The sequence below is a fragment of the Acidovorax sp. Leaf191 genome (genome assembly GCF_001424425.1).
Lineage (GTDB): Bacteria > Pseudomonadota > Gammaproteobacteria > Burkholderiales > Burkholderiaceae_C > Acidovorax.
This window is the reverse complement of record NZ_LMPT01000012.1, coordinates 285,805-703,569: the sequence shown is the minus strand read 5'-3', so window position 1 is coordinate 703,569 and position 417,765 is coordinate 285,805. Positions and strand designations below refer to the sequence as shown.

Sequence of the window (417,765 nt, the reverse complement as noted above, 5' to 3'; positions counted from 1 at the left end):
GGCCGCCCGAACAAATACCCCTGGAACCCCTCGCACCCGTGCAGCCGCAGGAAGCCCAGCTGCCCCGTCGTCTCCACCCCCTCGGCCACCACCTCCAGGTCCAGGCTCTTGGCCAGCGCCAGAATGGTCCGCACGATCGCCGCGTCGTTCGGGTCCGACAGCACGTCCCGCACGAAGCTCTGGTCGATCTTCACCTGGTCCAGCGGCAGCCGCTTGAGGTAGGACAGGGATGAATAGCCSGTKCCGAAGTCATCCAGCGCRAAYCCCACGCCTTCGCTCTTGAGCTGCACCATGCGCGCGATCGTGTCYTCGATGTCCCCCAGCAGCAGGCTTTCGGTGAGCTCGAGCTTGAGCCTTCGGGGGTCCGCCCCGTGCTCTCTCAGGGTCTGCAGCACTTCGGCCACGAAGCCGGGCTGGCGGAACTGGCGGGCGCTCACGTTCACCGAGATCGACAGGTGCGCCGTCTCKMSGTGCTGGCCCCAGCGCTGCAGYTGCGCGCAGGCRGTCTGCAGCACGTACTGGCCCAGCGGCAGGATGAGYCCGGTCTGCTCGGCCAGCGGGATGAAGTCGCCCGGGCTGATCATGCCGCGCTGGGGGTGGCGCCAGCGCACCAGCGCTTCGGCCCCCATCAGGGTCGCCTGGTGGTCGACCACGGGCTGGTAGTGCACCAGCARYTCGCCCCGCGCCAGSCCCTGGCGCAGGTCGGCTTCCAGRTTGGAGCGGGCGTTGACCGCCGCCTGCATGTCGGGGTCGAAGAAGCGCTGCGTGTTGCGCCCKGCGGCCTTGGCCTGGTACATGGCCAGGTCGGCGCGCTTCAAGAGTTCGTCCACCGACAGGCGTTCGTCGCCAAAGAGGGTGATGCCGATGCTGGGGGTGCTGTAGTGCTGGGCGCCGTCGAGTTCGAAGGGCTGGTTCAGGTGGGCCAGCAGTTTCTCGGCCACGGTCTCGGCCTGGGTGGCGGCTTCGGCCAGGTCCGGGGCCAGGGCTTCGAGCATGACGACGAATTCGTCGCCGCCAAAGCGGGCCACGGTGTCGGCCTCGCGCACGCTGCCCACCAGGCGGGCGGCCACCTGGGACAAGAGCTGGTCGCCCATGTCGTGGCCCAGGGTGTCGTTGAGGTCCTTGAAGTTGTCGAGGTCGATGAACAAGAGGGCGCCCAGGTTCCTGGTGCGCTGGCAGGCNCTGGTCGCCCATGTCGTGGCCCAGGGTGTCGTTGAGGTCCTTGAAGTTGTCGAGGTCGATGAACAAGAGGGCGCCCAGGTTCCTGGTGCGCTGGCAGGCRGCGATGGAGCGCTGCAGGCGGTCCAGCAGCAGGCGGCGGTTGGGCAGGCCRGTGAGCGCGTCGTAGAACGCCAGGCGCTCGATCTCCTGCTCTGCGCGCTTGCGGTCGGTGATGTCGCGGCACACGCCCAGCACGCCGGTCACGCGGCCGTGCAGGTCGCGGATGGGGGTCTTGATAGTCTCGAACTGGCCCTGGTAGCCGTCTTCGGCAAAGGTGAGCGTCTCTTCGTACACCAGCGGCTGCCAGGCCTGCATGGCGCGCAGGTCGTACTTGCGAAACCGCTCGGCCACCGAGGCCGGCACCAGGTCGAAATCGTTGCGCCCCACCACCTGACTCTCGGGCAGGCCGGCAAACCGCTCGAACACCGGATTGACCGACAGGTACACGCCTTGCGCATCCTTGAGGAACACCATGTCCGGCATGGCGTTGACCACGCGCGCCAGGTGCGCCTTCTGCAGGGCCAGTTCGGTCTCGATGCGCTTGAGCTCGGTCAGGTCGTAGGCGAACACCACCACGGCCGACACGCCCTGGTCGGTGACCGCCTCGGGCGCGATGGTGGTGTGGCGGTACTGCGGCCCGTCGGGGGCGTCGACGCGGTTCTCGAACACCGCCGTCTCGCCGGTGAAGGCCTTGTCGAAGTGCGGCTGCATGCGTGCCATCAGCTCGGGGGGCAGCACGTCCTTGAGCAGTTGCCCCTGCAACTGGGCAGGCTGCGTGCGCAGCCAGCGCGCCTGCTGCTCGTTCACGTACAGCACGCGCAGGTCCTTGTCCAGGCGCGCCACGCCGCCCGGCACCTGGCGCAGCATGTTGGCCATCAAGGCCTCGTGCGCATGCGCCGCCTCTTCGGCCAGGTGGTGGGCCGTGATGTCGGTCTGCACGCCGTCCCACATCACGCGGCCATCTTCGAGCTGGCGGGGCGATGCGCTCAGGTGCATCCAGCGCAGCTGGCCGTCGGCGCGGCGGATGCGGAACACCACATCGAGCGTGGACATGGTGAGGAAGGACGCACGCTCCATCTGCCGCAGGCGCTGGAGGTCTTCGGGGAGTATCTGGCGGTACACCCGCAGCGGGTCGCGCAGCGCGTCCTGAGCGCTCACGCCGTGCAGGCGTTCCAGCGCCTCGCCCACATGGGCAAAGTGCGTGCGGCCGTCGAGCTCGCGCACCACCTGGTAGAGCACGCTGTGCGGCAGGTTGCGCCCCAGCAGGGACAGGCGGCCCTCGCTCTCGCGCAGGCGGCGCTCGGCCTCCTGCACGCGGGCGAACGGCAGGCGGATGCCGGCATTGAAGACGGCCTGGTACAGCAGCGCATAGGCCACCACGCGCAGGCCGTGCGCCAGCGGCCCGCCCACGGGCGAGTGGCCGCCCAGCGTGGCCACCGTGACTTCGCCGCACAGGAATGCCAGAGCAGCCCAGGCCAGCACGCGCTCGCGCCGCTGCGCCCCGCGGTAGAACCACAGGGCCGCGACCGCCAGCGCGATGATCAGCACACAGGCCAGGTAGCGGCGCAGGCCGCCCCCCGCAGACGACGCGAACCAGGCGGGCAGCGGCCCCAGCGACGAGACCACCAGCAGCAGCGCCACGGCACCTGCGCCAGCCAGCCACGCCCGGGCCGGGCCCGGAGCAGCCACCTGCAGCCCCATGAGCAGCAAGGTGACGGTTTCGGCCAGCCGCGCCCAGCTGCTGAGCCACAGCGAGATGTCGGAGGTGGCCGAGGGCATGTGCACCGGCGTCGAATGCGCGAGCACCCCGTGCAGGAAGTTGCAGGCCGCCGCCACGCCAAACCCTGCGGCCAGCACGTTGGCGCGGCCCTGCTCGGGCGCGTCCAGCGTGTGCAGCGACACGGTGACCACCAGCAGGCCGAGCAGCACCGCCATCAGCTCCAGAAAAGGCTCGAGCCCATGCTGCGCGCCAGCCCCCTCGCCCAGCACCTGCGCCAGGGGCACGACGGTCACCGCCAGCACGGCCACGACAAGCACCACCGTGGCGGCGGGCGCGTCGGTCATCTGCGGCAGGCGCGTCCTTGAGGGGCGGGTGAGGGGTGGTGGAGCCATGGGAGGGCGAGAGACAGGCGTATTTCTACAGAGTTCTACATCGCGTCACAAGTGTATCCATGAGTAAACCCGCCCGCAGGCCGCCGGGCCGGCTTTACCTGCCGCCCCCCTCCCCTCCTCGGCACCCCGGCGCGCCGCCGTGGCGTGGCCGTGGCCGTGGTGAAGGCTGTTTCGGCGCTGTGCAGGCCGAACCTGAGGGGCTGCGGGCCGCGGGGCCGGATGTGGTGCATCCATGCGGCCCGTGTCTTCACCCGGCGCGGCAGGCCGGCCCGGGGACCGGGCCCAGGGCCGTTGTGGCGCCCCGGCAGCGCCGCCCGCTGCCCGCCCAGCCCTCAGCCCTGCAGCAGTTGGCGCAGCACGAACGGCAGGATGCCGCCCGCCTGGTAGTAGTCCACCTCGATGGGGGTGTCGATGCGCAGCGTGACGGTGACCTCCTGGCGCGAGCCGTCGGCGCGGCGGATCACCAGTTGCGCGTCGCTTTGCGGGGTGAGCGCGGGGTCGGGCACCACGTCGATTTCTTCATTGCCCTTGAGGCCCAGCGTCTCCCACGACTCGCCCGCCTTGAACTGCAGGGGCAGCACGCCCATGCCCACCAGGTTGGAGCGGTGGATGCGCTCGAAGCTGCGCGCCACCACGGCCTTGATGCCCAGCAGCTGCGTGCCCTTGGCCGCCCAGTCGCGGCTCGAACCCGTGCCGTATTCCTCGCCCGCGAAGATCACCGTGGGCGTCTTCTGCGCGATGTACTGCATGGCAGCGTCGAAGATGAACATCTTCTCGCCCTGCAGCGCGCCTTCGTTCTGGAACACCGTCACGCCACCCTCTTCGCGCGAGCCATCGGCGGTGGGCGGGATCATGAGGTTCTTGATGCGCACGTTGGCAAAGGTGCCGCGCATCATCACGTCGTGGTTGCCGCGGCGGGCGCCGTAGCTGTTGAAGTCGGCCTTGTGCACGCCGTTGAGCTGCAGCCACTGGCCGGCGGGCGACGTGGCCTTGATGGAGCCCGCAGGCGAGATGTGGTCGGTGGTGATGGAGTCGCCGAACAGCGCCATGATGCGCGCGCCGTGGACCGCGGAGGCCGCGGCCTCGCCCTGCTCCAGCGTGAACTGGGCGAAGAACGGCGGCTCTGCGATGTAGGTGCTGGCAGGCCAGGTGTAGGTGTTGCCCGAGACGCCCAGAATTTTTTCCCACAGCTTACCGGGCTCGGTGCTCACCTTGGCGTAGTTCTCGCGGAAGGCCTTGCCGTTCATCGCGAACTTCATCAGCTGGTGGATCTCGTCGCTGGTGGGCCAGATGTCGCCCAGGTACACGTCGCGCCCGCCCTTGCCTTTGCCCACGGGCTCGGTCATCAGGTCCTTGAGCACTGTGCCGGCGATCGCGTAGGCCACCACCAGCGGCGGGCTGGCCAGGAAGTTGGCCTTGAGGTTGGGGTGGATGCGCGCCTCGAAGTTGCGGTTGCCCGACAGCACGGCCGCGCACACCAGGTCGTTGCTGGTGATCACGTCGTTGAGCTCGGCCGTGAGGTCGCCCGCGTTGCCGATGCAGGTGGTGCAGCCATAGCCCGCGAGCGCAAAGCCCAGCTTTTCGAGGTACGGCAGCAGGCCCGTCTCGGTGAGGTATTCGGTGACGATGCGCGAGCCGGGTGCGAGCGAGGTCTTGATGTGCGGCAAAACCCGGAGCCCCGCCTCCACCGCTTTCTTGGCCAGCAGGCCCGCGGCCAGCAGCACGCTCGGGTTGCTGGTGTTCGTGCAGCTGGTGATGGCGGCAATGAGCACGTCGCCATTGCCGATGCTCACGTCACCGGGCTGGCTGGCCTGCTGCGCCGGCACGTCGGCGCGCGCGGCGGCCAGCGTGGGCTTGTTGTGCTCCATCTCGACCAGGAAGCGCGGCCCGCCCGAGGGCGCGGGCTTTTCAGCCGGCGTGACGGGGTCGGCCGGCGCGTCGGCCGGGCGCACATGGTGGCGGGTGTGCAGCAGCTCGGCCGGGCGATTGAAGCCGTTGCTGGCGATGGGCTGGCTGAACAGGTCGGCGAACTGGCTGGCGACCTTGCCCAGCTCGATGCGGTCCTGCGGGCGCTTGGGGCCGGCCAGGCTGGGGGTGACGTCGCCCAGGTTCAGACGCACCACTTGCGAGTAGTCGATCTCGCCGGCCAGCGGCACGCCGAACAAGCCCTGCGCGCGGAAGTACGCCTCGAAGGCCTCGATCTCCGCCTTGGTGCGGCCCGTGCCCTGGAAGTAGTCGATGGTCTTCTCGTCGACCGGAAAGAACCCCATGGTGGCGCCGTACTCGGGCGCCATGTTGCCGATGGTGGCGCGGTCGGGCAGCGACAGCGTGCGCGTGCCTTCGCCGAAGAATTCGACGAACTTGCCCACCACCTTGTGCTGGCGCAGGATCTCGGTCACGGTGAGCACCAGGTCGGTGGCGGTCACGCCCTCGCGCAGCTGGCCCGTGAGCTCGAAGCCCACCACATCGGGCGTGAGGAAGTACACCGGCTGGCCCAGCATGGCGGCCTCGGCCTCGATGCCGCCCACGCCCCAGCCCACCACGCCGATGCCGTTGATCATGGTGGTGTGGCTGTCGGTACCCACCAGGGTGTCGGGGTAGTAGACGGGGCGCGTGGCGTCCTTGGTCTTGTGCACGCCGCGGGCCAGGTATTCCAGGTTCACCTGGTGCACGATGCCGAAGCCCGGGGGCACCACGCCGAAGGTGCTGAAGGCCTGCATGCCCCACTTCATGAACTCGTAGCGCTCGCGGTTGCGTTGGAATTCGAGCTTCATGTTCAGGTCGAGCGAATTCTTCTTGCCGTAGTAGTCGACCATGATGGAGTGGTCGACCACCAGGTCCACCGGCACCAGCGGCTCGATCTTCTTGGGGTTCTTGCCCAGCCGGCCGGCCACGCTGCGCATGGCGGCCAGGTCGGCCAGCAGCGGCACGCCGGTGAAGTCCTGCAGCACCACGCGCGAGACGACGAAGGGGATCTCGTCCTTGCGCTCGGCGTTGGGCGCCCAGTGCGCCAGCTGCTGCACGTGCTCGGGCGTCACCTTGCGGCCATCGCAATTGCGCAGCACCGATTCGAGCACGATGCGGATGGACACCGGCAGGCGGCTGACCTCGGGGAACTGGCGGGCCAGCGCGGGCAGGGAGTAGAAGTACCCCTCCTTGCCGGACGCTGTCTTGAAGCTCTTGAGCGTGCTGGCAAACGCGTGGCGCGGCGAAGCGCCGGTGGCTGGGCGGGAAGACGGGGTGGCTGGCGGCTTGGGCGATGAGGCCATGGCGAACTCCTGTGTGACGCAACAGGCCTATTCTGTCAGCCTCACGTGACGGCGCAATCGTGGGGGTATGCACAGGTGCCGCACGGCGCTGCGTGCGCCCGGCCCTTGCATGGACCCCGGCCTCAGCGCCGCAACTTCAAATAAAAATAGCCGCTACCGCTTGATGGACAAGCGCCAGCAGCTATTTATTTGATAGCAATTGGCTGCGCAGCACTAAGCGGCTGCCCACCCCTGCAGTCGGCGCACGCCGAACCACTGCAGCTCTGCCAGCAGCGCGACGGACACCACATGCACCACCAGGTACGCCTGGCCGAGCAGCGTGGGCGTGAGCGGCGAGCCCAGCAGCAGCGCCAGGCTGGCCAGCGCCCACGCGAAGTTGCCGACGATCAGCACCCACAGCCAGCCCCGGGGCATGGGCTCGGACCGCGCAATCGCCACGGCCAGCGCCGCGTAGCCCAGCAGCAGCACGCCGGTGGCCTGCAGCAGCCCCGCCGGCAGGCCGAGCCATTCGGCCAGCGGCGCAGTCAGCAGCAGGTGCAGGGCACCGAGCAGGACACCCGTGGAGGCATCGAACCAGACCACGGCACGCAGGAATCGGGGGGAAGACATCAGACTGAACATGGAAGGCTCCTTGGTGAAGTGAAGTGAAAGCAGCGAAGACAGGCCTGCATCGTTGCCGCCACGGCGCGCCGAGTCGATGACCTGACAGGTAATGGCCCGTGCGCGCTTTGACCCTAGGATGTGGCCCATGACCTCCTCTGCATCCTCCGCATCCACTCCGTCGCACCGGCCACCGCGCCCCACCCTGCCGCACCGCGCGGCACCGGCCGGGCCCGCGTCGTTCGGCGACCACCTGCGCACCTGGCGCCAGCAGCGGCACCTGAGCCAGCTGGAGCTGGCGGACGAGGCGGACATCTCCACGCGCCATGTGAGCTTCATGGAAACCGGCCGCACCAACCCCAGCCGCGACATGGTGCTGCGCCTGTGCGAACGCCTGGCCGTGCCCCTGCGCGAGCGCAACGCCCTGCTGGTGGCGGCCGGCTATGCGCCGATGTACCGCGAGCGCGCGCTGGACGACCCGGCGCTGGCCGCCGCGCGGCAGGCGGTGGAGCTGGTGCTCAAGGGCCACGAGCCCTGCCCTGCCATCGCCCTGGACCGCTGCTGGAACGTGGTGGCCACCAACCGCGCGGCCCAGGCCCTGCTGGCGGACCACGTCGCGCCCGAGCTGCTCGCACCCCCCGTCAACGTGTTCCGCCTGAGCCTGCACCCCGAGGGGCTGGCGCCGCGCATCGCCAACCTGGCGCAGTGGCGCGCGCACCTGTTCGAGCGGCTGCGCCAGCAGATCCAGGCCACGGCCGACCCGGCGCTGATCGCATTGCAGGCCGAACTGCTGGAATATCCCGAGCCCGCAGGCGCCCAATCCACCGTGCTGCCCGGTGAATTGCTGGGCGTGGTAATGCCTTTCTGCTTTGAAAGTCGCCACGGCATGCTCTCGCTGATCAGCACCACCACGATATTCGGCACCCCGGTGGACGTGACGCTGCAGGAGCTGGCAGTGGAGTCATTCTTTCCAGCCGACGATTTCACGGCACAGGTGCTGCGCGATGTGGCGGCGCAGAACGGCTGAATGGATAAATGGCGACGCGCCCTGCCTGACCGCGCGTGCCAAAGTGCAGCCGGACGATAAGGGGCTGGAGCGTCAATATCGGTGGATGTACTACGACTTCTCGCCGCCCTCGCGCCGCGGCACGCCATCGCCGCCAACCGCACAAAACACCGATGGCGGCTTCAATGCACGCAGAGAAAACCATCCCTTCGCAGGGGCATGCACCAGTTAGGGGATTAAGCGGGGCATAAAAAAGCCCACCGAAGGGTGGGCTTTTCAAGTATCCGGCAGGTGCCGGACAAGGAATTAAATGGCGAACTTTTCGCGGCTTTCGTTTTGGATCCAACGGGGTGCCTTGCCGCGGCCCGTCCAGGTTTCGCCGGTGGCGGGGTTGCGGTACTTGGGCGCGACCTTGGTGCCAGCGGTGGAGCTGCGGGTGCCCTTGCCTGCCGATTTGCCAGCGGGAAACACGTCCTGCGCGGTCAAACCATATTCAGCCACCAGCGACCGAACCTGCGCCACAGCGCTGGACAATTCGCTGCGTCGCGCTTCGTTGATTTGCTGCTCGAGGGCTTCACGCTGTTTCAACAGGTCTTTGTAGCTGGTGGTCATGATGTCTGGATCTTGGTGTAAGGGTGAATGACAGGCGCGATTATAGGAATATTTTCTGCTGTGTGGTTCACGGCCCTCAAAAATACCTCTGAACAGCCCAAGGATTAAAAGCGCCCCATTTGTAGGAACCGTCCCACCTCCTTCGCTGCAACCCACGCCCTGCGCCTTGCTGCCGGGCAGATTGCGCAAATGGCGGACGGCTTTGAATATCGAGCCGCACCAGCCAACCCGAGCATCGGCCTGCGCGCCACGCTGTTTTTAATGCAGGCCGGATGGATGCGTATAAATGCCGAATATCCAGCCGACAGGCTCCCGCATCGCCACCGGCACAGGCGTTGCGGCCCCGCATCGCAATGCGCCCCGCAGTTCTCCCCCTGCAGGCGCTCGCCGGTCGAAAACCTCGCAGGCGCAATGCGCAGAGAATCCCCTGTTCCCATCACACGACATTCACCATGGCTCTTTACTGCATCGGCGATATCCAGGGCTGCGACAGCGCGCTGGGGCGCCTGCTCGGCGAGATCGGTTTTTCTCCCAGCCGCGACACCGTCTACCTGCTGGGCGACCTGGTCAACCGCGGGCCCGATTCGGCGGCCGTGCTGCGCCGCTGCATGGCGCACGACGGCGCGCTGCGCAGCCTGCTGGGCAACCACGACCTGCACCTGCTGGCCGCCGCCCACGGGGCCCGCAAGCCGTCGCGCCGCGACACCTTGGCCTGCGTGCTGCAGGCACCCGACCGCGAAGCCCTGCTGCAGTGGGTGCGCAGCCAGCCCCTGGCCCGCACGCACACGCACGGCGGCGAGACGCTGCTGATGGTGCATGCCGGCGTGCTGCCCGCCTGGTCTGCGCAGGACGCATTGGCCCATGCCGACGAGGTGGCGGCCGTGCTGCGCGGGCCTGACCTGCCGGATTTTCTGCAGGCTATGTATGGCAATACGCCAGACCGGTGGAACGACGCGCTGACCGGCAACGACCGCCTGCGCGCCATCGTGAACGCGCTCACACGGCTGCGCTTTTGCTCGGCAGACGGGGTGATGGACTTCGACAGCACCGAGAGCGCCAGCGACGCGCCCGCAGGCCTGATGCCCTGGTTCGAGGTGCCCGGGCGCCGCGCTGCAGGCACGCTCACGGCATTCGGCCACTGGTCCACGCTGGGCTGGCTCAACCGCAGCGACCTGCTCGGCCTGGACACGGGCTGCGTATGGGGCGGCTGCCTGAGTGCGGTGCGCTTTGGCGACACGCTGGCCGACCGCGAACTGCTGCAGGTGCACTGCGAGCAGGCCCAGGCGCCCGGCGCCTGAACCTCCGGGGCTGCGCTGCGGGAGCACAGGGCCCAACGGCACAAGAGCGCAAAGGAAGGGCACAAGGTGGGGTGCCCAAAAAGCGGCGCTACAAAAAATATAGCTGCCAGCGCTTTTGTATCAAGCGGTGGCAGCTATTTTGTTCAGCAACCCGGTGCATCACCAGGCGCAGCGACCGGGTGATGACTTACTGCGTCGATGTTTCCGGCTGGACGGCCTTGAACAGCGCCGCCACCTTGCGCTTGGGCTTGATGTTGGCCGACACGCTGCTGCGCGGTGCGGACTTGGCGGCTTCCCAGGCGGGGGCGGCATCGGCTGCCGCGTTGGCTTCGTAGGGCTTTTCGAAGAACGGGTCGCGCGACGCGACCGCGGGGCGAAAGCCCCGGTGCTGCTCGCGCGGCTCGCGGCCTTCGCGGCCACCGCGGTGGTCGCGCTCGCGTTCGCGTTCGCGCTCGCGGCGCGGGGCGGCCGAGATGGCGTCGCGGCCGTCGCCCGTTTCGCCGGCTTCGCGCCAGGCGCGGCGGCCGTCATTGATGCGGCCACGGGGCTGGTCTTCGTCGTACTCCACCGCCTCGAGGTCGATCTTCTTCTTGATGAGCTTCTCGATATCGGACACCAGGCGCGTGTCGCTGCCGGACACCAGCGTCACCGCCAGGCCCGAGGCGCCTGCACGGCCGGTGCGGCCGATGCGGTGCACGTAGTCTTCGGCGTTGAACGGCACGTCGAAGTTGAACACCGCCGGCACGTCCTTGATGTCCAGGCCGCGCGCGGCCACGTCGGTACACACCAGCAGGTCGACTTCACCCTTCTTGAAGGCCTCCAGCGCCTTCAGGCGCTCGTCCTGGCTCTTGTCGCCGTGCAGGGCGGCGGTCTTGAGGCCTTCGCGCTCCAGGCTGCGGGCCAGGCGTGCGCAGCCCAGCTTGCTGTTCACGAAGATGAAGGCCTGCTTGATGCCCCGGGTCTTCAAGACCTGGTGGATCGCGCGGCGCTTGTCGTCGTCGTTGGCGCTGTAGAAGCGCTGCTCCACCGTGGACGCCGTCTCGTTGGGGCGGGCCACTTCGATGGTGATGGGGTTTTGCAGGTAGCTGCCCGCCAGGCGCTTGATCTCGGGCGAGAACGTGGCGGAAAACAGCAGCGTGGTGCGCTGTTTGGGCAGGTACGACAGGATGCGCTGCAGGTCGGGCAGAAAGCCGATGTCCAGCATGCGGTCCGCCTCGTCGAGCACCACGTACTCGACCTGGTTGAGCACCGCGTTCTTGGCCTCGATGTGGTCGAGCAGGCGGCCTGGCGTGGCCACCAGCACCTCGACGCCTTTTTTCAGCTCGAGGGTCTGCGGCTTCATGTCCATGCCGCCGAACACCACGGTGCTGCGCAGCTTGGTGTGCTTGGCGTACAGCGCGATCTGCTGGGCCACCTGGTCGGCCAGCTCGCGCGTGGGCAGCAGCACCAGGGCGCGCACGGGGTGGCGTGCAGGCGACGTGGAGCTGTTCTCGTGCTTGAGCAGGCGCTGCAGCAGGGGCAGCGAGAAGGCGGCGGTCTTGCCGGTGCCGGTCTGGGCGGCGCCCATCACGTCCTGCCCCGTGAGCACGACCGGAATGGCCTGCTCCTGGATGGGCGTCATGGATTCGTAGCCCATTTCGGCCACGGCACGCGCCAGCGGCTCGGCCAGCGAAAGATTGGAAAAGGAACTTGTCATTAAGAGCGTGTTGGGTGTCGACGCTGAATATGTCTGAGCAATGTGACACCCCCAGGTTCGGGGCGGGCCGCAAGGCGCAAACCGTAGCGGTGACCATCGCCACCGCAAGGATTGCAACGCCACAGTGGGGGGGCCCAACGGGCCCTGTGCCGTGTGGGCCAAGGCCTGGTGTGGCGTTGCGCTAGAACCTGCTCACGATCTCCCGCGGTCGGGGATCGCGCGAGGTCATGAGCAGGCTCGCAGCCCTCTATTGTCGCACCGGTGGCCCAAAAAGCCATTTTTCAGGCGGGAATGGGTTGCGCCGTGGCCCGGCGCTGCCTCGCCCACACCGTCGATTGCTACTTTTTTGATAGCTACTGGCGCTTTATGGTCAAGCGACAGGGGCACTTTTCATAGACCGTCATTCCAGCACGGCGCGCAGTTGGCGGGTGGTCGCGGCCAGCCGCCGGGCCCCAATCATCGCGAGGTTATTCATCACCGTAAGCGCCGCTTCGGGGTGCTGGCGGGCCCAGGCGTCGAACTGGTCGCGCGACAGCCGCACCAGTTGCGCGGGCCGCCGCTCGGCCCCGGCACTCGCCGTGCGCGCGGCGCCGTTCAGGAAAGCCATGTCGCCGAACGCCATGCCCGGCCCGACGGTGGCGAGTCTGAGGCCCGTCTCGGGCGGCCATTGGGTGGCCAGCGTGATGTGGCCGGACTGCACCACCAGCAGGTCGCGATCATGGTCGCCCGCGTCGAAGACCACGCTGCGGGCGGGCACGGCCACCGGCACCAGCAGGGCCAGCAGGGCGGCGCCGGCCTCGGGGCCCACGCCCTCGCCGATCTCGCCCAGCAGGTCGCGCTCGGGGTGGGCGGGGCGCTGGTCGAGGGGCCGCTGCAGCAGGATGCCGGCCTCGGCCCATTCCAGCGCCCGGTCCAGGTCGGCGAAGCTGCGCACCTGCTCGCCCGCATGCTCGCGCGCCAGCGGGTCGAGCCCCGCCACGGCACCGGCCACGCCCTGCTGCGCGAGGTCGCGCACCAGCGCGCGCAGTTGGGCCAGCGCCGTGCTGTCCCACGCAGGCACGCGTGCTGCATCAAGGATCACCCAGCGGTGGCGCGGCTGCAGCAGCATGCGCACCTGCTCGGCCAGGTGGGCGGCCACGCCGAACGACATCACGCCCTGCAGCTCGAACACCGCCACCTGGTTCATGCGCGGCACGAGCCAGCTGTCCGATCCCGCGCGCCGCAGCCGGCGCGAGCGCAGCTCGCCATCCAGCCGCACATGCCGCAGCACCTTGGCGGCCGAGTCGTGCAGCAGCACGAAGGTGGCCACCACCAGGCCGGCCACCAGCGCGCCCACGCCGCCCATCACCGCGAACACCAGCGCCACCAGCCAGCTCTGCGCCCAGGTCACGCGCGAGCGCCGGGCATAGCGCAGCGACCACATCAGCGCAGGCACCTGCAGCAGCCCCGCCAGCACCAGGCCGCCCGCCAGGCCCGCCATGGGCACCCAGTGCAGCCACCAGGCCCCGGTGGCGGCCACGCCCAGCATGATGGCCGCATGCCAGCGCGGCCCGCTCGCCAGCCCCGGTGCGCCGCCCGAGCCCCCGGCCTGCGCCAGCAGGATGCGCGAGCGCGATGCGCTGGTGGACGCCGGGATCATCCCCGCCAGGCCGCACAGCGCGCCCAGCAGGCTCTCGCGCCGCAGAGCCTGGTTGGCGTTGCCGCGCAGGCCGTGGTCGAGCTCCAGCTCCTGGTTGAAGACCATGATCTCCAGGCTGTTGACCAGGGCCATGAGCAGCGCCAGCACCACCAGGGCCGAGCCGTGCTGCTGCGCGAGCGCGACCCACGGGATGCCCGTCCAGTCGGGCCACAGCGGCCCGGCAAACGCGCTGGCCTGCACCGCGGGCGCGAACACATCGCCCAGCCCCGCGCCCCACACGCCCGCCAGCGCCACCGCCAGTGCCACCAGCACCACCGCCGTCAAAAGCCCCGGCGCGCGCGGCCAGCGCCAGCGCAGCGCCCAGGCCAGTGCCACCACGGTCAGGGCCGCGAGCGCATGCCAGAGCGTGCGCGCACTCCACAGCGCATCGGCGGCCCCGGCGCCAAAGCCGTTGCGCACCTGGCCCACCACCATCGACAAGCCCACCCCCGCCGCAAAACCATGCGTGACCGAGATCGGCAAAAACCGCGCGACGGATGCCAGCCGCAGCACCCCCAGCAGCCACTGAAAGACAAACGCCAGCGCCACCGTGGCGCCGCTCACCGCCAGCACCTGGCGCGCGCTCAGGCCCAGCTCCGGCGCCGCGCCATGGGCGGTGGCGAGCACCGCCGCAAACAGCAGGGCCACCACCGTGGTGGGCGCATAGACCACGCCCGGGCGCGGCACCACCAGCGTGAGCAGCAGGCCGGGCAATGCCGCCGACCACAGCGCCAGCGCGGCCAGCGAATGGTCCCCCGCCAGCGGGGCGAAGGCCAGCAGCCCCAGGCCGACGGCATGCGGCACGGTGACGGCGGCGGCAGACCACGCCGCCGCCGCGCCCGATGCCTGGGGCGCAGCCGCCTCGGGCTCCAGCGTATTCCAGCCGGTGGGCGATGGGGGCTGAAGCGGCGCAGGCCGTGACTGCTGGGCGGATGGCATGAACGAGGGGCTCGTGCAGGTGCGGGTGCGGGTGCAGGTGCTGGTGCTGGTGCGGCCACTGCGCTATGACAGGCGATGACGGGCGGGTGGCCTGGTGGGTGGCTGGGTGGCTGGGTGGCTGGGTGGGTGGGTGGAGGGCTGCAGCCGCGGTGCGTCAGCAACGACCGCGGCAGGCCGTCCTTAGAGGCTGCGGGACGTGAAGGTGTCGCACGCCTTCACGCTGCCGTTCTGCAGGCCGTTGTTGAACCAGCGCTGGCGCTGGGCACTGGTGCCGTGGGTGAAGCTCTCGGGCACCACGGCGCCGCCGCTGGCGCGCTGCAGCGCGTCGTCGCCGATCTTGGCGGCAGCGTTCATCGCCTCTTCCACATCGCCCTGCTCCAGGATCTGCCGGGCGTTCTGCGCATGGTGGGCCCACACACCGGCAAAGCAGTCGGCCTGCAGCTCCAGGCGCACCGACAGCTGGTTGTACTCGGCCTTGCTCACGCGGCCGCGCATCTGGTCCACCTTGCCGCTGATGCCCAGCTGGTTCTGCACGTGGTGGCCCACCTCGTGGGCGATCACATAGGCCTGGGCGAAGTCGCCCGGCGCACCCAGCCGGTTCTTCAGGGTTTCATAAAAGCCCAGGTCGATGTAGACCTTCTGGTCGGCCGGGCAGTAGAACGGCCCCATCGCCGCCTGGCCCGTGCCGCAGGCCGTGGGCGTGGCGCCCCGGAACAGCACGAGGCGCGGGTTCTGGTACTGGCCGCCGCCCTGGCGGAACACGGCCTGCCACACGTCTTCGGTGTCGGCCAGCACCGTGGACACGAAGCGCGCCATGGTGTCGTCCGCAGGCGGGCGGTGCGCCGGGCCCTGTGGTTGCTGCTGCTGCACCTGCGCCGGAGAGCCACCGCTCAGCAGCCCCAGGATCGTCAGCGGGTTGATGCCCAGCACCCAGCCGCCCACCAGGGCGATCACGATGGTGCCGATGCCGATGCTGCGCCCGCCAAAGATGGGCGAGCCGCCCCCACCGCCACCGCCCTCGTCCCGGCGGTCTTCCACATTGTCGGATTCGCGATTGCCTTCCCACTTCATGCCAGTCTCCAACGCCCTCCTCCCTGGAAGGCATGGGCGCCATGTTACGCGCCAACCAGGGCGGCGCCGGGCGGATTACGATGGCCCACCTCGCCATTGACACCCGCCGCGCCGGCGCCACCCCATGCACCACCACGCCTCCCACTACGCGCCGCCCGGCGAACGGGTGATCCTGCTCACCGGGTTCGACCCCTTCGGCGGCGACGCGCTGAACCCGAGCTGGCTCATCGCCCAGGCGCTCCACGGCCAGCGCATCGGCGGCCACCGGGTGGAGTCGGCCCAGTTGCCCACGGTGTTCGGCCGGTCGCTGCACCACTTGGAAGCGCTGATCGAGGCACACCAGCCGGCGATGGTCGTGTGCCTGGGCCAGGCCGGCGGGCGCGCCGCGCTCTCCCTGGAGCGCGTGGGCATCAATGTCGACGACGCGCGCATCCCCGACAACGCCGGCGCCCAGCCCGTGGACACGCCGGTCGTGCCGGGCGGGCCGGCCGCGTACTTTGCCAGCCTGCCGGTCAAGGCCATGCTGCGCGCCGTGCAGCGCGCGGGCGTGCCCTGCGAGGTATCGCAGACCGCCAGCACCTTCGTCTGCAACCACGTGCTGTACGGGCTGCTGCACCGGCTGGCCACGCGCCCGGCGGGCGCCCAGGGCGTGCGCGGGGGCTTCGTGCACGTGCCCTGGCTGCCCGGGCAGGGTGCGCCCCACCTGCCGCTGCGCGACATGGTGCGGGGCCTGCATGCGGCCCTGTGGGCGGCGGTGCTGGCGCGCGAGGACATCGCGCTCGGGGCCGGCGCCACGCACTGAGCATCCACCCTGCCAATGTCCCTGGACCCGGGCTTGCCCGGCTCCCCGGCGCCGCGGCGGCTGTGTACATTTCCACCATGTCTTCTTCGCACCGCCTGGAGCCTTCCCCCACGCTCGACGCCGCAGCCACTGCGGCGCTGCTGCCATGGGCTGCGCTGGCCGACGAGATCGCCGCCGTGCTGCGGGATGTGTCGGTGGTGGTGCCTGCCCGCAGCGTGCTGCCCTTGCCCTTGGGCGGCACCCTGTTCGTCATGCCCGCCACCGACAGCCGGGTGGCCATGACCAAGCTCATCACCCTGACGCCCGCCAACACCGGCACGCCCCGCCCCACCATCCAGGGCGACGTGGTGGTGTTCGACGTGGCCACGGGCGAGCGGCGCCTGGTGCTCGACGGCCCCACCATCACGGCGCGCCGCACGGCTGCGGCGTCGCTGCTGGCCGCGCGGCACCTGGCGCAGGAGCCGCAGGGTCCGCTGCTGATCGTGGGCGCCGGCGTGCAGGGCCTGGCGCACCTGGAGGCCTTTGTGCAGGGCCTGGGCGTACAGGATGTGCGCGTGGCCTCGCGCAGCGCCGCCAGTGCCGAAGCCCTGGCCCGGCACGCCCGCGCGCTGGGCGCCAAGGCCCGCGTGGTGACCGATGCCGACGCCGAAGTGCGGCACTGCCCGCTGATCGTCACCTGCACCCCCGCGCACCGCGTCGTGCTTTGCACGCCGCCCCTGGCCGATGCCTTCGTGGCGGCCGTGGGCGCCTACACACCCACCATGGCCGAACTCTCCCCCACCCTGTGCCTGCACATCGCGCAGCAGGGCCACATCGTGGTCGACACCCCCGACGCGCGCCACGAGGCCGGCGACCTGCTGCAGGCCGGCCTGGACGTGGGCGCCATGCCCACGCTGCGCGAGGTGCTGCAGGGCCCGCGCATCCAGCGCACCGGGCCGGTGCTCTTCAAGAGCTGCGGCTGGGCGGGGTGGGACCTGGCCGCGGCCCGGCTGGCGGTGCGGGCGCACGGCCGTGCCGGCGCCGCAGCCCCGGCCCCCGGCCTGCCGCTCGGGGTCATCCCATGAAAACGCGGCGCTTTTCCGACCTCAGCCTGCGCTCGCAGATCGCGCTGGTGTTCGGCACCATCGTCGTCGCCCTGGCAGCCTTGCTGTCGCTGGGGTTTGGCGAGCTGATCAAGGTGCGCAACGAACGCGACGCCAGCGCCGCCTTGCTGATGGTGGCCGAGAACGCGGGCAAGCTGCTGGCCAACGGCCTGCTGGAGCGCAGCCGCGAAGCCGAGGTGCTGGCCGCGGCCGAGGTCGTCTGGGTCAAGGGGCTGGACTCCCCCGAAGCCCACCACATGCTGGCGCGCAGCCAGGCCGCCCAGCCCAACAGCGTGTGGATCGGCGTGGCCGACGCCCAGGGCGTGGTGCGCAACGCCACAGGCGGGCTGCTGCTTCAGCAGAGCGTGCTGGAGCGCCCGTGGTTCCAGGCCGGGCTCGACAAGCTCTACGTGGGCGACGTGCACCCGGCCAAGCTGCTCGAAAAGCTGCTGCCGCCCCAAGCGTCGGGCGACCCGTACCGGTTCGTGGACTTCGCGGCGCCCATCCGCATCGGCCCCACCACCGTGGGCGTGCTGGGCATCCACGGCAGCTGGGAGTGGACCGGCGAGGTCATCGAAAGCCTCACCCCGCCGCCCACGGAGGATTCCGCCCTGGAACTCTTCGTCTTCGACCGTGCAGGGCAGCTCATCTACGCCCCCGATGGCCAGACCCAGGCCCTGCAGGCGGCCGGCCAGCAGTTGCCCAAGCCCCCGCCCACGGCCCGGGGAGGGGCGGGTGACGGCACGCAGCCCGCCGTGGTGCGCTGGCTGGACGGGCGCGAGTACCTGACCGCCATCGCCCCGATGAAGCCCCGCAACGCGGCCAGCGACCTGGGCTGGCGCGTCGTGGCCCGCGAGCCGGTCGAGCTGGCCTTTGCCGAGGCAGGCCGTACCGTGCGCCTGGCGCTGGTCATCGGCCTGACTGCCGCCATGGTGGCGTCGGTGCTGGCCTGGCTGGCGGCGCGCCGGCTGAGCGACGACCTCTATGCACTGGCCGATGCCGCCACGGCCGTGGAGGCCGAAACCCCCGGCACGCGCATCCCCCAGACGCGCAGTAGCCGCGAGGTGCGCAAGCTCTCGGGCGCGCTGCGCCGCATGACGCACCACTTGCTGACCGCCCGCGAGGCGATGGAAGAAAAGGTGCGCCTGCGCACCCTGGAGCTCGAAGCCGCCAACCGGGCGCTGGACCTGCAGGCGCGCACCGACGCCCTCACCGGCCTGCTCAACCGCCGCGGCTTTGAAACCCAGATGGCCTTTGCCCTGGCACTGGCCCGGCGCAGCGGACGCCCGCTGAGCATCATCACTGTGGACGTGGACCACTTCAAGCGCGTGAACGACACCTACGGGCACGAGGCGGGGGACGAAGTGCTGCGCCGGCTGGCGCGCACGCTGGAGGTCCGGCTACGCACATCGGACGTGGTGGCGCGGCTGGGGGGCGAAGAGTTCGTCGCCCTGTTGCCCGACACCGATCTGGCGGGCGCACGCGCCATTGCCGAGGCACTGGTGACCGCCATGGACGAGCAGACCGACCCGGTGGTCGGCCACATCACCGTGAGTGCAGGGGTGGCCACCATGCGCGGCCTCTACGACGAAGGCTCGGACATGCTGCGGCGCAGCGATGCCGCGCTGTACGAGGCCAAGAACCAGGGACGCAACCGAGTGAGCGTGGAAACATGAGTCCTACCCGGTGCGGAGGTAGGTCAACGGCGGCGGGCCTGCGAGGCCCGCACCAGCCCGCATCGAAGCGCGAGCGTGGGCTGCTGGCGGACCCAACCAGATCCGCCGTGCAAGACCCTTACACCAGCAGCAAGTGGCCACGCCCCTGTTCGTCCAGCTCGGCCGCCACGCGGCAGCCTTCGGGCGTGGCGGCATCGAAGTACACCTGCAGGCGAGCGGCCAGTGCGCACAGGCTCTCGTCGCGCGAGTCGTAGGCGGCATTCAGGCGGCCTTGGGCATAGGGCCGGTGGCCGAGCATCATGTCGGTGTTCACGCAGTGGCCTGCGGCGGCCATCTTCAGGACGAAGAGGTTGAGAAGATCGCAGGGCCAGTACGTGCCGTGGTGCGGCATGCCGATGAACGCAGCCGCACGGCGGGGGGAGGCAAAGGATTCGTCCGGGGTGAGGGAAAAGTCAGCGCCCCGGTTTTGCGCGGGTGCCGAAGGTGCAGCAAAGGTCAGCATGGGGAACTCCTTTTTGTCTCACCACCAGACCATCTGGAGGCTTGACACCATGCTAAGAACCTTACGTGCGCTTGCACTTCAGCCGATCGACCATGCCCGTGTAGGACACCGGCTGTGCGCGCCGCCCGCCAGCGCCCGGGATCAGGCCTTGGGCAGGGTCACGCCGACCTGGCCCTGGTACTTGCCACCGCGGTCGCGGTAGCTCACCTCGCACACATCGTCCTTGTCGCTCTCGAAGAACAGCACCTGCGCGCAGCCTTCGCCGGCGTAGATGCGGGCCGGCAGCGGCGTGGTGTTGGAGAACTCCAGCGTCACGTAGCCTTCCCACTCGGGCTCGAAGGGGGTCACGTTCACGATGATGCCGCAGCGCGCGTAGGTGCTCTTGCCCAGGCAGATGGTCAGCACGTTGCGCGGGATGCGGAAGTACTCCACGGTGCGCGCCAGCGCGAAGCTGTTGGGCGGAATGATGCAGCTGTCGCCGTGAAAGTCGACAAAGCTCTTCTCGTCGAAATTCTTCGGGTCCACCACGGTGCTGTGGATGTTGGTGAAGACCTTGAATTCAGGCGCGCAGCGGATGTCGTAGCCGTAGCTGCTGGTGCCGTAGCTGATGATCTTGCGGCCTTCGGCCTCGCGCACCTGGCCGGGCTCGAAGGGCTCGATCATCCCGTGCTCGGCAGCCATGCGGCGGATCCATTTGTCGCTCTTGATGCTCATCGGTCAATTCCCTGCGCAGTGGCCCGGGCTGTCGACAAAAACGACGACAAACGGCCGGGCGCTATGAAATATGTAGCTGGTAGCGCTTGCTTATCAAGCGCGAGAGGCATATTTTGCTTGAGAAATCACGGTTTGCTCCACCAGCCGGTCGTCGCCCAGCACGATCAGCGCAAACAATAGCTCATCGAGGTTGCGCGCCTGCGCTGTCTTGCGCTCCAGCAAAGGCGTGGCGCGGGGGTTGAGCACCACGAAGTCTGCCTCGCAGCCGGGCTGCAGGTTGCCCACCACGCCCGCCAGGCCCAGCGCCTGGGCCGCGCCCGCCGTGTGCTGCCACCACAGCTGCCGGGGCGACAAACTCAGGCCCTGCTTGCTCTGCCCTTCCCGGCCCACGTAGTACGCCGCCAGCATGGTGTGGAACGGGCTGAAGCTGGTGCCCCCGCCCACGTCGCTGGCCAGGCCGTAGCCAAAGCCCACGCGGTCCGCGCCCGCGTAGTCGAAAAAGCCGCTGCCCAGGAACAGGTTGCTCGTGGGGCTGACGGCCGCCACGGTGCCGGTGTCACGCATCAATGCGCGGTCGTCGTCGTCGAAGTGGATGCAGTGGGCGTACACCGCACGCTCGCGCATCAGGCCGAAGTCGTCGTACACCGCCAGGTAGCTGCGCGACGCCGGGAACAGCTCGCGTGCCCACCGGATCTCGTCCAGGTTCTCGGCCACGTGCGACTGGATCCACACGTCGGGATAGCGCGCGGCCAGCTCGCCCGCGCCGCGCAACTGCTCGGGCGTGCTGGTGGGCGCAAAGCGCGGGGTGATGGCATAGCCCAGGCGGTCCACGCCGTGCCAGCGCTGGATCAAGGCTTCGGTGTCGAGCAGGCTCTGCTCTGTGTCGTCGCGCACGCCATCGGGCGAATGGCGGTCTTGCAGCACCTTGCCGGTGATCAGGCGCAGTTGGCGGCGCTGCGCCTCGGTGAACAGCGCGTCCACGCTGGCCGGGTGCGAGGTGGCGAATGTCAGCGCCGTGGTCACTCCGTTGCGCAGCAGCTCGTCCACGAAGAAGCCCGCCACCTGGGCGCCGTAGGCCGGGTCGACAAAACGCGACTCGTGCGGAAAGGTGTAGTTCTCCAGCCAGGGCAGCAGGCCGTCCGCGGGCGAGCCGATCACATCGGTCTGCGGGAAATGGATGTGCATGTCCACAAAGCCCGGCGCCAGGATGCGGCCCGGAAGGTGCGTGACGGGATGGTCAGCGTACTGATGGGCCAGCGCCTGCCAGGCACCCGCCGCCACCACGCGCTGGCGGCCCTGTTCATCCGGGCCGACAGCCAGCAGGCCGTCTTCGTCATACAGGGCCGATCCATCATCGGCAAAGCGCAAAAGGGCAGAGCGGTATACATGCATGGGCGCTAGCTTAGCGGCGGCTGTGGTCCGGGACATACGCCGCCTGCAATAAACGCTATGGCCCGAGCGCCGCGGCTGGCGTTGCACCCCGTCAGCGGGTGATGCGGCCCTGCACGCCTTCCACCAGCCAGTTCATCTGCAGGATCTGCGCGTCCGTCAGCGCCTGGCCTGCGGGGATCACCTCGTGGCCTTCGTTGTCGCGCACCGGGGCCTTGGCACCCGCGCGGAACGGCTGCAGCTGCCCCGCGCCGACAGCCTTCTGCGCGGCCAGCACCTCCTGCTGCACGGCGGGCGGCACCTTGGGGCCGAAGTCGCCCACGCGGATCAGGCCCTCGCGCACGCCCCCCCAGAGGTTGCCGCTCTTCCAGGTGCCGTTTTGCACCGCGCGCACGCGGTCGGTGTAGTAGCGGCCCCATTGGTGGGTGACGGCGATGATCTGCGCGTCCGGCCCGGCCTTGCGCATGTCGGAGTGGTAGGCCACGGCCATCTTGCCTCGCTCCTGCGCCGCGGCCATCACGGCGGTGGAGCCGGTGTGAAAGGCCATCACGTCCACGTCCTGGTTGAAGAGCACCATGGCCGCATCGCGCTCCTTGGGCGGGTCGAACCACACGTTGATCCACACCACCTTCACGGTGGCCTGGGGGTTGACCGAGCGCATGCCCAGCGTGAACGCGTTGATGCCCTGCAGCACCTCGGGGATGGGAAAGCCCGCCACGTAGCCCGCCACGCCGGTCTTGCTCATGCGGCCCGCCGCAATGCCTGCCAGGTAGCGACCCTCGTAGTAACGCGCGTTGGCCGCGGCCACGTTGGGCGCGGTCTTGTAGCCGGTGATGGACTCGAACTTCACGTTCGGATAGTCCTGCGCCACCTTGAGCGTGGGCTCCATGTAGCCGAAGCTGGGCGTGAAGATGATCTGGTGCCCCGTGGCCGCCAGGTCGCGAATCACGCGCTCCGCGTCGGCCCCCTCGGCCACGTTTTCCACGAAGGTGGTCTGCACCTGCGCGCCCAGCGCCGCCTCGACGGCCTTGCGGCCTTCGTCGTGCTGGCGCGTCCAGCCGGCTTCGGTGATGGGGGAGACATAGACGAAGCCCGCCTTGACGGGCTGCGCCGGCGCGGGGGCAGGTGGTTTGGCACCTGCCGGGGTTTGGGAGACAGCGGGAAAGGTGATGAAAACGGCGCCCGCCAGCGCACTCACACAAGCCGCACGCAGTGCGGTGGCGAGGTTTTTGTACATGGTGTTCCTCTACATGGCCCAGGTTGAAAAGCGGAGCCACCGCAGGGCGGCGGTGGTCCACGGAAAAAGTCAGTTAGATCGTCATTCAGTGGTGAGGCTGGAAGCCCGGCAGGGCACAACGTCCGGCGTATCTATCGCTTTCGTCCTGCACTCAGCCCAGGCGCGGCACCCGCAGGCGGGCATGCTCGGGCACGGTACCGCCCAGGCGGAAGGCGCCCACCACTTCGGACAGGCGCGCGGCCTGGTCCTTCAGGCTCTCGGCGGCTGCGGTGGATTCCTCCACCAGCGCGGCATTTTGCTGGGTCATCTGGTCGAGCTGGCTCACCGCCACGTTCACCTGGCCGATGCCCAGGCTCTGCTCCGACGCCGCGGCGCTGATCTCGCCAATGATGTCGGTCACGCGGCGCACGGACGTCACGATCTCGGTCATGGTGGTGCCGGCGTTCTGCACCAGGGCAGAGCCCGACTCGACCTTCTCCACCGACACGCCGATCAGGGCCTTGATCTCCTTGGCGGCTTCCGCGCTGCGCTGGGCCAGGCCCCGCACCTCGGTGGCCACCACGGCAAAACCACGGCCCTGCTCGCCCGCGCGGGCGGCCTCCACGGCGGCATTGAGCGCGAGGATGTTGGTCTGGAAGGCGATGCCGTCGATGGTGCCGATGATGTCGGCGATCTTCTTGCTGCTGGCGTTGATCTCGTCCATGGTGCTCACCACCTGCGAGACGACCGCGCCACCGCGCTCGGCCACGGCCGCGGCCGAGGCGGCCAGCTGGTTGGCCTGCACGGCCGAATCCGCGCTCTGGCGCACGGTGCTGGTCAGCTCTTCCATGGAGCTGGCGGTTTCCTGCAGGCTGCTGGCGGTCTGCTCGGTGCGGGCACTCAGGTCCTGGTTGCCGATGGCGATCTGCGTGCTGGCGGTGGAGATGCTGTCCACCACGCCGCGCACCTGCTGCAGCGAGCCCTGCAGCGCACTGCGCATCAGGTCCAACGCGCGCAGCAGGCGGCCGGTTTCGTCGTTGGCGTAGCTGGCCTCGGGCTGGCCGGTCAGGTCCATGTCGGCGATGGCTTCGGCGATGGCCTCGGCATGGCGCAGCGGGCGCGTGATGCTGGTGGCCAGCAGCCAGGCCAGCAAGGCACCCAGCAGCAGCGAGACGCCGGTGCATACCTGCAGCAGCAAGGTGGTCTGGGCACGCAGGGTTTCGCTGCGCTTGCCGGCTTCGTCCAGCTGCGCGCGCTGCGCGTCCACCATCTGCTGCACGCCTGCGAGATAACTGCGCGAGGTGGGCTCAAAGCGCTCGTTGAACACCTTGTTGGCGCTCTCGGCGTCGCCCGCCTGCTTGAACTTGCTCACCTCTTCCCGCGCGGCGAGGTAGTCCTTGCGCAGCTGGCCGACCTGGTCGAAGAGCTTCTTTTCTTCGGGCGTGTCCATCTTGGATTCGATGAACTTTTGCAGCTCGTTGGTGTTGCGGATCGACTCGGCCGTGGCCGGCGCGAAGTACGGGATCAGGCTCGCATCGCTGCTCTTGGCGATGGCTGCGGCGCGCTGCACGCCGGAGGTGGTGTGGCGCAACCAGTCGGCACCCGCACGCTCGGTCTTGATGTTGTCGGACACCATGGTGTCGATCTCCTGGCCCAGCTGGCCGAGCTTGACCACCGCCACCACGCTGCTGGCAAAGAACAGGGCCAGGATCAGGCCCAGCACCAAAGTGAGGCGCTTGCCGATGGAAATTTGACTGAGAAACATGGGGGAAAGCTCCGTGGTGGCGCGGGCGCGCGCCTCGCCAGCCCATGGTCCATGGGCTGAGGGTCTGAATCGCGGGAAGTCGAAAGAAAAGGGGGCTGCGGCCGACGGCACACCCCGGATGCGGGCCTCAGCCCGCTCGTACAAAAACTCACAATTCTAGGGTTTACCCGAAAAATTAGCTAGTCCTGCACCAAATGGGGGATCAAACGAAGGCCTGTTGCTCGGTCAGTCCCTGCCACTTCGCGCCCGTTGTACGGCTGCCTGACGAGGTCGCTCCGCTGCAGTGCACGCCCAACTCCCCGGTGCCAGCGGCCACCCCTTCCTTCAGCGCAGCCAGAGAGTGGCCCGATCTCAGTAGTCGTGTTCCACGCAGCGCTCGAAGGCCTCCTTGAGCTTGTGTTCCCACACCCGCTTGTCGGCATTGCCTGCAAAGCTGGCTTCGAAGCTGTTGAACGCCAGCTGGTAGGCGTGCCTGGCGGTGAGGTGCGTGGCGGCGAACACCTGGGTGAAGTTGTCGTTGATGTAGCCGCCAAAATACGCCGGGTCGTCCGAGTTGACGGTGGCCGCCAGCCCTGCGTCGAGCAGCCTGCCCAGGTTGTGGTCCGCCAGGTCGGGGAACACGCGCAGCTTCTGGTTGGACAGCGGGCACACCGTGAGCGCAATGCGCTCCTGCGCCAGGCGCTGCATCAGCGCGGCGTCGTGCACCGCTTGCACCCCGTGGTCGATGCGCTCCACCTTGAGCACGTCGAGCGCGCTCCAGATGTACGCCGGTGGCCCCTCTTCCCCCGCATGCGCGACCAGGCGCAGGCCCAGTTCGCGGCAGCGTGCGAACACGCGCGCGAACTTCTCCGGCGGGTGGCCCACTTCGCTCGAATCCAGGCCCACGCCCACGATCTTGTCCAGGAAGGGCTGGGCCTGCTCCAGGGTCTCGAACGCGGACTCTTCGCTCAGGTGGCGCAAAAAGCACAGGATCAGCGTGGCGCTGATGCCCAGCTCGGTGCGTGCGTCCTGGCAGGCGCGGTGCAGGCCGTTGATCACGGTCTCCATCGCCACGCCGCGGGCCGTGTGAGTTTGGGGGTCGAAGAAGATCTCGGCGTGCAGCACGTTGTCGTGCGCGGCGCGGACCAGGTAGGCGCGCGCCATGTCGTAAAAATCCTGCTCGTGCAGCAGCACGCTGGCACCGGCGTAGTAGATGTCGAGAAAGCTCTGCAGGTTGGTGAAGGCATACGCGCTGCGCAGTGCTTCCACGCTGGCGTAGGGCAAGGCCACCGCATTGCGCTGCGCCAGCGCGAAGATGAGCTCGGGCTCGAGCGAGCCTTCGATGTGGATGTGCAGTTCTGCCTTGGGCATGGCGCGCAGCAGCGCAGGAAGGCGCTCGGCGGAGATGGGCGGGACTTTGAACATGGCGGCCTGGCCTCTCATTTTTCTGTGGGGATGGGCGACATCATGCACCGGCATGGCACCAACGAGAAGGGCCGCACAAAGCGGCCCTGGGACATTGTCGCGATCCACCTTGCAGGCACCGCACGGCGCCCGCCAAGGTGTTCACAAAGGCGTCTTACTACTTCTTGTCGCCGCCGGGGATCTTGCCCTCCACGCCCTTGACATAGAAGTTCACGCCGCCGAGGAATTTGTCGTCGGCCACGGCGTCCTTTTCCAGCACGGCCTTGCCGTCCTGGCCGACGATGGGGCCCTTCCAGATCACGAAGCTGCCGTCGGCCAGGCCCTTCTTCACTTCTTCGACCTTGGCCTTGGTCTCGGCGGGCACGTCTTCAGCGATGGAGACGATGTCGATTGCGCCTTCCTTCACGCCCCACCAGCTCTGGCCGGTGGCCCACTTGCCGTCCAGGGCGTCCTTGGTGGCCTTGATGTAGTACGGGCCCCAGTTGATCACGGCCGATGCCAGGTGGGCCTTGGGGCCGTAGGCGGTCATGTCCGAATCCCAGCCGAAGGCGCGCTTGCCCTTTTCCTGCGCCGTCTTGAGCACTGCGGGCGAGTCGGTGTTCTGGAACAGCACGTCGGCGCCGCCGTTGATCAGCGACGTGGCGGCTTCGGTTTCCTTCGGTGGGCTGAACCATTCGTTCACCCAGACCACCTTGGTCTTGATCTTGGGATTGACCGACTGCGCACCCAGCGTGAAGCTGTTGATGTTGCGGATCACTTCAGGGATCGGCACCGAGCCCACCACGCCCAGCGTGTTGGTCTTGGTCATGGCACCGGCGATCACGCCGGCCATGTAGGCACCTTCGTAGGTGCGGCTGTCGTAGGTGCGCACGTTCTCGGCGGTCTTGTAGCCGGTGGCGTGTTCGAACTTCACGTCCTTGAAGTCCGGGGCGATCTTCTGGATGGACTCCATGTAGCCGAAGGTCGTGCCGAAGATCAGCTTGTTGCCTTGGCCGGCCAGGTCGCGCAGCACGCGCTCGGCGTCGGCGGACTCGGGCACGCTTTCGACGAAGCTCGTCACGACCTTGTCGCCGAATTCCTTCTCGATGGCCTTGCGGCCGTTGTCGTGGGCGAACGACCAGCCGCCGTCACCGACAGGGCCGACGTACGCGAACGCGATCTTCAGAGGCTCGGCCTTGGGCGCAGGGGCCTCTGCCGCAGGAGCCGGTGCGGGCGCGGGGGCCGGTGCCGGTTCTTCCTTCTTGCCACAGCCCACGAGCGCGGCGGCGGCCACGGCGGAGAGCGCTGCCACCTTGAGCAGGGAGCGTTTCTGCAGATCAGTCATGTCGGTTCCTTATGGATAGATGAAGATGAAGAAGAGAAGGGAAGAAGAGAGTTTTACAAGGCAGACGCACGAAAACGTTGATTATGGTCCGATCTACCGGGCAGTAACCAAAGGTTTTTCACCTCCCGCGGTCCCGATGCAAGACACGGGCCATGGAGCCACCCGCAGGCCCCGCGCCGGGGCGGGGCCGCGGACGTGGGTCAGGAGCCCGGGTAGAACGGCTTGCCCAGCGATGCCGGCATGTTGATGCGGATCCACGTCGGGTTGCGCGATATCAGCGCCAGCACCACGATGGTCGCCACGTACGGCAGCATCGACAGCAACTGGCTGGCCACCTGCACGCCCGTGGCCTGCAGGTGGAACTGCAGCATCGTCACGCCGCCGAACAGGTAGGCCCCGAGCAGCACCCGCGCAGGCCGCCAGGTGGCAAAGGTGGTCAGCGCCAGCGCGATCCAGCCGCGGCCAGCCACCATGCCTTCGACCCACAGCGGCGTGTAGACGGTGGAGATGTAGGCGCCCGACAGCCCGCACAGCGCGCCCCCGGCCACCACCGCGGCCAGTCGGATGCGGCGCACCGGGTAGCCCAGCGCATGGGCGGACTCGGGCGACTCGCCCACCGAGCGCAGCACCAGGCCCGCGCGCGAGCGGTACAAAAACCAGATGAGCGCCGCCACCAGCACCATGGTCAGGTACACCAGCGGGTGCTGCTGGAACAGCGCGGGCCCGAGCAGCGGCACGTCGGACAGCACCGGGATGGCGTACTTTGGCAGCTCGGGCAGCTTGGCCTGCACGAAGCTGATGCCCGCAAAGGCCGAGAACCCCACCCCGAACAGCGACAGCGCGAGCCCGGTGGCGTACTGGTTGGTGTTGAGCCAGATCACCAGCACACCGAAGATGGCCGCCAGCAGCGCCCCGGCGGCCATGCCCGCGGCAAAGCCCAGCCAGGTGTTGCCCGTGTGCACCACGGTGGCAAACCCGGCGATGGCGGCGCAGAGCATCATGCCCTCGGCCCCCAGGTTGACGATGCCGGCTTTTTCGTTGATGAGCAGGCCCAGGGCCGCGATGGCCAGGACAGTGCCGGCGCTCAAGGTGGCGCCGATGAGGAGTGCGTAGGATTCCATCAGGCCACCACTTTCTTGGCGCCTACCCAGCGAACGCGGTAGGCAATGAGCGTGTCGCAGGCCAGCAGCGTGAACAGCAGCAGCCCCTGGAACACGCCGGTGAGCGACTTGGGCAGCCCCAGGCGCGACTGCGCCAGCTCGCCGCCGATGTAGAACATGCTCATCAGGATGGCCGACAGGATCATGCCCACCGGGTGCAGCCGCCCCACGAAGGCCACGATGATGGCCGCAAAGCCGTAGCCCGCCGGCACGTACGGCGTGAGCTGGCCGATGGGGCCGGCCACCTCCAGCGCGCCCGCCAGGCCCGCTGCGCCGCCCGAAATGAGCAGCGCCGTCCAGAGCGCCCGGCGCGACGAGAAGCCCGCGTACCGCGCCGCCGCTGGCGCCAGCCCGCCCACCTGCTGGGCAAAGCCCGCGCGCGTGCGGAACAAAAACACCCACAGCGCGGCCGCCCCGGCCAGCGCCAGCAGCAGCCCGATGGACATGCGCGAGCCCTGCATCAGCCGCGGGATCTGCGTGACCTTCTCGAACGTCTTGGTCTGCGGGAAGTTGTAGCCCATGGGGTCCTTCCACGGACCGTAGACCAGGTAGCCCAGCACCAGCGTGGCCACGTACACCAGCATCAGGCTGACGAGGATTTCGTTGGCGTTGAACTTGTCGCGCAGCAGGGCCGTGAGCCCCGCCCACGCCATGCCGCCCAGCACGCCCGCCACCAGGATGGCGGGCACGATCCACGGCCCGGTGGTCTTGTCGGCCAGCAGCGCCACGCCGCCGGCCACCACGGCACCGATGACGAACTGGCCCTCGGCACCGATGTTCCACACGTTGGAGCGAAAGCACACCGCCAGACCGAGCGCGATGAGCAACAGCGGCGTGGCCTTGACCATGAGTTCGCCGATGGCGTATTGCGTCTTGATGGGCTCCCAGAAGAACACCTGCAACCCGCGCACCGGGTCCTTGCCCAGCGCGGCGAACAGCGCGATGCCGATCAGCACCGTGAAGGCCAGCGCCAGCAGCGGCGAGCCGTAGGTCCAGAGTTTGGACGCCTGGGGGCGCGGTTCGAGCTTAAGCATGCTGCACCTCCCCCACCTTGGCGCTGTGGGCGCTGTGAACGTTCTGGGCCAGATGGGCCTGCACGTCGGCATGCCACAGACCGCTCATCCATTCGCCGATCTGCTCCACCGTGGCATCGGCGCGCGGTACCGAGGGCGACAGGTGCCCCTTGGCCACCACATGCAGCCGGTCGCAGATTTCGAACAGTTCATCGAGCTCTTCGCTCACCACCAGCACCGCGCAGCCCGCATCGCGCAGCGCCAGGATGGAGCCGCGGATCTGCGCCGCCGCGCCCACGTCCACGCCCCAGGTGGGCTGCGAGACGATGAGCAGCTTCGGGTTGGCGTCGATCTCACGCCCCACGATGAACTTTTGCAGATTGCCGCCCGACAGCGATTTGGCCGCCGCGTGCGGGCCGCCCGCCTTCACGTTGAAGCGCTCGATCAGCGCCTTGGCATGCGCCTCCAGCGCACCCACCTTGATCCAGCCGCTGCCCGCCACCGAGTTGGTGCGCGTGAGCAGCAGGTTGTGCGCCAGGCCCATGGTGGGCACGGCGCCCCGGCCCAGGCGCTCCTCGGGCACGAAGTGCAGGCCCAGCGCACGGCGCTGCCCGGGGCGCATGCGGCCCGCGTTTTGCCCGGCCACCTGGATGCTGGCGGGCTCCGCCCGCGTGTCCTCGCCCGACAATGCGTACAGCAGCTCCTTCTGGCCGTTGCCGGACACCCCGGCAATGCCCACCACCTCGCCCGCCTTCACCTCGAACTGCAGGTCGACCAGGTCCACGCCGAACTGGTCCGCGCGCGGCAGCGACAGGCCCTGCACACGCAGCACCGTGGCGCCGGTCTGCACCGCGCGGTGCTCCAGCGCCGGCGGCTCGGCGCCGATCATCAGGCGCGAGAGCGACGCGTTCGATTCCTCGGCCGGGTTGCACACGCCCGTGACCTTGCCGCCGCGCAGCACGGTGCAGGCGGTGCACAGCGCGCGGATCTCGTGCAGCTTGTGGCTGATGTACAGGATGCTGCAGCCCTCGCTGGCCAGCTGGCGCAGCACCACGAAGAGCTTTTCGACCGCCTGGGGCGTGAGCACCGAGGTGGGCTCGTCCAGGATCAGCACCTTGGGGTTGGTGAGCAGCGCACGGATGATCTCCACCCGCTGCATCTCGCCCACGCTCAGGGTGTGCACCGGGCGCAGGGGGTCGATGTCCAGGCCGTACTCGGCCGCCTTGGCAGTGATGCGCTGCGTGACCTCGGGCAGCGACAGGCTTTTGTCCAGGCCCAGCCAGACGTTCTCGGCCACCGTGAGCGTGTCGAACAAACTGAAGTGCTGGAACACCATGGCGATGCCCAGGGCCCGCGCCTCCTGCGGGTTGCGCACCTGCACGGCCTGGCCGTTGAAGTGCACGCTGCCCTCGTCGGGCTTGACCGAGCCGTAGATGATCTTCATCAGCGTGGACTTGCCCGCGCCGTTCTCGCCCAGCACGGCGTGGATCTCGCCGGGCAGCACCGTCAGCGACACGCCGCTGTTGGCCACCACGGCCGGGTAGCGCTTGGTGATGCCCGCGAGCTGCAGCCGGGGCGGCGGTGCGCCCGGACCACCCGGGGCGCTGGAGGTAGGAGGTGAACTCATGCGGGGATTGTCTCTCAGTTTTATGACTTGTTTTTGGAATGAAAATACCGCCTTGCGCTTGCTCCGTATGCGCGAGCAGCTATTCTTTTCGTAGCGACGCAGCCACGGTCTTCACGCAGTCGCGCAGCCAGATGGCCGCTGCCGAATGGTGGGTGCGGGCATGCCACAGCTGGTAGTACATCAGGCGCGGGAAAGGCACGGGGCTGGGCAGTATGGCCAGCGGCAGCTGGTCAACGTAGCGTTCGCAGTACTGGCGACCGGTGGTCAGCACCAGCAGGCTCGACGCCACGATGGGCGGTATGGCGCTGAAGTGCGCGCAGCGTGCGGTGATATTGCGGGCCATGCCCAGGCTGTCCAGGTGCGCGTCGATCACGCCGCGCGCGCCCGGGTGGGTGGGGGTGGGCGCGATGTGCTCGGCGGCCAGCCAGCTCTCGGCGTCCCAGCCCCGGCGCACGGCCGGGTGCTCGCGGCTGACCAGGCACACCACCTCGTCGCCGAACAGGCGGCCCATGTGCAGGTCGTCGGGCGGCTGCGGCCAGTTGCCGATGACCACGTCGACCTCGCCCTGCGCCAGGTGCGCGTGGTAGTGGGCATCGGCCGACAGCGGCAGGATCTCGATGGGGCACAGCGGTGCCTCGACCTTCAGGCGGGCGACCAGCTGGGGCAGGAAGAGCGGGTCCAGGTAGTCGCTGGCCGCCACGCGGAAGGTACGGGTGGACGTGCGCGGATCGAACCCCCGCGCATCGGAGAACAAGGCCTCGGCCGATCGCAGGATGGCGCCCGCGGGCTCCACCATGCGCAGCGCGGCGTCGGTGGGCATCATGTTGGCACCCGAGCGCACCAGCAGCGGGTCGCCCGCCAGGTCCCGCAGGCGCTTGAGCGCGGCAGACACGGCCGGCTGGTGCATGCCCAGCCGGACGGCGGCCCTCGATACGCTGCGTTCTGTGAGCACGGTGTGCAAGACCCTTATGAGATGGAGGTCTATCTTGTCGAAAAGGGCGTGGTCTCTCATACGGGGGCCTGCATTCCTGTCATACGGCATCGTGTATGCCGTGCGGCGCGGGGCTGCGCAACGCACCGCAAGGGGTCGAGGAGGCTGCGCGGCAGAAGGAGCATCGGCTGCAACGCTCGACAAACCGGTCTCGCCAAGCACTACTTCCTGCGCCCAGGGGCCCGCCCTGGGCTTGTCAGTAGCACTTAGCGATCCTCGGTTTTCGAACTTTTCGCTTCGATGCCTTATGCCGCGCAGCCTCCTGGCCATCTTCACATAGAAGTCCGCGCCGGTTCCAGCGCGCAGGGCAAAAGTCCTGCGACCTGGCCAAGGGCACCGTGCGGTTACCTGCCTCGACGTGGCGCAGTGGCAGCGCGGCAGGCCCCAAGTACATTTGGCGATCCAGGTGCCGCCAGATTCCACCACGGGCTTGGCACCTCGACGTCATATTCCTCACCCTGCATGAACCCCACCCCGCAGATCCAAGGCTGGTGCCCCGGCGCCTGGCAGCCCATGGCCTCGGGCGACGGGCTGGTGGTGCGCGTGCGCCCGCCGCTGGGCCGGCTGACCCTGCACCAGGCGCTGCGGCTGTCGCGCCTGGCGCAGGTGCACGGTGCGGGCACGCTGGAGCTGTCGAGCCGCGCCAACGTGCAGCTGCGCGGCGTGCCGCCCGAGCGCCATGCCGCGTTGCTGCGATCCCTGGCGGCCTGCGGGCTGCTGGATGCGGATGCGCGCAGCGAGCGCCTGCGCAATGTGGTGGTCGACCCGCTGCACCGGCCCGGCGACGGCGTGCAGGCGCTGGCCCTGGCGCTGCACCAGGCGCTGGCCCGGTCGCCGGAGCTGGACGCCCTGCCCGCCAAGTTCGGCTGGTCCATCGACGGCGGATATTCGACTTGGCTGCATGGCGTATCAGCAGACATCCGCCTGCTGCGCGCCCCTGGCCTGGGCACCACCGCATGGCGCGTGCAGCCCGATGGACTGCGCTGGGCGCTGGCGGCAAACAACCAGCAAGACGCTGTGGCTGCGGGCCTGGCACTGGCACGCTGGTTTGCACAACGCTGCCTGCGCCAGAAAGCCGTGGGGCAACGGGCCGGACGCATGGCCGCCTGCGCAAAAGAACTGGAAAGCGCACTTCACCACCCCGCTGACGAAAATTCCACGGCCACGGCCACGGCCACGGCCACGTCCACGTCCACGTCCATGGCATGGCTGGCGGACCTGCCTGCGGGCGTGGCATGGGTGCCCGCTGACGGGGTGGTCACTGCACAGGCGCCAGAGCACATCCGCGGGGACGACGCCCTGCCCGGCTGGGTGCCCGGCGTCGGCACGCTGGTGGCGGCACCGCTGGGCCGCGTGCCTGCCCAGGCGTGGGCCGACATGGTTGGCGCAGCGCGCCGCAGCGGCGTCACGGGTTTGCGCATCACGCCGTGGCGCATGGTGTTGCTGGAAAGCGGCTCGGGCATCGCTGGCAGCGTCAGGCAGGGATGCGAAGCCGCTGCAGGCCTCGCATCCAGCCCGCACTGGATCACACACCCCGACGACCCGCGCCTGCGCGTGTCCGCATGCACCGGCGCCCCGGGCTGCCCGCAGGCCCACGCGCCCACCCAGGCCCTGGCGCTGGCCTGCGCGCCCCATGTGCCGCCGGGCGCGCACCTGCATGTGTCGGGCTGCGCCAAAGGCTGCGCCCGCCAGGCGCCGGCCACGGTCGCTCTGCGGGCGGAAGCGACCGAACGCGGACCGATTTGGGCGGTGATTCGCCAAGGGACTGCCAGCCAGGTCACCGATGAGCGCATGAAGGAGGCCATCCTGCAAGACAATCCCGGGTTGTTGTTTGCAAAGAATTCATGCTCCACCGCTACGAAACCCAGGGCGCCGAGATCTACCGGCAGTCCTTTGCCACCATCCGGCGCGAAGCCGAGCTGAGCCGCTTCACCCCCGTCGAAGAGCGCGTCGTGGTGCGCATGATCCACGCCGCGGGCATGGTCGAGCTGGCCCCGCTCGTGATGTTCTCCCCCGGCATGGCCGAGGCCGCGCGCCAGGCGCTGCAGGACGGCGCCCCCGTGCTGTGCGATGTGCGCATGGTGAGCGAGGGCATCACCCGCACCCGCCTGCCCGCCACCAACCCCATCATCTGCACGCTGCAGGACGAGCGGATACCCGCTCTCGCCCAGCAACTGGGCACCACGCGCAGCGCCGCGGCGGTGGAGCTGTGGCGCCCGCAGCTGCAGGGCGCCGTGGTCGCCATCGGCAACGCACCCACAGCCCTGTTCCACCTGCTCAACATGCTGCAGGAGCCCGGCTGCCCGCGGCCCGCGGCCATCATCGGCTGCCCGGTGGGCTTCATTGGCGCGGCCGAGTCCAAGGACGCCCTGATGCACGACCTGCCCGTGCCCGCGATGATCGTGCGCGGCCGCCTGGGCGGCTCTGCGATGACGGTGGCCGCCATCAACGCACTGGCCAGCGATGTCGAGTAGCGCCATGGCATCCGCGCAGGCCCGGCCCGGCATCGTCTGCGTGGGCCTGGGCCCCGGCGACCCCGACCTGATGAGCGTGAAGGCCGACCGCCTGGTGCGGGGCGCGCTCCACGTGGCCTTCTTCCGCAAGAAGGGCCGCCCCGGCAAGGCGCGCCAGCTGGTGCAGGGCCTGCTCGCACCCGGCGTGACGGAATACCCCATGGAGTACCCCGTGACCACCGAACTGCCGGTGGACAGCGCGGACTACGTAGCCCAGCTCTCGGCCTTCTACGACGACTGGTGCACGCGCCTGACCCTGCTGGCGCAGACGCAGCAGGTGGTGGTGCTGTGCGAAGGCGACCCGTTTCTGTACGGCTCGTTCATGCACCTGTACACCCGCCTGCGCGATCGCACCGGCACCGCGCCCGACGTGGTGCCCGGCATCCCCGGCATGGTGGGCTGCTGGCACGCCACCGGCGAGCCCATCACCTGGGGCGACGACGTGCTGAGCGTGATGACCGGCACCCTGCCCGAGGACGAACTGGTGCGCCGCATGCAGACCGCCGACGCGCTGGTGGTGATGAAGGTGGGGCGCAACCTGCCCCGCATCCGCCGCGCGCTGGTGCGCACCGGGCGGCTCGATACCGCGTGGCTGGTGCAAAACGGCACCACGGCCACGCAGCAGGTCGCCCGCCTGGCCGATGTGGCGGACGACGCCTGCCCGTACTTCGCCATCGTGCTGGTGCACGGCCAGGGGCGGCGGCCGGAGGCGGCATGGTGAACGGCTCTGCCAACCCCGCCGCAGGCCGCCTGACCATCGCAGGCCTGGGCCCCGGCGCCCTGGCGCAGATCACTCCCGAAGTGGCCGCGGCCCTGCAGCACGCCACCGATGTGGTCGGCTACTTGCCGTACGTCGCGCGGGCGCAGGCCCTGTGGCAGCAAGCCGCCGCACCGCATCCTGTGGCCTGGCACGCGTCCGACAACCGGGTGGAGCTGGACCGCGCGCAGCAGGCGCTGGCCCTGGCCGCACAGGGCCGGCAGGTCGTGGTGGTGTCGTCGGGCGACCCGGGCGTGTTTGCCATGGCGTCCGCGGTGTTCGAGGCCATGGAGCACGCGGCGCCCGCCACATCGGCAGCCTGGCAGGCCCTGGACGTGCAGGTGCTGCCCGGCATCACCGCCATGCTGGCGGCAGCGGCGCGCGCCGGGGCCCCGCTGGGCCACGACTTTTGCTGCATCAACCTGTCGGACAACCTCAAGCCCTGGCCGGTGATCTCCCAGCGCGTGCGGCTGGCGGCCGAGGCCGACTTCGCGATGGCCTTCTACAACCCCCGCTCGCGCAGCCGGCCCGAGGGCTTCGTGCGGCTGCTGGAATTGCTGCGCGCCCACTGCGAGCCCGGGCGCCTGCTGGTGTTTGCGCGGGCCGTGTCCACCCCCGACGAGCAGCTCACCGTCTGCACCCTGGCCGAGGCAGCGCCCGAGATGGCCGACATGCGCACCGTGGTGCTGGTGGGCAACAGCACCACGCGGCGCGTGGGCCGGTTCACCTACACGCCGCGCTTTTATGGCGTGCCAGCCGATGCGTCTTCACCGGGCAACGCGCCATGACGCACCCAGTGCATCACCGCGCCCACGTCTTCGGTGCGCGCACGCTGCGGCAGGGCTGGCCGCTGCACCATCACCACCGGCAGGCCCAGCGCGCGCGCCGCGTCGAGCTTGCCGCGCGTGGCCTCGCCGCCCGCGTTCTTGGCCACCAGCCACTGCACGCGGTGCGCCTGCAGCAGGGCCAGGTCTTGGTCTGCGCTGAAGGGGCCACGCCCGATCACCAGGTCCACCGCGGCATCGGGCCAGGGCAGGCTGCCGGGCGCGGGGGCATCCACCAGCCGCAGCAGGTAGCGGTGCTGCCCCAGGCCTGCAAAGGCATGCAACTGCTTGCGCCCCACGGCCAGGAACACCCGCGCCGGTGTCTCTGGCAAAGCCAAGGCAGCGGTCGCCATGTCGGGCACGTCGATCCACCGGTCGCCCGGCCCGGGTTGCCACGGGGCACGCTCCAGCGCCAGCAGCGGCACACCGGCCATGGCACAGGCCTCGCAAACATGGCGGCTCATCTGCGCGGCAAAGGGGTGCGTGGCATCCACGACGTGCGTGATGCCATGGTCCACGAGGTACTGCACAAGCCCCGGCACCCCGCCAAAGCCGCCGACGCGCACAGGCAAGGGCTGCGCCAGCGGGGCCTGCGTGACGCCCGCATACGAAAAAACGGCCGGCACGCCCGCCTGGTGAAGGGCCTGGGCCAACTGGCTGGCGCCGGTGGTACCGCCCAGCAGGAGAACATGCGTCATGACTGATCCGTGGTTGACATTGGTCGGCCTGAATGAAGATGGGCTGGAAGGACTGGCCCCCGCCGCCCGCCGCGCACTCGATGACGCCCAGGTGGTGTTCGGCGGCCCGCGCCACTTGGCGCTGGCCGAGGTGGGAGACCGCGGCCGGCCCTGGCCCGTGCCCTTCGACGTTGCCCCCGTGCTGGCCCTGCGCGGGCAGCGCGTGGTGGTGCTGGCATCGGGCGACCCGTTCTGGTTCGGCGCGGGCGGCAGCCTGGCGGCGCACCTGGCGCCCCACGAGTGGCGCTGCCACGCGCAACCCTCGACATTCTCGCTGGTCGCGGCGCGCCTGGGCTGGCGGCTTGAGGCAGTCGATTGCCTGGGCCTGCACGCCAGCCCGCTGCAGCAACTGCTGCCCCGCCTGGCACCAGGGCGCCAGTTCATCGTGCTGCTGCGCGATGGCGCGGCCGCGGCGCAGCTGGCGCAGTGGCTGGTGCACGAAGGCTGGGGCGACAGCAGCCTGTGGGTGATGGAGGCCGTGGGCGGCCCGCGCGAGCGCTGCCGCAGGCTGGCGGCGCACGAGGCGATCACCGCGCTGCCGGCAGACCCCGCACTGGCCCCCGTGGCCGTGGCCCTGCAGGCCCAGGGCGGCGTGGGCATGCCCCAGGTACCGGGCCGTGCCGACGATTTTTATGCGCACGACGGGCAGATCACCAAGGCCCCGGCCCGCGCACTCACGCTGGCCGCCCTGGCCCCACGCCGCGGCGAGCGGCTGTGGGACATCGGCAGCGGCTCCGGCTCCATCGCGGTGGAGTGGTGCCTGGCCGGGGGCACGGCGCACTGCGTGGAGCAGCATGCGGCCCGCGCAGACAACATCCGCCGCAACGCCGAGCACGTGGGCCTGCAGGCCGCGCTGCAGGTGGTGCACGGCACAGCGCCCGCAGCCTTGCACGGGTTGCAACCGCCCGAGGCGGTGTTTGTCGGTGGCGGTTTCGACGCCGCGCTGTTCACCGAACTGCAGGCGTTGATGCCCGCCGGTTGCCGCCTGGTGGTCAACGCCGTCACACTGGAGACGCAGGCACTGCTGGTCCAGCTGCATGGCGCGCACGGCGGGCAATTGCTGCGGCTGGAGCTGTCCAGCGCCCAGCCGCTCGGGCGCATGCACAGCTGGCAGGCGGCCCGCCCGCTGGTGCAGTGGAGCTGGCAGCGATGAAGGGTGATGCCCGCCTGATGCCCCCTGACTCCGCCGCGGGCCAGGGCCACGTCTGCAGGGTGGTGGGCGTGGGCCTGCGCGCCCATGCACAGCCCGCCGCGCTGCACGCGCTGTGGGCCCAGGCCCAGGCCTTGCTGCGGGGCGATGTAGTGTGGGCTGCGGACGACCTGCGCCCTTGCGCCGTGGCCGTGCTCGACACCAAGGCGGAGCATCCCGCGCTCGCAGCCTGGCTGTCGGGCATCGCCGGCAGCGCACCGCCCGTACCGGTACGGGCAATCCCCGCCGCAGACCTGGCCGGCCAACCGGTGGCCACCCAATCGCCGCGCCTGCAGGCGCGCTACGGCACCGGCAGCGTAGCCGAAGCCGCGGCCCTGTCGGCCGCCGGACCGGGCGCCGCCTTGGCCGTGCCGCGCCTCGTGGCCGCCGATGGCAGCGCCACACTGGCCGTGGCCGTGGCAATCCGGCGCACTGGCGACCCGGCCTGTGGCATCGCAGCGGTCGCCCTGCCGCATGCCAAGGGCCCATCTCAAGAACGACAAGGAGCATCGGCATGACCGTGCATTTCATCGGCGCCGGCCCTGGCGCCGCCGACCTGATCACCGTGCGTGGCCGCGACCTGATGGCCGCGTGCCCGGTCTGCCTGTACGCCGGCTCGCTGATCCCGCGCGACCTGCTGGCGCACTGCCCGCCGGGTGCCCGCATCGTCAACACGGCGGCCATGAGCCTGGACGACATCGTGGCCGAGATCGAGGCCGCCCATGCGCAGGGCCAGGACGTGGCGCGCCTGCATTCGGGCGACCTGTCGGTGTGGTCCGCCATGGGCGAGCAACTGCGCCGGCTGCGCGTGCTGGGCATTCCGTACACCGTGACGCCCGGCGTCCCCTCATTCGCTGCCGCTGCGGCCACGCTGGGCGCGGAGCTCACGCTGCCCGGGCTGTGCCAGTCGGTGGTGCTCACGCGCACGTCGGGCCGCGCCACGTCCATGCCCGAGGCCGAGAACCTGGCGGCGTTTGCCGCCACCGGCGCGGTGCTGGCGATCCACCTGTCGATCCACGTGGCCGACAAGGTGCAGGCCGAGCTGCTGCCGCACTACGGCGCCGACTGCCCCGCCGCCATCGTGTGGCGCGCCAGCTGGCCCGACGAGACCGTGGTGCGCACCACCGTGGGCGCGCTGGCGCAGGCCGTGGCCACCAGCATGGAGCGCACCGCCCTGATCCTGGTGGGCCGCAGCCTGCAGGCCGAGGACTTTGCCGAAAGCCGCCTCTACGCCGCCGACTACGACCGCCGCTACCGTCCCCTGGGCACCGCGCCGCGCTTTCCGGCCACCGATGTGAACGGCGGCACGGCGCTGGACACCGCCCGCGACGAGCCGCTGGACGCGCCCTCCGCATGAGCGACGAACAGGCCCTTCCCCCCATCGCGCTGACCCTCATCGGCATCGGCACCGGCAACCCCGACCACCTCACGCGCCAGGCCATCGCGGCGATGAACGCGGCCGACCTGATCCTGCTGCCGCACAAGGGCGAGGACAAGGCCGAGCTGGCGGCCCTGCGGCAGTCGCTGTGCGGTGCGGTGCTGACGGGCCCTGCGGTGCCGTGCATCGCCGGCTTCGACATGCCGGTGCGCCGCAGCCAGGGCGACGACTACCTGGCCCAGGTGGACGAATGGCATGCCGCCATCACGCAGCAGTGGCAGGCGGCCATCGCCGATGCATTGGCGCAGACCCGCCTGCCTGTGCCCGCCGATGGCGCTGCGCTGCGCGTGGCGCTGCTGGTGTGGGGCGACCCGTCGCTGTACGACAGCACGCTGCGCATCGCGGCCCGCCTGCAGCCTGCGCCGGCACAGGTGCAGGTGGTGGCGGGCATCACCTCGGTGCAGGCGCTGGCGGCGGCGCACGCCATCGCACTCAACGACATCGGCCAGCCCTTCGTGGTGACCACCGGCCGCCAGCTGCGCGACCACGGGTGGCCCGCCGGGGTGGACACGGCCGTGGTCATGCTCGACGGGCAGTGCAGCTTCACCACCCTGCCGCCTCAGGACTTGCACATCTGGTGGGGCGCCTACCTGGGCATGCCGCAGCAACTGCTGGACGGCGGCCCGCTGGCCGAGGCCGGCCCGCGCATCGAAACGGCCCGTGCCCAGGCCCGCGCGCGCCATGGCTGGATCATGGACATCTACCTGCTGCGCCGGCAGAGTGCCGCCGGGGCCGAAAGGGCGGTTCCCGAGGCCGTCTGAAAAGACCGCTCCTATTCGATTCGACATCCATCAACTTCAACCGTTCACACTGAGCTTGTCGAAGCGCCGCGCAGGGCTTCGACAAGCCTGCCCTGAGCCTGTCGAAGGGCTCAAGCGGAACGGTTTGGTTCAATTTCAAAGATGCCGACGCCATAAAAACCCATAGCGCGCCGGGCATCCTCGTTATACGCTCGCGCTTATGTGGGCGCTGCGCGGTGCGCATACGCTCTGGAACTATCCCTCTGACGATTACCTGCCCGGACCCCGGGCCGCCCCACGCATGACGACGCCCCACCGCCCCCTTCGCTTCATCCGCCGCGGCCAGCCCGTGGTGCTGAACCACATACCGCCCGACCGCACCTTGCTGGAGGTGCTGCGCGAAGACCTGGGCTGCACGGGCACCAAGGAAGGCTGCGGCGAGGGCGACTGCGGCGCCTGCACGGTGGTACTGGGTGAGCCGCGCGACGGCCAGGTGCACTACAGCGCGGTGAACAGCTGCATCCGCCTGGCGCATTCGGTGGACGGCATGGCGCTGTGGACAGTGGAAGACCTGGCGGAAGACCCGCTGATTCAGCCGGCGGATGAACCGGCACCCCGCGTCACATCGACAACCAGCCTGCATCCCGCGCAAGAGGCCATGGTGCAGTGCCATGGTTCTCAGTGCGGCTTCTGCACCCCCGGCTTTGTGATGAGCCTCTTCGGCATGTACCAGCGGCACGTGGTGCCCATCCAGGCGGCAGGCTGCGCCACCCACCAGCCGATTACCCGCGAGATGGCGCAGGAAGACCTCTCGGGCAACCTGTGCCGCTGCACCGGCTACCGCCCCATCCTCGATGCGGCGCAGCAGATGGCGACCCTGCCCGCCGTCGCAGTCAACGAACCGCTATTGCTACAAAAATTGCAGCAAATGAATGAATCAGGGCCAGCGGTAGCGCCTGATTCTTCTTACATCGCCCCCACGACACTGCCTGAACTGCTGGCAGCCCGCGCAGCCCACCCCGGCGCGCAGGTGGTGGCCGGCTGCACCGATGTCGGCTTGTGGGTGACCAAGCAGCACAAGCAGTACGAACGCATCCTCGATGTGACCCGCGCGGCCGAGCTGCGCCAGGTGCAACGCGATGCGCACCACATCGCCATCGGCGCCGCCGTATCGCTGACCGAGGCGTTCGCGGTGCTCAAGGCCCAGTGGCCCCAGTTGCACAGCTTTGCCACGCGTTTTGCGGGCCTGCCGGTGCGCAACTCGGGCACGCTCGGTGGCAATGTGGCCAACGGCTCGCCGATTGGCGACTCCATGCCGCTGCTGATCGCGCTGCGCGCCCAGGTGGTACTGGCCAGCAGTGCGCGCGGCGAGCGCACGCTGCCGCTGGAAGACCTGTACACCGGCTACCGCCAGAACGTGATGGCGGCCGATGAGCTGCTGGTGCGCATCGTCGTGCCGCGCCCCGGCGTGACCGAGGCGCTGCGCGCGTACAAAATTTCCAAACGGTTCGACGACGATATCTCGGCCGTTTGCCTGGTCATCAACCTCGACATCGACGCCGGCACGGTGCGCCATGCCAGCATCGGCGCCGGCGGCGTGGCCGCAACGCCCGCACGTGCCCGCCAGACCGAAGCCGCCCTCACCGGCCAGCCCTGGAATGCCGACACCGTGCACAACGCGGTGCAGGCGCTGCAGGCAGAGTTCAACCCCATCTCCGACATGCGCGCGAGCGGCGCCTACCGCCGCACCGTGCTCGCCAGCCTGCTGCAGCGCTTTTGGCTGGAGAGCCAAGGCGAAGACGCGGTGAGCGTGGAGAACTTCCGCCTGGAGGCCACCGTATGAACCAGCGCGACAACGGCCCCGCCAGCCTGCCCGTGAGCCGCGACGCCGGCGACGACCCCATGGTGGCAGCGGCCGACGCCCACGCCGCCGACCCGCAGCCCCGGACGGCTGCCGGCGCACCCTCCGCCCCGGTCCCCGCCCCCAGCCTGCGCGCCATGGGCCAGTCCCACATCCACGAAAGCGCGCGCGCCCAGGTGGCCGGGGCCGCCCACTACATCGACGACCTGCCCGAGGTGAAGGGCACGCTGTACGCCGCGCCCATACTCTCCACCGTGGCCCACGGCACGCTGAACGGCGTGGATGCCGCCGCCGCCCTCGCCCTGCCCGGCGTGCGCGGCGTGGTGCTGTCGGCCGACGTACCGGGCGACAAGCTGCTCGCAGCCTTCGCGCACGACGAGCCCGTGTTTGCCATCGACACCGTGCAGCACATCGGCCAGGTCATCGGCCTCGTCGTGGCAGATTCGGTGATGCAGGCGCGCCGCGCGGTGCGGGCCGTGAAGCTCGACATCACACCCCTGCCCGCCGTGCTCACCGTGCAGGACGCGCTGGCGGCCCAAAGCTATGTGCTGCCACCGGTGTTCGTGCGCCGGGGCGACGCGGCCGCAGGCCTGGCCTCGTCCGAACACCGCCTGAGCGGCCAGTTCGAAGTCGGCGGGCAAGAGCACTTCTACCTCGAAGGCCAGATCGCCTACGCCCTGCCGCTGGAGCAAAAGCAGTGGTGGATCTACTCCAGCACCCAGCACCCCGGCGAGGTGCAGCACTGGGTGGCACACGCGCTGGGCATCGACAACCACGCGGTCAAGGTCGAATGCCGCCGCATGGGTGGCGGCTTCGGCGGCAAAGAGACGCAGGCCGGCCACCTGGCCGTGTGGGCGGCCGTGGCCGCGAACAAATTCGGCCGCCCCATCAAGCTGCGCCTGGACCGCGACGAAGATTTCATGGTCACCGGCAAGCGCCACCCGTTCGCGTACGACTACGACGTGGGCTTTGACGCCACCGGCCGCATCACGGGCCTGAAGCTGCAGATGGCGGCCAACTGCGGCTTTTCCGCCGACCTGTCGGGCCCCGTGGCCGACCGCGCCGTGTTCCACAGCGACAACGCGTACTACCTGAGCGATGTGGAGATCGCCTCGTACCGCTGCAAGACGAACACCCAAAGCCACACGGCGTTTCGCGGCTTCGGCGGCCCGCAGGGCGTGATCGTGATCGAGGCCATCCTGGGCGACATCGCGCGGGCGCTGGGCCGGGATGCGCAGGACGTGCGCATGGTCAACCTGTACGGCAAGGACGCATCCGAAGGCCGCAACGTCACCCACTACCAGATGACGGTGGAGGACAACATCCTGCACGCGCTCTTGCCCCAGCTCGAGCGCGACGCCGACTACCGCCAGCGCCAGGCGTCGATCGCGGCGTGGAACGCCACCAGCCCTGTGCTCAAGCGCGGCCTCGCGATCACGCCGGTCAAGTTCGGCATCAGCTTCACCGCCACGCTGTTCAACCAGGCCGGCGCGCTGGTGCATGTGTACACCGACGGCAGCGTGCAGGTGAACCACGGCGGCACCGAGATGGGCCAGGGCCTGCACACCAAGGTTGCGCAGATCGTGGCCGACGAGCTGGGCGTGCCGCTGGCCCGCGTGCTGGTCACGGCCAGCGACACCAGCAAGGTGCCCAACGCCAGCGCCACTGCCGCCAGCAGCGGCACCGACCTGAACGGCCGCGCAGCCCAGTTCGCAGCACGCAACGTGCGCGACAACCTCGCAGCCTTCGTGTCGGGGCTGGACACCTGCGGCGCGGGTGCGATCCGCTTCGAAGGCGGGCAGGTGATCTCGCCGAAAAATGTGCGCCAGTTCGACGACGTGGTCAAAGAAGCGTACGCCAACCGCATCCAGCTGTGGAGCGACGGCTTCTACCGCACGCCCAAGATCCACTACGACAAGGCCACGCTCACAGGCCGGCCGTTCTACTACTTCAGCTACGGCGCCGCGTGCTCCGAGGTCGTCATCGACACCCTCACCGGCGAGAGCCGCGTGACGCGCGTGGACATCCTGCACGACGTGGGCCACAGCATCAACCCGGCCATCGACATCGGCCAGATCGAAGGCGGCTTCGTGCAGGGCATGGGCTGGCTCACCACCGAGCAGCTGGTGTGGAACGACAAGGGGTACCTGGCCACACACGCCCCCAGCACGTACAAGATCCCGGCGACGGGCGACATCCCCGCGCACTTCCGCGTGACCCTGTGGCCCGAGGCCAACCGCGAAGACAACGTAGGCGGCAGCAAGGCCGTGGGCGAGCCGCCGTTCATGCTGGCGATCAGCGTGTACGAAGCCCTGCGCAACGCGGTGGCTGCGGGGCGTGAAGGCGGCCCTGGCCGCCCGGTGGTTCTGACCGCACCTGCGACCGCTGAGAATGTGCTGAAGGCTCTGGGTCGGCTGGTGGATTGAAGCTCCGGGCGGTGTGCTGCAGGTTCAGTACAGGAAACCTGCCGGTACCGCCCCCGCTGCGCAGGTGGTCAGGAGCCCGATGCAGCGTCCAGCTTGTCTTGCGTTCTGCTATCAAAGTCGCTGGCGTCGTGCCGCTCGCGCAACTGGCTGGCCGGCTCGCCCGACACACGGTTCACCTTGCGCCCCCGCTCCACCGCCGGGCGCCGGGCCACCTGCTCGGCCCAGCGCAGCACGTGCGTGTATTCGTGCACCTGCAGGAACTCGCCCGCGCTGTAGGCCTGCCCCTTGACCATCAGGCCGTACCACGGCCAGATGGCGATGTCCGCGAGCGTGTACTCGTTGCCCGCGACGTACTCCTGCCCGGCCAGGCGCTGGTTCAGCACATCGAGCTGGCGCTTGGTCTCCATCGCATAGCGGTCAATCGCGTATTCGATTTTGACGGGGGCGTAGGCATAGAAATGCCCGAATCCGCCGCCGACGAACGGCGCACTGCCCATCTGCCAGAACAGCCACGACAGGCACTCCGCACGCGCCGCGCCGTCCTTGGGCAGGAAGGCGCTACCGAACTTCTCGGCCAGGTACATCAGGATGGCACCAGACTCGAACACCCGCACCGGGTTGGCGGCGTCCGTGCGGTCCAGCAGCGCGGGTATCTTGGAGTTGGGGTTCACCGCGACGAAGCCGCTGCCGAACTGCTCGCCCTCGTTGATGCGGATCAGCCAGGCGTCGTACTCCGCACCGCTGTGACCCAGCGCGAGAAGCTCTTCCAGCAGGATGGTCACCTTGACCCCATTGGGCGTACCCAGCGAGTACAGCTGCAGCGGATGCCGGCCTAAGGGCAGTTCCTTGTCATGGGTGGCGCCCGCAATGGGGCGGTTGATGCTGGCGAACTGGCCGCCGTTTTCCTTGTGCCATTGCCAGATGGCGGGTGGTGTGTAGGGGGTGGTGTCGGGCATGCGGTGCTCCAAGCAGAAGAGTGATTGCTAGCGGCATCGCCAGCCACTGCAGACCGAGTTTAGCGATGCCGTTTATTCGCCGCTGAGCACGGGCCAATGGCCTGTGGAGTGGGTAACTTTTGAGGACCGCAATGGCAGAGCTTCGGCACTGCACATCAGTGCTGACACGCAGGTACCTGACGCAACATGGTTGCGAATGGTCAACCAGCGGTACGGTCCAATGTCAGCGAATGGTCACGCTCCGGGGTTGTCTGGCTCCGAATCCGGTGCGTTTTGGGGCAACACCTTGGCCAGGTGCAGCAGGACATACACCACCACTGCGGGCACAACAATTGTCGAAAGCAGGCGAAGCAGCGGGCCATAGTTTGACTGCGACAGGTGCAGATAGACAGCGGGCGCCAATGATCCGGTGAGTACAAGCCAAAGTAGCCAGAAAGCGGCCCTCCAGCGTTCCTGCGCCCTCGCAGGAACGCTGAACCTTGCCCACGCCCAACCGGCCAGCGCGGCAAGAGCAGAAATGAGAACCGCTGCTGCCAGAACCATATGCCATGTCGCGACAAAGTATGGTCGACTGGGCACGGTCAGAGACAGCAAGAAGTGCACAACAAAGGCACCTATCAGAACCAGCGCTTGAGAGCGCGACAAGAACGGTCTGCGGGCGAAGTTAGGCATCCGTGCTCACCTCACCCGTGCCAGCCAAATCGTGCCGAAGCACTGGCAAGTGCATCTGCCTGCGAGTTCATATTTATCCCCCAGAGCAAGCCAACCATCAACAGCCAATTCCCGAAGAGGCCGCGAGCTTTGGCTGCGGCAAATTGCATGCTTCACATGTGCAAACGCAGGGCGACGGCCTGCAGCCTGCAAGCATAACCCCCTTGGGTCTGATAGACATCGCCCCGTAAACTTTGCTGTCCCCAGCCTCAATGCGCCTTGTCCCAGTTCGGCCCCACACCCACTTCGGCCAACAACGGCACCTTGAGATCCGCCACTTCCGCCATCAACCGCGGAATGTGCGTGCGAACCCACTCCACGTCCCCTTCTGGCAGTTCGAACACCAGTTCGTCGTGCACCTGCATGATCATCTTGATGCCCGGCTTGTTCGCATCCAGCTCCTGCTGCACCGCCACCATCGCCTTCTTGATCAAATCCGCCGCCGTGCCCTGCATCGGCGCGTTGATGGCCGCCCGCTCCGCGCCGCTGCGGCGCGGGCCGTTCGGGGAGTTGATCTCGGGCAGGTACAGGCGGCGGCCGAACACGGTTTCCACATAGCCGCGCGCCTTGGCGGACGCCTTGGTTTCGTCCATGTACTGCTTCACGCCAGGGTAGCGCTGAAAGTACCGGTCGATGTAGGCGGCTGCGGCCTTTGTCTCTATGCCCAGGTTCTTGGCCAGGCCGAAGCTGCTCATGCCGTAGATGAGACCGAAGTTGATGACCTTGGCGTAGCGGCGCTGTTCGCTGCTCACCTGGTCGACCTCGACGCCGAACACTTCGGCGGCGGTGGCGCGGTGGACGTCCAGGCCGTTACGAAACGCGTGCAGCAGCGATTCGTCGCCGCTGATGTGGGCCATGATGCGCAGCTCGATCTGGCTGTAGTCGGCGCTCGCGATCACGCTGCCCGGCGGCGCCACGAAGGCCTCGCGCACACGGCGGCCTTCCACGGTGCGGATGGGGATGTTCTGCAGGTTGGGGTCGTTGCTGGACAGGCGGCCCGTGATGGCCACGGCCTGGGCGTAGTGGGTGTGCACGCGGCCAGTGCGCGGGCTGGCCAGCTGGGCCAGCTTGTCGGTGTAGGTGCCCTTGAGCTTGGACAGGCTGCGGTGCTCCAGCAGCTTGGCGGGCAGGGGGTAGTCCTCGGCCAGCTTTTCCAGCACTTCTTCGTCGGTGCTGCGCGCGCCGGTGGCGGTCTTCTTGACCACGGGCATGCCCAGCTTGTCGAAGAAGATTTCTCCGAGCTGCTTGGGTGACCCCAGGTTGAAGGGCTGGCCCGCGATCTCGTAGGCGTCCTGCTCCAGTTTGAGGATGCGCTGGCCCAGTTCGTGGCTCTGGTTGGCCAGCGTGGCCGCGTCGATCAACACGCCGTTGCGCTCGATGCGGAACAGGGTTTCGCTGCTGGCCATCTCCAGCTCGTAGATGCCGCGCAGTGGGCCTTCGGCTTCGAGCATGGGCCAGAGCACGCGGTGCACGTCCAGCGTCTGGTCGGAGTCTTCGCACGAGTAGGCCGCTGCCTTGTCTACCGCCACCTGGGCGAACGGGATCTGGTGGGCGCCCTTGCCGCACAGGTCTTCATAACTGATGCCGCTGCGGCCGGTGTGGCGCTCGGCCAGGCTGGCCAGGCCGTGGGGCTTGTGCACTTCGAGCACGTAGCTTTGCAGCATGGTGTCGTGCGCATAGCCCTGCACCTCAATGCCGTGGTTGGCGAACACATGGCGGTCGTATTTGATGTGCTGGCCCAGCTTGGGGCGGCTGGCGTCTTCGAGCCAGGGCTTGAGCTTGGCCAGCACGTCGTCGAACGGCAACTGCTCGGGCGCATCAGGCCCGGCGTGGCGCAGCGGAATGTAGGCTGCGGCACCGGGCTCCACGCTGAAGCTGATGCCGACGATCTCGGCGCGCAGTTCGTCGAGCGACGTGGTTTCGGTGTCGATGGCGGCCAGTTCAGCCGCCTGCAGCTTGGCAAGCCAGCGGTCGAAGTCGGCCCAGGTGAGGATGGTCTCGTACGACACCTCGCGGCCCTGCGCGGCCTCGGCCACGAAGGTCGCCTCGGGGGATGCGAAGAGGTCGCCGCTGGCGCCCGGCAGTGCGACCTTGGACTTGGAATTGGCCTTGGCGTCGGCAGGCGCGTTGGATTCCAGCGCGCGGGCCAGGCCCTTGAAGCCATACTTTTGATAGAAGTCGCGCAGCGGGGCGGCGTCTTCCTGGCGCATGGCGATCGCATCCATGGCCGGCAGGCCGTCGACATGCCCGGCCAGGTCGCAGTCGGTCTTGATGGTGACGAGCTGCCGCCCGGTGGGCAGCCACTGCAGCGCGCCGCGCAGGTTCTCGCCCGCCACGCCCTTGATCTCGCCGGCACGCGCGATGAGGGCATCGAGCGAGCCATATTCGGCGAGCCATTTGGCAGCCGTCTTGGGGCCGACCTTGGGCACGCCGGGCACGTTGTCCACGGTGTCGCCCACCAGGGTCTGGTAGTCCACCATCAGTGATGGCGGCACGCCGAACTCGGCCGTCACGCCCGCCACGTCGCGCTTCTTGCCGTTCATGGTGTCGATGATGGTGATGTGCTCGTTCACCAGTTGCGACAGGTCCTTGTCGCCGCTGGAGACGATCACCTCCACGCCCTGCGCCGCCGCCACCGCAGCCAGCGTGCCGATCACGTCGTCGGCCTCCACGCCGGGGACGCAGACCACGGGCCAGCCCAACAGGCGCACGACCTCGTGGATGGGCTCGATCTGCGCGCGCAGGTCGTCGGGCATGGGGGAGCGCTGCGCCTTGTACTCGGGATACAGGTCGTCGCGGAAGGTGGGGCCGCTCGCATCGAAAACGCAGGCGGCATAGCCGGACGGGAATTCGCGCCGCAGCACCTGCAGCATGTTGATCATGCCGCGGATGGCACCGGTGGCGGGGCTTTCCGGGTCGCCCGGCACCGCGCGCAGGTCGGGCATGGCATGGAAGGCGCGGTACAGGTAGCTGGAGCCGTCCACCAGCACCAGGGTCTTTTTGTCGCCAGAGGGCTGCGCGGCGGAAGGCGTCGCCCCTTCGGCGGCGGGGCTGGGGGATGCAGAGGATTCTTCGGTCATGGGCGGATTGTGCACGCGCAGCCCGGCCACGGCCGGCGCTCTACAATCCCGCCCATGCGCGCTGTACACCTCCTTTTGCTGCTGGCCATGGCCTCCAGCCCCGTCCTGGCCCAAACCAATAGTCAAACTGCCCCTCAGGGCGCGGTAGACAAGCGCGAGGCGCTATCAGAACCAGAGCAAATGGGCGGGCGTGGCAATCAACGCACCGAGCGCATCCAGATCGAGGACGCCGGCAGCCGGGTCGACGAGCTGCGCGTGGGCGGCCAGACGCAGACGATTTCTGTGCAGCCCAAGGCTGGCAACCTGCCCAGCTACGAAGTGCAGTCGCCCGACGGAGCCCGCAGCCGCGCTGGCAGCAACAGCGGCGCCGAGACGACCACCGGCCCGCGCGTGTGGAACGTGCTGAAGTTCTAAGCCGCGCCGGCTGCACCGCAGCGCCCCGGGGCCCCCGCACGCCCCGCCCTTTTTCCTTGTCAGTCCTCCACCCTTACGCACCCCTGAGCGATGGCCGTTTTTACCGAAGTCTCCAACACCGAGGCGCAAGACCTGCTGCGCCGTTTGCAACTGGGTGAGCTGGTGGAGCTGCGCGGCATCGAGGGCGGCATCGAGAACACCAATTATTTTCTGACCAGCGACCAGGGCCAGTTCGTGTTGACGCTGTTCGAGCGCCTCACGGCCGAGCAGCTGCCCTTTTACCTGCACCTGATGAAGCACCTGGCGCACGGTGGGGTGCCGGTGCCCGACCCGCGGGCCGACAAGGATGGCGACATCCTGCTGTCGGTGTGCGGCAAGCCGGCCGCGGTGGTCAACAAACTGCGCGGCAAGAGCCAGCTGGCGCCACAGGGCGTGCACTGCGCGGCCGTGGGCACGATGCTCGCGCGCATGCACCTGGCCGGGCGCGATTTCGAACGGCACCAGCCCAACCTGCGCGGCCTGCCCTGGTGGAACGAGACCGTGCCCGTGGTGCTGCCGCACATCGGCGAATCGCAAGCAGCCTTGTTGCGCTCCGAACTGGCCTACCAGAACCACGTGGCTGCGGGCTCTGCCTACGCGGCGCTGCCCAGCGGCCCCGTGCATGCCGACCTGTTCCGCGACAACGTGATGTTCGAGGGCGAAGAGCTCACGGGCTTCTTCGACTTCTACTTTGCGGGCGTGGACACCTGGCTGTTCGACCTGGCCGTGTGCCTGAACGACTGGTGCATCGACCTGCCGACCGGCCGGCACGATGCCGAACGCGCCGCCCGCATGCTGGACGCCTACCAGGCCGTGCGCCCGTTGACCGCCGCAGAGCGCGAGCTGCTGCCCGCGATGGCGCGCGCAGGGGCCCTCAGGTTCTGGATCTCGCGGCTGTGGGACTTCCATCTGCCGCGCGAGGCCGCCATGCTCACGCCGCACGACCCTACGCACTTCGAGCGCGTGCTGCAGGACAGGATTGCACGCCCGCTTCATCTGTAGCCCCATTGTCTGTGCCCCACTGCCCTTCACACCAAGCCGAGTCGCCGCTGCGCAGGGCCTGATGCGCGGCCACGCCACCGCGGCACCCCCCGCATTGGCAGCCCACTGGCCACACACCGGCTAGCCGTCCCCACACCCACAGATCCACCTCGCAGCCCGTACCCTGGACACCCTTCATGGCGCCCGGATTGGGGCACTGGGGTAAATTCAGCCCTGTTCTTCTACCATCACCGCTTTGCCGCGGGCCCCGGCCAGGGCGGTGGGGGATGGCACACGCGGGCGCAGGTCCTCTTTTCTTCCCGATTGCATTCATGAAACTCCACATCGTTCCCGCCCGCACCGGCATGACCTGGGTCAAGCTGGGCGTCCGCGCGTTCTGGCGGCAGCCCATGGCGCTGGCGGCGCTGTTCTTCATGACCATGGCGGCCATGTCGCTGGCCACGTTGATCCCGCTGGTAGGGCCGGCCATCGCGCTGGCACTGCTGCCATCGGCCACGCTGGCGATGATGGTGGCGGCGGCCGAGGCCACTCAGGGGCGGTTTCCCACGCCCGCCGTGCTGCTGGTGGCGTTTCGCACCGGGCAGCAGCGGCTGCGCGACATGCTGGTCCTGGGCGCGCTGTACGCCGTGGGGTTCCTCGCGGTGATGGGGCTGTCGGCCCTGATCGACGGCGGGCAGTTTGCCAAGGTGTACCTGGGCGGCGCGCCCCTGACCAAGGAGATGGCAGAAGACGCGGCCTTCCAGAGCGCCATGTGGACGGCCATGCTGCTGTACCTGCCGCTGTCGCTGCTGTTCTGGCATGCGCCCGGGCTGGTGCACTGGCATGGCGTGCCGCCGGTCAAGGCGCTGTTCTTCAGCATCGTGGCCTGCCTGCGCAACTTCGGCGCCTTCATGGTCTACGGGCTGGGCTGGCTGGGCGTTTTCCTGCTGGGCGGCGTGGTCGTGACGCTGGCGGCAGCGCTCCTGGCGGCGATGGGCTTGAGCGGCGCGGCCTCCGGTGGTGTGATGGTGGGTGCCGCGATGATGCTGGCCGCCATGTTCTTCACCTCGATCGTGTTCACCTTCCGCGATTGTTTCGAGCCGCCCCACCACCCGTCTGACGAGGCCACCCATGACACCCCAACGCCCCCGCCCTCCGACCCAGCTGCTGGGCCGCACTGAAGACGAGCTGGTCTGGCACCGGCGCCGCAGCCTGCTGCAGGCGGCCGCGCTCTGGGTGGCCGGTGGCGGCTGGACGGCCGCCCAGGCCCAGTCGCGCAGCAACATCGTGGAGCTGCGCGGCGACGTGCGGCGCAACGGCGAGGCGCTGACCCCGCAGCACACCATCACCGCGGGAGACCGCATCGAGACCGGCCCGGGCGCCACGGTGGTGTTTGCCGTGGGCGACGGCGCCTTCCTGGTGCGCCAGAACTCCCACGTGGCGCTGGAGGGCGACACGCCCACCGCCGTCAAGGTGCTGCGCCTCGTCAGCGGTGCCGTGGCCAGCGTTTGGGGCAAGGGCGCCGACCGCAAGGTCATCCTGCCCACGGCCACCGCGGGCATCCGCGGCACGGGGGTGTATGCCGAGGTCTTTGCGGACCAGGGCAACCGGGGATATTTCTGTAATTGCTACGGCATCGTGGACCTGGCCACCGGCGGCGAGAGCGTGGTGAGCGAGGCGTCCTACCACCAGTCGTTCTGGGTCGAGAACGCGCCGCGCAATGGCCGCCTGCTCACGCCCGCGGGCGCCATCAACCACACGGACGAGGAGATGGAGTTCCTGGCCAGCCTGATCCAGCAGCGCACCGCGTGGCAGATTGCGGGTCGCAAGGGTACCAAGGACGGCACCGGGCAGATGGGCTACCCCGCAGCGCCTGGCGGGAGCAACGCATCACCTGCACCGGCGGGGTCCACGCCAGCGTCCTCACCGGCGTCAGCGCCTCCATCGACACCAGCACCCGCGCCAACGTACCGCGCCCGCCCCCCGTCTCCCTACGGCTCCGACTACTGAGACAGCGGCGGCCGGGGCCGTCACTGCCCATCAGGGACATCAGGGACAACAGTGGCATTGGTGGCCATGAGTGAGCATTGCTATCCGCCACTGCGCCTTGCTGCAAATCACTGCAAGTCACCGCCAATCAAAGCCCTTCAGCGGTGCCAGAACGCAAAAAGGCCGACCCCATGGGGCCGGCCTGAAAGCTCGATGCGAACGCGCGAGAGGTCAGCCCTCCCGCACTCCGATCTCAGGTACCGATGTTGCCGCCGTCGTTCTTCGTGATCACGATGGTGGCCGAACGGGGACGCTTGCCTGCGCCGTAGCCGGCGTTGGCAGGCCACTGGCTCTGGAACTTGGCGGGGTCGGCCAGGTTGGCCATGCCGGTGGATTCGCCCGGGTGCTGGATGTTCACGAAGATCGTCTTGCCGTCCGGCGTTTCGGTCAGGCCGGTGATCTCGCAGCCCTTGGGGCCCACCAGGAAGCGCTTGAGCGTATCGGCCGTGGCCGCCTTGCCCACGGGCGTGACGACGTCGAACTTGCTGCCGTCGGTCTTGGTGTACGTCAGCGTCTTCTTGCTGCCATCGCCCACCTGGCCGGGTACGGCCGCCATCATCATGCAGTTGCTGACGTCGGTGTAGGCACCGTCATCAGTCTGGATCCAGCAGATGCCCGTGGCCTTGCTGAAAGCCAGGCCATCGGGGCTGGAGAAGTCCTGCTCGTCCGTCAGGGCCGAGATGTTGATCAGCGTCTTGTCGGCACTGGCTTCGGCGCCGAACAGGTACACGTCCCAGGTGAAGGCCAGGACGGATGTGCCTTCCTTCAGGCGCACCATGTGGCCGTTGGGGTTGCCCTCCTGCTTGGTGGTGCCCTTCATGTCGGTGTAGGCACGGGGGTTGGCCGCATCAGGCAGGTACTGGCCGCTGCCAGGGTTGGCGCTGCGGGCGCTGTTGTTGGTCAGCGTGAAGTACACCTCGCCATTGGCGGGGTTCACGGCGTTCCACTCGGGGCGGTCCATCTTGGTGGCACCCACGGCGTCGGCGGCCAGGCGGGTGTTGATGACGATGTCGGCCGCGTCGGCGAACTTGTACGTGGCGTAGCCGCTGATGGCGGTGTTGGTGAGCGACAGCTCCACCCAGCTGCCGGTGCCGTCGGCGTTGAACTTGGCTGCGTACAGCTTGCCGCTGTCCAGGTACTTGTCGCCAATGGCCAGGCGGTCGTTGGCGTTGGCATCGGCCGCGTTCCACGTAGCGGTGGATACGAACTTGTAGATGTACTCGCCGCGCGAGTCGTCGCCCATGTAGATGGACAGCGGCTGGCCGGCCACCACCTTGCCGAACGCTGCGCTCTCGTGCGCGAAGCGGCCCAGACCCGTGCGCTTCTTGGCCATGCGGGTCTTGTCGTAGGCGTCGATCTCGACGATGTAGCCCATGCCGTTCATCTCGTTGCGGTAGTCGTCCGTGCCGTCCACCGACGTGCCGGTCTTGCTGTTGTTCCAGCGCTGGTACTTGTCGTCGGCGCCGCCGCTTTCCCAGCCGTGGCGCGATGCTGCGCCCTGGGTGCGGCCATAGCGCTTGAGGGACGTCACGCTCTTGTCGTTGCCGCGTGCGGCGTCGTCCGCGGCGCCGCGCGTGAAGTAGCCAAACCAGTTTTCTTCACCGGTCAGGAAGGTACCCCAGGGCGTCCTGCCCGTGCCGCAGTTGTTCAGCGTACCGCGGGTGGTGGTGCCGGTGGGCGAGAACTTGGTGAACAGTTGCGCGCTGCCGCGGGCCGGGCCCGAAATCTCGATGGGGCTGAGCGAGGTGAGGCGGAAGTTCAGCGCAGAGTTCTGCGCGTAGGCCCACTTGCCACCGGACTTTGCCACTTCGATCACGGCGATGCCGTGGATGGCCGTTTCCTTGTCGATTTCCGCTGCGGGACGGGGCAAGGTGGTGGTGCCGCCGTTGGCATGCAGGAAGTACGAGGACAGCTTCTCGTCGGTCGTGGCTTCGTGGTTGATGGCCAGCAGGCCGCGTTCGGTGGCGTTGTCGCTGCGCTTGCCGTCAGCGCCCAGGCCGAACCATTCCATGCCGTCATGGTGGTCGCCAGCGCGCTTGTCGAAATCACCGTCGGTGCCGTCGTTCTTGTACGCAGCCACGCCTGCAGCGATGGGGTCGCCCAGTGCGAAGATCACGCTGGCGGTGTAGCCCGCAGGCACCGCTACCACGTCTGCCAGGCTCTTGGGCACCGCACCAAAGCCCAGCAGCTTGGAGCCAGTGGGTGGCGGTGTCACCGCTGGGTCGTCGCTGCCGCCGCAGGCGCTCACGCCAAAGCCAGCCAGCATGGCCGTGCCCACCGACCCCACGCTGCCACGCAGCAGGCCACGGCGCGACAGCCGTGCACCCAGCACCGACTCGAACGTAGGGTTGGCGGAGGTGTTGGCGTTCTCGTTGTTGAAGTCAATGGCCTGCTCGGGCGCATCCACACGGTGGGTCATGGTTCTTCCTCGGGGGTTATTGGTTACAAAGCCTGTGGAGCGTAGAAACTGCAGGTGACATCGCCGTGAAGTTTTTGCGTCGGTTTCGTGACAGCCGATCCCGGCCGCGCGCAAGGGGATTGGGTCGAATACGAATCACTACCATTTGTATAATTTCGGCTCCCACCGCCCACCCAGCCACTACCGCGCCCAGCACCGACCGGTGCGCGGGCTCACCCAGCCAAGTGCGGCCTCTCCGTTCCCGCCATTTCCTCGCGGTGCCACGCCCGGCCACAGGCCGCCCGTGCGGCAGCCTGCGCGATTCCTTGGAGACCCTGCATGACGTTCCCCTCCCTGAAGACTTCCCTGCTGGTGGCCGCACTGTCCGCCTGTGCATACAGCACTGGCGTCGGCGCGCAAACCGTTGCCCCTGCAGCAGCACCCTCGCAGGCCCAGGCACAGCAGGCCGTGACGAACCAGGCCGTGGCCGCGCACTACGCACAGCTGGTGCACGCCAACTACGCAGACACGCTCGCCAGCGCCCAGGCGCTGCGCGAAGCCGTGGCGGCCTTCACGGCCAAGCCTTCGGCCGACACGCTGGCCGACGCCCGCAAGAAGTGGCTGGCCGCGCGCGAGTTCTACGGCCAGACCGAGGCCTTCCGCTTCTACGGCGGCCCCATCGACAACGACAACGGGCCCGAGGGCCGCATCAACGCCTGGCCCATGGACGAATCGTTCGTCGACAGCGTGCAGGGCAAGCCCAACGCGGGCCTGGTGAACAACCGCAAGTTCGTGATCAGCAAGAAGAACCTGTCTGCGCAGAACGAGCGCGGCGGCGAAGAGAACATCGCCACCGGCTGGCACGCCATCGAGTTCTTCCTGTGGGGCCAGGACCTGTCCGAGACCGGCCCGGGCGATCGCAACTTCGAGGACTTCGTGGACGGCAAGGCCCCGAACGCCGACCGCCGCCGCCAGTACCTGACCGTGGTGACCGACCTGCTCATCGACGACCTCACCTCGCTGGTGAAGGCCTGGGCACCGGACGCCAAGAACAACTACCGCACCCGCTTCGTCAAGGGCGGCCAGGAGTCCGTTCGCAAGATGCTCGTGGGCCTGGGCTCGCTCTCGCGCGGCGAGCTGGCTGGCGAACGCCTGGAAGTGGCCCTGAACAGCCAGGACCAGGAAGACGAGCACTCGTGCTTTTCGGACAACACCCACCGCGACGCGGTGACCAACGCCAAGGGCATCCAGAACGTGTGGCTGGGCGAGTACCAGCGTGCCGACGGCAACGTGGTCAAGGGCGCATCGCTGCGCGACCTGGTGGCTGCCAAGGACGCGGCGCTGGCCGACAGGACCACCAAGCAGATCGCGGCCTCGGTGGCTGCTGCCGAAGGCATCCAGGCACCGTTCGACCGCGAGATCATCGGCGGCAAGGACGCGCCGGGCCGCCAGCGCATCCAGAAGACCATCGACAGCCTGACCCAGCAAAGCAAAGACCTGGTGGCCGCAGCCAATGCCATCGGCATCACCAAACTGACCCTGGTCCAGCCTTGAACATGAAGCCTGCGCAAGCCATTGCCCGCTGGCGCACCGTGCGCCTGGCAGCAGCCAGCATCGGCATCGTCGCGATCGCCGGCTTCGGCGGCCTGGGCCTGCAGTCGTTGACGGCAGCGCCCCAGCCCGACCCGCTGGGCGAAAAAACCGGCGGCGAGACCACGGTGTTCGCCACCGGGCGCAATGCCTTCTCGTTCCCGGCCGCCAACCTGACCGACGAGGAGCGCACGCGCTTCGTCATCGGCAACTCGTTCTTCCGGCGCAACTGGGTGGAGGCGCCCGCCTCCACCAAAGCCCGCGACGGCCTCGGCCCGCACTTCATCGCGCGCTCGTGCGGCGGCTGCCACGTACAGGACGGCCGGGGCGAGCCGCCAGCGATCTTCAACCGCCTGGGCGAAACGAAGGACCCCACGGTGGCGCTGCTGATACGCCTGTCCATCCCCGGCACCGACGTGCACGGCGGGCCGGTGCACGACCCGGTGTACGGCGACCAGTTCAACAACGCGGCCATCCAGGGCGTCAAGCCCGAAGGCCGCGTGACCCTGCGCTACGACACCATCAAAGGCAAGTTTGCCGACGGCACGCCCTACACGCTGCAAAAGCCTGTCTACGGTTTTGCCGACCTGGGCTACGGCCCCCTGCACAAGGACGTGATGACCAGCCCGCGCATCGCGCCGCAGATCATCGGCGTGGGCCTGCTCGAAGCCATTGCCGAGGCCGACATCCTGGCCAACGCGGCAGACCAGGCCGCCGCCCCGGGCCCCATCAAGGGCGTGCCCAACAAGGTGTGGGACGGCCCTGCCGGCCGCATGATGACGGGGCGCTTCGGCTGGAAGGCCAACGTGGCCACCATTGCGCACCAGACGGGCGGCGCCTTCCTGGGCGACATGGGCATCACCTCGCGCCACTTCGCGCAAGAGGCCTGCACGCCCGCGCAGAAGGACTGCCTGGCCGCCCCCAGCGGCAAGAGCGGTGGCGAGCAAGGCCAGCCCGGCGTCGAGATCGACGACAAGACCCTCGCCGACGTGATCTTCTACCAAGCCACGCTGGCCCCGCCCGCGCGCCGCAACATCAACGATGCACAGGTGCTGCGCGGCCAGGCATTGTTCAGCCAGGCCCAGTGCGCTACCTGCCACCGCCCGAGCTACGTCACCAAAGAGGGGCCGTTTCCGCAGCTGACGAGCAAGGCGCTGAGCGGACAACGCATTTTTCCGTACACAGACCTGCTGCTGCACGACATGGGCGAGCGCCTGGCCGACGGCCGGCCCGACTTCGGTGCCAACGGCCGGCAGTGGAAGACGCCTGCGCTGTGGGGCACGGGCCTGATCAAGGACGTGAACGGCCACACCCGCCTGCTGCACGACGGTCGCGCGCGCGGCGTGCTCGAAGCCGTGCTGTGGCATGGCGGCGAGGCCGAAGAGGCCAAGGACCAGGTGCTGAAGATGAAGAAGGCCGACCGGGATGCGCTCGTGAAATTCGTGGAGTCACTATGAGAATTTACCCCCACGCTCCCCACTCCGTGTGGTCGCTGCCCCCCGAGGAGGCCGCGTTTTCATCTTGGGGCGGCCCGGCGATGAAAACATCCCTCCTTGCAGCCGCCCTGCTGCTGGCCACCCTGCCCCCTCTCACAGCGCAGGCACAGTCTGCGGCGCCCACTGGACCCGCCATCCCAGCCTGGCAGCGCAACGCCGTGCCGTTCTACGACACGGTGCATGCGCTGCAAGGCATCTACGGCCACTGGGCCCTGCCACGCGCACAGGACTTTGACCGCGATGCCCGCGCCCTCGTGCCCGCCGTGGCGGCCCTGTGCCAGGCCTCGGCGGCCGATGGCAAGGTGGCGCTCCAGTCCGCACGCACTGCCTGGCAGGCCACGGCCCGCGCGTGGGAGCAGCTCGCCGCCGTGTCCGTCGGCCCGGTCATCGCACGCCGCAGCCAACGCGCTATCGACTTCACGCCCACGCGCCCTGCATTGATCGAAAAAGCTGTCGCCACCCAGCCCCAGGGCGCCAAGGCCTTCGAGCGCATCGGCACGCCTGCCAAGGGCCTGCCCGCGCTGGAATGGCTGCTGTGGACGCGCCCGGCCCAGCCCGGCAGCCCTGCCTGCAGCTACGCGCACGAAGTGGCGCAGGATGTGGCGCGGGAATCCGCCGCCCTGGCCAAGGCCTACGCCGACGCGGCGACCACCGACTGGGGCGCCGAGGACGAGCAGGAGGCGTCCACTGCGGCCATCAGCGAATTCGTGAACCAGTGGGTGGGCGGCATCGAGCGCCTGCGCTGGGCACAGATGGACAAGCCCCTGCGCGCAGCCCAGGGAACGCGCACGCCGGACTACCCCCGCACCGCCAGCGGCACCACGCTGGCGGCCTGGGCGGCCACCTGGGGCGGCCTGCGCAGCGTGACCACCCTGCCCGCCAGCGCCGAGATACCGGCGGCTGGCGAGGCCCTGGTGCCTCTGGAGATGTACCTGCGCGGCAAGGGCATGAACCCGCTGGCCGACAAGCTGCGCCAAGCCACCGACAAGGTCGACGCGTCGATGGCCCAGGTGCAGAAGTCGGGCCTGCAGAACAAGGCGGCCATCCAGCAGACGGCCAAGGACCTGACGGCGCTGAAGTTTCTGGCCGAATCCGAAGTGGCGCCCGCGCTGCAGGTGAGCATCGGGTTTTCGGATGCGGACGGTGACTAGCAAACACAACCCCTGCACGCAGCCAGCGCACCCCTTGCTCGGGCAGAACCGGCGGCAGGTGCTGGCCATGCTCGCTGGCCTCAGCGCGTGGACGGTGCTGCCGCGCAGTGCATGGGCCAGCACCGGCGCAGGCGGCCCTGCAGGCATCTCGCTCGCGGCTGCCTGGGAGCGCGAGGGAAGCTTCTACATAGGCTCGCTGTCAGCGCACGAAGGCGCGGGCCAGGCCCTGCAGGTGCGCGCTGCGATGGAGGTGCCGACCCGCGCCCATGGCCTGTGCGTGCTGCCCGGCGGCGCGGTGCTGGCCGTGTCCCGCCGACCGGGCGACTGGATGGTGCACTGGCAGCCAGGCCGGGGCGACCGCCCACCCCTGTGGCTGTGGCAGGACGGAGAGCGCTCCTTCAATGGCCATGCACTGTGCAGCCCGGACGGCCAACGCGTCTACACCACCGAAACCGATACGGAAACCGGCCAGAGCTTGATCGGCGTGCGGCATGCCGCCACGCTGCAAAAAATCGCCGAGTGGCCCACCCACGGCATCGACGCCCACGAACTGATCTGGGACACCGGCAGTCGTGGCGCGCCCACGTTGATCGTTGCCAACGGCGGCGTGCCCACATCGCCTGAAACGGGCCGGGTCAAGCGCGATCTGGACACCATGGATTCGTCTCTGGTACGGCTCGACGGCCGCCGGGGCGACCTGCTGGGTCAATGGCGGCTGGAGGACAAACGCCTGAGCCTGCGCCACCTGGCGTGGAGCCCCGATGGCAAGACATTGGGGATTGCCCTGCAGGCCGAGCATGGCGACAGCGCCGCCAAGGCGGCGGCGCCCATCCTGGCGCGGTTCGATGGACAGCAACTGACGCCGCATGCGGCGCCGCGGTCGCTGTCTGGCTACGGTGGCAGCATTGCCGCAACCCGCGCTGGCTGGGCGGTGAGCTGCCCCCGGGTCGACGGCGTGGCGCACTTCACGGCCGACGGCACCTGGCGCGGACTGATTCCGCTCGAAGAAGTGTGCGCGCTGGCCGCCGATGCGCAAGACCAGCTTTGGGCGGCAGGGCTCACGCGCACGCTGCAGGACGCGCAGGGGGACCGCCCTGTCGCGCATCCGCATGCCCCCGCCCTGGCCGGTGCGCGCATGGACAACCACTGGGTGCGTCTCTGACGACGCGGTTGCGAACCGGCGGCTGCTACGGCCTCTGCTTCAGGCGGAATCACCGCGCCGCGCTGCACCGCGCCCAGCAGTACTCAATTCATCCGCTCACTGGCGGCCGCCCCGAAACAGAAAGTACCCCATCACGCAGGCCCCCACCACGGCCAGCATGCGGGCGATCCACGGAGCGACCAGCCAGGCGCCCACCACGCCGGTCACACGGCCCCACACCTGGGGCGACTGCAGGGCGCTGAGTGGCTTCTGCCCGCCCGGGCTCAACCCGCCATGGGCCGAAGCGATGGGGTAGCCGCACCCCGGACAGGCCACGGCCAGCGAGGACACCTGTCGGTTGCAGTCGGGGCATGTGATCAACGCCATAAGCTCTCCTTCATGAGGGGACGCCACCCGCCGGTGGCTCGATCAATATCTGCACACGCCGGTTGCGCTGGCGGCCCGCGGGGTCGTCCTGGCCGTCCGGCGTGGTGTTGGCAGCCACAGGTTCGCGCTTGCCGCGCCCCTGCGCTGCGGCACTGCGGCCCGTGCGCTCTTGCAGCGCTTGCGCCACCGCCTGGGAGCGGCGCTGCGACAGCGTGTCGTTGTAGCCATCGGAGCCTTTGCTGTCGGTGTGGCCCACGACGCGCAACGGCGCGCGCGGATAGCTCTGGATCAGCTCTGCCGCCTTCTGCAGCGTGGGCAATGCATCGGGCCGCAGGTCGGCCTTGTCGAAGTCGAACAGCACGTCGGCAGGCAGGTCGATGGAGATTGCCTGCTGCGCAGTAGGCCGCGCATGGAGCTCTGCGATCAAGCTGCGGGTGATAGCCCGCCGCTGCGGCGGCACCTCGGCCTGCCGCAGCAGCAGGGCCGTCTGCGGCTGTGCTGCGGTCCCTAGCGAGATGGCGGGCGCTGCGCCCTGCAGCGAGGTCTGCCGCGATGATGCGCCGAGCGCTCCCTGCGCATTCACCGGACTGAGTCGTGTGGCGGGCGCTGAGGCAGCCGGCCGCAATTGCGTGGGCACGTCTTTCAGCGACCGGCCGCTGCGCACATCAGCGCTTGGCACCTGCTGTGCCCAGCCCGCCGACGCGGTCATCAGCAGCGTCGCAGCGACTCCAGTGGCCCTCGCTGCCACCACCGCCAGCACCCGTCCTTTCGGGACTGGACTGAATGGACCACACCCCACGCAGTCAGCCCTTGGCGGCGGGCAGTGGCACGTCGATGGCCAGGCCAGGTGCCACGATGTTGTCGCCCTGGTTGCCATCGTTGAACACCAGCTTGAGTTGCCGCGCACTGGGGGCCACACTGCCCATGAAGACGAGCTGCCCCTCCAGCGTTTGCCCCTCGCGGATGGTGATGTCCCGGTTGCCTTCGGGGCGCTGGATGTGCAGCTTGGCGCCGCTTTCGTCCTGCAGGTAGGTGTCGGCCAGCGCCAGCATCGTCGAGTTGGTGATGCGGTTGGCGAACGAGATGCTCACGTCCAGCACGGTGGCATCGCCACCCACTTCGGCACCTTTGATGCGCACAGTCAGCCCTGCAGGTGCGACCCCCTGTACGGCCAGCGGCAACTTGACGGGTGCGGCCTGCACAGCAGCGGTAGACGGGTGTGCCGGCGAAGCCGGCGCTGCAGCAGCCGCCACAGGATAGGCCGGTGCGGCAGGCACTGCGGGCATAGCAGGGGAGGCCGGCGATGGCGCCGCTGCCGCCCCGGTCGGCGGTGATGCCACGGGCTCGTTGACGCGATCACCGCAGGCGACCAGCCAGCTGGCGAGCAGCACTGCGGCGGCAGTCCGGCTCACAGGCTTGCTCCGAGTCTCGCGTGCGTCTCGCGACGGGATTGATGCCATGGTTTCCTCCCAGAATGGATCGCAGTGCACGCCCGGGAACAGGGGGTGGGCGCCATGCGTTGAACAATTCTTGGAGACCCTGGCCGCGCAGGGGTAAGGAGTTGTAGGCAACCTTGCCGCGCTGCACTAGACCGTTCAACGCGCCACGAGGCTGCGCACGGAGGCCAAGGGCCATAGTGCCGGGCAATCCGTCGTTCCTCCGAGTTATGAAAACTCAATGAACACCGTCACAGCGCGTTACAGCATTGCGAAGCACGAAACACTCCCACAGCCATGAAGCTCACACTTGCATCGTGGCAGCACGCTTGCGATGAAGGCCCGATGGCGCGGGCCCGCCGCCACCCGGAGACGTTGCTGTAGCAGGTTCAATCGCGACCGCGGCCAGCAGCGCGAACCGTCAATGCGCGCAACGCGGCAAGCACCTTGGCCGCGGCCTGTTCTGCAGTGTGGGCAGCCGTGTCGATCACCATTCGAGAGGCATCTGCACTGCTCTTCATCCCCTCCACGCGGTTGTGCCCGCCTTCCGGCCACGGCGCGTAGTCATGCTGGAGCACGGCCTCCCATCGGGGCGGCACGAGCCCCGGCACATCGGTGGGCCGTGTGTCCACCCGCTGCCGATGCGCGTGGATGTCGGAGCAGATGATCTCCACATCCAAGCACGGCGCCTGCGCATCCCGCGCCACGGCGTGCCACGCATGGCGCGTTACCGCCAAGGGGTTCACGCAGTCCACCAGCACCGGCAGGCCCTGCGCCAGCTGAGTGCGCGCCAGGGCATAGGCCACCACGTAGCCGGCAGGCCCCACATCGCCCTGCAGAGCCATGGAATCCCGCAATGCCTGTTCGATGGTGTCGATGCGAAGGTAGACCGCGCGCCACTGCGCCAGCAGCGCGCGCGCCACCGTGCTCTTGCCCACGCCTGGCAGTCCACCCAGCACCACAAGGGCGAGGCCACCGGCAGGAGAAAGAATGGGCGCAACGCTCACGACATGCCTTTCAGCGGTGGTGGGTTACGGCGCTCACCGGAGTGACAAGCAGGGCTGACGGACGGCATGCCAGGCCTGCCGCACTGCCCCTGAAAAAGCCATACCACGCCACATATGCCGTACAGCCGAGGCAGACAACTTCCAGGGCCTGCAGCACTCGGCCTGATCGGTAAGCGCCACGACAGCATGCTGCTCATCGGCATGGCGGGCTGTCTTCAGTCCACCACCGTGAGCTTGGCCACCGACAGCGCCAGCCACTTGGTGCCATGCCGCGGAAAGTTGACCTGCGCGCGCGCGTCGTCGCCCGTGCCTTCGATCGCCAGCACCTTGCCTTCGCCGAACTTGGTGTGGAACACCGCGATGCCCGCGCGCAGGCCGTGCGACGGCGCCGCCTTCTGCACCGGCACCGGAGGGCTGGCGAAAGTCTCGGACTTGAAGCCAAAAGGACCTCTACCGCTGGATCCATACGCGCTACCAGCTCCTGAATTAGGAGCATACGTACCAAAGCCCTGTTGCTTGGGCGTGATCCACTTGAGCGCGGCCTCGGGCAGTTCTTCGAAGAACCGGCTCTTGATGTTGTAGCGCGTCTGGCCGTGCAGCATGCGGGTCTGCGAATGGCTCAGGTACAGGCGCTTGCGTGCGCGGGTGATGGCCACGTACATCAGGCGGCGTTCTTCTTCCAGGCCGTCGCGTTCGTTGGCGGAGTTCTCGTGCGGGAACAGGCCCTCTTCCATGCCGCCGATGAACACGCCATCGAACTCCAGGCCCTTGCTGGCGTGCACCGTCATCAACTGCACGGCGTCCTGCCCGGCCTGGGCCTGGTTGTCGCCGGCTTCCAGGGCCGCGTGCGTGAGGAAGGCGGCCAGTGGCGAGAGCGTCTCGCCCGTGTCGATGTCCACGATGCCGGGCACGGCCTGGGGCAGCGGCTCGTCGAGCACGGGGGCATTCGGATCCAGGCCCTGGCTCACGGCACTTTGCGAGAGCGGGGTGCCATGCTCGTCCAGCGGCAGGGCCACGGCGTCGCGGCCAAAGCCTTCCTGCGTGACGAAGCTCTCGGCCGCGTTCACCAGTTCTTCCAGGTTTTCGATGCGGTCGGCGCCCTCTTTCTCGGTGCGGTAGTGCTCCAGCAGGCCGGATGATTCGAGCATCTGCTCGATGATGCCGCGCAGGTTCAGGCCCTGGGTCTGCTCGCGCAGCACGTCCACCATGGCGACGAAGGCCCCCAGGTTGGCGCCCGCCTTGCCGGGCACGGCGCTCACGGCGTCGTGCAGCGAGCAGCCGGCGGTCTTGGCGGCATCCTGCAGCACCTCGATGCTGCGCGCACCGATGCCGCGCGGCGGAAAGTTGACCACGCGCAGGAAGCTGGTGTCATCGTGCTGGTTCTCCAGCAGGCGCAGGTAGGCCAGCGCGTGCTTGATTTCGGCGCGCTCGAAGAAGCGCAGGCCGCCGTACACGCGGTAGGGCACGCTGGCGTTGAACAGCGCCGATTCGATCACCCGGCTTTGGGCATTGCTGCGGTAGAGCACGGCAATCTCCTTGCGCTCGAAGCCATCGCTGCGCACGAGCTGCCGGATCTCGTCGACCATCCACTGCGCCTCCGCCAGGTCGGTGCTGGCCTCGTACACCCGCACCGGCTCGCCAGGGCCCTGCGTGGTGCGCAGGTTCTTGCCCAGGCGCTTGCTGTTGTGGCTGATGAGCGTGTTGGCCGAGTCGAGGATGTTGCTGTAGCTGCGGTAGTTCTGCTCGAGCTTGATCTGCCGCTGCACGTCGAACTCGCGCACGAAGTCGGCCATGTTGCCCACGCGTGCACCGCGGAAGGCATAGATGCTCTGGTCATCGTCGCCCACCGCGATCACGCTGCCGCGCGCCTCGAAGCGCCCGCTGATCTCATTGCCGGCCAGTTGCTTGAGCCAGGCGTACTGCAGCTTGTTGGTGTCCTGGAACTCGTCCACCAGGATGTGCGCGAAGCGGCGCTGGTAGTGCTCGCGGATGGGTTCGTTGTCGCGCAGCAGCTCGTAGCTGCGCAGCATCAGCTCGCCGAAGTCGACCACGCCTTCGCGCTGGCATTGCTCTTCGTACAGCTGGTAGACCTCGACCTTCTTGCGGCTGTCGCTGTCGTGCGTGGGCACGTCGCCGGGGCGCATGCCCTCTTCCTTGCAGCTGGCGATGAAGTAGGACAGCTGCTTGGGCGGAAACCGCTCTTCATCGACGTTGTACTGCTTGCACAGGCGCTTGATGGCGGAGAGCTGGTCCTGCGTATCGAGGATCTGGAACGACTGCGGCAGCCCCGCGGCCTTGTGGTGCGCGCGCAGCAGGCGGTTGCACAGGCCGTGGAAGGTGCCGATCCACATGCCGCGCACGTTCACCGGCAGCATCGCGGACAGGCGGGCCACCATCTCCTTGGCGGCCTTGTTGGTGAAGGTCACGGCCAGAATGCCGCCGGGCGTGGCGTAGCCGTTTTGCAGCAGCCAGGCGATGCGGGTGGTGAGCACGCGCGTCTTGCCGGACCCCGCGCCCGCCAGGATCAGCGCGTGGCCTGCCGGCAGCGTGACGGCGGCCAGTTGCTCATCGTTGAGGTTTTGCAGCAGGGGCGACGTGGGCTGCTGCGCAGCGGACGCAGAAAGGGGCTCGAAGCCAGCTAGCGAATCTTGTGGGGACATCCAGGCATTGTAGGAAAGCCTTCGTCCTATGATGCAGTGACATGCATCCATGGGAGGAACCTGCTGTGAAGGACAACATTCGCCGGCACGTGCTGGCTTGCGCAACAACACTGTCGGTCGTGTTGGCGGGCTGCGGCGGCGGCAACGGAGATACGGCGCAGGAAGGCCCCGGCGCAGGTGATGTGCCGCCGCTTGTGCCCATGCCTGCAATGACGTACTCCCAGGATGCAGCCGTGTGTGCCTGGATGGCTGCGCATGTCCAGCCCTTTGCATGGCCGGTCCAGGCGGTCGGCCCGCGCACGTGGGCACCTGCTACGGTGCAAACGGTGGACACCCCGATGCGCAACGCGCAAGGTCTGGCCCAGTACCGGGTGACCAGCAACCTGTTGGTGCTGCAGAGCCACTACGCACCTCAAATCCAGGCCAAGGGCCTTGCCCAGTCCAGCAGCCAGCTGTGGGCCCAGGAGGCTGCCTGCAAGCACGCCATCAGCGTGGAATCTCAGACCCTCACGAACCTGAGCTACGAATTCACAGCCTATATGCCTGACAGCACCGCTGCACGGATTGCACAAGAGGACTACACCGCAGGCATCCGGCAGGTGCGCAAACCCGATCCATGCCGCCCTGAGGTTGTGTTTCCGGGTACGCCGCTCCCCCCTGAATGCCGGACCGGTACCTGACATGCGGTTTGCCATAGCTGCTGCCACACTCATCAGCGCCTGCCTGCCGCTGCTTGCTTCTGCGCAGGCCACCTGCTCCAGCGACGGCCAACCCCGGCCCGTCGCGGTGTTCGAGCGCTTCATCAGCGCCGACTGCGAGGCCTGCTGGGGCGAATCGAACACGCCTGCGCCGTCGGCGCGGTCCCCTGCCCTGGTGCTCGACTGGATCGTGCCGACCGCCGCAGGCGACGACGCCCCGCTGTCGGCCGCCGCCACCAACGATGCGCTGGCACGTCTGCAGGCGCTGGGGCGCAGCGCGCCGGCGCGATCGGATGTGCACATCGCCGCGACCGAAGCCCCTGCGCCTGGCCGGCTGCGCGTGGCGCATGGCCTGCCCTTCAACGATTACCTGGGCGCGGCGATTTCGCTGAGCCCGGCCCGCGGCGGCTCGCAGCGCGTTGCAACCCCTGGCCCCTGGACTTTCCACCTGCTGCTGGTGGAGTCGATCCCTGCAGGCGCCGAAGGCACCGCGGTAGCAAGGAATGTGGTGCGAAACATGCTGCAGGGCAGCTGGGACGAGCGCAACCAGCTATCAAAAAAAGAGCAATACGGATGGAAGGAGATTCGTCCCATGCGCATCCCTGAGGGCGCCAAGCCCGAGCGCCTGCGCATGGTGGGCTGGCTGCAGGATGCGCAGGGGCGCATGGTGGCCGCTGCGCAGTCCGCCTGCCGCTGAACGGGCACGAAGGCTGAAAGACGCGCCGCCCTGGCGCGGAAGGCCCGAAGGCCATACCGGTCATACCCCCATCGTTATAACGTGCACTGAACAGGCGGGTAGAATCAATCACCGGGCCCAAGTTTCTTGACGCCCGGTTTTTTGTGCCCGCGCACTGCGGGGTTCGGAGCGGCCACCACGGCCCCGCCCACAGACCAAGCCGGGGCCAGGCCAAGCGCCCACCGCAGCAGAAATCGTTTTGCTGCGTCCTTTGATGGAGCTTGGAATCTCATGGAAATCTTCGACTACGACAACGTTCTGCTGCTGCCCCGCAAGTGCCTCGTGGAAAGCCGCTCGGAGTGCAACGCCAGCGTGGAGCTGGGCGGGCGCTCTTTCCGGCTGCCGGTGGTGCCGTCCAACATGAAGACGGTGGTGGACGAAAAGATCTGCACCTGGATGGCGAAAAACGGCTACTTCTACGTGATGCACCGGTTCGACCTGGACAACGTCCAGTTCGTGAAGGACATGCATGCGCAGGGCTGCTACGCCTCCATCTCGCTGGGCGTGAAGCAGCCCGACTACGACACCGTGGACCAACTGGTGGCGCTGGGCCTCACTCCCGAGTACATCACCATCGACATCGCGCACGGCCACGCCGACAGCGTGAAGAACATGATCGGCTACCTCAAGCAGCACCTGCCTGGCGCCTTCGTGATTGCCGGCAACGTGGCCACGCCCGAGGCCGTGATCGACCTGGAAAACTGGGGCGCCGACGCGACCAAGGTGGGCGTGGGCCCGGGCAAGGTGTGCATCACCAAGCTTAAGACCGGCTTTGGTACGGGCGGCTGGCAGCTGTCGGCCTTGAAGTGGTGCGCGCGCGTGGCCACCAAGCCCATCATTGCCGACGGCGGCATCCGCAGCCACGGCGACATCGCCAAGAGCATCCGTTTTGGCGCCAGCATGGTGATGATCGGCTCGCTGTTCGCCGGCCACGAAGAGTCGCCCGGCCAGACCGTCGAGGTCGATGGCGCGCTGTTCAAGGAGTACTACGGCTCGGCCAGCGACTTCAACAAGGGCGAGTACAAGCACGTCGAAGGCAAGCGCATCCTGGAGCCCGTGAAGGGCCAGCTGGCCGACACGCTCATCGAGATGGAGCAGGACGTGCAAAGCTCCATCAGCTATGCCGGTGGCAAGAAGCTGATGGACATCCGCAAGGTCAACTACGTGATCCTGGGCGGCGACAACGCGGGCGAGCACCTGCTGATGTAGCCGGCCCGCCGGCCCTACCTCCGCAACAGGATCTGCGCCATGTGGTGCAGATCCTTGCCGGGTTGGGCCAGCGTGTCGAGGATGCTGAAGTGGTGCAGCCCCGGTAATATCTGGCAGCGGGGCACCGAATGCTCACCCCAGGACTGCAGCACCAGGCCGTTCTGGCGGCGAAACTCTTCGCTCTCGTCCCCGCCGGCCACACAGTACAGAATGCCGTGCTCCGGAGCGAGCAGGCGCGAGGGGCTGTCCTGCAGCACCTGCTGATCGGTCAGGTGCAAGGCATCCTGCAGGAATGGCGCGTGCTTGAGCGGCTCCAGGTCATGCACGCCCGAGATCGACAGCGCACTGCGCACCAGCCCATCGGGCAGGCCGTTGCCGATCAGCGACCACACGCTGGTCAACATCATGGCAGCCAGGTGCCCACCCGCCGAGTGCCCGGCCACCGTGATGCGCCGCGGGTCGCCCCCATGGCCCGTGATGCTGCGCGCCACCCACGCCACCGCCTTTTCCATCTGCCGCACGATGTGCGGGATGGTCACCGGCGCCTCGGGCGTGCCGGGGCACAGCGCGTAGTTGACCACCACCACGCAAAAACCCGCCTGCGTGAATGGCGGCGCGATGAAGGAATGGTCGGACTTGTCGAGCGCGCGCCAGTACCCGCCATGGATGAACACCAGCACCGGCACACCCCCCGGCGCGGTGCGCGCCGCGGGGAAGATGTCCAGCGTCTCACGCACGCCGGTGCCATAGGCCACATCCAGCACACAGGGCTGGCTGGCACGCACGTCGGCGGACGTCTTCGCCCAGCGCTGCAGGTAGTCCATGTGGTCGGGCACCAGGGCGCGGTTGTTGTACATGCGCTCCAGCCAGGCGGGGTCGTTCAGGGGCAGGCTCATGGATGTGTCTCCTTTTTTGTGCTGCGGAATCATCTGGGCAATCGGGCCAAGCTGCAAGCTCCGTGACAGGCACGCGCAGCAAAAGGGACCATGATGTCCAGAGAGACAACATCAGAGGATGATCAGAGGATGGAGAGCGCCATGACCACCACCCCGCCACTTCCGCAGCTTCCACGACTTCGCATCGCCGTCCTCGGCATTGGCATGATGGGCCGCCCCATGGCGCGCCGCCTGCGCGAAGCGGGCCACCAGGTCCACGCCTGGAACCGCACCCGCGCCAAGGCCGAGCCCCTGGCCGCGTTCGGCATCACCGTGCATGACACCCCTGCCAGCGCCGTCCAGCATGCCGACATCGTGGTCAGCCTGCTGGAAAATGGCCCCGTGGTCGGGCAGGTGCTTTTCGACACCGGCGCTGCCAGCGCCATGCGCAAAGGCGCGCTCTTCATCGACATGGCGTCCATCCAGCCCCGCGAAGCCCGCGACCACGCCGCCCGCCTGGGCGAGATGGGCCTCACGCACCTGGACGCCCCCGTCTCCGGCGGCACCGTGGGTGCCGAGAACGGCACCCTGGCCATCCTGGTCGGCGGGCGGCCCGAAGACTTCGCCCGCGGCCAACCCGTGTTCGAGGCCCTTGGCCGTGCCACCCACGTCGGCCCACACGGTGCGGGCCAATTGACCAAGCTGGCCAACCAGATGATCGTGGGCATCACCATCGGCGCCGTGGCCGAAGCGCTGCTGTTCGCCGCCAAGGGCGGCGCCGACATGGCCAAGGTGCGCGAAGCCATCAGCGGCGGCTTTGCCGACAGCCGCATCCTGCAGCTGCACGGCCAGCGCATGGTCGAGCGCGATTTCGCCCCCCGCGGCCGCATGGCGGTGCAGCTCAAGGACATGCGCAACGCCCTGGCCACTGCCGGCGAGATCGGGTTCGACGCGCCCATCACCGCCCTCTTCGAAAACCTGTACGCCGAAGGCGTGGAGCACGGCCTGGGCGAACTGGACCACAGCGGCCTGTTCATCGAGCTGGCCAGCCGCAACGCGCAGCAATAATTTTTGGCACCACTTGCAAAGTGCTGAAAAACTAGTGCATAATTCGAGGCTCTGCAGCATTGCAGACAGATTTACGAAAAGTTTGGGTTCTTAGCTCAGTTGGTAGAGCAGCGGACTCTTAATCCGTAGGTCGAGTGTTCGAGTCACTCAGGACCCACCAAACTTAGCCCGCATGGGCAGAGAAGCCGCAGCTATCAAACCGATAGCAGCGGCTTTTTTCTTTGGCGCGTATATGAGACTGTCTCATATCCAGTAGTGCTGGTGAGCCGAAGATGAGTCAAACAGTCACGGGCAGTCGAAGGTGGCGTGCCGTGCTCGCAAAGCCTGCGCCCCATGCGTTTAATCGCCTCGATGCGCAAAACCACGTGACGGCCATGGCGCTGCTTCGCCCAGAGGCCAACGGCCTCTGCCGTCCGCCAGCTCACTCTTGCGCGTACGATGGCCCAAGAGCTACAACGGCCTTCTGGATCGCAGCTCTCACAGCAGGCCTGTCAATAAGCTCTCCGCAGTGCATGACTGGCAACGCTTTGGACCTCATCGGATTCGACTCGTCACGCACCATCGGGATCTTGTCTGCGGCACTCTCACGCTTCACTTGCTCTGAAATCTCCGCAAGGGCATCAAGATTGCCTTTCATACGCTGAACGATGACAGACGCCCAGGCATCGCCCTGATCCTTGACATACCCGTTCGTTTGCTGAGCCAGGCAGCTTGCTATGGCATAGCTTTCAATGTCCCGCTGAACAGCCGGCCGCGGCGCTCCCGCATCTCCACTTGGAGCACATCCGGCGAGAACTGATACCGACAAGACGAAAATTAAACGCACCAAGTGATCTCTCAAAATTTACCCCTGAATTTTTGAATGTGAGTTCAAAGGATCAACATCAGTTCGAAAAAATTATGATGCTCAGGTTATCGTGATCAAGCCCATTTGAAGTTCAATGCATCCCTTCGCTTCAGCCCAGTTGACGCTAAAAGCAATTATCTTGAATGGCGTGAGAAGGCCGGTCGCTGCAGCCAACCTGCCGCCATTTCGATCGCTTCAAGAGCAAGCCACCAAACACTAGCGCCCGGTGTTCGCTGCCAAGCCGGAGCGTACAAAGCACCACTAGGGCGAGTGTGAAAGTGCGCCTCCTTACCCGTGCTCTCGCATAGACCGCTCCTCATCGAGAAGTGGTACTGCGTCACAACATCAAAATCCGGCACGCCCCATCATGTTGCCCACCGTACCGCAGTAGCAGAGCTCATGGGTACGGTTATATGGCATAGCAAAATGGCGCGATAGGCCGGCGCATGTTCGTAAAAAAGTCAGCGATGAGGTGGCTTTCGGGATCTACCATTGCCTACGCCGTATTGTAAGTTTCGATTCAACGATCACTTGGACGACTGGACCTGACCAGACAAGGTATCCAAGCGTTTGCAACACAAATTGAAATACTCCCTTGCCTTGGCAACTGCCTTTGATTTATCGGACTCACTCAGCGTTTCTGGCAGTTGTACGTCTGGGATATCCATGTCAAATGAAGATGCGTCAGGACGTTGAAACATCACCATTTTCCATGCTGCCGCTGTGATTGGATCATTCAACCCGTAGCGATCTGTACTGGTCACTATATATGCCTGGCTAATGGCCAATCGGTTTCCAGTCATTGCCAATTCAATCATTTGTCCTGCCGCAGCCTTCACTTCGGCCGGGGTAGGACGCTTTTCAATTGCGCCAGTCGACGATTCTGAGGTTTTCAAATCTGCCAAAAGAACCTTGGACCCTAGATAGGTGCGAGCTCCGGGATCACCTGCCTCAGCGGCCTCATTCATCAATACTTCAATTTTCTCATACTCATCTTTCTTTACGTCTTTGCAACGAATTCTTTGTACTTCACGCATAAAGATGAATGACTCAACGCTCGGGTTGTTCGGCATTTGAGCCGTAAGTTCTGCAATTGGATTTTGCAAAGCCTCAACAGAATTAATATAATCCTGACATAAAATTAGAAAATTTGCCCGATCAAATGAAGGATGCCCGTTCTTAGGCAGGGGTATTTTTGCAAATTCAGCAGGATTCATTTTCGAATATGCACCACTCGGCATAGCCGCATAACTCCACGCGGCATTGTTGACTTCTCGCTCAACGGAAGGCGCACGCGCCATGACTCCGGCCCGACTTTCACCAGAATTTTCGTGAAATTCAGGATCTTCTCTGGCGAGTATTAATAGAGTACTGATTAAAGCCGCACCAAAAAGAAAGACGGCAATCGCTTTACGGTATTTTGGAGTCATGACGCGCATTGCTGTTGCTATTTAGGTTTTAATGAGCCGGCCAATTTGCTGTATGAGAAAGTAATTGGTATCACCAAAGTACAATGCATCTTTTGCAGCTTCGGAAATTTTGGTTGCACTTTTCGCCATTTCAATTGATAGGTGCATGCATCGTGCCGCGATGAGACCAATTCCACCAGAACCGCCCTCATCGCAGTAAAGGGCATGATATTCTCTTTTGGCCTTATCCAACTCTGATTGATGAAAAGCTATATTGCGGAACGTCACTCTCGCCGACTCAGTCGATGCAGTAATCCTCGACGCAGCAGTTTTTAGATCATCTAAATCAGTGGCATTCATCGAATAATTTATATAGTTCTGAGCCTTACGAATTTCTAAATCCATACGCCCAAAGATACTGGGAGCAACCCAATTGCAAGCTGAGGCAACAGAAGTAACCCCAGCCGCCTTAATTATTGCTTTAATATGAGATGAGGCCGAAGGATCACTAGCTGGCTTCCAGTTGGCCAAAACTGCGGCAGTACCTGACCCGCAAAGGGTGGTAAAGGCTGCAGTAGTCACATCACCTTCACTGGCGCCAGTCAGTGCAAGCGCCACGGTATTTATTGCACCGACAGACCCCCAGCCCGCAAAAGAACGCCAGTCGAACAATTCGGTAAAGGCTCTTGGAAAAGTCCAGAAACCACTGATAGAATAATGCGGATCTGGAGTGACGGCGATACTAGATGTAGGCAGAACCACTAGAGTTGCAATGGCACTCATTGAAAGCCCCGCTGCAATTTTCTTCATTGTCATCTTGATAGGCATTTCGATCCTTTCGGTTGGCTATCACGGCTGGATTGATGCGCTGACGAGCTAGCCGCACACTCGCAGTCAAAAATATTCTATGGAAATTTTTGCACCATGAAATTGCGCAATAGACCACCAATTAAGCCGAAGACACCAAAAATTTTGCAGCATTTGCAACACACACCAAGTTGAATGATTTTCTTTGCAACAATTTGAATTACTTTGAAATCCATCCTACTGCATGGCCTTGCCTCGCGAAGGGAGTTAGTCAGACTTGCGCCGGCCATTGGGACGCTGCGCATTTTTAATATGCACACATATTGAACTACTCCGAATGTACTAGACACAAATCCAACAGATAAGGGTAAGCACTTATAGACATTAAATTTGCGCAGGACGAAATGATAAAGTCTTGTTGTGCACCGACGAAGCGAAGACAAAATTCTTAGGCAAAGCCAAGGCGTAATTTATTGGCGGCTTCCCATGACGATTACGGACCGCAGGAATCCTCTGCACGCATCGAGCTGCCAAGTGTGCGCTGCGGATCGGGATGGAGTGCAAGGCGCAAAACGCAGCCATAGCCGTAGCTATTGCGAGTATTGGCAACGCCACAGGCCGCCCAAGACCGCAGATGCACACGGCGCGATGATTCGTGCAGAGGATCCTAGCGCAGCGAATCGCCACCTAAGCCTTGCCATTAATGCACCATTGAGAATCGAAACGCCAATGGGGAAAAATATCTTTCAAAGAGATCTCAGGCGCCTTGAAAATAAATGGTTTTATCAACAAACTGCCATATGCCGGGCAAAGTGGCCCCATAAATAATTATTAACTCAAGTACAAAAAACTTTATTTTTCTTGCAACCGAGATATTTGATACAAAAAGTCAATATATCCAGCCGTAACGCCATCCAGCGACCGCCTTCACGCTTCTCCACGCAGAAGTCGACTGTCATACTCACTCAGCACTCAAGCAGCAATCGCTGTGTATGAACGGCAAGAAGGTTGCGGTCAATCACGTCCCAACTCGTCAACACATTCACTTGTCGTTTGCGGTCTATCATTTTTAGTGGACTACCATTGCTTGCTGTCTACAGTCTCCGCACGCGCGAGGCAAAGCATTGCCCGCCTGAGTAGCGAATGTCATGCGGTCCCTGCCGGGCCCTCGATGCACAAGGCAGCACTTGCACAGCCCCGCCCTACTTTTTGTACACACCATCCAGGAGATCCCGCCATGCCATCACCGCTGCACCGACGCAAAGCCTTGCTCATCGGAGCCAGTGCGTTGACGCCGGCGCTTTGGTCCGCTGCACGCGCGCAGCCCGCCGCCAGCGCAGCGCCGGTACCGTCGTTGCCCAAAGGCGGGCACTGGCCGGAATGGGACGTCTTCAAGGCGCAGTTCGTGAGCGGCGAAGGGCGTGTGATCTCCGACGACGGGGAAGGCGGGCGGACGTATTCGGAGGGGCAGTCCTATGGGCTGTTCTTCGCGCTGGTGGCCAACGACCGCAAGGGCTTCGACACGCTGCTGCGGTGGACCGAGAACAACCTGTGCGGCGGTGACCTGGGCGCGCGGCTGCCTGCCTGGCTTTGGGGCAAGCGCCCGGACGCGAGTTGGGGCGTGATCGACAGCAACGCAGCGTCGGACGCCGACATCTGGATCGCTTACGTGCTGGGTGAGGCCGCGCGGCTGTGGAAAGAACCCCGCTACCACGCGCTCGGCGCGCGCCTGGCGCAGCGCATCCTGGCCGAGGAGACGGCCGACATTCCGCAGTTGGGCCTGAGCCTCCTGCCCGGCCCGCGCGGCTTCGTCGAGGGCGAGGGCCGCTGGAAGCTCAACCCCAGCTACATGCCGCTGCAGGTGATGCAGCGGCTGGCCACGCTGTACCCGCAGCCCGCATGGAAGCAGCTGGCGCAAAGCTCCGAGAAGATCATCGTGGGGTCGTCCCCCAAGGGCTACACCCCCGACTGGACGCTGTACGACGCGCAACAAGGCTTCCTCGTCGATGAAAAGGGCAAGGAGAAAGGCCAGGGTGGCTACAACGCCATCCGCGTCTACCTGTGGGCGGGCATGCTGGCGCCCGGTACGACAGGTCGCAAGGCGGTGCTGGCAGCGCTGGCACCCATGGCGCGGCAGGTGCGCGAGCAAGGCCATCCGCCGGAATACGTCGACGTGCTCACCGGGCAAGGCTCCGGCCCGGGCCCGGCCGGGTTCTCTGCGGCCCTGCTGCCGTTCTTGCAAGCGCAAGGGGATGACAGCGCACTGAAGGCGCAGCGCGGCCGGTTGGCGGCCACGCCCATCCGGCCGACCGCCTACTACGAGCAAACGCTCTCGCTGTTTGGACAAGGCTGGATGGACGGCTGGTACCGCTTCTCTGCGTCGGGGCAGCTCACGCCCCAAAAGCGCAAGGCATCGTGAACGCGAAGTGTTGCGTGGGGCCATGCTGCTGCGTCGCGCCCAGGGCCTCAGCACCCTCGCCGCCGACATGACGCCTTAAGATTGCGCACCCCGCACGCGCATCCACACACAGTGCCCACAAGGCATGCATCGGCCTTCAAGCCTCCCACCCGCCCTGCCCCATGAATCCCAACGCCCACACGCTCTGGCGCGCCCCGCAATGGGCCTTGGCCGCCCTGCTCGCCGTCCTGGGCATGCTCGGGCCGTTCTCCATCGACACCTACATCCCGGCCTTCACCGGCATCGCGACGGCACTGGGCGCCACGCCGGTGGAGATGCAGCAGACCCTGTCGGCGTACCTCTTCGGCTTTGCGTTCATGAACCTGTTCCATGGCGCGCTGGCGGACAGCTTTGGCCGGCGGCCGGTGGTGCTGTGCGGCATTGCGATGTTCACCATCGCTTCGGCAGGTTGCGCGCTGTCGCAGAGCATCGGGCAACTGATCGCCTTCCGGGCGCTGCAGGGCCTGTCCACGGGCGCGGGCATCGTGGTGTCGCGGGCTGTGATCCGCGACATGTTCCCGCCCGCGCGGGCCCAGCAGGTGATGAGCCAGGTCACGATCTATTTCGGGGTAGCACCGGCGATTGCGCCCATCGTGGGCGGCTGGCTGTTCGTGCACACAGGCTGGCACAGCATCTTCTGGTTTCTGACCCTGGTGGGCGTGGTGCTGTGGGTCGCCAACTTCAAGCTGCTGCCCGAAACCCTGCACGCCGACCTGCGCCAGCCCTTCAATGTGCCGCACCTGATGCGGGGCTACTGGCAGTTGGGCTCGAGCCCGCGTTTCGTGCTGCTGGCGCTGGCCAGCGGGGTGCCGTTCAACGGCATGTTCCTGTACGTGCTGGCGGCACCGGCGTTCCTGGGCGAGCATCTGGCGCTGGCGCCCACGCAGTTCTTCTGGTTCTTCATCCTCACCATCTCGGGGATCATGGGCGGCGCCTGGCTCAGCGGGCGCCTGGCGGGCAAGATCGCGCCCAAGCGCCAGATCCGGCATGGATTCGTGATCATGTTCACCGTGGCCGTGCTGAACCTGGCCGCCAATCTGCTGGTTCCGGTGCACGTGGCGTGGGCACTGGCACCCATTGCCGTGTTTTCATTTGGCTGGGCGCTGATGGTGCCGGTGGTGACGCTGCTGGTGCTCGACCTGTACCCGGAGCGGCGCGGCATGGCTTCGTCGATGCAGGCTTTCGTGGGCTCCACCGCCAACGGAGTGGTCGCGGGCATCATCGTGCCGCTGGTGATGCACTCCACGGTGCTGCTGGCGGTGGCATCGCTGCTGATGCTGTGCGTGGGCCTGGGGGCGTGGATGTACTTGCACCACCGGTGGCCGGACATCGGGCGCACCGCAGCGGTGGGGTGACGAGACTGCCCCCGATGTGAAGCGCTGCGTCAATCGTCACGCATCACGCATCACGCATCACGCATCACGCATCACGCATCACGCATCACGCATCACGCATCGTGCACCACCTGCTGCGCACTTCTCGTGGCGCATCGGGCGATGTCCCTCGCGACTGATCAATCGGCCCCGTCCCTGCCCGGCTGGCGCCGGTCCACGCTCTTGTCCTGGTAATAACGCAGCTTCTCCGCGTACATAGCCTGGTCTGCGCGGTGGATCGCGGCCTCCACCGAATCGCCCGACCGGCAGGACGCCACACCCATCGCCAGACTGAGCGGCTGGCCGGGGTAGAACTGGTTGTTCAGGTCCACCATCGACAGGATGCGGTCCTGCAGCGCGTGGGCACTGCGCTCGTCCATGCCCGGCAGCAGCACGGTGAATTCATCGCCGCCGATGCGGGCCGCGCAGGCGGGCAGGTCGACGGCCTTGGCCAGGACCTCGCCCACGCGGCGCAGCATGGAGTCGCCTGCCGCATGGCCTTGCTCGTCGTTCACGAGCTTGAGGCCGTTGAGGTCGATGGCGATGATCGACAACGGCCACGGCCCCTTGCGGGTGATGCGGTTGAGCTCTTCGGCGTAGAACGCGCGGTTGCGCAGCTGGGTGAGCACGTCGTGCTTGCCCAGGTACTCCAGGTACGCCTCGGCCTTCTTGCGGGCGGTGATGTCCACCAGCGACAGCAGCACCAGCCCCCAGTCGGCCAGGTGGTCGGCCAGCACCGAGAACTGCATGTGGATGTGCACCGCGTCGCCCGAGAGCGCGTAGTTGACCACCTCGCGCTGCTGGAAGGTCTTGCCCTCCCACAGGTCGAGCAGCTGCTCGGCGAAGGACTCGTGCATCTCGCCGCGGAAAACACGGCCGATGTTGTTGAGCAGCATGTCCTTGCTGCTGGCACCGAACATCCGCAGCGTCTGCTGGTTGACATCGATGACGCGGATCTCCTGCATGCAGCGCGACACGAACTCGGGGTGCACAGTGATGAAGGTCTTGAAGTCGTCGATGCCCTGCGCACGCACGCCATCGAGCAGGTGCTTGACCGCGCTGAAATCCTCCACCCACAACGACACGGGCGAGTGCTCGAACAGATCGCGTGCGTACTGCTCGCTGCGGCGCAACTGGCGGGCGCTGCGCACCTCGGGAGTGATGTCTTCCAGCGAGACCAGCACGCGGCTCCAGTTGTCGTCGTAGCCCGGCAGGATGCGGGCGCGGATCTTCACATCGAGGCGGCGGCCGTCCAATGCGTAGTTGACGGTCTGGTTGGAGAATTCCTTATGCCCTGCCCAGAGCTGCGCCAGCTCATGGGAGACCGCGTCGTGCATGTCGTCGCGAAACACCTTGTCCAGGTTCGCCTCGAGCACCTGCTGGCTTTCCGCGGCGAACAGCTCCAGCGTGCGCTGGTTGACCTTCAGGACCTTGAGCGAAGCGCTGCACTGGCGCACCCGCGCGGGGTCTGCCGCCAGATGGGCGCGGATGTCCGTGACGCCATCGGCGCGCCAGCCATCGAAAAGCTGCTTGAGCGCGCTGTAGTCTTCCAGCCAGAGCGACACGGGCGCCAGCTCGAACATGTGCTCAAAGTCCGCACCCGATGATAAAGAAGACGACACGGCAGATTCCTCCGGCGCCAATTATTGACGAGCCATTGCGTGATCGCCGCGGGTCGGGCCAGGAGCGCCATAAAAAAAGGCCGGCACCTTGCGGAACCAGCCTGTTGTGCCTGCATGGCCGGCACCGGCCGAGGCATGCAGAAAGACCCACCTGTCCGGGGGATCTCGCTCAGCGCGCGGGGCGTGCCGGGCGCTTGCGCGCGTCGTGGGCCACGAAGGGCTTGCCGCCACCAGCACCTGCCGGCTTGGCAAAGTCGGGCCGGCGGGGTGCGAAGTCGCCGCGGGGTGCGCCAGCACCTTCGCCGCGTGGCGCAAAGCCAGCACGGCCGGCGTCGCCAAAGCCTGGCTTGCGGCCATAGCCTTCGCCATCACGGCGAGGAGCGCCGGGGGCAGCGCGGTTGCCACCGTCGCGGCCTGCAAAGCCACCACCGAAACCGCCACGGTCGTTGCCACCGAAGCCACCGCGGTCATTGCCGCCAAAGCCGCCACGGTCGTTGCCGCGTGCAGGGCCACCAAAGCGGCGATCACGGCCGTGGCCGCCATCACGGCCTTCGAAACCACCACCACCCGAACGGCCACGGCCGCCGAAGTCAGCGCGTGGAGCCTGGGGCGCGCGCTGTGCGGGTTCCATGCCAGGAATCACTTCCGGCTTGAATTGCTGCTTGCTGTACGACTCAATGTCGTAGATCTTGCGGCGATCGCGGAACTCGGCAAACGTGACAGCCAGGCCGTCGCGGCCAGCCCGGCCGGTACGGCCGATGCGGTGGGTGTAATCCTCGGCCTTCATGGGCAGGCCGAAGTTGAACACGTGCGTGATCGTGGGCACGTCGATACCGCGTGCTGCCACGTCGGTGGCTACCAGGATCTGCACCTGGCCGCTGCGCAGCGCCATCAGGCGGCGGTTGCGCAGGCCCTGGCTCAGGGCGCCGTGCAACGCAACGGCGGAGAACCCGTCTTGCTGCAGGTCGTTGGCCAGGCCGTCGCACTCCACCTGGGTGCTGGCAAACACGATGGCCTGGTTGATGGTGGTGTCGCGCAGCCAGTGGTCGAGCAACTTGCGCTTGTGCTGTGCGTTGTCAGCCCAGTGCAGGATCTGCTTGATGTTGGCGTGCTTGGCCTGTGGCGAGTCGATGGTGACCTTTTGCACCGACGAACCGCCGTCGTGCATCACACGCATCGCCAGCTGCTGGATGCGCGGCGCGAACGTGGCGCTGAACATCATGGTCTGCTTGCGCTGGGCGGTCAGCTGGTTCAGTTCGGCCAGATCGTCCGAGAAGCCCAGGTCGAGCATGCGGTCGGCTTCGTCGACGACCAGGAACTGCACCTTGTCGAGCTTGATCTGCATCGAGCGCTGCAGGTCCAGCAGGCGGCCGGGAGTGGCCACCACCAGGTCGGCGTTCTGCAGCTTGGCGATCTGCAGTTGGTAGGGCATGCCGCCCACCACGTTGGCCACGCGCAGGCCACGGCAATGCTTGACGAGGTCGATGGCGTCATGCGCCACCTGCTGCGCCAGTTCCCGCGTGGGGCACAGGATCAGGGCGCCAGGAGTGGCGGCCTTGAAATTGCGCGAGCTGGTGGGATCCTTGCGCTTGGCGCGCTTGGGAGCGGGTTCGCCACGCTCGGCGGCTTCGGCCACGGAACGCTCGAAAGCGGCGCGCTCTTCGGCTTCGGCAGCAGCTTGCTGGTTGATCAGCGTGTGCAGCACGGGCAGCAGGAAGGCTGCGGTCTTGCCGGAGCCCGTCTGGCTGGAAACCATCAGGTCGATGAAGTGCTTGGCATCGGCGCCGGCACCCATGGCCAGGGGGATGGCCTTGAGCTGCACGCTGGTGGGCTGGGTGTAGCCCAGGTCGGCCACAGCCTGCACGAGTTCAGGCGCCAGGCCCAGCTCGACAAAGCCGTTGGGCTGGGCCGTCACGGCCACTTCTGCCTCGGCGGAAACAATATCCGCCACGGCGTCCAGAGGGGAAGACTGCACGGAAACGTCGGCAGCAAAGGAAGTATCTGCAGGCGCGAATTCGCCCTGCACCAAAGAGGTGTCGGTCATGATTTTTCTCTCACGAAGACGGTCGCGGGCGCTGCCTACGATTGGCTTCGTCAAATGGTTAAAAAACATCAACCATCAAACGAAACCTGCGCTGGCGCTGAAGGCCTGAGCGGGTGGGCGTTATTCGCCAGTCCTGCACTGTCTGGTGACAGTCGGCTGGCAAGCCCGGTGTGTGAGGGGAGATGCACAAACTGCGCGGGATTCCTGCGCAGCCAGCGATTATCGCACGATTAAGGGTTTCCCCGCAATACCCTTTTTTTGCGGTGTGGGGAGTGGCATGCCGAACCCTGCGCGGGCCCCGCCGCCAGCAACGCTGGGCCTGGCCTTGCCAGCCGCCCTCGCAACGGGGCGCTGCGGCAGCTCAGGGCTCAGGGCGCCTTCACCTCCACGGCCAGCAGGTGCTGGCGGTAGTGCGCCAGCTCTTCGATGGATTCATGCACGTCGGCCAGCGCCGTGTGCTTTTGGGCCTTCTTGAAGCTGGTATAGGCCTCGGGCTTCCAGCGCTTGGCCAGTTCCTTGAGCGTGCTCACGTCCACGTTGCGGTAGTGGAAGAACCGCTCCAGCTTGGGCATGTAGCGCACCAGAAAGCGCCGGTCCTGCCCGATGCTGTTGCCGCACATCGGGGCCACGCCCTTGGGTACGTACTTCGCCAAAAAGGCGAGGATCTGCTGCTCGGCGGCTTCTTCGGTCACCGTGGAGGCCTTCACCTTGTCGATGAGGCCGCTGCGGCCGTGCGTGCCCTTGTTCCACGCGTCCATGCCGTTGAGCAGTTCGTCGGACTGGTGGATGGCGAACACGGGCCCTTCGATGCGGGGCTCCAGGTGAGGGCCGGTCACGACGACGGCGATCTCCAGCAGGCGGTCGGTGTCGGGCTCGAGGCCGGTCATTTCACAATCGAGCCAGACGAGGTTCTGGTCGGACTTGGCAAGCACAGGTGTGGGGGTGGGTGGGGCTTCGGACATGGCGCGCATTGTCGCCGATGCCCCCGTTGCCGACAGGTACAGCGCGCCACCCTGGCGCGCCGCCGCCCGGTAAACTCTGAGCCCACATGCCCATCACCGACGACCTTTCTCCTTCCCTGCTGCTGACGCTGGCGTTCGCCGCCGCGCTGTCATTGGGGCTTGTCATCAAGCTGTGGCTCGCCTCCCGGCAGATCCGCCACGTAGCGCGCCACCGGGACGCAGTACCCGCACCCTTCGCGGAACGCATCCCGCTGGCCGCGCACCAGAAGGCGGCCGACTACACCGTGACCAAGGCCCGCCTGGGGCTGCTGGAGATGTCGCTGGGCGCCGCGGTGCTGCTGGGCTGGACGCTCTTGGGCGGCCTGGATGCGCTGAACCAGGCGCTGCTGGGGCTGATGGGCGGCGGCATGGGGCAGCAACTGGCGCTGCTGGTCGCCTTTGCCGCCATCGGTGGCCTCATCGACCTGCCGCTCTCGCTGTACCAGACCTTCGTGGTGGAAGAGCGCTTCGGCTTCAACAAGATGACCTGGCGGCTGTGGCTGGGCGACGCCGTCAAAGGCCTGCTGGTGGGCGCCGTCATCGGCCTGCCGATCGCGGCCATGATCCTCTGGCTCATGGGCGCTGCGGGCCCGCTGTGGTGGCTGTGGGCCTGGTGCTTCTGGATGGGGTTCAACCTGCTCCTGATGGTGGTCTACCCCACCTTCATCGCCCCGCTGTTCAACAAGTTCCAGCCGCTCGAAGACGAATCGCTCAAGGCCCGCGTGACGGCGCTGATGCAGCGCTGCGGCTTCTCGGCCAAGGGCCTGTTCGTGATGGACGGCAGCCGCCGCAGCGCGCATGCCAATGCGTACTTCACCGGCTTTGGCGCCGCCAAGCGCGTGGTGTTCTACGACACGCTGCTGCGCCAGCTGGCCCCGGGCGAGGTCGAGGCCGTGCTGGCCCATGAACTCGGCCACTTCAAGCACCGCCACATCATCCAGCGCATCGTCACCATGTTCGCCCTGAGCCTGGCGGGGTTCGCGCTGCTGGGCTGGCTGTCCACCCAGGTGTGGTTCTATACGGGCCTGGGCGTGCGTCCCAACATCTCGCTGGACCCGGCCATGGCCGCTGCGCCCAACGACGCCCTGGCCCTGCTGCTGTTTCTGCTGGTGGTGCCGGTGTTCACCTTCTTCATCTCGCCCCTGTTCTCGCAACAGTCGCGCCGCCACGAGTTCCAGGCCGACGCCTATGCCGTGGCCCAGTCCAGCGGCGCCGATCTGTCCTCGGCCCTGCTCAAGCTGTACGAGGACAATGCCTCCACCCTCACGCCCGACCCGGTGTACGTGAAGTTCTACTACTCGCACCCGCCCGCCACCGAGCGGCTGGCACGCATGCAACCTACCGCCCAACCATGACAACCTCCATGCTCAAGAAAAAAGACTGGTCCACCCAGACCCGCCGCGCGCTGACCGCGACCGAAGTGGTCGCCAACCTGGCCAAGGTCGAGGGCTGGAAGCTCACCGGCGACGGCGCCGATGTGGCGATCGAGAAGACCTACCATTTCGCCAACTACTACGAGACCATCTCGTTCGTGAACGCACTGGCCTTCGTCGCCAACGCGCAGGACCACCACCCCGACCTGTCGGTGCACTACAACCGCTGCGTGGTGCGCCTGAACACCCACGACGTGCACGGCATCTCTTCCACCGACTTCGAGTGCGCGACCCAGTTCGATGCGCTCGTGGCCTGACTGCAGCCGCCGCCGCATGACACCCCACCCCCACCACCATGGCTGAGCGCAGCGCCCTCATGGAAGGCACGGTGGTTGCCAGCCACGGGCGCCACTGCATGGTCGAGACCCCCGACGGCGAGCGCCGCATCTGCCACCCCCGGGGCAAGAAAAGCCAGTCCGTGGTGGGCGACCGTGTGCTGTGGCAAGCGCCACCGCCCGGCCAGGGCGACGAGGGCACCATCGAGAAGGTGCAGCCGCGGCGCAACCTGTTCTATCGGCAGGACGAGATCCGCACCAAGTCGTTCGCCGCCAACCTGGACCAGGTCCTCATCCTCATCGCCGCAGAGCCCGTGTTTTCGGAAAGCCAGCTCGCACGCGCGCTGATTGCCGCCGAGGCCGAAGGCATCCAGCCCATCATCGGCCTGAACAAGAGCGACCTGGTGGAGCCCTTCGCCCGTGCCTGGGAGCGTCTGGTGCCTTACCGCCACATGGGTGCGGGCAAGCACTATGGCGTGCTGCCGCTGTCGCTGACCCTGTCGAGCGAAGTGGACCGCGCCCTGCTGATGGAGCACCTTCAAGGCAAGACCACCCTGGTGCTGGGCCCCTCGGGCTCGGGCAAGAGCACGCTGATCAACCTGCTGGTGCCAGGCGCCACGGTGCTGACGGGCGAGATCTCGCAGGCGCTGAACTCCGGCAAGCACACCACCACCAGCACGCACTGGTACTGGATGGACAAGGAGCGCACCACCGCGCTGATTGACTCGCCGGGCTTTCAGGAATTCGGCCTGCACCACATCGCCCCCATGCAGCTGGCCGCGTGCATGCCCGACATCGCCGAGCACGCCACCCACTGCAAGTTCTACAACTGCACCCACCTCCACGAGCCGGGCTGCGGCGTGCTGGACGCAGTGAAACTAGGCCCTTCCGCAGGCGGGATAAGCCCCACACGCTACAAAATCTATAGCGACTTGTTCGAAGAGCTGAGCCACACCCGGTATTGACGCGGCATTGACGGGTATGGGGGCCTGCGCGGCGCCAGAGACGGCGCTACAGCGCATCGGCGCGCACCGCCCTTCGAAAACGCACGCCCCACACCAGCGCACCCGTGGAACTGGCTTTGCCAGGCCACCGGGTGCGTCCCCCTTGGGGGAAGCCGGGCAGCGGCTCAGGGGGCTTACTAACCCAGCAGCCGCGCCAGGGTCAGCAACGCCAGCAGCAGCATCCACACCACCACGGACCGCCACACCAGGCCCACCACGCTGCGCAGATGGCCCACCTCGGGCTCGCGGCCGGGCGTGGAATCGCTGTCGCCCAGATCGGCGTCGATCTCCAGGCCCTGGGGCGCATGCAGTTCGGTGCGGGCCTTCAGCGCCTCGCCGCCCAGGCGCACATTGATCGCGCCGGCGGTGGCGGCGAGCACCACACCATCGTTGTCATTGGGAAAGCGCTGCGCATGAAAGCGCCAGCCTTCGATGGCCTCTTCGAAGCTGCCGACCACCGCAAAGCTCAGCGCCGTGAGCCGGGCCGGCAGCCAGTCGACCACCGTCCAGGCCTGTGCCGATGCCTGCTGCAGCGAGGCGCTGGCCGGCTGGGCGCCGGTGCGCTGTTTGTAGTGCCAGTAGCGCGACACGAACTCGGCCAGGCGGTACAGCACGGCGCCGGTAGGGCCCAGGCCCAGCGCGGCCAGGACCGAGAACCAGGCCAGCACGCCGAACACATGGCGGTGCGCCGCCAGCACCGAATATTCGATCACGTGGCGCACGATCTCGCTGCGCGGCAGTACCCCCACGTCCACTTGCTGCCAGTGCGCCAGCCGCTCGCGGGCCGCCTCTTCATTGCCCTCTTCGAGCGCATCGCGGATGCCCGTGAAGTGGTGGCTGAACTGCCGAAACCCGAGCGTGACGTACAGCACCGCCACGCTCCAGAGCACTGCAAATGGCCACCCCAGACCCCACAGCAGCAGCCAGTGGATCGCCAGCGTGACAAGGGCCGGCACCAGCACCGCCAGGCTCCAGGCCACCCAGCCGTGGTGCGGCTTGCCCGCGTCGAAATTGCGGCTCACGGACAGCGCCCACGCACGCAGGCCGGCATGGATGGGGTTGCTGCGTGCCAGCGGGCGTGCCTGCTCGATCAGCAAAGCGAACAGGATGGCGAAGAAACTCATGGGGAGCAATGATACTGGCGCTGAGGCCGCACCAGCACTCCGAGGCGCCCGCACGGGACCCAGGGCGGGGGTGGCTGCTCCGGGCAGGGGAACGATGCCCACAGACGCTGCCACAAGGACCGTGGCCAGACCCACGGCAGCCTGCCTGCTCAGAGCCGGGGCCGGCACAGCGGCCAGCGGCACCGCCGCTCTGCCATGGCGGCTACGCCTGCATGAAACGGTAGAAATTGCGCAGCATGCCCGCCGTGGCACCCCAGATGTGGTGGGTCTTGCGGCCGTCATGGAACGGCATGGAGAACCACTCGCGGTGGATGCCATCGCTGTCGAACACGTGGCGCCGGTGGTTGGCGGGGTCGAGCAGAAAAGCCAGCGGCACTTCGAACAGGTCGGCCACTTCATACGGGTTGGCCTGGAGCACGCACTCCGGCCGCACCAGCGCCACCACGGGCGTGATGATGAACGAAGAGCCCGTCACGTAGGTGGGCAGCGCGCCCAGCACTTCGACGAACTCGCGGTCCAGCCCCACCTCTTCCTGCGCCTCGCGCAGCGCGGTGTCGGCGGGCGTAGCATCTTCAGGGTCGGCACGCCCGCCCGGGAACGCCACCTGCCCCGAATGCGTGGACAGGTGGGCGGTGCGCTCGGTCAGCAGCACCATGGGCTGCTCGCGCAGCATGATCGCCAGCAGCACCGAGGCGTGCGCTGGCTCTCGGTTCATGAACTTCTTTTCCAGCACCACCTCAGGCTCCCACTGCGGCGGGTGTGCAAAGCGTGCCCGCAAGGCCTCGGGTGTCTGGTTGTGCAGCGGCACCGCGGGCAGGTGCGTGTCCACGCCCACGACCGGCACCAGGCGCGGATCGAAATCGGGCAGGCTGGACAGCGGCACGATGACCGACGAGACAGCAGGGGGTGGCGAAGAGTTCACGATGGATGGGCAGGGGTGGGGGACGGCCTCAGAAGCAGAAAAGCCGCTACGGCAGGCGCTGTAGCGGCTTTGTCAGGACTGGGCCAGGCCCACCGGGTCCGATCAGGCGGCAGTCGCGGCTGCAGCGGCAGCCTTGTTGACGCGCTGTGGCAGCTTTTCCTTGATACGTGCCGACTTGCCGCTGCGGTCACGCAGGTAGTACAGCTTGGCACGGCGCACGTCACCGCGGCGCTTGACTTCGATGCCGGCGATCAGCGGGCTGTAGGTCTGGAACGTACGCTCCACGCCTTCGCCGCTGGAGATCTTGCGCACGGTGAAGCCGCTGTTCAGGCCGCGATTGCGCTTGGCAATCACCACGCCTTCGTAAGCCTGCACGCGCTTGCGGGTACCTTCCACCACATTCACGCTCACAATGACGGTGTCACCAGGGGCGAATTCGGGGATGGTCTTGTTCAAGCGGGCGATTTCTTCCGCTTCCAGTGTCTGGATCAGGTTCATGTGAATTTCCTTGGGATCTTGTCCGCGCCAAAAATGGCTGCGTCGGGATTGACGTCTCAGTGTTTCAAAGGGAAGTCCCTGTCGAAACGGCCGGCCAGAGGATCGAAAAGCCTTTGATTATAGCAATTCAGGCCAGCTTGGCCAATACCGCCTCGTCCGCAGGCGCCAGGCGCCCTGCTTTTCGGGCCGCATCGATGAGATCGGGCCGGTGGCGGGCGGTGATGGACAGCCGCTGGTCGCGCCGCCAGCGCTCGATCTGCGCATGGTGGCCGGACATCAATGCGGGTGGCACCGGCTGCCCGGCCCACTCGTCCGGGCGCGTGTAATGCGGGCAGTCGAGCAGGCCGTCCAGCGCCGGGTTGAAGCTGTCGAGCTGGTGGCTGCCTTCATCGTTGAGCACGCCGGGCTGCAGGCGCGCCACCGCATCGAGCAAGGCCATGGCAGCGATCTCGCCGCCGGAGAGCACAAAGTCGCCCAGGCTCATCTGCACGTCGACGTGGGCGTCGATGAAGCGCTGGTCGATCCCCTCGTAGCGCCCGCACAGCAGGATGCCCCCGGTGCTGGCGGACCAGCGCTCCACAGCCGTGTGGTTCAGCGGCTCGCCGATGGGAGAAAAAAGCACCACCGGCGCCTGGTTGTCCGCAGCTTCGCCCCGGTCGGCGCGAATGGCGGCCAGGCACCGGGCCAGCGGCTCGGCCAGCATGACCATGCCCGGGCCGCCACCGAACGGACGGTCGTCCACCCGGCGGTAGTTGCCTTCGGCATGGTCGCGCGGGTTCCACAGGCGCACATCCACCAATCCGCCGGTATAGGCGCGGCGCGTCACGCCGCTGGCCAGGAACGGCGCGAACAGCTCGGGAAACAGGGTGATGACGTCAAAGCGCATGGTGCGCGGCGCGGCGGTACAGCTGCAGCACCGGGTCAGTAGTCGGGCTGCCAGTCGACGGTGATGCGCTTTTCGGGCAGGTCCACCTTGTCGATGAAGGCCGCGACGAAAGGAATCATGCGTTCGAGCGCCTTGCCGTCCTGCTCGTAGGCCAGCACCAGCACGGTCTGCGGCCCCGTGGCCATGAGCTCGCGCACGGCACCCAGTGCCACGCCCTCGCGGTTGACCACGGCCAGGCCGATCAGATCGACCCAGTAGTACTCGTCCGTCGTGGTGGACGGAAAGCTCGAGCGCGGCACGAAGATGCGCGCACCGCGCAGCGCTTCGGCCGCATCGCGGTCGTCGATGCCTTCGGCCCAGGCCACCACCGTGTCGGAATGGTCCTTGGCCTGGCGGATGGACAGCAGCACGGTGCCGGCAAACGCCTTGGCGCCGCGTTCGGAAGGCTGCAGATACCACCGCTTGGCGGAAAACAGCGCCTCGGGGCTGCTGCTGTGCGACAGCACCTTGAACCAGCCCTTGACCCCCCAGGCGTCGGCGATGCGCCCCACTTCGACAGCGTCGGTGGGCAGCTCTGTGGGTTCGAGGGTGAGGTTGGCGGCCATGGCGGTGATTCCAGAATAGGAAAAGGGCGGGTTCCGTCGGCGTGCCGAACGGAACCCGCCCTTTTCAGGGAGCTTTAAGCAGCCTTCTTGGCGGCTTGCTTGATCAGGCGGTCCACGGTAGGCGAGGACTGGGCGCCCACGCTCTGCCAGTACGTCAGGCGGTCTTGCACGATGCGCAGGCCTTCTTCGGTTTCCTTGGCGGTGGGGTTGTAGAAGCCGATGCGCTCGATGAAGCGGCCGTCACGGCGCACGCGCTTGTCAGCAACGACGATATTGAAGAAAGGACGGCCTTTGGAGCCGCCGCGGGAGAGTCGAATGACGACCATGATTTATCCTTCGGGTGGTGAACTTCCGGCATTTGCCGCAAGCCACTGTGTTCGCAACCATATTCGCAACGCTTGAGACACGCGACATGGCCACCCGGCCAGCGACACGCTGCAAAGCCCGCGATTATATCAACTTCTTCCCAAATGCCCACCATTCGTCCCAGTGCCGACAGCGACCTGCCCGCGATCACCGCCATTTACCGACACCACGTGCTCCACGGAACCGGCACTTTCGAGATCGACCCACCCTCCGAAGCCGACATGACAGGCCGCCGCGCAGACGTGCTGGCCAAGGGGTTGCCCTGGCTGGTGGCCGAGCAGGACGGACAGGTGTTGGGCTTTGCCTACGCCAACTGGTTCAAGCCCCGCCCGGCCTACCGGTTCTCGGCAGAAGACTCGATCTACATCGCTGAAGACGCGCGCGGCATGGGCCTGGGCCGCCAGCTGCTGGGAGAGCTGGCAGCGCAGGCAGAAGCCGCCGGCGTGCGCAAGCTGCTGGCCGTGATCGGCGACTCGGCCAACGCTGGCTCCATCGGCGTGCACCGCGCGCTGGGCTTCACCGAGGTGGGCGTCATGCGCTCGGTGGGCTGGAAGTTCGGCGCCTGGCGCGACATCGTGCTCATGGAAAAATCCCTGGGCGCGGGCGACACCACGTCGCCGGAATGACAATGGCCCGCATGAAAAACAAGACTGCGGCGGCCTGGCTCGCCTTTCTCGGCGGGCCCCTGGGCCTGCACCGCTTTTACCTGCATGGGCTGGGCGACCTCATCGGCTGGCTGCTGCCCATCCCCACGGCCCTGGGCATCTACGGCATCCAGCGCGTGCAGCAGATGGGCCAGGACGACCACACGAGCTGGATGCTGATCCCGCTGCTGGGCTTCACCATCGCGGGCTGCGCGCTGCAGGCCATCCTGTTCGCCCTCAAGACGCCCGAGGCCTGGAACGCACGCTACAACCCGGCAGCCGCGCCCGATGCGCCAGCGGGCCAGACGCAATGGATCACCATCGGCGCCATCATCGTTGCGCTGATGGTGGGCACTGCGGTGCTGATGGCGAGCCTGGCGTTCAGCTTTCAGCGCTACTTCGAGTACCAGATCGAGGAAGCCCGCAAGATATCGCAGTGACCGGGTCAGAGCGCTGAGCGGATTGAACGCATTGAGCGCATTGAACGCACTGCGCGCCCCACCAAGCCAAACGCCCCGCGGGACTTGCATCCCGCGGGGCGTTTTCGCTGAATCAGACTTGGTCTCTTGCTACCAATTTAGTAGCGCAGCACCTTAAACCGATCACATAGATCACCGATCAGAAGATCTGCAGGCTGATCCAGTAGGCCACGGCCGCCACGAAGGCACTGGCCGGGATGGTGAGCACCCAGGCCCAGATGATGTTGCCCGCCACGCCCCAGCGCACGGCGCTCGCGCGCTGCGTGGAGCCCACACCCACGATGGCACCGGTGATGGTGTGGGTGGTGGACACCGGAATGCCCAGCGTGGTCGCCAGGAACAGCGTGATCGCCCCGCCCGTCTCCGCGCAGAAGCCGCCCACGGGCTTGAGCTTGGTGATCTTCTGGCCCATGGTCTTGACGATGCGCCAGCCGCCGAACATGGTCCCAAGGCCGATGGCCACGTAGCAGCTCACGATGGTCCAGGTGGGCGGCGACGCATCGCTGGCCGACGAATACCCGGTGGCGATCAGCAGCAGCCAGATGATGCCGATGGTCTTTTGCGCATCGTTGCCGCCGTGGCCCAGACTGTAGGCGCCAGCAGACACCAGCTGTAGCCGGCGGAACCACTTGTCCACCTTGCTGGGCCGCGTGCGCCGGAAGATCCAGGCCACGGCCACCATCATGAGCGAGCCCAGCGCAAAGCCCAGCAGGGGCGACACGAAGATGAATGCCACGGTCTTCAGAATGCCGCCGGAGATGAGCGCACTGGCGCCGGCCTTGGCGATCACCGCGCCCACGATGCCGCCGATGAGCGCATGCGAGGAGCTGCTGGGGATGCCGTAGTACCAGGTGATCACGTTCCAGGTGATGGCGCCCACGAGCGCGCCGAACACCACGTGCGTGTCGACCACGCCGGGCTGGACGATGCCCTTGCCCACGGTGGCCGCCACGCTCAGGTGGAAGATGAAGATCGCGACGAAGTTGAAGAACGCTGCGAACAGCACCGCCTGCGCGGGCTTGAGCACACCCGTGGAGACCACGGTGGCGATCGAGTTGGCAGCGTCGTGGAACCCGTTCATGAAGTCGAACAGGATCGCCAGCGCCACGAGCAGAACCACAACCCAGAGGGCCGTCTGTACGGTTTCCATGCTGGTCAGCCCGCGGGGTTCAGGAGTTCTCGAGGACGATGCCCTCGATGCAGTTGGCCACGTCCTCGCACTTGTCGGTGATGGTCTCCAGCAGCTCGTAGATGGCCTTGAGCTTGATCACCTCGCGCACATCGGGCTCCTCGCGGAACAGCTTGCTCATGGCGCTGCGCATCACGCGGTCGGCGTCGGATTCGAGCTTGTCGATCTCTTCGCAGGTCTTGAGCGCGGCCTCGGCCACGGCGGGGTCGGCGATCTTCTCCAGCAGCTTGACCGCGTCGCGCACACGCTCGCAGCACTTGAGGCTCAGGTCGGTCAGGCGCGTGATCTCTTCCGTCATGTGGCGCACGTCGTACAGCGCCATGGTCTCGGCGGAGTCCTGGATCAGGTCGGCCACGTCGTCCATCGTGTTGATGAGCGTGTGGATCTGCTCACGGTCGATGGGGGTGATGAAGGTCTTGTGGATGGACTTGTTCACCTCGTGCGTCACACGGTCGGCGGCGCGCTCGGCGTTGTCCACATCCTGGTTGTACTTGTCGCGCAGGTGCGGGTCGTTGTAATTGGCCACCAGTTGCGAAAACGCCCGGGCCGCCTCGACGATCCGGTCCGCATGCTGGTTGAACATCTCGAAAAAATTGCCTTCGCGTGGCAACAGCTTGGCAAACAGCATGGGAACTCCTGCAGGGGGATCGGTTTTTTGAAAGAGACAAAGCCATGACAGTGGCATGACTTTTTGGTGACTCTGCGAGTTTAACCGCCCGCCCTTGCTCGGCCCCAGCCGCGCAGAGCGGGCAGCGGCCACCAGAACCCGCGCACGGGCCACGCGCGCAGCAATATGAATCCATTGACGGCCTGCCGCGCTCTGCACAAGCGGCTCCAGCTATCGAATCAATAGCAATCCAGACATGCCCCATTGGCGGCAGCGCACGGATGGTCGGTCCGCTCCTACAAATGTGCGCCACGCGATCCCACAGCCTGCGGCTCGCATGGACTTAGATTGGGTTCTCGCCCAGGCGGCCGGCCACCGGCACTGCTGTGGCGCCCACGAACCGACCCTCGATTTCAGCAAGGACATTCTTCATGAGCACACCTCTCTTTCGCCATGTTCCGCTGGCGCTGGCCCTTGCCGCCTGCACCGCGTTCAGCGCGCAGGCCCAGACCAGCGCACCTTCGTCTTCGTCGTCCAGCGCGGCATCGTCGGGCTGGGGCAGTGGCCGCGGCTCGGTGCTGCCCTACACCCAGGATGGCTACATCGGCATCAACGGGGGCCGCTCCAACTACAGCCTGAGCAACGGTCCTGCGGGCCTCGGGCTGAGCCAGGACGATTCTGGCAACGCCTACAAGATCTACGCGGGCGGGTTCTTTCACCGCAATCTCGGCGTGGAACTGGGCTACCTGAACGCCGGCACGGCGCACCGCCTGGGCGGTGATACCAAGGCCCACGGGTTCAACCTGAGCCTGGTGGGCCGCGCTCCGCTGGGCGAGCAGTTCGACGTGTTCGGCAAGCTGGGCACCACGTACGGCCGCACACGCACCTCCGGGCAGGCCTCGACGGGCGTGGCGCTGGGCAAGGAAGACGGGTTCGGCCTGTCGTACGGCCTGGGCGCGCGCTGGGCCTTCACACCGCAATGGGCGGCGGTGGTGGAGTGGGAGCGCCACAAGTTCAAGTTCTCGGACGGCGACGATTCGGTCAACCTGACGACCGTGGGCCTGCAGTACCGCTTCTGAAGCCGCTGACGCAGGCAGATGCGCGTGATGCGGGTGATGCGGGTGCGTAGCCTGCGGTGGCGCAATGGGGGATGGCGCGGCGATCGCCCTGCCCCCCGCCCCCCAGCCCACAGGCTGACCAAAGAAAAAGCGCGGCTCGAAAGCCGCGCTTTTTTGTTGGCGTGTGCATGGACCAGCCCGCGCCGTCTCGCGCCCGGGCCACCCCTTCAGGTCACTCGCCCAGATAGGCAGCGCGCACCTTCGGATCGTTCAGCAGCGCCTGGCCGGGGCCGGTCATGGTGATGAGGCCCGATTCCATCACGTAGCCGCGGTCGGCGATCGCCAGCGCGCGGCTGGCGTTCTGCTCCACCAGCACGATGGTCACGCCCAGCGCGTACACGTCACGCACCACTTCGAAGATCTTGTCCACCATGATGGGCGACAACCCCATGGAGGGCTCGTCCAGCAGCAGCACCTTGGGCTGGCTCATCAGCGCGCGGCCCATGGCCAGCATCTGCTGCTCGCCGCCGGACATGGTGCCGGCCAACTGGTCCTTGCGCTCGCGCAGGCGTGGGAAGATGGTGAACATCTTCTCGATGTCGGCCAGGATGCCCGCCTTGTCCTTGCGGATGTAGGCGCCCATCTGCAGGTTCTCGGTGATGGTCATGCGTGCGAACACGCCGCGGCCTTCCGGCACCATCACGAGGCCTTCCTTGACGAGGTCCCAGGCGCCCTTGCCCTTGATGCTCTTGCCCAGGTACTCGATGTCGCCATCGTTCATGCCCAGGGTGCCGGTGATGGACTTCATGGTGGTGGTCTTGCCGGCGCCGTTGGAGCCGATGAGCGACACCAGTTCGCCCTCACGCACTTCGAAGTCCACGCCCTTGACGGCCTGGATACCGCCGTAGGCCACCTTCAGGCCCTTGACCTGCAATAAAACTTTGTTGGATTTGTCGGCCATTTGTTGTGTCCTGTCCTTCAGTGCCCGCCGGTGCCCAGATAGGCCTCGATCACTTTTTCGTTCTTCTGCACTTCGGCAGGGTTGCCTTCGGCAATCTGCTTGCCGTAGTCGAGCACCGTCACGCGGTCGCACAAGCCCATGACCAGCTTCACGTCGTGCTCGATGAGCAAGATGGTGCGGTTGTCATTGCGGATGCGGTCGATGAGTTCGCGCAGCTGCACCTTCTCGGTGGCGTTCATGCCGGCGGCGGGCTCGTCCAGCGCGATGAGCTGGGGGTCGGTGGCCAGGGCGCGGGCGATCTCCAGGCGGCGCTGGTCGCCGTAGCTCAAGGTGCGCGCCTTGTAGTCGGCGAACTTGCCGATGCCCACGTAGTCCAGCAATTCCTGCGCGCGACGGCGGATGGCGGCTTCTTCTTCCTTGAAGCCCTTGGTGCGGAACACCGCCCCCACCAGGCCGGACTTGGTGCGGATGTGGCGGCCCACCATCACGTTCTCCAGCGCGGTCATTTCAGCGAACAGGCGGATGTTCTGGAACGTGCGGGCAATGCCCGCCTTGGCCACTTCATGCACCGCCGTGGGCTCGTAGGGCTTGCCGGCCAGCTCGAACGTGCCCGCGTCGGGGGTGTACAGGCCGGTGATCACGTTGAAGAACGTGGTCTTGCCGGCGCCGTTGGGGCCGATCAGGCCATAGACCTGGCCGCGCTGGATGGTGATGCCCACATCGGACAGGGCCTGCAGGCCGCCGAACCGCTTGGAGATACCGGCGACCTTCAGCACCACTTCGTTGGATTTCTCTGTCATTGCTAACTTTCGGTGGTGTTCGGCTTCAGGTCTTCTGCGTCAGGCTCTTGCCGTGCTCGGGCGAAGGCCACAGGCCGCGGGGGCGCAGCAGCATGATGATGATCATGGCCAGGGCGATCAGCAGCTGGCGCAGGATGGCCGAGTCCAGACGGCCGTCCGTCATGGCCTGCAGCGGGCCGGCGACGTAGCGCAGCACCTCGGGCAGCGCCGACAACAGCACCGCACCCAGGATCACGCCGGGGATGTGGCCGATACCGCCCAGCACCACCATGGCGACGATCATGACCGACTCCATCAGGCTGAACGACTCGGGCGAGACGAAGCCCTGGAAGGCACCGAACATCGCTCCCGACACGCCGCCGAACGATGCGCCCATGGCAAACGCCAGCAGCTTCATGTTGCGGGTGTTGATGCCCATGGCCTTGGCGGCGATTTCGTCTTCGCGGATGGCCATCCAGGCGCGGCCGACGCGCGAGTCCTGCAGGCGGTAGCAGATGATCACCGAGATCACCACCAGCACCAGGAACAGGTAGTAGTACAGCGTGACGGAGTTGATGTCGAAGCCGAACACCTCCAGCCGCTTGCCCAGGTCCAGGCCGAAGATCTTGACCGAGTCGATCTGGCCCAGGCCCTTGGGGCCGTTGGTCAGGTTGACGGGGTGGTCCAGGTTGTTCAGGAAGATGCGGATGATTTCGCCGAAGCCCAGCGTCACGATGGCCAGGTAATCACCGCGCAGCTTCAGCGTCGGCGCCCCTAAAAGCGCCCCGAAGAACGCCGCCAGCAATGCCGCCACCGGTATGACCAGCCACAGCGAGGTGTGCAGCCCGTTCGGGAACATCGCAGCGAAGGCGGCGAAGGTATCGGCCAGGTGCGGCGACGCCATCAGCGCGAACAGATAGGCGCCCACGGCGTAGAAGGCGACGTAGCCCAGGTCGAGCAGGCCGGCGTAGCCGACGACGATGTTCAGGCCCAGGGCCAGCATCACGTACAGCAGTGCCAGGTCGGCAATGCGCACCCAGGCGTTGCCGAAGAATTGCAGGATCAGCGGCAGCACCAGCAGCGCGATCGCGCCGAGGATCCAGTGGGTCTTGGTGTTCTTCATGGTGTGGTGCTCCTCAGGCTCGGTCCGCCACACGCTCACCCAGCAGGCCCGAAGGGCGCAGCGTCAGGATGATGATGAGCACGATGAACGCAAAGATGTCGGTGTAATGGCTGCCCAGCAGGCCGCCCGTGAGCGTGCCGATGTAGCCCGAGCCGATGGCTTCGATGAGGCCCAGCAAGATGCCGCCCACCACTGCGCCGGCCAGGTTGCCGATGCCGCCGAACACGGCCGCCGTGAAGGCCTTGAGACCTGGCAGGAAGCCCATGGTGTGCTGCGCCGTGCCGTAGTTGGACGCATACATGATGCCGGCGATGGCCGCCAGGATGGCGCCGATGATGAAGGTGGCAGAAATCACCATGTCGGGCTTGACGCCCATCAGGGACGCCACGCGGGGGTTCTCAGCGGTGGCGCGCATCGCGCGGCCCAGGTTGGTGTGGTTCACCAGGTAGACCAGAGACGCCAGGGACACTGCCGTCACGCCCAGGATGAGGATCTGCGTGGGGGTGATGAACGCGCCACCGATCTGGAACGGCGAGCTGGGCAGCAGCGTGGGATAGGGCTTGTAGTTGGGCTTCCAGATGATCATCGCCAGCGTCTGCAGCAGGATCGACATGCCGATGGCGGTGATCAGGGGGGCCAGGCGCGGGCTGCTGCGCAGCGGGCGGTAGGCAACCTTTTCGATCGTGAAGTTCAGCGTGGCAGCCACCACGCACGCAATGACCGTGGCCAGCAGCAGGATGACCCAGCCAGGGGCGCCGGGCATGGCGCCCTGCATCATCCCTATACAGCTCCAGCTGGTGAGTGCACCGATCATCAGCACTTCGCCGTGGGCGAAATTGATCAGTTGAATAATGCCGTACACCATGGTGTAGCCCAAGGCTATCAAGGCGTACATGCTGCCGAGAACCAGACCGTTGATGATCTGTTGCAGCAAAATGTCCATAAGAGAAGTCCTTCGTTTGTGACGTACCCACCGCTTTGGCACCGGAATCGGTACAGCCTTGTGGGCCCGACTGCCATCTAGCAAAAAACCCGCCAGAAATGCAGCTGTGCGGGTTTGTGGACGGGATTGTAGCGAGTAGTCACAAGCGGCCCCCACCAAGCCGGGCGGGGTTTTCCCTCGGGTTTAGGCCCCATCAGCGCGGAACGCGATTCATAAGCCTAGATGATGCAAGCAGGAATATTGATGTGCAAACTTATTACCAGCGCAATGCAAAATCAGCATAACCCGGCATAAAGTGCCGTGCTGCATTGCATCAGGCGTCGTCGTCCATCCCGCCAGAAGCATCGGCCGAGGCATTGCGGTCGCGCAGCGCACGCAGTTTCTGTGCAATCTTGATTTCGAGCCCGCGCTCCACCGGCTGGTAGAAACCGGGCTCGGGCATGCCCTCGGGCAGGTAGTTTTCGCCCGCGGCGAAGCCGCCCTCCTCGTCGTGCGCGTAGCGGTACCCCTTGCCGTAATCGAGCTCTTTCATGAGCTTGGTCGGTGCATTGCGCAGGTGCATGGGCACCGGGCGGGTGCCGTCCTTCTTGACCCAGGCGCGGGCGGCGTTGTAGGCCTTGTAGACCGCGTTCGACTTGGGCGCCACGGCCAGGTACACCACGCACTCGGCCAGCGCCAGCTCGCCCTCGGGCGTGCCCAGGCGTTCATACACTTCGGCAGCATCGAGCGCCAGGCGCAGCGCACGCGGGTCGGCCAGGCCGATGTCCTCGCTGGCCATGCGCACCAGGCGGCGGGCCATGTAGCGCGGGTCGGCGCCGCCATCGAGCATGCGCACCAGCCAGTACAGCGCGGCGTCGGGGTCGGAGCCGCGCACAGACTTGTGCAGCGCGCTGATGGTGTCGTAGAACTGCTCGCCGCCCTTGTCGTAGCGGCGCATGCGCTCGCCCAACACCTTGAGCAGCCAGGCGTCGGTGATCTCGGTGAGCTTCTCTTGCGTGGCCGCCATGGCCAGCGTCTCCAGGGTGTTGAGCAGCCGGCGCGCGTCGCCGTCGGCGTAGGCCACCAGGCGATCGATTGCTACATCTTCGATAGCAGGCAGCGCTTTCTCCGATTGCGCCAGGGCCACGATTTTCTTCAGATCGTCTTCCGACAAGGGCTGCAGCACGTACACGGCGGCGCGCGACAGCAGTGCCGAGTTGACTTCAAAAGACGGGTTCTCGGTGGTGGCGCCGATGAAGGTGAAGAGGCCGGATTCGACGTGCGGCAGGAAGGCGTCCTGCTGGCTTTTGTTGAAGCGGTGCACTTCGTCGACGAACACGATGGTGCGCTGCTGCATCAGTCCGTCGCGCGCCAGTTCGGCCCGCTCCACTGCTTCGCGGATGTCCTTGACCCCGCCCAGCACCGCGCTGATGCTGATGAACTGCGCATCGAAGGCATCGGCCATGAGCCGCGCGATGGTGGTCTTGCCCACGCCCGGCGGCCCCCACAGGATGCAGCTGTGGGGCCGGCCCGACTCGAACGCCAGCCGCAGCGGCATGCCGGGGCCCAGCACATGCTGCTGGCCGATGACATCGCCCAGGGTGCGCGGGCGCAGGCGTTCGGCCAGAGGCTGGTGCATGGGGGACGAAGAGGTCGCGACGGTCATGCACCGATTCCAACACATCCCACCCTGCCCATTCGTCAGAGCGGGCATGCGCGGCACGTCGGCTTCAGCCTGACCGGCCGGCAGCCACAACAGCACCTGGCAAGCGGCTGTGCCAGGGGTGCGCGCAGCTCGACGACCCAAGGTGACAGACACCGCGCGGCGGCAGCGTCTAGTATCTGGGCCTCGGTCCACACCCCCTATCCGGAGCCTGTCCACCATGTCCCTTGCCGCCAATATCGTCGTCGGTCTGATCGGCGTCCTGCACGTCTACATCCTCGTGCTCGAGATGTTCCTGTGGGACAAACCCGCTGGCCGCAAGGCCTTCGGCCAGTCGCGTGAACAGGCCGCAGCCACCAAGGTGCTGGCGGCCAACCAGGGCCTGTACAACGGTTTTCTGGCGGCGGGCTTGTTCTGGGGCCTGTACCTGGGCGACGCCGCCGGGCTGGGCGTGAAGGTGTTCTTCCTGCTGTGCGTGCTGGTCGCCGGGCTGTACGGCGCAGCCACCGCCAGCCGGAAGATTCTGTTCATCCAGTCGGTTCCAGCGGCCATCGGCCTCGCACTTCTGTTGCTGGCCTGACTGGTCTGCCCGCGAGGCGCAGGTTCGGCACCGGCAGGCGCTGGCCCGCTAAAATTGCGCCCAAACAGGCGCTACCGCTTTTCCAATGTACCCTGGCAGCTATCCTTTCGATAGCATTTCGAACACAGAGAGTTACTGCTTAACCACATCCGCCCCAGCGGGTGGCTTGAACTGGAATGTGCCCGCTGGCAGGGCCGCATTGGCCTGCATGCCGTTGAAGCGGATCAGCGAGCGCTGACCGAAGCTGTCCAGGATGTCCAGGGCCGCCAGTTGCTCGCTGGCAAAGCCCACGCGCACACTCTTGAGCTGGCCGTCCTTGGACTTGGGCGTGGCCAGCACCCACTGCAGGCCGTCCTGGTCCGGGGCGTTTTCCAGCGTGAACTCGGCCTTGAGCGCCGACAAATCCGGCGCCGACGCCAGCAGCGCTGCGGGCGTGGTGCCCAGCGCCTGCGCCTGGGCACGCTGCGTGACCTGGTTCAGGTCCACGTCATAGAGCCACAGTGTCTGCCCGTCGGCCACGATGGTCTGCTCGAAAGGCTTCTTGTAGACGAACTTGAAGCGGTTCGGGCGCTGGAATTCGAAGCTGCCGCTCGACTGCTTGGTGCGGGCGGCCTGGCCATCCTTGGGCGGCGACGTCACGGTCTGCGTGAAATCGGCCTTGCCCGTCTGGCTGCCCTTCATGAACGACTCCAGGTTCTTCAGGCCGTCGGCGCTCGCTGCGCTTGCGGCAGCAGCTATCAAAATTGCAGTAGCGATCTTTTTCAACAGTAACTCCTGGGAGGTGCAGGCCCGCTTTGCGCCAGGCCTGCCATTCATTCGCTGCGGTTGGGCACCAGCACTTCGCGCTGGCCGCTGGCGGTGAGCCCACTGACGAGACCGGCTTTTTCCATGTCTTCCAGCAGCCGCGCCGAGCGGTTATAGCCGATGCGCAGCTTGCGCTGCACGTACGAGATGCTCGCCTTGCGGTCCTTGAGCACCACTTCGACGGCCTGGTCGTACATGGGATCCTTCTCGCCCCCATCGCCACTGCCGCCGTCTCCTGACAGATCGCCGTCACCGTCCACAGTTCCGCCTTCCAGCACGCCTTCTATGTAGTCCGGCTCCCCTTGCTGCTTGAGGTAGCTGACGACACGGTGTACTTCCTCGTCCGACACGAAGGCGCCGTGCACCCGGATCGGCAGGCCCGTGCCGCTGGCCATGTAGAGCATGTCGCCCATGCCCAGCAGGGCTTCGGCGCCCATCTGGTCGAGGATGGTGCGGCTGTCGATCTTGGAGCCGACCGAGAACGCGATGCGGGTGGGAATGTTGGCCTTGATCAGGCCCGTGATCACATCCACGCTGGGGCGCTGCGTGGCCAAAATCAAATGGATGCCGGCGGCCCGCGCCTTTTGCGCCAGCCGGGCGATCAGCTCTTCGATCTTCTTGCCCACCACCATCATCAGGTCGGCCAGCTCGTCGATGATGACCACGATGTGCGGCAGGCGCTGCAGCGGCTCGGGCTCCTCGGGCGTCAGGCTGAAGGGGTTGTAGATGAACTCCTCGCGCGCCTTGGCCTCGTCGATCTTGACGTTGTAGCCCGCCAGGTTGCGCACGCCCAGCTTCGACATGAGCTTGTAGCGCCGCTCCATCTCGGCCACGCACCAGTTCAGGCCATGCGCCGCCTGCTTCATGTCGGTGACCACGGGCGCCAGCAGGTGCGGGATGCCTTCGTAGACCGACATTTCCAGCATCTTGGGGTCGATCATCAGCAGGCGCACGTCGCGCGCCTCGGCCTTGTACAAGAGCGACAGGATCATCGCGTTGATACCCACCGACTTGCCCGAACCGGTCGTCCCGGCCACCAGCACGTGCGGCATCTTGGCGAGGTCTGCCACCACCGGGTTGCCCACGATGTCCTTGCCCAGGCCCATGGTGAGCATGCTCTTGGCCTCGTGGTAGACCTGCGAGCCGAGAATCTCGGACAGGCGGATCGACTGGCGCTTGGCGTTGGGCAGCTCCAGCGCCATGAAGTTCTTGCCCGGGATGGTCTCCACCACGCGGATGGACACCAGGCTCAGCGAACGCGCCAGGTCCTTGGCCAGGCCGACGATCTGCGAGCCCTTCACACCCGTGGCGGGCTCGATCTCGTAGCGCGTGATCACCGGGCCGGGCATGGCCGCCACCACGCGCACCTCCACGCCAAAGTCCTTGAGCTTTTTCTCGATGAGGCGGCTGGTCATCTCCAGCGTCTCGGGCGCCACGGTTTCCTGGCGCTGCTGGGGGCCGTCGAGCAGGTCCACCAGCGGCAGCTTGCTGTCGGGCATTTCGGTGAACAGGGGCTTCTGGCGCTCTTTCACCACCCGGGTGCTTTGCGGCACATCCACCAGGATGGGCTCGATGATCTGGATGGGCTCAGGGTGGTGCACCTCGCTCTCGGTGCGCTCTTCCAGCACCACCACAGCGCGCTCGCGGGCCGCCTTGCGCCCCACCGCCACGTCCTTGGCGACCTCGCGCTTGGCCAGGCGCGACTGCACCAACGAATCGATGCGCGAACCCAGCACCTCGGCCACATGCCCCCAAGAAAAGCGAAACACCAGCGCCGCACCCAGCACCGCCAGCACGATCGACAGCAGGGCCGAGCCGGTATAGCCCAGCCACTTCACGCTGGCAGGACCGGTCACATAGCCCAGCACCCCACCGGCATGCCCACCCGGCAGCAGGGATTCAAAGCGGTACAGGCGCGACCACTCCAGCGCAGTGCTGGCGCACATCAGCAGCACCAGGCCGCCCCAGAACAGCACACGGCGCTGCATGGGGCTGGCGGCACCCGGCACCTGCTCGCCTCCGCGCATCCAGCGCGCCAGCGACGACAGCCAGGCGCGCACGCCCGCCGCCACGCACCACCATACGGAGAAGCCGAGCGCGAAGTAGCTGCCATCGGCCAGCCAGGCGCCAAACCGGCCCGCCCAGTTGGCCACCATGCGGACGTCCCGCGCGCCGGAATTGGAAAAAGCCGCGTCCTGCGCGGAGTAGCTCACCAGCGCCAGCAGCCAGAAAACCAGGGCCAGCAGGCCCACCATCAGGCCGATCTCATGGCCGAAACGGGCGGCGCCCGTGCGTGGCGGCGACTTGGCCGCGGACGATGCGTTCAGGGTATTGAGGGAATAGGTCATATGCGTGCCGAGCGAGCTTACCCCAAGCACTGGCGGCAACGCTTGACCGGCGCCAGCCGACAGTGCCGGTGCTGTCACCCCAGCGCGTTCAGCCGGTCCTTGAGCAGCGTCGCGCCGCCGGGCTGCGCCTCGATGAAGCCGCGCTCTTCCAGGTCCTTCATCACGCGGCTGACCATCTCGCGGGAGGCGCCCACCATCTTGGCCAGATCCTGGCGAGAGATCTTGTCCTTGATGATCAGCTGGCCCTGGGCATCGGGCGTGGCGAAATCGAGGAGCGCGTGGGCCACGCGGCCGTACACGTCCAGCAGGGCCAGCGACTCGATCTTGCGGTCGGCGTGGCGCAGGCGCTTGACCAGGCCACGCATGACCACCAGCGACATCGAGGCGTTCTCGGTGAGGCAGCGGGCAAACTCGGTGCGGCCGAGCATCAGCACGTCGGTCTGCACCTCGGCGCGCACGGTGGCCGAGTGGGGCTCGTTGTCGATGATGCTCATCTCGCCCAGGTAATCGCCCGGCGACAGGGTGGCCAGGATCACCTCGCGGCCGCGGCTGTCGGAGGTCATGACCCGGGCGCGCCCGGTGAGCAGGATGAACAGCGCGTCGGACTTGTGCCCCTGCTCGACCAGGGTCTCACCGCGCTTGAAGCGGCGCTTGATGACCGCGCCGCTGATCACCTCGGCCTGCGTCACGGTGAGCAGCGAGAACAGGGGCACCCGGCGCAGGAGGTCCAGGTTGGACAGCATCGTCGACATAAAAAGCTTCTCCTCTCGATGTGGCATGCACTTTCACGGACCCGTGAAGACCTGGCGCACAGGGTGCGCTTGCACCGGCTCCGCAACGGGACATCCATCGGTTCTTACAATCGCCGTGATTGAATTTGGAGCGGCGTGCGGAGACCCCGAGCGGTTGATACTTGGCGCCCCATCCCCCAGCTTTCCCCAACAGCGCCCCGTGTAGCGGGCGCAAAACACAGGCTTTTACCATGTCCACCACCCAACACGCGAAAGTTCTGATTCTCGGCTCCGGGCCTGCAGGCTACACGGCAGCCGTCTATGCGGCGCGCGCCAACCTGAATCCGGTTCTGATCACCGGCATGGCCCAGGGCGGCCAGCTGATGACCACGACCGAGGTGGACAACTGGCCTGCCGACGTGCACGGCGTGCAGGGCCCCGAGCTGATGCAGCGCTTTCTGGAGCACGCAGAGCGCTTCAAGACCCAGGTGATCTTCGACCACATCAACAAGGTCGACTTCAGCCAGCGCCCCTTCACCCTCACGGGCGACAGCGGCACCTACACCTGCGACGCGCTGATCCTGGCCACGGGTGCATCGGCCAAGTACCTGGGCCTGCCGTCGGAAGAAGCCTTCATGGGCAAGGGCGTGTCGGGCTGCGCCACCTGCGACGGTTTCTTCTACCGCGAGCAGGACGTCTGCGTGGTCGGCGGCGGCAACACCGCTGTCGAAGAGGCGCTGTACCTCTCGAACATCGCCCGCAAGGTCACCCTGGTGCACCGCCGCGACAAGTTCAAGGCCGAGCCCATCCTGGTGGACAAGCTCAACGAGAAGGTCGCCGCCGGCAAGATCGAGCTCAAGCTCTTCAACACCCTGGACGAAGTGCTCGGCGACCAGACCGGCGTGACCGGCATCCGCATCAAGAGCACTAAGGACGGCAGCACCGAGGACATCCAGCTGCAGGGCTGCTTCATCGCCATCGGCCACGCGCCCAACACCGAGATCTTCCAGGGCCAGCTGCAGATGGAAAACGGCTACATCATCACCCAGGGCGGCCTCAAGGGGTTTGCCACGCAGACCAGCGTGCCGGGGGTGTTTGCCGCGGGCGACGTGCAGGACCATGTGTACCGCCAGGCCATCACCAGCGCCGGCACGGGCTGCATGGCCGCCCTCGACGCCCAGCGCTTCCTCGAACAGGAAGGCTGATCGGGCCCCCGCCTCCCGGCGGGGCTTTTTTGCCTGAATTGGGCCCGAGGCGACAGAAACCGGGCTTCAGGCTATAATCCGTGGCTTTGCTGAATTCAGCTACGCCTTCGCGCGGCAGTTCGAGCAGCAAAATCGGGTTACCGCCACCCTTTCTGGCGAGGTGAGGCCGCCAGCGAGCCCTCGGCAAGGATTGCCCAGGGCGCCCGCAAACGGCCGTTAAAAAGTATCGGAGTGTCCTCATGGCACGCGTCTGCGACGTAACGGGCAAGAAGCCCATGACGGGGAACAATGTTTCCCACGCCAACAACAAAACCAAGCGCCGGTTCCTGCCGAACCTGCAATACCGCCGTTTCTGGGTCGAGACCGAAAACCGCTGGGTTCGCCTGCGCGTTTCGAGCGCTGCCCTGCGTTTGATCGACAAGAACGGTATCGACTCGGTGCTCGCAGACCTGCGCGCACGTGGTCAAGCCTAAGGAGAAGCACCATGGCAAGCAAAGGCGGACGCGACAAGATCAAGCTGGAATCCACTGCGGGTACCGGTCACTTCTACACCACGACCAAGAACAAGAAGACGATGCCCGAGAAGATGCTGATCATGAAATTTGATCCCAAGGCTCGCAAGCACGTCGAGTACAAGGAAATCAAGCTGAAGTAATTCGGCTGGATCCCTTCAAAAAACCGCCCTTTTCAGGGCGGTTTTTTTATGGCCGCTTCGCCGCCTGCAACATGCGGTCTGGTGGTGGGCCCTGCCGCCTCGCCCCGCCTCACTGCTGTCCGCTTACGCCGCCCTGCGCACAGCAGCAGGCTGCTCTGCCAGTTGCGCGGCCATCAGGGCGCCCAGCGTGCGGTAGCCCGCCTCCACCTGCGCCGTGAAGGGCATGCCGCAGCTCAGCCGCAAAAAGTGCTCGTACCGCCCGGTGTTGGAGAACATAGGCCCCGGCGCAACGCGGATGCCGTTGTGCAGTGCGTCGTCATACAGCCGCGTGGACGATATGCCCTGCGGCAGCTCCAGCCACAGGCTCAGCCCGCCCGGAGGCAAACTCAGGCGGGTGCCCGCCGGAAAGTAGCGGGCCACGGCCCGGGCGGCCTGCTCGCGCTGGATGCGCAGTTGCGCCCGCATGCGGCGCATGTGGCGCTCGTAGGCGGGCGAATCCACGCTGCGCGCAGCCAGCAGCTGCGACCAGGTCTGCATGTTGCGCGTGCGGGCGAACTTGATCATCTGCACGCGGGCCTGCCAGCGCCCCGCGCTCATCCAGCCCTGGCGCAGGCCGGGCGCAAAACTCTTGCTGAGCGATGCGCAATAGATCACCTGCCCTGCATCGCCCTGCCGGTCCCAGGCCTTGGCGGGCCGCAGCACGTGCGGCGACTCAACGAACTCCCGGTAGATATCGTCCTCGATAAGGGCCATGCCGTATTCCACGCACAGCGCCACCAGGCGCTCCTTGTGCGCATCGGGCATCACGCTGCCCTGCGGCATCTGCAGGTGGGGCACCACCACCACGCCCTTGAGCCGGGGCTCGTTGCGCGCGGCCAGCTCCAGGGCTTCGAGCGACATGCCGGTGTGCGGGCTGCAGGGGATCTCCAGCGCGCGCAGCCCCCGCACCTCGATGGCCTGCAGGATGCCGAAGAAGGTGGGCGATTCGACCGCGATCACGTCGCCCGGCTCGGCCACGGCATCCAGCGCCAGGTTCACCGCCTCAGAATTGCCCAGCGTTGCGCCGATGTCGCCCGGCGCAATGCACACGCCGAAGGTCAGCGCATGCCGCGCCATGGCCTGCTGAAAGTCCGGGTGGGTGGTGGGCGCCGACGGGCCGTACACCAGGATGTCCGGTTGCTCGCGCAGCAGGCCATGGGCCAGGCGGTTGAGCGCAGCGGAATCGAACAGGCTCGGCGCGGGCATGGCACTGCCCAGGTCCAGCGGCAGCGGGCCTGCCCGGCGGGCTTTTTCGAGAAAGCCGGAAATGCGCTCGTTGATGCCTGCGAACACCCGCGGGTCGTGGGCCAAGGGCTCGTGCAGTTCGGGCTCGCGCGCACGGGGCAATGCCAGGTCCCCCGGCTCCCGCACGAAGTAGCCCACCCGCTCGCGTGCCTCGACGCAGCCGAGCGACTCGAGGTGGCGCAGCACCTGCAGCGCCGTGGTCAGGCTGACCTGGTGCCGCTGACACAACTCCCGCACCGACGGCATGCGCATGCCGGGCGTCAGGCTGCCGGCGGCGATGGCCTGTTCGTACAACGCCGCCAGTTGGCGGTAGAGCGGGGCATCCCGCGAATCGGTGGAAGGTGGCATGGCGGGTAAGGGGTGCTGCTGCCGAGCCGTGGCGCGGGCCCTGCAGCCGGTCAGTGCATCGTGCCCGAGCCCTCTCTGCGATAACAGATACAGGAAGGCGCAGACAGGACCATAACAGCATGCCGGCAATCGCTGCTGTTCTACCTGCTACGGCACAGCCGTGTACCTGTTCCGGTGGGGCTGATTTTTCTACGCTACAGCCTCACTGCCGCCACTTTCTTCAGGAGCACCGCACCATGCCACAGCACCCCACTCCACCCGCCACACCATGCACCAGCCCAGCGGCCGCAGTCACCCTGGGCCTCACCCCCGGCCAGAGCCTGTGGCTGTGCCTGCCGCCCGGCAGCGTGCTGCACGCCACCCAGGGCGAGGTGTCGCTTCGGTTCGCGCCACGAGACTGCGGGCACGCGTTGCACACCCCGCCCCAGGCCCGCCTGGGGGCGGGCGAACATCTGGCAGGCGGCGGGGCCACCCAGGCCGCCTGGGTGCAGGTGGCCAACGCCCTGCACTGCCGCGCAGAGATCCAGGTGATCGAACGCACGCCCGCACCCGGGCTTTGGCGCCAGGCGCGGCACCTGCTGCGCACAGCCCTGGCAGGCCGCGATGAAACGGCGCAGGACCACACCTTCGGCAACGTGCCCGCGCTGCGATAGCCGCCGGTCATCCCTCCCTCACGCATCGCTCAGCGCTTGTGGTGCGCGGCCAAAGAAAAAGGCCTTGCCGAATGGCAAGGCCTTGAGCACGGGGCACGGGCTGGGTCAGGCCTGTGCAGCACGCAGCCGCAGCGAGAACTCGCGCAGCGCGGCGATGCCGCTTTCTTCCGCGCGGCGGCACCAGGCCTGCAGGTCGGCCGTCAGTTGCTCGCGCGACTGCGACGTGTTCAGCCACAGCTGGCGCAGCTCTTCGCGCATGGTGACCATCTTGTCCAGCGCCGGGTGGGCAGCGCGCGCCTGGGCCAGTTGCGGCAGAGCGCCCGCGGGCACCTTCTCGGAATCGCGGTGCAGCCAACGCTTGGCGGCGGTCAGTACGGAGACATCCGCCTGGCGGGCCTTGAGCGCCGCGATCTCTTCCTTGCAGGCCTGGCGCACGCCGCGGGCGTAGCCGGCCATCACCTCGTAGCGGTTGGCGATCAGGGCCTCCAGCGTCTTTTCATCGGCCACGGGCTTCACGTCGCCCAGCTGCAGCTTGGGCGGCACCTTCTTCACGGTGGCCCAGCCCACTTTCTGCATCAGGCTGATGTAGACCCAGCCGATGTCGAACTCGTACGGCTTGACCGAGAACTTGGCCGACGTGGGATAGGTGTGGTGGTTGTTGTGCAGCTCTTCGCCGCCGATAATCACGCCCCAGGGCGAGAGGTTGGTGCTGGCGTCCTGCGCCTCGAAGTTGCGGTAGCCCCAGTAGTGGCCCACACCGTTGACCACACCGGCCGCCCAGAACGGGATCCACAGCATCTGCACGGCCCAGACGGCGGCGCCCACCGCGCCGAACAGCGCGAGGTTGAGCACCAGCATCAGGCCCACGCCCTGCCAGCCAAAGCGGGTGTAGACGTTGCGCTCCATCCAGTCATCGGGCGTGCCGTGGCCGAACTTCTTCATGGTCTCCAGGTTCTTCGACTCCGCACGGTACAGCTCGGCGCCGCGCCACATCACGGTATCGAGGCCGCGCGTCTGCGGGCTGTGCGGGTCGTCCACGGTTTCGCACTTGGCGTGGTGCTTGCGGTGGATGGCGACCCACTCCTTGGTCACCATGCCGGTGCCAAGCCACAGCCAGAAGCGAAAGAAGTGCGACGGGATCGCATGCAGGTCCACCGAGCGGTGTGCCTGCGAGCGGTGCAGGAAGATCGTCACGGCCGCGATGGTGATGTGCGTCGTCGCCAGCGTGTAGAGCACGATCTCCCACCAGGCCAGATCCCACAGCCCGTGGCCCAGCCAATCGATGGCCGCGTTCAGCACAGCCCAGTCGGGTAACAGCATATTCAAAAAAACCTTGTACAAAACACCCGGGCACCAGCGGCGGCGGGACTGTCAATTTTAAAGCGCGGACCCCATTCGGGACTGCAGGTTATCCACAGTAGCCAGAGTGACTTGGCCCCTGCGTCGCCTTCACGACAACGCCGTGCAAGCCCTGTGCCAGAAAGGCTGCGCGACACGGCAAAACCGCAGCTCCCACGCCCGTTTCGTCACTTGCGCCGCACCGGCACGGCCTGCGTCGGCCCCTCGGTGGCACCGGCGCGGCCTGTGCCAGTGCCAGTGCCACCCTGGAACCGGCTTTACCGGTCCACCGCTGACGTCCCCATTGGGGAAAGACGCCCAGCGGCCCAGGGGGCTTACTTCCTCGTCCAGACCGCGGCGAAGAATCCGTCCGTCTGGTGCACATGGGGCCACAGGCGCAGATATCCAGTGCCGGACTCGCCGCCGCTGCACAGTTGCGCAGCGCCCTCGACCTTGAGCTGGGCCAGCAGTTCGCCCGCGTCCACCAGCACGAAGTCGGGGTGCGCGGCGCTGAAGGCCTCGGCGATGGCCTCGTTCTCCTGCGGCAGGATGCTGCAGGTGGCATACACCAGCCGGCCGCCGGACTTGAGCAGCCGCGCGGCGCTGGCCAGGATGGCGGTCTGCTTGGCCACCAGTTCTTCCACCGCTTTGGGCGTCTGGCGCCACTTGAGATCGGGGTTGCGGCGCAGCGTGCCCAGGCCCGAGCACGGCGCGTCGACCAGCACGCGGTCGATCTTGCCCGCCAGGCGCTTGACGCGGTCGTCGCGCTCGTGGGCAATGGCTGCGGGGTGGACGTTGGACAGTCCGCTGCGGGCCAGGCGGGGCTTCAAGGCATCCAGCCGGTGGCCCGACACGTCGAACGCATACAGGCGGCCGGTGCTGCGCATGCTGGCACCGATGGCCAGCGTCTTGCCGCCGGCACCGGCGCAAAAGTCCACCACCATCTCGCCGCGCTTGGCGTCGAGCAGCAGGGCCAGCAGCTGGGAGCCTTCGTCCTGCACCTCCACGGCGCCGCGGGTGAAGACATCCAGCTTGGTCAGCGCCGGCTTGCCGTCGATGCGCAGGCCCCAGGGCGAGTACGGCGTGGGCACGGCCTTGATGCCGGACTTGGCCAGTTCCTTTTGCACATCGGCACGCTTGTCCTGCAGCGCGTTGACACGCAGGTCCAGCGGCGCGGCGTTCGACAAACTCTCCACCAGCGGCCAGAAGCCCGTGCCCAGCTGGTCCTTCAGGGGCTGCACCAGCCATTCGGGCAGGTTGTGGCAGTGGCGCTCCATCAGCTCGTCCACCGTGACGGCGTCGCACTGGTCGAGCCAGTTCTTTTCCTGGTCGGTCAGTGCGCCGTTCAAAAAGTCGCGCGGGCCGTGAAAGCCCAGGATGGCCAGGCGCCGCTCCTTGGGGCCGGAGCCCGAGGGGGCCATGTGGTCGAACAGCAGCTTCTTGCGCAGCACGGTGTAGACCGTTTCGGCCAGGGTGGCCCGCTCGCGGGGCCCCAGGCCCCGGTTGTCACGGAAAAAGCGCGACACCACCGCGTCGGCGGGGTGTTCGAAGGTGAGGGTGAGTCGGACGAGTTCGGCGCAGGCGTCGAGAAGAACTTTGGGGTGCATCCCTCTATTGTCCCACCCCGCACACGCCTGCGGTGGAGGCGCGCACCCAGGGCAGCCGTCCTGACCTGCCACTAGCCGGTCGCGGGGCGCAGCTCTACCTCATGAAGATCGGATCGAACGCGTAGCGCTGAATCTCCTTGAGCGTGGGCGACTCGCCCGCCCACAGCGCCAGGGTGGGCCCGGGGATGCTCAGGTTGCGCTCCAGCGCGCGGCACAGGTGGTAGCGGCTGTCGTCGTCCAGGCCGGGCAGCTCCACGAAGAGCAGGTAGGCCCGGCGCTGGGGGTATTCGCGAAGGTTCTTGCGCACCAGCCAGCAGCGGGCCAGGGGGGCGCAGCGCGCCAGCTCGGCCGTGAGCTCGGCCAGTTCGAAATCGCTCAAGTCGTGGCGCGAGATCTGGCTGAAGAACGAGGTGCCCGACAGTTCCTCCCACGCGCGGTCCTCGGACTCCTGCGCGCGTTCCAGGCGCTTGCGCCACTGCTTGAACGCGGCGGCGTCGTGCTCCTTGCCCAGGCGGGGGGTTTCCAGCTCGGCCAGCGCCGTGCGGGCGGCCCAGAAGCGGTCGCCGCTGGCGGTGTCCCACAGCCGGTGCAGCAGCGCCAGCTTGCCCTCGCGGTCGTCCTCGGCCAGGCAGGTGACCAGCCCGCGCAGGGCGGCCGGGTGTTCGGGGCTGCGTTCCAGCGCGGTCTCGTACAGCGGGCGCACATTCGCACGCGGGTCCAGGTGGCGCTTGAGGCGCGCCAGTTCCACCAGCTCGGCCGCGCTGCTCTGGGCGGTGGACGCGCCCAGCGCCTCGGCGCGCACGCGCACGCGCTCCAGCCACGCGTGGTGCTGCTTCCATTCGGTGGCGTTGTCGCGGCACCACTCCTTGTCGAAATGCGCGACCCAGCGCTTGGCCTCGGGGCCCAGCAGGCCCAGCGCGGTGCCGCGCGACCAGTCGGGCACCGTGGGGGAGGCGTCCAGCGATTCGATGCGGTCGCGCAGCCCCGGGTGGGTGTCGTCCACGCTGCTGATGCGCTTGAGCGCCTGGCGCATCGCGTCGTTGGCAAAGGCAGCGTCCGGCGGCTCGGCCAGGCGGCGGCGCATGCTGCGGTACGGTCCCACGGGCAGCGGGTTGCCCGCGGCACCAGACCAGTGGCGGCCCCAGAACTCTTCGTGCAGCCAGGCGCCGCGGATCTCGATCTCGGCCAGCGCCGCTGCCGTCACCTCGCGCCCCAGCAGCCGGCCGGCGATGCGGTCGGCCTCGTACTCGTCCTGGCGCGCCAGCGCGAAGGTCTTGGCCGAGAACCGCGGAAAATACCAGCGCATGAAGGCCTGCGTGGCCGCTGCGGCCGGGCCCTCGTCATCGGACAGGCTGTGGTTCAGGCGCATCCACGACAGGCGGGTGCGGTAGATCCAGGCGGCAAACCGCCCGTGGTCGCCGCGCAGGTGCCCGTATTCATGGGCCAGCACCGCCAGAAAACGCGGGCGGTCCAGCGCCATCAAGAGCGGCAGGCCAATGGTCAGGTGGTTGACGGCACCGCCCAGCAGGCCGAAACGGGGCACCTGCTGGATGCTGGCGTTGAACTCGCTGTCGAGCCGCACCGTGTGGATGGGCGGCCCCTTGATCTTGCGGCGGATGCGCTCGAGCGCCTCGAACAATTCGGGCGCCTCCAGCGCGGTGATCTCCACGCCGCCCGGGGGCTCCAGCCGCACCCACAGCGCCCGCAGGCTCACCCACAGCAGGCCCACCGCCCCCAGCAGCAGCCACACCATGGCCAGCCGGAAGCGCCCGTGCAGGAGCTGGGGCACCACCCACAGCACGATCGCCGTGGCCAGCACCAGGCAGCCCAGCACCCAGGCATAGCCCAGCGCCGCAAAGGCGGCCACGCTGCGGCGGTAGGCGCGGCTGTTGTCGGCGCTGGCATGCTCGCTCATGCGCACGAGGTGCACAAAATCTGCCTGGTCCACGGGTGTCCCTCTTGCTCTGTATGGTTGCTCTTGTTCTGTGGCCGGACCGCAGCGCACCACAGTGCGCCATACGGCGGCCAGGCCGCAGCACAAAATGCCGGGCTGGTACAACCCGCCATCCTAACGAACCACCCACCAACCACCAAGACGCACCGATGATGACCGACGACGACCTGCCCGAACTGATCCGCACGCCACCCGGCCTGTACCGCCACTACAAGGGCATGCTCTACGAGGTGATCGACACCGTGCGGCACAGCGAGACCCTGGAACCCATGACGCTGTACCGCGCCCTCTACGGCCAGCACGGCCTGTGGGTCAGGCCCGCAGCCATGTTCGAAGAGGCGGTGCTGGTGGACGGGGTGATGCGCCCGCGCTTCGTGAAGTGCGACGACGACACGGTGCGGCCGGCATCCCAGGGCTGAGGGCAGCCTGCGCTTGCACTCATTTCAGCATCGAAATGGCCGCTATCGATTGATATACAAGCGCAACCAGCTATTGATTTTATAGCGAATCAGTGACGGATTGCCCACACACCGGCGTCTACAGCCGCTGCACCAGCGCCCGCACGGCGCGGGGGTAGATGACATGTTCCTGCGTGAGCACGCGGGCCGCCAGCGTGTCGGCCGTGTCGCCGGGCAACACCGGCACCACGGCCTGGTCCAGGATGGGGCCCACATCCAGCTCCGCCGTCACCTGGTGCACGGTGACGCCCGCCACCTTGCAGCCCGCGTCGATGGCGCGCTGGTGCGTGTGCAGGCCGGTGAAGGCCGGCAGCAGGGACGGATGGATGTTGATCAGCCGCCCCGCATACCGCTCCACGAAGCCGGGGGTCAGAATGCGCATGAAGCCTGCCAGCACCACCAGTGCGGGCTCGTGCCGGTCGATCAGCGCGGACAGTTCGGCATCGAAGGCCTCGCGGGTGGCAAAGCCCTTGTGGTCCAGCGCCTCGGCGGCCATGCCCTGCTCGCGCGCAAAGGCCAGGCCGGCGGCCTCGGGTTTGTTGCTGACGACGGCCACCACGCGGGCGCCGTAGCGCTGCTCCCAGTTCTCTTGCTGCGCGGTGCGGACGATGGCCGCCATGTTGGAGCCGCTGCCCGAGATCAAAATGACGATGTTCTTCATAAATTGCACCGGATTATCCCAGCCATGCCCTTCGACCCCGCCATCCGTCCCCTCACCCTCCACGAAGCCCGCGTGCTGGCCACCCTGATGGAGAAAGCCCGCACCGTGCCCGACAGCTACCCCATGTCGCTCAACGGACTGGTCACCGGCTGCAACCAGAAGACCAGCCGCGATCCGGTGATGACACTCAGCGACGCCGAAGCGCAGGAGGCGCTGGATTCGCTCAAGCGCCTGACGCTGGCCATCGAGAGCAGCGGCAACCGCACCACGCGCTGGGAGCACAACTTTCAGCGCGGCGTGGGCGTGCCCGAGCAGTCGGCCGTGCTGCTGGGCCTGCTGATGCTGCGCGGCCCCCAGACGGCGGGCGAGCTGCGCATCAACGCCGAACGCTGGTACCGCTTTGCCGACATCTCGTCCGTCGAGGCCTTTCTGGACGAACTGCAGGAGCGCAGTGCCGAAAAGGGCGGCCCGCTGGTCGTGCTGCTGCCGCGTGCCCCCGGTGCGCGCGAGCAGCGCTGGGCGCACCTGCTGTGCGGCCCGGTGGACATCGCCAGCGCTGCCGCGCCGGCCAGCGGCAACAGCAGCAGCAGCAGCAGCAGCAGCAGTGGCGGAGGCAGCGCACCCGCTGCGCTGCAGGCCCGCGTGGACGCCCTCGAAGCCCAAGTGGCCGCCCTGCAGGCCACGGTGCAGCGGCTGTGTGTCGAGCTGGGCATCCCCGACGAAATGTCGCCACCCGGACAGGACTAAAACGAACGACCGTGCTACAAATGCGGGATCACTTGGAGACAAACCGCATGGATCTCGCATTCACCCCTGAAGAGCAGGCCTTCCGCGAAGAGATTCGCGCCTGGGTTCACGCCAACCTGCCCAAAGAAATTTCGCACAAGGTGCACAACGCCCTGCGCCTGACCCGCGACGATTTGCAGGGCTGGGCCAAGATCCTGGGCAAGAAGGGCTGGCTGGGCTTCGGCTGGCCCCAGCAATTCGGCGGCCCCGGCTGGACGGCCGTGCAAAAGCATTTGTTCGAAGAAGAGTGCGCGCTGGCCGGCGCACCGCGCATCATCCCCTTCGGCCCGGTGATGGTGGCCCCGGTGATCATGGCTTTTGGCAACGCCGAGCAGCAAAAGCGCTTTCTGCCCGGCATCGCCAGCGGCGAGGTGTGGTGGAGCCAGGGCTACAGCGAACCAGGCTCCGGCTCGGACCTGGCCTCGGTCAAGACCCGCGCCGAGCGCGTGGGCGACAAGTACATCGTCAACGGCCAGAAGACCTGGACGACCCTCGGCCAGTACGGCGACTGGATGTTCAACCTGGTGCGCACCAGCACCGAAGGCAAGCCACAGACCGGCATCTCCTTCCTGCTGCTGGACATGAAGTCCAAGGGCGTGACCGTGCGCCCCATCAAGCTGCTGGATGGCGAGTGCGAGGTCAACGAAGTGTTCTTCGACAACGTCGAAGTGCCCGCCGAGAACCTGATCGGCGAGGAAAACAAGGGCTGGACCTATGCCAAGCACCTGCTGTCGCACGAGCGCACCAACATCGCCGACGTGAACCGCAGCAAGCGCGAACTGGAGCGCTTGAAGCGCATCGCCAAGGCCGAAGGCGTGTGGGAGGACCCGCGTTTCCGTGACCAGATCGCGCTGCTCGAAGTGGACATCGTGGCGCTCGAAATGCTGGTGCTGCGCGTGCTGTCGGCCGAGAAGTCGGGCAAGAACTCGCTCGACATCGCGGGCCTCCTGAAGATCCGCGGCAGCGAGATCCAGCAGCGCTACGCCGAGCTGATGATGCTGGCCGCCGGCCCGTTCAGCCTGCCCTTCATCGAAGAGGCGATGGAAGCTGGCTGGCAAGGAAACTTCCCCGGCGGCGTCACCGCCAACGCGCCCCTGGCGTCCACCTACTTCAACCTGCGCAAGACCACGATCTACGGTGGTTCCAACGAAGTGCAGCGCAATATCGTGGCTCAGACCGTCCTCGGCTGAACCCAAGTTCCAGGAGACAAGAACATGGATTTCGATTTTTCTGACGACCAGGAACAACTGCGCGACGCCGTGCGCAAGTGGGTGGACAAGGGCTATACCTTCGAGCGCCGCCGCGCTGCCGTGGCCGCTGGCGGCTTCGACCGCGCCGCCTGGGGCGAGCTGGCCGAGCTGGGCCTGACCGCCCTGACCGTGCCCGAGGCCCACGACGGCCTGGGCCAGGGCGCCATCGACGCCATGGTGGTGGCCGAGGAACTGGGCCGCGGCATGGTGCTCGAGCCCATTGCCCAGGCCTTCATCGCCAGCAGCGTGCTGTCGCAGTACGGCACGGCCGACGTGCAGGCCGCCTGGCTGCCCCGCGTGGCCAGCGGCGAAGCCCTGGTGGTACTGGCTTATCAGGAACGCAAGGCACGCTACCGCCTGGATGTGTGTGAGGCCAAAGCGGCCGCAGCGCAATCCGGGTATACGGTAACAGCTACCAAAAGCATAGTGGCCGCTGGTGACCAGGCCGATGCCTTCATCGTGCCCGCGCAGCTGGACGGCAAGATCGCCCTCTTCCTGGTGGGGCGCTCCGCCGCTGGCGTGACCACGCGTGGCTACGTCACGCAGGACGGCAGCCGTGCGGCCGAACTGCAGCTGGCCAACGCGCCCGCCACGCTCATCACCACCGACGGCCTGGCCGCGCTGGAGCTGGCCGTGGACACCGGCATCGCCGCCACCTGCGCCGAGGCCGTGGGCGTGATGGACAAGACGGTGTCGCTCACCGTCGAGTACATGAACCAGCGCAAGCAGTTCGGCGTGTTCATCGCCAGCTTCCAGGCGCTGCGCCACCGCGTGGCCGACATGAAGATGCAGCTCGAACTCGCGCGCTCGATGAGCTACTACGCCAGCCTGAAGCTGGGCGCCCCCGCCGCCGAACGCCGCGCCGCCATGGCGCGCGCCAAGGTGCAGCTGGGCCAGTCGATGCGCTTCGTGGGGCAGCAGTCGGTGCAGCTGCACGGCGGCATCGGCGTGACGGACGAGTACATCGGCAGCCACTACTTCAAGAAGCTCACGCAGCTGGAGATGACGTTCGGCGACACGCTGCACCACCTGGGCGAAGTGTCGGCCCGCATGCAGGACACGGCGGGCGTGTTTGCCTGACGCAGGCGCGTAACACCCGCATGCCATGCTCGTGGATTCCCCGGTCCACGGGCATTTTTTATTTCTGGAGACCCTCCGATGAACACGCTTTTCCTGCCCCGCCGGTCCCTGCTGCTCGCCACGGCCGTGGCCGCCGGCCTGGCCCTGGCCGGCTGCGCCACCCGCAGCCCCAGCCTGGCCGAGGCCCCGCCCATCGTCTTCGTGCACGGCAACGGCGACACCGCCGCGCTGTGGCAGACCACCGCCTGGCGCTTCGAGTCCAACGGCTGGCCGCGCGAGCGCCTGCACGCCATCGACGTGCCCTACCCGCTCTCGCGCGATGACGACGCCAAGCCCCAGCCGGGCCGCACCTCCGCGGCCGAGCACATGGCCTACCTGAAGGCCGAGGTGGACAAGGTGATCAAGGCCACCGGCGCGCGCCAGGTCGTGCTGATGGGCAACTCGCGCGGCGGCAACGCGATCCGCAACTACATCTACAACGGCGGCGGCGACCAGACCGTGAGCCACGCCATCCTGGGCGGCACGCCCAACCACGGCGTGTGGGCGATCGCGGGCTTTCGCGAAGGCAACGAATTCTCGGGCACCGGCCCGTTCCTCAAGGCCCTGAACGCCCCCAAGAACGCCGCGGGCGACGAGGTGAGCGGCCCCGTGAAGTGGATGACCATCCGCTCGGACAACAACGACAAGTTCGCGCAGCCCGACGGCCTGTGGATCGGCCAGAAAGGCACGCCCACCAACGTCACCGCCGCAGGGCCCGAGCTCAAGGGTGCGACCAACGTGGTGATCCCGCGCATCGACCACCGCGAGACCTCGTACTCACCCGCCGCGTTCGAAGCCACCTACCGCTTCATCACCGGCAAGGCCCCCGCGCGCACCGACGTCGCGGCTGAAAAATCCGTGGTGCTGAACGGCAAGATCACCGGCCTGGGCGTGGACTCGGCCGATGCCAAGACCGGCAACTTCAGCAACAACCTGCCCCTGCCCGGCGCGCAGCTCGAGGTGTACGCCACCGACCCGGCCACCGGCGCCCGCGCCGGTGGCGCCCTGCTGAAGAAGACCGTGGGCACGGACGGCCTGTGGGGCCCGCTGACCACCCAGCCCGGCGTGCCCCTGGAGTTCGTGATCTCCGCGCCGGGCTACGGCACGACCCACATCTACCGCAGCGGCTTCCCACGCGGCAGCGACCTGATCCACCTGCGCCCCGAACGCATCGCCGACGCCGACAAGACCGCCGACGCCATCGTCACCCTGACCCGCCCCCGCGGCTACCTGGACCCGGCCCGCGACAAGATGCTGCTGGACGGCGCCGCGCCCGCCGGCGTGCCGGCCGGCGCCGGCGCCGCGTCGGCCAAGATCAAGCCCGCAGGCGGCCAGCGCCCCATTGCCGCCGAGTTCAACGGCGAGCGCGTGGTGGGCCAGACCTGGCCTGCAGCCCAGGGGCATGTGGTGATGCTGGAGATCAGCCAATAACGCCTGCCCTTGATCCGGCGGCCCAGAGCCTGCGCACAAAAAAAGCCCCACAGGGCGCACCTGTGGGGCTTTTTTACGCTCGGTCGGCCCAAGGGCCGGCCACGGCTCAGTGCCGATGCCCGTCGTGGCTTTCGCGCTGCTTGAGGCTCTCGACGATGTTCACGGTGATGCCATTGGGCAACACCATGTCCGATGGCTTCATGCCCGCCTTGCAGTCCCCCACGCGGCGCCCGCTGAACTGGGTCACGCCGGGGCTGCTGTTGGCGACGGGCTTTGAATAGGCCACTTCGAAGTCGCCCTGGTAGGACTGCTGAAAGTCACCGCTGAGCCGAATGCGTGCGGTGACCCGGTTGTCGTGCACGAAGCACACGGTCTGCACGGTGAACTGGCCGCCCTCCTTCTTGACCGCGGTCTCGTGGCAGTGCTCCTGGCCGGGCACCACGGCGAGCATGGTCACGGCATCCACCTCGTTCGCCGTGCACTGCAGAACCTTCTGCTGGCGCATGACGGACTGGCCGGCGCCGACGATCGACACCTCCCACAGGCCGGGCTTGCGCACGGGCAAGGCATCGGCATGCGCCAGCGGCACCACGACGACGCCGGACGACAGTGACACAGCCGCAACGGCCAAGGCGATTTTTTTCATGGATCGAGACAAGTGGAGTGCCAAAGCCCCACGCAGGGGCCTTGGCACGGTTCGGAGAGTGCACCAGTGCACTTCGGATCGAGAGTTTCGGCTGCGTCAGCCGCCGAATCGGCGCCGGTGCACCCAGGCCATGAGTGCCAGCAGGGCCGACAGGATGATCATGCCCCACTCGGACAACGTGGGGATGGACGCGGGGCCTGCCGCCATGGCCGGGGCGAACCGGAACACTGCGGTGCAGTCCGCCGCCACGGCGGGCACGGTGTAGGTGGTGAAGCCTGCGTTGAAGCTGCCGCCCGTGCAGGTGCTGGAGGCGTCCAGCGCCGCGCGCATGCCGGCACCGGGAGCGAGCGTGAACACGGCGCTGGCGCCGGGCATCACGGACTGGGACGCCGGCGACACCGTGCCGGTGCCCGACAGCACCGATCCGGTCACCACCGGGTTGGGCACGAACGCGAACGCTGCGGAGCATGCGCCCGCCACCGCGGGGATGGTGTAGACCGTGGTGTCGGCATTGAAGCTGCCGCCCGTGCAGGTGCTGCCGGCCGCCAGGGTGGCACGCTGGCCGGCCCCTGGCGTGAGCGTGATCACCGCCGTGCCGCCCACGGCCACAGACTGCGATGCAGGGCTGACCACGCCGCTGCCCGAGGCCACCGAGGCCGTGACCGCCACCGGGCCGATGAACACGAAGTTCACCGAGCAGTTGGCCGCCACCGGAGCGATGGTGTAGGTGGTGCCGGACCACGTACCTGCAGGGCAGGTGCCGGTGGGCGTGCCGGGGCTGTAGCCGGTGGTGGGTGTGACCACGTAGGCGGCAGAGCCGCCGATCACCACCGTCTTGGGCGCGTTGGGCGTGATGGAGCCCCCCGTGCCCACCGTGGGCGTGACCGTGGCCACGCCGGCATTCACGAAGCTGAAGTTGACCGTGCAGTTTTGGGCGATGGCGTTGGTGGTGTAGGTGCTGCCCACCACGGCGCCACCGGTCTGCGTGCCGCCGGCTGCGCAGTTGTCGGTGATGACGGGCGCATAGCCCGCGTTGGGCGTGACGGTGAACGACGTGGTGCCGCCCGGTGCCACGGGCTGCGTGACCGCAGGGCTGACCGCACCGTTGGCGCCCACCACGGGCGTCACGTCCAGGGGCACCGTGAAGTTCGCCGTCACGGTCTTGGAGGCATCCATGGACACGGTGCAGCTGGTGGCCGTGCCGGAGCAGCCACCGCCGCTCCAGCCCGAGAAGATCGAGCCCGAGGGCGCGGTGGCGTACAGGATGACCTGCGAGCCGCCCGGCGCGTCGGTGGTGCAGGTCGCGCCGCAGGTGATGCCCGAAGGCACCGACGTCACCGTGCCCGTGCCGATCTTGTTGACCGCGAGATTGAACAAGCCCAGGCCCACGGGGTCGGAATCCGTGGCGGTGTTGTTGGAGCTCTCGCGGTCCTTCACGCTCACCGGCGCGGTCACGGCCGCGGTGTGCAGGATGGTGCCGGCGCCGCTGCCTGCCGGGTCGGCCTGCGCGGAGATCGTGTACGTGAGGGTGCCACCCACCGGCACCGGGTCCGGCAGGATCTGGCTCACCGCGCCGGAGCCCGAAGGCACCGGGCAGACCGCGCCCCCGCTGGCTGCGCAGGTCCAGGTGATGTTGGTCAACGAGGTGGGAGCGGACTCCTGGATGGTCGTGCCCGCAGGCACCGCCGTGGGGCCCAGGTTGGTCACGGACAGGGTGTACGTAAGGGCCTGGCCCCAGATCACCGCGCTTTGCCCGTCCGACAGGCTCACGCTCAGGTCCACCAGCGGGTCGGTCGTGATCTGGCTTTGCACCAAAGGCCCCAGCAGGGGCGATATGGCGTCGCCGACGATGGAGTAGTTGCCGTGGTTGATGGGGCCTGTGGTGGCACCCGGCGTGAGGAACGACAGCGGGAGGGTGCCGCTGCTGCCCGGGTTGAGCGTGCCGAGCGGGCACGACACCGTGTCGATCTGGTTGCCCGCCGCCCCGGAGGTACTGACCGAGCAGGTGCCCGGCACGGTGGCGGGGTCCACGCGCAGGTTCTTCGGCGTTCCGGGCGTGTTGTCCTGCGGAGACACGATGGTCACCACCGTGCTCGTCAGCGGCACGTCACCCTGGTTGGAATAGGAGTAGGTGTAGGCCACGCTGCCGCCGGCGGCAGCGTATTCCGGCGCATCGGCCTTGATGCCGGGACCGGGCAGGTTGGTGAGCCCCGCACCGGAATCCACATAGATGTGGCCCGAGTGCCCGCTCTGGCTGCAGCCCGCGGCGATCACGGTGACCTTGACCTGGTCGCCCACATCCAGAATGCCCGCACCGGGTGCGATGTCGATGGTCTGCCAGTTGGTGTACTGAAAGCCGCCCACCGTCTGCCACGGCACGCCCGACTGGCCGGAGAAGTTGAAGGTGTAGAACAGCTGCTTGTTCTTGGTGATGTTGTACACCTCGACAAAGAAGTACGGTTGCTCCTGCCCCGAATGCCCGGGGTTCTGCAGCACGGGCGCAATTGCAAAACGCACGTGCGCCTTGCCGTCGGACGGGTCCACGTCGCCCAGCGTCATCACGGCCGTCTGGTCGATGGACGCAGCGCGGTTCTGGGCACCCAGGTAGTTGACGCGCGCGCTCTTGGCGCCATACAGCGGAAAGCGCACCTGCCCATTGACGTTGGTGTCGGAGCCATTGCCCACCGCATCGGTGGGAGCGGGCGTGGAAGTCGTGTTGGTCGTGAGCCCGAGATCACTTTCGGTGTCCGGCGGGAAGTTGGCCAGGGGAATGCCGGTACTGGGCACACGCAGGTGCCGGACGTTCCAGTTGGCCAGGTCGTTCTCGAAGCCGCCGTTCACGAAGGCCGCACGCGCGGAACCTGCCGTGGCCGCCAGCACCAGCAAACCCAGCAGCAACACGCCCAAGTGGCGCAGGAACCTGGCAGGCCCTTCGCGCGTTCCCGCAGGAAAATTTTCGGTGATCAATTTGCCATCTCCTCTGTGAACCAGTCTCTGTTGTCAAACCTGCGGGCCGAGTCCGGCCCAGGCTGCGCCCTGCCTTGCGGCATGCACAACCAAAAAATGGGGGGGGGTGAAAGGCGGTCGTTCGGAGCGTTCAGCGCCTTGTCAACCGGCCTGCGTGTGGTGGGTCAATTCATGTGGCGAACACGAGCCCTTTTCCAAAGACTGCGCGCACCGGCAATGCCAGGCCGGTGTCGTCCATCGTTTTGCGCCGCAGGCGCGTCAGGGCCGACTCGATGCGATGAAAGTCGTCGTCCAGATTGCGCCCGCCCACGGCCTGCACCAGCAGCTGCTTGCTCACCAGCACGCCAGGGCTCTCCAGCAGGCACGACAGCAGTTCCAGCTCTCTCGTGGTCAGGGCCACCACCTGCTGGTTGGGTGCGCGCAGCGTGGCTGCCGAGGCATCGAGCTGCCACGGCACGGCGGCTGCGGCGTCTCCCATGCCCTGTCCCTGCAGCCGCCTGTTGCGCAGCTGCGAGCGGATACCGGCCACCAACTCCTGCATGTCGACGGGCTTGACGAAATACTGCAGGGCACCGGCCTCGAGCCCCGCGATGCGGCTATCGAGATCAGCGCGGGCTGTCATGAGCACCGTGGACACGCCTTGGGCGGCCAGCCGCGCGAGCAGGCTCAGACCGTCTTCACCGGGCAGGCCGATGTCCACCACCACCAGGTCAGCGTGCTGGCGCAGCAGCTGTACGTAGAAGTCTTCGGCCGACTCGGCGCCCCACGCGCGAAAACCCGAGCGCGCAAGATAGCTGCACACATTGCTGCGGATGTCCTCGTCGTCTTCGACGACTGCGATCGTGGCTTCGGCAGACATGGAAAAAATGGGGGCTTCGCGGGTTGGAAACAGTTGGATACGTACTATTGTCGCAGTGCGTTTTGCACCGAGCCATGCACAAGAACTCACGAATACTCACGATGAATGCGTCCCGCAGAACATGGCCACGCGCTGCCCATTGGCTGGGCCCACGGTTGCTGGTAGGGCTGCTTGTTTTCATGGCGTTGTTTTCACACGCCAACGCACTGCAGCCTGCGGCTCGCTGGCAGTTGGGGTGGGACGTTCCGATGGACCGGCTGGATGATCCGGACCGCCGGCTGGGCCCCGACGATGTGGCGACGGCCGGCGCGGCCGAGGGTGTCTCGCGCTTGCGCCATTCGCTCAGCGCGGGCTACCTGAACCACCCCGTGTGGTTGCGCTTTGACGTGCCGGCGCTGCCGCCGGACGCTGCCGACGGGGCCTTGTGGCTGCTGGCGCAGCCCACCTACCTGGACTCCATCACGCTGTACCAGCGCAGCGCCACCGGGGACTGGTCTGCGCAGATCAGCGGCGACCATGTGCCCTCCCTGCAGAAATCGGGCGTGCGCCAACACCTGTTCCGCCTGACGCCCGGTGCCACCGCGATCATCCGCATCGAAACCACGAGCGCCATGCAATGGCAGGGCATCGTATTGGGCACGCAGGCCCTGGCGACCGCCGTGGCAGGCTCGGAACGTGCCATGGGGCTCTTCTTCGGCGCCATGGCCGCGCTGCTGCTGGGCATATGGGCTGGTGCGGCCGTCTTTCGGACCCACACGCTGTGGGCCCTCGCCGTACTCGGCACCGTGAGCTTCGTCCACATCCTGAATGTGCGCGGGTACGCCAGCCTCTGGGCACCGCCGTCCCTCACGCAGTTGGCGAGCCACGCCGTCGGGATCGGTGCCTTCCTGCTCGCCGCCACGCTGGCGTGGCAGATCCGGCAGCAGCTGTCGCGCACCAGCCGCTACCGCCGCACGGACCAGGTGCTCATCGGACTGGTCGCGCTCAATCTGGCAGGAACGCTCAGTGTTCCTCTGGGGTTCTATGGGTCCGTGGCCTGGCTCAATCTGCTGTCGCTGATCACCAGCGATGTGATAGCGATCGCCCTGTGCCTGCTCGCGCTGCAAAGGCGCGAGCGGCGGGCGCTGCACACCCTGCTCCTTGCAGCCTACGGCCTTCATGCGGTGGCGGGTGTGCCCATCACCATCATCCAGACCGGCGCCTTGCACTGGAACATCGATGCCACCGCCCTGTGGCAGCTGGAGGTCATCATCTTCACCGCATTGATCGCCTGCGCGGTGTTCGTGGGGCTGGTGGTGCGCTACCGCGATATCCAGCGCGTCAAGGACCTGGCGATCGCGCGGCTCGCGCAGTCCGAGCAGTCGCTGGAAGAGCGCATCGAACAGCGGACCTCGGAGCTGTCGCAGGCCCAGATCGCACTGGGGCAGGCGCTGCGCAACGAGCGGGAGCTGCGGCTCGAACAGCGGCAGTTCTTCCACATGATCAGCCACGAGTTCAGGACGCCTTTGGCCGTGGTGGACAGCGCTGCGGCCGAGCAGCAGGCCTTCCCCTCGCCCGATCTGACCGCTCAGAAGGACCGCGCGGCCCAGATCCGCCGTGCGTGCAGGCGCCTGGTCTCTCTGGTGGACAGCTGTCTCATCAGCGAGCGCCTGGACACGGCGGGATTCTCGCTGCAGGCCGCCCCCGTGCGCATCGCCGATCTGCTGGAACACGCGGCCCAACTGGTGCACTGGTCTCCACGCCACCACCTGCGCCTCTTCACCGACGCGGCGCCGCAGGAGTGGGTGTGTGATGAAACGCTGGTGCGGATTGCGCTGTCGAACCTGGTGGACAACGCGGTCAAGTACGCCGCCGCCGGAGAGATCTTCATCGCAGCCCGCAAGGCCGATTCTGGCCTGCTGGAGATTTCGGTGGCCGACGAAGGCTCGGGCATGTCGCTGGAGGTGATGAACCGCATCTTCGAGCGGTTCGAGCGCGGTGACCGCACCGACCAGAGCAAGGGCTTTGGCCTGGGCCTGTGGGTGACCCGCCGCATCGCGCGGTTGCATGGTGGCGACATCACGGTGGAGTCACGCCCGGGAGAGGGGGCGTGCTTCACGCTGACGCTGGGCGCGCAGCGCGTGGGGCCACAGCCAGATCCAGGCCGCCGGGCAGCCGATGCACCGCACGCTTGACCGGCGCACGGCACGCAGCGCGTGCCGCGCCGGCCATGCGTGGCGCACAGGCTGCCCCACCGACGGTGGCCAACGCGAATCCTGGATAATCTCGCTTTTGCCCGGTAGAACAACCAGGCACCGATAGCCTTTCAGACTGACAGACGGTCTGATGCAACTCCTCCGCACCCATGAGCGCTACAGCGAACGATCCCAATCTCAAGTACTTGACCAAAGCCCGTGAGCAGCTCACGAAGGGCGATCTCAGAAACGCTGCGGCCACGCTGAACAAGGCAAACGCACTGTGGCCTCAGGATGCGCGCGTTCACATGCTGGGCGGCCTGTTGGCGGAGAAAGCTGGCAATGTGAAGGGCGCATTCGAGTCGTTGCGCAAAGCCGTTTCGCTGGCGCCCGCCTGGGGACCCGGCCTGCTGGAACTCGCGCTGCTTCTGGCACGCCAGAACCAGTTTCAGGAAGCCGTCGAAACCGCGGAGAAGGTCGCGGCCCTGGAACCCCGTAACCTGCAAGTGCTGGCGGGTGTCGTGGACATCGCCCATCGCGCAGGACACGCCGAGATGGCCATCCGCCATCTGCGCCGAGGCTTGGAATTGGTGCCCGGCGATGCCACGCTGCAACGCCTGCTGGCACGCGATTTGAGCGAGCTGGGCCGCCACGACGAGTCCCTTGCAGTGTGGGACGCACTGATTGCGAGCAACCCCGCCGATACGCAATCGCTGGTCGGCAGAGTCCAGGCCTGCGTCGCCGCCGGCAGGGCAGCCGAGGCTGCCAAGGACACGTCGGCTCTGCTGGCTCTGGCGCCGGACGATGCGGTCTATCAGTACTATGCCGAACTTGCCGCTGGCCGTACGCCGGCACAGCAGCCTCCCGAGCTGACCCGTCCACTGTTCGACGGCATGGCCGAGATTTACGACCAGCACATGGTGCGCGGTCTCAAGTACCAGCTGCCCAAGCAGGTAGCCGATCAGATACTGGCTCGCTATCCGCACAAGAAACTCAATGTGTTGGACCTCGGCTGCGGCACAGGCCTTCTCGGAGTGTGCCTGGGCCGTCTGGAAGGTGCATTGATCGGTGTGGATGTTTCACACAAGATGGTGGAACAGGCGGCGCGGCACAACGTGTACGACCGGTTCCACACCGTCAATCTGCACGATGCCCTCCAGGCGACGCCGCAAGGCCTGTACCAGGTCGTCGCCGCGCTGGACGTGTTCATCTATGCGGGCGACCTGACACAAGCCATCCCCAACGCCTTCCGGGTGCTCGCTGCGGATGGCGAGCTGATCTTCTCGTGCGAGGTGGGTGACGAGACAGGCCCGGACCTGGTGCTGATGTCCTCCGGCCGGTATACCCACAAGCGAAGCCACGTGGAAGCCCTTTGCCAGCGCGCCGGATTCGACGCCGTGGTGGTCGAGGACACGGTGCTGCGCCATGAAGGCGGGCAGCCCGTCCACGGGTTCGTGGTCACTGCGCACAAGCCCGCCTAAGGCGGGCCAACACGGCGCAGCGCCATCTTCACAAAGCCCTGGCCCCTGCCCTGCTGCGGGGCCGGTCTTCCCAGCAAATACTGGCTGCCGCTACCCCAGCAGCCGAGACGACTTCGGCACATGCGCCATCAGAAACTCCATCTGGTCGGCCAGGATGCGCCGGTTGCGCAGGATGAAGTCTTCCCACAGGCTGGGGATGTAGGGCGCGTACAGCAGCGGCATGTGGGCCTGCTCAGGGGTGCGCGGGCCCTTTCGGTGGTTGCAGGGGCGGCAGGCCGTGACCACGTTCATCCAGTGGTCCTGCCCGTTGCGGGCAAAGGGCACGATGTGTTCGCGCGTGAGGTCTTCTTCGTGGAAATGGCCGCCGCAGTAGGCGCAGACATTGCGGTCGCGGGCGAAGAGCTTGCTGTTGGTGAGGCTGGGTTTCAGGTCGAACGGGTTGATGCCCGGCACTCCCTTGGTCCCGATGATGCTGTTCACCGCGATCACCGACTGCTCGCCGGTGACAGCGTTGTACCCACCGCGGAACCGGGCGATGTGGGCGCCTGATTCCCAGCGCACCTCATCGGCGGCGTAGTGGATGACCGCCTGTTCGAGCGAAATCCATGATTGGGGCAGCCCTTGGGCTGACAGCTTCAAGACCTTCAAAACACGCCTCCTGGAACAAGAATGATCACAAGGAATGGGAACGCGGATGTCTCGCGGGCCACCCTGCTCTGGAAGGCCCCTCGGTCACAATATACTCCGTTTTGATGACAAATTGGCGTCCTGCGCTTGATGGATATGCGCGTGCTGCTATCAAAAAGATAACAAACCAATGAAGATCTTTCGCGGATTCCACCACCGGGGCATCGCCAGCGCCTGTGCGCTGACCATCGGCAACTTCGACGGAGTGCACCGGGGCCACCAGGCCATGCTGGCCCTGCTGAACAGCGAGGCTGCGCACCGCGGGGTCGAAAGCTGCGTGCTGACCTTCGAACCCCACCCGCGCGACTACTTCGCCGGGGCACACAACAAGCCCGAACTGGCGCCGGCCCGCATCGGCACGCTGCGCGACAAGCTCACCGAGCTGGCGCGCTGCGGCGTGCAGCAGACCGTGGTGCTGCCGTTCGACGCGCGGCTGGCCGCCCAGTCGCCGGCCGAGTTCATCGACGAGGTGCTGATGCGCGGCCTGAACGCGCGCTATGTGCTGGTGGGCGACGACTTCCGCTTCGGCCGCCAGCGCGCGGGCGACTACGCCATGCTGGACGCCGCCGGCCAGGCCCGGGGCTTCGACGTGGCACGCATGAACAGCTACGAGGTGCATGGCCTTCGGGTGTCGAGCTCGGCCGTGCGCGATGCGCTGGGCCGGGGCGACATGGAAGCCGCGGCGCGCCTGCTGGGGCGGCCCTACACCATCTCGGGCCACGTGGTGCATGGCCGCAAGCTCGGGCGCGAGCTGGGCGCCACCGGCGCGGGGGCCGGCGACGGCTTTCGCACGCTGAACCTGCGGTTTGCCCACTGGAAGCCCGCTGCCAGCGGCATCTTTGCGGTGCTGGTGCATGGCCTGGGCGATGTGCCTCTGCCCGGCGTGGCCAACCTGGGCGTGCGCCCCTCGCTGGACCCGAACGACGTCAACGGCGGGCGGGTGCTGCTCGAAACCCACTGCCTGCAATGGCCTGCCGATCTGGGCCCCGAGGGGGCGTACGGTAAAATCGTGCGGGTGGAACTACTGCACAAACTGCACGACGAGCTCAAGTACGACAGCCTGGACGCCCTGACAACGGGCATCGCCAAGGACTGCGACGATGCGCGCGCCTACTTTGCGACGGCCGCCATCGCGTCGCACACCGAGACCCGGCGCCAGACCACGCGCGACCGAATTTGAGGGGGCTGCTTACCGCAGCGCCCGCCTGAGCGGGCACACACATCCCTTTCGCGCACCTCCTCTCCCCTTCCGGGCACGCCCCGGAATGCTCAGTTTTTAAGGTCCCCTCATGTCCGACGACAACGTCACCTCCGCACCTGCTTCGGCATCCGCGTCCGCCGCCCCCGCCACGGACTACCGCAGCACCCTGAACCTGCCCGACACCCCCTTCCCCATGCGTGGCGACCTGCCCAAGCGCGAGCCGGGCTGGGTCAAGGAGTGGGACGACAAAGGCATCTACAAGCGCCTGCGCGATGCCCGCCGGGGCGCGCCCAAGTTCATCCTGCACGACGGCCCGCCCTACGCCAACGGCCAGATCCATATGGGCCACGCGGTCAACAAGATCCTGAAGGACATGATCACCAAGGCGCGCCAGCTCGAAGGCTTCGACGCGCTGTACGTGCCCGGCTGGGACTGCCACGGCCTGCCGATCGAGAACGCCATCGAGAAGAAGCACGGCCGCAACCTCAGCCGCGACGACATGCAGGCCAAGAGCCGGGCGTTCGCCACCGAGCAGATCGCGCAGCAGATGGGCGACTTCCAGCGCCTGGGCGTGCTCGGCGAATGGGACAACCCCTACAAGACCATGAACTTCGCCAACGAGGCGGGCGAGATCCGTGCGTTCAAGCGCGTGATGGAGCGCGGCTTCGTGTACCGGGGCCTGAAGCCCGTGTACTGGTGCTTCGACTGCGGCAGCTCGCTGGCCGAGTTCGAGATCGAATACGCCGACAAGAAGAGCACCACGCTGGACGTGGCCTTCAAGGCGCACGAGCCCGCCCAGCTGGCCGCTGCCTTCGGCGTGCCCGCGCTCGCCAAGGATGCCTTCGTGGTGATCTGGACCACCACCGCGTGGACCATCCCGGCCAACCAGGCGCTGAACCTGAACCCCGAGATCAGCTACGCGCTGGTCGATGCCGGCGAGCGCCTGCTGCTGGTGGCCGAACCGCTGGTGGCCTCGTGCCTGGAGCGCTACGGCCTCACCGGCCAAGTGCTGGCCACCACCCTGGGCAAGAACCTGGGCGGCCTCGAATTCGAACACCCGCTGTACGACGTGGCCAGCGAGGACGGCAGCTACGGCTACCGACGCCTGTCGCCCGTGTACCTGGCCGACTACGCCACGGCCGACGACGGCACGGGTATCGTGCACTCCTCGCCCGCCTACGGGCTGGAGGATTTCAACTCCTGCGTGTCCCACGGCCTGGCGCTCGACGACATCCTGAACCCGGTGCAGGGCAACGGCACCTATGCGCCGGACTTCCCGCTGTTCGGCGGCCAGCACATCTGGAAGGCCGTGCCCGTGGTCATCGAGGCGCTGCGCAATGCCGGCCGCCTGATGGCCACCAAGGAGATCACCCACAGCTACCCGCACTGCTGGCGCCACAAGACGCCGGTGATCTACCGCGCCGCGGCGCAGTGGTTCATCCGCATGGACGAAGGCGAAGGCGTGTTCACCAAGGCCGGCGAAAAGCCCGCCAAGACGCTGCGCCAGATCGCGCTGGACGCCATCGAGCACACCAGCTTCTACCCCGAGAACGGCAAGACCCGCCTGCACGACATGATCGCCAACCGGCCCGACTGGTGCATCTCGCGCCAGCGCAGCTGGGGCGTGCCCATCCCGTTCTTTTTGCACAAGGACTCGGGCGAGCTGCACCCACGCACCATGGAAATCATGGACCAGGCCGCCGCCATCGTGGAAAAGGGCGGCATCGAGGCCTGGAGCCGCGTGACGCCCGAGGAGATCCTGGGCGCCGAGGACGCGGTCTGCTACACCAAGAGCACCGACATCCTGGAGGTGTGGTTCGACTCCGGCTCCACGTTCTTCCACGTGCTGCGCGGCACGCACCCGAACGTGCACCACGACACCGGCCCCGAGGCCGACCTGTACCTCGAAGGCCACGACCAGCACCGCGGCTGGTTCCACAGCTCGCTGCTGCTGGCATCGGCGCTCGAAGGCCGCGCGCCCTACCGCGGCCTGCTGACCCACGGCTTCACCGTGGACAGCCAGGGCCGCAAGATGAGCAAGTCGCTCGGTAACGGCATCGACCCGCAGGAGATCAACAAGAAGCTCGGCGCAGAAATCATCCGCCTGTGGGTGGCCGCCAGCGACTACTCGGGCGACATCGCGGGCGACGAGAAGATCCTGGCGCGGGTGGTGGACGCCTACCGCCGCATCCGTAACACGCTGCGCTTTTTGCTGGCCAATGTGAGCGACTTCGACCCCGCTACAGACGCTGTGCCGTTCGACCAGATGCTGGAGATCGACCGCTACGCGCTGACGCGTGCGGCCGAGTTCCAGGCCACGGTGCTGGCGCACTACAAGGTCTACGAGTTCCACCCCGTGGTGGCCAAGCTGCAGTTGTACTGCTCGGAAGACCTGGGCGGCTTCTACCTGGATGTGCTGAAAGACCGGCTGTACACCACCGCACCCAAGAGCCTGGCGCGCCGCAGCGCCCAGACCGCGCTGTACCACATCACCCACGGCATGCTGCGCTGGATGGCGCCGTTCCTGTCGTTCACCGCCGAAGAGGCGTGGAAGGTGTTCGGCTCGTCCGACTCCATCTTCCTCGAAACCTACGGCTCGATCGCAGGGGCCGACGAAGGCCTGCTGGCCAAGTGGAGCCGCCTGCGCGAGATCCGCGACGTGGTGAACAAGGAGATCGAGGCACTGCGCGCCGGCGGCCAGGTGGGCTCGTCCCTGCAGGCCAACGTGGTGCTGACCGCAGCGCCCGAAGACCATGCGCTGCTGGCCAGCCTGGGCGATGACCTCAAGTTCGTGTTCATCACATCTGCTATCGAATTGGTAGCTGGTAGCGCATTGCAGATCAGCGTGAGCGCCAGTTCTGATACGAAATGCGAGCGCTGCTGGCACTACCGCAGCGACGTGGGCCAGGATGCCGCGCACCCCACGATCTGCGGGCGCTGCACCAGCAACCTGTACGGCGCTGGCGAAAGCCGGAGGCACGCGTGATGGCGCGCGGCAACAGCTCACTCTCCGGCCGCTCCGGCGCCAGCATGTGGCCCTGGCTCGTCTGGGCCGTGGTCCTGCTGGTGGCCGACCAGTTGACCAAGACCTTCATCCTGGACAACTACCGGCTCGGCGACTCCACCTTCGTCACCGGCTTCTTCAACATCGTGCGGGCCCACAACACCGGGGCGGCGTTCTCGTTCCTCGCGAATGCGGGCGGCTGGCAGCGCTGGCTGTTCACTGCCATCGGCGTGGTGGCCACGATCTTCATCGTGTGGCAACTGCGCGCGCACCCGGGGCAAAAGCTGTTTTGCTTCTCGCTCGCCAGCATCCTCGGCGGCGCCGTCGGCAACGTGGTGGACCGGTTGATGCACGGCTACGTGGTGGACTTCCTGGACTTCCACTGGGACTTCCTCTCGGGCATGTTCCCGGGCGGGCACTTCCCGGCGTTCAACCTGGCCGATACCGCCATCAGCATCGGGGCGGCTTGCCTGATCCTCGATGAACTGTTGCGGGTCAAGCGGTCCAAATAGCCGCTGGGCGGCTGCCCTGCCCTGCATTCCCTGAACGGCCCCATCGAGGGCCGTTTTTCATGGCCGGCCCCGCGCCCGGTCATACCGGCGTCACACGGCCTCGTTCCAATGTAAACGTTTACATAGCAACGAGGTTCCATGAGCATCCAGGACGTGGCCCGCCAGGCGGGCGTGTCGGTCGCCACCGTGTCGCGGGTCTTCAACCTGCCCGACAAGGTGACGCCGGCCACGCGCGAGCATGTGGAGCAGGTGGCCCTGGCACTGGGCTACCTGCCCAACGCCAGCGCGCGCACCTTGCGCACCCAGCGCAGCCGCGTCATCGGCGTGGTGCTGCCCACCCTGCTCAACCCCGTGTTCGCCGAATGCTTGCAGGGCCTGGCGCAGGCCGCCGTCGCTGCCGGCTACGCCATCCTGCCGTTTGCTACCGACTACCAGATCGCTCAGGAAGACCGCGCCGTGCACCTGCTCCTGGCCGGCAATGTGGACGGCATGGTCCTCGTGGTCTCCAACCCGGCCACGTCGAGCGCACTGCAGCGCCTGGCCGAGGCAGGCCTGCCCTACGTGCTGGCCTACAACCGGCACCCGGACCACCCCTGCGTGTCGGTGGACGGCGAGCAGGCCGTGGCCGAGCGGGTGGCGCACCTGGTCTCGCTCGGGCACCGGCGCATCACCATGGTCAGCGGCCAGCTCGCCGCGTCCGACCGGGCGCAGCAGCGCAGCCGCGGCTTTCACAGCGGCATGGCAGCCGCCGGCCTTCCCGTTGGGCGGGTGCTCGAAGTGCCCTTCATCGAAACCGCGGTGCAAGACGTCACCGCCCTGCTGCAAGGCCTTGATCGCCCCACGGCTCTGATCTGCTCCAACGACCTGCTGGCCATCCGCAGCATCCGCGCCGCGCACCTGGCCGGGCTGGCCGTGCCGCGCGACCTGAGCGTGGTGGGTTTCGACGGCATCGCCCTGGGCGAGGACCTCACCCCCATGTTGAGCACCGTGGCCCAGCCCAATGCCGATATCGGCCGCTGCAGCGTGCAGTTGCTGGTGCAAGCCATGGCCAGCGGCACGCCATTGGCACCCGATGCAGGGCTGACCTTGCCCCACCACTTTCGCACCGGTGAGTCGTGCGCGCCCGCATGACTTCCCGTTCTCACCCCGTCCCCCGCCACCTCGTCCCACAGGAGTCTTCGATGAAATACACGCTCACCCACTTCATGCGCGCCGCCGCACTGGCCTTCGGCCTGGCCGCCGCCGGCACCGCCATGGCGCAGACGGCCATCTGCTACAACTGCCCGCCCGAATGGGCCGACTGGGGCAGCCAGATCAAGGCCATCAAGGCCAAGACCGGCGTCACCGTGCCGCCGGACAACAAGAACTCCGGCCAGTCGCTCGCGCAGATGACGGCCGAGAAGGCCCGCCCCGTGGCCGACGTGACGTATCTCGGCGTGACCTTCGCCATCCAGGCGCAAAAGGACGGCCTGGTCGCGCCCTACCAGCCCGCCGCGTGGAAGGACATCCCCGACGGCCTCAAGGACCCGGCCGGCCACTGGTTCACCATCCATTCGGGCACGCTCGGCTTCATGGTCAATGTGGACGCGCTCAAGGGCAAGCCCGTGCCGCAGTCCTGGGCCGACCTGCTCAAGCCCGAGTACAAGGGCCTCATCGGCTACCTGGACCCGGCCTCTGCCTTCGTCGGCTACGTGGGCGCGGTGGCCGCCAACCAGGCGCGCGGCGGCACGCTGGAGAACTTCGGCCCCGGCATCGACTACTTCAAGGCGCTGCAGAAGAACGAGCCCATCGTGCCCAAGCAGACCTCGTACGCGCGCGTGCTCTCGGGCGAGATCGCGATCCTGCTCGACTACGATTTCAACGCCTACCGCGCCAAGTACAAGGACCAGGCCAACGTTCAGTTCGTGATCCCTGCGGAAGGCACGCTGGTGGTGCCCTACGTGATGAGCCTGGTGGCCGGTGCGCCGCACGCCGCAGACGGCAAGAAGGTGCTGGACTTCGTGCTCTCCGACGAAGGCCAGGCGCTGTGGGCCAATGCCTACCTGCGCCCGGTGCGCGCCAGCGCCATGCCCAAGGACGTGCAGGCGCGCTTCCTGCCCGCCAGCGACTACGCCCGCGCCAAAACGGTGGACTACGGCCGCATGGCCGCGGTGCAAAAAGCGTTCTCCGACCGCTATCTGGCCGAAGTCAAGTAATCAGGTACCTGAAATGCGCCACGGCTTCGCACCCTCCCGCACGCTGCTGCTCGCCTGCGCCGCGCCGGCCGTGGCCTTCTTCGCGGCCTTCTGGCTGCTGCCCGTGGCCCTGCTGCTGGCGCTGCCGGCGGCCAAGGGCTGGTCCACCTACTTTGCGGTGCTGACCCACGCCCGCTACCTGCAGAGCCTGCTGCAGACGCTGGGCCTCTCGCTCGCCGTCACGCTGGCCACGCTGGTGCTGGGCGCGCTGGTGGGCATCACGCTGGCGCGCCTGCGCTTTCGCGGGCGGAAGCTGCTGCTGTCGCTGCTCACGCTGCCGCTGTCGTTCCCAGGCGTCATCGTGGGCTTCTTCATGATCCTGCTGGGCGGCCGACAGGGGCTGGTGGCCGACCTCTCGGACCAGCTGGGCCTGGGCCGCACCACCTTCGCCTACGGGCTCACCGGCCTGTTCCTGGCCTACCTGTACTTCTCGCTGCCGCGCGCGATTGCCACCTACACCGCGGCGGCGGGCGCCATGGACGCGGCGCTGGAAGAAGCCGCCCGCTCGCTCGGCGCCTCGCGCTGGCGCGTGGCGCGCGACGTGTGGCTGCCCGAGCTGGCCGCCACCACGCTGGCCTGCGGGGCCATCGTCTTCGCCACCGCCATGGGCGCCTTCGGCACGGCCTTCACGCTGGCCAGCAAGTTCGAGGTGCTGCCCATCACCATCTACAACGAGTTCACCAACTACGCCAACTTCGCGCTGGCGGCCAGCCTGTCGATCACGCTGGGCCTGATCACCTGGCTGGTGCTGTGGGCTGCACGGCGTGCATCCGGCACGGCGGCCTTCTGAAGCATCGACCATGAGAAACGCACGACAAGCCCCCTGGTCCCTGGTGGCGCTCACCGCGCTGGTGGCCCTGTTCATGCTGGCGCCCATTGCGCTGTCGGTCATGGCTGGCCTGGTGAGCAACTACAGCGTGGGCCTCAAAAGCGGCCTCACGCTGCGCTGGCTCGGCGAGGTGTGGGAGAACTACGGCGGCACCGTGGGCGCATCGCTGCTGATGGCGCTGCTGTGCGTGGCAGGCAACCTCGTCATCGGTGTGCCCTGCGCCTATGCGCTGGCGCGCAGCCGCTCGCGCTGGGCGCGCCTCTTCGAGGAGCTGCTCACCCTGCCCGTGGCGGTGCCCGGGCTGGCCAGCGCGCTGGCGCTGATCCTGGCCTACGGCACGCTCTCGGGCTTTCGCCAGAGCTTCGCCTTCATCCTCGTCGGGCACATGGTGTTCACGCTGCCCTTCATGGTGCGCACCGTGGGTTCGGCCTTCCAGAAGGACGAGTTGCGCTCGCTGGAGGAAGCCGCGCGTTCGCTGGGCGCCAGCTTCGCGCAGCGCTTCCTGGGCGTGCTGGTGCCTGCCGTGCTGCCGGCCATCGTGGCGGGCAGCCTGATGGTGTTCACGCTGTCGGTGGGCGAATTCAACCTCACCTGGATGCTGCACACCCCGCTCACGCGCACCCTGCCCGTGGGCCTGGCCGACAGCTATGCCTCCATGCGCATCGAGATCGGCTCGGCCTACACGCTGGTCTTTTTGATCGTCATCCTGCCGGTGCTGTGGGGCCTGCAGGCCGTCGGCACCTTCATCGAGAAACACCATGGAACTTGAACGCACGCGCGTGGACGTGGTCCAGTGCGCCCAAACATACGCCGACGGCACACGCGGCCTGCAGCCCACCGACCTCACGGTGGAACCCGGCGAAGTGCTGGCCCTGCTGGGCCCCTCGGGCTGCGGCAAGACCACGCTGCTGCGCCTGATCGCGGGGCTGGAGTCGCCCGACGCGGGCAGCCGCATCGCCTTTGGCGGGCAGGACGTGACGCAGTTGCCCATCGAGCAACGCGGCATCGGCATGGTGTTCCAGCACTACGCGCTGTTTCCGCAGATGACGGTGGCCGCCAACATCGGCTACGGCCTGCGCATCCGCGGTGTCGATGCGGCCGAGCAGCGCCGCGTGGTCGGCGAGCTGGTGGACCTGGTGCGCCTGAACGGGCTGGAGGGCAAGCGCCCCGCCGAACTCTCGGGCGGCCAGCGCCAGCGCGTGGCCCTGGCCCGCGCCGTGGCCGTGCGGCCGCGCGTGCTGCTGCTGGACGAGCCGCTCACCGCGCTGGACGCCAAGCTCAAGGAGTCGCTGCGCGACGAGCTCGCCGAGCTGCTGCGCCGCCTGCACATCACGGCCATCCACGTCACGCACGACCAGCAGGAGGCCCTGGCCATCGCCGACCGCCTGGCGGTGATGCAGGCCGGCCGCATCGTGCAGGTGGGCGATGGCGAGACGCTGTACCGCACACCGGCGCACCCGTTCGTGGCCGCCTTCCTGGGCCGGGTCAACCGGCTGCAGCGCGACGCGGCGGCCCGCCAGCGCAACGTGTTACGGCTGGGCGGCATCGAGCTGCCCTGCCCTGCGGCCTGCGCGGCCGATGCCGTTCTGCTGGTGCGGCCCGAGGACATCGAGGTGCAGGTGGACCCTGGAAACGGTGACGGCTGGGGCCGTGCCGAAGTCGCGCGCCGCAGCTTTCTGGGCGAGCGCGTGCAGCTCACCCTGGCGCTGCCCGGCCAGCCTGCGCTGCAGGCCGACGTGGCCCGCGACCACCCGGCCCGCCAGGGCCAGCCCGTGGCCATCCGCATCCGCCCCGAGCACCTCATGCCCAGCCACGAGGCGTCCTGACTCTTGCCACACATGCCCATGACCACCTTGCTGCTGCAACTGTCCGACCCGCACATCCGCGAACCCGGGCGCCTGGCCTACGGCCGCATCAACACCGCGCCCTACTTGGCCCAAGCGGTGCAGACCATGCTGCGCCTGCCGCAGCGGGCCGACGCGCTGGTCATCACCGGCGACCTGACGGACTTTGGCCGTGCCGCCGAGTACGAGCACCTGCGCGCGCTGCTGGCGCCGCTCGGGCCCCTGCCCACGTACCTGCTGCCGGGCAACCACGACGAGCGCACCCAGCTGCGCCAGAGCTTTCCGCAGCACACCTACCTGGGCACGGAGGGCTTCGTGCAGTACTGCGTGCCGGTGGGCGGCCTGACCCTGATCGCGCTCGATACCGTGGTGCCCGGCGCCAGCGAGGGCAGCCTGTGCCGTGAACGCCTGGCCTGGCTGGCCGATGCGCTCGACGCGCACCGCCACCGCCCCGTGGTGATCGCGATGCACCACCCGCCGTTCCAGACGCTGATCGGCCACATGGACGCCATCGGGCTGCTGAGCGGCGCGGCGCAGCTGGAGGCCCTGGTGGCGCGCCACCCGAACGTGGAGCGCGTCATCTGCGGCCATCTGCACCGCAGCATCCAGGTGCGCTTTGGCGGCGCCATCGCAATGACCGCGCCCTCGCCCGCCCACCAGGTCTGCCTGGACCTGGCGCCCGACGCGGCGTCGGCCTGGACGCTGGAGCCGCCCGGGTTCGCGGTGCATGCGTTGTCCGAGGGCGGCCGTCTGGTGAGCCACACCGCAGCCAGCGGCGTGTACGAAGGGCCCTACCCCTTCCACGAAGGCGGCCAACTGATCGACTGAGGCTGCCGCCGCAGGGAGCGCACAAGCCCCCGTGCGGCCCCGCCCGGCGCAACATACCTTGCCCTGTCATGGGCATGGTTCCTGCGTGATGGATTCACGGGTATGCTAGGGCGTCCGTAATGTGACAGTTTTGTGACTAAAACGGGCGCTTTCATGGTTTGCGTTCTGCCGTTGTTCCAGCGGCACAGCCTTTCTGGCTCGCAAAGCTTTTCCGCGCCCGCTCCGGGCCACTCCACAAGCCTGCCCCAGGGTGCCATCGCTGCCCTGCCCGCCCTGCGCCTCCAGGCAGCGGCAGCGCATATGGCACGCGGCGCAGTGCAGGCACAAAAAGAAGAAAAGTTAGCGTTTACTCATGAAGCATCTCTTGAATTTGTTGGCAGCCGTGTCGCTGCTGATCTGGGGTACCCACCTGGTGCGCACCGGCATCCTGCGCGTGTTCGGCGCCAACCTGCGGCAGTTGCTGGCCCACAGCGTCAGCAGCCGGTTCACCGCAGTGCTCTCGGGCATCGGGGTGACGGCGGTGGTGCAGTCCAGCACGGCCACGGCGCTCATCGTGTCATCGTTCGTCGGCCAGGGCCTGGTGGGCCTGCCCGCCGCGCTGGCGGTGATGCTGGGTGCCGACGTGGGCACGAGCGTGATGGCGGTGGTGTTCTCGATGGACCTGTCGTGGCTGTCGCCGCTGTTCATCTTCGTGGGCGTGGTGCTGTTCATCTCGCGCAAGGACACCGCCACGGGCCGCGTGGGGCGCGTGCTGATCGGCCTGGGGCTGATGCTGCTGGCGCTGCGCCTCATCACCGAATCGACCACCGTGCTCACCCAGTCGCCCACCGTGCGCACCCTGCTCGGCGCACTGACCAGCGACCTGCTGCTGGAGATCTTCACCGGCGCGGTGCTGGCCATCGTGGCGTATTCCAGCCTGGCCACTGTGCTGCTCACCGCGGCGCTGGCGGGTTCGGGCGGCATACCGCCCGACGTGGCGCTGGGCCTGGTGCTGGGCGCCAACCTGGGCAGCGGCGTGCTGGCGGTGCTGACGACCATGAAAGCCAACGTCCAGACGCGCCAGGTGCCGCTCGGCAACCTGTTCTTCAAGATCATCGGCGTGGTCATCATGACGCCGCTCACCGGCCTGTGGCTGCAGCACGTGCGGCCCTATGTGCCCGAGATCGCCGCGCTGGTGGTGCTGTTCCACCTGGCGTTCAACGTCGTGGTGGGCATCGTCTGCATCGGCCTCACGGGCACCGTGGCGCGGGTGGTGCAGCGCCTGCTGCCGCAGGAAAAGACGCAGGCCGCGGCCGGCGCACGCCCGCAGCACCTGGACCCTTCGGCCCTGGCCACGCCGTCGCTGGCCATCTCGTGCGCCGCGCGCGAGGCGCTGCACCAGGCCGACGTGGTCGAGTCGATGCTGCTGGGCCTGCACAAGGTGATCCGCACCGACGACATCAAGCTGGCCGAAGACCTGCGCAAGCTCGACGACGAGGTGGACGGGCTGTATTCGGCCATCAAGTACTACATGACCAAGATCTCGCGCGAGGCGCTGGACGAGCGCGAGGGCCGGCGCTGGGCGGACATCATCAGCTTCACGATCAACATGGAGCAGATCGGCGACATCATCGAGCGCGTGCTCATCGACATCGAAGACAAGAAGATCAAGAAGGGCCGCCAGTTCTCCGAAGCCGGCATGGAAGAGATCACCGAGCTGCACGCGCGCCTGATCGACAACCTGCGGCTGGCGATGAGCGTGTTCCTCAACGGCAGCGTGCGCGACGCGCAAAAGCTGCTGGAAGAAAAAGCCCGTTTCCGCGACCTGGAGCACGCCTACTCGGCCACCCACCTGGCGCGCCTGTCGGACAACACGGTGCAGAGCATCGAGACCAGCTCGCTGCACATCGACCTGATCAGCGAGCTCAAGCGCATCAACTCGCTGCTGTGCTCCGTGGCCTACCCCATCCTGGAATCTGCCGGAGCGCTGGCGCCCAGCCGGCTGCGCACGATGAACGAACAGGCTTGAGCCTTTTGAGCCCCCAGCGCTTGTCCATCAAGCGCTGGCAGCTACACTTTTAATAGCAACCTCATTCGGCGAGGTGCGCCGCGCGTAGCGCTGGGCCAGCACCGCGCACACCATCAGCTGCATCTGGTGAAACACCATGAGCGGCAGCACGATGGCCCCCACCGCGTGGGAGGCGAACAGCACCTTGGCCATGGGCACCCCGCTGGCCAGGCTCTTCTTGGAGCCGCAGAACACCAGCGTGATCTCGTCCTCGGTCGAAAGCCCCATGCGCCGTGCGGCCCAGGTGGTCAGGCCGAGCGCCAGCGCCAGCAGCACCGCGCACACCACCACCAGGCCCAGCAGCGCAGGCCAAGGCAGTTGCCGCCACAGGCCCTGCACCACCGCCGCGCTGAAGGCCGTGTAGACCACCAGCAGGATCGAGCCCTGGTCCACGACCTTGAGCACCGCCGCCCGGCGCTGCACGAACCCGCCGATCCAGGGCCGCAGCAAGTGCCCCGCCACAAAGGGCACGAGCAGCTGCAGCATGATGCGGCCGATGTTGGCCAGCGTGCCGTGCGCCGCCGCGGCGCCATGGGCCTGCGCCTCGGGCAGCAGCAGTCCCACCAGCATCGGCGTGATCACGATGCCCAGCAGCGTGGAGGCCGACGCGCTGCAGATCGCTGCCGGCATGTTGCCCCGCGCCACGGCAGTGAACGCAATGGCCGACTGCACCGTGGCCGGCAGCACGCACAGGTAGAGCACCCCGGTGTACAGCTGCGGCGTGACGAGCGGCAGCAGCACCGGCCGCAGCGCCCAGCCCAGCAGCGGGAACAGCACGAACGTGGTGCCCACCACCACCAGGTGCAGCCGCCAGTGCGACAGCCCCGCCACGATGGCATCGCGCGAGAGCTTGGCGCCATGCAGGAAGAACAGCAGCGCCACGGCCGCCACGGTGGTGGCCTCCAGCGCATGCGCGGCAGCGCCCGATGCGGGCAGCACGCTGGCCAGGGCCACAGTGCAAAGCAGGGCCAGGGTGAAGTTGTCGGGGAGGAATCGGGAACGGGCCATGGAAACACCATCGAAAAAAACACGCGGGTCCCGCCGAAAGCAGGCCCATGCGGGGCGCAACGACGGACGATGGCGCTATTGGACAAGCTGCGCATTCCAAAGAGAAATGGATTTCTCTGATGGATTTATGATTCGGCCGCATGAATGTGACCCTGCGCCAACTGCACGTCTTCCAGTCCGTGGCCGCGACGCGCAACTTCAGCCGCACCGGCGACGCCGTGGGCCTGACGCAACCCGCCGTGAGCCGCTGCATCACCGAGTTGGAGGCGCAGATGGGCCTGCAATTGCTCAACCGCACCACCCGCGAGGTCACGCTGACCGACGCCGGCCAGCGCCTGGCGGCCCGCCTGCCGCGCGTGCTGGAAGAGCTGGAAAGCACCCTGCAGGACGTGCAGGAGATGGCCACCGAGCGGCGCGGCCGGGTGCGGGTGGCCAGCAGCCCGACGCTGTCGGCCAACCTGCTGCCCGACTGCATCGCGCAGGCCCAGACCCGTCTGCCCGGGCTGGAGCTGGTGCTGCTGGACCGTATGCAGAGCGCGGTGCTGGCCAGCGTGCTGTCGGGCGAGGTGGACTTCGGCGTCGTGATCGACCCCGGCGAGCAGGATGCGCTGCACTGCGAGACCATCCTGACCGAGCCGTTTTGCCTGGCCTGCCCGCCCGGCCACCGACTGGCGCGCAAGCGCACCGTGCGCTGGACCGACCTGCAGGGCGAGCCGCTGGTACTGCTGGACCACGACTCCGGCAGCCGCCGCCTGATCGACCGCGCCCTGGCCGAGCACGGCGTGGCCTACACCGTCGCGCAGGAGGTGGGCCACCCCACCACCATCTTTCGCATGCTCGATACCGGCCTGGGCATCTCCGTCATCCCCACCCTCGCCCTGCCACCCGAAGGCCTGGCCCGCCTGGCCGTGCGCCCGCTGGCGCCGCGCGTGGACCGCGAGGTCATGCTGGTGCACCGCCGCAACCGCGCCCTGTCGCCCATCGCGCAGGCCGCGTGGGACCTGGTGAAGGCCGTGGCGGCGCAGGGGCCTGCGGCGTCGTAGGCCCGGCGACGTGGCGGCCCGTCAGGGCAAAAACACTGCGGCCTCTGAGATGTAGCGCTGCAGCCCCTGCGCCAACGCGTCGAACGCGTGCTGGCAGCGCGGGCTGCCGCGCAGGTCTTCGTGCATCACCACCCAGGTATCGAGCCCCACCGAGAACTGCGCACCCAGCACACGCACAAGCTCGGGCGCGCGCCCTGCCAGCCCCACCTGGCATACCCCGATGCCACATCCGGCCCGAACCAGCGCCAACTGCGCCAGGTCGCTGTCGCTGCGCAGGGCAAACGCTTCGCGGCGCCAGGCAGGGACCACCTTGCGGGCGTTGCGCAGGAACGGCGTTTCTTCATCAAAACCGATGAGCCGGTGCTGCTGCAGGTCCGCCAGCGACTTTGGCATGCCGTGCGCCTGCAGGTAGCGCGCATGCGCGTAGAGCCCCACCTGCACCACGCCGACGCGCCGGGCGATCAGCGCCTCTTGCCGGGGCTCGGTCATGCGGATGGCGATGTCGGCCTCGCGGTGCAGCAGGTCCTGCACCTTGTTGCTCAGCGCGAGCTCTATGCACAGCGCCGGATGGTCGGCCTGGAGTTGCGCCAGGATGGGGGGCAGCACCTCCACGCCGATCACCTCGCTGGCGGTCACTCGCACCGTGCCTCTCACGCCGTCGCCGCCGCCATGGCCGCTGGCGGCCCGCACCAGGGCGGCTGCGGAATGGCCCATGGCCTCGGCATGCGGTTGCAGCGCAAGGGCCGCCTCGGTGGGCAGCAGGCCCTGTTGCGACCGGGTGAAGAGCGTGAGCCCCAGGGCCTGCTCCAGGGCTGCGATATGGCGGCCCACGGTGGGCTGGGTCACGCCCAGAGCCCGGGCCGCGCCGGAGAGCGAGCCTTCGCGCAGCACGCCGAGGTAAGAGCGGTACAGCTCCCAGCCCACGGGGCCATCCGATTTGCGCGATTCATCCGATGCTTGAGTCATACATAAATGTATAGCCTCACCTTCATTTTCAGCAATTTCCTTTTACCCTAGCCCCGCGCACACTGCCTTCATCGCAACAAGTTTTGGAGTGCACACATGGCACACGGCAACAAGGTTCTGGTCCTGGGCGCCACGGGCGGGATTGGCGGCGAGGTGGCGCGCCAGCTGCGCGATGCGGGCTGGCAGGTGGTGGCGCTGCACCGCAGTGCGCCGGCGGCGGGCGAGCAGCGTGACGGCATGGCCTGGCTGCGGGGCGACGCCATGTGCCGCGAAGACGTGCTGGCCGCCGCCGCGGGCTGCGACGTGATCGTGCACGCCGTCAACCCGCCGGGCTACCGCCGCTGGGGCGAGCTGGTGCTGCCGATGATCGACAACACCATCGCCGCCGCCACCGCCGTGGGCGCCACCGTGGTGCTGCCCGGCACGGTCTACAACTACGGGCCCGATGCCTTTCCGGTACTGCGTGAAGACGCCCCGCAGCGCCCGCTGACCCGCAAAGGCGCCGTGCGGGCGGAGCTGGAGCGGCGGCTGCAGCAGGCCACCGCGGCGCACCCGCTGACGCCTGCCACCTGCCGCGTGATCATCGTGCGGGCGGGCGACTACTTCGGCCCGCAGGTGGGCAACAGCTGGTTTGCGCAGGGCCTCGTCAAGCCGGGCCAGCCGGTGGCGGCGGTGTCGCTGCCCGGCAGCGCGGGTGTGGGCCACCAGTGGTCCTACCTGCCCGACGTGGCGCGCACCATGGTGCAGTTGATCGCGCGCCGCGCCGACCTGCCGGCGTTCGCCCCGTTCCACATGGCCGGGCACTGGGACGCGGACGGCCAGCAGATGGCGGGCGCCATCGGCCGGGCAGTGGCGGCACGCGGCGGCGCGGCGCCCAAGGTGCGTGCGTTTCCGTGGTGGCTGATCACGCTGGCGTCGCCCTTCGTGGCCACCCTGCGCGAACTGCGCGAGATGCGCTACCTGTGGCGCGAGCCGCTGCGCATGGCCAACGACCGGCTGCGGGCGGTGCTGGGCACCGAGCCCCACACGCCGCTCGATGCGGCCGTGCAGGCCACGCTGGAAGGCCTGGGCTGCCTGCCCCCTGCCGCAGAGCCCGCAGGGCAGCCCACCAAGCAGCCCACATCGGGCATCACAGCCCCAGAAACCCCGCAATCACCAGCCCGGCTTCCAGCGTGAACTGGCCTTGCGCCACCTGATCGCGCACGGTGCCCGGCGGCAGCAGGTCGAACCGCTCCACCTCGCCGTCCTGGTTGCAAGGCTCCATGCCCGCAGGCACTTCGGCGCGGAACCAGTCGATGCGTTCGAGCATGTAGCCCGCGCCGCCGCCCTCGCGGCTGGGGCGGCTGAAGTCGACATGGCCGCCGTGCTGCAGCGCGTTCAGCGCACCGACCTGCAAGCCCGCCTCTTCCCAGGTCTCGCGCGCGAGGGCCTGCGGCAGCGTGTCGGCGGCGGACACCATGCCGCCCATCAGCGTGTCCCACAGGCCCGGGTTGTTGGGCTTGGTCATGGAGCGCTTTTGCACCCACATGCGGCCATCCGGCGCCAGGCCCACCAGGTGGACCGCGCGGGTGGTGATGCCCAGCACGCGCACGGCGCCGCGCTCCACCGTGCCCACCACCTCGCCCGCCGGGTTGCACACGGCCAGCTGCTCATCGCGCCAGGGGCCGCACAGCGCGGCGTCGCGCAAGGCTGCGGCCAGCGTGTTGAGCGCATCGGTGGTGGCATCGGCCGGCCCATCGATGCACCATGCCATGGCACCCGAATGCTCCTGATTTGATAGCTGGTAGCGCTTATCCAGCAAGCGGTAGGGTCTGATTTGATTCAAAAACCCCTCCGCCACCGACCCCACCACCTGCCCCGCCACCACCAGAGCCTGGCGTGGCTTCGCAGGCGGGCGCCGGGCGGACTGCCGCGCACCCGCCACCCAGGCTTCGAACGACGGGTTCTGCACAGCGGCGTTCACAGCGTGAGGATGGTGCAGCCGGTGGTCTTGCGGGCTTCGAGGTCGCGGTGCGCCTGCTGCACGTCGGCCAGCGGGTAGCGCTGGTCGATGTGGATCTGGACCTGGCCGCTGGCCACCACCGCGAACAGGTCGTCCGCCATGGCCTGCGTGCTCTCGCGCGTGGCGATGTGGGTGAACAGCGTCTGGCGCGTGACGTAGAGCGAGCCCTTGGCGCCGAGCGAGCCGGGCGCGAACGCCGGAGCAGGGCCCGAGGCATTGCCGAAGCTGGCCATGAGGCCGAAGGGCCGCAGGCAGTCGAGGGACTTGTCCCAGGTGTCCTTGCCCACCGAGTCGTAGACCACCTTCACGCCCTTGCCGCCGGTGATCTCCTTCACGCGGGCTGCGAAGTCTTCCCGTTGATAGTTGATGGCGTGCGCCGCGCCGTTGGCCAAGGCCAGCTGGCATTTCGCGTCGGAGCCCGCCGTGCCGATGAGCTGCAGGCCCAGGGCCTTGGCCCACTGGCTGGCGATCAGGCCCACACCCCCCGCCGCCGCATGGAACAGCACGTGGTCTCCGGCCTGCAGGCCTTCCACCGGCAGCGTTTTCTTCAGCAGGTATTGCGCCGTCAGGCCCTTGAGCATCATGGCCGCACCGGTCTCGAAGCTGATGGCGTCGGGCAGCTTGCACACCGTCTTGGCGGGCATCACGCGCACTTCGCAGTAGCTGCCGGGCGGCTGGCTGGCATAGGCTGCGCGGTCGCCCGCCTTCAGGTGCGTGACGCCCTCGCCCACCGCCTCGACCACGCCGGCGCCCTCCATGCCGATGCCTGCGGGCATCTGCAGCGGGTACAGGCCCGTGCGGTGGTACACGTCGATGAAGTTCAGGCCGATGGCGTGGTGGCGGATGCGGATCTCGCCGGGGCCGGGTTCGCCCACGGTGACATCGGCCAGGTGAAGTTCTTCGGGACCGCCGTGCTGGCGGATCTGGACGGCAAGGCTCATGGACTGGGTCTCCTGGAATGGGGGATGCACAACAACGGCGGCCATCCTGCCACGAAACACGCCGCCTTGCCGCCTGCGGGCAACCGCCATCTGCCAAGGACATTGGCGCACCGGGCAGCACCGCCGGCAGCGCACCGTTACAGTGCAGCCCCATGACACAAAAACTGACGCCCGGCACGGCGGCGATGCTGGTGATTCCGCCGATGCTGTGGGCCGGCAATGCCGTGGTGGGACGGCTGGTGCACGAGCTGATTTCTCCCATCGCCCTGAACTTCATCCGCTGGGTGCTGGCCTTCGGCGTGCTGCTGCCGCTGGCCCATGGCGTGCTGCGCAAGGACAGCCCGCTGTGGCCCCACTGGCGCCGCTATGCGCTGCTGGGCCTGCTGGGCATCGGCCTGTACAACGCGTTCCAGTACATGGCGCTGCAGACCTCCACCCCCATCAACGTGACGCTGGTGGGATCGAGCATGCCGGTGTGGATGCTGGCGGTGGGCAGCCTGTTCTTCGGCATGCGCGTGACGCAGCGCCAGCTGCTGGGCGCGCTGCTGTCGATCTGCGGCGTGCTGATCGTGCTCAGCCGGGGCGAGTGGGCGCAGCTGCTGGCCTTCCGCCTGGTGCCGGGTGACCTCTTCATGATGCTGGCCACCATCTCGTGGGCCTTCTACAGCTGGATGCTGTCGCGCACCACCGAGCCCACCTCCATTCGCGGCGACTGGGCCGCCTTCCTGATGGCGCAGATGGTGTTCGGCCTCGCCTGGTCCGGCAGCTTTGCGGGCGTGGAATGGGCCGCGGGCCACACGCATGCGACCTGGGGCTGGCCGCTGGTGGCCGCGCTGGTGTTCATCGCGGTGGGGCCTGCGGTGCTGGCCTACCGCTTCTGGGGCGTGGGCGTGCAGCGCGCGGGGCCGGCGGTGGCGGGTTTCTTCGTCAACCTCACGCCGCTGTTCGCCGGCATTCTGTCGGCCGCGTTCCTGGGCGAGACGCCGCAGGTGTTTCACGGCGTGGCGTTCGCGCTCATCGTGGGCGGGATCATCGTGTCTTCACGGAAGGGTTAGCGCACTGCGCCCGCTCTTGCCCTGCCGCTGTCTGTCGCTGTCTGTCGCTGTCGCTGTTGCAGCAGCAAGGCGGCCGCTGAACCGTCCTAGCGGCGCCCTTCCGGCGATGCAACGCTCTCATCCGCGGGGCCAGGCAACGCGCCCTGGCCTGGCGCCGCAGGGGCATCGCCCGCCGCACTGCGCAGCAGCGCCTCCAGATCGCCCACCGGGCCGGGCATGCCCAGCAGGTAGCCCTGGAACAGCTGGCAGCCATAGTCCGCCAGCAAGGCTTTCTGCTCCGGGGTTTCCACGCCTTCGGCGATCACATCCAGCTCCAGGTTGCGGGCCATGCCGATGATGGTCTGCACGATCACGTCGTCGGTGTGCCGCACCCCGAGGTTGCGCACGAACGACTGGTCGATCTTGAGCTGGTCGAGCGGCAGCCGCGTGAGGTAGGCCAGCGACGAATAGCCCGTGCCGAAGTCGTCCACCGAAAAGCGCACGCCCTTGGTCTTGAGCAGGCCCATCTTGGCGATGGTGTCGTCCACGTTGTCGAGCACGAGCGACTCGGTCAGCTCGAGCTTGAGCAGGTGCGGCCGCGCGCCGGTCTCGCGCAGCACCTCGACCACGCGGGCCACGAAGTCGCGCTGGCGGAACTGCCGCGCGCTCACGTTGACCGACAGCTGCACGTGCCGCAAGCGCGCGTCGTTCTGCCACAGGGCCAGTTGCTCGCACGCGGTGCGCAGCACCCAGTGGCCCATGGGCACGATGAGCTCGCTCTCCTCGGCCACGCTGATGAAGGCCCCCGGCGCGACCAGGCCGCGCTCGGGGTGCTGCCAGCGGATCAGCGCCTCGGCGCCGACGATGCGGCCGTCCAGGTGGAACTGGGGCTGGTAATGCAAGACGAACTGGCGCCCCGTCAGCGCCAGTTGCAGGTCGCTTTCGAGCTGCGCGCGCACGCTGATCGCGATCTGCATCTGGGGGTCGAAGAAACACAGCGCATTGCGGCCCTGCGACTTGACCTGGTACATCGCGATGTCGGCCTGCTTGAGCAGGTCGACCGAGGGCTGCAGCGTGCCACCCATCAGCGTGGCGCCAATGCTGGGGGTGCTGTGGTGGGTGTGCCCGTTCAGCGAATACGGCACGTTGAGCTTGCGCAGGATCTTCTGGCCCACGCGGCGGGCATAGGCCGCCGCCTCTTCGCTGTGCAGCGACAGCTCGTGCAGCATGACCACGAACTCGTCGCCGCCCAGCCGGGCCACGGTGTCCTCGCGGCGCACGCAGGTCTTCAGGCGCTCGGCGACCTGGCGCAGCAGCATGTCGCCCACTTCGTGGCCCAGCGTGTCGTTCAGCGTCTTGAAGTGGTCCAGGTCCAGGAACAGCAGCGCACCGTACTGGCCGCTGCGCACGCTGGCGGCAATCACCTGCTGCATGCGGTCCATCAGCAGGCGGCGGTTGGGCAGGTTGGTCAGCGGGTCGTAGAACGCCAGGCTCTCGATCTCTGCACTCGCGCGGCGCAGGGCCGTCACGTCGTGGTAGGTGATCACCAGGCCGCCTTCGGGCGTGGGGCGCTCGGTGATCTGGATGGTGCGCCCGTTGGGCAGCACCTGCTCGTGCGGCTCCAGGTGCTGGTTCTGCTTGAGCAGGCGCAGCTCCACCCAGCGCATGCGCTCTTCGTCGCTGGCCCGCGGCATGTGGTGCTTGGAGGTCTCCTCCATCACGCGCCGAAACGGCACCGTGGGCGCCATCACGTTGCGCATCCACGGAAAGATCTCTTCGAAGCGGCTGTTCCACTGCACCACGCGGTGCTGCGCGTCGAGCAGCAGGAAGCCGCTCACCATGGATTCGAGCGCCTGGTCCAGCGTGGCCTTGGACTGCGCAATCGCCATGCGCGCCTGCGACAGGCGGTCCAGGTAGCGCAGCGCCAGCCAGCCGGCGGTCAGGATCATGGCGGCGAACAGCAGGCCCGTGAGGCCGATGGCATTGCGCTGCTGGCGCCAGCCTGCCAGCGCGTCGCTGCGCGGCACGCTGGCTGAAATGCGCAGGTCCTGGTACAGGATGGGGCGGTAGACGACGAACGCGGGCTCGCCGCTCAGGCGGGCCGGGGCGCTCCACGATGGGCCTTCGGCCGCCAGCATCTGCAGCGGCGGGCTCAGCGTGGGCGGCAGGTTCTCTTCGCGGTGGGGCACGCTCAGCAGCAGTTGCCCGGTGGCACGCTCCAGCGTGACCTGCAGGCCGCTGATGTCCACGCCCTGGACCAGCACCGAGCTGAGCGCGCTCACCGGCAGCTCGGCAATGGCGATCACGCGGGCGCTGTCGGCCATGCGCAGGTGGCGCGCGAAGTACAGCACGCGCTCGGCCGTGGCAAAGCTCACCACCGGCGGGCTGATCACGAGCGTGGAGACGGGCTGCTTGAGCACCGACTCCAGAAAGCCCACGGGCAGCTGCACCGCCAGCGCACTGCCCGCCGCGTCGGACGACGCGATGATCTTGCCCTGGGCATCCATCAGCGCCACGTAGCGCACCATCAGGTTCTGCCGGGCCGAGCTGCGCAGCCGCTGGCTGGCCGCGTCCGGGTCGATCCAGTCGCTCATCGCGCCCGACAGGCCCAGCAGTTCGTCCAGGCTCGCCAGCAGCACATCGACGGAGAGCAGTGACCGGTTGAGCGCCGCCTCGGCCCCGGCGACGAAACGGGTGGCCTGCGCCGCGTTGTCGTCCAGCGCCACCTGGCGTGCGTTCCACACCAGGGCGGCCGACACCAGCGCCACGGCGCCCATGAACACCGCCACTGCGGCCCATACGAAGGCTCTGATGCGAAGCGGGGTGGTGGACTCGCTCATTCAGTACGTGCGCCGACGCAGATGCCTGCACATCCCTGTCGCACCCATGGCAGGGGTGTCTGGCCGGTTGCTGCGTGGGGGCGCCAGCGGGTCATGGCTTTGCAGGCGCCGCCGTCATGCCCCGCACGGGGCCGATGGTCTGGTTCCACACCTGGGCGCAACGCGCGCCGCAGCGCTGCACCCACCGCGGCAGCACGGTGGAGGCCAGGATCTCCTGCCGGCTGCGCTCGTCCTGCGGCGACACGGGCACCACCACCATGCTGCCCTTGCGGCCACCCACGCACGCGGGCGCACCGCGGTTGCAGGCCATGCCGTTCAAGGTCTCGCGCTCGGACTCGTCCCAGATCGCGGCTTCGAGCCGCGGCAGCTCGCGCCGCAGCAGCGCCCGCAGGTCGGGCGGCAGGGCCTCCCACGCGGCCTGGTTGGCGCCGAAGATTGCCAGGCCCCAGGTGACGGGCAGCGCATGCACATGCGAGGTGACCGTGGGCAGGCCCAGCGTGTTGCCGGACATGGTGCCGGTGATCGCGCACTCGGTGTTGCCCGCCGTCAGGCTGGGCATGATCTGCGCAAAGCCGGTGAGCACCGGCACCCCGCCCAGCGCGCCGACAAAGTCGGCCTGGGTGGACGACGACACGCGTGTGCGCCGGCCGGCCAGGTCGGCCAGTGTGCGCAGCGGCTTCTTGCAGAACACCACCTGCGCGGGGTAGACGTACACGGCCAGCGCCTCCACGCCATGCTGGTCGCGCAGGGCCTTTTCAAGGTAGGGGCGAAAGGCGTTGAGCGTGGACTTGAGCGTGGCGATGTCGGGGTTGAGCCCCGCCAGGTCGGGCGCGGTGTACTCGGGGTACTGGGCGGTGAAGGAGCTCATCAGCGTGGTGCCGAACGGCACGACGCCCAGCTGCAGCAGCCGCAGCATTTCGGCCCCGGGCACGCCCGCGCGGTCGAACGGCACGATCTCGGCCTCGAACCTGCCGCCGCTCAGGCGCGACAGCTCCTTGCTCCAGAAAGGCTCTTCCTGCCGCGTGTACTGGTTGATGCCTGCCAGCCCGCCCACGATGCGCAGCCGGTAGGGTGTGGCGGCGCTCTCCGCCGCAGGCGCGGCGCTTTGCGCGCCGGCTTGGGGCAGGCAGCACAGCGCGGCCAGTGCAAGACTGGTGAGCGCAGTGCGAAGGCGAGGACGATGGGTCAGGAGAGGCCTTGATTGCATGGCAAGTGACAGGCCGCCATTCTTCACCAAGTTTTTCCACCTGACGAAAAGTTTGTCGGCAAAAAGCCACGGGGACAATACGTACCGCCCCACGAACCCGCCGGGGCGGCAGCCACCCTGTTTATATCAATCCTTGGCGGCGCCTGGCCTCGGCAGAAGCCCCACTGCCGGCACAGGGGCCTGCAGTGCGCTGTGTAAAGTTTGCGCTCAGAAGGTGCCGGGGTAGGCACCGCCATCGGCCAGCACGTTCTGGCCGGTCATGTAGCCTGCCTGCTGGCTGCACAGGAAGGCGCAGATGGCGCCGAACTCCTGCGCCGTGCCGTAGCGCCCGGCAGGGATCTGCGCCTGCTGCGCGGTGCGCAATTCGTCCACGCTCTTGCCGGCCTTGGTGGCGGCAGCATTCACGGTGGCCGCGAGCCGGTCGGTGTCGAACTTGCCCGGCAGCAGGTTGTTGATGGTCACGCCGCGCGCGGCGATCTTGCTGCGCGAGACCCCCGCCACGAAGCCTGTGAGCCCGCTGCGCGCGCCGTTGGACAGCCCGAGGATGTCGATGGGCGCCTTCACCGCGCTGGAGGTGATGTTGACGATGCGGCCGAAGCCGCGGGCGGCCATGCCGTCCACCGTGGCCTGGATGAGTTCGATGGGCGTGAGCATGTTGGCATCCACCGCCTTGATCCACGCGTCGCGGTTCCAGTCGCGGAAGTCGCCGGTGGGCGGGCCGCCGGCATTCGTCACCACGATGTCGAAGTCCCGGCCGGGGCCGCCTGCCGCCGCGAACACGGCCTGGCGCCCCTCGGGGGTGGTGATGTCCGCCGCCACGGCGATCACTTGCGGGGCTTTCTTGCCGCTCGCGCTTGCTGCACTGGCGCCTTCAGCTATCAATTGAGTAGCAGCCTGCGCCAGGGCGTCCGCGTTGCGCGCGTTGATGACCACGTTCACGCCCTCCTGCACCAATGCCAGCGCGCTGCCGTAGCCCAAGCCCTTGCTGGCGCCGCACACCAGCGCCCATTTGCCTGCAATACCCAAATCCATAACAATCTCCCAGTTGCATACTGATACACATAAAACGCTCGGCAAATCATAAATGGAAGGCCCCACCATGAAATGGCTGTACCGCGGAGCCCTTGCCCTGTGGCTGGCATCGGCAGCATGGAGCTTGACAGGCGTTGCGCATGCGCAAGAAACCGCCGTGGTCAAGCGTGCCACCCAGTTGCGCGACACCCCGGCGGACACCGGCGCCAGCGTGGCGCCGCTGGACGCCAACACTGTGGTGACGCGCGGCACCGAGCGCAAGGGCGCGTGGACCAAGGTCAGCACCCCGCAGGGCGCGACCGGCTGGGTGCACATGTTCGATCTCGGCCCGCAATCGGGCTCCGCCGCGGCCAGCAACAATGCCGCCACCAGCGGCCTGCGCAGCGTGGGCACCCTGTTCGGCGGCAACAGCGGCTCCAGCACCACGGCCACCTCCACCGTCGGCATCCGCGGCCTGGGCGCTGAAGACATCGCCAACGCGCAGCCCAACCCCGCCGCCGTCACCCAGGCCGAGGCCCTGCGGGTGAATGCAGACCAGGCGCGTCAGTTCGCCTCCAGCGCATCGCTGCAGCCGCGCACGGTGCCCGTGCTGGCTGCGCCTGCACGTCCCACGTCGTCGGGCACGGGGGCCACGGGCTCATCGTCCAACCCGTCGGACCCCAACTTCAGCCCCAACTGAGGAGTGCCGCCATGCCATCGAACCTTCGACTGACCCACCGGCGGCTGGCTGCGGCGTGTGCCGCGGCCGCGCTCGCCCTGGTGCCCGCCACCGGGCAGAGCCAGAACGTGATGAACATGCTGCTGGGCGCCGTGACCGGCGGTGGCAATGCGGGCAAAGGCGATGACCTCGTCAGCCTGTTGACCCGCTCGGTCGAGAGCATCGACGAGCCCCGCGAGATCGAGATCGGCCGGCAACTGGCCGCCGTGCTGCTGGGCAGCAAGCCGCTGCATCCGGACATGGCGCTGCAGCGCTACGTGAACCAGCTCGGCCGCTGGATCAGCCTGCAGTCCGAGCGCCCCAACCTGCCCTGGACCTTCGTGGTGCTGGACGATGCCGGCTACAACGCCTTCGCAGCGCCCGGCGGCTATGTCTTCGTGACCAAGGGGCTCATCGACCGGTGCGCCGATGAAGCCGAGCTGGCCGGCATCCTGGCGCATGAAATCACCCACGTGACGGCCAAGCACCATCTGCATGCGATGCGCAAGACCGCGCAATCGGGCATGTTCACGCAGCTGGTGGCATCGCAGATCAAGACGAACGCCGTGGGCAACATGGTGGCCTCGCAGTTCCTGGCGCTGGGCCGCAACCTGTACGCGCGCGGCCTGGACCAGGCCGACGAATACGATGCCGACCGCACCGGCGTGGCGCTGGCCACCCGCGCGGGCTTCGACCCGTACGGGCTGGTGGCGGTGCTGCAGCAGCTGCGGACGGCCGCGCCCGACAACCCCATGTTCACGCTGGCCCTGGCGACCCACCCGCCAGCACAGGCCCGCCTGGAGCAGCTGGAGCTGGCCATGGGCAAGAACCTGGAAAGCTTCTCGGGCGCCGCCCCCATGACCGTGGCCCAGCGCGTGCACCCCAAGCCCGCAGCCGCTGCCGCGCCCAGCGCAGCACCTGCCGCCACGCCGGCACGGAAACCCGCGCCACCGCCCAAGAAAAAAGCGTCGTGATGCAGGGCAGACGGGCCTCGGGTCGGCCGAGGTCGCCCGCGGCCGCAGCGATGCCGCAACCAAACAGGGGCCGCGTGCGGCCCCTTGTGCACGAAGCACCTGCCGTGAAACGATTGCCCGCGCGGCTCACCGGCCAGCCGCAGGCTGCCGCGCCGCACGGCTGAACAGGAAGATCCCCACCACCACCAGCGCCGTCCCCGCGGCGATCCACAGGGTGAAAGGCTCCCCCAGGATCCAGATGCCCATGAAGATGGTGGACAAGGGTCCGACCAGGCCCGCCTGGGCTGCCGTGCCAGCGCCGATGCGCTCGATGGCCATCATCACCATCAGCACGGGGGCTGCGGTGCACAGCGTGGCGTTGAGCACCGACAGCCAGATCACCTCGGGCGCCACCAGCGCGGCGCTCAGCGGCCGCAGCGCAGCGAACTGCACCAGGCACAGCAGGCACGCCACCGTGGTGGCCAGGCCCACCAGCCGCAGCGAGCCCAGGCGCTGCACCATCTCGCCGCTGTAGACCAGGTAGATGGCGTAGCTCGCCGCGCTCAGGAACACCAGCAGCGCGCCCCAGGCCACGTTCGTGCCCTGCAGGTTGGCCTCCAGCCCGAACACCAGCACCACGCCGCAGTAGCTGATGAGCATGGCCACCGCCTGCGCCCACCGGATGCGGCGGCCGTACAGCGCCCAGCCCAGCATCATCACCAGCGTGGGGTTGAGGTACAGGATGAGCCGCTCCAGGCTGGCGCTGATGTACGCCAGGCCGGCAAAGTCGAGAAAGCTCGCCAGGTAATAGCCGGTGAAGCCCAGGCCCAGCACACCCAGCCAGTCCTTGCGGGTCAGCGGCGCCTTGCCGCGGCTGGCCCACCAGGCCATCACGGCGAAGATGGGCAGCGCGAACAGCATGCGGTACATGATGAGCGTGACCGCATCGACCCCGTAGCGGTAGGCCAGCTTGACGATGATGGCCTTGCCGCTGAAGGCGATCGAGCCGAGCAGCGCCAATGCGAAGCCCGCTGCTACATTTTTAGTAGCTATCGGCGTGTGTGGAGAGCGCGGTAGGGCCACTTTTTATGCATATCCTTGAGCAAAGGGGTCTGGGGGCACAGCGGGCGACACCGGCCTAGTACCCGGCCGCCTGGCCATCGCGCCGCGGGTCGCTGGCGGCCACGTAGCCGTGCACCTTGGGGTCGCCCATGCGCCAGATGAACTGGCCGGCGCCGAAGTCCTGGTAGGACCCCTGCATCGCCTCCAGGCGGTGCCCCAGGCCTTCGAGCCCCTGCACCGTGGCGGCAGGCATGTCCTGCTCCACATTGATGCCCAGGCCCGCATTGAAGCGCCAGCGCGGCGCATCGCACGCGGTCTGCGGGTTCTGTCCGTAGTCGAGCATGCGCACCAGCGTCTGCAGGTGGCCCTGGGGCTGCATGTTGGCGCCCATCACGCCATAGCTCATCACGGGCTGGCCGTCTTTGGTAAGAAAGGCCGGGATGATGGTGTGGAACGGCCGCTTGCCCGGCGCCACCAGGTTGGCCGGGTTGCGGGCGGAGCGGTCGGTGCTGAAGGCCTGGCCGCGGTTTTGCAGGCTGATGCCGAACGTGGGCTCGACGCAGCCCGACCCGAAGCCCATGTAGTTGCTCTGGATGAAGCTGACCATCATGCCGTTCTCGTCCGCTGCCGTGAGGTAGATGGTGCCGCCCTTGACCGGGTTGCCAGCACCGAAATCCTGCGCCTTGTTCATGTCGATGAGTCTGGCACGGGATGCGAGGTAGGCGTCATCGAGCATCTGCGCAGGCGTCACCTCCATCGACGATGGCTCGGCCACGTATCGGTACACGTCGGCGAAGGCGAGCTTCATCGCCTCGATCTGCAGGTGCTGGGATGCGGCGCTGTCCACCGGCAGGCTGGCCACGTCGAACTGGTCGAGGATGCCCAGCGCGATCAGGGCCGCGATGCCCTGCCCGTTGGGCGGAATCTCGTGCAGCGTGTAGCCGCGGTAGTTGCGTGCGATGGGCGCGACCCACTCCGGCTGGTGCGCGGCGAAGTCCGCCAGCGTGTGGCTGCCGCCGTGGGCCTGCGAGAACGCGACCAGGGCCTGTGCGATCTCGCCGGTGTAGAACGCCTGGCCGCGTGTCGCCCCGATGGCGCGCAGCGCGCGGGCCGCGGCCTGGAACTGGAACAGCTCTCCCACCTGCGGCGCGCGGCCCCAGGGCATGAAGCTCTGCGCAAAGCCTGGCTGGGCCTGCAGCTCATCGACCGCCGCCGCCCATTTCTGCTGCACGACCACCGGCACCAGGTAGCCGCGCTCGGCGATCTCGGCGGCCGGCTCCATCAGGTCGGCAAAAGGCAGCTTGCCAAAACGCGCGGACAAGGCCGCCCAGGCACTGACCGCACCGGGCACGGTGACGGTGTCCATGCCGCGTGTGGGTGGCGTTGCCTGGCCCTGACCGTAGCGCTGGTGAAAGTACTCCGGCGTCCACGCCGCCGGCGCACGCCCCGACGCGTTGAGCCCGTGCAATGCCTGGCCGTCCCACAGAATGCAGAACGCATCGCTGCCGATCCCGTTGCTCACCGGCTCGCAGACCGTCATGGCGGCGGCAGCCGCCACGGCAGCATCGACCGCGTTGCCGCCCTGCTGCAGCACGCGCAGCCCGGCCTGTGCAGCCAGCGGATGCGAGGTGGAAACCACATTGCGCGCAAACACCGGCAAGCGGGTGCTGGCATAGGAGGGGGTGTAGCTGAACGGCATCGGAACATTATGGGCCGATGGGCGGGCGGGGCGCTCGGTGACGAGATTCGCTAAAGCCGCGCGTATCCATCATCCATGTCCGCCAATGCAGTGCGCGCTGCGTCTCGCTATGGGCATGCGCACGCCGCATTGTTCAGTCTCACAACTATGATGGTTGTTTGACGCCAGAAGCGACCCTTCAGCCTTGCTCTGTTCAGAGGCAACTTGGACAAAGAACTTCTCCAAAACATCGGCGCCGCGCTCGCGGAAATTCGCCCAATGGCGGCCCAGGCTTTCGTTCCTGCGTTGAGCATTGAGCGCCAATTGGCGTGGTGTCGAAATTTCGTTCTGGACTGGCCGCGCGAAGACCCGCCGGGTCGGTTTTCCATGGGCCTTATTGCCGTGCGCGAGTTCGATATGTACGGAGACCGGCCAGAGCTGGCCGCTCTTGTCAGCGATGTTGAGCGCTTGGTAGAGGCAAAGATCCAGACTCATTCTTGTGCGCAGAATACGAGCGGGCATTCCCTTGAGCCACGCGATAGTTCAGCAAGTTAGTCCATGGCTACAAGCCTGCCTCGCGGTCACCATCATCGCGCCATGGGGAGAAAGTTGCACCAAGGGCTATGACCGCCGAGTCAACGGCCCTTGCAAGCACTCGCAGCCGTTGCCACCATGGCGAAAACCGGCCAGGAGCAGCCGGTGGCAGTAAAAGAAGTCAGACGCTCAACGCAGAGGTCAGCGGCCGCCGGGGACGGTCGATGCCCCCAAACGTTAGAACTCATTTGCGCGCTTTTGAGTAACTTGCCACCACACATATGCAGCCGCTTCATATAGCCAGATTGCTAGCACGACCGGACCAACGAGCCCCACGAGTGCTGGCAAGGCAAAAGAGTCGATCGAAGCCAGTGCGACAATAAACACAGCGACCTGCGCCAGGATCGGCGCCAGCAGCCGCCCGGGTTGCACACCTGTCAGCCGTCTGCGATATGCACGTGTTGTAAGGAATGCAGTCTTAAGGGCAGCCCCAAGAACGAGCAGCTCTAGGATCCACCATCCGATCATCCGCGCCAGCGTCCACCGCTCTTGACTCACCCATTCCTTTCGCAGTTGATCTAGATTTGTCCCGTCATCAAGCTCTTTGACTAACAGGCGAAGCGCCATGAATTGCTGAGCGTCAAACGCATCTGCCAACTCGGTAGCAGTCACCGGCGGGGAGCCGTAGTAGCGGTGAACGAGCGTAATTTCATAGGTACCAGCCCGCAATGGCCGATCCAGATGCTGCAGCAATATCGACTGAACATCGGGGGGCACCGATTCGACAATGAGTCGCCGGGCGCAAGCTCCGGCAGCGCCCGCTTCTCTTGCGCGAAATTCCGCCGCGCACTGCTGCACATCGCAACGTAAGAAGAACTTGTCGCTAAGGCCATGGCATGAAAGCGCTCTGGCAGATGATGGAGCGAGGCTGCACAGCCATACGAGTGCGATTGAGCATATGCTATGAACTGCACTAAGGCCGGACATGAGTGTTGACTTTCGAGGCAAGGCGAAAACGCCTGCGAAGTGGCCCTGCAGCAGGGGGCATGATGAGCATAGCCTAGGAGCGCTGGACTGCCTTGCCCTTGGCCTCGCCTCGACCGAGGTACTCCGCGCACGGCACCGCTCTACTCGGGCAGCACGAATCGCAACGCCACCTCGGGGCCATCAAGCCCCCGACTCCCCGTGCTTCTTGAAGATCCGGTGGTGCAGCCTGCGCAGCGACCACCACACGGCCAGCGCCACCAGGGGTATCGCAATCGCCGCGGTGGTCTCCGCAGACAACGGCCATCCCAGCTTCTGCGCCCCCTTGGCCAGGTAGCTCACCAACCCGACGATGTAGTACGTGATGGCGGCCACCGAGAGGCCTTCCACCGTGGACTGCATCTTGAGCTGCAGGTCCTGCCGGTGGTTCATGGTGGTCAGCAGCGCCTGGCTGCTTTGCTGCTGCTCGATCTCCACGCGGGTGCGCAGCAGGTTGCTCATGCGCGAGACGCGTTGCGACAGTGCGTCCTGCCGGCGGGCGGCCCATTCGCAGGTGCTGCGTGCGGGCGTGAGGCGCCGGTCCATGAATTCGCGGATGGTCTGCATGCCCGCCAGGCGGGACTCGGCGATGTCCTGGATGCGGCGGTCCAGCAGTTCGAAGTACGCGCTGCTCGCCGAAAACCGCGAGTGCGTGGCGGCGTACTGGCTCTCTACCTGCCCGGCCAGGCGGGTCAGGCGGTCGAGCAGCACAGGTTCCGCATCGCGGTTGGCGGTGCGAATGGCGTCGGCCAGTTCGGCCAACTCGCGCTCGGCAAAGGCCAGCACGCTGGCGGCCTCGCGGGCTGCGGGCAGGCCCAGCAGCGCGGCCATGCGGTAGGTCTCGATCTCCAGCAGGCGCTGCACCAGACGCCCCAGGCGGCGGGGTGTCATGCCGCCCGCCAGCAGCACCATGCGCGAGAAGCCGTCGGCATGGATGGCGAAGTCGGTATACACCTCGCCATGGCCATCGGCCACGGTAGACGCCACCAGGGTGTCTTCATGCAGCACATGCTTGACGAGCGAGCCCGAGCCGAAGGCGTGCGTGGGCAGCACCCACAGGTTCAGACTGCACAGGCATTGCCCGGGCAATGCCGCCAGCCAGTCCTGCGGGACGGCAGCAGCGGCGCTGGCGGGCTCCCGCTCGCCAAAGGCGTCGATGGGGGTGGGTACGGTGAAGGTCCAGGAGACGAACTCGGTGTGCATCTCCCAGCGCAGGCGGTAGGCGCCCAGGTCGATCCGCAGGTGGGTGGTGTGCTCCCCCGGCGGCGCCAGATGGTGGTCGCGCAGCAGGGCTGCCACATGGGCACGGCTGGCCTCGCGGCCGGCAGCGTTGGCCAGCATCACGACGTGGGCGATGGCCAGCGGCGCCGTCATCGACTCGGGCGGGCGGGCGTGAATCTCGTTGTGCAGCAAGGCCCGGTGGGGATGCTGTGTGACGTGCAGTGGTGTGGACATGCGTGCGGACCTCTGCCCCGATTGTGCTGGTCCGCAGCGCCCGCCCCGTTGGCGGCTCGCCAAAAAACAACGGCACCCGAAGGTGCCGTTGTCGTGGAGTCGATGAGAAGAAAGGCGGTGGTCAGTCTTCCACGAACGCTTCTTCGCGCTTGTTCTTCACGGCGGGCAGCAGCACGATGATAAGCAGCAGGGCCGCAGCCGCCAGCAGGCCGGCAGACAGCGGTCGCGTGACGAACACGCTCCAGTCGCCACGCGACAGCAGCAGCGCACGGCGCAGGTTTTCTTCCATCATCGGGCCCAGGATGAAGCCCAGCAGCAGGGGTGCTGGCTCCGTGCCCAGCTTGTGGAAGATGTAGCCGATCAGACCGAAGATACCCACCATCCAGATGTCGAAGGTGTTGTTGTTGGTCGAGTACACACCCACCGCGCAGAACAGCACGATGGAGGGGTACAGCCAGCGGTAAGGCACCGTGAGCAGCTTGATCCAGATGCCGATCAGCGGCAGGTTCAGGATCACCAGCATGGCGTTGCCGATCCACATCGAGGCGATCAGACCCCAGAAGAGTTCCGGGTTGCTGGTCATCACCTGGGGACCAGGCTGGATGTTGTGGATCGTCATCGCACCCACCATCAGCGCCATCACGGCGTTGGGTGGAATGCCCAGCGTCAGCAGTGGGATGAACGAGGTTTGCGAACCTGCATTGTTGGCCGACTCGGGAGCCGCCACGCCGCGGATGTTGCCTTGGCCGAACGGCACTTCGCCGGGCTTGAGCTTGGTCTTCTTCTCGACCGTGTAGGCAGCGAACGCAGCCAGCAGTGCGCCACCGCCGGGCAAGATACCCAGGGCAGCACCCAGGGCCGTACCACGCAGCACTGCGGGGATCATGCGCTTGAAATCTTCCTTCGTCGGGAACAGGCCATGCACCTTGGCTGTGAAGACTTCGCGGTCGTCGTCAGGACGGGCCAGGTTGGCGATGATTTCACCGTAGCCGAACACGCCCATGGCGATGGTCACGAAGCCGATGCCGTCGGTCAGTTCAGGGATGTCGAAGCTGAAACGGGCGACGCCCGAGTTCACGTCGGTACCCACCAGGCCCATCAGCAGGCCCAGCACGATCATGGCCACCGCCTTGAGCAGCGAACCCGAGGCCAGCACCACGGCGCCGATCAGGCCCAGCACCATCAGCGAGAAGTACTCGGCAGGGCCGAACTTGAAGGCCACTTCGGTCAGCGGAGGCGCAAAGGCCGCCAGGATCAGCGTGCCCACGCAACCAGCGAAGAACGAGCCCAGGCCCGCCGCCGCCAGCGCCGGCCCCGCTCGGCCTTTTCGGGCCATCTGGTAGCCGTCGATCACGGTCACCACCGAGGACGATTCACCTGGCAGGTTGACCAGAATGGCGGTGGTGGAGCCACCGTATTGCGCGCCGTAATAGATACCGGCCAGCATGATCAGCGCGGCCACGGGGGGCAGCGCGTAGGTGGCAGGCAGCAGCATGGCGATGGTGGCCACGGGGCCGATGCCAGGCAGCACGCCGATCAGCGTGCCCAGCAGGCAGCCGACAAAGCAGTAGATGAGGTTCTGGAACGTGAAAGCCACGCCAAAACCCAGCGAGAGGTTGTTGATCAAATCCATGGTCGGTGCTCCTGCTCAACCCGTGATGAAACTCGGCCACACAGGGAACTGCAGCTTGAGCGCCCAGACGAATGCCACGTAGCTGCCGACGGCAAGCACGGTGGCCAGCACGAACACAGCCTTGGCGTTGAACTCATTGCCAGCCAGGCTGGAGATGAAGGTCAGCGCATAGATGCCCACGATGAGGCCCATCGCCGGGATGCCCAGGCTGGGCAGGCCGCCGAGCAGGATGCCGAAGGCGAAGTTGGCAGCGAGGATGAAGAACAGCGGCTTCCAGGCCCACTTGCCGATCTTGTCGCCGTCCTGCGTCTCCACCGTGGTGGCTTTGAAGGTGATGGCAGACCCGATGAGGGCCAGCAGGATCCCCAGCAGCAGCGGGAAGTAGCCCGGGCCCATGCGTGCGCCGTTGCCGACGTTGTACGTGGTGGCTCCCCACGCAAACGCCACACCGATACCCATGAACATGAGGCCGGCAAAGAAGTCTTTTTGACTCTTGATTTTCACATTTGTCTCCTAGGCGGAAATCTTGACTGCGCGATTGTGAGTGCAAGCGCGGCCCGTGCGGATGTGGATTCCACCTACATCCGGTAACGCACTGCATGCCGCCACGGCAGCGGCAGCCCGGCAGTCGCCCGGGAGACAGGCTGCCCGCTACTCCGCTACTCCAGGGGAGGCGTGGCGGTGAGCACCTCTTCGAGCGTGGTGAGCCCCTCGGCCACCCGCAGCGCACCGGCCAGGCGCAGCGGGCGCATGCCGTCCTGCACGGCCTGGCGGCGCAGCATGTCGATGGAGGGCGCCTGGTTGATTTTTTCTTTCAATGCCTCGCTCACCGTGAGCAGCTCGTACAGGCCCATGCGCCCGCGGAAACCGCTCATCCGGCAGTCCACGCAGCCCACGGGCTTGTAGGGCTGGTAGCCGCCGCTGAGCTTCCAGGGCTTGACGGCACCCATCAGCACTTCGCGGTCCGACGTATCGTCCTTTTGCTTGCACTGCTTGCACAGCGTGCGCACCAGGCGCTGGGCGAGCACCCCCAGGATCGTGGCGTTGAGCAGGTACGGCGGCACGCCCAGCTCCATCAGCCGCGTGATGGCCGATGGCGCGTCGTTGGTGTGCAAGGTCGAGAACACCAGGTGGCCGGTGAGGGCCGCCTGCACCGCCATTTCGGCCGTTTCGAGGTCGCGGATTTCACCCACCATGATGATGTCCGGGTCCTGGCGCATCAGCGCGCGCAGGCCTTCGGCGAAGTTGAAGTCGAGCTGCGGCTGCACCTGCGTCTGGTTGAAGCTGGGCTCGATCATTTCGATCGGGTCTTCCACCGTGCTCACGTTGACTTCTTCGGTGGCCACGCGCTTGAGCGTGGAGTACAGCGTGGTGGTCTTGCCCGAGCCGGTGGGCCCGGTCACCAGGATGATGCCGTGCGGGCGCTTGACCAGGTCCTCCCACCGCTGGGCGTCGTGCGGCGCAAAGCCCAGTGCGTCCAGGTCCTTGACCGCGTTGTCGGGGTCGAAGATCCGCATCACCATCTTCTCGCCGAACGCGGTGGGCAGCGTCGACAGGCGCATTTCCACCTCGTCGCCGCGCTGGTTGCGCGTCTTGATGCGGCCGTCCTGCGGGCGGCGCTTTTCCACCACGTCGATGCGGCCCAGCAGCTTGATGCGCGAGATCATGGCGTTGTGCACGCCCATGGGCATCTGGTAGACGGGGTGCAGCACGCCATCGATGCGAAAGCGGATCACGCCCTGCTCGCGGCGGGGCTCCAGGTGGATGTCGCTGGCGCGCTGGTCGAACGCGTACTGCCAGAGCCAGTCCACCACCTTGACCACGCCCTGGTCGTTGGCATCGAGCTGCTTGTTGCTCTTGCCCAGCTCGACCAGTTGCTCGAAGCTGCTGCCGCCCCCTGCCCCTCCGGCCTTCTGGGCTGCACGCACTGACTTGGCCAGCGCAAAGAACTCGGCCGTGAACCGGTGGATGTCGGCCGGATTGGCGACCACCCGGCGCACCGACCGCCGCGACTGGCGCTCCACCTCGGCGACCCAGTCGTCGATGAAGGGCTCGGCGGTGGCCACCACGACTTCCTTGGAGGTCACCTGAACCGGCAGCACCTTGTGGCGCTCGGCATAGGTGGCACTCATGGTGTCGGCCACGCGGCCCACATCCACCTTGAGCGGGTCGATCCGCAGGTAGGGCAGCCCGGCCCGCCGGGCCAGGTATTCGGACAGCGCCTCGATGTCCAGCGGCTTGCCGTCCGACGCGCGCTCCATCGCCACATTGGCCAGGCGCACCAGCGCATGCTGGGAGCTCTCGGCCTGCGAGCAGCGCGCGATGGTGCGCTGGGCCTCCTCGCGGGTGATGACCTTGTCTTCGCTCAACCACTGCACCATGCGCCGCCAGTCCACCGGGCCGGCGTAAGGCGCCGCTGCTGCGCGCTCGGTGGAAACTTCTGCAACATTCGTCATCGGAGACCTTTCAGTGTGCGTACACGTTCTCTGCGCCATCTGCGGCCATCTGCGCTGTCTGCGCTGTCTGCGCTTGCCACGCCCTGCATGAATGCAGCGCCTTTCAGCCCGCCACGGGCTTGAAAGCCCGCAGCCATTTCGCCGTGGGCAGGTCCCAGCGCGCCTGGATCGCCTCGGCCCGCGCCGCCAGTTCGGTGCGCTTGGGGCGCGTCGGGGTGCGCTGGGCCAGCACCACGGTATTGCCCTCCCGCGTGGGCTTGAAGGACCACAGCGCGTCTTCGCCGAAGGCCTGCGCCATGCTCTGCAGGCTGCGGTCGTAGCTGGAGGCACGGCCAAACAGGTTGACGGTCATGCTGCCAGTATCCGTCAGCAGCGCGCGGCAGTCGGCATAGAAGTCCGCACTGTCGAGCACCGGCGCTGCCGCATCGTGGTCATACAGGTCCACCGCCAGCGCATCCACGGTGCCCAACCACATCGGGTTGCGGATTTCCTGGGCCGCATCGGCCAGCACCACGCGCAGCTTGGGGCCGTCGGGCGGCAGCTTGAACCACTGCCGGCACACGGCCACCACCTGGGGGTTGAGCTCGATGGCGGTGCTGCAGATGCGCAGCTTCTTGTGGCAGAACTTGGTGATGGCGCCCGCCCCCAGGCCCAGCTGCATGGCGTGCCCCTTGGAGACCTGCGCGGGGTCGGCAAACAACAGCCAGGCCATCATGCGCTGCACGTACTCCAGCTCCAGCACGAACGGCTCGGACACACGCATGGAGCCCTGGATCCAGGGCGTGCCCAGGTGAAGGTGCCGCACCTCGCCGTCGTCGGAGACGCTGACTTCGGGCAGTTCTTGGGGAGTGTTCTTTTTTCGGGTCATTCAGGTCAGTCAAGCAGCCCGTGGGCGGACATCAGTTCGCCCCAGGCCGCCAATTTACGGTCAAAGCTCCAGGAGGCATTGGCGGGGCTGGTCGACGGCAGCCGCACCGCGTCTATCCGCGTCGGGTGCGCCGATTCCAGGCTGGCCAGCGCCGCGGGCGCGTGCCGAAAGCTCTCGGCGCCGTTGTGGGCCAGCGCAGCCAGGCGGGGGCACTGGCCGTGCAGGCGCGCGAAGTCGTTGACGCGGGCGTTGCGGATGGCGGTGTCCAGGCTGCCCTCGCGCTCGCAGCTTTCGTACACGTCCCACAGCCCCAGCCGCCGCGCCAGCAGCCAGTCGCAGCGCTGCGCATAGTGGTCCGCCCCTGCAGGCGGCAGCGGGTGCTGGGGCCACAGCGCCTGCAGGATCTTCCAGAAGTGGTTTTGCGGGTGGGCGTAGTACTGGCGCAGCCGCAGCGAGGCCGCGCCTGGAAAGCTGCCCAGTACCAGCACCACGGTTTCTGCAGACGCCACAGGCGGCAGTCCCTGCCACCGGGGGGTGGCAGAGGTGGGCGCGGGGTGCGGCGCTTGGACGTCAGGCATGGGCCGATTCTGGACCTAAACCGCGCAGGGGCCCGGGCAGGCCTGTAAAAAAGATAGCTGTAAACCGTGCACCACACTGTGCAAAACTCCCAAATGGCTCCTCATTTCAGGCCCTGCACCAGGCGCCCCCCCGCAGGCGCTAGGGAACCTCTGCACGAATCGAGCTGCCAAGTATGCGCTGCGGATCGGGATGGAGTGCAAGGCGCAAAACGCAGCCATATCCGTAGCTATTGCGAGTATTTGCAACGCCGCAGGCCGCCCGAGACCGCAGATGCCCACGGCGCGGTGATTCGTGCAGAGGTTCCCTAGGGCACCAGCGCCGCCAGCCGGGGCAGCGCCGCGCGGGCATTGCGCGTGGTGGCCGCTGCCAGCGCCTGCGCCGGCTGGCCCCGCAGTTGCGCCAGGACCTCGGCAATGCGCGGCAGCTCGCCCGGGGCATTGCGGCCCTGGGGCTGGCCTTGCGCGCGCTGCGCCGAGGTGGTGTAGAGCCAGTGCGGCTGGATGTCCGGTGCATCGGTCTCCAGCACCAGCACGTCCTCGGGCAACTCGGTAGCCAGGCGGCGCAGTTGCAGGGCGCGGTCGTAGGTCATGGCGCCCCCGAAGCCCAGCTTGAACCCCATGGCAATGAACGCCTCGGCCTGCTGCTGGCTGCCATTGAACGCATGCGCGATGCCGCCGCGCACTGGCAGCTCGCGCAGGCCCTTGAGGAGCTTGTCGGCCGAGCGGCGCACGTGCAAGATCACCGGCAGGTCGAATCGGCGCGCCAGTTGCAGTTGCGCGCGGTAAAAGCGCTCCTGCCGTACGGGGTCCAGCCCGCTCACGAAGTAATCCAGGCCGATCTCGCCGATGGCCACCAGGCGCGGGTCTGCGTGGTGCTCCTCCAGTTCAGCGGCCAGGCGGTCCAGGTCGCCGTCGTCCGCGCGGCCGGTGTACAGCGGGTGGATGCCCAGCGCGTAGCTGTCCCCATGCTGGTGCGCAAGCTGCCGCACGGTGGCCCAGTTGCTGCGCTCCACCGCCGGGATCACGCAGTGCCCCACGCCCTGTGCACGGGCAGCCTGGCGGACCGCGTCGCGGTCGGGGTCGAATTCCGGGGCGTCGAGGTGGCAATGGGTGTCGATCCAGACAGTCATCCGGCCATGATGCCCCAAAGAGCCGCCCCCCCGGCTGGGTGGCCAGCCGGCGGCGCACGAAACCTTGGATGTGCATATGGCGGCGATACGTGCTAACGTGAAACCATGCGCCTTTTTGCGGCGCAGTAGAAAAGGTGACAGGATGCCTCGGCCCGCCCTCTACAGCAGCTCCCGCCCGGCCCGCCGCCCTTTGGACGGGGCCGCGGCGGCGCCCTCCGACAACTCCGCTGCACCAGCGGATTTCGCAGCGCCTGCCGCGCAGTCGCAGGGGGGCGATGGCGCACCTGCCGCCAGCCCGCACTCCCCCACCGCAGCCACCCCGTCAGCGGGTGTAGCGCTGTCGCGGCGCCATCTGCGCAGCCTGTGGGCCATGATCATGCTGCTGTCGGCCCTGCTCGTGGCCAGCCTGTGGCTGCACCAGCGCCCGGCCCCCCGCAAGGTCACGCAGGAAGACATCGACGCTGCCGTGCTGCGCACCCTGGAGACCACCACGCCCCCCTCCGCTGACGCGCGGGCGGTGGAGGCCATTGCACCGTCGGTGGTGCGTGTGGCGGGCTACAGCCGCAGCAAGAACGGCAAGGAAGAGATCGAGCGCGGCGTGGGCACAGGGGTCGTCATCGTGGACAAGGGCGTCATCCTGACCAACCTGCACGTGGTGGCAGGCGCCGACCGCATTGCCATCACCTTCCACGACGGTCTCGAGACCACGGCCAGCATCACCGGCACGCAGCCCGAGAACGACTTGGCCGTGCTGCAGGCGCACAAGGTGCCGGACGACCTCGAAGCGGCGCCCCTGCGCTCCACCCAGGACCTGCGCCCGGGCGACCACGTGGTGGCCGTGGGCTTTCCGTTCGGCATCGGGCCGTCGGCCTCGGCGGGCGTGGTGTCGGGCCTCCGGCGCGAGTTCACCTCGCCCGAAGGCAAGCGCCAGCTCAGCAACCTGATCCAGTTCGACGCCGCCGCCAATCCGGGCAACTCCGGCGGGCCGCTCGTCACACTCGACGGCGAGGTCGTGGGCATCGTGACCGCCATCCTGAACCCCACCTCCGCGCGCACCTTCATCGGCATCGGCTTTGCCGTACCCATCGAAAACGCTGCTGCCGCCGTGGGCATGCCGCCGTTCTAGCCTGCGGGCTGGGCGACTCTCCGCACCATCGATCACCGACAAAGGAAGGACACCCATGGAATCCACAGCGAACACCGCCACCCTGATGGAGCAGGTGCTCTACGAAGTCAAGCGCGTGGTGGTCGGGCAGGACCGCTTTCTCGAACGCGTGATGGTGGCCATGCTCGCCCAGGGCCATCTGCTGGTCGAAGGCGTTCCGGGACTGGCCAAGACGCTCACGGTGAAGACGCTGGCCAGCACCATCCAGGGCAGCTTCAAGCGCATTCAGTTCACGCCCGACCTGGTGCCCGCCGACCTGGTGGGCACGCGCATGTACAACCAGAAGACCGGCGAATTCAGCACCGCACTGGGGCCCGTGTTCACCCACCTGCTGCTGGCCGATGAAATCAACCGCGCGCCCGCCAAGGTGCAGAGCGCGCTGCTGGAGGTGATGCAGGAGCGCCAGGTCACCATTGCCGGCGAGACGCACAAGGTGCCGGAGCCCTTCCTGGTGATGGCCACGCAGAACCCCATCGAGACCGAAGGCACCTACGCCCTGCCCGAGGCGCAGGTGGACCGCTTCATGATGAAGGTGCTGCTCGACTACCCGACGGAGGAGGAAGAGTTCGTCATCGCCCAGCGCGCCCTGGACCTGCCCGTGCAGGTGCTGCCCGTGGCCACCACCGCCCAGTTGGCGGCGCTGCAGGCCGAATGCCGCACCGTGTATGTGGACCCGTCCATGCTGCAGTACGCGGTGAAGCTGGTGGCCGCCACCCGCGTGCCTGCCCGCCACGGCCTGAAAGACCTGGCCGGCTACATCAGCTGCGGCGCCAGCCCCCGCGCCACCATCGCCCTGGCCGAAGGCGCGCAGGCCCTGGCCATGCTGCGCGGCCGCAACTACGTGCTGCCCGAAGACATGACCGACCTGGCCGCAGACGTGCTGCGCCACCGCGTCGCGCTGTCGTATGAGGCGCTGTCCGAAGGGCTCGATGCCGACGCGCTGATCCAGCGCATCATGGCCAAGATCCCGGCGCCTGCGCGCCCCCTGCACCACGAGCAAAAAGCCGCCTGAGCTCCGCCATGGCCAAAACGCCGTCCGACACCTCTTCCGCAACGGTGCACGCGCTGCCGACCTTGCCGGGCCAGGCCGACCGCCTGCTGCGCGAACTGGAGTGGAAGGTCATCCGCCGGCTCGACGGCCTGCTGCAAGGCGACTACCGCACCCTGATGCGCGGCAGCGGGCTGGACCTGGCCGACCTGCGCGAATACCAGCCGCATGACGACGTGCGCCACATCGACTGGAACGTCACTGCGCGCCTGAACCTGCCCCATGTGCGCGTGTTCACCGAAGACCGCGAGATGACCGCCTGGTTTCTGCTGGACCTGAGCCCCTCCATCAGCTTCGGCCCCGAAGGCCACTCCAAGCGCGACATCCTTACCGGCTTCGTGGCCGTGCTGTCGCGCCTGCTCACTCGCCACGGCAACCGCGTGGGCGCCATGCTGTACGGCGGCGCCAGCGGCCAGGCCGAACGCGCTGTCGACACGGTGCTGCCACCACGCAGCAGCCGCGCACATGTGCTGCACCTGGTACACCGACTGCTCGCGCCCGACGCCAAGGCACGGACCACGTCCAAGGCTGGCGGGGCCGCCACCGAGTTGCACCGGCTGCTGCGCACCGGCCTGGCCAACCTGCGCCGCCGCTCTACCGTGTTCGTGGTCTCCGACTTCATCAGCGCGCCGGGCTGGGAAAAGCCGCTGGCCCAGCTCGCGCAGCGGCACGACGTGGTGGCCGTGCGCCTGCTGGACCCGCTGGAGCTGGAACTGCCCGATGTGGGCCTGATCACCTTGCGCGACGCCGAAAGCGGCGAACAGCTGCAGGTGGACACGCACGATGCGGCCTTCCGCCGCCGCTTTGCACGCCTGGCGGCCGAACGCGAAGCAGTGCTGCGCGAAGGCCTGGCGCGCGCCGGTGCAGATACGCTGGAGCTCTCCACCGACGATGCCCTGGTCGATGCGCTGCTGCGCTTCATGGACATGCGCCAGCGGCGCGTGCGGGCGCCGCGCGGTGCATCATCGACGCTGTCGCCAGCGGGGGCCGCTGCACTGCCCACTGCCGCCTGATTCAACCCCGACGCCACCAAGGACCCTCACCATGGTTTTTCTCTGGCCCACCCTGCTCTGGCTGCTGCTGGTTGCGCCGCTCCTGGTGCTGCTGTACTGGTGGCTGCTGCACCGGCGCAAGAAGACGGCGCTGAGCTACTCCAGCCTGTCGCTGGTGCGCGAAGCCATGGGCCCCGGCCAGCGGCTGCGGCGCCACATCCCGCCCGCCCTCTTCCTGCTGGCGCTGATCGCCCTGCTGCTGGCGACCGCACGGCCGCTGGCCGTCATCACGCTGCCCTCCCAGGACCAGACCATCATGCTGGCCATGGACGTGTCGGGCAGCATGCGTGCCTCCGACGTGGAGCCCGACCGCATCACCGCCGCCCAGAACGCCGCCAAGGCCTTCATTGCCGAGCTGCCCCGCCACGTGCGCGTGGGCATCGTCGCGTTTGCGGGCAGCGCCCAGCTGGCCCAGCTGCCCACGCAAAGCCGCGAAGACCTGGTCAAGGCCATCGACAGCTTTCAGCTGCAGCGCGGCACGGCCACGGGCAACGGCATCATGCTGTCGCTGGCCACGCTGTTCCCCGATGCAGGCATCGACATCTCCGCCCTGGGCGGCCGCCAGGCCATGCGCCCCAAGCCCATCGACGAGATCGGCAAGCAGGACCCGGCCAAGCCCTTCACGCCCGTGGCACCGGGCTCGTACAACTCGGCCGCCATCATCATGCTGACCGACGGCCAGCGCACCACGGGCGTCGACCCCCTGGAAGCCGCCAAGTGGGCCGCCGACCGTGGCGTGCGGGTGTACACGGTGGGCGTGGGTACGGTGCAGGGCGAGACCATCGGCTTCGAAGGCTGGTCCATGCGCGTGCGGCTCGACGAAGAAACCCTGAAGGCCGTGGCCACGCGCACCAATGCGGAGTACTTCCATGCGGCCACCGCGGCAGACCTGAAAAAGGTCTATGAAACACTGAGTTCACGCCTGACGGTGGAGAAAAAAGAGACGGAGGTGTCGTCCCTTTTCGCCCTGCTGGGCGCCGTGCTGGCTTTGCTGGCGGCGGGGTTGTCGGTATGGTGGTACGGGCGGATTTTGTGACCTTCGCCGGACTTTGATCCGCTCTTGGCCTGCAATCGACAGCGCAGGCCTTGCAGGGCCCGCGTCGAGAGAATTGCCATTCGAAGCCGATCGGCACCACACCCCATGCATTGAAAGCGCACCTGCTGGCACGCCGGTGTGCACTGGCTGAAGCCATCTCACGCGGGCCGCGGTCTACGGCAACGCCAGCATCGAAAAGTCAGGCAGACCCCAGCGCCATTCTCGACGACGCCGTCGCCTGGTTCGCATGCCGGGTCTCCACCCGGTTGCGCCCTGCGCGCTTGGCGTCGTAGCAGGCCATGTCGGCGGCGTACAGCACCGATGGCACGTCCTGCAGGCTGGCATCGAGTACCACCAGCCCGATGCTCACCCCGAGCGTGAAGCTGCGGCCCTGGTAGGCGGGCTCCCAGGCCTGCACGGACGCGCGCAACTGCTCTGCCACGGCCTGGCCGCGGGCCAGGGCGCAGCCGGGCAGCACCACGGCGAACTCGTCGCCACCCAGGCGCGCAGCCCAGCCCACCTGGCGCACTTGCGACTCCAGCAGGCGGGCCACGTGGCGCAGCACGTCGTCCCCTGCGTCGTGGCCGGCGATGTCGTTCACCACGGTGAAATGGTCCAGATCAAGGAACAGCACCACGCCGTCGCCCGGCGCCTCGCCGCTGGCCTGCGGCTCGCGGGGGCGTGCGGAGCGTTCGGCCAGCAGCAGGCCCAGGCGGTCGTCGAAGGCGGTGCGGTTGTACAGCTGCGTCAGCCCGTCGTGGGTGCGCTCCCACGCGTGCTGGGCCTGGGCTTCGCGTACGGCGGTGATGTCTTCGAGGATCCACACGGTGCCGCCCGCCATTTCGTCCGGCTGCACGCCGCGGCCCTGCACTCGTGCCCACACTGGGCTGCCGTCCTTGCGCATGAAGCACACGTCGCCGTCAAAGGCGCCGTGCGCGGCGAACTCGGCCTGCACGCGTTCGCCGATGTGGTGGTAGTCGGCATCGCTCGCGTACAGCGCGCGCGCCGGGCGGCCCTGCAGCTCGCCGGGGGTGTAGCCCAGCATCACGCAAGCCTGGCGCCCCACCACCTCGAGGATGCCGTGGCGCGAGATGACGATGCCCACCGACGCGTTGTCCAGCACCGCCTGGAACTGCCCATCGAGCGTGGCCTTGTGGATCTGCTCCCGGCTGCCCTGCTGGGCCAGGCCCTGGAACACCTGCACCAGTTCGCCCACCTCGCCGCCCGCGCGGGGCCAGTCGATGTCGGGCGCCTGGGGCAGCGGCTGCCGCACGTCGCGGCGCAGCATCTGCAGTGCGCTGTGCCGCAGGTGCGCCAGCGGCTGGGCCATCCAGGCCATGGCGACGGCCACCAGCAGCATGCACAGGGCCATGCTGGCAGCCGCCAGCCACCAGGCTTCGCGCTGGGCGCCCTGCAGCGGGCCCAGCAGCGCCTGCGACGGGCTCACCCGCGCCACGATCCATTGCGGCAACGGCATGCCCGCCATGCTGACGATGTGCCCGGGCTCCTGGTGGGTGGCCCCGCGCCCTGCCACGGGCTGTGCCTGGTCCAGCCAGCGCATGTACACGGGCGCCAGGCCGGTCTCGTCCTGCACCTTGCCCAGGATGCGCGCGGGATCGGTGTGCGACAGGATGGTGCCGTCGCGTGTGAAGACGATGAGCCGCGAGCCGTCGCGCGCCGGCAGCGTCATCGATGGCGGCAGCAGGCCTTGCGACTGCAGTCGCAGCGCCCCCGCCACCACGCCCAGCACCGAGCCGTCCTCACGGTGCAGCGGCATGGTGAACATCACCCGGGCGTCGCTGGTGCGCGCCGCGATGAGTTCGGAGACCAGGGGCTTGCCGTCGACCAGCGTGCGGCGCAGGGCATCGCGCTCGGCCGGGTCCAGGTCGGCGGCCTTCTCCATCCGGCCGCCGCGCAGGTTCATGCGCAGTTCGCCATTGGCGCGGGCAACCTGCATGGCGTCGAAGAACTGCACCGCGGGCAGGCCCTGCTGCAGCAGCCATTCCAGGGTGGATGGCGATTCGAGCATGGCTGGCGTGATGCCGGCCGACACGGTGCGCAGCACCTTCTGGCTTTGCTCGATCTTGCTGGCCAGCAAGCGCGCCACGACTTCGACCTCGTCGGTCTGCTGGGCGACGACGCGGCGCATGGCCTCTTGCCCCGAGGCACGGGTGACCAGCCAGGCCGCCACCGTCCCCGACAGCGCGACCGCCAGCACCGCCACCAGTATCAGCCGCAGCACCAGCGAACCGGGCACGAACCAGCCCGGCGCATCTGGCGGCAGCGCGGGGTGGTCCGGGGGCGTCATGGGCACTCCGTGGAGGGAATGCGACGCGGATGGGAGGCGTTGGGCATGGGCTGGTCGGGTGAAACCGGACTTTTGCCAACGAATATACGCAGCCCCTGCCCCCCGGGGCTTGGGTGGAACCCTCAGTCCAGGGCGGGGAAAAACCCTGACTTTTAAGCCCCCCTGAGCCGCTGCGGGGCTTCCCCCGGAGGGGGACGCACCCGGTGGACTGGCGGAGCCAGATCCACGGGTGCGCTGGCCTGGGGGCGTGCGTGTGCGGCGGGCGTGGGCTTACACACGCTGATTGCGCTTGCTACTGCAAACCGCCCGCGGCGAATTCAGGTCAGCACCCGGCCATCGTTTGAAGAGCCCGCGGATGCGGCAGGTTGAGCACGTTGCCGGTGCCATGCACCAGGCCCAGCTCGCGCAGGTGGCGCAGCACGCGCGAGAAGGTTTCGGGGGCAATGCCCAGTTGCGCGGCGATCAGGCGCTTGCGCAGGTGCAGCGTGACCTGCATCGCGCCGCTGTGGTCCGGCTGCGCGTGGTTCAGCAGCCACTGCGCGCAGCGCGATTCGGCGTCCTGCGCCAGACGGCTCACGGCCAGCTCGGACTGCTGGCGGTAGCCCTGCGCCATGTCCAGCAGCAGGCCGCGGGCACCGGCGGGCATGTCGGACAGGCTGCGCCGGAACTCCTCGATGGGAAGCCGCCGCACCTGCAGCCGGGTGTCCGCCACCATGTCCACAGGGAAAGGCATCCCCAGCAGGGCCGAGGCGGCATCGAGCCAGAACGGCCCCTCCACCGCCCCCAGCTGGTGGCGCAGGCAGCCGTCGTCGAGCACACCGCGCAGCACACGGCCGGTTTCCAGGTGCAGCACCGACGTCAGCACCTCGTTGCGCCTGCGCAGTACCTCACCGGCGGCAATCACCTCGGTGGCGGCGGGCAGTGAGAAATGGGTAGAGGGCAGCATGGGCCCGACTGTGCCGCGCGGGCTGCCCGCCGGCATTGAGACAGATCAAAGCCACACCACACCGCGGCCCGCGCCGGGCCGCGATGGCTGCAAAACCCACACACTGCAACCCACACCGCAGCGCCGCGCAGACACGCGTCCGCCCCTGCAGACAGCTTGCAGCAGATTCGTGACAGCTTGTAACCAACCTGTCACGCGCCGCCGGTATCTTGTGCCCCTAGCTCAAGGTGAACACGCGATGCAGAACATGTTGGAGAGCCGGCTGGCGGCAATGAAGGGGCTGCTCTCGTGCACTTTGCGCGACGGCACCGGGCCCCTGGCCGCGCTCCTGCAGCAAGGCGGCCACCTGCACTGCGTCTTCCAGCCGCTGGCCGACCTGCGCGAAGGCGGCGTGTACGCCCACGAGGCACTGATCCGCGGACCCGAGGGCACCGCCCTGCACACGCCCGACGCGCTGCTGGCACAGGCCCAGCGCGAGGGCATCCTGCGCGACTTCGAGCTGCTGTGCGTCTTCACGGCGCTCGAGCAATGGGGCGCCTTGGGTGCACCCGGGCGTTTGTTCGTCAACATCAGCGCCGATGCACTCGTGCACGGCGTAACCCTGCTGGGCAGCGAACGGTTGGGCGAGGTGGTGCGCAGCTTCGGCGTGAGCGCCCGCATGCTGGTGCTGGAAATCACCGAGCACGAACGCGTGAGCGACATGCCGCAGCTGCGCCAGGCCATCAAGGCCGTGCACGCCTGCGGCGCCCGCATGGCGCTCGACGACTTCGGCGACGGCCGCTCCAGCCTGCGCTTGTGGTCCGAGGTCAAACCCGACTTCGTGAAGATCGACAAGTACTTCATTCACGACATCAGCGACCACCCCGAAAACCTGCAGATGCTGCAGGCCATCAAGGGCATTGCGGACGTGTTCGGCACCACGCTGATCGCCGAGGGCATCGAGACCCGCGACGACCTGCGCGCGCTGCGCGACCTGGACATTCCCTACGGCCAGGGCTGGCTGCTGGGACGTCCGGCCCCCGCCCCGCGCGTGGCCGTGGAAGGCCCCGCGCTGGAGGTGATGCAGGACCGGCGCGTGGCCGTGCTGCCGCACCTGGGGCAGACCGCACGCCCTGGCGTTCTGCGCAGCCTGCTGGTGGTGCAGGCGCCCACGGCGTCGCCCGCGACCAGCAACGACGCGGTGGCGGCCCTGTTCCACGAACGCACCGAACTGCATGCGCTGGCGGTGGTGGACGGCACGCGCCCGGTGGCACTCATCAACCGCCAGCAGTTCATGAACCACTACGCCACGCTGTACTTCCGCGAGGTGCACGGGCGCAAGTCGTGCCTGGCCTTCGCCAACCCATCGCCCCGCGTGGTGGAGCTGGACTGCGACGTGGACCAGCTGGTGGGCATCCTCACATCGCAGGACCAGCGTTACCTGAGCGACGGCTACATCGTCACCGACAACGGCCGGTACCTCGGCCTGGGCACCGGCGACCAGCTGGTGCGCGCCGTGACCGAGACCCGCATCGAAGCCGCACGCCATGCCAACCCGCTGACCTTTCTGCCCGGCAACATCCCCATCAGCCTGCACATGCAGCGCCTGCTGGACGCGGGCACCGAGTTCGTCGCCTGCTATGCGGACCTGAACAACTTCAAGCCCTTCAACGACCACTACGGCTACTGGCGCGGCGACCAGATGATCCGCCTGGTGGCCCGCCTGGCCACGGCCCACTGCGACGCACGGCGCGACTTCGTGGGCCATGTGGGCGGGGATGATTTCATGCTGATTTTTCAGAGCAGCAACTGGCTGCAGCGCTGCAAGAACATCGTGGACGAGTTTGCGCGCGAGGCGCTCACCCTGTTCGACGACGCGGCGCGCAAGGCAGGCGGCATCGAGGCCGAGGACCGGCACGGGGTGCAGCGGTTCTTTGCGTGCACCACGCTGTCGATCGGTGCGGTGCGGATCATGCCGGGGCGGTTTCGGCATGCGGAAGAGGTGGCTAATCTGGCGGCTGTGGCGAAGCATGAGGCGAAGCTGGGTACTTCCGGCGTGGTGCTGTATGGCGACTTCGCCGCATTGAGTCAAGGCGCATTGAGCGCCACGCGGGCACTGCAGGGCGTACTGGCAGCTTAGGAAGGTTAGAGGGAGTCGCACAGTTGCCGTCGGGCATTGGGCGCCAAAAGCCAGTTCGCCTAGGCCGCAGCGCACCTATCAAGGCCGCCCCCCCATCCGGCCATTGGTTCTGTGCGCGCCTCAGATCCAAGCCTCAATCACCCACATTTTCAACGGTGCAGGCTATAGTTTGTTCCGCTGAGACGTGCCAGCTTTCGCAGAATTTTCAGACCTGGGTACCGTCCGCAATCCTTGGCTATGAGCCACTTTCAAGAAGATTCGATGTTTGGGCGATTCCGCACAGTTCAGCTTATTCGCAAGGTTGCCGACACATCACGCTAAAGGTCACTAATGCTTGATTACGATGATTCAGATGTTGAAGCGCAATGGTATGTAGACCGGCGCAATGAAGTTGAAGAGTACTTGAGTCGCGAAGGCGTCGCGCATGGTCAAGTCGGTGAAGCTCCGGCTTGGTCAGTCGCACCGTATGTCTCCATTTGGGCCGTAGAAAGTCTTGAAAATCCTGGCCGTGTTGGCTGGTGGGCAATATCGGGTGATCTACCAAATGACTATGTGTCGGCAAAGGGCATCAATTGCCCAAGGGACGCAATGCGCGCTATAGCGACGTTGTGGCGGGAAGCGAGCGAGCACATGTTGCGTGGTGAAAAGCACCCGACTTTTAGCATTGGGGTCGGCGACTCTGATGAAGAACTGGCGCCGCTCCTCGCGTCAAGGGCAAAAACTCTGCTTGGATGGGCAGATGATCCAGAGGTTTGGGAGGACGATGATGTTTAACCTTTCGCTCGGTGCAGACACACAATCACAGGATGTTTGCGTGCGACACTTGCTGCCCGCCGCGCAGCTCTGACGCGAGGCGTCACGAAGAGAGCTCGCGCCACTCTCAAACTCCACCGCTCATGAACGAAGCCGAAATCGCCTCAGGCCTGCCAAGCACACCTCACTATAAGTACGCGCAGCAGGTTGGGAGTCAGCTTTTCCTTGCGGGCCAAGTGCCGCAAGCAGCCGATGGTTCTATCGTGGCACCCGGAGACCCGTGCGCCCAGGCATCGCAGTGCTTGGCGAATCTGAACAAGGTTCTGGCTCTTCACGGGTTTGCCACGCCAGACATTCGCCGCCTTGTTGTGTACGTCGTTGGCGAACAGGGAGACCTTACAGCGGCTTGGTGCGCCGTGACCAAGCACTTTGGGGGGCAAGTGCCTCCAGCAACGCTGTTGGGTGTCGCCCGACTGGGATACCCGGGGCAGGTGGTGGAGATCGACGCCACTGTCGTCAAAGGCTAGGCTTCGCTTCCCCACCAGTGTGCGCTGCACACCGCACTGCGCAAGTCTCAAGCCCCCCGAGGCGCGTCGGCCTCAAACCACCGCTTCGCCAGCACCCGCTCCGAATTCGTCATCCCTGTGGCGTTGCTCATCGCTATCAGCTCCTGCATTACCACCTGCTGGTAAATGGCCCGCACGTGCTCCCTCACAACGCTGCGCGGCAGAGTGCGGCATCGAGGCAAAGGGCCGCAGAGTTGACGAACTTGGCGACCGCAATCAAGAACGAGCCCAAACAGGCCGCCCGCAAGGCTGATCCTGCAAGGTGACTCACCGAATCCGCCGTGGGCGCAATCGCCGCGACACAGGCGTTGCAGAGCGTGCTGGAAGCGTAGTGATTGGGAGGGCGCAAGGGAGTCAATGGGCTTGCGGCGCCACTGCGAGCATCGGCGTGGCGCAGTGTCAGAGCCAAGATCTATGATTCATGCCCCATGATCATTGACGTCACCTGCCAAACGGATCGTTTCAACCTGTCCGTGATCGGCCCGGACTTCTTCAACGACTGCTGCTTCGGTGAAGACTTTTCCAACTGGCTCGTCTCAGCCCTTTCGAGTGAAGGCATCGAAGCGGACATACTTTGTATGGAAGACTTTGGCTGGGCGAACGTGGCCAACGTTGAAGGGGTTTCGTACCTTATCTGTATAGCTGGAACTGCCGCGGGTGATCCACGCCGTCCGAACTTCGGCGAGTGGCATGTCATGCTCGAACGCCGCCGCACACTCCTTCATAGGATCCTCGGCAGGAACAATATTTCCGCTGTGGATCCGCTCGTTGTAATGGTAAAAAATGTGTTGCAGTCTGCCGGTTTTACCCATGTCGATATTCGGCCTAGACACTAAGGTCAACGAGACATGCTTCCATGTTGCACATCCCAGTAGCCATCTACCTTGATTTCGCCATCGCCCTGACCCGCCAGGGCGCGCGTCTTGCAGCAGTTCCTGCATCGACGACCATCAGACATCGGCAGGACGCTTGATGGTGCTCAGTTTCGCGCAAAAGTGGTGGCTGCACGGAGTGTTGGCGCTACTGATCGTTGGATCCTCGTATTCCGCCTTGGAAGAGTTCTTCCCGAGTCTTCGTCCCAAGCCTTCTGAACGAATGACCCAATCCTGTGCGCAGTTTGCTGAGAGCATGGAAGCGTCCCGAGTAAAAACCATAGCGGCACAAGGCAATTTATCCATGCACGCGGCCGCAAACAATTTGATCGTCAAAGTGGGCGACGGGTGCATGTGCATTCTGGGCACCGTTGACGGAAGGGTCCGCCGCAACACGCTCGCGTGCAGTCACTCAGAAACTGCATTGTTTGAAGCGGCGCAGTGAGGCTTCTCAGAAATGCGGAGCCCGACACCTCGCGGCTCAGCTTTCTCGTAGGGCATCAGCCTCGTCTTGCAGCCACCGGCGCTCCTGACCCGATCCTGCCCCCCTGCCCCCGCACTCCGCGAGCTTCAAGGCCCCGTCACCGCCCCCGCCTCGAACCACCGCTTGACCAGCGCCCGCTCCGCATCCGTCATGCCGGTCGCGTTGTTCATCGGCATCAACTTCTGCACCACCACCTGCTGGTAGATAGCCTGTGCATGCTGCTTGACGCTGGCGGGCGCGTCCAGTCGCAGGTTCTTCATCTGCACCTGCTCGCCGTGGCACATGTAGCAGCGCTGGGCCAGAACGGGTTGCAGCGTCGCGTAGTCATTTGGGGCGCTACCGCTGGATCCACCTGTGCTACCAGCTATCGAAACAGTAGCACTCCCATTGGCGGCGGCAGAAGCAGGGTCTGTTGCTGCAGCAGCTGCAGTCGCTGTGGATACCGCGGGCGCTGCGGGTGTCGCCGCAGCCACCACCGGCGCAGGCCGCATCCACGCGATCACGCCCAGGATGACCACCACCCCCACCAGCGCGTACGGCAGCGGGTTGCCGTTGCGCCCCAGCTTGTAGCCGTGGCGCGCCACGAAGAACTGGCGGATGGCGGCGCCCGCGAACATCATCAAGATCAGCACCAGCCAGTTCTGCGGGTGGCTCCAGGTAAAGCTGTAGTGGTTGCTCAGCATCGCAAACAGCACCGGCAGCGTGAAGTACGTGTTGTGCACGCTGCGCTGCTTGCCGCGCTTGCCGTGGATGGGGTCCACGTCCTGGCCGGTGCGGATCTGGCGGATGACCGTGCGCTGGCCGGGGATGATCCAGAAGAACACGTTGGCGCTCATCGCGGTGGCGATCATCGCGCCCACCAGCAGGAAGGCGGCGCGCCCTGCAAACCAGTGGCAGGCCAGCCACGATGCGATGCACACCAGCCCGAACACCAGCGCGCCCACGATGGCGTCGCCGTTCTTCTTCTGGCCGAAGATGCGGCAGATCGCGTCGTACAGCAGCCAGAACACGACGAAGAACGCCAGCGCCACCACGATGGCCGTGGCGGGGGCCCAGTCCATGCGCGACTTGTCGATGAGGTAGGTGCTGGCGCTGTACAGGTATGACACCGTGAACAGCGCAAAACCGCTGATCCAGGTGCTGTAGCTTTCCCAGAAGAACCAGTGCAGGTGGCCGGGCAGCTTGGGCGGCGAGACGGCGAACTTGACCGGGTGGTAGAAACCGCCGCCGTGCACGGCCCAGAGCTCGCCGGAAACACCCTGCTTCTTCAGGTCTTCGTCCTCGGGCGGCGTGAGACTGCTGTCCAGAAAGACGAAGTAGAACGACGAGCCGATCCAGGCGATGGCGGTGATGACATGGACCCAGCGCAGCAGCAGGTTGGCCCAGTCGAGAAAGTAGCTTTCCATGGAAATCTCTCAATCAACTTTGGCGGCGCAGGGCGCGCCGCCTGTGTGCAACCTGCTCACCACTGCGGGCGCTCTGAGCAAGACAGAACGGGCTGGTGATCTTCCACAACGGGTAGATCGCCAACACGTTCCAGAAGGTCGCGCACCTTGGCATGCAATTGGCATGCCGGGGCACCGCTGCGACCACCGTTTGTGGACACGAAGTGTATGCACTTTCCGCCTTGGAAGCCAGCAGGCAAACCCCCGGGTTGTCCCGAGGATAGCGGCAGGCGGCCGGTCAGCGGTCTACTGCAATGTAGTCTGGGTACTGCGCGCAGATGGCGTCCACCGCACTCAGCGTGCCCGACAAGTGATCCCGCGCGGCCCGCTGGGCGCCTGCCGCGTCGCCCTGGCCGATGGCCGCCACGATGGCACGGTGGTCCGCCAAAATGGCCTCGGTCTTGCCCGCCGTGGGCAGATGCAGGCGGCGGAGGCGATCCACATGGCCGGACGACCTCTCCACCAGCACCCACAGCCCCGGCACCGCCGCGGCCTCGTACATGAGCTGGTGAAAGCGCCGGTCGGCATCCACAAAGTCGCCGTAGCGTTGCGCCGCAGCCAGCGATGCCTGCAGCGCGATCTGCGCTTCCAGCTGTGCCAGCAGGCCCGGCGGCGCCTCGGCCGCGAGCTGGTGCAGGATTTCCAGTTCGATGGAGCGCCGCAGGAAATGCGCCTCGCGCGCCGCCACCACGTCGATGCGCGAGACCAGCGTGGCGTGCTGGGGGAACACATCCACCAGCCCTTCTTCCTCCAACCGCAACAGCGCTTCGCGCACGGGCGTCTGGCTCACGCCGAACTGCTGGGCCAGCTCGCTGCGCACCAGCACCGCGCCCGGCGCCAGCTCCAGCGACAGGATGGCGTGGCGCAGCGTTTCCAGCACCTGGGGGGCGGCCAGGCGCGAGCGGTCCAGCTTGATTTTGCGGGTCAAAGACATCGGAAGATTCTCGCATTGCGCGAGTGATATATTAGTGTTTTAATGCACCACGATGACCCGACGCACCCCAGATTCCTTGCGCAGCGCCCGCTGGTTCGCTGCTGACGACTTCCGCTCCTTCGGCCACCGCTCGCGCGTCTTGCAGATGGGCTACGGCTACGACGACTGGATGGGCAAGCCCGTCATCGCCATCATCAACACCTGGAGCGACGCCAACCAGTGCCATTCGCACTTCAAGCAGCGGGTGGACGACGTCAAGCGCGGCATCCTGCAGGCGGGTGGCTTTCCGCTGGAGCTGCCGGCCATCTCGCTGAGCGAGAGCATGGTCAAGCCCACCACCATGCTGTACCGCAACTTCCTGGCGATGGAAACCGAAGAGCTGCTGCGCAGCCACCCGGTCGATGGCGCCGTGCTGATGGGCGGCTGCGACAAGACCACGCCGGGCCTGACCATGGGCGCGCTCAGCATGGGCCTGCCCTTCATCTACCTGCCGGCCGGCCCCATGCTGCGCGGCAACTGGCGCGGCAAGGTGCTGGGCTCGGGCTCGGACGCCTTCAAGTACTGGGACGAGCGCCGCGCCGGCCGCCTGTCCGACCAGGCCTGGAGCGAGATGGAAGCCGGCATCGCGCGCAGCCACGGCACCTGCATGACCATGGGCACGGCCGCCACCATGATGGGCATCGCCGAGGCCGTGGGCCTGGCGCTGCCCGGCGCGTCCAGCATTCCTGCGGCCGACGCCAACCATGTGCGCATGAGCGCCGAGTGCGGGCGCCGTATCGTCGAGATGGTGTGGGACGACCTCACGCCCGCGAAGATGCTCACCCGCGCCCACTTCGAGAACGGCATCGCCTGCGCGATGGCCATGGGCTGCTCGACCAACGCCATCATCCACCTCATCGCCATGTCGCGCCGCGCGGGGCACCCGGTGGACCTGTCCGACTTCGACGCGGCCAGCCGGCGCGTGCCGGTGATCGCCAACATCCGCCCGAGCGGGGACGCCTACCTGATGGAAGACTTCTTCTACGCAGGCGGCCTGCGCGCCCTGCTGGAGCGCATCCGCGGCCACCTGCACACCGACGCGCTCACCGTCAACGGCAAGACCCTGGGCGAGAACATCGCGGGCGCCGAGGTCTACCACGACGACGTGATCCGCCCCATCGACAACCCCATCTACGCCGAGGGCGCGCTGGCCGTGCTGCGCGGCAACCTGGCGCCCGACGGCGTGGTCATCAAGCCCAGCGCCTGTGCGCCGCACCTGCTGCGCCACACGGGCCGGGCGCTGGTGTTCGACGACTACCCCTCGCTCAAGAAGGCGGTGGACGACCCGGACCTCGACGTCACGGGCGACGACATCCTGGTGCTGCGCAACGCCGGCCCGCGCGGGGCCGGCATGCCCGAATGGGGCATGCTGCCCATCCCCACCAAGCTGCTCAAGCAAGGCGTGACGGACATGCTGCGCCTGTCCGACGCCCGCATGAGCGGCACCAGCTATGGCGGCTGCCTGCTGCACTGCTCGCCCGAGGCGGCCGTGGGCGGCCCGCTGGCGCTGGTGCTCACCGGCGACCGCATCACGGTGGACGTGCCCGCCCGCACCATCCACCTGGAGATCACCGACGACGAACTCGCCACACGCCGCAGCGCCTGGACGCCGCCGCCCCCGCGCTACGAGCGCGGCTACGGCTGGATGTTCGGCCGGCACATCCTGCAGGCCGACGAGGGCTGCGACTTCGACTTCCTGGAGACCACCTTCGGCAAGGCGGTTCCCGAACCCGACATTTTCTGAACGGAGCTGATGCCCATGACCCCCGCCACCCGCGCGCTGCTGATGAAGGTCAGCACCGCCACGCTGTGCACCGCACTCTTCAAGCGCGGCCTGCGCAACCAGTTCATCCAGGGCGTGCTGCCCCTGAACCCGGGCCTGCCCAACATGGTGGGCGAGGCCTTCACCCTGCGCTACATGCCGGCGCGGGAGGACCGCAACCCCATTGGAGTGTTCCAGAACCGCGACCACCCCCAGCGCGTGGCCGTGGAGCAATGCCCCGTGGGCGCGGTGCTGGTCATCGACAGCCGCAAGGACGCGCGCGCCGCCTCGGCCGGCGGCATTTTGGTGGCGCGGCTCATGCAGCGCGGCGTGGCGGGCGTGGTCACCGACGGCGGCTTTCGCGACAGCCCCGACATCGCCCAATACAGCATGCCCGCCTACCACGCACGCCCCAGCGCGCCCACCAACCTCACGCTGCACGAAGCCATCGAGATCAACGGCCCCATCGGCTGCGGCGATGCACCGGTGTTCCCCGGTGACGTGATCGTAGGCGACGCCGAAGGCGTGATCGTGATCCCCGCCCACCTGGCCGACGAAGTCGCCGCCGAGGCCACCGAGATGACCGTGTTCGAGGACTTCGTGCAGGAGCAGGTGCTGGGTGGCCGCTCCATCATCGGCCTGTACCCGCCCAGCGACGAGCACGCGCGCACCGACTTCGCCACCTGGCGCGCCGCACAAGGGCGCTGAAAAACTTGCTCACCTTTTGAGCCACCCGGGCAGCCGACCAGAACGAAAAACGCCAGGGCGCCCGACCTTCACCACCACCCGGAGACAAAACCATGCCATCCATCCACCGCGCCACAGCACCGCTGCTGGCCCTCTTCTCCCTGTTCGCCCTGCTGGGCACGCCGCACGCCCACGCCCAGGACTGGCCCGCCGCCAAGCCCATCACCTACGTGGTGCCGTTCACTGCGGGCGGCTCCACCGACATCGTGGGCCGCACCGTGGCCCACAAGCTGCAGGAGAGCCTGAAGCAATCCGTCGTGGTCGAGAACAAGCCCGGCCAGGCCGGCGGCATCGGCGCGGCCTACGTGGCCAAGGCCGCGCCCGACGGCTACACGCTGTTCGGCGGCACCATCAGCACACACGCCATCAACGCCAGCCTGTACAAGAAGCTGCCGTACGACCCCATGAAGGACTTCGAGCCCGTGACGCTGGTCGCGCGCCTGCCCAACGTGCTCATCGTCAACGCCCAGCTGGGCGTGAACTCGGTGGCCGACCTCATCGCGCTGCTCAAGAAAGACCCGAGCAAGCGCATGTTTGCGTCGTCCGGCGCGGGCACATCGACCCACCTGGCGGGCGAGATGCTGGCCGACCTGATCGGCGTGCCGCTCACCCACGTGCCCTACAAGGGCACGCCCCCCGCCATGACGGATGTGGCCGCGGGCGAGGTGCCCTTCATGTTCGACCAGCTCACCGCCGCGCTGCCGCTGGTCAAGGCTGGCAAGCTCAAGCTGCTGGCCGTGACCACGGGCCAGCGCATCACCCTGGCGCCCGAGCTGCCGACCATGATCGAGTCGGGCATCTCGGGCTTCGAGATGTCGTCGTGGCAGGCGATCTACGTCCCGAGGGGAACGCCGCGGCCCATCATCCAGCGGCTGCATGCCGAGATCGTCAAGGCCCTGAAGCAGCCCGACGTGAAAGCCAAGCTGACCGACCAGTTGGCGATGGAGATCGTGGGCAGCACGCCCGAAGAACTGCGCGACCACATGGCCAAGGAGATCCCGCGCTGGGCGGCGCTGGTGAAGAAGTCGGGGGCGACAGCGGAGTGATGGAGAAGGGGTGAAGGCGAGATCACGTGGCGGCGGACTGCTCGCCCACGCAGCGCCCTGACTTCGACAAGCTTAGTCCGAACGGTGAGAGTGCAGATGCGCGAACCCCTGTTCTCAACGCCCCAAAACCGTTCGCGCTCAGCCTGTCGAAGGGCTGCACTCAGACCGTGCACCGACTTCGACAAGCTCCGTCCGAACGGAGTTTGGGACACAGACCAGGGGAATGCGGGGAGTGGAGTGCTGAGCATGAAATACGGAGCCTCATCACCCCCCCCCAAACCGTTCACCCTGAGCTTGTCGAAGGGCCGCACTAACGCCGCTCCGTCTTCCGGAAAATTCAACCCAGCGTCTGCAGCAACTGCGCAGCCACCGCCACCGCGATGACCTCGGGCTCCTTGCCCCCAATGCCCGGCACGCCGATCGGGCAGGTCACCTGCGCCAGCTCCTCCGGCGCAAAGCCGCGTCCGTGCAGGCGGTTGGAGAATGTCGCCCACTTGGTCTTGCTGCCGATGAGGCCGATGAACGGCAGATCCTGCCGCTCCCGCTGGCGGCGCAGGCAAGCGGCCACCACGTCCAGGTCTTCGGCGTGGCTGAAGCTCATGATCAGCACGCGCGTGCCCGGCGCCAGCCCCGGCACCGCCATCTGCACCGGGTCCGAATGCTCGCAGGCCACGCCATCCGGCGCAGGCTGCGGAAAGATCCCGTCGCGGCTGTCGATCCAGGTGAGTGCAAACGGCAGCGGCGCCAGCACCCGCGCCAGCGCGTGGCCCACATGCCCGCCGCCGAACAGCGCCACCGGGTGCAGGCGGGGCGCCAGGCGCTCGGCGAGCGTGGGCGCGTCGCCTGCGGTCAGCAGCTCGAACGCCAGGTGCACCACCCCGCCACAGCACTGCCCCAGGGCCGGGCCGAGCGCAAAGCGCATCGGACCGTCACCCGGCGGCGACGGTACGCCCGCCAGGCGTCGGCGCGCCTCGGCCATGGCCTGGTGCTCCAGGTGCCCGCCGCCGATGGTGCCCACGAACCCATCGGCGAACACGGCCATCCAGGCCCCGGGTTCACGCGGCACGGACCCTTGGGTAGACTCCACCCTGACCAGGCAGGCAGGCGCGGCCGCAAGGCCTTCCAGCAACAAACGCAAGTGTTCCACCGCCATCGTCCTTTTCGTACTACATCAGGCCCGGCGGCGCCGCCTGAACGGCGAGCGCCTTCGGCCACCCACCACGAGCCACCCCACCATGTCCAACACCCCGCCCCCAGGCCCCAACGGCAAGAGCAGCCACTGGCTGCTGGCAGGCATCATGGCCGCCGGCGCGGCCCTGGTCGCAGCGTGCAGATCCGGCCCCGAGCCCACCCCGACGCCCGAGCCGGAAAGCCGCTCGCCGGCAGCCCCGGACACCCCGGCCGTGAAAGGCCCCGTGCCCGCCGCCGCAGGCTCGGCCCGCGCATCGGCTGCCGCCACGCCCAAAGCCTACCGCCAGGACGGCGCCACCCACCTGTACGGACTCAACAGCGAACGCATCTTCAAGGGCAAGCTGCCACCGCAGCTGTATGCCATCGGCGTGCTCGAAGTGGACATCGACCGCACCGGCAAGGTCAACCGCCTGAACTGGCTGCGCGCCCCGCGCCACGCGCCCGAGGTGGTCAAAGAGATCGAGCGCACCGTGCGCGCCGCGGCGCCCTTCCCAGCCCCTACCCGCCTGGGCAAGGTCACCTACACCGAGACCTGGCTGTGGGACAAGAGCGGCAAGTTCCAGCTGGACACCCTGACCGAAGGACAGCTTTAAAAAGATAGCGTCTCGCGCTTGACAGTATTGGGCTTCAAGTTCTTGTGGCCTGAAGCCCGCATCTGGCAAGCGCAACTCGCTATCTATCTCATAGCACTCAAGATCCTCGGTACGTCGAATAGCTCCACGGGCTTACCAGCAGCGGCACGTGGTAGTGCTGGTCGGTGTGCGCAATGCCGAAGTCCAGGCTCACCTGGTTCAGAAAATTGGGCTCGGGCAGTTGCACGCCCCGCGCCTTGAAGTACCCCGCCACGTCGAAACGCAGCCGGTAGGTGCCGGTGCGCAGGCTGGCGTTGTCGAACAGCGGCGCATCGGTGCGGCCGTCGTGGTTCAGCACCAGGCGCTTGATCAGCGTGGCGTTGTCGTCGCCGTCCGTGGAGTACAGCGCCACTTCCATGCCGGCGGCGGGGCAGCCATGCATCGTGTCCAGAACGTGAGTGCTCAAGCCCATTGGGGATTCTCCTGAAGAAAGCAGGCCGGAACAGCGCGACCTGTAGACCAAAAGTGTATACACTTTTATCCAATCCACCTATCATGCAGCCATGGAATCCTCATCCACCAGTGCGATCGTCGACGCGTTGACCCGCGCCATCGTGGAGCACCGCTTGCAGCCCGGCACCAAGCTGGCCGAGCAGAAACTGGCCGACCACTTCGGCGTGTCGCGCACGCTGGTCCGCCAGGCGCTGTTCCAGCTGGCACAGAACCGGCTGGTCACGCTGGAGCCCGCGCGCGGCGCGTTCGTGTCCACCCCGTCGGTAGAAGAAGCCCGCCAGGTGTTCGCCGTGCGCCGCATGCTCGAGACCGAGATGACGCGCGCCTTCGTGCAGAGCGTGACCACCGCCAAGATCAAGGCGCTGCGCGCCCACGTCGCCAGCGAGAAGGCTGTCATGGGCACGGCCGATGCCAGCAGCCGCACCGAACTGCTGGGCGACTTCCACGTGCGCATGGCTGAGCTCATGGGCAACGAGGTGCTGGCGCAGATGCTGGGCGACCTGATCTCGCGCTGCGCGCTCATCACGCTGATGTACCAGTCGGCCAGCGCCGCCGAGCACTCCCACGAGGAGCACGGCGACATCGTGGCGGCCCTCGCCGCGCGCGACGAAGCCCTGGCCGTCTCCCTCATGCAGGCCCACCTGGAACATGTGGAGGCCAGCCTCACTTTCGACCGCAAGCGCCCGGCCAGCGACCTGGCCGCCGCGCTCAGCGCGTGACATTCCCGTCCGTGACATGACCCCTTGAATCCCCGACGCCCATGATCTACGACTCCACCCAGCCCTACCCCCGCGACCTCATTGGCTACGGCAAGACACCGCCCCACGCGCAGTGGCCGGGCGGTGCGCGCATTGCCGTGCAGTTCGTGCTCAACTATGAAGAAGGCGGCGAGAACGCCGTGCTGCACGGCGATGCAGGCAGCGAGCAGTTCCTGTCCGAAATGTTCAACCCCGCAAGCTACCCCGAGCGGCACATGAGCATGGAAGGCATCTACGAATACGGCTCGCGGGCCGGCGTGTGGCGCATCCTGCGCGAGTTCGAAAAGCGCAAGCTGCCGCTGACCGTGTTCGGCGTCTCCAGCGCGCTGCAGCGCCACCCCGAGCTCACCCAGGCCTTCGTGCAGCTGGGCCACGAGATCGCCTGCCACGGCCTCAAGTGGATCCACTACCAGCACATCCCCGAAGAAGTCGAGCGCGCCCACATGGCCGAGGCCATGGAGATCATCCAGCGCATGACGGGCCACCGCGCTCAGGGCTGGTACACCGGCCGCGACAGCCCCAACACCCGCCGCCTGGTGGCCGACTTCGGTGGCTTCGAGTACGACAGCGACTACTACGGCGACGACCTGCCGTTCTGGATGGACGTGAAAAAGAGCAATGGAGCCACCGTGCCCCAGCTCATCGTGCCGTACACACTGGACTGCAACGACATGCGCTTTGCGCTGCCGCAGGGCTACTCGCACGCGGACCCTTTCTACCAGTACATGAAGGACACGTTCGACGCGCTGTACGCCGAAGGCGACCCGGCCGGCGACAACGCGCCCAAGATGATGAGCATCGGCATGCACTGCCGCCTGCTCGGCCGCCCCGGCCGCATCACGGCGCTGCAGCGATTCCTGGACCACATCCAGCAGCACAGCGACGTGTGGGTGTGCCGCCGCATCGACATCGCGCGCCACTGGAAACAGGCGCACCCCTACCCATCACAGAAAGCAGGCTGAGCATGGCACTGACCCTGGAACAACTCAACGCCGCCAGCAGTGCCGAGGCCCTGCAACTGCTGGACGGCCTGTACGAGCACTCACCCTGGATCGCCGAGCAGGCGCTCGCGCAGCGGCCGTTCCGATCGCTGGCCCACCTGCAGCACGCCATGGCCCAGGCGGTGCGCACCGCGGGGCAAGATGCGCAGTTGGCCCTCATCCGCGCCCACCCCGAACTGGCGGGCAAGGCCATGGTGGCGCAGAACCTCACGGCCGAGTCCACCAACGAGCAGAGCAAGGCGGGCCTCACGCAGTGCACGCCCGAAGAGTTTGACCGCATCCAGGCACTCAACACCGCGTACAACGAGCGCTTCGGCTTTCCGTTCATCCTGGCGGTGCGCGGGCCGCGCGGCACCGGCCTGCCCAAGCGGGAGATCATCGATACGTTTGCGCGCCGCCTGGACAACCACCCCGAGTTCGAACTGGCCGAGGCCCTGCGCAACATCCACCGCATCGCCGAGATCCGCCTGAACGACAAGTTCGCCGCCGAGCCCGTGCTGGGCAACGACGTGTGGGACTGGCAGGAAAAGCTGGCCGAACACTCCGACCCCGGCTTCGCAGAAAAGGGCCAGCTCACCGTCACGTATCTGACCGACGCGCACCGCGCCTGCGCCCAGCGCATCAGCCACTGGATGCGCGACTGCGGCTTCGACGAAGTGGAGATCGACGCGGTGGGCAACGTGGTGGGGCGCTACCACCCGGCCACCGAGGGTGCGCGCTACCTCATCACGGGATCGCACTACGACACCGTGCGCAACGGCGGCAAGTACGACGGCCGCCTGGGCATCTTCGTGCCCATGGCCTGCGTGCGCGATTTGCACCGCGCCGGCCGGCGGCTGCCCTTCGGCATCGAGGTGGTGGGCTTTGCCGAAGAAGAAGGCCAGCGCTACAAGGCCACCTTCCTCGGCTCGGGCGCACTGATCGGCGACTTCAACCCCGCCTGGCTCGACCAGAAGGATGTGGACGGCGTGACCATGCGCGCGGCCATGCAGCACGCGGGCCTGTGCATCGACGACATCCCCAAGCTCCAGCGCGACCCCGCGCAGTACCTGGGCTTCATCGAAGTGCACATCGAGCAGGGCCCCGTGCTCAACGAGTTGGACCTGCCCCTGGGCGTGGTCACTTCCATCAACGGCAGCGTGCGCTTCCTGTGCGAGATGATCGGCACCGCCAGCCACGCGGGCACCACCCCCATGGACCGCCGCCGCGACGCGGCCGTGGCCGTGGCGGAACTGGCGCTGTACGTGGAGCAGCGCGCCGCGCAAGACGGCGACTCGGTGGGCACCATCGGCCAGCTGCAGGTGCCTGCAGGCTCCATCAACGTGGTGCCCGGCCGCTGCCAATTCAGCCTGGACCTGCGCGCACCCACCGACGCCCAGCGCGACGCGCTGGTGAGCGACGTGAAGGAGCAGCTTGCCAAGATCGCCGCCCGCCGCGGCCTGCGCTACACGCTGGAAGAATCCATGCGCGCCGCCGCCGCGCCCAGCGCACCCGCCTGGCAGCACCACTGGGAGCGCGCCGTGGACACGCTGGGCGTGCCCGTGTTCCGCATGCCCAGCGGGGCGGGACACGACGCGATGAAGCTGCACGAAATCATGCCCCAGGCCATGCTCTTCGTGCGCGGACTGAACTCCGGCATCAGCCACAACCCGCTCGAATCCACCACCAACAACGACATCCAGCTGGCCGTGGACGCCTTCACCCAGGTCCTGCGCCAACTTGCCGAGGAACAACAACCATGACGACGAACACCCCACAGAACTACGCCGCGCTGGACGCCTGGATCGACCAGCACTTCGACGAGGAAGTGCGCTTCCTGCAGGCGCTGGTGCGTGTGCCCACCGACACCCCGCCCGGCAACAACGCTCCGCACGCCGAACGCACTGCGGAGTTGTTGACCGAGTTCGGCTACACCGCTGAAAAGCACGCCGTTCCGGCCGCCGACGTGTTGGCCTATGGCATGGAGTCCATCACCAACCTCATCGTGCGCAGACCGTACGGCGACGGCGGCAAGATCATCGCCCTGAACGCCCACGGCGACGTGGTGCCCCCTGGCGAAGGCTGGACGCACGACCCCTACGGCGCCGAGATCGTTCATGGTGCCATGTACGGCCGCGCCACCGCTGTGAGCAAGAGCGACTTTGCAAGCTTCACCTTCGCGGTGCGCGCGCTGGAAGCCGTCGCCAAGCCCACCCGGGGCGCGGTGGAACTGCATTTCACCTACGACGAGGAATTTGGCGGCGAACTCGGCCCCGGCTGGCTGCTGCAGAAGGGCTTGACGAAGCCCGACCTGATGATCGCGGCCGGTTTCAGCTACGAAGTGGTCACCGCCCACAACGGCTGCCTGCAGATGGAAGTGACCGTGCACGGCAAGATGGCCCACGCCGCCGTACCCCACACCGGCGTGGACGCGCTGCAGGGCGCAGTGCACATCCTGAACGCGCTGTATGCGCAGAACGACGAGTACAAGAAGGTCACGTCCAAGGTCGAAGGCATCAAGCACCCGTACCTGAACGTCGGCCGCATCGAGGGCGGCACCAACACCAACGTCGTGCCCGGCAAGGTCATGTTCAAGCTCGACCGCCGCATGATCCCCGAAGAGAACCCGGTGGAAGTGGAAGCCGCCATCCGCCGCATCATCGAGCAGGCGGCGGGCGAGCGTGCCGGCATCAGTGTCGACATCAAGCGCCTGCTACTGGCCAACGCGATGACGCCGCTGGCCGGCAACCAGCCGCTGGTGGACGCCATCCAGAAGCACGCGCAGGCCGTGATCGGCGAGCCCGTGCCTGCCGTGGGCACGCCGCTGTACACCGACGTGCGCCTGTATGTGGAGCGCGGCATCCCCGGCGTGATCTACGGCGCCGGCCCGCGCACCGTGCTCGAGTCGCACGCCAAGCGCGCCGACGAACGCCTGCAACTCGAAGACCTGCGCCGCGCCACCAAGGTCATCGCGCGCTCGTTGAGCGACCTGTTGGCCTGACCCTGGAACGCTTGGGCGATCGATCCCACGCTCATTCGCCGTCCATCACTCAGTACCGCACACCGTTCAGGCTGAGCCTGTCGAAGCCTCGCGCGGCGCTTCGACGAGCTCAGCGTGAACGGTTTTTCTTCTTTCCGAGCTTGGAGCGCTTTGGCGATTTCACACGGGTTCGCGCTCCGTCGTTCAACACCCCATACCGTTCGGGCTGAGCTTGTCGAAGCCTTGCGCAGCGCTTCGACAGGCTCAGCGTGAACGGTTTTTCTTCTTTCCGAGTTTGGAACGCTTTGGCGGTTTGACACGAATGTGCGTCCAACCTTTCATCCGCCCCACGCCATTCGGGCTGAGCCTTTCGAAGCCTTTCGCAGCGCTTCGACAAGCTCAGCGTGAACGGTTCTCGTATTTTTGAACGTGAAGAGAAGCGATCGATAAGCCCCGGTCATGCCGCGCGCGCATCATTGCCGCACTGCAAAGTCATGGCGCAATCGCTTCTGGCGGCGCGTTGACCGGCCTACACTGTCGCGGGCGCGTCCACACGATGGAGGCGCCCGTTTTGTTTTGAACCGGTTTGCGTTTTTCGTCGCGCCCCCCATCAACAACACAAGGAGATCTGCAATGAACATTCGCCAAACGCTGCTGGCCGGCAGCGTCGCGCTGGCCCTGGCCAGCCTCACCGCCTGCGGCAGCACGCCGCCCGCTGCCACCGCAGCACCCGCCCCCGCCGTACAGCAAACGGCCTCGGCCCAGGCCGCCAGCGCCGCGTACGACTTCGACATGGACGTGTTCCACCCCGTGGTGGCACGCAACGGCATGGTCGCCACCGAACAGGAACTGGCCTCGCAGATCGGCCTCGACATCCTGAAGGCCGGTGGCAACGCAGTGGATGCCGCTGTCGGCATCGGCTTTGCGCTGGCCGTGGCCCTGCCCAATGCGGGCAACCTGGGCGGCGGCGGGTTCATGGTGGTGCACGACGCCAAGACCGGCAAGAGCGTGGCCCTGGACTTCCGCGAAGTGGCGCCCATCAAGGCCACGCGCGACATGTACCTCGATGCCAAGGGCAACGTGGTGGACGGCAAGTCGCTGTACACCCACTACGCCGTGGGCGTGCCCGGCACCGTGGCCGGCATGGAGCATGCGCTCAAGACCTGGGGCACCCTGCCGCTGTCGCGCGTGATCGCCCCCGCCATCGAGCTCGCCGACAAGGGCTTCCCGGTCAGCGAAACACTGGCCAAGATCCTGCAGCAGGAAAAGAAGAACATGGGCAACTGGCCCGCCACCCAGGCCATCTTCTGGAAGAACGGCGAACCGCTGAAGGTGGGCGAGCCGCTGGTGCAGAAAGACCTGGCCCAGTCCATGCGCCTGATCGGCCAGCAAGGCGCCCGGGCTTTCTACGAAGGCGAGATCGCCCAGAAGATCGCCGCCGAAATGGCACCGCACGCCGGTGCCCTCACGCTGCAGGACCTGCGCGAATACAAGGTGGCCGAGCGCGTGCCCACGCGCGGCACCTACCGCGGCTATGAGATCGTGACCATGCCGCCACCCTCCTCCGGCGGCCCGCACCTGGTGCAGATCCTGAACATGCTGGAGCCCCTGCCCCTGGCCCAGTGGGGCCCCAACAGCGCGCAGACCATCCACTACATGGCCGAGAGCATGAAGCTCGCGTACGCCGACCGCGCCGAGTACCTGGGCGACCCGGACTTCGTGAAGATTCCTTTGAAGGGCCTGACCTCCAAGCGCTATGCCGAATCCCTGGCCAAGGGCATCGACGCCAACACCGCACGCAGTGGCAAGAGCATCAAGCCCGGCCAGCCCCAGCCGTATGAGAGCGACCAGACCACACACTACTCCGTGGTGGACAAGGCCGGCAACGCTGTGGCCGTGACGTACACGCTGAACACCAACTTCGGCAGCGGCATCGTCGCCAAGGGCACGGGCATTTTGCTCAACAACGAGATGGACGATTTCTCGGCCAAGCCCGGCGTGGCCAACGCCTACGGCCTGGTCGGCGGCGACGCCAACGCCGTGGCCGCCAAGAAGCGCCCCCTGTCGTCGATGACGCCCACCCTGGTCCTGAAGGACGGCAAGCCCACCCTGGTGACCGGCAGCCCCGGCGGCGCGCGCATCATCACCACGGTGCTGCAGACGGTGGTCAACACCATCGACTTCGGCATGAACCCCGCCGAAGCCGCTGCCGCCCCCCGCGTGCACCACCAGTGGACGCCCGACGAGCTGCGCGTGGAAAAGGGCCTCTCGCCCGACACCCTGGCCCTGCTCAAGCAACGCGGCCACAACATCGCAGTCAAGCCGTCGATGGGCCGCACGCAGACCATCCAGATCCGGGGCGGCGCGCTGTATGGGTACTCGGACCCGCGCAATCCGGATGGGAAGACGCTGGGGTATTGATAGGGAGATCGGATGGATGGCCCGCCTGACGGTCCATCCGTTCGCTGCTCGGCAGCCAAGAAACAAAGGCCACGTCCCTCGCAGGGCGTGGCCTTTGTCATTGCATCATATGGAGCGTCATGGAGCGCTACCGTGCCGCAGAGCTCAGGTGAGCGCGATAGCTCACACCAGCGCCGTCACTTCGGGATTTCTGTAGAACCTCGCACCCTGTCATTCCAAGTGACTGCCGACCTCTGGACGGTCGCCAAGGCCGAGTCCGCGACCTGGACCGCAACGCTCGTCCAAGACAGATCGGAGAGCAGCCACCAAGTGCATAGCGACGCATATTCTCGTGCCTCGGATAATGTTCAGCCTCGATACGATGTCACCGCCAGCCCGAAGAGGCATTTGCTTCAGGCGCGGCCCCCTTACATTCAAAGCTACCCTCGCACCCATGAACGACCAATCCTCCATTCAATCAGAACTGGCCCCCGGTGAACAAGCGCTCTGGATCGGTCGACCACGCAGCGGGCTGATCTTGCGAGGCGCGGATGCCCTCGCCATTCCTTTCAGCCTGCTGTGGGCGGGATTCGCGGTCTACTGGCTCTACTCGGCTGCGGCCTCAGGCGCTCCATTGCCCTTCGTATTGTTTGGTGTTCCTTTTGTTCTCGTGGGCGTCTACGTCGTGGTGGGACGTTTTTTCGTCGATGCAAGGCAGCGAGCAGCAACCTCCTATGCCGTAACGTCGCAGCGCGTATTGATCGTCTCGGGCCTGTTCTCGCGCAAGGTCAAGTCATTAGGCATCAAGGCACTGGCAGAGTTGTCCCTGTCGGAACGCGCAGATGGCTCGGGAAGCATCACGTTTGGCGCGCAGCATCCGATGGCAAGCATGATGGGCGGGCTACCCAGTGGATGGCCCGGCATGGACCAGTACGCCACGCCGAAGTTTGACTCCATCCCCGAAGTGCGAAAGGTCTATGAAACCATTCGCAAGGCGCAGGCGGGAGGCTTCTGAATAGCTGCTACGCGGATGCACGCAAGCCATTCGTGACTACCGCCTTGACTGACGGCAATCCCCAGGCTTCCGCGTGAACCTGGAGAAGCTGCTGTGCAGCGCCGGCGGCTGCTGGACCCGCGCTGCGCCCGAAGAGCAACGTTACCTGCAAAGAGCTCAGACCGGGGCGACCTGCCCGATCTCGAAATTCGCCATCTTCTCCAACGCACGCACCATCGCCGAGTGGTCCCAGCCCTGGCCGCCGTGCGCGACGCAGGCGTTGAACAGCTCCTGCGCCATGACCGTATTGGGCAGCGGCACCCCCAGCGTGCGAGCGCTCGACAACGCAAGGTTCAGGTCCTTCTGGTGCAGCCCGATGCGAAAGCCTGGCTCGAACCTGCGTTGGATCATGCGCTCGGCATGCACCTCCAGGATCTTCGACGAGGCAAAGCCACCCAGCAGCGCCTGACGCACGCGCGCAGGGTCGGCGCCCGCGCGGGCGGCGAAGAGCAGTGCTTCGGCCACGGCCTCGATGTTCAGGGCGACGATGATCTGGTTGGCCACCTTGGCGGTCTGGCCGTCGCCGTTGCCGCCCACCAGGGTGATGTTCTTGCCCAGGCGCTCGAACAGCGGCCGGATGCGGTCGAACACCGCTTCGGGGCCGCCGACCATGATGGACAGGGTGGCGTTCTTCGCGCCCAGCTCTCCGCCCGACACGGGGGCGTCCAGGTACTGCGCGCCCACGGCCTCGATGCGCGCCGCGAAGTCCTTGGTGGCCACGGGCGAGATAGAGCTCATGTCCACCACCACCTTGCGCGCGCTGCCCTTCAAGCCTTGGGCCACGCCGTCGGCGCCGAACAGCACCTTCTCCACATCCGGCGTGTCGGGCAGCATCAGGAAGATGATGTCGGCCCGCTCGGCCACGCCGCGCGCCGTGGTGCACTGCGTGGCACTGCTCTCTGCGATCTGCGGCGCCACGCGGCCGCGTGTGTGCACGTACAGCTGGTGGCCGGCGGCGATGAGGTGGCCGCATAGGGGCGCGCCCATGATGCCCAGGCCGATGAAACCGAGTTTGAGGGGGGTGTCGGTCATGTTCTTGTTCTCCTTGTGTTGTGTTGATTCGTACATCCGTGGGTGCTGGCTCATGCGGTGAGCGCCGTGCGCCACCCCAGGCCGATCTCTGTCGTGCGCGCGGGCTTGTACTCGCAGCCCACCCAGCCTTCGTATCCGATGCGGTCCAGGTGCGCGAACAGGTAGCGGTAGTTGATCTCGCCTGTGCCCGGCTCGTGGCGGCCGGGGTTGTCGGCCACCTGCACATGGCCGATGCGCGGCAGGTGCTTTTGCAGCGTGGCGGCCAGCTCGCCCTCGGTGCGCTGGGCGTGGTAGATGTCGTACTGCACGAAGGCGTTGTCGGCGCCCACCTCGTCCAGGATGGCCAGCGCCTGGTCTGTGCGGGTGAGGTAGAAGCCCGGGATGTCGAACGGGTTGATAGGCTCGACCAGCAGGCGCAGGCCGGCCGCCTTGAGCTCGGTGGCCGCGAAGCGCAGGTTCTGCACCAGGGTGCTGCGCAGTACGGCGGCGTCCACACCCGCCGGCGCCTTGCCGGTCAGGCAGTTGAGTTGTGGCACGCCCAGCGCCTTCGCATAGGTGATGGCGCGGGCCACGCCGGCGCGGAACTCGGCAATGCGATCCGGGTGGCAGGCGATGCCGCGCTCGCCCGCGTCCAAGTCGCCGGCGGGCAGGTTGTGCAGCACGATCTGCAGGTGGTGTGCGTCAATCTGTGCACGCAGTTCCTCGGGGGTGTGGGCGTAAGGGAAGAGGAACTCCACGGCTTCGAATCCGGCGCGGGCAGCGCGCTCGAAGCGGTCGAGGAAAGGCACTTCGGTGAACAGCATGCTGAGGTTGGCTGCGAAGCGGGGCATGGGGAAGTCTCCGTGAAGGTGGGTAAAAAATGTGGATTGCGTTGAGCTGGGCCCCCACCCCATACCGTTCGGGCTGCGCCTGTCGAGGCCAGGGCTTGGGGTGGCCTTCGACAAGCTCAGGCTGAACGGTTTGGGTTTGAGGTTGTCTTTGAAGGGCGCAGGTTGACGCCCGTTCCATCCACCGTTCGGGCTGAGCTTGTCGAAGCCAGGGCACTGAGGCGGCCTTCGACAGGCTCAGGCTGAACGGTGGGGGTCGCGTCAGTCCAGCACGGCCAGCGCACTGGGCACGTCCGCCGCCTGCGTGGCCAGTTCCTCGAACTCGACGACGTTGTCGATCTCCGTGCCCATGGCGATGTTGGTGACGCGCTCCAGGATCACCTCGATGACCACGGGCGTGGCGTGCTCGGCCATCCAGGCCTCGGCCTGGGCGATGGCGGGCGCAAACTCCTCGGGGCGGTGCACGCGGATGGCCTTGCAGCCCAGGCCTTCGACGACCTTCACGTGGTCCACGCCGTAGCCGCGCGCCACCTCGCCCTCGGCCATGTTCACGTTGTCGAACGCGAGCTGCACGCAGTAGTCGATGCTGAAGCTGCGCTGCGCCTGGCGGATCAGGCCCAGGTAGCTGTTGTTGACCAGCACGTGGATGTAGGGCAGCTTGAACTGCGCGCCCACGGCCAGCTCTTCGATCATGAACTGGAAGTCGTAGTCGCCCGACAGTGCCACGATCTTGCGCGCCGGGTCGGCCACGCGCACGCCCAGGGCGGCGGGCACCGTCCAGCCCAGCGGTCCGGCCTGGCCGCAGTTGATCCAGTGGCGCGGCTGGTACACGTGCAAAAACTGCGCACCCGCAATCTGCGACAGGCCGATGGTGGAGACGTAGCACACGTCCTTGCCCAGTGCGCGGTTCATGCACTGGTACACACGCTGCGGCTTCATGGGCACGCTGTCGAAGTGGGTCTTGCGCAGGTAGTCCACGCTGTGCTTGCGGCCCAGGCATTCGGCGGCCCAGCCTCTGCGGTCCTTCAGGCGCCCCGCGGCCTTCCATTCACGCGCCACCTCCACAAAGAGCCGGAGCGCTGCGCCCGCATCGGAGACGATGCCGAAGTCCGGCGCGAACACGCGGCCGATCTGCGTGGGCTCGATGTCCACGTGCACGAACTTCCGGCCCCGGGTGTACACATCGACGGACCCCGTGTGCCGGTTGGCCCAGCGGTTGCCGATGCCCAGCACGAAGTCGCTGGCGAGCATGCTGGCATTGCCGTAGCGCTGGCTGGTCTGCAGGCCGCACATGCCGGCCATGAGCGGATGGTCGTCAGGGATGCTGCCCCAGCCCATGAGGGTGGGGATCACCGGCACGCCCAGCAGCTCGGCCAGCTGCACCAGCAGGTCCGATGCATCGGCGTTGATGATGCCGCCGCCTGCCACGATCAACGGGCGCTCCGCGTCGTTCAGCATGCCCAGCGCCTTCTCGATCTGCGCACGGGTGGCGGCGGGCTTGTAGGGCACCAGGGGTTCGTAGGTGTCGGGGTCGAATTCGATCTCGGCCAGTTGCACGTCGATGGGCAGATCGATCAGCACCGGCCCGGGACGGCCCGAGCGCATGAGGTGGAAGGCCTGCTGGAACGCCTGTGGCACCTGCGCGGGCTCCAGCACCGTGGTGGCCCACTTGGTCACGCTCTTTGCAATGGCGGCGATGTCCACGGCCTGGAAGTCTTCCTTGTGCAGGCGGGCGCGCGGTGCCTGGCCGGTAATGCACAGGATGGGAATGGAGTCCGCGCTGGCCGAGTACAGCCCGGTGATCATGTCGGTGCCGGCGGGGCCGCTGGTGCCGATGCACACGCCGATGTTGCCGGCGACGGCGCGGGTGTAGCCCTCGGCCATGTGGCTGGCCCCCTCCACATGGCGCGCCAGGATGTGGCCGATGCCGCCATGTGCCTTGAGCGCCGCATACAGCGGGTTGATGGCCGCGCCAGGCACGCCGAACGCAACGCTCACGCCCTCTTTCTCCATCACCTTCACGGCGGCCTCGATGGCCTTCATTCTTGGCATTGCACATCTCCTTCTGTTGGGGGTCGGTTGATGTGGCAACTCTAGGCAAGCACCCTTTGCAGCGGAAGGTGGCGGCAGACCATAAAATTTATTCCACACAGGAATAAACCATGGCGCCATTGCGCGCCACCATGCACAGCACAGGAGGCAACCACGATGGACCGACTCGATGCCATGGAAATGTTCGTGCGCGTGGTGGAGACCGGCAGCTTCACCAAGGTGGCCCGCGAGTTCGCCACCACGCAGCCCACGGTGACCAAGCAGGTCGCCGCCATGGAGGCACACCTGAAGGTGCGGCTGCTCAACCGCAACACGCGCGGCGTGAGCCTGACCGAGCCCGGTGCGCTGTACTACGAGAAGTGCAAGGCCATCGTGACCGACGTGGCCGACGCCGAGAGCGTGGTGCGCGTGCGCCAGACCCAGGTGCACGGCCAGTTGCGGGTGGGCAGCTCGGTGGCGTTTGGGCGGCGCGTGGTGGTGCCGCTGGCGCTGGAGTTCATGGCGCAGAACCCGCAGGTGCAGCTGGACCTGAGCTTCGAGGACCGCTACACCGACCTGGTGGCCCACGGCATCGACGTGGCGATCCGCCTGGGCAAGCTCGCCGACTCGGCCCTGGGTGCGCGCACGCTGGGCATGAACCCCTGGGTGCTGGTGGCCTCGCCCACCTACCTGCGCCGCCACGGCACGCCGCGCCGGCCGTCGGACCTGAAGGACCACGCCACGCTGATCTACAGCAGCGTGCAGGGCAACGACCTGTGGCGGCTGCGCAATGCGAGCGGCGAGGCGGTCTCGGTGCCCGTCACGGGGCGGCTGCGGTCCAACAACCTCTCTGCGCTGCTGGCGGCGGCGCGCGCGCACATGGGCATCGCGGCGCTGCCGCACTACGTGGCGGTGAAGTCGCTGGCGGCAGGGCGCGTGGTGGAGGTGCTCAAGACCTGCCGCCTGCCCGAACAGGAGATCCATGCGGTGTACCCGTCACCGCGGCTGGTGCCGCAGAAGGTGCAGGCGTTCGTCGCGTTTTTGCAGGGGCGGTTTGGCAAGGACTGGGTGGCTGCGTTGCCGCGGGAGGGGGCGGCGAGGAAGTAAAGGATGGCTGGGAGATGGCGAGGGTTCGCCCTGGGGAGAGGGGTTAAGGATCAGGCACAGCGCCAGCCCAAAACTCAGCACCTTATCGCCCTGCAGCCCAGGCCCAGTCAGCGCCAGCCGCTACAAAATCAGGATCGCCCGGAAGTCATTGACGTTCGTGTGCGTGGGCCCGGTGACGACCAGGTCGCCCAGCGCATCGAAGTAGCCGTACGCATCGTTGCGGTCCAGGCCGTCCGCAATGCGCAGGCCCTGTGCAGTGGCGCGCGCCAGGGTGTCGGGCGCCACGCGGGCTCCGGCGTTGTCTTCCACGCCGTCGATGCCGTCGGTATCTGCCGCCAGGGCCCACACGCCCGCCTGGCCCTGCAGCGCCTGCGCGAGCCCCAGGCAGAACTCGCCCGCGCGGCCGCCCCGGCCCTTGGGGGCGCCCGGTGCGCGCGGGCGGACCGTGACGGTGGTCTCGCCGCCAGAGAGGATCACGCAGGGCCGCGCAAAAGGCTGGCCGTGGCGCGCCACGGCCCGTGCCAGCGCCGCGTGCACCTTGCCCACCTCGCGCGATTCGCCCTCGATCTCGTCGGACAGGATGTACGCCGGCACACCCGCCGCCCGCGCGGCCTCGGCCGCTGCCTCCAGCGACTGCTGGGGCGTGGCCGTCATGTGCACGGCGTGGCCTGCGAAGACGGCGTCGCCGGGCTTGGGGGTTTCGAGGTCACCGGCCTGCAGCGCAGCGCGCACGCTGGTCGGGATGTCGATGTGATAGCGCGCCAGGATGGCGAGGGCGTCGGCGCAGGTGGTGGCGTCGGGCACGGTGGGGCCGCTGGCGATGACCGAGGGGTCGTCGCCCGGCACGTCGCTGATGGTGAGCGTGACCACGCGCGCGGGTGCGCAGGCCGCCGCCAGGCGCCCGCCCTTGATGCGCGAGAGGTGCTTGCGCACGCAGTTCATCTCGTCGATGGCGGCGCCGCTCTCGAGCAGCGCCTTGTTGATGCGCTGCTTGTCTTCGAGCGTGAGGCCGTCGGCCGGCAGCGTGAGCAGGGCCGAGCCCCCGCCCGAGATCAGGCACAGCACCAGGTCGTTGGCCGTGAGGCCCTGCGTCAGCGCCAGGATGCGCTGCGCGGCATCGAGCCCCGCCGCATCGGGCACCGGGTGCGCGGCCTCGACCACCTCGATGCGCTGCGGCAGGCCATCCGGCCGGGGCGGCGTGTGGTGGTAGCGCGTCACCACCAGGCCCGACAGCGGCGCATCGGCCGGCCACAGCGCCTCCACTGCGTGGGCCATGGCGCCACCGGCCTTGCCGGCGCCCAGCACCAGGGTGCGCCCGCCGCTCTCCGGGCTGGGCGGGGCGGGCAGGAAGGCGGCCGTGTTGTGCAGCGGCAGCGCGCGGCGCACGGCCACGCGGTACAGGTATTCGAGGAATTCGCCGCTCTGGCGAACGGGGTCGGGCACGTTGTGGTCAGCGGTCATGGTGGTCTCCGCGGGCGATTGTGCGGCACCCGGCCGGCCCATACCCTGCGCGCAAGTCAAAAGAACTTCAACCGTCCACCCCGTGGCTGCAGGACCGTTGCAGCGCTGCCATCGGGGGATAACCCTATGTTCTGGTGCGCAACACTTGCCTACATTTCTTGTATGCAAGATTGATCGCAGTGCCACTTCCTCCTTTTTTCCGCAAAGGGTTCCCATGCTCCGCTTCCTCAACTCCTTGTTCGGCCGGGTGATCCTGGCCTTGATTGCCGGCGTGGCCGTCGGGCTGTTCTGGCCCGACACGGCCGTGCAGCTCAAGCCGCTGGGCGACGGCTTCATCAAGCTCATCAAGATGCTGATTCCGCTCATCGTCTTCTGCGTGGTGGTGCATGGCATCGCCGGCACGGGTGACTTGAAGCGGGTGGGCCGGGTGGGCATCAAGTCGCTCATCTACTTCGAGGTCGTCACCTCCGTCGCGCTGGTGCTGGGCCTGGCGCTTGCGTTCTGGTTCGAGCCCGGCGTCGGCATGAATGTGGACCCGAGCGCGCTGGACCCCAAGGCCATGGGCGCCTATGCGGAAAACGCCAGCAAGCTCACGGGCGGCGGCTTCAGCGACTTTCTGCTCAAGCTCATCCCCACCACCGCCGTGAGCGCGTTCGCCACCGGCGACGTGCTGCAGGTGCTTCTGTTCTCCATCATCTTCGGCTGCGCGCTGGCGCTGCTGGGCGAGCGCGGCGCGCGCATCACCAGCCTCATCGAAGACCTGTCGCACGTGCTGTTCAAGACCATGGGCCTGATCATCAAGCTGGCGCCACTGGGCGTGCTGGGCGCCATTGCGTTCACGGTGGGCAAGTACGGCATCGGCTCGCTCAAGCAGCTGGGCATGCTGGTGGTGCTGTTCTATGCGGCGGTGTTCCTGTTCGTGGTGGTGGTGCTGGGCCTCATCATGCGGGTGTCGGGCTTCAGCCTGTTCAAGCTGCTGCGCTACCTGCGCGAAGAGCTGGCCGTGGTGTTCGCCACCACGTCGTCCGACAGCGTGCTGCCCCAGATCATGGCCAAGCTCAAGCACATGGGCATCCGCGATTCGACCGTGGGCCTGGTGATCCCCACGGGCTACTCGTTCAACCTGGACGCGTTCTCGATCTACATCACGCTGGCCGCCGTGTTCATCGCCCAGGCCACGAACACGCCGATCTCCATGGCCGACCTGCTGACCATCCTGGCGATATCGCTGGTCACGTCCAAGGGCGCGCATGGCGTGCCGGGCTCGGCCATCGTGGTGCTGGCGGCCACGCTGCATGCGATCCCGGCCATTCCGGCCATCGGGCTGGTGCTGGTGCTGTCGGTGGACTGGTTCATGGGCATTGCCCGTGCCCTGGGCAACCTGATCGGCAACTGCGTGGCCACGGTGGCCATCGCCGCATGGGAGGGCGACATCGACCGCGAACGCGCCCATGCCGTGCTGGACGGCCGCGAGCCCCAATCCACACGCAAATGATGGTGGCACGATGACCACGTGCCCACTCCACAGGAAAATCACATGGCTGCCCCGCACTCCCCGACGCGTCGCCTGCTGATCGCAGGCGCCACTGGCCTCTCCACCCTGAGCTGGACGGGGGCCAGTGCCCAGGGCACCGGCAAATCAGACCAGCTGGAAAAAATCCTGCAGAACAAAACACTTCGTGTCGCCGTTCCGCAAGAATTTCCTCCTTTCGGGTTTACCAACAAAGGTGTTCTGGATGGTTTCGACATCACCATCGCGCACATGCTGGCGGCCGACCTGAAGGTGGCGCTCAAGCCCCTGCCGGTGGCCAGTGCGGACCGGATACCGGCCCTGCTCGAAGACCGTGTCGATGTGATCATCTCCAGCCTGGGCAAGACGGCAGAGCGCGAAAAGCAGATCGATTTTTCGTCGTCCTATGCGCCCACCTACATGGGCATTTTCAGCGACGCGAATTCCGGCATCGCCGACGCCGCGGCACTCAAAGGCCGCAAGGTGGGCGTCGTGCGCGGCAGCCTGGAAGAAGCCGAGCTGAAGGCCCAGGCCCCCCAGGCCACCGCCATGGCGTTCGACAGTTCGGCCCCCCTGCTGGAGGCTTATGCGCGCCGCAGCATCGATGCCTTTGCAGCAGGCAATGTGGTGGCCGAGTCCATTCCAGATGTCGCCATGCGTGAGCGCGTGCGGCGGCTGGCCGTGCTGCGCCAGAGCCATTGCTACATCGGCGTGCGCAAGCAAGAGCCCCGGCTCCTGGCCCGGATCGAAGCGTTTCTGTCCCAGGCCCGGTCGTCCCAGGCCCTCATGGTCAATGCCATCCACTGGTTCAGGCACAGCCTGTCACCAGACATGTTTCGCGATGGCAAGAGTTGACTGACGCCCGTATACCGCCACCAGATCGTGGCGCAGGATGCGGGCACTGCGAGCCGACGCATACTGCGCCTCACCGCCCCACAGGCCCAGGAACAGTTCCATGATCACCTCGCTTCGCACCCGCATCCTGCTCATCACCACCGCAGCCGTCACCGTGGCCCTGGCGCTCACGGGCGCTGCCACCTACACCATCGTGCGGTCGGCCACACTGCAGACGATTGAAGAAAACCTGGCCGCCATCGCCTCGGGCAACACGCTGGCCATCGAGAAATGGGTCGCCGCCAAGGCCACCGCCGTGACGGCGACGGCCGCCGTGGTCGAACCCGGCGACCCCAAGGGCCTGGTGCTGCACATGAACAAGTCCGGCGGTTTCCCGGTGACAACGGGCGGCTGGCAGGACAAGACCTGGGTGTCGAGCAGCAGCACCACGCCGCCCACCTACGACCCCACCGCCCGCCCTTGGTACAAGAGCGCGCTGCAGGCCGGCAAGCTGGTGGTGACCAAGCCGTATGGCGATGCCTCCACCGGCGAGCCCTTCGTGTCGTTCGCCGCACCCATCCTGCGCGATGGCACGGCGCAGGGCGCGATCAGCGGCGCCGTGCCGCTCAAGGGCGTGCAGGAGGTCGTGGCCGCCGTTCACCCCACGCCCAGCAGCCTGGGCTTCGTGATCGACAAGGACGGGCTGGTGCTGGCCCACCCCGATGCACAGCGCATGCTCAAGCCGGTGGCAGAGCTGTCCGCCGCGCTCACGCCCGCCGTGGTGTCCACGCTGCAGGGCGCGAGCCACTCGCTCGAAGCCGAACTCAACGGCGCGCCCAAGCTGCTGCGCGCACTGCCCGTGCAGGGCACGGACTGGCTGCTGGTGGTGGCGCTGGACAAGGCCGAGGCCACGGCGGGCCTTGCCAGCGTGGTGCGTACCTCGGCCGTCGCCATCGTGCTGCTGGTGCTGGCCGCGGCCGGCGTCACCGCGCTGCTCACCGCGCAGTCGTTCCGCCGCCTCTCGCAGGTGCGCGATGCGATGGATGAAGTCGGCTCGGGCAGCGGCGACCTCACGCACCGCCTGCCCGTGCAGGGGCGCGACGAGGTGGCGCAGATCGCCATGTCGTTCAACAGCTTCGTGGACAAGATCGGCACCGTCCTGCAGGACGTGCGCCAGGGCGTGGAGTCGATGAAGACCGCCACCGACGAGATCAAGGCCGGCAACCAGGACCTGTCCAACCGCACCGAAGGCTCGGCCAGCGCGCTGCAGGAAACCTCCGCCTCGCTGTCGCAGCTGACGGTCACCGTCAAGCAGTCGGCCGAGGCGGCCGCCCAGGCCACGCGCCTGGCCAACTCGGCCAGCGCCACGGCCATGCGGGGTGGTGATGTGGTGGCGGGCGCGGTGAGCACGATGGACGAGATCTCGGCCGCCTCGGCCAAGATCGGCGAGATCATCGGCGTGATCGACTCCATCGCGTTCCAGACCAACATCCTCGCGCTGAACGCGGCGGTGGAGGCAGCCCGTGCCGGTGAGAATGGCCGTGGCTTCGCCGTGGTGGCCAGCGAGGTGCGCAGCCTGGCCCACCGCAGCGCGACGGCCGCCAAGGAGATCAAGACGCTGATCGATGCCTCGGGCGCGAGCGTGGCCACCGGCACGCAGCGCGTGCAGGCCGCAGGCAAGACCATGGGCGAGATCGTGCAGGACATCCAGCGGGTGGCGCAGATCATCGGCGAGATCAACGGCTCGATGAACGAACAAAGCGCGGGCATCGGCCAGATCAACCAGGCCGTGGCCGAGATGGACCGCTCGACACAGCAAAATGCCGCATTGGTGGAACAATCCACCGCAGCGTCCTCCGTCCTGAACGAACAAGCCCACCACCTGGCACGCACCGTGGCGGGCTTCAAGCTCGACGGCGATCACTCCAGCACCCCTTCCACCCAGCGTCTGGCGCTACCGCGCTGACGCCGTCAGCACGCGTTGACGACCTCCAGTACCGCACACCGCCCTCCATGAGCATCAGCCCCAACCAGATCGCACAACAGGTGGTCGAATCCATCCTGGCCCAGAAACTGTCCCCCGGCGAACGCCTGGGCGAGCAGGAACTGGCCGACCTGTTCGGCGTGAGCCGCACCCTGGTGCGCGAGGCGCTGATGCAACTGCAGGCGCGTGGCTTCGTCGAGGTGCGCCCGCGCCGCGGCTGGTATGTGGTGGAGCCGTCGGTGGACGATGCGCGCGATGCGTTCTCGGCCCGGCGCATCATCGAATCGGGCATCCTGGCAGACGCCGGGCGGCCCCTGCAGTCGGTCACGCCCCGCCTGCGCGCCCACATCGCCGAGGAGCAGCAGGCCATCGACGGCGCGGACGCGGCCACGCGCGCGTTCCTGCTGGCGGACTTCCACGTCTGCCTGGCCGAGAGCATGGGCCACCGCAGCCTGAGCGACATCCTGCGCGACCTGACGGCGCGCACCACGCTCGCGGCATCGCTGTACCAGTCGCGGCACGAGGCCAGCCAGTCGTGCGCCGAGCACGAAGCCATCGTGGAGGCGCTGGAAGCCGGCGACACCACCCTGGCGCGCGAGCGCCTGCTGGCCCACATCGGCCATGTGGAAGCGGCGCTGAACCACGACCAGCCCATGGTGCGCGACCGGCTGCGCGACTCGCTCACCCCACTGCCCGGTGCGCGGTCCAGCGCCGAGGGCTGACCCGCTCTCCCCCCAAGGTTTCCCACGCAGCAGCCGCCCCGGCCTCCACGGCCCGGGCGGTTTTTGTTTATTCCACGCGTTCGTGTGTATGCGGGTAAACCCCTGGCAATTCGTGCACCGACGGCGTTTTATTGCACCCATTTTTTGTATACAAATATAGGGTACAAAACTATCCAGGCCGCAGATGCCCGGAATCCATCCTTTTCCAGACGAGGAGACACCCGTGAACACAGCCGTCAGCAGCACACCCTTGACGGCGGGCACCGAGCCCGCCGGCCCGCACCATGGCAACGCCCTGATCAAGCCGGGCTACGACCCGCGCCTGACCAACGAGGACCTGGCGCCGCTCAAGCGCCAGACCTGGGGCCAGTACAACATCTTCGCGTTCTGGATGTCCGACGTGCACAGCGTGGGCGGCTACATCACGGCGGGCAGCCTGTTCGCCCTGGGCCTGTCGAGCTGGCAGGTGCTGGTGGCGCTGCTCGTGGGCATCGTCATCGTGCAGTTCTTCTGCAACCTGGTGGCCAAGCCCAGCCAGGTGACCGGCACGCCCTACCCCGTGATCTGCCGCGCATCGTTCGGGGTGCTGGGCGCCAACATCCCGGCCATCATCCGCGGGCTGATCGCGGTGGCGTGGTACGGCATCCAGACCTACCTGGCGTCCGGCGCCTTCTTGCTGCTGACGCTGCATTTCTTTCCGGGCCTGGCAGCGTATGCGGACGTCACGCAGCACGGCTTTGCGGGCCTGTCCAGCCTGGGCTGGCTGGCGTTCATGGTGATGTGGGTGCTGCAGGCGCTGGTGTTCTGGCACGGCATGGAGGCGATCCGCAAGTTCATCGACTGGGCGGGCCCCGCGGTGTACGTGGTGATGGCGGTGCTGTGCGGCTGGCTGGTGTGGAAGGCAGGCTGGAAGAACATCGACCTCAACCTGGGCGGCATCAAGTTCCAGGGTTGGGACGCGGTGCCCGTGATGCTGTCGGCCATTGCGCTGGTGGTGAGCTACTTCAGCGGACCGATGCTCAACTTCGGCGACTTCTCGCGCTACGGCAAGAGTTTTGACGCGGTGAAGAAAGGCAACTTCTGGGGCCTGCCGGTCAACTTCGTGTTCTTCTCGCTGCTCACGGTGGTGACCACGGCGGCCACGCTGCCGGTTTTCGGCGAACTGATCACCGACCCGGTGCACACCGTGGGCAAGATCGACAGCACCACCGCCGTGGTGCTGGGCGCGCTGACCTTCATGATCGCCACCGTGGGCATCAACATCGTGGCCAACTTCGTGTCGCCCGCGTTCGACTTCTCCAACGTGGCGCCGCAGCACATCAGCTGGCGCACGGGCGGGATGATCGCTGCCGTGGGCTCAATCTTCATCACGCCCTGGAACCTGTACAACAACCCCGAGGTGATCCACTACACGCTCGATGTGCTGGGCTCCTTCATCGGCCCGCTGTTCGGCATCCTGATCGCCGACTACTACTGCGTGCGCCGCCAGCAGGTGCTGGTGGACGACCTCTACACCATGAACAGCCGCGGCGCCTACTGGTACAGCAAGGGCTACAACCCGCGCGCCATCTGGACGCTCATCCCCGCGGCCCTCGTGCCCATCCTGTGCGTGTTCGTGCCCGTGCTGCGGCCCGCCGCCAACTACGCCTGGTTCATCGGCATGGGCCTGGGCTTCGTCATCTACCTCGCGTTGAACCGCAAGAACTGAAAAAGAAAGAACGAATCCGTGCGCATCAAGATCATCAACCCCAACACCACCTGGAGCATGACCGAGAAGATCGGTGCCTGCGCACGCGCCGTGGCGCGGCCCGGCACCGAGGTGCTGGCGGTGAGCCCTGCCATGGGCCCGGCCTCCATCGAGAGCCACTACGACGAGGCACTGGCCGTGCCCGGCCTGCTGCAGGAGATCGCGGCCGGCGAGCGCGACGGAATGGACGGCTATGTGATCGCCTGTTTCGGCGACCCGGGCCTCAAACCCGCGCGCGAGCTGGCGCACGGCCCGGTGGTGGGCATCGCCGAGGCGGCCATGCACATGGCCAGCATGGTGGGCTCGAAGTTCTCGGTGGTGACCACACTCGCCCGCACCATGGGCCAGGCCTGGCACCTGGCCGAGATCTACGGCATGCAGCGCTTTTGCGCCAACGTGCGGGCCTGCGAGCTGCCGGTGCTGGAGCTTGAAGTGCCGGGCTCGAACGCGCGCGAGCGCATCACCGAAGAATGCCGCCGCGCGCTGGCCGAAGACGGCTGCGACACGCTGGTGCTGGGCTGCGCGGGCATGGCCGACCTGTGCGAGCACATTTCGCAAGCGCTGGGCGTTCCGGTGATCGACGGCGTGGCGGCCGCCACGTCCATGGTCGAATCGCTGGTGCTGCTGGGCCTTCGCACCAGCAAGCACGGCGAGCTGGCGCGGCCGCTGCCGAAGGCCATGGCGGGCGCGCTGGCGGGTTTTGCGCTGCAGCCTGCCACGGCGGTGCGCCTGCCGCGCGCAGCTTGAATGGGGGTCTGCGAGGATGGGCCGCACCGCCCATCCAGGCCACAATCGGGCATGCCCCGCGCCCGATCCAGCACCCGCACCGCCGCCCCTCCCGACACCGCGCCTGAGCCCGTGGAGGGCGTGCTGGCCCCGGCGGACGACCGCCTGGCATCCACCGAGAGCATTGCGCAGGACCTGGCCACCGCCATCGTCGAAAAGCGCCTGCCGCCCGGCACCTGGCTGCGCGAGGAAGCGCTGGGCCGCGTCTACACCGTGAGCCGCACCAAGATCCGCGCGGCGCTGGTGATGCTGTCCAAGGACAAGCTGATCGAGATCATCCCCGACAAGGGCGCCTTCGTGAGCCGCCCGAGCGTGCAGGATGCACGCGAGGTGTTCGCCGTGCGGCGCGTGCTGGAGAGCGAGGTCGTGCGCCTGTTCGTGGCCACGGCCAGCGACGCCGACTACCAGCTGCTGGAGCAGCACATCCGCTTCGAGCGCGCGGCGCTGCGGGGCAGCACCACCACCGGCCGCGTGCGCGAAAAGCTGCTGGGCGACTTCCACGTGGTGCTGGCCGAGGCCACGGGCAACCGCACGCTGGCCGAGCTGGTGCGGGAGCTGGTGGCGCGCAGTTCCTTGATCGCCATGCTGTACCACTCGTCGAACGACCCGCACTGCTCGTCGGAAGAACACGCGGACTTCCTGCAGCTGTGCCGCGCCGGCGATGCCGAGGCCGCCGTGGCCAGCATGATGGAGCACCTGCGGCGCATCGAAGCCAACCTGGAGCTCGACACCGGGCGGCCCGACCGCCAGACGGACCTGGTCAAGGCCTTGCTGGCCTGAGCTTTTTCAGGCCCGGAGAATCCCGTCAGGGCCGCGCCGCGTGGTGCGCATTCTGCGCATCCACGCAGCCTTTTTGCAGCACACGCAGCAGCAGCTGCATGCCGCTGGCGTGCACCCAGTTCTGCGCTTCCAGCACCGACACGGCGGCTTCCTGCCTGTGCGCGAGCCCCGTGGCCACGTTCACGTCGAAGGTGGCATCCGCCCGGTCGTTGGCCAGCGTGACGGCAGCCCCCAGCAGCGGGATGTCGAAGGACGGGCGCGGCCCGGCCTTGCCGTCCACGTCGATGCGCAGCACGCAGCCGGGCAACAGCTCGTAGCTCCAGCGGCGCTCGGCGTGCGCTTCACCACCCAACACGTTCATGTGCGCCAGTCGCTGGCCCTGCGTCATCGTGAACGGGTCGAGCGCGGGCGCGTCCTGCTGGGGATAGCCGTCCATGCAGGCCGCACCCACCACCACCATGCCCACGGCCAGCGCCAGGCGCCAGCGGGCCAGCGCGCCCGCGGGTGGGCGGGCATCAGCGGCATCAGCGGCAAGGGAGGTTCGGAGCGGGGGCAGGTTCATGGAGCGGGCGTGTGGGGAGGAGCAGCCGCTGCAGCGGCAGACGCAGCAGCGGTTGCGACGCCACAGCGGTGGCGCAGTCACGGCACAGCGGCGAGCCGCGATTGTAAAAAAGCCCCTGCTGCACCGCCCGAAACCCCTGCCCGCCCGCGGCCTTTTGCCTGCGCTCCGGCCCCAGCCCGGCGCCCGCACCTAGGGTTTACCGTAGTCAACGGATCCGGCAATGTGTATACACTTTTTGTATGGATCATTGTGCACCAAAGATGGGTGCCACGCACATGCACGCAGATCCCCACACCGCGCCCCACCTGAAGGAGATTTCCCATGCAACCGTCTGTGCACCCCGTGGACGAACACCTGCCCCTGGGGCGCCTGACCGCGCTGGGGTTGCAGCATGTGCTGGTCATGTATGCCGGCGCGGTGGCCGTGCCGCTCATCGTCGGGCGCGCGCTCAACCTCACGCCCGACCAGGTGGCCAAGCTGATCTCGGCCGACCTCTTCGTGTGCGGACTGGTCACGCTGATCCAGGCGCTGGGCGCCACGCAATGGTTCGGCATCCGCCTGCCGGTGATGATGGGCGTGACCTTCGCCTCGGTGGCACCCATGGTGTCCATGGCGCAGAGCACCAGCGGCACGGCGGGCGCAGGGCTGATCTTCGGCTCGGTGATCGGCGCGGGGGTGGTGTCCATCCTGATCGCGCCACTGGTCAGCCGCATGCTGCGGTTCTTTCCGCCGGTGGTCACCGGCACCATCATCGCGGTCATCGGCATCAGCCTGATGCGCGTGGGCATCAACTGGATCTTCGGCAACCCCGTGGGGCCCACCGCGCCCAGCGTGGTGAACCCCGAGCACCTCAAGTGGCTGACCGAGATGCAGTCCGCCGCCGGCGCGCCGGGCTCGTCGCTGCCACCCGTGCCCAAGGGCTTTGCGGTGGTGCCCACGGTGCCCAACCCCCGCTACGCGGACCTCACGGGCGTGGGCATCTCGGCGGTGGTGCTGGTGTCCATTTTGCTCATCGCCAAGTTCGCGCGCGGCTTCATCGCCAACATCTCGGTGCTGCTGGGCATCGTGATCGGCGCCGTCATCGCAGTGGCCATGGGCCTGATGTCGTTCGAGAAGGTGGCCAAGGCGCAGTGGTTCGACTTCGTGCTGCCGTTCGAGATCGCAGGGCCGGTGTTCGACCCCATATTGATCCTGACCATGACGCTCGTGATGATCGTGGTGATGATCGAGTCGACCGGCATGTTCCTCGCGCTGGGCGAGATGACGGACCGCAAGATCGAGCAGGCCGACCTCACGCGCGGCCTGCGCACCGACGGCCTGGGCACGCTGCTGGGCGGCATCTTCAACACCTTTCCGTACACCAGCTTCTCGCAGAACGTGGGCCTGGTGGCCGTGACCGGCGTCAAGAGCCGCTTCGTCTGCGTGGCGGGCGGCGTGATCCTGATCGTGCTGGGCGTGCTGCCCAAGATGGCGGCACTGGTCGAGTCGCTGCCCACCATGGTGCTGGGCGGCGCGGGCCTGGTGATGTTCGGCATGGTGGCCGCCACGGGCATCCGCATCCTGGGCGGGGTGGACTTCAAGCACAACCGCTTCAACGCGATGATCGTGGCCGTGTCCATCGGCGTGGGCATGATCCCGCTGATCGCGCCGAGCTTTCGCCAGTGGATGCCGCACGCGATCCACCCCTTGATCGAATCCGGTATCCTGCTGGCCTCGATCACGGCCGTGGCCCTGAACGTTTTCTTCAATGGCGCCAGCCGCGACACCTCCGCCGCTGTGAACGCCGCACGCCAGGCCGACGCCCACTAGCGTCCCGCCGCCCGCTGCCAGAAAGCGCTGCCGCCCGCACCGTGATGACCCCCTTGCAGCCGGGCTGCCAGGGGGTTTTGGCTTCATGCTGCATACGCATAAACCGCCATGCCAGCCACCCGTGCCATCGGGTACCCTTGTTTTGCATTCCGCCGAAGACTTCCAGGATTTCCGTATGACCCAGAAACTTTCCGCCGCCGAAGAGGCGCTGCGCGACGCCGCGCGTGAATACCACCGCAACCCCACCCGGGGCAAGATTGCGGTGACCCCCACCAAGCCCCTGTCCAACCAGCGCGACCTGTCGCTGGCGTATTCGCCCGGCGTGGCCTACCCGTGCCTGGATATCCAGGCCGACCCGTCCAAGGCGTTCGACTACACCTCGCGCGGCAACCTGGTGGGCGTGATCACCAACGGCACCGCCGTGCTGGGCCTGGGCGACATCGGCCCGCTGGCCGGCAAGCCGGTGATGGAAGGCAAGGGCTGCCTGTTCAAGAAGTTCGCTGGCGTGGACGTGTTCGACATCGAACTGGCCGAGCGCGACCCGGACAAGCTGGTGGACATCATCGCGGCCATGGAGCCCACGCTGGGCGGCGTGAACCTGGAAGACATCAAGGCGCCCGAGTGCTTCTACATCGAGCAGCAGCTCAGTGCGCGCATGAACATCCCGGTGTTCCATGACGACCAGCACGGCACGGCCATCATCTCCAGCGCTGCGCTGCTCAACGGCCTGGAGCTGGTGGGCAAGGAGATCGGCGCGGTCAAAATCGCCGTGTCCGGCGCCGGCGCCGCGGCCATTGCCTGCGTGGACGTGATGGTGGGCCTGGGCGTCAAGCGCGAGCACATCTTCATGGTGGACTCCAAGGGCGTGATCTGGGACGGTCGCCCCGGCGGGCTCGACGCCTCCAAGCAGCGCTATGCGCAAAAGACCGAGGCCCGCACGCTGGCCGACGTGGTCGATGGCGCCGACGTGTTCCTGGGCTGCTCGGCACCCGGCGTGCTCACGGCCGAGATGGTCAAGACCATGGCGCCCAAGCCCATCATCCTGGCGCTGGCCAACCCCGAGCCCGAGATCCGCCCCGAACTGGCCAAGGCCATCCGCCCGGACTGCATCATCGCCACGGGCCGCTCGGACTACCCGAACCAGGTCAACAACGTCCTGTGCTTTCCGTACATCTTCCGCGGCGCGCTGGACTGCGGCGCGACCAAGATCACCGAAGCGATGAAGCTCGCCTGTGTGCGCCAGATCGCCGACCTGGCCAAGGCCGACATCAGCGAGGAAGTGGCCAGCGCCTATGCAGGCAAGGAACTCACCTTCGGCCCCGATTACCTGATCCCCACGCCGTTCGACTCGCGCCTGATCCTGAAGATCGCGCCAGCCGTGGCCAAGGCCGCTGCAGAGTCCGGCGTGGCCACGCGCCCCATCGAAGACATGGAAGCGTACAAGGAAGCCCTGTCGCGCTTCGTGTATCAAACCGGCATGCTGATGCGCCCCGTGATCACGGCGGCCAAGGCGCTGCCCGAGGGCCAAAAGCGCGTGGCCTACGCCGACGGTGAAGACGAGCGCGCGCTGCGCGCCGCGCAGATGGCCATCGACGACAAGATCGCCCACCCCATCCTTATCGGCCGCCCTGCCGTCATTGCGGCGCGCATCGAGAAAGCCGGCCTGCGCATGCGGCTGGGCAAGGACGTCGAGGTCTGCAACCCCGAGGATGACCCGCGCTTTCGCCAGTACTGGGAGCACTACCACCAGCTCAACCAGCGCAACGGCGCGACGCCCGAGGTGGCCAAGGCCGCGGTGCGCCGCTCCAACACCATCATCGCCTCGCTGATGGTGTCGCTGGGCGACGCCGACGCGATGATCTGCGGCCTGGTGGGCACGTACGAGACGCACCTGGAGCGCATCCACAGCATCCTGGGCCGTCAGGCAGGCGTGAACGACTACGCGGCGCTGAACGCGCTGATGACCGACCGCGGCACGCTGTTCATCGCCGATACCTATGTGAACGAGAACCCCACGGCCCAGCAGCTGGCGGACATTGCCTGGATGTCGGTGCAGGAGGTGCAGCACTTCGGCCTGCCCGCCAAGGTGGCGTTCCTGTCGCATTCGAGCTACGGCTCGTCCAAGCGCCCGTCGGCCCGCAAGATGCGCGAAGCCCGCGACCTGTTCGTGGCGGCCCACCCCGAGATCGAGTGCGACGGCGAACTGCACGGCGACGCCGCGCTGGACCCGAACATCCGCAACGTGTACATGGCGGAATCCACGCTCAGCGACTCGGCCAACCTGCTGATCTGCCCCAACCTGGATGCCGCCAACATCCTGTACAACGTGCTCAAGACCACGACCAGCGGCGGTGTGACGGTGGGCCCCATCCTGATGGGCGGCGCAGCCACCGCCTACATCCTGACCCCCGCGGCCACGGTGCGCCGGGTGTTCAACATGACGGCCCTGGCGGTGGCCAGCGCTGCATCGCGCAAGAGCTGATCTGCAGCAGCGCACCAACGACAAAGGGGGCTTCGGCCCCCTTTTGTCGTTTCAGTCATTCATAGCACTGCGCGCCACCCACATCGCACGAAACTGGCGCGGCCCCAGCCAGGGCCCCCGTGCAAGGGCCGCCTAGGCGCGGAGGCGGCGCTTCGCTTGCGTGCACCGGGGGCGTCCCCCTCCCGACGCGCGCAGCGAGTCGAGAGAGGGGCTGAGGGCCGCGGCTCCAAGCCTGCCTGCGCAGGCTTGGACGTGCCGGAAGAGCCACCGCCTCTGGCGGTGGCACCGAGGCGCGAAGCGACTCAGGGGGTGCTCTCAGCCTCTAGCGCACAGACACATCCACATAGTCCGCCACCGGTGGCAGGTGCTCTGCCAGCCAGGCCGAATCCAGCTGCAGCGCCTGCTTGATCTCGGCAGGCAGGCTGGCGATGGTGTCGGCCGGCGACATGGGCTCTTCCAGCCCGATCTCGGCCAGCAGCGTGGCCACGTGCAGGATGCCGCCCAGCCGGCAGAACGGGGTGGTGGCGACGGGGTCCTCGGCCGTCTCCAGCGCCTGCACGATGGTGTCCGGAAAGCGCCAGCGCCGGGCCAGCTCGGCCGTGACCTGCGCCTCGGTAAACCCGAGCAGTGTGCGCTCGCGCTCCCAGCGGCCGCCGGCATGGTGGGGCAGTTGCTCGATGGCCGGGATCTGCTCGGGTGCCTTCTGCGCAATGATCAGCTCGCCCAGCCGCACCAGAAAGCCCGCCAGCCACGACTCCTGCACGTTGGAGCCCAGCGTGCGCGCCAGCCACTGCGAATAGCCCGCAATCGCCATGCTCTCCTTCCAGAAGGCCTCGGCGTCCACGCCGGGCGCGTCCTTGAACACGCCGGACATGCACGACGCCAGCGCCAGCGTGCGCACCTGGTTCAGGCCGACCATGGTGATGGCGTCGTCCAGCGACGCCACCTGGCGCGGCAGGCCGAAGCGGGCACTGTTGGCCAGGCGGATCAGCTTGGCGGTGAGCGCCGGGTCCTTGGAGATGGCGCCGCGCACTTTTTCAAAGGGGATGTCATCGTCCTTCATGGTGGCGATGAGCTCGCGCGCCACATCGGGGATGGTGGGTAGTTGCACGTTTTCGAAGAATGCCTGGATGTCCGCCATGAAAAGCCCTCCCAAGGACTGTGCTGGTGATGAGGACTTTTGTTGTACCACCGGCGCGCACCGGCTGCCTGCGCGTTTGCCCCAATGTGCCGTGCCGCACACGGTGCCGTGCCCCGACGCGGTGCAACCACAGGCCATGCACCATTTCGGGAAAGCATCTAGAGCCGCATGCACCAAACTGGCGAACAATAGCCCGCACCCCCTCCCCGCTCCGGTGAAACCGGGCATCGTTTTTGCTGACTGAAACAGCATGGCATGCTGCGAGCCCTCGGCCCCGCCCGCGGAGCATGTCCGGCATGCCTTCCCTTCGACGACTTCTGACAGGAACCTTTTCCATGAACAAACGCACCCTCCTGCAAGCCGCCCTGCTGCTGGCCACGGCCAGTACCTTCTCCACCGCCCACGCACAGGCCACCACGCCGATCAAGTTCCAGCTCGACTGGCGCTTCGAGGGACCTTCAGCCCTGTTCCTGCAGCCGGTGGCCAAGGGCTACTTCAAGGCCGCGGGCCTGGATGTGATGGTGGACGCGGGCAACGGCTCGGGCGGCGCCGTGCAGCGCGTGGCCTCGGGCACCTATGACATGGGCTTTGCCGACCTGGCCGCCGTGATGGAGTTCCACGCCAACAACCCCGACGCGCAGAACAAGCCCGTGGCGGTGATGATGGTCTACAACAACACGCCAGCCTCGGTCATGGCGCTCAAGAAGAGCGGCATCACCAAGCCGGCCGACCTGGCCGGCAAGAAGCTCGGCGCCCCGGTATTCGACGCCGGCCGCCGCGCGTTCCCGATCTTCCAGAAGGCCAACGGCGTGGGCAGCGTGCAGTGGACCGCCATGGACCCGCCGCTGCGCGAGACCATGCTGGTGCGCGGCGACGTGGACGCCATCACCGGCTTCACCTTCACCTCGCTGCTCAACCTGGAAGCCCGCGGCGCCAAGGCCGCCGACGTGGTGGTGCTCCCCTATGCCGACTTCGGCGTGAAGCTGTACGGCAACGTGATCATCGCGTCGCCGAAGCTCATCAAGGAGAACCCGGCCGCGATCAAGGCCTTCCTGGCCGCCTTCACCAAGGGCGCCAAGGAAGTCATCGCCAACCCGGCCGCTTCCATCGAGCACGTGAAGGCACGTGACGGCATCGTGAACGTGCCGCTCGAAACCCGCCGCCTGCAACTGGCCATCGACACCGTCATCAACAGCCCCGACGCACGCGCCGAAGGCTTCGGCAAGGCCGTGCCCGGCCGCCTGTCGCTGATGGCGTCGCAAGTGTCCGATGCGTTCAACACCAAGACCCGGGTGAACGCCGACGACGTGTGGAACGCGAGCTTCCTCCCTACCACCGCCGACCTGAACATCTTGCCGAAGAAGTAAGGCCGAGGCGCCACGGAAGCCTGTGCGGGGACCACGCACAGGCTTACTATCAAAACAATAGCTGCTAGCGCTTACCCATCAAGCGGTAGCAGCCATTTTTATTCAAATTCTTCACATGCAGGCTGCTGACTCCTACTTCGTGGACTTCCGCGATGTCTGGCTCGCGTACAACGACGAGCTGCTCGCGCAGAACCACTTCGCCGTCGAGGCCATCGACCTGCAGATCCGCCAGGGCGAGTTCATCGCCATCGTCGGCCCCTCGGGCTGCGGCAAGTCCACCTTCATGAAGTTGGCCACGGGCCTGAAGATGCCGTCGATGGGCAAGATCCTCATCGACGGCCAGAGCGTGACCGGGCCGCTCAAGATATCGGGCATGGCCTTCCAGGCGCCGTCGCTGCTGCCCTGGCGCACCACGGTCGACAACGTGCTGCTGCCGCTCGAGATCGTGGAGCCCCACCGCAGCCAGTTCAAGGCCAAGCGCAAGGAGTACGAGGCCCGCGCCCGCGCCCTGCTGCAGAAGGTGGGCCTGGGGGGCTATGAGGACAAGTTTCCGTGGCAGCTGTCGGGCGGCATGCAGCAGCGCGCCAGCATTTGCCGCGCGCTGATCCACGAACCCAAGATGCTGCTGCTGGACGAGCCCTTCGGCGCGCTCGACGCCTTCACCCGCGAGGAGCTCTGGTGCATCCTGCGCGACCTGCAGGCCGAGCAGAAATTCAACGTGATCCTGGTGACGCACGACCTGCGCGAGTCGGTCTTCCTGGCCGACACCGTGTACGTGATGAGCAAAAGCCCCGGCCGCTTCGTCGTCAAGCGCGACATCGAGCTGCCCCGCCCGCGCGACCTGGAGATCACCTACACCAAGGAGTTCACCGACATCGTGCACGAGCTGCGCGGCCACATCGGTGCCCTGCGAAAAGCGGGCGCCCCCCTCCAGCAGTAAGAACCCACAAGGCCCCCACCACCATGCACAAGAAAACTGCGGAGCGCTGGTCCCCCTGGATCCTGCTCGTCGCCATCGTCCTGCTGTGGCAGATCATCTGCTCGGCCTTCAACGTCTCGGAATTCATCTTCCCCAGCCCCTGGGCCATCGGCACGCAGCTGGTCGAGTTCGGAGGCGTGATCGCCGCCCATGCCTGGCGCACCTACTGGGTCACCATGGCGGGCTTCGGCATTGCCATCGTGGTGGGCGTGCTGCTCGGCTTCCTCATCGGCAGCTCGCGCCTGGCGTATGCCGCCGTCTACCCGCTGATGACCGCGTTCAACGCGCTGCCCAAGGCGGCCTTCGTGCCCATCCTGGTGGTGTGGTTCGGCATCGGCGTGGGGCCGGCCATCCTCACCGCGTTTCTCATCAGCTTCTTCCCGATCATGGTGAACATCGCCACGGGCCTGGCCACGCTGGAGCCCGAGCTGGAAGACGTGCTGCGCGTGCTGGGCGCCAAGCGCTGGGACGTGCTGGTCAAGGTGGGCCTGCCGCGGTCCATGCCGTACTTCTACGGCTCGCTCAAGGTCGCCATCACGCTGGCCTTCGTGGGCACCACCGTATCGGAAATGACGGCCGCCAACGAAGGCATCGGCTACCTGCTGATCTCGGCAGGCTCATCCATGCAGATGGGCCTGGCATTTGCCGGCCTGATGGTGGTGGGCGCCATGGCGATGGTGATGTACGAGCTGTTCAGCTGGGTCGAAAAGCGCACCACGGGCTGGGCACACCGGGGGTCGCAGGGCGAGTGAGCCTCGGGGGCGCGGTCAACGCGCCCCACCCCGCCGTGACCGCCCGCCCCGCCCGCTCAGGGGAACGAGTGGCGCGCAGGGAACTCGCCGTCCGACTCCCACAGGCCAGGCTGTGACCGGACCCGCACCGTCCAGCCCTGCTTGCCGTGTACATAACGGCGGTAGCTGGTCGTGAAATCCCCATCGCGCGGCTCGCTGCGCACCGCGAGCAACTGGTCTGCAGCCCCCACCCGCACCTTCTTCCACGCTGCCTTGCCCGTCTGGGCCAGCACGATGGGCTGCACCGTGCCGTCCGCAGCGCGGGCCTGCGCGTAGGCCAGGCGGTTGCCCTCCACCTGAACGGGCTTGGTCAGCGGTCCGCTGTAGCTGCCCGCCGGCGCCGTCAAGTCCACCGTCACGAGCACGGTGGGCGTGCGCACGCCGCGCAAAGCGGTACGGTCCAGCTTGGCCAGGGGTGCTTCCAGCGTCAGGCTGTCGAGCAATTCGCCTTGGCAACCTCGCAACTGCAACACAGCCGGCGCGCCGCTGGCTTCCTCGCCGCTGGACCACAGACGGTCGCGTTCGCTCGGGGTGAACCGCTCGTCGAGCACCAGCTTCACGCGCTGGCAACCCACGGCGACCTGGTCTGCCGCGTGCGCCAGTGCGGGGACGGCGACAAGACAGGCGACAAGTGCCAGGCGCTTCATGAGCGTGGCACCTCGATACCCGCGATAACGCCTTCACTCGCTGCCACAGCCGGCATCAGCACGTCGATCTGCGAGTTGACGTCCTTGTCCAGGTCCACGCCCGCCTTCTCCAGCTCCCGCAGATACCGCTCGGTGTCGTTCTCGTTCGGCGGCGTGAGCTTGGCAATGGCATCGCGCACCTTCATGGTCCCGTACTTCTTCACATACAGCGCGCGCTGCGCGGCATGGCCGTCGTCCATATTGGCAAACACGGCAAAAACGCCCACGGCGCCGGAGACGTTGCCGATCTTGAGCGGCGAATCACGCAAATTGCCCGGATTGTTGGCACGCCAGGCCAGCGAGCCGCCGACCTTGACCAAGGAGGCGTATGCCACGAACCGACGCCATTGCGCAGGCGTTTTTTCGGCCGCTTTGTTGACGGCAAGGATGGTGGATTGGCTCAGTGGCCCGCCGGCGATGATGGTGCCGGGGATGACAGCTACGACAGGTTTGACCATGTTGGATGGGTTATGAGGGCAGCCCGAAAAAGGACGTGGCAGTGTAGGTAACGGCGATGCACGGGCCTGTGACAATTTGTTCCGATTGATTGGAAGGGCCGCTGGCGTGCCCCTGCCGCTACACTCGCCGCCTCCGTTGAGAACAGGATCCTGCATATGCGGTTGGACAACGTCTTCTTGCGCCCGTTGGCGCTCCTGGTTTGCGCAAGCCTTGCCGCATGCGGCGGCACCGCGCCGACCCAGCCCGCAGCCACTGCGCAGGCCACACCCACCACCACGGCAGGCGCCCCCGCAGGAGGCCCCATCAAGGTCGGCATCGCGCTGGGCGGCGGCGCAGCCAAGGGCTTTGCCCACATCGGCGTGATCAAGATGCTGGAGGCCAACGGCTATGCGCCCGCCGTCGTCTCGGGCACCAGCGCAGGCGCCGTGGTGGGCGCGCTGTACGCCAGCGGCATGAATGCCTTTGACATGCAGGAAAAGGCCGTGGCGCTGGACGAGGCCAAGATCCGCGACCTGCAGTTGTCTTCCGGCGGGCTGGTGCTGGGTCAGAAGCTGGAGGACTACGTGAACGAACAGGTGGGCCGCAAGCCGCTCGAGCAGATGGCCAAGCCCTTCGTGGTGGTCTCCACCCGCCTGGAGGACGGCGAGCGCACGGTGTTCGCGCGCGGCAACACCGGGCAGGCCGTGCGTGCATCGAGCAGCGTGCCGGGCGTGTTCCAGCCCGTCACCATCGGCAAGTACCACTTCGTGGACGGCGGCATCGTGAGCCCCGTGCCGGTCGACGCCGCGCGCCAGCTGGGCGCCGACATCGTGATTGCGGTGGACATCTCCAACAAGGCCCGGGGCCAGACGCCGGGCAACATGCTCGGCGCACTGAACCAGTCGATTGCGATCATGGGCCAGAAGCTGGGCGAAGCCGAGCTGGCCCGCGCCGATGTCATCGTCCGCCCCAAGGTGCTGGACATCGGCCCCGCCGACTTCAGCCAGCGCGCCAGCGCCATCGTCGAAGGCGAAAAAGCCGCCCTGGCCGTGATGCCGCAGATCCGTGAGCGGATTGCCCAGCTGCAGGCAGAACGGGCGCGGGCTGCGCAGTTGGCGCAGCAGAAGGTACAAGACGCGGAGTACAAGGCCTGCCTGGAGAAAAGGTCGAGCCTGCAGCGGCTGGCAGGGATGGCGGGCATGGGCGAAGGGTGCCCGCTACCAACAGCCAGGTAAGCAGCGAAACCCTGCCAAGTGGGTGCTGCACGACACCCGTGATCGCGCCTTTGGCTGACACGCCTGCACCAGCAGCCCCATACGATGGTCATTTCACAAAGGGGCCACCATGGCAAAAGCAATGCGGCGCGCAGCGCCTGGGCGGGTGCAGCTGAATCTGGCGCTGCAAGGTGGCGGCGCACAGGGTGCATTCACCTGGGGCGTGCTGGACCGCCTGCTGGAAGAAGAGGACATCGACATCGGTGCCATCAGCGGCAGCAGTGCCGGTGCGCTCAACGGTGCGGCGCTGGCCACCGGCATGGCGCGCGGCGGCCGAGCCGGTGCGCGGGAACATCTGGCCCTGCTGTGGGAGCAGGTGGCGCAGGCGGGCTCGCTGATGACCTTGCTCATGTGGCCCCTGCGCAAGCCCGGCATGGGCGTGTGGGATGACGCGCTGCCCATCCTCTCGCCCTGCCAGACCAACCCCATGGGCATGGCGCCGCTGCGCTTCATCCTGAACACCGTGGTGGACGAAGCCCTGCTGCGCGAGGCAGGCGCAGCGCCCAGGCTCTTTGTGAATGCACTGCACGTGCAAAGCGGTGCTGGCCGGGTGTTCGGCCCGGCGGACATGAGCATCGATGCCGTGCTGGCGTCTGCCTGCGCGCCGCTGTCTTACCAGCCGGTGGTGATCGACGGCGAGGCGTACTGGGACGGCAGCTACGCAGCCAACCCCTCGCTGTGGCCGCTGTACGAGGCCCGGCTGGACACCGACATCCTGCTGGTGGAGCTGACCCCGCTGCACCGCGCAGAGACCCCGCTGTCCGCCAAGAACATTCTGAACCGCATCAACGAAGTGGCGTCCGTCAGCGGGCTGGTGTCCGAGCTGCGGGCGCTGGAGGTCATCAACCGCAATGTGCCGGACGCCGACATCCGCATGCACGTGTTGAGCCTGCCCGACCAGCCCGCCGGGCTGCTGGGCACCGAGCCGTCCATCAAGCGCACCGTGGGGCGCGTGCTGTTCGAGATGCTGCGCCAGGACGGCCGGCGTGCCTGCGATGCGTGGCTGGCAGAGCACGGCGGGCAGCTGGGCGAACACTCCACGGTGGACGTGGCACAGCGCTATCTGCGGCCCCACACCCAGGACTGGCAGCAGCGCCAGCCACGGCAGCGGGACCTGGCCCTGTCCTGATCCCGCTTCGCGCGCAGGCCCACCCGTCGACTGGCTGTGTCGCCGGACCATCCCACCTACCCCACAACGCCAGACGGCAGGTACTTCGTCGTGCGGGGCCGGCTGTGGCGCAAGGCCAATCCCGCGCTGCCTGAGGAGGTGCGGGCAGCACTCGTTACGCAGCTGATGGATGCCCGACGCGCCCTGCGTGGCAAGCCCTCCGCGGCCCGGCGCGCCCAGGCGCGCGAGCAGGTTGACGAAACAAAAAAAGCGCTCGGCGAACGCGGACCGGTGTGGTGGACAGACGGTGAGCCGGACTTCAATCGCAAGATGGTGAAGAACACGCCGTACCGGGAATGGTTCGACCTGCTCACCGGCTAAGACCGGGCCTACCGCCGGCTTGATTTCCAATGCAACCAATTCGAGTGCGATCTGGCGCAGCAACCCGGCGTGCCGCGCCCATCGGCGCGGAAAGTGTCTACCCCCGATCCAGGGGCTGCGTCGCGCATGGTAGAAAGCCCGGTCGCAACCGCTGAACAGGACCTGCCATGCGCCATGCCGGCACCTCTCTCCCGCCCCATGTACTGGCCGCACTCGATGAAGGCCAGACCATCGAAGCCATCAAGCGCCTGCGCGCAGCCACGGGCCTGGGCCTCAAGGAGGCCAAGGACCTGATCGATGCGCACCAGCGCGGCGAAGAGCTTGCCACCACCGCGCGGGCCGCATCCCCAGCCCACGTGCCCGACGCCGTGCGCCAGGCCCTGGCCGAGGGCCACAAGATCGAGGCCATCCGCCTGCTGCGGGACCACGAAGGACTGGGCCTGAAGGAGGCCAAGGAGCGAGTCGACGCGATCGAGCAGTCCATGGACGAGCCCGCGTCCATCGGCCTGGGTGCCGTGGCGCCCGGGCTGTCGCCGGGCCAGCAGCCCGCCGGCGGGGCGGGCAACTGGATCGTGGTGGCAGTGGTGCTGGTCATCACGGTGGTGGCCTACTTCTGGATGCGCGGCGGGGGCTGAACCCGACCGGCTCTTGTTCGACCAGTTGTCCATTGCGCTGGACGCCACCAGCGACGCTCGAAACCAGCGCGGCCCAAGCCATTGCTCCCGCGCAAGGGACGCCCCGCCGCGCTGGGGGCGTCCCCCTCCCGACTCGCGCAGCGAGTCGGGAGGGGGACGACTCAGGGGGGGCTTCAGTACTTGTTGGAGAAATTGGCGCTGATCCGCTGGCGCAGGTACTCCGCGCCGGTGATGGACGGGTACTTCTTGGCGGGGCCTTCGATGACCGCGTCTTCGTTGGCCTGGCAGAAGAAGGCCAGGCTGTAGCGCGCGCCCTGGTATTCGTGCGGCAGGGGGTTGCGCACGCGGTGGAAGTTGCTGGGCAACTGGTCGTCGCTCCAGCGCATGAGCATGTCGCCGATGTTGCAGGTGATCACGCCCTCGGCCGGCTCCACGCTGGTCCACTGGCGGCCCTCGGCCTCCTTGCCGGGCAGCACCTGCAGGCCGCCCTGGCCGGGGCGCTGGAACAGCAGCGTGAGGCAGTCGAAATCGGTGTGGGCGCCGGCGCGCCACAGGCCCAGCTCGTCCTTGAGCGCCGGGTCCACCGCAAAGTAATGCAGCATGCGCAGCGTGCTCTGGTAGGTGGGCAGGTCGGGCTGGTGGGCGCGGGTGAAGAAGTCTGCATCGAAGCCCAGCTTGTAGGCAAAACACGAGAGCAGGCGCATGCCCACCTCCCAGCATTGGCGCTCGAATGCGAGCGTGGCGGCCTCAAAGCCAGGCAGCTCGGCTTCGGTGGGCCACAGGCCCGCCATGCGCGGGCGCGTGACCTGGTAGGACTCCTTCTGGTCCGGCGTGCGCGTGGAGGGACGGATCTGCGCCTTGTGCTCCCAGCCGGCGTTGCGCGACAGGGGCCACTGGGCCTTGGTGTCCTGCGGCTGGCCGAAGAAGGCTTCGGCGCGCGCGAAGGCGGCGCGGATGTCTTCGATGGGGATGCCGTGGTTCGTGACCTGGAAGAAGCCGATGTCGACCGATGCGGCCCACAGCTGCTCGGCGATCTCTTCCTTGCGCGCGTCGAAGTTCGATATGTCGATGCGGCGCACTTCGCGCGTGGAGGTCTCGCCGTCCATCGCGCCGCCCATGCGCGATTCTTTTTCGAGCTCGCCCAGCACATCGGGCGCGACAGTGGGTTCGTAGACGGACGGTGCCGCAGGGTTGGCAGTGCTGCTGCTGTGCATGGCGTGGTTTCCTCGTTGTATCAATGGCAAACAAGGCACACGGCACGTCGCAAAAACTGCTGAAGAAGCGGCGCGGCGCCATGGGCTCTTGAAGGGAACAATGGCAACGGCCCGCAGGCTGCGCAGGCCCTCCAAGGGCACGCGCACCGCGCACAAGCCGCCACCGGCTTCAAGAGCAATGACCCGCCAGCCGGCCCACGCAATGCGGATCTGCTGGTCTGAACGCTTCTACTCTCGGCGCTGAAGCAAGCAAACAGCGGGCCAACGGTAAAGCCCAGGGCCTGCCCGTCAATGCCCCCGCCCAGAACAAAGCCCGTCACCAAACCGGGGCGGGGCCGCACCAGGGCAGAGCGGTCTTGCTGCACCACCGCATGGCGCCGGTTGCCCGAATCGCGCTGTGCGCCTCGCACCCACGGCACATGGGGCCGCTCCAGCGCCTGCCCCAGAGCAAAGCCTGCCCAGAGCAAAGCCTGCCCCGAGCATGCAGCCGCACTGCGCGCTGCCGCGTGCCCACCACACCGGGCACGCATCCTGCATCAGCGTACCTTGAGTAGAAGCGTTCAGCGCTGCCACCCCTGTGCGATGGTGGCGCCCGGAAATTGCTCAGTTCGATCCGGTCCTGCGGTGGCATGCGCCTGCGGTCCGGGCACTCCACCGAACCTGGGCCACCACCATGATGCAACGCCGCCGCTTTCTCTCGACCACCCTCGCCTCTTCCATCGCCGCCACCCTGGGCACTCCTGCCGTGCACGCGCAGGGCTCGGTGACTCCGCTCAAGTTCACGCTGGACTTTCGCGTTACCAGCCAGACCTCGCCCTTCTTCCTGGCGCAAGCCAAGGGCTATTACAAGCAGGAAGGCCTGGACGTAATCATCGACGTGGGCGCGGGCTCGGTCGCCTCGATCACGCGCGTGGCCAGCGGCGCCTACGACATCGGCCTGGGCGACATCAGCTCGCTGGCCGAGTTCCACGCCCAGAACGCCGACACGCCGGTGCAGGCCATCTACCAGTACTACAACCGCGCGCCCTTCGTCATCATCGGCCGCAAGGACCGGGGCATCACCACCGACTTCCAGTCGCTCAAGGGCAAGAAGGTGGCGGCTGCCGCCGTGGAATCCACGCGCCGCAGCTGGCCCATGGTGGCCCGCGCGCTCAAGACACAGCCCGAGCTGTTCGACTGGGTCACCACGGACTTCAGCGCCCGCGACAACGTGGTGGTGCGCGGCGATGTGGATGCCGCCACCTATTTTCATGACTCGGCCGTGTCGCTGTTCGCGCGCCTGCCAGCCAAGGATCTGTCGGTGCTCGAATACAACAAGGCAGGCCTGAACCTGTATGGCAACGCCATCCTGGCCGGCAAGCTGCTGCAGGAAAAACCCGAGGCGGCCAAGGCGTTCCTGCGCGCCAGCAACCGCGCGCTGCGCGAGACGCTGGCCAACCCCGAGGCCGCGTTCGCCGCCATCAAGGCGCGCGAAGCCATCCTGAACATGGATGTGGAACGCGAGCGCTGGGCCATCACGCGCCAGTACCTGCAGACGGCGGAATCGCAGGCCGTGGGCCTGGGCGGCGTGCAGGGCGCCGTGCTGGCGCACCAGATCGAGGAGGTGGCGGCCGTGTTCAACCTGGCACGCAAGCCCGCGCCCGAGCGCGTGTTCAACCCCGCCTTCCTGCCCGCCCTGGCCGACCGCAAGGTGGTGACATGAGCGCAGCCACCGAAGCCCTGCTGCCGCACGAGGCCGCGCTGGACGAACGCGACGGCAAGTACCTGCGCCAGGCCATCGCGCTGGCCGACACCGCCCGTGCGCGCGGCAACCGGCCCTTCGGCGCCCTGATCGTGGGGGCTGACGGCCAGGTGCTGGCCGAGGCCTGGAACTCCACCGGCGAGAACGGCGACTGCACCGCGCATGCCGAGACCTCGGCCGTGCGCCTGGCCAGCCCCGTGCACGGCCGCGAGACCCTGGCTGGCGCCACGCTGTACTCGTCGGCCGAGCCCTGCGTGATGTGCGCGGGCGCCATCTACTGGGCCAACATCGGGCGCGTGGTCTACGGCATCGACGCGGTGCGCCTGCGCGTGTTCCGCGGCGAGCGGCTGGACCAGCGTGATGCCGAGCTGTTCTGCCGCGATGTATTCAACAGCTCGCCCCACCCCATCGCCTGCGTGGGGCCGGCGCTCATCGAGGAGTCATCCACATCACACCGGGGCGCCTGGAAGGCGTGAGTTGCCCGATGGCACGCAGACATGTCACACATTGTTCATGGCATGCCAAATGCATAGCGAGGGCAACAGCAGCCCCCCCCACAGACGGAGACACCCCATGCTTGCCCTGATGTCCGCAGCGCCCCGCCAGTTCGACGACCCCGCCGACATCGGCGCCACCGACGGAACCTACCTGCGTCAGGCCATCGCCTGGTCCTGCACGGCGCGGGCGCGCGGCAACCGGCCCTTTGGTGCGGTGGTGATCAGCGGCGAAGGCGACTTGCTGGCCGAGGCCTACTGCAACACCACCGAAACCGGCGACTGCACCGGCCACGCGGAGACCAATGCCGTGCGCCAGTTGAGCCCGCGCTTTGCGCGCGAGATGCTGGCCCGGGCCACGCTGTATTCGTCGGCCGAACCCTGCGTGATGTGCGCCGGCGCCATCTACTGGGCGGGCATCGGCCGCGTGGTGTTTGGCATCGACGCGGAGCGTCTGCGGGAGTTCCGCGGCGAGCGGCCCGATCAGCGCGATGCCGAGCTCTCGTGCCGCGACGTGTTCGCCGCATCGCCCCATGCCATCGAATGCATCGGCCCCGCGCTCATCGAAGAGGCCAGTGCGCCGCACGTGGGCTTCTGGAAATCGTGAGCAGCGAGAATCGGCACCCATGCCGTCCAAAGCCGCCACCATGACCGAACCCGAAGCCGAGAGCAGCAATGTCTCCAGCGCCCTGCTCAGCCGCTCCAAGCAGGGGCGCGAGCGCATCCTGGGCGCGATCCGCGAGGCGGCCATTGCCGAGTTCAGCCGCCATGGCTTCAAGGGCGCTTCCACCAAGGCCATTGCCGAGCGCGCAGGCCTGACCAAGCCGCAACTGCACTACTACATCGCCAGCAAGGAAGAGCTGTACGAGGAGCTGCTGTACTCGGTGCTCAACGGCTGGTCTGGCGCCTTCCAATTCGACAGCCAGAGCGACGACCCCAAGAAGGTGCTGAGCACCTACGTGCGCAAGAAGCTCGACTACGCGCTGGACAACCCGGGCCTGTCGCGCATCTTCACCACCGAGGTGCTGGGCGGTGGGCGCAACCTGGGCCGGTACTGGCCCGTGGCCGTGAAGTCCACCCAGCAGAAGGTGGACCTGATCGACCGCTGGATCGCCGAGGGCCGCATGCGCCCGCTGGACGCGCGCCTCTTGCTCATGCAGATCTGGGGCATGACCCAGCACTACGCCGACTACGGCGTGCAGGTGCACATCATGCTGGGCCTGGCGCCCGAAGAGACGATCGACCGCGAGCCCATCGTGCGCGAGCTCACCAACTTTGTGCTGCTGGGCTGTGGCCTGGCACCGGATTGCGCACCAGAGTGAACAGGTCTGCACGCTGGCGGGCGTAGCAGCCGCGCCAGCGCGGCGCGTTGATACGGGGCCCACAGGCAACGGCCCGAAAGCCTGCTGGCACAGCACTTGCAATAGTTTGACCAATCGATCAAATCAAGTGGTCAAACATGCAAACCCCAGCCATGGCAGCGCCGCTGCCCGCCACGGAACCGGCTTCCTTTGAACTCGTGCTTGCGCGCAGCCAGATGCGGCTGCCCGTGGAGCCCGGCGAAAGCATGGCCGATGTGCTGCAGCTCGCCGGCATCGCCATCGACACGCTGTGCGAGCAGGGTGTGTGCGGCACCTGCGCCACGCGCTGGCTGGCCGGGGCACCCGACCACCGCGACAGCTGCCTGACCCCTGAAGAGCAGGCCACCCATGTGGCCGTGTGCTGCGCACGCAGCCACGGGCCCACGCTCACGCTCGACCTTTGATGAAGGAGCCCGCCATGCGCATCCTCGTGATCTATTGCCACCCGGTGGAGACCAGCTACAACGCGGCCCTGCATGCCGAGGTGGTGCAACAGCTGCGCGGCGCGGGCCACGAGGTGGACGACTGCGACCTGTATGCCGAGGGCTTCAACCCCGTGCTCAGCCGCGAGGAGCGGCTGGGCTACCACGAGGTGCCGAGCAACCGCCTGCCCGTGCAGGGCTATGTGGACCGGCTGCTCTGGGCCCAGGCGGTGGTGTTCTGCTTTCCCACCTGGTGCTTCGGCATGCCGGCCATGCTCAAGGGCTTTTTCGACCGGGTGCTGATGCCCGGGGTGGCCTTCGACATCAGCGATCCGCAGAACGTCAAGCCTTCGCTCACGCACATCCAGCGCATCTCGGCCGTGGTGACCTACGGCCGCCCGCGCTGGACGGCGCTGCTCATGGGCGACCCGCCGCGCAAGTCCGTCACGCGCTACATGCGCCTGCTGACCGGTGGCAAGGCGCGCGTGGACTACCACGCCTACTACCACATGAACGTGGCCACGCCGCCGCGGCTCGAGGCCTTCAAGGCCCGCGTGGGCCAGGCCATGGCGCGCTTCGCATAAGGGCTCCGTCGCATGCATGCATCCAACACCCCCGACCACCTGCTGCGCGCCCGGCTGCCGCGCTGGCTGCTGCCACGCCAATGGCCTACCCAGGGCAGCCAGCCCGCGCTGGCCGATGTGCACCTGGTGCAGGGCCGCGTCGCATCCATAGCGCCGCACAGCCCTGCGCAGCCTGCCCCCGCGGGCGCCACCTGGGATCTGGCCGGCGCCCTGGTGCTGCCCGGCCTGGTGGATGCGCACACCCACCTGGACAAGGCCTTCACCCTGCCGCGCATGGGCACCGTCAAGCCCGGCCTGCTGGGCGCCATCGAGGCCATGATGGTCGACCGCCAGGGCTGGACCGAGGCCGACATCCGCGCCCGCGCCAGCCGCGCCCTGCAATGGGCGTACGAGGCGGGCACGGTGCACCTGCGCACCCACTGCGATTGGTGGGAGCCCGATGCACCACCGCTCGCCTGGAACGTGCTGCGCGCGCTGGCGCAGGAATGGGCCGGCCGCATCGCGCTGGAGCGCGTGGCCCTGATCCCATTGCACCTGTACACCGAGCGCGCCACCGCCCTGCAGCTGGCCGCCACCGTGGCCGCCAGCGGCCCGGGCGCGCTGCTGGGCGGCTTCGTGCATTCCACCAACTGGGACCCGCAGGCCCTGCGCCACCTGTTCGAGGCCGCGCAGCACCATGGCCTGAACGTGGACCTGCATGTGGACGAGGAACTGCACCCCGGCGCCCTGGGCCTGGCCACCACGGCCGCGCTGCTGCACGAGCTGCGTTTCGAAGGCCACGTGGTCTGCGGCCACACCTGCGCACTGGCCGCACAGGACGAGGCCACCGCCCTGGCCACGCTGGACGCCGTGGCGCAAAGCCCGATCACCCTGGTCACGCTGCCCATCACCAACCTGCTGCTGCAGGACGCGGTGACCGGCCGCACACCGCGCCAGCGCGGCATCACCCTCGTCAAGGAGGCGCGTGCGCGCGGCATCCCGGTGCTGGTCGCCAGCGACAACGTGCAGGACCCGTTCTGCCCCGTGGGCAGCTTCGACCCGCTGGAGGCCCTGGCCACCGGCGTGCTGGCCGCGCAGCTCGATGCGCCGTTCGACCGCTGGTCCGAGGCGCTGTGCCGCAGCGACTGGCTGCGCCGCGGGCCCGAGGCCCTGTCCCTGCAGCCCGGCATGCCGGCTGACCTGATCGTCTTCCAACAGGCCGATGGCTGGGGCTTCCCGTCGCGCACGCAGCAACGCGTGGTGCTGCGCCAGGGCTGCGTCGCCGGTGGCCATGCCAGCGCGGCGTGGCATGTGGCGGGTACAACGCCGTCCCCTTCCCCCATCCCTGCACGGAGCCTTGCATGACCGCACCCACCACCCCGGGCATCGCCCAGCCCCTGGCCCGCTACGCCGCCTGGCGCCGCGCGGGCGACCTGGTGTTCCTGTCCGGAATCATTGCCGTGGACCCTGCGGCCAGCCGCATCGTGCGCGGCTATGCCGACATCCCCGACGAGGCGGCCACGCTGATCGGCCGCACGGGCGAGTTCAGCAGCGACATCAAGGAGGGGCCCATCCTGGCGCAGAGCTGGTATGTGCTCGACCGCATCCGCCAGACCGTCGAGGCCGCGGGCGGCCAGATGTCCGACGTTTTCAAGCTGGTGCAGTACTTCAAGCACCTGGACCACTTTCCCCAGTACAGCCGCGTGCGCAAGCTGTTCTTCCCGGGCGAGCCGCCGGCCTCCACCGTGGTGGAGGTCACCGGCATGCTGCCCACGGCCGACATCCTGGTCGAGGTCGAAGCGACTGCCTACCTCCCCTTGCGCTGACCTCCACATCCTCCTTCACGAAAGACCCGCCCCATGCTGCACGGCTACACCCCGCCCCACCGCTACCTGCCCTACCTGAGCTGGACCGAGATCGCCGACCTGCCGGACAAGGAGAACACCGTGATCGTGCTGCCCACGGGCGCCACCGAACAGCACGGCCCGCACCTGCCCTGTGCGGTGGACACGGTCATCAGTGCGGGCGTGGTCGGCCATGCCATGGCCCGCCTGCCGGCCGAGGTGCCGGCCTTTGCCATGGCACCCATCACCTACGGAAAGTCCGAGGAGCACCTGCACTTTCCCGGCACGGTCACCTTGAGCGGCGAGACCCTGCTGGCCACGATGAACGAGGTGGGCGAGTCGGTCTACCGCGCGGGGTTTCGCAAGCTGCTGTTCGTCAACGGCCACGGCGGCCAGCCGCAGGTGATGGAGATGTGCGCGCGCGAACTGCGCCTGCGCCATGGCGACTTCATCGTGGTGCCCAGCTTCACCTGGCGCGTGCCGCACGTGGCGGGCAAGTACCTGTCGGAGCAGGAAAAGAAGCTGGCCATGCACGCCGGCCATGCCGAGACGGCGCTGATGCTGGCCCTGGCGCCCGACACCGTGCACATGGAGCGCGCGGTGGTGAACTACCCGCCTGCCTTCCCGTCGCCCCTGCTCTCGCCCGATGGCCGCCCGGCCTGCGCCTGGACCGCGCGCGACTTCGGTCCCAGCGGCATCATCGGCGACCCGCTGCCGGCCACGGCCGAGCAGGGCCACGCCATCCTCGATTCGCTGGCCGTGAGCTGGGCCGCCGCCATCACCGAGCTGCACCAGTTGCGCTGGGCCCCGCGCGCCGAAGCCACCTGGGGCCGCGCCCACCACACAGGGCATGTGGAGCACGCATCCGCCCTGGCTTGAAACCTGCGAACCCAGCCGCATCCCGCCTCCCTTTTCGTCCCTTTCGTCCCTGTTCCCCCTCCATCCCCTACCGGAGCACTGCCATGATGAAGAAGACCGCCTCCCGCCTTTCCCGACTTGGTGCAGCCGCGCTGCTCGCTGCGGGTGCCGCCGGCACCCTGCCGGCCCACGCGCAGGAAAAGTTCACCTACATGACCAACTGGTACGCGCAGGCCGAGCACGGCGGCTTCTACCAGGCGGTGGCCACGGGCCTGTACAAGAAGTACGGGCTGGACGTGACCATCAAGATGGGTGGCCCGCAGGTCAACATCGTGCAGATGATGGCGGCCGGCCAGGCCGAGTGCGTGATGGGGTCGAGCGACCTGCAGATGATCCAGATGCGCGAGGGCGGTGTGCCCGTGACCACCGTGGCGGCCGTCTTCCAAAAGGACCTGCAGGTGCTGATCGCGCACGACGACGTGAAGAAGTTCGAGGACCTCAAGGGCAAGACCATCCTGATCGGCTCGTCCGCCCAGCGCGGCTACTGGCCCTGGCTCAAGGCCAAGTACGGCTTCAGCGACTCGCAGACGCGGCCCTACACCTTCAACATCCAGCCTTTCGTGGCCGACAAGAACACCGCCCAGCAGGGCTACCTGACGTCGGAACCGTTCGCCATCGCCAAGGCTGGCGTGAAGGCCAACACGCTGATGTTCAGCGACCAGGGCTACCCCGCCTACGCCACCACGGTGAGCTGCATGGACAAGACCGTGAAGGAGCGCGGCACCGCCGTCGCCTCGTTCGTGAAGGCCACCATGGAAGGCTGGAAAAGCTACCTGGCCGACCCCGCCCCGGCCAATGCGCTGATCAAGAAGGACAACCCGAACATGACCGACGAACAGCTGGCCTACAGCGTGGCCAAGCTCAAGGAGATGGGCATGGTCACGGGCGGCGACGCAGCCACCATGGGCATCGGCGTGATGACCGATGCGCGCGCCAAGGCGAGCTACGACTTCCTGGTGGAAGCCAAGCTCATCGACCCTTCCAAGGTGAAGCTGGCCGATACCTACAGCACTGCCTTCGTCAAGGACCTCAAGGTATTGCCTTGATCCCCCCTGAGTCGCTTCGCGCCTTCCCCCAGGGGGACAACACCCTCGCTGCGGGGCGGCCCTTGCTCGGCGTTCGCCGGCTCGGGCCGCGCCAGTTTCCAGCAGTTGGGGCCAGGCGCAACGCCCGCTCTCGCCGTCGCCCACATCCTCGCCCTGACACAGCGGCCAGCCTTCACCGCCGCATCCATCTAAAGGCCACTCCATGCAGTCCGCTGAGCCCACACCCGCCGACCCGGCTACGACCCACCGCGCCACGCCTGCCGTGCAGGTGCTGTCGGCCGAGAAGACCTATCCCAACGGCACGCAGGCCCTGCTGCCGGTGGACCTGACCATCGAGGAGGGAGAGTTCGTCACCCTGCTCGGCCCCTCGGGCTGCGGCAAGAGCACGCTGCTGAAGATGGTGGCCGGACTGCTGGAGCCCACCGACGGCCGGCTGCAACTGTGGCACAAGCCGGTGGCGCAGCTCGACGAGAGCGGCAAGAAGATGGCCTTCGTCTTCCAGTCGCCCACGCTCATGCCCTGGGCCAGCGTGCAGACCAATGTGCGCCTGCCGCTGGACCTGGCCGGCGTGCCGCGCCCCGAGGCCGACGGCCGCGTGGCCGAGGCCCTGGCGCTGGTGGGTTTGTCGAAGTTTGCCAATGCGCTGCCGCGCGCCCTGTCGGGCGGCATGCAGATGCGCGTGTCGATTGCGCGCGGCCTGGTGACCCAGCCTGACCTGTTGCTGATGGACGAGCCCTTCGGCGCGCTCGACGAGATCACGCGCCACAAGCTGGACGCCGACCTGCTGGACCTGTGGCGCAAGAAGAAGCTCACGGTGATCTTCGTGACGCACTCGATCCACGAGGCGGTGTTCCTGTCGAGCCGCGTGGTGATGATGGCTGCGCGCCCCGGCCGCGTGGTGGAGGAGTTCCGCATCGACGCGCCCTACCCCCGAACGGCGGACTTCATGGTCTCGCCCGAATTCAGCCGCTACGCCAAGCAGTTGCAGGACAGCCTGCTGCGCGCCAGCGCTGACACCGAGGAGACCGCAGCATGAGCACCCCTTACCCTACTGCACCTGCAGCGCCCGCACCTGCAGAGCGCAGCGCGCAACCCGCCCGAGCCAAGGCGCACAGGCCCGTCGCAGCGCGCGTTCCCCTCATGGCCCAACCGCGCGTGCAGCGCGTGGTCTACCCGCTGCTCGTGGGCCTGGTGCTCATCGCACTGTGGCAGGGCCTGGTCACGGCCATGGAGCTGCCGCCTTACCTGGTGCCCTCGCCCCTGCTCATGCTCAAGACGCTGTTGACCGACTGGGCGGCCCTGGGCGGCTCGCTCTGGGTCACCGTCAAGATCACCGTGCTGGCGTTTGCCGTGGCCACAGTGGCGGGGGTGCTGATCTCGTTCCTGTTCGTGCAGAGCAAGCGTATCGAGACGGCCCTCTTCCCGTACGCCGTGCTGCTGCAGGTCACGCCCATCGTGGCGGTGGCGCCGCTCATCATCATCTGGGTGAAGGACCCGACGGCATCGATGGTGATCTGCGCCGCGCTGGTGGCGCTGTTCCCCATCATCAGCAACACCACGCTGGGCCTGCGCAGCGTGGAGCCGGACCTGCAGAGCTATTTCCAGCTCAACCGCGCCACGCGCATGCAGACCCTGCTGCGCCTGCGCATACCGAGCGCGCTGCCCTATTTCTTTGGCGGCCTGCGCATCTCCAGCGGGCTGGCCCTGATCGGCGCCGTGGTGGCCGAGTTCGTGGCCGGCACCGGTGGCCAGGGCGCCGGGCTGGCGTACCAGATCCTGCAAGCGGGCTTTCAGCTCAACATACCGCGCATGTTCGCCGCGCTGCTGCTGATCTCGCTGACCGGCGTGGCGCTGTTCGCGCTGATGGCCTGGGGCACCAGGGTCGCGCTGGGCAGTTGGCACGCCAGCGAAAACTCTCACGACTGATCCCACTACCCACCCGGATCGCACCCTTTTTTTGACACCGCGCGTGCGTGGTGGGGGCCGCGCTTTGCCCACCACACACGACACACCGCCCGCCGCACCAACAGGAGAGACAGACATGACCAACATCACTACCGCCCATCAACTGCCCGAACAACTGCCCGGCCTGGACTGGATTGCCGATCCGCTGCGCGTGGGCCGCCTGTCGCAGGACTTTGCCTGGTTCAGCCCGGTGCTCAAGCGCGAGCTGGCCGGCAAGCGCGGCGACGTGGCCGTGCGCCCGCGCACCGAGGACGAGATACGCCAGGTGGTGGCCGCCTGCGCACGCGCGCACATCCCCATCACCGTGCGCGGCAGCGGCACCGGCAACTACGGGCAGAGCACGCCGCTGCAGGGCGGTGTGATCCTGGACCTGTCGGGCTACAACGGCTTTGGCTGGGTGCGCGGCGGCGTGGGCCGGGCGCAGGCGGGCATCCGCCTGTCGGAGTTCGACGCCCAGGCCAAGCCCCTGGGGCAGGAACTGCGCTGGCTGCCGTCCACCTACCGCAGCGCCACGCTGGGCGGGCTGTTCGGCGGCGGCTTCGGGGGGGCGGGCTCCATCAACCACGGCCCGCTGGCCGCGCCCGGCAACGTGCTGGCGGTGCGCGCGATGACGGTGGAGCCCGAGCCCCAGGTCATCGAGCTGCGCGGCCCCGAGGCCATGCTGCTGCACCACACCTACGGCACCAACGGCATCGTGCTGGAGCTCGAAGTGGCGCTGACACCCGCCGTGGCGTGGACGGAATGCATCGTCACCTTCACCGACTTCGACGCCGCACTCGACTTTGCGGACCGCTTCGGCGCCGCGCCGGGGCTGGAGAAGAAGGAGGTGTGCTTTCTGGCCGCGCCCATCCCCGCCTACTTCACCAGCCTGGCCGAGCACCTGCCTGCGGGCTGCCATGCGGTGATGCTGCTGGTGGCCCCGCACTCCGAAGACGGCATGCGCGACATGGCCACCCGGTACGGCGGCACCGTGAGCTACCGCAAGACGGCCGACGAGGTGGAAAAGAGCCACAAGACCCTGCTGGAATACACCTGGAACCACACCACCCTGCACGCGCTGAAGGTGGACAAGACACTCACCTATATCCAGAGCGGCTTTACCCCCGCCACCCGGCTGGAGCAGGTGAAGGCGCTGGACAAGGCCCTGGGCGGCGAGGTGATGATGCACCTGGAGTTTTTGCGCACCAAGGAAGGCGCCTTCAACTGCAGCGGGCTGCAGCTCATCCGCTACAGCACCGAAGAGCGCCTCAACCAGATCATGCAGATCTACCGCGACCACGGCGTGCAGATCAACAACCCGCACGTCTATATCGTGGAGGACGGCAAGCAGAACAACCTGGACCCGGCGGTGGTGGGAACCAAACAGCGCTTCGACCCGCAGGGCCTGCTCAACCCCGGCAAGCTGCGCAGCTGGGTGCCGCCTGTCGCAAAAGCTGCGTGATGGATGCCTGGCGCGGCGGGTGCATAGGCATAATCAGCTATTCATTTCGTAGCAGATCACACCGATGTCCTGGCACGCGCGCCTGCAGCTCGACTACACCGTTGAAGAACCCAACGCCCGCACTGTGGCACGGTACGAGCACAGCGGCCCGCTGCGCATTCTGCAAAGCCTGTACCCCGAGGGCGACGCCATCTGCCACAACGTGCTGGTGCACCCGCCCGGCGGCCTGGTGGGCGGCGACACGCTGGACATCACCGCCACCGTGGGCCCTGGCGCCCACGGCCTGGTCACCACGCCGGGCGCCACGCGCTTTTACCGATCTGCCGGGCCGCTGGCACTGCAGCGCACGCAGCTGTCCGTCGCCACAGGGGCGCGCCTGGAATGGCTGCCGCTGGAGGCGCTGTGCTACAGCGCTTGCCACGCAGAAAACCACCTCACGCTGAAACTCGCCCCCGGCGCCGAATGCATGGGCTGGGACGTGACCGCGCTGGGCCTGCCGCACGCCGGCCAGCCCTTCGAGCAAGGCCGCTTTGTGCAGCACCTGGAGGTGCCCGGCCTGTGGCTGGAGCGCGGCGTGATCGATGCGGCCGACGAGCGCCTGCTGCAAAGCCCCCTGGGCCTGGCCGGCCAGCGCTGCATGGCCAACCTGTTCTTTGCCGCCGGCACTGCACTGGACCGCCCCCGGCGCGATGCTGCCCTGGAGGCCGCACGCGCGCTGATCGACACGCACCCGCAGGTGCGGGCCACCGCAGGCGCCACCAGCCCCAACCCCCAGATGGTGGTGGTGCGCGTGCTGGCGCCGCAGGTCGAGCCGGCGATGAAGCTGCTCAAGGCCGTGCGGGTGGCCTGGCGGACGCAGTTGTGGGACCTGGCGGGGGATGCGCCGCGGATCTGGGCGATGTAGGCAGGGGCGGGGCCGCGCCGGTTCGCCAGCCGATGACCAGCAGAGCCGGCCAGCAGTGGACGCACACACTCTGGGCGCCTCACCTGCCGGGTTGGCAGCGCGTCGGAGCCGGTTAGCGCCCGCCAGCGCCTGACCTGCGCGCGCACGAATCCGGCGCAATTTCTTTTTCGTTGTGTCGATTTCGGACCATCAGCTTCGTCGTCAGTGCATCAACCCTCTGAAAGCACCTCCATGAAATACCTCGGCCTCGCCTACTTCACCCCCGAAAAATTCGCGGCCATGGCACCGGACGACGTCAAGGCATTGGTCACCCAATGCCCGCCCCTGGACGAGAAGATGCGCGCCACCGGCAAGGTCCTGGTGTCCGCGTCGCTGGGCGATCTGGACCAGTGGGTGACGCTGCGCCCGCACAGCGGCAAGACGCGCATCAGCGATGGGCCCTACACCGAGTCGAAGGAAGTGGTCGGCGGCCTGTTCATCATCGAGGCGGACAGCCGCGAAGAGGCGCTGCGCATCGCGTCCATGCACCCGGCGGCCATGCTGGGAGAAGAAGGCGGATGGGCTGTCGAGCTGATTCCGATGGATTTCTACCTGGGCGGCTAGACCCGCCTACCGGCCTGTCGGCGACTCCAGCGGGGACTCCACACCCGGCGCCAACTTGGCCGCCAGCAAATTGGCGGTGTACCGCAGGCGCTCTATATCGGCATCCGGCTGCACGCCGCGGCTGAAGCAGCACAGGGTGCCGTAGACCTCGCCGCCGGGCATGCGCACCGGAGTACTGAGGTGGGTGCCGATGGGAAAGCCCGGGTCCGGCACCTTGCCCTCGGCGATCAGGGGCTTGGCGTTCTCGATCTTCTCGGGCAGCCGGCCTTCGACCACATACTGGCACCAGCTTTCCTCCACCGGGTCGGACATGCCGGCATGGATGGGCGAAAAACCGGGAGCGCTGTCCACCACCTCGATGGTGCGGCGACCGTTGGCGATCTGGGACACAAACGCGACGTCCATGCCCAGTCGGGTGCGCAGCAGTTTCAACACATTGGCGACCACGGCGGGCAGGTCGGGGTCGGCAGAGTCGCTGGTAGCGACCAGCAGTTCCGAAATGGTGACGTCCAGGTCGTCGGGGTTGTAGTCGAGAAAATGCATACCCACCAGTCTAATCCGCGACCGGTGAGGATGGCGGTAAGCAGACGTGTAGATTCGGTATCGAATCGAACACAGCTGCCCACCCCCCCCCACCCCATCTGCTGACCGGCTGACCGGCTGACCTGTTGACCTGTTGACCTGCTGATTCACAGGCACACAGCGGGCATCCACCAGCCGTTCAAGCCACTGCGGTGGCCGGCGCAGGCGCCGCAGGCACCTTCAGCAAGCCATCGGCCTTGAACATGGCACGGATGCCGCGCACGGCCTGGCGGATGCGGGCCTCGTTCTCGATGAGGGCGAAGCGCACGTACTCGTCTCCCTGGTCGCCAAAGCCGATGCCCGGCGACACGCACACCTTGGCCTTGTCGAGCAGCTGGCGCGCGAACTCGAGCGAGCCCAGGGCCCGATACGGCTCGGGGATGCGGGCCCAGATGTACATGCTGGCCCGGGGGCAGTCCACCGCCCAGCCGGATTCCGACAGCCCCTTGTACAGCACGTCGCGACGGCGCTGGTACTGGGCGGCGATGTCTTTGACGCACTGCTGGTCGCCCTCCAGCGCGGCGATGGCTGCGACCTGAAGCGGAGTGAAGGTGCCGTAGTCGTGGTAGCTCTTGATGCGTGCCAGTGCAGCCACGAGGTCAGGATTGCCCACCATGAAACCCACGCGCCAGCCGGCCATGTTGTAGCTCTTGGAGAGGGTGAAGAACTCCACCGCCACGTCCTTGGCGCCAGGCACTTCCATGATGCTGGGGGCGCGGTAGCCGTCGTACACGATGTCGGCGTAGGCCAGGTCGTGCACCACCAGGATGTCGTGCTTCTTGGCCAGCGCGATCACGCGCTCGAAGAAGCTCAGCTCCACGCACTGGGCTGTGGGGTTGCTCGGAAAGCCGAAGATCATCATCTTGGGCTTGGGGTAGCTGCCGCGGATGGCTTTTTCCAGCTCGGCAAAGAAGTCCACATCGGGCGCCACGGGCACGCTGCGGATGTCGGCCCCGGCAATCACCGCGCCGTAGATGTGGATGGGGTAGCTCGGGTCGGGCACGAGCACGGTGTCGCCGCGGTCCAGCGTGGCCAGCATCAGGTGGGCCAGGCCCTCCTTGGAGCCGATGGTGACGATGGCCTCGGTGTCGGGGTCGATGTCCACCGCGTACCGGTCCTTGTACCAGTGGCTGATGGCGCGGCGCAGGCGGGGGATGCCTTTGCTGGCGCTGTAGCCGTGGGTGTCGGGCCGCTGGGCCACTTCGGTGAGCTTGGCCACGATGTGCGGCGGGGTCGCGCCATCGGGGTTGCCCATGCTCATGTCGATGATGTCCTCGCCACGGCGGCGCGCTGCGAGCTTGAGCTCGGCCGTGATGTTGAAGACGTAGGGGGGAAGGCGATCGATGCGCGCAAAGCGGCGCTTGCCCTGAGAAGCAGACATGCTGGTGAACTTTCACGTGAGCGCCCGGAACCGTCCGAGCGACGTGGCCAACAATGGGGTTGGCCCGCGTTCACTGTACTGCAGAAAGCGGCGTTCGCTGCGCCCGGCGCGGCGGTGTCGCACCGCCGCTACGCTCAGGCGCTGAGGCCTTCCGTGGCGCGCTGCGTTTTCCGTTCGGACGACAGCGCCAGGGCAAAGATGCCCACGCCGCACAGCCCCAGCACCACGCCCACCCAGCCGGTGGACGTCCAGCCCAGGCCGGCCGCGATGGACACACCGCCCAGCCACGCGCCCAGCGCATTGGCGGCGTTGAAGGCCGAGTGGTTGAGCGCCGCCGCCAGGGTCTGCGCATCGCCGGCCACATCCATGAGCCGGATCTGCAAGGCCGGGCCGATGGCGACCACCGTGCCGAGCAGAAAGGTCGCCACCGCCGCGCTGACGGGGTGGTGCGCAGCAGGCACGAACAGCGCCATGACCACGATGGACCACAGCAGCACCTTGCCGATGGCGGGCATGAGCGCCTTGTCGGCCATGCGCGAGCCGACGATGTTGCCTGCCACCATGCCCAGGCCGAACAGCGACAGCACGAAGGGCATGAGCGCAGGCGGCATGCCGGCCACCTCCAGCAGCGTGGGCTTGATGTAGCTGAACACCGCGAACATGCCGCCGAAACCGATGGCGCCGATGCCCAGCGTGAACCACACCTGCTTGCGCGCCAGCGCGCCCAGCTCGCGCAGCGGACTGGCGCCGTGCGATGCGGGCATGTCGGGCACCCACAGGCGCACCATGGCCACGGCGGCCAGGGCGATCAGCCCCACGAAGACGAACGCCGCGCGCCAGCCGAAATACTCGCCCAGCGCCGCCGCAATGGGCACGCCCACCAGCGTGGCCGTGGTCAGCCCCAGCATCACCCAGCCCACCGCGCGCGCACGGCGCCCAGGTGGTGCCAGCGCCGCAGCCACCAGCGCGGCCACGCCGAAGTAGGTGCCGTGCGGCAGGCCGGTGAACAGGCGCATGGCGCTGAGTGACAGGTAGCCCGGCGCCAGGGCCGATGCGAAGTTGCCCAGCGCATACACCACCATCAGCGCCATCAGCAGCGTGCGGCGCCCCCAGTGGGCGCACAGCACGGCCAGCACCGGCGCACCCACCACCACGCCCAGCGCATAGGCGCTGATGACGTGGCCGGCCTGCGGAATGGTGACGTCGATGTCGCGCGCCACCTCGGGCAGCAGGCCCATGATGACGAATTCGCCCGTGCCGATGGAAAAGCCGCCCACCCCCAGGGCCAGCACGGCCCGCACCAGGGTGCGGTCGTCGGTGGGGGTGTGGGCGATGGGCGGCTCGGAAGACGCGGGGGATGGGGGAGACAAAGGCGCGGTCATGGCTGGCGGCAGCAAGCGAACGCCCCGCCTTCACCCGATGGGCCAGCGCGGGACGTACAACGAATACAGGGGATGGAGGGAGAAACCGAGTTACAGGGGTAAACCCGATTTCCGTAACCATAGCATTCTCTGCGCGAACATGCTGGTCTGGGGACATGTGTAACCTGTGCGAACACGCCGAACAGCAGGCACTGCTAGGCTGGCGGTAAGCCTGCAGACCCTGGGCTTTGCGCCCAACGCAGGCATCGCAGGCATTGCAGGCATCGCAAGCACTGCTGGCGACGCCTGCGCTGCCGGCAAGTTCATCACGACGCCCCACCCTGAACGAAAGACCTTCCATGACATCGACTCCAGGAACCGCCGACAGCATTGCCTCCACCGTCAAGGTACTGGCCTTCGACATCTTCGGCACGGTGGTGGACTGGCACGGCAGCATCGTGCGCGAGATGCAGGCGCTGTACCCCGCGGTGGACGGCGATGCGTTCGCTCTGGCCTGGCGCGCGGGCTACCAGCCGGCCATGGCCCGGGTGATACGGGGCGAGCAGGGCTGGACGCTGATCGACGACCTGCACCGCAGCATCCTGGACGAGATCCTGCCGCGCTTTGGCCTTGCGCATCTGTCCGAGGTGGAGCGCCGCCACCTCAACCGGGTGTGGCACCGGCTGGATGCCTGGCCCGACAGCGTGGAGGGCCTCAAGCGGCTCAAGACCCGCTTCATCATCACCACGCTGTCCAACGGCAACATCGGCCTGTTGACCCACATGGCCAAACGCGCCGGCCTGCCCTGGGACTGCGTGCTGAGTGCCGAGGTGTTCCGCGCCTACAAGCCCGACCCGGCCACCTACCTGGGTGTGGCGCGGGTGTTCGACGCCGCGCCGTCGCAGGTGGCGCTGGTGGCCACGCACCACGACGACCTGGCCGCCGCGCGCGGCTGCGGCCTGCGCACGGCCTACATCGAGCGTCCGCACGAACTGGGCGCGGCCCGCCCCAAAGACGGCGCGCCGCAGCCCGGCAACGACCTGCACGCCACCGACCTCATCGACCTGGCGCGGATGCTGGGCTGCTGAGCCGAAGAGAGCGCGGCCGCGGCCCGGTTGCGGGTCAGTGCACTACCAGCAGCTGCACGAACATCTGCACCTTGGCATGGCATTCGTCGCTGATGGAGGTGAACTCCAGCCCCGCCACCCACTCGTCGCCCTCCTGCTTGACGGTGATGACCCGGGCGTACACGTCGGCCACGCGGTAGTCCACCAGCGGCAGCTCGAACTCGAGCTTGATTTCGCTGTGCGCCTCCAGCGGCTCGATCAACTCCACCAGCAGACCGTGGTAGCCGATGTCGCGGATGGCGCCGTGCACGATGTGGGGCACGACGATCTTGTCCTGCATGCGCTGGCACAGGCACGGCAGGCGCGCATCCACCCGGTGGCTGCGGCGAAACTCCTGGCGTGGCACCTTGAGCTTGTGCGACGGGATCGCGATCAGCTCGCGCAGGCTGACCGGCTGCGTGCGGCCCTTGACGTGCACCTGCATCGGCGCCGACGCCGACACCAGGCCCCAGCAGCGCTGGTAGGTGGTGTCGCTGATGAGCACCTGGCCGCGCAGGCTCAGCGCCTCGATGCGCGATGCCAGGTTGACCGCCTCGCCGATCACGGTGTATTCGGAATACACGTCGGAGCCGAAGCGGCCGGCCATCACCGTGCCGGTGTTCACGCCGATGCCGAGGAAGACCTCCGGCAGACGCTCGCGCAGGTGGGCGAGGTTCAGCTCGCGCATGGCGATCTGCATCTCCACCGCGCACAGCAGCGCGCGGTCCACATCGTCATCGTTGGCCACCGGCGCGCCGAAGAGCACCATGATGGAGTCGCCCATGAACTTGTCGATGCTGCCCCGGTACTTGAACACCACCTCGCTCAGGCGCGACAGGCAGCGATTGAGCGCCGCGATGACCACCGCCGCTGGCTGCGACCCCGACAGCGCGGTGAAGCCGCGCAGGTCGGCCAGCAAGATGGTGACCTCGCGCGGCGCGGCCTCCACGCCTTCGGTGGCGGCGCCCTGCGGCGACTCGGTGCCGCGCAAGATGGCGGCGACCTCGGCCTGCGCGGCGTCGCTCAGTGGCGTGCCTGTTTCGCGTTCGATCAGCGCCTGCAGGCGGCGCAGCGCATCGTGGTTGAATTCTTTGTGCATGGAAGGCCGTGAAGCAGCAAGTACCGCAGGCCGCCTGCAACCCTCCGTCGCACGGTCAACCCACCTGCCAGCCAGAATAGGCGCGGGCCCGGGGGCGGTCAACCCGGTGAAACCTGTCCGGGCATATCCGCCACAGCGCTGGCAACGCCAGAATCTTGTTGATTTTGATGCCTACCGCTTGCTGGTAAAGCGCCACCAGCTACAAAAAACATAGCATTCGCAATACCGGCCTGCCGGGCCATCGCCTGGTGCCCGGTCAGGTCGCGCTGACCCGCAGCACGCGCTGGAACTCGCCCGACGCCGCGTCGTAGTCCCAGCGGGCCGCGTAGCGCGCCCAGCCACCCGCCACCTCGCCAGAGACCTCCACCGTCAGCACGACCAGGCTGTTTGGACAGCCGTGGCGCAACCGGTGGGATACGGCCGTGCCGGCGTGGCTGGCCCAGAGGCCGGGCATGGGGTTGAGCAGCGCTGGCTGGTGGGCATGGCCCGACAGGAGCATCTGCGCGCCGGCAGATCTCCAGCGCTGCAGTGCCTCGTCCGCGCGCGAGGGGCGGTGGGTCCGGTCGGCCGCGTCGCGCGCCACCAGCGGGTGGTGGCTGGCCACGATGCGCCAGGCGTCCGGCGGTGCGCGTGCCAGCAGGTCGGCCACATGCTGGATCTGCGCCGACGACAGGCTGCCGCGCTCGTGCCGCCAGGCGCGCGTGGTGTTCACCCCCACCACGTAGAAGGCGCCGGACTGCCGCACCGGCTCGTAGTCCATGCCGAACTGGGTGGAAAAACGCTCGTACGACCGGCCCCAGCGCATCCACCACGCAAACAGCGGCAGGTCGTGGTTGCCCGCCAGCACCAGCGTGCTGCGCGCGTGCAGGCCCTGCACAAACCGCGACGCCTGCTCGAACTGGGTGGCCGTGGCCCTCTGCGTGAGGTCGCCCGACACCACGGCCATCGACACTCCCAAACGCTGCGCCAGGCGCAGTGCCGCATCGCACACCGTCGGGTCGTGCGCACCGAAATGCAGGTCCGACAGGTGCATCAGGACCGTCATCGTCGCATCCTGGCCCAGGCGGGTGGGGGTGCGGGTGGGGCCGCAGTGCGGCGCGCGGCGTTCTTTCTCATCCTCATGCGGGCTGCAGGCCTTGGCCTTCGGGGTCAGGTGCGGGGTCGGAGGCGGGGGCATCACCGCCGTCGGCGATGCCCGGCACGATCGCCGCCGCCACGGCCGCGAGCCCCGCCACGGCGGAGGCAGCCGTCAGCGGCGGCTCGTCGCGCACCAGCGGCGACGGCGCCACCAGCCACAGCGGACGGGCGCTGATGCTGAACTGCAGCGGCGGCGCCATCCATTCGCGCTCACCGTCGAACGCCACCTTGACCTGGGGTGGGCGCCAGCTGGCGGGTGACACCGCCAGCTCGGAGCACGCCAGGCTGACCACCGCACTGTCCTTGCCCAACTGTCCGGTGGCCGCGTTCCATACCGTGCGCGCCACGGCCCAGCGGCCCTGGGGCTGCAGCATCACCACGCCCAGCATGCCGCCGTCGGCCACCAGCTTGGCTTCGGCCAGGCCCATGCGGTCGAGCTGCAGGGGGTTGTTGCCCACAAACAGGGTGGTGACCAGATGCTCTTCCTGGCTGGACTGCGCGCCCTGGTGGGTTTTCATCACCACGCGCCAGCGGCGGCCGGCGGACGGGCGGAACATGCTCCACACGGCGGACGCCACCGCCACCATGCGCGACCGGCCGAAACGGCGCGACGCCTTTTCGCGCTCGGCCAGCAGCTTGGGGTACAGGCCCACGCTGGCGTTGACCAGGAACAGGCGCTGGTTCACAAAGCCCACCTGCACCGGGCGCATGTCGCCAGAGTCCAGCGCCTTGAGTAGATCCTGCACCGCCACTTCCGGGTCCAGCGCCAGGCCGTGTTCGCGGGCAAAGTAGTTGAAGGTGCCCATGGGCAGCACACCCATCGGCACGCCGGCGCGCAAGGCGGCTGCGGCCACGGCGTTGATCGTACCGTCGCCGCCGGCCGCCACCACCAGCCCGCCGTCCTGGCGGGCCGCCTCGGCCGCGTCGTGCGCCAGCTGGACGATATCGGCCCGCTCACGCGGCACATGCCACACCACATCGTGGCTCTGCAGTGCGCTCACCCCTTCGAGCTTGGCCCGCAGCAGGTCGAAGTCCGCCCCCGGGCGCTTGGGCACCACCAGGTGGATGGGGCCGCGCGGCGTGGTGGGTATGGAGCTGTCGGAGGGTGTCATGGGCCAATGTGCAAATCAAAAGGTGGCGGCAGAACATGCAAGGACCGGTGCCTCTGCCCCCGGACGCTTTTCTGCCATGGAGCGATGGTGCCCAGGCTGCCTCAGGAGCGCAGCCGGTAGCAATGCCTTCGCCATGTCAGTGCTCGCCGACAGCAACGCGGGGCAGCCGCACAGGCAGTATGGGCGCGCTGCCATACACCCACGCTCACATGGGCTGCTGCAAAGTCCTGTACAAATGCCCGCTTTGCGCCGCCGCGGCCGCCTTGGTAAACACGGAAAGGAAGACCACCTTCATGACGGAACTGGATGCAGCCAACCTGGGCGCCCTGCTGGCGCAACACCCGCTCGGCTGGTGGGCCGCAGGCATGGCTCTGGCGTCGTTGGCGGGCTGGGGCTGCCTGTGCGGCCTGCGCACCCTGCGGCGGGCCAGCCCGCCGCTGCGCCAGTGGGTACCCGCACAGGCGCGCTGGGTGTTGGTGGCGGCCATGGCGGCGAGTGCGGGCGTGCTGGTGGCAGCCGGTGCGGTGATGGCAGAACTGGCCGAAAGCGGCCACCCGGGCGGCACGTGGGGCGCGCTGGACGACGCACTGGCCGCAGGCCTGCAGGCGCATGCCGATGTGGCGGTGCTTCAGTGGTTTGCCACCGTGACCCACCTGGGCGACAGCTGGGCGCTGGCCGCGCTCACGGTGCTGGTCACCGCGCTGCTGTGGTGGCGCGGGCACCGCCTGCTGGCCACCGGCTGGCTGGTCGCCATGGCCGGCAATGGCGCGCTGACGCGCATCCTCAAAAGCCTGTTCGAGCGCGTGCGGCCCGAGCACGTGCACGGTATCGCACAGGCCGACGGCTACAGCTTTCCCAGCGGGCACAGTAGCGCGTCGATGATGGCGTACGCCATGCTCGCCTACCTGGCCACGCGCCTGCTCCCGCGCCCCTGGCACCTGCCCGCAGCCCTGCTGGCCGGCGCTGCGGTCTTCACCACCGGCTGGAGCCGCGTGGTGCTGCAGGTGCACTACGCCAGCGACGTGCTCGCAGGCTGGCTGCTGGCCGGCACGTGGATGGTGTGCACCGTGCTCGTCATGGAGAGCGTGTCGCGCTGGCGCGGCGCAGCGACCCCGGCCACCGAGCAGGGCTGACGGACGCTTCAGGGCCAGCTCGGCACCTGTCCCGCTCCACGCAGGCCGGGCATGGTGCGCGTTTTCAGATCGCGACGAGGTTGCGGATGCCCTTGGCTTCCATCTCGCTGCCGGGCCCGCGGGCGATGACTTCGCCACGCTCCATCACGAGGTATTCGTCGGCGAGCTCCTGCGCGAAGTCGTAGTACTGCTCGCACAGCAAGATCGCCATCTCGCCCTTGTCGGCCAGCATGCGGATCACGCGGCCGATGTCCTTGATGATGCTCGGCTGGATGCCTTCTGTGGGTTCGTCCAGGATCAGCAGGCGCGGGCCGGGTGCGAGGGCCCGGGCGATGGCGAGTTGCTGCTGTTGCCCGCCCGAGAGGTCGCCGCCGCGGCGGTGGAGCATTTGCTTGAGCACGGGGAACAGGTCGTACAGGTGCGGGGGGATGGGGGTGGAGCCGCTCTTGTAGGCCAGGCCCATGCGCAGGTTTTCTTCGACCGTGAGGCGGCCGAAGATTTCGCGGCCCTGGGGCACGAAGCCGATGCCGGCGCGGGCGCGGTCGTAGGGGGTGGTTTTGTCGATGGGTTTGCCGTCGAAGGTGATGGTGCCGCTTTTGATGGGGACCAGGCCCATGAGGCTTTTGAGCAGCGTGGTCTTGCCGACGCCGTTGCGGCCGAGGAGCACGGTGACTTTGCCGGGGGCGGCGGTGAGGCTCACGTCGCGCAGGATGTGGGAGCCGCCGTAGTACTGGTTGATGTTTTGGACGGTGAGCATTTTTTGTCAGCCTGGTTGGTGTCTAGCGCGCGGTCATCGGGCGCGAGATGCTATGTTTTTGATAGCGTGTGGGTGCAGGAGTTTTGGGTGGCTGCGTTGGATGGCAGGGATTGAGCTTGTTGAAGTCTCGGTGACATCAGAACCGTTCGGGTTGAGCTTGCCGAAACCTTGCCCTTCCGTACCCCAATCCGTTCGGGTTGAGCTTGTCGAAACCTTGCCCTTCCGTAACCCCATACGTTCGAGTTGAGCTTGTCGAAACTGGGGCACAAAACCCTGACCGTTCGGGTTGAGCTTGTCGAAACCGGGGCGCTGCTCGCGAGCTCGCTGATGGGGCGGCGTGCCTGTGTTGAGGGCGGGAGCCGGGGTGCGCGCCCGGCGGCGCGGTAACTTTCTTTCGCGTCGCCGAAAGAAAGTCACCAAAGAAAGGGCGACCCCAAGTCTGCGACCCCTTCGCGTTGCGAAGGGGCAAACCTGCGTCGGGGCGGTTGCGGGGTGCGCCGCAGAACTCACTGCGCGCTGCGCGCTCCGTTCAAACAACTGCGGCGAGTCAGTGCACGAAGCATGCGCGCTSCGACGCGCATGCCACCCCGCAACCGCCCCGCCGCAGGCGCAGCCACAGGGGGTGGGCAGCCGAACAGCCAAACAGCCGCACGGGCCATTGCTTCGCTCGGCCTGGCGGTCGCGGCGCGAAGCGCCCGCGCGTTCGGGGCCGAGCGCAGCGATGGCCCGTGTGGATGTTGGGTCCCCCATCCCTTCAGGATGCGCCGAGGAGCGCAGGGCGTGGGGTGAGCGTGTGCCGAAGGACACACGCATCGTGAACTGACTCGCTGCGGTTGTCTGAGCGGAGCGCGCAGCGCGCAGCGAGTTCCGCAGCGCACCCCACGGGGACGCAGGCTGTAGGGTCGCCTTTTCTTTGGTGACTTTCTTTTGGCGACCCAAAAGAAAGTTACTCGCACGCCGGGCGACTCCCGGCCTCCGCCCTCAACAAAGGCATGCGGTCCACCAGCGAGCCTGCGAGCGCACCCAGGTTTCGACAAGCTCAACCCGAACGGTCGGTGACGCACAACGCCCCCACCCATACGCACCGCAGCCAAAGAGCAAGAGCCCGAACACACCATCACCGCCCCAGATAAACCTCGATCACCCGCTCATCCGCCTGCACCTGGTCCAGCGTCCCCTGCGCCAAAACAGCCCCATCGCACAACACCGTCACGATCTCAGAAATCGTGCGGATGAACGACATGTCGTGCTCCACCACCATCAGCGAATGCTTGCCCTTCAAGGTCAAAAACAACTCCGCAGTCCGCGCCGTCTCGTCGTCCGTCATCCCAGCCACGGGCTCGTCCAGCAACAACAGCTTCGGGTCCTGCATCAGCAGCATCCCGATCTCCAGCCACTGCTTTTGTCCATGGCTCAGGTTCCCGGCCAACCGCGTCACGCTGCCCGCCAGGTGAATGGTGTGCAACACCTCGGCCAGGCGGTCCGACTGCGCGGAGTCCAGCCGAAAGAACATGCTCGATGCCACACCCTTGTGGGTCTTCAAGGCCAGCTCCAGGTTCTCGAACACCGTGAGCTGCTCGAACACCGTGGGCTTCTGGAATTTGCGGCCAATGCCCAGGCTCGCGATCTCCGGCTCGTTGTGGCGCAACAGATCGATGGTCGAACCGAAGTACACCGTGCCGCTATCCGGCCGGGTCTTGCCGGTGATGATGTCCATCATCGTCGTCTTGCCCGCACCGTTGGGGCCGATGATGCAGCGCAGCTCGCCGGGCGCGATATCCAGGCTCAGGTTGTTGATGGCCTTGAAGCCGTCGAAGCTCACGTTCACGTCTTCCAGGTACAGGATGCGGCCGTGGGCCACATCCACCTCGCCGGGCGTGGCCACGCGCGAGAAGCCTGCCGCGCGGCCACCGGACTCGGTCTGGCCTGGCACGACCGGCGCCTGCCGGGCAGCGATGCGCTGCGCGCCCTCTTCCATCAGATCGGGCGTCATGGCGCGGCTCCTTCGCGGGTCTTGTTGTCGTGGCGCTTGTTCTTCAGTTTCTTGACCAGTCCCACCACACCATCGGGCAGGAACAGCGTGACCGCAATGAACAACGCGCCCAGGAAGTACAGCCAGAACTCCGGCGCCGTGACGGTGAGCCAGCTCTTGGCGCCGTTGACGATGAAGGCGCCGACGATGGGGCCGATCAGCGTCGCGCGGCCACCCACCGCGGCCCACACCGCAATCTCGATGGAGTTGGCGGCGCTCATCTCGCCGGGGTTGATGATGCCGACCTGGGGCACATACAGCGCACCGGCCACGCCGCACATCATGGCGCTGATGGTCCAGATGGTGAGCTTGTAGGGCAGCGGCGAGTAGCCCGAGAACATGACGCGCGTCTCTGCGTCGCGCACGGCCTGCAGCACGCGGCCGAACTTGCTGCGCACCAGCCAGCGTGCCAGCAAAAAGAACACCAAGAGCGTGACGCCCGTCATCACGAACAGCAGCATGCGCATGTTCTGCGTGGCAATGGGCTGGCCCAGGATGCGCTTGAAGTCGGTAAACCCGTTGTTGCCGCCAAAGCCCGTCTCGTTGCGAAAGAACAGCAGCATGGCCGCATACGTCATGGCCTGGGTGATGATCGAGAAGTAAACGCCCTTGATGCGCGAGCGGAAGGCGAAGTAGCCGAACACGAAGGCGATGGCACCGGGCACCGCGACGACAAGGATCAGCGTGGCGACGAAGCTGTCGGACAGCATCCAGTGCCAGGGCAGCTCCTTCCAGTCGAGGAACACCATGAAGTCGGGCAGGTCGCTTTGGTAGTTGCCGTCGCGGCCGATCTGGCGCATGAGGTACATGCCCATCACGTAGCCGCCCAAGGCGAAGAACAGGCCATGGCCCAGGCTCAGGATGCCGGTGTAGCCCCAGATCAGGTCCATGGCCAGCGCGCAGATGGCGTAGCACATGATCTTGCCGAGCAGCGCCACGGCGTAGTCGGACAGATGCAGCGGGCTGCCGGCAGGCACCCACAGGTTGAGCACGGGGGCCACGGCGCACACCACGATGAGCGCCACGAAGAAGGCCGACCAGCCGCTGCGCGTGAGCAGTGGTGCGGGTGCGGGGAGTTGGATAGCAGGGGTATTCATAACAGTCTCAATCCGCCGTACGGCCCTTCACCGCGAAGATGCCCTGCGGCCGCTTCTGTATGAAGATGATGATGAACACCAGCACGGCGATCTTGGCCAGCACGGCGCCCGTCCAGCCTTCCAGGAACTTGTTGAGCACACCCAGGCCCAGCGCTGCGTACACGGTACCGGCCAGCTGGCCCACGCCGCCGAGCACCACCACCATGAACGAGTCGACGATGTAGCCCTGGCCCAGGTCCGGTCCCACGTTGCCCACCTGGCTGAGCGCGCAGCCCGCCAGGCCCGCAATGCCCGAGCCCAGCGCGAAGGCGTAGGTATCGACACGCGCCGTGTTCACGCCCATGCACGAAGCGATGGGCCGGTTTTGCGTGACGCCGCGCACGAACAACCCCAGGCGCGTCTTGCTGATCAGAAAGGCCACGCCGCCCAGCACCGCCAGCGCAAAGGCCACGATGATCACGCGGTTCCAGGGCAGTTGCAGGTTCTCCATGAGCTGCACGCCGCCGCTCATCCACGAGGGGTTTTCCACGCCCACGTTCTGCGCGCCGAACACGGTGCGCACCAGTTGCTGCAGCATCAAGCTGATGCCCCAGGTGGCCAGCAAGGTCTCGAGCGGCCGGCCATACAGAAAGCGGATCACCCCGCGCTCGAGCACCGCGCCCATCAGGGCCGACGCCATGAAGGCAGCGGGCACGGCGGCGACCAGGTACCAGTCGAACGCGCCGGGAAAGTACTTTTGGAAGATGCCCTGCATCACATAAGTGGCGTACGCGCCGATCATCATCAGCTCGCCATGGGCCATGTTGATCACGCCCATGAGGCCGTAGGTGATGGCCAGGCCCAGCGCCACCAGCAGCAGGATGGAGCCCAGGCTGATGCCTGTGAACATCGCTGCCAGTCGCTCGCCCCATTGCAGGCTGTCCTCCACCGTCTTGAGTGCGGCCTGCAAGGCGGCCTTGACCTTGGGGTCTTCTTCGCTGCGCAGCTGCTCGAGCAGCACGGTGCGGGTGGCAGGGTTGCCGCTGGCGGCCAGGTGCTGCGCGGCTTCGAGGCGCTTGGCGGCGTCGCTGCTGCTCAAAAGCATGCGCGCGCGGATGTTGGTGAGAAGCGCTTTGAGGCTGGCGTCCTGCTCGGCGGCCAGGGCTTTTTCGATCAGCGGCAGGCGGGCCTCGTCGGTCTCTTCGCGCAGCGCATCGATGGCTTTGCGGCGCTGGGCCACGTCGGTGGACATGAGCTGCAGCGAGGCCAGCGCAGTGTCGAACTCGCCGCGCATGCGGTTGTTGTTGACGATGTCTTCGGCATCGTCGGGCACGGGCACCTCGGCGCCCGTCACGGGGTCCAGCCCCTTGCCATCCTTGACGACGATGGCCTTGTCGCCCGCGATCTTGACCGCATCGTCGCCCATGGCACGGATGAAGGCCACGGTGGCGTCGTCCGGTGTGGCGATGGCGGCCTGCAGCGCGGCGATCCGCTCATCGGTATCGCCCGCCGCCATGGCCCGCGCAGCCTCGGCCGTGAGCGCGTGCGCCTGCACCGCTGTGCACAACAGCAGGCAGGCGATCAGGCGAGAAAAGAGGGAAGAGAGCATGACGGAAGCTGTGTGAAAAAGCAGTGGGCCGCAGAACCCGCGCGAGCTGAATGCGAGGGCCGGCGCAAGGGCCGCCCCGCCGCGCTGGCGGCGTCCCCCTCCCACGCGCAGCGTGAGAGAGGGGGAAGCGGCGTAGCCGCTCAGGGGGAGATCACATCTTCGTTTTGCCGTCCGGCTCGTCCTTCTTCTTGTCGTTGCCTTCGATGTAAGGAGACCATGGCTTGGCCTTGACCGGGCCGGGCGTCTTCCACACCACGTTGAACTGGCCGTCGGCCTTGATCTCGCCGATGAACACGCTCTTGTGCAGGTGGTGGTTCTTCTCATCCATCTTGCTGACGATGCCCGACGGTGCCTTGAAGGTCTGGCCGGCCATCGCGGCGATCACCTTGTCCACATCGGTGCTCTTGGCCTTCTCGACAGCCTGCTTCCACATGTTGATGCCGATGTAGGTGGCTTCCATCGGGTCGTTGGTCAGTGGCTTGTCCTTGTGGCCAGCGATGTTCTTGGCCTTGGCGTAGTCCGCCCACTTTTTCATGAAGGCCGTGTTTTCAGGGCTCTTGATGGACTGGAAGTAGTTCCAGGCAGCCAGGTGGCCCACCAGCGGCTTGGTGTCCACGCCGCGCAGTTCTTCCTCGCCCACGGAGAAGGCGACGACGGGTACGTCCTTGGCCTTCAGGCCTGCGTTGCCCAGTTCCTTGTAGAAGGGCACGTTGGAGTCGCCGTTGATGGTGGAGACCACGGCCGTCTTGCCGCCCTGGCTGAACTTCTTGATGTCGGCGACGATGGTCTGGTAGTCGCTGTGGCCGAACGGGGTGTACTTTTCGTCGATGTCGGAATCCTTCACGCCCTTGGACTTGAGGTAGGCGCGCAGGATCTTGTTGGTGGTGCGGGGGTACACATAGTCGGTGCCCAGCAGCACCCAGCGCTTGGCGCTACCGCCGTCCTTGCTCATCAGGTAGTCGACCGCAGGAATGGCCTGCTGGTTGGGCGCGGCGCCGGTGTAGAACACGTTCTTGGAGAGTTCCTCACCCTCGTACTGCACGGGGTAGAACAGCAGGCCGTTCATTTCCTCGACCACGGGCAGCACCGACTTGCGGCTCACGCTGGTCCAGCAACCGAAGATCACCGAGACCTTGTCCTGACCCAGCAGCTGCTTGGTCTTTTCGGCGAACAGGGGCCAGTTGGAGGCCGGGTCCACCACCACGGGTTCGAGCTTCTTGCCCAGCACGCCGCCCTTGGCGTTGATTTCGTCGATGGCCATCAGCACGGTGTCCTTGAGCACCGTTTCCGAGATGGCCATGGTGCCCGACAGGCTGTGCAGGATGCCGACCTTGATGGTCTCCTGCGCATGGGCTGGCAGTGCAGACAGGCCAGCGAGCGTAGCGACGGCCGCAAGGGCCTTGAGGGAATAACGACGTTGCATGTGTGCTTCTCCAGTAGAGGGGTTCAAACCGCTTCGCCCGATGGCGCCTGGCTGGGCGCATGGATCGGTCGATGGAATGGATTCTGGAGACAGCCCCCCGGATCGGAAATACGCCGGGTGGCGTATGCGGCCACGTGCTCTCCGAACCTTCCACACCGCTCGGGCTGAGCTTGTAAAAGCCGTGCGCCGCGCTTCGACCAGCTCAGCGTGAACGTATGGGGTGAGGCTAAGGATTGGGCGGGCGCGAAGGCGTAGCAGGGGCAGGTGCCAACGTCTCATCCGGAATATGCGCGGCACAGCAAACTGCCCATGAGCCCGCCAGCGCAATGTCCAGCCCAAAGTCAGCTACGAAATTTATAGCTATTGCACCACACGAGGTCGCGCGAACCGGCAGGCAGTTAGAGTATCGACCTCGCGCCCCGCCGGGCGGGTGTCCGCGCCGTGCGCGACCCGCCTGCGCTGCTGCCCCGCCCTGCCCCCTCTTCTTCCTTGCGCTGTCCACCCATGTCCAACCTCGTCGTTCACGGCGGCACCCCCCTCCAGGGCCGCATCCACCCATCGGCCAACAAGAACGCCGTGCTGCCGGTGCTATGCGCCACGCTGCTCACCAACGAGCCGCTGCGGCTGCTGCGCGTGCCCGACATCACCGACGTGCGCAAGATCCTGGACATCTTCCGCACGCTGGGCAGCGATGTGCGCATGGACCACGACACCGGCACGCTGGACCTGCACCACCATGCCACCGTGTTCGACGCGGCCCAGCACCGGCTGCCCGAGGAGATGCGCTCGTCCATCATGCTGGTGCCGCCGCTGTTGGCGCGCTTTGGCGTCGCGCGGCTGGAGGACAACGTGAAGGGCTGCACGCTGGGCGTGCGCGAGATCGACCCGCACGTGGAGGTGTTCCGCCGCTTCGGCGGCACGGTGGAGCGTGCCGAGGGCTCGCTGCTGGTGCGCAATGCCCATGGGCGGCTGCAGGCCACGCAGCACTGGCTGGACTACGCCTCCGTCACCACCACCGAGAACTTCGTGCTGTGCGCGGCCACGGCCGACGGCACCTCGGTGCTGACCAATGCGGCGTCGGAGCCGCATGTGCAGGAGTTCTGCCGCTTCATGACCATGATCGGCGTGCGCATCGAGGGCATGGGCACTTCGCGCCTCACGGTGCACGGCGGCACGCAGCTGCGCGGCGGGGAGTTCCGCTTCGACGAGGACTTCCACGAGATCACAACGTTCCTGGCGCTGGGCGCCATCACCGGCGGCGACGTGATCGTGCGCAACAGCGCGCCCGAGAACTTTCCGCTCATCGACCGCACCTTCGCCAAGTTCGGCGTCACCATCACGCACGAAGACGGCTGGTCGCGCGCCCATTGCGACGGCCCGCTCAAGGTGCAGACGCCGTTCACGAGCAATGTGCTGACCAAGGTGGAGGCCGCGCCCTGGCCGTACTTTCCGGTGGACCTGCTGCCCATCTTCATCGCGCTGGGTGTGCGGGCCGAGGGCAATGCGCTGTTCTGGAACAAGGTCTACGACGGGGCCCTGGGCTGGGCGGGCGAGCTGTCCAAGTTCGGCGCGCACGTGTTCCAGTCCGACCCGCACCGGCTGGTGACCTTCGGCGGCAACCCGCTGACGCCCGCGGTGGTGGAGAGCCCCTACATCATCCGCGTGGCGATTGCGCTCTTCATGGTGGCGGCCAGCACGCCGGGCCGCTCGGAGATCCGCAACGCCACGCCGATCCGCCGCGCGCACCCGCGCTTCGTGGAGAACCTGCGCAGCCTGGGCGTGCAGGTGGAGTGGACCAGCGAGGAATAGGCAGACGGACCCTGGCGGGCGGGTTCCACGGGGGGGGCGACAGGTTCTGCAGGTGTCCGCAGGGGCCGCCGGGCGCCCCGGGTCAGGTCGCCAGCACGTCCCCGGTGGCATCGCCCGGGTCGGCCAGCACATGCAGGGTGGCGGTGCCGTGCTGCACGTCTGCGCTGTAGACGGCGTTGCGTCCAGCCTCTTTAGCGCGGTACAGCGCCTTGTCGGCGCGGTTCACCAGGTCCTCGAAGTCGAGGATGGAGCCCTTGTGCAGCGTGGCCACACCGATGCTGACGGTGACCGACACGCACACGCCCTCGTCGTTCACCGGCACGCTCAGCGCAGCGACCTCGCGGCGCAGCGACTCGGCCATGCGCAGGGCGCTGGGGCCATCGGTCTCGGGCAGCACGATGACGAACTCTTCGCCGCCGAAGCGCGCCACGATGTCCACCCCGCGCCGCTGGCGCAACGCGCAGGCCTGCGCCACGGCGCAGATCACGCGGTCGCCCGCCAGGTGGCCCCAGGCGTCGTTCACGGGCTTGAACAGGTCGATGTCCACCACCAGCAATGACAGCGGGTGGTCGAAGCGCTCGGTGCGCTTGCATTCATTGGCGCCCAGTTCCATCAACGTGCGCCGGTTGGCCAGGCCGGTGAGCGAGTCGTTGGAGGCCAGCTGCTCCAGCGTGGCGTTGAGCTGCTGCAGCAGCCGGTTCTGTTCGGTGAGCTGCTGGTTGATCTGCGCGATCTCGTCTTCGCGGCGCTTGCGGTCGTCGATGTTGAAGGTCACGCCGATCAGCCGCTTGCCCGGCGTGTCGCTGCCGCCGTCCATGATGCGGCCGTAGTTGGCGTACCAGACCCAGTCGCCGCGCTTGGAGCGCAGCCGGAACTCGCAGCGGTACTGCGGCGTGAGGCCCGCCAGGTGGTCCGCCACCGACTGGCGCACCATGTCCAGGTCGTCCGGGTGGAACAGGCCGTAGATGTCCTGCACGCCCGGGACGATCTCGTCCTCGGTGAAGCCCAGCTCCAGGAAGGTCTTGGTGGCCTTGCGGGTGACGTGGCCGGTGACGAGGTCGTTCTCCCACAAGTCGAGCCCCGCCGCCTCCAGCGCCAGCTCCAGCCGCTCCTTGTTCAGGTCTGCTTCACCCATGGCGGCTCACTGGCTTTTCGAATGCACGCACGCGCTCAGGCCGGCGGCATGCCACCGGCATAGCCGAGCTTGCGCAAGAGACCGGCGAACGATGCCACCACGCCCGGGGTGTTGTACAGCTGCGGCGCGGTCTGCACCGAGATCACGCTCACCATCTGGCCCGTGCTGCGGCCCGTGGCGGTGTTGAAGTACAGCGCCAGGTCGTCGTTGGCATTGGAGAACCCGCGCCCCGTGCTCTCGGAGTAGTAGCAGATCGAGTCCGGCGCGATGATGTCGGGGGAGGTGCTCGACGCCGAGTACATGATCAGGTTCTCGTTGAGGTTGTAGAGGTAGTGCGTCTGCGTGCTCTGGGTCGGGTCCTGCGCATTGTCCAGCCGGATGATCCCGGAGTCCAGCGACGTCGCGCTCGAAGTGGACTGCGTGACCTCGGTGATGTAGAAGTTGGTGACCACGGCGCTCGCAGTGCGCCCGGTCAGGCTCTGGATCGCCGCGGCGACTGCCGCCGTGGACAGCGGCGTGACCGCCTGCAGCATCTGCTGGCCCAGCGCGCGCGCCTGCTCCAGCGTGCCGGGGATGTAGCTGCCGGACAACGCGAACTGGTTGGAGGCGTTCGACGGCCACATGGCGATGCCCGAGTACCCGCCGAACCCGCCGACCACGCCGCCGGCCAGCGACTCGATGCCCGACGCCGTGCCGGAGCCCAGCACCGCGTATTCCGCCGCGACCAGCGTGGCCGCGTCGCTGGCCAGCACCGCAGGGCTGGGCGCGGGCCCGGACGGGGTGGTGAAGGTGGTCTGGGGCAGCTCCGGCACCGCGCGGCCTGCGCCGTCGCCGTTGACCACCCAGACCGAGCCGCTCGACATGGCGGCGCCGATGAGCGGCACCAGGGAATTGATCGGCCCGATCTCCACGGGGATCAGCGCGCCCACCTGCATGCCGGTCAGGCCCTGCTGCACCGCCAAGGTGTTGCTGACGGAGTTCTGGATCGCTGCCAGGTCGAGGCTGGAGGCCGCGTCGGGCGAGCCCATGATGGCCAGCACGCAGGCCGGCGTGGCGCCGTCGTAGTCCTGCACGGTGACCGTGCCGCTGTAACCCTGTTGGGCCAGTTCCTTGACGATGGAGCAGGCGTCGGAGTAGCTGCCGCCGCCGCCGCTGGCCAGCACTGCCGCACCGGTGGCGATGGCCTGGAAGTCGTTGAGCCCGTAGGAATAGACATTGCCCATGTGTGCACACCCCTCTCTTTTGTTGGGCCACCCGGCTCGGCGGGAGGCTGGCTGATTTATTGGCTGTCGGAAGGCTGGCACGATACGCGAGCCCAATGGATTGTCAATCGGCGCCATCCCGCGACGCGTCCCCGAGCGGACGGCGCGCCACACCCGTGCCACGCCCCGGGCCCGCACACTGGCTTAGCGCCCCGCCATCGCCTATGCTCTGCCCTGCACATCCCGTATTTCCGGCCGCAGCCCCCACACACCATGAGTCTCCCTGAAAAATCCCCCGTCTACAGCACCGAAGACCTGCTGATCAGCCTGTGCAACTCCGTCACCCGGGTGCTGGGCGTGGCCACGCACAGCCAGATCCACTACTCCGGCATGGTGCAGCGCATCAGCAAGACCTGCCTGAAGCCCGACATCGGCTGCTTCGTGCTGTTCGATGGCGGCTTCTCGGGGCTGGTGATCATCAACTTCTCGGCCCAGGCGGCGATGGAGCTGTACGCCAACTACCTGCTGAACATGGGCATGTCCAAGGACGACCTGGTCACCTCGTTCACGTCGGACGAAGTGAGCAACGTGATGGGCGAGCTGATGAACCAGGTGGTGGGCGACTTCACCGGCAAGGTGCGGCGCGAGCTGCAAACCCACATCACCCAGAACCAGCCCAAGATGCTGGTGCTGAACAAGCAGGTGCACCTGTCGGTGGACGCCAACCTGGACAAGCCCGAAGCCCGGCGCGTGACCTTCTACACCAGCAACAACAACATCTTCTATCTGGAACTGGCCATCGACCGCACCGAGTTCATCAAGCTCTACGACTTCGAGGCACAGGAAGCACCGGACCCCGACGCCCTGATGGCCGAATCGCAGGCCGCTCCCCCCGTGCCCGTGCCGCCACCCGCGGGGCAGGACGATACGGACGCACTGCTCAAGTCGCTGGGGATGTGATCGCTGCGCGCCAGCGCTGGACAGGGTGCGGCAGCGTTTTGATATAAAAATGATAGCTACTAGCGCTCATCCAACAAGCGGTAGCGGCACATTTCATTCAGATTTCGGTCAGATTTATTTCAGATGCTTTGACAGCCACCAGCCCCATCGACACCCCTGCGGCAGGCGCCACGGCGAGTGCCCTGCTGGAAGCCCAAGGCTTTGTGCTGGTGCCCGGGGTGCTGCAGCCGGCCGAATGCAGCGCCCTGGCCCACGACCTGAACGCAGACATGCAGGCGGCGGATGGCGGCGGTCACCGTGCGCCCTCGGCGTCCGGCGGCCAGCGCGATCTGCTGAACCGCCCCTGGTGCCAGGCGCTCGCCCGGCGCCTGCAGCAGTGCCCAGCCCTGGCGGACCTCCTCCCCGCATCGGCCGTGGCCGTGCAATGCACCTACTTTGAGAAGACCCCGGCCCGCAACTGGCTCGTGCCCCTGCACCAGGACCTGAGCATTCCCGTGGCCGAAAAGGTCGATGCGCCGGACCTGAACGGCTGGTCCGACAAGGACGGCGCCCTCTTCGTGCAGCCCCCTGCGCCACTGCTGCAAACGCTGCTGGCCGTGCGCGTGCACCTCGACCCCTGCCACGCCGACGACGGCCCGCTGCGCGTGGTGCCTGCCAGCCACACCCAGGGCGTGCTGGCGGCCGACGCAGCCCGTGCGCTGCGCGACCGCGCAGGCGATGTGCCCTGCCTTGCCGATGCAGGCACCGCCCTGGTCATGCGGCCGCTGCTGCTGCACGCATCGTCCAAAGCCAGCGGGACCAGCCAGCGGCGCGTGCTGCACTTCGTCTTCGGCCCCGCACAGTTGCCCTGGGGCTTGCGTTGGCCGGGTGCGGCAGGCCGCTGACCCACGCGCACGCTTGCACCGTGCAACCACCGGACATGGGCGTGCAATCCAAGCGGTAGAGGCCATTGTGAACGCCGGCTCTCACGGGCTCCAGGCGGCGGTCCTACAGGCGGGCGCCCATGGGACCGACGCTCACGCACACCGAGCGGGCTAGATTGTCAGCATCGGCGGGGCTGCCCCCTGCCGCATCTCCCTACCGCACCCAGGAGCACGCCATGCCCCAGAAACAATGGACCGCCAAGCGCGAACGCCAGTACGCACACATCAAGGCAAGCCTTGAAGAGCGCGGCAAAAGCACCGATGCCGCCGAAGAGATTGCCGCCCGTACCGTCAACAAGGAACGCGCTCAGCACGGCGAAAGCGAGACGGCCAATCCCAAGACCTTGCGCGACACCCCGGCGCCCGTGCGCGGGGGCCAACGCTCGCACCAGGGCGCGCAGGGCCGCACGCGCGATCAGCTGTATGAAGAGGCGCGCAAGAAAGGCATCGCGGGGCGCTCGAAAATGAACAAGGCCGAGCTGGAAAAGGCTGTCGGCCGCTAACCGCCCGCACGTGTTGGGGAGTGCCGCTTAAGGATCGGCGAAAGATTCACTATCAATTTGATAGCTATCGGCGCATATCCAGCGAGCGGTAGCGGCCTAGATCCACTAAGAACTATCCTTCGAACTGCGGATGCAGCTGCCGGATGCGGTTCATCGCCATCCCTGCCGCTGCCGTGCGTGTCTCCACCCCCAGCTTGGCGAACACGCGCTCCAGGTGTTTCTTCACGGTGGCGGGGCTCGCGCCCAGGATGTCGCCGATGTCGCGGTTGATCTTGCCCTTGACCACCCAGTACAGCACCTCGGCCTCGCGGGCGGTGAGCTTGAAGGACAGGCTCATGGATTCGATGATCTTCGCGTCCGACACCTCGCGCATCACGATGAGCCAGTCGCCGCCGCCCGCGCTGTCGCCAGCCTGCTGGTGCAGGCGGAAGGTGAGCCTGCGGGCCCCCTGCTCCACCGCCAGGCGCGGGGGCTCGGCGAGCGATGCGGCCAGCAGTTCTGCGGCGTTGTCGGCCAGCACGTGGCGGCGCAGCCAGGCCTGCACCGGCTCGGGTGCCCACTGGCCGAAGGCGGTGGGCGTACCGTCCGGGCCCACTTCGCCGAAGTAGCTTTGCAGCAGTTCGCGCGCGAGCGGGGTCTGCCACACGATGCGGCCGTCCACCGCGCGCACGGTGATGCTGGCGTAGCCGAAGGCATCGAGCGCGTTGCGCGCCTCGCGGGCCTGGCGCGCGTCCTGGCGGGCCTTGCGGGCCGCGCCCAGGTGCACGCCCATGCGGGCCATCACCTCGCGCGGCTTGATGGGCTTGGTGACGTAGTCCACGCCACCGGCCTCCAGCGCGGCGACCAGGTGCTCGGTCTCGGTCAGGCCGGTCATGAAGATAATGGGGATGTGCGCGGTGGCGGGCGACGCCTTGAGGCGCCGCGCCACCTCGAAGCCGTCCATGCCGGGCATCATCGCGTCCAGCAGCACGATGTCGGGCAAGGCCTGCGCCGCGCGCTGCAGCGCGGCCTCGCCGTGCATGGCCACCAGCACCGTGTAGCCCGACTCGTCGAGCGCATCGTGCAGCACGGCCAGGTTGTCGGGCACGTCGTCCACGATCAGCACCACGTCGCTGTCGCTGCGGTCCAGCGCGGCGGCACCGGTGGCTGGCAGGCCGGGTGGGTGGGAAGGGGCGGTGGTCGTCGTCATCGTTGTCGTCGTCGTACTCACGAAGGGGCCCGTTCCAGGAGCTGGCCCATGGCGTCGAACTGGAATTCGCGGGCCATCTGCCGCAGGGTGTGAACGAAGGCCTGGTGCGCGGGCTGGCTGCGCTCGATCTCGTCCAGGGCGTTGAGAATGCCGCGGTAATAGCCCAGCGCCACGGCCTGCAGCAGCGGCGCGAGGGTGGCGGCGTCGGGATAAGTCAGCGGTTGGCCTGCCGCGCCAGCGGTGCTGGCGGGCCAGGTGGTGCCCGCCGCGGCCACCGCGGTGTCGCCTTCATGCAGCCACTGCAGGGCCAGGCGGCGCTCCAGCCAGTCCAGCAGCTCGCTGTGGCGCACGGGCTTGACGATGAAGTCCTCGGGGCGGATGTCCACGTCGTTGTCCAGGGCCTTGTCAAAGGCGTTGGCGGACACGATGGCGCATTGGATGGGCTCCTTCGGCCGGGACAGCGGGCCTGAGCCTGGGCCTGCATCGGCGCCGACACTGCCCGCCGATGCCGCCCCGTCCGGCGGAGCGCGTTCCGCGGAGGGTCGGCCATCTTGCGCCTGCATCTGCCGCACGCGCCGCAGTGTTTCCCACCCGTCGATGCCGGGCATGGCCAGGTCCATGAAGATGGCATGGGGCCGGTAGCCGGTGGCCAGCAGATCGAGGGCATCGTGTCCGCTGGCAGCCTGGCGCAGCTCGAAGCCCAGCGGCTCCAGCAGGTGCACCAGCAGCTCGCGGTCGGGCTCCTCGTTGTCGACCACCAGGATGCGGCGGCGCTCCCCCGTGTAGCCCACGCGCGCCTTGCGCAGCGGTGCCACGCGGCCATTGCCGGGTGCGGTGGCGGCCTTGCCCAGCGCTTCGGCATGCACCTCGGGCAGGAAGAGCTTGACGTGGAAGACCGAGCCCACGCCGGGCTGGCTGGTGACCGACATTTCGCCGCCCATCAGCACGGTGAGCATGCGGGCAATGGTGAGGCCCAGGCCCGCACCAGGCGCTGCGGACGGCCCGCTGCTGCCGCTGGAGCCGCCCCGGGCAAAGGGCTCGAAGATGCGCTCGATCTCGTCGGCCGTCAGGCCCGGCCCCGTGTCCTGCACCTCGATGCGCGCCATCTCGCGGGCGTACCGTACCCGCAGCGTGACGGTGCCTTGCGCGGTGAACTTGACGGCGTTGCCCAGCAGGTTGATGAGGATCTGGCGCAGGCGCTTGTCGTCGGCGCGCACCACCTCCGGGATCACGCCCTGCACGTCGAACACGAAGGCCAGGCCCTTGGCCGCGGCCTGCAGCTCGAACAGCGCGGCCATCTCGTGCAGGCCATCGGCAAAGCGCATGGGCGCAACGTCGAGCGTGAGCTTGCCGGACTCGATGCGCGCGATGTCGAGCGTGCCTTCGATGAGCGACAGCAAGTGCTCGCCGCCGCGGCGGATCACGTGCACCGCCTGCTTGCGGTGCGGGGGCACGCCCGTGTCCTCGCCCATCAGCTGCGCATACCCCAGGATGGAGTTGAGCGGCGTGCGGATCTCGTGGCTGATGGCACTGATGTAGCGGCTCTTGGCCTGGTTGGCCTGGTCGGCGGCGCGCTGGGCCGCCTCGGCCACCTGGCGCGCCTGTTCGGCCACGCTGCGCGCGGTCTGCAGGGCCTCGTCGGTCTGGCGGTGCAGCTCGATCTCGCGCACCAACAGGCCGGTCTGGCGGTTGGATTCCTCCTGGGCCACCTGGCGGCTCTTGTGCGCCAGCACCAGCCACCAGGCCACGATGCCGGAGATGACCAGCAGGGCCAGATAGGCCTTGAGCAGGCCCGAGCGCAGGGCCACCTCGGGTGCGGCCTGCACCTCGGTATCGGTGAGGGCCTGCCCGATGGTGTTGAGCTCCTGGTGGTACAGCAGGCCCATGACCGATGCCAGCAGCGGCGCGATCACCAGCATCAGCAGCAGGAAGTGGCCCAGCCCCGTGTCCAGGTAGCGCCAGACAGTACGCGGCAGCACCCAGCGCAGCGCGGCGGACCACTGCACCGCCATGCTCGCGTGGGGCTTGCACAGGTCGCCGCAGCGCGCATCCAGCGTACAGCACAGCGAGCAGATGGCACCACGGTAGGCGGGGCACTGCGCCATGTCGGGCGCCTCGTACTCGCGCTCGCACACCACGCAGCGCTGCACCACCAGGCGCTGGTAGAGCCCCAGGTCGGCGGCGGTGGCGCCGGGCACCGGGCCCACCATGGGCACGGCCACGGGCTCGCTCTGGCGTGCAATGTAGTACTTGCCCCGCGTGGCCCACGCGATGAGCGGCGCGGCGACAAAGGCCACGGCCATGGCGATCACCGCAGAAAAAGCCTGCGGCAGCGGCCCGAAGAAGCCCAGGTGCGCGCTGATGGACACGACGGACGCCAGCGCCATCGAACCCACGCCCACCGGGTTGATGTCGTACAGGTGCGCGCGCTTGAATTCGATGCCCCGGGGCGACAGGCCCAGCGGCTTGTTGATGACGAGGTCGGCCACCACCGACATGATCCAGGCGATGGCGATGTTGGAGTAAAGCCCCAGCACCTCGCCCATGGCGCGGAACACGTTCATCTCCATCAGCATGAAGGCGATCAGCGTGTTGAACACCACCCACACCACCCGCCCCGGATGGCTGTGCGTGAGGCGGGAGAAGAAGTTGGACCACGCCAGCGACCCCGCGTAGGCATTGGTCACGTTGATCTTGAGCTGCGAGATCACCACGAACAGCGCCGTGGCCGCCACCGCCCAGCCGTAGTTCGGGAACACGTACTCATACGCGGCCAGGTACATCTGGTTGGGGTCGACCGCACGGTCCACCGGCACCATGTGGGTGAGCGCCAGGTAGGCCAGCAGCGCGCCGCCCAGCATCTTGAGCACCCCCAGCACCACCCAGCCCGGCCCGCCCACCAGCACGCCCAGCCACCAGCGGCCCCGCGTGGCCGGCGTGCTGGCGGGCATGAAGCGCAGGTAGTCGGCCTGCTCCCCCATCTGGGTGATGAGCGCAATGCCGACGGTGAGCGCCGCACCAAACAAGGGCAATTGAAAGCTGGCACCGCGCGCAAATTCACCACCGTAGTGCACAACACCCGCAAACGCACCAGGATCGCGCATCAACACGTAGCCGAACGGCACCACCAGCATCACCAGCCACAGCGGCTGCGTCCACATCTGCAGGCGGCTGATGGCTGACACGCCGTGCGTGACCAGCGGAATCACCACGATGGCGCAGATGAGGTAGCCCCAGGTGGGCGGAATGTCGAGCGCCAGCTCCAGCGCATAGGCCATGACAGCGGCCTCGAGCGCGAAGAAGATGAAGGTGAAGCTCGCGTAGATCAGCGACGTGAGCGTGGAACCGATGTACCCAAAGCCCGCGCCGCGCGTGAGCAGGTCCATGTCCACCCCGTAGCGCGCCGCATACACGCTGATGGGCAGCCCCGCCAGAAAGATGATGAGCCCCGTGGCCACGATGGCCCAGAACGCGTTGATGAAGCCGTACTGCACCAGCAGCGTGGCGCCCACGGCCTCCAGGATCAGGAATGACGCGGCCCCGAACGCCGTGTTGGCGACCCGCCACTCGGACCACTTGCGAAAGCGCTGGGGGGTGTAGCGCAGCGCGTAGTCCTCCATGGTCTCGGTGGCCACCCAGCTGTTGTAGTCGCGCCGGACCTTGACGACCTGCTGCGGAGCCTGCTGCGATGCCTGCGCGTCCCCATCCTGACCCGACGGCTGCACCGGCGCAGCGGCGGCAGGAGCAAGCGGGGAGGTGGGCAAGGGCATGGTGGTGGGAGGGCAGCAGGGACCGGAGGTGCAGTTTCCATGCCACGGCCCACCGCAGCGGGCACCGCCCCTGCGCCAGATGACGTATGGCGGGCACGGGGCTTGCTGCCTATGATGCAACGGCGTTCATCCGATCACGTCAGATCGCCCGGTCTGCCACACCACCGCCCCCTTCGGCTCGGCCCCCACCCGTTCGGGCTGAGCTTGTCGAAGCCCTGCGCGGCGCTTCGACAGGCTCAGCGTGAACGGAGGTGGTTTTTGATGCTTTGTGCAGAAACGATATGGAACTGACTCCTCGCGTTCGACCGCATCGCGGTCGCGCGAGCCAATGACCCCAGCTTTGAGTGAAACGATATGGAACTGACTCCTCGCGTTCGGCCGCATCGCGGTCGCGCGAGCCAATGACCCCAGCTTTGAGTGAAACGATATGGAACTGACTCCTCGCGAAAAAGACAAGCTGCTGATCTTCACCGCTGCCCTGCTGGCCGAGCGCCGCAAGGCCCGGGGCCTGAAGCTCAACTACCCCGAGGCCATGGCCCTGATCAGCGCCGCCGTGATGGAAGGTGCGCGCGACGGCAAGACCGTGGCGCAACTCATGAGCGAAGGCCGTACCGTGCTGACCCGCGCGGACGTGATGGACGGCATCGCCGAGATGATCCCGGACATCCAGGTCGAAGCCACCTTCCCTGACGGCACCAAGCTCGTCACCGTCCATCAGCCGATCGTCTGACCCTCTTCCCTCTTCCCTCTTCCCTCTTCCCTCTTCCCTCTTCCCTCTTCCCTCTTCCCTCTTCCCTCTTCCCTCTTTGTCTCTTTGCCTCTTTCTCTCTGTGGAGCCCTCATGCGCATCGCACTCTCACACCGCCACACAGCCGCTCTCTTTTTCATCGCTGCCAGCGCAATCAGCACAAGCGCCAGCGCCCATACCGGTGCTGAGTCACATATCCACAACAGCTTTCTGAGCGGCTTTGCCCACCCCTTGTTCGGCATGGACCACCTGGCCGCCATGGTGGCCGTGGGCTTGTGGAGCGCCCTGGCCGCGCGCCGTGCCGGCCCCGAACTGCTGTGGGGCCCCGTGGGCTTTGCAGCACTGCTGCTGGCGGGCGCGGTGCTGGGCTTGCAAGGCGTGGCACTGCCTGCCGTGGAGCCCATGATCGCCGCATCGCTGCTGGCCACCGGCCTGCTCGTGGTGTCGCGCCTGCGGGTGCCGGGCATCGCGGCGGCGCTGGGCGTGGGCGCGTTCGCCGTGTTCCATGGCGCGGCGCACGGCTACGAGCTGGCGGGCAGCGACAGCGCCTGGCAGACCCTGGCCGGCATGCTGGCCGCCACCGTGCTGCTGCACTGCGCGGGCCTGGCGGCGGGCTGGGCACTGCGCCAACGCCACGTGTGGCTGGCGCGTCTGGCCGGTGCGGGCGTGGCGGCCTTCGGCGGCGCGCTGCTGCTGCAGCAGGTGGCGTGATGGCGTCGACCCCCACACCCTGTGCTGAGCGCACAAGCCCCTCGCCCCTCGCGGGAGAGGGGTTGGGGAGAGGGGGCGCGACCGGCGCAGCACTCGCACCGAAGACCCCCTCTCCCCGGCCCTCTCCCGCAAGGGGAGAGGGAGCAACCCCCTACCGTGGATAACTGACCCACCATGACCCCAGGCGAACTCCTCATCGACGCGGGCGAACACCTGCTCAACACTGGCCGCCGCACGCTGACCATCGTCGTGCGCAACACGGGCGACCGCCCCATCCAGGTGGGCTCGCACTACCACTTTGCCGAGACCAACGGCGCGCTGGGCTTCGACCGCGCCGCCGCGCAGGGCATGCGGCTGAACATCGCGTCGGGCACCGCGGTGCGCTTCGAGCCCGGCCAGGAGCGCACGGTGGAGCTGGTGGACTACGCAGGCGACCGCCGCGTGTTCGGCTTTCAGGGCCGGGTGCAGGGCGCGCTGTAGCCAGTGCCGGCCCATGCGCACCTGCATGCCTGCCCCTCCCATTCGGGCTGAGCCTGTCGAAGCCAGGGCATGCGGCCCGATGGCACACCCCAAGGCACACCCCTGGACATGCCGGCAGCAAGAATATTGAGCAAAAACAGCCGCTACCGCTTGATCCATAAGAGCTAGCAGCTATCAAAAGCATAGTAATCCAGTTTTCTCGGAGCACCCCACCATGGCAACCATTGGACGACGCGCCTACGCCGAGATGTTCGGCCCCACCGTGGGCGACCGCGTGCGCCTGGCCGACACCGAACTCATCCTGGAGGTGGAGGCCGACTACACCCTGCGCGCCGGCAGTTACGGCGAAGAGGTGAAGTTCGGCGGCGGCAAGACCATCCGCGACGGCATGGCGCAAAGCCAGCGCATGAACTCGCAAGGGGCTGTGGATACGGTGCTGACCAACGCCCTCATCGTCGACCACACCGGCATCGTCAAGGCCGACATCGGCCTGCGCGCGGGGCGCATCGCGGCCATCGGCAAGGCCGGCAACCCCGACACCCAGCCGGGCGTGGACATCATCATCGGCCCCGGCACCGAGGTCATCAGCTGCGAGGGCAACATCGTCACCGCGGGCGGCATCGACAGCCACATCCACTTCATCTGCCCGCAGCAGATCGAAGAGGCCCTGGCCAGCGGCGTGACCACCATGCTGGGCGGCGGCACCGGCCCCGCCACGGGCACGCTGGCCACCACCTGCACCTCCGGCCCCTTCAACATGGAGCGCATGCTGCAGGCGGCCGACGCCTTCCCCATGAACCTGGGCTTCCTTGGCAAGGGCAACGCCAGCTTGCCCGATGCGCTGCACGAGCAAATCAGCGCGGGCGCCATCGGCCTCAAGCTGCATGAAGACTGGGGCACCACGCCTGCGGCCATCAGCAACTGCCTGGATGTGGCCGAGGCCACCGACACGCAGGTCGCCATCCACTCCGACACCCTCAACGAATCGGGCTTTGTGGAGAACACCATCGCGGCCGTGGGCGGGCGCGGCATCTGCGCCTTCCACACCGAAGGCGCGGGCGGCGGCCATGCCCCCGACATTCTGCGCGTGGTGGGCGAAGACAACTTCTTGCCATCGTCCACCAACCCCACCATGCCCTACACCCAGAACACGCTGGATGAGCATGTGGACATGCTCATGGTGTGCCACCACCTCGATGCCAGCATCGCCGAAGACCTGGCCTTTGCCGAAAGCCGCATCCGCAAGGAGACCATCGCCGCCGAAGACATCCTGCACGACCTGGGCGCCATCAGCATGATGTCCAGCGACAGCCAGGCCATGGGCCGCGTGGGCGAAGTCATCCTGCGCACCTGGCAGACCGCGCACAAGATGAAGGTACAGCGCGGCTGGCTGGCCCCCTCCCCGATCGCCCTGAGCCCGTCGAAGGGCCCGGCTGAGCCTGTCGAAGCCCTTCAGCGCAACGACAACACGCGCATCAAGCGCTACGTGGCCAAATACACCATCAACCCCGCGATCGCCCACGGCATCAGCCACGAGGTGGGCTCGCTCGAAGTGGGCAAATGGGCCGACATCGTGATCTGGAAGCCCGCCTTCTTCGGCGTGAAGCCCGCGCTCATCCTGAAGGGCGGCATGATCGCCATGGCGGCGATGGGCGACCCGAACGCCTCCATCCCCACGCCGCAACCGGTGCACTACCGGCCCATGTTCGGCGCGTTCGGCGGGGCCATTGCCAAGACGTCGCTCACCTTCGTGTCGCAGGCGGGCTTGCATGCCGGCATCGGCGAGCGCTTCGGCCTGCGCAAGACGCTGTCCGCCGTGCACAACATCCGCGGCATCAGGAAGCGCGACATGGTGCACAACAGCTACACCCCGAAGATGGAAGTGGACGCCCAGACCTACACCGTGCGCGCCGACGGCCAGTTGCTGACCTGCGAGCCCGCCACCGTGCTGCCCATGGCGCAGCGCTACTTCCTGTTCTGAGGCCACGCCCCGTGAATGCCGTGCTGCAAGACCTGCACATCCGCCTGGACGACCTGAGCGACCCGCGCATCGAAGCCTTCATGCAGGAACACCTGCAGGACATGTACGCCACCTCGCCACCGGAGAGCGTGCATGCCCTGGACATGGACCAGCTGCGCCAGCCCGGGATCGCGTTCTGGTCGGCCTGGCTGCCGGATGCGGGCGGCGACGTGCTGGTGGGGACCGGCGCGCTCAAGCGGCTGGACGCCGCACATGCCGAACTCAAGTCCATGCGCACCAGCGCCCACCACCGGGGCCGGGGCATCGCCCGCCAATTGCTGAACCACCTGCTGCAAGAGGCCCGCACACGCGGCCACACCCAGGTGAGCCTGGAGACCGGGCCGCAGCCCTTCTTCGCACCCGCGCGCAAGCTGTACTTTCAGCACGGCTTTGTCGAATGCGGCCCGTTTGCCGGCTACCGCCTGGACCCGTACAGCTTCTTCATGACCCGCCCGCTGTAGTGGCTACGCACGCCGCCCCGCCACCATCCCGCCGGGCCACAATGCGCGTTTTGCCGCACGCCACAACGACATCCCTTCCATGATCCAAGCCTCCAAACTCATCCCCCAGGGCAAAGGCCTGGCCCCGGTCCTCATCAAGCGCGCCACCACCATCGAACTCGACTGGGACGTGCGCCAGAAAAGTCGCTTCCCCGCCACCGACTCCGCCGGGCGCGAACTGGGCATCTTCCTGCCGCGCGGCACGCTGGTGCGCGGCGGCGACGTGCTGGTGGCCGAAGACGGCTCCATGGTCCGCGTCATCGCCGCGCCGCAGCCCGTGCTGGTCATCACGTACTGCACGCAGCACGGCACCCCGTTCGACCTGACCCGCGCCGCCTACCACCTGGGCAACCGGCACGTGCCCATCGAGCTGCAGCCCGACCACCTCAAGATCGAACCCGACCACGTGCTGGCCGACATGCTGCGCGCCATGCACCTCATCGTGAAGGCGCAGGACCTGCCCTTCGAGCCCGAAGGCGGCGCCTACGCTGCGGGGCATGGCGGCGGGCACCATCACCATGGCGGGCATGGGCATGAAGGCCATGACCACGATCATGACCATGCCCATGGGCACGATCAAGGACACAGTCACGCACAGGCAGCGTCGCCATCCCCGGCGCACGATCACGGCCACAGTCATGACCACAACCATCAGGCCGATCCATCGCAGCCCGCAGCCCCCGCCCGCGGCCGCACCGTGGCCATCCCCGTGGTGGCGCAGGCCCAGGGCCATGTGCACGGCCCGCACTGCAACCACGGACATGACCACTGATCATGGCCACCGTTTGCATCTGCACCTGCACCTTCCCGACCGTTCGGGCTGAGCCTGTCGAAGCCAGGGCACCGCGCGCCGTACGCCCTGCACCCACGCCTGCCCAACCGGACTCCTGAGCCCCTGCCCGTGCGCCCCGACCGCCCCGCTCCCCTGCCCGCCGCCAGCCTGCTGCAGCTCATCTGGCTTGCCTCGCCCGCGCTGCCGGTAGGCGGCTTCTCGTATTCCGAAGGCCTGGAAAGCGCCATTGAAAACGCCGGCATCGACAGCGAAGCCGCTGTGGACTCATGGCTGCTGGACCAGCTGCACATCACCCAGGCCCGCGGCGACATGGCCCTGATCGCCAAGGCCGTGGTCGCCTGGCGGCGTGGCGACGGCGGCGACCTGGCCCATGTGCGTGAGCTCAACGACTGGGTGCTGCACACCCGCGAGACGAGCGAGTTGCGCCTGCAGACCGAGCAGATGGGCCGCTCCATGGCCGACTGGCTGCGCAACCAGCACCAGGGCGATGACCAGGTCATGCCCGCCGTGCAGTATCTGGCCGCCCTGCCCCCCACCTACCCCGTGGCCTTCGCACTGGCTGCGTCCATGACACAAGCGCCCGTGCGCGACGTGCTGCTGGCATACGCCTTCGGCTGGGCCGAGAACATGGTGCAGGCCGCGCTCAAATCCATGCAGCTGGGCCAAAGCGCCGGCCAGCGCATCCTGGCCCGCCTGGCCGACGCGATCCCCGCCGCCGCAGACCACGCCATCGGCCTGATGGACAGCGAACGCCTGGCTTTTTCCCCCATGCTCGCCATCCTGTCGGCCCAGCACGAAACCCAGTACTCACGCCTCTTCCGATCATGACCAACAGCACCAGTACCTCCAGCACCTCCGCCACCGCCCTGCACCACATCGCGAACCGCACCAAGCAGCTGCCGCCCCTGCGCGTGGGCATCGGCGGCCCGGTGGGCTCGGGCAAGACCACCCTGCTGGAGATGCTCTGCAAGGCCATGCGCGACGACTACGACCTGATCGCCATCACCAACGACATCTACACCAAGGAAGACCAGCGCCTGCTCACCGTGAGCGGCGCCCTGCCCGCCGAGCGCATCCTGGGTGTGGAGACCGGCGGCTGCCCGCACACCGCCATCCGTGAAGACTGCTCCATCAACCTCGAAGCCATCGACCGCATGCTGGGCGAGCACCCCAACGCCGACATCGTCTTCGTGGAAAGCGGCGGCGACAACCTGGCCGCGACCTTCAGCCCTGAGCTCTCGGACCTGACTATCTACGTCATCGACGTCGCCGCCGGCGAGAAGATCCCCCGCAAGGGCGGCCCCGGCATCACCAAGAGCGACCTGTTCATCATCAACAAGACCGACCTGGCTCCCCACGTGGGCGCCAACCTGGATGTGATGCACGCCGACACCACCCGCATGCGCACCACAGCCCAGGGCCTCAAGCCGTTCGTGATGACCAACCTCAAGACCCTGACGGGCGTGGCGGACGTGGTGAAGTTCATCGAGACGCGCGGCATGCTGAAAAAACAAGCACCCGCCGTCGGCTAGAATCCGCAGCTTCCGAGCCCGGAGACGTGGGTGAGCGGTTTAAACCAGCAGTCTTGAAAACTGCCGACGGGCAACCGTCCGTGAGTTCGAATCTCACCGTCTCCGCCAGAAAGCAAAAAATGTAAAAAAGCACCCTATGCCGGGTGCTTTTTTTTCGCCTTGGCGGAAGAATCGATCCATATGAAACGAAACCGAGCGGTGATGCGCTCAAGTCGAGGGCATCTTTCCCGCGCCGCATCAGCGGATCATCGTTGGCCATCTGAGCATGGGGGTTTGCATATCAATCTACGCCATAGCGCTGTCGCAAGACCTCAGTAATTTCGCGGCCCAGAGCTCCCCCACACGCTCGCGAGCCTGCCGTTCAGGACATGATTCGATGTAAATCAAACATTGACCCCGAAAACCCGGGCGGAACAATGCAAGGCTGCTCGACATGTCAATCTATTTTGTACAACATCAAATAGTCATCCGCCATGAATTCATAGAATCTCGGCCATGTCACCACACATAGTGCATCATATCAGAATATCCAGATAAGCCTAGAACTCAAGGATTCCGAATGAAAACCAAAATCTTTAGAAAATTTTTTCTTGCAATCGCTGCCGCTGTTGTCACAGCAGCGGCAAACGCAACACCTCAGGATTGCCTTGACGAATACTTCAGCCATCTGTTTAGCCCAAGAGCAGCAAAAATTCCAGCAAAATTTTCGATTCCCAAAACCGAGAGGCAGCGGATCTTGTTGCACAGCACAATGTGGCCGACTGAAATGGACAGCCGCGGTAAGTTTGCTGCAATGATTGGCCACAAGAAATTTGCATGTGCAGAAATTGCATTTAATGATCTGGACCGAGAGGGTATTGCCTTTGGCAACGGGAACGCCAAAACTATTGCACTCCTTAAATCAGCCATTGATGTTGCCCGCTGGCAGCGCGGTCTTAGCGCGTTGGAGGTAAAAAAACTCATGGAAGCCTGGAAGGCAATGGCTCCAGATTCGGTAATCGCTGACATCTATTGGGTGCGCTTGTTGAATTCTGCAGCTTGGGAAGCGCGCGGCCCTGGTTTTTCCAGCGAGGTCTCGAAGGATCAATGGAAGGAGTTCAAGGCATTAAATTTTGAAGCGAAATCCAGGATGGAGTCCGCCTCTTCGCAGGCCAAGGCCCATCGATTGTGGCCGTATGCCGTCCAGTACGTTATGGCAGATGGCGGCGCGTCGCAGAAGGAGCTTGAGGATTACTTGCTTGAACAACTGAAAAGATTTCCCGACGAAATAGACTATCTTTTACTGCCCGCAGAAAGACTAACAAACAAATGGGGCGGAACCCCTGAGCAATTTGAACGCTTCGCTCAGAGAGCATTAGCCGCCACCCGCGCAACTCATGGTAACAAAGTATACGCAAGACTATATACTATGTTTATACCTTCAAAGAACCTGCAATCCAATATTCATGTGCGCAAGGAAGTACTTCGTGCTGGACTGATGGAGTACACGCAACAGCCATTTGATTCAGAGGCATTTAGCAATCTGCAGGATTTTGCCTGTGCAAGCAAAGATGAAGAGGCTCATCGCTTTGTTGCCAATGTTTTGATGTCTTATTCTCCGAGTGAGCGCCCCCGCCTCCCACAAATGGACTCAGCTTGCAGACAGTGGGCAATTCAATTGGACACCACCACCAAATAACAAGTCCGAATCAAAAGAGCGCTACACAAAGGTGTCTTAGCTTCTACACCATGGCGTATGCGAAGATGCGACAAGCCAACCCTGCAGGGCGCTCTTTTGACAGCAGCATTTCGTGCCGTTTTCGAAATATCTCAGCACTGAATTCGCGCGGCTGTTCATAGGTTTTTCGGCCAAGGTGCATACCCATTACATCGCCTTTAGCTACATTATATAAAAATATACTTTTGCAGCCGTTACCGATAGCAAAGCGTCAGCTTGCTCAGTAGGTAGTCCCCCGCCTACAAAGTCACCCTGTAAATTCCTGCAACTTCGTGTTGCATTGCAGCAGAGCATGGACTCCAACGAGTTCACACCCATGCCGCCGCTCCATACGCCCCCGCAGGCCTCCGTGCCGACTCCGCCTTCGGCGGCTGCATCTCGCTACCGGCAGTTCGACTGGCTGGGCGCGCACCACACCTCCACCCAAACCACCTTCCGCGTCTGGGCGCCCAATGCACGGCGCGTAGATCTGATCGGCGAGTTCAACGGGTGGCAGCCCGCGGCCATGGCGATGCTGGACGATGGCTCCGGGGTCTGGGTCGGTGCGGCAGATGCGGTCCGCGTGGGGGACCTGTACAAGTACCGTGTGCAGGACGCCCACGGCGTGTGGATCGAGAAATCCGACCCCTATGCACTGCGCGCCGAACCAGCGCCCGGCACGGCGTCGCAGGTCTGGCGGCTGGACTACCAGTGGGGCGACCGTGCATGGATGGCATCGCGCGGCCACCGGCCATCGGCCAGCAGCCCGATGTCGATCTATGAAGTGCACCTGGGGTCCTGGCAGCGGCACGAAGACGGGCGGCTGCTCAACTACCGTGACATTGCCCACCGGCTGGCCGCGCACTGCGAAGCGATGGGCTTCACGCATGTGGAAATCATGCCCGTGGCGGAGCACCCGTTCTACGGCTCCTGGGGTTATCAGACGACGGGCTATTTCGCACCCACGGCGCGGTACGGCGACCCGCAGGACCTGATGGCGTTCGTCGACACGCTGCACCAGCACGGTATCGGCGTGATCCTGGACTGGGTGGGCTCGCATTTTCCGTCCGACCAGCATGCGCTGGCCCGCTTCGACGGCACGGCGCTGTACGAGCACGAGGACCCGCGCAAGGGCTTTCACCCTCAGTGGAACAGCCTGATCTTCAACTACGGTCGCTACGAGGTCCGCGACTTTCTCATCAGCAGTGCACTGTTCTGGCTGGAGAAGTACCACTTTGACGGCCTGCGCGTGGATGCGGTGTCGTCCATGCTGTACCTGGATTTTTCACGCGAGCCCGGGCAGTGGCTGCCCAACGCCGACGGCGGCCACCAGAACTGGGAGGCGGTGCAGTTTCTGCGCGACCTCAACGGCGCGGTGAGCGAATCGTTCCCCGACGTGCACATGATGGCCGAGGAGTCGACCTCCTGGTCCGGTGTCTCGCGCCCCGTGCCAAGCGGCGGGCTCGGATTCGGCACGAAGTGGAACATGGGCTGGATGAACGACACGCTGCGCTACATGCAGCGCGCGCATGTCCATCGCCAGTGGCATGAGGGCGACATCCGGTTCTCGGCCGTCTACGCGTTCGACGAAAACTTCGTGCTGGCGCTCTCGCACGACGAGGTGGTGTACGGCAAGAAGAGCCTGCTGATGCGCCAGCCCGGCGACGAGTGGCAGCGCTTTGGGGGGCTGCGCACGCTGTACGGCCTGATGTGGTCGCACCCCGGCAAGAAGCTGCTCTTCATGGGTGGGGAGTTCGGCCAGGTGGAGGAATGGCACCACGAGCGCACGCTCGACTGGCACCTGTGGGCCAAGGCGCTGCACGGCGGTGTGGCGCGCTGGGTGACCGACCTGAACCACGCCTACCGCACGCTGCCCGCGCTGCACCTGCACGACTTCGATCCGGCCGGTTTCTCCTGGGCCCCCATGGAGCCGCACCACACCACGGTGCTGGCCATGCTGCGACGCGCGGGCAACGACACGGTGCTGGCGGTGCACAACCTGACCCCCACCCCCCTGTACGGCGTGCGCATCGGCGTGCCGCAGGCCGGCATGTGGCACGAAATCTTGAACAGCGACGCCGCGTGCTACGGCGGCAGCGGCGTGGGCAACGCCGGCACGGCCGTGGCCATTGCCGAGCCTTTGGGCGACCTTCCCGCCAGCATGCGCATCACCGTGCCGCCGCTGGCCAGTGTTTTCTTTTCCAACCGCCCTGAGGGGCACCGATTGACATAGATACTGGAGCGCACCGATGTCACGCACAACCAACGTACTGGCGATTGTCATGGCAGGTGGGGAGGGTTCCCGCTTGCACCCTCTCACTGCAGAACGCTGCAAGCCTGCAGTACCTTTCAACGGCAAGCACCGCATCGTGGACTTCGTGCTGTCCAACCTGGTCAACTCGGAGATCTACTCGATCTACCTGCTGGTCCAGTACAAGTCGCAGTCGCTGATCGAGCACATCCGCCAGTCCTGGACGATGACGCGCTTCATCCCCCAGCACTTCGTGACGGTGGTACCGCCGCAGATGCGCAATGGTCCGGAGTGGTTCCAGGGCACGGCAGATTCGGTCTATCAGAACATCCACCTGATCGAGAGCTTCCAGCCCGACATCGTGGCTGTGTTCGGTGCGGACCACATCTACCGCATGGACGTGCGCCAGATGGTGGACTTTCACCGCGCCACCAATGCGCATGTGAGCGTGGCGACACTGCCCGTGCCCCTGGCGCAAAGCAACCAGTTCGGCATCGTCGAGATCGACTCGCAGCACCGCATCAGCCAGTTCGTGGAAAAGCCCGCATCGGCCGACCCCATGCCGGGCAGCACCACCCACACGCTGGCTTCCATGGGCAACTACCTCTTCAACGCCGACGTGCTGCTCGACGCGCTGCGCAAGGCCCACGCCACCGGGCACAGCGATTTCGGCCGCGACATCCTGCCGACCATGCTGCAATCGCACCGCCTCATGGCGTACGACTTCAATACCAACTCCATCCCCGGCACCGCCGCGTATGAGGAGCACGGCTACTGGCGCGACGTGGGCACCATCGACGCTTACTTCGATGCCCACTTCGACACCCTGGGCGCCACCCCGCGCTTTCGCATGACCAACAGGCATTGGCCCATCTACGCGAGCCCCGACCAGGCCGAGTCTGCGCAGATCGAAAATGGCGTGCTGCACCGCTCGGTCGTGGGCTCGGGCAGCATCGTGGACGGCGCGTCGCTCGACCATGCGATGCTGCGCCGCTCCGTGCTGGTGGAACGCAACGCGCATCTGGAGCACTGCATCGTCATGGAGCGCTCACGCATCGGCCCCGGGGCCCGCATCCGCCGCGCCATCATCGACCAGGACAACGACATACCCGGCCATGAACGCATCGGCTTCGACATGGAGGCGGACCGCAAGCGCTTTCACGTCACGCCCAGCGGCATCGTCGTCGTTCCGCGCAATTTCTTTCCTGCGCGCGGAACTGCCGACGGCACCATGGGCGCGGTCGGCCGCCTGCGCGCTCCCGCCACCCGAGCGTCGTCGACGGCCATGTTCGACGGCGAATTCCGGGCTGCAGCATGAAGTACGACGTGTCCACCACGGGGCCATCCACTGGCTCCGCCAAGCGATCGCGCGCCACCCGCCACCGGGTGGAGGCTGGACGACCCTGGCCACTGGGCGCCACGGCCGACCGCCAGGGCGTCAACTTCGCGGTCTACTCGCGCATCGCCGACTCGGTGGAGGTCTGCCTCTTCGCGCCGGACGGCAGCGAGACCGAACGCATTGCGCTCCCAGCGCTGACCGACGACGTCTGGCACGGCTTTGTGCACGGCCTGCGCCCAGGCCAGGCCTATGGTCTGCGCGTGCACGGCCCTTACGATCCCGCCCAGGGACAGCGCTGCAACCCTGCCCTGCTGCTGATCGACCCCTATGCCCAGGCCCTGGCGGCACCTGTGCGCGGCGCGTCCGACCAGTTCGGCTACCAGCTCGGCCATGACGATGAGGACCTGGCCCCCGCCACCGCCGACAACGGCTGCACGGCACCCAAGTCCCGCGTCGTGCGCTCGCGCTTCGACTGGGGCAATGACCAGCCACCGCGCGTGGCACCCAACGACACGGTTTTCTACGAGGTGCACGTCAAGGGGTTCACCCAGACCATGCCCGATGTGCCCGAGGCACAGCGGGGCACGTACGCGGGACTGGCCAGTGCACCGGCCATTGCACACCTGCAGCAACTGGGCGTGACCAGCGTGGAGCTGTTGCCCGTGCAGGCGTTCGTGGACGACCTCAGGCTCATCGAACTGGGGCTGGCCAACTACTGGGGCTACAACACCATCGCGTTCTTCGCGCCAGAGCCCCGGTACGCCACCCAGGCTGCGCAGGCGCTCGACGGCGGAGTGGACGAATTCAAGGCCATGGTCAAGGCGCTGCATTCCGCCGGCATCGAGGTGATCCTGGATGTCGTCTACAACCACACGGGCGAAGGCAACCACCTGGGGCCCACGCTCAGCCTGAAGGGCATCGACCACGCGGCCTACTACCGCCTGGCCGAAGAACCGCGCTTTTGCGCCGACATCACCGGCACGGGGAATACGGTGGACACCAGCAGCCCCCCCGCGCTGCGCCTGGTGCTCGACAGCCTGCGCTACTGGGTGCAAGAGATGCATGTGGACGGCTTCCGCTTCGACTTGGCCTCCGCGCTGGGCCGCGACGCCGCCTGCGAGTTCACGTGGCGCGCCCCGTTCTTTGCCGCCATCGCGCAGGACCCGGTGCTGTCGCGCGTGAAGCTGATCGCCGAGCCCTGGGACCTGGGCATCAACGGCTACCAGCTGGGCGGGTTCCCCACCTGCTGGATGGAATGGAACGGCCGCTACCGCGACGCGGTGCGCGACTACTGGACCAACGCAGACGCCAGCCTGCCCGCCTTCGCAGCCAGCCTGTGCGGCTCTGCCGACATGCTGGAGCCGCGCCGCCGCAGCCCCACGGCCAGCGTCAACCTGGTCACGGTGCACGACGGCTTCACGCTGGCCGATCTGGTGAGCTACAACGGCAAGCACAACGACGCCAATGGCGAAGAGAACCGCGACGGCGAAGACCACAACCGCAGCTGGAACTGCGGGGCCGAAGGTGACACCGACGACGCGGACATCCTGGCCCTGCGCGAGCGCCAGACGCGCAACCTGCTGGCCACCCTGTTCCTGTCGCACGGCACGCCGCTGCTGCTGGGCGGGGACGAGCTGGGGCGCACGCAGCGCGGCAACAACAACGGCTACTGCCAGGACAACGACCTGTCCTGGTTCGACTGGGAGCGGGCCGCGGGCCATGCACAGCTGCAGGCCTTCACCGCAGAGCTGATCGCGCTGCGGCGCAGCCTGCCGGTGGTGCGACTGGCAGCATGGCCGCACCATGCGGCCGACATTGCCCCCTGCGTGGCTGTGCAGTGGTACAGCGTGTGGGGCTTGTCCATGACCCCGGACGAATGGAACGACCCGGCCGTGCGCTGCGTGTCGGCATTGATGGAGAGCACGCGCGAGCACGAGGACTCATTGTTGATGCTCTTCAACGCCTCCGGCGACGAAGCCACTTTCACGCTGCCAGCAGACCCGGACGGCCGGCGCTGGACGCTGCGCCTGGACACCCGCGACGCGCAGGTGACCAAGGTGCAAGGCACGCAGGGCACCGCCCCCGCACAGGCTGACGCACCGGACGGGGCCGCAGGCGCAACGCCTGTGGCCATCGACGCTGGCGCGGCTTACACCCTGCTGCCACACTCCATGGCCGCATTCACGGCACCATCGCGCGGCATCGACAAAAAAGGCACCGAGACGACGCCCCCATGAACAGCCCTGCAGAGCCGTCGGATGTGAGCCACCCCATGCCGTTCGGTGCCCGGCTTCGCCGGCGGCGTGCCGGAGCGGACTTTCGCCTGTGGGCGCCTGCGGCGTCGCAAGTGGCGTTGGTGCATGCGCCGGGCGGCAACCAGGGTGCCCTTGGCCACACCGCGGCAGAGCGCCTGTCGGGCGGCTGGTGGCATGTCGGGCTGGCGCAAGCGACGGCATCCACGCGCTACCAGTGGCTGATCAATGGCGACACGCGCGTGCCCGACCCTGCCGCCCGCCAGGCTCCGGACGGGCCCCACGGCCTGTGCGTGGTGTCCGACCCCGGCGCCTATGCCTGGGAGCAGACCGCCTGGAGCGGCCGCCCCTGGCACGAGCTGGTGTTCTATGAACTGCACATAGGCACCTTCACGCCGCAGGGCACTTACACCGCCGCAGCCGCACACCTGCCCCGGCTGGCTGCGATGGGGTTCACCGCCCTCGAACTCATGCCCCTGGCCACGTTCGGCGGCCAATGGGGCTGGGGCTACGACGGCGTGCTGCCCTTCGCGCCCCACCCGGCGTATGGAACACCGGACGACCTCAAGCGCTTCGTGGACACCGCCCACGCGCTGGGGCTGTGCGTGTTCCTGGACGTGGTCTACAACCATTTCGGGCCGGACGGCAACTATCTGCACACCTATGCGCCCGCCTTCTTCTCCGACCGCCACGACAGCCCCTGGGGGCGCGCCATCAACTTCGACCTGGAAGGCAGCGAGGTGGTGCGTGCGTTCTTCCTGCACAACGCGCTGTACTGGATCGACGAGTTCCGCATGGATGGCCTGCGACTCGACGCCGTGCACGCCATTGCCGACGACAGCAACCCCGACATCCTGCAAGAGATCAGCACGCGGGTGCATGCGCTGGCGCAGGCCACCGACCGGCATGTGCACCTGGTCCTTGAAAACGAGAAAAACCAGCCCGCCCGGCTGGCCCAGCCGGCATCTGCCGCGGGCCACTACGACGGCCAGTGGAACGATGACTTCCACCACGCGGTGCATGTAGCCCTGACCGGCGAGACCCACACCTACTACGCCAAGTTCGCGGCAGACCCCATCGACCTTCTGGCCCGGGTGCTCACGCAGGGCTTTGCGTTTCCAAACGGCCGTCCGGCGACGGATGCCGACGCGCCACTGCCGCTGTCGCTGCTGGTGAACTTCATCGGCAACCACGACCAGATCGGCAACCGCGCGTTCGGAGAGCGCCTGTCGATGCTGGTGCCGGGGCCTGCCGTGGAGCTGGCCTTGCTGTTGTCGCTGCTGACACCCGCCACGCCCATGGTGTTCATGGGCGACGAGTGGGGCGCGACGACGCCGTTTTTGTACTTTGCCAACTGGGAGGGCGCGCTGCGCGACGCGGTGCGCAGCGGGCGCCAGCGCGAATTCAGCCATGTCCTGTCGGGCGCAGCGGCGTTGCCCGACCCGTGCGATGCGGCCACCCTGGCCGCAAGCCAGCTGGACTGGTCCCAGGCAGAAACGCCCGCCGCGCGCCAGCGCAGCGAACTGGTGCGCCAGGCCCTGGAGGTGCGGCGCCACTGGCTGCTGCCGCACGCCCGCGCATTGCGCAACCTGGACCACACTGCCGAACGCGTGGGAGCCCACGGGCTGCGTGTGGGATGGCGCTATGGCCAGGGCATGCAGTGGTGGCTGGAGATCAACCTGGGCCCTGAGCGCCTGCACGATGCGCCACCGGCCCCCGAGGGTGTCGCCGTCTTCCAGCACCGATGGATCGAGGGCCAGCAGGGCGCGCCACGGGCCTGGGAGCCCTGGTCCGCCCGCTGGACCTGTACTGAAGGATTCGCATGAGTTTTGACAGGCCCTCTGCGGCCGACGCGCCGTCGGCCGACCTCTTGCAGCGCGCCCGGCGCGCGGGCATTGCCGACCAGTACTCGGGCTTTTGGGGCGAAACCGTGGCGGTGAGCACGCAGGTGATGGAGCGCGCACTCGGCGCCATGGGCCCCCATGCCGATGCCGCCCTGCTCGCCGACACCGTGGTGGTGGCTGCGGGCAGTACTGCACGGGTCGCGCTGGCCGCCGCGGGCGACTGGCAGTTGCTGGACCTGGAACACCCCACCGACGCGCCGCGCCTTCGCGGCCACGGCAGTGCCGCAGATCTGCCCGACTCGCTGCCCGCCGGGTACTACCAACTGCGCAGCAATGCGGGCGTTGACCGCACCGTCCTCGTCGCGCCAGCCCAGTGCTGGCTGCCCGACGGGCTGCGCCAGGGACAACGCTGGTGGGGCATCACCGCGCAGATGTATTCCCTGCGGTCCGAGCGCAGCTGGGGCATTGGCGACTTCTCCGACCTGGCGCAGTGCGTGGCGCTGGCCTCGGCGCAAGGCGCTGCTTTCGTCGGGCTGAGCCCCGTGCACGCGCTGCGCCCGGGGCAGCCCGAGGCGGCCAGCCCCTACAGCCCGAGCAGCCGGCTGGCGCTGAATGTGCACCACATCGACGTGACCGCGGTGCCGGAATACCTGCACTGCGCAGACACGCAGCAGCTGTGCCGTGAACCCGGCTTCAATGCCCGGCTGCAGGCCGCGCAGCAGAGCACGTCGGTCGACTACACCGCGGTGGCCTCGCTCAAGGACGCGGCTCTTTCGCGGCTGTGGCAGACCTTCCGGCGGACGGCCTGGGCCGCCCAGTCCACCCGCGGCGCGGCGTTCGACCAGTTCCGGGCGGAGCATGCAGCCACGCTGGAGCCCCACGCCCGCTACGAAGCGATCCAGTGCGCGCTGCAGTCGCGCGATGCCGCGGTGTGGGGCTGGCCCGCGTGGCCCCAGGACCTGCGGGACCCGCAGGGTGCCGCTGTGCAGGCCTGGGTGCTGGAGCATGCCGACGATGTGGCCTACCGCATGTGGCTGCAATGGATCGCACATGATCAGCTGGCGCAGGCCGGTGCCAGCGCACGCAAGCTCATGCCCATCGGGCTGTACTGCGACTTGGCCGTGGGCGCGGCAGATGGCGGCACGGACACGTGGGTCGGGCAGGCGCTCCACGCACGCGGCATGAACATTGGCGCACCGCCCGACCCGCTGAGCACGCAGGGCCAGGACTGGGGCTTGCCGCCGGTCAATCCGGTCGCCCTGGCCGCCGAACATTACCTGTCGTTCCAGCGCATGCTGGCTGCAGTGATGGCACCGGCCGGTGCCCTACGCATGGACCACGTCATGGCGCTGATGCGCCTGTTCTGGACCTGCCCGGAAGGTGGCACCTATGTGAACTATCCGCTGCAGCCGTTGCTGGCGGTGGTGGCCATCGAAAGCCACCGCCACCGCTGCATGGTCATCGGCGAAGACCTGGGCAATGTCGCGCCGGTGATGCGCGAAGCGTCGGCCGAGCGCGCCTTGCTGTCCTACCGCCCGCTCATCTTCGAACGGCTGGAGGGCGGCGCGTTTCGCCCACCGGCGCAGTGGCCCACGGCGGCGCTGGCGGTGGTCAGCACCCACGACCTGCCCACGCTGGCGGGCTTCTGGACTGCCAGCGACGTCGCGGTACAGGCGTCCTTGGGCTGGCTCGACAACGATGCGCATGTGCGCAGCGTGCTGGCGCGCGCGCAGGACCGCACGCAGCTGTTGGCCGCCCTGGATGCCGAAGGGCTGCTGCCGGAGGGCATCACGGTGGACGCGCTGTCCGCACCCGACATGACGCCGCCGCTGGCCGCCGCCGTGCACCGCTACCTGGCACGCACGCCCTGCATGATGGTGGGTGTGCAGCTGGAGGACCTGCTGGGCCAGCGCGAGCAGCCCAACGTGCCGGGCACGACCGACGACGTACACCCCAACTGGCGCCGCCGCATGGCAAGCACGCTGGAGCAACTGCCTGCCGGCCCGTTCTTTGCGGCCATCAGCGCAGCCGTGCGCCAGGAGCGCGGTGGCCTGCACAGCACCGAAGGCGCCCTGCCTGCGCTGCACACGGCGGACATCCCGCGCGCCACATACCGGTTGCAGCTGCACAAGGACTTCAACTTCGCGCAGGCGCGTGCCGCCGTGCCCTACCTGCACGCGCTGGGGGTGAGCCATCTGTACTCCTCGCCCTACCTGCAGGCCACCGAGGGCAGCACCCATGGCTACGACATGGTCGACCCGTCCCGCCTGAATGCGGAGATCGGCACCGACGACGACCACGATGCCCTGTGCACAGCCCTGGCAGAGCACGGCATGGGCCATCTGCTGGACACGGTGCCCAACCACATGGGCGTGGACGATGCCGGCAACCGCTGGTGGCGCGACGTGCTCGAGCACGGCATGTCGTCCCCGCACGCCACGACGTTCGACATCGAATGGAACCCCGCCAATCCACAGACGCGCCACCGCGTGCTGTTGCCCGTGCTGGGCGACCACTATGGCAAGGTGCTGGAGTCTGGCGAGTTGCAGGTGCGCTTCGATGGCGACACCGGGCGCTTTGCCGTGGCGTACTGGGAGCGCACCTTCCCGCTCGACCCCCGCAGCTACGCGCTGGTGCTCGGCGCGGTGCCTTTGCCGGTGGCGGCCACGCCCGGGGCCGGGCAGGACGACCTCGCCGCCGTGCACTCGCTGGTGGATGCCCTGGGCCTGCTGCCCCCGCACGACACGCCGGACCCGGCGCTGCGGACCACCCGGCTGCGCGATGCCACCGTGCACCAGCAGCGCCTGGCCGGATTTGCGTCCCGCCTGGCATGGGTGCGCGACTGGATCGACGCCAGCCTGGCGCGGGTGAACGGAACGCCGGGCGACGCGGCCAGCTTCGACCTGCTCGACCAGTTGCTGCAGGGCCAGGCGTACAGGTTGGCGGACTGGCGGGTGGCTGGCGACGACATCAACTACCGCCGGTTCTTCGACGTCAATGCACTGGCCGCGGTGCGCATGGAAAACACCGAGGTGTTCGATGCCGTGCACGCCCTGACCTTCCGCTGGCTGGCGCAGGGCAAGGTCAGCGGCCTGCGCATCGACCACCCCGATGGCCTGGCCGACCCTGCGCAGTACTTCACGCGGCTGCAGCAGCGCTACCAGGGCCTGCTGCAGGCGCAAGGCCTGCCGCCGCGCGCGCTGTACATCGTGGTCGAGAAGATCATGGCCGAGCACGAGCCCCTGCCCGCCGACTGGCAGGTGCATGGCGGCACGGGATACCGCTTCTCGCGGCTGGTCAACGGAGTGTTCGTCGACCCCGATGCACAGGACCGCTTCGATGCAGTCTACCTGGGGTTCACCGGTCACACCCTGGCCTTCGAAGACGCAGCGCGCGAGTGCAAGCGGCTCATCATCGAGACCGCATTGTTCAGCGACCTGGCGTGGCTGGTGAGCACCCTGAGCCAGATCACGCGGGCCGACCGGCGCGCCTGCGACTTCACCCGCAACCAGCTGCGCGTGGCCCTGGTCGAAGTGGCCACGCAGTTCCCGGTGTACCGCACCTACGTCGTGCCGGGCGGCGCGGCGCCCAGTGCCATCGATGTGCAGCACATCGACTGGGCCATTGCGGCAGCGCGCAGGCGCCTGGGCACGGCCGAAGGCGGCGTGCTGGCCTTTGTGCGCACGGTGCTGATGGGAGAAGACGGCCCTGCACCCGAGTTGCGCGCGCACTTCGTGCGGCGGTGGCAGCAGTTCACCGCGCCGGTGATGGCCAAGGCGGTGGAAGACACCTTGTTCTACCGCTACGTGCGCCTGGTCTCGCTCAACGATGTGGGTGCCGAACCGCGGCGCTTCGGACTGCCGGTCTCCGCCTTCCACCAGGCCAACATGCAGCGCGCCCGGCATGTGCCGTACGGCCTGCTGGCCACCTCGACGCACGACAGCAAGCGCTCGGAAGACGTGCGCGCACGGCTGAACGTGTTGTCCGAACTGGTGGACGAGTGGGAGGCCACGGTGCACGCGCTGCAGGCGGCGGCAGAGCCGTTTCGCCGCACGGTGGACGATGCGGCAGCGCCCAGCGCGCACGACCTATGGGCCCTGTTCCAGGCGCTGGTGGGCATCTGGCCCGCCACGGGCTGCGACGATGAATGCCTGCCCATGCTGAAGGAGCGCATCGAGCGGTACATGGTGAAGGCCATGCGCGAGGCCAAACTGCAAAGCAACTGGCTCTTTCCCAACGAGGCCTACGAAGACGCGGTGCGGCACTACATCGCCAAGGCCCTGGCCAGCGGCGAGTTCCTGCACGCCCTGCAGGCCTGGGTGCAGCGCATCGCGCCGTACGGCTTTCGCAACAGCCTGTGCCAGGTGGCGATCAAGCTCACGGCGCCGGGCGTGCCCGACATCTACCAGGGCTGCGAGCAGTGGAACTTCTCGTTGGTGGACCCGGACAACCGGCGCCCGGTGGACTTCCTGCAGCTGCAGGCATCGCTGCAGCCTTTGCAGGCCCTGTATGCGCCAGGCCACTACCCCACGCCCGCCGACTGGACAAGCCTTCTGGGCACGGCAGCAGACATGCCAGCGGCCACCAAGCAGCTGGTGACCTGGCTGCTGCTGCAACTGCGCGCACGCCACGCCGCGCTCCTGCGCGATGCCATCTATCTGCCGCTGGCGGTGCAAGGCCCTGCGGCGTCCCACGCCCTGGCGTATGCGCGCGTGCATGAGGGCCAGGCCCTGGTGGTGGTGTGCGGCCGGCTGCTGGCCGCGTGGGACGCCCAGCACCGCGGCGACTGGCAGGACACGCAGGTCAGCCTGGCAGATGCCCACCCGGCGCTTGCCAAGCCTGCGCAGTGGGTGGATCTTTTCACCGGCCAGACCCTGGACAATGCCCAGCACCTGCCGCTGTCCGCCGTGCTGGGCGCCGTGGGCGCAGGCGGGAGCCGCCTGCCGTTTGCCGTACTGGTCACCCAAGACATGATTCCATGAAAGTTCTGTTCGTCACGCCCGAGTGCGCGCCCCTGGTCAAGACCGGGGGCCTGGGTGATGTGAGCGCCGCGCTGCCTGCCGCACTGGCGCAGCGCGGTGCCGATGTCGCGCTGCTGATGCCAGCTTATGCCGACATGAAGATCGACGGCAGCCTCGACGCCATCGTCGCGCTGCCCGCCCAGGGCCGCTGGCCGGCTGCGCAGGTGCTGCGCGTGCGCTGCGCAGGCGTGCCGCCGCTGTGGCTGCTGTCCTGCCCCGCTCTGTACGGCACGGCCGACACGCCCTATGCCAACCCGGGCGACCCCGATGGGCATGGCCAGGCACTGCGGTTCGGCTTTCTCGCGCGCGTGGCGGCGCTCATCGGCTCGCCCGAGACCCCCATCGGCTGGCAGGCCGACATCGTGCACGCGAACGACTGGCCCTGCGCGCTGGCCCCGCTGTACCTGCACCAGCGCCGCCAGATGGGCGAGGGCCGCACCGCGCGCAGCGTGATGACCGTGCACAACCTGGCGTTCCAGGGCGTGTTTCCGATGGCCGCTGCGGACCTGCTGGAGGTGCACCCTGCCCACCGCGGCACGGAGGGCGTGGAGTACTGGGGCCAGCTGTCGATGCTCAAGGCCGGCCTGCAGTACGCGGACGCCATCACGACGGTCAGCCCCACCTATGCCGCGGAGATCCAGCAGCCCGCGCTGGGCTTCGGGCTCGATGGCCTGCTGCGCCACCACGCGGGCAAGCTGCACGGTTTGCTCAACGGCATCGACACGGCCATCTGGAACCCCGGGCACGATCCGCTCATTGCAGCGCCGTACAGCGCAGACGACCTGGCGCCCAAGGCATTGAACCGGGCGGCCCTGCGCGAGCGCTGCGGCTTGCAGGCCGGCAGCGGCCCGCTCCTGGGCATGGTGGGGCGCCTCACGACGCAAAAGGGTGTGGATTTTGTGATCGCTGGCGCCCGCAGACTGCTGGCCCAGGGCGCACAACTGGCCGTACTGGGGCGCGGCGAGGCGGGCCTGGAAGACGCGCTGACCGCACTGGCCGCCACGCATCCGGGGCGGGTGCAAGTGACGCTGGGGTTCGACGAGGGCCTGGCGCACCTCATCGAAGCGGGGGCGGACTGCTTTCTCATGCCCTCCCGGTTCGAGCCCTGTGGACTGAACCAGATGTACAGCCAGGTGTACGGCACGCCGCCGCTCGTCACGCGCACCGGCGGACTGGCGGACACGGTGCAGGACGCGGACAGCCGCCTGACAAGAGGCACAGGCTTCGTGATGCCGGGCATGGCGCAGTCCGACTTCGACGCCACGGCAGACCGCGTGCTGGCAGCGTGGCGCAAGCCGCAGCAATGGGCCGCGCTGCAAAAGCGGTGCATGGCGCAGGACTATGCGTGGGCGCATGCCGCCAAGCCCTATCTGGCCTTGTATACGCGCCTGCTGGCCGCCGATGCTGCAGTCGAGGCACCGATGCTGCCCCCTCAAGGACGCTGAGTCGGGCGGAGGTGGGTGCATGCCGCTGGAGTGGTGACATTCCGCTGCCAGGCGCCGGCCGTTGGCTTACTGCATGCCACAAGTTGGCAAGTTGGCAAGTTGGCAGGCAGACATCCCGGCCATCTGCAACCCGCACAACCCTTCGGCCCAAAAAAAAGCCCGCATAGTGCGGGCTTAACACTTGCATGGTGCAAGCGGGAGGGATGTCGAGAGGGTGTCGACGGATGGATATTAGAGGGGTGTGAAAACCCGGCATGTAGGACGGAGCCGACTCTTCCAACGATGCGATCGCACTGATAATTTTCGAAATTCGCCACAACGTGCTGCGTGGCCATTCCCGCCTCCAGCCCCTGCGTTGTTACCGGTGGACACCCCCGCCCGCTGAGCCTTCCTTTATGGTGGCTGCAGTGCATCCAGATTTTGAGGAGTTCCTGACATGCCCCGACCCATTCGTTTCGTCTCCACCAGCCTGGTCCTCGCCGCGGCTGCCATTGCCGGTTGCTCGGGCTACGGGACATCGCCTTCTGCGCCCAGCGGCTCCACGGGCGCCAGTGCGCCGCCGCCACCGCCCAGCGGTATGTGCAATGCACAGCCTGCACAGGGCGCGGTGGGGCAAGACAGCACGCCCACGGTGGTCGAATCCGCCCGCACGCGCTCGGGCGCGCAGATGGCCCGCATCCTGCGCCCCGGGCAGATGATCACCAAGGAGTTCAACGCCCAGCGGCTGAACCTGGAGGTGGACGCCAGCGGGCGCGTCGTGGCCGTGACGTGCGGCTGAGGACGGCTGCGCCGATTGCAGACATGCCAGGCGACGGCAGCGCCTGAGGCCGCTCAATCGGCGAGGAACAGCTCCTGCAGGTCGTTCAGGAAGTCGAAGCCCCGCTCGGTAGCGCGCACGCGGGCCATGTCCCGCTCGATCAGGCCCTTGCGCTCGGCCTCCTGCAAAGCCTTGGCGATGGCCGTGATGGGCAGGCCCGTGCGGGCCGTGAAGTCCTGCAGGGCAAAGCCGTCGCGCAGGCGCAGGGCATTGAGCATGAATTCGAACGGCAGGTCGGCGCGCTTGACCTCATCGTCCTGCGCGACGGGGCGCCCGGCCAGGGCGTTGTCCATGTACAGGCGCGGCTCGCGAAAGCGCACCTGCCGCACCACGCGGTGTGCAAAGCTGAGCTTGCTGTGCGCGCCCGCACCAATGCCCAGGTAGTCGCCGAACTGCCAGTAGTTGGTGTTGTGGAAGCACTCGTGCCCGGGCTGCGCGTACGCCGATATCTCGTACCGCGACATGCCCGCCTGCACCGTCATCTCGGTGATGCGGTCGAGCATGGCATAGGCCTGGTCGTCCTCGGGGATGGCCGGCGGGTACTTGGCGAAGTAGGTGTTGGGCTCGATGGTGAGGTGGTAAATGGAGATGTGCGGTGGTTTCAGAGCCAGCGCGGTCTGCATGTCCTGCTCCATCTCCTGCAGCGTCTGGCCCGGCAGCGCGTACATGATGTCCAGGTTGAAGGTGTCGAAGGCCTCGGACGCCTCCTGGACGGCCGCCAGGGCCTGCGCGCGGTCGTGCACGCGGCCCAGGGCCTTCAGGTGTCGGTCGTTGAAGCTCTGCACTCCCACCGACAGCCGGGTGATGCCTGCACCACGAAACGCGCGAAAGCGGTCTTTCTCGAAGGTGCCGGGGTTGGCCTCCATCGTGATCTCGCAGTCGGCCTCCAGCCGCAGCCGCGCACGGATGCTGCCGATGAGCTGGTCGATGGAGGCGGGCGAAAACAGGCTGGGCGTGCCGCCACCGATGAAGATGCTGTGCACGGTGCGCCCCCAGATCAGCGGCAGCGCGGATTCCAGGTCGGCCATCAGGGCGTCGATGTAGCGCTGCTCGGGCACGGCGGAGCCACCGGCGTCGGCGTCGCTGCGGGCCTCATGCGAATTGAAATCGCAGTACGGGCACTTCTTGAGGCACCACGGCAGGTGCACGTACAGCGACAGCGGCGGCAGGCTCTGCAGTTGCAGCAAGCCCGGGCGCATGTAGTGCTGGATGTCGCGCTGGGGCGCTGGCTCTGCGGGCGCGGCCGTGGCTGCAGGTGTGATGGGAATGGTGTTCATGGCGGAGGATCTGCAGGCAAATCGCCCTGGCTGTGCAGCGCTGTGGCGCTCACAGCCAACGCTCGCGCAGCAGCGCCAGCATCTGCTGCGCTGAGCGGCCGCGGTGGCTGTGGGCGTTCTTCACTTCGACGGGCAGTTCTGCAAAGGTCTTGCCGAACTCGGGGATGAACATGATGGGGTCGAACCCGAAGCCGTTGCTGCCACGGCGCTCCCGCGCGATCTCGCCGACCACGCGGCCTACGGCGATCAGGGGCTCGGGGTCTTCGGGGCTGCGCACGGCGACCAGCGTGCTGACCATGGCGGCACGGCGCTGGTCCACGGCCTGCATCTGCTCGAGCAGCGCCTGCACGTTGGTGTCGTCCCCTTTGTCGTAGCCGAACTGGGTGGCGTAGTAAGCCGTGTCCACACCGGGCAGGCCGCCGAACGCGTCCACGCACAAGCCGGCATCGTCAGCCAGGGCGGGCAGCCCGGTGTGCGCCGAGGCGAAGCGCGCCTTGGCCAGCGCGTTTTCCACAAAGGTGCGAAAGGGCTCGTCGGCCTCGCCCACGCCCAGGTCGGCCTGGCGCACCAGCTCTACGCCCAGCGGGGCCAGCATGGCCTGCAGCTCGGCCAGCTTGCCGCGGTTGTTGGATGCAAGAACGATTTTCATGGTCAAAATGGTCGCTACCGCTTGTCTATCAATCGCTAGCAGCTATCAATTAAGGAGCATTCACAGCCAGCGCCTGCTGCTGCAGGGCCACCAGGTCGGCAATGCCTTTTTCAGCCAGGGCGAGCAGCCGGTCCATCTCGGCGCGGGTGAAGGCGGCGCCCTCGGCCGTGCCCTGCACCTCGACGAAATGGCCCGCGCCGGTCATCACCACGTTCATGTCGGTGTCGCAGTCGACGTCTTCCACGTATTCGAGGTCGAGCAGCGGCGTACCCTGCACGATGCCCACGGAAATGGCGGCCACGGGCTGCACCAGCGGCGACCGCGTGACCTTGCCGCTGGCCATCAGCCGGCTGACCGCATCGTGCGCCGCCACCCACGCGCCGGTGATGGCCGCGGTGCGGGTACCACCATCGGCCTGGATCACGTCGCAGTCGAGCTGGATGGTGCGCTCGCCCAGCAGCTTGAGGTCGAACACCGCGCGCAGCGACCGGCCGATGAGGCGCTGGATCTCCTGCGTGCGGCCGCTTTGCTTTCCGCGCGCGGCTTCGCGGTCGTTGCGGGAATGCGTGGACCGGGGCAGCATGCCGTATTCGGCCGTGACCCAGCCTTCACCGCTGCCGCGCTTGTGCGGTGGCACGCGCTCTTCCACGGATGCGGTGCACAGGACCTTGGTGTTGCCGAACTCGATCAGCACCGAGCCTTCGGCATGCATGGTGTAGTGGCGGGTGATGCGCACAGGGCGCAGTTGGTCGGCGCTGCGGCCGCCGGTGCGTTCAAAGGTGGTCATGGTGTTGTCGGTTCCCGAGGAATGAATGCGGCCCGAGCGGGGCCGCCCGGCGCAAAGGCCAAAGCAAAAGACGAAGAAGAAGAATAAAAGCCCGGGCCGGCAGGTCCGCACGCAGCCCGACAAGCAACCGACCCGGCGCAGCGCGTGCTGTGCGACTCAGGCCCGCTGGCAGTGCACGGAGACCGCCGCATCGCACCGGCGCTGCGCTCCCGGCCGCACGGCGCGGCAGCCGGCGAGTAGCCGCCGCAGCGCACACGGCGGCCCGGCGCGCGGCGTCACGCCTTTCTGGCCGCAGACCGCCGGATGGCCTCGTTGATCTCTGCGATGGAGCGTTCAATGGCTTCGTCATCGAGGTCGTCCACCAGCCCGTCCAGCGGGCCGGCCTGGATGGTGGACGCGAACACGTCGTCGCTGATGCTGTCGGTGGACACGCCCTGGGTGGACTCGAAGGCGTCCGGCGTTTCCCACTCCAGCGCGATCACCGTGACGTTGTCGCTGCTGTCGCCGGCCTTGCGCAGCGCGGCCTCCACCAGGTCAGGCACGGAATGCGAGACGGTGTTGCGGGCGAGCTGTTTGGAGATGTCGTCGTCGCTGAGCGTGCCCCACAGGCCGTCGGAGCACAGCAGGATGCGGTCGCCCTGCTCCAGGTACACCGGGCCGGTGATGTCGTAGATCGGCTTGGTGGGAGAGCCCAGGCAGGTGAACAGCACGTTGCGGTTGATGCGCTCCAGGCCCGGTGGCGGCGAGTTGCGCAGCTCCATGTACGAGTGGTCGCGCGTGCGGGTCAGCAGGTCGCCGTCGCGCACCATGTACAGGCGCGAATCGCCGCAGTGGATCCAGGTGGCCGTGCCGGCCTGCACCACGGCGGCCACCAGGGTGGTGCGCGGTGTGTCGAGCATGCCCTTGTCGGTGGCGTAGCGCAGGATCTGGTGGTGGGCCGCCAGCAAGGCACCCGAGAGAAACTCCTGCACGTCCTTGAGCTGGGGCTTGGCCTCGCGCTGGAACAGCGCCGAGATGGTCTGCAGCGCGATCTGCGCGGCGACCTCGCCCTCGGGGTGTCCGCCCATGCCGTCGGCCAGCACGAACAGGCCCGATTCGCGCGTGTAGCAATAGCCCATGCGGTCTTCGTTCTTCTCGCGGCCGCCGCGGCGGCTGATCTGGAATACGGAGAACTTCATGGGCGCCCCACCCCCACCCGCTGGGCGTCAGTCGTGTTCATTTGGGTTTGGCTCCGATACCGGTGGCTTCGCCCACCTTCTGCACATTCTTCTTGGTGTCGGACACGAGCGTGTCCAGCTGCAGACGCATTTTTTCGCCGACGGACAGCTTGGTGTAGCGGCGCTCGCCCTCGCGGCTGAGCTCCTTTTGCAGTGCGAACACGGACTGCGGGCGCGACAGCGGATCGAGGGCCATGCACCACTCCACCACCTCGATGAGGTTGTCGGAGTACACGCCGCGCAGCTTGGTCAGCGCAAGCGAGAGGCGGTCCTTTTCGATGCGCTGCGGCGCCTCGTTGGGCGGAAAGCCCTGCATGCAGGCATAGATGCAGGCGCCGATGGCGTAGATGTCGGTCCAGGGGCCCATCGACGAATCGCGCCGGTACATCTCGGGCGCGGCAAAGCCGGGGGTGTACATCGGGCGGATGAAGTTGCCTTCCTTGGACAGCACCTCGCGCGCGGCGCCGAAGTCGATCATCACGGCCTTGTTGTCGTCGGTGATGAAGATGTTGGCCGGCTTGATATCCAGGTGCAGCATCTTGTGCTGGTGCACGATGCGCAGCCCGCGCAGCACCTCGTCGAACAGCGAGCGGATGGTGGACTCGCGAAAGACCTTCTGCGTCTTCAGGTCGCGCGCGGTGATGATGAAGTCCTGCAGGGTCGCACCCTCCAGGTAGTTCATCACCATGTAGACGGTTTCGTTCTCGCGAAAGAAGTTGAGCACGCTCACCACGGAGGCGTGGGAGATCTGGGCGAGCGAGCGGCCCTCTTCGAAGAAGCTCTTGAGGCCCAGGCGGTACAGCGAGAGTTTTTCGGAGGGCACCTTGGGCAGCAGCTCGCCGGGCGCTCGGGTGGCCAGCGACGAGGGGAGGTATTCCTTGATCGCGACCTGCTGGCCTTCGCTGTCGGTGGCGAGGTACACCACACCAAAGCCCCCGGAGGACACCCTGCGAACCACGCGGTATCCACCAATGGCGGTGTCGGGCGGCAAGGGCGCCGGCTTGATTTTTGACATATTTTGCGAAGATGACTCAGGGGTAGAGCGGAACCCGGATAATCGCCGGATCGCAAGCAACCATCAAAAAGTCCAATGCCAGTTTACAGCATGACCGGATACGCCAGCGCACAGCATGGCACGTCCGCCACTGGCGCAGAAACCGATGCCCGAGCGACGCCGTCGCGCCGGCTGGGGCTCGAAATCCGCTCGGTCAACAGCCGCTTTCTGGACCTGTCTTTCCGCCTGCCCGACGAACTGCGCGCGCAGGAGCCCGCCCTGCGCAGCCTGCTGACCGCGCGCCTGAAGCGCGGCAAGGTCGAAGTGCGCGCCGCGCTGGAGTCCGAGGACAGCAACACGCTGCAGGACCCGCCCCCGCGCCTGCTGCAGCGGCTCAATTCCATCCAGGACTCGGTGAAGGCCTGGCTGCCCAACGCCGCCCCCCTCACCGTGGCAGACGCGCTGCGCCTGTGCGCCAACGCCCCCTCGGCGAGCGAAGACTGGAGCGACGCGGTTCCTGCCCTGGCGGAAGAGGCTCTCGACGCCCTCATGGCCGCCCGCGAACGCGAAGGCAAGCGCCTGGCCGCGATGCTCCAGGACCGCCTCAAGCAGTTGCGCGCCCTGGCGGCGCAGGCCGTCCCCATGGTGCCCCAGCTGGTCGAGCAGCAACGCACCCGCTTCATGGAGCGCTGGAAGGAAGCCATGGCGCTCACCGACGGCGCCGTGGCGCCCGAGGCCGCGCGCGACCGCGCCCTCACAGAGGCCACGGCCTTTGCCATCCGCATCGACGTGGCCGAGGAAATCACCCGGCTCGACTCGCACCTGGACGAAATCGAGCGCCTGCTGAAAAAGGGCGGCGAAGTGGGCAAGCGCCTGGACTTCCTCATCCAGGAGCTGCACCGCGAGGCCAACACCCTGGGCTCCAAGTCGGCCGCCCTGGACCTCACGCGCATCAGCGTCGACATGAAGGTGCTGATCGAGCAGATGCGCGAGCAGGTGCAAAATATTGAATGACCCCCGTGTTTTGATAGCGCTGAGCGCCTATTCGCTATGGACTATCCAGGAAATCTCTTCGTAGTGGCGGCGCCCAGCGGCGCCGGCAAATCCAGCCTGGTCAAGGCCCTGCTGGAGCTTGACTCCCACGTGCACCTGTCGATCTCGCACACCACCCGCCCTCCGCGCGGGCAGGAAAAGCACGGGCGCGACTATTACTTCGCCTCGCAGTCCGAGTTCGACGCCATGATCGAAGGCAACGCCTTCGTGGAGTGGGCGCATGTCCACGGCAACCGCTACGGCACCTCCAAGAAAGCCATCGAGGAGCGCATCGCCCAGGGCACGGACGTGATCCTGGAGATCGACTTCCAGGGCGCCTTGCAGATCAAGCAGGCGTTTGCCAACGCCATTTTGGTGTTCATCCTCCCGCCCAGCTGGGAAGAGCTGCGCTCGCGCCTGGAGCGCCGGGGCGAGGACTCTGCGGACGTCATCGAAGTGCGCCTCAAGAATGCGGCCGAAGAGATGGCCCAGGTCGGCAAATTCGACTTCGTTATAATCAACGAGTTGTTTGAACGCGCGCTTTTCGACCTGAAAGCCGTGGTTCATGCCCAGCGCCTGAAGTACGCCGCCCAGCGCCGCGCGCGTGCTGACACCTTCCAGTCGCTCAATATCACCTGAATCCCCGGAGTACACCCCATGGCACGCATCACCGTAGAAGACTGTCTGGAAAAGATCCCCAACCGTTTCCAGCTCGTTTTGGCGGCCACTTACCGCGCTCGCATGCTGAGCCAGGGCCATGCTCCCCGTATCGAAAGCCGCAACAAGCCCGCCGTGACCGCCCTGCGCGAAATCGCCGAAGGCAAGGTGGGTCTGGAGATGCTCAAGAAGGTTCCTGGTTGAGGTTTCTGCCGGGCCGCGCCCGCAAAAAGCACCGCGCCAGCGGTGCTTTTTTTTGCACCGAACTCGCCGGGTGCGCACCCGCGCTACATTAAAGGCATGAACGCGGTGCTCAACTCACCTTCTGCAACGCAGCCCCGGCCTGGCGATTCGCCCTCGGCAGGGACACTCTCGGCAGCCGCAGCGGCGGCCAATGCAGCCGCGGCCAGCTTTGCCGCGCTGACCGACAGCCTGGACTACCTGGATGCCACCAGCATCGAGCAAGTGCGCCAGGCCTACCGGTTTGCCGACGAGGCCCACCTGGGCCAGTTGCGCAACAGCGGCGAGCCCTACATCACGCACCCGATCGCGGTGGCCGCGCAGTGCGCCACCTGGAAGCTTGACGCCCAGGCGCTCATGGCAGCCCTGCTGCACGACGCCATGGAAGACTGCGGCGTCACCAAGGCTGACCTCATCGACCGCTTCGGCGCGCCGGTGGCCGAGCTTGTGGACGGCCTGACCAAGCTGGACAAGCTGCAGTTCAACACCCGCGAGGAAAACCAGGCCGAATCCTTCCGCAAGATGCTGCTGGCCATGGCCCGCGACGTCCGCGTGATCCTGATCAAGCTGGCCGACCGCACGCACAACATGCGCACGCTGTCGGACATGCCGCGCAGCAAATGGGGCCGCATCTCCTCGGAGACGCTGGAGATCTACGCACCCATCGCCCACCGCCTGGGCCTGAACCAGACCTACCGCGAACTGCAGGACCTGTCGTTCCGGCACCTGCACCCCTGGCGTTACGCCACCTTGTCCAAGGCCGTCAACAAATCGCGCAACCGCCGCCGCGACCTGGTGCAGCGGGTGCAGACCGAGGTCGATGCCGCCTTCTCCAAGATCGGCATGCAGGTGCGCCTGGCCGGCCGCGAGAAGACGCTGTACGCCATCTACCAGAAGATGGACCTCAAGCACCTGAGCTTTGCCCAGGTGACCGACATCTATGGCTTTCGGGTCATCGTGCCCACGGTGACGGACTGCTACACCGCGCTGGGTGTGCTGCACCAGATGTACAAGCCCGTGCCGGGCAAGTTCAAGGACCACATCGCGATTGCCAAGCTCAACGGCTACCAGTCGCTGCACACCACGCTGGTGGGCCCCTCGGGCGTGAACATCGAGTTCCAGATGCGCACCGACGAGATGCACGTGATCGCCGAAGCCGGTGTGGCCGCGCACTGGCTGTACAAGGCGCAGGATGGAGACGGTACGTCTGCCGAACGCCTGGGCACCAAGTGGCTGCAGTCGCTGCTCGACATCCAGAACGAAACCCGCGACGCGGCGGAGTTCTGGGACCACGTGAAGGTGGACCTGTTTCCCGACGCGGTGTACGTGTTCACGCCCAAGAGCCAGATCATGGCCCTGCCGCGCGGCGCCACCGTGGTCGACTTCGCCTACGCCATCCACAGCAATGTGGGCGACCGCACCACGGCCGCCAAGATCAACAACGAGCAGGTGCCCCTGCGCACCGAGCTCAAGAACGGCGACGTGGTGGAAGTCATCACGGCGCCCATCTCCACGCCCAATCCAGCGTGGCTGGGTTTTGTCCGCACCGGCCGTGCACGCTCGAAGATCCGGCACTACCTCAAGACCCTGGCCCAGACCGAATCCGAAGGCCTGGGAGAAAAACTGCTGACCCAGGCCATCCGCGCCGAGGGCCTGGAGCAACTGCCGCCGGTCTCCGCGGAAACACAACCCCTGTGGGACAAGCTGCTTCGCTTTACGGGCAACCGCACCCGCAGCGAGCTCATGACCGACCTGGGCCTGGGCAAGCGCATCGCCAGCATCGTGGCCAAGCGGCTCATGGTGTTGATGTCCGAGCACGGCCACCGCCCCGACGCCCTGCTCATGACGCGGGAGCGCTACACGTCGCACGAGACACTCTCGCAAGGAGCGGTGACCCTGGACGGCAGTGAAAACGCATCGGTGCAATACGCCTCGTGCTGCCGCCCCGTGCCGGGCGACAGCATCGTCGGCTACCTGGGCCGCGGCGAAGGCCTGGTGGTCCACAACGCGCATTGCACGGTGGCCAAACGGCTGCAGCACAAGGACAGCGAGCGGTTCATTGCGGTGGACTGGTCGGACGAGCCCACGCGCATGTTCGAGACCGGGGTCGTAGTCACCGTCACCAACGGCAAAGGCGTATTGGCCCGCGTGGCCGCAGAACTGGCCAACTCGGAAGCCGACATCACCCACGTGGACATGGATGACGAGGCCGCTCTGGACACCACGGACTTGCGGTTCATCGTGGCAGTGCGGGACCAGACCCACCTGGAAACCGCGCTGCGCAACCTGCGCCGCACGCAGGCGGTCATTCGCGCCGCACGCATCACCCCACAGGCTGCCTGAACGTCCAGCAGCGTCGGCCGGCCCGGCGTCTGCGGCAGCCCCGCTCAGCCTGCGCGTTCGGTGCGCGACGGGTACTGCACTGCCACCACTTCCAGGCTTCGCACACCGCCCGGCGTGGGTAGTTGCACCTCGTCGCCCACCCGGGCTTTCAAGAGCGCGCGCGCCACAGGAGAGATCCAGCTCACCTGCGACTCGCGGCTGTCCGCCTCGTCAATGCCCATGATGGTGATCGTGCGCTCCACCCCTTCGTCATCGAAGTAGGTGACCGTGGCGCCAAAGAACACCTGATCGCTGCCTGCGTGCAGGCTGGGGTCCACGACCTCGGCAATCTCGAGCCGCTTGGTGAGGAAGCGGATGCGCCGGTCGATCTCTCGCAAGCGTTTTTTGCCGTAGAGATAGTCGCCGTTTTCAGACCGGTCTCCGTTGCTGGCCGCCCAGTGCACGGCCTCCACGACCTTAGGGCGCTCGTTGTCGATCAGGTCCAGCAACTCGTCCCGCAGCCGCGCATAGCCGGCCGGGGTGATGTAGTTCTTGCCACCAGCAGGCAGCGCTGGCAACGCCAATTCGTCCTCATCGGACGCATCGGTTTCCTTGGTAAAGGCCTTGCTCATCGCAGATCTCCCCTGTCAGCGAGAAACACTGGGACAAATGAAAAAGCCTGCAATCTTGCGATTGCAGGCTTTAAACATTGGTGCGGCTGGCAGGAATCGAACCCACGACCCCTTGGTTCGTAGCCAAGTACTCTATCCAGCTGAGCTACAGCCGCTAAGCTTTGAATTATAGCATGATTTCTTGGCGACCCTTGAAAATCATCATTTTTTGTTGACCCTTGCTGCTAGCAGCACATCAACAAAAGCACAATTCAGCGCAAGCCGAGATTGTAATGCACTGCAGCACGTCCAAAAGGAAAACGGGCTGAAGCCGGCAAGAAAAATGGCTTTGATCCGCAAACACCGCCCACGCATCGATGGTGGATGGTGGTGGTAGGGCGTGTTGGACTTGAACCAACGACCAAAGGATTATGAGTCCTCTGCTCTAACCAACTGAGCTAACGCCCCAAGCCATGCTCCTGCGCTGCATACACAACGGGGCAAGCGCCGTATTGTAGGGGCTTACTTGCGGTGGCTGAGTGCGTTGGATACCAGCTTGGAGGTGATGTCCACGATCTGGATCATCCGGTCGTACGGCATGCGCGTGGGGCCGATCACGCCGAGCGTGCCGACCACCTTGCCGTCCACTTCGTAGGGAGAGCTGACCACCGACAGCTCTTCGAACGGCACCACATGGCTCTCGCCGCCGATGTAGATCCGCACGCCCTCGGCCTGGCTCGAGATGTCCAGCAGGCGCAGGATCTGGGTCTTTTGCTCGAAGAGATCGAAGGCCCGCCGCAGGTTGCCCATGTCGCTGGAAAAATCGCTCACGGCCAGCAGGTTGCGCTCGCCGGATATCACGACCTCGTCCTGGGCCGCCGACATGGCTTCGGAACCCACATTCACCGCGGCCTGCATGAGCGATGCGATCTCGCCCCGCAGCGCATCCACCTCCGACTTCAGGCGCTCGCGCACCTGCTCCATGGCCAGGCCGGCGTAGTGCGCATTCAGGAAGTTCGATGTCTCTATCAGCTGCGATGCGGAGTAGTCGACCTCGGTAAAGATCACGCGGTTTTGCACGTCCCCTTCCGGCGACACGATGATCACCAGAAAGCGCCGTTCTGAGAGCTTCAAAAACTCGATGTGCCGAAAAACAGAGGTGCGCCTGGGCGCCATGACCACGCCGACAAACTGCGACAGGTTGGACAGCAGCTGTGCCGCGTTGGCGATCACTTTCTGCGGCTGCTCCGGCGCCAGCTGCGCGGGCATGAACGAGTCACGCTGCACGGTGAGCATGGTGTCCACGAACAGCCGATAGCCTCGCGCAGTGGGAATGCGCCCCGCCGAGGTGTGCGGGCTGGCAATCAGCCCCAGTTCCTCCAAGTCGGCCATCACGTTGCGGATGGTGGCGGGCGACAGGTCCAGCCCTGACGCGCGCGACAAAGTTCTTGAGCCCACAGGCTGCCCGTCGGCGATGTAGCGCTCGACCAGGGCTTTAAGCAACAACTTGGCACGGTCATCGAGCATGGAAGGATTTTAATGATGTAATTTCGTGATGACGTCCAATTTCCGCCATGTCGCCCTTATCGGCAAGTACCAGGCTTCATCAGCGGGCTCTGCGGGCGACACCTCGCGCCAGGCGCTCGAAGGTATCGCGCATTTCCTGGAGCAGCAGGGGTGCGAAGTGGCCCTGGAGGCCGAGACCGCCAGCAACATGGGCCTGGCCCACTACCCAGCGCTGACTGTAGACGAGATAGGCACCCGGTGCGACCTGGGCCTGGTCGTGGGCGGTGACGGCACCATGCTGGGCATCGGCCGCCGGCTGGCGCGCTTCGGCACACCGCTGATCGGCATCAACCAGGGGCGCCTGGGGTTCATCACCGACATTCCTTTCGATGCCTACCAGGCCACGCTGGCCCCCATGCTGCGGGGCGAGTACGAGGAGGACCTGAGGCCATTGATGCACGCCAGGGTGGTGCGCGATGAACGGGTGGTGTTCGAGGCCCTGGCGATGAACGACGTTGTCGTCAACCGGGGGGCCACATCGGGCATGGTGGAGCTGCGTGTGGAGGTGGGTGGCCGCTTCGTGGCCAACCAGCGGGCCGACGGTCTCATCATTGCATCCCCCACGGGCTCGACGGCGTATTCGCTGTCTGCCGGCGGACCGATGCTCCACCCCTCCATTCCGGGCTGGGTGCTCGTGCCCATTGCGCCCCATACCTTGTCCAACCGGCCCATCGTGCTGTCGGATGCCACCGAGGTGGCCGTCGAGGTGGTCAGCGGCCGGGACGTCAGCGCCAACTTCGACATGCAGTCGCTGGCATCGCTGCTGCACGGCGACCGCATCTTGGTCAAACGCTCGGAGCACTGCGTGCGGTTTCTGCATCCGTTGGGCTGGAACTACTTTGCCACCCTGCGCAAGAAGCTGCGCTGGAACGAAGGGGGCTCCTGACCATGGCGCTGCGACGCATCACCCTGCGTGACTTTGTCATCGTGGAGTCGCTGGAGCTGGAGCTCAGCCCCGGGTTCACGGTGCTGACCGGTGAGACCGGTGCAGGCAAGTCCATACTGATCGACGCGCTGCAACTGGTGCTGGGCTCGCGCGCAGATGCCGGCACGGTGCGAGAGGGCGCCACCAAGGCAGACCTTTGCGCCGAGTTCGACAACCCCGCCCATATCGCGCCCTGGCTGGAAGATGCTGGTTTCGAGACCGATGGGCCGTTGCTCTTGCGCCGCACCATCGATGTCCAGGGCAAGAGCCGCGCCTGGATCAACGGCACGCCCGCCACGGCGGCGCAGTTGCGCGCCCTCGGAGACTTGCTGCTGGACATCCACGGCCAACACGCCTGGCAGAGCCTGACCCGGCCCGACTCCGTGCGCGGCTTGCTGGATGCGTTTGCAGGCCTCAGCAGCGACGACACGTCAGCGCGCTGGACACGGTGGCGCGCCGACCAGAAGACCTTGGAGCAGGCCCGCCAGTCCCAAGCCAATTTGCAGCAGGAGCGCGAACGCCTGCAGTGGCAGATCGGCGAGGTGGACAAGCTCGCGCCCGCCGATGGCGAATGGGAAGAACTCGACGCCCAGCACAAGCGTCTGTCGCATGCCCAGGCACTGCTGGACGGTGCCGAAGGCGCACTGCATGCATTGCAGGACGACGATGCGGGCGCACTCGCCGGCATCGGCCGCGCGCACGCCCTGCTGCACGCGCAGGAACACATCGAGCCCGAGTTCGCAAGCCTTGCCGACATCCTGGCCTCGAGCCTCGCCCAGGCGAGCGACGTGGCCCATTCGCTGCAGCTGTATCTGCGGCACGCTGAAATCGACCCGCAGCGTCTGGCAGAGCTCGACGCCCGCATTTCGCAGTGGATGACGCTCGCACGCCGGTACAAGCGCACGCCCACCGAGCTGCCCGCCCTGCTCAGGGGTTGGAAGGGCGAAATGCAGCAGCTGGATGCGGCAACCGATCTGGAACGCCTGGAAGCAGCCGAGGCCGCCAGCGCCAAGGCCTACCAGGCGGCGGCCCGCGCCCTGTCGCTGGGGCGGGCCAAGGCGGCTCCCAAGCTGTCCCTGGCCATTACCCAGGCCATGCAGGGACTGGGCATGGAAGGCGGCAAGTTCGAAGTCTCCGTGAGCAAATCGGCAGAGCCTTCGTCCCACGGCATCGACGATGTGGTGTTTCTGGTGGCGGGGCACCCCGGCATGACGCCCAAGCCCATCGGCAAGGTGGCCTCGGGCGGGGAGCTGTCGCGGATCTCGCTGGCGATCTCCGTGACGACCAGTGAACTCGGGTTGGCACCCACGCTGATTTTTGATGAGGTGGATTCGGGTGTGGGCGGGGCCGTGGCCGAAACCGTGGGCCGGCTCATGCAGCAACTGGGCAGCGATCGCCAGGTGCTGGCCGTCACCCACCTGCCGCAGGTGGCTGCCTGCGCTCACCACCACCTCAAGGTCGCCAAGCGCAAGAGCCCGGACGGAACGACGAGCTCGGTGGTCGCCGTGCAGGGCAAAACCCGTGTGGCGGAGATTGCGCGCATGCTCGGGGGTGAAAAATCCACCGATGCATCCCTGAATCACGCCCGCGAGATGCTGGACCTGGCAAGCGCCGCAGCGCCCCAGGAAAGGGCCCGCTGATGGCGCTGGAAATCGTCCTGATCACCGGCATGTCCGGCTCCGGCAAGTCCGTGGCCCTGCACGCGCTGGAAGACGCCGGGTATTACTGCGTCGACAACCTGCCCCCGGAGCTGCTCCCCGCCTTCGTCGCGCTGGAGCACCGCCACCACGGCAACCGCCTGGCCATCGCCATGGATGTGCGCAGCGCCACGTCGTTGCACCAGGTCCCGCAGGAGCTCAACCGGCTGCGCAGCGAGGGCGTGTCGGTGCAATCCATCTTTCTGGACGCCACCATCGACACGCTGGTGCGGCGCTTTTCGGAGACGCGGCGCCGCCACCCGCTGTCGCATGCCGACTTGCAGCAGGGCCGCAAGGCGCTGGTGCAGATCATCGAAGAGGAGCGCGAGCTTCTGGCCGCGTTGCGCGACCAGTCGCATGTCATCGACACCAGCACCATCCGGTCGTCGCAGCTGCAAAGCTACGTCAAGGGGTTGATGACCACGACACACGGCCAGCTGACCCTGGTCTTTCAGTCCTTTGCATTCAAGCGCGGCATACCGATGGATGCGGACTATGTGTTTGACGTGCGGATGCTGCCCAACCCGCACTACGAACCTGCGCTGCGCGACCTGACGGGCCTGGATGAGCCTGTCGCGCGCTTCTTGCGCCAGCAGACGGAGGTCTCGCTGATGCAGGCGCACATCGAGCAGTTCCTGGCCCATTGGCTGGAGTTCCTGGACCGCAACCACCGCAGCTATGTGACGGTGGCCATCGGCTGCACCGGGGGCCAGCACCGCTCCGTGTACCTGGTGGAACGGCTCGCGGAGATGTTCAGCGACCGATGGACTGCCCTGCGCAGGCACCGTGAGCTGGATGGCCGCTGAAACGCAGCGCCGCGGGCCTCCTCACACCAGCCCTGACCTCACCACAACGACGCTTGGGTCGTGTCCAGCAGTTTGCGAATGGGCGCGGGCAGACCGATAGAACTCCATTGGCCGGCGCCCAGCCATTCGCCGTCTTCCGTCGGCTGGGCTGCGGCCACGCCAGTGACCAGCACGGGATGCAGGTGAAGGTCGCGGTGCGTCAGCACATGGACAAACGGCTGCAACTCCTGCACCGACTGGCCGGAGGCAGACGGCAAGGTTTCCACACACCGGTGCAACGACGCGCTGTCTTCAAAAATGGGGACGCAGTGCATGCCCGCCCATATGCCCGTGCCAGGACGCCGTTGCAGCCATACCTGCCCTTGCGGGTTCCTGAGCACCAGCAATTGCCAGGACTCCGAGCGGCGCGAGAGCTTGCGCGTCTTGACCGGATAGCGCTCCGGGTCACCCTTCTTGAACGCGACACAGCTGTGGTTCAGCGGGCACAGCTCACAGCGCGGCGCCCGGGGCACGCACACCGTGGCCCCCAGGTCCATCAACCCCTGCGTGTAGCGGGGCATGGCGTTTTCAAGATCGTGCACCGGGAGCAGCGCCTGCGCATGCTCCCACAGCACCTTCTCATTGCGGGCCGACGCCAGATCCGCGTCGAACCCCAACAGCCGGGTCAGCACCCTGCGCACGTTGGCATCCAGGATCGGAACCCGCTGCGAAAAGCAGAAGGCAGCGATGGCGCCAGCCGTGGATCGGCCGATGCCAGGCAAGGTGGCCAGCACTTCCGCCGAGCGGGGAAACGCCCCGCCATGCTCCGACACCACCTGCTGCGCACAGCGGTGCAGGTTGCGGGCGCGGGTGTAGTAGCCCAGGCCGCTCCACAGGCCCATGACTTCGTCCTGGGGCGCAGCAGCCAATGCCGCCACATCAGGAAAGCGGGCCAGGAAACGCGCGTAGTAGTCCAGCACCGTGCTGACCTGCGTCTGCTGCAGCATGATCTCCGACAGCCACACCCGGTAGGGGTCGCGGGTCTGCTGCCAGGGTAGATGATTGCGGCCACTGGCCATCTGCCAGGCCACCACACGCTCGGCGACGCTGCCGCCCATTGCCTCACTCATGCCGATAGGAGTTGCTTGTCGGCATCCAGGGTTTCAACGGCAGGAGGCGCGACCAGCTTGGAGGTCAACTCGTGGAGCTTTTGCTCCAGTTGGCCCAGCTCTTCTTCGCCGGCTTCGATCTCGGAAATGCGCTCGACCAAGCCGCTCGCAGCCTGCTGTATGCGGTCGACTGCCTCCATGCGGCGGGCGAAGCTGCGGCGGCGCTCGCGCAGTTGGGCATCCAGCTGCGCGGTGGCCGACTTGCTCCACAGTTCCAGGTCATTGGCTGCGGACTCATAGACCGTGCGCAAACGCATGGCCAGCGCGCGCACCAATCGCTCTGCAAATTCGGGCTGCGCCAGCTTCAGCGCATTGCCCATGCCCAGGTACTGCAGGTGGCTCTGCTCGATCTGGTGAAGATCGTGCGTGAAGTGCTCCAGCTGCGGCGGCGGCGGCACCTGCAGCGAAAATCCGAATTCGGCATTCAGTTGCCGGAAGGTTCCGCCCAGCATGGCCTGGATCTCGGTGCCGGACGCCTGCGCCTTGTCCATGGTGCTGCGCAGCTTGTCAAAGGTCTGGACGTAGATCTTCTTGACGCCCAGCTTGAGCCCTTTTTGCTGCAGCGTCTGTGCCAGCTCGGCCAACTCGCCCTTGAGCGACTTCGCACCCAGTTGCTGGAACACGTCGCGCAGCAGCTTGAGGTGCACGGCCCGCACGGCCTGGATCTTGGAGGTGCTCAGGTCGAATTCGCGCTGCTCCTGCTCGATACGCTGGCGCATCGACTCGATCACCGACGCGTTCTTGCCGCGCAGGCTGCGCAGCTCGGCCATCTGGTCATCCAGGTCGCGCCGGCGGATGTTGATGACCCGCGACGTCTCGGTGCGCAGATTGGCCACGCCATGGGCCACGGCCGACCGCAAGATGGATTGCCGCTGGCCCATGATGCCCTTGGCCAGGGCCTCCTCCAGCACGGGAAGGCCGCTGGTTTCCAGCAACACGTCGTCGGCCGTGATCTTGGCCACCAGGCCCTTTTGTGCGGAGACTGGCACCACCCTTTCCAGCGGCACACCGAGCATCTCGGCAGACGTCTGGCACTGGCGTTCTATCTGGGCCTGCACCTGCTCGGCGGAATTGAGCGTGTCCCACAGGGTGTCGATCTTGTTGAGGACCACCAGGCGGGCGTCCATGCTGTCGGCAGAGATGGCCAGGTGCTCGCGCCAGATCGACAGATCGGACCGCGTCACGCCGGTGTCCGCACTCAGGATGAACACCACCGCATGGGCCTGGGGAATCAGGTTGACGGTCAGCTCTGGCTCGGCGCCCACGGCATTCAAACCCGGCGTATCGAGGATGACCAGGCCCTGCTTGAGCAGCGGATGCGGAATATTGATGATGGCGTGCCGCCACATGGGCACTTCCACCATACCGTGCGAGTCCGGGACGGGGTTCTCGTCGACCAGGTCGTCGTGCCAGAAACCCAGCGCCCGGGCGTTGTCCAGGCTGACCTTGCGCACTTCGGCCACTTTTTCCAGGGCCTTCGCAATCTGGTCGGCATTGCCGACATCGAGCCGGATCTCGTGCCAACGTTCAGGCTTCATGCGCCATTCCGCCAAACTCTGCATCTGCAGGCGGGTTTCGATGGGCAGCAACCGCAGGCTGGGGACCACGCTCGCGTCGTAGCCAAGCTCGGTGGGGCACATGGTGGTGCGCCCGGCGCTGGCCGGCATGATGCGGCGACCGTAGTCAGCAAAGAAGATGGCGTTGATCAGCTCCGACTTGCCACGCGAGAACTCCGCGACAAAAGCCACCATGACCTTGTCGCTGCGAACCTGTTCTTCCAGCCTGTGCAGGCGCTCGCGCACTGCCGAGTCCATGAGGTCATGCGAAGACATCCAGTCGCCCAGCCGCTTGAGCTGCTGGGCGAATTCACGTCTCCAGACGCCATGCTGGTCGAACTGTTCGTTGAATGAGGGTCCCACTGTGCTCCCGGAGATATCTAGGTATGGCCTGCGAGGCAGGCATGCACAAAATATAGCATTGACCGCCCACAGACTGTGCTGAAAAGCAAAGTTCGCTCCACACCGCCGTCAGGTGCGTTGGCATTGCGCGCAGAAGTAAGTGCTTCGCTGACCCTGGCGCAGCAGCCGGATGGGGGTGCTGCAAACATGGCAGGGCGCACCTTCGCGCCCGTAGACATTGGCCTGCGTCTGGAAGTGTCCGGCCATGCCGTCGGCACTGGAGAAATCGCGCAGCGTGCTGCCCCCCATTTCCACCGCCCGGGCCAGCACGGCCACGATGGCCTCGTGCAACTTGCGCACCCGGGCCGGGCCGATGCGCGACGCCACCGTGGTCGGGCGGATACCCGCCAGAAAAAGCACCTCGGAAGCATAGATATTGCCCACCCCCACCACCAGCTTGCCGCCCAGCAGCAACTGCTTGATGGGCGTGCGGCTCTTTTTCAGCCCGGCTTGAAACGTGGCCAGAGAAAAGGAATCCGACAACGGTTCCATGCCCAGCGCATCGAGCAGCTTGACCGCGACCGGATCCTGCTCGCCGTGGGTGTAGACCACCGCGCCGAAGCGCCGCGGATCATGCAGCCGTAGCGTCCCGTGGCTGGTGGCCATGTCGAAATGGTCGTGCACGCCTGGCGGAGGAAGGCCATGGCCAAAGCGCAAGCTGCCTGACATGCCCAGGTGCAGCAGCAGCAGGCCCCGGCTGGTATCTGCCAATAGATATTTGCCCCGCCGGCGCAGACCCAGCACCTGCTGCCCCACCAGATCCCCGGGGTCACACCCGAGCGGCCACCGCAGCGGCTTGCCCATCGCAACACCTTCGATGTTCGCCCCGGCAATGGCCGCCGCAAAACTGCGGCGCGTGACTTCCACTTCGGGCAACTCAGGCATAGAACGCGACCTACATCGGGTTAACGGGCATGGATTATTATGACCCGATGGTGTTATTTCACAGATTTCGGACCACCGCCCTGGCAACAGCGATCTCGGTTGCGGCTTGTTCAGCGTATGCGCAATCGCCGGGTGCCAACACCCCGCCTGCGCCTGCCGACGAGCCCGTGGTCTCTAACCCCGCGCTCGACGCGGAACTGTTCTACGAAATCCTGTTGGGCGAGGTGAGCGCCCGCACCGGAGACCCGGGTGCCGGGTACGCCTTCATGCTCGAAGCGGCCCGCCGCAGTGCCGACGGCCAGCTGTACCAGCGCGCAGCCGACATCGCGCTGCAATCCCGCTCGGGCGAATACGCATTGGCAGCCGCGCAGGCCTGGAAAGAAGCCCTGCCCCAGTCGCGCGAGGCCAACCGCTACGTGCTCCAGATCCTGGTCGCCCTGAACCGCATTGGCGAAACCCCGGACCTCCTGCGCCTGGAGCTGGCTCTGTCGCCACCCCGCAGCAAGGCGGCCATGCTGTCGGCCCTGCCCCAGGTGTATGGGCGCGCCAGCGACAAGGCGCTGGCCGCCAAGGTCGTCGAAGCGGCGCTCGTCAACGAACTCACGAATCCTGCCACCGGTCCGGTGGCATGGGTTTCATTGGGCCGCCTGCGGCTGGCCGCAGGCGACAAGGCCGGCGCCCTGGAAGCCGCCCGCAAGGCCCAGGCCCTGGACGTGGGCAGCGAGAGCTCGGCGCAACTGGCGCTGGAGCTGATGGACGATGGCAGCCCCGAAGCAGAACCCTTGGTCGTGCAGGCCCTGTCCAAGCAGCCTGTTCCCGAGCTGCGCATGGCCTATGCGCGGGTACTGCTGGGCCAGCAACGCTATGGAGACGCGGCCCGGCAGCTGGAAGCCGCCACCAAGGAAAAGCCCGACCTGGTGGAAGCCTGGCTGGTGCTGGCTACGCTCCACCTGCAGGACAACCGCCTTCCCGCGGCCGAGAACGACCTCAAGCGCTACATGGACCTGCTGTCCTCGCTGGACGATGCTGAGGTGCGCCAGCGCGGCATGACGCAGGCGTACCTGCTGTACGCGCAGATCGCCGAAAAGAAGCAGGACTTCGCCGGGGCCGAGGCATGGCTCAAGCGCATCGACAACGTGGAGGAGGTCTTCAGCGCCCAGATGCGCCGCGCGTCGCTGCTGGCGCGCCAGGGCAAGATCGAGCAGGCCCGCGCCTTGCTGCGCAACCTGCCGGGCACTTCGGCCGACGACAAGCGCATGAAGCTGGCTGCAGAAGTGCAACTGCTGCGCGACCAGCGGCTGTACCAGGAGGCCTACAAGGTCCAGACCGAACTCGTGGCCTTGGCTCCGCAAGACACCGAACTCGTGTACGACCAGGCCATGCTGGCCGAAAAGGCCGGCCAGGTGGACACCATGGAGCGGCTGCTGCGCCAGGTCATCGCCCAGAAGCCGGACCACCACCACGCCTACAACGCGCTGGGCTACTCGCTGGCCGAGCGTGGCCAGCGCCTGCCCGAAGCCAAGCAGCTCATCCTGAAAGCGCTGGAGTTCGCACCCAACGACCCGTTCATTACCGACAGCCTGGGCTGGGTGGAGTTTCGCCTGGGCAACAAGGCCGAAGCCCGCAGGCTGCTGGAAGCCGCCTACAAGGGGCGCCCCGATGTCGAGATCGGCGCGCATCTGGGTGAAGTGCTCTGGAGCCTGGGCGACAAGGACGCCGCCCTGAAGGTCTGGACGGAGAGCAAGCGCGTGAGCCCCGACAACGAAACACTGAAGGAAACCCTGGCGCGCCTGGGAGTGAAGCTTTGATGCGCGGCTGGTACGGTGCCACGCTGCCGTCGGCGGCTGCCGCAACGCAAATCCACGGTGTGACCACAGGCTGGCGTCTGCTGCTGGCCATCTGCGCCATGTGGCTGGCCGGATGTGCACAACCCTTGCCCAAGGCGGCGACCGATGAGAACACCTGGAGCGGCCGCCTGGCATTGCAGGTCGAGGGCCAGGACTCGCAGTCGTTTTCTGCCATGTTCGAGCTGCGGGGCAATGCCCAAGTGGGCGGGCTGGTGCTGCTCAGCCCGCTGGGCAACCGGCTTGCGCAGCTGGACTGGAAGGACGGCCACGCCCAGTTGGTGAGCTCGCAGGAAACCCGCACCTCCGACTCGCTCGACATGCTGCTGCAGGAAGTGACCGGCACGCGCATTCCGGTGACGGCATTGTTCAGCTGGCTGCAGGGCAACCAGGCCACTGCACCCGGTTGGCGCGCCGATCTGTCGGGGGTTGCCGATGGCCGCCTGGTCGCGCACCGGGACGACCCGCAGCCCCAGGCCACACTCCGCGTTGCACTGACCCGTTGATCTGCGCGCGGCGCACGCCCCTTGCCCGCCCCCCGTTTTTTTGTTCATGCAAGCCCTCTACGACGTGCCGGCTCCGGCCAAGCTCAATCTTTTTCTGCACATCACGGGCCGGCGTGACGACGGCTATCACCTGCTGCAGTCGGTGTTCATGCTGGTGGACTGGTGCGACACCCTGCACTTCGAACTCCGCGGCACCGGCCCGGAGATCACGCGCGAAGATCTGGGACCCGCCTTGCCCGACGTGGACCTGACGATCCGTGCAGCCCGCGCCCTGCAGGCGGCCACGGGCTGCACACAGGGCGCGCACATTGCCGTGGGCAAGAGCATCCCCGCGCAGGCAGGCATGGGCGGCGGCTCCTCCGACGCTGCCACGACGCTGCTGGCCCTCAATCGGCTGTGGGGCCTGCACCTGCCGCGCGCTGCGCTGGAAAAGATCGGCATCGCGCTCGGCGCAGACATTCCATTTTTTTTACGCGGCCGTAACGCTTTTGTGGAGGGAATTGGTGAGACAATCACGCCGCTTGAGAAAGTGCACCAGCTGCCACCCGCAAGCTTCGCGATCGTGAAGCCTGCAGCAGGCCTGGAGACAAAATTAATTTTTTCGTCGCCAAGTTTGAAACGTGATTCAGATAGTGCTACAATCTTAGGCTTTGCTGCAGCACACTTTGACTTCGGTCGAAATGACTTGCAGCCCGTTGCTCAGGCTCTTTGCCCGCAAGTTACCGAAGCCCTCGAATGGCTCAGGTCACGCGGATTACAAGGCAGGATGACAGGCTCAGGCAGTGCGGTGTTTGCGCAAATGTCTCATGCAGTTGATCTGGATGGAGCCCCCCAGGGCTGGCAGGTCAAGGCATGTGAAAATCTGATGATTCACCCTCTTGCGGGTTGGGCATCAGACGAGAATTAAGGTTGGTTGCCTTCGGCAATTGACCTGTGTAGGGGAGTCGCCAAGCTGGTTAAGGCACCGGATTTTGATTCCGGCATGCGAAGGTTCGAATCCTTCTTCCCCTGCCAAATATCTTCTCGCATACGGGCATTATTTTCAGACTGCTGGGACTCTCATGCAAGCCAACCACCCCGACTTCATGGTTTTCACCGGCAATGCCAATCCTGGCATGGCAGCTGAAATCGCCCAGCACCTGGGTACCACCCTGGGCGCTGCCGATGTGGGTCGTTTCTCCGACGGTGAAGTCACCGTTGAAATCAAGCAGAACGTGCGTGCACGCGATGTTTTCGTGGTGCAGTCCACTTGCGCGCCCACCAACGAAAACCTCATGGAGCTGCTGATCATGGTGGATGCGCTCAAGCGCGCATCGGCTGAACGCATCAGCGCCGTGATCCCCTACTTCGGTTATGCACGGCAAGACCGCCGCCCCCGCTCCAGCCGCGTGCCGATCACGGCCAAGGTGGTGGCCAACATGCTGCAGACCGTGGGCGTGGCCCGCGTGCTGACCATGGACCTGCATGCCGACCAGATTCAGGGCTTCTTCGACATTCCGGTCGACAACATCTATGCCTCCCCCGTTCTGCTGGGCGACCTGCGCCAGAAGAACTACGAGGACCTGATCGTCGTGTCCCCCGACGTGGGCGGCGTGGTGCGTGCCCGTGCGCTGGCCAAGCAGCTCAACTGCGACCTGGCCATCATCGACAAGCGACGCCCCAAGGCCAACGTGTCCGAAGTCATGCACGTGATCGGCGAAATCGAAGGCCGCAACTGCGTGATCATGGACGACATGATCGACACCGCCGGCACGCTGGTGAAGGCGGCCGAGGTGCTCAAGGAGCGCGGCGCCAAGAAGGTGTACGCCTATTGCACGCACCCCATTTTTTCGGGCCCTGCCATTGAACGCATCGCCAAGGGCTCGGCCCTCGATGAAGTGGTAGTGACCAACACCATCCCCCTGAGCGACAACGCCAAGGGATGCACCAAGATTCGCCAACTCTCCGTGGCCCCGCTGATCGCCGAGACGATCCAGCGCATTGCCAAGGGCGAGTCGGTGATGAGCCTGTTCTCGGACCAAGAGAACCTGTTCTGATCCAGTTCCTTCGGGAGCACGGCAGCAGCGGTTCTGCACGCAAGCCTCCCTTGGGAGGCTTGTTGCTTGTTTGTTCGGGAACAACTTGCAGGCTTGTGGCATGTGGCCTCAAGCCTTTTTAAAACAGAGGATGACTGGTCGCGGTCGCCTCTTATCAGGAGCTAAATATGAACTTCGTCGCTTTTGAGCGCGCCAAGCAGGGCACGGGTGCGAGCCGCCGTCTCCGCATTTCGGGCAAGACCCCCGGCATCGTGTACGGTGGTGCCACGGAACCCCAACTGATCGAGATCGACCACAACGCACTGTGGCACGCCCTCAAGAAGGAAGCATTCCACTCCAGCGTGCTGGACATGGAAGTGGCCGGCAAGACCGCCAAGGTCCTGCTGCGCGACGTGCAATACCACCCCTACAAGCAACTCGTGCTGCACATCGACTTCCAGCGCGTGGACGAGAAGACCAAGCTGCACATGAAGGTGCCACTGCACTTCAGCGGCGCTGAAGAGTCCAACGCCGTCAAGGTCGACAAGTGCATGGTCAACCCGATCGTGAACGAACTCGACGTGACCTGCATGCCTTCGGACCTGCCAGAGTTCATCGCTGTGGACCTGTCCAAGCTGGAAAAGGGCTCGTCCCTGACCCTGAAGGACATCAAGCTGCCCAAGGGCGTGACCGCCAAGATCCGCGGCAACCAGACCAACCCCGTGCTGGTGTCGGTGACGCCTCCTGTCGTGGTGGTCGAGACCCCCGCAGAAGCCGCTCCTGCAGCCGACGCCAAGGGCAAGGGCAAGGGCAAGAAGTAATTCTTCGCCCTGCGGTCGACGAAGACCACCGGTCCGGTGGTTTTCTGACAACCCGCACGCACGGCACTACACGGCCCGCCTGTCTCGGCAGGCTGCCCAGCCGCACGACGGCCCACGCAAGTGGGCCGTTTTGCTTGGTACCACCAGCCAACAGAACGCACTGCGCATGGCTTGCACGCGGATGCCGATGCACCACGCCGACGTCGACGCTGACGTCAACGCCCACGCAGCGCGCCGCCATTGACGAACTCCACCGCGACAGCAATAAGCGCCGCCACCGCCGCCTGCCATGTACCGGGCCGGGGGGCATGGACGCACACGGCACCGTGCAGCGACGGGTCTGCCGACTGCCCCGCGCCGCGTCGCACCGCACTTCAACACCCGGATAATCGAGCAGATGATCAAGCTGTTTGTAGGCCTTGGAAACCCGGGCCCCGACTACGAAGCCACCCGCCACAACGCGGGCTTCTGGTGGATTGACGCCCTGGCGCGCGACCTCAAGGCCACCCTGGTGCCCGAGCGCAGCTACCACGGGCTGATGGCGCGCACCACGGTGCACGGCCAGAACGTCTGGCTGCTGCAGCCCCAGACCTTCATGAACCTGTCGGGCAAGTCCGTCGCATCGCTCGCTCGGTTCTTCAAGATCCTGCCCGAAGAGATCCTGGTCGTGCACGACGAGCTCGACATCCCGCCCGGCCAGGTCAAGCTCAAGCGCGGCGGCAGCCACGCAGGCCACAACGGCCTGCGCGACATCCACGGCCAGCTGGGCTCGCCCGACTATTGGCGCCTGCGCATCGGCATCGGGCATCCGGGCGTGAAAAGCGAAGTGGCCAGCTGGGTGCTCAAGAAACCCGCACCCGACCAGCGCGTGCTGATCGAAGACAGCATCGTCCACTCGCTCAAGGCCTACCCGGCAATGCTGGCCGGCGAGATGGACAAGGCCACCTTGCTCATCCACACCACCAAGCCGCCCCGGCCCAAGCCCCCGCGGCCTGCCGATTGAGCGCGGTGCCCGTGGCGGCCATGGGTCGGCGCGATACGCCGGCGTGACGCACCACATTGGATACGCTGCGTGCACCCATCACGCACCCATCACGCACCAGATGCGCCACCGCACGAAGCGGCGAGAAGCTGCTGCGGATGGACCGACGCGCCAGGAGACCGGATCGCTGAGCACCGGCTCGCCAGAGCGCTACTCTTTTCATAGCTGCCTGCGCTTGCTGGACAAGCGGTAGCAGCCAAAAAGATCCAAAACTCAGGGCAGCATCAAGACCACATCAGCGCCCTCAGCACCATCAGGACGACGCAGAGGCCTGCAGCCGCTGGAACTTCTGCCACAAGGTCTCGCGGGTCTCGACATGCTGGGGGCTCACCGGGATGCAGGCCACGGGGCAGACCTGCACGCACTGCGGTTCGTCAAAATGCCCCACGCATTCCGTGCACTTGTGGGGGTCGATCTCGTAGATCTCCTGCCCCAGGTAAATCGCCTGGTTGGGGCATTCGGGCTCGCACACATCGCAATTGATGCACTCGTCGGTGATCATCAGCGCCATACTGCCTCCTGCGCGCCGACGGACCCGACGCGGGGGATGACGATGGCATACAACGGCAGTGCGGTTTTCATAGCCCGTATTATCCCGTGCCGGTGGCATGTGCCTTGCATGCCACACCGCAACCCAACACCGCCGACGGGGATGTTTTTACCGTTATGCTGTGTATACACATTAATTTTGACGCGCCTGCGTAGCCACCCCTCCATCACGCTTGCCTCCCATGGGTCTGTTTTTTCTCAAGCGGTTCATCACGCTCCTGGCCACGCTGATCGGCGCCTCCATCGTCGTCTTCCTGGTGCTGGAGATCCTGCCGGGCAACGCGGCGCAGATGCTCATGGGGCCCGATGCCTCGCCCGATGCCGTGGCCGCGCTGGCCACCAAGCTCGGCCTCGACCAGCCGGCCACGCAGCGCTACTGGGAGTGGATCAGCGGCCTGGTGGTGGGCGACATGGGCAACAGCTACGCCTACAGCACGCCTGTGCTCGAGCTGGTGCTCGAACGCCTGGCCCTGACGGTGCCGCTGGCGCTGATGGCCATGGTGATCACCACCGTGCTGGCCCTCATTGCAGGCGTGTATGCGGCCTCGCGCCACAACAAGGTGGGCGACGTGGGCGTGATGGGCCTGGCGCAGATCGGTATCGCCATCCCCAACTTCTGGTTTGCCATCCTTTTGATCCTGCTGTTCTCGGTCAAGCTGCAGTGGTTCTCGGCCGGGGGCTTTCCGGGCTGGACGGAAGACGCCGGCGGCGGCCCGCTCGAGGCCCTGAAGGCGCTGCTGCTGCCCGCCATCGCGCTGGCCGTGGTTCAGGCGGCCATCCTGGCGCGTATCACGCGCTCGGCCGTGCTCGAGGTGCTGCGCGAGGACTTCGTGCGCACCGCGCGTGCCAAAGGGCTGTCGCAGCGTGCCGCGCTCTGGGGCCACGTGCTGCGCAACGCCATGATCCCGGTGATCACCGTGATGGGGCTGCAGTTCGCCAACCTGCTGGCGGGCACCATCGTGGTGGAGAACGTGTTCTACCTGCCGGGCCTGGGCCGGCTGATCTTCCAGTCCATCTCCAACCGTGACCTCATCGTGGTGCGCAACTGCGTGATGCTGCTCGCCACCATGGTGGTCATCGTCAACTTCGTCGTGGACATCCTGTACGCCGTGATCGACCCGCGCGTGAAGGCCTCCGACATCTGATCCCCCATGAGCGCCGTCATCTCCCCCTCCCCTTCCGCCACTGCAGCTCCCGGCTGGCTGCACCGCGCGCTGCGCCACCGCAGCTTCGTGATCGGTGCCGTGCTGTCGCTGCTGCTCCTGCTGGCCGCAGCGCTGTCGCTGGCCTGGACGCCCTGGTCTCCCTACGAGATGGACCTGGCCTCCAAGCTCCAGCCCCCCAACGGCAAGCACTGGCTGGGCACGGATGCGTTCGGTCGCGACGTGGCGTCGCTGCTGCTGGTGGGGGCGCGCAATTCCATCCTGGTGGGCGTGATCGCCGTGGGCATCGGCCTGACCATCGGCACGGCGCTGGGCCTGCTGGCCGCGGCCAAGCGGGGCTGGGTCGAAGAACTCATCATGCGGCTGGCCGACTTCACCTTCGCGTTTCCTGCCATTCTCTCGGCCATCATGATGACGGCGGTGTTTGGCGCCGGCATCGTCAACTCCATCATCGCCATCGGCATCTTCAACATCCCGACGTTTGCGCGCGTCACCCGCGCATCGGCCAATGCAGTGTGGTCGCGCGAATACATCATGGCCTCGCGCGCCTGCGGCAAGGGCGCCTGGCGCATCACCATCGAGCACGTGCTGCCCAACATTCTGTCGGTGCTGATCGTGCAGGCCACCATCCAGTTCGCCATCGCCATCCTGGCCGAGGCCGCCCTGTCGTACCTGGGCCTGGGCACGCAGCCGCCCCAGCCCTCGTGGGGCCGCATGCTCAGCGAGGCCCAGACGCTGATGTTCCAGGCGCCTCTGCTCGCCGTGTGGCCTGGTGTCGCGATCGCCATGGCGGTGCTGGGCCTGAACCTGTTGGGCGACGGCCTGCGCGACCTGCTGGATCCACGCCTGGCGAGGAAGAGATGACACCCCCTGAGTCGCTTCGCGCCTTCCCCCTCTCCCGCATTGCTACGCAATGCGGGAGGGGGACGCCCCCAGTGCGGCGGGGCGGCCCTTGCACGGGGGCACTGGTCTCGCGCATGCCTTTGCATCGGCCGCGTCCGGCACGATAGACAGCTGAAAAAAACTCTGCGAACGATGAAGACCTGTTGCCATGCCCTTGCTTGAAGTCTCCAACCTCCGCATCCGCCTGCAGACCCACCGCGGTCCGGCCGATGCCGTGCGCGGCGTGAGCTTTTCGCTGGCGCGCGGCGAAACCCTGGGCCTGATCGGTGAATCGGGCTGCGGCAAGTCCATCACCGCCATGTCGCTCATGGGCCTGCTGCCCGACAGCGCGCAGGTCACGGGCAGCATCCGCTTCGACGGCGAAGAGCTCGTGGGCCGCACCGATGCGCAGATGTGCAAGATGCGCGGCAACCGCATCGGCATGGTGTTCCAGGAGCCCATGACGGCCCTGAACCCGGTGCACACCATCGGCCGCCAGGTGGCCGAGCCGCTGCGCCTGCACCGCGGCATGGGCGCGGCCGATGCCCGCAAGGAAGCCATTTCGCTGCTGGACCGCGTGGGCATCCCGAACGCCGCGCAGCGCTTCGATGCCTATCCGCACCAGTTCTCGGGCGGGCAGCGCCAGCGCATCACCATCGCCATGGCCCTGGCCTGCGGACCCGATCTGCTGATCGCCGACGAGCCCACCACCGCGCTCGATGTGACCATCCAGCAGCAGATCCTGGACCTCATCAGCGACCTGGTGGCCGAGCGCAACATGGCACTGATCCTCATCTCGCACGACCTCGGGGTGATCTCGCAGAACGTGGACCGCATGATGGTGATGTACGGCGGCAGCGTCGTCGAGAGCGGCTCCACGGCGTCCGTCTTCTCCGCGATGACCCATCCCTACACCCGCGGCCTGTTCGCTGCACGGCCCCACCTGGGCGCGGTGCATGCACCGGGCCAGCGCCCGCGGCTGTCCACCATTCCCGGCACGGTGCCCGAGCTGGTGGACCTGCCCGCCGGCTGCCCGTTTGCCGGCCGCTGCAGCTACACCATCGACGCCTGCCACCACGAGCAGCCGGCCCCCACACTGGTGTCCACCGATGCCGACGGCGACCACGTCGTGCGCTGCATCCGCCGCGAGGCCATTGCCGCGGCACTGAGCGCCGAGGCCGTCCAGGTCGTGGAGGTGGCCGCATGAACCACGCCATCGCTTCCTCCATGCAGGGCACCTCCGCAGCGCTGCCCGACGGCGCACTGCTGCAGGTCCAGGACCTCGTGCGTGAATACACGCTGCCGCGCGAACATCTGTTTCGCCCACCGGGCACGGTGAAGGCGCTCAACGGCGTGAGCTTTTCGGTCGCCCCCGGGCGCAGCCTGGGCATCGTGGGCGAATCGGGCTCGGGCAAATCCACGCTCGCGCGCCTGGTGATGGCGCTGGACGCACCCACCTCGGGCACGGTGCACCTGCTGGGCCGCAACCTGCACCAGCTGCCCACGGCCGAATTGCGCGAGGCCCGGCGCGACTTCCAGATGGTGTTCCAGGACCCGTACGGATCGCTGGACCCGCGCCAGACGGTCGAGCGCATCGTGACCGAGCCGCTGCAGGCGCAGGGCCAGACCAGCCGCGCCGAGCAGCGCGAGCAGGCCGCCCAGGTGCTGTCGCAGGTGGGCCTGCGCACCAACGACCTGGGCAAATACCCGCACGAGTTTTCGGGCGGCCAGCGCCAGCGCATCGCCATCGCCCGCGCCCTCATCACCCGCCCGCGCCTCATCGTGGCGGACGAGCCCGTGAGCGCGCTCGATGTGTCTGTGCAGGCCCAGGTGCTCAACCTCATGCAGGACCTGCAGCACGAGTTCGGCATCACCTACATGCTGATCAGCCACGACCTCGCGGTGGTCAACCACCTGTGCGACGAAGTGGTGGTGCTGTACCAGGGCCGCATCGTCGAGCGCGGCTCGCCGGCCGAACTGTTCCGCAACGCGCAGCACCCCTACACGCAGTCGCTGGTGGGTGCCGTGCCGCAGGTGCAGCCCGGCCGCGCCCGCGCGCGGCGCGCGGCGGCAGCCGCACAAGCCACCGCGAAAACCGCATAACCACATGCACACGTGATGGTGTAAAAAGCTTTTGTGGGCCCCGGTAACCATTTGCACCGGGCCCGTCCTCTGGTTTTTTGTCAGGTCTTTTGTCTGGAGTATCCGAACATGCTGAACCGCCGTACCGTCCTTGCCACCGGCGCCATCGCCGCAGTGCCCCTGTCCACCCCGCTCGGCGCGCTGGCGCAGAGCCGCAAAGATGCGGTCACGCTGGCCATGACGCTGGAGCCGCCGGGCCTGGACCCGACCGCCGGCGCGGCATCTGCCATCGGCGAGATCGTCCAGTACAACATCTTCGAGACGCTCACCAAGATCAATGCCGACGGCAGCGTCTCGCCCCTGCTGGCCGAGAGCTGGGAAGTCTCGCCCGACCTCAAGACCTACACCTTCAAGCTGCGCCGTGGCGTGAAGTTCCAGAACGGCGAGCCCTTCACCGCCGCCGCCGTGAAGTTCTCGTACGACCGCGCGGGCGGCGAGAAGAGCACCAACAAGGACAAGCGCACCTTCGCCAACCTCACCACGCAGGTGGTGGACGACTTCACCGTCGTGGTGCTGAACAAGGACATCGACCCCGACCTGCTCTTCGTGCTGGGCCAGGCCACCTCCATCATCGTGGAGCCCAAGAGCGCCGACGGCAACGCCAACAAGCCCGTGGGCACCGGCCCCTACCAGCTCAACGCCTGGAACAAGGGCTCGTCCATCGTGCTGACGGCGTGGGAAGGCTTTCGCGACGCCAAGGCGCTCAAGATCAAGCGCGCCACCTTCCGCTTCATCTCCGACCCAGCCGCCCAGGTGGCCGCCCTGCTGGCGGGCGACGTGGATGCGTTCCCGCGCGTCACGCCCCGCAGCGTGCCGCAGTTCAAGTCCAACCCCCGCTTCCAGGTGGTGGTGAGTGGCTCGCGCGCCAAGACCATCCTGGCCATCAACAACGGCAAGAAGCCACTCGATGACTTGCGCGTGCGCCGCGCCATCGCTGCCGCCATCGACCGCAAGGCCGTGATCGAAGGCGCCGCCGACGGCTACGGCGCGCCCATCGGCAGCCACTACGTGCCCGGCGCTTTCGGCTATGTGGACACCACGGGCGTGAACCCGTACGACGTGGAAAAAGCCAAGAAGCTGCTGGCCGAAGCGGGCGTGAAGACGCCGCTGGAGCTGACCGTCACGCTGCCGCCCACGCCGTACGCGCGCCAGGGCGGCGAAGTGATTGCCGCCCAGCTGGCCAAGATCGGCATCGTCGCCAAGCTGCAGAACGTGGAATGGGCGCAGTGGCTCAGCGGCACCTACGGCAGCAAGAACTACGACCTGACGATCATCAGCCACGTCGAGCCGTTCGACCTGGGCAACTTCGCCAAGCCCGACTACTACTGGGCCTACAACTCGCCCAAGTTCAACGAACTGTTCAACCAGATCAAGAACGCCGCCCGCCCCGCCGACCGCTCGCGCCTGCTGGGCGAGGCGCAGCGCCTGCTGGCGCAGGACTCGGTGCACGCGTTCCTGTATTCCAACCAGTGGATCACGGTGGCCAACAAGAACCTCAAGGGCCTGTGGAAAGACATGCCGGTGTTCGTGAACGACATCTCGTCGCTGTCCTGGTCTTGAGATTAAACACCCCCTGAGTCGCTTCGCGCCTTCCCCCTCTCTCGACTCGCTGCGCGAGTCGGGAGGGGGACGCCCCCGGTGCGGCGGGGCGGCCCTTGCACGGGGGCCACTGGCTATGGCCGCGCCAGTTTTGTGGGCTGGGGGCGGCGCGCTGCGCAATGGACCACTAAAACGAGCGGTAGTGAATTGCTCCCAAAACAATAGCTGCTAGCGCTTTACCAGTAAGCGGTAGCAGCCTTTTTTACTTGTAGAACTCCCGACATGACTGCCTTGCACGACCTGCCCGCCCACGAACTCCTGGCCGCCTACCGCCAGCGCACACTCTCTCCGGTGGAGGTCACGCAGGCCGTGCTGGCGCACATCGAGCGCTGGGAGCCCCACATCCAGGCCACCTACCTGCTGCGGCCCGAAGCCGCCCTGGCGCAGGCCCGTGCGTCGGAAGCCCGCTGGCACAAGGGCGAGCCCCAGGGCCTGTTGGATGGCGTGCCCAGCACCATCAAGGAAAACATCGCCACGCAGGACGACCCGACGCCCCTGGGCACCGCAGCCGTGGAACTGGTGGCCGCGTCGGCCGACGCACCACCAGCGGCACGCATGCGCGAATCCGGTGCCGTCATCGTCGCCAAGACCACCATGCCCGACTACGGCATGCTGTCTTCGGGCCTGTCGACCTTCCACCCGCTGTCGCGCAACCCCTGGGACACCACCAAGGGCCCCGGCGGCTCCAGCGCGGGTGGCGGGGCGGCGGCGGCGGCCGGCTACGGCCCGCTGCACATCGGCACCGACATCGGCGGCTCGCTGCGGCTGCCGGCCAGCTGGTGCGGCATCTTCAGCCTCAAGCCCAGCCTGGGCCGCATCCCCATCGACCCACCGTACACCGGCCGCGCCGCCGGCCCGATGACCCGCACCGTGGCCGACGCCGCGCTGATGATGCAGGTGCTCAGCCAGCCCGACGCGCGCGACAGCATGAGCCTGCCCGCGCAGGACATCGCCTGGGGCCAGTTCGACCAGCGGGCCGAGCGCACGCGCGGCCTGCAAGGCTTGAAGATCGGCCTGCTGCTGGACGCCGGATGCGGCCTGCCCGTGGAGCCTGAAGTCAAGGCCGCCATCGAGCGCGCGGCGCGCCTGATGGAGGCCGCGGGCGCCACCATCGTGCCCCTGCAGCCCTTCATGACCCAGGCCATGCTCGACGGCATGGACCACTTCTGGCGCATGCGCTCGCACATCGACCTGCAGGCCCTGCCCGCGGAGCGCCGCGACAAGGTGCTGCCCTATATCCGCACCTGGGCCGACAGCGCGGCCGGCATGAGCGGCACCGAAGTCTTCAACGCCAGCCACCAGTTCCACCTGACGCGCGTGGCCACCGTCAAAGCTTGCAGCGCGTTCGACTACGTGATCTCGCCCGTGGCGCCCATGCCCGCCTTCCAGGCCGAACTACCCTCGCCCACCAACGACCCGCTGCGCCCGCTGGAGCACATCGGCTTCACCGTGCCGTTCAACATGTCCGAGCAGCCCGCGGCGGCGGTCAACTGCGGCTACACGTCCACCGGACTGCCCATCGGGCTGCAGATCGCCGGTGCGCGCTTCGACGACCTGGGCGTGCTGCAGGTGGCGCACGCGTTCGAGCAGATCCGCGACCCGCAGCGCCCCTGGCCGCTGCCGCCAGCAGCGTAGACTGGGACTGAGAACAGGTTCTTACCCTGTGCCTCGCGCGCCGCAGTTGTTGGTACGCTCGGGGGGCACAGGCGCCGGCCGTCCGGCGTGTTCTTTTTCTGCGGCCAGCGCACACCGGGGCCCCAACGCACTACGTCACCACAGCATGGACATCCTCATCATGGCGATCCTCATCGCCACCGGCACCTTCATGCTCAACGCCAAAGAGCAGCGCAAGCGCATCGTGCTGCTGGGCAGCCACCTGGCCAACTACCAGATCGAAAAGCTCATGGAGGCGCTGACCGACGGCTACCTGCGCGCACTGGGCGAAGGCACCGACGAACGCCGCGGCCAGATCTGGAGCCTGCTGAGCACCACCGAGCTGCAGCTGAGCGAGCAGTTCAACCGCTTCGCCGCCGACTTCGCCAAGATGAGCGAAGAAAGCACGCGGGTCAGCCGCCTGTCCATGGCCTTTCCGTTCGTCGAAAAAGTGCTGCCCGCCCTGACTTTCGACATGCGCAAGGCCCTGGCCATCCACGCGCGCGGCATTGCCCACGTGGTGCAGAACACCGGCCACCTGTCGCCCAAGGACCGGGCCTACATGATGACGGCCGAGCTCTTCCTCATGCAGCACACCTGCCACTGGTTCTGCAAGTCCAAGACCATCGCCACCGCCCGCATGCTGGCCCGCCACCAGACCCCGCACGAACAACTCGTCGCCTCCGTGTCGGCCGAGACGCGCAACGCCTACCTGGCCCTGATCAAGGGCGGCTGACCGCGGCGGCCGACACCATGCCCCCACCATGCAGCCACAGCCACACACGCCCCTGACCGACAGCCTGGGCAACCCCGCCACGCTGCACGATGCGGCCAGCCTGGCGGCGCTCAATGACTTCGTGGAAGGCTTCATCGCCTGCGAAGCCCGCGCGGTGAACGTGCTCGGCGCGGCGCAAGACACCAGCGCCATCGTGCAGGCTTGCTGCGCGGCGCTGCACATGTTTGCCGAGTCGGCGGACGCATCGCACAACGCACGCCCCTTCATCGACCAGGCCCTCGCCAGCGCGCCACGGGCCAGCGAGCGCGAACAGCGCTTCGTGGCCGCCGTGGCCGCATGGGTGGACGGCGACCTGCCCCGCGCCATCGCCCTGCACGAAGAACAGGCCCGCCTGAGCCCGCGCGACCTGGCTTCGCTCAAGCTCGGCCAGTACCACTTGTTCAACCGCGGCGACTCGCCCGGCATGCTGCGCATGGCCCTGCAGGCCGTGCCCGCTGCCGCCGACGTGCCGTACCTGCATGGCATGCTGGCCTTCGGCTGGGAGCAATGCCACCTGCTGACCGAGGCCGAGGCCGCCGCACGCCACGCCGTCACCCTGTGCCGCAAGGAGCCCTGGGCCCACCACGCGCTGGCCCACGTGATGCTGACCCAGGGGCGCATCGCCGAAGGCACGGACTTCCTGGCCGGCGTGAGCGACACCTGGACGGGACTGAACTCCTTCATGGTCACCCACAACTGGTGGCACCAGGCCCTCTTCCTGCTGGAGCAGGACCGCCATGCCGACGTGCTGGCGCTGTACGACCAGCAGGTCTGGGGCGTGGTCAAGGAATACACGCAGGACCAGATCAACGCCGTCTCGCTGCTGGCGCGGCTGGAGCTGGCGGGCGTCGATGTGGGCCCCCGCTGGGCCGACGTGGCCGACCACCTGGCCCTGCGCCTGTCCGACCACGTGCTGCCGTTTCTCGACCTGCAGTACCTCTACGGCCTGGCCCGCGCAGGCCGCACCGCAACCGCGCTCACCCTGCTGCGCAACATCGAGGCCCACGCCGCCACCCGCACCGAGTCCCATGAACGCACGGTCTGGCAGCAGGTCTGCGTACCCGCCGCGCAAGGCCTGCTCGCGCACGCCCAGGGCGACTGGACCACCGCGGCCCGGCAACTGGGCCTGGCCTTGCCCCGCCTGATTGAGATCGGCGGCAGCCACGCGCAGCGCGACCTGTTCCACCAGATCTGGCTGGATGCGCTGCAGCGCAACGGGCAGTGGGCGGCGGTGCAGAACCTGCTGCAGCCCTTGTCGAATGCGCAGCCGGAGTCGGTGAGGCTGGCGCGGCAGGTGGGGGTGGTGAATGGGGTGCTGGGGTTGCCGGTGCTCTCCGAAAAAAAGCCAGCACGGGCCAGGATCGCCACACGGGCCTGAAAATGCCGCCGTGCAGGAATACGCCGCTGCCACCGGCAAGTACCGCGGTGGATGGGAGCGCGGGCCACAGCGTGTTGCAACCCATCTGGGGTTTTTGCGACGGCTTCACATCAAGATACAACAAAGCCTGGCACGCTGACCAAGCTGGCACATGGGCGCGTGAGAATCGAAGCGAAAGACGCGAAATCGCCGTCTGCAGCAACGCATTCACCGCCCTTTTCATATGCCGCTCGCCATCACCAGCCAACCCGCAGGAACTCGATTCTCGATCACAGACGATGCCACGATGCCCACGGTCACGGTCACCGCCGTGATGCAGGGCCAGCCCATGCCGAGCGGACCGGCACCGACGTACGAATGGTCGGCGACGCTCGCGTTCGATGGCAGTGCACCACCGACCAACGTCGCTTTTGGCGGAGGGCGCAGCTCTCAGCACAGCCGCATCGCGCCGCAAACGGGTCTCAGCCCCACGTGGCGCATTCCCTTCACCGAAGTGCGCGGCGGCCTGCTGACCGTGCAGGTGATCATGCGGGTGGGGACCACCGAGCAGCGCGCGCGTGCCAGCTGGACCGTCGTGGGCACCAACCCCACGGGCACTGCCATACGTGCCTTTGCCAACAGCATCGGAGCCAACCGCCCTGTCTTTCGCAAGAAGATGCGGCAGGAGAGCTCGCTCCAGCAATTCCGCACGCCGAGCAACTGGCCCAAGTACAGCAGTGACGGCCTGGGCGGCGTAGGCCTGTGCCAGCTCACCCGGCCGGCGCCGACGGCTGACCAAACCTGGAACTGGAAGGACAACGTGCGTGGAGGCTGGGCGCTGTACCAGGAGAAGGAGCGCATTGCAAAAAGTTATCCTCGCAACGTACGCACCGGAGAGCGTTTTCGCAACCTGGTGACTGCATGGAATCGGGCTCGCACCGCGCAGGGACTTCCAGCGCTGCCCGTCGAATTGCCGGACTACACGCCCGAGCAGCTTGAACTCGACACGCTGCGCGGTTTCAACGGCTACGCCAACGGTTTGCATGAATACCGCGTGCGGCAGGACAACGGAGTGCTCTTCGTCACAGTCGACGGCAGCGGCACGCGCGGCTTCGCCGAGTGGGAACGTGTGCCGGTGGCCGACCGGGGCACGGTAGGAGACCCCAACTACGTCGAGAACGTGCTCGCCCAATCGGATTTCTGACCGTGGAACTCCGAATGCCCACGTCCGCACCTCGCCACTGCGCGGTCCTGATGCAGACCGCTGCACTTGCGTTGGTCGTCTTTCTCGGGGGCTGCTCACGCGAGGCAGAAACCCCGCGTGCAACGTCCGGGACGGCCAGCGCACCTGCGCAAGCTGCCGATCGTCCGCTCCTTTATGTCGTGTACTGCAACGGCACGGTGGACCGGCTGGATCTGTCGCAGCAAGCCAAGGTAGGAAGCTTTCAGCTCTCTGCGCGCAGCGGCACGCCCGCGGCCGTAGCCCCGCTGCCAAGGCCTGGGGTTCGCCCTGACAGCTGCCTGGCACGGCCTGCCGAATCCGAAGGTCAGGAGGTCGGCTCCGCAAGGGCCGTCCACATCGTTGCATCGGACCGCCTGTCGCGCCATGACGCCGATGGACGCAAGCCATACAGCCTGCTCACCTTTGATATGCCAGGCTGGACGCTCCGCGCACGGCAGGACCTGGGTTCGTTCGACGTGCTCAACGGAGCGCCACCGCGCGTCACCCTCAACGCCGACCAGCGATGGGAAGCGATCCCTCCAGAAAAGGACGCCGCCGCGGACATGCTCGCCAAGGCCTCCCACTTCGCACGTGGCGATACCCTGGGTCTCGCCAATCCGCTGGCATGGTCCGCCGATACCGTGCTGGTCGAATACACCGCCACCGACACGAACGATGCCGCCGTGGCGATGATCGACCGTACACGGCGCAGCGTCCAGCGCATCGACGGCGTGCCGGGCACTGATCCGCAGCCCACCCTCATCCTGGCGCCCGGGGGCAAATATCTGCTGCATGCAGTCAAAAGGATGACCCCGGTCGACGGCGGCCAGAAGCTGGCGGCCACGGGCGAAATCCGTATCTATGGAGAAGACGGAAAGCTGGTCAAGACCTTGACCGACGAGCGTGTGGCCGACGACTGGCACGCCATCTTTGTGTCGCCCGGGGGGCTCGCGGTGTTCACCAACCGGAAAGGCGACTACCGCTTTGTTCCACTGGGGCTGGCTTTCGAGCCGAAGCCTGTGCTGGACCGCCTCACGGATGACCTGGAAGGAACGCGCCCGGGGATCGTCTACGCGGCTCCGTGAGCGACCCTACCGCACCACCAGCTTCTTCTGGTCATACACCGGCTGCGCCGGCAAGTCCGCCAAGTGCCGCACGTCCGCCCAGTCCAGCACCTCCACCACATCGCCGTCCACCCGCACGCGGTTGAGGCCCGCGTTGGGGATGTCGCTCTGGCGGGGGCCGTCAAGGCCCGTGCCGCGGGCGGTGCGCCAGATCATGTCGAGCACGCCGCCATGGGTCACGACCATGACTTTGCGGCCCTGGTACTGCTGAGCGATGCGGCGCACGGCGTCCATCACGCGGGTGTGGAACTGGCGGGTGGTCTCGCCGCCGGGCATGCCGTAGTCGGCCTCGAAGCGCAGCCACTGGTTCCACGCATCGGCATGGTCGAGCTTGACGTCGTCCACCCGCTTGCCGTCCACGATGCCGAAGTTCTGCTCGCGCAGGCTGCTGTCGGTGAGGGTGTCGATGCGCAGTTGCGGAAACAGCACCTGCAGGGCCGGAGAGGCGGTCTCCTGCGTGCGGATGAGGTCGCTGCAGACCAGGTGGTCCACCGCCAGCTTCTCGGCGGCCAGGCGGTCCGCCAGGCGGCGGGCCTGTTCGTGGCCGGTGGCGTTCAGGGGGATGTCCACGTGGCCCTGAAAGCGCAGCTCGCGGTTCCAGTCGGTTTCGCCGTGGCGGATCAGGATCAGTTCGGTCATGGCTGCATTATCGAATGCATGCACAGCAATGCCAATAAGTTGCAGCCTACCGCTTATGCGGCGTGCGTTGTTAGCTATACTTTTTATAACAAAGCACGGCGGGTGCGGCCACGCCCTCGGTCTCAGCGCATGGGAATGACCAGCACCTTGCGCCGGGGCTGGCAGCCGGGGCCTTCATGGGCGGCGCTGTCACGCTCCCAGCCCTGCCCGGGGGACGTCTGCGCGCACACCCGCGCGCCATCGACCAGGCTGCGCCAGTAGTACCAGGGCGCCGGCGCGGCATGCCCTGGCGCGGCGAGCAGGCCGCCGAGGGCGGTGGCGATGGCCAGTGCGGGCCAATGGCGGAGAGCGGGCATGGTGAAAGCGGGGCCCGGTGGTATGGCCAGCATGGTATGCCCCGCGGCGCGGCGCGATCGCCCGAAAAGCGGCGCGAATGCCGCATCGCCACGCGTGACCGGCACTTCACATCGCCACCCGGCCGCCCCCGCAGCCACGCCGTGACTGCCGGGGCCGGCCTCCCAGGCAGAAGGCGCTGCGCCGCGGGTGCGCCGAATCAGCACCATGGTTGCGCCCGCGACACACCTACGGGCCAAAGTGCCAAGGGCCGGACCGGGCGAATCATTAGAATCACGGCCAGCGCAGTGCCCCGAGCTTATGCAATCCGCTTCCTAACTGGTCCCCCGTTCGTGCCCTCCAGCCACCCAGTCTCCGAACTGCCGCCCACTGCGTGCGCGGACCCCTTGCAGGCACTGCGCAGTGCCACTGCCGCACAGCACGCCCGGCTCGATGCCCACCTCGCCATTGGCCGACCCGATGCATCGCTGGAAGACTACAAGGCGCATGCCCGTGCACTGGCCGCGTGGCTACAGGCGCTGTGGCCTCATCTGCAGATGCTTCAAGCGACGATACCGGGCTTTGTTTTCATGCCAGCCCCCCGATTGGCTGCCCTGGAATCCGATCTGCAAGACATTCCGCCACTGACCACCACTGCCACCGGCACGCCCGGAAGCTGGCCGCTGCCCAGCGCTGCCGCTGGGCAGCTTGCGGCGCAGGCCCTGGCCCGCCACCCGGCACAGCCGCACGCGGTGCGGTGGGGGTTCGCCTATGTGGTGGAGGGCTCCCAGCTGGGTGGACAGGTGCTGTACCGGCAGCTGTCGTCACGGTTCGCGCCCCACCCCCTGCGTTATCTGCATGGCGACGGTGCCGCCACCGGGGCGCGCTGGAAGCTGTTCATCTCGCTGCTGCGCCAGCACGTGACACCATCACCCGCCGCCCTGGAGGCTGCGTGCCTTGGGGCCACCGCAGCCTTTGCCGGGCTGCAAAGCCATTTTCCGGCCCCTGAAGGACTGCCGCAATGAATCCAGAAGCATCCGCCGGCGGCGGCGCCGACGCGGCACGCCCGACGCTGGAAAACTGCGACCGCGAGCCCATCCACATCCCGGGCTCGATCCAGTCCCATGGCGCCCTGATCGCCGTCGACAAGGCGGGCACGGTGCGCCATGCCAGCACCAACGTGGCAGCCATGCTGGGCTGCGCCGTAGCCCCGGGACAGGCACTGCGCGACACGCCGCTGATCGCCCGCCACGCGCTGTTGCGCGACCTGCTCGACGAGGGCCTGGCCACGCTGGCTGGCACGGGCGAGCTGCCGATGCCTTCCGAGCTGGAGGCCGAAGGCCGCAGCTTCGACGTGGTGCTGCACCAGTCGCAGGAGCTGCTGGTGCTGGAGTTCGAGGCACGCCAGGAGTCCGCCGATGCACTGGCTGGCTTTGCGATGCAGGCCCACCGCGCCATGGAGAAGCTGCGCCGCCCGCGCCCTGCCATCAACGACCTGCTGCAGCTGGCAACGCAGGAGATCAAGACCCTGACAGGGTTCGACCGCGTCATGGCCTACCGCTTTCGCCCGGACAGCAGCGGCGATGTGGTGGCCGAGTCGCGTGCGGATTTTCTGGATGCCTACCTGGGCCGGCGCTACCCGGCCAGCGACATCCCGGCGCAGGCCCGGGCGCTGTACGTGGCCAACACCTTGCGCCTCATTGCCGATGTGCGGGCCACGCCGGTGCCGCTGGTGCCGGTCGGCGGCGCGCCGCTGGACCTGAGCGCCAGCATCCTGCGCAGCGTGTCGCCCATCCACATCGAGTACCTGACCAACATGGGCGTGGGTGCGTCGATGAGCATCTCCATCGTCATCAACAACCGGCTGTGGGGGCTGCTGGCCTGCCACCACATGGGCCCGCGCCAGGTGCCCTACAGCGTGCGCATGGCCTGCGACGTGATGGCACAGGTGCTGGGCGCCAATATCCAGGCCGCCCTGGCGCGCAAGGAGGCCGCGCGCCAGCAGAAGGTGACCGAGCTGCGCATGCGGGTGATGGAGCAGGTGCTGCACTCCGATGACGAGTTCACAGCCCTGTGCTCGCACGCCGGCGCGCTGGCCTGCTCGATGAGCGCCGACGCCATCATCGTGTCGGAACACAGCAAGCTGTGCACCGAAGGCGGTGTGACCGACGCCGCTGCCAAGGTCCTTCTGCAGTGGCTCGATGCCACGCAAGGCGGCAGCGGCATCTACAACACGCATGCACTGCCCCTGGACGCACCCGAGATCGGGCTGCAGCTGGCCCCGTGGTGCGGCGCCCTGGCCCTGCCGCTGGACCGTACCCGGGGCAGCTGGCTGGTGTTTCTGCGCAAGGAGCAGATCGAGACCATCAACTGGGGCGGCAAGCCTGAAAAGGAAGTGCGTGCCGGCCCGCTGGGCCCGCGCCTCACGCCCCGCGGCTCGTTCGACCTGTGGAAGGAAATCGTGCGCTCCAAGTCCGAGCCCTGGACGGCGGACGAGCTCGACACCGCCCGCCAGCTGCTGGCCGAGCTGGTGCGCGCCCAGACCACCCGCCATGCCGAGCTGAACGACGCGCGCGCGCACCTGATGGCGGTGCTGGGCCACGACCTGCGCGACCCGCTGCACTCCATCAGCATGGCCGCGCGGGTGCTGGAGAAGAACAACGCCGCGGACGGCAACACCGGCCGGATCGGCCAGCGCATCCAGTCGTCCAGCAACCGCATGCAGCGCCTGGTGAGCCAGGTGATGGACATGTCCCGCCTGCAAAGCCGGCTGGGACTGAACCTGCAGCTCAAGACCGTCGACGTGGTGCAACTGCTCGCCGATCTGGTGGACGAGGCGCGCACCGCCCACCCCGGCACGCAGATCGAGATCCACCTGCCCGAGCGCCTGGACGCACAGGCCGACCCCGACCGCATTGCGCAGGTGGTCTCCAACCTCATCAGCAACGCCCGCCACCACGGGGATGCGGGCCAGCCCATCCATGTGCACGCACGGGGCGCGCAAAACGGCGTGCTCATCGAGGTGCGCAATGTGGCGCCGCCCATCGACCCGGCGGTGGCCGCCAACCTGTTCACTCCCTTCAAGTCCTCGTCCGTGGGCAACGAGCGCAACCGCTCCGGCCTGGGCCTGGGCCTGTACATCGCCCACCAGATCGCGCAAGGCCATGGGGGTACCATTGTGTATACGCACCAGCCGCCGCACGTGGTGTTCACGGTGCACCTGCCGCAGACGGACGCTGGCGGCGCAGCCCCGTTCAGCGCCACCTCCTGATATTCCACCCGCTCCAGACAGCCATGCCGCTCGATATCCTCCTCGTTGACGACAACCTCGATGCCACGGAGCTGCTGCAAGAGCTGCTCACGATGGAAGGCCATGCGATCCGCACTGCAGCCACGGCCGCACAGGCACTGGCCCTGGCGCGCGAGAAGCCGGCGCAGATTTTCCTGGTGGACCAGAACCTCCCGGACATGCAGGGCTCCGAACTGCTCCCGTTGCTGCGGGCCACGGTGGCTGACCACGGTGCAGGCCGGTGTTTTGCGATCGCCATCACCGGCATGGCATCGGGCGTCAGCGTGGGTACGGAGACAGGGCAGTTCGACTTCATCCTGGGCAAGCCGCTCGATTTCGACGCCTTCGACAACGTGCTCGCCCAGTGCGCCGCAGCGCTGCAGCCGCCCGCCGCCTGATCCTCACTGACAGTTCCGACACACCCCATACCCCCACCCGCTTTGGCCACCAAAAAACGCCCCCCTTCCGCACCGGGCCCATCTTCCGACGCGCTGACCGATGCCGGCCTGCAGCACGCCATCCTGATGCGCGCCATCCCGGTGCTGCGCCACGACGTGGCCGGCCCGCTGTCGGTGATGCGCATGGGCACCATGCTGCTCAAGCGCCGCCTGGCCAAAGGCGACATGACGCCCGAGCAGGCGGTGGAGCGCGTGGAGCAGATCGAGGAACAACTGGGCGAGATCGCCCACCACATCCGCCGCCTGCGGCTGTGGGACCTGCAGATCAACGACCGCCACACGGTGCGCGCCCTGGTGGACGAAGCCATCGAGCTGGCCCGCCCCGCGCTGATGGTCAGCGGTACCGAGATGGAGCCGCTGCCTGCGGACCTGCCGGGCTGGGACGACGTCACCCAGGTGCCCCACACCCTGCTGTACGTGGTGCTGGGCGCCATCTACCACCTGGCGGAACAATCGAGCCCGGTGCCCGCCCAGATCACCGTGGCGCCTGCCGGCCCCTTCAGCGTGCGTGTGCAGGCCCGGGGCGCATCCACCGCCACGCGGCTGATGGACGCGGATACCGCGGCGCGTTCGGCCGGCCTGGCACAGCCCCCGGCCCTGGACCTGGCCGCGCTGCTGCAACTGGCGCAACCCCTGGGCGTGCAGGTGCAGGCCAGCGGGTCTGAAGTGACCGTCACGCTGCCGGGCGGCTGAGGCACACGGCCCCGCCCCTCGGCCCTGCCGATGTGGCGCCGCGACTCAGCCTGCCGCGGGCACGGCAGGCGCCGTCACGATCCAACCCTCCAGCGCATCCAGCCCCGCAGGCAGGCCGTAGAGCGCATCGCCCTCGGCATGGCGCTGCTGGGCCCACGCGGCCTGCACCAGGCACAGCACGGCGTCCAGGCTGTCGCCGCTGGCATCATCCACCAGGGCATCGCGCTGCGCGTGGCTGAGCTTCAGGCGCAGGCCCAGCCGGGTCTGGCCGATCTCCAGCGCGTTCACCAGGTCCTTGCGGGCGATGAGCCGGTCGGGCGTTTGCTTGGCGCGGTCGTCGCTTTTGTAGCTGCGCCGCTGCAGCACCTCGCGCGCGAGCAGGCCGGGGTAGGCCTCCAGCGCCACGCGCGACGGGTCGCCCGCGTGCAGGCCGGGCAGGTGCACACCGGCATCGATCAGCAGCGGCACGCCCGCGTGCAGCATGTAGGCCACGGGCGGGTTCACCCATTTCATCGACGGGCTGGAGCCTGCAGGCCCATCGGCGGCGCGGTGCGCAAACTTGCCGCCCACGGGGCGCGCATCGCAGAACGCCGCGAACTGCGTGCGGATCTGCTCGCGGTCCAGGCTGCGGTAGTGCTGCATGCAGGCGAGCCAGTCGGTGGGCCAGCCCAAGGTCTCCACCAGCTCGCGCGGCAGGCCGAAAGGCAGGTCGAAGCCGCCGACCCAGCCGCCCGGCGATGCGTCCTGAGAGCCGTTCTGAGACCCGGTGCCCGGCTGCGCAAGCCATTGGCCGAACGCCGACAGTGTGTCGAAGCGCTCCAGCGCTTGCAGCTGCACCCGCGCTCCCTGGCGCTGCCCGAGGGCCAGCACGATGGGCTTGCGGCGGCTGGGGCTGCTGGAAAAATCGCAGCCCAGCAGCATCGGAGCGGTGACGTCTGGCGCCATGGGCCTACCCCAGCGCCAGGGCCGTCACCCCGGCTGCAATGCACAGCGCGCCGCAAATGCGCGCCGCCCGGTCGCCCTCACCCAGCAGATGCCCGCCGATGAGGGCGGCGAACAGCATGGACACTTCGCGCGCCGGCGCCACGTGGGACATGGGCGCCTCGCGCATGGCGTACAGCACCAGCACATAGGCCACGGGGCTCACCACCGCCACCAGCAGCGCAAAGCGCCACTGCGCAAGCCACAGCGTGCGGGCGGTGCGCACATCGCGCAGCACCACCGGCGCGAGCAAGCCCACGCGCACGAAGTTGCCCATGTAGTCGACGAGGATGGGGGACATCAGCAGTATCTTGACCGCATAGCCGTCCACCACCGTGTAGCTGGCGATGAAGGCCCCGGTGAGCAGCCCGTAGGCAATGCCCTTGTGCACGCGTTCGCGCGCCGCGGGGTCGTGCGCCGCGCGCAGCAGGCCCGGGCCGCCCGCGATGAGGAACACGCCCCCCACCACGCCCAGGATGCCCACGGCACCCAGCGCGGAGATGCGCTCGCCCAGCACCGTGATGGCCACCAGCGACGACAGCAGCGGCCCCGAGCCCCGCGCGAGCGGGTAGACCACCGTGAGGTCGGCCACGCGGTAGCCCCGCAGCAGGATCACGTAGTACGCCACGTGCAGCAGCCCGCTGGCCACCACGAAGCCCCACTCCACCACGCCCCACAGCGGCACCACATCGCGCCCCAGCCACCAGCCCAGCGGCGCCCAGAAGACCATCATGATCGCCGAGGTGAAGAACGCAAACCGCGCATCGCCCCCCGCCTTCTTGGCGGCGATGTTCCAGCACGCATGGATGAGGCCGGCGAGGATGATGAGGGCGAAGGCGGTGAGGGTCACGGGTCAGAGGGAGCGAGGGACATGAATGCAAAAAGCCGCAGCGCCGTCTGGAACTGCGGCCGTGTGGCGCGCGAACAGTCAGTCAGGAGAAGTGCCATGCCACCCGCACAGCGCATGCAACTGGCGCGGTCCCAGCCAGCAGCCACCGCGCAAGGGCCGCCCCGCCGCACTGGTGGCGTCCCCCTGCCCGCATTGCGCAGCAATGCGAGAGCGGGAGGAAGGCGCGCAGCGACTCAGGGGGGTGTTCCTAAGCTCTGCCGATGATCGAAGCGGTCGCCATCAGCTCCTCGAGCAGCGCGAACGACACCTTGCCCGACACCGCATACGGGTCGAGCTCGGGCTTTTCGGAGTACTTGAGCAGGATCGAATGGTTGATCTTGGACAGGTTCACCTGCCCCATGGTCCAGCCGCCGAAGCGGCGCTCGGCGATCTCTTCGTAGTGCAGCAGCTCCACGTTCTTGTGGCGCGCGTCCTTCTGGATGTGGCCGTACAGGTCGCTCACCGCGGAGCGCCCGCCTTCGATGGCCTGCAGGAACACACCGCCGCCGTAGCACAGCACGCCGGTGATGCCGCAGCCCGGGTTGTGCTGGCGCGATTGCGTGAGGATGGCTTCAATGGCTGCGTGAGAGGTGTCCACAGCGCGGCTGGCGTAGAGCAGGCGTACGAGCATGGGTCAGTTCTTTCCGGGGATGAGGGAGAGGAATTCGCGGCGCAGCGCCGGGTCCTTGAGGAACACGCCACGCATCACCGAGTTGATCATCTTGCTGTCCATCTCGCGCACACCGCGCCAGGACATGCAGAAGTGGCTGGCCTCCATCACGATGGCCAGGCCGTCGGGCTGGGTCTTTTCCATGATCAGGTCGGCCAGCTGCACCACGGCTTCTTCCTGGATCTGGGGGCGGCCCATGACCCAGTCGACCAGGCGCGCGTATTTGGACAGGCCGATCACGTTGGTGTGCTCGTTGGGCATCACGCCGATCCAGATCTTGCCGATGACCGGGCAGAAGTGGTGGCTGCACGCGCTGCGCACGGTGATGGGGCCGACGATCATCAGCTCGTTCAGGTGCTCGGCGTTGGGAAACTCGGTGATGGGCGGCTGCGCCACGTAGCGGCCCTTGAACACCTCGTTCAGGTACATCTTGGCCACGCGCCGCGCGGTGTTGTTGGTGTTGTGGTCGCCGTCGGTGTTGATCACCAGGCTGTCGAGCACGCCCTGCATCTTGGTCTCGACCTCGTCGAGCAGCTTCTCCAGCTCACCGGGCTCGATGAACTCGGAGATGTTGTCGTTGGCATGAAAGCGCTTGCGGGCCGCCGCGAGGCGCTCCCGGATCTTGACGGAAACAGGCGTGCCTTCATCCGGCGGGGTGGGCGTCATATCGGCGGCAGTGGGGCTGGACATGGCCAGAATCGTAACAGCGAATGACACGCCGCTCATTTCAAGGGTTTTTGGCCTCTACCGCTTGATAGGCAAGCGCTAGCAGCTATTAATTTTATAGCAATCCAAATGAACAGGTCCTGACCGCCTACTGCGCGTCGCCTTCCCCGCACGCTCTGCAACCGGCGCGCCCCCACACCAGTGCCACCGTGGAACCGGCTTCGCCGGGCCACCGGTGGCATCCCCCTGGGGGGAAGCGGCGCAGCCGCTCAGGGGGCTTGCTAGTAACTTTTTCCGGTGATCCACAGCGCCAGGCGCATCAGGCCGAACGCGATGCGGTCGAGCACCCGCTGGCGCAGCGGGCGGCCCGCGTAGCGCGCGGGGTCCATGCGGCGGCCGGCGTGCTGCATGGCGTCCACCAGGCGCTGGCGCAGGTCGGCGGCAAAGGCGGCGTCTTCCACCACCACGTTGGCCTCGCGCGCCAGCAGCAGGCTCAAAGGGTCGAGGTTGGACGAGCCCACCGTGGCCCAGGGCCGCTCGCCCATGGCATCGACCACCGCCACCTTGGCGTGCAGAAAGCTCGGCGCGTATTCATGGATCTCCACGCCCGCATCCAGCAGCGCGCCGTACACCGGCCGCGCCGCGTGGTACTGCATGAAGTACTCATAGCGCCCCTGCAGCAGCAGCCGCACACGCACGCCGCGGCGCGCCGCCATCACCAGCGCGCGGCGCAGCTTGCCGCCGGGCATGAAGTAGGCGTTGGCGATGATGACCTCGTGCCGCGCCGACCCGATGGCGCGGCGGTAGGCTTTTTCGATGCGGCTGCGGTTGCGCACGTTGTCGCGCAGCACCAGCGCGGCGCGCATGGGGGGCGTGGCGTCGTCCGCCGCCTCGGCCGCGTGCCGGGCGGCACTGGCGGCGCGCAGGGCCTGCAGCGCCTCGGGCAGGCGGCGCTCGCGCGCGTCGCGCACAGCCTGCATGCGCCACCACAGCTGGTCCATGGTCTCGCTGGCGCTGGTCACCAGGCTGCCGGTGGCCTGCACCGCAAAGTCGAAGCGCGGCGCGTCCAGGCGGCCGTAGTTCGGGTCGTGAAAATCATCCAGCACGTTGATGCCGCCGCAAAACAGCGTGCAGCCGTCCACCACGCACAGCTTTCGGTGCAGCCGGCGCCAGCGGTGCGGCAGCAGCAGGCCCAGGGGCCCGAGCGGCGAGTACACGCGGTACTGCACGCCAGCGTTCGCCAGGCGCTCGGCCCACTCGGGCGGCAGGGCGCCGGTGCCCACGCCGTCCACCACCAGCTGGGTGCGCACGCCGCGTGCTGCAGCCCGCATCAGCGCCTGGGCCACATCGGCGCCCGCGCCGGTGAAGTCGAAGATGTAGGTCTCGAACTGGATGTCCGACAGCGCGGCATCCATGGCCTGGACCAGCGCGGGGAACAGCTCCTCGGCCCCCTGCAGCAGGCGCACCCGGTGGTCGTCAGAAAACTCCGTTCTTCTGGCCCGAAACATCAGCTTCTTGCTCATCGCACCCCTCTACCGTGCAACGGATCGCCAGCCATCGTGGAACGTGGCGCGACCCACGCCAGTGCCACCGTGGAGCTGGCTTCGCCAGGCCACGGGTGGCGCCCCCCTGCGGGGGAAGGCGCGAAGCGACTCAGGGGGGCGGCTTTCACAGCCTGAATTCAGCGATGAGCGGAAGGTGGTCGGACATGCGCCACCAGATGCGGCCGCGCGGCACGTGCAGCGACAGCGGGGTGAGCCCGCGCACGTACACATGGTCCAGCTGGGCCAGCGGCAGCCGCGCGGGGTAGGTGAAGGCGCGCGGCGCGTCGAACTCGTACAGCGAAAACCCCGCCAGCATGCGCTTGATCTGCAGGCCCCAGTCGTTGAAATCCCCGGCCACGACCACCGGCGCACCGGAGGGCACCTCGCGCTCGATGAAGCGCTGCAGCCGCTCGATCTGGCGGACGCGGCTGCCGGGAATGAGCCCCAGGTGCACGACGATCACATGGATGCGGCGCCCGTGCGCGTCCACCTCCACATGCAGCAGGCCGCGCTGCTCGAAGCGGTGGTCGGAGATGTCCTCGTGCTGGTGCCCGATCACCGGCCAGCGCGACAGCAGCGCATTGCCGTGTTCGCCGTGCTTGGTGATGGCGTTGGTGCGGTACACCGCCTCATAACCTTCGGGCGCCAGGTACTCGGCCTGGGGCAGATCGGGCCAGCGCTGGAAGTACGTCGACTCGCGCCGGTGGAGCTTGCGCACCTCCTGCAGGCACACGATGTCGGCATCGAGCTGCTCCACCGCCAGGCCCAGGTTGTGGATCTCCAGCCGGCGCGCCGGCCCCAGGCCCTGCACGCCCTTGTGGATGTTGTAGGTGGCCACCCGCAGAATGTCGTCGTGTTCCATGGCCCGATTGTGTCGCATGCCGCCCACGCCGCGGGTTTGTCCGACACTGCGCGGCGCCGCCACGCCTTACACTTCGTTGCATACAACTTCCCGCCACGGCGGCCCGGTACATACCTTGGCGACCGACAACGACCCCTCCGCCACCACACCGGTCCTGGCGCTGATTGTCGACAGCAATGCCACATCGCGCAGCATCCTGGTGGGACAACTGCGCGAGTACGGTGTCAGCCGCATCGTGCAGTGCAGCCGCGTGCAGGACGCGCGCAGCCGGCTGGAGCACACGGTGTTCGACTACGTGCTGTGCGACCAGTACTTCGGCGAGGCCGGCTACTCCGGCCAGACCCTGCTGGACGACCTGCGGCGCGCCCAGCTGCTGCCCTTTTCCACGGTGTTCTTCATGGTCACGGCCGAGGCATCCTACGCCGCCGTGGCAGAGGCTGCGGAGTCGGCGCTCGACGGCTATTTGCTCAAGCCCTTCACCCCGAGCGCCCTCTTCGAGCGCCTGAGCCTGGCGCGCCTGCGCAAGGTGCACCTCAAACCCATCTTCGACGCCATCGAGGCCGAGGATTTCGAAAGCGCCGCGCGCCTGTGCGTGGAGCGCTTCGAGGCGCGCAAGCCCTACTGGCTGTACGCGGCGCGCATCGGCTCCGAGCTGCTGCTGCGGCTGTCCCGCCACGACGAGGCGCGCACGCTGTTCGAGGCCGTGATCGCCGCCCGCGCCCTGCCCTGGGCCAAGCTTGGCGTGGCACGGGCGCAGATCGAGTCCGGCCAGGCGGCCCGGGCCGTGACCACCCTGCAGGAGCTGATCGGCGAGGATGCGTCCTTCGCCGACGCCTACGACGTGCTGGGGCGTGCGCAGGTGGAGCTGGGCAACTTCTCGCAGGCCATCGAGACCTACCGCACGGCCAGCGGCCTCACGCCCGACTCGGTGGTGCGGCTGCAGAAGCTGGGGATGATGTCGTACTACATGGGCGACCGCGAGACCGCGACCAAGGTGCTGGCACGGGCGGCCATCCTGGGCATCGACTCCAAGCTGTTCGACTTCCAGTCGCTGGTGCTGCTCACGTTCGCGTACTTCGCGGAGAACGACCGCAAGGGCATCGAGCGCTGCATGGCCGACTTTGGCCGCATCCTGGAGCGCCACCCCGCCAGCGCGCGCATCCAGCGCTTTGCCAGCGTGGCGCGCGCACTGCAGCTCATCCAGCAGCGCCAGTTCTCGCAAGCGGTGGAGTCCGTGCGCAGCATGGCGAGCGAGATCACCTCCAGCACCTTCGACTTTGAAGCCGCCTGCAACCTGGGTAGCCTGCTGGCCGTGCTGGCGGTCACGTCCATCGACCTGTCCGAGAGCGAAGGCTGGGTGCGGGCGCTGGGCATGCGCTACGCCAACACGCGCGGCCTGACCGAGCTGCTGGCCAATGCCTGCAACGTGCACGCTCCCTACAGCGAGGTCGTGCGCGACTGCCTGCAGCAGGTGAACAAGACCGCCGAGGCCGCCATGGCCCAGAGCCTGGCCGGCGACCCCGCCGGGGCCGTGGCGCAACTGATGCAGCACGCGGGGCAGACCCTGAACTCCAAGCTGCTGGACATGTCCCAGCAGGTGCTGCTGCGCCACCGCGCCCGCATGGCCGAGCCCGATCCGCTGCAGGACGCCATCGACGCACTAAGGCTGCGGGTAGGCACCGCACCGTCGCGCGCCACGCTGGGGCAGGACAACGACCGGCGCCCCGGCGGCGTGGTGCTGCGCACCCGCAGCAATGCGGACGAGCCCTCGCGCATCCCCCCGGCGCCCCGCGACAGCCTGACCTTGACCGCGGCACCTGAAGACCTGGTGGACCCGTCGGACCCCTTGCGCCTGCGGCCACCATGACGCACCCCGTGCAGGGCATGCACGCCCTGTACGGCAGCCACGCTACACAAAGCGCGGCAGCAGCAGGCAGGCTTCGGCGTTGGAGGCTGAAAAGCAGCGGTCTGCCGCATCGCGCCACGGCAGCCATGCAGAGGCCACATGCTCGCGCGGGCTCAGCACCACCGGCGTGTGCTCGGGCACGCACAGCCCGAAGACGCGCTCGCGGTTGAACACCACGCCGGGGGCGTAGCGGTGGCGCCACTGCGGCCAGATCTCGTACACGTTCTCCAGACACCAGTCGGTGAGCACACAGCCGGGGGCGTTCACGTCGATGCCGGTTTCCTCGCCCACCTCGCGCGCCGCGGTCAGCGCCCAGGGTTCGTCCGGGCGGTCCTTGCTGCCGGTGACAGACTGCCAGTGCTCCATGCCGTCCGCACGCTCGATGAGCAGCACGTCGAGTGCGGGCGTGTGGATCACCACCAGCACCGATTCGGGGATCTTGAACGGCCGCTGTGCTGCGGCCCCTTCGGCATTTGCAGCCATCACGCCGCGGCCAGCAGGGCGTCCACGTCCTGCGCGGGCTCGTCGCCCAGGGCGCCCAGCGCGCACTGCTCCAGCCACTGCGCGGAGATGCGGCACAGCATGCCCTGCCCCGCGCTGCCGTCCGCCGTGGGCACCGGCACCACCGCATCGATGAGCGAAATGCGCTGGGAGCCCGCCCCCGCCATGCCCACCGGCCGGATGTCGCGGCGGTCCAGGTCGAGCATGGCGCCCAGGGCATCGACCCGCAGGATGAACTCGCGCGCGCCGCCGGCTTCGAGCGGCACCCGCACCAGCACCATCTGGCGGTGGGGGTCGGTGGTGCGCGGTGCCGCCACGCCCTGCGGCCCGGCCGCCACCACGCTGCGCAGGTCCACCACAGAGTACACACGGTCGCCGATCTGCGCCAGGCCCTGAAACGGCGCACGCGCACCGCCTGCATTGAGCACCGTGGCATCGGGCGCCGCAGTGACCACGTGCGCGGCATCCACGCCCAGCCAGTGCGACCCGACCAGAAAGGTCGCCATCTGCGCGCGGTGCTCGGCCCCGATGCGCGCCGCCGCCGCGGGCGTGGCGAGCAACGGTGCCGCCGGGGCGCCCGAACGGCGCTCGCAGAGATGGCGCAGCACCAGGCAGCTGAGCCCGTGGTCGTAGCCGTCGCTGACACGAAACTCCCGGTAGCCCTGCCCGCGCGCCAGGCCCACGCCATACAGGTGGCCCGCCAGCGCCGCGGTGCGCCCGCCCTGCCGGCCGGCGGCCACGGCATCGGGCGCCGTGACGGCCTGCCCATCGCCGCTGGTGCGCAGCACTCGGCCTGCCGCGTCGACAAAAGCCAGCGCATCGCGCTCGCCGGCCCCCACGCCGCAGTCATCCAGGATGGATTGCAGCTGGTGGGCAGCGTCCCACACGACGGCGATGCCACCCAGCACCGGCGTGCTGGCGCCGGGGGCGGCATCCGCACCACCTGCCGCGCCAGCGCGCACTGCGGCCGCGTAGACGAATGTCGGGCCCTCGCTGTAGAAGCGGCTGTCTTCGTAGCGGCTCACGGTGTAGCCCTGGCTGCCGCGCAGCCGCAGGCACTGGCGCACCCAGTCTTCGTCCAGCACCGTACCCACCCAGTGCGCCAAGCCCGGCTGGGACACCGCCATCACGCGCCCATCGGCTGCGAACAGCACCAGGCACGCATACACGGTGTACAAGCCGTTGATCTCGGCCAGCACCGCAGTGGCCTTGTCGCAGCCCACGGCGCCGGCCTCCAGTGTGCGCGCGAACTGCGGCGTCAGCGCCCACCAGCGGCAGTCGTTGGCACGCTCGTACAGGTTGCGGTCCAGGATCTGCATGGCCAGGGACGCACGGCTTTGGGCGTCGCGCAGCAGCGACTGCATCACCACGCCGTACAAATTCTGCAGCGCGCCGGAGAAGGCCTGGGCCGTCTTGCGGGCCGTGGTGCCGATCTCGGACAGCAGGGTCTTGGCGAACACAAGCTCGCGCGGCGCCACGTCGGCCGCGCCACTGCCGGTGCCCAGCTGGTTGAGCTCCAGCAGGCCGTTCCAGACCGAGCGCTCCAGCGCCGACTGGATGGAGGCCGAGCGCCGGGGAATCTCGCGCAGCTCTTGCGACAGCAGCTCGGCCTGGCCCGAGAGCTCGGCCGCCAACGAGCCCGCCAGCGCGCTGCGATCGTCCTGCGTGGACTCTTCGAAGGCCACATCCAGCGGCAGGAGCGCCACACCGCGCCAGCCCGGGCCGCGGTAGCCCTCAAAGCCCTGCGTGTCGCACACCGCCATCAGGTAGCGCCGGCTGGCATGGCGCAGCACCTGTACCCCCGCACCGGCCGCCTGGGGCAGCGGCCAGCCCACGGGCAACTGCAGCGCATCGCCCGAGACCAGCACCCGGCCCTGCGCGTCCAGCAGCGCCAGCACCACGTCGCTGCCCTGCGCCCCGCCGGGCTGCACCGAGCCGAAGATGGCGAGCATTTCGTCCGCCAGCTTGAACGCCAGGCACATCACCCCCACCGGGCGTCCGCCCGACAGCACGCGCTGCGCGTACATCAGCGTGGGCTCGGTGCTGCCGCAAAAGCCGTGCACCGCGTAGTGCTCCACATACGGCACATCGCCGCGCACCACGGACGACAGGAAGGCCTGGTCGTCCTCGCGCTGCAGCTCACCGCCTGCGGCGGGCACCGCGTGCAGGCTGGCGCACAGCTGCAGGGTGGTGTCGAACAGGAAGATGTTGCCGTAGACCGTGTACTTGCTGGCGTACTCGCGCAGCCGTGACTCGATGCCGGCACGCAACCCGGGCGCCGGGTCGGCCAGGTAGTCGGCCACACCGCCATCGGTGGCGAAGAAGCCGATGTCCGCCGTGCGCTCGAACAGGTTGCGCACCAGCACGTCGATGCAGACCTGGGCCCGGGCCACGAGGTCGTCGGTGCGGTTCTTGAAGGCCTCGCTGGCCAGGCCGCGCATCAGGTCGGCGGAGAGCGCGGCGAAGTCGCGGCGCGCCTGGGCCAGGTCGCCCCCGGACGATGCCCTGGACGACAGCAGCGACAACGACGACAGCAAGGACAACTGGTCCCAGGCGCTTTCGACGAGCCGCAGCTCCTGGCGCTGGTGCTGCGCTGCGGGCATGTACCGCAGCCATTGTTCGGGGGCGTTCAGCAATTGGGACACGGAGACATTCCTTTGCACAACGGGCCTGGCAGTGCCTGGAAAATCATTGTGCTGCCTGGCCGCCAAAGCGCCAACCAACATGTGTCACCGCCGCAGGCACCTGCGGCCTGCGCACGACAGGGCGCCGGCACAAGGCGATCGATGCAGCGGCCCGGACGCTTACGGCTTGCGCGTGGCCACGGGCGGCGGCAGCTCCTTGGCCTGCAGCAGCTGCACCTGGGTGACGAGCTTGTTGTGCGAGTCGAAGAAGGCGGCGGCAATCACCTTGCCTTCGTTCGTGTTGCTCCAGCCCGCGCCGCCTGCACCGCCCATGCGGCCCCACAGCAGGCCGGCCGCGCCCAGGTCGGTGGTGCGTGCCGCGCCGGTGGCCGCGGCCACCTGCTCGGTGGTTTCGTTGTCGGTCAGCAGCAAGGCTGTCTGCGCTTCCTTGAACTTGACCTGCTCGGCCAGGCCCGCCAGCCCCGCGATGTCGCGCAGCACCGGGATCATCGCGATGACGCCGGCAATGCTGCGGCCCGCGTCCTGCTCGCTGAAGGTGAGGCTGGGGGTCAGCGTGTATTGCGCCTCGTAGCCCTTGCCCTTGGCCACGGTGGAGTTCTGGCGCAGCACGCCAGCGTCCTTGAGCTCCTGCTCCTTGATGGTGCCGCGCAGGCCGGCCGCGCGGTCCACCACCCTAAAGCAGCCGCTTTGCTGGGCGATGAGCCGGATCAGCGGCACCGGCGACGCCGGCAGGTTGTAGCTGCTGGACACGGTATAGCCGTTCGGGTTCTCGGCCAGGGCGAGCGTGGCCACGGGCGCCGGGCAGGTGGTGAGCGCCTTGTCGGCCCCCTGCGCACCCGCAGGCCCCGCCGAGCCGGACACCACCGAGCCGCCCTCGCCCAGCTCGGTCTTCTTTTCGCCGCAGCCTGCCAGCAGCAGTGCCACGAGCACCATGCCCAGGGCCAGGGGGGTTTTCAGGGAAGCACGCATGAACAAGCCTCGGTTCGGTTCAAAAGAAAAGCAGATGCGACAAGGGCAGCACCATGAAAAAAGCGGTACCGGCCCTGGGGCCGCTACCGCTTTTTGTCTCAGGCGTGCCCGGTCATGGTAATGACAGGGGTGAAGCCGTTCTGCCGGGCTCAGGCCGCCTTGACGGCGTCCACATTGCGCAGGCGGATGTGCAGCTCGCGCAGCTGCTTTTCATCCACGGGCGAAGGGGCCTGCGTCAGCAGGTCCTGCGCGCGCTGGGTCTTGGGGAAGGCGATCACGTCGCGGATCGACTCGGCACCGGTCATCAGCGTGATCAGACGGTCCAGGCCGAAGGCCAGGCCACCGTGCGGAGGGGCACCGTACTGCAGCGCGTCGAGCAGGTAGCCGAACTTGGCCTGTGCGTCTTCGGGCGTGATCTTGAGGGCGTCGAACACCTTCTTTTGCACGTCGGCGCGGTGGATACGCACCGAGCCGCCACCGAGCTCCCAGCCGTTGAGCACCATGTCGTAGGCCTTGGCGATGCACTTGCCAGGGTCCGTGTCCATCAGGTCTTCGTGGCCGTCCTTCGGCGACGTGAAGGGGTGGTGCACGGCGGCCCAGCGGTCGTTCTCTTCGTCGTGCTCGAACATCGGGAAGTCCACCACCCACAGCGGTGCCCAGCGGCTTTCGAACAGGCCGTTCTTCTTGCCGAAGTCGCTGTGGCCGACCTTCAGGCGCAGCGCGCCGATGGCGTCGTTGACGATCTTTTCCTTGTCGGCACCGAAGAACAGCAGGTCGCCGTCCTGTGCGCCGGTGCGCTTCAAGATCTCGGCGATGGCTGCGTCGTGCAGGTTCTTGACGATGGGGGACTGCAGGCCTTCGCGGCCGTTGGCCACTTCGTTGACCTTGATCCAGGCCAGGCCCTTGGCGCCGTAGATCTTCACGAACTCGGTGTAGGCATCGATCTCGCCGCGCGAGATCTGCGAGCCGCCGGGCACGCGCAGGGCCACCACGCGGCCACCCTTGGTGGTGGCGGGGGCGGAGAACACCTTGAAGTCCACGTCCTTCATCACTTCGGTCAGCTCGGTGAATTCGAGCTTCACGCGCAGGTCGGGCTTGTCGGAGCCGAAGCGGAACGCCGCTTCCTGGTACGTCATGATGGGGAACTCGCCCAGGTCCACGCCCAGTTGCTGCTGGAACACCTCGGTGATCATGCGCTGGAAGATGGCGCGGATCTCTTCCTCGCCCAGGAACGAGGTCTCGCAGTCGATCTGGGTGAACTCGGGCTGGCGGTCGGCACGCAGGTCTTCGTCGCGGAAGCACTTGGTGATCTGGTAGTAGCGGTCGTAGCCGGCCACCATCAGCATCTGCTTGTACAGCTGGGGCGACTGCGGCAGCGCGAAGAACTGGCCGTCGTGCACGCGGCTGGGCACCAGGTAGTCGCGCGCGCCTTCGGGCGTGCTCTTGCCCAGCATGGGCGTCTCGATGTCGATGAAGCCTTCCTTGTCCAGGAAGTTGCGCACCTGGATGGAGGTCTTGTAGCGCAGCATCATGTTGCGCTGCATGTGCGGGCGGCGCAGGTCCATCACGCGGTGCGTGAGGCGCGTGGTCTCCGACAGGTTCTCGTCGTCCATCTGGAAGGGCGGCGTGACCGAGGGGTTGAGCACGTTCAGCTCATGGCACAGCACTTCGATCTGGCCGCTCTTGAGCTTGTCGTTGGTGGTGCCGTCGGGACGGGGGCGCACCAGGCCCACCACCTGCACGCAGAATTCGTTGCGCACGCCTTCGGCGGTCTTGAACATCTCGGCACGGTCCGGGTCGCACACCACCTGCACGTAGCCTTCGCGGTCGCGCAGGTCGATGAAGATCACGCCGCCATGGTCGCGGCGACGGTTCACCCAGCCCGACAGGGTGACGGTTTGGCCCATCAGGGCTTCGGTCACAAGACCGCAATAGTGGGAACGCATGGCCATGGCAGAAACTTCCGGCGCCCGGGGGGCGCATTAAAAGGGATTCACTTACCCGGAGAAATGAGCGTGGGGTCCGCCGGAGCGACCACACCCATCGAAACAATGTATTTGAGGGCTGAGTCCACGCTCATGTCGAGCTCGACGCAGTCGCTCTTGCGCAGCATCACGAAATAGCCGCCCGTGGGGTTGGGCGTGGTGGGCACGTACACGCTCACGAACTCGTCACGCAGGTAGGCCGCGACCTCGCCGTTGGGCGCACCGGTGACGAAGGCCACGGTCCAGACGCCCTCGCGCGGCCACTGCACCAGCACCGCCTTGCGAAACGCGTTGCCGCTTTCGGAGAACAGCGTGTCCGAGACCTGCTTGACGCTGGAGTAGATGGAGCGCACCACGGGGATGCGGTGTACCACCGCGTCGCCCCACTGCACGAGCTTGCGGCCCGCGAAGTTGCTGGCCACCGCACCCACCACCAGCAGGATCAGCAGCGTGAGCACCACCCCGAAGCCGGGCACATGAAAGCCCAGCACCTTGTCCGGGTGCCACGCGACAGGCAGGATCTGCAGGGTCTGGTCGAGCGTGCTCACGATCCAGTGGAGCACCCACGCCGTGATGACCCCTGGCACGATCACCAGAAGGCCGGTCAGCAGCCATTTGCGCATAGCAGACATGAAGGTGCTCGATCAGCTCGTGGAGGACGAAGAGGTGGAGGTGGAACTGCCGCCGGTGCTGGTGCTGCTGGCAGGGCTGCTCGCTTCTTTCTTGGGAGCGTCGCCGGAGCTGGCGGGCGCGGCGGCGTCGGATTTGGACTCGGTCTTGGCGTCGGTCGCTGGTGCGGACGTGCCGCCACCCCCGCTGTTGCCACCGCGGAAGTCTGTCACGTACCAGCCCGAGCCCTTGAGCTGAAAGCCTGCGGCCGTCACCTGCTTGGAGAACGCCTCGGCACCGCAGGCGGGGCAGACGGTCAGGGGGGTGTCGGAGATTTTTTGCAGCACATCCTTGGCATGGCCGCAGGAGCCGCATTTGTAGGCGTAAATAGGCATGTCAGCGTGTGGAGGGAAAGTGCAAAACCCTCAATTATAGGCGGCGGCATACCCCTACCCCGCAGAGGCCGTGTGCAGGGCGCCTGCGGCATGCGCGCGCCCTGCGCCGCAGGGCCGCGCGCCTGTCAGTCGGCCCCGACCAGCGGGTGGTGCGATGCGTGGCTGTTGCGGATGGCCTGCGGCGCGAGCGAGCCCACCAGCATGCCTGCCAGCGCCGCCAGCAGCCCGGCCAGCTGCGCCGGGAACACGGCACCCACCGGCGTGGCCAGGAACAGCAGCCAGGTGCCCAGGCCCAGCACGATGGCCGCGATGGCGCCCTGTGTGGTCGCGCGCTTCCAGTACAGGCCGAACACCAGGGGCACGAAGGCGCCGACCAGCGGCACCTGGTACGCGCCCGAGACCAGTTCATAGATGGAGGTGCCCTGCATGTAGATGGCATAGGCCAGCACGCAGCCGCTGAACACCAGCGTGGTGATGCGCATGGTGCGCAGGCGCTCCTGGTCGGTGCTGTGGGGCTTGAACTGGCGCCAGATGTTCTCGGTGAAGGTCACGCTCGGGGCCAGCAGCGTGGCCGATGCGGTGGACTTGAGCGCCGACAGCAGCGCGCCGAAGAACAGCACCTGCATGATGAACGGCATCTTGGCCATCACCAGCGTGGGCAGCACCTTCTGGGGGTCTTCCTTGAGCAGCGCCGCGGTCTCGCCGGGCATGATGATCAGCGCACTCGCCACGAGGAACATGGGCACGAAAGCGAACAGGATGTAGCAGATGCCGCCGATGACCGGGCCGCGCGTGGCCGCCTGCACGTTGTTGGCCGACATCACGCGCTGGAACACGTCCTGCTGCGGGATGGAGCCGAACATCATGGTGATGCCCGCGGCGATGAAGAACACCACGTCGTGGAACTTGGGCTCGGGAAGGAAGCGGAACAGCTCGCGGCTGGACGCGAACTCGATCACCTTGTCGGCCCCGCCGGCCATGTTGCCCGCGAACACCGCGATCACGGCCAGACCCACCACCAGGATGATCATCTGGATGAAGTCGGTGACCGCCACCGACCACATGCCGCCGAACAGCGTGTACGCCAGGATGGACACCACGCCGATGGCCATGCCCACCGGGATGCTGATGGCGTCGCCCGACAGCAGGTTGAACACCAGCCCCAGCGCCGTGACCTGCGCCGACACCCAGCCCAGGTAGCTGAGCATGATGATGAGCGAGCAGACGATCTCCACCGTGCGGCCATAGCGCTCGCGGTAGTAGTCGCTGATGGTCAACAGCGTCATGCGGTAGAGCTTGCCCGCGAAGAACAGCCCCACCAGGATCAGGCAGAAACCCGCGCCGAACGGGTCTTCCACCACGTTGCCGAGGCCCCCTTCGATGAACTTGGCCGGAATGCCCAGCACCGTCTCCGAGCCGAACCACGTGGCGAACGTGGTGGTGATGATCATGTACAGCGGCAGGTGCCGGCCGGCAATGGCGAAGTCTGCCGCGTTGTTCACGCGCCGGGCTGCGAGCAGGCCGATGCCGATGGTGATCAGCAGGTAAACGATAACCAGGGTCAGCAGCACGGCATGCTCCTCAATGTCGCGAAGTGGAAGGTAGGAAAACCGGAAAAACGGGGAAAGGCGAGAGACGCCGGGACTAGAAAACCCGGAACCGGTACAGCACTTGCAACTGTTGTACCAGCATGAAGAACAGGAAGCCCGTGATGAACCCCACGCCCACGTAGATGATGGCGTGCAGGAGCTTGTTGGTGCGCTTTTGCTCGGCCAGCAGCTCCATCAGTTCGCGCCGGTGGTCCTGCGGCTTGTGGCGCAGGTAGTCGTACATCAGGCGGGGCAGCTCCGGGATCAGCTTGGCGTAGTGCGGCGCCTCGGCGCGCAGTTCGCGCCACAGGCGCTGCGGGCCCATCTGCTCGAGCATCCACTTTTCCAGGAAAGGCTTGGCGGTGCTCCACAGGTCGAGGTTCGGGTCGAGCTCGCGGCCCAGGCCCTCGATGTTGAGCAGCGTCTTTTGCAGCAGCACCAGCTGCGGCTGGATTTCGACGTGGAAGCGCCGGGACGTCTGGAACAGGCGCATCAGCACCATGCCCAGCGAGATCTCCTTGAGCGGCCGGTCGAAATACGGCTCGCACACTGCGCGGATGGCCGACTCCAGGTCGTTGACCCGCGTCTCGGGCGGCACCCAGCCGCTTTCGATGTGCAGCTCGGCCACGCGCTTGTAGTCGCGCCGAAAGAACGCCACGAAGTTCTGCGCCAGGTACTCCTTGTCCGATTCGGTCAGCGTGCCGACGATGCCGAAATCGAGCGAGATGTAGCGCCCGAAGGTGGCAGGGTCCAGGCTGACCTGGATGTTGCCCGGGTGCATGTCGGCGTGGAAGAACCCGTCGCGGAACACCTGGGTGAAGAAGATCGTGACGCCGTCGCGGGCGAGCTTGGGGATGTCCACGCCCGCATCGCGCAGCCGCTCCATCTGGCTGATGGGCACGCCGTTCATGCGCTGCATCACCATGACCTCGGCGTGGCAGAAGTCCCAGAAGATCTCGGGAATCAGCACCAGGTCCAGGCCCTGCATGTTGCGGCGCAGCTGCGCTGCGTTGGCCGCCTCGCGCACCAGGTCCAGCTCGTCGTGCAGGTAGTTGTCGAACTCCGCCACCACCTCGCGGGGCTTGAGGCGCTTGCCATCGGCCGACAGGCCCTCCACCCAGCCGGCCATCATGCGCATGAGGCCCAGGTCTTTTTCGATCACGGGCAACATGCCCGGGCGCAGCACCTTGACGGCCACCTCGCGCTCGATGCCGTGGCGGTCGCGCAGCGTGGCGAAGTGCACCTGCGCGATCGATGCGCTGGCCACGGGCACGCGGTCGAACGAGGTGAAGACCTCGCCGATCGGGCGGCGGTAGGCGCGCTCGATGGTGGCCACCGCGATATCCGGATCGAAGGGCGGGACGCGGTCCTGCAGGCGGGCCAGCTCGTCGGCCACATCGGGCGGCAGCAGGTCGCGCCGGGTGGACAGCACCTGGCCGAACTTCACGAAGATGGGGCCCAGTTGCTCCAGCGCCTCGCGCAGGCGCTGGCCGCGGGGGGCGTCGAGATTGCGCCCGACCGAGAGCACCCGCGACACCGCGCGCAGCCAGGGTTTTTGAAAACTGTCGAGCAACAGGCCGTCCAGGCCGTACCGGAACACCACCCACAGGATGGCGCCCCCCCTGACGAACTGCTTCATGCGCCGGACCGGTCTGGGCCGCTGGCGGGCACGTCGTGCGCGGGCGACACGGGCGGCACAGGCACCACGGCCGCACCAGGCGCCGAGGGTGCCATGCGCGAGCCCACGAACTGTCGCAGCGCCTGGGCTGCCCTGCGCGCCACCTGGGCCACGGTGTGGGCCGGGGCATCGCCGATGACGCGGGCGAGGTCTTCCTCGACATCCCAGCGCACGTGGTCGACCAGCCAGTTGATCTCGGCCGCAAGCTGCACGTCGCCTTCGATGCGGATGGTGGGCTTGTCGCCGCGCAGCGCCGTCTGGGCCAGCGCGAAGGGCGAGGTCTCGGTCACTTCGAGCCGCAGGTCGGGCACCGCGGTCTCGGGCGCCAGGTTGAACAGGCCTGCGGGAGTGATCACGAGGGCCATGGAGTAGGCACGCCACTGGACGCGGGCGACGCGGCCCTTTTGGCGCACCAGGCGGTCCGTGGCCTCCTTTTCCTGCATGAGCACGTGGTTGAGGAACAGCACCACACGCTGCTGAACCTCATGCACCAGCCACTGCGGGGGCTGCGGGCCCGCTGCGACGCGCTCGAAAAGGCCGTTCAGAAAAGGAAAAGGGGACTGTGGTGTTGCCATAGTCCCCGATTATTCCCTGAACTGGGCAAGCCCCCAAGAGGGGCGATGCCCTTAATTACTGCAGGGCCTGCACACCGGCCACCAGCCAGCCGCTGCTGCCGGCCTTGGGCTTGGTCATGTTCCACACTTCGCGGAACGGGCTCGGGCCGGCCGAGGGCTCTTCGCGGATCATGCCGGAGAACTCGACGCTGGCCATGTAGCCGTCGCCCAGGTCTTCGATGCCCAGCAACTGGGCTTCGATCATGACCACATCGGTGTGGTTGGGCTGCACGCCGCGGTGCGCTTCGCGTTCGGTGAGCTGGGTACGGATCTCATCGAGCATGCTGTCGGTCATCATCGAGCGCAGCGTGTTGATGTCCGAGCGGTCCCAGGCGGCCTGCAGCGTGACGAAGTTGCGCTTGGCGGCGGACAGGAAGCCGTCGGTGTCGAAGTCGGCCGGCACGCCCCAGTTCTGCGAACCCGACAGGCCCGAACCGATGACGACGCCCGTACCCGCACCACCTTGCTGCGCGGCGCGCGAGGCGTCGAACGCCATGCTGCTGCGCTCCCAGGGGCGGGCAGACGCGTCGTTGCCCACGTTGTTCGGGCTGTACTGCGGTGGCACCTGAGCGGCCGCAGGGGTGGAAGCCCCGGCACCCGCACCGGCGCCCTGGAAGGCAAACGGCGCGCCGCCAGCGGCTGCACCGCCGTTGGCAGCACCGCCACCATTGCGCGAGCGCATCACCATCTTGAAGATCGCGAACGCGGCCACGGCCAGCAAGGCGATCATCAGGAAGTTGGCAAACCCTGCACCCATGCCCAGGGAATGCGCCAGCCAGGCCAGGCCCAGGCCGGCGGCCAGGCCACCGAGCATGGCGCCCCAGGGCTTCTTGGCTGCCGCTGCGGCAGGCGCAGCGCCCGCTGCAGCCGGCTTGGCAGCCGCTGCGTTGGTCGCGTTCTGCGCCGGTGCGCCAGGCGTCGCGGGCGGCGTTGCCGACTCGCGCTGCGTCACATTGCTGGACTGCTTGCCCACCGACTTGCCACCACCCATACGCCGGGCGTCAGCGTCCGCGTGCGCAAACGCCAGCATCGCCACCAACACCACAGACCACAGTTTCATCATGAATTCTCCGTCTCCGTTAATCGCCGAGTGAAGCACTCAGCACTTGATTCCAACATGCAAGGCGACGATGCCCCCTGTCATGTTGTGATAGTCCACATGCCCAAAGCCATTTTTTTGCATGAGGCTTTTGAGTTCTTCCTGGCCCGGATGCATGCGGATCGATTCAGCCAGATACCGGTAGCTCGCGTCGTCGCCGGCCACCAGCTTGCCCAGTTGGGGCAGCACCTTGAACGAATACCAGTCGTACGCCTTCTCCAGCGGCTTGGCCACCTTGGAGAACTCGAGCACCAGCAGCTTGCCGCCGGGCTTGAGCACGCGGCACATCTCGGCAATCGCCTGGTCCTTGTGCGTCATGTTGCGCAGGCCGAAGGCCACGCTCACCACGTCGAAATGCGCGTCCGGGAACGGCAGCTTCTCGGCGTCGCACACCATCGTGGGCAGCACCACGCCCGCATCGATGAGGCGGTCGCGCCCCACGCGCAGCATGGCTTCGTTGATGTCGGTGTGCACCACGCGGCCGGTGGCGCCCACCTTCTTCGAGAAAGCCAGCGCCAGGTCGCCCGTGCCGCCCGCGATGTCCAGCACCTGGCCGCCTTCGCGCAGGTTGGCCACCATCACGGTGTAGGCCTTCCAGGCGCGGTGCAGGCCGGCCGACATGAGGTCGTTCATCACATCGTATTTGGAGGCGACCGAGTCGAACACGCCGCGCACACGGCGCGCCTTTTCCTGCTCGTCGACCGACTGAAAACCAAAATGTGTGGTGCTCATAAGATTCATGCTAGGCGCGCAAGCGCCAGAGGTACAGCGACAACCCCGCACTGAAATGGGGCTTGTGTCGCAATTAGGACAACGCCATCGAAGAGAAAACAGCCGCTACCGCTCGTCCATGTTGCGCCAGCAGCTCTCTTTTCAATAGCACATCGGTCGACAAGGGCTTGTGGCCTGCCCGTCAGTGGCTTCCGCAGGCATGGCCGCCTGCACCACCCTTGGGCGCCATCGGCGCGTCGCGGTCCACGCCGGCAGCGGCCAGGCGCTCGGTGTACTGCGTCCACAGCGCGTCCTGCTTCTGGCCCAGCTCGTAGAGGTAGTCCCAGGTGAAGATGCCGCTGTCGTGGCCGTCCGAGAACGTGGGCTTGACCGCGTAGTTGCCCACGGGCTCCAGGTTGACCAGCGCCACGCCGCGCTTGCCGGTCTGCAGCACTTCCTGCCCGGGCCCGTGGCCCTGCACTTCGGCCGAGGGCGAGTACACGCGCATCAGCTCGAACGGGATGCGGAACGTGGCGCCGTCGGAGAACCCGACCTCCAGCACCCGCGAAGCCTCGTGCACCGTGATCGCCTGCGGCGTGGGCGCGCCCGCTTTCAAACCTGACATGGATATCCCCTGTGAGAAAACTGTGGTGGTGTGGATTGTGGTGTGCTGCAGCGGTGCACGCTGCAGGCAGGGTCAACCACGGGCCGCGTCAAGGCAGCGCGAGCGGGCCCAGCGACTGGCGCATCGCGTCTTCGACCTGCGGCAGGCGCTCCCGCACGCGGACTTCCTGCTGCGCCGGGCTTGGCCGCTGCGCCGCGGCCCACACGGGCGACGGAAAGTGGCTGTCCCAGTCGAAACGGGCGATCACGTGCCAGTGCAGGTGGGGCACCATGTTGCCCAGCGCCGCGATGTTGACCTTGGTGGACGCCAGATGCTGGCGCAGCGCCTGCTCGACCCGCGTCACCGCCTCCATGCAGTGGCCGCGCTCGGCGGCCGACAGGTCCGAGAACTCGGCCACGTGCGCGTTCCACACCACGCGGTAGAACGCCGGGAACCCCGCCTCATTGGCACGGATCACGCGCAGGTTTGCACCACGCCAGACCAGTGCACCACCGTCTTCGGCGCACAGGGGGCAGGCAGTGCCGGTGGCCATCTAGACGAGTACCCGCTCGATGCCGCCGCCGTTGGCGCGCTGCACGTACTCGGGCATCCAGTTGTCGCCCAGGATCTCGCGGGCCATCTCGACCACGATGTAGTCGGCCTCGAGCAAACCGTTGCTCAGGTCGTCCTGGTAGCGGTTCAGGCCCTGCAGGCAGCTGGGGCAGCTGGTGAGGATCTTCACGTTGTCCTGGGCGGCCACGGCGCCCGGCCCCGCGCCGGTGGCCTTCATGACCTCGCGCAGCTTGGCTTCGCCCTTCCTGATTTCTTCTTCCTTGCGGAAACGCACCTGGGTCGACACGTCCGGCCGGGTCACGCCCAGCGTGCCCGATTCGCCGCAGCAGCGCTCGCTCTTCAAGACCTGCTCGCCCACCAGCGCCTTCACGGTCTTCATCGAGTCGCCGAGCTTCATCGGGTTGTGGCAGGGCTCGTGGTACAGGTAGGCGCCCTTGCCCTGCAGCGTGATGCCCTTCTCCAGCAAATACTCGTGGATGTCGATGATGCGGCTGCCTGGGAAGATCTTGCCGAACTCGTAGCCCTGCAGCTGGTCGTAGCAGGTGCCGCAGCTGACCACCACCGTCTTGATGTCGAGGTAGTTGAGCGTGTTGGCCACACGGTGGAAGAGCACACGGTTGTCCGTGATCATCTTCTCGGCCTTGTCGAACTGGCCACTGCCGCGCTGCGGGTAGCCGCAGCACAGGTAACCCGGCGGCAGCACCGTCTGCACGCCCGCGTGCCACAGCATGGCCTGCGTGGCCAGGCCGACCTGCGAGAACAGGCGCTCGGAGCCGCAGCCGGGGAAGTAGAACACCGCCTCCGTCTCGGCCGTGGTGGTGGCCGGGTTGCGGATGATGGGCACGTAGTCCTTGTTCTCGATGTCGAGCAGCGCCCGCGCCGTCTTCTTGGGCAGGCCGCCGGGCAGCTTCTTGTTGATGAAGTGGACCACCTGCTCCTTGACCGGCGCGGTGCCCACGGTGGCGGGCGGCTTGGCGGTCTGCTTGCGGCCCACCTTGCGCAGCAGGTCCACAGCCATGCGCTGGGCCTTGAAGCCCACGTCCACCATGGCCGAGCGCATGAACTTGATGGTGTCCGGGTTGGTGGCGTTGAGCATGGTCATCGCCAGCGCATTGCCCGGGCGGAAGCTCTTCTTGCCCATCTTGCGCAGCAGGTTGCGCATGTTCATGGTGACGTCGCCGAAGTCGATCTTCACCGGGCAGGGGCTCTCGCACTTGTGGCACACCGTGCAGTGGTCGGCCACGTCCTCAAACTCCTGCCAGTGCTTGATGGACACGCCGCGGCGCGTCTGCTCCTCGTACAGGAAGGCCTCGACCAGCAGCGACGTGGCCAGGATCTTGTTGCGCGGGCTGTACAGCAGGTTGGCGCGCGGCACGTGGGTGGCGCACACGGGCTTGCACTTGCCGCAGCGCAGGCAGTCCTTGACCGAATCGGCGATCGCGCCGATGTCGCTCTGCTGCATGATCAGCGACTCGTGGCCCATGAGGCCGAAGCTCGGCGTGTAGGCGTTGGTCAGGTCGGCGTGGCGCACAGGGTTTGAAGCCGCATAGCCTCCTACCGCTTGTCCAGCAAGCGCTGGCAGCTCCTGATTTCGTAGCAACTTGCCCTTGTTGAACCGGCCTTCCGGGTCCACCCGCTGTTTGTACTGCGCGAACGGAAGCAGCTCTTCGTCGGTCAGGAATTCGAGCTTGGTGATGCCGATGCCGTGCTCGCCCGAGATCACGCCGTCCAGGCTGCGCGCCAGCACCATGATGCGCTCCACCGCCTCGTGGGCGGTCTGCAGCATCTCGTAGTCGTCGCTGTTGACCGGCAGGTTGGTGTGCACGTTGCCGTCGCCCGCATGCATGTGCAGGGCCACCCAGACGCGGCCCTTGAGCACGCGCTGGTGGATGGCGGTGACTTCCTGAAGGATGGGCTTGAAGGCCGCGCCGGTGAAGATGCCCGAGAGCGGCGCACGCAGCTGGGTCTTCCAGCTCGCGCGCAGCGTGTGGTCCTGCAGTTGCGGGAACAGCGCTTCGACGTCGTGCAGCCAGCCTTGCCACAGCGCACGCACCTCCTGCACCAGGGCGATGGCCTGGGCCACGCGCTCCTGCAGCAGCTCGGGCGATGGCACTTCGTCGTCCGCGTCGTGTTTGCCCAGCGGCAGGTTGCCGCGCTCGAAGAACTCGGTCAGCGCGTCGCACAGCTTGATCTTGTTGCGCAGGCTCAACTCGATGTTGATCCGCTCGATGCCGTCGGTGTACTCGGCCATGCGCGGCAGCGGGATCACCACGTCTTCGTTGATCTTGAAGGCGTTGGTGTGGCGGCTGATGGCGGCCGTCTTCTTGCGGTCGGCCCAGAACTTCTTGCGCGCGTCGGCGCTGATGGCGATGAAGCCTTCGCCGCTGCGCGAGTTGGCGATGCGCACCACCTCGCTGGTCACGCGCGCCACCTCGTCGGCGTTGTCGCCCGCGATGTCGCCGATCAGCACCATCTTGGGCAGGCCGCCGTTGCCCTTCTTGCTCTTGGTGGCGTAGCCCACGGCCTTCAGGTAGCGGTCGTCCAGGTGTTCCAGGCCGGCGAGCAGCACGCCCGAGCGCTTTTGCTCGGCGAACATGTAGTCCTTGATCTCGACGATGCTGGGCACCGCGTCCTTGGCGTTGCCGAAGAACTCCATGCACACGGTGCGCGTGTGCTCGGGCATGCGGTGCACCACCCAGCGCGCGCTGGTGATGAGGCCGTCGCAGCCCTCTTTCTGGATGCCGGGCAGGCCCGACAGGAACTTGTCCGTCACGTCCTTGCCCAGGCCCTCCTTGCGGAAGGTCTTGCCCGGGATGGCCAGGCGCTCGGTGCGCACGGGCGTCTTGCCGTCGGCCTCGAAGTACTGCAGCTCGAAGGTGGCCGTCTCCGCGTCATGGATCTTGCCCATGTTGTGGTCCAGGCGGGTCACTTCGAGCCACTGCGCGTCGGGCGTGACCATGCGCCAGCTGGCCAGGTTATCGAGCGCCGTGCCCCACAGCACGGCCTTCTTGCCGCCCGCGTTCATGGCGATGTTGCCGCCGATGCAGCTGGCCTCGGCGCTGGTGGGGTCCACCGCGAACACGAAGCCCGCGCGCTCGGCCGCGTCGGCCACGCGCTGGGTGACCACGCCGGCCTCGGTCCACACGGTGCCGACTTCGCTGTCCATGCCCGGCAGGCGGCGCATCTCCACCTCGGTCATGGCTTCGAGCTTTTCGGTGTTGATGACCACGCTCTTCCACGTGAGCGGAATCGCGCCGCCGGTGTAGCCGGTGCCGCCCCCGCGCGGGATGATGGTCAGGCCCAGTTCGATGCAGCCCTTGACGAGGCCCGCCATCTCGCCTTCGGTGTCGGGCGTGAGCACCACGAACGGGTATTCGACGCGCCAGTCGGTGGCGTCGGTCACGTGGCTCACGCGCGATAGGCCGTCGAACTTGATGTTGTCCTTGGCCGTAAGGCGGCCCAGGGTCTTCTGGATCTGGCGGCGCAGCTGCGCGGCCTGCTCGAAGGTGGCGTTGAATTCGGCCACCGCACGGCGCGCGGCCACCACCAGCTCGCCCACCAGGCGGTCGCGCCCGGCATCGTCGGCAGGGGTGCGGCGCTTGTCGACCTCGCCCAGGCGGTGCTGCAGCGCGTCCACCAGCAGCTTGCGGCGGGCCGGGTTGTCCAGCAGGTCGTCCTGCAGGTAGGGGTTGCGCTGCACCACCCAGATATCGCCCAGCACCTCGTACAGCATGCGGGCCGACCGGCCGGTGCGGCGCTCCTTGCGCAGCTGGTCCAGCAGGTCCCAGGACGGAGACCCCAGCAGCCGGATCACGATCTCCCTGTCGGAGAACGAGGTGTAGTTATAGGGAATCTCGCGTAGGCGCGCAGGTTCCGCGGCCTGGGTGTGCAGGGCGGCGACCGCAGTAAAGGCGTTCATGAAGTAGACCTGGGGAAGCGCTATGCGCTGGACCGTGGGAGCCCGCGATTTTATGCCACCCCGCTGCCTGCCGCATTCACGCCGTCTGGCGCCATGGAATCCGGTTGGCTTCCACCGCCGTCGCACCCATGGTCTGCTCGGTGGCAGACGACGTCCACGCGCCGGGAACGCACCGCGGCATGACGTCGGCAATGCCGCCGTGCTCGTCGTTGTGCACCACGATCACCTGGTTCGAGCGCATGGCCTGCAAAAGCTCCGGCGTCAGATGGAAGCTGGCGGACAGCTGACTGTCGTCGAGCGCCGGGATCACGCTGCGCCGCTCCACCTTGCGGCGGATCTGGTTGTACAGCGCCCAGCCGGCCAGCACCGCGGCGTTGAAGGCCGCGATGACCCCGTACCACAGCAAGGTGTCCACCGTGGAGCGCAGCGCATCGAACCGCGCTGTCAGATCGAGCGTCGGCGACTGCACCATGGCCGCGACGCCCCGGTAGAACAGGAACAGGAAGCCGGCCCAGGCCACCAGGGTCACGGCCGCGTCGACCAGGCGGGGCAGCCGGCCCTGGCGGGTGTGGATGAGCGGGCCGTTCATGGCGGTGCAGGCCGGGCAATGCCGCGGTCGGGGCTGACCCAGCGGGCCCGCGCGCGCTGGGTCTTGAGCATGACCTTCGGAAAGCTCACGAGGGTGGTGAACAGGCTCAGCAGCCAGAAGACCACGGGGTACCAGATCATCCAGTACAGCGTGCTGCGCATGCCCGATTCGTAGCGCCGGTCGATGGACACGCTCACCGTGAACTGCAGCAGGCAGGTCACCGTCAGCACGAGCCCGGTGAACGACGGCGGCATGAGCCGCGGCACGAACAGGTTGCCCGGCAGGTGGACGAACTTGCCCAGCAGGTACAGCACCACGGTGACCGCGAACATGAAGGCCCAGCCCGTGGACATGCAGAACTCCAGCATCAACAGCCACATGCGGCGGTTGCGCCAGTTCCACATGCCGCGCAGGTTCTTGAGGAACACCTCGGCACCGCCCTGCGCCCAGCGCAGGCGCTGTTTCCACAGGCCGCGCAGCGTCTCGGGCATCAGGATCCAGCACAGCGCACGCGGCTCGAAGAAGATGGACCAGTGGCGCTTTTGCAGCTTCCAGCTGATGTCGATGTCCTCGGTGATCATGTCCGGGCTCCAGTAGCCCACGTCGTCCAGCGCCCGCCGGCGGAACGCCGCCACCACGCCCGAGACGGTGAACACCTGGCCGTACACGCGCTGCGTGCGCTTGATGAGCCCGATGATGGAAGAAAACTCGCCCACCTGGATGCGCCCCACCAGGGTGGAGCGGGTGCGGATGCGCGGGTTGCCGGTCACCGCGCCCACGCGCGGGTTGTCGATGAGCGGCGCCACCAAGTAGGCGACCGCGTCGCGGTCGAGCAGCGCATCGCCGTCGATGCACACCAGGTACTCGCTGCGCGCGGCGGCGGCGCCCATCTGCAGGCCGATGGCCTTGCCCTGGTTCTGCGCCAGGTGGATCACCCGCAGGCGCGGGTGCTGCGCGGCCAGCGCATCGAGCACCTCGCCCGTGTTGTCGCGCGAACCGTCGTTGATGGCGATGACCTCGATGTTCGGGTAGCGCTGCGCCAGGGCCGCGCCCAGGGTCTCGGCGGCGTTGTCGCCTTCGTTGTAGCAGGGCACCAGGATGGACACCAGCGGCTCGCCCTTGAGCGCGGGCGCGGGCACGTCCGGCCCCCAGGCCCAGTGGCGCTCCCAGTGCATCCAGTAGTACAGGCCGCCCGCGATCCAGATGCCCGACATGAACAGCGGGTAGAGGAACACGAAGTCCAGCACCGCGTCGCTGGACAGCAGCATCTGCAGCGCCAGCGGACCGCAGACGATGAGCGACAGCGCCAGCAGCGCAAGCACGCGGCTCCTCATGGCTGCAACGCCCCGCTGTTGGACAGGGCCGGCCGCACCTGCTCGACGCTCGGCACGCCCGTGATGAAGTTGTCGGGGTAGTAGCCGAAGCTGCGCGCGCCGCGCATCTGCAGCCGCCGCATCCAGCCCGCCAGCCGCTGGCCGGGCACGGGCTGGCTGTTGCGCCAGTCCAACGCCTGCAGCTCGAAGACCGTGCGGTCCATCGCTCCGGGCCGCCGGCGGATGGAATCCACCACCGTGTCCAGCCAGGCATCCGCATCGGCGTCGGGGACGTTCTCCATGAACGGCATGGCCATGGGCGCGGTCCAGTCGTACGAGGCGAGGAAGTCGTCCAGGTTCTGCGCGAACCAGGCTTCGCTCTCCGGCTTGAGCATGGGCATGGCGAAGATGTTGCGCGCGGTCTTGACCTGCGGGCCGCGGATGGCGCGCACACGCCCTGCCAGCTCCAGCGTGAAGTCCGTCAGCGCGCGAGTCTTGAACTGCGTCCAGCGCCGCAACGTGGCGGGGTCGGCGCGCAGCTCGGCGATGGTGCCGGGCAGGCCCGCCGCGCGGTAGGCCGCCAGCGCGGGTCCGCTCGCGTCCTCGAAGTCGGACAGCAACGCATCGTCGTGGAACAGCACGCCGTCGAACCAGGCCGAACGGGCCAGGTCTTCATACAGGTCGGCGATGCGCGAGCGCACCGTGGGATCGAACGGCGACATGCGGCGGTACTGGCCCGTGTCCGGCGTGGCCTCGCCCTTGTCGTTGACCCGCTGCACCCGGGGCAGCGCGGCGTCCAGGTCGAAGGCCAGCACCGGCATCCAGGCGTACACCGCCACGCGGGTGCGGGTGCGCAGCTGCCACGCCACGCGGTTGAACAGGTCGGCGCGCACGGGCAGCCAGCGGTTGGGAAAGTACACCGAGTGCACGGTGCCGTCGCCCTGCGCATCGGAAAACGCCTGCAGGAACACCGTGTTCACGCCCAGGTCCTGCACGCGCTGCACCAGGTGGTCGAAGTTGCGTGCCTGCTGCGCGGGGTCGGCGTCGTAGAGGTAGTCCAGGTCGACGTGGGCCACGCGCAGCACCCGGTGCTCCTGCGTGGCGATGACGGCGGAGGCGAACTGATCGACCGACGGGTCCCCGGTGACCAGCACGCGCGGCGTGTTGAACAGGCTTGCGGTGCTGCCGATGCCCTCGTCCAGCGTCATCGCCATCTGGTAGCCGTGGCGCTTGACGACGGCCAGTGCGCTGCCGTTGGCGGCGCCATACGGCCATACCCAGACCCGCGGGGCCTTGCCGGTCACATCGCGGATCTTGGTGGTGATGGCCGCCACGTCTGCCTCGAGGCGCCGCAGGAAGGCCTCGTCGTTCTCATACGACGCGGTGGCCGGGTCGTACCGGCGCGTGGCGGCGGCGGGCTGCGTGTTGCCCTGGGGGTTGGCCACGATGCCGTGGTGCAGGTGGTCGGTGTGCGCACCGACTTCCACCAGGCCCGATGCCGCCATCTCGCCCACCTGGGCCCAGGTGGCAAAGCGCTCGCGGGGCGTCTGCAGGCCGCCGAAGTCCACCGGCTGGTCGGCCGGCGCGTCCAGCCACTCCCCCACGGGCGCCAGCACCGCAGGCCAGCCGGTGGCCTTGAGCAGGGGGAACACGCGGTCATAGAAGCTGCGGTATCCGTCGTCGAAGGTCAGCAGCACGGCTTTGGCCGGCAGGGGCTTGCCGCCGTCGCGTGCGGCCAGGATCTGGTCCACCGACACCGGCTGGTAGCCGTTTTGCCGCAGCCACGCAAAGTGCGCGACGAGGCGGTCGGTGCGCACGGCCAGGTAGCGCGCATCGGCCTCGCCGTCCTGCACGTCGTGGTAGGCCACGGTCACGAAGCTGTTGACGGGCCAGGGGCGCTCCGCCTCGGGCAGGGTCCGGGCCTTGGGGGGCACGAACGGCTGCGCGTCTGCGGCCAAGGCCGGCAGCGCCACCATGCATGCGGCCATGGATGCGAGCACGCCCAGCATGCGGGCCCTGCGACGGATGAGCGAGAAGACTGTCGGAAACATTCTCAGAACCTGTAGAGAAGATCGAACGCGGTGCGCAGGATGCGCTCGTCCACGCCGTCATAAGGGCGACGGGTGATGGAAAAAGAAAGCCCCATTTCCAGGGTGTCGCTCACGCGCAGGCGCTGCCCGTAGCCCAGCGTGGCGACCTCGCCCACGCCGTAGCCGCGCTGGGCGTACGCCCCCACGCCGAGCTGCAGGCGCTGGCGCCATTCCAGCTGGTAGTGGCGGTACAGCACGTGCGCCACGTCGAGCGTGGGCAGCAGGAAGACATCGGACTCGGGCGCGAAGTACGGCCCGCCGGGCCGGCTGTTGCGCGAGTGCGAGAGCTCCATCACCAGGTCTGCGTACACGCCGTAGCGGGTGTAGATGCGCTCGCGGCCGGCCACGCCGACGGACAGGCGGCGGTTGCCGTCCGAGTAGTCCAGCCCACCCACGCTCACGTTCCAGTCGCGCCGCTCGTTGGCGCGCCAGCGCAGTGCGGCGGTCACGCTGTCGGCGGTGATGTCGCTGCGCAGCGCGCGCAGCGGCGTGTCGCGCGACAGGCGCTCCGCGGCGCCGCTGATCTGCCACTGGTCGCTGAGATCGTGGCGCCCCTCCAGCCGCAGGCCGGTGCGCTGCCCGTAGCCGAAGTTGTGGGTGGAGATTTCGCCCTCCACGGTGTTGTCGCGCACCCGCCATTCGCCGCCGGCGCGGTAGCTGCGGTGCACGCCGCGGCCTTCGCGGAAGTCGCCGCTGCCAAAGCCGAAGCCGGCGAACAGGCGCCAGTCGTCCTGCACGGGCGCGCTGTAGAGCACGGTGTCGGTGCCGTAGTCGCCGTTGCCGGTGGAGGGATTGGGGCTGGACGACAGGCCGCGGTAGCCCGACACCCGCAGCTCGGGCATGCGAAACACCCGGCGTGTCCGGTCCAGGCGCTGCACCTGGAGGTTTTCGGGATAGCGTTCGAGCACGTCATCGGCCAGCGCGTCCGCCTGCTTCCACTCCTGCAGGTCCATCGCGGTAAAGCCCTGCTGCAGCTCCAGCGACAGCGCGCGCGGCTCCATGGCTTCGACCAGTTTCAGCTCCTGCTCGGCCCGGCGCGGCCAGGCGCGGCCCCGGTAGACGCCCGCCAGCGCGATGCGCGCACCGAGGTGACCCGGCGCCTGCTGCACCATGCGTTCGAGGCGCAGCTGCGCCTCGGGCGTGTCGTCGGAAAAGCTGTGCGCCTGCGCTGCCTCCATGGCCGCAGAGGCCCAGACGGCGCGGCCTGCGGGGGTGGCGGCAAACGCCTTTTGCGTGCCGTCCGCCAGGGACACGGCGGCGTCCATGGCCTCGGACTCGACCAGCGAATAGAACAGGCCCGAGGCATCGCCGGAGCTCACCGACGGGTCCGCCTGGCTGCGCTCGAGCAACTCGGCATACAGCAGGCGCGCGGCCTGCGCCTGCCGCAGGTACAGATAGGCGCCGGCCACCCAGCGCAGGGCGTAGTCCGGCACCGGCACGCCATCGCGCCGCAGGGCCTCGTACTCGGCGACCGCCGTGTCCATGCGGCTGCGCACGGTCAGCGCCCCGATGCGGTCGATGCGCATGCGCTGCAGGTCGCGCACGGCCTGCGGGTCGGCGCTCCACCGGGCAAACACCTGCTCGTAGAACGCCAGGGCCTTGTCGGCCACTGCGAAGCGCTCACTCTCGCTGCGCACGGGTGCGAACGACAGGCGCACCATTTCCGCGCCGATGTCGGCCTGCAGCCTGCGCTGCTGCGCCGCGCCCATGAGCGCGGGCTGTGCGTCCACCAGGGCCTGCGCCTGCACCGGCAGGCCGGCGGACTGCAGTGCGTCGGCATAGGCCATCTGCACTTCGGCATCGTCGGGTGCCAGCGAGCGCGCGCGGCTCGCCTCGGCCAGCGCCGCATGAAAGCGCCGCGCCGCCGTGTGCACATAGGCCAGGGCCAGGCGGCGGCGCGCCACCATCGGGGTCTCGGCCACCAGCGCTTCGGCCTTGGTGCGCGCATCCGCATCGCGCCCCGCATCCGCCAGGACGTGGATCTCCCCCATGCGCAGCTCCGCGTCATCCGGGCTGCGCGCCAAGGCGCGGGCATACAGCGCCAGCGCGTCGTCCCACTGCCGCAAGTTGCGGTGGGCGCGCGCCACCGACGCCAGGGTACTGACCGGCAGCGTGAGCGACGCGCCATGGCGGCGGTACACATCCACCACTTCCTGGTCCAGCCGGGCCCAGCCGGCGATATCGATCCAGTCGGCCACCAGGCGCGCAGCATCGGCACGGTCCAGCCGCTCTTGCCGCAGGTAGTCGAGCACCGGGGTGGTGTCTCCGGTCCTGGCGCGCCGGACCAAGGCGTCGTAGGACTCGGCCACCGGTACGGGCGTGGCCGTGTCCGCATACGCCAACGCGCAGGCCATCGCACCAGCGGCCACGGCGGCGTGGAACGCGGGGCGAACGGGCAGGGACAGGGAAGGAAACGGGTTCCCGAACATACAGACGAAAAGTGGAGACAGCGGGTAGAAAACACGGTGCCGGCAGCGGTGAGCGCCAGCGTGGCCGCCATTGTTGCCAGCGACAGACCTACCGCGCGGCTCGCTTTGCAAACAATGTTCAACAACCCTTGCTGTAAAGAGTTGTATCAAACTGTGAATTTTAGACGAACACCGGGATTTCGGGTGTTTCCTTGGAAAAAGAGGGCTCATTGCCCTCTAGTACGGTCAGGATTGCCGGCTGGATGTGTAACAAATTCAATCGAGCCTGTTTTTCAGAACTTTGTGCGGCGCGCCGTCTTTTCGCACAGTGAGCCCATGGAGGGTCAAGACGACAACCCACAAAAAAGCCGCGCACCGGAAGGCTCGGTGCGCGGCTTGGGCCGATAGCGGCAATGACCCCGAATGGGCCGGCGAACGGCCCTGAGGTTCGTTAGAACAGCACCCGGCTCCTGAGGGTGCCGGTGACCTGTGCGAGCTTGTCCAGCGCCAGGTCCGACGACGCGGCATCGATGTCGATCACCACGTAGCCGATCTTTTCGTTGGTCTGCAGGTACTGGGCGGAGATGTTGATCTCGTTGTCCGAGAAGATGCGGTTGATCTCGGACAGCACGCCCGGCACATTGCGGTGGATGTGCAGCAGGCGGTGCTTGCCCGGGTGGGCGGGCAGCGCCACCTCGGGGAAGTTGACGGACGAGGTGCTGGTGCCGTTGTCGCTGTACTTCACCAGCTTTTCGGCCACTTCGAGGCCGATGTTGGCCTGGGCTTCCATGGTGGAGCCGCCGACGTGCGGGGTGAGGATCACGTTGTCCAGGCCGCGCAGGGGCGACTGGAACTCGTCCTTGTTGGTGCGCGGCTCGACCGGGAACACGTCGATGGCCGCGCCCAGCAGCTTCTTGGCCTTGAGCGCGTCGGCCAGGGCGTCGATATCCACCACCGTGCCGCGGGCCGCGTTGATGAGGATGGCGCCGGGCTTGAGGGCCGCGATCTCGGCCGGGCCGATCATGCCTTCGGTCGATGGCAGCTCGGGCACGTGCAGGCTCACGATGTCGCTTTGGCCCAGCAGGTCGTGCAGGTGGTGCACCTGGCGGGCATTGCCCAGGGGCAACTTGTTGACCACGTCGAAGAACGCCACGTGCATGCCCAGTGCCTCGGCCAGCACCGACAGCTGCGTGCCGATGGAGCCGTAGCCCACGATGCCCAGCGTCTTGCCACGGATCTCGTAGGCGTTCTCGGCCGACTTGAGCCAGCCGCCGCGGTGCGCCACGGCGTTCTTCTCGGGAATGCCGCGCAGCAGCAAGATGGCTTCGGCCAGCACCAGCTCGGCCACGGAGCGGGTGTTGGAGTACGGCGCATTGAACACCGCGATGCCGCGCTCACGCGCAGCATTGAGGTTGACCTGGTTGGTGCCGATGCAAAAGCAACCCACGGCCACCAGCTTTTGCGCATGCGAGAACACCTCTTCGGTCAACTGCGTGCGCGAGCGAATGCCCAGGAAGTGCACGTCGGCGATCTTGCGCTTGAGTTCCTCATCGGGCAGCGCGCCGGACACGGTTTCGATCTGGGTGTAGCCCGCAGCCCGGATCACGTCCACGGCGGAAGCGTGGATGCCCTCGAGCAGCAGAAATTTGATCTTGTTCTTGTCCAGCGAATTGGTAGCCATGGCGATAAGAAGAAAGGGTGTGGAGAAAAGAAACCCGGCGCGTTTGCGGCGCGAACGAACCGGTGCGGGAGCCGCCGGAACGTGACCCGCAGCATGGTGCATCGCACAAAACCTTGCAAGCCTCGGCAAATGCGTCGCACATTGTCACAAAAGAGTCACAATCGCATCCCTTACGGGCATCCCCAAGGGGTTTCCCGGTTGTTGCACGGACTGCGGTCATGCGACAACGACATATCAATGACACATGGGCTGCATAGCATTCGACCCTTGTGTTTTTCGTCATTTTCAGAGGACATATTCATGCAAACGAAGCATCTGGCGGTCTGCGCTGCCATCGCCATGTCGGCGTGCCTGCCTGCACAAGCCCAGGCTCAGGCACCGGTCGAGATCCAGTGGTGGCACTCGATGAGCGCAGCGCTCGGCGACTGGGTCAACGACCTGGCCAAGCAGTACAACGCCAGCCAGACCAAGTTCAAGGTCGTGCCCACCTACAAGGGCACGTATGACGAATCGATGACGGGTGCCATCGCCGCGTTCCGCGCAGGCAACGCCCCCCACATCCTGCAGGTCTATGAAGTGGGTACCGCCACCATGATGGCCAGCAAGGGCGCCATCATGCCCGCCGCCAAGGTGCTCAACGACGGCGGCTTCAAGTTCGACCCCACGCAGTACGTGTCGGCCGTGGCCGGCTACTACACCGCGCCCAACGGCCAGATGCTGAGCTACCCGCTCAACAGCTCCACCACCATCTTCTACTACAACAAGGACGCCTTCAAGAAGGCCGGCCTGGACCCTGAAAAGGCCCCCAAGACCTGGCCCGAAGTGTTCGCTGCCGCGACCAAGCTCAAGGCCAGCGGCCACAGCTGCCCGCTGACCACCAGCTGGATCAGCTGGACGCAGCTGGAAAGCTTCTCGCTGTGGCACAACACGCTGTTCGCCTCCAAGAACAACGGCTTTGACGGCAACGACGCCAAGCTGGAAATCAACACCCCGCTGCACGTGCGCCACTTCGAGAACCTGGCCAAGGCCTCCAAGGATGGCAGCTTCGTCTACAAGGGCCGCGGCAACGCGCCGGACGCGTCCTTCCCATCGGGCGAGTGCGCCATGATCACCGGCTCGTCGGGCCTGTACGCCCGCGTGGCCAAGGAAGCCAAGTTCGCCTACGGCATCTCGGCCCTGCCCTACTACGCCGATGTGAAGGGTGCGCCCCAGAACACCGCCATCGGTGGCGCCAGCCTGTGGATCATGTCCGGCAAGAAGGCCGAGGAGTACAAGGGCGTCGCCGACTTCCTGAACTTCCTGAACGACACCAAGGTGCAGGCCGCCAGCCACCAGCGCACGGGCTACCTGCCCGTGACGACCGCTGCATACAAGCTGACCGAGGCATCGGGCTTCTATGAAAAGAACCCCGGCACCGACGTGGCCGTGACGCAGATGATCCGCAAGGCCACCGACAAATCGCGCGGCATCCGCCTGGGCAATTTCTCGCAGATCCGCACCATCATCGACGAGGAAACCGAACAGATCTGGTCGGGCAAGAAGTCGCCCAAGGAAGCGCTGGACACGGCCGTGACCCGCGGCAACGAGCAACTGGCCCGCTTCGCACGCGCCAACAAGTAAGCGTTCATCGAGCGCATGCTGATGCCCTCCGGCCGCTGTGGCCGGGGCGGCATCGAAAGCCCGCCACCCCTGCCAACCCAAGCGGTTTGCCGGGCGGCGGGTTGTCTTTTTTGCCGGCAGGGCTTCCCGCGGCAAGAATCTGCCCGGTAACAGGGCAGCCCCCCAAGAGCGGCGGTGGAGCGCGGGGGGAATTTTTAAGAGTCTGGACATGGAAAAACGCGTTCTTTTTCGCTCCGCATGGCTGCCCTGGGTGCTCATAGCACCCCAGCTGGCCATCATCAGCGTCTTCTTCTTCTGGCCAGCCGGCCAGGCCCTGGTGCAATCGTTCCAGATGCAGGACAGCTTCGGCATGTCCACGGAATGGGTGGGCTTCGACAACTTCAAGAACCTGTTCGAAGACCCGGGCTACCTCGCATCGTTCAAGACCACGGCGTTCTTCTCGATCCTGGTGGCGGTGGTGGGCATCGGCCTGTCGCTGATGCTGGCGATCTTTGCCGACCGCATCATCAAGGGCGCGCTCGTCTACAAGACGGCGCTGCTGCTGCCCTACGCCGTGGCACCCGCCGTGGCCGGCGTGCTGTGGATGTTCATGTTCTCGCCCTCGCTGGGCGTGGTGGCGTACATGCTGCGCCAGTCGGGTTTCAACTGGAACCACATGCTCAACTCCGACCATGCGATGACGCTGATCGTGATCGCCGCGGTGTGGAAGCAGATCTCCTACAACTTCCTGTTCTTCCTCGCGGGCCTGCAGTCCATCCCCAAGTCGCTGATCGAAGCGGCTTCGATCGACGGTGCCGGCCCCTGGCGCCGGTTCTGGAGCATCCAGTTCCCGCTGCTGTCACCCACCACGTTCTTCCTGCTGGTGATCAACGTGGTGTATGCCTTCTTCGACACCTTCGCCATCGTGGATTCGACCACGCAGGGCGGCCCGGGGCGCGACACCGCGATCCTGGTCTACAAGGTGTACCACGACGGATTCAAGTCCATGGACATGGGCGGATCGGCCGCGCAGTCGGTGGTGCTGATGGTCATCGTCGTCGTGCTGACAGTCATCCAATTCCGCTACGTCGAGAAGAAAGTCCAATACTGATATGGTTGAACGCAGCCCTTACCTCACCGCGTTCTCGCACCTCATCATGGTGCTGGGCGTGATCATCGTCGGCTTCCCGCTGTACCTGGCCTTCGTGGCCTCCACCCACACCGCGCAGGACATCGTGCAGGTGCCCATGCCCATGGTGCCCGGCGGCAACTTCTGGCAGACCTACCACGACGCCCTGTTCGGCGGCGGCTCTGGCGCGGGCTCCACCGCGCCCGTGGCACGCATGATGTGGGTGAGCTTCGTCACCGCCATGGTCATCACCGTGGGCAAGATCGCGATCTCGCTGCTGTCGGCGTTCGCCATCGTGTACTTCCGCTTCCCGTTCAAGGGCATCTGCTTCTGGCTGATCTTCATCACGCTGATGCTGCCGGTGGAAGTGCGCATCGGACCCACCTACCAGGTGGTGTCGGACCTGGGCATGCTCAACAGCTATGCGGGCCTCACGGTGCCGCTGATCGCGTCGGCCACGGCCACGTTCCTGTTCCGGCAGTTCTTCCTCACGGTGCCCGACGAGCTGGTCGAGGCGGCCCGCGTGGACGGCGCAGGCCCCATGCGCTTCTTCAAGGACATCCTGGTGCCGCTGTCGCGCACGTCGATCGCTGCGCTGTTCGTGATCCAGTTCATCTACGGCTGGAACCAGTACCTGTGGCCGCTGCTCGTGACCACGTCCGAAGACATGTACCCCGTGGTGATCGGCATCAAGCGGATGCTGGCCGGCGGCGACGCGGGCAATGAATGGAACATCGTGATGGCCACCGCCCTCCTGGCCATGCTGCCCCCCGCCTTCGTGGTCGTGGTGATGCAGCGCTGGTTCGTCAAGGGCCTCGTGGACACCGAAAAGTAAAGACAAAGCAGCCCCTACCGCTTCATACATCTGCGCTAGCAGCTACCAATTCAATAGCAAAATGGCATCCATATCCCTTCGCAACATCGTCAAGCGCTACGGCACCGGCCCCAAGGCCAACCAGGTCATCCACGGCGTGAACGCCGAGGTCAAGGACGGTGAATTCATCGTGATCGTCGGCCCCTCGGGCTGCGGCAAGTCCACCCTGCTGCGCATGGTCGCGGGCCTGGAAGAAATCTCCGGCGGCGAGCTGCGCATCGGCGACCGCGTCGTGAACGACCTGGAACCCGCCCAGCGCGACATCGCGATGGTGTTCCAGAACTATGCGCTGTACCCGCACATGACGAACTTCGAGAACATGGCCTATGGCCTGAAGATCGCCAAGGTGCCCAAGGAAGAGATCAAGGCGCGCGTGGACAAGGCCGCCAAGATCCTGGAGCTGGGCCACCTGCTCGAGCGCAAGCCGCGCGAGCTGTCGGGCGGCCAGCGCCAGCGCGTGGCCATGGGCCGCGCCATCGTGCGCCAGCCCCAGGTGTTCCTGTTCGACGAGCCGCTGTCCAACCTGGACGCCAAGCTGCGCGCCCAGACGCGCCTCGAAATCCAGAAGCTGCACCGCGAGCTGGGCATCACAAGCCTGTTCGTGACCCACGACCAGGTCGAGGCCATGACGCTGGCCGAGCGCATGATCGTGATGAACGCAGGCAACATGGAGCAGTTCGGCACGCCCGAAGAGGTCTACCACACGCCCGCTTCGACCTTCGTGGCCAGCTTCATCGGCTCGCCGCCGATGAACCTGCTCAAGAACGCCCCGAGCGCCGCGCCCGGCACCATCCTGGGCATCCGCCCCGAGCACCTGGACGTGCGCAGCGACGGCTGGGAGGTCAAGGTCGAAACCGTGGAACTGCTGGGCGCCGAACGCCTGATCTACGGCCGCATCAACGGCGAGCAGATCATCGTGCGGGTGGAAGAAGGCACGCACTCGCCCGCCCCCGACTCGGTGATCCACGTGCAGCCCCGCGCCGACCGCCTGCACGCGTTCGACGCCACCACCGGAAAACGCATTCCGTGATGCGCCCCTGAGCGGCTGCGCGGCCTGCCTTGTGGCCGCGCAGACGTTCAGCCGCCCTCTCCTTTTTGCGGCCCATGGGGTTGCCGCAAGGGAAGCGCCCCAAGTCCCGGCGCCCGCGCAAGGCTCCGCACCAGCGCGCCGCGCACCGCCAATCGCCACGTCCACCACCCGCCCCTACGACGATGACCACCCCCTGGCCCTACCCCCGCTGGATCGCCCACCGCGGCGCCGGCAAGCTGGCACCCGAGAACACGCTGGCGGCCTTCCGCCTGGGCGCGCAGCACGGCTACCGCATGTTCGAGTGCGATGCCAAGCTCAGCGCCGACGGCGTGCCGTTCCTCATGCACGACGCCACGCTGGAGCGCACCACCAATGGCCACGGCACCGGTGGCGACCTGCCGTGGAGTGCACTGGCCCAGCTCGATGCGGGCGGCTGGCATTCACGCGCACACGCGGGCGAGCCGCTGCCCACGCTGGAGAACCTGGCCCGGTACTGCATCGCCAACGGTTACTTCCTCAACATCGAGATCAAGCCCACGCCCGGGCTCGAAGAAAAGACCGGGCAGGTGGTCGGCGAACTGTCGGCGCGCCTCTGGCAGGGCCAGGCCGTGCAGCCGCTGTTCTCGTCCTTCAAGCCCGAGGCTCTGGCCGGCGCCCGCGCCACCGCGCCGCACATCCCGCGCGCGCTGCTGCTCGACACGCTGTGGGACGGCTGCTTCGATGTGGCCCGTGACCTGGGCTGCGTGGCCATCGTGTGCAACCACGCGCTGTGGGACCGCGCCCTGGTGGCCCAGGTAAAGGGCTCTGGCCTGCGCACGCTGAGCTACACCGTCAACGACGACTGGGCCGCGCAGCGCCTGATCGACCTGGGCACCGACGGCATCATCACCGACCGGGTGGACCTGTTCAGCCCGGCGGGCTGATCGCTTTTCCCGTTCGGCGCCACGGTGTGGCCGGGCCCGCTGCGGCCCTGGCCCACGGGCAGCTTTGGCGGCGGCCTACAGTTTGTTAACCCCGCTGCACCGCCTGCCGCCGACAATCGGCGGATGCCACTGCTTTTCCTGCGCCGTGCCGCTGCGGCCACCCTTCGCCCGCGCGCTGCCGCTGCCACCACCCCACAACCCACCGCGACGATGACGACGACGGCCGCCGAGCCGACGCGGCCGCACGGGGAGTTACCCGCCCACCACCGCCGGGCCGCTGTCTGGCGCTGGTGCCTGCCCCGCCTGATCGCCATGCTGTGCCTGGCGGGCGCGATGGGCACTGCCACCACCACCGCCAACGCGCAGGGACAGACCAAAGCCGCCCCCGCGGCCGCCACCACCGCCAGCAAACCGGCCGCGGCAGAGGTACCGCTGCCCACGGTGGACGAGCTGCGCCGGCAGCTCGACGCCATACCGCAAAAGCTGGGCGAAGAGGACGACGGGCGCAAGCTGCTGTCCGACGTCAACGCCATCGGCAAGGCGGCGGAGCAACTGACCACCCGCCGCACCGAAGAGCTGGCCGACATCGACTCGCGCCTGTCGGGCCTGGGCCCCGCGCCCGAGAAAGGCGCCACGCCCGACGCCCCGGACGTGGCCGAGCAACGCGCCAGCCTGGGCAAGCAGCGCGCGGTGGTGGACGGTGATCTCAAGCTCGCGCGCCTGATCAGCGTGGATGCCGAGCAGCGCGGCACCGAGCTGCTGCGCCAGCGGCGCGAGCAGTTCCAGGCCGCCCTGACCACGCGCACCGATTCGCCGCTGGGCAGCACCTTCTGGCGCGCGCTGCGCAACGCCGCGCCCGGCGACGTGGCCCGGCTGCAGCTGCTGGGCAACGACCTGCGCGACGCGACCGCCGTGGCCCTGGCCCCGGACCACCGCTCGGTCTTCTGGCTGAGCCTCATCGGCGCCGTGCTGCTGGCCGTGGCCGGCACCTGGCTGGCCGAGCGCGTGCTGGTGCGCCTGGCGCCCGCGCGGCTGCCGGCGGGGCGGCTGCGCCGCTCGCTGCTGGCATCGACCTCGGTGCTGGTCTATGTGCTCATCATCGGCATGGCGGCGCAGCTGGCCTGGACGGGGCTGGAGGTGGACGGCAACTTCAACGACCGCCTGCGGGCGCTGGCGCAGGCCACGGTGCGGCAGGCGGTGTTCGCGGCCTTCATCGTCGGGCTGGGGCATGCGTTGCTGGCGCGCAAGCGCAGCTCCTGGCGCCTGCCGGGCCTGTCGGACGAGCTGGCGCGGCGGCTGAGCCCCTACCCCTGGTCGGTGGCCATCGTGGCATCGGCCAGCGGCGTGGTGAACGAGGTCAACGGCATCGTGGGCGCCAGCCTGGCGGCCGAGGTCTCCGTGCACGCGGCCACGGCGCTGCTGCTCTCGGCCATCGTGGCCCTGGCGCTGCGCCACCTGCGCGCCAGCCCCGGCGGGCCCGTGGCGGCCGATGCAGCGCAGCAGGACGGCGGCCCCGCGGCAGACGGCGCCCCGAGCGCAGCCTCTGCCGACGCGCCCCCGCGCCCGATCTGGGTCGGCCTGCTGGTGGCGGCGGCGGGCGTGGCCACGCTGGCCACGGTGCTGCTGGTGGTGTTCGGCTACGTCGCGCTGGCCGGCACGCTCACGCGGCAGATGCTGTGGACGGGCGTGGTGTTCGCCACCACCTACCTCCTGTTCCAGCTGGCGGACGACGTGTGCGAGGCCGTGCTGTCGTCCAAGGGCGGCTTCGGCGAGCGGCTGCACAAGGGCCTGGGGCTCGATGCCAAGCTGCTCGACCAGGCCTCCGTGCTGGTGTCGGGCGTGCTGCGCGTGGCGCTGTTCTTTTACATGGTGATCGCGCTGATGGCGCCGTTCGGCACCGGACTGGACGAGGTGTTTCGCCGGGGCAGCACCGTGGACCACAGCCTCAAGGTGGGCGACATCACGCTGGCGCCGCAGGCGCTGCTGACCGCGCTGGCCGTGGTGGTGGCGGGGCTCGTGATGATCCGCGTGCTCAAGCGCTGGCTGAGCGACCGCTACTTTCCCAACACCTCGCTCGAGCCTGGCATGCGCAGCTCCATCGTCACGCTGCTGGGCTACGTGGGCGGCGTGCTGGTGATCGCGGTGGCGCTGGCGGGCCTGGGCATCAGCGTGGAGCGCATCGCGTGGGTGGCCAGCGCGCTGTCGGTGGGCATCGGCTTCGGCCTGCAGGCCATCGTGCAGAACTTCATCTCGGGCCTGATCCTGCTGGCCGAGCGGCCGGTGAAGGTGGGCGACTGGGTGGTGCTGGGCGAGACCGAAGGCGACGTGCGCCGCGTGAACGTGCGCGCCACCGAGATCCAGCTGGGCGACCGCTCCACCGTCATCGTGCCCAACTCGGAGTTCATCACCAAGACCGTGCGCAACATGACGCTGGCCGGCGCGCCGGGCCGGGTGCTGCTGCGCCTGCCCGCCCCGCTGGACACGGACGCCGCGCGCATGCGCGACCTGATCCTCAAAGCCTTTGAAGAGCACGAGGGCGTGCTGGACAACCCCGAGCCCATCGTGCAGCTCGAAGGCATCCTGAACGGCACGCTGACCTTTCTGGCCATCGGCTATGTGAGCAACCCGCGCAACGCGGGCGGCGTGCGCAGCGATCTGCTGTTCACCATCCTCGCCGCGCTGCGCGACGCAGGGCTGGCACTGTCGCCACCGGCCACGACGGCGGTGGCGCCGTATGCGCCGGTATCGACACAGGGGCCGTTGTCGACGGTCAGCGTGCCGCAGCCGCAGCAGGGTGCGCCGGGGTAGTTGCTACATTATTCATAGCTATTTGCGCTTGCTGGATGCGCGGTAGGCGGCTTTTTTCATCAACATCACACGCTGGGAGAGCTGGGTTTGGCTAAGGCTTGGTGCTGCGCTTCGACAGGCTCAGCGTGAAGGGGTGGTGGACGGGTGATGGGATGGTTGAGAGGTTGGGTGAGGTGGTAGCCGCGCACAGCCTCCAGACCTGACTGCCAATACGCCAGCCCACCAACCTTCTCACCCACCGTTCGGGCTGAGCTTGTCGAAGCCTTGCGCGGCGCTTCGACAGGCTCAGCGTGAACGGATGGGGATGGGGATGGGGATGGGGATGCGCATGCGGACGCACGACCCCACGGCCTCTGCCTAATCCAGCTTCGCCCCGGACTTCTTCACCGCATCCGCCCAGCGCGGCATTTCACTCGCCAAGAACTTCGCAAAGTCCTCCGAGCCCAGAAATGCCGGGTCGGCGCCCTGGCTCACCATGCGGTTCTTCACGTCCGGGGACTGCATCACCTGGCCGAACGCGTCGCTGAGCTTGGCCACCACGTCCTTGGGCGTGCCGGCCGGGGCGAGAAAGCCATAGAAGCCCACCACCTCGAAGCCCTTGATGCCGCTTTCGATCACGGTGGGCACCTCGGGCAGCGCGGGGTTGCGCTCGCGGCTGGTCACGGCCAGGGCGCGCACCTTGCCCTGCTTGTGGTACGACGCGGCCTGCGGAATGCTCTCTGCCATGAACTGCACCTGGCCGCCGATCAGGTCGGTGAACGCCGGTGCGCTGCCGCGGTACGGGATGTGCACCATGAACAATCCCGTGGCGGTCTTGAACATCTCGGGCACCAGGTGGCTGATGCCGCCATTGCCCGCCGAGCCGAAGTTGACCTGCCCCGGGCGCGACTTGGCGTACGCCATGAACTCCTGCAGGTTCTTGGCGGGCACGTTGGTGTTGACCAGCAGCGCCAGCGGCTGCATGGCGGTGCGCGCGATGGGCGTGAAGTCCTTGAGCGTGGCGTACGGCAGGCGGCTGTACAGCGCCGGGTTGATCACCATCACGCCGGTGTTGGCCAGCATGAGCGTGTGGCCGTCGGGCGGGGCCTTCATCACGTCCTGCGCGCCCACCGTGCCGCCCGCGCCGGCCTTGTAGTCGACCAGCACCGGCTGGCCCAGCACGGCCTGCAGCTTGTCGGTGAGCAGCCGCGCGTGCTGGTCGAGCGGCCCGCCGGCCGGAAAGCCCACCACGATGCGGATCGGCTTGGACGGAAAGCCCTGGGCCAGGGCGGCTGCGGACGACAAAAAGGCCAGGGCGGCGACAGCCAGGCAGGTGCGCAGGCGCATGCGAAGATCTCCTTATTGGGGTTGCTGAACAGAAAGCTTGCAGCTTAGGCTGGCTTTCAGGGGCTGGCACGGGGTGTTACCCGCAAGCGACCCGTTGCAAGGGCTGCCCGCTCGTCCCCAAAAACCGCTCTGTCCGCAGCCACTGAAACACCCTCACCATGACCTTCGCCCACTGGCTCCTGTTTTGCGGCGTCTCGCTGCTGATGTGTTTTACGCCCGGCCCGGCCGTGCTGCTGGCGGTATCGAACTCGGTAGACGTCGGGCCAAGGCGGACGGTGTTCAGCTCACTGGGCAGCGTGATCGGGATCTTCGCCGTCTCGGGGCTGGCGATGATCGGGATGGGGACCATTCTGAGCCTGTCGGCGGATGCGTTTCTGGTCATGAAAGTGGTCGGTGCGATGTACCTGATCTGGCTGGGCATCAAGCGCTGGCGCAGCAAGGACCCGCTGATCGGCAACGATGCGGGCCTGGCGCCTGTGGAGCGGCGAGAGCGCAAGAACTGGCAACTGCTGGCACAAGGCCTGGGCGTGTCGCTGACCAACCCCAAGGCCATCCTGTTCTTCTCGGCCCTGTTTCCGCAGTTCATCGTGCCCGGCGAGCCGCTGTGGATGCAGTACCTGCTGTTGACCACGACTTTCGCCGTCTGGGCGCTGGTCTCGCACGCGTTCTACGTGGCGCTGATCGCGCTGGTGAAGGGCCACGTCGTGGCGCACGCCAAGCTGTTCAACCGCTTCGTGGGCGCGACCTTCATCGCACTGGGCCTGGGACTGCTGCAGGCACGGCACAAGCTGGGCTGACCGCGCCCCCAGCGAGCGCCCTTAGCGCCAGCCGCGCAGCTGCACCCACTGCGTGGTCGCGCAACCCACCACCAGCGCGGCATAGGTCAGCATTTTTCCGTCGCGGCCCCACACCAGCAGGCCGCCGCCCAGCACCACGAGGCCGACCCCGAAAACAACAGCGAACTGGCGCCATCCGGCCATGGCCGCCGTCCCCTTGGCACCGAACAGGCGGCCGCACAGCACCAGCAGCAGGGCCACGGCAGCGGCCGGGGCCATGAAGTTGAGCGTGTGGTTGAAGATGTCGAGGGGACCCATGGAATTGACCCAAATCAAGGCTTTGGCAAGCAAGGCTGCTTACACCAGCCAACAATTTTATAATTGGCGGCTATGGCAGTCTGGGCCCTCGGGATCAACCACACCACCGCGCCCCTCGACCTGCGCGGCAGGTTCGCGTTCGCGCTCGACCAGATCGAGCCCACGCTGCAGGGCCTGCGCCAGTCGCTGGGCGGCACGAGCCGCCATCCCGGGGTGGAGACCGCCATCATCTCCACCTGCAACCGCACCGAAATTTATTGCGCCGCCCCCACCTCCACGCCCGGCCCGGCGCTGGACCACACGCTGGGCTGGCTGGCGCAAAGCGGCGGCGTGAGCCCCGCACTGCTGCGATCGCATTCCTACACGCTGGAAGACAGCCTGGTCGCGCGCCACGCCTTCCGCGTGGCCAGCGGGCTCGACTCGATGGTGCTGGGCGAGGCGCAGATCCTGGGCCAGATGAAGGACGCCGTGCGCGCCGCCGAAACCGCCGGCGCGTTGGGCACCACGCTCAACCAGCTGTTCCAGCGCAGCTTTGCCGTCGCGAAGGAGGTGCGCACCAGCACCGAGATCGGCGCGCACAGCATCAGCATGGCGGCCGCGTCGGTGCGGCTGGCCAGCCAGCTCTTCGAAGACCTCTCCAAGATCCGCGTGCTGTTCGTGGGCGCGGGCGAGATGATCGAGCTGTGCGCCACGCACTTCGCGGCCAAGAACCCCAAGCAGATCGCGATTGCCAATCGCACGCTCGAGCGCGGCGAAAAGCTGGCCACGCGTTTTGGCGGCGAGGTGATGCGCCTGGCCGACCTGCCCGAGCGCCTGCACGAGTTCGACGCCGTCATCAGCTGCACCGCCAGCAGCCTGCCCATCATCGGCCTGGGCGCCGTGGAGCGTGCCCTCAAGAAGCGCCGCCACCGCCCCATGTTCATGGTCGACCTGGCCGTGCCGCGCGACATCGAGCCCGAGGTCAAGGCCCTGGGCGACGTGTACCTGTACACCGTGGACGACCTGGCCAGCGTGGTGCAGACGGCGCAGGCCAACCGCCAGGCCGCCGTGGCGCAGGCCGAAGCGATCATCGACGCGGGCGTGCAGAGCTTCATGCACTGGATGGAGCTGCGCAGCCCCGTGGGCGAGGCCGGTGGCGTGGTGCCGCTGATCCAGCAGCTCAACGCCCAGACCGACGAATGGCGCGCGCTGGAGATCGCACGCGCCAAGAAGCTGCTGGCCAAGGGCGAGGACGTGGACGCCGTGCTGGAGGCGCTGTCGCGCGGCCTCACGCAAAAGATGCTGCACGGCACCCTGGCCGAGCTGCGGGCGGGTGACGCCGAGGTGCGCGCCCAGACGGCCCAGACCGTCTCGCGCCTGTTCCTGCGCTCGCAAGCCAAGCCGCCCCACGGGTTGTAGCGGCGCTCGCCCGCTGCACAGCCCGCCCCGATTGCAAGCCCAATCGGCCCTCAGTGCTTGATAGACAAGCGCCAGCAGCTACAAAATCAGTAGCAAACCCATTTTTACCTTCCTCGCATGAAACCCTTTCTCCGAAGCCAGCTGGAGCGCTATGCGCAGCGCCTGGGCGAACTCGACTTTCTGCTCTCACGCGAGGACATCATGAGCGACATGGCGCAGTACCGCACCATCTCGCGCGAGCATGCCGAAGTCACGCAGATCGCCGGCCGCTACGCCCGCTACCAGCAGCGCGAGGCCGACCTGGCCGGCGCACGCGAGATGCTGGCCGACCCCGACATGGCCGAGATGGCGCAGGAAGAAATCACCGGGGCCGAAGCCGAACTGCTGCAGCTCGAAGACGAACTGCAGCGCCTGCTGTTGCCCAAGGACCCGGACGACGCGCGCAACGCCTTCGTCGAAATCCGCGCGGGCACGGGCGGCGACGAGTCGGCCCTGTTCGCGGGCGACCTCACGCGCATGTACACCCGCTACGCCGCCAACGTGGGCTGGAAGGTGGAGGTGGTGAGCGAGAACGCGGCCGAGCTGGGCGGCTACAAGGAGATCGTGCTGCGCATCGAGGGGGACCACGTATACGGCGCGCTCAAGTTCGAATCCGGCGGCCACCGCGTGCAGCGCGTGCCCGCCACCGAGACGCAGGGCCGCATCCACACCAGCGCCTGCACCGTGGCCGTGATGCCCGAGCCGGACGAGCACGAGGCCATCAAGCTCAACCCGGCCGACCTGCGCATCGACACCTTCCGCGCATCGGGCGCGGGCGGCCAGCACATCAACAAGACGGATTCGGCCGTGCGCGTGGTGCACTTGCCCACCGGCATCGTGGCCGAGTGCCAGGACGGCCGCAGCCAGCACGCCAACAAGGCCAAGGCGCTGCAGGTGCTGCAGGCGCGGATTCAAGAAAAGGACCGCAGCGAGCGCGCCGCCAAGGAGGCCGCGCTGCGCAAGGGCCTGATCGGCAGCGGCGACCGCAGCGACCGCATCCGCACGTACAACTTTCCGCAGGGGCGGCTGACGGACCACCGCATCAACCTCACGCTGTACAAGCTGCTGTACGTGATGGAAGGCGACCTGGCCGACGTGCTGCAGGCCCTGGCCCATGCGCGCGAAGCCGAGCAACTGGAAGAGCTGGAGCTGAGTGCTGTCTGATCGACACGCATCCAGACACTCTGCCTGGATGGGATTCCACGCTCTGCATCCTTCTTCATCCATCCGTTCCGCTGAGCTTGTCCAAGCGCGGCGCGAGGCTTCGACAGGCTCAGCCCGAACGGCCAGTTTGCGTTGAAAAGTCCAGCCCGAATAGCTTTCCGTCGCCAGCATCGATCAACACCATCGTGAACACACCCACCCTGGCCCAGGCCCTGGCCCAAGCCCACACCCTGGGCCTGGCCCGCATCGACGCCCAACTGCTGCTGCTGCACGCGCTGGGCCGCCCCGATGCCGGCCGCGCCTGGCTGCTGGCGCACGACACCGATGGGCTCGATGACGCCGTGCAGGCGCAATTCATCGCCCTGTGCCAGCGCCGCGTGGCGGGCGAGCCAGTGGCGTACCTCACCGGCCGCAAGGAGTTCTACGGCCTGGCGCTGCAGGTGGACGCCCGGGTGCTGGACCCGCGCCCCGACACCGAAACGCTGGTGGACTGGGCCCTGGAGCTGATCGCCCCCCTGCCAGCCCCGCGCCTGGCGGACCTGGGCACCGGCAGCGGCGCCATCGCCCTGGCCCTGCAAAGCCAGCGCCCCACCGCCCAGGTGCTGGCGGTGGACGCCAGCAGCGACGCCCTGGCCGTGGCGCAGGCCAACGCCACCCGGCTGGGCCTGCCCGTGCACTTCCGGCAGGGCAACTGGATGGCCGGCCTGGACAGCGTGGTGTTCGACGCCATCGTCTCCAACCCGCCCTACATCGCAGCAGAGGACCCGCACCTGGCTGCCCTGACCCACGAGCCTTTGCAGGCCCTGGCCAGCGGCGCGGACGGGCTGGAGGACATCCGCACCATCGTCGCCCAGGCGCCAGCGCATCTGGTGGCAGGGGGGTGGCTGCTGCTGGAGCATGGGTATGACCAGGCCGAGGCGGTGCGCGCGCTGCTGACTGACCAAGGCTTTGGCCAAGTGCAAAGCCGCAACGACCTCGCGGGGATTGCCCGCTGCACGGGCGGTTGCCGCTGAGCGTGCAGCGCGACGTCGGAACGTTGCGACGCCCGCTGCGCTTACATACGGTCATCAGTTGGCAACAACTGTTACCGCGATCGCAGACGATTGGGCAACGGCGCACAGAATAATCGCGTGCCGTTGCGCAGCGCCTGACTCCTGGGAGGGAGAGCAGGCCGCAGGCCAAGGCCTTCGCTGACCGCCGCCCCATACGCCTGCGGATGGCGTTGCTCGATCTCGTAAATATCTGAAACCACTCACCCTATCGGCCACCGGTGCTGCGGCCTGAACGCGTCTGCACCGGATCACCGCCTAGCCATTGCCCGCCATGTCACACACCGTCTTTTCTCGCCGCCAAACCCTCACACGCCTGGGGGCCCTGGCCCTGGGCAGTGGCCTGCTGCTGACCGGCTGCAGTGCCGAACCGAAAGAGCGCAAGGCATTCATTGCCTTCCTGCAAACCGAAGTGCTGGGGAAATCGCGCCGCTCCATGCCACTGCTCAACGACAAGCTGCGCAAGGAACTGGGTGGCTACGCGGCGCACTACGAGATCATCACCAACTTCAATCAGGCCACGAACGACAAGGTCATGCTGAAAAGCATGCGCGAACTCCAGTTTGTTCGCACGCTGGCAGGGTACCGCGACAAGCGCGAGTCGGTAAAGCAGGCCCTGGTGGAAATTCCCCTGGCCCAGGCGAATCTCGAGGCCGAATTGAAAAAGGCAAACGAAGCGAAAGCCGCCCTGAAGCAGCCGGAAGATCTCAAAAAAGTCTACGACCCAGTGTACGACCGGCTGGTGAGCGCTCAGGCACGCATCACCCTGGAGATGCTGCCACCCATGCAACGCATGATGAACATCGTCCTGGATCTGCTCGCGCTGGTGGAAAACAACCCCCAGCAACTGTCCATCTCCGGCATGCAGATCGAGGCGAAGAGTCAGGCCATGCTGGACAAAGTCAACGCCCTGTCCAAAAAGGCCGAGGCAGAGACGGCCACCATCGAGCGACTGGAAAAAGAACTCAAACAGCTATTCGGCTGACCCCACGGCCCTGACGGACACAGAGAAAAGAGATAATCTGTAGCCTTCCGCGCCTGACCTATCTTGGACATCCCATGAGCGACACCCAACAACGCATCGACGCCCTCGTCAAATCCAGCGACATCCTGCTCTTCATGAAGGGCAACGCCAGCTTCCCCATGTGCGGCTTCTCCGGTCGGGCCATCCAGATCCTCAAAGCCAGCGGCGTGGACACCAAGAGCCTCGTCACGGTGAACGTGCTGGAAGACGAGGAAATCCGCCAGGGCATCAAGGAATACAGCAACTGGCCCACCATCCCGCAGCTGTACGTCAAGGGCGAGTTCATCGGCGGCTCGGACATCATGATGGAGATGTACGAGTCGGGCGAACTCAAGCAGGTGCTGGGCACCGAGGGCTGACGCCCCGGCGGCGGCGCCACCGCGCCGCACCGGGCACCCGGGCCGCAACGGCGGCAACGGCCGCAATGGTCCCCAATCGCATGCCTTCACGCATGCCGGCACAGGCCGCCTTCGGGCGGCCTTTTGCTTTGTGCCCATCAGCTTCGGGTCAGACCGGTTTTGCGCGGCTACAACAGCGCTGGTAACAAGCGCACCGATCAGGGGCTTATCCGGTGCTCCGGCGGGCATGTTGTGTGCTTGAATGATTGCGTGACCCACATCACGAAGGAGCATGCAATGACCAGCCATAGCCTTGTTCCCCAGCCACCCGCCCTGCGCTTGCCGGTGGCCCAGATGCGCAATGTGTTCCACCCCGGCGACGTCGAGCGCAAGCTTGCACGGCTGCAGGAGTCCGGCAACCAGCGCGAATACGAAACCCTGCGCACCGTGTACGAACGCATGCTGGAGCGCGGGCCGGAGCGCTTTCAGGTCAAGCCGTCGGGCGTGCCCGACATGGCCAGCCTGTACGAGCAGTTGCCCAACTTCACCGAAGTGCTGGACGACGTGCGGCGCCACGTTGCGCTGGCGCAGGACAGCAGCGACGGCCTGGAGGTCACGCCCATGCTGCTGCTGGGCCCGCCCGGCATCGGCAAGACGCACTTTGCGCGGCACCTGGCCGCGCTGCTGGGCACGGGCATGAACCTGCTGCCGATGAGCTCCATGACCGCAGGCTGGCTGCTGTCGGGCTCGTCCGCGCAGTGGAAGGGCGCCCGCCCCGGCAAGGTGTTCGAGGCCCTGGTGGAGGGCGAGTACGCCAACCCCGTCATCGTGGTGGACGAGATCGACAAGGCCGCGACGGACGCGCAGTACGACCCGCTGGGCGCGCTGTACAGCCTGCTGGAGCACGACACGGCCCAGAGCTTCACCGACGAGTTCGCCGAGGTGGCCATCGACGCCAGCCAGGTGATCTGGATCACCACCGCCAACGACACGCGCGGCATCCCGGACCCCATCCTGAACCGCATGAACGTGTTCGAGGTGGAGGCCCCCACGCTGGAGCAGGCGCGCGCCATCGCGCACACGCTGTACACCGGCATCCGCAGCGGCCACGACTGGGGCCGGCTGCTGGACCCCGAACCGCAGGCCGACGTGCTGGACCACCTGGCCCAGATGCCGCCGCGGGAGATGCGGCGCGCGCTGATGACCGGCTTTGGCAATGCCCGGCTGGACCGCCGCTCCACGGTGGAGGTCGCCGACATGCCCCGGGCCGCCGCCGCACGCAACCGCATCGGGTTCATGCAGTAGCGGGCGGGGGCGGTGAAGGCGCTGTGAGCGCGCGGCAGGGTCGCGCGGCCGCAGGCACGTGCGTGAGGGTCTGCATGGACCGGAGCGCGCGCCGTGTGTGCGCGAATCCGGGTTTTCGGCTGCAGGGCGCGCAGATACACTCGGATGGCCGCAGCGCCGCGCCGTGCGCCACCCTTGCCTCCCATGACCCTGTCCCAAAGCCTCTTCGTGATCGGGCTGCTGATTGCAGCCAGCGCCTTCTTTTCCATGGCCGAAATTTCGCTGGCGGCCGCACGCCGGCTGCGCCTGCGGCAGATGGCGGACGAGGGCGACTCGCGGGCGGACCGCGTGCTGCGCATGCAGGAGCAGCCGGGCGACTACTTCACGGTGGTGCAGGTGGGGCAGAACGCGGTGGCCATCCTGGGCGGTATCGTCGGCGAAGGGGCGCTGAGCCCCCACTTCACCGCACTGTTCGAGCTGTGGCTGTCGGACAAGACGGCGCAGACCACCGGGTTCCTGGCGTCGTTCGCGGTCATCACCTCGCTGTTCATCCTGTTTGCCGACCTGTTCCCCAAGCGCCTGGGCATGGCCGAGCCCGAACGCATGGTGGTGCGCCTGGCGCAGCCCATGGCGTGGTGCATGACGCTGCTGCGCCCGGTGGTGTGGCTCTACAGCCGCAGCGCGGATGCGCTGTTTCGGGTGCTGGGCCTGTCGTCGCTGCGGGACGACCGCATCACCTCCGACGATATCCTGGCCATGATGGAAGCCGGCGCCCGCGCGGGGGTGCTGGCGGCGCGCGAGCAGCAGGTCATCACCAATGTGTTCGAGCTCGATACCCGCATGGTCTCGAGCGCCATGTCGCCGCGCGACCGCATCGCGTTCTTTCTGCGCGACGAACCCGACTCCGTCATCCGCCTGCGCATTGCGGCCGAGCCGTTTTCGACCTACCCGGTGTGCGAGGGCGACATCGACCATGTGGTGGGCTATGTGGACGCGAAGGACCTGTTCCAGCGCGTGCTGAACAACCAGCCCATCTCGCTGGCGGACGACAGCCTGGTGCGCAAGGTACTCATCGTGCCCGACCGGCTCACGCTGTCCGAGGTGCTGGAGCAGTTCCGCCAGGTGCACGAGGATTTCGCGCTGATCGTGAATGAGTACAGCCTGGTGGTGGGCGTGGTCACCCTCAACGACGTGATGAGCACGGTGATGGGCGATCTGGTGGTGGGCCCGGCGGACGAGGAACAGATCGTGCGCCGCGATGAGAACTCGTGGCTCATCGACGGCGTGACGCCGGTGCAGGACGTGCTGCACGCCCTGTCGCTCGACGAGCTGCCCCATGCCGACGAATACGAGACGCTGGCCGGCTTCTTGATGGTGATGCTGCGCCGCGTGCCGCGCCGTACCGACAGCGTGAGCTGGGGCGGCTACAAGTTCGAGGTGCTGGACGTGGACAGCTACCGCATCGACCAGGTGATGGTGTCGCGCCTGGGCGTGCCGCAGGCCGATGCCGGCTTGGCGGCGCCGGTGGCCACGCCGGCCTTGGCAAAGGCCGAGGGCGGATCGACGGCGGTGGTGAGGTAGTTCTGGCCTGCCCTGCGCAGTCCTGCCGTGGCGAGGTCCGATGGGATACAAAATCGGCCACTGTCGCTTGATAGATGAGCGCCAGCAGCTATGAATAATATAGCAAACAGGTGGTTGCGCGTCTGCCGCCCATGCCCACCGTCAACGCCCCTTCCGTCCGACAAGCCGACCCCACGGTCGGCCACCGTCCATATCGGCTCAACCCGCAGGCAGCTGCGGCTTTTCGCCGAACAGCCAGTTGCGCTGTGCGCCGAACACCGCGTCCGGGTACGGCGAGCGTCCGCGGCTGCCGTTGTAGCGCCCCAGCGCCATGAACAGGTCGCCGCGCTCGCGGTCGATGTAGTGGCGCAGGATCACGCAGCCAAAGCGCAGATTGGTCTGCATGTGGAACAGCTTGCCGGCATCGCCGTCGCCGATCACGCGCGTCCAGAACGGCATCACCTGCATGTAGCCGCGTGCGCCCACGCTGGACACGGCGAACTTGCGAAACGCGCTCTCGACCTGCACCAGGCCGAGGACCAGCGACACATCCAGGCCCGCGCGCTTGGACTCGTACCAGACGGTCTGCAGGAAGTCGCGGCGGATCTCCCACTCGGGCTTGCGGCGGCGCAGCCGGTCGCTCATGGTGCCGAGCCAGCGCAGGTAGTGGATGCGCGCCTCGGTGGAGAAGAACTCGGGCTCGGGGGGCGCCTGGTTGGCGATGGCGGAGCTGAGCGCCGTGCGCACCGAGTCCATGAGCGGCTCTTCCAGCTGCCCGCCCGCATGCGCTGCCTGCGGTGCCGCCAGCCAGCCCGCAGGCGCCGCCAGGGACGAGGCCGCCAGCAGCCAGCCACGGCGCGAAACACCTTGCGGCACACCCTGCGGCATGTTTTGAGAAACGTTCTGGGACACGCCTCGCGACAACAGCCCTTCTGCAGGCGTGCGCAGGCCGTCATCAGCACCTACAACCCAGCGCGGGCTCATGGCGCCATGCGGCCCTTCACGTGGGCCAGTATGTCTGCCACAGCCACCTTGGTGGCCGCCGTGTCGCGGCGGTGCTGGTACTCGACCACGCCTTCCTTGAGGCTCTTGTCCCCAATGGTCACGCGGTGCGGCACACCGATCAGCTCCCAGTCGGCGAACATGGCGCCGGGGCGCTCGCCGCGGTCGTCCAGGATCACGTCCACACCGTCAGCCAGCAGGTCGGCATAGAGCTGCTCGGCAGCGGCCTTGACCGGCTCGCTGCGGTCCATGCCCACGGGGCAGATGACCAGGGTGAACGGCGCAATCGCGTCGGGCCAGATGATGCCGCGCTCGTCGTGGTTCTGCTCGATGGCCGCCGCGGGCAGGCGCGTGACACCGATGCCGTAGCAGCCCATCTCGAAGAATGCAGGCTTGCCGTCGTCGCCCAGGAACGTGGCGTTCATGCCCTTGCTGTACTTGGTGCCCAGGTAGAACACGTGGCCCACCTCGATGCCGCGCTCGATGGCCAGCTCGCCCTTGCCGTCGGGCGACAGGTCGCCCGCCACGACGTTGCGGATGTCGGCGATGGCGTCGGGCTCGGGCAGGTCGCGGCCCCAGTTGACGCCGGTGATGTGGAAGTCCACTTCGTTGGCGCCGCAGATCCAGTCGGCCATGACGGCGACTTCCCGGTCTGCCACGATCTTCAGGGGCTTCTTCAGGCCGATGGGGCCCAGGTAGCCGGGCTTGCAGCCGAAGTGCTCTTCGATCTCGGTGAGGGTGGCAAAGCGGAAGTTCGCATCGAGCCCCGGCACCTTGGAGACCTTGATCTCGTTCATGTCGTGGTCGCCGCGCAGCAGCAGCAGCCAGACCTGGCTCCGGGCGATCTCGCCGGCCTCGTTGGTTTCGTCGGTGGCCAGCACCAGCGACTTCACCGTGGTCTTGAGCGGCACACCCAGCAGCTCCGCCACGTCGGCGCAGGTGGCCTTGCCGGGCGTAGGCGTCTTTTCCATTGCCTTGGCAGGCGCGGGGCGGGGACCGGCAGGCGCCAGCGCCTCGGCCTTTTCCATGTTGGCGGCGTAGTCGCTGGCGGGGCAGTAGACGATGGCGTCTTCGCCGGTGGCAGCGATCACCTGGAACTCTTCGGACAGGTCGCCCCCGATGGCACCGCTGTCGGCCGCCACGGCGCGGTAGGTCAGCCCGAAGCGGTCGAAGATCTGGCGGTAGGCCTTGGCCATGACCTGGTAGCTGGCCTTGGCGGCCGTCTGGTCCTTGTCGAAGCTGTAGGCGTCCTTCATGATGAATTCACGCCCGCGCATCAGGCCGAAGCGCGGGCGGCGCTCGTCGCGGAACTTGGTCTGGATCTGGTAGAAATTCTTGGGCAGCTGCTTGTAGCTCTTGAGCTCCTGGCGAGCGATGTCAGTGACCACTTCTTCGCTGGTGGGCTGCACGACGAAGTCCCGGCCATGGCGGTCCTGGATGCGCAGCAGCTCGGGGCCCATCTTCTCGAACCGGCCCGTCTCCTGCCAGAACTCGGCGGGCTGCACCACGGGCATGGTCAGCTCCACAGCGCCCGCGCGGTTCATCTCTTCGCGCACGATCGCCTCGACCTTGCGGATCACCCGCAGGCCCATCGGCATGTAGTTGTAGATACCCGCGCCGAGCTTCTTGATCATGCCCGCCCGCGTCATGAGCTTGTGGCTGACCACTTCGGCATCCGCCGGAGCTTCCTTCAAGGTGGAAATAAAGAACTGGGAGGCTTTCATCGGGATCGATTTCGGGCAGAAGGGAGCAGCCCACTTGCCGCACGCTAGGCGCCGTGCATAATGGACACAGTTTAAAAATTGGGGTTTGATTATGCTTGACCGGGACGGCTTTCGGCCGAACGTCGGCATCATCCTGCTCAACCAGAAGAACCAGGTGTTCTGGGGCAAGCGCATACGCACCCACAGCTGGCAGTTCCCGCAGGGCGGCATTGACCGGGGCGAAACCCCCGAGCAGGCCATGTTTCGAGAACTGCATGAAGAGGTGGGATTATTGCCCAATCACGTGCGCGTGGTGGCCCGCACCCGGGACTGGTTGCGCTACGAGGTGCCTGACCGGTACATACGCCGCGATGCGCGCGGACACTACAAAGGGCAGAAACAAATCTGGTACCTGCTGCAACTGATGGGCCACGACTGGGACTTGAACCTGCGTGCGACCAACCACCCGGAGTTCGACGCGTGGCGCTGGAACGACTATTGGGTGCCACTGGATGTGGTGGTCGAGTTCAAACGCGGCGTCTACGAAATGGCGCTGACGGAACTGGCCCGCTACCTGCCGCGCCACGAACAGCGCAACCGCTACCTGCGCAGCGGCATGCGCACCCGCGAGGGCGAGCATGCGGGGGCGATGTTCCGCACCGGTTCGATGCTGCTGAACCCGGGCATGGAACTGCCGCCTGGGGCCAGTTTCGATCCGGACCCGCAAAACAGCATGCCGGCGGAGCTGGATGCGCTGCCGCCAGGTCCGGTGACGACGGCACCGCGTTGAAAGGGTGATTGCTGCGCGATTGGGTGCTGTCGGTGCACCGATCCGCGGAAACAAAAAAAATGCCTGCATGTCCATCCATGCAGGCATTTTTTACTGGAGGGTTCGCAACACCTCGGACCGCAGGATCTCTGGACCTCAGTGCCAGCCCCCATGCGAAGTCCTACACGGTTGACAACCACCGGGGCCCTCTGTCCGATCGGGGCCACCGCGCCACTGAAAGTCAAAATCAGCGAGCGGGCTGCGTGGCCGCCAGCACCAGGTTGTCCCGGTGCACCATTTCCGCCTCGGCCACATAGCCCAGCAGCTTTTCGAACTCGCTCGACGGCTTGCGGCACAGCAGGCGCGCTTCGGCGGCCGCGTAGTTGGCCAGGCCTCGGGCGATCTCCACGCCAGACGCGTCGCGCACAGCAATGACATCGCCGCGCGAGAAGTGGCCTTCCACCGATACCATGCCGATGGGCAGCAGGCTCTTGCCCTCGTCGCGCACCTTGGTAGCCGCACCGGCATCCACCACCACGGCGCCGCGCATCTGCAAGTGGTCGGCCATCCATTGCTTGCGGGCCTGCTTCTTTTGCGTCTGGGCCACCAGCAGCGTGCCCAGGGCCTCGCCACTGACCAGGCGCACCAGCACGTCGGGCTCGCGGCCCCAGGCGATGACGGTGGAGGCCCCCGAGCCCGCCGCGCGCTTGGCCGCGAGGATCTTGGTGATCATGCCGCCCCGGCCGATGCTGGAGCCCGCGCCGCCGGCCATGGCCTCCAGCGCCAGGTCCCCCGCCTTGGCCTCGTGCACGAACTGCGCCGCAGGGTCGCGGCGCGGGTCGGCGGTGTACAGGCCCTTCTGGTCGGTGAGGATGATCAGGGCGTCGGCCTCGACCAGGTTGGCCACCAGCGCACCCAGGGTGTCGTTGTCGCCGAACTTGATCTCGTCGTTGACGACCGTGTCGTTCTCGTTGATGACGGGCACCACACCCAGGCGCAGCAGCGTCAGCAGGGTGGACCGGGCGTTCAGGTACCGCTCTCTGTCGGCCAGGTCGGCGTGGGTGAGCAGCACCTGTGCGCTGCCCATGCCCTGCTCGCGCAGCTTGGTCTCGTACATTTGCGCCAGGCCCATCTGCCCGACGGCGGCGGCCGCCTGCAGCTCGTGCACCTCGTGCGGCCGCGTGGTCCAGCCCAGGCGCTTCATGCCCTCGGCAATGGCGCCGCTGGAGACCATGATGACCTCGCGCGGCGCGCCGCCATCGCCCCGCACCAGGGCCGCCAGCTGGCGGCTCCACTCGCCAATCGCCCCCTCGTCCAGGCCACGGCCTTCGTTGGTCACAAGGCTGGAGCCGACCTTGACCACGATACGGCGGGCATCACGCAATACGCTGGAGACCATTTTTCATTGTGTTTTTGGCTTCTACCGCCTGTCCTGCAAGCGGCAGAAGCTATGAAATAGATAGCAACCCAAAAGCTGACGCTCGAATGCGCGTTGCCGCGCTTTCTTGAGATTTACTGCGGGGCGTCGCCCGCAAAGCGTGGATCGACTTCCACCGGCTCGTTCTCGATGCGCTGCTCGGACTGCACGTGACGGAAGATCGCATGGATCAGCGGCTCGCAACCCTCGCGCGTCAGGGCCGAAATCTCGAAGACCGGCCCCTTCCACTTGAAGCGCTTGACGAAGTCCTTCACCCGGGCTTCGCGCTCTTCCGCAGGCACCATGTCCAGTTTGTTCAGCACCAGCCAGCGCGGCTTGTTGTAGAGCTTTTGGTCGTACTTCTTGAGCTCGTTCACGATCGCCTTGGCCTGCGCCACCGGGTCGACCGCATCGTCGAAAGGCGCCAGGTCCACGATGTGCAGCAGCAGGCGGGTGCGCTGCAGATGGCGCAGGAACTGGTGCCCCAGGCCCGCACCTTCGGAGGCGCCTTCGATCAGGCCCGGAATGTCGGCGACCACGAAGCTTTGCTCCGGGCCCACGCGCACCACACCCAGGTTGGGGTGCAGCGTGGTGAAGGGGTAGTCGGCGATCTTGGGCCGAGCGTTGGAGACGGCCGTGATGAACGTCGACTTGCCGGCGTTGGGCATACCCAACAAACCCACATCGGCGAGCACCTTCAATTCGAGCTTGAGGTTCTTCTTTTCGCCGGGCCAGCCGGGCGTCTTTTGCCGCGGCGCGCGGTTGATGGCACTCTTGAAGCGCAGGTTGCCAAAGCCGCCGTCGCCGCCCTTGGCAATCGTGATCACGTCGCCCGGATTGAGCAGCTCGTAGAGCACCTCACCCGTTTCGGCATCGGTGATGATGGTGCCGACCGGCATCTTCAAGGTGATGTCGAAGCCTGCGGCACCGAACATGTCGGAGCCCATGCCGTGCTCGCCGCGCTTGGCTTCGTGCCGGCGCGAGTAGCGGTAGTCCACCAGGGTGTTGAGGTTCGGGTCCGCCACGGCGAACACATGGCCCCCACGTCCGCCGTCGCCCCCATTGGGGCCGCCGAATTCCTTGTATTTCTCGTGCCGGAAAGACACGCAGCCATTGCCGCCATCACCGGCAGCAATGTCAATAAAGGCTTCGTCGACGAACTTCATGGGATATCCAGTTTACAGAAGGAGGCGGCGCCGGCAGACCCCATCGGCCTGCCGTGTTTGCCTTGCGGCAAAGGCACCCCATTCAGGTGCGGCCCGCGGTAGCAGCCAGCGTCAGGCCGCCATCGTACAGACCAAATAACAAAGCCCCGACCAGGCGGGGCTTCGATGGTTGCCAGAGGAGAGCCTCAGGCAGCAGCAGTCACATTGACCGTTTGCTTGGACATTGCGCCCTTGGTGCCGAACGACACGTGGCCGTCGACCAGAGCGAACAACGTGTGGTCCTTGCCCACGCCGACATTGGTGCCGGGGTGGAAACGCGTGCCGCGTTGGCGCACGATGATGGAACCAGCGCTGATCAGTTCACCGCCATAGGCCTTGACACCCAGCATCTTTGGCTTGGAGTCACGCCCGTTTCGCGTAGAGCCGCCGCCTTTTTTCTGTGCCATGACTTAGCTCCTTGGATTAACCAGCGATCGCACCGATTTGCAGTTCCGTGAACTGCTGGCGATGGCCTTGGCGCTTCTGATAGTGCTTGCGACGGCGCATCTTGAAGATGCGAACCTTGTCGTGCTTGCCGTGGGCCACGACAGTGGCTACCACGGTTGCGCCGGACACCAGGGGTGTGCCAACCTTGAGTTCAGCGCCGTTGCCGACAGCCAGAACCTGGTCGATCACGATCTCCTGGCCTACGTCCGCAGCAATCTGTTCTACTTTAATTTTTTCGCCGGAAGCAACGCGATACTGCTTGCCGCCGGTTTTTATGACCGCGTACATGATGACCTCTTGATATGAGTTCTGCAGACGGATTTCCGCAGAGCCAGCGAGTATAGCGCACTGCACCCAAAAGCGCCAGCCCCTGCGCTTCGTCGGTATCCGGCACGCCGCACCCCGCCCAGAGGCACCCCGCGTCCTTCCTATAATCCGGGCACTTTCTGTGGCCACCATCTTGACTGACAACACCGCCTCTGCAGCCTCCCCCCTCCTGCTCGTTGCACAAGACATGCACGAGGTCGACAAGGTCATCGGCCAGCGACTGACGTCCAGCGTCCCCCTGGTGGCCCAGATCTCCCAGTACATCATTGCGGCCGGAGGCAAGCGCCTGCGGCCTGCGCTACTGCTCATGGTGTGCGGCGCACTCGGCTACCGCGGCGGCCATCGCCACAGCCTTGCCGCCGTGGTGGAGCTCATCCACACCGCGACACTGCTGCATGACGATGTCGTGGACGCATCCACCCTGCGCCGGGGCCGCCCCACTGCGAACGAGACTTTCGGCAACCCCGCCAGCGTGCTGGTGGGCGATTTCCTGCACACGCGCTCCTTCCAGATGATGGTCGAGGCCGGCAGCATGCGCATCATGGAGATCCTCTCCGAGGCCACCAATGTGATCGCCGAGGGCGAAGTGCTGCAGTTGATGAACATGCACGACGCGTCGCTCGATGAAGCAGGCTACCTGCGGGTCATCCGCTCCAAGACCGCCAAGCTGTTCGAGGCCAGCGCCCGTCTGGGCGCCGTGCTGGCCGACAGCCCCCCCGCCATCGAAGAGGCGTGCGCCACCTACGGGCAGGCGCTGGGAACCGCGTTCCAGATCATCGACGATGTGCTCGACTACGACGGCGACGCCGAGGAGATGGGCAAGAATCTGGGAGACGACCTGCGCGAGGGAAAATCCACGCTGCCCCTCATCGCTGCCATGCAGCGCGGCTCGGCCGAGCAGGCCCAAGTCGTGCGCACGGCGATCGAGGAAGGATCGACCGAACGACTGGCAGAGGTGGTGCAGATCGTGCGGGAGACTGGCGCCCTGGACGTCACCCGCGCCGCCGCGTTCGCAGAGGCACGGCGCGCCATCGCCGCCGCCGAGCAACTGCCTGGCAATGCCTACACGTCCGGATTGCTGGAATTGGCGGCACAATTGCTGGCACGGCGGCATTAAGGGATCAACACGCGCCTGCCCTCAGCAGGCCGTACGGGGTGTAGCTTAGCCTGGTAGAGCGCTACGTTCGGGACGTAGAGGCCGGAGGTTCGAATCCTCTCACCCCGACCATGATTTTTGATTTGGGAATGAGCGCCCATTGTGTGGCGCTGTTGCCAATACCCGGCGCTGTACACCCTGTACACGATCGGCGATGATAGGATGGTTTCTTTTCCAAACCTAACACATCCCCGGTTACATGGCCGCTGTTGATACTGCCCCCAAAGAAGCTTCTGCGGTGGCCCTCCCTGGACTGGGACGGGCGTTAATTTCTGCCGGCAAACTGACCCAAAAGCTGGCCGAGGATATTTACAAAAAATCACAAATCAGCCGGACGAGCTTTATCGCCGAGCTGACGGGTTCTGGCGCAGTCTCTGCCACCGATTTGGCCCACACGGTGTCGGCCGTGTTCGGCGCCCCCCTGCTGGACCTGGAGGCCATCGACCCCCTGCGCCTGCCCAAGGAACTGCTGGATCCCAAGATTTGTCAGGCTTACCGGGTCGTCGTTCTCAGTAAACGCAATAACCGGCTTATTGTTGCGACCGCGGACCCTACGGACCAGGAAGCTGCGGAGAAAATCAAGTTCACGACCCAGATGGGGGTGGACTGGATTATTGCGGAGTATGACAAACTCAGCCGATTGGTGGAATCCAGCAGCAAATCTGCAACCCAATCACTGGATGCACTGAACTCCACCGGCGGCGATTTTGAATTTGATGATGTCGCAGTCGAAGAAGCCCCCGACAACAACGACGCGGGCGCAGGCGGCGATGTCGAAGATGCTCCCATTGTCAAGTTCCTGCACAAGATGCTCCTGGACGCCTTCAACATGCGTGCGTCCGACTTGCATTTCGAGCCGTATGAACATCAGTACCGCGTGAGATTTCGCATCGATGGCGAGCTGCGTGAGATTGCGTCGCCGCCGATCGCCATCAAGGACAAGCTCGCCTCCCGCATCAAGGTGATATCCCGGCTGGACATCTCCGAAAAGCGCGTGCCCCAAGATGGAAAAATGAAACTCAAGGTCGGGCCGGACCGCGTCATCGATTTTCGGGTGAGTACGCTCCCGACATTGTTTGGCGAAAAGATCGTGATCCGTATCCTGGACCCCAGCAGCGCGAAGCTGGGTATTGATGCATTGGGCTACGAGCCGGAAGAGAAGGAGCGCCTGCTGCAGGCGATCAGCCGCCCGTACGGGATGATTCTCGTGACGGGACCTACGGGTTCCGGCAAAACGGTTTCGCTTTATACCTGCTTGAACCTGCTGAACAAGCCGGGCGTCAATATCGCCACGGCAGAAGATCCTTCGGAAATCAACCTTCCGGGTGTGAATCAGGTGAATGTCAATGACAAGGCAGGCCTCACCTTTGCAGTCGCGCTGAAATCCTTCTTGCGCCAGGATCCGGACATCATCATGGTGGGTGAAATTCGTGACCTGGAAACTGCCGATATTTCCATCAAGGCTGCACAGACGGGTCACTTGGTATTGTCCACACTGCACACCAATGATGCGCCCACCACATTGACACGGATGCGCAATATGGGCATTGCGCCCTTCAACATCGCGTCCAGCGTGATATTGATCACCGCACAGCGTCTTGCGCGCCGATTGTGCCCCGTATGCAAGGCACCGGCAGACATCCCGCATGAGGCTCTGGTGGAAGCTGGGTACCCGGAAGAGGACCTCGATGGCTCCTGGGTGACGTATCGTCCGGTGGGTTGTTCCGCCTGCAACAATGGGTATAAAGGCCGTGTTGGCATCTATCAAGTGATGCCCATCTCCGAAGATATTCAACGCATTATCTTGCGTGATGGCAGCGCCCTGGAAATCGCAGAACAGGCCAAACTCGAGGGGGTCAGGTCCCTCCGAGCATCTGGTCTGAACAAGGCAAAGTTGGGCTTCACCTCTGTGGAAGAGGTCCTTGCTGTCACCAACGAATAAGAGTAGAGGGATCATATGGCAACCGCTGCATCACGGGACATCAAAGAGTTTGTATTCGAATGGGAAGGCAAGGACCGCCACGGCAAGATCGTGCGCGGAGAAGTAAGAGCAGTCGGCGAAAATCAGGTCCAGGCCACCCTGCGGCGCCAAGGTGTCTTTCCGACAAAAATCAAAAAACGCCGGATGAGGTCCGGCAAGAAAATCAAGCCGAAAGACATTGCACTGTTTACGCGGCAACTTGCAACCATGATGAAGGCGGGTGTTCCGCTTCTTCAATCCTTTGACATTGTTGGGCGAGGCAATACAAATGCCAGCGTCACCAAACTGCTCAACGACATACGTCTGGATGTTGAAACAGGTACTTCTTTGAATGCTGCATTTCGCAAGCACCCGATGTACTTTGACAACCTTTATTGCAACCTGGTGGAGGCTGGGGAGGCAGCAGGTATTCTTGAAGCACTTCTCGATAGGCTTGCCAGCTACATGGAGAAAACCGAAGCCATCAAGTCGAAGATTAAATCTGCCTTGATGTATCCAATATCTGTGATTATTGTGGCTTTTGTAGTGGTTGCAGTGATCATGATTTTCGTGATTCCAGCATTCAAGGAAGTCTTTACATCATTCGGAGCTGATCTGCCTGCTCCCACCTTGTTTGTAATGGCAGTTAGTGAAATATTTGTGAAGTGGTGGTGGTTGATCTTTGGCTCTATTGGAGCTGGCTTCTTCTTTTTCATGCAAGCATGGAAAAGAAACGAAAAGATGCAAATGTTCATGGATCGGATACTGCTCAAGGTACCGATTTTTGGTGCCCTGATCGACAAATCCTGCGTGGCACGCTGGACTCGAACACTGGCAACCATGTTTGCGGCAGGGGTGCCTCTGGTGGAAGCATTGGACTCGGTAGGGGGCGCATCAGGAAACTCTGTTTACTCAATGGCCACTGAGAAGATTCAGCAAGAAGTATCTACAGGAACCAGCCTGACCGCGGCAATGGGCAATGCCAATATTTTTCCTTCCATGGTCCTTCAGATGTGCGCAATCGGCGAAGAATCCGGCTCCATCGACCACATGCTCGGTAAAGCAGCCGATTTTTACGAAGCTGAAGTTGATGAAATGGTCGCGGGCTTGTCCAGCCTGATGGAACCTATCATCATCGTTTTCCTGGGCACTCTGATCGGCGGCATCGTGGTATCGATGTACCTGCCCATCTTCAAACTGGGCCAAGTCGTCTGATGGAGATGGAAGTTTGGCTCAACGCAGGACTCGGCGGAATATTCGGACTGTTGATCGGAAGCTTCCTCAACGTAGTCATCTATCGGCTCCCGAAGATGATGGAGCGGCAATGGGCTGCTGAACTCGCGTCGATGGCTGCAGGTGCTGACGACTCCCTGCAGGGCGACGCGGTCGCGGAGCAGCAGCAACCCGCGTTCAACCTCATGACCCCACGGTCCCGCTGCCCTGCATGCGGGCACGAGGTGCAGTGGTTCGAGAACATTCCTGTCCTGAGCTACCTCTTCCTGCGTGGCCGGTGTTCGGCGTGCAAGGTCCGCATCTCGGTCCGGTACCCGCTGGTGGAACTGGCCACCGGCGCGCTGTTCTTCTTCTGCATCCAGCGCTGGGGTGTGACCCCCACCGGTATCGCATGGTGCGGCTTTTCCGCGGCGTTGGTGGCCCTCGCGCTCATCGACTGGGACACCACACTCCTCCCGGATGACATCACCCTGCCCTTGCTGTGGGCAGGCCTGCTGGCGTCGTCCCTGCAATGGACCGACGTGACGCTGCAGGCGTCCGTGGCGGGTGCCGCTGCGGGCTATCTTTCGCTGTGGCTGGTGTACTGGGGTTTCAAGCTGGCGACGGGCAAGGAGGGCATGGGCTACGGCGATTTCAAGCTTTTTGCCGCTTTGGGCGCGTGGTTTGGCTGGCAGGCGCTGGTGCCCATCATCCTGATGTCGTCGGTCATCGGCGCCATCATCGGCATTGGCATGAAGATGTCCAGCGGCCTGCGCGAGGGTGGGTACGTGCCCTTTGGGCCTTTTCTGGTCGGTGCCGGGTTTACCGCGATGGTCTTCGGGCCCCAGGCCATTCTTCAGGCGGTGCTGAAGCTCTTCGGCCTGTAGCACACACCCATGACCCACCGCAACCACCGCCCAGTGCGCCTGGGCCTGACTGGCGGCATAGGCAGCGGCAAGAGCACGGTGGGCCACTTCTGGCAAGCGCAAGGTGCTGCGCTCATCGATGCGGACCAGATTGCGCGGGATGTCACGGGGCCGCAAGGGGCCGCCATGCCGGCCATCGCAGCCGCTTTTGGCAGCGATTTTGTCGACACGGCGACGGGCGCGCTGGACCGCACGCGCATGCGGGCGCTCGCGTTCACCCGGCCGGAGGCCCGGGCCCAGCTGGAGGGCATCGTCCACCCCCTGGTCACGCTGCACAGCAATCTCATGGCGCAGCAGGCGGCCGACGCTGGCCGCCCGCTGATCGTGTTCGATATTCCCCTGCTGGCGGAGTCGGGGCGGTGGGCGGGCCGCCTCGATGCGGTCGTGGTGGTGGATTGCGCGGCCGAAACGCAGGTCGCCCGCGTGATGCGGCGCAGCGGGCTGAGCCGCGAAACCGTCGAAGGCATCATCGCCTCCCAGGCCAGCAGGACCGCTCGCCGTGCGGTGGCCGATGCGATCATCGCCAATGACGCAGACTGCACGCTCGACCAGCTCCACGAGCAGGCACGGCAGACAGCAGCATTGTTCGGGCTATGATGCGGGAGAAACCGTTTGTGCTTTCACCCCCTGCCGTGCGCCACCGGCGTCAGAATACTCCCTGAGCCCCCAGGAACCCGCCAGCGTGATCCTTTACGAATATCCCTTCAACGAGCGCCTGCGCACCTACCTGCGGCTGGAGCAGCTCTTTCGGCGCCTGGGGGAATTGATCCCCCGTGCCCACGCTCTGGACCACCACTTCGCACTGGTCACGATCTTCGAGATCATGGACGTGGCCGCGCGGGCGGACCTGAAGGCCGATGTTCTCAAGGACATCGAAAAACACAAGCACCAGCTCGACAGCTACCGCGGCAACCCCTCGATTTCCGAGGCAGCGCTCGATGCGGTGATCGCGCAGCTGGACCGCTGCTTCAACGCGCTCAATACCCAGTCGGGCAAGTCGGGCCACGTGCTGACCGAGAACGACTGGCTGATGAGCATCCGCAGCCGCGTGGGCATTCCGGGCGGCACCTGCGGGTTCGACCTGCCGGCTTACTACGCCTGGCAGCACAATCCGCCGGCCCAGCGCCAGGAAGCCCTGGAGCAGTGGGCGTCCACCCTGGCTCCGCTGGCCGAATCCATTTATGTATTGCTCAAGCTGCTGCGCGACTCCGGCGTGCCGCAGAAGGTGGCGGCCGAGCGCGGCCAGTTCCAGCAGAACCTGCCGCAGGGCCGCACGTTCCAGTTGCTGCGCCTGCGCATCGACCCCGGCCTGAACCTGATCCCCGAGATCAGCGGCAACCGCCTGATCGTGTCGGTGCGCCTCATGCGGCTGGAAGAAGATGCCCGGCTGCACGCCAGCAACGAGGATGCAGCCTTCGAGCTGACCCTGTGCGCTTGATCCCGGGCTGGCACTGCCTGTGATGTGAGGATGACGAAGAAGATGGCCCCCACCCCCCGCCCCCAGACGACGGGCACCCCCCAGGAACGCATCGTGGTGTGCCCCAGCTGCGGCGGCGACAGCGTGTACAGCCCCGCCAATGCCTACCGGCCCTTCTGCAGCGAACGCTGCAAGCAGGTGGACCTGGGTGCCTGGGCCAGCGAGGACTTCCGCATGCCTGCAGAAGCCCCACCGGGCGATGCCCAGTACGGCGACCCGCGCACGGAGCACTGACAACCGGCCCGACTGACAGGCCGGTGGCGCGGCTGTTTGGACACCACCCAGCAATGCTGGGCATGAAAACGCCCGCTACCGCGCACCAGTCAAGCCCCGCAAGCTATTATTTCAGTAGCGTCACGCAGCGGGCGGCGGTGTGAAGGACAGACCGCGCTCTTCGGCCAGCCATTGCAGCACCGGATAGGCTCCAGGCAAAACAGGAGCGACCGTCAGCGGCATCTGCTGCCAAGCCATCGCCTGGCCCTCACGCATCTCGAAGTCGCCGCTCCACGCCCACACCTTGCACCAGTGCAGGCGCACCAGCGCGTGGGGGTAGTCGTGCTCCGTGACCTTCCACACGACCGCCGGGCCGATGGTGACGCCCAACTCTTCGATGAGTTCACGGCGCAGAGCCTGCTCCACGGTCTCGCCTGCTTCGAGCTTGCCGCCTGGAAACTCCCAATAGCCGGCATACGGTTTGCCCGCCGGACGGGTCGACAGCAGCAGGGCGCCGTCGGCGCGCACCAGGATGCCGACGGCGACCTCGGTGTGTTGGCGCTCCTCAGCCATGGCAATCCCTTTCACCGCCGCGCCATGGCGTGGCACCCGCCAGGCCGATAGCAGCCACCAGGCACAGGCACAGGGTGCTTCCACAGCCTGCGAGGGGCCACGGCGCCGATGCTGCCGATGCCCCCTGCGACGAAGCAACCGCCCGGGCCGCGACTCCGGTGCACCGGTATGACACCAGCCCCTTCATGCCCGCCCCGCATGGTCGCGCGCAAACTGGTAGGCCACGCGCCCGCTGCGCGAGCCGCGCTCCAGTGCCCAGACCAGCGCCTGGGGCCGCGCCGCGGTGATAGCGTCTGCAGACACGCCCAGCGACGACAGCCATTGCGCGACGATGGCGAGGTATTCCTCCTGGCTGAAGGGATAGAAGCTCACCCACAGGCCAAACCGTTCCGACAGCGAGATCTTCTCCTCCACCACTTCGCCCGGGTGCACTTCGCCGTCCTCGGTATGGGTGTAGGTGAGGTTTTCCTTCATGTATTCGGGCAGCAGATGGCGGCGGTTGCTGGTGGCGTAGATCAGCACATTGGGCGTGGACGCGGCCACCGACCCGTCCAGAATGGACTTGAGCGCCTTGTAGCCCGGTTCGCCGTCTTCAAAGCTCAGGTCGTCGCAAAAGACGATGAACTTCTCGGGGCGGCCGGCCACCACGTCGACGATGTCCGGGAGGTCGACAAGGTCCGCCTTGTCCACTTCGATCAAGCGCAGGCCCTCGGGCGCGTAGGTGTTGAGGCAGGCCTTGATGAGCGACGACTTGCCGGTACCGCGCGCGCCCGTCAGCAGCACGTTGTTGGCCGGGCGGCCCTGCACGAACTGCTGCGTGTTGCGCTCGATCTTTTCCTTTTGCGCATCGATCTCCTTCAGGTCCGACAGCGCCATGGCCGCCACATGGCGCACCGGCTCCAGGGTGCCGTGGCCGCTGCTGCGCTTGCGGTAGCGCCAGGCGATGGCCTGCGACCAGTCAGGCGCCCCCAAAGGCTGGGGCAGCACGGACTCGATGCGGGCGATGAGTTGCTCGGCCCGCTCGATCAGATGTTCAAATTTTTCGTTCATTTCTGGCACCTGGCGCTTGAACCACAAGCGCGAGCAGCTATTAAATCGATAGCATCCTGAATCCGCAGGCCTGCAAGCACGCTGGCAAGCAAAGAAGCAAGCAACCAGGTAAGCACGAAGCAGTGCTTCGTCGCCCGGGCCTGCGATGCGCCCCATGCCGGCATACCGGCATACCGGCACACCGGCATCGGGGCGCCCTGCTGGATCAAGACCGGTAGTCGGCGTTGATCGTCACGTAATCGTGGCTGAAGTCGCAGGTCCATACCGTGTCGGCCTCGTCGCCACGGCCCAGCAGCACCCGCACCGTGATCTCGCTTTGCTTCATCACGCGCTGGCCGTCCTCTTCGCGGTAGGCCGGGTTGCGCCCGCCCTGGATGGCCACATGCACGTCGTCCAGGTACAGGTCGATGCCAGTCTGGTCGAGGTCGTCGATGCCCGCATAGCCCACGGCCGCCAGAATGCGGCCGAGGTTGGGGTCGCTGGCGTAGAACGCCGTCTTGACCAGCGGCGAGTGGGCGATGGCATACGCCACCTTGCGGCACTCCTCGCCCGTCTTGCCGCCTTCCACGCGCACGGTGATGAACTTGGTGGCACCCTCGCCGTCGCGCACGATGGCCTGGGCGAGCTGTTGCGATACGGCCAGCATGGCCGCCTTCAGGGCCTGGCCCTCGGGGCTGGCGAGCGACGTGATGGGCGCGTGTGCGGCCTTGTTGGTCGCCACCACCACGAACGAGTCGTTGGTCGAGGTGTCGCCGTCGATGGTCACGCGGTTGAAGGACCCGTCGGCCAGCTCGCGGGCCAGCTGCTGCATCAGGGCAGGGGCCACACAGGCGTCCGTGGCCATGAAGCCGAGCATGGTGGCCATGTTGGGCCGGATCATGCCCGCGCCCTTGCTGATGCCTGTGATGGACACCGTGGCGCCGCCGATCTGCACCTGGGCAGAAAACGCCTTGGGCAGCGTGTCGGTCGTCATGATGCCTTCGGCCGCGCGGGCCCAGTGGCCCGGCTGTGCGTCGGCGATGGCCGCAGGCAGGCCGGCTTCGATGCGGTCATGGGGCAGGGGCTCCATGATCACGCCGGTCGAAAACGGCAGGATCTGCTCGGGCGCCACGCTCAGCTGGCGCGCCAGGGCAATGCAGGTCGCGCGCGCACGCGCCAGGCCGTCAGCGCCCGTGCCGGCGTTGGCGTTGCCGGTGTTGATCAGCATCGCGCGGATCGGTTGGCCGCTGGCCAGGTGGTCGCGGCTGATCTGCACCGGCGCCGCGCAAAATCGGTTCTGCGTGAACACGCCAGCCACGCTGGCTCCCTCGTCCAGCAGGAAGACGGTGAGGTCCTTGCGGTTGGCTTTGCGGACGCCGGCTTCGGCCACACCGATGCGCACGCCGGCGATCGGATGCAGGTCGGCGGCAACGGGGGCAACGAGATTCACAGGCATGGGGTCTGGGCCTTTCTATCTGGAAGAAGGAGACGGATGCGGCACGGGCCAGTTGCCCGGCATACGGCATTCGCCCGATGAAGACTGCGGCCAATTATGCGGAAAACCGTGGCGCGCCAATGAAAACACGGGCCGAAGCCCGTGTTGCGTGAGTCACAAGATCAAGCCAGCTTGCCGTGGCACTGCTTGTACTTCTTGCCGCTGCCGCATGGGCAGGGGTCGTTGCGGCCGATGCGCAGGCCTTGCAGCTCTTCCGGCAGCGGCTCGCCAGATGCGCCCTGCGCCTGCGCGCCCAGCGTGGTTTCCACATCGCCCGTTTCGGTGGGGGCGGTGTAGGTCACGTTTGCGATGCTCTCGCCGCGGCTTTCCATGTCCTGGGCTGCCTGGTCGAGCTGCGCCTGCGACTGCACCTGCACGGTCATGAGGATCTTGGTGACCTCGTTCTTGACCAGGTCGATCAGCTGGCGGAACAGCTCGAACGCCTCGCGCTTGTACTCCTGCTTGGGCTGCTTTTGCGCATAGCCGCGCAGGTGGATGCCCTGGCGCAAGTAGTCCAGCGCGGCCAGGTGGTCGCGCCAGTTCGAGTCGAAGCTTTGCAGCAGCACCATGCGCTCGAACTGCGTGAAGTTCTCGCGGCCGACCTGCTCCACCTTGGCATCGAACGATGCGTGGGCGGCCTGCAGCACCTTCTCCAGGATCTCGTCGTCGGTGACGCTGTTCGAACCCTGCACTTCCTGCTGCAGCGGCAGGGAGACTTGCCACTCTTCGGCCAGCACCTTCTCGAGGCCCGGCAGGTCCCACTGCTCTTCCACCGACTCGGCGGGCACGTACTGGCGCACCAGGTCGGTCATGCAGTCTTCGCGCATCGCGGCAATCACGTCGGACAGGTCCGCCGCATCCAGGATGTCGTTGCGCTGCTGGTAGATCACCTTGCGCTGGTCGTTGGAGACGTCGTCGTACTCCAGCAGCTGCTTGCGGACGTCGAAGTTGCGGGCCTCCACCTTGCGCTGGGCCGACTCGATGCTGCGCGTGACGATGCCGGCTTCGATGGCTTCGCCATCGGGCATCTTCAGGCGGTCCATGATCGACTTGACGCGGTCGCCCGCGAAAATGCGCATCAGCGAATCGTCCAGGCTGAGGTAAAAGCGCGAGGAACCGGGGTCGCCCTGGCGGCCCGAGCGGCCACGCAGCTGGTTGTCGATGCGGCGCGATTCGTGGCGCTCGGTGGCGATGATGCGCAGGCCGCCCAGGGCCTTGATCTTCTCGTGGTCCACCTTCCACTGTTCGCGCACGGAGGCCACGCGGGCCTCGCGTTCGGACTCGGACAAGGATTCGTCGGCCTCGATGGCCGCGATGTCCTTCTCGATGTTGCCGCCCAGCACGATGTCGGTGCCCCGGCCGGCCATGTTGGTGGCGATGGTGATCATGCCCGCGCGCCCTGCCTGGGCCACGATGTCCGCTTCACGGGCGTGCTGCTTGGCGTTGAGCACCTGGTGCGGCAGGCCTTCCTTGTTCAGCAGCTGGTCGATGATTTCGGAGTTCTCGATCGACGTGGTGCCCACCAGCACGGGCTGGCCGCGCTCGTGGCATTCGCGGATGTCCTTGATCGCCGCTTCGTACTTCTCGCGGGTGGTCTTGTAGACGCGGTCGAGCTGGTCGTCGCGCTTGCTCGGGCGGTTGGGCGGGATGACCACGGTTTCCAGGCCGTAGATTTCCTGGAACTCGTAGGCCTCGGTGTCGGCCGTGCCGGTCATGCCGGCCAGCTTGTTGTACAGGCGGAAGTAGTTCTGGAAGGTGATGGAGGCCAGCGTCTGGTTCTCGGCCTGGATGTTCACGCCTTCCTTGGCTTCCACGGCCTGGTGCAGGCCTTCGCTCCAGCGGCGGCCCGACATGAGGCGGCCGGTGAACTCGTCCACGATCACGATTTCGCCGTTTTGCACCACATAGTGCTGGTCGCGGTGATAAAGGTGGTTGGCCCGCAGCGCTGCATACAGGTGGTGCATCAGCGTGATGTTGGCCGGGTCGTACACCGAGGCGCCCTCGGCGATCAGGCCCTGGCTGGCCAGGATGCGCTCGGCGCTTTCGTGGCCCTGCTCCGTGAGGAACACCTGGTGGGTCTTTTCGTCGAGCGTGAAGTCGCCAGGCTTGGTCACGCCTTCGCCGGTGCGGGCGTCGGCTTCGCCTTCCTGGCGCACCAGCAGGGGCACCACCTTGTTCATGGCGATGTACATCGCCGTGTGGTCTTCGGCCTGGCCGCTGATGATCAATGGCGTGCGCGCCTCGTCGATCAGGATCGAGTCCACCTCGTCCACGATGGCGAAGTTCAGGCCCTGCTGCACGCGGTCGGCGGCCTCGTAGACCATGTTGTCGCGCAGGTAGTCGAACCCGTACTCGTTGTTGGTGCCGTAGGTGATGTCGGCGCGGTAGGCTTCCTGCTTTTGCTCGCGCGGCATGTTGGGCAGGTTGATGCCCACCGTCAGGCCCAGGAAGTTGTACAGGCGGCCCATCCACTGCGCATCGCGGTTGGCGAGATAGTCGTTCACGGTCACCACGTGCACGCCGTTGCCCGACAGGGCATTGAGGTACACGGGCAGCGTGGCGGTCAGGGTCTTGCCCTCGCCGGTGCGCATTTCGGAAATCTTGCCGAAGTGCAGGGCCATGCCGCCCAGCAGCTGCACGTCGAAGTGGCGCATCTTCATGATGCGCTTGGAGCCCTCGCGGACCACGGCAAACGCTTCGGGCAGGATGTCGTCCAGCGTTTCGCCCTTGACTACGCGCTCCTTGAACTCCTGCGTCTTGGCCTTGAGCTGCTCGTCCGACAGCTTCTCGTACTCGGGCTCCATCGCATTGATGCGGGACACCGTCTTGCGGTACTGCTTGAGGAGCCGGTCGTTGCGGCTGCCGAATAGTTTGGTGAGGAAGTTGGTGGCCATGCGAACAGGACCGCCGGGCCGCTGCAAATCAGCGCGCCAAGCGACCGAAATCCCTAAGATGAATTGAGTTCAGGTGGGTTCATCACCACGGATTGCAAGCAATGCAATCCTGGGCCGTGAACACCGGACCGGCGATTTTACCTGCCCGCCGTGGGCGCAGCAGTCTGGGCAGGCGAAGCACGCGGCTGGATCGACGCGACCTGCGGGCCGGGAGCACTGGAAGGCACGGTGCCACCCGCGCTCAGAAACTTCTGCGGGTCCTGGAAAACCCCCTGTACCAGCACCTCGAAATGCAGGTGCGGCCCTGTGGAACGCCCCGTGGTGCCCACTTCGGCGATCTTCTGCCCGCGCTTGACGATGTCGCCCTGCTTGACCAGTGTGCGCGAGGCATGGGCGTAGCGCGTGACCAGCTGATTGCCGTGGTCCACCTCGATCATGTTGCCGTACGCCGGATGGAACTCCTGCGTGACAACCACTCCCCCCGCGGCCGCCAGGATGGCGGTGCCGGTGTCGGCCTGGAAATCCAGGCCCGTGTGCAGCGCCGACTGTCCAGTGATCGGATCCACCCGCCAGCCGAACGCCGAGCCCGCCGCGCGGCCGGTGACGGGCGCATGCGTCGGGATCATCTTCTTGCGGATGTGCTGGTCGAACAGGCGGGATTCGAGCACCGTCATCAGGTCCACCCGCTGGCTGGTCAGGCGCTCCAGCTCGTCGAGCGTGGCCTGCAGCTCTTCCATCGACAGGTCTCGGGCGCCGACCAGCACCCCGCCGCGGGCGTCGGTCTTCTGGATGTCGGAGGGCGCCATGCCGGCCAGGCCCAGCACGCGGTCGCCCAGCGACTCCAGCTGCACCATGCGGGCCTGCATCTCGCCCACACGGCGGGCCATGGCATCCAGGTTGGCGCGCATGAAGCGGTCGCGCTCGGCAAACTCATCCTTCACGACCAGGCGCACCAGCGAGCCCACGATGGGCCAGCCTTCGCGCGCACCCTTGAGGAACACCCAGTGGTAGAGCGTGGCGGCCACCAGCATGAGGCACAGCGACAGCCCCAGCCCCGCCAGGACCAGGCGCGAACCCGACAGATGGATGGCGCGGCTGCGTGCCAGCCGGGCGTCCGTGATAATCAGATGCACTACGAATTCTCCACGCCCGAAGACGCACGCCATGAACCGCCGCCACTACGCTGTCACCCTGCAGAAAGCCAGCGAGGACTCTCCCACGCTGGCCCGACTGACGGCGCTGACACGCGACTCCAGTGATCGGCTCAAAGCCATTGAAATGCTGATACCCGCAACCTTGCGCCCAGCGATCCAGGCGGGTCCCATCGACGGGGATTCCTGGTGCCTGCTGGTCAAGAGCAATGCTGCAGCGGCAAAAATCCGCCAGCTGCTGCCTGCATTGGGGGCGCATTTGCGCACCCGGGGGTGGGAGGTTAACGTGATTCGCCTGAAAGTTCAAACCTGACGGCCAGGGTCTGAACCAGGGAATAGGGAGAAGGAACCAGAAAATGGTGCCGGTTGTCGGAATCGAACTGACGACCTACCGCTTACAAGGCGGGTGCTCTACCAACTGAGCTAAACCGGCGAGGGCTGCATTTTATCGCGGAAAAAGCAGCCAAAAATCGAAAACCGCGCTTATTTCACGCGCTTGAGCGAAGGACGCGCGCCACCCGCAGTGGGCGGCGGGCGTGGCGCATCGTCGCCGGGCCCCTCGTCCTTCTTGCTTTCGTCCGCCGGGACCAGTTGCACCACACGGTCGTCCGCCCCTGCCAACGGCACCACGCTGGCTGCGGCCGCAGGCTCCGCAGAGGGCACGGGCTCGATGACGGAAGGCGCACCTGCGGTGGTGCCGCCCAGCACATCCACCGGTGGCGGGAACGCCATCCCTTGGCCGTTTTCCCGGGCGTAGATCGCAATCACCCGGCCCACCGGCACCAGGATCTCCCGCGGCTTGCCGCCGAAGCGGGCCTTGAACTCGATGAAGTCATTGCCCAGTTGCAGGGCGCTCGTGGCATCGAAGCTGATGTTCAGCACGATCTCGCCGTCCTTCACGTACTCGCGGGGCACCTGCACGGAATCGTCCACGCGCACCGCCACGTAGGGGGTGAGCCCGTTGTCGGTGCACCACTCGTACAGGGCACGAATGAGATACGGGCGCGTGGAGGTGGATTCCTGGGCGGTCATGAACAAGGTGGCGGCTGCAGTGGATGAAAGAAAGTGGGCAGGCCCGGGAGCACGGCCAGGATTACTTGCGCATGACCTTTTCGGACGGCGTCAGCGCTTCGATGTAGGCCGGGCGCGAGAAGATGCGCTCGGCGTACTTCAGCAGCGGGGCGGCGTTCTTCGACAGATCGATGCCGTAGTAGTCCAGGCGCCACAGCAGCGGTGCAATCGCGACGTCCAGCATCGAGAAGTTGTCGCCCAGCATGTACTTGTTCTTGAGGAACACGGGAGCGAGCTGCGTCAGGCGGTCGCGGATGTGCGAGCGCGCTTTCTCCAGCGCCTTTTCGTTGCCCTTGGTCGCGCGCGACTCCAGGATGTTGACGTGCACGAACAGCTCTTTTTCGAAGTTCAGCAGGAACAGGCGCACGCGGGCGCGGTCCACCGGGTCGCCGGGCATCAGCTGGGGATGCGGGAAGCGCTCGTCGATGTACTCGTTGATGATGTTCGACTCGTACAGGATCAGATCGCGCTCGACCAGGATGGGCACCTGGCCGTACGGGTTCATCACGCTGATGTCTTCGGGCTTGTTGTACAGGTCCACATCGCGGATTTCAAAGTCCATGCCCTTTTCGAACAGGACGAAACGGCAGCGGTGGGAGAAGGGACAGGTCGTACCCGAGTAAAGCACCATCATGGTGGGAGGCTCCTAAAAATCAAAAGAGTGGGACGCCATCAGCGCCCACTCTGCAAACAATCCGGCGGCACCCCGAAGGGCGCCTTCTCATGGATCGACGGCTTGTGCTGCTTACTTCACATCCTTCCAGAAGGCTGCGTTCAACCTCCAGGCGATGACGGTAAAGATACCGAGGAAGATCAGCACCCACACGCCAACTCGGACGCGGGTGTTCTGGGCAGGTTCGCCCATCCATTGCAGGTAGTTCACAAGATCACCCACCGTCTGGTCGAACTGCAGCGGGGTCATCGTGCCTGGCTTGACCTGCTCCCAGCCCTTGAAGACCTGGGTCTTGTGGCCGTGGCTTTCGTGCTCTTCGAACACGGGGCGGCGGTCGCCCTGCATTTCCCACAGCACGTGGGGCATGCCCACGCTGGGGAAGGCGAGGTTGTTCCACCCCGTGGCCTTGGTCTCGTCGCGGTAGAAGGTGCGCAGGAAGGTGTAGAGGTAGTCAGCACCCGTGCCGCCATGGCCGGCGCGTGAGCGCGCGATCACGGTCAGGTCGGGCGGGTTGGCGCCGAACCATTCCTTGGCCTGCTTGGGATCGATGGACGCCTTCATGGTTTCGCCGACCTTGTCGGTCGTGAACAGCAGGTTGTCCTTGATCTGCTGCTCGGTCAGGCCGATGTCGCGCAGGCGGTTGAAGCGCATGAACGCCGCGGAGTGGCAGCTCAGGCAGTAGTTGACAAACACCTTGGCGCCGTTTTGCAGGGATGCCAGGTCGTTGGTCTTGTTGGGCGCCTTGTCCCAGGCAATGCCGCCTTCGGCCGCTTGCGCACCCGTGGCGATACCCAGGGCGGCGATCAACGTGAGGATGAGTTTCTTCATTGTTGTTGTCTCCAGGCTCAGTGCGCCACAAAGGTCACGCGGTCGGGCACGGCCTTGGCCTTGCCGATGCGGCTCCACCAGGGCATCAGCAGGAAGAAGCCGAAGTAGAACAGCGTACCGACCTGCGACACGCGCTCGCCGATGGGGGACGGTGGCTGCACGCCCAGGTAACCCAGGATGAGGAAGATGATCACGAAGACGCCGTACAGGTACTTGTGCCAGTCGGGGCGGTAGCGGATCGACTTGACGGGGCTGTGGTCCAGCCAGGGCAGGAAGAACAGGATGATCACGGCACCACCCATCACCACCACGCCCCAGAACTTGGCGTCGATGGACAGCATCATCGCGATCACCGCGATGGCCACCACAGCGATGCCGGCCTTGACGAAGCTCGGAAGCCGCGCCTTCAGGATGCCGAAGCCCGAACCGGCCACCACGCACAGCACCAGCACGTACATCATTTCGGTGGTGATGGCACGCAGCATCGAATAGAACGGCGTGAAGTACCAGACCGGCGCGATGTGCGCGGGGGTCTTGAGCGGATCGGCCGGGATGAAGTTGTTGTACTCGAGGAAGTAGCCGCCGAACTCGGGGGCAAAGAACACCACGGCCGTGAACGCCATCAGGAACATGCTCAGCGCGAAGATGTCATGCACCGTGTAGTAGGGGTGGAAGGGCACGCCGTCCAGGGGCTTGCCGTTGGCGTCCTTGGGGGCCTGCGGGCCCTTGATTTCCACGCCGTCGGGGTTGTTGGAGCCCACGTCGTGCAGCGCCAGCAAGTGCGCCACCACCAGGCCCAGCAGCACCAGCGGCACGGCGATCACGTGGAAGCTGAAGAAACGGTTCAGCGTGGCGTCGCCCACCACGTAGTCGCCACGGATCAGCAGGGCCAGGTCAGGACCGATGAACGGGATGGCGGCGAACAGGTTCACGATCACCTGGGCGCCCCAGTAGGACATCTGGCCCCAGGGCAGCAGGTAGCCCATGAAGGCCTCGGCCATCAGGCACAGGAAGATCGCGCAGCCGAAGATCCAGACCAGCTCGCGCGGCTTGCGGTAGCTGCCGTAGATGAGGCCGCGGAACATGTGCAGGTACACCACTACGAAGAACGCCGACGCGCCCGTGGAGTGCATGTAGCGGATCAGCCAGCCCCAGGGCACATCGCGCATGATGTACTCGACCGAAGCGAACGCCAGGTTGGCGTCGGGCTTGTAGTGCATGACCAGGAAGATGCCGGTCACGATCTGGATCACCAGCACGACCAGGGCCAGCGAGCCGAAGATGTACCAGAAGTTGAAGTTCTTCGGAGCGTAGTACTCCGACATGTGCACCTTGTACGCATCGAAGGCCGTGGGGAACCGGTTCTCGAACCAGTTCGTGACCTGTGCGCTGATCGGGGCGTTGGGGGAGATTTCTTTGAATTCGTGGGCCATGTCGTTCTCCGTCAAGCCTTCTTGTCTTCACCGATCACGAGGCGCGTGTCGGACAGGTACATGTGCGGAGGGACTTCAAGGTTGTCGGGCGCGGGCTTGTTCTTGAACACGCGGCCGGCCATGTCGAACGTGGAGCCGTGGCAAGGGCACAGGAAACCGCCCTTCCAGTCGTCGGGCAGCGAAGGCTGTGCGCCGGTCTGGAACTTGTCCGACGGCGAGCAACCCAAGTGCGAGCAGATGCCCACACCCACGAAAATCTCTGGCTTGATCGAACGCGCTTCGTTGCGCGCGTACTCGGGGGTGAGCTCGGAGGGCTTGCGCTCGGACTTGGGGTCGGCGAGCTGGCCATCGAGCTTGGGCAACTCGGCGAGCTGCTCCGGGGTGCGCTTGATGATCCAGACAGGCTTGCCGCGCCACTCCACGGTGAGTTTCTCGCCCGGCTTGAGGGCGGAAATATCCACCTCGACTGCAGCCCCGGCGGCTTTGGCGCGCTCGGAGGGCTGGAACGTACTCACGAAAGGAACGGCGGTTGCCACGCCGCCCACCGCACCAGCGCATGCCGACGTGATGATCCACGTCCGCTTGCTGGAGTCGATTGGAGTGTCACTCATGGGGATCCTCGATTGATCATCGCTACATTGGGGTCAACCGCGAATTGTAGCGGAGTGAAAATGGTTATTTCAAACGCATGCGGGGTGGGTTGACAGGGGTTGACTCTGGGCAATACTCGCGCATCGACATTTCACGCAGCCAGGAGGGCACCATGGGCATGATGCAGGAGTTCAGAGAGTTCGCCGTCAAGGGCAATGTGATCGACCTTGCGGTTGGTGTGATCATCGGCGGCGCATTCGGCAAGATCGTGGATTCGGTGGTGTCCGACCTCATCATGCCGGTGGTGGGCCTGGTGTTCGGCAAGCTCGACTTTTCCAACCTCTTCGTCGTGCTCGGGTCGGTGCCGCCCGGCACCGCGATGACGCTCGACGCCCTCAAGAAGGCGGGCGTGCCGGTGTTTGCCTACGGCAACTTCCTGACCGTGGCGGTCAACTTCATCATCCTGGCGTTCATCATCTTCATGATGATCAAGCAGATCAACCGGCTCAAGCGCGAAACCCCGGCCGCCCCGGCAGCGCCTGCCGCGACGCCCGAGGACATCGTGCTGCTGCGCGAGATCCGCGATAGCCTGAAGAAAACCCCCTGAGGCGCTGCGCGCCACGGTAGCGCGCGCCGCAGGCGCGGCCTCTTCGGCCTGTCCAAGCCTGCGCAGGCAGGCTTGGGGCCGCAGGCCTCAGCCCCAGAGGGGGACGCACACGGTGGCCTGGCAGAGCCAGTTCCACGGGAAGTATTGGAACCCCCTGAGCGGCTGCGCCGCTTCCCCCGTGGGGGGACGCACCCCGTGGCCCGGCAAAGCCGGTTCTACGGGTGCACTGGCGTGGGGTGTGCCAGTTTCATAGATGGCGTGCCGGCTTCAGGGCGCCTCTTCCGCTTGCTATCTTAACGATAGCTGCCAGCGATTTATCATCAAGCGCCAGCGGGCAATTCACCCACACAACGCCCGCGCCATGCGCACGGCCTCGATGAGGCTGTCGGCGTCGGCGACGCCCTGCCCTGCGATGTCGAAGGCGGTGCCGTGGTCGGGGCTGGTGCGCACCAGGGGCAGGCCCAGGGTCACGTTCACGCCCTTGTCCACGCCCAGGTACTTCACGGGGATCAGGCCCTGGTCGTGGTACATCGCGATCACCACGTCGAACTCGCCGGGCCGCGCGGGCGTGTGGCGGGCGCGCATGAAGACCGTATCGGGCGCGAACGGGCCGTGGGCATCCAGGCCCTGGGCGCGGGCTTCTGCGATGGCCGGGGCGATGACCTCGATCTCTTCACGGCCGAACAGGCCGCCCTCCCCTGCGTGGGGGTTCAGGCCGGCCACCGCCATGCGCGGGGCGCGGCCCAGGCTGCGGGTCAGCGCGGCGTGCGTGATCTGCAGCGTCTGCAGGATGTTCTCGTGCGTGACGGCTGCCAGGGCCTCGCGCAGCGAGACGTGGATGCTGACCAGCACGGTGCGCAGCTCGTCGCTGGCCAGCATCATGCGCACGGGCATGGCCGACAGCGCAACCCCCTGGTGGTGGGCCGCCTCGGCCTGCAGCAATTCGGTGTGGCCCGGGAAGGTAACGCCTGCGGCCGACAAGGCCTCCTTGTGCAGCGGCGCCGTCACCAGCCCCGCCACCTCGCCCCGCAGCGCCGCGCGTGTGGCCCAGACCACACAGTCCGCTGCCGCGCGCCCTGAAGCGGCGCTGATCTGCCCCCAGGGTTGCGGGCCCGGAATGCCGGGCAGTTGCAAGACCGGAATGCAGCGCGGCGGCATGTCCACAGCCTCTGCGGGCGCGCCGATCTGCGCCACGGGCACCGATGGCACGCCACGGCGCGCAATGGCCTGGGCAGCGCGGCGCAGCGTGGCGGTGTCGCCCACCACGAAGCAGCCCTTGAGGTCGCCGGGCGCATCGCGAAAGGCCTTGGCCACGATCTCGGGGCCGATGCCTGCGGGGTCGCCTTGGGTGATGGCCAGTGTCTTCATGGAAGTCCGCGTTTTGAATGAAATCACTGTCTACCGCTCTATGGACAAGCGCAAGCAGCTATGAATTTAATAGTAAACCACCCTGCTACCCGGGCGCGCAGGCTCAGCATGCCAGCGCTCCTGATCATGGGGTGGAGGGGTCGATGCCAGTGCTGGGGACACGGATGTACACGTCATGCACTTCATGCACTTCATGCGCGTCATGCCGGATTGTCAATCTCGATGAACGTGTGCTCCAACCCCAGTTGCTTCGCCACATGCCCAGCCACGGCCGGCGCGCCGTAGCGCTCGGTGGCATGGTGCCCGGCCGCGATGAAGTACACGCCCATTTCGCGCGCCAGGTGCGCCTGCGGCTCCGAAATCTCGCCGGTGATGAACGCATCCGCCCCGGCTGCAATGGCCGATTCGAAGTAGCCCTGCGCGCCGCCTGTGCACCAGGCCACACGGCGGATGGGCTGCGGTGCACCATCGGGGTCGGGCTGCACCAGGGTCACGTCGCGGCCCAGCGTGCTGGCCACATGGTCCGCCAGCGCCTGGCCATCGGGGAATGCGGCGGTCGCCACAAAGCCCAGGTCCTGCTCGCCAAAGCGCGCGTCGGCCGTCCAGCCCAGCACGCGGCCCAGTTGCGCGTTGTTGCCCAGCTCGGGGTGTGCATCGAGCGGCAGGTGGTAGGCGAACAGGTTGATGTCGTGCGCCAGCAGCCGCTGCAGACGCTGCTTCATCCAGCCGGTGACGCGGCCGTCCTGCCCGCGCCAGAACAGGCCGTGGTGCACGAAGATGGCGTCGGCCTGCGCGGCGATGGCCGCGTCGATCAGCGCGCGGCTGGCGGTCACGCCGCTGACGATGCGGCGCACCTCAGGCTTGCCCTCGACCTGCAGGCCATTGGGGCCGTAGTCCTTGAAGCGTTCGGGTTGCAGCAGGCCATCGAAGGCCTGCAAAAGCGCGGTGCGGGAAATGCTCATGCGCCTATTGTCGCGCGCGTCCAGCGCCCATAGTTGCGGCCTTGGGGGACAATGGCGCACAGGAAGCAATGCCGCGCCCCCACCGACGGGGCCCGACGCGGCTTCTTCGTTTTTCGACCATTCGACAGGACCCCATGAAGCGCATCTGGCTGCTCTTTTCCCAGGCCGTGACCGTGTTTGTCGCCGCCTACTTCGTTGTCGCCACCCTGCAACCCGACTGGCTCGGCCGGGGCACCACGCGCTCCGGCGCGGGCATTGCTCTGCTGGAAGCACCGGCCACGCCCCAGGGCCAGCCGGTGGCCGGCAGCTTCAGCGCCGCCGCGCGCAAGGCCGCGCCCGCCGTGGTCAGCATCAACACCAGCAAGGCGGTGCGCCATCCGCGCAGCAACGATCCATGGTTCCAGTTCTTCTTCGGTGACCAGGGTGCGCAGGCCCAGGCCGGGCTGGGCAGCGGCGTGATCGTGAGCCCCGACGGCTACATCCTCACCAACAACCACGTGGTCGAAGGGGCCGACGAGATCGAGGTCACGCTCACCGACAGCCGCCGTGCGCGGGCGAGCGTGATCGGCACCGACCCCGACACCGACCTGGCCATCCTCAAGATCGAGCTCGACAAGCTGCCGGTCATCGTGCTGGGCAATTCCGACGGCCTGGCCGTGGGCGACCAGGTGCTGGCCATCGGCAACCCGTTCGGCGTGGGCCAGACGGTGACCAGCGGCATCGTGAGCGCGCTGGGCCGCACGCAACTCGGGATCAATACCTTCGAGAACTTCATCCAGACCGATGCCGCCATCAACCCCGGCAACTCGGGCGGCGCGCTGGTGGACGTGAACGGCAACCTCATGGGCATCAACACCGCGATCTACTCGCGCTCCGGCGGCAGCATGGGCATCGGCTTTGCCATTCCCGTGTCCACGGCGCGGCTGGTGCTCGACGGCATCGTGAAGGACGGCCAGGTCACCCGCGGCTGGATCGGGGTGGAGCCCAACGAGCTCTCGCCCGAGCTGGCCGAGACCTTCGGCGTGAAGGCGACCGAAGGCGTGATCATCACCGGCGTGCTGCAGGACGGCCCTGCCGCCCAGGCCGGCATGCGCCCGGGGGACGTGATCGTGAAGGTGGAAGGCAAGAACGTGGGCAACGTGTCGGAGCTGCTGACCGCCGTGGCCGGACTCAAGCCAGGGACTGCCGCCCCGTTCAATGTGCAGCGCGCCGACAAGATGGTGGAGCTGAACATCACCCCCGGCGTGCGGCCCAAGCCGAAAAGGCGCCAGTAACCGACCGGTGGCACGTTGAACCGTGGGGCGGCGCGCCCCTGATACCGGCATGTGCGGCAAGGGGTTGTCGGGAGCCGCGTCCAAGATCCGGCGTGCCCGGGAGGCACGCCGATGTGGCGAATGACCGCTGTGCCCTGGTCCGCCCTGCCCAGCCCTCTCCAGCACTATCAAAAAAAATAGCTGCTGACGCCTGTAGATACGGCGTCAGCAGCTATTTTTTGGGCAACTTTGGCAGTAGCTCCTGGCAGCATGCAAGGCGCGAAACACGCGCCCCCATCCAAACACCCCGACCCTTTCGCGGTCGATCAGCCCGTTCGGGCGGGGGTCGGTCAGGAGGCCGAAGGGGATTCCCCCGCCTCTTCCGGCGCCTTGGTGTGCTTGATGAAGATCTGCGCGGCCCAGATGCCCACTTCGTACAGCAGGCACATGGGGATGGCGAGCGAGAGCTGCGAGACCACGTCCGGCGGCGTGACGACCGCGGCGATCACGAAGGCCAGCACGATGAAGTAGCCGCGGAACTCGCGCAGCTTCTGCACGCTGACGATGCCCATGCGCGCCAGCACCACCACCGCGATGGGCACCTCGAACGCCAGGCCGAAGGCCAGGAACATCGACAGCACGAAGCTCAGGTAGGCCTCGATGTCAGGCGCGGCCGTGATGCTCTTGGGCGCAAAGCTCTGGATGAACGCGAACACCTGCCCGAACACCAGGTAGTAGCAAAAGGCCACGCCGATGAAGAACAGCAGCGTGCTGGAGATCACGAGCGGCAGCACCAGCTTCTTTTCGTGCGAATACAGGCCCGGCGCCACGAAGGCCCACACCTGCCACAGTACGAAGGGCAGCGCCAGCAAAAAGGCCGACATCAGCAAGATCTTGAGCGGCACCATGAACGGCGAGATCACCGAGGTGGCGATCAGCGTGGCCCCCTTGGGCAGGTGCGCCACCAGCGGCGCCGCCAGGAAGTCGTACAGCGCGCCAGGGCCGGGAAAGAAGAACAGGATGGCCGCCGCAATGCCGATGGCAATGAGCGCCTTGACCAGCCGGTCGCGCAACTCCATCAGGTGCTGCACGAAGGGCTGCTCGGTACCGGCCAGCTCGTCTTCTTGGGAAGGGGTTTCGGACATAGTGGGTTTTCAGGGCGTGAGGGCCGCCCATGCAGCGCACAGCAGCGGCGCCGGCTGCTGGCGCTTTCGGGTCAGTGGAATTTCTGGGGACGGTAGCGCGCCACGCGGGCCGCGCCGGACTGCGCCTTGGTGCGCACGCCGCTCTTGGCCTTGTACCACTGCGGCACGGCACCGCGCTTGAGGCGCCAGTTCTTGCCGGGGTGCTTGTACGCCGGCACCACGGGGGCCTGCGGCTCGTGCAGGTCGGCGTGGCTGGTGTCGGTGACGCTGGCCCAGTCTTTTTCGAACTCGCTGGCGTTGGTCTGGATGGACTGGTGCACGTCGCGCGCCGCGTTCTCCACCGTGTCCTTCATCTTCTTGAGCTCGTCGAGCTCCATGGACCGGTTGACCTCGGCCTTCACGTCGGACACGTAGCGCTGGGCCTTGCCGAGCAAGGTGCCCACCGTGCGGGCCACGCGGGGGAGCTTTTCAGGGCCGATGACGATGAGCGCCACCGCACCGATCAGCGCCATCTTGGACAGGCCAATATCAATCATGGGTGGCAGTCAGAGCGCGGCATGCAGGGATCACGGTGACCCATGCAGCCCGCTCAGCTTTTTTGCTTGGCTTCGACATCGATGGTGGTCTTGTCGGCCGCCGGGTTGTTGGCGACGTGGCCCGCGGGAGGGGTGGCGGTGGGGTCGGCCGAGCCGTCCTTCATGCCGTCCTTGAAGCCCTTGACGGCGCCCCCGAGGTCGGAGCCCATGTTCTTGAGCTTCTTGGTGCCGAACACCATGACGACGATCAGCAGCACGATCAGCCAGTGCCAGATGGAAAAAGAGCCCATGGAATATCTCCTAACGAATTGCAATCATTTTAGACGGGGGGCGTGGCAGGAGTTCACAGCCCCATGACGGACTGCGGGAATCTCCCTGCACCACCCGTCAGCCTGGTTCAGCCTTTGAGCCACGGGCGGGGGCCGCCCATCACATGCACATGCAGGTGGTGGATCTCCTGCCCGCCTTCCACCCCGGTGTTTACCACGACGCGAAAGCCACCTTCCGGATACGGGTTGCAGCCCTGCTCGAGGGCCAGCCGCGGCGCCAGCGCCATCATGCGCCCCAGCACGCCCGCGTCGTCGGCGGTGACCTGCGCCATCGAAGGGATATGCCGCTTGGGCACCATCAGAAAGTGCACAGGCGCCCAGGGGTGGATGTCGTGGAAGGCGAAGATTTCCTCGTCCTCGTAGACCTTCTTCGAAGGAATCTGGCCCGCGATGATCTTGCAGAAAAGGCAGTTCGGATCGTGCATGAGAAAAATGTCGGTACGAAGTTAACAGTTCACCGGGCGCTGCCCAGCCCCCAAGCCATTGCAACCGGCGCGCCCCAGGCCAGCGCCACCGTGGAACTGGCTCCGCCAGGCCACGGGTGGCGTCCCCCTGAGGGGGAAGGCGCCGCAGGCGACACAGGGGGCTTCAAGCATTGTCAGGGATCTTGATGGTCGGCCGCACGCCCACGTCCTTGCGGTGCGCGTGCAGCCATTCCTGCCCCGCCGTGCGGCCCAGGGCAAAGAGCTTGCGCACGAAGGCCAGGTCCGCGCGCGTCTTGCTGTCGGCGCCGAAGGGCGCCAGCACCGAGCCGCCGTCGATGCGGTGCATGCGCACGTTCTTGTAGCGGCGCGGGTCCAGCTTGCCCTCGGCCAGCAGGCGGCGCACGAACTCGATGGCGCGCATCTCGGCCAGCAGGCTGGCGTTGAAGGTGACCTCGTTCATGCGCTCCATGATCTCCTGGCCCGAGTGGGGCAGCTCGAGGTGCTCGATGGGATTGATCTGCACCAGCAGGATGTCGGAGGTCTCGGTCTGGTAGATCAGCGGGTGCAGCGCGGGGTTGCCGGAGTAGCCGCCGTCCCAGTAGTGCTCGCCGTCGATCTCCACCGCCTTGAACAGCAGCGGCAGGCAGACCGACGCCATCACCGCATCCGCGCTGAGCTTGGGGCCCGAGAAGATTTCACCGCGCCCCGTGCGCACATTGGTGGCGCAGACGAACACCTGGGGACCGCCCGCGGCGGTGATGGCACGCCGCCCGGTGCACAGCAGGTCGAAGTCCACCTCCCGCTCGAGCAGGCGGCGCAGCGGATTGATATCGAGCGGGTTGGTCTGGTAGGGCGACAGCCACTGGCGCATCAGCCCCATCATGGGGTTGGCCGCCGACAGGGGCGAGCCCCACATCAGGCTGCCCAGCGTGCCTACACCCTCCCACAGTCGGGTCAGCGTATTGCGCGCCTCCTGGCAGCCGGCCAGGTGGGCTTCGTGCGGGTGCTTGTGCTCGTGGGCCGCCTTGGCAAAGCCATGCGCCAGGGCCACGGCGTTCATGGCGCCGGCACTGGTGCCGCTCACGCCGTCGAAGTGCCACTGCCCGTCTTCGAGCAGTGCGTCCAGCACGCCCCAGGTCAGTGCGCCATGCGAGCCCCCACCCTGCAGGGCCAGGTTCAGGCGCGGCTGGGGCTGCGGCTGCGCGGGCGGCGCTGCGGGTTCTTCTTCAGGCATCCACAGCCTGGTTCTTGCTCATGGCCAGCATGCCGCGCACGATGCGGTACAGGAACCAAATGGAGATCAAAACCCAGGCGGGATTGAACAAAAACAATCCCAGCAGGAAGAACGGGAAGGTCACCACGTACAGAACACCCGCCCAGATCGTCGAGCGGATGCGCCACGAGAAGTGGTTGGCCTGCCACGTGCCTTCGGCGTCGCTGCGTTTGACCAGGTCGATCACCAGCGCAATGACCAGCAGCAAGGCACTGGCCTGCGCCCCGGGCACCACGGCGCCCACGGCCACGATCAGGTGCAGCACATAGCTGACCCAGCCGATGTTCTTGAGCCCCTGGGCCCGTTGCTCGTGGGAGGTCACGTCGATGATGTCGCTCATGGAGATCCTTCTTCGTCGGCTGCACGCGCAGTGGCCTTGCGCAAGGCTTTTTCCTCGATGCCGCTGGTGCCTTCGCGGCGCTCCAGCTCGGTCAGCACGTCGGCGGGCGTGAGGCCGTAGTGGGCCAGCGCCACCATGGAGTGGAACCACAGGTCCGCCACCTCGTACACCAGCTTGGACTTGTCGGCGCCATGGTCCACGTCCTTCGCCGCCATCACCACCTCGGTGGCTTCTTCGCCGATCTTCTTCAAGAAGCTGTCGGGGCCCTTGTGCAGCAGGCGCGTGACGTAGCTCTTGTCGGGGTCGCCACCGTTGGCCGGCTTGCGGCTTTCGATCACTTGCGCAAGGCGGGCGAGGGAATCGTTGGAACTCATGGTTCTCTTTATTTGTAGATGGATTCGGGGTCTTTCAAGACCGGATCGACAGGCGTCCAGGCGCCGTCCTTGAGCACGCTGAAAAAACAGCTGTGGCGGCCTGTGTGGCAGGCGATGCCCGGCTCGTGGCCGAGCTGGGTGACCTTGAGCAGCACCACGTCGTTGTCGCAGTCGAGCCGGATCTCATGCACCGTCTGCACGTGGCCGGACTCTTCGCCCTTGAACCACAGCTTGCTGCGCGAGCGGCTGTAGTACACGGCGCGGCCAAGTTCAGCGGTCTTCTCCAGCGCCTCGCTGTTCATCCACGCAAACATCAGCACGTCGCCCGTGCCCTGCTCCTGCGCAATGACGGGCACCAGGCCCTGCGCGTCCCATTTCACTTCGTTGAGCCAGTTCATGAAAGGGATTGTCGGCGATTTGGATTCCGGGACGGGGCCATCCCGACCGAAGTTTGACGCTTTTTCAAGGCCTGCCGCAGGCTGAACAAGCGGCAGCAGCTATATTTTTAATAGCAATGACCCTAGAGCCGCACAGGAATGCCGCGCTCGGCCATGCGGGCCTTGGCCTGGCCCACGGTGTATTCGCCGTA

365 protein-coding genes, 7 tRNA genes and 1 pseudogene (1 of these 373 only partly in view) are annotated in these 417,765 nt (G+C 67.0%); 193 read left to right on the top strand and 180 right to left on the bottom strand.

Annotated elements, in window-relative coordinates; all coding sequences use genetic code 11:
• The 4 genes and pseudogenes from ASG27_RS27535 to ASG27_RS11610 form a co-directional block, all read right to left on the bottom strand.
• Positions 1–1,181, bottom strand: a pseudogene (locus ASG27_RS27535) (putative bifunctional diguanylate cyclase/phosphodiesterase); the annotation flags it as partial.
• A 1-nt stretch (position 1,182) separates the two neighbouring features.
• Positions 1,183–3,333: PAS domain-containing protein (locus ASG27_RS27530; RefSeq protein WP_268753255.1), on the bottom strand; the 2,151-nt coding region annotated here is incomplete at its 3' end.
• A 332-nt stretch (positions 3,334–3,665) separates the two neighbouring features.
• Positions 3,666–6,602, bottom strand: coding sequence for an aconitate hydratase (locus tag ASG27_RS11615; protein ID WP_056416221.1), 2,937 nt, complete (start codon positions 6,600–6,602; stop codon positions 3,666–3,668).
• Positions 6,603–6,815: 213 nt separating this feature from the next.
• Positions 6,816–7,223 (bottom strand): hypothetical protein, encoded by a 408-nt coding sequence (locus ASG27_RS11610; RefSeq protein WP_056416218.1) that lies wholly within the window; start codon positions 7,221–7,223, stop codon positions 6,816–6,818.
• Positions 7,224–7,350: 127 nt separating this feature from the next.
• Here ASG27_RS11610 and ASG27_RS11605 point away from each other — a divergent pair, with 127 nt between their 5' ends.
• The gene (locus ASG27_RS11605) at positions 7,351–8,229 is read left to right on the top strand and encodes a helix-turn-helix domain-containing protein (protein WP_056416416.1); all 879 of its coding nucleotides are present in this window, start codon (positions 7,351–7,353) and stop codon (positions 8,227–8,229) included.
• Between the two features lie 285 nt (positions 8,230–8,514).
• Here the strand turns inward: ASG27_RS11605 and ASG27_RS11600 are convergent, their stop codons facing one another.
• Positions 8,515–8,820 (bottom strand): H-NS histone family protein, encoded by a 306-nt coding sequence (locus ASG27_RS11600; RefSeq protein WP_056416217.1) that lies wholly within the window; start codon positions 8,818–8,820, stop codon positions 8,515–8,517.
• 452 nt (positions 8,821–9,272) lie between these two features.
• Here ASG27_RS11600 and ASG27_RS11595 point away from each other — a divergent pair, with 452 nt between their 5' ends.
• Positions 9,273–10,118, top strand: coding sequence for a symmetrical bis(5'-nucleosyl)-tetraphosphatase (locus ASG27_RS11595; RefSeq protein ID WP_056416214.1), 846 nt, complete (start codon positions 9,273–9,275; stop codon positions 10,116–10,118).
• A 187-nt stretch (positions 10,119–10,305) separates the two neighbouring features.
• On the opposite strand, the gene ASG27_RS11590 is transcribed toward ASG27_RS11595, so the two are convergent.
• The 3 genes from ASG27_RS11590 to ypfJ form a co-directional block, all read right to left on the bottom strand.
• Complete coding sequence (locus tag ASG27_RS11590; protein ID WP_056416211.1) at positions 10,306–11,814, bottom strand: DEAD/DEAH box helicase; 1,509 nt, start codon at positions 11,812–11,814, stop codon at positions 10,306–10,308.
• 400 nt (positions 11,815–12,214) lie between these two features.
• Entirely contained in the window at positions 12,215–14,431 is a 2,217-nt protein-coding gene (locus tag ASG27_RS11585; RefSeq protein WP_082485922.1) for a SulP family inorganic anion transporter, read from the bottom strand.
• 180 nt (positions 14,432–14,611) lie between these two features.
• Positions 14,612–15,502: a KPN_02809 family neutral zinc metallopeptidase gene (gene ypfJ, locus ASG27_RS11580; protein ID WP_056416208.1), complete on the bottom strand. Its 891-nt coding sequence runs from the start codon at positions 15,500–15,502 to the stop codon at positions 14,612–14,614.
• A gap of 124 nt (positions 15,503–15,626) precedes the next feature.
• On the opposite strand from ypfJ, the gene pcp reads away from it, so the two are divergent.
• The 3 genes from pcp (at position 15,627) to ASG27_RS11565 (ending at position 19,062) form a co-directional block, all read left to right on the top strand.
• Positions 15,627–16,304, top strand: coding sequence for a pyroglutamyl-peptidase I (gene pcp, locus ASG27_RS11575; protein WP_056416204.1), 678 nt, complete (start codon positions 15,627–15,629; stop codon positions 16,302–16,304).
• A gap of 77 nt (positions 16,305–16,381) precedes the next feature.
• Positions 16,382–17,368, top strand: coding sequence for a delta(1)-pyrroline-2-carboxylate reductase family protein (locus ASG27_RS11570; protein WP_056416200.1), 987 nt, complete (start codon positions 16,382–16,384; stop codon positions 17,366–17,368).
• Positions 17,365–19,062 carry a sensor domain-containing diguanylate cyclase gene (locus ASG27_RS11565; RefSeq protein WP_056416197.1) on the top strand — a complete coding sequence of 566 codons (1,698 nt, stop codon included), beginning with the start codon at positions 17,365–17,367 and terminating at the stop codon, positions 19,060–19,062. Before ASG27_RS11570 ends, ASG27_RS11565 begins: the two co-directional genes overlap by 4 nt.
• Before the next feature lie 118 nt (positions 19,063–19,180).
• Here the strand turns inward: ASG27_RS11565 and ASG27_RS11560 are convergent, their stop codons facing one another.
• The 11 genes from ASG27_RS11560 to ASG27_RS11510 form a co-directional block, all read right to left on the bottom strand.
• Entirely contained in the window at positions 19,181–19,564 is a 384-nt protein-coding gene (locus ASG27_RS11560) for a hypothetical protein (protein WP_056416194.1), read from the bottom strand.
• A 141-nt stretch (positions 19,565–19,705) separates the two neighbouring features.
• Positions 19,706–20,278 (bottom strand): dCTP deaminase, encoded by a 573-nt coding sequence (gene dcd, locus ASG27_RS11555; RefSeq protein ID WP_056416191.1) that lies wholly within the window; start codon positions 20,276–20,278, stop codon positions 19,706–19,708.
• A 93-nt stretch (positions 20,279–20,371) separates the two neighbouring features.
• Positions 20,372–21,670: a guanine deaminase gene (gene guaD, locus ASG27_RS11550; RefSeq protein WP_056416190.1), complete on the bottom strand. Its 1,299-nt coding sequence runs from the start codon at positions 21,668–21,670 to the stop codon at positions 20,372–20,374.
• Between the two features lie 91 nt (positions 21,671–21,761).
• Positions 21,762–22,904 carry a BMP family ABC transporter substrate-binding protein gene (locus ASG27_RS11545; RefSeq protein ID WP_056416187.1) on the bottom strand — a complete coding sequence of 381 codons (1,143 nt, stop codon included), beginning with the start codon at positions 22,902–22,904 and terminating at the stop codon, positions 21,762–21,764.
• 151 nt (positions 22,905–23,055) lie between these two features.
• A complete protein-coding gene (locus tag ASG27_RS11540) occupies positions 23,056–24,648 on the bottom strand; it encodes a methyl-accepting chemotaxis protein (RefSeq protein WP_056416184.1) in 1,593 nt (530 codons plus the stop codon).
• Between the two features lie 351 nt (positions 24,649–24,999).
• The gene (locus tag ASG27_RS11535) at positions 25,000–26,052 is read right to left on the bottom strand and encodes an adenosine deaminase (RefSeq protein WP_056416181.1); all 1,053 of its coding nucleotides are present in this window, start codon (positions 26,050–26,052) and stop codon (positions 25,000–25,002) included.
• Between the two features lie 157 nt (positions 26,053–26,209).
• Complete coding sequence (locus ASG27_RS11530; RefSeq protein WP_056416178.1) at positions 26,210–27,376, bottom strand: BMP family ABC transporter substrate-binding protein; 1,167 nt, start codon at positions 27,374–27,376, stop codon at positions 26,210–26,212.
• A gap of 200 nt (positions 27,377–27,576) precedes the next feature.
• Positions 27,577–28,497 (bottom strand): ABC transporter permease, encoded by a 921-nt coding sequence (locus ASG27_RS11525; protein ID WP_056416175.1) that lies wholly within the window; start codon positions 28,495–28,497, stop codon positions 27,577–27,579.
• Complete coding sequence (locus tag ASG27_RS11520) at positions 28,497–29,570, bottom strand: ABC transporter permease (protein WP_056167796.1); 1,074 nt, start codon at positions 29,568–29,570, stop codon at positions 28,497–28,499. The genes ASG27_RS11525 and ASG27_RS11520 overlap by 1 nt, the downstream gene beginning before the upstream one ends.
• Positions 29,563–31,176, bottom strand: a complete 1,614-nt coding sequence (locus tag ASG27_RS11515) for an ABC transporter ATP-binding protein (protein ID WP_056416173.1) — start codon at positions 31,174–31,176, stop codon at positions 29,563–29,565. Before ASG27_RS11515 ends, ASG27_RS11520 begins: the two co-directional genes overlap by 8 nt.
• A 79-nt stretch (positions 31,177–31,255) precedes the next feature.
• Positions 31,256–32,188, bottom strand: coding sequence for a LysR family transcriptional regulator (locus ASG27_RS11510; RefSeq protein ID WP_082485921.1), 933 nt, complete (start codon positions 32,186–32,188; stop codon positions 31,256–31,258).
• A 441-nt stretch (positions 32,189–32,629) separates the two neighbouring features.
• Here ASG27_RS11510 and cobG point away from each other — a divergent pair, with 441 nt between their 5' ends.
• From cobG to cobJ, 4 genes are read left to right on the top strand one after another with little or no spacing between them, the layout of a single operon-like run.
• On the top strand, positions 32,630–34,090 hold the full coding sequence (gene cobG / locus ASG27_RS11505; protein ID WP_082485920.1) for a precorrin-3B synthase: 1,461 nt from the start codon (positions 32,630–32,632) through the stop codon (positions 34,088–34,090).
• Positions 34,012–34,641, top strand: coding sequence for a precorrin-8X methylmutase (locus tag ASG27_RS11500; protein ID WP_056167792.1), 630 nt, complete (start codon positions 34,012–34,014; stop codon positions 34,639–34,641). Before cobG ends, ASG27_RS11500 begins: the two co-directional genes overlap by 79 nt.
• Positions 34,642–34,645: 4 nt before the next feature.
• Complete coding sequence (cobI, locus tag ASG27_RS11495; RefSeq protein WP_156370622.1) at positions 34,646–35,401, top strand: precorrin-2 C(20)-methyltransferase; 756 nt, start codon at positions 34,646–34,648, stop codon at positions 35,399–35,401.
• A complete protein-coding gene (gene cobJ, locus ASG27_RS11490; protein ID WP_056416167.1) occupies positions 35,395–36,225 on the top strand; it encodes a precorrin-3B C(17)-methyltransferase in 831 nt (276 codons plus the stop codon). The genes cobI and cobJ overlap by 7 nt, the downstream gene beginning before the upstream one ends.
• Here cobJ and ASG27_RS11485 read toward each other — a convergent pair.
• Complete coding sequence (locus ASG27_RS11485) at positions 36,180–36,959, bottom strand: cobalt-precorrin-6A reductase (protein ID WP_056416164.1); 780 nt, start codon at positions 36,957–36,959, stop codon at positions 36,180–36,182. The genes cobJ and ASG27_RS11485 overlap by 46 nt on opposite strands.
• Between ASG27_RS11485 and ASG27_RS11480 the strand changes: the two genes are divergently transcribed.
• The 6 genes from ASG27_RS11480 to xdhB all read left to right on the top strand — a co-directional run bounded on the left by ASG27_RS11480 (position 36,958) and on the right by xdhB (position 44,652).
• Positions 36,958–38,151, top strand: coding sequence for a bifunctional cobalt-precorrin-7 (C(5))-methyltransferase/cobalt-precorrin-6B (C(15))-methyltransferase (locus ASG27_RS11480; protein WP_056416161.1), 1,194 nt, complete (start codon positions 36,958–36,960; stop codon positions 38,149–38,151). The two genes, ASG27_RS11485 and ASG27_RS11480, sit on opposite strands and share 2 nt — an antisense overlap.
• A gap of 17 nt (positions 38,152–38,168) precedes the next feature.
• Positions 38,169–38,705, top strand: a complete 537-nt coding sequence (locus tag ASG27_RS11475) for a cobalamin biosynthesis protein (RefSeq protein WP_056416411.1) — start codon at positions 38,169–38,171, stop codon at positions 38,703–38,705.
• Positions 38,702–39,544: a precorrin-4 C(11)-methyltransferase gene (gene cobM, locus ASG27_RS11470; protein WP_056416158.1), complete on the top strand. Its 843-nt coding sequence runs from the start codon at positions 38,702–38,704 to the stop codon at positions 39,542–39,544. Before ASG27_RS11475 ends, cobM begins: the two co-directional genes overlap by 4 nt.
• Positions 39,541–40,386, top strand: a complete 846-nt coding sequence (gene cobF, locus ASG27_RS11465; protein ID WP_056416155.1) for a precorrin-6A synthase (deacetylating) — start codon at positions 39,541–39,543, stop codon at positions 40,384–40,386. The genes cobM and cobF overlap by 4 nt, the downstream gene beginning before the upstream one ends.
• Before the next feature lie 280 nt (positions 40,387–40,666).
• On the top strand, positions 40,667–42,208 hold the full coding sequence (gene xdhA / locus ASG27_RS11460; RefSeq protein WP_056416152.1) for a xanthine dehydrogenase small subunit: 1,542 nt from the start codon (positions 40,667–40,669) through the stop codon (positions 42,206–42,208).
• On the top strand, positions 42,205–44,652 hold the full coding sequence (xdhB, locus tag ASG27_RS11455) for a xanthine dehydrogenase molybdopterin binding subunit (protein WP_056416149.1): 2,448 nt from the start codon (positions 42,205–42,207) through the stop codon (positions 44,650–44,652). Before xdhA ends, xdhB begins: the two co-directional genes overlap by 4 nt.
• A gap of 68 nt (positions 44,653–44,720) precedes the next feature.
• Here xdhB and yghU read toward each other — a convergent pair whose 3' ends face one another.
• From yghU to polA, 3 genes are all read right to left on the bottom strand, one after another.
• Positions 44,721–45,608, bottom strand: a complete 888-nt coding sequence (yghU, locus tag ASG27_RS11450; RefSeq protein ID WP_056416145.1) for a glutathione-dependent disulfide-bond oxidoreductase — start codon at positions 45,606–45,608, stop codon at positions 44,721–44,723.
• Between the two features lie 234 nt (positions 45,609–45,842).
• A complete protein-coding gene (locus ASG27_RS26690) occupies positions 45,843–46,280 on the bottom strand; it encodes a hypothetical protein (RefSeq protein ID WP_156370620.1) in 438 nt (145 codons plus the stop codon).
• A gap of 248 nt (positions 46,281–46,528) precedes the next feature.
• Positions 46,529–49,399, bottom strand: a complete 2,871-nt coding sequence (gene polA / locus ASG27_RS11445; protein WP_082485932.1) for a DNA polymerase I — start codon at positions 49,397–49,399, stop codon at positions 46,529–46,531.
• 54 nt (positions 49,400–49,453) lie between these two features.
• On the opposite strand from polA, the gene ASG27_RS11440 reads away from it, so the two are divergent.
• The 4 genes from ASG27_RS11440 to ASG27_RS11425 all read left to right on the top strand — a co-directional run bounded on the left by ASG27_RS11440 (position 49,454) and on the right by ASG27_RS11425 (position 52,843).
• Positions 49,454–49,813, top strand: a complete 360-nt coding sequence (locus ASG27_RS11440; RefSeq protein ID WP_056416142.1) for a hypothetical protein — start codon at positions 49,454–49,456, stop codon at positions 49,811–49,813.
• Between the two features lie 90 nt (positions 49,814–49,903).
• Positions 49,904–50,854, top strand: a complete 951-nt coding sequence (locus ASG27_RS11435; protein ID WP_056161961.1) for a homoserine kinase — start codon at positions 49,904–49,906, stop codon at positions 50,852–50,854.
• A gap of 311 nt (positions 50,855–51,165) precedes the next feature.
• A complete protein-coding gene (locus ASG27_RS11430) occupies positions 51,166–52,014 on the top strand; it encodes a BPSS1780 family membrane protein (RefSeq protein WP_056416140.1) in 849 nt (282 codons plus the stop codon).
• Entirely contained in the window at positions 51,965–52,843 is an 879-nt protein-coding gene (locus tag ASG27_RS11425; protein ID WP_056416137.1) for an iron dicitrate transport regulator FecR, read from the top strand. Before ASG27_RS11430 ends, ASG27_RS11425 begins: the two co-directional genes overlap by 50 nt.
• Positions 52,844–53,075: 232 nt before the next feature.
• Here ASG27_RS11425 and ASG27_RS11420 read toward each other — a convergent pair whose 3' ends face one another.
• Complete coding sequence (locus tag ASG27_RS11420; protein WP_056416134.1) at positions 53,076–55,301, bottom strand: PhoX family protein; 2,226 nt, start codon at positions 55,299–55,301, stop codon at positions 53,076–53,078.
• 318 nt (positions 55,302–55,619) lie between these two features.
• Here ASG27_RS11420 and ASG27_RS11415 point away from each other — a divergent pair, with 318 nt between their 5' ends.
• From ASG27_RS11415 to ASG27_RS11400, 4 genes are all read left to right on the top strand, one after another.
• On the top strand, positions 55,620–56,834 hold the full coding sequence (locus ASG27_RS11415; RefSeq protein ID WP_056416133.1) for an imelysin family protein: 1,215 nt from the start codon (positions 55,620–55,622) through the stop codon (positions 56,832–56,834).
• Between the two features lie 2 nt (positions 56,835–56,836).
• The gene (locus ASG27_RS11410; protein ID WP_056416130.1) at positions 56,837–58,327 is read left to right on the top strand and encodes a di-heme oxidoreductase family protein; all 1,491 of its coding nucleotides are present in this window, start codon (positions 56,837–56,839) and stop codon (positions 58,325–58,327) included.
• Positions 58,328–58,407: 80 nt separating this feature from the next.
• Complete coding sequence (locus tag ASG27_RS11405) at positions 58,408–59,517, top strand: imelysin family protein (protein ID WP_056416127.1); 1,110 nt, start codon at positions 58,408–58,410, stop codon at positions 59,515–59,517.
• Positions 59,518–59,584: 67 nt separating this feature from the next.
• On the top strand, positions 59,585–60,679 hold the full coding sequence (locus tag ASG27_RS11400; protein ID WP_235503996.1) for a DUF1513 domain-containing protein: 1,095 nt from the start codon (positions 59,585–59,587) through the stop codon (positions 60,677–60,679).
• A gap of 96 nt (positions 60,680–60,775) precedes the next feature.
• Here the strand turns inward: ASG27_RS11400 and ASG27_RS11395 are convergent, their stop codons facing one another.
• The 5 genes from ASG27_RS11395 to ASG27_RS11375 all read right to left on the bottom strand — a co-directional run bounded on the left by ASG27_RS11395 (position 60,776) and on the right by ASG27_RS11375 (position 66,148).
• Positions 60,776–61,045 (bottom strand): hypothetical protein, encoded by a 270-nt coding sequence (locus ASG27_RS11395; RefSeq protein ID WP_056416121.1) that lies wholly within the window; start codon positions 61,043–61,045, stop codon positions 60,776–60,778.
• Between the two features lie 10 nt (positions 61,046–61,055).
• Positions 61,056–61,628: an OmpA family protein gene (locus tag ASG27_RS11390; RefSeq protein ID WP_235503995.1), complete on the bottom strand. Its 573-nt coding sequence runs from the start codon at positions 61,626–61,628 to the stop codon at positions 61,056–61,058.
• Between the two features lie 220 nt (positions 61,629–61,848).
• Positions 61,849–62,457, bottom strand: a complete 609-nt coding sequence (locus tag ASG27_RS11385) for a hypothetical protein (protein WP_235503994.1) — start codon at positions 62,455–62,457, stop codon at positions 61,849–61,851.
• 413 nt (positions 62,458–62,870) lie between these two features.
• Positions 62,871–63,488: an AAA family ATPase gene (locus ASG27_RS11380; protein WP_235503993.1), complete on the bottom strand. Its 618-nt coding sequence runs from the start codon at positions 63,486–63,488 to the stop codon at positions 62,871–62,873.
• A 215-nt stretch (positions 63,489–63,703) separates the two neighbouring features.
• Entirely contained in the window at positions 63,704–66,148 is a 2,445-nt protein-coding gene (locus ASG27_RS11375; protein ID WP_056416113.1) for a UvrD-helicase domain-containing protein, read from the bottom strand.
• A gap of 65 nt (positions 66,149–66,213) precedes the next feature.
• Here ASG27_RS11375 and ASG27_RS11370 point away from each other — a divergent pair, with 65 nt between their 5' ends.
• From ASG27_RS11370 to ASG27_RS11360, 3 genes are all read left to right on the top strand, one after another.
• Entirely contained in the window at positions 66,214–66,828 is a 615-nt protein-coding gene (locus tag ASG27_RS11370) for a hypothetical protein (protein WP_156370618.1), read from the top strand.
• Between the two features lies 1 nt (position 66,829).
• Positions 66,830–67,543, top strand: a complete 714-nt coding sequence (locus ASG27_RS11365) for a hypothetical protein (RefSeq protein ID WP_056416107.1) — start codon at positions 66,830–66,832, stop codon at positions 67,541–67,543.
• Between the two features lie 270 nt (positions 67,544–67,813).
• Positions 67,814–68,791: a GMP reductase gene (locus ASG27_RS11360; RefSeq protein ID WP_056416104.1), complete on the top strand. Its 978-nt coding sequence runs from the start codon at positions 67,814–67,816 to the stop codon at positions 68,789–68,791.
• A gap of 14 nt (positions 68,792–68,805) precedes the next feature.
• Here the strand turns inward: ASG27_RS11360 and ASG27_RS11355 are convergent, their stop codons facing one another.
• Positions 68,806–69,687 (bottom strand): alpha/beta hydrolase, encoded by an 882-nt coding sequence (locus ASG27_RS11355; RefSeq protein ID WP_056416403.1) that lies wholly within the window; start codon positions 69,685–69,687, stop codon positions 68,806–68,808.
• A gap of 93 nt (positions 69,688–69,780) precedes the next feature.
• Between ASG27_RS11355 and ASG27_RS11350 the strand changes: the two genes are divergently transcribed.
• Positions 69,781–70,734 (top strand): NAD(P)-dependent oxidoreductase, encoded by a 954-nt coding sequence (locus ASG27_RS11350; protein ID WP_326938704.1) that lies wholly within the window; start codon positions 69,781–69,783, stop codon positions 70,732–70,734.
• 84 nt (positions 70,735–70,818) lie between these two features.
• A tRNA-Lys gene (locus ASG27_RS11345) sits at positions 70,819–70,894 on the top strand.
• 1,214 nt (positions 70,895–72,108) lie between these two features.
• On the opposite strand, the gene ASG27_RS26685 is transcribed toward ASG27_RS11345, so the two are convergent.
• Complete coding sequence (locus ASG27_RS26685) at positions 72,109–73,011, bottom strand: hypothetical protein (protein ID WP_156370616.1); 903 nt, start codon at positions 73,009–73,011, stop codon at positions 72,109–72,111.
• Positions 73,012–73,032: 21 nt separating this feature from the next.
• Complete coding sequence (locus tag ASG27_RS26680) at positions 73,033–73,800, bottom strand: hypothetical protein (protein WP_156371515.1); 768 nt, start codon at positions 73,798–73,800, stop codon at positions 73,033–73,035.
• Positions 73,801–75,034: 1,234 nt separating this feature from the next.
• Here ASG27_RS26680 and bcsZ point away from each other — a divergent pair.
• Together bcsZ and ASG27_RS11335 are read left to right on the top strand one after the other, a co-directional pair.
• The gene (gene bcsZ, locus ASG27_RS11340) at positions 75,035–76,216 is read left to right on the top strand and encodes a cellulose synthase complex periplasmic endoglucanase BcsZ (RefSeq protein WP_056416101.1); all 1,182 of its coding nucleotides are present in this window, start codon (positions 75,035–75,037) and stop codon (positions 76,214–76,216) included.
• A gap of 161 nt (positions 76,217–76,377) precedes the next feature.
• Complete coding sequence (locus ASG27_RS11335; RefSeq protein ID WP_056416098.1) at positions 76,378–77,610, top strand: multidrug effflux MFS transporter; 1,233 nt, start codon at positions 76,378–76,380, stop codon at positions 77,608–77,610.
• Positions 77,611–77,768: 158 nt separating this feature from the next.
• On the opposite strand, the gene ASG27_RS11330 is transcribed toward ASG27_RS11335, so the two are convergent.
• The 3 genes from ASG27_RS11330 to orn form a co-directional block, all read right to left on the bottom strand.
• The gene (locus ASG27_RS11330; RefSeq protein WP_235503992.1) at positions 77,769–79,250 is read right to left on the bottom strand and encodes a sensor domain-containing diguanylate cyclase; all 1,482 of its coding nucleotides are present in this window, start codon (positions 79,248–79,250) and stop codon (positions 77,769–77,771) included.
• 169 nt (positions 79,251–79,419) lie between these two features.
• Positions 79,420–81,294, bottom strand: a complete 1,875-nt coding sequence (locus tag ASG27_RS11325; RefSeq protein WP_056416091.1) for a DEAD/DEAH box helicase — start codon at positions 81,292–81,294, stop codon at positions 79,420–79,422.
• 368 nt (positions 81,295–81,662) lie between these two features.
• Complete coding sequence (orn, locus tag ASG27_RS11320; protein ID WP_056416401.1) at positions 81,663–82,256, bottom strand: oligoribonuclease; 594 nt, start codon at positions 82,254–82,256, stop codon at positions 81,663–81,665.
• An 86-nt stretch (positions 82,257–82,342) separates the two neighbouring features.
• Between orn and ASG27_RS11315 the strand changes: the two genes are divergently transcribed.
• From ASG27_RS11315 to rsgA, 3 genes are read left to right on the top strand one after another with little or no spacing between them, the layout of a single operon-like run.
• Entirely contained in the window at positions 82,343–83,650 is a 1,308-nt protein-coding gene (locus ASG27_RS11315) for a M48 family metallopeptidase (RefSeq protein ID WP_056416089.1), read from the top strand.
• Positions 83,647–83,985, top strand: a complete 339-nt coding sequence (locus tag ASG27_RS11310; RefSeq protein WP_056416087.1) for a 4a-hydroxytetrahydrobiopterin dehydratase — start codon at positions 83,647–83,649, stop codon at positions 83,983–83,985. Before ASG27_RS11315 ends, ASG27_RS11310 begins: the two co-directional genes overlap by 4 nt.
• Before the next feature lie 38 nt (positions 83,986–84,023).
• Positions 84,024–84,968 (top strand): ribosome small subunit-dependent GTPase A, encoded by a 945-nt coding sequence (gene rsgA / locus ASG27_RS11305; RefSeq protein ID WP_056416084.1) that lies wholly within the window; start codon positions 84,024–84,026, stop codon positions 84,966–84,968.
• Between the two features lie 176 nt (positions 84,969–85,144).
• On the opposite strand, the gene ASG27_RS11300 is transcribed toward rsgA, so the two are convergent.
• The 6 genes from ASG27_RS11300 to rpsP form a co-directional block, all read right to left on the bottom strand.
• Positions 85,145–86,131, bottom strand: a complete 987-nt coding sequence (locus ASG27_RS11300) for a CobD/CbiB family protein (protein WP_056416081.1) — start codon at positions 86,129–86,131, stop codon at positions 85,145–85,147.
• 202 nt (positions 86,132–86,333) lie between these two features.
• Positions 86,334–87,053 (bottom strand): CoA pyrophosphatase, encoded by a 720-nt coding sequence (locus ASG27_RS11295; RefSeq protein WP_442854086.1) that lies wholly within the window; start codon positions 87,051–87,053, stop codon positions 86,334–86,336.
• A gap of 102 nt (positions 87,054–87,155) precedes the next feature.
• Positions 87,156–87,551: a 50S ribosomal protein L19 gene (gene rplS / locus ASG27_RS11290; protein ID WP_056416077.1), complete on the bottom strand. Its 396-nt coding sequence runs from the start codon at positions 87,549–87,551 to the stop codon at positions 87,156–87,158.
• Between the two features lie 127 nt (positions 87,552–87,678).
• Entirely contained in the window at positions 87,679–88,437 is a 759-nt protein-coding gene (trmD, locus tag ASG27_RS11285; protein WP_056416075.1) for a tRNA (guanosine(37)-N1)-methyltransferase TrmD, read from the bottom strand.
• Positions 88,438–88,472: 35 nt separating this feature from the next.
• Positions 88,473–89,042, bottom strand: coding sequence for a ribosome maturation factor RimM (rimM, locus tag ASG27_RS11280; RefSeq protein WP_056416072.1), 570 nt, complete (start codon positions 89,040–89,042; stop codon positions 88,473–88,475).
• Positions 89,043–89,116: 74 nt separating this feature from the next.
• The gene (gene rpsP / locus ASG27_RS11275; RefSeq protein ID WP_010463504.1) at positions 89,117–89,368 is read right to left on the bottom strand and encodes a 30S ribosomal protein S16; all 252 of its coding nucleotides are present in this window, start codon (positions 89,366–89,368) and stop codon (positions 89,117–89,119) included.
• Positions 89,369–89,512: 144 nt separating this feature from the next.
• Here rpsP and ASG27_RS11270 point away from each other — a divergent pair, with 144 nt between their 5' ends.
• Complete coding sequence (locus ASG27_RS11270; RefSeq protein WP_056416069.1) at positions 89,513–90,034, top strand: GNAT family N-acetyltransferase; 522 nt, start codon at positions 89,513–89,515, stop codon at positions 90,032–90,034.
• Between the two features lie 11 nt (positions 90,035–90,045).
• On the top strand, positions 90,046–90,492 hold the full coding sequence (locus tag ASG27_RS11265) for a TM2 domain-containing protein (protein WP_056416396.1): 447 nt from the start codon (positions 90,046–90,048) through the stop codon (positions 90,490–90,492).
• A gap of 178 nt (positions 90,493–90,670) precedes the next feature.
• Here ASG27_RS11265 and ASG27_RS11260 read toward each other — a convergent pair whose 3' ends face one another.
• Together ASG27_RS11260 and ASG27_RS11255 are read right to left on the bottom strand one after the other, a co-directional pair.
• Complete coding sequence (locus tag ASG27_RS11260) at positions 90,671–91,681, bottom strand: inorganic phosphate transporter (RefSeq protein ID WP_056416066.1); 1,011 nt, start codon at positions 91,679–91,681, stop codon at positions 90,671–90,673.
• Between the two features lie 19 nt (positions 91,682–91,700).
• Entirely contained in the window at positions 91,701–92,348 is a 648-nt protein-coding gene (locus tag ASG27_RS11255; protein WP_056161892.1) for a DUF47 domain-containing protein, read from the bottom strand.
• 410 nt (positions 92,349–92,758) lie between these two features.
• Between ASG27_RS11255 and ASG27_RS11250 the strand changes: the two genes are divergently transcribed.
• A complete protein-coding gene (locus ASG27_RS11250; RefSeq protein WP_056416063.1) occupies positions 92,759–93,406 on the top strand; it encodes a porin family protein in 648 nt (215 codons plus the stop codon).
• A gap of 211 nt (positions 93,407–93,617) precedes the next feature.
• Here ASG27_RS11250 and ASG27_RS11245 read toward each other — a convergent pair whose 3' ends face one another.
• The 5 genes from ASG27_RS11245 to ASG27_RS11225 all read right to left on the bottom strand — a co-directional run bounded on the left by ASG27_RS11245 (position 93,618) and on the right by ASG27_RS11225 (position 98,836).
• Positions 93,618–94,346 (bottom strand): ABC transporter ATP-binding protein, encoded by a 729-nt coding sequence (locus ASG27_RS11245; protein ID WP_056416060.1) that lies wholly within the window; start codon positions 94,344–94,346, stop codon positions 93,618–93,620.
• 17 nt (positions 94,347–94,363) lie between these two features.
• Positions 94,364–95,146 carry an ABC transporter ATP-binding protein gene (locus ASG27_RS11240; protein WP_056416057.1) on the bottom strand — a complete coding sequence of 261 codons (783 nt, stop codon included), beginning with the start codon at positions 95,144–95,146 and terminating at the stop codon, positions 94,364–94,366.
• A gap of 25 nt (positions 95,147–95,171) precedes the next feature.
• On the bottom strand, positions 95,172–96,248 hold the full coding sequence (locus tag ASG27_RS11235) for an ABC transporter permease subunit (RefSeq protein ID WP_056416393.1): 1,077 nt from the start codon (positions 96,246–96,248) through the stop codon (positions 95,172–95,174).
• 13 nt (positions 96,249–96,261) lie between these two features.
• Complete coding sequence (locus ASG27_RS11230) at positions 96,262–97,191, bottom strand: branched-chain amino acid ABC transporter permease (RefSeq protein ID WP_056416055.1); 930 nt, start codon at positions 97,189–97,191, stop codon at positions 96,262–96,264.
• A gap of 313 nt (positions 97,192–97,504) precedes the next feature.
• The gene (locus ASG27_RS11225; RefSeq protein WP_056416052.1) at positions 97,505–98,836 is read right to left on the bottom strand and encodes a replication-associated recombination protein A; all 1,332 of its coding nucleotides are present in this window, start codon (positions 98,834–98,836) and stop codon (positions 97,505–97,507) included.
• A gap of 217 nt (positions 98,837–99,053) precedes the next feature.
• On the opposite strand from ASG27_RS11225, the gene ASG27_RS11220 reads away from it, so the two are divergent.
• Complete coding sequence (locus ASG27_RS11220) at positions 99,054–99,413, top strand: DUF1304 domain-containing protein (RefSeq protein WP_056161880.1); 360 nt, start codon at positions 99,054–99,056, stop codon at positions 99,411–99,413.
• 132 nt (positions 99,414–99,545) lie between these two features.
• Here ASG27_RS11220 and lolA read toward each other — a convergent pair whose 3' ends face one another.
• The 3 genes from lolA to ASG27_RS11205 form a co-directional block, all read right to left on the bottom strand.
• Positions 99,546–100,178 (bottom strand): outer membrane lipoprotein chaperone LolA, encoded by a 633-nt coding sequence (gene lolA, locus ASG27_RS11215; protein WP_056416049.1) that lies wholly within the window; start codon positions 100,176–100,178, stop codon positions 99,546–99,548.
• 47 nt (positions 100,179–100,225) lie between these two features.
• Complete coding sequence (locus ASG27_RS11210) at positions 100,226–102,565, bottom strand: DNA translocase FtsK (protein ID WP_056416048.1); 2,340 nt, start codon at positions 102,563–102,565, stop codon at positions 100,226–100,228.
• 74 nt (positions 102,566–102,639) lie between these two features.
• Complete coding sequence (locus ASG27_RS11205) at positions 102,640–103,317, bottom strand: Crp/Fnr family transcriptional regulator (protein WP_056416044.1); 678 nt, start codon at positions 103,315–103,317, stop codon at positions 102,640–102,642.
• A gap of 230 nt (positions 103,318–103,547) precedes the next feature.
• Here ASG27_RS11205 and trxB point away from each other — a divergent pair, with 230 nt between their 5' ends.
• The 3 genes from trxB (at position 103,548) to rpmG (ending at position 105,156) form a co-directional block, all read left to right on the top strand.
• Positions 103,548–104,501, top strand: a complete 954-nt coding sequence (gene trxB / locus ASG27_RS11200; RefSeq protein ID WP_056416041.1) for a thioredoxin-disulfide reductase — start codon at positions 103,548–103,550, stop codon at positions 104,499–104,501.
• 239 nt (positions 104,502–104,740) lie between these two features.
• Entirely contained in the window at positions 104,741–104,974 is a 234-nt protein-coding gene (rpmB, locus tag ASG27_RS11195; protein ID WP_010463481.1) for a 50S ribosomal protein L28, read from the top strand.
• Positions 104,975–104,985: 11 nt separating this feature from the next.
• Positions 104,986–105,156: a 50S ribosomal protein L33 gene (gene rpmG, locus ASG27_RS11190; protein ID WP_007859760.1), complete on the top strand. Its 171-nt coding sequence runs from the start codon at positions 104,986–104,988 to the stop codon at positions 105,154–105,156.
• 123 nt (positions 105,157–105,279) lie between these two features.
• Here the strand turns inward: rpmG and ASG27_RS11185 are convergent, their stop codons facing one another.
• Positions 105,280–106,788 (bottom strand): aminotransferase-like domain-containing protein, encoded by a 1,509-nt coding sequence (locus ASG27_RS11185; RefSeq protein ID WP_056416038.1) that lies wholly within the window; start codon positions 106,786–106,788, stop codon positions 105,280–105,282.
• Positions 106,789–107,024: 236 nt separating this feature from the next.
• Between ASG27_RS11185 and ASG27_RS11180 the strand changes: the two genes are divergently transcribed.
• The gene (locus tag ASG27_RS11180; protein ID WP_056416035.1) at positions 107,025–107,441 is read left to right on the top strand and encodes a hypothetical protein; all 417 of its coding nucleotides are present in this window, start codon (positions 107,025–107,027) and stop codon (positions 107,439–107,441) included.
• 105 nt (positions 107,442–107,546) lie between these two features.
• On the opposite strand, the gene ASG27_RS11175 is transcribed toward ASG27_RS11180, so the two are convergent.
• The 3 genes from ASG27_RS11175 to ASG27_RS11165 all read right to left on the bottom strand — a co-directional run bounded on the left by ASG27_RS11175 (position 107,547) and on the right by ASG27_RS11165 (position 112,334).
• Positions 107,547–108,761: a DesA family fatty acid desaturase gene (locus ASG27_RS11175; RefSeq protein ID WP_056416032.1), complete on the bottom strand. Its 1,215-nt coding sequence runs from the start codon at positions 108,759–108,761 to the stop codon at positions 107,547–107,549.
• A gap of 353 nt (positions 108,762–109,114) precedes the next feature.
• Positions 109,115–110,386: an RsmB/NOP family class I SAM-dependent RNA methyltransferase gene (locus ASG27_RS11170; protein ID WP_056416029.1), complete on the bottom strand. Its 1,272-nt coding sequence runs from the start codon at positions 110,384–110,386 to the stop codon at positions 109,115–109,117.
• 94 nt (positions 110,387–110,480) lie between these two features.
• Positions 110,481–112,334, bottom strand: coding sequence for a M48 family metallopeptidase (locus tag ASG27_RS11165; RefSeq protein WP_056416027.1), 1,854 nt, complete (start codon positions 112,332–112,334; stop codon positions 110,481–110,483).
• Between the two features lie 158 nt (positions 112,335–112,492).
• On the opposite strand from ASG27_RS11165, the gene ASG27_RS11160 reads away from it, so the two are divergent.
• The gene (locus ASG27_RS11160) at positions 112,493–112,759 is read left to right on the top strand and encodes a DUF1653 domain-containing protein (protein WP_056416023.1); all 267 of its coding nucleotides are present in this window, start codon (positions 112,493–112,495) and stop codon (positions 112,757–112,759) included.
• 118 nt (positions 112,760–112,877) lie between these two features.
• Here the strand turns inward: ASG27_RS11160 and purN are convergent, their stop codons facing one another.
• Positions 112,878–113,459 (bottom strand): phosphoribosylglycinamide formyltransferase, encoded by a 582-nt coding sequence (gene purN, locus ASG27_RS11155; protein WP_056416021.1) that lies wholly within the window; start codon positions 113,457–113,459, stop codon positions 112,878–112,880.
• Between the two features lie 24 nt (positions 113,460–113,483).
• Between purN and ASG27_RS11150 the strand changes: the two genes are divergently transcribed.
• The 4 genes from ASG27_RS11150 (at position 113,484) to ASG27_RS11135 (ending at position 118,045) form a co-directional block, all read left to right on the top strand.
• Complete coding sequence (locus tag ASG27_RS11150; RefSeq protein ID WP_056416019.1) at positions 113,484–114,206, top strand: YceH family protein; 723 nt, start codon at positions 113,484–113,486, stop codon at positions 114,204–114,206.
• A gap of 47 nt (positions 114,207–114,253) precedes the next feature.
• Positions 114,254–115,435: an acyl-CoA dehydrogenase family protein gene (locus ASG27_RS11145; protein WP_056416013.1), complete on the top strand. Its 1,182-nt coding sequence runs from the start codon at positions 114,254–114,256 to the stop codon at positions 115,433–115,435.
• 24 nt (positions 115,436–115,459) lie between these two features.
• Entirely contained in the window at positions 115,460–116,575 is a 1,116-nt protein-coding gene (locus ASG27_RS11140; protein WP_056416010.1) for an acyl-CoA dehydrogenase family protein, read from the top strand.
• 78 nt (positions 116,576–116,653) lie between these two features.
• Entirely contained in the window at positions 116,654–118,045 is a 1,392-nt protein-coding gene (locus tag ASG27_RS11135) for an alpha/beta fold hydrolase (RefSeq protein ID WP_056416006.1), read from the top strand.
• 106 nt (positions 118,046–118,151) lie between these two features.
• Here the strand turns inward: ASG27_RS11135 and ASG27_RS11130 are convergent, their stop codons facing one another.
• The 3 genes from ASG27_RS11130 to ASG27_RS11120 form a co-directional block, all read right to left on the bottom strand.
• On the bottom strand, positions 118,152–118,691 hold the full coding sequence (locus tag ASG27_RS11130) for a DUF3617 domain-containing protein (protein WP_056416003.1): 540 nt from the start codon (positions 118,689–118,691) through the stop codon (positions 118,152–118,154).
• 96 nt (positions 118,692–118,787) lie between these two features.
• Complete coding sequence (locus ASG27_RS11125) at positions 118,788–121,658, bottom strand: IPTL-CTERM sorting domain-containing protein (RefSeq protein ID WP_056416000.1); 2,871 nt, start codon at positions 121,656–121,658, stop codon at positions 118,788–118,790.
• Between the two features lie 169 nt (positions 121,659–121,827).
• The gene (locus tag ASG27_RS11120) at positions 121,828–122,517 is read right to left on the bottom strand and encodes a response regulator transcription factor (RefSeq protein ID WP_056415999.1); all 690 of its coding nucleotides are present in this window, start codon (positions 122,515–122,517) and stop codon (positions 121,828–121,830) included.
• A 179-nt stretch (positions 122,518–122,696) separates the two neighbouring features.
• Here ASG27_RS11120 and ASG27_RS11115 point away from each other — a divergent pair, with 179 nt between their 5' ends.
• Both ASG27_RS11115 and ASG27_RS11110 read left to right on the top strand, forming a co-directional pair.
• The gene (locus ASG27_RS11115) at positions 122,697–124,691 is read left to right on the top strand and encodes a sensor histidine kinase (protein WP_162240439.1); all 1,995 of its coding nucleotides are present in this window, start codon (positions 122,697–122,699) and stop codon (positions 124,689–124,691) included.
• Positions 124,692–124,861: 170 nt separating this feature from the next.
• The gene (locus ASG27_RS11110; RefSeq protein WP_056415994.1) at positions 124,862–126,172 is read left to right on the top strand and encodes a tetratricopeptide repeat protein; all 1,311 of its coding nucleotides are present in this window, start codon (positions 124,862–124,864) and stop codon (positions 126,170–126,172) included.
• Positions 126,173–126,262: 90 nt separating this feature from the next.
• Here ASG27_RS11110 and ASG27_RS11105 read toward each other — a convergent pair whose 3' ends face one another.
• Positions 126,263–126,820: an HNH endonuclease gene (locus tag ASG27_RS11105; protein ID WP_056415989.1), complete on the bottom strand. Its 558-nt coding sequence runs from the start codon at positions 126,818–126,820 to the stop codon at positions 126,263–126,265.
• 169 nt (positions 126,821–126,989) lie between these two features.
• Between ASG27_RS11105 and ASG27_RS11100 the strand changes: the two genes are divergently transcribed.
• From ASG27_RS11100 to ASG27_RS11055, 10 genes are all read left to right on the top strand, one after another.
• Entirely contained in the window at positions 126,990–128,039 is a 1,050-nt protein-coding gene (locus ASG27_RS11100) for a bifunctional riboflavin kinase/FAD synthetase (RefSeq protein WP_056415984.1), read from the top strand.
• A 109-nt stretch (positions 128,040–128,148) separates the two neighbouring features.
• Positions 128,149–131,046 (top strand): isoleucine--tRNA ligase, encoded by a 2,898-nt coding sequence (gene ileS / locus ASG27_RS11095; protein WP_056415981.1) that lies wholly within the window; start codon positions 128,149–128,151, stop codon positions 131,044–131,046.
• Positions 131,046–131,576 (top strand): signal peptidase II, encoded by a 531-nt coding sequence (gene lspA, locus ASG27_RS11090; protein ID WP_056161832.1) that lies wholly within the window; start codon positions 131,046–131,048, stop codon positions 131,574–131,576. The genes ileS and lspA overlap by 1 nt, the downstream gene beginning before the upstream one ends.
• Positions 131,577–131,714: 138 nt before the next feature.
• Complete coding sequence (locus tag ASG27_RS11085; protein ID WP_056415978.1) at positions 131,715–132,707, top strand: LacI family DNA-binding transcriptional regulator; 993 nt, start codon at positions 131,715–131,717, stop codon at positions 132,705–132,707.
• A gap of 50 nt (positions 132,708–132,757) precedes the next feature.
• Positions 132,758–133,771: an ABC transporter substrate-binding protein gene (locus ASG27_RS11080; protein WP_056415975.1), complete on the top strand. Its 1,014-nt coding sequence runs from the start codon at positions 132,758–132,760 to the stop codon at positions 133,769–133,771.
• A 13-nt stretch (positions 133,772–133,784) separates the two neighbouring features.
• Entirely contained in the window at positions 133,785–134,600 is an 816-nt protein-coding gene (locus ASG27_RS11075) for an ABC transporter permease (RefSeq protein ID WP_056415972.1), read from the top strand.
• A gap of 10 nt (positions 134,601–134,610) precedes the next feature.
• Entirely contained in the window at positions 134,611–135,408 is a 798-nt protein-coding gene (locus ASG27_RS11070) for an ABC transporter permease (RefSeq protein WP_056415971.1), read from the top strand.
• A complete protein-coding gene (locus tag ASG27_RS11065; protein ID WP_056415970.1) occupies positions 135,398–136,465 on the top strand; it encodes an ABC transporter ATP-binding protein in 1,068 nt (355 codons plus the stop codon). Before ASG27_RS11070 ends, ASG27_RS11065 begins: the two co-directional genes overlap by 11 nt.
• 18 nt (positions 136,466–136,483) lie before the next feature.
• Positions 136,484–137,311 carry a phosphodiesterase gene (locus tag ASG27_RS11060; protein WP_082485930.1) on the top strand — a complete coding sequence of 276 codons (828 nt, stop codon included), beginning with the start codon at positions 136,484–136,486 and terminating at the stop codon, positions 137,309–137,311.
• A gap of 352 nt (positions 137,312–137,663) precedes the next feature.
• The gene (locus tag ASG27_RS11055) at positions 137,664–139,319 is read left to right on the top strand and encodes a Na/Pi cotransporter family protein (protein WP_056161818.1); all 1,656 of its coding nucleotides are present in this window, start codon (positions 137,664–137,666) and stop codon (positions 139,317–139,319) included.
• Between the two features lie 27 nt (positions 139,320–139,346).
• On the opposite strand, the gene ASG27_RS11050 is transcribed toward ASG27_RS11055, so the two are convergent.
• Positions 139,347–140,366, bottom strand: a complete 1,020-nt coding sequence (locus ASG27_RS11050) for a bile acid:sodium symporter family protein (protein WP_056415966.1) — start codon at positions 140,364–140,366, stop codon at positions 139,347–139,349.
• Between the two features lie 140 nt (positions 140,367–140,506).
• Between ASG27_RS11050 and ASG27_RS11045 the strand changes: the two genes are divergently transcribed.
• Positions 140,507–141,409 (top strand): LysR family transcriptional regulator, encoded by a 903-nt coding sequence (locus ASG27_RS11045; protein WP_056415963.1) that lies wholly within the window; start codon positions 140,507–140,509, stop codon positions 141,407–141,409.
• 21 nt (positions 141,410–141,430) lie between these two features.
• Here the strand turns inward: ASG27_RS11045 and ASG27_RS11040 are convergent, their stop codons facing one another.
• The gene (locus ASG27_RS11040) at positions 141,431–142,375 is read right to left on the bottom strand and encodes a LysR family transcriptional regulator (protein ID WP_056415960.1); all 945 of its coding nucleotides are present in this window, start codon (positions 142,373–142,375) and stop codon (positions 141,431–141,433) included.
• A gap of 96 nt (positions 142,376–142,471) precedes the next feature.
• On the opposite strand from ASG27_RS11040, the gene ASG27_RS11035 reads away from it, so the two are divergent.
• Positions 142,472–143,551, top strand: a complete 1,080-nt coding sequence (locus ASG27_RS11035; protein WP_056415956.1) for an NAD(P)H-binding protein — start codon at positions 142,472–142,474, stop codon at positions 143,549–143,551.
• Here ASG27_RS11035 and ASG27_RS11030 read toward each other — a convergent pair.
• Complete coding sequence (locus ASG27_RS11030) at positions 143,505–144,338, bottom strand: NUDIX hydrolase (protein ID WP_082485917.1); 834 nt, start codon at positions 144,336–144,338, stop codon at positions 143,505–143,507. The genes ASG27_RS11035 and ASG27_RS11030 overlap by 47 nt on opposite strands.
• Entirely contained in the window at positions 144,335–145,318 is a 984-nt protein-coding gene (locus ASG27_RS11025) for a quinone oxidoreductase family protein (protein ID WP_056415952.1), read from the bottom strand. Before ASG27_RS11025 ends, ASG27_RS11030 begins: the two co-directional genes overlap by 4 nt.
• A gap of 152 nt (positions 145,319–145,470) precedes the next feature.
• Between ASG27_RS11025 and ASG27_RS11020 the strand changes: the two genes are divergently transcribed.
• Complete coding sequence (locus ASG27_RS11020) at positions 145,471–146,373, top strand: DMT family transporter (protein ID WP_056415949.1); 903 nt, start codon at positions 145,471–145,473, stop codon at positions 146,371–146,373.
• An 86-nt stretch (positions 146,374–146,459) separates the two neighbouring features.
• On the opposite strand, the gene ASG27_RS11015 is transcribed toward ASG27_RS11020, so the two are convergent.
• From ASG27_RS11015 to ASG27_RS11005, 3 genes are all read right to left on the bottom strand, one after another.
• Positions 146,460–149,192, bottom strand: coding sequence for a bifunctional diguanylate cyclase/phosphodiesterase (locus tag ASG27_RS11015; RefSeq protein WP_082485916.1), 2,733 nt, complete (start codon positions 149,190–149,192; stop codon positions 146,460–146,462).
• A gap of 91 nt (positions 149,193–149,283) precedes the next feature.
• Positions 149,284–150,399 (bottom strand): TRAP transporter substrate-binding protein, encoded by a 1,116-nt coding sequence (locus tag ASG27_RS11010; protein WP_235503991.1) that lies wholly within the window; start codon positions 150,397–150,399, stop codon positions 149,284–149,286.
• 207 nt (positions 150,400–150,606) lie between these two features.
• Positions 150,607–151,431, bottom strand: coding sequence for an SDR family oxidoreductase (locus ASG27_RS11005; RefSeq protein ID WP_056415946.1), 825 nt, complete (start codon positions 151,429–151,431; stop codon positions 150,607–150,609).
• A 67-nt stretch (positions 151,432–151,498) separates the two neighbouring features.
• Here ASG27_RS11005 and ASG27_RS11000 point away from each other — a divergent pair, with 67 nt between their 5' ends.
• Both ASG27_RS11000 and ASG27_RS10995 read left to right on the top strand, forming a co-directional pair.
• Entirely contained in the window at positions 151,499–152,110 is a 612-nt protein-coding gene (locus ASG27_RS11000) for an SH3 domain-containing protein (protein WP_056416386.1), read from the top strand.
• 11 nt (positions 152,111–152,121) lie between these two features.
• Entirely contained in the window at positions 152,122–153,102 is a 981-nt protein-coding gene (locus ASG27_RS10995; protein ID WP_056415944.1) for a M48 family metalloprotease, read from the top strand.
• A 126-nt stretch (positions 153,103–153,228) separates the two neighbouring features.
• Here ASG27_RS10995 and ASG27_RS10990 read toward each other — a convergent pair whose 3' ends face one another.
• The 11 genes from ASG27_RS10990 to ASG27_RS10945 all read right to left on the bottom strand — a co-directional run bounded on the left by ASG27_RS10990 (position 153,229) and on the right by ASG27_RS10945 (position 165,498).
• Entirely contained in the window at positions 153,229–154,164 is a 936-nt protein-coding gene (locus ASG27_RS10990) for a DMT family transporter (RefSeq protein WP_082485915.1), read from the bottom strand.
• Between the two features lie 55 nt (positions 154,165–154,219).
• Positions 154,220–155,842, bottom strand: coding sequence for a gamma-glutamyltransferase family protein (locus ASG27_RS10985; protein ID WP_056415940.1), 1,623 nt, complete (start codon positions 155,840–155,842; stop codon positions 154,220–154,222).
• Between the two features lie 69 nt (positions 155,843–155,911).
• Positions 155,912–156,316 carry a hypothetical protein gene (locus tag ASG27_RS26675; protein WP_156370612.1) on the bottom strand — a complete coding sequence of 135 codons (405 nt, stop codon included), beginning with the start codon at positions 156,314–156,316 and terminating at the stop codon, positions 155,912–155,914.
• A 276-nt stretch (positions 156,317–156,592) separates the two neighbouring features.
• On the bottom strand, positions 156,593–157,342 hold the full coding sequence (locus ASG27_RS10980; protein WP_156370610.1) for a hypothetical protein: 750 nt from the start codon (positions 157,340–157,342) through the stop codon (positions 156,593–156,595).
• Positions 157,343–157,522: 180 nt separating this feature from the next.
• Entirely contained in the window at positions 157,523–158,833 is a 1,311-nt protein-coding gene (locus ASG27_RS10975) for a DUF3422 family protein (protein WP_056415935.1), read from the bottom strand.
• Between the two features lie 121 nt (positions 158,834–158,954).
• Positions 158,955–160,466, bottom strand: coding sequence for a tripartite tricarboxylate transporter permease (locus ASG27_RS10970; protein ID WP_056415933.1), 1,512 nt, complete (start codon positions 160,464–160,466; stop codon positions 158,955–158,957).
• A gap of 15 nt (positions 160,467–160,481) precedes the next feature.
• Positions 160,482–160,970, bottom strand: coding sequence for a tripartite tricarboxylate transporter TctB family protein (locus tag ASG27_RS10965; protein WP_056161792.1), 489 nt, complete (start codon positions 160,968–160,970; stop codon positions 160,482–160,484).
• Between the two features lie 155 nt (positions 160,971–161,125).
• Entirely contained in the window at positions 161,126–162,922 is a 1,797-nt protein-coding gene (locus ASG27_RS10960) for a GspE/PulE family protein (RefSeq protein WP_056415931.1), read from the bottom strand.
• Positions 162,923–163,025: 103 nt separating this feature from the next.
• The gene (locus tag ASG27_RS10955; protein ID WP_056415928.1) at positions 163,026–163,790 is read right to left on the bottom strand and encodes a hypothetical protein; all 765 of its coding nucleotides are present in this window, start codon (positions 163,788–163,790) and stop codon (positions 163,026–163,028) included.
• 5 nt (positions 163,791–163,795) lie between these two features.
• Positions 163,796–164,368 (bottom strand): DNA-deoxyinosine glycosylase, encoded by a 573-nt coding sequence (locus ASG27_RS10950; protein WP_056415926.1) that lies wholly within the window; start codon positions 164,366–164,368, stop codon positions 163,796–163,798.
• Between the two features lie 305 nt (positions 164,369–164,673).
• Positions 164,674–165,498 (bottom strand): TatD family hydrolase, encoded by an 825-nt coding sequence (locus ASG27_RS10945; RefSeq protein WP_056415923.1) that lies wholly within the window; start codon positions 165,496–165,498, stop codon positions 164,674–164,676.
• Between the two features lie 142 nt (positions 165,499–165,640).
• Between ASG27_RS10945 and ASG27_RS10940 the strand changes: the two genes are divergently transcribed.
• The 4 genes from ASG27_RS10940 to ASG27_RS10925 are packed head-to-tail and all read left to right on the top strand — an operon-like array spanning position 165,641 to position 169,799.
• Positions 165,641–166,624 (top strand): S1C family serine protease, encoded by a 984-nt coding sequence (locus tag ASG27_RS10940; RefSeq protein ID WP_056415920.1) that lies wholly within the window; start codon positions 165,641–165,643, stop codon positions 166,622–166,624.
• Positions 166,625–166,679: 55 nt separating this feature from the next.
• Complete coding sequence (locus tag ASG27_RS10935) at positions 166,680–167,675, top strand: AAA family ATPase (protein WP_056415915.1); 996 nt, start codon at positions 166,680–166,682, stop codon at positions 167,673–167,675.
• 8 nt (positions 167,676–167,683) lie between these two features.
• A complete protein-coding gene (locus ASG27_RS10930; RefSeq protein WP_056415912.1) occupies positions 167,684–168,724 on the top strand; it encodes a DUF58 domain-containing protein in 1,041 nt (346 codons plus the stop codon).
• Between the two features lie 31 nt (positions 168,725–168,755).
• Positions 168,756–169,799: a VWA domain-containing protein gene (locus ASG27_RS10925; protein ID WP_056415909.1), complete on the top strand. Its 1,044-nt coding sequence runs from the start codon at positions 168,756–168,758 to the stop codon at positions 169,797–169,799.
• 199 nt (positions 169,800–169,998) lie between these two features.
• Here the strand turns inward: ASG27_RS10925 and ASG27_RS10920 are convergent, their stop codons facing one another.
• Positions 169,999–172,107 carry a sensor domain-containing diguanylate cyclase gene (locus ASG27_RS10920; protein ID WP_056415907.1) on the bottom strand — a complete coding sequence of 703 codons (2,109 nt, stop codon included), beginning with the start codon at positions 172,105–172,107 and terminating at the stop codon, positions 169,999–170,001.
• A 322-nt stretch (positions 172,108–172,429) separates the two neighbouring features.
• The gene (locus ASG27_RS10915; RefSeq protein ID WP_056416381.1) at positions 172,430–173,053 is read right to left on the bottom strand and encodes a Crp/Fnr family transcriptional regulator; all 624 of its coding nucleotides are present in this window, start codon (positions 173,051–173,053) and stop codon (positions 172,430–172,432) included.
• 238 nt (positions 173,054–173,291) lie between these two features.
• Between ASG27_RS10915 and ASG27_RS10910 the strand changes: the two genes are divergently transcribed.
• From ASG27_RS10910 to ASG27_RS26670, 5 genes are all read left to right on the top strand, one after another.
• Entirely contained in the window at positions 173,292–175,172 is a 1,881-nt protein-coding gene (locus tag ASG27_RS10910; RefSeq protein ID WP_056415903.1) for an EAL domain-containing protein, read from the top strand.
• A 330-nt stretch (positions 175,173–175,502) separates the two neighbouring features.
• Entirely contained in the window at positions 175,503–175,946 is a 444-nt protein-coding gene (locus ASG27_RS25905; RefSeq protein WP_082485914.1) for a DUF4826 family protein, read from the top strand.
• 122 nt (positions 175,947–176,068) lie between these two features.
• Positions 176,069–176,452, top strand: a complete 384-nt coding sequence (locus tag ASG27_RS25900; protein ID WP_082485913.1) for a RidA family protein — start codon at positions 176,069–176,071, stop codon at positions 176,450–176,452.
• A gap of 467 nt (positions 176,453–176,919) precedes the next feature.
• Positions 176,920–177,327, top strand: a complete 408-nt coding sequence (locus tag ASG27_RS10905; protein ID WP_056415900.1) for a hypothetical protein — start codon at positions 176,920–176,922, stop codon at positions 177,325–177,327.
• 136 nt (positions 177,328–177,463) lie between these two features.
• Positions 177,464–177,808, top strand: coding sequence for a hypothetical protein (locus ASG27_RS26670; protein ID WP_156370608.1), 345 nt, complete (start codon positions 177,464–177,466; stop codon positions 177,806–177,808).
• 125 nt (positions 177,809–177,933) lie between these two features.
• Here ASG27_RS26670 and ASG27_RS10900 read toward each other — a convergent pair whose 3' ends face one another.
• The gene (locus tag ASG27_RS10900; RefSeq protein WP_056415897.1) at positions 177,934–179,253 is read right to left on the bottom strand and encodes a urate hydroxylase PuuD; all 1,320 of its coding nucleotides are present in this window, start codon (positions 179,251–179,253) and stop codon (positions 177,934–177,936) included.
• A 277-nt stretch (positions 179,254–179,530) separates the two neighbouring features.
• Positions 179,531–180,226, bottom strand: coding sequence for a GntR family transcriptional regulator (locus ASG27_RS10895; RefSeq protein WP_056415894.1), 696 nt, complete (start codon positions 180,224–180,226; stop codon positions 179,531–179,533).
• Between the two features lie 52 nt (positions 180,227–180,278).
• Between ASG27_RS10895 and araD the strand changes: the two genes are divergently transcribed.
• From araD to ASG27_RS10880, 3 genes are all read left to right on the top strand, one after another.
• Complete coding sequence (araD, locus tag ASG27_RS10890; protein WP_056415891.1) at positions 180,279–182,009, top strand: L-arabinonate dehydratase; 1,731 nt, start codon at positions 180,279–180,281, stop codon at positions 182,007–182,009.
• 15 nt (positions 182,010–182,024) lie between these two features.
• Complete coding sequence (locus ASG27_RS10885; RefSeq protein WP_056416378.1) at positions 182,025–182,735, top strand: ribonuclease activity regulator RraA; 711 nt, start codon at positions 182,025–182,027, stop codon at positions 182,733–182,735.
• Between the two features lie 92 nt (positions 182,736–182,827).
• The gene (locus ASG27_RS10880; RefSeq protein WP_056415888.1) at positions 182,828–183,820 is read left to right on the top strand and encodes a Bug family tripartite tricarboxylate transporter substrate binding protein; all 993 of its coding nucleotides are present in this window, start codon (positions 182,828–182,830) and stop codon (positions 183,818–183,820) included.
• A 337-nt stretch (positions 183,821–184,157) separates the two neighbouring features.
• On the opposite strand, the gene xdhC is transcribed toward ASG27_RS10880, so the two are convergent.
• Positions 184,158–184,973 (bottom strand): xanthine dehydrogenase accessory protein XdhC, encoded by an 816-nt coding sequence (xdhC, locus tag ASG27_RS10875; RefSeq protein WP_056161562.1) that lies wholly within the window; start codon positions 184,971–184,973, stop codon positions 184,158–184,160.
• 145 nt (positions 184,974–185,118) lie between these two features.
• Between xdhC and ASG27_RS10870 the strand changes: the two genes are divergently transcribed.
• Complete coding sequence (locus ASG27_RS10870; protein WP_056416374.1) at positions 185,119–185,604, top strand: hypothetical protein; 486 nt, start codon at positions 185,119–185,121, stop codon at positions 185,602–185,604.
• A gap of 97 nt (positions 185,605–185,701) precedes the next feature.
• On the opposite strand, the gene uraH is transcribed toward ASG27_RS10870, so the two are convergent.
• Positions 185,702–186,055 carry a hydroxyisourate hydrolase gene (gene uraH, locus ASG27_RS10865; protein WP_056161560.1) on the bottom strand — a complete coding sequence of 118 codons (354 nt, stop codon included), beginning with the start codon at positions 186,053–186,055 and terminating at the stop codon, positions 185,702–185,704.
• A 91-nt stretch (positions 186,056–186,146) separates the two neighbouring features.
• Here uraH and ASG27_RS10860 point away from each other — a divergent pair, with 91 nt between their 5' ends.
• The 6 genes from ASG27_RS10860 (at position 186,147) to ASG27_RS10835 (ending at position 194,229) form a co-directional block, all read left to right on the top strand.
• Positions 186,147–186,815 carry a GntR family transcriptional regulator gene (locus tag ASG27_RS10860; RefSeq protein WP_056415886.1) on the top strand — a complete coding sequence of 223 codons (669 nt, stop codon included), beginning with the start codon at positions 186,147–186,149 and terminating at the stop codon, positions 186,813–186,815.
• Between the two features lie 41 nt (positions 186,816–186,856).
• Complete coding sequence (gene puuE, locus ASG27_RS10855; RefSeq protein ID WP_056415882.1) at positions 186,857–187,816, top strand: allantoinase PuuE; 960 nt, start codon at positions 186,857–186,859, stop codon at positions 187,814–187,816.
• 2 nt (positions 187,817–187,818) lie between these two features.
• Entirely contained in the window at positions 187,819–189,597 is a 1,779-nt protein-coding gene (uraD, locus tag ASG27_RS10850) for a 2-oxo-4-hydroxy-4-carboxy-5-ureidoimidazoline decarboxylase (RefSeq protein WP_056415879.1), read from the top strand.
• Positions 189,594–190,835, top strand: coding sequence for a M20 family metallopeptidase (locus tag ASG27_RS10845; RefSeq protein ID WP_056415876.1), 1,242 nt, complete (start codon positions 189,594–189,596; stop codon positions 190,833–190,835). Before uraD ends, ASG27_RS10845 begins: the two co-directional genes overlap by 4 nt.
• Positions 190,836–191,447: 612 nt before the next feature.
• Complete coding sequence (gene ggt / locus ASG27_RS10840) at positions 191,448–193,235, top strand: gamma-glutamyltransferase (protein ID WP_056415874.1); 1,788 nt, start codon at positions 191,448–191,450, stop codon at positions 193,233–193,235.
• Positions 193,236–193,668: 433 nt separating this feature from the next.
• Positions 193,669–194,229, top strand: coding sequence for a PH domain-containing protein (locus ASG27_RS10835; protein WP_056415871.1), 561 nt, complete (start codon positions 193,669–193,671; stop codon positions 194,227–194,229).
• Between the two features lie 156 nt (positions 194,230–194,385).
• Here the strand turns inward: ASG27_RS10835 and ASG27_RS10830 are convergent, their stop codons facing one another.
• From ASG27_RS10830 to gcl, 3 genes are all read right to left on the bottom strand, one after another.
• Positions 194,386–195,300 (bottom strand): 2-hydroxy-3-oxopropionate reductase, encoded by a 915-nt coding sequence (locus ASG27_RS10830; protein WP_056416372.1) that lies wholly within the window; start codon positions 195,298–195,300, stop codon positions 194,386–194,388.
• A 50-nt stretch (positions 195,301–195,350) separates the two neighbouring features.
• Positions 195,351–196,130, bottom strand: coding sequence for a hydroxypyruvate isomerase (hyi, locus tag ASG27_RS10825; protein WP_056415868.1), 780 nt, complete (start codon positions 196,128–196,130; stop codon positions 195,351–195,353).
• 258 nt (positions 196,131–196,388) lie between these two features.
• Positions 196,389–198,179, bottom strand: coding sequence for a glyoxylate carboligase (gene gcl / locus ASG27_RS10820; protein ID WP_056415865.1), 1,791 nt, complete (start codon positions 198,177–198,179; stop codon positions 196,389–196,391).
• Positions 198,180–198,335: 156 nt separating this feature from the next.
• On the opposite strand from gcl, the gene ASG27_RS10815 reads away from it, so the two are divergent.
• Entirely contained in the window at positions 198,336–199,265 is a 930-nt protein-coding gene (locus ASG27_RS10815) for a LysR family transcriptional regulator (protein WP_056415863.1), read from the top strand.
• A gap of 120 nt (positions 199,266–199,385) precedes the next feature.
• On the opposite strand, the gene ASG27_RS10810 is transcribed toward ASG27_RS10815, so the two are convergent.
• Positions 199,386–200,726 carry a glycerate kinase type-2 family protein gene (locus ASG27_RS10810; RefSeq protein ID WP_056416369.1) on the bottom strand — a complete coding sequence of 447 codons (1,341 nt, stop codon included), beginning with the start codon at positions 200,724–200,726 and terminating at the stop codon, positions 199,386–199,388.
• A gap of 214 nt (positions 200,727–200,940) precedes the next feature.
• Between ASG27_RS10810 and ASG27_RS10805 the strand changes: the two genes are divergently transcribed.
• Together ASG27_RS10805 and ASG27_RS10800 are read left to right on the top strand one after the other, a co-directional pair.
• A complete protein-coding gene (locus ASG27_RS10805; RefSeq protein ID WP_056415861.1) occupies positions 200,941–202,221 on the top strand; it encodes a C4-dicarboxylate transporter DctA in 1,281 nt (426 codons plus the stop codon).
• A gap of 42 nt (positions 202,222–202,263) precedes the next feature.
• The gene (locus ASG27_RS10800) at positions 202,264–203,091 is read left to right on the top strand and encodes a transporter substrate-binding domain-containing protein (protein ID WP_056415858.1); all 828 of its coding nucleotides are present in this window, start codon (positions 202,264–202,266) and stop codon (positions 203,089–203,091) included.
• Here the strand turns inward: ASG27_RS10800 and ASG27_RS27785 are convergent.
• Complete coding sequence (locus ASG27_RS27785) at positions 203,059–203,193, bottom strand: hypothetical protein (RefSeq protein WP_268753254.1); 135 nt, start codon at positions 203,191–203,193, stop codon at positions 203,059–203,061. The two genes, ASG27_RS10800 and ASG27_RS27785, sit on opposite strands and share 33 nt — an antisense overlap.
• Here ASG27_RS27785 and ASG27_RS10795 point away from each other — a divergent pair.
• The 5 genes from ASG27_RS10795 (at position 203,192) to ASG27_RS10775 (ending at position 209,089) form a co-directional block, all read left to right on the top strand.
• Positions 203,192–205,036 carry a methyl-accepting chemotaxis protein gene (locus ASG27_RS10795; protein WP_056415855.1) on the top strand — a complete coding sequence of 615 codons (1,845 nt, stop codon included), beginning with the start codon at positions 203,192–203,194 and terminating at the stop codon, positions 205,034–205,036. The genes ASG27_RS27785 and ASG27_RS10795 overlap by 2 nt on opposite strands.
• A gap of 47 nt (positions 205,037–205,083) precedes the next feature.
• Entirely contained in the window at positions 205,084–205,776 is a 693-nt protein-coding gene (locus tag ASG27_RS10790) for a GntR family transcriptional regulator (RefSeq protein WP_056415850.1), read from the top strand.
• A 223-nt stretch (positions 205,777–205,999) separates the two neighbouring features.
• Positions 206,000–207,484 (top strand): NCS1 family nucleobase:cation symporter-1, encoded by a 1,485-nt coding sequence (locus ASG27_RS10785; protein WP_056415848.1) that lies wholly within the window; start codon positions 206,000–206,002, stop codon positions 207,482–207,484.
• Between the two features lie 18 nt (positions 207,485–207,502).
• Positions 207,503–208,270 (top strand): aspartate/glutamate racemase family protein, encoded by a 768-nt coding sequence (locus ASG27_RS10780; RefSeq protein ID WP_056415845.1) that lies wholly within the window; start codon positions 207,503–207,505, stop codon positions 208,268–208,270.
• Positions 208,271–208,321: 51 nt separating this feature from the next.
• Positions 208,322–209,089 (top strand): GntR family transcriptional regulator, encoded by a 768-nt coding sequence (locus ASG27_RS10775; protein WP_056415843.1) that lies wholly within the window; start codon positions 208,322–208,324, stop codon positions 209,087–209,089.
• Positions 209,090–209,114: 25 nt separating this feature from the next.
• Here the strand turns inward: ASG27_RS10775 and ASG27_RS10770 are convergent, their stop codons facing one another.
• Positions 209,115–209,651: a hypothetical protein gene (locus ASG27_RS10770; RefSeq protein ID WP_156370606.1), complete on the bottom strand. Its 537-nt coding sequence runs from the start codon at positions 209,649–209,651 to the stop codon at positions 209,115–209,117.
• Between the two features lie 321 nt (positions 209,652–209,972).
• On the opposite strand from ASG27_RS10770, the gene ASG27_RS10765 reads away from it, so the two are divergent.
• Positions 209,973–211,460 (top strand): nucleobase:cation symporter-2 family protein, encoded by a 1,488-nt coding sequence (locus tag ASG27_RS10765; RefSeq protein WP_056161528.1) that lies wholly within the window; start codon positions 209,973–209,975, stop codon positions 211,458–211,460.
• Positions 211,461–211,635: 175 nt separating this feature from the next.
• Positions 211,636–213,942 (top strand): NADP-dependent malic enzyme, encoded by a 2,307-nt coding sequence (locus tag ASG27_RS10760; protein WP_056415839.1) that lies wholly within the window; start codon positions 211,636–211,638, stop codon positions 213,940–213,942.
• Between the two features lie 322 nt (positions 213,943–214,264).
• Here ASG27_RS10760 and ASG27_RS10755 read toward each other — a convergent pair whose 3' ends face one another.
• Positions 214,265–215,083 carry an HDOD domain-containing protein gene (locus ASG27_RS10755; protein WP_056415836.1) on the bottom strand — a complete coding sequence of 273 codons (819 nt, stop codon included), beginning with the start codon at positions 215,081–215,083 and terminating at the stop codon, positions 214,265–214,267.
• Between the two features lie 335 nt (positions 215,084–215,418).
• Between ASG27_RS10755 and ASG27_RS10750 the strand changes: the two genes are divergently transcribed.
• From ASG27_RS10750 to ASG27_RS10740, 3 genes are all read left to right on the top strand, one after another.
• A complete protein-coding gene (locus ASG27_RS10750; RefSeq protein ID WP_056415833.1) occupies positions 215,419–216,450 on the top strand; it encodes an ABC transporter substrate-binding protein in 1,032 nt (343 codons plus the stop codon).
• A gap of 115 nt (positions 216,451–216,565) precedes the next feature.
• Positions 216,566–217,390: an ABC transporter ATP-binding protein gene (locus ASG27_RS10745; protein WP_056415831.1), complete on the top strand. Its 825-nt coding sequence runs from the start codon at positions 216,566–216,568 to the stop codon at positions 217,388–217,390.
• Between the two features lie 23 nt (positions 217,391–217,413).
• The gene (locus ASG27_RS10740; RefSeq protein ID WP_056161518.1) at positions 217,414–218,181 is read left to right on the top strand and encodes an ABC transporter permease; all 768 of its coding nucleotides are present in this window, start codon (positions 217,414–217,416) and stop codon (positions 218,179–218,181) included.
• A 56-nt stretch (positions 218,182–218,237) separates the two neighbouring features.
• On the opposite strand, the gene ASG27_RS10735 is transcribed toward ASG27_RS10740, so the two are convergent.
• Positions 218,238–218,867, bottom strand: a complete 630-nt coding sequence (locus ASG27_RS10735) for a hypothetical protein (protein ID WP_056415828.1) — start codon at positions 218,865–218,867, stop codon at positions 218,238–218,240.
• On the bottom strand, positions 218,864–219,364 hold the full coding sequence (locus ASG27_RS10730) for a hypothetical protein (protein ID WP_056161514.1): 501 nt from the start codon (positions 219,362–219,364) through the stop codon (positions 218,864–218,866). Before ASG27_RS10730 ends, ASG27_RS10735 begins: the two co-directional genes overlap by 4 nt.
• A 156-nt stretch (positions 219,365–219,520) precedes the next feature.
• Here ASG27_RS10730 and ASG27_RS10725 point away from each other — a divergent pair, with 156 nt between their 5' ends.
• The 4 genes from ASG27_RS10725 (at position 219,521) to ASG27_RS10710 (ending at position 222,742) form a co-directional block, all read left to right on the top strand.
• Positions 219,521–220,579, top strand: a complete 1,059-nt coding sequence (locus ASG27_RS10725; RefSeq protein ID WP_056415825.1) for a patatin-like phospholipase family protein — start codon at positions 219,521–219,523, stop codon at positions 220,577–220,579.
• A gap of 109 nt (positions 220,580–220,688) precedes the next feature.
• A complete protein-coding gene (locus ASG27_RS10720; protein WP_082485911.1) occupies positions 220,689–221,747 on the top strand; it encodes a patatin-like phospholipase family protein in 1,059 nt (352 codons plus the stop codon).
• 36 nt (positions 221,748–221,783) lie between these two features.
• Entirely contained in the window at positions 221,784–222,107 is a 324-nt protein-coding gene (locus ASG27_RS27525) for a hypothetical protein (RefSeq protein ID WP_056415817.1), read from the top strand.
• Between the two features lie 167 nt (positions 222,108–222,274).
• On the top strand, positions 222,275–222,742 hold the full coding sequence (locus ASG27_RS10710) for a ribosomal protein L7/L12 (protein WP_056415813.1): 468 nt from the start codon (positions 222,275–222,277) through the stop codon (positions 222,740–222,742).
• Positions 222,743–222,915: 173 nt separating this feature from the next.
• On the opposite strand, the gene ASG27_RS10705 is transcribed toward ASG27_RS10710, so the two are convergent.
• The gene (locus ASG27_RS10705; protein WP_396503034.1) at positions 222,916–223,956 is read right to left on the bottom strand and encodes an isopenicillin N synthase family dioxygenase; all 1,041 of its coding nucleotides are present in this window, start codon (positions 223,954–223,956) and stop codon (positions 222,916–222,918) included.
• 676 nt (positions 223,957–224,632) lie between these two features.
• Here ASG27_RS10705 and ASG27_RS10700 point away from each other — a divergent pair.
• From ASG27_RS10700 to ASG27_RS10630, 15 genes are all read left to right on the top strand, one after another.
• On the top strand, positions 224,633–225,658 hold the full coding sequence (locus ASG27_RS10700; RefSeq protein ID WP_056416363.1) for an ABC transporter substrate-binding protein: 1,026 nt from the start codon (positions 224,633–224,635) through the stop codon (positions 225,656–225,658).
• Positions 225,655–226,173 (top strand): nucleoside deaminase, encoded by a 519-nt coding sequence (locus ASG27_RS10695; RefSeq protein ID WP_056415809.1) that lies wholly within the window; start codon positions 225,655–225,657, stop codon positions 226,171–226,173. Before ASG27_RS10700 ends, ASG27_RS10695 begins: the two co-directional genes overlap by 4 nt.
• 109 nt (positions 226,174–226,282) lie before the next feature.
• On the top strand, positions 226,283–226,798 hold the full coding sequence (locus ASG27_RS10690) for a nucleoside deaminase (protein WP_056416361.1): 516 nt from the start codon (positions 226,283–226,285) through the stop codon (positions 226,796–226,798).
• A 40-nt stretch (positions 226,799–226,838) separates the two neighbouring features.
• Positions 226,839–227,513: a TetR family transcriptional regulator C-terminal domain-containing protein gene (locus ASG27_RS10685; RefSeq protein WP_056416358.1), complete on the top strand. Its 675-nt coding sequence runs from the start codon at positions 226,839–226,841 to the stop codon at positions 227,511–227,513.
• A gap of 137 nt (positions 227,514–227,650) precedes the next feature.
• Positions 227,651–227,956 carry a 2Fe-2S iron-sulfur cluster-binding protein gene (locus tag ASG27_RS10680; protein ID WP_082485910.1) on the top strand — a complete coding sequence of 102 codons (306 nt, stop codon included), beginning with the start codon at positions 227,651–227,653 and terminating at the stop codon, positions 227,954–227,956.
• Positions 227,957–227,970: 14 nt separating this feature from the next.
• Positions 227,971–228,558: an NAD(P)H-dependent oxidoreductase gene (locus ASG27_RS10675; RefSeq protein WP_056416356.1), complete on the top strand. Its 588-nt coding sequence runs from the start codon at positions 227,971–227,973 to the stop codon at positions 228,556–228,558.
• A gap of 12 nt (positions 228,559–228,570) precedes the next feature.
• Positions 228,571–229,902: an amidohydrolase family protein gene (locus ASG27_RS10670; RefSeq protein WP_056415803.1), complete on the top strand. Its 1,332-nt coding sequence runs from the start codon at positions 228,571–228,573 to the stop codon at positions 229,900–229,902.
• A complete protein-coding gene (locus ASG27_RS10665; protein WP_056161497.1) occupies positions 229,899–230,363 on the top strand; it encodes a RidA family protein in 465 nt (154 codons plus the stop codon). The genes ASG27_RS10670 and ASG27_RS10665 overlap by 4 nt, the downstream gene beginning before the upstream one ends.
• 33 nt (positions 230,364–230,396) lie before the next feature.
• Positions 230,397–231,260, top strand: a complete 864-nt coding sequence (locus ASG27_RS10660; protein ID WP_056415800.1) for a creatininase family protein — start codon at positions 230,397–230,399, stop codon at positions 231,258–231,260.
• Between the two features lie 86 nt (positions 231,261–231,346).
• Positions 231,347–232,345, top strand: a complete 999-nt coding sequence (locus ASG27_RS10655) for an ABC transporter substrate-binding protein (RefSeq protein ID WP_056416353.1) — start codon at positions 231,347–231,349, stop codon at positions 232,343–232,345.
• Between the two features lie 202 nt (positions 232,346–232,547).
• Positions 232,548–233,381 carry an ABC transporter ATP-binding protein gene (locus ASG27_RS10650; RefSeq protein ID WP_056415798.1) on the top strand — a complete coding sequence of 278 codons (834 nt, stop codon included), beginning with the start codon at positions 232,548–232,550 and terminating at the stop codon, positions 233,379–233,381.
• Positions 233,378–234,271 carry an ABC transporter permease gene (locus ASG27_RS10645; protein ID WP_056415795.1) on the top strand — a complete coding sequence of 298 codons (894 nt, stop codon included), beginning with the start codon at positions 233,378–233,380 and terminating at the stop codon, positions 234,269–234,271. Before ASG27_RS10650 ends, ASG27_RS10645 begins: the two co-directional genes overlap by 4 nt.
• Before the next feature lie 115 nt (positions 234,272–234,386).
• Positions 234,387–235,751, top strand: a complete 1,365-nt coding sequence (locus tag ASG27_RS10640) for an FAD-binding oxidoreductase (protein ID WP_056415792.1) — start codon at positions 234,387–234,389, stop codon at positions 235,749–235,751.
• Between the two features lie 64 nt (positions 235,752–235,815).
• On the top strand, positions 235,816–236,655 hold the full coding sequence (locus ASG27_RS10635; RefSeq protein ID WP_056415789.1) for an urease accessory protein UreD: 840 nt from the start codon (positions 235,816–235,818) through the stop codon (positions 236,653–236,655).
• A 231-nt stretch (positions 236,656–236,886) separates the two neighbouring features.
• Positions 236,887–237,258 carry a YciI family protein gene (locus ASG27_RS10630; RefSeq protein ID WP_056415787.1) on the top strand — a complete coding sequence of 124 codons (372 nt, stop codon included), beginning with the start codon at positions 236,887–236,889 and terminating at the stop codon, positions 237,256–237,258.
• A gap of 6 nt (positions 237,259–237,264) precedes the next feature.
• On the opposite strand, the gene ASG27_RS10625 is transcribed toward ASG27_RS10630, so the two are convergent.
• The 3 genes from ASG27_RS10625 to ASG27_RS10615 form a co-directional block, all read right to left on the bottom strand.
• A complete protein-coding gene (locus tag ASG27_RS10625; protein ID WP_056415783.1) occupies positions 237,265–237,801 on the bottom strand; it encodes a GAF domain-containing protein in 537 nt (178 codons plus the stop codon).
• Between the two features lie 178 nt (positions 237,802–237,979).
• Positions 237,980–239,221, bottom strand: coding sequence for an alanine transaminase (gene alaC / locus ASG27_RS10620; protein ID WP_056415779.1), 1,242 nt, complete (start codon positions 239,219–239,221; stop codon positions 237,980–237,982).
• 134 nt (positions 239,222–239,355) lie between these two features.
• Positions 239,356–240,603 (bottom strand): MFS transporter, encoded by a 1,248-nt coding sequence (locus ASG27_RS10615; protein ID WP_056415775.1) that lies wholly within the window; start codon positions 240,601–240,603, stop codon positions 239,356–239,358.
• Positions 240,604–240,941: 338 nt separating this feature from the next.
• Here ASG27_RS10615 and ASG27_RS10610 point away from each other — a divergent pair, with 338 nt between their 5' ends.
• Positions 240,942–241,670: a haloacid dehalogenase type II gene (locus ASG27_RS10610; RefSeq protein WP_056415773.1), complete on the top strand. Its 729-nt coding sequence runs from the start codon at positions 240,942–240,944 to the stop codon at positions 241,668–241,670.
• A gap of 34 nt (positions 241,671–241,704) precedes the next feature.
• Here the strand turns inward: ASG27_RS10610 and ASG27_RS10605 are convergent, their stop codons facing one another.
• The 3 genes from ASG27_RS10605 to ASG27_RS10595 form a co-directional block, all read right to left on the bottom strand.
• Positions 241,705–242,787, bottom strand: coding sequence for an adenylate/guanylate cyclase domain-containing protein (locus tag ASG27_RS10605; RefSeq protein ID WP_056415770.1), 1,083 nt, complete (start codon positions 242,785–242,787; stop codon positions 241,705–241,707).
• A 256-nt stretch (positions 242,788–243,043) separates the two neighbouring features.
• Positions 243,044–243,832: a metallophosphoesterase family protein gene (locus ASG27_RS10600; protein WP_082485928.1), complete on the bottom strand. Its 789-nt coding sequence runs from the start codon at positions 243,830–243,832 to the stop codon at positions 243,044–243,046.
• A gap of 73 nt (positions 243,833–243,905) precedes the next feature.
• Positions 243,906–245,036 carry a diacylglycerol/lipid kinase family protein gene (locus ASG27_RS10595; RefSeq protein ID WP_056415767.1) on the bottom strand — a complete coding sequence of 377 codons (1,131 nt, stop codon included), beginning with the start codon at positions 245,034–245,036 and terminating at the stop codon, positions 243,906–243,908.
• Between the two features lie 293 nt (positions 245,037–245,329).
• On the opposite strand from ASG27_RS10595, the gene ASG27_RS10590 reads away from it, so the two are divergent.
• Positions 245,330–246,169, top strand: coding sequence for a phosphatase PAP2 family protein (locus tag ASG27_RS10590; protein ID WP_056415765.1), 840 nt, complete (start codon positions 245,330–245,332; stop codon positions 246,167–246,169).
• 64 nt (positions 246,170–246,233) lie between these two features.
• Here the strand turns inward: ASG27_RS10590 and urtE are convergent, their stop codons facing one another.
• The 5 genes from urtE to urtA all read right to left on the bottom strand — a co-directional run bounded on the left by urtE (position 246,234) and on the right by urtA (position 253,066).
• The gene (gene urtE, locus ASG27_RS10585; protein WP_056415762.1) at positions 246,234–246,926 is read right to left on the bottom strand and encodes an urea ABC transporter ATP-binding subunit UrtE; all 693 of its coding nucleotides are present in this window, start codon (positions 246,924–246,926) and stop codon (positions 246,234–246,236) included.
• A 1,117-nt stretch (positions 246,927–248,043) separates the two neighbouring features.
• Complete coding sequence (gene urtD, locus ASG27_RS10580; RefSeq protein WP_056161466.1) at positions 248,044–248,919, bottom strand: urea ABC transporter ATP-binding protein UrtD; 876 nt, start codon at positions 248,917–248,919, stop codon at positions 248,044–248,046.
• Complete coding sequence (gene urtC / locus ASG27_RS10575; RefSeq protein ID WP_056415759.1) at positions 248,916–250,055, bottom strand: urea ABC transporter permease subunit UrtC; 1,140 nt, start codon at positions 250,053–250,055, stop codon at positions 248,916–248,918. The genes urtD and urtC overlap by 4 nt, the downstream gene beginning before the upstream one ends.
• 7 nt (positions 250,056–250,062) lie before the next feature.
• Positions 250,063–251,643, bottom strand: a complete 1,581-nt coding sequence (urtB, locus tag ASG27_RS10570; RefSeq protein ID WP_056415756.1) for an urea ABC transporter permease subunit UrtB — start codon at positions 251,641–251,643, stop codon at positions 250,063–250,065.
• A gap of 151 nt (positions 251,644–251,794) precedes the next feature.
• Positions 251,795–253,066, bottom strand: a complete 1,272-nt coding sequence (urtA, locus tag ASG27_RS10565; protein ID WP_056161460.1) for an urea ABC transporter substrate-binding protein — start codon at positions 253,064–253,066, stop codon at positions 251,795–251,797.
• Between the two features lie 504 nt (positions 253,067–253,570).
• On the opposite strand from urtA, the gene ASG27_RS10560 reads away from it, so the two are divergent.
• Complete coding sequence (locus ASG27_RS10560; RefSeq protein ID WP_056415747.1) at positions 253,571–254,875, top strand: UDP-N-acetylglucosamine 1-carboxyvinyltransferase; 1,305 nt, start codon at positions 253,571–253,573, stop codon at positions 254,873–254,875.
• An 82-nt stretch (positions 254,876–254,957) separates the two neighbouring features.
• Here the strand turns inward: ASG27_RS10560 and ASG27_RS10555 are convergent, their stop codons facing one another.
• Positions 254,958–256,010 (bottom strand): GGDEF domain-containing protein, encoded by a 1,053-nt coding sequence (locus ASG27_RS10555; RefSeq protein ID WP_056415744.1) that lies wholly within the window; start codon positions 256,008–256,010, stop codon positions 254,958–254,960.
• A gap of 35 nt (positions 256,011–256,045) precedes the next feature.
• On the bottom strand, positions 256,046–257,233 hold the full coding sequence (locus ASG27_RS10550; RefSeq protein WP_056415741.1) for an S-methyl thiohydantoin desulfurase domain-containing protein: 1,188 nt from the start codon (positions 257,231–257,233) through the stop codon (positions 256,046–256,048).
• 252 nt (positions 257,234–257,485) lie between these two features.
• Between ASG27_RS10550 and ASG27_RS10545 the strand changes: the two genes are divergently transcribed.
• The 3 genes from ASG27_RS10545 (at position 257,486) to ASG27_RS10535 (ending at position 259,598) form a co-directional block, all read left to right on the top strand.
• Complete coding sequence (locus ASG27_RS10545; RefSeq protein WP_056415738.1) at positions 257,486–258,172, top strand: DUF3334 family protein; 687 nt, start codon at positions 257,486–257,488, stop codon at positions 258,170–258,172.
• 128 nt (positions 258,173–258,300) lie between these two features.
• A complete protein-coding gene (locus ASG27_RS10540) occupies positions 258,301–259,056 on the top strand; it encodes a phytanoyl-CoA dioxygenase family protein (protein WP_235503990.1) in 756 nt (251 codons plus the stop codon).
• Between the two features lie 215 nt (positions 259,057–259,271).
• Positions 259,272–259,598, top strand: coding sequence for a hypothetical protein (locus ASG27_RS10535; RefSeq protein ID WP_056415734.1), 327 nt, complete (start codon positions 259,272–259,274; stop codon positions 259,596–259,598).
• A gap of 112 nt (positions 259,599–259,710) precedes the next feature.
• On the opposite strand, the gene ASG27_RS10530 is transcribed toward ASG27_RS10535, so the two are convergent.
• Positions 259,711–260,787 (bottom strand): response regulator, encoded by a 1,077-nt coding sequence (locus ASG27_RS10530; protein ID WP_056415729.1) that lies wholly within the window; start codon positions 260,785–260,787, stop codon positions 259,711–259,713.
• 17 nt (positions 260,788–260,804) lie between these two features.
• A complete protein-coding gene (locus ASG27_RS10525; protein WP_056415726.1) occupies positions 260,805–264,557 on the bottom strand; it encodes a hybrid sensor histidine kinase/response regulator in 3,753 nt (1,250 codons plus the stop codon).
• Positions 264,558–264,984: 427 nt separating this feature from the next.
• On the opposite strand from ASG27_RS10525, the gene ASG27_RS10520 reads away from it, so the two are divergent.
• Positions 264,985–265,287: an urease subunit gamma gene (locus ASG27_RS10520; protein ID WP_055399013.1), complete on the top strand. Its 303-nt coding sequence runs from the start codon at positions 264,985–264,987 to the stop codon at positions 265,285–265,287.
• Here the strand turns inward: ASG27_RS10520 and ASG27_RS27520 are convergent.
• The gene (locus ASG27_RS27520) at positions 265,272–265,547 is read right to left on the bottom strand and encodes a hypothetical protein (protein ID WP_235504004.1); all 276 of its coding nucleotides are present in this window, start codon (positions 265,545–265,547) and stop codon (positions 265,272–265,274) included. The two genes, ASG27_RS10520 and ASG27_RS27520, sit on opposite strands and share 16 nt — an antisense overlap.
• Here ASG27_RS27520 and ASG27_RS10515 point away from each other — a divergent pair.
• The 16 genes from ASG27_RS10515 to ASG27_RS10445 all read left to right on the top strand — a co-directional run bounded on the left by ASG27_RS10515 (position 265,444) and on the right by ASG27_RS10445 (position 287,967).
• Complete coding sequence (locus tag ASG27_RS10515; RefSeq protein ID WP_235503998.1) at positions 265,444–266,016, top strand: HupE/UreJ family protein; 573 nt, start codon at positions 265,444–265,446, stop codon at positions 266,014–266,016. The genes ASG27_RS27520 and ASG27_RS10515 overlap by 104 nt on opposite strands.
• Before the next feature lie 174 nt (positions 266,017–266,190).
• The gene (locus tag ASG27_RS10510) at positions 266,191–266,496 is read left to right on the top strand and encodes an urease subunit beta (RefSeq protein ID WP_056415719.1); all 306 of its coding nucleotides are present in this window, start codon (positions 266,191–266,193) and stop codon (positions 266,494–266,496) included.
• Between the two features lie 214 nt (positions 266,497–266,710).
• Positions 266,711–268,477 (top strand): urease subunit alpha, encoded by a 1,767-nt coding sequence (ureC, locus tag ASG27_RS10505; RefSeq protein ID WP_056415716.1) that lies wholly within the window; start codon positions 266,711–266,713, stop codon positions 268,475–268,477.
• Positions 268,478–268,488: 11 nt separating this feature from the next.
• Positions 268,489–268,977 (top strand): GNAT family N-acetyltransferase, encoded by a 489-nt coding sequence (locus tag ASG27_RS10500; RefSeq protein ID WP_056415713.1) that lies wholly within the window; start codon positions 268,489–268,491, stop codon positions 268,975–268,977.
• 79 nt (positions 268,978–269,056) lie between these two features.
• Entirely contained in the window at positions 269,057–269,788 is a 732-nt protein-coding gene (gene ureE / locus ASG27_RS10495; protein ID WP_056415710.1) for an urease accessory protein UreE, read from the top strand.
• Between the two features lie 129 nt (positions 269,789–269,917).
• Positions 269,918–270,637, top strand: a complete 720-nt coding sequence (locus ASG27_RS10490) for an urease accessory protein UreF (RefSeq protein ID WP_056415707.1) — start codon at positions 269,918–269,920, stop codon at positions 270,635–270,637.
• Entirely contained in the window at positions 270,634–271,341 is a 708-nt protein-coding gene (gene ureG, locus ASG27_RS10485; protein ID WP_056415705.1) for an urease accessory protein UreG, read from the top strand. The genes ASG27_RS10490 and ureG overlap by 4 nt, the downstream gene beginning before the upstream one ends.
• Before the next feature lie 20 nt (positions 271,342–271,361).
• Positions 271,362–271,449, top strand: a tRNA-Ser gene (locus tag ASG27_RS10480).
• Positions 271,450–271,900: 451 nt separating this feature from the next.
• On the top strand, positions 271,901–273,019 hold the full coding sequence (locus ASG27_RS26660; RefSeq protein ID WP_156370602.1) for a hypothetical protein: 1,119 nt from the start codon (positions 271,901–271,903) through the stop codon (positions 273,017–273,019).
• A gap of 355 nt (positions 273,020–273,374) precedes the next feature.
• Entirely contained in the window at positions 273,375–275,270 is a 1,896-nt protein-coding gene (gene glgB, locus ASG27_RS10475; protein WP_156370636.1) for a 1,4-alpha-glucan branching protein GlgB, read from the top strand.
• A 16-nt stretch (positions 275,271–275,286) separates the two neighbouring features.
• Positions 275,287–276,606: a glucose-1-phosphate adenylyltransferase gene (locus ASG27_RS10470; protein WP_326938700.1), complete on the top strand. Its 1,320-nt coding sequence runs from the start codon at positions 275,287–275,289 to the stop codon at positions 276,604–276,606.
• The gene (glgX, locus tag ASG27_RS10465) at positions 276,603–278,864 is read left to right on the top strand and encodes a glycogen debranching protein GlgX (protein WP_056415698.1); all 2,262 of its coding nucleotides are present in this window, start codon (positions 276,603–276,605) and stop codon (positions 278,862–278,864) included. The genes ASG27_RS10470 and glgX overlap by 4 nt, the downstream gene beginning before the upstream one ends.
• Complete coding sequence (gene treZ / locus ASG27_RS10460; protein WP_235503989.1) at positions 278,861–280,705, top strand: malto-oligosyltrehalose trehalohydrolase; 1,845 nt, start codon at positions 278,861–278,863, stop codon at positions 280,703–280,705. The genes glgX and treZ overlap by 4 nt, the downstream gene beginning before the upstream one ends.
• Entirely contained in the window at positions 280,702–285,705 is a 5,004-nt protein-coding gene (gene treY / locus ASG27_RS10455) for a malto-oligosyltrehalose synthase (protein ID WP_056415694.1), read from the top strand. Before treZ ends, treY begins: the two co-directional genes overlap by 4 nt.
• Positions 285,702–287,189, top strand: a complete 1,488-nt coding sequence (gene glgA / locus ASG27_RS10450) for a glycogen synthase GlgA (RefSeq protein WP_056415691.1) — start codon at positions 285,702–285,704, stop codon at positions 287,187–287,189. Before treY ends, glgA begins: the two co-directional genes overlap by 4 nt.
• Before the next feature lie 436 nt (positions 287,190–287,625).
• Positions 287,626–287,967, top strand: a complete 342-nt coding sequence (locus ASG27_RS10445) for an I78 family peptidase inhibitor (RefSeq protein ID WP_056415689.1) — start codon at positions 287,626–287,628, stop codon at positions 287,965–287,967.
• 53 nt (positions 287,968–288,020) lie between these two features.
• Here ASG27_RS10445 and hemW read toward each other — a convergent pair whose 3' ends face one another.
• The 5 genes from hemW to ASG27_RS10420 form a co-directional block, all read right to left on the bottom strand.
• Positions 288,021–289,283, bottom strand: a complete 1,263-nt coding sequence (gene hemW, locus ASG27_RS10440; RefSeq protein ID WP_056415687.1) for a radical SAM family heme chaperone HemW — start codon at positions 289,281–289,283, stop codon at positions 288,021–288,023.
• Between the two features lie 49 nt (positions 289,284–289,332).
• Positions 289,333–289,932, bottom strand: coding sequence for an RdgB/HAM1 family non-canonical purine NTP pyrophosphatase (gene rdgB, locus ASG27_RS10435; protein ID WP_056161419.1), 600 nt, complete (start codon positions 289,930–289,932; stop codon positions 289,333–289,335).
• Between the two features lie 49 nt (positions 289,933–289,981).
• The gene (gene rph, locus ASG27_RS10430) at positions 289,982–290,719 is read right to left on the bottom strand and encodes a ribonuclease PH (protein ID WP_056415684.1); all 738 of its coding nucleotides are present in this window, start codon (positions 290,717–290,719) and stop codon (positions 289,982–289,984) included.
• A gap of 275 nt (positions 290,720–290,994) precedes the next feature.
• Positions 290,995–291,897: a PP2C family protein-serine/threonine phosphatase gene (locus ASG27_RS10425; RefSeq protein WP_056415680.1), complete on the bottom strand. Its 903-nt coding sequence runs from the start codon at positions 291,895–291,897 to the stop codon at positions 290,995–290,997.
• Positions 291,898–291,934: 37 nt separating this feature from the next.
• The gene (locus ASG27_RS10420; RefSeq protein WP_056415675.1) at positions 291,935–292,951 is read right to left on the bottom strand and encodes a serine/threonine protein kinase; all 1,017 of its coding nucleotides are present in this window, start codon (positions 292,949–292,951) and stop codon (positions 291,935–291,937) included.
• 75 nt (positions 292,952–293,026) lie between these two features.
• On the opposite strand from ASG27_RS10420, the gene ASG27_RS10415 reads away from it, so the two are divergent.
• The 4 genes from ASG27_RS10415 to ASG27_RS10400 all read left to right on the top strand — a co-directional run bounded on the left by ASG27_RS10415 (position 293,027) and on the right by ASG27_RS10400 (position 297,202).
• Positions 293,027–293,944, top strand: coding sequence for a YicC/YloC family endoribonuclease (locus ASG27_RS10415; protein WP_082485909.1), 918 nt, complete (start codon positions 293,027–293,029; stop codon positions 293,942–293,944).
• 36 nt (positions 293,945–293,980) lie between these two features.
• Positions 293,981–294,601, top strand: a complete 621-nt coding sequence (gene gmk / locus ASG27_RS10410; RefSeq protein ID WP_056415663.1) for a guanylate kinase — start codon at positions 293,981–293,983, stop codon at positions 294,599–294,601.
• An 18-nt stretch (positions 294,602–294,619) separates the two neighbouring features.
• Positions 294,620–294,823, top strand: a complete 204-nt coding sequence (rpoZ, locus tag ASG27_RS10405) for a DNA-directed RNA polymerase subunit omega (protein WP_005794722.1) — start codon at positions 294,620–294,622, stop codon at positions 294,821–294,823.
• 96 nt (positions 294,824–294,919) lie between these two features.
• Positions 294,920–297,202, top strand: a complete 2,283-nt coding sequence (locus ASG27_RS10400) for a RelA/SpoT family protein (RefSeq protein ID WP_056415661.1) — start codon at positions 294,920–294,922, stop codon at positions 297,200–297,202.
• Between the two features lie 44 nt (positions 297,203–297,246).
• Here the strand turns inward: ASG27_RS10400 and greB are convergent, their stop codons facing one another.
• Together greB and ASG27_RS10390 are read right to left on the bottom strand one after the other, a co-directional pair.
• Positions 297,247–297,813 carry a transcription elongation factor GreB gene (gene greB / locus ASG27_RS10395; protein ID WP_056415658.1) on the bottom strand — a complete coding sequence of 189 codons (567 nt, stop codon included), beginning with the start codon at positions 297,811–297,813 and terminating at the stop codon, positions 297,247–297,249.
• A gap of 78 nt (positions 297,814–297,891) precedes the next feature.
• Positions 297,892–297,968: transfer RNA gene (locus ASG27_RS10390), tRNA-Arg, on the bottom strand.
• A 26-nt stretch (positions 297,969–297,994) separates the two neighbouring features.
• On the opposite strand from ASG27_RS10390, the gene ASG27_RS27515 reads away from it, so the two are divergent.
• A complete protein-coding gene (locus tag ASG27_RS27515) occupies positions 297,995–298,189 on the top strand; it encodes a hypothetical protein (protein WP_156370600.1) in 195 nt (64 codons plus the stop codon).
• Here ASG27_RS27515 and ASG27_RS10385 read toward each other — a convergent pair.
• Together ASG27_RS10385 and hrcA are read right to left on the bottom strand one after the other, a co-directional pair.
• Positions 298,184–298,260 (bottom strand) — tRNA-Ile (locus ASG27_RS10385). The two genes, ASG27_RS27515 and ASG27_RS10385, sit on opposite strands and share 6 nt — an antisense overlap.
• A gap of 54 nt (positions 298,261–298,314) precedes the next feature.
• On the bottom strand, positions 298,315–299,319 hold the full coding sequence (gene hrcA / locus ASG27_RS10380) for a heat-inducible transcriptional repressor HrcA (protein WP_056415655.1): 1,005 nt from the start codon (positions 299,317–299,319) through the stop codon (positions 298,315–298,317).
• Positions 299,320–299,347: 28 nt separating this feature from the next.
• On the opposite strand from hrcA, the gene ASG27_RS10375 reads away from it, so the two are divergent.
• Genes ASG27_RS10375 through rapZ form a run of 3 tightly spaced genes read left to right on the top strand, consistent with a single transcriptional unit; the run spans position 299,348 to position 302,786 of the window.
• Positions 299,348–300,244, top strand: a complete 897-nt coding sequence (locus ASG27_RS10375) for an NAD kinase (RefSeq protein ID WP_056415653.1) — start codon at positions 299,348–299,350, stop codon at positions 300,242–300,244.
• Between the two features lie 2 nt (positions 300,245–300,246).
• Entirely contained in the window at positions 300,247–301,923 is a 1,677-nt protein-coding gene (gene recN, locus ASG27_RS10370; RefSeq protein ID WP_056415651.1) for a DNA repair protein RecN, read from the top strand.
• Positions 301,923–302,786 carry an RNase adapter RapZ gene (gene rapZ, locus ASG27_RS10365; protein ID WP_056415649.1) on the top strand — a complete coding sequence of 288 codons (864 nt, stop codon included), beginning with the start codon at positions 301,923–301,925 and terminating at the stop codon, positions 302,784–302,786. Before recN ends, rapZ begins: the two co-directional genes overlap by 1 nt.
• A 38-nt stretch (positions 302,787–302,824) precedes the next feature.
• Here rapZ and mutY read toward each other — a convergent pair whose 3' ends face one another.
• The 3 genes from mutY to mutM form a co-directional block, all read right to left on the bottom strand.
• On the bottom strand, positions 302,825–303,895 hold the full coding sequence (mutY, locus tag ASG27_RS10360; RefSeq protein WP_082485908.1) for an A/G-specific adenine glycosylase: 1,071 nt from the start codon (positions 303,893–303,895) through the stop codon (positions 302,825–302,827).
• Complete coding sequence (locus ASG27_RS10355; RefSeq protein WP_056415646.1) at positions 303,892–305,853, bottom strand: dynamin family protein; 1,962 nt, start codon at positions 305,851–305,853, stop codon at positions 303,892–303,894. Before ASG27_RS10355 ends, mutY begins: the two co-directional genes overlap by 4 nt.
• Before the next feature lie 108 nt (positions 305,854–305,961).
• Positions 305,962–306,777, bottom strand: coding sequence for a bifunctional DNA-formamidopyrimidine glycosylase/DNA-(apurinic or apyrimidinic site) lyase (mutM, locus tag ASG27_RS10350; protein WP_056415644.1), 816 nt, complete (start codon positions 306,775–306,777; stop codon positions 305,962–305,964).
• Positions 306,778–306,806: 29 nt separating this feature from the next.
• Here mutM and ASG27_RS10345 point away from each other — a divergent pair, with 29 nt between their 5' ends.
• The 7 genes from ASG27_RS10345 (at position 306,807) to pth (ending at position 312,966) form a co-directional block, all read left to right on the top strand.
• Entirely contained in the window at positions 306,807–308,585 is a 1,779-nt protein-coding gene (locus ASG27_RS10345) for a tetratricopeptide repeat protein (RefSeq protein ID WP_056415637.1), read from the top strand.
• A gap of 59 nt (positions 308,586–308,644) precedes the next feature.
• Positions 308,645–309,127: a lipoprotein insertase outer membrane protein LolB gene (locus ASG27_RS10340; RefSeq protein ID WP_442854266.1), complete on the top strand. Its 483-nt coding sequence runs from the start codon at positions 308,645–308,647 to the stop codon at positions 309,125–309,127.
• Between the two features lie 46 nt (positions 309,128–309,173).
• A complete protein-coding gene (ispE, locus tag ASG27_RS10335) occupies positions 309,174–310,034 on the top strand; it encodes a 4-(cytidine 5'-diphospho)-2-C-methyl-D-erythritol kinase (RefSeq protein WP_056415636.1) in 861 nt (286 codons plus the stop codon).
• 30 nt (positions 310,035–310,064) lie between these two features.
• A tRNA-Gln gene (locus ASG27_RS10330) sits at positions 310,065–310,141 on the top strand.
• Positions 310,142–310,188: 47 nt separating this feature from the next.
• On the top strand, positions 310,189–311,163 hold the full coding sequence (locus tag ASG27_RS10325; protein ID WP_056161385.1) for a ribose-phosphate pyrophosphokinase: 975 nt from the start codon (positions 310,189–310,191) through the stop codon (positions 311,161–311,163).
• A 167-nt stretch (positions 311,164–311,330) separates the two neighbouring features.
• Positions 311,331–311,963 (top strand): 50S ribosomal protein L25/general stress protein Ctc, encoded by a 633-nt coding sequence (locus tag ASG27_RS10320; protein ID WP_056161382.1) that lies wholly within the window; start codon positions 311,331–311,333, stop codon positions 311,961–311,963.
• 397 nt (positions 311,964–312,360) lie between these two features.
• Complete coding sequence (pth, locus tag ASG27_RS10315; protein WP_056415634.1) at positions 312,361–312,966, top strand: aminoacyl-tRNA hydrolase; 606 nt, start codon at positions 312,361–312,363, stop codon at positions 312,964–312,966.
• 292 nt (positions 312,967–313,258) lie between these two features.
• Here pth and ASG27_RS10310 read toward each other — a convergent pair whose 3' ends face one another.
• Positions 313,259–313,516 carry a YfhL family 4Fe-4S dicluster ferredoxin gene (locus ASG27_RS10310; protein WP_056415631.1) on the bottom strand — a complete coding sequence of 86 codons (258 nt, stop codon included), beginning with the start codon at positions 313,514–313,516 and terminating at the stop codon, positions 313,259–313,261.
• 220 nt (positions 313,517–313,736) lie between these two features.
• On the opposite strand from ASG27_RS10310, the gene ASG27_RS10305 reads away from it, so the two are divergent.
• From ASG27_RS10305 to ASG27_RS26650, 10 genes are all read left to right on the top strand, one after another.
• The gene (locus ASG27_RS10305) at positions 313,737–314,699 is read left to right on the top strand and encodes an ABC transporter permease (protein ID WP_056415628.1); all 963 of its coding nucleotides are present in this window, start codon (positions 313,737–313,739) and stop codon (positions 314,697–314,699) included.
• 6 nt (positions 314,700–314,705) lie between these two features.
• Positions 314,706–315,581 carry an ABC transporter permease gene (locus ASG27_RS10300; protein WP_056415624.1) on the top strand — a complete coding sequence of 292 codons (876 nt, stop codon included), beginning with the start codon at positions 314,706–314,708 and terminating at the stop codon, positions 315,579–315,581.
• Positions 315,582–315,768: 187 nt separating this feature from the next.
• Positions 315,769–316,806: an ABC transporter ATP-binding protein gene (locus ASG27_RS10295; protein ID WP_056415620.1), complete on the top strand. Its 1,038-nt coding sequence runs from the start codon at positions 315,769–315,771 to the stop codon at positions 316,804–316,806.
• Positions 316,803–317,702 carry an ATP-binding cassette domain-containing protein gene (locus ASG27_RS10290; protein WP_082485906.1) on the top strand — a complete coding sequence of 300 codons (900 nt, stop codon included), beginning with the start codon at positions 316,803–316,805 and terminating at the stop codon, positions 317,700–317,702. The genes ASG27_RS10295 and ASG27_RS10290 overlap by 4 nt, the downstream gene beginning before the upstream one ends.
• Before the next feature lie 108 nt (positions 317,703–317,810).
• Positions 317,811–319,301, top strand: a complete 1,491-nt coding sequence (locus tag ASG27_RS10285) for an ABC transporter substrate-binding protein (RefSeq protein WP_056415614.1) — start codon at positions 317,811–317,813, stop codon at positions 319,299–319,301.
• A 261-nt stretch (positions 319,302–319,562) separates the two neighbouring features.
• On the top strand, positions 319,563–320,975 hold the full coding sequence (locus tag ASG27_RS10280) for an amidase (protein ID WP_056415612.1): 1,413 nt from the start codon (positions 319,563–319,565) through the stop codon (positions 320,973–320,975).
• 145 nt (positions 320,976–321,120) lie between these two features.
• On the top strand, positions 321,121–321,729 hold the full coding sequence (locus ASG27_RS10275; protein WP_056161365.1) for a hypothetical protein: 609 nt from the start codon (positions 321,121–321,123) through the stop codon (positions 321,727–321,729).
• A 28-nt stretch (positions 321,730–321,757) separates the two neighbouring features.
• Positions 321,758–323,146, top strand: coding sequence for a tetratricopeptide repeat protein (locus tag ASG27_RS10270; protein ID WP_056415609.1), 1,389 nt, complete (start codon positions 321,758–321,760; stop codon positions 323,144–323,146).
• A 223-nt stretch (positions 323,147–323,369) separates the two neighbouring features.
• On the top strand, positions 323,370–324,329 hold the full coding sequence (locus ASG27_RS10265; RefSeq protein WP_056415605.1) for a hypothetical protein: 960 nt from the start codon (positions 323,370–323,372) through the stop codon (positions 324,327–324,329).
• Positions 324,330–324,343: 14 nt separating this feature from the next.
• The gene (locus ASG27_RS26650) at positions 324,344–325,432 is read left to right on the top strand and encodes a hypothetical protein (protein WP_156370598.1); all 1,089 of its coding nucleotides are present in this window, start codon (positions 324,344–324,346) and stop codon (positions 325,430–325,432) included.
• Positions 325,433–325,438: 6 nt separating this feature from the next.
• On the opposite strand, the gene ASG27_RS10255 is transcribed toward ASG27_RS26650, so the two are convergent.
• Together ASG27_RS10255 and ASG27_RS10250 are read right to left on the bottom strand one after the other, a co-directional pair.
• Positions 325,439–326,110 (bottom strand): histidine phosphatase family protein, encoded by a 672-nt coding sequence (locus ASG27_RS10255; protein WP_056415599.1) that lies wholly within the window; start codon positions 326,108–326,110, stop codon positions 325,439–325,441.
• 122 nt (positions 326,111–326,232) lie between these two features.
• Positions 326,233–326,466 (bottom strand): hypothetical protein, encoded by a 234-nt coding sequence (locus ASG27_RS10250; RefSeq protein WP_056416338.1) that lies wholly within the window; start codon positions 326,464–326,466, stop codon positions 326,233–326,235.
• Positions 326,467–326,796: 330 nt separating this feature from the next.
• On the opposite strand from ASG27_RS10250, the gene ASG27_RS10245 reads away from it, so the two are divergent.
• Genes ASG27_RS10245 through ASG27_RS10230 form a run of 4 tightly spaced genes read left to right on the top strand, consistent with a single transcriptional unit; the run spans position 326,797 to position 330,883 of the window.
• Positions 326,797–327,468, top strand: a complete 672-nt coding sequence (locus ASG27_RS10245) for a biliverdin-producing heme oxygenase (RefSeq protein ID WP_235503988.1) — start codon at positions 326,797–326,799, stop codon at positions 327,466–327,468.
• On the top strand, positions 327,465–329,714 hold the full coding sequence (locus ASG27_RS10240; protein ID WP_056415593.1) for an ATP-binding protein: 2,250 nt from the start codon (positions 327,465–327,467) through the stop codon (positions 329,712–329,714). Before ASG27_RS10245 ends, ASG27_RS10240 begins: the two co-directional genes overlap by 4 nt.
• A gap of 23 nt (positions 329,715–329,737) precedes the next feature.
• Complete coding sequence (locus ASG27_RS10235; RefSeq protein WP_056161351.1) at positions 329,738–330,130, top strand: response regulator; 393 nt, start codon at positions 329,738–329,740, stop codon at positions 330,128–330,130.
• Positions 330,131–330,172: 42 nt separating this feature from the next.
• Positions 330,173–330,883, top strand: coding sequence for a hypothetical protein (locus ASG27_RS10230; protein WP_056415590.1), 711 nt, complete (start codon positions 330,173–330,175; stop codon positions 330,881–330,883).
• A gap of 45 nt (positions 330,884–330,928) precedes the next feature.
• Here ASG27_RS10230 and ASG27_RS10225 read toward each other — a convergent pair whose 3' ends face one another.
• The 6 genes from ASG27_RS10225 to ASG27_RS10200 all read right to left on the bottom strand — a co-directional run bounded on the left by ASG27_RS10225 (position 330,929) and on the right by ASG27_RS10200 (position 336,495).
• Positions 330,929–331,828 carry a DUF429 domain-containing protein gene (locus ASG27_RS10225; protein ID WP_235503987.1) on the bottom strand — a complete coding sequence of 300 codons (900 nt, stop codon included), beginning with the start codon at positions 331,826–331,828 and terminating at the stop codon, positions 330,929–330,931.
• 4 nt (positions 331,829–331,832) lie between these two features.
• Positions 331,833–332,714, bottom strand: a complete 882-nt coding sequence (locus ASG27_RS10220; RefSeq protein WP_056415583.1) for a DMT family transporter — start codon at positions 332,712–332,714, stop codon at positions 331,833–331,835.
• Between the two features lie 247 nt (positions 332,715–332,961).
• Positions 332,962–333,384: a BLUF domain-containing protein gene (locus ASG27_RS10215; protein ID WP_056434606.1), complete on the bottom strand. Its 423-nt coding sequence runs from the start codon at positions 333,382–333,384 to the stop codon at positions 332,962–332,964.
• Between the two features lie 3 nt (positions 333,385–333,387).
• The gene (folE, locus tag ASG27_RS10210) at positions 333,388–334,113 is read right to left on the bottom strand and encodes a GTP cyclohydrolase I (RefSeq protein ID WP_056415581.1); all 726 of its coding nucleotides are present in this window, start codon (positions 334,111–334,113) and stop codon (positions 333,388–333,390) included.
• A gap of 257 nt (positions 334,114–334,370) precedes the next feature.
• Positions 334,371–335,612 (bottom strand): cardiolipin synthase ClsB, encoded by a 1,242-nt coding sequence (gene clsB, locus ASG27_RS10205; RefSeq protein ID WP_200912415.1) that lies wholly within the window; start codon positions 335,610–335,612, stop codon positions 334,371–334,373.
• A 145-nt stretch (positions 335,613–335,757) separates the two neighbouring features.
• The gene (locus tag ASG27_RS10200; RefSeq protein WP_056415580.1) at positions 335,758–336,495 is read right to left on the bottom strand and encodes an endonuclease/exonuclease/phosphatase family protein; all 738 of its coding nucleotides are present in this window, start codon (positions 336,493–336,495) and stop codon (positions 335,758–335,760) included.
• Between the two features lie 115 nt (positions 336,496–336,610).
• Between ASG27_RS10200 and ASG27_RS10195 the strand changes: the two genes are divergently transcribed.
• Positions 336,611–338,362 (top strand): response regulator, encoded by a 1,752-nt coding sequence (locus tag ASG27_RS10195; protein ID WP_056415579.1) that lies wholly within the window; start codon positions 336,611–336,613, stop codon positions 338,360–338,362.
• A 42-nt stretch (positions 338,363–338,404) separates the two neighbouring features.
• Here the strand turns inward: ASG27_RS10195 and nudB are convergent, their stop codons facing one another.
• The 19 genes from nudB to serA all read right to left on the bottom strand — a co-directional run bounded on the left by nudB (position 338,405) and on the right by serA (position 364,373).
• Positions 338,405–338,884 carry a dihydroneopterin triphosphate diphosphatase gene (gene nudB / locus ASG27_RS10190; RefSeq protein WP_056415576.1) on the bottom strand — a complete coding sequence of 160 codons (480 nt, stop codon included), beginning with the start codon at positions 338,882–338,884 and terminating at the stop codon, positions 338,405–338,407.
• The gene (locus ASG27_RS10185; protein WP_082485903.1) at positions 338,884–341,547 is read right to left on the bottom strand and encodes a chemotaxis protein CheW; all 2,664 of its coding nucleotides are present in this window, start codon (positions 341,545–341,547) and stop codon (positions 338,884–338,886) included. Before ASG27_RS10185 ends, nudB begins: the two co-directional genes overlap by 1 nt.
• A 159-nt stretch (positions 341,548–341,706) precedes the next feature.
• Positions 341,707–342,516, bottom strand: a complete 810-nt coding sequence (locus ASG27_RS10180) for a curli production assembly/transport component CsgG (RefSeq protein ID WP_056416328.1) — start codon at positions 342,514–342,516, stop codon at positions 341,707–341,709.
• 149 nt (positions 342,517–342,665) lie between these two features.
• A complete protein-coding gene (aspS, locus tag ASG27_RS10175) occupies positions 342,666–344,468 on the bottom strand; it encodes an aspartate--tRNA ligase (RefSeq protein ID WP_056415573.1) in 1,803 nt (600 codons plus the stop codon).
• Positions 344,469–344,509: 41 nt separating this feature from the next.
• Positions 344,510–345,133 carry a DUF502 domain-containing protein gene (locus ASG27_RS10170; protein WP_056415570.1) on the bottom strand — a complete coding sequence of 208 codons (624 nt, stop codon included), beginning with the start codon at positions 345,131–345,133 and terminating at the stop codon, positions 344,510–344,512.
• 12 nt (positions 345,134–345,145) lie between these two features.
• The gene (locus ASG27_RS10165; RefSeq protein ID WP_056415565.1) at positions 345,146–345,505 is read right to left on the bottom strand and encodes an FmdB family zinc ribbon protein; all 360 of its coding nucleotides are present in this window, start codon (positions 345,503–345,505) and stop codon (positions 345,146–345,148) included.
• A 125-nt stretch (positions 345,506–345,630) separates the two neighbouring features.
• The gene (locus tag ASG27_RS10160) at positions 345,631–347,076 is read right to left on the bottom strand and encodes a sodium:solute symporter family protein (RefSeq protein ID WP_056415562.1); all 1,446 of its coding nucleotides are present in this window, start codon (positions 347,074–347,076) and stop codon (positions 345,631–345,633) included.
• 73 nt (positions 347,077–347,149) lie between these two features.
• Positions 347,150–348,733, bottom strand: coding sequence for a ubiquinone biosynthesis regulatory protein kinase UbiB (gene ubiB, locus ASG27_RS10155; protein WP_056415560.1), 1,584 nt, complete (start codon positions 348,731–348,733; stop codon positions 347,150–347,152).
• Positions 348,730–349,347: a hypothetical protein gene (locus ASG27_RS10150; protein WP_056415558.1), complete on the bottom strand. Its 618-nt coding sequence runs from the start codon at positions 349,345–349,347 to the stop codon at positions 348,730–348,732. The genes ubiB and ASG27_RS10150 overlap by 4 nt, the downstream gene beginning before the upstream one ends.
• Before the next feature lie 55 nt (positions 349,348–349,402).
• Positions 349,403–350,449, bottom strand: coding sequence for a Tim44 domain-containing protein (locus ASG27_RS10145; RefSeq protein ID WP_056415555.1), 1,047 nt, complete (start codon positions 350,447–350,449; stop codon positions 349,403–349,405).
• Positions 350,450–350,485: 36 nt separating this feature from the next.
• Positions 350,486–351,217 carry a bifunctional demethylmenaquinone methyltransferase/2-methoxy-6-polyprenyl-1,4-benzoquinol methylase UbiE gene (ubiE, locus tag ASG27_RS10140; protein ID WP_056415552.1) on the bottom strand — a complete coding sequence of 244 codons (732 nt, stop codon included), beginning with the start codon at positions 351,215–351,217 and terminating at the stop codon, positions 350,486–350,488.
• A gap of 181 nt (positions 351,218–351,398) precedes the next feature.
• Positions 351,399–351,821, bottom strand: coding sequence for a gamma-butyrobetaine hydroxylase-like domain-containing protein (locus ASG27_RS10135; protein ID WP_056415549.1), 423 nt, complete (start codon positions 351,819–351,821; stop codon positions 351,399–351,401).
• 88 nt (positions 351,822–351,909) lie between these two features.
• Entirely contained in the window at positions 351,910–352,353 is a 444-nt protein-coding gene (locus ASG27_RS10130) for an HIT family protein (protein ID WP_056415546.1), read from the bottom strand.
• On the bottom strand, positions 352,354–356,292 hold the full coding sequence (locus ASG27_RS10125; RefSeq protein WP_056415543.1) for a DUF3683 domain-containing protein: 3,939 nt from the start codon (positions 356,290–356,292) through the stop codon (positions 352,354–352,356).
• Positions 356,293–356,368: 76 nt separating this feature from the next.
• Positions 356,369–356,881, bottom strand: coding sequence for a poly-beta-1,6-N-acetyl-D-glucosamine biosynthesis protein PgaD (gene pgaD, locus ASG27_RS10120; RefSeq protein ID WP_056161310.1), 513 nt, complete (start codon positions 356,879–356,881; stop codon positions 356,369–356,371).
• Complete coding sequence (pgaC, locus tag ASG27_RS10115) at positions 356,878–358,215, bottom strand: poly-beta-1,6-N-acetyl-D-glucosamine synthase (RefSeq protein ID WP_056161309.1); 1,338 nt, start codon at positions 358,213–358,215, stop codon at positions 356,878–356,880. The genes pgaD and pgaC overlap by 4 nt, the downstream gene beginning before the upstream one ends.
• The gene (gene pgaB, locus ASG27_RS10110) at positions 358,212–360,245 is read right to left on the bottom strand and encodes a poly-beta-1,6-N-acetyl-D-glucosamine N-deacetylase PgaB (protein ID WP_082485902.1); all 2,034 of its coding nucleotides are present in this window, start codon (positions 360,243–360,245) and stop codon (positions 358,212–358,214) included. Before pgaB ends, pgaC begins: the two co-directional genes overlap by 4 nt.
• A gap of 2 nt (positions 360,246–360,247) precedes the next feature.
• Positions 360,248–362,713, bottom strand: a complete 2,466-nt coding sequence (gene pgaA, locus ASG27_RS10105) for a poly-beta-1,6 N-acetyl-D-glucosamine export porin PgaA (RefSeq protein WP_056415538.1) — start codon at positions 362,711–362,713, stop codon at positions 360,248–360,250.
• A gap of 430 nt (positions 362,714–363,143) precedes the next feature.
• Positions 363,144–364,373 carry a phosphoglycerate dehydrogenase gene (gene serA / locus ASG27_RS10100; RefSeq protein WP_056415535.1) on the bottom strand — a complete coding sequence of 410 codons (1,230 nt, stop codon included), beginning with the start codon at positions 364,371–364,373 and terminating at the stop codon, positions 363,144–363,146.
• Between the two features lie 300 nt (positions 364,374–364,673).
• Here serA and ugpB point away from each other — a divergent pair, with 300 nt between their 5' ends.
• The 6 genes from ugpB to ASG27_RS10070 all read left to right on the top strand — a co-directional run bounded on the left by ugpB (position 364,674) and on the right by ASG27_RS10070 (position 372,736).
• Complete coding sequence (gene ugpB / locus ASG27_RS10095) at positions 364,674–365,993, top strand: sn-glycerol-3-phosphate ABC transporter substrate-binding protein UgpB (RefSeq protein ID WP_056415532.1); 1,320 nt, start codon at positions 364,674–364,676, stop codon at positions 365,991–365,993.
• A 208-nt stretch (positions 365,994–366,201) separates the two neighbouring features.
• On the top strand, positions 366,202–367,083 hold the full coding sequence (ugpA, locus tag ASG27_RS10090) for a sn-glycerol-3-phosphate ABC transporter permease UgpA (protein WP_056415529.1): 882 nt from the start codon (positions 366,202–366,204) through the stop codon (positions 367,081–367,083).
• Position 367,084: 1 nt separating this feature from the next.
• Complete coding sequence (ugpE, locus tag ASG27_RS10085; protein WP_056161299.1) at positions 367,085–367,936, top strand: sn-glycerol-3-phosphate ABC transporter permease UgpE; 852 nt, start codon at positions 367,085–367,087, stop codon at positions 367,934–367,936.
• Positions 367,937–367,997: 61 nt separating this feature from the next.
• The gene (locus ASG27_RS10080) at positions 367,998–369,005 is read left to right on the top strand and encodes a sn-glycerol-3-phosphate import ATP-binding protein UgpC (protein ID WP_056415526.1); all 1,008 of its coding nucleotides are present in this window, start codon (positions 367,998–368,000) and stop codon (positions 369,003–369,005) included.
• Positions 369,006–369,187: 182 nt separating this feature from the next.
• The gene (ugpQ, locus tag ASG27_RS10075) at positions 369,188–369,928 is read left to right on the top strand and encodes a glycerophosphodiester phosphodiesterase (RefSeq protein WP_056415524.1); all 741 of its coding nucleotides are present in this window, start codon (positions 369,188–369,190) and stop codon (positions 369,926–369,928) included.
• Positions 369,929–370,240: 312 nt separating this feature from the next.
• Positions 370,241–372,736: a DUF3772 domain-containing protein gene (locus tag ASG27_RS10070; protein WP_056415521.1), complete on the top strand. Its 2,496-nt coding sequence runs from the start codon at positions 370,241–370,243 to the stop codon at positions 372,734–372,736.
• Positions 372,737–373,093: 357 nt separating this feature from the next.
• Here the strand turns inward: ASG27_RS10070 and ASG27_RS10065 are convergent, their stop codons facing one another.
• A complete protein-coding gene (locus ASG27_RS10065; protein ID WP_056161293.1) occupies positions 373,094–374,062 on the bottom strand; it encodes a Bug family tripartite tricarboxylate transporter substrate binding protein in 969 nt (322 codons plus the stop codon).
• 158 nt (positions 374,063–374,220) lie between these two features.
• Here ASG27_RS10065 and ASG27_RS10060 point away from each other — a divergent pair, with 158 nt between their 5' ends.
• The gene (locus ASG27_RS10060) at positions 374,221–374,859 is read left to right on the top strand and encodes a LysE family translocator (RefSeq protein ID WP_056415518.1); all 639 of its coding nucleotides are present in this window, start codon (positions 374,221–374,223) and stop codon (positions 374,857–374,859) included.
• A gap of 21 nt (positions 374,860–374,880) precedes the next feature.
• Here ASG27_RS10060 and ASG27_RS10055 read toward each other — a convergent pair whose 3' ends face one another.
• On the bottom strand, positions 374,881–375,156 hold the full coding sequence (locus ASG27_RS10055; RefSeq protein ID WP_056415515.1) for a hypothetical protein: 276 nt from the start codon (positions 375,154–375,156) through the stop codon (positions 374,881–374,883).
• A 72-nt stretch (positions 375,157–375,228) separates the two neighbouring features.
• Here ASG27_RS10055 and hemA point away from each other — a divergent pair, with 72 nt between their 5' ends.
• From hemA to ASG27_RS10020, 7 genes are all read left to right on the top strand, one after another.
• Complete coding sequence (gene hemA, locus ASG27_RS10050) at positions 375,229–376,554, top strand: glutamyl-tRNA reductase (RefSeq protein WP_056415512.1); 1,326 nt, start codon at positions 375,229–375,231, stop codon at positions 376,552–376,554.
• Between the two features lie 117 nt (positions 376,555–376,671).
• Entirely contained in the window at positions 376,672–377,757 is a 1,086-nt protein-coding gene (prfA, locus tag ASG27_RS10045) for a peptide chain release factor 1 (protein WP_056415509.1), read from the top strand.
• Between the two features lie 185 nt (positions 377,758–377,942).
• On the top strand, positions 377,943–378,770 hold the full coding sequence (gene prmC / locus ASG27_RS10040; protein WP_056415506.1) for a peptide chain release factor N(5)-glutamine methyltransferase: 828 nt from the start codon (positions 377,943–377,945) through the stop codon (positions 378,768–378,770).
• A gap of 310 nt (positions 378,771–379,080) precedes the next feature.
• Entirely contained in the window at positions 379,081–379,791 is a 711-nt protein-coding gene (locus tag ASG27_RS10035; protein WP_056415504.1) for a DUF3053 family protein, read from the top strand.
• A 74-nt stretch (positions 379,792–379,865) separates the two neighbouring features.
• A complete protein-coding gene (gene grxD / locus ASG27_RS10030) occupies positions 379,866–380,189 on the top strand; it encodes a Grx4 family monothiol glutaredoxin (RefSeq protein ID WP_056415501.1) in 324 nt (107 codons plus the stop codon).
• Between the two features lie 276 nt (positions 380,190–380,465).
• Positions 380,466–381,473, top strand: a complete 1,008-nt coding sequence (locus ASG27_RS10025; protein WP_056415496.1) for an AAA family ATPase — start codon at positions 380,466–380,468, stop codon at positions 381,471–381,473.
• A 183-nt stretch (positions 381,474–381,656) separates the two neighbouring features.
• Positions 381,657–383,033: a hemolysin family protein gene (locus ASG27_RS10020; RefSeq protein WP_056415493.1), complete on the top strand. Its 1,377-nt coding sequence runs from the start codon at positions 381,657–381,659 to the stop codon at positions 383,031–383,033.
• 198 nt (positions 383,034–383,231) lie between these two features.
• Here the strand turns inward: ASG27_RS10020 and ASG27_RS10015 are convergent, their stop codons facing one another.
• Together ASG27_RS10015 and ASG27_RS10010 are read right to left on the bottom strand one after the other, a co-directional pair.
• Positions 383,232–383,900 carry a lytic transglycosylase domain-containing protein gene (locus ASG27_RS10015; RefSeq protein ID WP_056415492.1) on the bottom strand — a complete coding sequence of 223 codons (669 nt, stop codon included), beginning with the start codon at positions 383,898–383,900 and terminating at the stop codon, positions 383,232–383,234.
• Positions 383,901–383,992: 92 nt separating this feature from the next.
• Positions 383,993–385,738, bottom strand: coding sequence for a proline--tRNA ligase (locus ASG27_RS10010; RefSeq protein WP_056415489.1), 1,746 nt, complete (start codon positions 385,736–385,738; stop codon positions 383,993–383,995).
• Positions 385,739–385,829: 91 nt separating this feature from the next.
• On the opposite strand from ASG27_RS10010, the gene ASG27_RS10005 reads away from it, so the two are divergent.
• Entirely contained in the window at positions 385,830–386,507 is a 678-nt protein-coding gene (locus tag ASG27_RS10005) for an RNA pyrophosphohydrolase (protein ID WP_056161269.1), read from the top strand.
• 226 nt (positions 386,508–386,733) lie between these two features.
• On the opposite strand, the gene proB is transcribed toward ASG27_RS10005, so the two are convergent.
• From proB to rplU, 4 genes are all read right to left on the bottom strand, one after another.
• Complete coding sequence (gene proB, locus ASG27_RS10000; protein ID WP_056415488.1) at positions 386,734–387,885, bottom strand: glutamate 5-kinase; 1,152 nt, start codon at positions 387,883–387,885, stop codon at positions 386,734–386,736.
• 113 nt (positions 387,886–387,998) lie between these two features.
• Positions 387,999–389,069, bottom strand: a complete 1,071-nt coding sequence (gene cgtA, locus ASG27_RS09995; RefSeq protein ID WP_056415485.1) for an Obg family GTPase CgtA — start codon at positions 389,067–389,069, stop codon at positions 387,999–388,001.
• 185 nt (positions 389,070–389,254) lie between these two features.
• Entirely contained in the window at positions 389,255–389,515 is a 261-nt protein-coding gene (rpmA, locus tag ASG27_RS09990) for a 50S ribosomal protein L27 (protein WP_056415482.1), read from the bottom strand.
• A 16-nt stretch (positions 389,516–389,531) separates the two neighbouring features.
• On the bottom strand, positions 389,532–389,843 hold the full coding sequence (gene rplU, locus ASG27_RS09985) for a 50S ribosomal protein L21 (protein ID WP_056162434.1): 312 nt from the start codon (positions 389,841–389,843) through the stop codon (positions 389,532–389,534).
• Between the two features lie 226 nt (positions 389,844–390,069).
• Between rplU and ASG27_RS09980 the strand changes: the two genes are divergently transcribed.
• The 8 genes from ASG27_RS09980 (at position 390,070) to ASG27_RS09945 (ending at position 396,847) form a co-directional block, all read left to right on the top strand.
• Positions 390,070–390,999 (top strand): polyprenyl synthetase family protein, encoded by a 930-nt coding sequence (locus ASG27_RS09980; protein ID WP_056416325.1) that lies wholly within the window; start codon positions 390,070–390,072, stop codon positions 390,997–390,999.
• Between the two features lie 34 nt (positions 391,000–391,033).
• Positions 391,034–391,110: transfer RNA gene (locus ASG27_RS09975), tRNA-Pro, on the top strand.
• A gap of 127 nt (positions 391,111–391,237) precedes the next feature.
• On the top strand, positions 391,238–392,980 hold the full coding sequence (gene pilB / locus ASG27_RS09970; RefSeq protein WP_056415480.1) for a type IV-A pilus assembly ATPase PilB: 1,743 nt from the start codon (positions 391,238–391,240) through the stop codon (positions 392,978–392,980).
• Positions 392,981–392,995: 15 nt separating this feature from the next.
• Positions 392,996–394,213, top strand: a complete 1,218-nt coding sequence (locus tag ASG27_RS09965) for a type II secretion system F family protein (RefSeq protein ID WP_056415477.1) — start codon at positions 392,996–392,998, stop codon at positions 394,211–394,213.
• Positions 394,213–395,097, top strand: coding sequence for a prepilin peptidase (locus ASG27_RS09960; protein WP_056415475.1), 885 nt, complete (start codon positions 394,213–394,215; stop codon positions 395,095–395,097). The genes ASG27_RS09965 and ASG27_RS09960 overlap by 1 nt, the downstream gene beginning before the upstream one ends.
• A 9-nt stretch (positions 395,098–395,106) precedes the next feature.
• A complete protein-coding gene (coaE, locus tag ASG27_RS09955; protein WP_056415472.1) occupies positions 395,107–395,733 on the top strand; it encodes a dephospho-CoA kinase in 627 nt (208 codons plus the stop codon).
• 85 nt (positions 395,734–395,818) lie between these two features.
• On the top strand, positions 395,819–396,574 hold the full coding sequence (gene zapD / locus ASG27_RS09950) for a cell division protein ZapD (protein WP_056415470.1): 756 nt from the start codon (positions 395,819–395,821) through the stop codon (positions 396,572–396,574).
• A gap of 42 nt (positions 396,575–396,616) precedes the next feature.
• Entirely contained in the window at positions 396,617–396,847 is a 231-nt protein-coding gene (locus ASG27_RS09945) for a DNA gyrase inhibitor YacG (protein ID WP_056416322.1), read from the top strand.
• A gap of 120 nt (positions 396,848–396,967) precedes the next feature.
• On the opposite strand, the gene ASG27_RS09940 is transcribed toward ASG27_RS09945, so the two are convergent.
• The 5 genes from ASG27_RS09940 to ASG27_RS09920 all read right to left on the bottom strand — a co-directional run bounded on the left by ASG27_RS09940 (position 396,968) and on the right by ASG27_RS09920 (position 403,950).
• On the bottom strand, positions 396,968–397,399 hold the full coding sequence (locus ASG27_RS09940) for an NUDIX domain-containing protein (RefSeq protein ID WP_056415467.1): 432 nt from the start codon (positions 397,397–397,399) through the stop codon (positions 396,968–396,970).
• 183 nt (positions 397,400–397,582) lie between these two features.
• Positions 397,583–398,449, bottom strand: a complete 867-nt coding sequence (locus tag ASG27_RS09935; RefSeq protein WP_056416319.1) for an ATP-binding protein — start codon at positions 398,447–398,449, stop codon at positions 397,583–397,585.
• Between the two features lie 205 nt (positions 398,450–398,654).
• Complete coding sequence (gene argJ, locus ASG27_RS09930) at positions 398,655–399,884, bottom strand: bifunctional glutamate N-acetyltransferase/amino-acid acetyltransferase ArgJ (RefSeq protein WP_056415464.1); 1,230 nt, start codon at positions 399,882–399,884, stop codon at positions 398,655–398,657.
• Positions 399,885–400,045: 161 nt separating this feature from the next.
• A complete protein-coding gene (secA, locus tag ASG27_RS09925; protein ID WP_056415461.1) occupies positions 400,046–402,817 on the bottom strand; it encodes a preprotein translocase subunit SecA in 2,772 nt (923 codons plus the stop codon).
• A 137-nt stretch (positions 402,818–402,954) separates the two neighbouring features.
• Positions 402,955–403,950 (bottom strand): M23 family metallopeptidase, encoded by a 996-nt coding sequence (locus ASG27_RS09920; RefSeq protein WP_235503986.1) that lies wholly within the window; start codon positions 403,948–403,950, stop codon positions 402,955–402,957.
• Between the two features lie 31 nt (positions 403,951–403,981).
• On the opposite strand from ASG27_RS09920, the gene ASG27_RS09915 reads away from it, so the two are divergent.
• Positions 403,982–404,281, top strand: coding sequence for a hypothetical protein (locus ASG27_RS09915; RefSeq protein WP_056415454.1), 300 nt, complete (start codon positions 403,982–403,984; stop codon positions 404,279–404,281).
• Between the two features lie 44 nt (positions 404,282–404,325).
• On the opposite strand, the gene ASG27_RS09910 is transcribed toward ASG27_RS09915, so the two are convergent.
• The 6 genes from ASG27_RS09910 to petA form a co-directional block, all read right to left on the bottom strand.
• Positions 404,326–404,401: transfer RNA gene (locus ASG27_RS09910), tRNA-Thr, on the bottom strand.
• A 50-nt stretch (positions 404,402–404,451) separates the two neighbouring features.
• Positions 404,452–405,000 (bottom strand): ClpXP protease specificity-enhancing factor, encoded by a 549-nt coding sequence (locus tag ASG27_RS09905; protein ID WP_056415451.1) that lies wholly within the window; start codon positions 404,998–405,000, stop codon positions 404,452–404,454.
• A gap of 61 nt (positions 405,001–405,061) precedes the next feature.
• Complete coding sequence (locus tag ASG27_RS09900; protein ID WP_056161237.1) at positions 405,062–405,673, bottom strand: glutathione S-transferase N-terminal domain-containing protein; 612 nt, start codon at positions 405,671–405,673, stop codon at positions 405,062–405,064.
• Between the two features lie 111 nt (positions 405,674–405,784).
• Entirely contained in the window at positions 405,785–406,540 is a 756-nt protein-coding gene (locus ASG27_RS09895; RefSeq protein WP_056415448.1) for a cytochrome c1, read from the bottom strand.
• A gap of 17 nt (positions 406,541–406,557) precedes the next feature.
• On the bottom strand, positions 406,558–407,973 hold the full coding sequence (locus ASG27_RS09890) for a cytochrome b (RefSeq protein ID WP_056415445.1): 1,416 nt from the start codon (positions 407,971–407,973) through the stop codon (positions 406,558–406,560).
• Positions 407,974–407,984: 11 nt separating this feature from the next.
• Complete coding sequence (petA, locus tag ASG27_RS09885) at positions 407,985–408,584, bottom strand: ubiquinol-cytochrome c reductase iron-sulfur subunit (protein ID WP_056161231.1); 600 nt, start codon at positions 408,582–408,584, stop codon at positions 407,985–407,987.
• A 152-nt stretch (positions 408,585–408,736) separates the two neighbouring features.
• Here petA and mscL point away from each other — a divergent pair, with 152 nt between their 5' ends.
• Positions 408,737–409,171, top strand: coding sequence for a large conductance mechanosensitive channel protein MscL (gene mscL, locus ASG27_RS09880; protein ID WP_056161229.1), 435 nt, complete (start codon positions 408,737–408,739; stop codon positions 409,169–409,171).
• Between the two features lie 339 nt (positions 409,172–409,510).
• Here the strand turns inward: mscL and pdxA are convergent, their stop codons facing one another.
• The gene (gene pdxA, locus ASG27_RS09875) at positions 409,511–410,539 is read right to left on the bottom strand and encodes a 4-hydroxythreonine-4-phosphate dehydrogenase PdxA (RefSeq protein ID WP_056415442.1); all 1,029 of its coding nucleotides are present in this window, start codon (positions 410,537–410,539) and stop codon (positions 409,511–409,513) included.
• Positions 410,540–410,739: 200 nt separating this feature from the next.
• Positions 410,740–411,501, bottom strand: a complete 762-nt coding sequence (locus ASG27_RS09870; RefSeq protein ID WP_056415439.1) for a Nif3-like dinuclear metal center hexameric protein — start codon at positions 411,499–411,501, stop codon at positions 410,740–410,742.
• Positions 411,502–411,635: 134 nt separating this feature from the next.
• Between ASG27_RS09870 and ASG27_RS09865 the strand changes: the two genes are divergently transcribed.
• Positions 411,636–412,775, top strand: a complete 1,140-nt coding sequence (locus tag ASG27_RS09865; RefSeq protein ID WP_056415436.1) for a S1C family serine protease — start codon at positions 411,636–411,638, stop codon at positions 412,773–412,775.
• A 329-nt stretch (positions 412,776–413,104) separates the two neighbouring features.
• Here ASG27_RS09865 and tatC read toward each other — a convergent pair whose 3' ends face one another.
• From tatC to hisF, 9 genes are all read right to left on the bottom strand, one after another.
• Complete coding sequence (gene tatC / locus ASG27_RS09860) at positions 413,105–413,899, bottom strand: twin-arginine translocase subunit TatC (protein WP_056415433.1); 795 nt, start codon at positions 413,897–413,899, stop codon at positions 413,105–413,107.
• A 71-nt stretch (positions 413,900–413,970) separates the two neighbouring features.
• Positions 413,971–414,435, bottom strand: coding sequence for a Sec-independent protein translocase protein TatB (gene tatB, locus ASG27_RS09855; RefSeq protein ID WP_056415430.1), 465 nt, complete (start codon positions 414,433–414,435; stop codon positions 413,971–413,973).
• 53 nt (positions 414,436–414,488) lie between these two features.
• Complete coding sequence (gene tatA, locus ASG27_RS09850) at positions 414,489–414,725, bottom strand: Sec-independent protein translocase subunit TatA (RefSeq protein ID WP_056415427.1); 237 nt, start codon at positions 414,723–414,725, stop codon at positions 414,489–414,491.
• A 107-nt stretch (positions 414,726–414,832) separates the two neighbouring features.
• Positions 414,833–415,189 carry a histidine triad nucleotide-binding protein gene (locus ASG27_RS09845; RefSeq protein ID WP_056415424.1) on the bottom strand — a complete coding sequence of 119 codons (357 nt, stop codon included), beginning with the start codon at positions 415,187–415,189 and terminating at the stop codon, positions 414,833–414,835.
• Positions 415,190–415,352: 163 nt separating this feature from the next.
• Positions 415,353–416,423 (bottom strand): patatin-like phospholipase family protein, encoded by a 1,071-nt coding sequence (locus tag ASG27_RS09840; RefSeq protein ID WP_056415419.1) that lies wholly within the window; start codon positions 416,421–416,423, stop codon positions 415,353–415,355.
• Positions 416,416–416,802, bottom strand: a complete 387-nt coding sequence (locus ASG27_RS09835) for a DUF4870 family protein (protein ID WP_056173519.1) — start codon at positions 416,800–416,802, stop codon at positions 416,416–416,418. Before ASG27_RS09835 ends, ASG27_RS09840 begins: the two co-directional genes overlap by 8 nt.
• Positions 416,799–417,176, bottom strand: coding sequence for a phosphoribosyl-ATP diphosphatase (locus ASG27_RS09830; RefSeq protein WP_056173516.1), 378 nt, complete (start codon positions 417,174–417,176; stop codon positions 416,799–416,801). The genes ASG27_RS09835 and ASG27_RS09830 overlap by 4 nt, the downstream gene beginning before the upstream one ends.
• Positions 417,177–417,184: 8 nt before the next feature.
• Positions 417,185–417,583 (bottom strand): phosphoribosyl-AMP cyclohydrolase, encoded by a 399-nt coding sequence (gene hisI / locus ASG27_RS09825; RefSeq protein WP_200912418.1) that lies wholly within the window; start codon positions 417,581–417,583, stop codon positions 417,185–417,187.
• Between the two features lie 113 nt (positions 417,584–417,696).
• A protein-coding gene (hisF, locus tag ASG27_RS09820; protein ID WP_056415415.1) for an imidazole glycerol phosphate synthase subunit HisF crosses the window boundary here: on the bottom strand, positions 417,697–417,765 show its 3' end. The gene runs 732 nt beyond the window's last position; the window shows 69 of its 801 coding nt (coding positions 733–801); the start codon falls outside the window, past its right edge; its stop codon occupies positions 417,697–417,699.

Coding starts and splice junctions, on each gene's coding strand:
- ASG27_RS11615 (WP_056416221.1), bottom strand. CDS start 6,602: ATGGCCTCATCGCCCAAGCCGCCAGCCACCCCGTCTTCCCGCCCAGCC.
- ASG27_RS11610 (WP_056416218.1), bottom strand. CDS start 7,223: ATGTTCAGTCTGATGTCTTCCCCCCGATTCCTGCGTGCCGTGGTCTGG.
- ASG27_RS11605 (WP_056416416.1), top strand. CDS start 7,351: ATGACCTCCTCTGCATCCTCCGCATCCACTCCGTCGCACCGGCCACCG.
- ASG27_RS11600 (WP_056416217.1), bottom strand. CDS start 8,820: ATGACCACCAGCTACAAAGACCTGTTGAAACAGCGTGAAGCCCTCGAG.
- ASG27_RS11595 (WP_056416214.1), top strand. CDS start 9,273: ATGGCTCTTTACTGCATCGGCGATATCCAGGGCTGCGACAGCGCGCTG.
- ASG27_RS11590 (WP_056416211.1), bottom strand. CDS start 11,814: ATGACAAGTTCCTTTTCCAATCTTTCGCTGGCCGAGCCGCTGGCGCGT.
- ASG27_RS11585 (WP_082485922.1), bottom strand. CDS start 14,431: ATGCCATCCGCCCAGCAGTCACGGCCTGCGCCGCTTCAGCCCCCATCG.
- ypfJ (WP_056416208.1), bottom strand. CDS start 15,502: ATGAAGTGGGAAGGCAATCGCGAATCCGACAATGTGGAAGACCGCCGG.
- pcp (WP_056416204.1), top strand. CDS start 15,627: ATGCACCACCACGCCTCCCACTACGCGCCGCCCGGCGAACGGGTGATC.
- ASG27_RS11570 (WP_056416200.1), top strand. CDS start 16,382: ATGTCTTCTTCGCACCGCCTGGAGCCTTCCCCCACGCTCGACGCCGCA.
- ASG27_RS11565 (WP_056416197.1), top strand. CDS start 17,365: ATGAAAACGCGGCGCTTTTCCGACCTCAGCCTGCGCTCGCAGATCGCG.
- ASG27_RS11560 (WP_056416194.1), bottom strand. CDS start 19,564: ATGCTGACCTTTGCTGCACCTTCGGCACCCGCGCAAAACCGGGGCGCT.
- dcd (WP_056416191.1), bottom strand. CDS start 20,278: ATGAGCATCAAGAGCGACAAATGGATCCGCCGCATGGCTGCCGAGCAC.
- guaD (WP_056416190.1), bottom strand. CDS start 21,670: ATGCATGTATACCGCTCTGCCCTTTTGCGCTTTGCCGATGATGGATCG.
- ASG27_RS11545 (WP_056416187.1), bottom strand. CDS start 22,904: ATGTACAAAAACCTCGCCACCGCACTGCGTGCGGCTTGTGTGAGTGCG.
- ASG27_RS11540 (WP_056416184.1), bottom strand. CDS start 24,648: ATGTTTCTCAGTCAAATTTCCATCGGCAAGCGCCTCACTTTGGTGCTG.
- ASG27_RS11535 (WP_056416181.1), bottom strand. CDS start 26,052: ATGTTCAAAGTCCCGCCCATCTCCGCCGAGCGCCTTCCTGCGCTGCTG.
- ASG27_RS11530 (WP_056416178.1), bottom strand. CDS start 27,376: ATGACTGATCTGCAGAAACGCTCCCTGCTCAAGGTGGCAGCGCTCTCC.
- ASG27_RS11525 (WP_056416175.1), bottom strand. CDS start 28,497: ATGGAATCCTACGCACTCCTCATCGGCGCCACCTTGAGCGCCGGCACT.
- ASG27_RS11520 (WP_056167796.1), bottom strand. CDS start 29,570: ATGCTTAAGCTCGAACCGCGCCCCCAGGCGTCCAAACTCTGGACCTAC.
- ASG27_RS11515 (WP_056416173.1), bottom strand. CDS start 31,176: ATGAGTTCACCTCCTACCTCCAGCGCCCCGGGTGGTCCGGGCGCACCG.
- ASG27_RS11510 (WP_082485921.1), bottom strand. CDS start 32,188: ATGAGAGACCACGCCCTTTTCGACAAGATAGACCTCCATCTCATAAGG.
- cobG (WP_082485920.1), top strand. CDS start 32,630: ATGAACCCCACCCCGCAGATCCAAGGCTGGTGCCCCGGCGCCTGGCAG.
- ASG27_RS11500 (WP_056167792.1), top strand. CDS start 34,012: ATGCTCCACCGCTACGAAACCCAGGGCGCCGAGATCTACCGGCAGTCC.
- cobI (WP_156370622.1), top strand. CDS start 34,646: ATGGCATCCGCGCAGGCCCGGCCCGGCATCGTCTGCGTGGGCCTGGGC.
- cobJ (WP_056416167.1), top strand. CDS start 35,395: ATGGTGAACGGCTCTGCCAACCCCGCCGCAGGCCGCCTGACCATCGCA.
- ASG27_RS11480 (WP_056416161.1), top strand. CDS start 36,958: ATGACTGATCCGTGGTTGACATTGGTCGGCCTGAATGAAGATGGGCTG.
- ASG27_RS11485 (WP_056416164.1), bottom strand. CDS start 36,959: ATGACGCATGTTCTCCTGCTGGGCGGTACCACCGGCGCCAGCCAGTTG.
- ASG27_RS11475 (WP_056416411.1), top strand. CDS start 38,169: ATGCCCCCTGACTCCGCCGCGGGCCAGGGCCACGTCTGCAGGGTGGTG.
- cobM (WP_056416158.1), top strand. CDS start 38,702: ATGACCGTGCATTTCATCGGCGCCGGCCCTGGCGCCGCCGACCTGATC.
- cobF (WP_056416155.1), top strand. CDS start 39,541: ATGAGCGACGAACAGGCCCTTCCCCCCATCGCGCTGACCCTCATCGGC.
- xdhA (WP_056416152.1), top strand. CDS start 40,667: ATGACGACGCCCCACCGCCCCCTTCGCTTCATCCGCCGCGGCCAGCCC.
- xdhB (WP_056416149.1), top strand. CDS start 42,205: ATGAACCAGCGCGACAACGGCCCCGCCAGCCTGCCCGTGAGCCGCGAC.
- yghU (WP_056416145.1), bottom strand. CDS start 45,608: ATGCCCGACACCACCCCCTACACACCACCCGCCATCTGGCAATGGCAC.
- ASG27_RS26690 (WP_156370620.1), bottom strand. CDS start 46,280: ATGCCTAACTTCGCCCGCAGACCGTTCTTGTCGCGCTCTCAAGCGCTG.
- polA (WP_082485932.1), bottom strand. CDS start 49,399: ATGACCGAAGAATCCTCTGCATCCCCCAGCCCCGCCGCCGAAGGGGCG.
- ASG27_RS11440 (WP_056416142.1), top strand. CDS start 49,454: ATGCGCGCTGTACACCTCCTTTTGCTGCTGGCCATGGCCTCCAGCCCC.
- ASG27_RS11435 (WP_056161961.1), top strand. CDS start 49,904: ATGGCCGTTTTTACCGAAGTCTCCAACACCGAGGCGCAAGACCTGCTG.
- ASG27_RS11430 (WP_056416140.1), top strand. CDS start 51,166: ATGAAACTCCACATCGTTCCCGCCCGCACCGGCATGACCTGGGTCAAG.
- ASG27_RS11425 (WP_056416137.1), top strand. CDS start 51,965: ATGACACCCCAACGCCCCCGCCCTCCGACCCAGCTGCTGGGCCGCACT.
- ASG27_RS11420 (WP_056416134.1), bottom strand. CDS start 55,301: ATGACCCACCGTGTGGATGCGCCCGAGCAGGCCATTGACTTCAACAAC.
- ASG27_RS11415 (WP_056416133.1), top strand. CDS start 55,620: ATGACGTTCCCCTCCCTGAAGACTTCCCTGCTGGTGGCCGCACTGTCC.
- ASG27_RS11410 (WP_056416130.1), top strand. CDS start 56,837: ATGAAGCCTGCGCAAGCCATTGCCCGCTGGCGCACCGTGCGCCTGGCA.
- ASG27_RS11405 (WP_056416127.1), top strand. CDS start 58,408: ATGAAAACATCCCTCCTTGCAGCCGCCCTGCTGCTGGCCACCCTGCCC.
- ASG27_RS11400 (WP_235503996.1), top strand. CDS start 59,585: ATGCTCGCTGGCCTCAGCGCGTGGACGGTGCTGCCGCGCAGTGCATGG.
- ASG27_RS11395 (WP_056416121.1), bottom strand. CDS start 61,045: ATGGCGTTGATCACATGCCCCGACTGCAACCGACAGGTGTCCTCGCTG.
- ASG27_RS11375 (WP_056416113.1), bottom strand. CDS start 66,148: ATGTCCCCACAAGATTCGCTAGCTGGCTTCGAGCCCCTTTCTGCGTCC.
- ASG27_RS11365 (WP_056416107.1), top strand. CDS start 66,830: ATGCGGTTTGCCATAGCTGCTGCCACACTCATCAGCGCCTGCCTGCCG.
- ASG27_RS11360 (WP_056416104.1), top strand. CDS start 67,814: ATGGAAATCTTCGACTACGACAACGTTCTGCTGCTGCCCCGCAAGTGC.
- ASG27_RS11355 (WP_056416403.1), bottom strand. CDS start 69,687: ATGAGCCTGCCCCTGAACGACCCCGCCTGGCTGGAGCGCATGTACAAC.
- ASG27_RS11350 (WP_326938704.1), top strand. CDS start 69,781: ATGTCCAGAGAGACAACATCAGAGGATGATCAGAGGATGGAGAGCGCC.
- ASG27_RS26685 (WP_156370616.1), bottom strand. CDS start 73,011: ATGACTCCAAAATACCGTAAAGCGATTGCCGTCTTTCTTTTTGGTGCG.
- ASG27_RS26680 (WP_156371515.1), bottom strand. CDS start 73,800: ATGAAGAAAATTGCAGCGGGGCTTTCAATGAGTGCCATTGCAACTCTA.
- bcsZ (WP_056416101.1), top strand. CDS start 75,035: ATGCCATCACCGCTGCACCGACGCAAAGCCTTGCTCATCGGAGCCAGT.
- ASG27_RS11335 (WP_056416098.1), top strand. CDS start 76,378: ATGAATCCCAACGCCCACACGCTCTGGCGCGCCCCGCAATGGGCCTTG.
- ASG27_RS11325 (WP_056416091.1), bottom strand. CDS start 81,294: ATGACCGACACCTCTTTGGTGCAGGGCGAATTCGCGCCTGCAGATACT.
- orn (WP_056416401.1), bottom strand. CDS start 82,256: ATGTCCGAAGCCCCACCCACCCCCACACCTGTGCTTGCCAAGTCCGAC.
- ASG27_RS11315 (WP_056416089.1), top strand. CDS start 82,343: ATGCCCATCACCGACGACCTTTCTCCTTCCCTGCTGCTGACGCTGGCG.
- ASG27_RS11310 (WP_056416087.1), top strand. CDS start 83,647: ATGACAACCTCCATGCTCAAGAAAAAAGACTGGTCCACCCAGACCCGC.
- rsgA (WP_056416084.1), top strand. CDS start 84,024: ATGGCTGAGCGCAGCGCCCTCATGGAAGGCACGGTGGTTGCCAGCCAC.
- ASG27_RS11300 (WP_056416081.1), bottom strand. CDS start 86,131: ATGAGTTTCTTCGCCATCCTGTTCGCTTTGCTGATCGAGCAGGCACGC.
- rplS (WP_056416077.1), bottom strand. CDS start 87,551: ATGAACCTGATCCAGACACTGGAAGCGGAAGAAATCGCCCGCTTGAAC.
- trmD (WP_056416075.1), bottom strand. CDS start 88,437: ATGCGCTTTGACGTCATCACCCTGTTTCCCGAGCTGTTCGCGCCGTTC.
- rimM (WP_056416072.1), bottom strand. CDS start 89,042: ATGGCCGCCAACCTCACCCTCGAACCCACAGAGCTGCCCACCGACGCT.
- rpsP (WP_010463504.1), bottom strand. CDS start 89,368: ATGGTCGTCATTCGACTCTCCCGCGGCGGCTCCAAAGGCCGTCCTTTC.
- ASG27_RS11270 (WP_056416069.1), top strand. CDS start 89,513: ATGCCCACCATTCGTCCCAGTGCCGACAGCGACCTGCCCGCGATCACC.
- ASG27_RS11265 (WP_056416396.1), top strand. CDS start 90,046: ATGAAAAACAAGACTGCGGCGGCCTGGCTCGCCTTTCTCGGCGGGCCC.
- ASG27_RS11260 (WP_056416066.1), bottom strand. CDS start 91,681: ATGGAAACCGTACAGACGGCCCTCTGGGTTGTGGTTCTGCTCGTGGCG.
- ASG27_RS11255 (WP_056161892.1), bottom strand. CDS start 92,348: ATGCTGTTTGCCAAGCTGTTGCCACGCGAAGGCAATTTTTTCGAGATG.
- ASG27_RS11250 (WP_056416063.1), top strand. CDS start 92,759: ATGAGCACACCTCTCTTTCGCCATGTTCCGCTGGCGCTGGCCCTTGCC.
- ASG27_RS11245 (WP_056416060.1), bottom strand. CDS start 94,346: ATGGCCGACAAATCCAACAAAGTTTTATTGCAGGTCAAGGGCCTGAAG.
- ASG27_RS11240 (WP_056416057.1), bottom strand. CDS start 95,146: ATGACAGAGAAATCCAACGAAGTGGTGCTGAAGGTCGCCGGTATCTCC.
- ASG27_RS11235 (WP_056416393.1), bottom strand. CDS start 96,248: ATGAAGAACACCAAGACCCACTGGATCCTCGGCGCGATCGCGCTGCTG.
- ASG27_RS11230 (WP_056416055.1), bottom strand. CDS start 97,191: ATGGACATTTTGCTGCAACAGATCATCAACGGTCTGGTTCTCGGCAGC.
- ASG27_RS11225 (WP_056416052.1), bottom strand. CDS start 98,836: ATGACCGTCGCGACCTCTTCGTCCCCCATGCACCAGCCTCTGGCCGAA.
- ASG27_RS11220 (WP_056161880.1), top strand. CDS start 99,054: ATGTCCCTTGCCGCCAATATCGTCGTCGGTCTGATCGGCGTCCTGCAC.
- ASG27_RS11210 (WP_056416048.1), bottom strand. CDS start 102,565: ATGACCTATTCCCTCAATACCCTGAACGCATCGTCCGCGGCCAAGTCG.
- ASG27_RS11205 (WP_056416044.1), bottom strand. CDS start 103,317: ATGTCGACGATGCTGTCCAACCTGGACCTCCTGCGCCGGGTGCCCCTG.
- trxB (WP_056416041.1), top strand. CDS start 103,548: ATGTCCACCACCCAACACGCGAAAGTTCTGATTCTCGGCTCCGGGCCT.
- rpmB (WP_010463481.1), top strand. CDS start 104,741: ATGGCACGCGTCTGCGACGTAACGGGCAAGAAGCCCATGACGGGGAAC.
- rpmG (WP_007859760.1), top strand. CDS start 104,986: ATGGCAAGCAAAGGCGGACGCGACAAGATCAAGCTGGAATCCACTGCG.
- ASG27_RS11185 (WP_056416038.1), bottom strand. CDS start 106,788: ATGCCACCTTCCACCGATTCGCGGGATGCCCCGCTCTACCGCCAACTG.
- ASG27_RS11180 (WP_056416035.1), top strand. CDS start 107,025: ATGCCACAGCACCCCACTCCACCCGCCACACCATGCACCAGCCCAGCG.
- ASG27_RS11175 (WP_056416032.1), bottom strand. CDS start 108,761: ATGCTGTTACCCGACTGGGCTGTGCTGAACGCGGCCATCGATTGGCTG.
- ASG27_RS11170 (WP_056416029.1), bottom strand. CDS start 110,386: ATGCACCCCAAAGTTCTTCTCGACGCCTGCGCCGAACTCGTCCGACTC.
- ASG27_RS11160 (WP_056416023.1), top strand. CDS start 112,493: ATGACCGACGACGACCTGCCCGAACTGATCCGCACGCCACCCGGCCTG.
- purN (WP_056416021.1), bottom strand. CDS start 113,459: ATGAAGAACATCGTCATTTTGATCTCGGGCAGCGGCTCCAACATGGCG.
- ASG27_RS11150 (WP_056416019.1), top strand. CDS start 113,484: ATGCCCTTCGACCCCGCCATCCGTCCCCTCACCCTCCACGAAGCCCGC.
- ASG27_RS11145 (WP_056416013.1), top strand. CDS start 114,254: ATGGATCTCGCATTCACCCCTGAAGAGCAGGCCTTCCGCGAAGAGATT.
- ASG27_RS11140 (WP_056416010.1), top strand. CDS start 115,460: ATGGATTTCGATTTTTCTGACGACCAGGAACAACTGCGCGACGCCGTG.
- ASG27_RS11135 (WP_056416006.1), top strand. CDS start 116,654: ATGAACACGCTTTTCCTGCCCCGCCGGTCCCTGCTGCTCGCCACGGCC.
- ASG27_RS11130 (WP_056416003.1), bottom strand. CDS start 118,691: ATGAAAAAAATCGCCTTGGCCGTTGCGGCTGTGTCACTGTCGTCCGGC.
- ASG27_RS11120 (WP_056415999.1), bottom strand. CDS start 122,517: ATGTCTGCCGAAGCCACGATCGCAGTCGTCGAAGACGACGAGGACATC.
- ASG27_RS11115 (WP_162240439.1), top strand. CDS start 122,697: ATGGCGTTGTTTTCACACGCCAACGCACTGCAGCCTGCGGCTCGCTGG.
- ASG27_RS11110 (WP_056415994.1), top strand. CDS start 124,862: ATGAGCGCTACAGCGAACGATCCCAATCTCAAGTACTTGACCAAAGCC.
- ASG27_RS11100 (WP_056415984.1), top strand. CDS start 126,990: ATGAAGATCTTTCGCGGATTCCACCACCGGGGCATCGCCAGCGCCTGT.
- ileS (WP_056415981.1), top strand. CDS start 128,149: ATGTCCGACGACAACGTCACCTCCGCACCTGCTTCGGCATCCGCGTCC.
- lspA (WP_056161832.1), top strand. CDS start 131,046: ATGGCGCGCGGCAACAGCTCACTCTCCGGCCGCTCCGGCGCCAGCATG.
- ASG27_RS11085 (WP_056415978.1), top strand. CDS start 131,715: ATGAGCATCCAGGACGTGGCCCGCCAGGCGGGCGTGTCGGTCGCCACC.
- ASG27_RS11080 (WP_056415975.1), top strand. CDS start 132,758: ATGAAATACACGCTCACCCACTTCATGCGCGCCGCCGCACTGGCCTTC.
- ASG27_RS11075 (WP_056415972.1), top strand. CDS start 133,785: ATGCGCCACGGCTTCGCACCCTCCCGCACGCTGCTGCTCGCCTGCGCC.
- ASG27_RS11070 (WP_056415971.1), top strand. CDS start 134,611: ATGAGAAACGCACGACAAGCCCCCTGGTCCCTGGTGGCGCTCACCGCG.
- ASG27_RS11065 (WP_056415970.1), top strand. CDS start 135,398: ATGGAACTTGAACGCACGCGCGTGGACGTGGTCCAGTGCGCCCAAACA.
- ASG27_RS11060 (WP_082485930.1), top strand. CDS start 136,484: ATGACCACCTTGCTGCTGCAACTGTCCGACCCGCACATCCGCGAACCC.
- ASG27_RS11055 (WP_056161818.1), top strand. CDS start 137,664: ATGAAGCATCTCTTGAATTTGTTGGCAGCCGTGTCGCTGCTGATCTGG.
- ASG27_RS11050 (WP_056415966.1), bottom strand. CDS start 140,366: ATGGCCCGTTCCCGATTCCTCCCCGACAACTTCACCCTGGCCCTGCTT.
- ASG27_RS11045 (WP_056415963.1), top strand. CDS start 140,507: ATGAATGTGACCCTGCGCCAACTGCACGTCTTCCAGTCCGTGGCCGCG.
- ASG27_RS11040 (WP_056415960.1), bottom strand. CDS start 142,375: ATGACTCAAGCATCGGATGAATCGCGCAAATCGGATGGCCCCGTGGGC.
- ASG27_RS11035 (WP_056415956.1), top strand. CDS start 142,472: ATGGCACACGGCAACAAGGTTCTGGTCCTGGGCGCCACGGGCGGGATT.
- ASG27_RS11025 (WP_056415952.1), bottom strand. CDS start 145,318: ATGAGCCTTGCCGTCCAGATCCGCCAGCACGGCGGTCCCGAAGAACTT.
- ASG27_RS11020 (WP_056415949.1), top strand. CDS start 145,471: ATGACACAAAAACTGACGCCCGGCACGGCGGCGATGCTGGTGATTCCG.
- ASG27_RS11015 (WP_082485916.1), bottom strand. CDS start 149,192: ATGAGCGAGTCCACCACCCCGCTTCGCATCAGAGCCTTCGTATGGGCC.
- ASG27_RS11010 (WP_235503991.1), bottom strand. CDS start 150,399: ATGCAATCAAGGCCTCTCCTGACCCATCGTCCTCGCCTTCGCACTGCG.
- ASG27_RS11005 (WP_056415946.1), bottom strand. CDS start 151,431: ATGGATTTGGGTATTGCAGGCAAATGGGCGCTGGTGTGCGGCGCCAGC.
- ASG27_RS11000 (WP_056416386.1), top strand. CDS start 151,499: ATGAAATGGCTGTACCGCGGAGCCCTTGCCCTGTGGCTGGCATCGGCA.
- ASG27_RS10995 (WP_056415944.1), top strand. CDS start 152,122: ATGCCATCGAACCTTCGACTGACCCACCGGCGGCTGGCTGCGGCGTGT.
- ASG27_RS10985 (WP_056415940.1), bottom strand. CDS start 155,842: ATGCCGTTCAGCTACACCCCCTCCTATGCCAGCACCCGCTTGCCGGTG.
- ASG27_RS26675 (WP_156370612.1), bottom strand. CDS start 156,316: ATGAGTCTGGATCTTTGCCTCTACCAAGCGCTCAACATCGCTGACAAG.
- ASG27_RS10980 (WP_156370610.1), bottom strand. CDS start 157,342: ATGTCCGGCCTTAGTGCAGTTCATAGCATATGCTCAATCGCACTCGTA.
- ASG27_RS10975 (WP_056415935.1), bottom strand. CDS start 158,833: ATGTCCACACCACTGCACGTCACACAGCATCCCCACCGGGCCTTGCTG.
- ASG27_RS10970 (WP_056415933.1), bottom strand. CDS start 160,466: ATGGATTTGATCAACAACCTCTCGCTGGGTTTTGGCGTGGCTTTCACG.
- ASG27_RS10960 (WP_056415931.1), bottom strand. CDS start 162,922: ATGACGAATGTTGCAGAAGTTTCCACCGAGCGCGCAGCAGCGGCGCCT.
- ASG27_RS10955 (WP_056415928.1), bottom strand. CDS start 163,790: ATGACCCGAAAAAAGAACACTCCCCAAGAACTGCCCGAAGTCAGCGTC.
- ASG27_RS10950 (WP_056415926.1), bottom strand. CDS start 164,368: ATGCCTGACGTCCAAGCGCCGCACCCCGCGCCCACCTCTGCCACCCCC.
- ASG27_RS10945 (WP_056415923.1), bottom strand. CDS start 165,498: ATGACTGTCTGGATCGACACCCATTGCCACCTCGACGCCCCGGAATTC.
- ASG27_RS10940 (WP_056415920.1), top strand. CDS start 165,641: ATGCCTCGGCCCGCCCTCTACAGCAGCTCCCGCCCGGCCCGCCGCCCT.
- ASG27_RS10935 (WP_056415915.1), top strand. CDS start 166,680: ATGGAATCCACAGCGAACACCGCCACCCTGATGGAGCAGGTGCTCTAC.
- ASG27_RS10930 (WP_056415912.1), top strand. CDS start 167,684: ATGGCCAAAACGCCGTCCGACACCTCTTCCGCAACGGTGCACGCGCTG.
- ASG27_RS10925 (WP_056415909.1), top strand. CDS start 168,756: ATGGTTTTTCTCTGGCCCACCCTGCTCTGGCTGCTGCTGGTTGCGCCG.
- ASG27_RS10920 (WP_056415907.1), bottom strand. CDS start 172,107: ATGACGCCCCCGGACCACCCCGCGCTGCCGCCAGATGCGCCGGGCTGG.
- ASG27_RS10915 (WP_056416381.1), bottom strand. CDS start 173,053: ATGCTGCCCTCTACCCATTTCTCACTGCCCGCCGCCACCGAGGTGATT.
- ASG27_RS10910 (WP_056415903.1), top strand. CDS start 173,292: ATGCAGAACATGTTGGAGAGCCGGCTGGCGGCAATGAAGGGGCTGCTC.
- ASG27_RS25905 (WP_082485914.1), top strand. CDS start 175,503: ATGCTTGATTACGATGATTCAGATGTTGAAGCGCAATGGTATGTAGAC.
- ASG27_RS25900 (WP_082485913.1), top strand. CDS start 176,069: ATGAACGAAGCCGAAATCGCCTCAGGCCTGCCAAGCACACCTCACTAT.
- ASG27_RS10905 (WP_056415900.1), top strand. CDS start 176,920: ATGATCATTGACGTCACCTGCCAAACGGATCGTTTCAACCTGTCCGTG.
- ASG27_RS26670 (WP_156370608.1), top strand. CDS start 177,464: ATGGTGCTCAGTTTCGCGCAAAAGTGGTGGCTGCACGGAGTGTTGGCG.
- ASG27_RS10900 (WP_056415897.1), bottom strand. CDS start 179,253: ATGGAAAGCTACTTTCTCGACTGGGCCAACCTGCTGCTGCGCTGGGTC.
- ASG27_RS10895 (WP_056415894.1), bottom strand. CDS start 180,226: ATGTCTTTGACCCGCAAAATCAAGCTGGACCGCTCGCGCCTGGCCGCC.
- araD (WP_056415891.1), top strand. CDS start 180,279: ATGACCCGACGCACCCCAGATTCCTTGCGCAGCGCCCGCTGGTTCGCT.
- ASG27_RS10885 (WP_056416378.1), top strand. CDS start 182,025: ATGACCCCCGCCACCCGCGCGCTGCTGATGAAGGTCAGCACCGCCACG.
- ASG27_RS10880 (WP_056415888.1), top strand. CDS start 182,828: ATGCCATCCATCCACCGCGCCACAGCACCGCTGCTGGCCCTCTTCTCC.
- xdhC (WP_056161562.1), bottom strand. CDS start 184,973: ATGGCGGTGGAACACTTGCGTTTGTTGCTGGAAGGCCTTGCGGCCGCG.
- ASG27_RS10870 (WP_056416374.1), top strand. CDS start 185,119: ATGGCCGCCGGCGCGGCCCTGGTCGCAGCGTGCAGATCCGGCCCCGAG.
- uraH (WP_056161560.1), bottom strand. CDS start 186,055: ATGGGCTTGAGCACTCACGTTCTGGACACGATGCATGGCTGCCCCGCC.
- ASG27_RS10860 (WP_056415886.1), top strand. CDS start 186,147: ATGGAATCCTCATCCACCAGTGCGATCGTCGACGCGTTGACCCGCGCC.
- puuE (WP_056415882.1), top strand. CDS start 186,857: ATGATCTACGACTCCACCCAGCCCTACCCCCGCGACCTCATTGGCTAC.
- uraD (WP_056415879.1), top strand. CDS start 187,819: ATGGCACTGACCCTGGAACAACTCAACGCCGCCAGCAGTGCCGAGGCC.
- ASG27_RS10845 (WP_056415876.1), top strand. CDS start 189,594: ATGACGACGAACACCCCACAGAACTACGCCGCGCTGGACGCCTGGATC.
- ggt (WP_056415874.1), top strand. CDS start 191,448: ATGAACATTCGCCAAACGCTGCTGGCCGGCAGCGTCGCGCTGGCCCTG.
- ASG27_RS10835 (WP_056415871.1), top strand. CDS start 193,669: ATGAACGACCAATCCTCCATTCAATCAGAACTGGCCCCCGGTGAACAA.
- ASG27_RS10830 (WP_056416372.1), bottom strand. CDS start 195,300: ATGACCGACACCCCCCTCAAACTCGGTTTCATCGGCCTGGGCATCATG.
- hyi (WP_056415868.1), bottom strand. CDS start 196,130: ATGCCCCGCTTCGCAGCCAACCTCAGCATGCTGTTCACCGAAGTGCCT.
- gcl (WP_056415865.1), bottom strand. CDS start 198,179: ATGCCAAGAATGAAGGCCATCGAGGCCGCCGTGAAGGTGATGGAGAAA.
- ASG27_RS10815 (WP_056415863.1), top strand. CDS start 198,336: ATGGACCGACTCGATGCCATGGAAATGTTCGTGCGCGTGGTGGAGACC.
- ASG27_RS10810 (WP_056416369.1), bottom strand. CDS start 200,726: ATGACCGCTGACCACAACGTGCCCGACCCCGTTCGCCAGAGCGGCGAA.
- ASG27_RS10805 (WP_056415861.1), top strand. CDS start 200,941: ATGCTCCGCTTCCTCAACTCCTTGTTCGGCCGGGTGATCCTGGCCTTG.
- ASG27_RS10800 (WP_056415858.1), top strand. CDS start 202,264: ATGGCTGCCCCGCACTCCCCGACGCGTCGCCTGCTGATCGCAGGCGCC.
- ASG27_RS10795 (WP_056415855.1), top strand. CDS start 203,192: ATGATCACCTCGCTTCGCACCCGCATCCTGCTCATCACCACCGCAGCC.
- ASG27_RS27785 (WP_268753254.1), bottom strand. CDS start 203,193: ATGGAACTGTTCCTGGGCCTGTGGGGCGGTGAGGCGCAGTATGCGTCG.
- ASG27_RS10790 (WP_056415850.1), top strand. CDS start 205,084: ATGAGCATCAGCCCCAACCAGATCGCACAACAGGTGGTCGAATCCATC.
- ASG27_RS10775 (WP_056415843.1), top strand. CDS start 208,322: ATGCCCCGCGCCCGATCCAGCACCCGCACCGCCGCCCCTCCCGACACC.
- ASG27_RS10770 (WP_156370606.1), bottom strand. CDS start 209,651: ATGAACCTGCCCCCGCTCCGAACCTCCCTTGCCGCTGATGCCGCTGAT.
- ASG27_RS10765 (WP_056161528.1), top strand. CDS start 209,973: ATGCAACCGTCTGTGCACCCCGTGGACGAACACCTGCCCCTGGGGCGC.
- ASG27_RS10760 (WP_056415839.1), top strand. CDS start 211,636: ATGACCCAGAAACTTTCCGCCGCCGAAGAGGCGCTGCGCGACGCCGCG.
- ASG27_RS10755 (WP_056415836.1), bottom strand. CDS start 215,083: ATGGCGGACATCCAGGCATTCTTCGAAAACGTGCAACTACCCACCATC.
- ASG27_RS10750 (WP_056415833.1), top strand. CDS start 215,419: ATGAACAAACGCACCCTCCTGCAAGCCGCCCTGCTGCTGGCCACGGCC.
- ASG27_RS10745 (WP_056415831.1), top strand. CDS start 216,566: ATGCAGGCTGCTGACTCCTACTTCGTGGACTTCCGCGATGTCTGGCTC.
- ASG27_RS10740 (WP_056161518.1), top strand. CDS start 217,414: ATGCACAAGAAAACTGCGGAGCGCTGGTCCCCCTGGATCCTGCTCGTC.
- ASG27_RS10735 (WP_056415828.1), bottom strand. CDS start 218,867: ATGAAGCGCCTGGCACTTGTCGCCTGTCTTGTCGCCGTCCCCGCACTG.
- ASG27_RS10730 (WP_056161514.1), bottom strand. CDS start 219,364: ATGGTCAAACCTGTCGTAGCTGTCATCCCCGGCACCATCATCGCCGGC.
- ASG27_RS10725 (WP_056415825.1), top strand. CDS start 219,521: ATGCGGTTGGACAACGTCTTCTTGCGCCCGTTGGCGCTCCTGGTTTGC.
- ASG27_RS10720 (WP_082485911.1), top strand. CDS start 220,689: ATGGCAAAAGCAATGCGGCGCGCAGCGCCTGGGCGGGTGCAGCTGAAT.
- ASG27_RS10710 (WP_056415813.1), top strand. CDS start 222,275: ATGCGCCATGCCGGCACCTCTCTCCCGCCCCATGTACTGGCCGCACTC.
- ASG27_RS10705 (WP_396503034.1), bottom strand. CDS start 223,956: ATGCACAGCAGCAGCACTGCCAACCCTGCGGCACCGTCCGTCTACGAA.
- ASG27_RS10700 (WP_056416363.1), top strand. CDS start 224,633: ATGCAACGCCGCCGCTTTCTCTCGACCACCCTCGCCTCTTCCATCGCC.
- ASG27_RS10695 (WP_056415809.1), top strand. CDS start 225,655: ATGAGCGCAGCCACCGAAGCCCTGCTGCCGCACGAGGCCGCGCTGGAC.
- ASG27_RS10690 (WP_056416361.1), top strand. CDS start 226,283: ATGTCCGCAGCGCCCCGCCAGTTCGACGACCCCGCCGACATCGGCGCC.
- ASG27_RS10685 (WP_056416358.1), top strand. CDS start 226,839: ATGACCGAACCCGAAGCCGAGAGCAGCAATGTCTCCAGCGCCCTGCTC.
- ASG27_RS10680 (WP_082485910.1), top strand. CDS start 227,651: ATGCAAACCCCAGCCATGGCAGCGCCGCTGCCCGCCACGGAACCGGCT.
- ASG27_RS10675 (WP_056416356.1), top strand. CDS start 227,971: ATGCGCATCCTCGTGATCTATTGCCACCCGGTGGAGACCAGCTACAAC.
- ASG27_RS10670 (WP_056415803.1), top strand. CDS start 228,571: ATGCATGCATCCAACACCCCCGACCACCTGCTGCGCGCCCGGCTGCCG.
- ASG27_RS10665 (WP_056161497.1), top strand. CDS start 229,899: ATGACCGCACCCACCACCCCGGGCATCGCCCAGCCCCTGGCCCGCTAC.
- ASG27_RS10660 (WP_056415800.1), top strand. CDS start 230,397: ATGCTGCACGGCTACACCCCGCCCCACCGCTACCTGCCCTACCTGAGC.
- ASG27_RS10655 (WP_056416353.1), top strand. CDS start 231,347: ATGAAGAAGACCGCCTCCCGCCTTTCCCGACTTGGTGCAGCCGCGCTG.
- ASG27_RS10650 (WP_056415798.1), top strand. CDS start 232,548: ATGCAGTCCGCTGAGCCCACACCCGCCGACCCGGCTACGACCCACCGC.
- ASG27_RS10645 (WP_056415795.1), top strand. CDS start 233,378: ATGAGCACCCCTTACCCTACTGCACCTGCAGCGCCCGCACCTGCAGAG.
- ASG27_RS10640 (WP_056415792.1), top strand. CDS start 234,387: ATGACCAACATCACTACCGCCCATCAACTGCCCGAACAACTGCCCGGC.
- ASG27_RS10635 (WP_056415789.1), top strand. CDS start 235,816: ATGTCCTGGCACGCGCGCCTGCAGCTCGACTACACCGTTGAAGAACCC.
- ASG27_RS10630 (WP_056415787.1), top strand. CDS start 236,887: ATGAAATACCTCGGCCTCGCCTACTTCACCCCCGAAAAATTCGCGGCC.
- ASG27_RS10625 (WP_056415783.1), bottom strand. CDS start 237,801: ATGCATTTTCTCGACTACAACCCCGACGACCTGGACGTCACCATTTCG.
- alaC (WP_056415779.1), bottom strand. CDS start 239,221: ATGTCTGCTTCTCAGGGCAAGCGCCGCTTTGCGCGCATCGATCGCCTT.
- ASG27_RS10615 (WP_056415775.1), bottom strand. CDS start 240,603: ATGACCGCGCCTTTGTCTCCCCCATCCCCCGCGTCTTCCGAGCCGCCC.
- ASG27_RS10610 (WP_056415773.1), top strand. CDS start 240,942: ATGACATCGACTCCAGGAACCGCCGACAGCATTGCCTCCACCGTCAAG.
- ASG27_RS10605 (WP_056415770.1), bottom strand. CDS start 242,787: ATGCACAAAGAATTCAACCACGATGCGCTGCGCCGCCTGCAGGCGCTG.
- ASG27_RS10600 (WP_082485928.1), bottom strand. CDS start 243,832: ATGACGGTCCTGATGCACCTGTCGGACCTGCATTTCGGTGCGCACGAC.
- ASG27_RS10595 (WP_056415767.1), bottom strand. CDS start 245,036: ATGACACCCTCCGACAGCTCCATACCCACCACGCCGCGCGGCCCCATC.
- ASG27_RS10590 (WP_056415765.1), top strand. CDS start 245,330: ATGACGGAACTGGATGCAGCCAACCTGGGCGCCCTGCTGGCGCAACAC.
- urtE (WP_056415762.1), bottom strand. CDS start 246,926: ATGCTCACCGTCCAAAACATCAACCAGTACTACGGCGGCTCCCACATC.
- urtD (WP_056161466.1), bottom strand. CDS start 248,919: ATGACGCCCGATCTGATGGAAGAGGGCGCGCAGCGCATCGCTGCCCGG.
- urtC (WP_056415759.1), bottom strand. CDS start 250,055: ATGAATACCCCTGCTATCCAACTCCCCGCACCCGCACCACTGCTCACG.
- urtB (WP_056415756.1), bottom strand. CDS start 251,643: ATGCTCTCTTCCCTCTTTTCTCGCCTGATCGCCTGCCTGCTGTTGTGC.
- urtA (WP_056161460.1), bottom strand. CDS start 253,066: ATGCAACGTCGTTATTCCCTCAAGGCCCTTGCGGCCGTCGCTACGCTC.
- ASG27_RS10560 (WP_056415747.1), top strand. CDS start 253,571: ATGTCCAACCTCGTCGTTCACGGCGGCACCCCCCTCCAGGGCCGCATC.
- ASG27_RS10555 (WP_056415744.1), bottom strand. CDS start 256,010: ATGGGTGAAGCAGACCTGAACAAGGAGCGGCTGGAGCTGGCGCTGGAG.
- ASG27_RS10550 (WP_056415741.1), bottom strand. CDS start 257,233: ATGGGCAATGTCTATTCCTACGGGCTCAACGACTTCCAGGCCATCGCC.
- ASG27_RS10545 (WP_056415738.1), top strand. CDS start 257,486: ATGAGTCTCCCTGAAAAATCCCCCGTCTACAGCACCGAAGACCTGCTG.
- ASG27_RS10535 (WP_056415734.1), top strand. CDS start 259,272: ATGCCCCAGAAACAATGGACCGCCAAGCGCGAACGCCAGTACGCACAC.
- ASG27_RS10530 (WP_056415729.1), bottom strand. CDS start 260,787: ATGACGACGACCACCGCCCCTTCCCACCCACCCGGCCTGCCAGCCACC.
- ASG27_RS10525 (WP_056415726.1), bottom strand. CDS start 264,557: ATGCCCTTGCCCACCTCCCCGCTTGCTCCTGCCGCCGCTGCGCCGGTG.
- ASG27_RS10520 (WP_055399013.1), top strand. CDS start 264,985: ATGGAACTGACTCCTCGCGAAAAAGACAAGCTGCTGATCTTCACCGCT.
- ASG27_RS27520 (WP_235504004.1), bottom strand. CDS start 265,547: ATGCCGAACAAGGGGTGGGCAAAGCCGCTCAGAAAGCTGTTGTGGATA.
- ASG27_RS10510 (WP_056415719.1), top strand. CDS start 266,191: ATGACCCCAGGCGAACTCCTCATCGACGCGGGCGAACACCTGCTCAAC.
- ureC (WP_056415716.1), top strand. CDS start 266,711: ATGGCAACCATTGGACGACGCGCCTACGCCGAGATGTTCGGCCCCACC.
- ureE (WP_056415710.1), top strand. CDS start 269,057: ATGATCCAAGCCTCCAAACTCATCCCCCAGGGCAAAGGCCTGGCCCCG.
- ureG (WP_056415705.1), top strand. CDS start 270,634: ATGACCAACAGCACCAGTACCTCCAGCACCTCCGCCACCGCCCTGCAC.
- ASG27_RS26660 (WP_156370602.1), top strand. CDS start 271,901: ATGAAAACCAAAATCTTTAGAAAATTTTTTCTTGCAATCGCTGCCGCT.
- glgB (WP_156370636.1), top strand. CDS start 273,375: ATGCCGCCGCTCCATACGCCCCCGCAGGCCTCCGTGCCGACTCCGCCT.
- ASG27_RS10470 (WP_326938700.1), top strand. CDS start 275,287: ATGTCACGCACAACCAACGTACTGGCGATTGTCATGGCAGGTGGGGAG.
- glgX (WP_056415698.1), top strand. CDS start 276,603: ATGAAGTACGACGTGTCCACCACGGGGCCATCCACTGGCTCCGCCAAG.
- treZ (WP_235503989.1), top strand. CDS start 278,861: ATGAACAGCCCTGCAGAGCCGTCGGATGTGAGCCACCCCATGCCGTTC.
- treY (WP_056415694.1), top strand. CDS start 280,702: ATGAGTTTTGACAGGCCCTCTGCGGCCGACGCGCCGTCGGCCGACCTC.
- glgA (WP_056415691.1), top strand. CDS start 285,702: ATGAAAGTTCTGTTCGTCACGCCCGAGTGCGCGCCCCTGGTCAAGACC.
- ASG27_RS10445 (WP_056415689.1), top strand. CDS start 287,626: ATGCCCCGACCCATTCGTTTCGTCTCCACCAGCCTGGTCCTCGCCGCG.
- hemW (WP_056415687.1), bottom strand. CDS start 289,283: ATGAACACCATTCCCATCACACCTGCAGCCACGGCCGCGCCCGCAGAG.
- rdgB (WP_056161419.1), bottom strand. CDS start 289,932: ATGAAAATCGTTCTTGCATCCAACAACCGCGGCAAGCTGGCCGAGCTG.
- rph (WP_056415684.1), bottom strand. CDS start 290,719: ATGACCACCTTTGAACGCACCGGCGGCCGCAGCGCCGACCAACTGCGC.
- ASG27_RS10425 (WP_056415680.1), bottom strand. CDS start 291,897: ATGAAGTTCTCCGTATTCCAGATCAGCCGCCGCGGCGGCCGCGAGAAG.
- ASG27_RS10420 (WP_056415675.1), bottom strand. CDS start 292,951: ATGTCAAAAATCAAGCCGGCGCCCTTGCCGCCCGACACCGCCATTGGT.
- ASG27_RS10415 (WP_082485909.1), top strand. CDS start 293,027: ATGCCAGTTTACAGCATGACCGGATACGCCAGCGCACAGCATGGCACG.
- gmk (WP_056415663.1), top strand. CDS start 293,981: ATGGACTATCCAGGAAATCTCTTCGTAGTGGCGGCGCCCAGCGGCGCC.
- rpoZ (WP_005794722.1), top strand. CDS start 294,620: ATGGCACGCATCACCGTAGAAGACTGTCTGGAAAAGATCCCCAACCGT.
- ASG27_RS10400 (WP_056415661.1), top strand. CDS start 294,920: ATGAACGCGGTGCTCAACTCACCTTCTGCAACGCAGCCCCGGCCTGGC.
- greB (WP_056415658.1), bottom strand. CDS start 297,813: ATGAGCAAGGCCTTTACCAAGGAAACCGATGCGTCCGATGAGGACGAA.
- hrcA (WP_056415655.1), bottom strand. CDS start 299,319: ATGCTCGATGACCGTGCCAAGTTGTTGCTTAAAGCCCTGGTCGAGCGC.
- ASG27_RS10375 (WP_056415653.1), top strand. CDS start 299,348: ATGACGTCCAATTTCCGCCATGTCGCCCTTATCGGCAAGTACCAGGCT.
- recN (WP_056415651.1), top strand. CDS start 300,247: ATGGCGCTGCGACGCATCACCCTGCGTGACTTTGTCATCGTGGAGTCG.
- rapZ (WP_056415649.1), top strand. CDS start 301,923: ATGGCGCTGGAAATCGTCCTGATCACCGGCATGTCCGGCTCCGGCAAG.
- mutY (WP_082485908.1), bottom strand. CDS start 303,895: ATGAGTGAGGCAATGGGCGGCAGCGTCGCCGAGCGTGTGGTGGCCTGG.
- mutM (WP_056415644.1), bottom strand. CDS start 306,777: ATGCCTGAGTTGCCCGAAGTGGAAGTCACGCGCCGCAGTTTTGCGGCG.
- ASG27_RS10345 (WP_056415637.1), top strand. CDS start 306,807: ATGGATTATTATGACCCGATGGTGTTATTTCACAGATTTCGGACCACC.
- ispE (WP_056415636.1), top strand. CDS start 309,174: ATGCAAGCCCTCTACGACGTGCCGGCTCCGGCCAAGCTCAATCTTTTT.
- ASG27_RS10325 (WP_056161385.1), top strand. CDS start 310,189: ATGCAAGCCAACCACCCCGACTTCATGGTTTTCACCGGCAATGCCAAT.
- ASG27_RS10320 (WP_056161382.1), top strand. CDS start 311,331: ATGAACTTCGTCGCTTTTGAGCGCGCCAAGCAGGGCACGGGTGCGAGC.
- pth (WP_056415634.1), top strand. CDS start 312,361: ATGATCAAGCTGTTTGTAGGCCTTGGAAACCCGGGCCCCGACTACGAA.
- ASG27_RS10310 (WP_056415631.1), bottom strand. CDS start 313,516: ATGGCGCTGATGATCACCGACGAGTGCATCAATTGCGATGTGTGCGAG.
- ASG27_RS10305 (WP_056415628.1), top strand. CDS start 313,737: ATGGGTCTGTTTTTTCTCAAGCGGTTCATCACGCTCCTGGCCACGCTG.
- ASG27_RS10300 (WP_056415624.1), top strand. CDS start 314,706: ATGAGCGCCGTCATCTCCCCCTCCCCTTCCGCCACTGCAGCTCCCGGC.
- ASG27_RS10295 (WP_056415620.1), top strand. CDS start 315,769: ATGCCCTTGCTTGAAGTCTCCAACCTCCGCATCCGCCTGCAGACCCAC.
- ASG27_RS10290 (WP_082485906.1), top strand. CDS start 316,803: ATGAACCACGCCATCGCTTCCTCCATGCAGGGCACCTCCGCAGCGCTG.
- ASG27_RS10285 (WP_056415614.1), top strand. CDS start 317,811: ATGCTGAACCGCCGTACCGTCCTTGCCACCGGCGCCATCGCCGCAGTG.
- ASG27_RS10280 (WP_056415612.1), top strand. CDS start 319,563: ATGACTGCCTTGCACGACCTGCCCGCCCACGAACTCCTGGCCGCCTAC.
- ASG27_RS10275 (WP_056161365.1), top strand. CDS start 321,121: ATGGACATCCTCATCATGGCGATCCTCATCGCCACCGGCACCTTCATG.
- ASG27_RS10270 (WP_056415609.1), top strand. CDS start 321,758: ATGCAGCCACAGCCACACACGCCCCTGACCGACAGCCTGGGCAACCCC.
- ASG27_RS10265 (WP_056415605.1), top strand. CDS start 323,370: ATGCCGCTCGCCATCACCAGCCAACCCGCAGGAACTCGATTCTCGATC.
- ASG27_RS26650 (WP_156370598.1), top strand. CDS start 324,344: ATGCCCACGTCCGCACCTCGCCACTGCGCGGTCCTGATGCAGACCGCT.
- ASG27_RS10255 (WP_056415599.1), bottom strand. CDS start 326,110: ATGACCGAACTGATCCTGATCCGCCACGGCGAAACCGACTGGAACCGC.
- ASG27_RS10250 (WP_056416338.1), bottom strand. CDS start 326,466: ATGCCCGCTCTCCGCCATTGGCCCGCACTGGCCATCGCCACCGCCCTC.
- ASG27_RS10240 (WP_056415593.1), top strand. CDS start 327,465: ATGAATCCAGAAGCATCCGCCGGCGGCGGCGCCGACGCGGCACGCCCG.
- ASG27_RS10235 (WP_056161351.1), top strand. CDS start 329,738: ATGCCGCTCGATATCCTCCTCGTTGACGACAACCTCGATGCCACGGAG.
- ASG27_RS10225 (WP_235503987.1), bottom strand. CDS start 331,828: ATGGCGCCAGACGTCACCGCTCCGATGCTGCTGGGCTGCGATTTTTCC.
- ASG27_RS10215 (WP_056434606.1), bottom strand. CDS start 333,384: ATGCTCGTACGCCTGCTCTACGCCAGCCGCGCTGTGGACACCTCTCAC.
- folE (WP_056415581.1), bottom strand. CDS start 334,113: ATGTCCAGCCCCACTGCCGCCGATATGACGCCCACCCCGCCGGATGAA.
- clsB (WP_200912415.1), bottom strand. CDS start 335,612: ATGAGCAAGAAGCTGATGTTTCGGGCCAGAAGAACGGAGTTTTCTGAC.
- ASG27_RS10200 (WP_056415580.1), bottom strand. CDS start 336,495: ATGGAACACGACGACATTCTGCGGGTGGCCACCTACAACATCCACAAG.
- nudB (WP_056415576.1), bottom strand. CDS start 338,884: ATGGCTGCAAATGCCGAAGGGGCCGCAGCACAGCGGCCGTTCAAGATC.
- ASG27_RS10180 (WP_056416328.1), bottom strand. CDS start 342,516: ATGCGTGCTTCCCTGAAAACCCCCCTGGCCCTGGGCATGGTGCTCGTG.
- aspS (WP_056415573.1), bottom strand. CDS start 344,468: ATGGCCATGCGTTCCCACTATTGCGGTCTTGTGACCGAAGCCCTGATG.
- ASG27_RS10170 (WP_056415570.1), bottom strand. CDS start 345,133: ATGTCTGCTATGCGCAAATGGCTGCTGACCGGCCTTCTGGTGATCGTG.
- ASG27_RS10165 (WP_056415565.1), bottom strand. CDS start 345,505: ATGCCTATTTACGCCTACAAATGCGGCTCCTGCGGCCATGCCAAGGAT.
- ubiB (WP_056415560.1), bottom strand. CDS start 348,733: ATGAAGCAGTTCGTCAGGGGGGGCGCCATCCTGTGGGTGGTGTTCCGG.
- ASG27_RS10150 (WP_056415558.1), bottom strand. CDS start 349,347: ATGGCAACACCACAGTCCCCTTTTCCTTTTCTGAACGGCCTTTTCGAG.
- ASG27_RS10145 (WP_056415555.1), bottom strand. CDS start 350,449: ATGATGAAACTGTGGTCTGTGGTGTTGGTGGCGATGCTGGCGTTTGCG.
- ubiE (WP_056415552.1), bottom strand. CDS start 351,217: ATGAGCACCACACATTTTGGTTTTCAGTCGGTCGACGAGCAGGAAAAG.
- ASG27_RS10135 (WP_056415549.1), bottom strand. CDS start 351,821: ATGTCAGGTTTGAAAGCGGGCGCGCCCACGCCGCAGGCGATCACGGTG.
- ASG27_RS10130 (WP_056415546.1), bottom strand. CDS start 352,353: ATGGCCACCGGCACTGCCTGCCCCCTGTGCGCCGAAGACGGTGGTGCA.
- ASG27_RS10125 (WP_056415543.1), bottom strand. CDS start 356,292: ATGAACGCCTTTACTGCGGTCGCCGCCCTGCACACCCAGGCCGCGGAA.
- pgaD (WP_056161310.1), bottom strand. CDS start 356,881: ATGAACGGCCCGCTCATCCACACCCGCCAGGGCCGGCTGCCCCGCCTG.
- pgaC (WP_056161309.1), bottom strand. CDS start 358,215: ATGAGGAGCCGCGTGCTTGCGCTGCTGGCGCTGTCGCTCATCGTCTGC.
- pgaB (WP_082485902.1), bottom strand. CDS start 360,245: ATGTTTCCGACAGTCTTCTCGCTCATCCGTCGCAGGGCCCGCATGCTG.
- pgaA (WP_056415538.1), bottom strand. CDS start 362,713: ATGTTCGGGAACCCGTTTCCTTCCCTGTCCCTGCCCGTTCGCCCCGCG.
- serA (WP_056415535.1), bottom strand. CDS start 364,373: ATGGCTACCAATTCGCTGGACAAGAACAAGATCAAATTTCTGCTGCTC.
- ugpB (WP_056415532.1), top strand. CDS start 364,674: ATGCAAACGAAGCATCTGGCGGTCTGCGCTGCCATCGCCATGTCGGCG.
- ugpA (WP_056415529.1), top strand. CDS start 366,202: ATGGAAAAACGCGTTCTTTTTCGCTCCGCATGGCTGCCCTGGGTGCTC.
- ugpE (WP_056161299.1), top strand. CDS start 367,085: ATGGTTGAACGCAGCCCTTACCTCACCGCGTTCTCGCACCTCATCATG.
- ASG27_RS10080 (WP_056415526.1), top strand. CDS start 367,998: ATGGCATCCATATCCCTTCGCAACATCGTCAAGCGCTACGGCACCGGC.
- ugpQ (WP_056415524.1), top strand. CDS start 369,188: ATGACCACCCCCTGGCCCTACCCCCGCTGGATCGCCCACCGCGGCGCC.
- ASG27_RS10070 (WP_056415521.1), top strand. CDS start 370,241: ATGCTGTGCCTGGCGGGCGCGATGGGCACTGCCACCACCACCGCCAAC.
- ASG27_RS10065 (WP_056161293.1), bottom strand. CDS start 374,062: ATGCGCCTGCGCACCTGCCTGGCTGTCGCCGCCCTGGCCTTTTTGTCG.
- ASG27_RS10060 (WP_056415518.1), top strand. CDS start 374,221: ATGACCTTCGCCCACTGGCTCCTGTTTTGCGGCGTCTCGCTGCTGATG.
- ASG27_RS10055 (WP_056415515.1), bottom strand. CDS start 375,156: ATGGGTCCCCTCGACATCTTCAACCACACGCTCAACTTCATGGCCCCG.
- hemA (WP_056415512.1), top strand. CDS start 375,229: ATGGCAGTCTGGGCCCTCGGGATCAACCACACCACCGCGCCCCTCGAC.
- prfA (WP_056415509.1), top strand. CDS start 376,672: ATGAAACCCTTTCTCCGAAGCCAGCTGGAGCGCTATGCGCAGCGCCTG.
- ASG27_RS10035 (WP_056415504.1), top strand. CDS start 379,081: ATGTCACACACCGTCTTTTCTCGCCGCCAAACCCTCACACGCCTGGGG.
- grxD (WP_056415501.1), top strand. CDS start 379,866: ATGAGCGACACCCAACAACGCATCGACGCCCTCGTCAAATCCAGCGAC.
- ASG27_RS10025 (WP_056415496.1), top strand. CDS start 380,466: ATGACCAGCCATAGCCTTGTTCCCCAGCCACCCGCCCTGCGCTTGCCG.
- ASG27_RS10020 (WP_056415493.1), top strand. CDS start 381,657: ATGACCCTGTCCCAAAGCCTCTTCGTGATCGGGCTGCTGATTGCAGCC.
- ASG27_RS10015 (WP_056415492.1), bottom strand. CDS start 383,900: ATGCCGCAGGGTGTGCCGCAAGGTGTTTCGCGCCGTGGCTGGCTGCTG.
- ASG27_RS10010 (WP_056415489.1), bottom strand. CDS start 385,738: ATGAAAGCCTCCCAGTTCTTTATTTCCACCTTGAAGGAAGCTCCGGCG.
- ASG27_RS10005 (WP_056161269.1), top strand. CDS start 385,830: ATGCTTGACCGGGACGGCTTTCGGCCGAACGTCGGCATCATCCTGCTC.
- proB (WP_056415488.1), bottom strand. CDS start 387,885: ATGGTCTCCAGCGTATTGCGTGATGCCCGCCGTATCGTGGTCAAGGTC.
- cgtA (WP_056415485.1), bottom strand. CDS start 389,069: ATGAAGTTCGTCGACGAAGCCTTTATTGACATTGCTGCCGGTGATGGC.
- rpmA (WP_056415482.1), bottom strand. CDS start 389,515: ATGGCACAGAAAAAAGGCGGCGGCTCTACGCGAAACGGGCGTGACTCC.
- rplU (WP_056162434.1), bottom strand. CDS start 389,843: ATGTACGCGGTCATAAAAACCGGCGGCAAGCAGTATCGCGTTGCTTCC.
- ASG27_RS09980 (WP_056416325.1), top strand. CDS start 390,070: ATGCACGAGGTCGACAAGGTCATCGGCCAGCGACTGACGTCCAGCGTC.
- pilB (WP_056415480.1), top strand. CDS start 391,238: ATGGCCGCTGTTGATACTGCCCCCAAAGAAGCTTCTGCGGTGGCCCTC.
- ASG27_RS09965 (WP_056415477.1), top strand. CDS start 392,996: ATGGCAACCGCTGCATCACGGGACATCAAAGAGTTTGTATTCGAATGG.
- ASG27_RS09960 (WP_056415475.1), top strand. CDS start 394,213: ATGGAGATGGAAGTTTGGCTCAACGCAGGACTCGGCGGAATATTCGGA.
- coaE (WP_056415472.1), top strand. CDS start 395,107: ATGACCCACCGCAACCACCGCCCAGTGCGCCTGGGCCTGACTGGCGGC.
- ASG27_RS09945 (WP_056416322.1), top strand. CDS start 396,617: ATGGCCCCCACCCCCCGCCCCCAGACGACGGGCACCCCCCAGGAACGC.
- ASG27_RS09940 (WP_056415467.1), bottom strand. CDS start 397,399: ATGGCTGAGGAGCGCCAACACACCGAGGTCGCCGTCGGCATCCTGGTG.
- ASG27_RS09935 (WP_056416319.1), bottom strand. CDS start 398,449: ATGAACGAAAAATTTGAACATCTGATCGAGCGGGCCGAGCAACTCATC.
- argJ (WP_056415464.1), bottom strand. CDS start 399,884: ATGCCTGTGAATCTCGTTGCCCCCGTTGCCGCCGACCTGCATCCGATC.
- secA (WP_056415461.1), bottom strand. CDS start 402,817: ATGGCCACCAACTTCCTCACCAAACTATTCGGCAGCCGCAACGACCGG.
- ASG27_RS09915 (WP_056415454.1), top strand. CDS start 403,982: ATGAACCGCCGCCACTACGCTGTCACCCTGCAGAAAGCCAGCGAGGAC.
- ASG27_RS09905 (WP_056415451.1), bottom strand. CDS start 405,000: ATGACCGCCCAGGAATCCACCTCCACGCGCCCGTATCTCATTCGTGCC.
- ASG27_RS09900 (WP_056161237.1), bottom strand. CDS start 405,673: ATGATGGTGCTTTACTCGGGTACGACCTGTCCCTTCTCCCACCGCTGC.
- ASG27_RS09895 (WP_056415448.1), bottom strand. CDS start 406,540: ATGAAGAAACTCATCCTCACGTTGATCGCCGCCCTGGGTATCGCCACG.
- ASG27_RS09890 (WP_056415445.1), bottom strand. CDS start 407,973: ATGGCCCACGAATTCAAAGAAATCTCCCCCAACGCCCCGATCAGCGCA.
- petA (WP_056161231.1), bottom strand. CDS start 408,584: ATGAGTGACACTCCAATCGACTCCAGCAAGCGGACGTGGATCATCACG.
- mscL (WP_056161229.1), top strand. CDS start 408,737: ATGGGCATGATGCAGGAGTTCAGAGAGTTCGCCGTCAAGGGCAATGTG.
- pdxA (WP_056415442.1), bottom strand. CDS start 410,539: ATGAAGACACTGGCCATCACCCAAGGCGACCCCGCAGGCATCGGCCCC.
- ASG27_RS09870 (WP_056415439.1), bottom strand. CDS start 411,501: ATGAGCATTTCCCGCACCGCGCTTTTGCAGGCCTTCGATGGCCTGCTG.
- ASG27_RS09865 (WP_056415436.1), top strand. CDS start 411,636: ATGAAGCGCATCTGGCTGCTCTTTTCCCAGGCCGTGACCGTGTTTGTC.
- tatC (WP_056415433.1), bottom strand. CDS start 413,899: ATGTCCGAAACCCCTTCCCAAGAAGACGAGCTGGCCGGTACCGAGCAG.
- tatB (WP_056415430.1), bottom strand. CDS start 414,435: ATGATTGATATTGGCCTGTCCAAGATGGCGCTGATCGGTGCGGTGGCG.
- tatA (WP_056415427.1), bottom strand. CDS start 414,725: ATGGGCTCTTTTTCCATCTGGCACTGGCTGATCGTGCTGCTGATCGTC.
- ASG27_RS09845 (WP_056415424.1), bottom strand. CDS start 415,189: ATGCACGATCCGAACTGCCTTTTCTGCAAGATCATCGCGGGCCAGATT.
- ASG27_RS09840 (WP_056415419.1), bottom strand. CDS start 416,423: ATGCCTGAAGAAGAACCCGCAGCGCCGCCCGCGCAGCCGCAGCCCCAG.
- ASG27_RS09835 (WP_056173519.1), bottom strand. CDS start 416,802: ATGAGCGACATCATCGACGTGACCTCCCACGAGCAACGGGCCCAGGGG.
- ASG27_RS09830 (WP_056173516.1), bottom strand. CDS start 417,176: ATGAGTTCCAACGATTCCCTCGCCCGCCTTGCGCAAGTGATCGAAAGC.